This window comes from Fictibacillus marinisediminis, assembly GCF_023149135.1.
In the GTDB taxonomy this organism is placed as follows: Bacteria; Bacillota; Bacilli; order Bacillales; family Fictibacillaceae; genus Fictibacillus_C; species Fictibacillus_C marinisediminis.
Genome location: NZ_JAIWJX010000002.1, coordinates 627,948 through 1,086,745 on the forward strand (window position 1 = coordinate 627,948; position 458,798 = coordinate 1,086,745).

At 43.6% G+C, this 458,798-nt stretch carries 483 protein-coding genes, 17 tRNA genes, 3 rRNA genes, 13 pseudogenes and 10 riboswitches (2 of these 526 cut by a window edge); of the genes and pseudogenes, 371 read left to right on the plus strand and 145 right to left on the minus strand.

Features of this window, described 5'->3' with window-relative positions; genetic code table 11:
- The 11 genes from LCY76_RS03470 to LCY76_RS03520 form a co-directional block, all read left to right on the plus strand.
- Nucleotides 1-1,099: the 3' portion of an amino acid permease gene (locus LCY76_RS03470; protein WP_248251475.1), read on the plus strand. 308 nt of this gene lie to the left of the window's left edge; only the last 1,099 of its 1,407 coding nucleotides appear in the window; its start codon lies off the left edge, out of view; the stop codon is at nt 1,097-1,099.
- Between the two features lie 516 nt (nt 1,100-1,615).
- On the plus strand, nt 1,616-3,013 hold the full coding sequence (gene nhaC / locus LCY76_RS03475; protein ID WP_248251476.1) for a Na+/H+ antiporter NhaC: 1,398 nt from the start codon (nt 1,616-1,618) through the stop codon (nt 3,011-3,013).
- A gap of 127 nt (nt 3,014-3,140) precedes the next feature.
- Entirely contained in the window at nt 3,141-4,193 is a 1,053-nt protein-coding gene (locus LCY76_RS03480; protein ID WP_248251477.1) for a phosphotransferase, read from the plus strand.
- Nucleotides 4,190-4,840 carry a phosphatase PAP2 family protein gene (locus LCY76_RS23995; RefSeq protein ID WP_248251478.1) on the plus strand — a complete coding sequence of 217 codons (651 nt, stop codon included), beginning with the start codon at nt 4,190-4,192 and terminating at the stop codon, nt 4,838-4,840. Before LCY76_RS03480 ends, LCY76_RS23995 begins: the two co-directional genes overlap by 4 nt.
- Before the next feature lie 38 nt (nt 4,841-4,878).
- On the plus strand, nt 4,879-5,199 hold the full coding sequence (locus tag LCY76_RS03490) for a hypothetical protein (RefSeq protein WP_248251479.1): 321 nt from the start codon (nt 4,879-4,881) through the stop codon (nt 5,197-5,199).
- Complete coding sequence (locus LCY76_RS03495; protein ID WP_248251480.1) at nt 5,199-5,468, plus strand: hypothetical protein; 270 nt, start codon at nt 5,199-5,201, stop codon at nt 5,466-5,468. Before LCY76_RS03490 ends, LCY76_RS03495 begins: the two co-directional genes overlap by 1 nt.
- A 133-nt stretch (nt 5,469-5,601) precedes the next feature.
- On the plus strand, nt 5,602-6,600 hold the full coding sequence (locus LCY76_RS03500) for a LacI family DNA-binding transcriptional regulator (protein ID WP_248251481.1): 999 nt from the start codon (nt 5,602-5,604) through the stop codon (nt 6,598-6,600).
- Nucleotides 6,601-6,679: 79 nt separating this feature from the next.
- Nucleotides 6,680-7,909, plus strand: coding sequence for an ABC transporter substrate-binding protein (locus LCY76_RS03505; protein WP_248251482.1), 1,230 nt, complete (start codon nt 6,680-6,682; stop codon nt 7,907-7,909).
- A 25-nt stretch (nt 7,910-7,934) separates the two neighbouring features.
- The gene (locus LCY76_RS03510; protein WP_248251483.1) at nt 7,935-8,798 is read left to right on the plus strand and encodes a carbohydrate ABC transporter permease; all 864 of its coding nucleotides are present in this window, start codon (nt 7,935-7,937) and stop codon (nt 8,796-8,798) included.
- Nucleotides 8,798-9,616 carry a carbohydrate ABC transporter permease gene (locus tag LCY76_RS03515; protein WP_248251484.1) on the plus strand — a complete coding sequence of 273 codons (819 nt, stop codon included), beginning with the start codon at nt 8,798-8,800 and terminating at the stop codon, nt 9,614-9,616. Before LCY76_RS03510 ends, LCY76_RS03515 begins: the two co-directional genes overlap by 1 nt.
- Nucleotides 9,617-9,657: 41 nt before the next feature.
- Complete coding sequence (locus LCY76_RS03520; protein WP_248251485.1) at nt 9,658-11,340, plus strand: glycoside hydrolase family 13 protein; 1,683 nt, start codon at nt 9,658-9,660, stop codon at nt 11,338-11,340.
- A gap of 382 nt (nt 11,341-11,722) precedes the next feature.
- Here LCY76_RS03520 and LCY76_RS03525 read toward each other — a convergent pair whose 3' ends face one another.
- The 4 genes from LCY76_RS03525 to LCY76_RS03540 all read right to left on the minus strand — a co-directional run bounded on the left by LCY76_RS03525 (nt 11,723) and on the right by LCY76_RS03540 (nt 14,024).
- Nucleotides 11,723-12,364: a peroxiredoxin gene (locus tag LCY76_RS03525; RefSeq protein ID WP_248251486.1), complete on the minus strand. Its 642-nt coding sequence runs from the start codon at nt 12,362-12,364 to the stop codon at nt 11,723-11,725.
- Nucleotides 12,365-12,661: 297 nt separating this feature from the next.
- A complete protein-coding gene (locus LCY76_RS03530) occupies nt 12,662-12,928 on the minus strand; it encodes a spore coat protein (protein ID WP_248251487.1) in 267 nt (88 codons plus the stop codon).
- A 384-nt stretch (nt 12,929-13,312) separates the two neighbouring features.
- On the minus strand, nt 13,313-13,774 hold the full coding sequence (locus tag LCY76_RS03535; protein ID WP_248251488.1) for an Hsp20/alpha crystallin family protein: 462 nt from the start codon (nt 13,772-13,774) through the stop codon (nt 13,313-13,315).
- 25 nt (nt 13,775-13,799) lie between these two features.
- Nucleotides 13,800-14,024 carry a spore germination protein gene (locus tag LCY76_RS03540; RefSeq protein ID WP_053355710.1) on the minus strand — a complete coding sequence of 75 codons (225 nt, stop codon included), beginning with the start codon at nt 14,022-14,024 and terminating at the stop codon, nt 13,800-13,802.
- 156 nt (nt 14,025-14,180) lie between these two features.
- Between LCY76_RS03540 and LCY76_RS03545 the strand changes: the two genes are divergently transcribed.
- The 7 genes from LCY76_RS03545 to abc-f (LCY76_RS03575) all read left to right on the plus strand — a co-directional run bounded on the left by LCY76_RS03545 (nt 14,181) and on the right by abc-f (LCY76_RS03575) (nt 18,311).
- Complete coding sequence (locus LCY76_RS03545) at nt 14,181-14,402, plus strand: spore germination protein (RefSeq protein WP_248251489.1); 222 nt, start codon at nt 14,181-14,183, stop codon at nt 14,400-14,402.
- A 65-nt stretch (nt 14,403-14,467) separates the two neighbouring features.
- Nucleotides 14,468-15,106, plus strand: a complete 639-nt coding sequence (gene gerPC, locus LCY76_RS03550; protein WP_248251490.1) for a spore germination protein GerPC — start codon at nt 14,468-14,470, stop codon at nt 15,104-15,106.
- Nucleotides 15,081-15,257 carry a spore gernimation protein GerPD gene (locus tag LCY76_RS03555; RefSeq protein ID WP_248251491.1) on the plus strand — a complete coding sequence of 59 codons (177 nt, stop codon included), beginning with the start codon at nt 15,081-15,083 and terminating at the stop codon, nt 15,255-15,257. The genes gerPC and LCY76_RS03555 overlap by 26 nt, the downstream gene beginning before the upstream one ends.
- Nucleotide 15,258: 1 nt before the next feature.
- Complete coding sequence (locus LCY76_RS03560; protein WP_248251492.1) at nt 15,259-15,723, plus strand: spore germination protein GerPE; 465 nt, start codon at nt 15,259-15,261, stop codon at nt 15,721-15,723.
- Nucleotides 15,720-15,914: a spore germination protein GerPB gene (locus LCY76_RS03565; protein ID WP_248251493.1), complete on the plus strand. Its 195-nt coding sequence runs from the start codon at nt 15,720-15,722 to the stop codon at nt 15,912-15,914. The genes LCY76_RS03560 and LCY76_RS03565 overlap by 4 nt, the downstream gene beginning before the upstream one ends.
- Nucleotides 15,915-15,951: 37 nt before the next feature.
- Nucleotides 15,952-16,419 carry an Hsp20/alpha crystallin family protein gene (locus LCY76_RS03570; RefSeq protein ID WP_248251494.1) on the plus strand — a complete coding sequence of 156 codons (468 nt, stop codon included), beginning with the start codon at nt 15,952-15,954 and terminating at the stop codon, nt 16,417-16,419.
- Nucleotides 16,420-16,673: 254 nt separating this feature from the next.
- Nucleotides 16,674-18,311 carry a ribosomal protection-like ABC-F family protein gene (gene abc-f / locus LCY76_RS03575; protein WP_248251495.1) on the plus strand — a complete coding sequence of 546 codons (1,638 nt, stop codon included), beginning with the start codon at nt 16,674-16,676 and terminating at the stop codon, nt 18,309-18,311.
- Between the two features lie 27 nt (nt 18,312-18,338).
- On the opposite strand, the gene LCY76_RS03580 is transcribed toward abc-f (LCY76_RS03575), so the two are convergent.
- On the minus strand, nt 18,339-18,527 hold the full coding sequence (locus LCY76_RS03580; RefSeq protein ID WP_248251496.1) for a hypothetical protein: 189 nt from the start codon (nt 18,525-18,527) through the stop codon (nt 18,339-18,341).
- A gap of 115 nt (nt 18,528-18,642) precedes the next feature.
- Between LCY76_RS03580 and LCY76_RS03585 the strand changes: the two genes are divergently transcribed.
- Together LCY76_RS03585 and LCY76_RS03590 are read left to right on the plus strand one after the other, a co-directional pair.
- Complete coding sequence (locus tag LCY76_RS03585; protein WP_248251497.1) at nt 18,643-18,810, plus strand: hypothetical protein; 168 nt, start codon at nt 18,643-18,645, stop codon at nt 18,808-18,810.
- 165 nt (nt 18,811-18,975) lie between these two features.
- Nucleotides 18,976-19,755, plus strand: coding sequence for a TIGR00266 family protein (locus LCY76_RS03590; RefSeq protein ID WP_248251498.1), 780 nt, complete (start codon nt 18,976-18,978; stop codon nt 19,753-19,755).
- 68 nt (nt 19,756-19,823) lie between these two features.
- Here the strand turns inward: LCY76_RS03590 and LCY76_RS03595 are convergent, their stop codons facing one another.
- Nucleotides 19,824-20,063, minus strand: a complete 240-nt coding sequence (locus tag LCY76_RS03595) for a hypothetical protein (protein WP_248251499.1) — start codon at nt 20,061-20,063, stop codon at nt 19,824-19,826.
- 204 nt (nt 20,064-20,267) lie between these two features.
- Between LCY76_RS03595 and abc-f (LCY76_RS03600) the strand changes: the two genes are divergently transcribed.
- Nucleotides 20,268-22,166 (plus strand): ribosomal protection-like ABC-F family protein, encoded by a 1,899-nt coding sequence (abc-f, locus tag LCY76_RS03600; RefSeq protein WP_248254575.1) that lies wholly within the window; start codon nt 20,268-20,270, stop codon nt 22,164-22,166.
- A 21-nt stretch (nt 22,167-22,187) separates the two neighbouring features.
- On the opposite strand, the gene LCY76_RS03605 is transcribed toward abc-f (LCY76_RS03600), so the two are convergent.
- Nucleotides 22,188-22,496 carry an Mpo1-like protein gene (locus LCY76_RS03605; protein ID WP_248251500.1) on the minus strand — a complete coding sequence of 103 codons (309 nt, stop codon included), beginning with the start codon at nt 22,494-22,496 and terminating at the stop codon, nt 22,188-22,190.
- A gap of 160 nt (nt 22,497-22,656) precedes the next feature.
- On the opposite strand from LCY76_RS03605, the gene LCY76_RS03610 reads away from it, so the two are divergent.
- The 5 genes from LCY76_RS03610 (at nt 22,657) to rsgA (ending at nt 31,158) form a co-directional block, all read left to right on the plus strand.
- On the plus strand, nt 22,657-23,517 hold the full coding sequence (locus LCY76_RS03610; RefSeq protein WP_248251501.1) for a hypothetical protein: 861 nt from the start codon (nt 22,657-22,659) through the stop codon (nt 23,515-23,517).
- A 41-nt stretch (nt 23,518-23,558) separates the two neighbouring features.
- On the plus strand, nt 23,559-24,482 hold the full coding sequence (locus tag LCY76_RS03615; RefSeq protein WP_248251502.1) for a hypothetical protein: 924 nt from the start codon (nt 23,559-23,561) through the stop codon (nt 24,480-24,482).
- Between the two features lie 235 nt (nt 24,483-24,717).
- Entirely contained in the window at nt 24,718-27,117 is a 2,400-nt protein-coding gene (locus LCY76_RS03620; protein ID WP_248251503.1) for an immune inhibitor A domain-containing protein, read from the plus strand.
- Between the two features lie 150 nt (nt 27,118-27,267).
- A complete protein-coding gene (locus LCY76_RS03625) occupies nt 27,268-29,715 on the plus strand; it encodes an immune inhibitor A domain-containing protein (RefSeq protein ID WP_486599188.1) in 2,448 nt (815 codons plus the stop codon).
- Between the two features lie 381 nt (nt 29,716-30,096).
- On the plus strand, nt 30,097-31,158 hold the full coding sequence (gene rsgA, locus LCY76_RS03630; RefSeq protein WP_248251504.1) for a ribosome small subunit-dependent GTPase A: 1,062 nt from the start codon (nt 30,097-30,099) through the stop codon (nt 31,156-31,158).
- 32 nt (nt 31,159-31,190) lie between these two features.
- On the opposite strand, the gene LCY76_RS03635 is transcribed toward rsgA, so the two are convergent.
- Nucleotides 31,191-31,958 (minus strand): DUF3050 domain-containing protein, encoded by a 768-nt coding sequence (locus LCY76_RS03635; protein WP_248251505.1) that lies wholly within the window; start codon nt 31,956-31,958, stop codon nt 31,191-31,193.
- Nucleotides 31,959-32,050: 92 nt separating this feature from the next.
- On the opposite strand from LCY76_RS03635, the gene LCY76_RS03640 reads away from it, so the two are divergent.
- Nucleotides 32,051-32,452 (plus strand): secondary thiamine-phosphate synthase enzyme YjbQ, encoded by a 402-nt coding sequence (locus tag LCY76_RS03640; RefSeq protein ID WP_248251506.1) that lies wholly within the window; start codon nt 32,051-32,053, stop codon nt 32,450-32,452.
- Nucleotides 32,453-32,514: 62 nt separating this feature from the next.
- Here the strand turns inward: LCY76_RS03640 and LCY76_RS03645 are convergent, their stop codons facing one another.
- On the minus strand, nt 32,515-34,458 hold the full coding sequence (locus LCY76_RS03645; RefSeq protein WP_248251507.1) for a phospholipase D-like domain-containing protein: 1,944 nt from the start codon (nt 34,456-34,458) through the stop codon (nt 32,515-32,517).
- A 184-nt stretch (nt 34,459-34,642) separates the two neighbouring features.
- Complete coding sequence (locus LCY76_RS03650; RefSeq protein ID WP_248251508.1) at nt 34,643-35,365, minus strand: NAD-dependent deacylase; 723 nt, start codon at nt 35,363-35,365, stop codon at nt 34,643-34,645.
- Nucleotides 35,366-35,479: 114 nt separating this feature from the next.
- Between LCY76_RS03650 and LCY76_RS03655 the strand changes: the two genes are divergently transcribed.
- Complete coding sequence (locus tag LCY76_RS03655; protein WP_248251509.1) at nt 35,480-35,950, plus strand: low molecular weight protein-tyrosine-phosphatase; 471 nt, start codon at nt 35,480-35,482, stop codon at nt 35,948-35,950.
- Nucleotides 35,951-35,963: 13 nt separating this feature from the next.
- On the plus strand, nt 35,964-36,476 hold the full coding sequence (locus tag LCY76_RS03660; protein WP_336606243.1) for a GNAT family N-acetyltransferase: 513 nt from the start codon (nt 35,964-35,966) through the stop codon (nt 36,474-36,476).
- Here LCY76_RS03660 and LCY76_RS03665 read toward each other — a convergent pair.
- Nucleotides 36,439-36,693, minus strand: a complete 255-nt coding sequence (locus LCY76_RS03665; protein ID WP_053355688.1) for a GlsB/YeaQ/YmgE family stress response membrane protein — start codon at nt 36,691-36,693, stop codon at nt 36,439-36,441. The genes LCY76_RS03660 and LCY76_RS03665 overlap by 38 nt on opposite strands.
- Before the next feature lie 164 nt (nt 36,694-36,857).
- On the opposite strand from LCY76_RS03665, the gene LCY76_RS03670 reads away from it, so the two are divergent.
- From LCY76_RS03670 to LCY76_RS03680, 3 genes are all read left to right on the plus strand, one after another.
- Complete coding sequence (locus tag LCY76_RS03670) at nt 36,858-37,367, plus strand: hypothetical protein (RefSeq protein WP_248251510.1); 510 nt, start codon at nt 36,858-36,860, stop codon at nt 37,365-37,367.
- 53 nt (nt 37,368-37,420) lie between these two features.
- Complete coding sequence (locus LCY76_RS03675; RefSeq protein WP_248251511.1) at nt 37,421-38,296, plus strand: YihY/virulence factor BrkB family protein; 876 nt, start codon at nt 37,421-37,423, stop codon at nt 38,294-38,296.
- 171 nt (nt 38,297-38,467) lie between these two features.
- Entirely contained in the window at nt 38,468-38,950 is a 483-nt protein-coding gene (locus LCY76_RS03680; protein WP_248251512.1) for a VanZ family protein, read from the plus strand.
- Between the two features lie 113 nt (nt 38,951-39,063).
- Here LCY76_RS03680 and LCY76_RS03685 read toward each other — a convergent pair whose 3' ends face one another.
- Together LCY76_RS03685 and LCY76_RS03690 are read right to left on the minus strand one after the other, a co-directional pair.
- A complete protein-coding gene (locus LCY76_RS03685) occupies nt 39,064-39,513 on the minus strand; it encodes a TlpA disulfide reductase family protein (RefSeq protein WP_053355684.1) in 450 nt (149 codons plus the stop codon).
- A gap of 137 nt (nt 39,514-39,650) precedes the next feature.
- Nucleotides 39,651-40,835, minus strand: coding sequence for an MFS transporter (locus tag LCY76_RS03690; protein ID WP_248251513.1), 1,185 nt, complete (start codon nt 40,833-40,835; stop codon nt 39,651-39,653).
- Between the two features lie 132 nt (nt 40,836-40,967).
- On the opposite strand from LCY76_RS03690, the gene LCY76_RS03695 reads away from it, so the two are divergent.
- Nucleotides 40,968-41,351 carry an OsmC family protein gene (locus tag LCY76_RS03695; protein ID WP_248251514.1) on the plus strand — a complete coding sequence of 128 codons (384 nt, stop codon included), beginning with the start codon at nt 40,968-40,970 and terminating at the stop codon, nt 41,349-41,351.
- Between the two features lie 323 nt (nt 41,352-41,674).
- On the opposite strand, the gene LCY76_RS03700 is transcribed toward LCY76_RS03695, so the two are convergent.
- Complete coding sequence (locus LCY76_RS03700) at nt 41,675-42,091, minus strand: pyridoxamine 5'-phosphate oxidase family protein (protein WP_248251515.1); 417 nt, start codon at nt 42,089-42,091, stop codon at nt 41,675-41,677.
- A 180-nt stretch (nt 42,092-42,271) separates the two neighbouring features.
- Here LCY76_RS03700 and LCY76_RS03705 point away from each other — a divergent pair, with 180 nt between their 5' ends.
- Complete coding sequence (locus tag LCY76_RS03705) at nt 42,272-43,054, plus strand: YfkD famly protein (RefSeq protein WP_419714920.1); 783 nt, start codon at nt 42,272-42,274, stop codon at nt 43,052-43,054.
- Nucleotides 43,055-43,082: 28 nt separating this feature from the next.
- Here LCY76_RS03705 and LCY76_RS03710 read toward each other — a convergent pair whose 3' ends face one another.
- Both LCY76_RS03710 and yfkAB read right to left on the minus strand, forming a co-directional pair.
- On the minus strand, nt 43,083-43,412 hold the full coding sequence (locus tag LCY76_RS03710; protein ID WP_053355679.1) for a winged helix-turn-helix transcriptional regulator: 330 nt from the start codon (nt 43,410-43,412) through the stop codon (nt 43,083-43,085).
- Nucleotides 43,413-43,529: 117 nt separating this feature from the next.
- Nucleotides 43,530-44,639 (minus strand): radical SAM/CxCxxxxC motif protein YfkAB, encoded by a 1,110-nt coding sequence (gene yfkAB, locus LCY76_RS03715; RefSeq protein ID WP_248251516.1) that lies wholly within the window; start codon nt 44,637-44,639, stop codon nt 43,530-43,532.
- Between the two features lie 170 nt (nt 44,640-44,809).
- On the opposite strand from yfkAB, the gene LCY76_RS03720 reads away from it, so the two are divergent.
- The 4 genes and pseudogenes from LCY76_RS03720 to rlmD all read left to right on the plus strand — a co-directional run bounded on the left by LCY76_RS03720 (nt 44,810) and on the right by rlmD (nt 49,913).
- Complete coding sequence (locus LCY76_RS03720) at nt 44,810-45,022, plus strand: SE1561 family protein (protein WP_248251517.1); 213 nt, start codon at nt 44,810-44,812, stop codon at nt 45,020-45,022.
- Nucleotides 45,023-45,103: 81 nt separating this feature from the next.
- A complete protein-coding gene (locus LCY76_RS03725) occupies nt 45,104-46,648 on the plus strand; it encodes a fumarate hydratase (RefSeq protein ID WP_248251518.1) in 1,545 nt (514 codons plus the stop codon).
- A gap of 941 nt (nt 46,649-47,589) precedes the next feature.
- Nucleotides 47,590-48,413 (plus strand): annotated as a pseudogene (pdaA, locus tag LCY76_RS03730) (delta-lactam-biosynthetic de-N-acetylase).
- 99 nt (nt 48,414-48,512) lie between these two features.
- Nucleotides 48,513-49,913, plus strand: coding sequence for a 23S rRNA (uracil(1939)-C(5))-methyltransferase RlmD (rlmD, locus tag LCY76_RS03735; RefSeq protein ID WP_248251519.1), 1,401 nt, complete (start codon nt 48,513-48,515; stop codon nt 49,911-49,913).
- A gap of 522 nt (nt 49,914-50,435) precedes the next feature.
- Here rlmD and LCY76_RS03740 read toward each other — a convergent pair.
- From LCY76_RS03740 to LCY76_RS03760, 5 genes are all read right to left on the minus strand, one after another.
- The gene (locus tag LCY76_RS03740) at nt 50,436-50,606 is read right to left on the minus strand and encodes a YfhD family protein (protein ID WP_082683604.1); all 171 of its coding nucleotides are present in this window, start codon (nt 50,604-50,606) and stop codon (nt 50,436-50,438) included.
- A gap of 35 nt (nt 50,607-50,641) precedes the next feature.
- A complete protein-coding gene (locus tag LCY76_RS03745; protein WP_248251520.1) occupies nt 50,642-50,779 on the minus strand; it encodes a YfhE family protein in 138 nt (45 codons plus the stop codon).
- Between the two features lie 101 nt (nt 50,780-50,880).
- A complete protein-coding gene (locus LCY76_RS03750; RefSeq protein WP_248251521.1) occupies nt 50,881-51,447 on the minus strand; it encodes a GNAT family N-acetyltransferase in 567 nt (188 codons plus the stop codon).
- 190 nt (nt 51,448-51,637) lie between these two features.
- A complete protein-coding gene (locus LCY76_RS03755; RefSeq protein WP_248251522.1) occupies nt 51,638-52,780 on the minus strand; it encodes an amidohydrolase in 1,143 nt (380 codons plus the stop codon).
- Nucleotides 52,781-52,825: 45 nt separating this feature from the next.
- On the minus strand, nt 52,826-53,722 hold the full coding sequence (locus tag LCY76_RS03760) for a TIGR01777 family oxidoreductase (RefSeq protein ID WP_248251523.1): 897 nt from the start codon (nt 53,720-53,722) through the stop codon (nt 52,826-52,828).
- 101 nt (nt 53,723-53,823) lie between these two features.
- Here LCY76_RS03760 and LCY76_RS03765 point away from each other — a divergent pair, with 101 nt between their 5' ends.
- The 3 genes from LCY76_RS03765 (at nt 53,824) to recX (ending at nt 57,059) form a co-directional block, all read left to right on the plus strand.
- Nucleotides 53,824-55,926, plus strand: coding sequence for a carbon starvation CstA family protein (locus LCY76_RS03765; RefSeq protein ID WP_248251524.1), 2,103 nt, complete (start codon nt 53,824-53,826; stop codon nt 55,924-55,926).
- A complete protein-coding gene (locus LCY76_RS03770; RefSeq protein ID WP_248251525.1) occupies nt 55,926-56,144 on the plus strand; it encodes a YbdD/YjiX family protein in 219 nt (72 codons plus the stop codon). The genes LCY76_RS03765 and LCY76_RS03770 overlap by 1 nt, the downstream gene beginning before the upstream one ends.
- A gap of 102 nt (nt 56,145-56,246) precedes the next feature.
- The gene (gene recX / locus LCY76_RS03775; protein WP_248251526.1) at nt 56,247-57,059 is read left to right on the plus strand and encodes a recombination regulator RecX; all 813 of its coding nucleotides are present in this window, start codon (nt 56,247-56,249) and stop codon (nt 57,057-57,059) included.
- On the opposite strand, the gene LCY76_RS03780 is transcribed toward recX, so the two are convergent.
- Complete coding sequence (locus LCY76_RS03780; RefSeq protein ID WP_248251527.1) at nt 57,046-57,714, minus strand: SDR family NAD(P)-dependent oxidoreductase; 669 nt, start codon at nt 57,712-57,714, stop codon at nt 57,046-57,048. The genes recX and LCY76_RS03780 overlap by 14 nt on opposite strands.
- 79 nt (nt 57,715-57,793) lie before the next feature.
- Between LCY76_RS03780 and LCY76_RS03785 the strand changes: the two genes are divergently transcribed.
- Entirely contained in the window at nt 57,794-58,108 is a 315-nt protein-coding gene (locus tag LCY76_RS03785; RefSeq protein WP_248251528.1) for a YfhH family protein, read from the plus strand.
- A gap of 120 nt (nt 58,109-58,228) precedes the next feature.
- Here the strand turns inward: LCY76_RS03785 and sspK are convergent, their stop codons facing one another.
- A complete protein-coding gene (gene sspK / locus LCY76_RS03790; RefSeq protein WP_053355666.1) occupies nt 58,229-58,384 on the minus strand; it encodes a small, acid-soluble spore protein K in 156 nt (51 codons plus the stop codon).
- Between the two features lie 102 nt (nt 58,385-58,486).
- Between sspK and LCY76_RS03795 the strand changes: the two genes are divergently transcribed.
- Nucleotides 58,487-58,741, plus strand: coding sequence for a YfhJ family protein (locus LCY76_RS03795; protein ID WP_248251529.1), 255 nt, complete (start codon nt 58,487-58,489; stop codon nt 58,739-58,741).
- Nucleotides 58,742-58,777: 36 nt separating this feature from the next.
- On the opposite strand, the gene LCY76_RS03800 is transcribed toward LCY76_RS03795, so the two are convergent.
- Complete coding sequence (locus LCY76_RS03800) at nt 58,778-59,776, minus strand: metal-dependent hydrolase (RefSeq protein ID WP_248251530.1); 999 nt, start codon at nt 59,774-59,776, stop codon at nt 58,778-58,780.
- A 63-nt stretch (nt 59,777-59,839) separates the two neighbouring features.
- Here LCY76_RS03800 and LCY76_RS03805 point away from each other — a divergent pair, with 63 nt between their 5' ends.
- From LCY76_RS03805 to LCY76_RS03815, 3 genes are read left to right on the plus strand one after another with little or no spacing between them, the layout of a single operon-like run.
- Nucleotides 59,840-60,151 carry a hypothetical protein gene (locus LCY76_RS03805; protein WP_053355663.1) on the plus strand — a complete coding sequence of 104 codons (312 nt, stop codon included), beginning with the start codon at nt 59,840-59,842 and terminating at the stop codon, nt 60,149-60,151.
- 3 nt (nt 60,152-60,154) lie between these two features.
- Nucleotides 60,155-61,252, plus strand: coding sequence for an A/G-specific adenine glycosylase (gene mutY, locus LCY76_RS03810; protein WP_248251531.1), 1,098 nt, complete (start codon nt 60,155-60,157; stop codon nt 61,250-61,252).
- Nucleotides 61,249-62,010, plus strand: coding sequence for an SDR family NAD(P)-dependent oxidoreductase (locus LCY76_RS03815; RefSeq protein WP_248251532.1), 762 nt, complete (start codon nt 61,249-61,251; stop codon nt 62,008-62,010). Before mutY ends, LCY76_RS03815 begins: the two co-directional genes overlap by 4 nt.
- A 49-nt stretch (nt 62,011-62,059) precedes the next feature.
- On the opposite strand, the gene LCY76_RS03820 is transcribed toward LCY76_RS03815, so the two are convergent.
- Entirely contained in the window at nt 62,060-62,284 is a 225-nt protein-coding gene (locus LCY76_RS03820; protein ID WP_248251533.1) for a cytosolic protein, read from the minus strand.
- Nucleotides 62,285-62,478: 194 nt separating this feature from the next.
- Here LCY76_RS03820 and LCY76_RS03825 point away from each other — a divergent pair, with 194 nt between their 5' ends.
- Both LCY76_RS03825 and ntdP read left to right on the plus strand, forming a co-directional pair.
- Entirely contained in the window at nt 62,479-62,658 is a 180-nt protein-coding gene (locus LCY76_RS03825) for a gamma-type small acid-soluble spore protein (RefSeq protein ID WP_256227018.1), read from the plus strand.
- Between the two features lie 393 nt (nt 62,659-63,051).
- A complete protein-coding gene (ntdP, locus tag LCY76_RS03830) occupies nt 63,052-63,579 on the plus strand; it encodes a nucleoside tri-diphosphate phosphatase (protein ID WP_053355658.1) in 528 nt (175 codons plus the stop codon).
- A 239-nt stretch (nt 63,580-63,818) separates the two neighbouring features.
- Here ntdP and LCY76_RS03835 read toward each other — a convergent pair whose 3' ends face one another.
- On the minus strand, nt 63,819-64,007 hold the full coding sequence (locus LCY76_RS03835) for a hypothetical protein (protein ID WP_248251534.1): 189 nt from the start codon (nt 64,005-64,007) through the stop codon (nt 63,819-63,821).
- Between the two features lie 94 nt (nt 64,008-64,101).
- On the opposite strand from LCY76_RS03835, the gene LCY76_RS03840 reads away from it, so the two are divergent.
- The 6 genes and pseudogenes from LCY76_RS03840 to LCY76_RS03865 all read left to right on the plus strand — a co-directional run bounded on the left by LCY76_RS03840 (nt 64,102) and on the right by LCY76_RS03865 (nt 71,729).
- A complete protein-coding gene (locus LCY76_RS03840; RefSeq protein WP_248251535.1) occupies nt 64,102-65,850 on the plus strand; it encodes an ABC transporter ATP-binding protein in 1,749 nt (582 codons plus the stop codon).
- Between the two features lie 248 nt (nt 65,851-66,098).
- Nucleotides 66,099-67,106: an ABC transporter ATP-binding protein gene (locus LCY76_RS03845; RefSeq protein ID WP_248254578.1), complete on the plus strand. Its 1,008-nt coding sequence runs from the start codon at nt 66,099-66,101 to the stop codon at nt 67,104-67,106.
- Nucleotides 67,087-68,051: pseudogene (locus tag LCY76_RS03850) on the plus strand (ABC transporter ATP-binding protein). The gene LCY76_RS03845 and the pseudogene LCY76_RS03850 overlap by 20 nt, the downstream one beginning before the upstream one ends.
- 57 nt (nt 68,052-68,108) lie before the next feature.
- Nucleotides 68,109-69,707 carry an ABC transporter substrate-binding protein gene (locus LCY76_RS03855; RefSeq protein ID WP_248251536.1) on the plus strand — a complete coding sequence of 533 codons (1,599 nt, stop codon included), beginning with the start codon at nt 68,109-68,111 and terminating at the stop codon, nt 69,705-69,707.
- A gap of 93 nt (nt 69,708-69,800) precedes the next feature.
- Complete coding sequence (locus tag LCY76_RS03860) at nt 69,801-70,802, plus strand: ABC transporter permease (protein ID WP_248251537.1); 1,002 nt, start codon at nt 69,801-69,803, stop codon at nt 70,800-70,802.
- 15 nt (nt 70,803-70,817) lie between these two features.
- Complete coding sequence (locus LCY76_RS03865; protein ID WP_248251538.1) at nt 70,818-71,729, plus strand: ABC transporter permease; 912 nt, start codon at nt 70,818-70,820, stop codon at nt 71,727-71,729.
- A gap of 50 nt (nt 71,730-71,779) precedes the next feature.
- Here LCY76_RS03865 and LCY76_RS03870 read toward each other — a convergent pair whose 3' ends face one another.
- The 3 genes from LCY76_RS03870 to LCY76_RS03880 all read right to left on the minus strand — a co-directional run bounded on the left by LCY76_RS03870 (nt 71,780) and on the right by LCY76_RS03880 (nt 79,035).
- Nucleotides 71,780-72,856 (minus strand): FUSC family protein, encoded by a 1,077-nt coding sequence (locus tag LCY76_RS03870; RefSeq protein WP_248251539.1) that lies wholly within the window; start codon nt 72,854-72,856, stop codon nt 71,780-71,782.
- 146 nt (nt 72,857-73,002) lie between these two features.
- Nucleotides 73,003-77,463, minus strand: coding sequence for a glutamate synthase-related protein (locus tag LCY76_RS03875; RefSeq protein ID WP_248251540.1), 4,461 nt, complete (start codon nt 77,461-77,463; stop codon nt 73,003-73,005).
- Nucleotides 77,464-77,739: 276 nt separating this feature from the next.
- Nucleotides 77,740-79,035, minus strand: coding sequence for a glutamate-1-semialdehyde 2,1-aminomutase (locus LCY76_RS03880; RefSeq protein ID WP_248251541.1), 1,296 nt, complete (start codon nt 79,033-79,035; stop codon nt 77,740-77,742).
- Between the two features lie 219 nt (nt 79,036-79,254).
- Here LCY76_RS03880 and LCY76_RS03885 point away from each other — a divergent pair, with 219 nt between their 5' ends.
- The 6 genes from LCY76_RS03885 to bcp all read left to right on the plus strand — a co-directional run bounded on the left by LCY76_RS03885 (nt 79,255) and on the right by bcp (nt 83,182).
- Nucleotides 79,255-80,271 carry an ABC transporter ATP-binding protein gene (locus tag LCY76_RS03885; RefSeq protein WP_248251542.1) on the plus strand — a complete coding sequence of 339 codons (1,017 nt, stop codon included), beginning with the start codon at nt 79,255-79,257 and terminating at the stop codon, nt 80,269-80,271.
- The gene (locus tag LCY76_RS03890; protein WP_248251543.1) at nt 80,264-81,055 is read left to right on the plus strand and encodes an ABC transporter permease; all 792 of its coding nucleotides are present in this window, start codon (nt 80,264-80,266) and stop codon (nt 81,053-81,055) included. Before LCY76_RS03885 ends, LCY76_RS03890 begins: the two co-directional genes overlap by 8 nt.
- A gap of 6 nt (nt 81,056-81,061) precedes the next feature.
- Entirely contained in the window at nt 81,062-81,847 is a 786-nt protein-coding gene (locus LCY76_RS03895; RefSeq protein ID WP_248251544.1) for an ABC transporter permease, read from the plus strand.
- 89 nt (nt 81,848-81,936) lie between these two features.
- On the plus strand, nt 81,937-82,065 hold the full coding sequence (locus LCY76_RS03900) for a S8 family serine peptidase (RefSeq protein ID WP_248254579.1): 129 nt from the start codon (nt 81,937-81,939) through the stop codon (nt 82,063-82,065).
- A 155-nt stretch (nt 82,066-82,220) separates the two neighbouring features.
- Nucleotides 82,221-82,652: an ion channel gene (locus LCY76_RS03905; RefSeq protein WP_248254580.1), complete on the plus strand. Its 432-nt coding sequence runs from the start codon at nt 82,221-82,223 to the stop codon at nt 82,650-82,652.
- Between the two features lie 59 nt (nt 82,653-82,711).
- A complete protein-coding gene (bcp, locus tag LCY76_RS03910) occupies nt 82,712-83,182 on the plus strand; it encodes a thioredoxin-dependent thiol peroxidase (protein ID WP_248251545.1) in 471 nt (156 codons plus the stop codon).
- A gap of 39 nt (nt 83,183-83,221) precedes the next feature.
- Here bcp and LCY76_RS03915 read toward each other — a convergent pair whose 3' ends face one another.
- Entirely contained in the window at nt 83,222-83,401 is a 180-nt protein-coding gene (locus LCY76_RS03915) for an H-type small acid-soluble spore protein (protein ID WP_248251546.1), read from the minus strand.
- Nucleotides 83,402-83,550: 149 nt separating this feature from the next.
- Between LCY76_RS03915 and LCY76_RS03920 the strand changes: the two genes are divergently transcribed.
- Both LCY76_RS03920 and perR read left to right on the plus strand, forming a co-directional pair.
- Nucleotides 83,551-84,660, plus strand: a complete 1,110-nt coding sequence (locus LCY76_RS03920; RefSeq protein WP_248251547.1) for an aminopeptidase — start codon at nt 83,551-83,553, stop codon at nt 84,658-84,660.
- A 285-nt stretch (nt 84,661-84,945) separates the two neighbouring features.
- Nucleotides 84,946-85,380, plus strand: coding sequence for a peroxide-responsive transcriptional repressor PerR (perR, locus tag LCY76_RS03925; protein WP_053355641.1), 435 nt, complete (start codon nt 84,946-84,948; stop codon nt 85,378-85,380).
- 30 nt (nt 85,381-85,410) lie between these two features.
- Here perR and LCY76_RS03930 read toward each other — a convergent pair whose 3' ends face one another.
- Nucleotides 85,411-85,779, minus strand: coding sequence for a YgzB family protein (locus LCY76_RS03930; RefSeq protein WP_053355640.1), 369 nt, complete (start codon nt 85,777-85,779; stop codon nt 85,411-85,413).
- 108 nt (nt 85,780-85,887) lie between these two features.
- On the opposite strand from LCY76_RS03930, the gene LCY76_RS03935 reads away from it, so the two are divergent.
- The 21 genes from LCY76_RS03935 (at nt 85,888) to LCY76_RS04035 (ending at nt 96,682) form a co-directional block, all read left to right on the plus strand.
- Nucleotides 85,888-86,754 carry a nucleotidyltransferase-like protein gene (locus tag LCY76_RS03935; protein WP_248251548.1) on the plus strand — a complete coding sequence of 289 codons (867 nt, stop codon included), beginning with the start codon at nt 85,888-85,890 and terminating at the stop codon, nt 86,752-86,754.
- A gap of 266 nt (nt 86,755-87,020) precedes the next feature.
- A 16S ribosomal RNA gene (locus tag LCY76_RS03940) occupies nt 87,021-88,570 on the plus strand.
- A gap of 331 nt (nt 88,571-88,901) precedes the next feature.
- A 23S ribosomal RNA gene (locus tag LCY76_RS03945) occupies nt 88,902-91,839 on the plus strand.
- Between the two features lie 189 nt (nt 91,840-92,028).
- Nucleotides 92,029-92,144, plus strand: a 5S ribosomal RNA gene (gene rrf / locus LCY76_RS03950).
- Together the 16S, 23S and 5S rRNA genes with 16 tRNA genes alongside form the textbook arrangement of a ribosomal RNA operon.
- A 9-nt stretch (nt 92,145-92,153) precedes the next feature.
- Nucleotides 92,154-92,228 (plus strand) — tRNA-Asn (locus LCY76_RS03955).
- Between the two features lie 6 nt (nt 92,229-92,234).
- Nucleotides 92,235-92,326 (plus strand) — tRNA-Ser (locus LCY76_RS03960).
- 16 nt (nt 92,327-92,342) lie between these two features.
- Nucleotides 92,343-92,417: transfer RNA gene (locus tag LCY76_RS03965), tRNA-Glu, on the plus strand.
- 23 nt (nt 92,418-92,440) lie between these two features.
- Nucleotides 92,441-92,516: transfer RNA gene (locus LCY76_RS03970), tRNA-Val, on the plus strand.
- Between the two features lie 23 nt (nt 92,517-92,539).
- Nucleotides 92,540-92,616, plus strand: a tRNA-Met gene (locus tag LCY76_RS03975).
- A gap of 4 nt (nt 92,617-92,620) precedes the next feature.
- A tRNA-Asp gene (locus LCY76_RS03980) sits at nt 92,621-92,696 on the plus strand.
- A 4-nt stretch (nt 92,697-92,700) separates the two neighbouring features.
- A tRNA-Phe gene (locus tag LCY76_RS03985) sits at nt 92,701-92,776 on the plus strand.
- An 8-nt stretch (nt 92,777-92,784) separates the two neighbouring features.
- Nucleotides 92,785-92,860 (plus strand) — tRNA-Thr (locus LCY76_RS03990).
- A 75-nt stretch (nt 92,861-92,935) separates the two neighbouring features.
- A tRNA-Tyr gene (locus tag LCY76_RS03995) sits at nt 92,936-93,019 on the plus strand.
- Nucleotides 93,020-93,048: 29 nt separating this feature from the next.
- A tRNA-Trp gene (locus LCY76_RS04000) sits at nt 93,049-93,122 on the plus strand.
- A 4-nt stretch (nt 93,123-93,126) separates the two neighbouring features.
- A tRNA-His gene (locus LCY76_RS04005) sits at nt 93,127-93,202 on the plus strand.
- A 5-nt stretch (nt 93,203-93,207) separates the two neighbouring features.
- Nucleotides 93,208-93,282, plus strand: a tRNA-Gln gene (locus LCY76_RS04010).
- A gap of 5 nt (nt 93,283-93,287) precedes the next feature.
- Nucleotides 93,288-93,362, plus strand: a tRNA-Gly gene (locus LCY76_RS04015).
- Nucleotides 93,363-93,381: 19 nt separating this feature from the next.
- Nucleotides 93,382-93,456: transfer RNA gene (locus LCY76_RS04020), tRNA-Cys, on the plus strand.
- A gap of 17 nt (nt 93,457-93,473) precedes the next feature.
- Nucleotides 93,474-93,562, plus strand: a tRNA-Leu gene (locus tag LCY76_RS04025).
- Between the two features lie 40 nt (nt 93,563-93,602).
- A tRNA-Leu gene (locus tag LCY76_RS04030) sits at nt 93,603-93,687 on the plus strand.
- A gap of 214 nt (nt 93,688-93,901) precedes the next feature.
- Nucleotides 93,902-96,682 (plus strand): YhgE/Pip domain-containing protein, encoded by a 2,781-nt coding sequence (locus LCY76_RS04035; protein ID WP_248251549.1) that lies wholly within the window; start codon nt 93,902-93,904, stop codon nt 96,680-96,682.
- A 258-nt stretch (nt 96,683-96,940) separates the two neighbouring features.
- Here LCY76_RS04035 and LCY76_RS04040 read toward each other — a convergent pair whose 3' ends face one another.
- A complete protein-coding gene (locus tag LCY76_RS04040) occupies nt 96,941-97,603 on the minus strand; it encodes a B3/B4 domain-containing protein (protein ID WP_336606244.1) in 663 nt (220 codons plus the stop codon).
- Between the two features lie 84 nt (nt 97,604-97,687).
- Between LCY76_RS04040 and queG the strand changes: the two genes are divergently transcribed.
- The 21 genes and pseudogenes from queG (at nt 97,688) to LCY76_RS04140 (ending at nt 116,649) form a co-directional block, all read left to right on the plus strand.
- Nucleotides 97,688-98,833 (plus strand): tRNA epoxyqueuosine(34) reductase QueG, encoded by a 1,146-nt coding sequence (gene queG / locus LCY76_RS04045; protein ID WP_248251550.1) that lies wholly within the window; start codon nt 97,688-97,690, stop codon nt 98,831-98,833.
- A 63-nt stretch (nt 98,834-98,896) separates the two neighbouring features.
- Nucleotides 98,897-99,436 (plus strand): methylated-DNA--[protein]-cysteine S-methyltransferase, encoded by a 540-nt coding sequence (locus LCY76_RS04050; RefSeq protein WP_248251551.1) that lies wholly within the window; start codon nt 98,897-98,899, stop codon nt 99,434-99,436.
- An 80-nt stretch (nt 99,437-99,516) separates the two neighbouring features.
- The gene (locus LCY76_RS04055; RefSeq protein WP_248251552.1) at nt 99,517-100,404 is read left to right on the plus strand and encodes an amidase domain-containing protein; all 888 of its coding nucleotides are present in this window, start codon (nt 99,517-99,519) and stop codon (nt 100,402-100,404) included.
- A gap of 74 nt (nt 100,405-100,478) precedes the next feature.
- Entirely contained in the window at nt 100,479-100,952 is a 474-nt protein-coding gene (gene trmL, locus LCY76_RS04060; RefSeq protein WP_248251553.1) for a tRNA (uridine(34)/cytosine(34)/5-carboxymethylaminomethyluridine(34)-2'-O)-methyltransferase TrmL, read from the plus strand.
- 424 nt (nt 100,953-101,376) lie between these two features.
- Nucleotides 101,377-103,272 (plus strand): PrkA family serine protein kinase, encoded by a 1,896-nt coding sequence (locus LCY76_RS04065; protein WP_248251554.1) that lies wholly within the window; start codon nt 101,377-101,379, stop codon nt 103,270-103,272.
- Between the two features lie 193 nt (nt 103,273-103,465).
- Nucleotides 103,466-104,023 carry a signal peptidase I gene (gene lepB, locus LCY76_RS04070; protein WP_248251555.1) on the plus strand — a complete coding sequence of 186 codons (558 nt, stop codon included), beginning with the start codon at nt 103,466-103,468 and terminating at the stop codon, nt 104,021-104,023.
- A 50-nt stretch (nt 104,024-104,073) separates the two neighbouring features.
- Entirely contained in the window at nt 104,074-104,259 is a 186-nt protein-coding gene (locus LCY76_RS04075) for a hypothetical protein (protein WP_053355631.1), read from the plus strand.
- A gap of 131 nt (nt 104,260-104,390) precedes the next feature.
- Nucleotides 104,391-104,618 (plus strand): FeoA family protein, encoded by a 228-nt coding sequence (locus LCY76_RS04080; RefSeq protein ID WP_053355630.1) that lies wholly within the window; start codon nt 104,391-104,393, stop codon nt 104,616-104,618.
- Nucleotides 104,615-106,621, plus strand: a complete 2,007-nt coding sequence (feoB, locus tag LCY76_RS04085; protein ID WP_248251556.1) for a ferrous iron transport protein B — start codon at nt 104,615-104,617, stop codon at nt 106,619-106,621. Before LCY76_RS04080 ends, feoB begins: the two co-directional genes overlap by 4 nt.
- Nucleotides 106,622-106,647: 26 nt before the next feature.
- Nucleotides 106,648-106,827: a FeoB-associated Cys-rich membrane protein gene (locus tag LCY76_RS04090; RefSeq protein ID WP_053355628.1), complete on the plus strand. Its 180-nt coding sequence runs from the start codon at nt 106,648-106,650 to the stop codon at nt 106,825-106,827.
- Between the two features lie 354 nt (nt 106,828-107,181).
- Entirely contained in the window at nt 107,182-108,348 is a 1,167-nt protein-coding gene (yhbH, locus tag LCY76_RS04095; protein WP_248251557.1) for a sporulation protein YhbH, read from the plus strand.
- 107 nt (nt 108,349-108,455) lie between these two features.
- Nucleotides 108,456-109,316 (plus strand): ComEC/Rec2 family competence protein, encoded by an 861-nt coding sequence (locus LCY76_RS04100; RefSeq protein ID WP_248254582.1) that lies wholly within the window; start codon nt 108,456-108,458, stop codon nt 109,314-109,316.
- A gap of 337 nt (nt 109,317-109,653) precedes the next feature.
- Nucleotides 109,654-110,304, plus strand: coding sequence for an HAD family hydrolase (locus LCY76_RS04105; RefSeq protein ID WP_091007022.1), 651 nt, complete (start codon nt 109,654-109,656; stop codon nt 110,302-110,304).
- 2 nt (nt 110,305-110,306) lie between these two features.
- Complete coding sequence (locus LCY76_RS04110) at nt 110,307-110,699, plus strand: VOC family protein (protein WP_248254583.1); 393 nt, start codon at nt 110,307-110,309, stop codon at nt 110,697-110,699.
- 28 nt (nt 110,700-110,727) lie between these two features.
- Entirely contained in the window at nt 110,728-112,281 is a 1,554-nt protein-coding gene (locus LCY76_RS04115; protein WP_248251558.1) for a bifunctional GNAT family N-acetyltransferase/carbon-nitrogen hydrolase family protein, read from the plus strand.
- Complete coding sequence (locus LCY76_RS04120; RefSeq protein WP_248251559.1) at nt 112,247-112,477, plus strand: hypothetical protein; 231 nt, start codon at nt 112,247-112,249, stop codon at nt 112,475-112,477. Before LCY76_RS04115 ends, LCY76_RS04120 begins: the two co-directional genes overlap by 35 nt.
- Before the next feature lie 48 nt (nt 112,478-112,525).
- Complete coding sequence (locus tag LCY76_RS04125) at nt 112,526-114,271, plus strand: phospho-sugar mutase (RefSeq protein WP_248251560.1); 1,746 nt, start codon at nt 112,526-112,528, stop codon at nt 114,269-114,271.
- Between the two features lie 72 nt (nt 114,272-114,343).
- Nucleotides 114,344-114,727 carry a YidH family protein gene (locus tag LCY76_RS04130; protein WP_248251561.1) on the plus strand — a complete coding sequence of 128 codons (384 nt, stop codon included), beginning with the start codon at nt 114,344-114,346 and terminating at the stop codon, nt 114,725-114,727.
- Between the two features lie 87 nt (nt 114,728-114,814).
- Nucleotides 114,815-114,997: pseudogene (locus tag LCY76_RS24110) on the plus strand (MerR family transcriptional regulator); the annotation flags it as partial.
- A gap of 6 nt (nt 114,998-115,003) precedes the next feature.
- Nucleotides 115,004-115,222, plus strand: coding sequence for a hypothetical protein (locus LCY76_RS04135; protein WP_053355621.1), 219 nt, complete (start codon nt 115,004-115,006; stop codon nt 115,220-115,222).
- Nucleotides 115,223-115,305: 83 nt separating this feature from the next.
- Nucleotides 115,306-116,649, plus strand: a complete 1,344-nt coding sequence (locus LCY76_RS04140) for a hemolysin family protein (protein ID WP_248251562.1) — start codon at nt 115,306-115,308, stop codon at nt 116,647-116,649.
- 49 nt (nt 116,650-116,698) lie between these two features.
- On the opposite strand, the gene LCY76_RS04145 is transcribed toward LCY76_RS04140, so the two are convergent.
- Both LCY76_RS04145 and LCY76_RS04150 read right to left on the minus strand, forming a co-directional pair.
- Nucleotides 116,699-117,292 carry a YitT family protein gene (locus tag LCY76_RS04145; protein ID WP_053355619.1) on the minus strand — a complete coding sequence of 198 codons (594 nt, stop codon included), beginning with the start codon at nt 117,290-117,292 and terminating at the stop codon, nt 116,699-116,701.
- A gap of 78 nt (nt 117,293-117,370) precedes the next feature.
- A complete protein-coding gene (locus LCY76_RS04150) occupies nt 117,371-117,694 on the minus strand; it encodes a hypothetical protein (protein WP_248251563.1) in 324 nt (107 codons plus the stop codon).
- 186 nt (nt 117,695-117,880) lie between these two features.
- On the opposite strand from LCY76_RS04150, the gene LCY76_RS04155 reads away from it, so the two are divergent.
- The 4 genes from LCY76_RS04155 (at nt 117,881) to LCY76_RS04170 (ending at nt 122,036) form a co-directional block, all read left to right on the plus strand.
- On the plus strand, nt 117,881-118,117 hold the full coding sequence (locus LCY76_RS04155; RefSeq protein ID WP_062236811.1) for a DUF2642 domain-containing protein: 237 nt from the start codon (nt 117,881-117,883) through the stop codon (nt 118,115-118,117).
- Between the two features lie 200 nt (nt 118,118-118,317).
- Entirely contained in the window at nt 118,318-119,583 is a 1,266-nt protein-coding gene (locus LCY76_RS04160) for a cation:dicarboxylate symporter family transporter (RefSeq protein WP_248251564.1), read from the plus strand.
- Between the two features lie 129 nt (nt 119,584-119,712).
- Entirely contained in the window at nt 119,713-120,597 is an 885-nt protein-coding gene (locus tag LCY76_RS04165) for a YitT family protein (RefSeq protein ID WP_272885562.1), read from the plus strand.
- Between the two features lie 71 nt (nt 120,598-120,668).
- Entirely contained in the window at nt 120,669-122,036 is a 1,368-nt protein-coding gene (locus LCY76_RS04170; protein WP_419714921.1) for a TrkH family potassium uptake protein, read from the plus strand.
- A 57-nt stretch (nt 122,037-122,093) separates the two neighbouring features.
- Here LCY76_RS04170 and LCY76_RS04175 read toward each other — a convergent pair whose 3' ends face one another.
- Entirely contained in the window at nt 122,094-122,486 is a 393-nt protein-coding gene (locus LCY76_RS04175) for a YkvA family protein (protein ID WP_248251566.1), read from the minus strand.
- A 130-nt stretch (nt 122,487-122,616) separates the two neighbouring features.
- On the opposite strand from LCY76_RS04175, the gene LCY76_RS04180 reads away from it, so the two are divergent.
- The 7 genes from LCY76_RS04180 to LCY76_RS04210 all read left to right on the plus strand — a co-directional run bounded on the left by LCY76_RS04180 (nt 122,617) and on the right by LCY76_RS04210 (nt 128,489).
- The gene (locus LCY76_RS04180; RefSeq protein WP_248251567.1) at nt 122,617-123,168 is read left to right on the plus strand and encodes a Chromate resistance protein ChrB; all 552 of its coding nucleotides are present in this window, start codon (nt 122,617-122,619) and stop codon (nt 123,166-123,168) included.
- Entirely contained in the window at nt 123,165-123,881 is a 717-nt protein-coding gene (locus LCY76_RS04185; RefSeq protein WP_248251568.1) for a polysaccharide deacetylase family protein, read from the plus strand. The genes LCY76_RS04180 and LCY76_RS04185 overlap by 4 nt, the downstream gene beginning before the upstream one ends.
- Nucleotide 123,882: 1 nt before the next feature.
- Nucleotides 123,883-124,461 (plus strand): DedA family protein, encoded by a 579-nt coding sequence (locus LCY76_RS04190; RefSeq protein WP_248251569.1) that lies wholly within the window; start codon nt 123,883-123,885, stop codon nt 124,459-124,461.
- A 24-nt stretch (nt 124,462-124,485) separates the two neighbouring features.
- The gene (locus LCY76_RS04195; RefSeq protein WP_248251570.1) at nt 124,486-125,613 is read left to right on the plus strand and encodes an MGDG synthase family glycosyltransferase; all 1,128 of its coding nucleotides are present in this window, start codon (nt 124,486-124,488) and stop codon (nt 125,611-125,613) included.
- A 30-nt stretch (nt 125,614-125,643) separates the two neighbouring features.
- Nucleotides 125,644-126,600, plus strand: coding sequence for a magnesium/cobalt transporter CorA (corA, locus tag LCY76_RS04200; protein WP_248251571.1), 957 nt, complete (start codon nt 125,644-125,646; stop codon nt 126,598-126,600).
- Nucleotides 126,601-126,724: 124 nt separating this feature from the next.
- A complete protein-coding gene (locus LCY76_RS04205; protein ID WP_248251572.1) occupies nt 126,725-127,348 on the plus strand; it encodes a DedA family protein in 624 nt (207 codons plus the stop codon).
- A 70-nt stretch (nt 127,349-127,418) separates the two neighbouring features.
- Nucleotides 127,419-128,489: a hypothetical protein gene (locus tag LCY76_RS04210; protein WP_248251573.1), complete on the plus strand. Its 1,071-nt coding sequence runs from the start codon at nt 127,419-127,421 to the stop codon at nt 128,487-128,489.
- Nucleotides 128,490-128,528: 39 nt separating this feature from the next.
- On the opposite strand, the gene LCY76_RS23780 is transcribed toward LCY76_RS04210, so the two are convergent.
- Nucleotides 128,529-128,660: a hypothetical protein gene (locus LCY76_RS23780; RefSeq protein ID WP_272885564.1), complete on the minus strand. Its 132-nt coding sequence runs from the start codon at nt 128,658-128,660 to the stop codon at nt 128,529-128,531.
- Between the two features lie 176 nt (nt 128,661-128,836).
- Here LCY76_RS23780 and LCY76_RS04215 point away from each other — a divergent pair, with 176 nt between their 5' ends.
- Nucleotides 128,837-129,160, plus strand: a complete 324-nt coding sequence (locus tag LCY76_RS04215) for a YnfA family protein (protein WP_248251574.1) — start codon at nt 128,837-128,839, stop codon at nt 129,158-129,160.
- A 42-nt stretch (nt 129,161-129,202) separates the two neighbouring features.
- On the opposite strand, the gene LCY76_RS04220 is transcribed toward LCY76_RS04215, so the two are convergent.
- A complete protein-coding gene (locus LCY76_RS04220; RefSeq protein ID WP_248251575.1) occupies nt 129,203-129,910 on the minus strand; it encodes a DUF421 domain-containing protein in 708 nt (235 codons plus the stop codon).
- A 124-nt stretch (nt 129,911-130,034) separates the two neighbouring features.
- Here LCY76_RS04220 and LCY76_RS04225 point away from each other — a divergent pair, with 124 nt between their 5' ends.
- From LCY76_RS04225 to LCY76_RS04315, 19 genes are all read left to right on the plus strand, one after another.
- Entirely contained in the window at nt 130,035-131,474 is a 1,440-nt protein-coding gene (locus LCY76_RS04225; protein ID WP_272885565.1) for a SpoVR family protein, read from the plus strand.
- 193 nt (nt 131,475-131,667) lie between these two features.
- The gene (locus LCY76_RS04230) at nt 131,668-131,928 is read left to right on the plus strand and encodes an Ada metal-binding domain-containing protein (RefSeq protein ID WP_248254586.1); all 261 of its coding nucleotides are present in this window, start codon (nt 131,668-131,670) and stop codon (nt 131,926-131,928) included.
- 131 nt (nt 131,929-132,059) lie between these two features.
- A complete protein-coding gene (locus tag LCY76_RS04235; protein ID WP_248251576.1) occupies nt 132,060-132,320 on the plus strand; it encodes a metal-sensitive transcriptional regulator in 261 nt (86 codons plus the stop codon).
- 143 nt (nt 132,321-132,463) lie between these two features.
- Nucleotides 132,464-132,946, plus strand: coding sequence for a DsrE/DsrF/DrsH-like family protein (locus LCY76_RS04240; protein ID WP_248251577.1), 483 nt, complete (start codon nt 132,464-132,466; stop codon nt 132,944-132,946).
- A gap of 148 nt (nt 132,947-133,094) precedes the next feature.
- Nucleotides 133,095-133,685: a sulfurtransferase TusA family protein gene (locus tag LCY76_RS04245; protein ID WP_272885566.1), complete on the plus strand. Its 591-nt coding sequence runs from the start codon at nt 133,095-133,097 to the stop codon at nt 133,683-133,685.
- Nucleotides 133,686-133,688: 3 nt separating this feature from the next.
- Complete coding sequence (locus LCY76_RS04250) at nt 133,689-134,816, plus strand: MBL fold metallo-hydrolase (protein ID WP_248251578.1); 1,128 nt, start codon at nt 133,689-133,691, stop codon at nt 134,814-134,816.
- 21 nt (nt 134,817-134,837) lie between these two features.
- A complete protein-coding gene (locus LCY76_RS04255) occupies nt 134,838-135,065 on the plus strand; it encodes a sulfurtransferase TusA family protein (protein ID WP_248251579.1) in 228 nt (75 codons plus the stop codon).
- A gap of 24 nt (nt 135,066-135,089) precedes the next feature.
- On the plus strand, nt 135,090-135,872 hold the full coding sequence (locus LCY76_RS04260) for a sulfite exporter TauE/SafE family protein (RefSeq protein WP_248251580.1): 783 nt from the start codon (nt 135,090-135,092) through the stop codon (nt 135,870-135,872).
- Between the two features lie 202 nt (nt 135,873-136,074).
- A complete protein-coding gene (locus LCY76_RS04265; protein ID WP_248251581.1) occupies nt 136,075-136,833 on the plus strand; it encodes a GTP cyclohydrolase II in 759 nt (252 codons plus the stop codon).
- Nucleotides 136,826-137,926 (plus strand): bifunctional diaminohydroxyphosphoribosylaminopyrimidine deaminase/5-amino-6-(5-phosphoribosylamino)uracil reductase RibD, encoded by a 1,101-nt coding sequence (gene ribD, locus LCY76_RS04270; RefSeq protein ID WP_248251582.1) that lies wholly within the window; start codon nt 136,826-136,828, stop codon nt 137,924-137,926. The genes LCY76_RS04265 and ribD overlap by 8 nt, the downstream gene beginning before the upstream one ends.
- Before the next feature lie 10 nt (nt 137,927-137,936).
- Nucleotides 137,937-138,512, plus strand: a complete 576-nt coding sequence (locus LCY76_RS04275) for a 5' nucleotidase, NT5C type (protein ID WP_248251583.1) — start codon at nt 137,937-137,939, stop codon at nt 138,510-138,512.
- 622 nt (nt 138,513-139,134) lie between these two features.
- Nucleotides 139,135-139,386 (plus strand): FeoA family protein, encoded by a 252-nt coding sequence (locus LCY76_RS04280; RefSeq protein ID WP_248251584.1) that lies wholly within the window; start codon nt 139,135-139,137, stop codon nt 139,384-139,386.
- Nucleotides 139,379-140,086 carry a FeoB small GTPase domain-containing protein gene (locus tag LCY76_RS04285; protein WP_248251585.1) on the plus strand — a complete coding sequence of 236 codons (708 nt, stop codon included), beginning with the start codon at nt 139,379-139,381 and terminating at the stop codon, nt 140,084-140,086. Before LCY76_RS04280 ends, LCY76_RS04285 begins: the two co-directional genes overlap by 8 nt.
- Entirely contained in the window at nt 140,071-141,465 is a 1,395-nt protein-coding gene (locus LCY76_RS04290; RefSeq protein WP_248251586.1) for a nucleoside recognition domain-containing protein, read from the plus strand. Before LCY76_RS04285 ends, LCY76_RS04290 begins: the two co-directional genes overlap by 16 nt.
- Nucleotides 141,466-141,637: 172 nt before the next feature.
- A complete protein-coding gene (locus LCY76_RS04295) occupies nt 141,638-142,444 on the plus strand; it encodes a DUF2971 domain-containing protein (protein ID WP_248251587.1) in 807 nt (268 codons plus the stop codon).
- A gap of 122 nt (nt 142,445-142,566) precedes the next feature.
- Nucleotides 142,567-143,478, plus strand: coding sequence for a cation diffusion facilitator family transporter (locus LCY76_RS04300; RefSeq protein ID WP_248251588.1), 912 nt, complete (start codon nt 142,567-142,569; stop codon nt 143,476-143,478).
- A 149-nt stretch (nt 143,479-143,627) separates the two neighbouring features.
- Nucleotides 143,628-144,284, plus strand: coding sequence for a molybdate ABC transporter permease subunit (modB, locus tag LCY76_RS04305; protein WP_248251589.1), 657 nt, complete (start codon nt 143,628-143,630; stop codon nt 144,282-144,284).
- 118 nt (nt 144,285-144,402) lie between these two features.
- Nucleotides 144,403-145,107, plus strand: a complete 705-nt coding sequence (locus tag LCY76_RS04310) for a sporulation protein (RefSeq protein ID WP_248254588.1) — start codon at nt 144,403-144,405, stop codon at nt 145,105-145,107.
- Between the two features lie 35 nt (nt 145,108-145,142).
- Nucleotides 145,143-145,829 (plus strand): zinc metallopeptidase, encoded by a 687-nt coding sequence (locus LCY76_RS04315; protein ID WP_248251590.1) that lies wholly within the window; start codon nt 145,143-145,145, stop codon nt 145,827-145,829.
- An 81-nt stretch (nt 145,830-145,910) separates the two neighbouring features.
- Here the strand turns inward: LCY76_RS04315 and LCY76_RS04320 are convergent, their stop codons facing one another.
- On the minus strand, nt 145,911-146,084 hold the full coding sequence (locus tag LCY76_RS04320) for a YjcZ family sporulation protein (RefSeq protein WP_248251591.1): 174 nt from the start codon (nt 146,082-146,084) through the stop codon (nt 145,911-145,913).
- Nucleotides 146,085-146,260: 176 nt separating this feature from the next.
- Here LCY76_RS04320 and LCY76_RS04325 point away from each other — a divergent pair, with 176 nt between their 5' ends.
- The gene (locus tag LCY76_RS04325) at nt 146,261-146,653 is read left to right on the plus strand and encodes a hypothetical protein (RefSeq protein WP_248251592.1); all 393 of its coding nucleotides are present in this window, start codon (nt 146,261-146,263) and stop codon (nt 146,651-146,653) included.
- 362 nt (nt 146,654-147,015) lie between these two features.
- Here LCY76_RS04325 and LCY76_RS04330 read toward each other — a convergent pair whose 3' ends face one another.
- Complete coding sequence (locus tag LCY76_RS04330) at nt 147,016-148,263, minus strand: aminopeptidase P family protein (RefSeq protein ID WP_248251593.1); 1,248 nt, start codon at nt 148,261-148,263, stop codon at nt 147,016-147,018.
- Nucleotides 148,264-148,435: 172 nt separating this feature from the next.
- Here LCY76_RS04330 and LCY76_RS04335 point away from each other — a divergent pair, with 172 nt between their 5' ends.
- Together LCY76_RS04335 and LCY76_RS04340 are read left to right on the plus strand one after the other, a co-directional pair.
- Entirely contained in the window at nt 148,436-148,795 is a 360-nt protein-coding gene (locus tag LCY76_RS04335; protein WP_248251594.1) for a DUF4383 domain-containing protein, read from the plus strand.
- A 153-nt stretch (nt 148,796-148,948) separates the two neighbouring features.
- Nucleotides 148,949-149,611, plus strand: coding sequence for a class I SAM-dependent methyltransferase (locus LCY76_RS04340; RefSeq protein WP_248251595.1), 663 nt, complete (start codon nt 148,949-148,951; stop codon nt 149,609-149,611).
- Between the two features lie 227 nt (nt 149,612-149,838).
- Here the strand turns inward: LCY76_RS04340 and dapF are convergent, their stop codons facing one another.
- Nucleotides 149,839-150,810, minus strand: a complete 972-nt coding sequence (gene dapF / locus LCY76_RS04345) for a diaminopimelate epimerase (protein ID WP_248251596.1) — start codon at nt 150,808-150,810, stop codon at nt 149,839-149,841.
- Nucleotides 150,811-150,973: 163 nt separating this feature from the next.
- Here dapF and LCY76_RS04350 point away from each other — a divergent pair, with 163 nt between their 5' ends.
- The 6 genes from LCY76_RS04350 to ribH all read left to right on the plus strand — a co-directional run bounded on the left by LCY76_RS04350 (nt 150,974) and on the right by ribH (nt 156,088).
- Nucleotides 150,974-151,294, plus strand: a complete 321-nt coding sequence (locus LCY76_RS04350) for a thioredoxin family protein (RefSeq protein ID WP_053355588.1) — start codon at nt 150,974-150,976, stop codon at nt 151,292-151,294.
- 251 nt (nt 151,295-151,545) lie between these two features.
- A complete protein-coding gene (locus LCY76_RS04355; RefSeq protein WP_248251597.1) occupies nt 151,546-152,424 on the plus strand; it encodes a LysR family transcriptional regulator in 879 nt (292 codons plus the stop codon).
- A gap of 120 nt (nt 152,425-152,544) precedes the next feature.
- A complete protein-coding gene (gene nfsA, locus LCY76_RS04360) occupies nt 152,545-153,291 on the plus strand; it encodes an oxygen-insensitive NADPH nitroreductase (protein WP_248251598.1) in 747 nt (248 codons plus the stop codon).
- A 79-nt stretch (nt 153,292-153,370) separates the two neighbouring features.
- Nucleotides 153,371-153,518: riboswitch (FMN riboswitch) on the plus strand.
- A 215-nt stretch (nt 153,519-153,733) separates the two neighbouring features.
- On the plus strand, nt 153,734-154,384 hold the full coding sequence (ribE, locus tag LCY76_RS04365) for a riboflavin synthase (RefSeq protein ID WP_248251599.1): 651 nt from the start codon (nt 153,734-153,736) through the stop codon (nt 154,382-154,384).
- Between the two features lie 19 nt (nt 154,385-154,403).
- Nucleotides 154,404-155,597, plus strand: coding sequence for a bifunctional 3,4-dihydroxy-2-butanone-4-phosphate synthase/GTP cyclohydrolase II (locus tag LCY76_RS04370; RefSeq protein ID WP_248251600.1), 1,194 nt, complete (start codon nt 154,404-154,406; stop codon nt 155,595-155,597).
- Between the two features lie 20 nt (nt 155,598-155,617).
- Nucleotides 155,618-156,088, plus strand: coding sequence for a 6,7-dimethyl-8-ribityllumazine synthase (gene ribH, locus LCY76_RS04375; protein WP_053355583.1), 471 nt, complete (start codon nt 155,618-155,620; stop codon nt 156,086-156,088).
- A gap of 286 nt (nt 156,089-156,374) precedes the next feature.
- On the opposite strand, the gene LCY76_RS23785 is transcribed toward ribH, so the two are convergent.
- The gene (locus LCY76_RS23785) at nt 156,375-156,509 is read right to left on the minus strand and encodes a hypothetical protein (RefSeq protein WP_272885567.1); all 135 of its coding nucleotides are present in this window, start codon (nt 156,507-156,509) and stop codon (nt 156,375-156,377) included.
- 192 nt (nt 156,510-156,701) lie between these two features.
- Between LCY76_RS23785 and LCY76_RS04380 the strand changes: the two genes are divergently transcribed.
- Nucleotides 156,702-158,456 (plus strand): ABC transporter ATP-binding protein, encoded by a 1,755-nt coding sequence (locus LCY76_RS04380; protein ID WP_248251601.1) that lies wholly within the window; start codon nt 156,702-156,704, stop codon nt 158,454-158,456.
- A gap of 3 nt (nt 158,457-158,459) precedes the next feature.
- Nucleotides 158,460-160,481 carry an ABC transporter ATP-binding protein gene (locus tag LCY76_RS04385; RefSeq protein ID WP_248251602.1) on the plus strand — a complete coding sequence of 674 codons (2,022 nt, stop codon included), beginning with the start codon at nt 158,460-158,462 and terminating at the stop codon, nt 160,479-160,481.
- A 45-nt stretch (nt 160,482-160,526) separates the two neighbouring features.
- On the opposite strand, the gene LCY76_RS04390 is transcribed toward LCY76_RS04385, so the two are convergent.
- Nucleotides 160,527-160,697, minus strand: coding sequence for a hypothetical protein (locus LCY76_RS04390; protein ID WP_248251603.1), 171 nt, complete (start codon nt 160,695-160,697; stop codon nt 160,527-160,529).
- A 173-nt stretch (nt 160,698-160,870) separates the two neighbouring features.
- Here LCY76_RS04390 and LCY76_RS04395 point away from each other — a divergent pair, with 173 nt between their 5' ends.
- Nucleotides 160,871-162,187: a globin-coupled sensor protein gene (locus LCY76_RS04395; protein WP_248251604.1), complete on the plus strand. Its 1,317-nt coding sequence runs from the start codon at nt 160,871-160,873 to the stop codon at nt 162,185-162,187.
- A 26-nt stretch (nt 162,188-162,213) separates the two neighbouring features.
- On the opposite strand, the gene ymzB is transcribed toward LCY76_RS04395, so the two are convergent.
- The 3 genes from ymzB to LCY76_RS04410 form a co-directional block, all read right to left on the minus strand.
- Nucleotides 162,214-162,549, minus strand: coding sequence for a protein YmzB (ymzB, locus tag LCY76_RS04400; protein ID WP_248251605.1), 336 nt, complete (start codon nt 162,547-162,549; stop codon nt 162,214-162,216).
- Nucleotides 162,550-162,642: 93 nt separating this feature from the next.
- Nucleotides 162,643-163,149: a GDYXXLXY domain-containing protein gene (locus tag LCY76_RS04405; protein ID WP_248251606.1), complete on the minus strand. Its 507-nt coding sequence runs from the start codon at nt 163,147-163,149 to the stop codon at nt 162,643-162,645.
- Nucleotides 163,136-164,374: a DUF2157 domain-containing protein gene (locus tag LCY76_RS04410; protein ID WP_248251607.1), complete on the minus strand. Its 1,239-nt coding sequence runs from the start codon at nt 164,372-164,374 to the stop codon at nt 163,136-163,138. Before LCY76_RS04410 ends, LCY76_RS04405 begins: the two co-directional genes overlap by 14 nt.
- 238 nt (nt 164,375-164,612) lie before the next feature.
- Here LCY76_RS04410 and LCY76_RS04415 point away from each other — a divergent pair, with 238 nt between their 5' ends.
- Together LCY76_RS04415 and LCY76_RS04420 are read left to right on the plus strand one after the other, a co-directional pair.
- Nucleotides 164,613-164,816, plus strand: a complete 204-nt coding sequence (locus tag LCY76_RS04415) for an alpha/beta-type small acid-soluble spore protein (RefSeq protein WP_053355577.1) — start codon at nt 164,613-164,615, stop codon at nt 164,814-164,816.
- 68 nt (nt 164,817-164,884) lie between these two features.
- Entirely contained in the window at nt 164,885-165,148 is a 264-nt protein-coding gene (locus tag LCY76_RS04420) for a hypothetical protein (RefSeq protein WP_248251608.1), read from the plus strand.
- A gap of 41 nt (nt 165,149-165,189) precedes the next feature.
- On the opposite strand, the gene LCY76_RS04425 is transcribed toward LCY76_RS04420, so the two are convergent.
- From LCY76_RS04425 to LCY76_RS04445, 5 genes are all read right to left on the minus strand, one after another.
- Nucleotides 165,190-165,843 (minus strand): amino acid ABC transporter permease, encoded by a 654-nt coding sequence (locus tag LCY76_RS04425; protein ID WP_248251609.1) that lies wholly within the window; start codon nt 165,841-165,843, stop codon nt 165,190-165,192.
- Nucleotides 165,836-166,591 (minus strand): transporter substrate-binding domain-containing protein, encoded by a 756-nt coding sequence (locus LCY76_RS04430; protein WP_248251610.1) that lies wholly within the window; start codon nt 166,589-166,591, stop codon nt 165,836-165,838. Before LCY76_RS04430 ends, LCY76_RS04425 begins: the two co-directional genes overlap by 8 nt.
- A 212-nt stretch (nt 166,592-166,803) precedes the next feature.
- Nucleotides 166,804-167,901 (minus strand): ABC transporter ATP-binding protein, encoded by a 1,098-nt coding sequence (locus tag LCY76_RS04435; RefSeq protein ID WP_248251611.1) that lies wholly within the window; start codon nt 167,899-167,901, stop codon nt 166,804-166,806.
- Nucleotides 167,902-168,098: 197 nt separating this feature from the next.
- Nucleotides 168,099-168,983, minus strand: a complete 885-nt coding sequence (locus tag LCY76_RS04440) for a PucR family transcriptional regulator (protein ID WP_248251612.1) — start codon at nt 168,981-168,983, stop codon at nt 168,099-168,101.
- 79 nt (nt 168,984-169,062) lie between these two features.
- Complete coding sequence (locus LCY76_RS04445) at nt 169,063-170,418, minus strand: YheC/YheD family endospore coat-associated protein (RefSeq protein WP_248251613.1); 1,356 nt, start codon at nt 170,416-170,418, stop codon at nt 169,063-169,065.
- Between the two features lie 123 nt (nt 170,419-170,541).
- Between LCY76_RS04445 and LCY76_RS04450 the strand changes: the two are divergent.
- The 4 genes and pseudogenes from LCY76_RS04450 to LCY76_RS04465 all read left to right on the plus strand — a co-directional run.
- Nucleotides 170,542-170,631: pseudogene (locus LCY76_RS04450) on the plus strand (hypothetical protein); the annotation flags it as partial.
- A gap of 45 nt (nt 170,632-170,676) precedes the next feature.
- Complete coding sequence (locus LCY76_RS04455) at nt 170,677-171,039, plus strand: YlbF/YmcA family competence regulator (protein ID WP_156316400.1); 363 nt, start codon at nt 170,677-170,679, stop codon at nt 171,037-171,039.
- Nucleotides 171,040-171,307: 268 nt separating this feature from the next.
- Nucleotides 171,308-172,153, plus strand: coding sequence for a Cof-type HAD-IIB family hydrolase (locus LCY76_RS04460; RefSeq protein ID WP_248251614.1), 846 nt, complete (start codon nt 171,308-171,310; stop codon nt 172,151-172,153).
- Nucleotides 172,154-172,311: 158 nt separating this feature from the next.
- The gene (locus LCY76_RS04465; protein WP_053355567.1) at nt 172,312-173,796 is read left to right on the plus strand and encodes an aldehyde dehydrogenase family protein; all 1,485 of its coding nucleotides are present in this window, start codon (nt 172,312-172,314) and stop codon (nt 173,794-173,796) included.
- Nucleotides 173,797-173,936: 140 nt separating this feature from the next.
- On the opposite strand, the gene LCY76_RS04470 is transcribed toward LCY76_RS04465, so the two are convergent.
- Nucleotides 173,937-174,371 carry a GNAT family N-acetyltransferase gene (locus LCY76_RS04470; protein WP_062236706.1) on the minus strand — a complete coding sequence of 145 codons (435 nt, stop codon included), beginning with the start codon at nt 174,369-174,371 and terminating at the stop codon, nt 173,937-173,939.
- A gap of 96 nt (nt 174,372-174,467) precedes the next feature.
- On the minus strand, nt 174,468-174,653 hold the full coding sequence (locus LCY76_RS04475) for a YhzD family protein (protein WP_082683496.1): 186 nt from the start codon (nt 174,651-174,653) through the stop codon (nt 174,468-174,470).
- Between the two features lie 194 nt (nt 174,654-174,847).
- On the opposite strand from LCY76_RS04475, the gene LCY76_RS04480 reads away from it, so the two are divergent.
- From LCY76_RS04480 to LCY76_RS04510, 7 genes are all read left to right on the plus strand, one after another.
- Entirely contained in the window at nt 174,848-176,059 is a 1,212-nt protein-coding gene (locus LCY76_RS04480) for a metallophosphoesterase family protein (protein WP_248251615.1), read from the plus strand.
- A 13-nt stretch (nt 176,060-176,072) separates the two neighbouring features.
- A complete protein-coding gene (locus LCY76_RS04485) occupies nt 176,073-179,102 on the plus strand; it encodes an AAA family ATPase (RefSeq protein WP_248251616.1) in 3,030 nt (1,009 codons plus the stop codon).
- 77 nt (nt 179,103-179,179) lie between these two features.
- Nucleotides 179,180-179,851: a response regulator transcription factor gene (locus LCY76_RS04490; protein WP_248251617.1), complete on the plus strand. Its 672-nt coding sequence runs from the start codon at nt 179,180-179,182 to the stop codon at nt 179,849-179,851.
- Complete coding sequence (locus tag LCY76_RS04495) at nt 179,848-181,200, plus strand: sensor histidine kinase (RefSeq protein ID WP_248251618.1); 1,353 nt, start codon at nt 179,848-179,850, stop codon at nt 181,198-181,200. The genes LCY76_RS04490 and LCY76_RS04495 overlap by 4 nt, the downstream gene beginning before the upstream one ends.
- A 31-nt stretch (nt 181,201-181,231) precedes the next feature.
- Nucleotides 181,232-182,191 (plus strand): 3'-5' exoribonuclease YhaM, encoded by a 960-nt coding sequence (gene yhaM / locus LCY76_RS04500; protein WP_248251619.1) that lies wholly within the window; start codon nt 181,232-181,234, stop codon nt 182,189-182,191.
- A gap of 378 nt (nt 182,192-182,569) precedes the next feature.
- Nucleotides 182,570-183,880 carry an MDR family MFS transporter gene (locus tag LCY76_RS04505; protein WP_248251620.1) on the plus strand — a complete coding sequence of 437 codons (1,311 nt, stop codon included), beginning with the start codon at nt 182,570-182,572 and terminating at the stop codon, nt 183,878-183,880.
- 82 nt (nt 183,881-183,962) lie between these two features.
- Complete coding sequence (locus tag LCY76_RS04510; RefSeq protein ID WP_082316026.1) at nt 183,963-184,223, plus strand: sporulation YhaL family protein; 261 nt, start codon at nt 183,963-183,965, stop codon at nt 184,221-184,223.
- A 384-nt stretch (nt 184,224-184,607) separates the two neighbouring features.
- Here LCY76_RS04510 and LCY76_RS04515 read toward each other — a convergent pair whose 3' ends face one another.
- Entirely contained in the window at nt 184,608-185,489 is an 882-nt protein-coding gene (locus LCY76_RS04515; protein ID WP_248251621.1) for a peptidylprolyl isomerase, read from the minus strand.
- A gap of 212 nt (nt 185,490-185,701) precedes the next feature.
- Here LCY76_RS04515 and LCY76_RS04520 point away from each other — a divergent pair, with 212 nt between their 5' ends.
- The 3 genes from LCY76_RS04520 (at nt 185,702) to LCY76_RS04530 (ending at nt 186,145) form a co-directional block, all read left to right on the plus strand.
- Nucleotides 185,702-185,800 carry a YjcZ family sporulation protein gene (locus LCY76_RS04520; protein WP_082316025.1) on the plus strand — a complete coding sequence of 33 codons (99 nt, stop codon included), beginning with the start codon at nt 185,702-185,704 and terminating at the stop codon, nt 185,798-185,800.
- 111 nt (nt 185,801-185,911) lie between these two features.
- Entirely contained in the window at nt 185,912-186,007 is a 96-nt protein-coding gene (locus tag LCY76_RS04525) for a YjcZ family sporulation protein (protein ID WP_082316024.1), read from the plus strand.
- A 54-nt stretch (nt 186,008-186,061) separates the two neighbouring features.
- Complete coding sequence (locus LCY76_RS04530; protein WP_248254590.1) at nt 186,062-186,145, plus strand: YjcZ family sporulation protein; 84 nt, start codon at nt 186,062-186,064, stop codon at nt 186,143-186,145.
- 65 nt (nt 186,146-186,210) lie between these two features.
- On the opposite strand, the gene LCY76_RS04535 is transcribed toward LCY76_RS04530, so the two are convergent.
- Entirely contained in the window at nt 186,211-186,396 is a 186-nt protein-coding gene (locus tag LCY76_RS04535) for a hypothetical protein (protein WP_248254754.1), read from the minus strand.
- Between the two features lie 89 nt (nt 186,397-186,485).
- Here LCY76_RS04535 and LCY76_RS04540 point away from each other — a divergent pair, with 89 nt between their 5' ends.
- Both LCY76_RS04540 and LCY76_RS04545 read left to right on the plus strand, forming a co-directional pair.
- On the plus strand, nt 186,486-187,055 hold the full coding sequence (locus LCY76_RS04540) for a YpmS family protein (RefSeq protein WP_248251622.1): 570 nt from the start codon (nt 186,486-186,488) through the stop codon (nt 187,053-187,055).
- A 103-nt stretch (nt 187,056-187,158) separates the two neighbouring features.
- Nucleotides 187,159-187,500 carry a DUF1878 family protein gene (locus LCY76_RS04545; protein WP_248251623.1) on the plus strand — a complete coding sequence of 114 codons (342 nt, stop codon included), beginning with the start codon at nt 187,159-187,161 and terminating at the stop codon, nt 187,498-187,500.
- Here LCY76_RS04545 and LCY76_RS04550 read toward each other — a convergent pair.
- Both LCY76_RS04550 and LCY76_RS04555 read right to left on the minus strand, forming a co-directional pair.
- Nucleotides 187,491-188,074 (minus strand): annotated as a pseudogene (locus tag LCY76_RS04550) (HTH-type transcriptional regulator Hpr). The gene LCY76_RS04545 and the pseudogene LCY76_RS04550 sit on opposite strands and share 10 nt — an antisense overlap.
- 212 nt (nt 188,075-188,286) lie before the next feature.
- On the minus strand, nt 188,287-188,643 hold the full coding sequence (locus LCY76_RS04555) for a YtxH domain-containing protein (protein WP_248251624.1): 357 nt from the start codon (nt 188,641-188,643) through the stop codon (nt 188,287-188,289).
- A 153-nt stretch (nt 188,644-188,796) separates the two neighbouring features.
- On the opposite strand from LCY76_RS04555, the gene LCY76_RS04560 reads away from it, so the two are divergent.
- Together LCY76_RS04560 and LCY76_RS04565 are read left to right on the plus strand one after the other, a co-directional pair.
- Nucleotides 188,797-188,940 (plus strand): hypothetical protein, encoded by a 144-nt coding sequence (locus LCY76_RS04560; RefSeq protein ID WP_248251625.1) that lies wholly within the window; start codon nt 188,797-188,799, stop codon nt 188,938-188,940.
- A gap of 148 nt (nt 188,941-189,088) precedes the next feature.
- A complete protein-coding gene (locus LCY76_RS04565; protein ID WP_248251626.1) occupies nt 189,089-189,490 on the plus strand; it encodes a YkvA family protein in 402 nt (133 codons plus the stop codon).
- A gap of 52 nt (nt 189,491-189,542) precedes the next feature.
- Here the strand turns inward: LCY76_RS04565 and LCY76_RS04570 are convergent, their stop codons facing one another.
- The 3 genes from LCY76_RS04570 to LCY76_RS04580 all read right to left on the minus strand — a co-directional run bounded on the left by LCY76_RS04570 (nt 189,543) and on the right by LCY76_RS04580 (nt 191,877).
- Nucleotides 189,543-190,073 (minus strand): tryptophan transporter, encoded by a 531-nt coding sequence (locus tag LCY76_RS04570; RefSeq protein WP_248251627.1) that lies wholly within the window; start codon nt 190,071-190,073, stop codon nt 189,543-189,545.
- Nucleotides 190,074-190,191: 118 nt separating this feature from the next.
- Complete coding sequence (serC, locus tag LCY76_RS04575; protein WP_248251628.1) at nt 190,192-191,277, minus strand: 3-phosphoserine/phosphohydroxythreonine transaminase; 1,086 nt, start codon at nt 191,275-191,277, stop codon at nt 190,192-190,194.
- A gap of 171 nt (nt 191,278-191,448) precedes the next feature.
- Entirely contained in the window at nt 191,449-191,877 is a 429-nt protein-coding gene (locus tag LCY76_RS04580) for an HIT family protein (protein WP_248251629.1), read from the minus strand.
- A gap of 548 nt (nt 191,878-192,425) precedes the next feature.
- On the opposite strand from LCY76_RS04580, the gene LCY76_RS04585 reads away from it, so the two are divergent.
- Genes LCY76_RS04585 through LCY76_RS04595 form a run of 3 tightly spaced genes read left to right on the plus strand, consistent with a single transcriptional unit; the run spans nt 192,426 to nt 195,191 of the window.
- Complete coding sequence (locus LCY76_RS04585; RefSeq protein ID WP_053355546.1) at nt 192,426-193,169, plus strand: ABC transporter ATP-binding protein; 744 nt, start codon at nt 192,426-192,428, stop codon at nt 193,167-193,169.
- Entirely contained in the window at nt 193,166-194,383 is a 1,218-nt protein-coding gene (locus LCY76_RS04590) for an ABC transporter permease (RefSeq protein WP_248251630.1), read from the plus strand. The genes LCY76_RS04585 and LCY76_RS04590 overlap by 4 nt, the downstream gene beginning before the upstream one ends.
- 46 nt (nt 194,384-194,429) lie before the next feature.
- Nucleotides 194,430-195,191: an EcsC family protein gene (locus tag LCY76_RS04595; protein ID WP_248251631.1), complete on the plus strand. Its 762-nt coding sequence runs from the start codon at nt 194,430-194,432 to the stop codon at nt 195,189-195,191.
- A gap of 57 nt (nt 195,192-195,248) precedes the next feature.
- Here LCY76_RS04595 and LCY76_RS04600 read toward each other — a convergent pair whose 3' ends face one another.
- Nucleotides 195,249-195,680: a ferritin-like domain-containing protein gene (locus LCY76_RS04600; protein WP_248251632.1), complete on the minus strand. Its 432-nt coding sequence runs from the start codon at nt 195,678-195,680 to the stop codon at nt 195,249-195,251.
- A 147-nt stretch (nt 195,681-195,827) separates the two neighbouring features.
- On the opposite strand from LCY76_RS04600, the gene LCY76_RS04605 reads away from it, so the two are divergent.
- The 3 genes from LCY76_RS04605 (at nt 195,828) to LCY76_RS04615 (ending at nt 197,506) form a co-directional block, all read left to right on the plus strand.
- Nucleotides 195,828-196,352, plus strand: coding sequence for a type 1 glutamine amidotransferase domain-containing protein (locus tag LCY76_RS04605; protein ID WP_248251633.1), 525 nt, complete (start codon nt 195,828-195,830; stop codon nt 196,350-196,352).
- A 14-nt stretch (nt 196,353-196,366) separates the two neighbouring features.
- Nucleotides 196,367-196,705, plus strand: coding sequence for a DUF3243 domain-containing protein (locus LCY76_RS04610; RefSeq protein WP_248251634.1), 339 nt, complete (start codon nt 196,367-196,369; stop codon nt 196,703-196,705).
- A gap of 84 nt (nt 196,706-196,789) precedes the next feature.
- Entirely contained in the window at nt 196,790-197,506 is a 717-nt protein-coding gene (locus LCY76_RS04615) for a phosphatase PAP2 family protein (RefSeq protein WP_248251635.1), read from the plus strand.
- Here LCY76_RS04615 and LCY76_RS04620 read toward each other — a convergent pair.
- Both LCY76_RS04620 and LCY76_RS04625 read right to left on the minus strand, forming a co-directional pair.
- A complete protein-coding gene (locus LCY76_RS04620) occupies nt 197,477-198,367 on the minus strand; it encodes a diacylglycerol/lipid kinase family protein (RefSeq protein WP_248251636.1) in 891 nt (296 codons plus the stop codon). The two genes, LCY76_RS04615 and LCY76_RS04620, sit on opposite strands and share 30 nt — an antisense overlap.
- 151 nt (nt 198,368-198,518) lie before the next feature.
- The gene (locus tag LCY76_RS04625; RefSeq protein ID WP_248251637.1) at nt 198,519-199,019 is read right to left on the minus strand and encodes an antibiotic biosynthesis monooxygenase family protein; all 501 of its coding nucleotides are present in this window, start codon (nt 199,017-199,019) and stop codon (nt 198,519-198,521) included.
- Nucleotides 199,020-199,280: 261 nt separating this feature from the next.
- On the opposite strand from LCY76_RS04625, the gene LCY76_RS04630 reads away from it, so the two are divergent.
- On the plus strand, nt 199,281-201,401 hold the full coding sequence (locus LCY76_RS04630) for a transglycosylase domain-containing protein (RefSeq protein WP_248254591.1): 2,121 nt from the start codon (nt 199,281-199,283) through the stop codon (nt 201,399-201,401).
- On the opposite strand, the gene LCY76_RS04635 is transcribed toward LCY76_RS04630, so the two are convergent.
- Nucleotides 201,394-201,627 (minus strand): hypothetical protein, encoded by a 234-nt coding sequence (locus LCY76_RS04635; protein ID WP_248251638.1) that lies wholly within the window; start codon nt 201,625-201,627, stop codon nt 201,394-201,396. The two genes, LCY76_RS04630 and LCY76_RS04635, sit on opposite strands and share 8 nt — an antisense overlap.
- A gap of 223 nt (nt 201,628-201,850) precedes the next feature.
- Between LCY76_RS04635 and hemE the strand changes: the two are divergent.
- The 9 genes and pseudogenes from hemE to LCY76_RS04680 all read left to right on the plus strand — a co-directional run bounded on the left by hemE (nt 201,851) and on the right by LCY76_RS04680 (nt 212,736).
- Nucleotides 201,851-202,890: pseudogene (gene hemE / locus LCY76_RS04640) on the plus strand (uroporphyrinogen decarboxylase).
- A 5-nt stretch (nt 202,891-202,895) separates the two neighbouring features.
- Nucleotides 202,896-203,837: a ferrochelatase gene (gene hemH, locus LCY76_RS04645; protein ID WP_248251639.1), complete on the plus strand. Its 942-nt coding sequence runs from the start codon at nt 202,896-202,898 to the stop codon at nt 203,835-203,837.
- 5 nt (nt 203,838-203,842) lie between these two features.
- Nucleotides 203,843-205,261, plus strand: coding sequence for a protoporphyrinogen oxidase (gene hemY / locus LCY76_RS04650; RefSeq protein ID WP_248251640.1), 1,419 nt, complete (start codon nt 203,843-203,845; stop codon nt 205,259-205,261).
- A gap of 99 nt (nt 205,262-205,360) precedes the next feature.
- Nucleotides 205,361-206,614 (plus strand): ATP-binding protein, encoded by a 1,254-nt coding sequence (locus LCY76_RS04655; protein WP_248251641.1) that lies wholly within the window; start codon nt 205,361-205,363, stop codon nt 206,612-206,614.
- Between the two features lie 83 nt (nt 206,615-206,697).
- Nucleotides 206,698-207,267 (plus strand): TetR/AcrR family transcriptional regulator, encoded by a 570-nt coding sequence (locus LCY76_RS04660; protein ID WP_248251642.1) that lies wholly within the window; start codon nt 206,698-206,700, stop codon nt 207,265-207,267.
- Nucleotides 207,268-207,434: 167 nt separating this feature from the next.
- Nucleotides 207,435-207,995, plus strand: a complete 561-nt coding sequence (locus LCY76_RS04665) for a YhgE/Pip domain-containing protein (protein ID WP_248251643.1) — start codon at nt 207,435-207,437, stop codon at nt 207,993-207,995.
- Entirely contained in the window at nt 207,950-209,827 is a 1,878-nt protein-coding gene (locus LCY76_RS04670; protein WP_248251644.1) for a YhgE/Pip family protein, read from the plus strand. The genes LCY76_RS04665 and LCY76_RS04670 overlap by 46 nt, the downstream gene beginning before the upstream one ends.
- A 212-nt stretch (nt 209,828-210,039) precedes the next feature.
- Nucleotides 210,040-211,190 (plus strand): annotated as a pseudogene (locus LCY76_RS04675) (ABC transporter ATP-binding protein).
- A complete protein-coding gene (locus LCY76_RS04680) occupies nt 211,180-212,736 on the plus strand; it encodes a glycine betaine ABC transporter substrate-binding protein (protein WP_248251645.1) in 1,557 nt (518 codons plus the stop codon). The pseudogene LCY76_RS04675 and the gene LCY76_RS04680 overlap by 11 nt, the downstream one beginning before the upstream one ends.
- A 54-nt stretch (nt 212,737-212,790) precedes the next feature.
- Here LCY76_RS04680 and LCY76_RS04685 read toward each other — a convergent pair whose 3' ends face one another.
- Complete coding sequence (locus LCY76_RS04685; RefSeq protein ID WP_248251646.1) at nt 212,791-213,513, minus strand: amino acid ABC transporter ATP-binding protein; 723 nt, start codon at nt 213,511-213,513, stop codon at nt 212,791-212,793.
- 233 nt (nt 213,514-213,746) lie between these two features.
- On the opposite strand from LCY76_RS04685, the gene LCY76_RS04690 reads away from it, so the two are divergent.
- From LCY76_RS04690 to paaX, 18 genes are all read left to right on the plus strand, one after another.
- Nucleotides 213,747-214,733, plus strand: a complete 987-nt coding sequence (locus tag LCY76_RS04690; protein ID WP_248251647.1) for a LacI family DNA-binding transcriptional regulator — start codon at nt 213,747-213,749, stop codon at nt 214,731-214,733.
- A gap of 53 nt (nt 214,734-214,786) precedes the next feature.
- Complete coding sequence (locus LCY76_RS04695) at nt 214,787-216,085, plus strand: ABC transporter substrate-binding protein (protein WP_053355527.1); 1,299 nt, start codon at nt 214,787-214,789, stop codon at nt 216,083-216,085.
- A 237-nt stretch (nt 216,086-216,322) separates the two neighbouring features.
- A complete protein-coding gene (locus LCY76_RS04700) occupies nt 216,323-217,567 on the plus strand; it encodes a carbohydrate ABC transporter permease (RefSeq protein ID WP_248254592.1) in 1,245 nt (414 codons plus the stop codon).
- A gap of 30 nt (nt 217,568-217,597) precedes the next feature.
- Nucleotides 217,598-218,425 carry a carbohydrate ABC transporter permease gene (locus tag LCY76_RS04705; protein ID WP_053355526.1) on the plus strand — a complete coding sequence of 276 codons (828 nt, stop codon included), beginning with the start codon at nt 217,598-217,600 and terminating at the stop codon, nt 218,423-218,425.
- 118 nt (nt 218,426-218,543) lie between these two features.
- Nucleotides 218,544-219,278, plus strand: a complete 735-nt coding sequence (locus LCY76_RS04710; protein WP_248251648.1) for an MBL fold metallo-hydrolase — start codon at nt 218,544-218,546, stop codon at nt 219,276-219,278.
- 117 nt (nt 219,279-219,395) lie between these two features.
- Complete coding sequence (lplA, locus tag LCY76_RS04715) at nt 219,396-220,385, plus strand: lipoate--protein ligase (RefSeq protein ID WP_248251649.1); 990 nt, start codon at nt 219,396-219,398, stop codon at nt 220,383-220,385.
- 275 nt (nt 220,386-220,660) lie between these two features.
- The gene (locus LCY76_RS04720) at nt 220,661-221,986 is read left to right on the plus strand and encodes a phenylacetate--CoA ligase family protein (protein WP_419714974.1); all 1,326 of its coding nucleotides are present in this window, start codon (nt 220,661-220,663) and stop codon (nt 221,984-221,986) included.
- A 128-nt stretch (nt 221,987-222,114) separates the two neighbouring features.
- Nucleotides 222,115-223,023: a 1,2-phenylacetyl-CoA epoxidase subunit PaaA gene (gene paaA, locus LCY76_RS04725; protein WP_419714975.1), complete on the plus strand. Its 909-nt coding sequence runs from the start codon at nt 222,115-222,117 to the stop codon at nt 223,021-223,023.
- 22 nt (nt 223,024-223,045) lie between these two features.
- Entirely contained in the window at nt 223,046-223,393 is a 348-nt protein-coding gene (gene paaB, locus LCY76_RS04730) for a 1,2-phenylacetyl-CoA epoxidase subunit PaaB (RefSeq protein ID WP_248251652.1), read from the plus strand.
- Nucleotides 223,390-224,196 (plus strand): 1,2-phenylacetyl-CoA epoxidase subunit PaaC, encoded by an 807-nt coding sequence (gene paaC / locus LCY76_RS04735; RefSeq protein ID WP_248251653.1) that lies wholly within the window; start codon nt 223,390-223,392, stop codon nt 224,194-224,196. The genes paaB and paaC overlap by 4 nt, the downstream gene beginning before the upstream one ends.
- Nucleotides 224,197-224,226: 30 nt before the next feature.
- A complete protein-coding gene (gene paaD / locus LCY76_RS04740; protein WP_248251654.1) occupies nt 224,227-224,727 on the plus strand; it encodes a 1,2-phenylacetyl-CoA epoxidase subunit PaaD in 501 nt (166 codons plus the stop codon).
- A gap of 156 nt (nt 224,728-224,883) precedes the next feature.
- Nucleotides 224,884-225,189 carry an EthD family reductase gene (locus LCY76_RS04745; RefSeq protein ID WP_248251655.1) on the plus strand — a complete coding sequence of 102 codons (306 nt, stop codon included), beginning with the start codon at nt 224,884-224,886 and terminating at the stop codon, nt 225,187-225,189.
- A complete protein-coding gene (locus LCY76_RS04750) occupies nt 225,182-225,958 on the plus strand; it encodes an enoyl-CoA hydratase/isomerase family protein (RefSeq protein ID WP_248251656.1) in 777 nt (258 codons plus the stop codon). Before LCY76_RS04745 ends, LCY76_RS04750 begins: the two co-directional genes overlap by 8 nt.
- A gap of 12 nt (nt 225,959-225,970) precedes the next feature.
- Complete coding sequence (locus LCY76_RS04755) at nt 225,971-226,741, plus strand: enoyl-CoA hydratase-related protein (protein WP_248251657.1); 771 nt, start codon at nt 225,971-225,973, stop codon at nt 226,739-226,741.
- A gap of 149 nt (nt 226,742-226,890) precedes the next feature.
- Entirely contained in the window at nt 226,891-227,763 is an 873-nt protein-coding gene (locus tag LCY76_RS04760) for a 3-hydroxyacyl-CoA dehydrogenase (protein WP_248251658.1), read from the plus strand.
- A complete protein-coding gene (locus LCY76_RS04765) occupies nt 227,760-228,965 on the plus strand; it encodes a thiolase family protein (protein ID WP_248251659.1) in 1,206 nt (401 codons plus the stop codon). Before LCY76_RS04760 ends, LCY76_RS04765 begins: the two co-directional genes overlap by 4 nt.
- Nucleotides 228,966-228,977: 12 nt before the next feature.
- Nucleotides 228,978-229,757 carry an enoyl-CoA hydratase-related protein gene (locus LCY76_RS04770; protein WP_248251660.1) on the plus strand — a complete coding sequence of 260 codons (780 nt, stop codon included), beginning with the start codon at nt 228,978-228,980 and terminating at the stop codon, nt 229,755-229,757.
- 87 nt (nt 229,758-229,844) lie between these two features.
- Nucleotides 229,845-230,732, plus strand: a complete 888-nt coding sequence (paaX, locus tag LCY76_RS04775) for a phenylacetic acid degradation operon negative regulatory protein PaaX (protein ID WP_062236571.1) — start codon at nt 229,845-229,847, stop codon at nt 230,730-230,732.
- A 54-nt stretch (nt 230,733-230,786) separates the two neighbouring features.
- Here paaX and LCY76_RS04780 read toward each other — a convergent pair whose 3' ends face one another.
- Complete coding sequence (locus LCY76_RS04780) at nt 230,787-231,299, minus strand: gamma carbonic anhydrase family protein (protein WP_091006882.1); 513 nt, start codon at nt 231,297-231,299, stop codon at nt 230,787-230,789.
- Between the two features lie 67 nt (nt 231,300-231,366).
- Between LCY76_RS04780 and LCY76_RS04785 the strand changes: the two genes are divergently transcribed.
- The 4 genes from LCY76_RS04785 to LCY76_RS04800 all read left to right on the plus strand — a co-directional run bounded on the left by LCY76_RS04785 (nt 231,367) and on the right by LCY76_RS04800 (nt 235,375).
- The gene (locus tag LCY76_RS04785) at nt 231,367-232,362 is read left to right on the plus strand and encodes an NAD(P)H-dependent flavin oxidoreductase (protein WP_248251661.1); all 996 of its coding nucleotides are present in this window, start codon (nt 231,367-231,369) and stop codon (nt 232,360-232,362) included.
- A gap of 114 nt (nt 232,363-232,476) precedes the next feature.
- Nucleotides 232,477-233,463, plus strand: coding sequence for an ABC transporter substrate-binding protein (locus tag LCY76_RS04790; protein ID WP_248254593.1), 987 nt, complete (start codon nt 232,477-232,479; stop codon nt 233,461-233,463).
- A 123-nt stretch (nt 233,464-233,586) separates the two neighbouring features.
- The gene (locus LCY76_RS04795; protein ID WP_248251662.1) at nt 233,587-234,606 is read left to right on the plus strand and encodes an ABC transporter permease; all 1,020 of its coding nucleotides are present in this window, start codon (nt 233,587-233,589) and stop codon (nt 234,604-234,606) included.
- The gene (locus LCY76_RS04800) at nt 234,581-235,375 is read left to right on the plus strand and encodes an ABC transporter ATP-binding protein (RefSeq protein ID WP_248251663.1); all 795 of its coding nucleotides are present in this window, start codon (nt 234,581-234,583) and stop codon (nt 235,373-235,375) included. Before LCY76_RS04795 ends, LCY76_RS04800 begins: the two co-directional genes overlap by 26 nt.
- A 46-nt stretch (nt 235,376-235,421) precedes the next feature.
- Here LCY76_RS04800 and LCY76_RS04805 read toward each other — a convergent pair whose 3' ends face one another.
- Nucleotides 235,422-235,820: an HIT family protein gene (locus LCY76_RS04805; RefSeq protein WP_248251664.1), complete on the minus strand. Its 399-nt coding sequence runs from the start codon at nt 235,818-235,820 to the stop codon at nt 235,422-235,424.
- A gap of 235 nt (nt 235,821-236,055) precedes the next feature.
- Here LCY76_RS04805 and LCY76_RS04810 point away from each other — a divergent pair, with 235 nt between their 5' ends.
- The 6 genes from LCY76_RS04810 (at nt 236,056) to lpdA (ending at nt 242,413) form a co-directional block, all read left to right on the plus strand.
- Entirely contained in the window at nt 236,056-236,451 is a 396-nt protein-coding gene (locus LCY76_RS04810; RefSeq protein ID WP_053355506.1) for a thioesterase family protein, read from the plus strand.
- A 68-nt stretch (nt 236,452-236,519) separates the two neighbouring features.
- Nucleotides 236,520-237,620 (plus strand): Leu/Phe/Val dehydrogenase, encoded by a 1,101-nt coding sequence (locus LCY76_RS04815; protein ID WP_248251665.1) that lies wholly within the window; start codon nt 236,520-236,522, stop codon nt 237,618-237,620.
- Between the two features lie 33 nt (nt 237,621-237,653).
- A complete protein-coding gene (gene pdhA / locus LCY76_RS04820; RefSeq protein ID WP_248251666.1) occupies nt 237,654-238,715 on the plus strand; it encodes a pyruvate dehydrogenase (acetyl-transferring) E1 component subunit alpha in 1,062 nt (353 codons plus the stop codon).
- Between the two features lies 1 nt (nt 238,716).
- Nucleotides 238,717-239,715: an alpha-ketoacid dehydrogenase subunit beta gene (locus tag LCY76_RS04825; RefSeq protein ID WP_248251667.1), complete on the plus strand. Its 999-nt coding sequence runs from the start codon at nt 238,717-238,719 to the stop codon at nt 239,713-239,715.
- A 12-nt stretch (nt 239,716-239,727) separates the two neighbouring features.
- Entirely contained in the window at nt 239,728-240,978 is a 1,251-nt protein-coding gene (locus LCY76_RS04830) for a dihydrolipoamide acetyltransferase family protein (protein WP_248251668.1), read from the plus strand.
- Between the two features lies 1 nt (nt 240,979).
- Complete coding sequence (lpdA, locus tag LCY76_RS04835) at nt 240,980-242,413, plus strand: dihydrolipoyl dehydrogenase (RefSeq protein WP_248251669.1); 1,434 nt, start codon at nt 240,980-240,982, stop codon at nt 242,411-242,413.
- Nucleotides 242,414-242,456: 43 nt separating this feature from the next.
- Here lpdA and LCY76_RS04840 read toward each other — a convergent pair whose 3' ends face one another.
- Nucleotides 242,457-243,005, minus strand: coding sequence for a helix-turn-helix domain-containing protein (locus tag LCY76_RS04840; RefSeq protein ID WP_248251670.1), 549 nt, complete (start codon nt 243,003-243,005; stop codon nt 242,457-242,459).
- A gap of 100 nt (nt 243,006-243,105) precedes the next feature.
- Between LCY76_RS04840 and LCY76_RS04845 the strand changes: the two genes are divergently transcribed.
- The 5 genes from LCY76_RS04845 to LCY76_RS04860 all read left to right on the plus strand — a co-directional run bounded on the left by LCY76_RS04845 (nt 243,106) and on the right by LCY76_RS04860 (nt 246,423).
- The gene (locus LCY76_RS04845) at nt 243,106-243,828 is read left to right on the plus strand and encodes an AzlC family ABC transporter permease (RefSeq protein ID WP_248251671.1); all 723 of its coding nucleotides are present in this window, start codon (nt 243,106-243,108) and stop codon (nt 243,826-243,828) included.
- Nucleotides 243,818-244,129, plus strand: coding sequence for an AzlD domain-containing protein (locus LCY76_RS04850; RefSeq protein ID WP_248251672.1), 312 nt, complete (start codon nt 243,818-243,820; stop codon nt 244,127-244,129). The genes LCY76_RS04845 and LCY76_RS04850 overlap by 11 nt, the downstream gene beginning before the upstream one ends.
- Nucleotides 244,130-244,220: 91 nt before the next feature.
- Entirely contained in the window at nt 244,221-244,355 is a 135-nt protein-coding gene (locus LCY76_RS23790; protein ID WP_272885568.1) for a hypothetical protein, read from the plus strand.
- A gap of 129 nt (nt 244,356-244,484) precedes the next feature.
- Nucleotides 244,485-245,360, plus strand: coding sequence for a Cof-type HAD-IIB family hydrolase (locus LCY76_RS04855; protein WP_248251673.1), 876 nt, complete (start codon nt 244,485-244,487; stop codon nt 245,358-245,360).
- A 181-nt stretch (nt 245,361-245,541) separates the two neighbouring features.
- The gene (locus tag LCY76_RS04860; RefSeq protein ID WP_419714976.1) at nt 245,542-246,423 is read left to right on the plus strand and encodes a glycerophosphodiester phosphodiesterase; all 882 of its coding nucleotides are present in this window, start codon (nt 245,542-245,544) and stop codon (nt 246,421-246,423) included.
- Between the two features lie 12 nt (nt 246,424-246,435).
- On the opposite strand, the gene LCY76_RS04865 is transcribed toward LCY76_RS04860, so the two are convergent.
- Complete coding sequence (locus LCY76_RS04865; RefSeq protein WP_248251675.1) at nt 246,436-247,113, minus strand: YetF domain-containing protein; 678 nt, start codon at nt 247,111-247,113, stop codon at nt 246,436-246,438.
- 139 nt (nt 247,114-247,252) lie between these two features.
- Between LCY76_RS04865 and LCY76_RS04870 the strand changes: the two genes are divergently transcribed.
- Nucleotides 247,253-248,080, plus strand: coding sequence for an HAD family hydrolase (locus LCY76_RS04870; protein ID WP_248251676.1), 828 nt, complete (start codon nt 247,253-247,255; stop codon nt 248,078-248,080).
- 87 nt (nt 248,081-248,167) lie between these two features.
- Nucleotides 248,168-249,463, plus strand: coding sequence for a M48 family metallopeptidase (locus tag LCY76_RS04875; protein WP_248251677.1), 1,296 nt, complete (start codon nt 248,168-248,170; stop codon nt 249,461-249,463).
- 266 nt (nt 249,464-249,729) lie between these two features.
- On the opposite strand, the gene motB is transcribed toward LCY76_RS04875, so the two are convergent.
- Together motB and motA are read right to left on the minus strand one after the other, a co-directional pair.
- Complete coding sequence (gene motB, locus LCY76_RS04880; RefSeq protein ID WP_248251678.1) at nt 249,730-250,506, minus strand: flagellar motor protein MotB; 777 nt, start codon at nt 250,504-250,506, stop codon at nt 249,730-249,732.
- The gene (motA, locus tag LCY76_RS04885) at nt 250,499-251,284 is read right to left on the minus strand and encodes a flagellar motor stator protein MotA (RefSeq protein WP_248251679.1); all 786 of its coding nucleotides are present in this window, start codon (nt 251,282-251,284) and stop codon (nt 250,499-250,501) included. Before motA ends, motB begins: the two co-directional genes overlap by 8 nt.
- A gap of 242 nt (nt 251,285-251,526) precedes the next feature.
- Between motA and LCY76_RS04890 the strand changes: the two genes are divergently transcribed.
- From LCY76_RS04890 to LCY76_RS04900, 3 genes are all read left to right on the plus strand, one after another.
- On the plus strand, nt 251,527-251,838 hold the full coding sequence (locus tag LCY76_RS04890) for an RNA polymerase sigma factor (protein WP_248251680.1): 312 nt from the start codon (nt 251,527-251,529) through the stop codon (nt 251,836-251,838).
- A complete protein-coding gene (locus LCY76_RS04895) occupies nt 251,835-252,407 on the plus strand; it encodes a TlpA disulfide reductase family protein (RefSeq protein ID WP_248251681.1) in 573 nt (190 codons plus the stop codon). The genes LCY76_RS04890 and LCY76_RS04895 overlap by 4 nt, the downstream gene beginning before the upstream one ends.
- A 188-nt stretch (nt 252,408-252,595) precedes the next feature.
- A complete protein-coding gene (locus tag LCY76_RS04900) occupies nt 252,596-254,032 on the plus strand; it encodes an ATP-binding protein (RefSeq protein ID WP_248251682.1) in 1,437 nt (478 codons plus the stop codon).
- A gap of 91 nt (nt 254,033-254,123) precedes the next feature.
- Here LCY76_RS04900 and LCY76_RS04905 read toward each other — a convergent pair whose 3' ends face one another.
- The gene (locus LCY76_RS04905) at nt 254,124-254,807 is read right to left on the minus strand and encodes a CAP domain-containing protein (protein ID WP_248251683.1); all 684 of its coding nucleotides are present in this window, start codon (nt 254,805-254,807) and stop codon (nt 254,124-254,126) included.
- Nucleotides 254,808-254,903: 96 nt separating this feature from the next.
- Nucleotides 254,904-255,440 carry a histidine phosphatase family protein gene (locus LCY76_RS04910; RefSeq protein ID WP_248251684.1) on the minus strand — a complete coding sequence of 179 codons (537 nt, stop codon included), beginning with the start codon at nt 255,438-255,440 and terminating at the stop codon, nt 254,904-254,906.
- A 200-nt stretch (nt 255,441-255,640) separates the two neighbouring features.
- Between LCY76_RS04910 and LCY76_RS04915 the strand changes: the two genes are divergently transcribed.
- Nucleotides 255,641-256,273: a hypothetical protein gene (locus LCY76_RS04915; RefSeq protein ID WP_248251685.1), complete on the plus strand. Its 633-nt coding sequence runs from the start codon at nt 255,641-255,643 to the stop codon at nt 256,271-256,273.
- Nucleotides 256,274-256,485: 212 nt separating this feature from the next.
- Here LCY76_RS04915 and LCY76_RS04920 read toward each other — a convergent pair whose 3' ends face one another.
- Genes LCY76_RS04920 through LCY76_RS04935 form a run of 4 tightly spaced genes read right to left on the minus strand, consistent with a single transcriptional unit; the run spans nt 256,486 to nt 259,341 of the window.
- The gene (locus tag LCY76_RS04920; protein WP_248251686.1) at nt 256,486-256,899 is read right to left on the minus strand and encodes a Rossmann-fold NAD(P)-binding domain-containing protein; all 414 of its coding nucleotides are present in this window, start codon (nt 256,897-256,899) and stop codon (nt 256,486-256,488) included.
- 47 nt (nt 256,900-256,946) lie between these two features.
- Nucleotides 256,947-257,483 carry an NAD-dependent epimerase/dehydratase family protein gene (locus LCY76_RS04925; RefSeq protein ID WP_248251687.1) on the minus strand — a complete coding sequence of 179 codons (537 nt, stop codon included), beginning with the start codon at nt 257,481-257,483 and terminating at the stop codon, nt 256,947-256,949.
- Nucleotides 257,484-257,495: 12 nt separating this feature from the next.
- Nucleotides 257,496-258,743 carry an MFS transporter gene (locus LCY76_RS04930; RefSeq protein WP_248251688.1) on the minus strand — a complete coding sequence of 416 codons (1,248 nt, stop codon included), beginning with the start codon at nt 258,741-258,743 and terminating at the stop codon, nt 257,496-257,498.
- A gap of 13 nt (nt 258,744-258,756) precedes the next feature.
- Nucleotides 258,757-259,341 carry an ArsR/SmtB family transcription factor gene (locus LCY76_RS04935; protein WP_248251689.1) on the minus strand — a complete coding sequence of 195 codons (585 nt, stop codon included), beginning with the start codon at nt 259,339-259,341 and terminating at the stop codon, nt 258,757-258,759.
- Nucleotides 259,342-259,534: 193 nt separating this feature from the next.
- On the opposite strand from LCY76_RS04935, the gene LCY76_RS04940 reads away from it, so the two are divergent.
- The 5 genes from LCY76_RS04940 to LCY76_RS04960 all read left to right on the plus strand — a co-directional run bounded on the left by LCY76_RS04940 (nt 259,535) and on the right by LCY76_RS04960 (nt 263,709).
- On the plus strand, nt 259,535-259,990 hold the full coding sequence (locus LCY76_RS04940) for a MarR family winged helix-turn-helix transcriptional regulator (RefSeq protein ID WP_248251690.1): 456 nt from the start codon (nt 259,535-259,537) through the stop codon (nt 259,988-259,990).
- Between the two features lie 135 nt (nt 259,991-260,125).
- On the plus strand, nt 260,126-260,308 hold the full coding sequence (locus tag LCY76_RS04945) for an asparagine synthase (RefSeq protein ID WP_248251691.1): 183 nt from the start codon (nt 260,126-260,128) through the stop codon (nt 260,306-260,308).
- An 87-nt stretch (nt 260,309-260,395) separates the two neighbouring features.
- On the plus strand, nt 260,396-261,898 hold the full coding sequence (gene cls, locus LCY76_RS04950) for a cardiolipin synthase (protein ID WP_248251692.1): 1,503 nt from the start codon (nt 260,396-260,398) through the stop codon (nt 261,896-261,898).
- Between the two features lie 69 nt (nt 261,899-261,967).
- Nucleotides 261,968-262,750, plus strand: a complete 783-nt coding sequence (locus LCY76_RS04955) for an undecaprenyl-diphosphate phosphatase (protein WP_248251693.1) — start codon at nt 261,968-261,970, stop codon at nt 262,748-262,750.
- A gap of 76 nt (nt 262,751-262,826) precedes the next feature.
- A riboswitch (cyclic di-AMP (ydaO/yuaA leader) is annotated at nt 262,827-262,963 on the plus strand.
- Nucleotides 262,964-263,052: 89 nt separating this feature from the next.
- Nucleotides 263,053-263,709: a potassium channel family protein gene (locus tag LCY76_RS04960; protein WP_062236478.1), complete on the plus strand. Its 657-nt coding sequence runs from the start codon at nt 263,053-263,055 to the stop codon at nt 263,707-263,709.
- Between the two features lie 163 nt (nt 263,710-263,872).
- On the opposite strand, the gene bcaP is transcribed toward LCY76_RS04960, so the two are convergent.
- Both bcaP and LCY76_RS04970 read right to left on the minus strand, forming a co-directional pair.
- Nucleotides 263,873-265,252 carry a branched-chain amino acid transporter BcaP gene (bcaP, locus tag LCY76_RS04965; RefSeq protein WP_248251694.1) on the minus strand — a complete coding sequence of 460 codons (1,380 nt, stop codon included), beginning with the start codon at nt 265,250-265,252 and terminating at the stop codon, nt 263,873-263,875.
- A 145-nt stretch (nt 265,253-265,397) separates the two neighbouring features.
- Nucleotides 265,398-265,859: a hypothetical protein gene (locus LCY76_RS04970; RefSeq protein WP_248251695.1), complete on the minus strand. Its 462-nt coding sequence runs from the start codon at nt 265,857-265,859 to the stop codon at nt 265,398-265,400.
- Nucleotides 265,860-266,053: 194 nt separating this feature from the next.
- Here LCY76_RS04970 and hutP point away from each other — a divergent pair, with 194 nt between their 5' ends.
- The 5 genes from hutP (at nt 266,054) to hutG (ending at nt 272,041) form a co-directional block, all read left to right on the plus strand.
- The gene (gene hutP / locus LCY76_RS04975; protein WP_248251696.1) at nt 266,054-266,488 is read left to right on the plus strand and encodes a histidine utilization transcription antiterminator HutP; all 435 of its coding nucleotides are present in this window, start codon (nt 266,054-266,056) and stop codon (nt 266,486-266,488) included.
- Between the two features lie 130 nt (nt 266,489-266,618).
- Nucleotides 266,619-268,151: a histidine ammonia-lyase gene (hutH, locus tag LCY76_RS04980; RefSeq protein WP_248251697.1), complete on the plus strand. Its 1,533-nt coding sequence runs from the start codon at nt 266,619-266,621 to the stop codon at nt 268,149-268,151.
- A 15-nt stretch (nt 268,152-268,166) separates the two neighbouring features.
- The gene (hutU, locus tag LCY76_RS04985) at nt 268,167-269,828 is read left to right on the plus strand and encodes a urocanate hydratase (protein ID WP_248251698.1); all 1,662 of its coding nucleotides are present in this window, start codon (nt 268,167-268,169) and stop codon (nt 269,826-269,828) included.
- A 10-nt stretch (nt 269,829-269,838) separates the two neighbouring features.
- On the plus strand, nt 269,839-271,095 hold the full coding sequence (hutI, locus tag LCY76_RS04990; RefSeq protein ID WP_248251699.1) for an imidazolonepropionase: 1,257 nt from the start codon (nt 269,839-269,841) through the stop codon (nt 271,093-271,095).
- Nucleotides 271,088-272,041 carry a formimidoylglutamase gene (gene hutG / locus LCY76_RS04995; RefSeq protein ID WP_248251700.1) on the plus strand — a complete coding sequence of 318 codons (954 nt, stop codon included), beginning with the start codon at nt 271,088-271,090 and terminating at the stop codon, nt 272,039-272,041. The genes hutI and hutG overlap by 8 nt, the downstream gene beginning before the upstream one ends.
- Nucleotides 272,042-272,086: 45 nt before the next feature.
- Here the strand turns inward: hutG and LCY76_RS05000 are convergent, their stop codons facing one another.
- The 3 genes from LCY76_RS05000 to LCY76_RS05010 form a co-directional block, all read right to left on the minus strand.
- Nucleotides 272,087-273,103: an acyltransferase family protein gene (locus LCY76_RS05000; RefSeq protein WP_248251701.1), complete on the minus strand. Its 1,017-nt coding sequence runs from the start codon at nt 273,101-273,103 to the stop codon at nt 272,087-272,089.
- Nucleotides 273,104-273,280: 177 nt separating this feature from the next.
- A complete protein-coding gene (gene ytvI, locus LCY76_RS05005) occupies nt 273,281-274,312 on the minus strand; it encodes a sporulation integral membrane protein YtvI (protein WP_248251702.1) in 1,032 nt (343 codons plus the stop codon).
- A 102-nt stretch (nt 274,313-274,414) separates the two neighbouring features.
- On the minus strand, nt 274,415-275,236 hold the full coding sequence (locus tag LCY76_RS05010) for a YihY/virulence factor BrkB family protein (RefSeq protein ID WP_248251703.1): 822 nt from the start codon (nt 275,234-275,236) through the stop codon (nt 274,415-274,417).
- Nucleotides 275,237-275,476: 240 nt separating this feature from the next.
- Between LCY76_RS05010 and LCY76_RS05015 the strand changes: the two genes are divergently transcribed.
- Nucleotides 275,477-276,175 carry a TerC family protein gene (locus LCY76_RS05015; protein WP_248251704.1) on the plus strand — a complete coding sequence of 233 codons (699 nt, stop codon included), beginning with the start codon at nt 275,477-275,479 and terminating at the stop codon, nt 276,173-276,175.
- 74 nt (nt 276,176-276,249) lie between these two features.
- Here the strand turns inward: LCY76_RS05015 and LCY76_RS05020 are convergent, their stop codons facing one another.
- From LCY76_RS05020 to LCY76_RS05030, 3 genes are read right to left on the minus strand one after another with little or no spacing between them, the layout of a single operon-like run.
- Nucleotides 276,250-277,230: an ABC transporter permease gene (locus LCY76_RS05020; protein WP_248251705.1), complete on the minus strand. Its 981-nt coding sequence runs from the start codon at nt 277,228-277,230 to the stop codon at nt 276,250-276,252.
- Nucleotides 277,223-278,134: an ABC transporter ATP-binding protein gene (locus tag LCY76_RS05025; RefSeq protein ID WP_248251706.1), complete on the minus strand. Its 912-nt coding sequence runs from the start codon at nt 278,132-278,134 to the stop codon at nt 277,223-277,225. Before LCY76_RS05025 ends, LCY76_RS05020 begins: the two co-directional genes overlap by 8 nt.
- Complete coding sequence (locus LCY76_RS05030; RefSeq protein WP_248251707.1) at nt 278,131-278,946, minus strand: SGNH/GDSL hydrolase family protein; 816 nt, start codon at nt 278,944-278,946, stop codon at nt 278,131-278,133. Before LCY76_RS05030 ends, LCY76_RS05025 begins: the two co-directional genes overlap by 4 nt.
- A 207-nt stretch (nt 278,947-279,153) precedes the next feature.
- Here LCY76_RS05030 and LCY76_RS05035 point away from each other — a divergent pair, with 207 nt between their 5' ends.
- The 3 genes from LCY76_RS05035 (at nt 279,154) to LCY76_RS05045 (ending at nt 281,665) form a co-directional block, all read left to right on the plus strand.
- Nucleotides 279,154-279,528: a hypothetical protein gene (locus tag LCY76_RS05035; protein WP_248251708.1), complete on the plus strand. Its 375-nt coding sequence runs from the start codon at nt 279,154-279,156 to the stop codon at nt 279,526-279,528.
- Between the two features lie 56 nt (nt 279,529-279,584).
- On the plus strand, nt 279,585-279,911 hold the full coding sequence (locus LCY76_RS05040; protein WP_248251709.1) for an ArsR/SmtB family transcription factor: 327 nt from the start codon (nt 279,585-279,587) through the stop codon (nt 279,909-279,911).
- A gap of 806 nt (nt 279,912-280,717) precedes the next feature.
- Nucleotides 280,718-281,665, plus strand: coding sequence for a formate/nitrite transporter family protein (locus LCY76_RS05045; protein WP_248251710.1), 948 nt, complete (start codon nt 280,718-280,720; stop codon nt 281,663-281,665).
- Here the strand turns inward: LCY76_RS05045 and LCY76_RS05050 are convergent.
- Nucleotides 281,659-282,114, minus strand: coding sequence for a hypothetical protein (locus LCY76_RS05050; protein ID WP_248251711.1), 456 nt, complete (start codon nt 282,112-282,114; stop codon nt 281,659-281,661). The genes LCY76_RS05045 and LCY76_RS05050 overlap by 7 nt on opposite strands.
- A 133-nt stretch (nt 282,115-282,247) precedes the next feature.
- On the opposite strand from LCY76_RS05050, the gene LCY76_RS05055 reads away from it, so the two are divergent.
- Nucleotides 282,248-282,754 (plus strand): TraR/DksA C4-type zinc finger protein, encoded by a 507-nt coding sequence (locus LCY76_RS05055; RefSeq protein ID WP_248251712.1) that lies wholly within the window; start codon nt 282,248-282,250, stop codon nt 282,752-282,754.
- Nucleotides 282,755-282,774: 20 nt separating this feature from the next.
- On the opposite strand, the gene LCY76_RS05060 is transcribed toward LCY76_RS05055, so the two are convergent.
- On the minus strand, nt 282,775-283,437 hold the full coding sequence (locus tag LCY76_RS05060) for a phosphatase PAP2 family protein (protein ID WP_248251713.1): 663 nt from the start codon (nt 283,435-283,437) through the stop codon (nt 282,775-282,777).
- Nucleotides 283,438-283,972: 535 nt separating this feature from the next.
- On the opposite strand from LCY76_RS05060, the gene LCY76_RS05065 reads away from it, so the two are divergent.
- The 12 genes from LCY76_RS05065 to LCY76_RS05120 all read left to right on the plus strand — a co-directional run bounded on the left by LCY76_RS05065 (nt 283,973) and on the right by LCY76_RS05120 (nt 294,192).
- A complete protein-coding gene (locus LCY76_RS05065; protein ID WP_053355457.1) occupies nt 283,973-284,638 on the plus strand; it encodes a C40 family peptidase in 666 nt (221 codons plus the stop codon).
- Between the two features lie 163 nt (nt 284,639-284,801).
- On the plus strand, nt 284,802-285,023 hold the full coding sequence (locus LCY76_RS05070) for a hypothetical protein (protein WP_062236429.1): 222 nt from the start codon (nt 284,802-284,804) through the stop codon (nt 285,021-285,023).
- 202 nt (nt 285,024-285,225) lie between these two features.
- Nucleotides 285,226-285,435 (plus strand): hypothetical protein, encoded by a 210-nt coding sequence (locus tag LCY76_RS05075; RefSeq protein WP_248251714.1) that lies wholly within the window; start codon nt 285,226-285,228, stop codon nt 285,433-285,435.
- A gap of 218 nt (nt 285,436-285,653) precedes the next feature.
- Entirely contained in the window at nt 285,654-287,912 is a 2,259-nt protein-coding gene (locus LCY76_RS05080; RefSeq protein ID WP_248251715.1) for a glycoside hydrolase family 2 protein, read from the plus strand.
- 18 nt (nt 287,913-287,930) lie between these two features.
- The gene (locus tag LCY76_RS05085; protein ID WP_248251716.1) at nt 287,931-289,214 is read left to right on the plus strand and encodes an ABC transporter substrate-binding protein; all 1,284 of its coding nucleotides are present in this window, start codon (nt 287,931-287,933) and stop codon (nt 289,212-289,214) included.
- A gap of 62 nt (nt 289,215-289,276) precedes the next feature.
- Nucleotides 289,277-290,209, plus strand: a complete 933-nt coding sequence (locus LCY76_RS05090; protein WP_248251717.1) for a carbohydrate ABC transporter permease — start codon at nt 289,277-289,279, stop codon at nt 290,207-290,209.
- 10 nt (nt 290,210-290,219) lie between these two features.
- A complete protein-coding gene (locus LCY76_RS05095; RefSeq protein ID WP_248251718.1) occupies nt 290,220-291,056 on the plus strand; it encodes a carbohydrate ABC transporter permease in 837 nt (278 codons plus the stop codon).
- A gap of 230 nt (nt 291,057-291,286) precedes the next feature.
- The gene (locus LCY76_RS05100; protein ID WP_248251719.1) at nt 291,287-291,838 is read left to right on the plus strand and encodes a DJ-1/PfpI family protein; all 552 of its coding nucleotides are present in this window, start codon (nt 291,287-291,289) and stop codon (nt 291,836-291,838) included.
- Between the two features lie 93 nt (nt 291,839-291,931).
- Nucleotides 291,932-292,099 carry a YtzI protein gene (gene ytzI, locus LCY76_RS05105; protein WP_248251720.1) on the plus strand — a complete coding sequence of 56 codons (168 nt, stop codon included), beginning with the start codon at nt 291,932-291,934 and terminating at the stop codon, nt 292,097-292,099.
- 155 nt (nt 292,100-292,254) lie between these two features.
- Nucleotides 292,255-293,175 carry a DNA-3-methyladenine glycosylase family protein gene (locus tag LCY76_RS05110; RefSeq protein ID WP_248251721.1) on the plus strand — a complete coding sequence of 307 codons (921 nt, stop codon included), beginning with the start codon at nt 292,255-292,257 and terminating at the stop codon, nt 293,173-293,175.
- Between the two features lie 30 nt (nt 293,176-293,205).
- Nucleotides 293,206-293,622, plus strand: a complete 417-nt coding sequence (locus LCY76_RS05115; protein ID WP_248251722.1) for a CBS domain-containing protein — start codon at nt 293,206-293,208, stop codon at nt 293,620-293,622.
- 6 nt (nt 293,623-293,628) lie between these two features.
- Nucleotides 293,629-294,192 carry a GNAT family N-acetyltransferase gene (locus tag LCY76_RS05120; protein ID WP_248251723.1) on the plus strand — a complete coding sequence of 188 codons (564 nt, stop codon included), beginning with the start codon at nt 293,629-293,631 and terminating at the stop codon, nt 294,190-294,192.
- A 429-nt stretch (nt 294,193-294,621) separates the two neighbouring features.
- Here LCY76_RS05120 and LCY76_RS05125 read toward each other — a convergent pair whose 3' ends face one another.
- The 5 genes from LCY76_RS05125 to LCY76_RS05145 form a co-directional block, all read right to left on the minus strand.
- On the minus strand, nt 294,622-295,812 hold the full coding sequence (locus LCY76_RS05125) for a hypothetical protein (RefSeq protein WP_248251724.1): 1,191 nt from the start codon (nt 295,810-295,812) through the stop codon (nt 294,622-294,624).
- Nucleotides 295,809-297,035 carry a DUF58 domain-containing protein gene (locus LCY76_RS05130; RefSeq protein WP_248251725.1) on the minus strand — a complete coding sequence of 409 codons (1,227 nt, stop codon included), beginning with the start codon at nt 297,033-297,035 and terminating at the stop codon, nt 295,809-295,811. The genes LCY76_RS05125 and LCY76_RS05130 overlap by 4 nt, the downstream gene beginning before the upstream one ends.
- Complete coding sequence (locus tag LCY76_RS05135; protein WP_248254594.1) at nt 297,032-297,952, minus strand: AAA family ATPase; 921 nt, start codon at nt 297,950-297,952, stop codon at nt 297,032-297,034. The genes LCY76_RS05130 and LCY76_RS05135 overlap by 4 nt, the downstream gene beginning before the upstream one ends.
- 138 nt (nt 297,953-298,090) lie before the next feature.
- On the minus strand, nt 298,091-298,894 hold the full coding sequence (bacA, locus tag LCY76_RS05140) for an undecaprenyl-diphosphate phosphatase (RefSeq protein WP_248251726.1): 804 nt from the start codon (nt 298,892-298,894) through the stop codon (nt 298,091-298,093).
- 289 nt (nt 298,895-299,183) lie between these two features.
- Nucleotides 299,184-300,074 carry a peptidoglycan-binding protein gene (locus tag LCY76_RS05145; protein WP_248251727.1) on the minus strand — a complete coding sequence of 297 codons (891 nt, stop codon included), beginning with the start codon at nt 300,072-300,074 and terminating at the stop codon, nt 299,184-299,186.
- A gap of 292 nt (nt 300,075-300,366) precedes the next feature.
- Here LCY76_RS05145 and LCY76_RS05150 point away from each other — a divergent pair, with 292 nt between their 5' ends.
- Nucleotides 300,367-301,317 carry an aldo/keto reductase family protein gene (locus tag LCY76_RS05150; protein ID WP_248251728.1) on the plus strand — a complete coding sequence of 317 codons (951 nt, stop codon included), beginning with the start codon at nt 300,367-300,369 and terminating at the stop codon, nt 301,315-301,317.
- Nucleotides 301,318-301,393: 76 nt separating this feature from the next.
- On the opposite strand, the gene LCY76_RS05155 is transcribed toward LCY76_RS05150, so the two are convergent.
- Nucleotides 301,394-301,546 (minus strand): aspartyl-phosphate phosphatase Spo0E family protein, encoded by a 153-nt coding sequence (locus LCY76_RS05155; RefSeq protein ID WP_231689152.1) that lies wholly within the window; start codon nt 301,544-301,546, stop codon nt 301,394-301,396.
- A gap of 252 nt (nt 301,547-301,798) precedes the next feature.
- Here LCY76_RS05155 and LCY76_RS05160 point away from each other — a divergent pair, with 252 nt between their 5' ends.
- Nucleotides 301,799-303,466 (plus strand): SWIM zinc finger family protein, encoded by a 1,668-nt coding sequence (locus LCY76_RS05160; RefSeq protein ID WP_248251729.1) that lies wholly within the window; start codon nt 301,799-301,801, stop codon nt 303,464-303,466.
- Entirely contained in the window at nt 303,459-306,236 is a 2,778-nt protein-coding gene (locus tag LCY76_RS05165) for a DEAD/DEAH box helicase (protein WP_248251730.1), read from the plus strand. The genes LCY76_RS05160 and LCY76_RS05165 overlap by 8 nt, the downstream gene beginning before the upstream one ends.
- 45 nt (nt 306,237-306,281) lie before the next feature.
- Here LCY76_RS05165 and LCY76_RS05170 read toward each other — a convergent pair whose 3' ends face one another.
- The 4 genes from LCY76_RS05170 to sigY all read right to left on the minus strand — a co-directional run bounded on the left by LCY76_RS05170 (nt 306,282) and on the right by sigY (nt 307,744).
- Entirely contained in the window at nt 306,282-306,641 is a 360-nt protein-coding gene (locus LCY76_RS05170) for a group I truncated hemoglobin (RefSeq protein WP_272885570.1), read from the minus strand.
- A 63-nt stretch (nt 306,642-306,704) separates the two neighbouring features.
- Entirely contained in the window at nt 306,705-306,911 is a 207-nt protein-coding gene (locus LCY76_RS05175) for a sigmaY antisigma factor component (protein ID WP_082316010.1), read from the minus strand.
- Nucleotides 306,901-307,227, minus strand: coding sequence for a YxlC family protein (locus tag LCY76_RS05180; protein WP_248251731.1), 327 nt, complete (start codon nt 307,225-307,227; stop codon nt 306,901-306,903). Before LCY76_RS05180 ends, LCY76_RS05175 begins: the two co-directional genes overlap by 11 nt.
- Nucleotides 307,199-307,744, minus strand: a complete 546-nt coding sequence (gene sigY / locus LCY76_RS05185; RefSeq protein WP_248251732.1) for an RNA polymerase sigma factor SigY — start codon at nt 307,742-307,744, stop codon at nt 307,199-307,201. The genes LCY76_RS05180 and sigY overlap by 29 nt, the downstream gene beginning before the upstream one ends.
- 184 nt (nt 307,745-307,928) lie before the next feature.
- Here sigY and LCY76_RS05190 point away from each other — a divergent pair, with 184 nt between their 5' ends.
- From LCY76_RS05190 to LCY76_RS05205, 4 genes are all read left to right on the plus strand, one after another.
- Nucleotides 307,929-308,699: an SDR family NAD(P)-dependent oxidoreductase gene (locus LCY76_RS05190; protein ID WP_248251733.1), complete on the plus strand. Its 771-nt coding sequence runs from the start codon at nt 307,929-307,931 to the stop codon at nt 308,697-308,699.
- Between the two features lie 382 nt (nt 308,700-309,081).
- Nucleotides 309,082-309,360, plus strand: a complete 279-nt coding sequence (locus LCY76_RS05195) for an HU family DNA-binding protein (RefSeq protein WP_053355437.1) — start codon at nt 309,082-309,084, stop codon at nt 309,358-309,360.
- A 173-nt stretch (nt 309,361-309,533) separates the two neighbouring features.
- Nucleotides 309,534-311,384, plus strand: a complete 1,851-nt coding sequence (locus LCY76_RS05200; RefSeq protein ID WP_248251734.1) for a PAS domain-containing sensor histidine kinase — start codon at nt 309,534-309,536, stop codon at nt 311,382-311,384.
- A 47-nt stretch (nt 311,385-311,431) separates the two neighbouring features.
- On the plus strand, nt 311,432-311,707 hold the full coding sequence (locus LCY76_RS05205; RefSeq protein ID WP_248251735.1) for a hypothetical protein: 276 nt from the start codon (nt 311,432-311,434) through the stop codon (nt 311,705-311,707).
- A gap of 270 nt (nt 311,708-311,977) precedes the next feature.
- Here LCY76_RS05205 and LCY76_RS05210 read toward each other — a convergent pair whose 3' ends face one another.
- Nucleotides 311,978-313,354, minus strand: a complete 1,377-nt coding sequence (locus LCY76_RS05210; protein WP_248251736.1) for an FAD-binding oxidoreductase — start codon at nt 313,352-313,354, stop codon at nt 311,978-311,980.
- 131 nt (nt 313,355-313,485) lie between these two features.
- Here LCY76_RS05210 and LCY76_RS05215 point away from each other — a divergent pair, with 131 nt between their 5' ends.
- Nucleotides 313,486-313,998: a BsuPI-related putative proteinase inhibitor gene (locus LCY76_RS05215; RefSeq protein ID WP_248251737.1), complete on the plus strand. Its 513-nt coding sequence runs from the start codon at nt 313,486-313,488 to the stop codon at nt 313,996-313,998.
- A 268-nt stretch (nt 313,999-314,266) separates the two neighbouring features.
- Nucleotides 314,267-316,426 carry an ATP-dependent Clp protease ATP-binding subunit gene (locus LCY76_RS05220; protein ID WP_248251738.1) on the plus strand — a complete coding sequence of 720 codons (2,160 nt, stop codon included), beginning with the start codon at nt 314,267-314,269 and terminating at the stop codon, nt 316,424-316,426.
- A 60-nt stretch (nt 316,427-316,486) separates the two neighbouring features.
- Here the strand turns inward: LCY76_RS05220 and LCY76_RS24115 are convergent, their stop codons facing one another.
- Nucleotides 316,487-316,570, minus strand: a complete 84-nt coding sequence (locus LCY76_RS24115) for a putative holin-like toxin (protein ID WP_353051312.1) — start codon at nt 316,568-316,570, stop codon at nt 316,487-316,489.
- A gap of 331 nt (nt 316,571-316,901) precedes the next feature.
- On the opposite strand from LCY76_RS24115, the gene LCY76_RS05225 reads away from it, so the two are divergent.
- Nucleotides 316,902-317,168 carry a hypothetical protein gene (locus LCY76_RS05225; RefSeq protein ID WP_248251739.1) on the plus strand — a complete coding sequence of 89 codons (267 nt, stop codon included), beginning with the start codon at nt 316,902-316,904 and terminating at the stop codon, nt 317,166-317,168.
- A gap of 15 nt (nt 317,169-317,183) precedes the next feature.
- The gene (locus tag LCY76_RS05230) at nt 317,184-317,801 is read left to right on the plus strand and encodes a hypothetical protein (RefSeq protein ID WP_248251740.1); all 618 of its coding nucleotides are present in this window, start codon (nt 317,184-317,186) and stop codon (nt 317,799-317,801) included.
- Between the two features lie 180 nt (nt 317,802-317,981).
- Here the strand turns inward: LCY76_RS05230 and LCY76_RS05235 are convergent, their stop codons facing one another.
- Nucleotides 317,982-318,719 carry a CPBP family intramembrane glutamic endopeptidase gene (locus LCY76_RS05235; RefSeq protein ID WP_248251741.1) on the minus strand — a complete coding sequence of 246 codons (738 nt, stop codon included), beginning with the start codon at nt 318,717-318,719 and terminating at the stop codon, nt 317,982-317,984.
- An 82-nt stretch (nt 318,720-318,801) separates the two neighbouring features.
- Here LCY76_RS05235 and LCY76_RS05240 point away from each other — a divergent pair, with 82 nt between their 5' ends.
- Nucleotides 318,802-319,473 carry a Dph6-related ATP pyrophosphatase gene (locus LCY76_RS05240; protein ID WP_248251742.1) on the plus strand — a complete coding sequence of 224 codons (672 nt, stop codon included), beginning with the start codon at nt 318,802-318,804 and terminating at the stop codon, nt 319,471-319,473.
- On the opposite strand, the gene LCY76_RS05245 is transcribed toward LCY76_RS05240, so the two are convergent.
- Nucleotides 319,457-320,341: a GDSL-type esterase/lipase family protein gene (locus LCY76_RS05245; RefSeq protein ID WP_248251743.1), complete on the minus strand. Its 885-nt coding sequence runs from the start codon at nt 320,339-320,341 to the stop codon at nt 319,457-319,459. The genes LCY76_RS05240 and LCY76_RS05245 overlap by 17 nt on opposite strands.
- A 228-nt stretch (nt 320,342-320,569) precedes the next feature.
- Between LCY76_RS05245 and LCY76_RS05250 the strand changes: the two genes are divergently transcribed.
- A complete protein-coding gene (locus tag LCY76_RS05250; RefSeq protein ID WP_248251744.1) occupies nt 320,570-322,900 on the plus strand; it encodes a penicillin acylase family protein in 2,331 nt (776 codons plus the stop codon).
- Between the two features lie 49 nt (nt 322,901-322,949).
- Here LCY76_RS05250 and LCY76_RS05255 read toward each other — a convergent pair whose 3' ends face one another.
- Nucleotides 322,950-323,804: a DUF1206 domain-containing protein gene (locus LCY76_RS05255; RefSeq protein ID WP_053355424.1), complete on the minus strand. Its 855-nt coding sequence runs from the start codon at nt 323,802-323,804 to the stop codon at nt 322,950-322,952.
- A 147-nt stretch (nt 323,805-323,951) separates the two neighbouring features.
- Here LCY76_RS05255 and LCY76_RS05260 point away from each other — a divergent pair, with 147 nt between their 5' ends.
- From LCY76_RS05260 to LCY76_RS05330, 15 genes are all read left to right on the plus strand, one after another.
- Nucleotides 323,952-324,338, plus strand: a complete 387-nt coding sequence (locus tag LCY76_RS05260; protein WP_248251745.1) for an LSm family protein — start codon at nt 323,952-323,954, stop codon at nt 324,336-324,338.
- Nucleotides 324,339-324,852: 514 nt separating this feature from the next.
- Complete coding sequence (locus LCY76_RS05265; protein WP_248251746.1) at nt 324,853-326,235, plus strand: glycine--tRNA ligase; 1,383 nt, start codon at nt 324,853-324,855, stop codon at nt 326,233-326,235.
- A 51-nt stretch (nt 326,236-326,286) separates the two neighbouring features.
- Nucleotides 326,287-326,392, plus strand: a riboswitch (TPP riboswitch).
- Nucleotides 326,393-326,487: 95 nt separating this feature from the next.
- Nucleotides 326,488-327,126, plus strand: a complete 639-nt coding sequence (locus LCY76_RS05270; protein WP_248251747.1) for a thiamine phosphate synthase — start codon at nt 326,488-326,490, stop codon at nt 327,124-327,126.
- Complete coding sequence (thiO, locus tag LCY76_RS05275; RefSeq protein WP_248251748.1) at nt 327,105-328,235, plus strand: glycine oxidase ThiO; 1,131 nt, start codon at nt 327,105-327,107, stop codon at nt 328,233-328,235. Before LCY76_RS05270 ends, thiO begins: the two co-directional genes overlap by 22 nt.
- 5 nt (nt 328,236-328,240) lie before the next feature.
- Nucleotides 328,241-328,441: a sulfur carrier protein ThiS gene (thiS, locus tag LCY76_RS05280; protein ID WP_248251749.1), complete on the plus strand. Its 201-nt coding sequence runs from the start codon at nt 328,241-328,243 to the stop codon at nt 328,439-328,441.
- A 4-nt stretch (nt 328,442-328,445) separates the two neighbouring features.
- A complete protein-coding gene (locus tag LCY76_RS05285) occupies nt 328,446-329,210 on the plus strand; it encodes a thiazole synthase (RefSeq protein WP_053355418.1) in 765 nt (254 codons plus the stop codon).
- A complete protein-coding gene (locus LCY76_RS05290) occupies nt 329,210-330,232 on the plus strand; it encodes a thiazole biosynthesis adenylyltransferase ThiF (RefSeq protein ID WP_248251750.1) in 1,023 nt (340 codons plus the stop codon). Before LCY76_RS05285 ends, LCY76_RS05290 begins: the two co-directional genes overlap by 1 nt.
- 7 nt (nt 330,233-330,239) lie before the next feature.
- A riboswitch (TPP riboswitch) is annotated at nt 330,240-330,344 on the plus strand.
- 170 nt (nt 330,345-330,514) lie between these two features.
- Complete coding sequence (locus LCY76_RS05295) at nt 330,515-331,801, plus strand: acetylornithine deacetylase (protein ID WP_248251751.1); 1,287 nt, start codon at nt 330,515-330,517, stop codon at nt 331,799-331,801.
- On the plus strand, nt 331,798-332,484 hold the full coding sequence (gene tenA, locus LCY76_RS05300) for a thiaminase II (protein ID WP_248251752.1): 687 nt from the start codon (nt 331,798-331,800) through the stop codon (nt 332,482-332,484). The genes LCY76_RS05295 and tenA overlap by 4 nt, the downstream gene beginning before the upstream one ends.
- Before the next feature lie 23 nt (nt 332,485-332,507).
- A complete protein-coding gene (locus LCY76_RS05305; protein ID WP_248251753.1) occupies nt 332,508-333,257 on the plus strand; it encodes an ABC transporter ATP-binding protein in 750 nt (249 codons plus the stop codon).
- A complete protein-coding gene (locus tag LCY76_RS05310) occupies nt 333,232-334,032 on the plus strand; it encodes an ABC transporter permease (protein ID WP_248251754.1) in 801 nt (266 codons plus the stop codon). Before LCY76_RS05305 ends, LCY76_RS05310 begins: the two co-directional genes overlap by 26 nt.
- Nucleotides 334,007-335,017 (plus strand): ABC transporter substrate-binding protein, encoded by a 1,011-nt coding sequence (locus LCY76_RS05315; protein ID WP_248251755.1) that lies wholly within the window; start codon nt 334,007-334,009, stop codon nt 335,015-335,017. Before LCY76_RS05310 ends, LCY76_RS05315 begins: the two co-directional genes overlap by 26 nt.
- Nucleotides 335,018-335,071: 54 nt before the next feature.
- Nucleotides 335,072-335,212: a hypothetical protein gene (locus LCY76_RS05320; protein WP_248251756.1), complete on the plus strand. Its 141-nt coding sequence runs from the start codon at nt 335,072-335,074 to the stop codon at nt 335,210-335,212.
- A gap of 100 nt (nt 335,213-335,312) precedes the next feature.
- Nucleotides 335,313-335,780 (plus strand): GNAT family N-acetyltransferase, encoded by a 468-nt coding sequence (locus tag LCY76_RS05325; RefSeq protein WP_248251757.1) that lies wholly within the window; start codon nt 335,313-335,315, stop codon nt 335,778-335,780.
- A gap of 159 nt (nt 335,781-335,939) precedes the next feature.
- The gene (locus LCY76_RS05330; RefSeq protein ID WP_248251758.1) at nt 335,940-336,188 is read left to right on the plus strand and encodes an HPr family phosphocarrier protein; all 249 of its coding nucleotides are present in this window, start codon (nt 335,940-335,942) and stop codon (nt 336,186-336,188) included.
- Between the two features lie 230 nt (nt 336,189-336,418).
- Here the strand turns inward: LCY76_RS05330 and LCY76_RS05335 are convergent.
- Nucleotides 336,419-337,488 (minus strand): annotated as a pseudogene (locus LCY76_RS05335) (undecaprenyldiphospho-muramoylpentapeptide beta-N-acetylglucosaminyltransferase).
- Between the two features lie 125 nt (nt 337,489-337,613).
- Nucleotides 337,614-337,723: riboswitch (SAM riboswitch) on the plus strand.
- A gap of 100 nt (nt 337,724-337,823) precedes the next feature.
- A riboswitch (SAM riboswitch) is annotated at nt 337,824-337,932 on the plus strand.
- Between the two features lie 110 nt (nt 337,933-338,042).
- On the opposite strand from LCY76_RS05335, the gene LCY76_RS05340 reads away from it, so the two are divergent.
- On the plus strand, nt 338,043-339,308 hold the full coding sequence (locus LCY76_RS05340; protein WP_248251759.1) for a homoserine dehydrogenase: 1,266 nt from the start codon (nt 338,043-338,045) through the stop codon (nt 339,306-339,308).
- Nucleotides 339,309-339,815: 507 nt separating this feature from the next.
- The gene (locus LCY76_RS05345; RefSeq protein ID WP_248251760.1) at nt 339,816-341,774 is read left to right on the plus strand and encodes an endonuclease MutS2; all 1,959 of its coding nucleotides are present in this window, start codon (nt 339,816-339,818) and stop codon (nt 341,772-341,774) included.
- A 34-nt stretch (nt 341,775-341,808) separates the two neighbouring features.
- On the opposite strand, the gene LCY76_RS05350 is transcribed toward LCY76_RS05345, so the two are convergent.
- The 6 genes and pseudogenes from LCY76_RS05350 to LCY76_RS05375 all read right to left on the minus strand — a co-directional run bounded on the left by LCY76_RS05350 (nt 341,809) and on the right by LCY76_RS05375 (nt 346,845).
- Nucleotides 341,809-341,958, minus strand: coding sequence for a hypothetical protein (locus LCY76_RS05350; protein WP_248251761.1), 150 nt, complete (start codon nt 341,956-341,958; stop codon nt 341,809-341,811).
- A complete protein-coding gene (gene yjcZ, locus LCY76_RS05355; protein ID WP_248254596.1) occupies nt 341,936-342,160 on the minus strand; it encodes a sporulation protein YjcZ in 225 nt (74 codons plus the stop codon). Before yjcZ ends, LCY76_RS05350 begins: the two co-directional genes overlap by 23 nt.
- A 196-nt stretch (nt 342,161-342,356) precedes the next feature.
- Nucleotides 342,357-342,841, minus strand: a pseudogene (locus LCY76_RS05360) (glutathione peroxidase).
- A 208-nt stretch (nt 342,842-343,049) separates the two neighbouring features.
- A complete protein-coding gene (locus tag LCY76_RS05365; RefSeq protein WP_248251762.1) occupies nt 343,050-344,219 on the minus strand; it encodes an MFS transporter in 1,170 nt (389 codons plus the stop codon).
- 113 nt (nt 344,220-344,332) lie between these two features.
- Nucleotides 344,333-345,247 carry a DMT family transporter gene (locus tag LCY76_RS05370; protein ID WP_248251763.1) on the minus strand — a complete coding sequence of 305 codons (915 nt, stop codon included), beginning with the start codon at nt 345,245-345,247 and terminating at the stop codon, nt 344,333-344,335.
- An 812-nt stretch (nt 345,248-346,059) separates the two neighbouring features.
- A complete protein-coding gene (locus LCY76_RS05375; RefSeq protein ID WP_248251764.1) occupies nt 346,060-346,845 on the minus strand; it encodes a hypothetical protein in 786 nt (261 codons plus the stop codon).
- A gap of 160 nt (nt 346,846-347,005) precedes the next feature.
- On the opposite strand from LCY76_RS05375, the gene LCY76_RS05380 reads away from it, so the two are divergent.
- On the plus strand, nt 347,006-347,278 hold the full coding sequence (locus tag LCY76_RS05380) for a hypothetical protein (protein ID WP_248251765.1): 273 nt from the start codon (nt 347,006-347,008) through the stop codon (nt 347,276-347,278).
- Nucleotides 347,279-347,372: 94 nt separating this feature from the next.
- Nucleotides 347,373-347,753, plus strand: coding sequence for a hypothetical protein (locus LCY76_RS05385; protein WP_248251766.1), 381 nt, complete (start codon nt 347,373-347,375; stop codon nt 347,751-347,753).
- A 90-nt stretch (nt 347,754-347,843) separates the two neighbouring features.
- Here the strand turns inward: LCY76_RS05385 and LCY76_RS24005 are convergent, their stop codons facing one another.
- Nucleotides 347,844-348,221, minus strand: coding sequence for a hypothetical protein (locus tag LCY76_RS24005; RefSeq protein ID WP_336606245.1), 378 nt, complete (start codon nt 348,219-348,221; stop codon nt 347,844-347,846).
- Between the two features lie 189 nt (nt 348,222-348,410).
- Between LCY76_RS24005 and LCY76_RS05395 the strand changes: the two genes are divergently transcribed.
- Both LCY76_RS05395 and LCY76_RS05400 read left to right on the plus strand, forming a co-directional pair.
- Nucleotides 348,411-348,968, plus strand: a complete 558-nt coding sequence (locus LCY76_RS05395) for an NADPH-dependent FMN reductase (RefSeq protein WP_248251767.1) — start codon at nt 348,411-348,413, stop codon at nt 348,966-348,968.
- 355 nt (nt 348,969-349,323) lie between these two features.
- The gene (locus LCY76_RS05400) at nt 349,324-349,491 is read left to right on the plus strand and encodes an aspartyl-phosphate phosphatase Spo0E family protein (RefSeq protein WP_248251768.1); all 168 of its coding nucleotides are present in this window, start codon (nt 349,324-349,326) and stop codon (nt 349,489-349,491) included.
- On the opposite strand, the gene LCY76_RS05405 is transcribed toward LCY76_RS05400, so the two are convergent.
- Nucleotides 349,488-349,676 carry a hypothetical protein gene (locus tag LCY76_RS05405; RefSeq protein WP_053355398.1) on the minus strand — a complete coding sequence of 63 codons (189 nt, stop codon included), beginning with the start codon at nt 349,674-349,676 and terminating at the stop codon, nt 349,488-349,490. The two genes, LCY76_RS05400 and LCY76_RS05405, sit on opposite strands and share 4 nt — an antisense overlap.
- Before the next feature lie 271 nt (nt 349,677-349,947).
- Here LCY76_RS05405 and LCY76_RS05410 point away from each other — a divergent pair, with 271 nt between their 5' ends.
- The gene (locus tag LCY76_RS05410; protein ID WP_248251769.1) at nt 349,948-350,778 is read left to right on the plus strand and encodes an aldo/keto reductase; all 831 of its coding nucleotides are present in this window, start codon (nt 349,948-349,950) and stop codon (nt 350,776-350,778) included.
- Between the two features lie 162 nt (nt 350,779-350,940).
- Here the strand turns inward: LCY76_RS05410 and LCY76_RS05415 are convergent, their stop codons facing one another.
- Nucleotides 350,941-352,413, minus strand: a complete 1,473-nt coding sequence (locus LCY76_RS05415; RefSeq protein WP_248251770.1) for an aminoacyl-histidine dipeptidase — start codon at nt 352,411-352,413, stop codon at nt 350,941-350,943.
- A 149-nt stretch (nt 352,414-352,562) separates the two neighbouring features.
- Here LCY76_RS05415 and LCY76_RS05420 point away from each other — a divergent pair.
- Nucleotides 352,563-352,638, plus strand: a tRNA-Arg gene (locus tag LCY76_RS05420).
- A gap of 165 nt (nt 352,639-352,803) precedes the next feature.
- Complete coding sequence (cyoE, locus tag LCY76_RS05425) at nt 352,804-353,703, plus strand: heme o synthase (protein WP_248251771.1); 900 nt, start codon at nt 352,804-352,806, stop codon at nt 353,701-353,703.
- A gap of 113 nt (nt 353,704-353,816) precedes the next feature.
- Here cyoE and LCY76_RS05430 read toward each other — a convergent pair whose 3' ends face one another.
- Nucleotides 353,817-354,470 carry a phosphatase PAP2 family protein gene (locus LCY76_RS05430; protein WP_248251772.1) on the minus strand — a complete coding sequence of 218 codons (654 nt, stop codon included), beginning with the start codon at nt 354,468-354,470 and terminating at the stop codon, nt 353,817-353,819.
- A 170-nt stretch (nt 354,471-354,640) separates the two neighbouring features.
- Between LCY76_RS05430 and LCY76_RS05435 the strand changes: the two genes are divergently transcribed.
- From LCY76_RS05435 to LCY76_RS05510, 16 genes are all read left to right on the plus strand, one after another.
- Entirely contained in the window at nt 354,641-355,840 is a 1,200-nt protein-coding gene (locus LCY76_RS05435) for an ATP-grasp domain-containing protein (protein ID WP_248251773.1), read from the plus strand.
- Between the two features lie 133 nt (nt 355,841-355,973).
- A complete protein-coding gene (locus LCY76_RS05440) occupies nt 355,974-356,417 on the plus strand; it encodes a YflT domain-containing protein (protein WP_248251774.1) in 444 nt (147 codons plus the stop codon).
- Nucleotides 356,418-356,500: 83 nt separating this feature from the next.
- Nucleotides 356,501-357,148: a phosphatase PAP2 family protein gene (locus LCY76_RS05445; protein ID WP_248251775.1), complete on the plus strand. Its 648-nt coding sequence runs from the start codon at nt 356,501-356,503 to the stop codon at nt 357,146-357,148.
- 26 nt (nt 357,149-357,174) lie between these two features.
- A riboswitch (SAM riboswitch) is annotated at nt 357,175-357,291 on the plus strand.
- Nucleotides 357,292-357,371: 80 nt separating this feature from the next.
- Nucleotides 357,372-357,485, plus strand: a riboswitch (SAM riboswitch).
- Between the two features lie 98 nt (nt 357,486-357,583).
- On the plus strand, nt 357,584-358,615 hold the full coding sequence (locus tag LCY76_RS05450; RefSeq protein ID WP_248251776.1) for a methionine ABC transporter ATP-binding protein: 1,032 nt from the start codon (nt 357,584-357,586) through the stop codon (nt 358,613-358,615).
- A complete protein-coding gene (locus LCY76_RS05455) occupies nt 358,605-359,267 on the plus strand; it encodes a methionine ABC transporter permease (protein WP_053355379.1) in 663 nt (220 codons plus the stop codon). The genes LCY76_RS05450 and LCY76_RS05455 overlap by 11 nt, the downstream gene beginning before the upstream one ends.
- A 28-nt stretch (nt 359,268-359,295) precedes the next feature.
- Complete coding sequence (locus tag LCY76_RS05460; RefSeq protein ID WP_248251777.1) at nt 359,296-360,126, plus strand: MetQ/NlpA family ABC transporter substrate-binding protein; 831 nt, start codon at nt 359,296-359,298, stop codon at nt 360,124-360,126.
- Complete coding sequence (locus LCY76_RS05465; RefSeq protein WP_419714924.1) at nt 360,110-361,369, plus strand: M20 family metallopeptidase; 1,260 nt, start codon at nt 360,110-360,112, stop codon at nt 361,367-361,369. The genes LCY76_RS05460 and LCY76_RS05465 overlap by 17 nt, the downstream gene beginning before the upstream one ends.
- A 264-nt stretch (nt 361,370-361,633) precedes the next feature.
- The gene (locus LCY76_RS05470) at nt 361,634-362,458 is read left to right on the plus strand and encodes an aldo/keto reductase (RefSeq protein WP_248251779.1); all 825 of its coding nucleotides are present in this window, start codon (nt 361,634-361,636) and stop codon (nt 362,456-362,458) included.
- Between the two features lie 380 nt (nt 362,459-362,838).
- A complete protein-coding gene (locus tag LCY76_RS05475) occupies nt 362,839-362,991 on the plus strand; it encodes a hypothetical protein (protein WP_156316247.1) in 153 nt (50 codons plus the stop codon).
- A gap of 15 nt (nt 362,992-363,006) precedes the next feature.
- Complete coding sequence (gene aceB / locus LCY76_RS05480; protein ID WP_336606246.1) at nt 363,007-364,608, plus strand: malate synthase A; 1,602 nt, start codon at nt 363,007-363,009, stop codon at nt 364,606-364,608.
- Nucleotides 364,609-364,621: 13 nt separating this feature from the next.
- The gene (gene aceA, locus LCY76_RS05485; RefSeq protein ID WP_248251780.1) at nt 364,622-365,902 is read left to right on the plus strand and encodes an isocitrate lyase; all 1,281 of its coding nucleotides are present in this window, start codon (nt 364,622-364,624) and stop codon (nt 365,900-365,902) included.
- A 136-nt stretch (nt 365,903-366,038) separates the two neighbouring features.
- The gene (locus tag LCY76_RS05490) at nt 366,039-366,773 is read left to right on the plus strand and encodes a PAS domain-containing protein (protein WP_248251781.1); all 735 of its coding nucleotides are present in this window, start codon (nt 366,039-366,041) and stop codon (nt 366,771-366,773) included.
- Between the two features lie 38 nt (nt 366,774-366,811).
- Nucleotides 366,812-367,291 (plus strand): GNAT family N-acetyltransferase, encoded by a 480-nt coding sequence (locus LCY76_RS05495; protein ID WP_248251782.1) that lies wholly within the window; start codon nt 366,812-366,814, stop codon nt 367,289-367,291.
- Nucleotides 367,292-367,480: 189 nt separating this feature from the next.
- Entirely contained in the window at nt 367,481-368,365 is an 885-nt protein-coding gene (locus LCY76_RS05500; RefSeq protein ID WP_248251783.1) for an ABC transporter ATP-binding protein, read from the plus strand.
- 1 nt (nt 368,366) lies between these two features.
- The gene (locus tag LCY76_RS05505; protein ID WP_248251784.1) at nt 368,367-369,587 is read left to right on the plus strand and encodes an ABC transporter permease; all 1,221 of its coding nucleotides are present in this window, start codon (nt 368,367-368,369) and stop codon (nt 369,585-369,587) included.
- A 95-nt stretch (nt 369,588-369,682) separates the two neighbouring features.
- On the plus strand, nt 369,683-369,919 hold the full coding sequence (locus tag LCY76_RS05510; protein WP_248251785.1) for a DUF2164 domain-containing protein: 237 nt from the start codon (nt 369,683-369,685) through the stop codon (nt 369,917-369,919).
- A 32-nt stretch (nt 369,920-369,951) separates the two neighbouring features.
- Here the strand turns inward: LCY76_RS05510 and LCY76_RS05515 are convergent, their stop codons facing one another.
- Nucleotides 369,952-370,407, minus strand: a complete 456-nt coding sequence (locus tag LCY76_RS05515) for a hypothetical protein (RefSeq protein WP_248251786.1) — start codon at nt 370,405-370,407, stop codon at nt 369,952-369,954.
- A gap of 157 nt (nt 370,408-370,564) precedes the next feature.
- Here LCY76_RS05515 and LCY76_RS05520 point away from each other — a divergent pair, with 157 nt between their 5' ends.
- The 4 genes from LCY76_RS05520 (at nt 370,565) to LCY76_RS05535 (ending at nt 372,805) form a co-directional block, all read left to right on the plus strand.
- Nucleotides 370,565-371,170, plus strand: coding sequence for a histidine phosphatase family protein (locus tag LCY76_RS05520; protein ID WP_248251787.1), 606 nt, complete (start codon nt 370,565-370,567; stop codon nt 371,168-371,170).
- Nucleotides 371,171-371,321: 151 nt separating this feature from the next.
- Nucleotides 371,322-371,981, plus strand: coding sequence for a type 1 glutamine amidotransferase domain-containing protein (locus LCY76_RS05525; protein WP_248251788.1), 660 nt, complete (start codon nt 371,322-371,324; stop codon nt 371,979-371,981).
- A gap of 155 nt (nt 371,982-372,136) precedes the next feature.
- Nucleotides 372,137-372,460, plus strand: a complete 324-nt coding sequence (locus LCY76_RS05530; protein WP_248251789.1) for a hypothetical protein — start codon at nt 372,137-372,139, stop codon at nt 372,458-372,460.
- A gap of 63 nt (nt 372,461-372,523) precedes the next feature.
- Entirely contained in the window at nt 372,524-372,805 is a 282-nt protein-coding gene (locus LCY76_RS05535; RefSeq protein WP_062236228.1) for a DUF5316 family protein, read from the plus strand.
- Between the two features lie 11 nt (nt 372,806-372,816).
- On the opposite strand, the gene LCY76_RS05540 is transcribed toward LCY76_RS05535, so the two are convergent.
- Nucleotides 372,817-373,020 (minus strand): hypothetical protein, encoded by a 204-nt coding sequence (locus tag LCY76_RS05540; RefSeq protein WP_248251790.1) that lies wholly within the window; start codon nt 373,018-373,020, stop codon nt 372,817-372,819.
- A gap of 190 nt (nt 373,021-373,210) precedes the next feature.
- On the opposite strand from LCY76_RS05540, the gene LCY76_RS24120 reads away from it, so the two are divergent.
- Nucleotides 373,211-373,489, plus strand: a complete 279-nt coding sequence (locus LCY76_RS24120; protein ID WP_419714977.1) for a PAS domain-containing protein — start codon at nt 373,211-373,213, stop codon at nt 373,487-373,489.
- A 14-nt stretch (nt 373,490-373,503) separates the two neighbouring features.
- Nucleotides 373,504-373,857, plus strand: coding sequence for an STAS domain-containing protein (locus LCY76_RS05545; RefSeq protein WP_248251791.1), 354 nt, complete (start codon nt 373,504-373,506; stop codon nt 373,855-373,857).
- A 45-nt stretch (nt 373,858-373,902) separates the two neighbouring features.
- Here LCY76_RS05545 and LCY76_RS05550 read toward each other — a convergent pair whose 3' ends face one another.
- Complete coding sequence (locus tag LCY76_RS05550) at nt 373,903-374,487, minus strand: hypothetical protein (protein ID WP_248251792.1); 585 nt, start codon at nt 374,485-374,487, stop codon at nt 373,903-373,905.
- A 347-nt stretch (nt 374,488-374,834) separates the two neighbouring features.
- On the opposite strand from LCY76_RS05550, the gene LCY76_RS05555 reads away from it, so the two are divergent.
- The 3 genes and pseudogenes from LCY76_RS05555 to LCY76_RS05565 all read left to right on the plus strand — a co-directional run bounded on the left by LCY76_RS05555 (nt 374,835) and on the right by LCY76_RS05565 (nt 377,097).
- Nucleotides 374,835-375,620, plus strand: a complete 786-nt coding sequence (locus LCY76_RS05555) for a transporter substrate-binding domain-containing protein (RefSeq protein ID WP_248251793.1) — start codon at nt 374,835-374,837, stop codon at nt 375,618-375,620.
- 116 nt (nt 375,621-375,736) lie between these two features.
- Nucleotides 375,737-376,344: pseudogene (locus tag LCY76_RS05560) on the plus strand (amino acid ABC transporter permease).
- 12 nt (nt 376,345-376,356) lie between these two features.
- Nucleotides 376,357-377,097: an amino acid ABC transporter ATP-binding protein gene (locus tag LCY76_RS05565; protein WP_272885572.1), complete on the plus strand. Its 741-nt coding sequence runs from the start codon at nt 376,357-376,359 to the stop codon at nt 377,095-377,097.
- 70 nt (nt 377,098-377,167) lie between these two features.
- On the opposite strand, the gene LCY76_RS05570 is transcribed toward LCY76_RS05565, so the two are convergent.
- The 5 genes from LCY76_RS05570 to LCY76_RS05590 all read right to left on the minus strand — a co-directional run bounded on the left by LCY76_RS05570 (nt 377,168) and on the right by LCY76_RS05590 (nt 380,374).
- Complete coding sequence (locus LCY76_RS05570) at nt 377,168-377,455, minus strand: DUF3817 domain-containing protein (protein WP_062236218.1); 288 nt, start codon at nt 377,453-377,455, stop codon at nt 377,168-377,170.
- 109 nt (nt 377,456-377,564) lie between these two features.
- The gene (locus LCY76_RS05575; RefSeq protein WP_248251794.1) at nt 377,565-377,981 is read right to left on the minus strand and encodes a GNAT family N-acetyltransferase; all 417 of its coding nucleotides are present in this window, start codon (nt 377,979-377,981) and stop codon (nt 377,565-377,567) included.
- 118 nt (nt 377,982-378,099) lie between these two features.
- Entirely contained in the window at nt 378,100-379,347 is a 1,248-nt protein-coding gene (locus tag LCY76_RS05580; RefSeq protein WP_248251795.1) for a hypothetical protein, read from the minus strand.
- Nucleotides 379,344-379,757 (minus strand): DUF6114 domain-containing protein, encoded by a 414-nt coding sequence (locus tag LCY76_RS05585; protein ID WP_248251796.1) that lies wholly within the window; start codon nt 379,755-379,757, stop codon nt 379,344-379,346. The genes LCY76_RS05580 and LCY76_RS05585 overlap by 4 nt, the downstream gene beginning before the upstream one ends.
- 17 nt (nt 379,758-379,774) lie before the next feature.
- Nucleotides 379,775-380,374, minus strand: a complete 600-nt coding sequence (locus tag LCY76_RS05590; RefSeq protein WP_062236208.1) for a DUF6230 family protein — start codon at nt 380,372-380,374, stop codon at nt 379,775-379,777.
- Nucleotides 380,375-380,578: 204 nt separating this feature from the next.
- Between LCY76_RS05590 and LCY76_RS05595 the strand changes: the two genes are divergently transcribed.
- Entirely contained in the window at nt 380,579-382,072 is a 1,494-nt protein-coding gene (locus tag LCY76_RS05595) for a helix-turn-helix transcriptional regulator (protein WP_248251797.1), read from the plus strand.
- 61 nt (nt 382,073-382,133) lie between these two features.
- On the opposite strand, the gene LCY76_RS05600 is transcribed toward LCY76_RS05595, so the two are convergent.
- The gene (locus LCY76_RS05600) at nt 382,134-384,230 is read right to left on the minus strand and encodes a DNA topoisomerase III (RefSeq protein WP_248251798.1); all 2,097 of its coding nucleotides are present in this window, start codon (nt 384,228-384,230) and stop codon (nt 382,134-382,136) included.
- A gap of 160 nt (nt 384,231-384,390) precedes the next feature.
- On the opposite strand from LCY76_RS05600, the gene LCY76_RS05605 reads away from it, so the two are divergent.
- The 3 genes from LCY76_RS05605 to msrA all read left to right on the plus strand — a co-directional run bounded on the left by LCY76_RS05605 (nt 384,391) and on the right by msrA (nt 388,064).
- Nucleotides 384,391-386,067: a methyl-accepting chemotaxis protein gene (locus LCY76_RS05605; RefSeq protein ID WP_248251799.1), complete on the plus strand. Its 1,677-nt coding sequence runs from the start codon at nt 384,391-384,393 to the stop codon at nt 386,065-386,067.
- Nucleotides 386,068-386,235: 168 nt separating this feature from the next.
- The gene (locus tag LCY76_RS05610; protein ID WP_248251800.1) at nt 386,236-387,066 is read left to right on the plus strand and encodes an aldo/keto reductase; all 831 of its coding nucleotides are present in this window, start codon (nt 386,236-386,238) and stop codon (nt 387,064-387,066) included.
- 452 nt (nt 387,067-387,518) lie between these two features.
- On the plus strand, nt 387,519-388,064 hold the full coding sequence (gene msrA / locus LCY76_RS05615) for a peptide-methionine (S)-S-oxide reductase MsrA (RefSeq protein ID WP_248251801.1): 546 nt from the start codon (nt 387,519-387,521) through the stop codon (nt 388,062-388,064).
- 17 nt (nt 388,065-388,081) lie between these two features.
- Here the strand turns inward: msrA and LCY76_RS05620 are convergent, their stop codons facing one another.
- Nucleotides 388,082-389,239, minus strand: a complete 1,158-nt coding sequence (locus LCY76_RS05620) for an amidohydrolase (protein WP_248251802.1) — start codon at nt 389,237-389,239, stop codon at nt 388,082-388,084.
- Nucleotides 389,240-389,431: 192 nt separating this feature from the next.
- Here LCY76_RS05620 and LCY76_RS05625 point away from each other — a divergent pair, with 192 nt between their 5' ends.
- From LCY76_RS05625 to LCY76_RS05720, 21 genes and pseudogenes are all read left to right on the plus strand, one after another.
- Nucleotides 389,432-389,881, plus strand: coding sequence for an Lrp/AsnC family transcriptional regulator (locus LCY76_RS05625; RefSeq protein ID WP_248251803.1), 450 nt, complete (start codon nt 389,432-389,434; stop codon nt 389,879-389,881).
- 71 nt (nt 389,882-389,952) lie between these two features.
- Nucleotides 389,953-390,084 (plus strand): hypothetical protein, encoded by a 132-nt coding sequence (locus tag LCY76_RS23795; protein ID WP_272885573.1) that lies wholly within the window; start codon nt 389,953-389,955, stop codon nt 390,082-390,084.
- A gap of 13 nt (nt 390,085-390,097) precedes the next feature.
- Nucleotides 390,098-390,946, plus strand: a complete 849-nt coding sequence (locus LCY76_RS05630; protein ID WP_248251804.1) for a M55 family metallopeptidase — start codon at nt 390,098-390,100, stop codon at nt 390,944-390,946.
- A gap of 39 nt (nt 390,947-390,985) precedes the next feature.
- Nucleotides 390,986-391,909, plus strand: a pseudogene (locus tag LCY76_RS05635) (ABC transporter permease); the annotation flags it as partial.
- 3 nt (nt 391,910-391,912) lie between these two features.
- Nucleotides 391,913-392,860 (plus strand): ABC transporter permease, encoded by a 948-nt coding sequence (locus LCY76_RS05640; protein WP_248254600.1) that lies wholly within the window; start codon nt 391,913-391,915, stop codon nt 392,858-392,860.
- Nucleotides 392,861-392,870: 10 nt separating this feature from the next.
- Nucleotides 392,871-393,890 carry an ABC transporter ATP-binding protein gene (locus LCY76_RS05645; RefSeq protein WP_248251805.1) on the plus strand — a complete coding sequence of 340 codons (1,020 nt, stop codon included), beginning with the start codon at nt 392,871-392,873 and terminating at the stop codon, nt 393,888-393,890.
- A complete protein-coding gene (locus LCY76_RS05650) occupies nt 393,887-394,837 on the plus strand; it encodes an ABC transporter ATP-binding protein (RefSeq protein ID WP_248251806.1) in 951 nt (316 codons plus the stop codon). Before LCY76_RS05645 ends, LCY76_RS05650 begins: the two co-directional genes overlap by 4 nt.
- 31 nt (nt 394,838-394,868) lie before the next feature.
- Entirely contained in the window at nt 394,869-396,479 is a 1,611-nt protein-coding gene (locus tag LCY76_RS05655) for a peptide ABC transporter substrate-binding protein (protein WP_419714978.1), read from the plus strand.
- Between the two features lie 68 nt (nt 396,480-396,547).
- Entirely contained in the window at nt 396,548-396,901 is a 354-nt protein-coding gene (locus LCY76_RS05660) for a DUF3899 domain-containing protein (protein ID WP_248251808.1), read from the plus strand.
- A gap of 27 nt (nt 396,902-396,928) precedes the next feature.
- Nucleotides 396,929-398,935, plus strand: coding sequence for a S9 family peptidase (locus LCY76_RS05665; protein WP_248251809.1), 2,007 nt, complete (start codon nt 396,929-396,931; stop codon nt 398,933-398,935).
- Nucleotides 398,907-399,557: a pyroglutamyl-peptidase I gene (locus tag LCY76_RS05670; RefSeq protein WP_248251810.1), complete on the plus strand. Its 651-nt coding sequence runs from the start codon at nt 398,907-398,909 to the stop codon at nt 399,555-399,557. The genes LCY76_RS05665 and LCY76_RS05670 overlap by 29 nt, the downstream gene beginning before the upstream one ends.
- Entirely contained in the window at nt 399,533-400,738 is a 1,206-nt protein-coding gene (locus LCY76_RS05675) for a M20 family metallopeptidase (RefSeq protein ID WP_336606247.1), read from the plus strand. Before LCY76_RS05670 ends, LCY76_RS05675 begins: the two co-directional genes overlap by 25 nt.
- 113 nt (nt 400,739-400,851) lie before the next feature.
- Nucleotides 400,852-401,676: an STAS domain-containing protein gene (locus LCY76_RS05680; RefSeq protein WP_248251811.1), complete on the plus strand. Its 825-nt coding sequence runs from the start codon at nt 400,852-400,854 to the stop codon at nt 401,674-401,676.
- A 43-nt stretch (nt 401,677-401,719) separates the two neighbouring features.
- Nucleotides 401,720-402,196 (plus strand): hypothetical protein, encoded by a 477-nt coding sequence (locus tag LCY76_RS05685; RefSeq protein WP_248251812.1) that lies wholly within the window; start codon nt 401,720-401,722, stop codon nt 402,194-402,196.
- A gap of 220 nt (nt 402,197-402,416) precedes the next feature.
- On the plus strand, nt 402,417-403,040 hold the full coding sequence (locus LCY76_RS05690) for a YhbD family protein (RefSeq protein WP_248251813.1): 624 nt from the start codon (nt 402,417-402,419) through the stop codon (nt 403,038-403,040).
- 12 nt (nt 403,041-403,052) lie between these two features.
- Nucleotides 403,053-403,775, plus strand: coding sequence for a bactofilin family protein (locus LCY76_RS05695; protein ID WP_248251814.1), 723 nt, complete (start codon nt 403,053-403,055; stop codon nt 403,773-403,775).
- A gap of 23 nt (nt 403,776-403,798) precedes the next feature.
- Nucleotides 403,799-404,509, plus strand: a complete 711-nt coding sequence (locus LCY76_RS05700; RefSeq protein ID WP_248251815.1) for a bactofilin family protein — start codon at nt 403,799-403,801, stop codon at nt 404,507-404,509.
- A gap of 81 nt (nt 404,510-404,590) precedes the next feature.
- A pseudogene (locus LCY76_RS05705) lies at nt 404,591-404,788 on the plus strand (pentapeptide repeat-containing protein); the annotation flags it as partial.
- 13 nt (nt 404,789-404,801) lie between these two features.
- Entirely contained in the window at nt 404,802-405,563 is a 762-nt protein-coding gene (locus LCY76_RS05710; RefSeq protein WP_248251816.1) for an ABC transporter ATP-binding protein, read from the plus strand.
- A 2-nt stretch (nt 405,564-405,565) separates the two neighbouring features.
- Entirely contained in the window at nt 405,566-406,324 is a 759-nt protein-coding gene (locus LCY76_RS05715; RefSeq protein ID WP_248251817.1) for an ABC transporter permease, read from the plus strand.
- Between the two features lie 158 nt (nt 406,325-406,482).
- On the plus strand, nt 406,483-408,015 hold the full coding sequence (locus LCY76_RS05720) for an MDR family MFS transporter (RefSeq protein WP_248251818.1): 1,533 nt from the start codon (nt 406,483-406,485) through the stop codon (nt 408,013-408,015).
- A gap of 66 nt (nt 408,016-408,081) precedes the next feature.
- Here LCY76_RS05720 and LCY76_RS05725 read toward each other — a convergent pair whose 3' ends face one another.
- Together LCY76_RS05725 and LCY76_RS05730 are read right to left on the minus strand one after the other, a co-directional pair.
- Entirely contained in the window at nt 408,082-408,921 is an 840-nt protein-coding gene (locus tag LCY76_RS05725; protein ID WP_248251819.1) for a PP2C family serine/threonine-protein phosphatase, read from the minus strand.
- Nucleotides 408,902-409,366, minus strand: a complete 465-nt coding sequence (locus tag LCY76_RS05730; protein WP_248251820.1) for an HIT family protein — start codon at nt 409,364-409,366, stop codon at nt 408,902-408,904. Before LCY76_RS05730 ends, LCY76_RS05725 begins: the two co-directional genes overlap by 20 nt.
- A 92-nt stretch (nt 409,367-409,458) precedes the next feature.
- Between LCY76_RS05730 and LCY76_RS05735 the strand changes: the two genes are divergently transcribed.
- Nucleotides 409,459-410,145 carry a Dph6-related ATP pyrophosphatase gene (locus LCY76_RS05735; protein ID WP_248251821.1) on the plus strand — a complete coding sequence of 229 codons (687 nt, stop codon included), beginning with the start codon at nt 409,459-409,461 and terminating at the stop codon, nt 410,143-410,145.
- Here the strand turns inward: LCY76_RS05735 and LCY76_RS05740 are convergent.
- The 3 genes from LCY76_RS05740 to LCY76_RS05750 all read right to left on the minus strand — a co-directional run bounded on the left by LCY76_RS05740 (nt 410,132) and on the right by LCY76_RS05750 (nt 411,582).
- Nucleotides 410,132-410,476, minus strand: coding sequence for a 4-fold beta flower protein (locus tag LCY76_RS05740; protein WP_248251822.1), 345 nt, complete (start codon nt 410,474-410,476; stop codon nt 410,132-410,134). The genes LCY76_RS05735 and LCY76_RS05740 overlap by 14 nt on opposite strands.
- Nucleotides 410,477-410,572: 96 nt before the next feature.
- On the minus strand, nt 410,573-411,391 hold the full coding sequence (locus LCY76_RS05745; RefSeq protein ID WP_248251823.1) for a serine/threonine protein kinase: 819 nt from the start codon (nt 411,389-411,391) through the stop codon (nt 410,573-410,575).
- 5 nt (nt 411,392-411,396) lie between these two features.
- Nucleotides 411,397-411,582, minus strand: coding sequence for a hypothetical protein (locus tag LCY76_RS05750; protein WP_248251824.1), 186 nt, complete (start codon nt 411,580-411,582; stop codon nt 411,397-411,399).
- 171 nt (nt 411,583-411,753) lie between these two features.
- On the opposite strand from LCY76_RS05750, the gene LCY76_RS05755 reads away from it, so the two are divergent.
- The 3 genes from LCY76_RS05755 to LCY76_RS05765 all read left to right on the plus strand — a co-directional run bounded on the left by LCY76_RS05755 (nt 411,754) and on the right by LCY76_RS05765 (nt 414,370).
- Nucleotides 411,754-413,406 carry a sensor domain-containing diguanylate cyclase gene (locus tag LCY76_RS05755; RefSeq protein ID WP_248251825.1) on the plus strand — a complete coding sequence of 551 codons (1,653 nt, stop codon included), beginning with the start codon at nt 411,754-411,756 and terminating at the stop codon, nt 413,404-413,406.
- Between the two features lie 64 nt (nt 413,407-413,470).
- Nucleotides 413,471-413,716: a DUF3949 domain-containing protein gene (locus LCY76_RS05760; protein WP_248251826.1), complete on the plus strand. Its 246-nt coding sequence runs from the start codon at nt 413,471-413,473 to the stop codon at nt 413,714-413,716.
- 117 nt (nt 413,717-413,833) lie between these two features.
- The gene (locus LCY76_RS05765; protein ID WP_248251827.1) at nt 413,834-414,370 is read left to right on the plus strand and encodes a GNAT family N-acetyltransferase; all 537 of its coding nucleotides are present in this window, start codon (nt 413,834-413,836) and stop codon (nt 414,368-414,370) included.
- Between the two features lie 116 nt (nt 414,371-414,486).
- On the opposite strand, the gene LCY76_RS05770 is transcribed toward LCY76_RS05765, so the two are convergent.
- On the minus strand, nt 414,487-415,848 hold the full coding sequence (locus tag LCY76_RS05770) for an alkaline phosphatase (RefSeq protein ID WP_272885574.1): 1,362 nt from the start codon (nt 415,846-415,848) through the stop codon (nt 414,487-414,489).
- 368 nt (nt 415,849-416,216) lie between these two features.
- On the opposite strand from LCY76_RS05770, the gene helD reads away from it, so the two are divergent.
- Nucleotides 416,217-418,565 carry an RNA polymerase recycling motor HelD gene (gene helD / locus LCY76_RS05775; protein WP_248251828.1) on the plus strand — a complete coding sequence of 783 codons (2,349 nt, stop codon included), beginning with the start codon at nt 416,217-416,219 and terminating at the stop codon, nt 418,563-418,565.
- 91 nt (nt 418,566-418,656) lie between these two features.
- Here helD and LCY76_RS05780 read toward each other — a convergent pair whose 3' ends face one another.
- Complete coding sequence (locus tag LCY76_RS05780) at nt 418,657-418,878, minus strand: hypothetical protein (protein ID WP_062236130.1); 222 nt, start codon at nt 418,876-418,878, stop codon at nt 418,657-418,659.
- A 238-nt stretch (nt 418,879-419,116) separates the two neighbouring features.
- Here LCY76_RS05780 and LCY76_RS05785 point away from each other — a divergent pair, with 238 nt between their 5' ends.
- The 3 genes from LCY76_RS05785 to LCY76_RS05795 all read left to right on the plus strand — a co-directional run bounded on the left by LCY76_RS05785 (nt 419,117) and on the right by LCY76_RS05795 (nt 420,793).
- Nucleotides 419,117-419,749: an SDR family oxidoreductase gene (locus tag LCY76_RS05785; RefSeq protein ID WP_248251829.1), complete on the plus strand. Its 633-nt coding sequence runs from the start codon at nt 419,117-419,119 to the stop codon at nt 419,747-419,749.
- 270 nt (nt 419,750-420,019) lie between these two features.
- A complete protein-coding gene (locus LCY76_RS05790) occupies nt 420,020-420,223 on the plus strand; it encodes a hypothetical protein (protein WP_248251830.1) in 204 nt (67 codons plus the stop codon).
- Between the two features lie 99 nt (nt 420,224-420,322).
- Entirely contained in the window at nt 420,323-420,793 is a 471-nt protein-coding gene (locus LCY76_RS05795) for a DinB family protein (RefSeq protein ID WP_248251831.1), read from the plus strand.
- 112 nt (nt 420,794-420,905) lie between these two features.
- Here LCY76_RS05795 and LCY76_RS05800 read toward each other — a convergent pair whose 3' ends face one another.
- Together LCY76_RS05800 and LCY76_RS05805 are read right to left on the minus strand one after the other, a co-directional pair.
- A complete protein-coding gene (locus LCY76_RS05800) occupies nt 420,906-421,046 on the minus strand; it encodes a hypothetical protein (protein WP_156418955.1) in 141 nt (46 codons plus the stop codon).
- A gap of 149 nt (nt 421,047-421,195) precedes the next feature.
- Nucleotides 421,196-422,551, minus strand: coding sequence for a glycosyltransferase family 2 protein (locus LCY76_RS05805; protein ID WP_248251832.1), 1,356 nt, complete (start codon nt 422,549-422,551; stop codon nt 421,196-421,198).
- Between the two features lie 207 nt (nt 422,552-422,758).
- A riboswitch (TPP riboswitch) is annotated at nt 422,759-422,870 on the plus strand.
- A 120-nt stretch (nt 422,871-422,990) separates the two neighbouring features.
- Here LCY76_RS05805 and thiC point away from each other — a divergent pair.
- The 12 genes from thiC to LCY76_RS05865 all read left to right on the plus strand — a co-directional run bounded on the left by thiC (nt 422,991) and on the right by LCY76_RS05865 (nt 433,283).
- Nucleotides 422,991-424,754 carry a phosphomethylpyrimidine synthase ThiC gene (gene thiC / locus LCY76_RS05810; protein ID WP_248251833.1) on the plus strand — a complete coding sequence of 588 codons (1,764 nt, stop codon included), beginning with the start codon at nt 422,991-422,993 and terminating at the stop codon, nt 424,752-424,754.
- Nucleotides 424,755-425,037: 283 nt separating this feature from the next.
- On the plus strand, nt 425,038-425,415 hold the full coding sequence (locus LCY76_RS05815; protein ID WP_248251834.1) for a hypothetical protein: 378 nt from the start codon (nt 425,038-425,040) through the stop codon (nt 425,413-425,415).
- A 157-nt stretch (nt 425,416-425,572) separates the two neighbouring features.
- On the plus strand, nt 425,573-426,328 hold the full coding sequence (locus tag LCY76_RS05820) for a sugar phosphate isomerase/epimerase family protein (RefSeq protein ID WP_248251835.1): 756 nt from the start codon (nt 425,573-425,575) through the stop codon (nt 426,326-426,328).
- Nucleotides 426,329-426,462: 134 nt separating this feature from the next.
- The gene (locus LCY76_RS05825; RefSeq protein ID WP_248251836.1) at nt 426,463-427,251 is read left to right on the plus strand and encodes an SDR family oxidoreductase; all 789 of its coding nucleotides are present in this window, start codon (nt 426,463-426,465) and stop codon (nt 427,249-427,251) included.
- A gap of 657 nt (nt 427,252-427,908) precedes the next feature.
- The gene (locus LCY76_RS05830; protein ID WP_248254603.1) at nt 427,909-428,580 is read left to right on the plus strand and encodes a class I SAM-dependent methyltransferase; all 672 of its coding nucleotides are present in this window, start codon (nt 427,909-427,911) and stop codon (nt 428,578-428,580) included.
- 119 nt (nt 428,581-428,699) lie between these two features.
- Nucleotides 428,700-429,143, plus strand: a complete 444-nt coding sequence (locus tag LCY76_RS05835; RefSeq protein WP_248251837.1) for a hypothetical protein — start codon at nt 428,700-428,702, stop codon at nt 429,141-429,143.
- Nucleotides 429,144-429,353: 210 nt separating this feature from the next.
- Entirely contained in the window at nt 429,354-429,809 is a 456-nt protein-coding gene (locus LCY76_RS05840; RefSeq protein ID WP_248251838.1) for a hypothetical protein, read from the plus strand.
- Nucleotides 429,810-429,872: 63 nt separating this feature from the next.
- Nucleotides 429,873-430,334, plus strand: coding sequence for a GNAT family N-acetyltransferase (locus tag LCY76_RS05845; protein WP_248251839.1), 462 nt, complete (start codon nt 429,873-429,875; stop codon nt 430,332-430,334).
- Nucleotides 430,335-430,403: 69 nt separating this feature from the next.
- Complete coding sequence (locus LCY76_RS05850; RefSeq protein WP_248251840.1) at nt 430,404-431,051, plus strand: GntR family transcriptional regulator; 648 nt, start codon at nt 430,404-430,406, stop codon at nt 431,049-431,051.
- Nucleotides 431,052-431,068: 17 nt separating this feature from the next.
- Nucleotides 431,069-432,040, plus strand: a complete 972-nt coding sequence (locus tag LCY76_RS05855; protein WP_248251841.1) for a DMT family transporter — start codon at nt 431,069-431,071, stop codon at nt 432,038-432,040.
- A gap of 78 nt (nt 432,041-432,118) precedes the next feature.
- Nucleotides 432,119-432,538, plus strand: coding sequence for a hypothetical protein (locus LCY76_RS05860; RefSeq protein ID WP_248251842.1), 420 nt, complete (start codon nt 432,119-432,121; stop codon nt 432,536-432,538).
- Nucleotides 432,539-432,665: 127 nt separating this feature from the next.
- Nucleotides 432,666-433,283, plus strand: coding sequence for a DUF2238 domain-containing protein (locus LCY76_RS05865; RefSeq protein ID WP_248251843.1), 618 nt, complete (start codon nt 432,666-432,668; stop codon nt 433,281-433,283).
- A 34-nt stretch (nt 433,284-433,317) separates the two neighbouring features.
- Here the strand turns inward: LCY76_RS05865 and LCY76_RS05870 are convergent, their stop codons facing one another.
- Nucleotides 433,318-433,824 (minus strand): cupin domain-containing protein, encoded by a 507-nt coding sequence (locus tag LCY76_RS05870; protein WP_248251844.1) that lies wholly within the window; start codon nt 433,822-433,824, stop codon nt 433,318-433,320.
- A 179-nt stretch (nt 433,825-434,003) separates the two neighbouring features.
- On the opposite strand from LCY76_RS05870, the gene LCY76_RS05875 reads away from it, so the two are divergent.
- Complete coding sequence (locus LCY76_RS05875) at nt 434,004-434,603, plus strand: nitroreductase family protein (RefSeq protein ID WP_248251845.1); 600 nt, start codon at nt 434,004-434,006, stop codon at nt 434,601-434,603.
- Between the two features lie 180 nt (nt 434,604-434,783).
- Here the strand turns inward: LCY76_RS05875 and LCY76_RS05880 are convergent, their stop codons facing one another.
- Nucleotides 434,784-435,074, minus strand: coding sequence for a putative quinol monooxygenase (locus LCY76_RS05880; RefSeq protein ID WP_248251846.1), 291 nt, complete (start codon nt 435,072-435,074; stop codon nt 434,784-434,786).
- 125 nt (nt 435,075-435,199) lie between these two features.
- A complete protein-coding gene (locus LCY76_RS05885) occupies nt 435,200-435,622 on the minus strand; it encodes an organic hydroperoxide resistance protein (RefSeq protein WP_248251847.1) in 423 nt (140 codons plus the stop codon).
- A 172-nt stretch (nt 435,623-435,794) separates the two neighbouring features.
- On the opposite strand from LCY76_RS05885, the gene LCY76_RS05890 reads away from it, so the two are divergent.
- On the plus strand, nt 435,795-436,232 hold the full coding sequence (locus LCY76_RS05890) for a MarR family winged helix-turn-helix transcriptional regulator (protein WP_248251848.1): 438 nt from the start codon (nt 435,795-435,797) through the stop codon (nt 436,230-436,232).
- 555 nt (nt 436,233-436,787) lie between these two features.
- Here LCY76_RS05890 and metG read toward each other — a convergent pair.
- A complete protein-coding gene (gene metG / locus LCY76_RS05900; protein WP_248251849.1) occupies nt 436,788-438,419 on the minus strand; it encodes a methionine--tRNA ligase in 1,632 nt (543 codons plus the stop codon).
- Nucleotides 438,420-438,998: 579 nt separating this feature from the next.
- Between metG and LCY76_RS05905 the strand changes: the two genes are divergently transcribed.
- Nucleotides 438,999-440,462 carry a M36 family metallopeptidase gene (locus LCY76_RS05905; protein WP_248254604.1) on the plus strand — a complete coding sequence of 488 codons (1,464 nt, stop codon included), beginning with the start codon at nt 438,999-439,001 and terminating at the stop codon, nt 440,460-440,462.
- A 35-nt stretch (nt 440,463-440,497) separates the two neighbouring features.
- Here LCY76_RS05905 and LCY76_RS05910 read toward each other — a convergent pair whose 3' ends face one another.
- From LCY76_RS05910 to LCY76_RS05915, 3 genes are all read right to left on the minus strand, one after another.
- Entirely contained in the window at nt 440,498-440,686 is a 189-nt protein-coding gene (locus LCY76_RS05910; protein WP_248251850.1) for a hypothetical protein, read from the minus strand.
- 82 nt (nt 440,687-440,768) lie between these two features.
- On the minus strand, nt 440,769-440,894 hold the full coding sequence (locus LCY76_RS23800; RefSeq protein ID WP_255357573.1) for a hypothetical protein: 126 nt from the start codon (nt 440,892-440,894) through the stop codon (nt 440,769-440,771).
- Nucleotides 440,891-441,985, minus strand: coding sequence for a tetratricopeptide repeat protein (locus LCY76_RS05915; protein ID WP_053355305.1), 1,095 nt, complete (start codon nt 441,983-441,985; stop codon nt 440,891-440,893). Before LCY76_RS05915 ends, LCY76_RS23800 begins: the two co-directional genes overlap by 4 nt.
- A 210-nt stretch (nt 441,986-442,195) precedes the next feature.
- On the opposite strand from LCY76_RS05915, the gene LCY76_RS05920 reads away from it, so the two are divergent.
- The 4 genes from LCY76_RS05920 (at nt 442,196) to LCY76_RS05935 (ending at nt 447,327) form a co-directional block, all read left to right on the plus strand.
- On the plus strand, nt 442,196-442,855 hold the full coding sequence (locus tag LCY76_RS05920; RefSeq protein ID WP_248251851.1) for a hypothetical protein: 660 nt from the start codon (nt 442,196-442,198) through the stop codon (nt 442,853-442,855).
- 280 nt (nt 442,856-443,135) lie between these two features.
- Nucleotides 443,136-444,572, plus strand: a complete 1,437-nt coding sequence (locus LCY76_RS05925) for an NAD(P)H-hydrate dehydratase (protein WP_248251852.1) — start codon at nt 443,136-443,138, stop codon at nt 444,570-444,572.
- A gap of 340 nt (nt 444,573-444,912) precedes the next feature.
- Entirely contained in the window at nt 444,913-446,526 is a 1,614-nt protein-coding gene (locus tag LCY76_RS05930) for an APC family permease (protein ID WP_248251853.1), read from the plus strand.
- Nucleotides 446,527-446,703: 177 nt separating this feature from the next.
- Nucleotides 446,704-447,327 (plus strand): nitroreductase family protein, encoded by a 624-nt coding sequence (locus LCY76_RS05935; protein ID WP_248251854.1) that lies wholly within the window; start codon nt 446,704-446,706, stop codon nt 447,325-447,327.
- Between the two features lie 47 nt (nt 447,328-447,374).
- Here the strand turns inward: LCY76_RS05935 and LCY76_RS05940 are convergent, their stop codons facing one another.
- Together LCY76_RS05940 and LCY76_RS05945 are read right to left on the minus strand one after the other, a co-directional pair.
- Nucleotides 447,375-447,686, minus strand: coding sequence for a winged helix-turn-helix transcriptional regulator (locus LCY76_RS05940; RefSeq protein WP_248251855.1), 312 nt, complete (start codon nt 447,684-447,686; stop codon nt 447,375-447,377).
- 120 nt (nt 447,687-447,806) lie between these two features.
- Nucleotides 447,807-448,748 (minus strand): M15 family metallopeptidase, encoded by a 942-nt coding sequence (locus LCY76_RS05945; protein WP_248251856.1) that lies wholly within the window; start codon nt 448,746-448,748, stop codon nt 447,807-447,809.
- Nucleotides 448,749-448,976: 228 nt separating this feature from the next.
- On the opposite strand from LCY76_RS05945, the gene LCY76_RS05950 reads away from it, so the two are divergent.
- The 6 genes from LCY76_RS05950 to LCY76_RS05980 all read left to right on the plus strand — a co-directional run bounded on the left by LCY76_RS05950 (nt 448,977) and on the right by LCY76_RS05980 (nt 452,929).
- Entirely contained in the window at nt 448,977-449,126 is a 150-nt protein-coding gene (locus tag LCY76_RS05950; protein WP_156316246.1) for a hypothetical protein, read from the plus strand.
- Between the two features lie 166 nt (nt 449,127-449,292).
- Entirely contained in the window at nt 449,293-449,928 is a 636-nt protein-coding gene (locus LCY76_RS05955) for a pyridoxamine 5'-phosphate oxidase family protein (RefSeq protein ID WP_336606275.1), read from the plus strand.
- Nucleotides 449,929-450,012: 84 nt separating this feature from the next.
- Nucleotides 450,013-450,513, plus strand: coding sequence for a DinB family protein (locus LCY76_RS05960; protein ID WP_248251858.1), 501 nt, complete (start codon nt 450,013-450,015; stop codon nt 450,511-450,513).
- Nucleotides 450,514-450,688: 175 nt separating this feature from the next.
- Complete coding sequence (locus tag LCY76_RS05965) at nt 450,689-451,897, plus strand: threonine synthase (RefSeq protein ID WP_248251859.1); 1,209 nt, start codon at nt 450,689-450,691, stop codon at nt 451,895-451,897.
- A gap of 72 nt (nt 451,898-451,969) precedes the next feature.
- A riboswitch (SAM riboswitch) is annotated at nt 451,970-452,074 on the plus strand.
- Between the two features lie 4 nt (nt 452,075-452,078).
- Nucleotides 452,079-452,288, plus strand: a complete 210-nt coding sequence (locus tag LCY76_RS05970; protein WP_248251860.1) for a hypothetical protein — start codon at nt 452,079-452,081, stop codon at nt 452,286-452,288.
- A 461-nt stretch (nt 452,289-452,749) separates the two neighbouring features.
- Entirely contained in the window at nt 452,750-452,929 is a 180-nt protein-coding gene (locus tag LCY76_RS05980; RefSeq protein ID WP_248251862.1) for a Fur-regulated basic protein FbpA, read from the plus strand.
- 5 nt (nt 452,930-452,934) lie between these two features.
- On the opposite strand, the gene LCY76_RS05985 is transcribed toward LCY76_RS05980, so the two are convergent.
- On the minus strand, nt 452,935-454,968 hold the full coding sequence (locus LCY76_RS05985) for a YhgE/Pip domain-containing protein (protein ID WP_248251863.1): 2,034 nt from the start codon (nt 454,966-454,968) through the stop codon (nt 452,935-452,937).
- A 169-nt stretch (nt 454,969-455,137) separates the two neighbouring features.
- On the opposite strand from LCY76_RS05985, the gene LCY76_RS05990 reads away from it, so the two are divergent.
- Nucleotides 455,138-455,338, plus strand: coding sequence for a hypothetical protein (locus LCY76_RS05990; protein ID WP_091007106.1), 201 nt, complete (start codon nt 455,138-455,140; stop codon nt 455,336-455,338).
- A gap of 53 nt (nt 455,339-455,391) precedes the next feature.
- Here the strand turns inward: LCY76_RS05990 and LCY76_RS05995 are convergent, their stop codons facing one another.
- Nucleotides 455,392-455,811 (minus strand): universal stress protein, encoded by a 420-nt coding sequence (locus LCY76_RS05995; RefSeq protein ID WP_248251864.1) that lies wholly within the window; start codon nt 455,809-455,811, stop codon nt 455,392-455,394.
- Nucleotides 455,812-455,831: 20 nt separating this feature from the next.
- Nucleotides 455,832-457,022 carry an MFS transporter gene (locus LCY76_RS06000; protein WP_091007103.1) on the minus strand — a complete coding sequence of 397 codons (1,191 nt, stop codon included), beginning with the start codon at nt 457,020-457,022 and terminating at the stop codon, nt 455,832-455,834.
- Between the two features lie 194 nt (nt 457,023-457,216).
- On the opposite strand from LCY76_RS06000, the gene LCY76_RS06005 reads away from it, so the two are divergent.
- Nucleotides 457,217-457,648, plus strand: a complete 432-nt coding sequence (locus LCY76_RS06005; protein ID WP_248251865.1) for a MerR family transcriptional regulator — start codon at nt 457,217-457,219, stop codon at nt 457,646-457,648.
- Nucleotides 457,649-457,705: 57 nt separating this feature from the next.
- Here LCY76_RS06005 and LCY76_RS06010 read toward each other — a convergent pair whose 3' ends face one another.
- Together LCY76_RS06010 and LCY76_RS24125 are read right to left on the minus strand one after the other, a co-directional pair.
- Nucleotides 457,706-458,341: a flavodoxin family protein gene (locus LCY76_RS06010; RefSeq protein ID WP_272885575.1), complete on the minus strand. Its 636-nt coding sequence runs from the start codon at nt 458,339-458,341 to the stop codon at nt 457,706-457,708.
- A gap of 126 nt (nt 458,342-458,467) precedes the next feature.
- Nucleotides 458,468-458,798: pseudogene (locus LCY76_RS24125) on the minus strand (M4 family metallopeptidase); it runs 1,312 nt beyond the window's last position.

A 458,798-nucleotide genomic window follows, 5' to 3' on the forward strand; every position in this document is an offset into this window, starting at 1 on the left:
GGCGGTTACCGTAGCTCTTGAATTTTTCTCAGCTTCTGCTTTGATGCAGAGATGGTTTCCTCATTCAGAACTTTGGATGTGGAGCTTAATTTTTGCGGGTGTATTATTTGCTTTGAACGCACTATCTGCGAAGGCTTTCGGAGAAACAGAATTTTGGTTTGCGAGCATAAAGGTTCTTGCCATTATTTTATTTATTATCCTTGGCGGTGCGGCGATTTTTGGCCTGATCGATATGAAAGGCGCCAGCTCGTCTCCAGGTTTCACAAATTTTGTTTCAGCGGGATGGTTTCCGAATGGATTCAGTGCTCTGTTTGTCACCATGATTGCTGTTAACTTCTCTTTCCAGGGAACCGAGCTGATTGGAATAGCATCTGGAGAAAGTGAAAATCCTGAAAAAACCATTCCACGTTCCATTCGTCAAACGGTTTGGAGAACACTTTTCTTTTTTGTTCTTGCGATTGGTGTGCTTGCCGCATTAATGCCAATGGCTAAAGCAGGAAAAGTGGAAAGCCCGTTTGTCGTCGTCTTTGACAGCATCGGAATACCGTATGCTGCGGATATTATGAACTTCGTTATCTTAACCGCGCTGTTGTCTGTTGCCAACTCAGGTTTGTATGCGGCAACTCGTATGCTCTACTCGCTTTCAAAAGAAGGAATGGCCAGTCCAGCTCTGGGAAGAGTAAACAAACGCGGTATTCCGATGAACGCGCTGTATATCACAATTGGCGTTGCCTTGCTTTCCTTATTGTCTGCATTTAAAGCGGAAAAAACGGTGTTCGAATGGCTTCTGTCATTGGCAGGTTTGGGTGCGCAAGTGGGCTGGATTGCCATTACCGCTTCACAGTTCGCCTTTAGAAGAAAGTTCATCCGTGATGGAGGAAAGGTAGAGGATTTGAAGTTTAAAGTCCCATTGTTTCCGATCCTTCCGCTTTTCGCCACTACGCTGAACCTTGGTGTTTTGATCAGTATGGCCTTTGATCCTGCACAGCGTCTCGCTCTTTATTTAGGTGTCCCTTTCTTTATTGGCTGTTACCTGTACTATTACTTGGTCATTAAGAAAAGAGAAAAAACAGCCGCTCTGCAGCGTAAAGCTATATAATGAAAAACAGCATCTCCACAGGGATGCTGTTTTTTTTGTTTGGCTCTTTTCTAAAAGATTGTTGCTTTGGGGACATTTATGTATAGAAACTTCATTGATCAATTGATTGGAGTGCAAGGTGCGAGACTCCTCGAAAATGAATTTCACATTTTCTTCGTGCGATATAAACGCTGCCGAAGCCTTCCTTGTCCTGCGGGAGCAGCTGGACAGGTGAGACCCGCAGGCGCCTGCGCCGAGAAAGTAGGCGCTGGCGCCGGTAAAGCTCACCGCACGCCCCGCGAAAGTAGGCGTTTACGCCGGTAAAAGCGAGCAGCCTGAAACGGAAATCAACCACTCCCAAGAGCACCAAAGGTTACGAAAACAGCCTTTTGTTTTCATTTTCCAATTATTGTTTTTCGGTTGACAGAATAAAGAAAGTCCATTACTATTGGATATTGTACAACAATGCTTCAACGCATAAAAGCGTTTAAGTATATAAGTGAAACAAAATAGTATTGCATCAGGGAGAGGTCAAGCATGAACAGTAAAATCAAACCTTCAGGAGTCATCCTGTTATTTTTATTAATTGTAGCAACAATGTTTACAAGCCTTGTTGTTCTTAAGGTAGAACCCCATATACCGTTGTTTTTCTGTGTTATACTTACCGGTATTTTTGCCGTGTTCTGGGGAGCAGATTGGAAAACGATTGAGAAGGGGCTCATCTCAGGAGTAGTAAGCGGTATACAGCCCCTGCTGCTGTTGATTATGATCAGCTTTGTTATCGCAAGCTGGATGATGAGCGGAGCCGTTCCAACGCTTTTATTTTACGGCATGAATATCATTCAGCCCGAATGGTTCGCGCTGAGTGCTTTGTTTATTACCATATTGGTATCAACGTTTACGGGCAGCAGTTTTACGACCGCTAGTACGGTAGGAGTAGCTCTCATGGGAATCGCGCATGTGCTGAACGTGAATCCTGGCTTAGCCGCCGGAGCAATCGTGTGTGGTGCGTGTTTTGGAGATAAGATGTCACCGCTGTCTGATTCCACTAATCTGGCTTCGGGTACGGTAGGTGTCAATTTATTTGAACACATTCGCCATATGATGTGGACCACTGTACCTGCTCTAATCATTACGGCAGTCATCTTTTTCTTTGCCGGCCATCAGCCGTCAGGAACGTCAATTGCACAGTTGGCTGAAATGAAAAAGACGTTGGGTGAACACTTTACCATTACACCGTTCACGCTTATTTCACCGTTAATCGTAATGGTGATGGCTTTCCGAAAGATGCCGATCATTCCAACGCTGCTTACAGGAGTGGTGACGGCTGCCCTCACGACCCTCATCCTCAATCCGGACTTTCCGATCGCTCATATGATCAATGCGCTGGAAAATGGATTGAATATGAAGACAGGAAGCGATGCGGTTGATGCGATTGTGAACAAGGGCGGTCTTATCCCGATGATGTGGTCGGTTTCACTGATTATCATCGCCCTGTCACTAGGCGGTCTTCTTCAGGAACTAGGAATTATCGATATCATGATTCGTTCATTTGAAAACTCGCTTAAGAAAACAGGCCATCTGATTGCAGCAACGGCTGCGTCAGGGCTGGGAGTGAACCTTTTGACAGGGGAAATGTATCTTTCTATCATTCTGCCGGGGCAGGCCTTTAAAAAGCACTTTGAAAAAAACGGGGTCCCGTTAATAAATCTTACAAGAACGATGGAGGATGCGGGTACACTGATCAATCCTCTCGTTCCGTGGAGTGTGAGCGGTGCCTTTTTCGCAGCTACCCTCGGAGTATCTGCTCTTGATTACATCCCGTTCGCCTTTTTACTGTACTTGTCACCGCTGTTTACTCTGTTTTACGGGTACACAGGAATTGGATTAGCCAAGAAAAAAGATGATGCAAAAACACTATCTAAAGCTTCATAAAAATGTTGCATCAGGATATCCTCCTGATGCTTTTTTTATTTGGGTGAATGCAGGCTTCCTTTTGTTCATATGATGAAACGATAGATGTAAAATAAGCAGATCTTTAGGAAGAAGGGAGGCGGGAGTGATGAAACAGGTTCGGGGTCAGAAAGTCTTTTTATCTGATGCTGTGCTGTCATCCCTGATCTACACTCACTATGGATTGACGGTTCAGTCCATTGAGCGCGTACTCGCCATTCCAAAGGTGCATACAGATCAAGGGATCTTTGGTTTTAAGAATGCCAATGAACTCAATGATCTGCCATTTGTCGCCCATTGTATAGAGTGGATGAAACAAAACCATTTTTCTTTTATTCCGAGCGTCCTGCCTTGTCATAATGGACAGGTATATTTTGAACATGAGAATGAACTGTACTATATGGAAGAGTGGGCGAAGGGAAAGGATATCCTGTTTGCTGACCTTTCATTGTGTGAGAGGATAGGGGCAGCACTCGCTCATTTTCACCATGCAGCTGAAGGGGCCGTACCCCCGTCGGACAGCTCCCGGATGGAGTATGGCAGCCGGGTCCATAAACTGAATGGTGTTTATCAGGATATTCAAAAATGGAAAACAGAATATAAGCCTGTCCCGGAATGGACCTTCGAGCCGTGGATGCTGGATGTGCTTGAAACCAGATGCAGGCTGGCCTATTCTTATATCCACCGCCTTGAAGAAGAGCATGGAGAAGTGAAAGGAGCGCTATGCCACGGCAGTCTTCATCAAAGGAACATCCTGCTGGATGGGGATCAAAAGATTTATTTCATTGATGTGGAATCTTTGGTTTTTGCTGAACGGCCATATGATCTGGCATCGTTCATCCATTATTATGCACCGTCCTACAATTGGAAGCCTGCAGTGATCCACCGGTTTATTAAAGGATATCAGGAACATTCCGTCCAGTCTCTCTCGTTTAATGAATGGAAGTTTTTATTCTCCTTTCTTGCTTTTCCGAGGAGAGTTGAAAGCTGGTGCTATCGCCATTTCGGGAGCCAAACACCTTCAGAATCAACTTATTTTAAACTTCTGGGCATCCTTGTTCACGATCAGCCAAAGGAAAGTCTGTTTACACAGTTTCATCCAGAAACTCTTGAGTCATCATTTCATTTGTTTTATGAAATGGTAAAGGGGAGGATGGGGTGAGAAGGCAAGCTATTGCAAGAGGCTGCTCGAAGCCTTTTTATTTTCTTCTTTTCGCGCTGGTTTTTTGCGGGGCCTTTCTTGTTTTTTCCGTCTTTATTCATACACATCTGTTAAAAGAGTTCGACCGGTGGACGATGGCTGCTGTCTTATCGTTACGGACACCCAAATGGACGTCATTCTTTTTATTTATTCAGCAGCTGGGGTATAGGAAGGTCATCTTCCCAATGATTACTGTCATGGGGCTGTATCTTATGTTGTTTAAAAAGTTCAATGAATGCTTGTTTCTCTTTTCAACAGCGGCAGGGGCTTTAATTTTGAACGGATGGCTAAAAACCTATTTTCACCGGCCCCGGCCTTCTGTTCATGTTCTTATTACAGAAAATGGGTTCGGCTATCCGAGCAGACACACAATGCTGGCCCTTGCTCTTTACGGAAGCATCAGCTTTTTATTGTGGAGAAAATTCCAGGAGGAAGGCGCTCATTTGGCAAAAAAGCTGCTTTCGTTAACAATTGGACTGGTACTGCTGGTTGGACTCAGTATGATTTATCTTGGAGTCCACTATCCGACAGATATTTTCGGCGGTCTGTTAGCCGGAGCGGCCTGGCTCTGTTTATGCTGCGCCTGGTATCTGCACATAAAAGAATAATGGCTTAGTAGGCGTTGGCATAAGCAAACAGCGCCTGATTGGACATACAATACAAAGGAGAACTGCAAGGAAAAACAGGAATTAAACGGTTTAATCTCATGGAAAGGAGCCATCAGCAGAAAATGAGCCATGGTTATGACCCTCAGAATAAAATGGAATACTACTACCAGCACTATAAATATCATGCAGAGATGTGTAAATATTATTATCAGCTCATGTTTGGCGAACAAAAAGAAACAGCAGAATATATGCTGCCTCCCAATATTGAGGTAAAAGAAAAATGGAAAACAAAAACATCCTATGAAAAGACCTATGCCCCGATTCAAAACCTGCCTGATCCGGATCAACAGAAAGAATGATGACGTACGACGATTATATATCTGCCCTGCTGATCTGGTGTGTTCAACTAAAAAGGGATGCCACGATGGCTGCAGAAGGGTGCCGTTTATTTCGAAACAAAGAGATGATAAAGGTCTATGAAAACCGGATTAGCTCCTTTATCAGCGGACTCTATAGACTTCAGGAACTGAAAACAGCCCTTAAAATGAAAGAAATAGAGTCTGAAGCATGCTCTATATATCGGGAAGGATGCAGGATATGGCGGGTACTCGGAAAAAGCGCTCTGTAAAAGGGCTATTTTTTTTTTGGCTTTTTACAAGGAGATTTTCTTTTTCCGTTTTCAGCATTGAAAGTGCTTTCATGCGGTGGTATAGTAATTGTAATAAGTTTACGAAAACGTTTACGTAGAAAGAAGGTTGTAAATGTCTTATACGATTAAAGATGTGGCAAAAAAGGCTAACGTCTCGGTTGCTACGGTTTCCAGAATCCTGAACAATCTTCCAGGCTACTCAGAGAAAACAAAGGAAAAGGTGCTTCGGGTTATCGCGGAAATGGGGTATCAGCCCAATGCGATCGCAAGAGGTTTAATCAATAAAAAGACAAAGACGCTGGGTGTGCTGCTGCCGGCTGTTTCGGACACCTTCGCTTCCGTCGTGTTAAGCGGCATAGAAGATATGGCTCATGATCTTGATTACAGCGTAATGGTCTGCAATACGGATAAAGACGGAATTCGAACAATGAAATATTTACAGGCACTGCGGGAAAAACAGGTGGACGGTATCATTTTTATCAGTGAATTTTTTAAGGATGAGTACTATAACGCCATTACAGCTATGAAACTTCCAATCGTGCTCGTATCGACCAAGTCTCCATACGACATTCCGTTCATTAAAGTGGATGATGAGAAGGCCGTTTTTGATGGCGTGACCTATCTTCTCGACAGGGGACACCGTTCCATAGGGATGATCGCCGGAACAAAAGGAGATACGATTGCCACCTTACCGAGGATTGAAGGCTACAAAAAGGCACTAAAAGAACAGAACATTGTATTTGAAACAAAGAAGGTCGTCTATGGTGACTTTGGTTTTGACAGCGGCATTGCAGCTGCTGAAGAACTTCTGGAACAGAACAAGGATCTCACCGCTATTTTTTGTTCAAGTGATGAGATGGCTGCAGGTGCTTTATCTTATTTATACCGCATGTCCATCCGTGTCCCAGATGAGATCTCTCTGATCGGCTATGATAATACGAAAGTGGCAGAAATGGCCATCCCGCCTTTGACTACAGTAGGACAGCCGCTCTATGAAATGGGGAAAAACTCTGTACGCATGCTTCTGGAATTGGAAGAGGGCAAAACGGAAAGCATGATCATGCCCCATAAAATAGCAGAAAGAGAAACGGTAAAATCCATTCGTAAATAAACAACAGAGTAAACGAAGGTTTGCTCTTTATTTTAAAGGTTTTACGTAAACGTTTACTTAAAAAATGAGGTGAAATTAGATGAAGAAAATGATGGTGATGGTGAGTGCTTTTTCTCTTTCAGTCTCGCTCCTTTCAGGCTGCTCCGGCAAAGAATCAGACGATGAAAAAATTCATCTTGAATTTTTTCAAAACAAATCGGAAGCTGTGGGTACTTTTGATAAGCTGATCTCCAAGTTTGAAAAAGAACATCCCAATATTGATATTGAACAGAATAACGTCCCAGACTCTGAAACCGTTTTGAGAACAAGGCTGGTAAAAGAAGACGTTCCTGATATTCTTGGGATCGGCGGAAATGCGACATACGGGGATATTGCTGAAGCAGATGTGTTTTATGACTTCACGAAAGACCCGGCCGTGGACAAGGTTATTCCAAACTATGTTCAGGCATTGAATCAGCTGGCTGGCAAAAAAAATGAAGTGAATGGAATTCCATTCGCGACCAATGCCAATATGGTGCTGTACAACAAAGCCAAGTTCAGGAAACTTGGGCTTCAGGTGCCGCAAACATGGGACGAGCTGATCAGCACGGCGCAAAAGATTAAAAAGGAGGGACAGGTTCCCTTTTATCTTACTTTGAAGGATGCATGGACGGCGATGGTGCCGTTCAATTCACTAATAGCCAACACGCAGGGGGAGAACTTCTTCAAAGAAAGGGATGCTGATCGGACAACGTTTCAGAAACGGTACGGTGAAGCGTCAGAAAAGATGCTCACTCTCCTGAAATATGGCCACAAAGATAATTTCGGCAGGGACTACAACTCAGGGAACAAGGCATTCGCCAACGGGGAGTCGTTTATGTACCTGCAGGGAAACTGGGCCATTTCATCCATTAAATCACTCAACAAGAATATTGACATCGGAACGTTCCCGCTGCCTGCGACCAACGATCCTGCAAAGAACAAATTGGTTTCCGGAGTAGACACCGTATTGACCATGTCCAAAGATAATCCGCATAAAAAAGAATCACTCATGTTTATTAACTTTCTGCTTAAACCGGAGAACACAAAAATGTATATGAAAGAGCAGAACAGTTTTTCAGCTGTCAAAGGTGTATACCAGGACGATCCTGCGCTTGCCAACTTGAATCCTTATTTTAAGAAACAGCAGATCACGGGGTTCCCAGAACATTTCTTCCCGGCGGGCATCCCGATCGCCAACCTTTTGCAAGGCTTTCTGATTCAAAAGGAAGAAAAACCATTCCTGAAAAAACTTGACCGTGAATGGGACAAAGTAAAAGCCCGGCAATAGAAAGGGTAAAAAGGAGGAGAATTTAATGAAAAAGAACAGCAAGGCTTTTTACTGGATGGCTCTGCCGGCGGTCTGTTTGTTTTTTATCTTCCATACGATCCCTGTCATCCAAGGGATCATCTACAGCTTCACCAATTATAAAGGCTATGGAGATTATGAGTTTATCGGATTGAAAAATTACTTGAACCTGTTTCAGGATGACCGTGTGTTCGCTTCTTACGGATTTACGTTTAAATTTGCAATCATCGCTACGATTCTAGTAAACGTCATCAGCCTGATGATCGCGATGGGATTGAACGCCAGGATTAAGTACAGGAGTACACTGAGAGGGATTTTCTTTATCCCCAACATTTTAAGCATCTTGATTGTCGGTTATATTTTTAACTACATTTTTGCTTTCTTTGTGCCTCAGATCGCGGAAAAGGCAGGCATTAATTCACTCACTGAAAACATACTCGGAAATCCCGACCTGGCTTGGATCGGAATCGTGATTGTAGCCGTCTGGCAGGCAGTAGCTTTCAATACTATTTTGTATCTGGCAGGCTTACAGACGATTCCCTCTGATCTGTACGAAGCAGCGAGCCTTGATGGGGCAGGGAAATGGCATTCGTTCCGCCATATCACCTTCCCGCTCATAGCGTCCTTTTTCACCATTAACATGGTGCTTGCGATGAAAAACTTCTTAATGGTGTTCGACCATATTATCGCACTGACAGGGGGAGGCCCTGGCCAGGCAACAGAAGCTATCTCAATCCTCATCTATAAAGGCGGCTTCCAGGGAGGAGAGTTTGCTTACCAGGCTGCGAACTCTGTCATATATTTCATCATCATCGTTGCTGTTTCCATCATTCAAATTAAGTTTCTGCAGAAAAGAGAGGTGACCATGTAATGAGCCGAAAAGTGAATTGGCCGCTGACCATTTTGTTGATCATCTGTTCACTGTTCATTTTATTTCCGCTGTATCTGACGGTGGTGACGGCATTAAAAACACCGGAGGAAATGGGGCAGTCTCTGCTCGACCTGCCTGAGAGCTTTCATTGGCAGAACTTTAAGGAAGCGATTAGGCTCACCAACTTCTTCCATGCGTTCCGGAACAGTGCACTTGTTACGGTGTTTACGGTCGCCTTCACGCTTTTGACCAATTCCATGGTCGCTTATGCGATTGCAAGGAACATGCACCGCAAGTTTTTCAAAATGCTGTACTACTATTTTGTCAGCGCGATGTTCGTCCCGTTCCCGATCATTATGCTGCCGGTTGTAAAGGAAACGAGTTTCTTAGGTTTGAACAACATGGCGGGACTTATTTTTTTGTACATCGTGTACGGACTTGCTTTTAACATTTTTATTTATGTCGGCTATATCAGGTCCATTCCCTATTCCCTTGAGGAAGCAGCCTATGTGGATGGCGCAAGCACGTGGAAGGTCTTTTGGAAAGTTATCTTTCCTCTCCTTGCCCCCATCAATGCGACGGTCGGCATCTTGACTTGTCTATGGGCTTGGAACGACTTCCTGCTGCCGCTCGTTATTCTAAACAATCGGGATTCGATGACACTGCCGCTCGTGCAGTATGTGTTTCAATCTCAGTTCACAACGAACTATAACCTGGCGTTTGCCTCGTATTTAATGGCGCTCTCGCCGATGATCATCGTTTACCTTTTTGCGCAAAAATGGATCATCAGCGGTGTGACCCGCGGAGCTGTGAAATAAGTTTTGCTAGTTTTATTCTATAAAATGGAGTGGGTCTACTAATGAAAAAGACATGGTGGAAAGATAGTACGGTCTATCAAATTTACCCTAGAAGTTTTAATGATTCAAATGGCGACGGGATTGGAGACATCAACGGAATTATTGAAAAGCTGGATTATTTAAAGGATCTTGGCATCGATGTAATCTGGCTGTCGCCAGTCTATAAAAGCCCGAACGATGATAATGGCTATGATATCAGTGATTACAAAAAGATTATGGATGAATTTGGTACGATGGAGGATTGGGAGCGGCTGCTCGATGAAATGCATCAACGCGGCCTCAAGCTCATCATGGATCTTGTCGTCAATCATTCTTCCGACGAACATCCGTGGTTCCAGGAATCCCGAAAGTCAAAAGACAACCCTTACCGCGACTACTTTATCTGGCGTCCCGGCAAAGATGGTGCTGAACCGAACAACTGGGAATCATGTTTCAGCGGCTCGGCCTGGCAGTATGATGAAGCGACAGGAGAGTACTACCTGCACCTTTTCAGTAAGAAGCAGCCTGATCTCAACTGGGAGAATCCAAAACTGCGTGAAGAAGTATATGACATGATGAAGTTCTGGCTCGACAAAGGGATCGATGGCTTCCGCATGGATGTGATCAACTTCATTTCTAAAGTGCCAGGTCTTCCTGAAGCACATAATCCAAGCGGTAAAACATACGCCTGGGGCGGTGACTATTTTATGAACGGACCGCGCATCCATGAATATATGCAGGAAATGAACAAAGAGGTGCTTTCCCATTATGACGTAATGACCGTAGGCGAGATGCCGGGCGTTGATACAGAAGAAGCAGCGCTCTATACCGCAGACGAGCGGGACGAGCTGAATATGGTGTTCCAGTTCGAGCATGTGGACCTTGATGCAGGCCCGGGTGGAAAGTGGGACTTGAAGCCTCTTGAACTGAAAGACTTAAAAGCTACGTTTACGAAATGGCAAAAAGGACTCGAAGGAAAGGGCTGGAACAGTTTATACCTGAATAACCATGACCAGCCGCGCATGGTTTCCCGTTTCGGCAACGACAAAGAATACCGTGTAGAATCGGCAAAAATGCTTGCGACTTTCCTTCATATGATGCAGGGAACGCCTTATGTGTATCAAGGGGAAGAGATCGGTATGACCAACGTTCAATTTGAGACGATAGAGGAGTACCAGGACATTGAAACACTCAATATGTACCATGAAAAAGTGATAGATGGCGGTGAGGACCCAGGCCAGGTCATGGAATCCATCTATGTTAAAGGACGAGACAATGCCCGTACGCCCATCCAATGGGATGACAGTGAAAATGCAGGTTTCACGGAAGGAACACCTTGGCTTAAGGTGAATCCGAACTACAAAGAGATCAACGCGAAGCAAGCGGTAGAAGATCCTGTTTCTGTCTACCACTACTATAAGAAGCTGATCCAGCTGCGCAAAGAAAACGAGATTATCGTTTATGGCAGCTATGACCTCATCTTAGAGGATCATCCTCAAATCTATGCGTATACGAGAACACTTGGTGATGAGAAGCTAGTAGTGATCCTGAACTTCTCTGGAGACCGCCCGGTGTTTGAGATGCCGGAGCATGTGGCGTATGAAGCACATGAACTTTTGATCAACAACTATGAGGTCGATGATCAAGAGCAGATTCAGTCCATTGAGTTGAAACCATATGAAGCCCGCGTCTACCGATTGAAGTAATGGTAGGGAGCTGACTCTTGCACGCCGTTTATCCGGCTGGCGGGTCAGCTTTTTTTTGTAGTTGAGGTGGATCGGGTGATACCGTTTAGTTTACATAATATCCGTTTGGCGGGTAAAGCTGTAATTTCGGCGGGTATTTTATGATTTTGGACAGTATTTTCTTCATTTCGGCTTGTAAATTCTTCATTTCCGCTTGTAAATGAAAATCCAGCGGCTGTTCCTTACCATTGGACAGGCTATTTAGCAAAAAAAAGCTCCGATTTCCCAAACAACAGCGTTTTTACAAGAAAAACAGAGGGAAATCAGAGCGGAAAAGACTAATTACTTCCTTTTTAACTAATCAGACGCTAGTCGGGTCTTAACGGACCCTTCAGCATTTCTGTCAAAACCTTCCAATATCTTCGGTGTTCATGGTGAGGCCGGGCATGCCTGGAACCCAGTTTGCCGGGATGCTTGTTTTGGAGTTTTCACCGTATTGGAGGGCTTGAATTAGCCGCAGAATTTCGTATGCATTCCGGCCGACATCGGAAGGATAGATGAGTTTGCTGGCAATAAAGCCGTCGGGGCCGACGATGATTGTAGCCCGGACGGAAGCACCGCTTTGGACATCCAGCACTCTGTAGGCGCGGCTGATGAGATGGTTCCGGTCGCTGACGAGCGGATATTGTACTTTACCAGCGAGAGGAGAAACTTCTTTAAATACTTTATGAGAAAACACGCTGTCTGTACTGATGCCGAGCACTTCGGTTTTCAACTTCTTGAACTCACCGTATAAAGCGGCGACCGCCGCTAGTTCTGTTGGTCAGACGAAGGTGAAGTCACTGCCGTAAAAGAATAAAATGACCCACTTGCCGCGGTAATCCTCCAGGCGAACATCCTTGATCTCGCCGTCTTGAATAGAAGGTGCAGTAAACACGGGAGCGATATCGCCAAGCCCCGCGCAATAAGGCTGAGGGCTGCACGTGTTGAATTGTTCCACGGATGGTTTTGGATAAGGCTGATTCCCATCATACGGCATGCTCATTCCAATCCCTCCTTTCCGTATAGGTGTATGCTGTGTCTATCTATCGTATGAAGGGAAGGAGGAGAAGTGATTTATATCATGGGTATGTAAAATAGAAAGAAAAAAGGTGAAATTAGGATTATCTAACATTCCGAAAATAAAGCGGGGAATCAGTATGATGAATTTTAAGCAAGATCGGAATACCGCATTCCCGGACAAACGCGCCTGCAAACCGGGAGCCCTGTTATGGAATCAGGACAAATAGTTTGGCAGACTACGATGTAAAAAAGCAACCGGAGCGGTCTCCGGTTGCTTTTTTTATCTGCCTCCACAGCCGCATCCTCCGCCGCCTTGAGGCGGTTTTGTGTACTGCTGAGGGTATGCAGGATTCTGTATAGGGTAGCCTCCGTAAACACCTTGGCCATAGCCCGGGGCCATACCAGGATAACCTGCTACCGGATATCCGCCCGGGCCGTAAGCTTGGCCAGGATAACCGGGATAGCCTGGCTGTCCATAGCCCATTCCAGGCTGCATGCCGTACTGCTGCGGATACTGTCCGTACCCGTAAGGATTCATCTGACGCATGAAATCGTTCCAATCTATTTTATATTTTATTTCTGTAGTTATAGCATATGCAGGGCTGACGAGAGTGTACAAGATATACAACCTAGTAAAAAGTAATTAATTTTATGTACGGATGAGTAAGCCTGGAATAATAAAAGCCGGCTGGTTTGTGAAGGAGCCCGAATTTTTAGTTAGGCTCATTTATTTCGAGTTTGGCTCAATTCCTGATCAGTTTGGCTCAATTATCTCTGTCTTTCGCTCAATTATGTCTTCCTGCCGCTCTTTTATGAAAAAAAGAACTCTCCCGGATCTCCTTCCACTGTAAAAAAACCTAAAAAACAGAGAGGCACAAGCACAAGCTCGCGGATTCCCTCTGCTTTTCAGATGGCGGTTCAATCACAAGGGTTATCCTTCAATTTCAGGCTGAATATCAATATAGTGGGCTGAAGGCTTTCTTTTTTTAACACGTATTTTTAAGACACCGTTCCCATACGTGGCTCGCACGTCTTCCTGTTTTACAGCAAAAGGAAGCGGGACAAGTCGCTCGACTCGTTTATTCGCCTGTTTGTATTGAGTGATATTGTTTTTATCATCGGCAAAGCGATTGGATTCAGAAGCAAATGCAATAATTTTAAGTGCTCGTTCCAGCACCTCGATCTGAATTTGGCTTTGATCATAGTTTTCGAGGTTGGCGTAGGCAATAAACTCATTTTTGGTCTCCTGAATCTCTAATGGAAACGATAAATGGTCGACCATTGTCTGGTAATGCTCAAAGCTTTTATCAATGAATTGTTCTAAAGATTTTACCCACGTTCCCAATGACTTTTCATTAAAGAATGGCATGATGGGTCCGCCATTTTCAGGCATGATTTACCCCTCCTTATTCAGTAAATTAGGCGTTGCCGGCAACGTTCGAATCAACAGCATCTGTATCTAATGTGTTGGTCGAACTGATAAATGTAACGGTTTGCAGGAAATTGCCTGTATTTCCGCCTCCAGAGCCGCTATACCCTTTGCTTGTGCTTTTAGGGTTAATGACAAGGGTGTCACCAAAGTTAACTACTCCATCGGCTTGCACAGAGGAAATGGTTACAGGCCCCACGATCAGTGATGGCAAGAGAACGAACCTCCCTTTTAGAAGTACCGTATAGATTGCATGCTGCTCTTATTAATGTATGTGCAAATTCTTCAAAGGGTGAGCAGATAAGAGGGTGAACACCTAGGAAAAAGTGACATATGATATGAGGAGACTGTTGGCAGGGGGTGGTTTGAATTGCCTGGAATCGTAGGGAGTATTAATATTGCCTCAGTTTCGAGCAGCTCCATTGTCCATATCGGGGATGTTCAGGCCATCAATCCTATCAGCAATGCGAAGACCTTTGCAGGCGCTGGGTCGTTTAACACGGGCGAGAACATAAGGACGAACACGGGCTACAACCTCACGAATACGTACGATATGGATCAGTTCGATAATACGAATATTGCAAATAACTAGAAGTGTTGATTTTAAAAGCAAATTTAAAGCAGATCCGGCATAAAACTAAGTAAGGAGATGATGTTATGTCGGATAGCTATAATCAATACTATTATATCCAGCAGATGCAGGGGCAGCTTCAATGCCTGCAAGATAAAGTTTGTGAACTGGAAAAGCAGATTGAAGAATTGACCAAGGATATGAAGAAAGTAAAAGACCAGCCGACCACACAAATCCAATATTCTTTTGATCAGCTGAAAATTGAGAGGCTTGACGGAACGCTGAACATTGGGCTGAGCTCTGAAAGTGACGGCAAAAACATGGTGGATGATTTTTCAGTGGGTGGAGAATCCATCGCAGTTGGCGGCAGCAAACCACCCTCGGACGCCCTGAGTTCAAGTCGGGAATACACAGAAATCTTGGCAAACCTTGAAGAATACATGAACATTGAGGCACCGGAAGACATAACCAAAATAGAAGAGGAACAAGAACATAAACTGGATGAATCTTATCGTGAACTGATTTTGAATGATATACGGACACAGCTTCCGGGAAGGCTGGAGCATTACCTTCAAAAATATTCTCCGCAAAACCAAGAGGGCATATTGCTCGTTGAGAATAAAGTCAAAGGTGATGTTTACAAAGGAATCGAGCATTTCATCATAAGCTTAAAGAACAATAACATCGGAGGCGAGAATCATGAGATTTCAAGTGATCAATCATGAGCTGACTGTTGATTATCTCAGAATGGTTGGGGTGAGCAGCTCTTCACTCGTATTGGTTGGGGACGCGGGACATATCATGCTGGCTTCCATGTTTGATACTCCTCCGGAATCAATCGTGGTCGGAACTTCTCTCGTTCCATTAGGAATCTAGTATGATCCCGAGGACATCAGAAGTCAAACATATCAATATCCGTTCGATTTTGTTTTCATCCATCGTAAATATTGGGGATACAGACCAGTTTGCTGCCTTTTCACAGGCACTGGCCATTCAGAAATATGAACCGACTTACGATTCGGCGTTAAGCGGAATCATCAATTTTCCAAACTACCAGGCGTTTACTATACCGCGTCCAAGGGTTACGCCGCCGAAAGAAGTCACTATGGAATCATATAATGATCCTGCTTATATCCGAGTAGGGGTTATTGATATTTTGGGTATATCAGCAGCCGCAATGCTTCATGTTGGCGGTATTCAAAACATCGACCTCGAGTCAAGGGTTAAGCATATAAGGGATTATCGAACCAATCCTGACCCGAAAAACCTGGAGCTCGTTACTTTATCACCGGTTTCAAGATATCGGCAACTCCAAGTGGAAGTGAGGGAGGAATCACCTTGAATCTGTTTGTTAACCAGACGATAACCATCTACCAGTTAAAGGTACAGGGGATTCAGAATTCATCTGTCTTGCAGATCGGCAGTGCGGGCATGATCCGGCCTGTTTCCAACTTGTACAATACAGGAGGCTTCACCGGGGAAGCCCCTCCGCTTGCTGCGGCCCCTACTGTCGAACTCCCTGCACCTTCCTAAAGCCCTGCACTAATAAACAAAGAAAGGAGGAATTCGATTGGACTCATGGAAACAGATGATGGAGTGGAAGAAATTTGCTGATCAGTACCTTGGCCAAAATTTCTTTTCTCCTTACCAGCAGCAGGAAGATACACAGAGGCAGCAGCAGTCCCAGCCTCAAGAAGAGCGGGGATTTCCGGCTGTTAATATTTATGAATCTGAGAACGAGCTTTTATGCATTGCTGCCATTCCAGGCCTTGAGAAAGCGGAAGATGTGGATGTGTATGTGGATGACAGGTGCGTTCATCTAAAAGGAAAAACCAACTTGATCGGCGGAAAATATAGAATAGCCAAGGAGGAGTTCGGTTCAGGAGCCTTTAGCAGAGAAGTGGAACTGCCGTATCGGGTCCGCAGTGACACCATTCATGCGACGTATAAGAAAGGATTCTTGTACATTAAGCTTTATCGGCTGCCCGCCGATCGTCAAAAACCAAAAAAAGTAGACATCCGAAGATTTGATGATTGACTGATTGACATTTATGGAAAATTCAACTAAACTGATGGAGATAAAACTAGAAAGGAACAGGTGTATCGTCCAATGCGTAACTAACTCCTATTTTAATTGAACTTTATATTCATTTTTGAATCTAAACTTCGGATAGGATTAGTTTGCCCATTTTTCATACCTGTTTTTTTTACGTGATTCCCGGTTTTACGGGACAGGTATCGTTATTTATGTGCGAATTTTTTCCTCTCTGATCTAAACAGGGAGGTTTTTTTATGCTTTTATTAGAAGCCGCAAATATTGAAAAATCATATCGTGATCGATTGATTATAAAACTTTTGGAGCCGCTGAAAATCAACAGAGGGGACAGGATTGGCATCGTTGGATTGAACGGAGCCGGAAAATCAACGCTGATGAACATTTTAGCAAAAGAAGAAGCCGCAGATACAGGCAGTGTTCATGTCTTCGGAAGAATTTCTTCTGTATTGCAATTTGGAGATGAGCTGGTAGAAAAGCCGTCGGAAGCTTTGCAAAGAACCTGGGGAATCAGGGACAAAGCACTGCCTACTATGAGCGGGGGTGAGAAAACCCGCTTGAAAATCGCCTCTGCCCTGGAGCAGAGGCCGGACCTTTTATTTCTGGATGAGCCTACAAGCCATCTTGATCTGCAGGGGATTCAGCAGCTGGAGACCGAACTGAAGAATTTTGATGGAGGCGTTGTGCTAATCTCGCATGACCGGACGTTTCTCGATGAAATCTGTACGAAGATTTTAGAGATTGAAAATACAGTTCCCACATTCTATTCAGGAAACTACTCAGCGTACCGGGAACAAAAAGAGCATGAACGAACCCGCCAATACTTCGAGTACGAGGAATACACGAAAGAGAAGCAGAGACTCCTTGAGGCTGCCCGGGAAAAGACACAGAAAGTAAAAAGTATGAAGAAAAAGCCTAGCCGGATGAGCTATAAAGAAGCCAATCTCGGGAGGGGGCGAGTTAAAAGCAAGCAAGCTGCGATGATGAAGAATGTCAAAGCAATGGAAAAACGGGTAGAACAATTGGACAAAAAGGAAAAGCCGCGTGAGATGGATGCCGTCCAGTTTGATATCCAGCAATTTACCCCTGTGCATGCCAAGCTAGCAATTCAGGTAAAGGACGCTGAAAAAAATATAGAAGATCAGTTATTGTTTGCCGGCATTTCATTTACTGTGAAACCTGGCAGCAGAATCGCTCTTGCAGGCCACAACGGCTGTGGAAAATCAACACTGATCAGCATGATTAAGACGGACCACCCGGCAGTAACCTTATCAAAGGCTCTAAAGATTGGTTATTTCAATCAGCAGCTAAATATATTGAATGAAGAGCTTTCCATCTTGGAGAACATTTCTGAAAACAGCCCGTATACTGAAGAGTTTATTCGGACCATACTTGCACGGCTTTTATTTAAAAGAGAAGATGTTCACAAGAAAGTGAGTGTGCTGAGCGGTGGAGAAAAGGTAAAAACGGCGCTTACGAAGGTTTTCCTTGGAGATTATAATCTTCTTTTGCTTGATGAGCCGACAAACTACCTGGACATTTTTACAAGAGAAGCGCTTGAATCGGTTTTACAAGAATACCCCGGAACGATCGTGTTTGCCACACATGACCGGCAGTTGATGAATGCATTGGCAGATCATGTCCTTGTATTTCAAAATAAAAGTGCTTTGTTTTCTGAAGGAAATTATGACGCCTTTCAGCAGAGAGCCATTACGCCGGAAAATGCCCCATCGATCAATCAGGGGGAACGATTGGCTCTTGAGCTCGAGCTTGCCGATATCATAGGGCGGTTATCCATGCCGAGGAAAGGAGACCAAAAAGAGGCTCTTGAAGCACGCTACAACGAGCTGATATGCAAGAAAAAGCAGGGATCCTAGATGACCCTGCTTTTCTCTGTTTGGTTTTTAATCCTTTTCTTTTTCATCCTGTCGGATTGGAGGCTCTTCTTGTCCTCCGATTTCTGTTGAATAGCTGATCTGTTTTAAGTCGTATTCATGAGCGACAGAACCGCCGGCCATGCCTTCGTTAATCATCCGGTCGATATCAAGGTAAAGCTCTTTTCGGCCTTCATAATCTGTTTCTTTTTCTGACATAACGACATGATCCCTCCTTTTTCAATATCTTGCCCAAAATTGCGGAAAATGAGCTTAGAAAAAAACAATAAAGGGTATTAGAGATTATCTTTGTAACTTTGAGGAGGAGCATCACATGGCAGATTACAGCCAGGTTGTCGAGAAGTACTTTTTTATTATTCGGAAAAGACACCTGAAAGGCGCTTTGAACATAAAAGAGTACAATAAAAAAGTAGAACTGATTAATTTGTGGTTTATACGTCATACCTTGCGTTCCGGATTGGCAAAAAAGGGAGTGCAGTAAGGGTTTTTCATATAGCGGCATACTTTGAAACTTCCGATAGCAAGTTCGGAAGTTTTTTTAAATACAGGAAAATAGCCAGAGAATGACGTATTCTTATAGTGAAACTTATCAGCGAATCACTCGTAGAAAAGGTAGGTACTTTTACATACTTTAGGAGGGAAAGAAATGAACAATCATGAGATCGATTATAAAATCCATGGAGATGACATGCAGTTTGTTGAGGTGGAGCTTGATCCAAGTGAAACAGTAGTCGCTGAGGCAGGTGCCTTGATGATGATGGAAGACGGGATCAGCATGGAAACCATATTTGGAGACGGATCAAGCCAAGGTTCCGGATTGATGGGCAAGCTGTTTAATGCCGGAAAAAGGATGCTGACAGGGGAAAGCCTGTTTATGACAACCTTTACGAACGATGCTTCAGGCAAAAAACATGTTTCCTTTGCTTCACCTTATCCAGGTAAAATCATTCCGATGGATTTGAGTGAACACGGCGGTAAGATCATTTGCCAGAAGGATGCTTTTTTGGCTGCCGCAAAAGGTGTCTCGGTAGGAATTGAACTCCAGCGAAAACTTGGAACAGGGTTCTTTGGCGGTGAAGGATTCATCATGCAGAAGCTTGAAGGGGACGGTATGGCTTTCGTTCACGCCGGCGGAACCATTCATGAAAAAACGCTTCAGCCTGGAGAAGTGCTGCGAGTGGATACGGGCTGTCTCGTTGCAATGACACAGGACGTGGACTACAGCATCGAGATGGTAAAGGGTGTTAAAACAGCTCTATTCGGCGGTGAAGGGTTATTCTTTGCTACCTTAAGAGGTCCCGGAAAAGTGTGGATTCAGTCCTTGCCGTTCAGCAGACTCGCAAGCAGGGTATTCGCTGCGATTCCTCAGTCCAAAGATGAAGGAAGCCTCGCCAAAGGTCTCTTTAATATTTTTGATGGTGATTGATCCTACTGGAAATGAAGAAGGGGTTGCGCTAAAACGCGCAATCCCTTCTTTATGCTGTACCCTATGTATTAGTCCTGAACCATATAAGGATCAATTTCCCTTTTTGATTGAAGGTGAATCAGGCGTTCAAGCTTTTCATTGGTAAGGCGGTCCGCCTCATTTTTCCGTTTCATAAAGCCCATAGCTTTAAAGATAAAAACAATTGTTAATACAACCATGAATAATGCCACTAAAACATAAAGAACACCAAACAAACCGAAAAATACGCCGAGTGCATCGAATGGATCATTGGACTGCATCATATCCATAACAAATTCCCCTCCTTTCTCCATATTGGGACAATAGATAAATTGCCGTAATTCCTTCTCATTAAACCACATTTTAGAAATTTTTTCCTTTGAATTTTAATCAAAGCCCATAAAAAAGAGGCTTCAAGCTCACTATCGTTCTTCCAGCCGGTGATCTTTGTTACAATAGGAAGAGATAACTAATGATATGAGGTATGAGTGAAAATGAGTATACTATCGGTTGAAAATATATCAAAAAGCTATGGGGACAAAACCCTTTTTAATGAGATATCCTTTACGGTCAGCGAAAAACAAAGAATCGGTATCATTGGAGTCAACGGAACAGGGAAATCAACTCTTCTTAAAATAATTGCGGGAATGGAAACAGGAGATACGGGAGGAATTGTTCACGCCAATGAATTTCATATCGAATACCTGCCGCAGTCTCCGGTCTTTGAAGACGGAGTAACGGTACTTGAAGCTGTTTTTTATGGAAGTTCTCCGTTAATGCAGCTGCTTAGGGAATATGAAACGGCGATTAAAAAGCTGGAAAGCGAACCGCAAAACGAAAAATTCCAAAAGCAGCTGTTTTCTCTTCAGCAGAAGATGGATGCAATGGATGCATGGGACACGAATACAACAGCAAAAACGGTCCTCAACAGGCTTGGAATTGCCTCTTTGGAGCAACAGGTGAGCACCCTTTCAGGTGGCCAGCAAAAACGGATAGCCATTGCACGGGCGCTCATTCAGCCTGCCGATCTGCTGATTTTGGATGAGCCGACCAACCATATTGATAATGAAACGGTAGAGTGGCTGGAGGATTTCCTTGCCAAATATCGTGGCGCTCTGCTGATGGTGACACATGACCGCTACTTTTTGAACCGGGTAACGAACCGCATGATCGAGCTCGATGAAGGAAACCTTTACAGCTATGAAGGAAACTATGAAATGTTTCTGGAGAAAAAAGCAGAGCGAGAGGAGCGGGAAGCTTCCTCGGAACAGAAAAGGCAGAACCTGCTTCGCCGTGAGCTGGCTTGGCTGAGAAGAGGAGCGAAAGCAAGGACGACGAAACAAAAAGCAAGAATTCAACGTGCGGAAACTCTTCAGGAGCATTCGGGCCCTGCACAGAAGGGCCAGATGGAAATGGCTATAGGCTCAGCCAGGCTTGGCAAAAAAGTCATGGAGATTGAAGGAATCTCTAAATCGTTCGGAGAGAAAACTCTCTTTACTGATTTCAGCTATCTTATGATGCCTGATGACAGGCTTGGAATCATCGGTAAGAACGGTAGCGGGAAAACAACACTGTTGAACATCCTGGCCGGCAAGATTCTTCCGGATTCGGGCCAAGTTGAAACCGGCCCCACGGTTAAACTGGGATTCTATACGCAAAACCATGAAGAAATGGATGAGAACTTAAGAGTGATTGAGTATATTCGTGAAGCAGCGGACGTCATTTATACGAAGGACGGGCATTCGATTACCGCTTCGCAGATGCTCGAACGTTTCCTTTTTCCGCCGAGCGCCCAGTGGACATACATCTCCCGATTGTCGGGAGGGGAAAGAAGGCGCCTCTATTTGCTGCGTGTTCTAATGGGTGAACCGAATGTTCTGTTTCTGGATGAGCCGACGAATGACCTGGATATTGAAACATTATCCGTATTAGAGGATTATCTGGAGCACTTCCCTGGAGCTGTTGTCACTGTATCACATGACCGTTATTTCCTTGACCGTACGATGGAACATCTTTTTGCGCTTGAGGGCAACGGGGAAGTCAGACGATTTGATGGAGATTATTCAGCTTATCTCGAACAGAAGAGACAAGAGGACGAAATGGCCTCCACTGTAAAAACAGAGACTCCAGCAGAAGTTAAACCGAAAAAAGAAAAAGCACGCCGGCTCTCCTATAAAGAACAAAAAGAATGGGAGACCATCGAGAACGTCATTGCTGAATTAGAAGAGAAACACGAAGAAATCGAATCTCAGATTGCTTCAGCAGGAAGCGATTTCGGCAAGATTGATGGTTTGTTCCGTGAGCAGCAGGAAGTTGCGGATAAGCTGGAAGAAGCGATGAACCGGTGGGAAGAGCTTTCAGAGATTGTAGAAGAAATCGAACGAAATAAATAAGTATGAGAAAAACCGCTCCTTTTACAGGTGCGGTTTTTCTGTTTGCTCTTTTTTAAAGGCTTTTCCTGTAAGAATATTTTTAACGTACCAGACCGGCCCGACAAGAAGATAGACAGGGTTGCTGAGAAAAGAGGGTTTTTTGCCCTCAAAGAGGTGTCCGATAAATTGAAGCACCCAGCCGAGGATAAATAAAGCGAGCGCTGTTTTCCACATCCAGAAAAAAAGTGGAAGCGAAACAACGATCATTGGTATACCGATGGTGTGTGTAAGTTTATTCATGGGATGCTGATGATCTTCTTTATACTTTTCAACGAAAGATTTTGCAGCCATCTTTCATCCCTCCTTTTCTAAGTTCTATTCTTGTTACTGGCTTCCCATTCCTTCTAATGAAGTCATTTATAGGAATATTCGACTATTTTTTCAAGTTACCGACATAAAACGCACATATCGACAGTATCTTTTATATAGACAAAGGAAGGGGGGTGAAACGATGAAAAGAATAAGCTATTTTATCGCAGGAGCAGCTGCCGCGGCTCTTCTCTTCCTTCCGCAGCAAGTATCAGCGGCGAAAGAAAATCAACATTCCTTACAGCAGCCTCAGCAAAAGCTGGAAAAGGTGCAAAAGGTAAATCGAGCGGCAGAGGAAAAAGATCAACAAACGAAGAACAGCAGTAAAACGGTTAAAAACATTCCTCATCAGAAAGAAAAGACGACTCCTGCAAAACCAATACGGAATCATAAGGAAAAGGTTAATAAGAGGGCCGCTCACCGTCCTGTAAAGGCGGAAAAAGCTCCTCAAAAAACCAAAACACTTCCTCCAACTCCTGCAGCCGGCCGTCAGCCGGAACGAAATAAAGGGGATTTCAAGAAGGCTGTTCAACCGGTCAAACCCATACAGCAAAAAAAGAAAGACATGAAACCTGCTGTTACGAGACCGTCTGGCAAAGAAAAGATTGAAGTACAAAAGGAAGTCCCTCCTGTTTCTTCTATAAAAAAGGAAAGCCGTCAAGCAACAAAGGCTGCCGAACATAAAGAACCCAGGAATCATCTGGAGAAAGTGCCGAGCAGCCCTTTGAAACCGTTATCAAAGAAGATTCCTGTAAACCCATCTTCTAAGTTGATTTTACCGGGTGCTTCGCCTTCTTCCGGCCACTCTGGCAGCAACGGGGACAGCGGAGGACAATCATCCACTCTTTTTACTTTTAAAGCATACATAATGGACAGTGATCGAATGACTGGCTCTTCAGCAAAGCTGCTGGGTGCGTCAAACAGGGATTTTCTTAAAAGCCAATGGGTGAATGCTCCTCCATCTCAGCCGCCCAAAATGCTCTTTCAAATCTTTTATAAATAAATCAATCAAAAAATAAAAAAGAATTGAAGGAGCAAACAATCATGAAAAAAATGAACGGTATGTTAATTAAATCTTTCGTATTTGCAGGAACACTTTCTATTGCAGCATTAGCTGGAGGAGAAGCAACTTCGGCAGCACCAGGCCATCACAGTGAAAAAGAAGTAAAAACACATGTGACAACTCACGTTAAAACTCATGCAGCAACACCTCAAGCACCGCAAAAAGCGAGTGAGAAAGCAAAAGAAAAAGCAAACAAACACTCTGCAGTCCACGGGGTTAAACATGAAGAAAAAGTGAAAAAGCCAATCGTGCACAAGTCCGAAGAAAAAGAAGTAAAAGCAGAAAAAGTAAAGGTAAAAAAAGTGAAGCCTGTAAAAGAAGTAAAAGTAAAGAAAGAAAAGAAAGAAAAGAAAGAAAAAACAAATCCTTCTTCTGAAAATAAAGCTCATTCTCAAGCCTATCATGCAAGTGAGAATGCGAAAAAAAATGCAGCCCCTAACTCAGCAGTACATGCTGCTGTGCCAGCAGTGAAACCGTCTGAACCAGTGAAACAAGAAGATCTCAAAGATCAAGAAGAAGCGGATACAGAGATGGTTGTAACCGTTCCAGAAGATCTTGAAGACGAAAAAGAAGTCAAAGATGAAGATCAAAAGGTTACAGAGCCAGTAAAAGATGAAGACGAAGATGCAGTGAGAGAGGAAGAAACAGAGAAGGAAGACGCTGTGAAAGTTGAAGACGAAGAAAAACAGTGTACATCTGAAAAGGAAAGCGAAAAAGCCGAAAAATCTGATGATACTGTAGCGCCTGCAGCTAATCAGCAAGAAGACGAAGATCAAGACTATGATCAAGATTATGATCATGATCAAAACAATGAAGATGAAGATCATGATTCAGAAGATGTGAACAAGAATGTAATTCTGCCAACTGTTCGCTCTACTGAAGATCAAGATTCTTCAGACGAGTAAGCAGCAGCCAGGGGATAATCCCCTGGCTTTTTCTTTTCAAAAATACGGCATAAGAAGCCTGTGGACTCTAGCCTATGAGGCTGGAGTCCCCTCTATATGCACAAATGTATTTTCAAACTAGTAAAAATATTCTAATAATAGTAAATTAGTAGCATTTCAAAATACTGGGGATGTGATACTTTTAGATAGCAAGAAATAACAAAATTTTCATTATATTCTATCAGGAGGGGTACATTTGGGAAAGTGGAGTAAGAGATTGGGAGCATCATTGGCGATTACTGGGCTATCGTTAGGTTTAGTTTCCACATCGGTGTTTACAGGGTCTTTAGACGCAAAAGCGAAAACGGCGATGCAGAAAACGGTTGCAAATCATTACGGCAATAGTCATTCCGCACTAGATCTGGCTATTGTGAACGATGATAAATTAATAGATTTGCTCATTAGAGAAGGAGTCATCTCCAAAGATGCTTCTGAAAAGGAAAAACAAAAAGCGCTTCATGCTTACCTTGAGCTAAAAGGAAAGCAGGATACTGTGAAAGAAAAGGATCCGCTTGCTCCAAAAGTAAAAGCAGCCGCTGCTGAAAAACAGCGTGAGTTCAAAGGGTTCACGAACGGTCTCCTTCATGGGAACGGCAAAAAGAAAGGGCAATATAAGAAACAGCCGGATCCAGTAAATGATCATGGACCAGATAAGGTAGTTAAAGAAGGAAAGCTACTGACGCTGACGGTTGAATTCGCAGACACCCCACATAATACGATTAAGCCAAATGAGACGGATAACTACTACAAAGACTATAACCTGCAGCATTATGAAGATATGATTTTCGGTGAAAACGGAGTTGAAGGGCCTAACGGTGAAAACTTTGTATCTCAAAAGCAATTCTATGAAGAGCAGTCCGGAGGTACATATACTGTGAATGGTAAAGCGTACGGATGGCTGAAGGTTCCAGGAACCGCTGCCTTCTATGGAGCTGATAGAGCTTCCGGCGGCCACGATAATGTTAGCCCAGGAGGATCCAAGCAGCTTGTAAAAGATACATTAGATGCTGCAAAGGCCGCGGGTGTACCGCTTGGGGATTACGATCTTGAAGATCCGCATGATTTGGATGGAGACGGCAACTACTGGGAGGCGGATGGTCTAGTAGACCACTTACAGATTATCCATGCCGGAATGGGGCAGGAAGCCGGTGGAGGATCTCTTGGCAACAATGCGATTTGGTCGCACAGATCTGCTGTTTTCTATGATCCTGATGGACTTGGAAAAGGTCTTCCAGGATTCTATGATTACACAATGATGCCAGAAGATGGGGCGACAGGCGTTTTCGCCCATGAATACGGTCATGATCTTGGTCTTCCGGATGAATATGATACGGTTTACTCCGGCACAGGTGAAGCAATTGGATACTGGTCCATCATGGCAAGCGGATCGTGGGCAGGTAAGGTACCTGGTGCAGAACCGACTGGATTCTCACCTTGGGCGAAGTCTTATTTCCAATCCACGCTCGGCGGAAACTGGACAACTCCAACCATTGTGGACTGGAAAGATGTTTCAACGAAAGGCGCCCAGTTCCTTTTAGATCAAGCCAATACACCAAATGGTGATAACCACCAAGCGATTCAGGTGAATTTGCCGAAGAAAAAGACGCCAATTAACACCCCAGCAGCTGGCTCTTATCAATACTGGGGCGGACAAGCAGATGAGATGGACAACTCTATGGTTACGAACGTAGATCTTACGGGCAAGCAATCTGCTACTCTTACTTTTGATGCATGGTATGACATGGAAGAACAATGGGACTTTGCTTTTGTTCAAGTGTCAACAGACAACGGTGCTACATGGAAATCCCTTGGAAACAGCCATACTCGTTCTGACGTGGTTCCTGAAGGCTACCCTACTATTCTTGACTCTATGCCTGGATTTACAGGAAACTCAAACGGCTGGCAAGCACAATCATTTGATCTGTCTGCTTACAAAGGACAAAAAATTCAGCTTCGCCTTCGTTCTGCTACTGACTGGGGGACAAGCCAGGCCGGATTCTTCGCCGATAACATTAAAGTCGTAGCTGACGGAACAACCCTGGTAGATGATGGAGCAGAAAAAGACCCTTCTGCATTTACGCTAAAAGGCTTTGAAAAGTCAGACGGCAACAAGTACAGCGATCACTACTACTTGCTTGAATGGAGAAACCATCAAGGTGTGGATAAAGGTCTTGGCCACATTGCACGTGGAAAATCCTTGATGAGCTATGATGGCGGTCTAGTCGTATGGTATGTGGATCCGACGTATACTGACAACTGGACAGGTGTTCATCCTGGAGATGGTTTCCTAGGAGTGGTAGATTCTCACATCAATGATTTGAAATGGAATACGGGCGCAGAGGCAAGCACACGATTCCATATTGCGGATGCAGCATTTGGATTGGATAAAACATCCGGTCTGAATCTTGATTATCCAGGTGTTCAAACACTGACAGCTCCAAGTCAATCAGCCGTATCACTGTTTGACGACAGCAACTCCTTCAAAAACCCATTTATGCCGGATGCGGGCCGCAATACAGACAACTATGGTCTGAAGGTTCGTGTGAACGGGGAAGCTTCTGATGATTCAGTAGGAGCAATTGTAATCTATAAGTAAACTATAAAGCTCTTCTATTTTCTAATAGAAGAGCTTTATAGTTCTTTTTACCTATTAAAATATGAGAAAAATTTGCCATTTTAGTAATATAGTACATCCTCTTTACCTAAGTAATATGGTACCTTTAGAAAGAAAGATTACAGAAAATTCATGCTGTTCAAAACAGGAGGGGTTACATTGGGAAATTGGTCTAAGAAATTAGGCTCATCGCTCTTGATCACAGGGCTTTCATTGAGTCTAATGTCACCTGCAGCATTTGCTAGCAATGCACAGCCGGAAAAAGGAAAATCGACGCAGTTTGCACCAATCGATTTGAACGTGGTGGATCAGGACAGGCTTGCCAAAGCTTTGAAAGACCGAGGGATTATCTCAAAGAATGCTTCAAAAGTTGATACTGCCAAAGCCGTTCAAAAGTACATAGCACGAAAAAATGAAAAAGTGGGCGGAGTTCAAGTAAATGCTTCCTCAGCATCAAGCAAGAAAAATTTTGACCTTAAAGCAAAAGATTTCCTTTATAAACAGAAACAGAAGCTATCAAAAAAATTAAATAAAAGCCAATCCAAAATGCAAAAAGGTCTTCCGAATGGGTTCGTAAAAGTAGACCCTGCAAAAGGAAAAAAATATGATGGCCCTGTCCGCAAAGATAAGGTGCTTGTCCTTTTGGCCGAGTATTCTGATTTTAAACATAATAACATCGACCAGGAACCTGGCTATATGTATTCCAAGGATTTCAACCAGCAGCATTACCAAGATATGCTGTTCGGGGACAAGCCTTTTGAGTTGTTTGATGGCTCAAAGGTAGAAACCTTTAAGCAATATTACGAAGAGCAATCCGGAGGAAGCTATACAGTTGAAGGAACAGTTTCACCGTGGTTGACTGTCCCTGGTAAAGCAGCTGATTATGGAGATGATTCTCCAAAAGGCGGTAACGATAACCAGGCACCACTAGGGCCTCGTGATTTTATTAAGGATTCTTTAAATGCAGCAGCGGCAAGCGGAATTAACCTTGCTGACTATGATAATTTGGATATTTATGATCTTGATGGCGATGGAAATATTAATGAGCCAGACGGATTAGTTGACCACTTGATGGTTATCCATGCAGGCAGTGGACAGGAAGCAGGCGGCGGAAAGCTTGGAGACAATGCGATCTGGTCCCACCGCTGGACGATTGGAAATGCACCTTACAAAGTTCCAGGAACAACTGCAACTGTACCTTATTGGGGCGGACAAATGGCTGCTTTCGACTACACAGTTGAACCTGAAGATGGGGCAGTTGGTGTATTTGCCCACGAATTCGGACATGATCTAGGTCTGCCGGATGAGTATGACACTCAATATACAGGTGACGGTGAACCGGTTGCTTCCTGGTCCATCATGAGCGGCGGAAGCTGGAACGGTAATATTGCGGGAACAACGCCAACAAGCTTTTCACCGCAAAACAAAGATTTCTTCCAAAACACAATTGGCGGGAATTGGGCGAACGTACAGGAAGTAGATTACAGCAAAATCAATAAAATTGGTCTTCTCACAAAAGTTGACCAGTCTGTAACCAAATCGAACAACCCGGGTATTGTTAAAGTAAATCTGCCGGATAAAAAGGTTCAAGGCATTAAGCCAGCTTTCGGTGAGAAATACTTTTACAGTACAAAAGGTGATGACCTGCATACTACGATGACCACACCGGAGATTGATTTGACTAATGCATCAAATGCAAAAATCGACTTTAAAACACTTTATGAAATTGAAGCAGATTATGACTACCTATATGTTAAAGTAGTGAAAGCTGACGGAACTACCGAAACGATTGATACATTTGGTGATGAGGTTGTAGATGAAGACAAAGGCGCAGATACAACTAAGGACCAATGGATAGACAAATCTTATGACCTTTCTGCTTATAAAGGCCAAAAAGTAAAAGTTCAATTTGAGTATGTTACAGATGGTGGTCTTGCGATGAACGGCTTTGCAATGGATAACTTATCTGTAACTGTGGATGGAAATGTTGTACTATCCGATGATGCTGAAGGAACTCCAAAATTAACATTCTCTGGTGGTGCTAAGACTTCTGATGGAATCGACTTTAAGAAAAACAACTACTACATCGAATGGAGAAACTACGCTGGTGCAGATAAGGCCCTTCAATTTGCGCGCGGAGTAAAATACAACACTGGTATGCTCGTATGGTATGCGGATGACAGCTTCTCTGATAACTGGACTGGACCGCATCCAGGTGAAGGCTTCCTTGGAGTAGTAGACTCTCATCCGAAAGCAATTGTCGGTACGTTGAATGGCAAGCCTTCAGTTGAGGATTCTACACGTTACCAAGTAGCAGATGCTGCATTCTCGTTTGATAAAGCTCCGGCTTGGTACATCAACTCTCCATCCAGAGGAATCTTTGACTACAAAGGTTCTAATGGAGTAACATCATTCGATGACTCTAAACAATACATCGATATGACTGATTATAATGGCAGCGAAGAAGACGGTGTCATCGATGACGCAGGACGCAAGGTTCCTAATCTAGGACTGCAGTTCCAAGTGATTGGCGAAGCGAAGGACAACTCTGCTGGTGCGGTCTGGATCCGTCACAGATAATTACGTTAACATGAATAAAACCTGAATGGCTTCAGCCATTCAGGTTTATTTTTTGAATTTTTGAATAACCTATTTACAAATCCTGCATACTTATACTATAGTTAGATTATTAAATAGTCTTTAAGGAGGTATGTTATATGAGTATTGTTACGGAATACGCCATTACTGTTGTTAATTTCATATTACAGCCCTCCGGGAATCAGGACATTTAATTTCTTTGAAATATTTCAATGGTTAAGTGATTATACCCGTGGGCTGTGAACAGTTCACGGGTTTTTTAATGCAAAGGAATTCTGTCATTATGCAGATCTCCAAAAGACCGGTGCGCCGGTCTTTTTTATTTTATTAAAATTAATCATTTAATCATTGGAGGAAAACAAATTGAATTTAAAACAATTAGGCTGGGACTTATTTTTTGAAGAAGGATACGCATCATTCGATAAGGAAAGCTTTACGGTCGGCAGGGTAGCTCTTGAGCATAAGGGAATGTACCGATTGTTCACGGAGCACGGGGAACTTCTCGCCGAGGTGACCGGAAAGCTCCGCCATATGGCGTCGGAACGGCAGGATTTTCCGGCTGTGGGGGATTGGGTAGTGATTACGGCAAGGCCTGAAGAGCATAAGGCTTCCATTCATGCCATTCTTCCCCGGAAAAGCAAATTTTCAAGAAAAGCGGCAGGACATACGACAGAAGAGCAGATTGTCGCGGCCAATGTGGATACCGTTCTTCTTGTAAACGCATTGAATACAGATTTTAATTTAAGACGGATTGAAAGGTACTTGCTGATGGCTTGGGAAAGCGGAGCCAACCCAGTAATCGTACTAAGTAAAGCTGATCTTTGTGAAGATATCGAGGAAAAGTTCAGGGAAGTGGAAGAAGTGGCGATGGGTGTTCCCATCCATGCAATCAGTGCGGAAAAAGAAGAAGGTTTGGAGCAGCTTGCCGCCTATCTTGAAGAGGGTAAGACGGTTGCCTTGCTCGGTTCCTCCGGGGTAGGTAAATCCACGTTGACGAATGCTCTCTATGGAGAAAAGAAGCAGGATGTCAAAACCATCAGGGAAGACGATGACAAAGGGCGGCATACGACGACGCATCGCGAACTCATCGTTTTAAAAAGCGGAGGAATTGTCATTGATACTCCTGGAATGCGTGAGCTGCAGTTGTGGGAAGCAGAAGAAGGAGTAGGGCACAGCTTTTCGGATATTGAAGGGCTTGCAGAGCAATGCAGGTTCCGGGATTGCAGTCATAATAATGAGCCAGGCTGTGCGGTTCAGCAGGCGATTAAGGATGAAACACTCGATGAAGGCCGCTATAACAGTTACGTTAAACTGCAGAGAGAGCTGGCTTTCCTGGCAAGAAAAGAAGATCAGCGTGCGGCTTTGGCTGAAAAAGCAAAGTGGAAAAAGATTGCCGGTGACCGAACACGCGTCAATCGTAAATAAGAAAAAAGAGCTGCCTGAGGGCAGCTCTTTTGTTAAGCATGGCATTCTTTAATTTCTTGAAGGACACCGTCCCATAGTTTGATACGCATTTCCAAGGATTCCATGGCGGCCGTTTTGGCTTGCTGAAGTTTCTCCGGGTCATCACCGCATACCGAAAGCAGGAGCCTTTCAGCCAGAGGACCATGTTCATCTCCGTCGAGCTCAATATGGCGGTGAAGATAATATTTCAGCCATTTTGCTTCAATTCCGTTTGCAGAAACTTCATCGACCAGTACCTGGAACATGTCAGGAATGAGATCTTCGCGCCCGAAAAAGAATGCAGCTGCTACTTCGTGTACTTCTCCTCGTTGTGCCAGCTTTAGGCTGTGACGCGTGAAATCAGCTGCACTGGCTGGAACCTCGTCCGATTCAAGAGCCAGAAGAGAATCTTCACCTTCTTTTACTCGTGTGAGATAAGTGACGATAGGATTCGTATCGGCTTTTACTTCTTTCATGGCTTTTAAATAAAGTTCGAAGTGGCTGATATAATCGCCTTCACCATCTTCATCAGTTTCTTCTCCCAAAACGATTTCATTGATGAAGCGGGCATACTCCGGGTGCGGCTGCGGCATCCAGGGAAGAGAAACGCTGGTTAGTTCAATCTGAAGTTTCTTCAGCAGACTCATGAAATCCCAAACAGCGAACACATGGTGTTTCATAAGAATTTTTACCCGATCTGCGTTAGTCAGTTCCTTGTACAGCGGGTGGCTGATCAACTTTTCTCGTACAGCAGTCAGTTCGTTAAAAGCAGCATGTTCCAAAATAAGCATCCTTTCTTTATTCTGGTGTTTGATGCAGAACCAGAATGGTAATGTTTATAAGATAACGGAAAAACATAGCGAGGTGATCAGTTTTGCTGCAAAAATTCACAATAAAGACACACCATCGGGACGAAATGATCGATGTAACGGATACGGTCCGTGCTTATGTTCAAGAGCAAGGGGTACAGGAAGGGCTGTTGTATGTCTATTGTTCCCATACTACAGCGGGGATAACAATCAATGAGAATGCTGACCCTGATGTGAAGTCGGACATGCTGATGAGGCTGGATGAGGTTTATCCTTGGGAGCATCCAAAGTACCAGCATGCGGAAGGCAACACAGCGTCACATTTAAAAGCGAGTACAGTAGGATCTTCACAGATGGTTTTTATTCATAACGGTGACCTGGTGCTTGGCACATGGCAGGGGATCTATTTCTGTGAGTTTGACGGCCCGCGTTCCCGCAATTATTTTATAAAGGTTATCGCCGATTAAAGAAAAAAGAAATCCTCTTTTTTCTAAAAGAGGATTTCTTTATTTTATCTAACGGAAAACAATTATTGAACGCTTCCTCCAGCCATCTGATAGCGGGCTAGAAACTCCTGTTTAAATTGATTAGCAATAGCTGCATCATGAACGAATAAAGAATTTTCATCGTTTACATCGTTCCCGTTTGTACTCCAATTCGTTGATCCAGTAATCACTGTAGGGTCACTGGATGTATCAGCATCCACAATCATGTATTTATGATGCAGCTTACGAACTTCTTTATCCATGTATACAGGTGCAGGGTTTTTCCAGCGGGTATTTGGATTATTTGTACTCGTTTGGCTTGCTGTTCGGCCGGTCATGTCCACTGATGCAGACCACCACATGTTCCAATAGGAATCTTCAAACACACCTTTTAAGTCAAAGCCGGTTAATGCACCTTGTAAATCTTGATCCGACCCCTCCCATTTTACTTTTAAAGCATCTACTAGCTCTTGGTCTGACCAGGCGAAAATAGAAAAATACGTATTTTCATTAGCAGACGTTTTTATGAAATCAATCATCTGTGGAACAGCATTGTCTCCGGGAGAAAAATAAACATCCACCATTTTGCCGCCTACCGTTACATGATGAGGAGTATTATCCGACTTTCTTGGTCCAAAGTTGGCGTTTACTGGATCAGGAGAAAAAGTAGTACCTCCCCACATTTCTTCAAATTCTGTTTTATATACAGCTGCCAGTTCCGGAGAATGAAATTCGATGGAATGATTGGAGTTTCCATCAAGAATTCCGCTTTCTCTGTTTGCATCCGTTCCATACAGGCCGGATGTGGTGAAATTCCAGCTTCCTGTAAATGTCCATGTACCATCAATGAGTACAAACTTGTTGTGCATTTGATTATCAGGTGCATAATACGCGTTGGAAGATTTGGATTCACCATCTACCAGTAAATAGCCTGTTTGGCTGGATGAACCAACTGTAACGATCTTTTGTGTAAAGTCAGTATATCCGTCCGCTGGAAGTCCATATTGCTGTCTTTTCGCTGGATCTTCAACGGCAAACATAACCGAGTCAGAAAAAATAGATGCATCATCTGAAGTATGAAGAACGCCATCTTTTCCGCGAAGAAGCTTTTCAAGATCGGCTCTCATTAATTCATAGCGTTCATCATGTTCTGGATCACTCGGTCCTTTCGCATCCGCAATGATTCGGACTCGAACACCCGAAGCAGCCCTATTGATTAAGGCATCCACGACTTTTGGCAAATTGATTTCATATGACGCCATATCAATTGTGGCTGTGGCCGAGTTAATTCGGTTGATCAGTCTGTTTTCCAGGTTGATATTATAATTCGCTTGGTTGTTTGAAGAGGAAAATTCCGGCAGTGCAGATTTGTTGAAGTAAACGTTCATAGCTCCAGTGCCGTTCTGTACACTGTTTAGGTGTTCGGTTTGGCTGCCTTGTGAAACAGCGGCGGACAGGGGTGTACCAAAACCAACGTCATAAGCTGCGGTAGAAGTAACCCAATTTGAGGCTTCATTTCCTGTTGAAGCTGCATCTTTTCTTTCCATTGTGGCCTTTGTTGCTGCATCACCTGCATACCAGGATCCTATTGAATCCTGAATAGTATTCTGTGGATCGATTAATTCAAGTGTTTCTCCAGTATTTGATAAAGCTCCCGTATAAATCATATTGGCCTTTATTCCTGGAACAGTAGTATCATCCGAACGTTCGAGCAAATAGTAGCCGTTTGGTTCTATTTTTCCTGTCAGCTGGATGGAAGGTGTGCCGTCTGCGGATTTAAGGACCCATCCTGATAAGTCGACAGGAACTTGTGAAGGGTTATACAATTCAATCCATTCATCATTTGCATCAGCTGTTGTTCCCATCCAAGCCACTTCATTAATGACAGGATGAGTGGTGACAGCCTCTGCTTTTTGCCCCTGATAAAAAGTGCCTAAAAAACTGGTTGTACATAAAGAAATGATTAATCCAAGTTTACTCCAGTTCATTCCCATTCCCCTTTTTCTGTTTGCTGAATTGCAAAGTAAATATAGCACAAGGAAAGAAGGGGAAAGCTGGGAATTTTGAATTGTAAATAAAGATAGTGCTTTGAGAGGGTAAAACAGAAATGTTAAAAGTTTTATTTGAAATATTTTTTAAGAAACGTAGGCGATTGGAAGCAGTGGAAAAAATTTACCGAACCAAGAGGTTTTCTACTTCTAATAATGAGTCTTTTGCACTGGAGTAAATGGATAGATCAAAAAGATGATCAAGTGCTGTTGGCTCTTTATTTATTAATACCGTCTTGCCTTTCGTCATAGCAGGAAGCTGGTTCACGGGATAAACTTGAAGGCTGGTTCCGATGACTACTACCAAATCAGATTGTTCGATGGCTGTTATCGCTTGCTGCCAAATATGTTCTGGCAGCATCTCCCCAAAGAGAACGATTGACGGACGAAGTTTTCCTCCACAGGAACACGCTGTTCCATCTTTAAATGCTTCAATTGAATGTTCTTGGCTGCACGTGTGACAGTAAATTTTTCTTAAAGATCCGTGGAGTTCATAAACATTCTGGCTACCTGAACGGAGATGAAAACCATCAACGTTCTGGGTAGCAATTGCATGAATTAGGCCTTGTACCTGTAACCGCGATAATACTTCGTAACCTTGATGGGGAAAACGTGTCTCAACGTCCTGCAGTCTAAGCGAATAGAATTCGTGAAACAAATGATAGTGATCCTCCAAAGCATCAACAGATGACACATAAGCGGGATCGAAATTTTTCCATAAGCCGTTCTGGGATCTGAAATCCGGTATCCCGCTCTCGGTTGACATTCCAGCCCCAGTTAACAGAACGGTATACGATGAACCTTTCACCCATTCAGCAAGCTGTTCAAGTGCTTGTCGATTTGCCATCCGCTCATCTCCTTTTTACTGCAATTATAATACAGGCAAATGAGTTCTCCTTATTTTTTTACACAATTAACGGTATACTTTAATGTAACAGCAATAAAGAGATGGGGGATTACTATGGTGAAAGTTTTATTTGTATGTCTTGGAAATATATGCCGTTCACCTATGGCTGAAGCGATATTCAAGGATATGGTTCAAAAAAGAGGCTTGGATGACAAGATTTCAGTGGACTCTGCCGGAACGGGAAACTGGCATGTCGGTGAACCGCCGCATGAAGGAACACGGGATTTATTAACGAAGAAAAATATTTCGTTTGAAGGATTGAAAGCAAGGCAGGTTGTTGCTGGAGATCTTACGGAATATGACTATGTTATCGGGATGGATGCTAAAAATATTGGTGATCTTCAGCAGCTGGCAGGCCATGTAGCTGCGAACCATGTGGCAAGGCTGATGGATTATGTTCCTGAAAGTAAAGCAGAAGATGTGCCGGATCCTTATTTTACAGGAAACTTTGATGAGGTTTATGAACTGGTCACAGAGGGATGCCATCATTTGCTTGAAGATATAGCGCTCCGCGAAAACTTGTAGAGGAGATGGGTGAATGGGGATCATACGTCAACTTTCAACGGAAAAGGAAATAAAGGGAGCTTTTCCTGTTATGAAACAGCTTCGTCCGCATTTAACCGAGGCGTTATTTTTTGCTTTAAATGAAGAAATGCAGACTAACGGGTATACGCTGCTTGGCTGTTATGATGATGAAACACTTGTGGCTGTAGCGGGTTTTGCCATATTGACAAACCTTTATTACGGAAAACATGTGTGGGTGTATGATTTGGTGACTGACGGAAACCTTCGCTCAAGAGGGTTCGGGGAAGAACTTCTTTCGTTTATCGAATCATTTGCTCTTCATAACAGCTGCAACTGCGTGGCTCTGTCATCAGGAATTGCCAGAAAAGATGCCCATCGCTTCTATGAAGGCAAGATGGGATATGACTGTGTCAGCCATGTTTTTAAAAGGATTTTGGAAACTAAAAAAAAAACGGTACGCCATTTGGCGTACCGTTTTTTTTTGATGCTTATGCGTTTCGTCTCATACCACGAAGGATGGCACTGACGATTAATACTACGACGATTGCACCAATGATGGCAGGGACAATTGCGAAACCTGCAACATCAGGACCCCAATCTCCTAGGACTAATCCTCCAAGCCACGCACCGACAAAACCAGCAATAATGTTTCCAATGATTCCGCCCGGAACGTCACGTCCTGTAATTACTCCTGCTAACCAACCAATGATACCACCTATAATAAGTGCCCAAAGAAAACTCATTTTGTGTGTTCCTCCTTTGAAATTTTGTTTTGTTATTGTGCTGTACCGTTAAGATACCCATCACTTAAAAAAAATAAACAAAAACAAAAAAATGTTTTTTTGTCCCAACCATGGGGAATGTAAACCATACTAAATGGTACTTTAATAAAGGAGAGATGTTTTTTATGTCGTACAAAACATTTGATACTTATGAAAGAAATGACAGCAAACTTGTGAAGGGACTCCTTATTGGAGCAGCAGTGGGAGCAGCAATTGCTATGCTTGACCGCTCTACCCGGCAAACCGTAAAGCGTAAAACGTTGGATGTAAAAGATCAGACGGTTACTATTGCAAAAAATGTGAAAGATAATCCTCAATCGCTCGCAGGCGGAGTAAAAGAGACCTTTCAATCCGCTTCTTCAGCTGTTAGTGATGTTATGGATGATATCAAACAGCTCATGTCTACAATGGAAGATGTAAAAAATACATCAATGGAAGCCATGCAGCAAGTAAGAGGGGCAAGCAGTGAGCTTGTAAAAATAGGAAGCAAGTTGAAAGATGCAGGACAGAATGTTAAAGAGCATGGTAAAGATGTTGTAGGCGAAGTAAGCGAAAAGGATTCGATTCCAGCTCCATCTTATTCCGACCTTCAAAACAAACCGCATGTGGTTACACCAAATGAGGGCAGCTATTAAGTTGCCCTTCTTTTTTCAGTATACGGATCGTTTAAAACAGCGAGGTGAAACAGATGAAATTGTTCCATGAACTGAAGAATATATCCCCAAAGTCATTTGCCATTGAACTTATGCACAGCTTTAAAAAGAGTGATGTTCCGGACCTGGCTGCACAGCTGGCATATTATTTTTTGCTGTCGCTTTTTCCGTTCCTCATCTTTTTAATAACCCTTGGCGGTATCTTTATTTCTCCGGAAGACGCTGTAAAAGTTCTTAATAATGTCGTACCTGGACAATCGATGGAGTTGATTAGAGAGAACCTGAAGGCTGTGCTTGAATCTAAAAAAGGCGGGCTGCTTTCTTTCGGGATTATCGCCTCCCTCTGGTCAGCCTCCAATGGAGTCAACGCGGTGATTAAGGCATTAAATGAAGCCTATGGTGTGGAAGAATGCCGTTCGTTTATCATGGCAAGGATTTTGGCTATCTTTCTTACCATTGGATTAATTATCTCTATCGTTGTTTCTTTGGTTCTTCCTGTCTTCGGAAAAATGCTTGGGGAATTTATCTTCTCTTATCTGGGACTCGATCAGTTCTTCCTGAGCATGTGGAGCTTGTTGAGATGGGTCATCAGTTTTGTGGTTATTGCTATTGTTTTTTCTGTGTTGTACTTTATGGGGCCTTGCAAACGGCTAAAATATAGTGAAGTCTGGTACGGTGCCATTTTTTCTACCGTTGCCTGGCTGCTTGTCTCGCTTTGCTTTGCTTTTTATGTTGACAGTTTCGGCAATTATTCAGCCACATATGGGAGCCTTGGAGCCATTATTGTACTTATGCTATGGTTTTATTTAACGGGGATGGTCATCATCCTTGGCGGTGTCATCAATGCCACGTTTCATAAGTTCAAGATTGACCAGGCGTATGAGAAGGGTTTATTGACAAAAACCAAATAAGATTTCCGATTCAAAAACCGCCTCAATGGCGGCTTTTTTTTGGACAAATTAACATCATCATGTATGATTACTTACGGATTTCATATGGTATAATGGACGGGGCTTTTTCAGCTGACTCAAATGAAATGTCATGCAATTGGCCGGGATTAAGCACGTGAATGGAGAATGATGATGAAGAAGAACAAAAAGCTCAACAAGAAAAAAGCCCGGCTAAAATGGAGAAATATCGGTTGGCTTATGTTCATAGGGTATTTGGCTATTCTGATTTATGCAACATTGTTTACATACAACCACTATGTGTATGGAAAATCAATGAACCTTGTGCTCTTTGACAGTATTCGATTAATGTGGAAGAGCCGTGATTACTGGCTGATTTTTAAAAATATAATTGGCAATGTCATTCTTTTCTTTCCGCTGGGCTTTCTGCCACCGTTGATTAACCGTTCGTTATCAAAATGGTGGCTCATGTTTGTGATCGGATTTGGGACGAGCTCTGTAATTGAAGTCATCCAGTATAATTACGCTCACCGGATCTTTGATATTGATGACATCCTATTGAACGGATTCGGCACGATGGTCGGTCTTGCGGTGTTTAAACTGTGTGCACTTATCTACCGCATTGTTGAAAATAATATTCTAAGAAGAAAAAGGTAGACGTGGGCGATCCCCGGAAGCCTTTTTAGTATAAAAAACCCCTGTTGGCCAATTCCAACAGGGGTTTTGATTTCAGCTTTTCTCGATTAAACGGACACCTCAGCTTTTCGAACTTACTTCGTTTCTTTTCCTAGTACGCGGTTGACGCGTTTGGTTAGCATTTTCATGCCATCGCCGCCGGCTTGGAAGTGGCGGAGTTTGCCTTCGTTATCAAATACATAGTAAGCAGGTACATATTGGTTTTCGAATGCATCTGTAAGGTTGTGCTGGTTATCGACAAAGATCGGCTGAGTGATGTCGTGCTCTTTTGCTACTTCTTTGATTTGGTCGATGTCCAGGTCCTTTTCAGAACGAGGCATATGAACAGCAATAACGTTTAGTTCGTCTTTGTAATCATCACGGAATTTATTGATGTTTGGCATTGCTTCTTTACAGAGTCCGCAGCTTACAGACCAAAAATGAATAAGTGTTGGTTTGTTGCCGATTAGATCAGATTTTGTTACTTCACCATTTAACCATTCAGTTGCACCATTTAGTTCAGGCATTTCGTCGCGTAGTTTCATGAAGAATAACTCCTTTTTAAGAAAATTATTTATAATAATTATTATTTAATTTCAATTATAGTATAAGGAATTCTGGCCGAGAATGCAAAAATATTGCTTTCTTTAGTATGCATTACTGCTGGTTTATTATTGGCATTTTAGGATGCATTTTTTTGAGCAGCGGAACGTATGCCTGTTCCTTTATGTATAAAGGTAATCACCAGCAGGATCAGCAGCATTCCGCTTATTGCATAAACAAAAGCGCCTGATTCAAAGGTATCTATGAACCATCCTCCGATGAGCGGACCGCACATACTGCCTGCACTGAACGCGATGCCTGCCAGGATATTGCCTACAGGAAGAAGGTGCAGGGGGAGCAAGTCGCTCATATAGGTAATCCCTAATGAAAACAGAGATCCGACGAACATCCCGGCAATAAAAAAAAGGAGGAGAAATAACGGCATATGTTCCCCTGCAAACAATGTAGCAGTAAATGCCGCAAAGCCCATGAAAAGACAAACTAAAAGAACATTTCTTCTTCCAAATCGGTCGCTCCATAATCCGAGTGGAAGCTGGAACACCAGACTTCCGACAATAAAGGAAGGCAGTAAGATGGATACCCAGTCGATCGGTATGCCATGTCGTAATGCATAAACAGGGAAGGAACCATTTAAGGAGGCTTCAAGAAAACCGTAGCCGAACGCTGGAAGCAGAGCGACCCAGGCTAGACGTATTACCTCACGATAACGGCTGAGCGTGTTCATACCAGCTTCTTTAAAGCTTTCTGTCTCTGGATATTCATTTTGGATAAAGGTCATAACAAACAGAGAGATCAGGCAGAACCCTCCTGAAATCATAAAGGGAAGCGCTTCACTAAATACTGCCAGCCGGGTCATCAATGGACCAATCCCGAAACCAGCACCAAAAGCTATCCCATAAAGTGCGATATTCCGACCTCTTTTATCGGCAGGACTGTTGGAGGTTACCCATACCTGGGTGGAAAAATGAAGCATATGGTCTCCGACACCGATGATCATGCGCAGAGCGAACCAGAACCAGAACGCTTTCCACCATGGAAATAAAAATAGTGATACGGTGACGAGAATAAGCCCGGTTACAATGATTTTTTTGTAGCCGAACATTCGCACCGGTTTTTCAATAAAAGGCGAGGCGAGAACGATACCGATATAGAGGGCGGTCGCGTTTAATCCGTTCAAGGTAGAAGAGGTTCCCGACTCTTCCAGCAAAATAGCGATCAAAGGCAGGAGCATCCCCTGAGAAAACCCCGAAATGAAGACAATACTGACTAACACGGAAAATTTCGATTTTGTTAATACAGCCATAAGCAATACATCCTTTTTTCAAATCTACTCTCATTTTACAATGAATATTTTGTTCTTGCCTTGCTAAGACGAAATTTTTGTAAAAACAAATACAAATTGTTTAAACTATAAAAAATAAGAGGTGATGCAATAATGGAATTTAAAATGAAAGAGAAAGGTTTTCAAACTCAATTTGAATACGGCAAGCTTGATATTTCGGGTGATGAACAATATGGCTTCCGTCCGTATCAGTTGATGGTATCATCCGTAGCTGTCTGCAGCGGGGGTGTACTGCGAAAAGTCCTCGCTAAAATGAGAATTGAGGTTGAGGATATTACCATACATACACAGGTCATTCGAAATAAGGAAGAGGCGGACCGGATAGAAAGCATTCATATGCACTTTATTATAAAAGGATTCAATCTTTCTTCTGAGAAAATCGAAAAAGCATTGCGGGTTACAGAAAAGAACTGCTCCATGGTTCAATCCGTTAAAGGAAGCATAGCGATTACAGATTCGTTCGAATTGATCGTATAAGAAAAAGGCTGTTTCGTAACCTCTGTTGCTCTTAGAAGTGGTTGATTTCCGTTCCAGGATGGCCTACTTTCTCGGCGCAGGCGCCTGCGTAGTCTCACCTGTCACGCTTTTCCCGCAGGACAAGGAAGGCTTCGGCAGCGTTATATCGCACGAAGAAAATGTGAAATTCATTTTCGAGGAGTCTCGCACCTTGCACTTCAATCAACTTGTCAATGAAGCCTTATTTACAAAAATGTTCATAAAGCAACAATCTTATAGAAAACAGCCAAGAAAAAAGCATTCCGAGAGAAAATCCCCTCGGAATGCTTTTTTTGAGTTCCGGCTTAGAGTTCCATCTCTACAGGCTCACGCTCTTTCGTGTTCATCAGCCGGTAGACAGAAGGTTTAATCTCCAGAATGATATAGTTTGGATCTTCCGGACCGGAGAACCAATTCTTCATCATGTCATGCCAGAAATCTTCCTTCAGCTCCTTATCATCACGCACTGTTACTGTACCTTGAAGCTCAATATAAGGATCGTTCCAGTCTTCGTATCCTAATAGGACATGGACATTCGGATTCTCCTGAATTTCTTCCACTTTATGAGTTTGTTTGCTGGTTGCTGTAAAAAGGGTGATATCTTCACGCTGAAAGGACATGTACCGAGAGTGCGGTTTGTTGCCTGATATGGTTGAAAGGGTGCCAATTGGGTTTGAATCTACAATGTCTTTGATTTTTTGTTTGAACTCTTCTTGATTCATTCTTCCATTCTCCTTTCAAAATTAGCCTGTTATCATGTTTCCACCAATTTTAAAAGAGTAAACACAAAGACACTTGATAAACATGAAGTGTCTGTTTTATGTGTTAAAAATTGTTATTCCTCTACTATGGATAAATTTCTTCAACAAGAAAAAAATAGGTATATAAAGGAGGCAATTCATATGAAACGGAACCGCACATTCCTTGTTATAATCATGCTTTTTTCCCTGCTGGCCCAAGCAGATACTGCTGCAGCAAGTCCTTCCAGGATACCTAACTCTGTTGTCAGCATTTCAAAAGAAAATACGTATCCCAATTCCGCTCAGGATCTGCCTTACCTCGAGCCAAGCAAGCTTGCTAAATCCATGCTGAAAACATCCAATGTATCCATTGCAAATCCGGATTTAATCCGTATTCTGAACGAGTCGGTAATCAATCCATCAAAATTAGCCATCGGGTACAGAGCCAGAATTTTCCTTGGACAATGGCCATTGTCCTATCAGTCCACGGAAACTACCGTCAATTGGGAGTACCAGCAGATCAACCTTAATCGTTTGGATAACCGAGGCGGAAAAACAATGGCTCAGCTCAGATATCAACAGCAGGCACATAAACGGATTACCGGCGGCTTGACTGCTGAAATTCCGAATAGTGATGCTGTAAAAAAGATGATGCTGATTGCAGCAGGAGAGAAAACAAAGCTTCCTCTTTCTTTTCAGACCAATGTGGGGGCAGGAACAAGGAAAAGCAACGTCTATAATATTTCCCCTAAGCAGGTCGGTTACCTTTCAAGCTATGCGCCAGCTGTTAATGAAAGAGGAAGAGTGACATATGGAGAAGTCTATATCGTATTGAAGGGAAGCAAAAGAAAGCTTGAGGTACAGAATGTTACCCAGCAGGGAATCGGGGCCTGGATCCCGGTTCAAGAGCATGTTTCCTTCAGATTCCATTCTTCCAATATGTAAAATAAAACAGCTCCTTTAAGGAGCTGTTTTATTTTTGAAGTTCGCAATTCTCAACCCATTCTTCACTCCAGCTTTGAATTGCATCAATTACGGAGCGCAGGGATTTTCCTTTTTCGGTAAGATCATACTCAATCCGAACTGGTGTTTCGGGATAAACATGGCGGGCAACGATGCCCACAGCTTCGAGTTCTTTCATTCGTTCTGTGAGCATTCTGTCACTCATCTCAGGAATCTGCTTTTTTATATCCTTGAATCTTCGGGATCCACCCAATAATACACGGATGATCAGCCCCGTCCACTTTTTACCGATAATATCTATAGTAACTTCATATTTGGGACACATGGTATTGTAATCCATACAACAATTCACCTCATTGCATTGATCTTTTTCGGCTGAAAAGCCTGTTAGATATAGTCTTTCCTTTGATAATACTCTCAAAACTTACTAATGTAAAGTTTATAACTTTTTAAAAAGTTATATTTTGGAAGAACGGAGGGAAAAGTCCATTTCTCTATAATACGTATCTTTCACCAGCAGGTTGGGACCCAGGCATTTTACAGCTGGACAATGGCAATTCAGTGATTTTGCTGTGTCGGTTTTGTTCCATTTTTCATAGGCTTCTAAAAAAGAAGTGTTTTGTATGTTGCCGAGTGAAGGAGTGTCGCCAAAGTCGGTTACGATGATCTCTCCGTCAAACAGATTGACGTTCAGCCGTGACCTTCCATCGGGATCATTCCTTACGGTTACGTTTTCTTCTGCAAACAGGCGTTTTAAAAGTTGTTGATCTTCAGTGGAGGAAGAACATGCATAGAACGGCAGTGTGCCAAACAGCATCCATATATCCTTGTTGCGGATATCAAGCAGCCGGTGAATGGCAGAGCGCGTCTCATCGAGCGACAGGACTTGAAGGGAGCTTGCGAAATCGCTCGGATACATAGGATGAATTTCGTGCCTTTGACACCCCATTTCCTGGATATGTTCATGAATTTTTTCAAGATAAGGAAGAGTGGTCTTATTCAGCATGGTTTCCGCAGACACAAGGACGCCTTGTTTTGTGAGTTCCTGCGCATTATGTACCATCCGGTCAAACAAAGCTGTTCGCTGTTCCATGGAAGGTTTGCGTTCCATCACGGCAAAACCGATCTCTGCAAAATCTTGTGGAGTTCCCCAGTTATGAGAGATGTGAAGGACATCCAAGTAAGGAAGGATGGGCTCATACCGTTTGAGATCCAGCGTCAAATTGGAATTAATCTGAGTTCTGACTCCTCGTGATGATGCGTATTGAAGAAGAGGCACAACATACTGATCCACCGATTTTTTCGACATCATCGGCTCTCCGCCTGTGATCGAGAAAGAACGCAGATCCGGAATCTCATCGAGTCTGCGGATGAGAAGATCGAGCGGCAGGGGTTCAGGGTCTTTCACATTTAAGGTATATCCGACTGCACAATGGGCGCATCTCATGTTACAGAGGGTAGTCGTTGTTACTTCAATATTGGTTAGCTTCATGGAACCGTACTGTTCTACATCCATGTAGGCTTCCCAAGGGTCATATTGAACGGAAATTGGTTCTTTTACCATCATTATAAAAAACTCCTTTTTAAATAAAACGGGTAAAAATAAAGGGCTGCGATAATCTATAAATACACCATATGATAACTCAATCAGAAGCAAAGAAAAAGAGCCTGAATTTCAAGTTTAAATTGGCAGACAAATGATCCTTTGATACAGTATGAAGGAAAGGAGAGGTTAATGTGGGTAAATCGATTGAAGATAGATCATCTCAGAAAGAGTATATTGTGCAGCGGGTGGACATGCTGCTGCAGGTGCTTGATTCCATTGATGCAGAAACAGCAGGAATAGAAGAAATCGACCGAATCATCGGAATGCTGGATGACCTGGAGTTTAAGTGCAAGCAGTTCCGAAATCATTGGGAAGAAAAAGAGCAGATCAAAAACGAAAAGTAAGCGCTATTTTATCCTTTTTGTTATAATGGAAATGGTTTTAATACGACAAAATTATTCTTCTATAATAAAAGGGGTTAGAGCATGGAAAAGTTTCAGGAGAGCATGTATAAGCTGATCGTGGAAACATCCACAAACTTGCCGAAAGACGTACGTAGAGCCATTGCGGCAGCAAAGATACGGGAGAACGCAGGAACCCGTGCTGCGATGTCTCTAGAAACGATTACAAAAAACATTAAGATGGCGGATGAAAATGTTTCGCCGATCTGTCAGGATACTGGGCTGCCGACGTTTAAAATTAAGGTTCCGGTCAATGTGAACCAGATTGAAATGAAAAAGGCGATCAAAAAAGCAGTTGCTGAAGCGACCAGTGATGCCAAGCTGCGCCCGAACTCTGTTGACTCCATAACCGGGGATAACAGCGGAGACAATTTGGGTGAAGGTACACCTGTTATTAAATTTGAACAATGGGAAGAAGATTACATTGATGTTCGTTTAATTTTAAAAGGCGGCGGCTGTGAGAATAAAAATATTCAATACAGCCTTCCTGCGGAGCTTGAAGGCCTTGGACGTGCTGGACGTGACCTGGATGGCATCAGAAAATGCATCATGCATTCCGTTTATCAGGCACAAGGACAGGGATGCAGCGCTGGCTTCATCGGTGTCGGCATCGGCGGAGACCGTACAAGCGGATATGAACTGGCAAAAGAAATGCTTTTCCGTTCTGCGGAAGATGTAAATCCTAACGAAAATCTTCGCAAGCTTGAAGAATACGTGATGGAAAACGCCAACAAGCTTGGAATCGGAACGATGGGCTTTGGTGGAGAAACAACGCTTCTTGGCTGTAAAGTTGGAGTCATCAATCGTATTCCTGCCAGCTTTTTTGTATCTGTAGCTTACAATTGCTGGGCTTACCGCCGTCTAGGCGTTAAAGTTGATCCGGTTTCCGGTGAAATTCAAGAATGGCTCTACCAAGAAGGTGAAGAAGTCGACTTCGACAAGATGAAAGAAGAAGCGGCAGCTGCCCTTGAAGAAAAAGCAGAAGTCCGTCAAGTGACACTCGAAGCACCGATTACGGAAGAACAAATCCGTGAGCTTCGTGTCGGTGATGTTGTCACCATCAATGGCATGATGCATACGGGCCGTGACGCAATCCATAAATATTTAACAGATCATGACGCACCAGTTGATTTGAACGGTCAGATCATCTACCATTGCGGTCCGGTAATGGCGAAGGATGAAGAAGGAAACTGGGTCGTAAAAGCTGCTGGTCCTACGACATCTATTCGTGAAGAGCCGTATCAAGGTGACATCATGAAAAAGTTTGGTATTCGTGCGGTTATCGGTAAAGGCGGAATGGGCAAAAAGACTCTTCAGGCGCTTGGCGATCATGGCGGTGTTTATTTGAATGCCATCGGCGGAGCTGCCCAATACTATGCGGAATGCATGCAGAAGGTAGAAGGCGTAGACCTGATGGAATTCGGTATTCCAGAAGCAATGTGGCACATTAACGTTAAAGGTTTCACAGCGGTTGTTACAATGGATTCTCATGGAAACAGCCTTCATCAAGATGTGGAAAGCTCTTCTCTTGAGAAGCTTTCACAATTTAAGGAACCTGTATTCAAATAAGGTAAGATTGAAGCCGCCTCTCAGGAGCGGCTTTTTTTATTTGGCTGTTTTCGCAACCTTTGTTTGTTGCTATTGAAAGTGGTTGATCTCCGTTTCAGGCTGCTCGCTTTCCGCGGGGCGAGCGCTGAGCCACTCGGCGCAAGCGCCTGCGTGTCTCATCTGCCACGCTTCCCCGCAGGAGTCTCGCACCTTACACTCCAATCAACTTGCCAATGAAGATTCTTTGCAAAAATGTTCCCTAAGTAACAATCTTTTAGAAAGGCTGTTTCGTAACCATTGTTGCTCCTTAGGAGTGGTTGATTTTCGTTTCAGGCTACTCGCTTTCCGCGGGGCGTGCGTTAAGCCCCACGGCGCAAGCGCCTTTGGGTCTTACCTGTCACGCTACCCCCGCAGGAGTCTCGCACCTTACACTCCAATCAACTTGCCAATGAAGATTCTTTGCAAAAATGTTCCCTAAGCAACAATCTTTTAGAAAGGCTGTTTCGTAACCATTGTTGCTCCTTAGGAGTGGTTGATTTTCGTTTCAGGCTACTCGCTTTCCGCGGGGCGTGCGTTAAGCCCCACGGCGCAAGCGCCTTTGGGTCTTACCTGTCACGCTACCCCCGCAGGAGTCTCGCACCTTGCACTCCAATCAACTGATCAATGAATGTTTTTCACAAAATGTTCCCTAAGCAACAATCTTTTTTTATTTTTAATTTGATTGCGCATTCGACAAATTCAACGTGGCTAAATGCGTCGAATGATGTCGCGTATAAACGGTTCGAGAATAAAAGGATGTGTTAGTCTTTTTCGAGAATAAACAAGCTCATTTCGAGAATGAAAACGGTCCTAACAAGTGTTTTTACTAGCCAACATGGCAGATACTCCCTTGTATGCTTTTAAATCAGAAAAAGAAAACTAATAGTACATGATATAAAAAGCATGGAGAGGAGTGAACGGACATGAAAAAATGGGGAATTCATTTAATAATTGCCGCTGTTTTTCTCATGATCGCCAGCAATACAGCACAAGCTGCACATGGGGATTCTTCTAATACACGGTACGAATGGTATTTCCAGAAGAGAGGAAATGAAGTACCGCCGACGACGGATCAACGCTATGTGCTGCTGTTGAAAAGATATGATGGCATGTATATTGGTGATCCCAATCGAAAAGAAATTTATCTCACATTTGATAACGGATACGAGAACGGCTACACAGACGATGTCCTCGACACGCTAAAGAGCAGAAAAGTTCCGGCGGCATTCTTTGTTACCGGACATTTTATTAACACTCACCCTGATCTGATTAAACGAATGGCAAATGAAGGCCATATTGTCGGAAACCATACCAATCATCATCCGGATATGACGACAATCAGCGGGCAGCGTATGGAAGAAGAATTGACAGCGGTTAAGGATAAATACACAAAGCTAACTGGAAAAAAGATATGCATTATCTTCGTCCGCCAAGAGGTGTATTCAGTGAGCGTTCAATCGCTCTATCCAAACAATTGGGATATACGCATGTGTTTTGGTCGCTCGCGTTTGTTGATTGGGATGTTAACCGCCAGCAAGGATGGCAATACTCCTATAACCACATCATGAAACAAATTCACCCTGGTTGTATTCTTTTGCTGCACACTGTTTCAAGAGACAATGCTGAAGCTCTCGGAAAAGCGATAGATGATCTTAAGAAGCGGGGATACACTTTCAGGAGCCTGGATGATCTGGCTTCAAAAAACAAGTTGGATAAACCTTTGAAGCAAACACCTAAAAAGCCTTGATCAAGGCTTTTTTTCATCTGTTTGGACATGTTAGTGGGAACAAGGTGTAAACAATGCTATAATGGATCGAAAAAATTATTTTGAGAGAAGTGAATGGCTATGGCAAAAGAAACAGCCAACCACAAACAAAAAACAGCATTAAATAAAGGGCAAACCATCTCACTCAAAATTAAACGCCTCGGCATTAATGGTGAGGGAGTTGGTTTTTATAAACGCACGGTTGTTTTTGTTCCAGGTGCTCTTCCTGGGGAAGAAATAACCGCGCAGATTGAAAATGTTTATCCCAATCGGGCGGAAGCAAAAGTAAAAAGCATCCGCAAAAAATCAAAAGACCGGGTTGATCCGCCTTGTCCGATTTATGAACAATGCGGCGGCTGCCAGCTTCAGCATCTCAGCTATGCAGGACAGCTGAGAGAGAAGCAGGATGTAGTCCGTCAGGCCTTTGAGCGCTATACGAAAATAAAACCGGAAGATCTGCCGCTTAAATCAACCATTGGCATGGAACACCCTTGGGAATACCGCAACAAGAGCCAGCTTCAAGCAGCTAAAGATAAAGACAAGGTCATCGCGGGGCTCTATGGACTAAATTCTCATCACATTATCGATCTAGATCAGTGCATGGTACAGCATCCCGAGACGGTTCGCGTAACCAATGCTGTGAAAAAAATTCTGGAGGATCTGAACATCTCCATTTATCATGAGAAAAAACGCACGGGGATCATCAGAACGATCGTCGTAAGGACAGGCTTTGAAACAGGGGAAACACAGCTGGTCTTAGTAACGGCTCAAAAAAAGATTCCTCGTAAAGAACTGCTTGTGTCAGAAATCAAGAAACGGATTCCGAATATTACTTCCATCGTTCAAAACGTGAATGATAAGAAAACATCCATCATTTTCGGCGATCAAACGATTTCATTGGAAGGACCGGAAACCATCGGTGAACAATTAGGTGAATTGTCATTTGATCTGTCGGCTCGTGCATTCTTTCAGCTGAATCCTAAGCAAACGGTAAAATTGTATGATGAGGCGAAGAAAGCTGCGAAACTGACTGGTACAGAAAAAATTGTGGACGCGTATTGCGGAGCTGGAACGATCGGGCTCTGGCTTGCTCCAGATGCGCGTGAAGTCAGAGGGATGGACGTCATCGATGAGTCGATACGAAATGCAAAAGAAAACGCGAAAAGGCATGGATTTTCGAACACACATTATGAGACGGGCAAAGCAGAGGAAATTCTTCCGATGTGGCTGAAAGAAGGATGGCAGCCGGACGTTATTGTGGTTGATCCTCCTAGAACGGGCTGTGATCAGGCCTTCTTAAAAACAGTAGGGAAGATTAAGCCGAAGAGAATGGTTTATGTTTCATGCAACCCATCCACCTTGGCAAAAGATGTCCACATGTTGATAAGTGAAGGGTTTAAAGTTGAAAGCCTGACACCTGTGGATATGTTTCCTCATACGGCTCATGTCGAAGTGGTTTGTTCACTTGTCTGGGAGAAATAAAAGAGAAAGGGAGTCATTCCCTTTCTCTTTTACATGGATATAGAGATGGAGGCAATAACCTGCAATACCCACGATCAGACTTGGCCATGGAAGATCCTTGCTTAATGCGCTAATCGTTAAGATGACATAGATAAAAAGATAAACCTTTCTGAATATCCTCATTGTTCAGCTTACTTTATGTTAATATTTTCTAATTATAACCATAAAGATACTGACCTTCAAGACAGGCAGGAAGGTAGGGTTCTGTTATCCACAATGTTTGTTGAAAAGTATTTTATAAATCGATATTTTCTGACATATTCACACAATCCACAATGTTATCCACTGCTTGTGCATATGTAAAATAATGAAAAAATTATAAAAGCCCCAATATTCGTCAAAAAATTTACAAAGTCTATAAAAAGAATAAAAGTTATCCACGATATTAACATCCTGTGGATAACATTACCCACAAGCCATAAAGTTTCCCATAAAAGTTTTTTAGAAAAAGCCCTTCCTATCGAGGAAGAGCTTTTCACATCTTTATTGATTAAGTTGGCGGCGATCTGCTTCTTCGGCACGTTCTAATGCTTCACGGTCGTCCTGGTCAGCAACCTCAGAAGAGTATTGAACATCTACACCCTGAGGCTGCATCTGATCTGCTTCTGTCAGGCCATCCTGTGCATTACTTAACTGGTTCTTTTCATGATCCATGAGTGAAGCCTCCTCATTAGGTACTTTTTTTAAAGCTATCTTGTTTGCTGGGAAGAAGGGGACGCGTTTTTCCCTGCTCCATCTGCTGATTTCATTTCTTCTTTATAGAGCATTTCCTGTGTTTTGGTCAGATCGGCGTTCCGCTCTTCAGCTTGGCGTTTTTTACTTTTCATGCCCGTTTCCCCCTTCTAGAAAATAAAAAGAAGATAACCCGGCAAGTTTATAACTTACTGAGCCATCCCCTTTATAGTTTGGCTTAAACGACGCCAATTATTTAAGCTTCTTTCAGGTGATTTTCTTCATAAACATCTGTCTGATTTTGATTTCTTAACTGATGAAGCATGTAGTTGTCTTTTTCAATCTGATACAGGTTATAAAGATCCTCTTTACGGTTCAGCTGCTCATAGATGTCAGCCCGTGATTCATTCGCTAATGTGACATACGGAATTTTTTCTGCCGCTTTTCGCGAACGCAGATTGTTTTTCCGAATCCGCATAAAGACCGTTTGAATATCCTTTTCGTAAAACAGTTCGGACAGAAAACTTTCTTTGGCAAGTTTATTGTAGCCCTTGCCAAAATACGGCTGCCCAATCCATGTGCCCAGAAATCCACAGCCTTCTTGAATATCGTACAAGCTGATGGCTCCGATTGGGTTATACCACTCATCCATAATGGTTCTGGAAATCGTTTCCCCTCGCTCTTCTTCTTCAATCGTTTGCTTCGTAAGAAACATAAACTCCTCAAAAGAATCGGTTTTTTGCCGAACAAAAGGAAAGACATCCGGGTGCGCCATTAAATTGAAAAGAACATGACAATCGTTTAAATCACGCTTTTTTAACAATTTAACCCCTCCTAGAGGGCAGAAAAATCCCACCCTCGAATTAAGAATAAAAATTAATTCGGGGTGGGAATCGAACCCACTAGGACCAGAAATTCTGGTGGCGCACCAATTGCCTTCCCTATGGTTTTTGCATATTCATTTATACTTGAATCATAAGATATTTTTCTAAAAAAGAAAATAGTTTTTTTGTTTATTTTTTGTGAAAATATTGGTTATTTTTATACATTATTTTTCCATCGATCATGGTCATTACCGGAAGGGAAGAAAAATGAAAAGGATGCTCCGTCCAGAGGCTGATATCCGCATCTTTTCCGGGCTCAAGGCTGCCGATTCGGTCGGCTACGCCAAGGTTCTTTGCTGGGTTGATGGTAATCCCCCGCAGGGCATTTTCTTCACTTAGGCCTTCGCGGACGGAAAGAGCCGCGCAGACATTCAAGTAATGAATCGGCGTATATGGATGATCCGTTGTAATGGATACTTCAATGCCGTGATCTGCCAAGATCTTATACGTTTCCCATGTCTTGTTCTTTAGCTCAATCTTGGATCTTCTCGTTAGGGTTGGACCTACTGAAACTTGGAGACCCCGGCCAGACAGCTCCTCGGCAACTAAATGGCCTTCCGTGCAATGTTCAATACGGAGATCAAGATGGAATTCATCTGCCAGCCGCAGGGCCGAAAGGATATCATCCGCACGATGAGCGTGAATCCTTACAGGAATTTCACGGTTCAAAGCTGCTAGCAGGGGGGCAATCCTTAAATCCTCTGTAAAAGAAGAGCTTTTTGCATGGTAAAAAGCTTCCCGGAGCATCCCCATGATTCCCATCCGTGTAATGGAGTTATTTTCCCTGCCGCTGTGAATCCGTTTCGGATTTTCACCGAGTGCGAGCTTCAACCCTGCGAGCTCTTTAATCAGCATTTTTCGAATGTCTTTTCCAGCTGTCTTGATGACGGATGTCGTACCTCCGATTACATTAGCACTGCCAGGCATAATGTGGACGGTTGTAATGCCATGCTTGATGGCATCCTGAAACCCGCTGTCCAGCGGATGGCAGCCATCGATCGCCCGAATATGGGGAGTAAGTACTTCGTTTGTTTCATTCGCATCGTTACCGGCCCAGCCTGTGCCTTCATCATACAAGCCCAAATGAGTATGAACGTCGATCAGTCCTGGCAGGAGATAGTTGCCTTTCGCATGGATTATTTCCATATCCGATGTCTCAACAATAGAAGGTGCGAGTTGTTTAATTTTTCCGTTTTGGATTAAAATATCACCTTTTTGCAATACGGGAGAGGTGATCGGATAAATTTTTGCCCCTTTGATCAGTATTTTCAATCTGCATTCACCTAATTTTCTTTTTATTCCTAGTTATATTGTATCTTATTTCAGTAAATTCTTTAATGCTTCCTGAAGTCTTGGAAAGCGGAATTGAAACCCGCCTTGAAGCGCTTTTTCAGGATAGGCATGCTGTCCTTCAAGGATGAGTACACTCATCTCACCGAGCAAGGCTCTGATTGCGAAAGCGGGAGCGGGCAGCCAGTGAGGACGTTCTATGGTTTCTCCCAATTCTTTTCCGAAATCATTGTTCTGTACAGGAAAAGGTGCAGTAACATTTAATGGGCCCTCAATGTCTGATTCAATAGCATATGCAATAAGCCTTGCCGCGTCTTCAAGATGAATCCATGATATCCACTGTCTTCCGGATCCGATTCTGCCCCCGGCAAAGAACTTATAGGGCATTTCAATCTGGGAGAGAGCTCCTCCTTTTTCACTGAGGATTACTCCAAAACGAGTGAATACAGTCCTGATTTCCAGCTCAGATGCCTTCTCCGCTTTTTGTTCCCACTTTTGTGCCACTTCTGATAAAAAATTTTCATTTTTAGGTTCCGATCGTTCTGTAAAGCGCTCCTGTTCAGCAGTGCCGTAGTAACCAACAGCTGAAGCATTGACCAGTACAGAAGGTTTTTCAGGGAGTTTGGCAAGAATGCGGAGGACCTCATCCGTTGCTTTCATTCGGCTTTTCATAATTTTTTTCTTTTTTTCCTCCGTCCAGCGGCCATTGATGCTTTCACCCGCAAGGTTAATAAAGGCGTCGATACCGGAAAGCTCTTTTTCAGGAACACTGGAATCTCCAAGCCACTCTACATAATGCAATTTTGAGTCAACAGCCTCTTTTTTTGACCGTGTTAAGATGTATACATCATGATTCTTGGAAAGAAGGAGGTTTGTTACTGCCGAGCCGATCAGCCCGGTACCTCCTGTAATTGCAATCTTCATGCTATATCCTCCTTCAGCCGAAATTTCAAGTTATTTTAAATATTAAGAATATTTGTTATAATTGTCCCTGTAATTATATCAATCTTTTAAGGGGGAGCATAATGGAAACACAGCCGAGCACCATTAAAAAGAAAAGCAATCCTTTCACAAAGACAATTATTTGGATTGCGATCGCTCTTGCAGGGGGATTAAGTCTGTCCGTCATTGCCCTGCAGAGGGACGAGCACATTAATGCCATTTGGTTTGTCGTGGCATCGCTGGCTACATACGCAGTTGCTTACCGGTTTTATTCCCGTTTTATCTCAAATAAAATCTTTGGTTTGGATAAAAAACGGGCCACACCTGCAGAGAGATACAGTGATGGAAAGGATTATGTGCCTACCAACAAGTGGGTGCTCTACGGACATCATTTTGCCGCGATTGCTGGAGCTGGACCCCTTGTAGGTCCTACGCTTGCCGCACAGATGGGGTATCTTCCGGGAACAATCTGGATTATTGCGGGAGCCGTGCTTGCGGGCTGTGTCCAGGATTTCGTCATTTTAATCATCTCCATGCGCCGAAAAGGCAAATCGATCGGTGAAATTGCAAGGGAAGAAATAGGGCCTGTTGGAGGCTATCTTGCCCTTGTCGGAGTATTTGCAATCATGATCATTCTCATTGCTGTTTTAGGGCTTGTTGTTGTAAACGCTTTAAAAGCGAGTCCATGGGGCATGTACACCATTGCAATGACGATTCCGATCGCTTTATTTATGGGTATCTATATGAAATTTCTCCGGCCGGGAAAGGTAGGAGAAGCCTCCCTCATTGGATTTGCTCTTTTGATTTTTGCTTTGCTGAGCGGCCAGTGGGTGGCTGACTCTGCAACCCTGGCTCCAATGTTTACATTTGAAGGCAAAACAATTGCCATCATGATGATTGTTTACGGTTTTCTTGCCTCTGTACTTCCCGTCTGGCTCCTTTTGGCCCCAAGGGATTACTTGAGCACCTTCTTAAAGGTAGGAGTTATAGCTATGCTCGCTATCGGCATCTTTATCGTTATGCCTGAAATTAAAATGCCGGCTCTAACAAAATTTGTGGATGGAACAGGACCAGTATTTTCAGGAAACTTATTTCCGTTCCTCTTTATTACGATTGCCTGCGGTGCGGTTTCTGGATTCCATTCTTTGATATCATCCGGGACGACACCAAAGCTGATCGCTAATGAAAAGCATGCCAACATGATCGGTTACGGAGGGATGCTGACAGAATCTTTTGTAGCGGTGATGGCTCTTGTAGCAGCCACTCTTTTATCACCGGGAGTATACTTTGCCATTAACTCTCCTGCTGCAGCGATTGGGACCGAGGTGAGCGCCGCAGCAACCACTATTTCTTCCTGGGGATTCTCTGTCAATGCAGATGAGATTAACACGATCGCCCAGCAGGTGGATGAAGAGTCGATTCTTTCAAGGACGGGAGGAGCGCCATCGCTTGCTGTGGGGATGGCCCACATCTTTTCTAAGATCGTAGGCGGTCCAGAACTCATGGCCTTCTGGTATCATTTTGCTATTCTTTTTGAAGCAGTGTTCATATTAACGACCATTGATGCCGGAACAAGGGTGGGGAGGTTCATGCTGCAGGATCTGCTGGGCAACATCTATAAACCGCTTGGCAGAACAGACTGGATGCCTGCTGTTTATATCACCAGTGCCCTTGTTGTCGCCGGATGGGGCTACTTCCTTGTCGTGGGAGTGACCGATCCGCTTGGCGGAATCAACACGCTTTGGCCGTTATTCGGAATCACGAATCAGATGCTCGCTGCGATCGCTTTAATCGTAGCCACGACAGTCATCATAAAAATGGGCAAGACCAAGTACTGCTGGGTAACACTGGCTCCGCTGGCTTGGCTGATGATTGTAACGTTTACAGCAGGATGGCAGAAAATTTTCTCCTCGCTTCCCAAAATCGGCTTTTTGAAACAAGCTGAAGTCACTCAGCAAGCGCTGGATGCCGGGAAATTGCCGCCGACTATTCCAACTGCAGAAGCGGCCAAGCAGATTATTTTCAACAACCAGCTTAATGCTGTGCTGACTGGAATCTTCATGCTTCTTATTCTTGGAGTGTTGATTGATGCTATGAGAATATGGGGGAAAGTATGGTTTAAAAAGGAAGAACTTCCGACAAGTGAGGAGCCGTTTAAGCAAACCAATATAAGCGAGGTGTCTTAATGAAACAGCAAAATCTCCGTTCCGTCATCAAGAGGATCAGAGACGTTGCAGGCGTGATCCGAAAAATCAGCAAAGGAATCTCCAATCTTCCGGACTATGAATCCTATGTCAAACACATTCAAATGAATCACCCGGAAGTCGCTCCTCCTACCGAGGCTGAATTCTTTAAAGACTTTCTTAACAAAAAATACGGAGCATCCGCAAAAAGGTGCTGTTAGAAAGGAAGCCCGCATTTGTTTATGCGGGCTTTTTTTAAACCTCTATAACAGCAATGGCAGAAGGGGCTATGTTAAAATAAAGAAAATGAGGTGAAGAAGAAAATGGCCTTAATTACAAAGATCACAACGCAAAAAAAGAACAGCGACCGTTTTAATGTTTTTATTGATCAGGGAAATGGAGAAGAGTTCGGTTTCAGCGTTGATACGGATATTCTCATAAAGTATAAGCTCAAAAAAGGACTGGAAATCAATACGGGAGAGTTAAGCTCTGTATTGTATGAAGATGAGATCAAAAAAGGCTTTAACAGGGCTTTGCAGTTCCTGTCTTTCCGTATGAGATCAGAAAAAGAAGTACATGACTATTTAAAGAAAAGTGAATATGAGGACAGTGTAATTGAAGAAGTCATTAAACGGCTTATAGAATATAAATACCTGGATAATGCTGAATTTGCAAAAATGCTTGTTAGGACAAGAAAGAATACGACATCCAAAGGGACAGGCGTTATTGCGAGAGAACTTATCCAAAAAGGGATATCTTCCGAGCATATGGAAACAGCATTAAAGGAATTTCCTTATGAAGAACAATTAGAATCAGCGATTAATTTCGCTCAAAAGAAATCAAACCAAAGCAAAGGAATATCAAGCAGTGAGAGGAAAAATAAAGTTTCCCAGCAGCTCCAGCAAAAAGGATACTCCTGGGAAGTGATAGAAGAAGCTCTTCGAACGGTTGATCTTGGCAGCACAGAACAAGAGGAAAAGGAAGCTTTGCTAAAGCATGCCAATAAAGCTCACAAACGCTATAAAAAATTTTCAGGTCTGCAATATAAAAACAAAATGAAGCAGCATTTATACGGTAAAGGGTTTCCAATTGCTTTAATCGAGGAAATATTAGAGTCCGGCCTTATCGATCAATAAAAATCTCAGGCTGCCCATGGTCTTCCGCAGCGATTTGAAGTGCCACCTGCTCTGGTGTCTTGAAGCGGGATTTGTCTTTCACATGATCCGAATGGTCCCAAAAAGGAGTATCCATCCCCCCCATGTAGACGGCAGTTACTTGAATGCCTGTTCCATCCAGCTCTTTGACGAGGCTTTCCGTGAAACCTCTGACCGCAAACTTGCTGGCGCAATACACCGATTCATTCACTTTGCCTCTCAGGCCTGCAGTAGAAATAATGTTCATGATTCTTCCTTCTTGTTTGTCTTTAAAGAAAGGCAAACAAGTCTTTGCGGTAAAAATAGTCCCCTTTACATTTGTATCAAGCATCGTTTCAATCTCATCCACACTCAGTTCCTCCAAAGGGCCAAAGATTCCGGAACCGGCATTATTAATGAGCATATGTACATCTTCACGCTGAAAAAGCTGATCGAAAACATGTTTTACTTCTTCCATGGATGTTATGTCGCAAACGCAGCTTTCTGCTTCAAAACCTTGTGCTGCAAGGCTGTCAGCAACAGAGTTAAGCTTCTTTAAGGAACGCCCGATCAAGATCACTTTATATTGCTTTGCATATTCATCTGCAAGGGCTGCCCCTAAACCTGAGCCGCCTCCCGTTATAATCACTGATTTCATAAAAATTCACCACTCCGATACGTTTGGATTCTTAACCAATATTTATTATACTAAAAGCACAGAAGAACGGAGGCGCACCATGGAAAAAAGATATAGCGAAATGACAAAAACAGAACTGACAGCCGAAATTGCAGATCTTCATGCAAAAGCCCAAAAAGCAGAGCAGATGGGAATGATCAGTGAGTTTTCTGTCTATGAACGAAAAATTACGATGGCAAAGTCTTATCTGCTTGATCCATCTGTCTTTGAAGCAGGTGAAACGTATCCCATTCAAGGAGATCCGGGCTCAACATTTAAAATATTGTATATGAACGGAATTTTTGCTTGGGGGTACAGGAATGAATCTCATGAACTCGAAGCATTTCCTATTGCGATGCTGGTACAGCCATCATAAATAATGAAAAAAGAAGCGGGGTAAGCCGCTTCTTTTTCCGGCACTAATAATGCTTGCGTGTTTGAATGTAAGCCTTATTGGCATTGCCGTTTGGTCCGGCATCCATCATAACCGCAAGAACTATTGATCGTCTCGGTGTCGATTGGATAAAAACATTCGTTCCTGTGGTCGATCTTGAATGGATCCATCTGGCCGTTTTGAAGAAAATTCTTCTTTGGCTCTCGGCTCACCTGAGAAGGAGATCCGATTAGGGAAGTTTTTAGCTTTGTTTCGCATCGATTAGCCCTCCTTAAAATCGGTTCTCACCTAGTATGGTTTGAATAAAACCCTTTAATGTGAGCCAGAAACGGCAAAATAATGGATAAGGAGGAAGTAAAAATGGAGGATAGATTTGACCGGCTTGCCCGCAATTTATTAGATAAGAATCAAAATTTGACCTATGAAGAAGCAAGAAGCTGGATCGAAGGGCTTTGGGAGGATTTTGAGTCAACAAGAGCCAAGGCCGGCTATGAATATGGCGGCAAAAATAAAACAGAAGAGATGGTCGTGCAATGGATTACGAGCTACGGCCACAAACTGCATGAATACCAGACCATGAATCCGAAGTTCAAACACCTAAAAAAAGAGCAGTGACAGCATAAAAAAAGTGATGAAGGAACATTTCCTTCATCACTCATTTTTTAGAAGCTTGGATGGAGTAAAGTCCATCTTTTTGCGCAATCGGTCCTCGCTGTATACCCAGCCGGTATAGGATGTAATGACTTCTAGATCCTCATCAAGCTGGACTAGTGCAACAAAGGGATAATGCCCTTTGCTTCTATAGCGGAGATCGATAAAACGCACTTCATGTCCATGGTTGTTTTTTTCAACTTCCCACCGATAGACCGGGGAGAAAGAAAGGAACGCTGAAATATTCTTGTCTTCTCTCGCAGCCTGAATGATTTTAGTGTCAGGAACTTCCACACGGTCAAATGTGTCGAGAACCTTGAGACGGCCTTGTTTAATATTGGCAACGAAAAACTGGTGCTTTGTTTTAATAGCAAGATGATACTGGCTCCATTTTAGCGTTGGAGAAGCAATGACTTCGATTGTCTCAGGAATATTCCTCCGAACGATCTGTGCTATTTTGTACCTTTTCCAGATTCTGAGGAGATAGTAGCCTGCCATGATCAAATACACGGCAGAAAATGTAATTCCAGGATCAAAGCCGATATACCAAAGCAACAGACCGGCAATATGGATAATGAAAATAAACGGATCAAAAATGCTGATTACACCGAGCGCTACCCATTTTTTTGAGAAGGGATAGAGTGCTTGCGTACCATAAGCATTAAATATATCTACAAATACATGTAAAAATACGGCCAATGACGTCCACAGCCATAAATGAAGGCCGTTTGAGTTCGGAACAAACAGGTATATGATCAATGACAACAGGGCCGGCCAGATAAAAAGAGCAGGCACAGAATGAGTAATTCCCCTGTGGTTGCGGATATAGACGGCATTGTTTCTTAATTTTAGAATGGTATCAAAATCTGGTGCTTGTGAACCAACCAATGTACCGAGGAGTACAGCATGGGCGGTTATTGGATCTGCAGAGACAACCGGATCAAGCATGGCTAATCCGCCGAGCCCTAATCCCATTACAACATGGGTTCCAGTATCCAATACACACACCTCCTAACTCATATAAGATAATTGCGATAATTGTTTAAAATTGGAGGACCAATCATGAATCAAAAATTAACGGTGTTTATCGAGTATAAAGTAAAACCTGACATAATTGAACAATATGAAGCTCATATGCAAAATGTGCTGATTGAATTAATGAAAGACGGCGCCCGCAATACCTCCTGGCTCAAAGCCCTGGATCAAGACTCTCTCTATGTTGAAAGTTTTGATGTTGAAGGTTCTGAGGTATATCACTCTTTAAAGCAGCTCAGGCTTTTAAAAGGCCATTCGGTATATGGACCGCTTGATCAGATGATTTCGGGCGGACTGTCCAAACTCCATTGCTGGGCATTTGAAAAGAAAGGTGAGTAATACGTGAATCGTTCTGAAACATATATTGAAGACTTTCCAGTTCAAGGTTTCCAGCAGGATCTAATTAACTGGTATCAAGAGCATCAACGCGATCTTCCCTGGAGATTGAACCAGGATCCATATAGAGTATGGGTTTCCGAAATCATGCTGCAGCAAACCCGCGTGGATACTGTCATTCCTTACTTTAACCGTTTCTTGTCTTTATTTCCTACCCTTACCGACCTGGCAGAAGCGGATGAAGAAAAGGTTTTAAAGGCATGGGAGGGTTTAGGTTATTATTCCCGTGTTCGTAATTTGCAAACCGCAGTAAGAGAAGTCGCCGAGCAATATGGAGGGACAATACCCGATACAGCCGATGAAATATCAAAGCTTAAGGGTGTTGGGCCGTATACGGCAGGAGCGATCTTAAGTATTGCTTACGGAGTACCTGAACCTGCGGTAGATGGCAATGTGATGAGGGTGCTCTCCAGGATCCTGCTCATCTATGAGGATATTGGAAAAGCTAAAACAAGAATGCTGTTTGAAGATGCTGTTCGAAAATTGATTTCGAAAGAAGACCCTTCTTCGTTTAATCAGGCGCTTATGGAGCTTGGAGCTCTCATTTGCACGCCAAAATCACCGGCTTGCCTGATCTGTCCTGTTCAGGAGCACTGCAGGGCTTTTGATCAAGGAAGACAGAAAGAACTCCCTGTAAAAGAAAAGAAAATAAAGATCAGACATGTGGATATGGCTGCGCTCATCTTACGCAATCAAGAAGGGAAGTACCTGATTCATAAAAGACCGAAAGAAGGGCTGCTTGCTAATCTTTGGGAATTTCCGAATGTACCTGTTCAAAAGAGGGGAGTAAGCGAGAAAGAGGATCTAAAGGTTTTCATTGAAGCTGAATGGGGTATTTCTGCTGCTGTTGGCGATCAAGTGAGTAACATAGAACACGTATTTTCCCATTTGAAATGGAACATACAGCTTTTTGAAGGACAATGCAGCCATGAAGCAATGGATGCTGCGGATTTAAAGTGGGTAACGCTGGAAGAGATGGAGTCGTATCCTTTTCCGGTATCACATCAAAAAATCATCAAATTGGCAAAAGAGGTGACGGCATGAATCTATATCTGGAAAACAAACGGGTACTTATAACTGGCGGTTCAAAAGGTTTAGGCAAGGGCATCGCCAAGCTATTTTTGGAAGAAGGTGCATCTGTCGGCATTTGCGGGCGCAGCCAAGAAACCCTTGAACAGGCAAAATCTGAATTGGACGGCGAACTCATCATTCTACAGGGAGATGTGACATCCCGAGAGGACAGGGAGCGAATCATACGTGAATTTATTGGGGAGTTTGGCGGCATTGATATTTTAATCAATAATGCTGGAGGCAGTAATGGATCTTCAGTAATGGAAACAAGTATGGAGGAGTTTGAAGAAGCGGTTCACCTTAATTTTTTATCCGCTGTTGGAATGAGCAAGCTTGCGGCTGAATACATGGTTAAAAATGAAAAAGGAACCATTATTAATATTTCCTCAATTTTCGGAAGGGAATCCGGCGGAAAACCGACTTACAACGGAAGCAAAGCGGCTCTCATCTCATTTACTAAGTCGTTTGCTGATGAAATGATCCAGCATGGAGTACGGATCAGCGGTGTCGCTCCCGGATCAGTGCTGCACCCTACTGGAAATTGGCAGAAACGGTTAAAGGAAAACCCGGAACAGATCAACCAGTATGTACAGCAGCATATACCCGCACAGCGGTTTGGTACGGTCGAAGAGATTGCCAACACGGTTGTGTTCCTTTCTTCAGACCGGGCATCCTGGGTTATAGGAGCGACGTTAAACGTTGACGGCGGGCAATCCTACAGCAATTTTTAATTGGTAAATAAAAAAGCTGAGCCTGAATATTCAGGCTCAGCTTTTTTCATTAATCCACTTTCGGGGTTGTTCCTCTCTCCCAGCTGGCCTCATCACTCGAAAGGCCTCCTCTGGATTCAATTTCTTTAATAATTTCACGATGTATCGTTGTTCCTTCCTCATTCAGATAGGGGGCAATTTGTTGGAAAGACTGATGAAAATATGCCAATTCACTGTCTTTCCATTCTGTTTTAGCGACCATATCTAATTCTGTCATATCTCTGCCCACGTACATAAGATCGACCTCCCAAGGCGTTATAGGTGTCAGGCACCATAAAAAATAATCGCCTTTAGTTTTTGAAACCATTTGCAATCCTATACCCTGTCTCATGGGTCCGCAATCGTTGGAAATATACAATAAAAAATTATTTTTTGTTCACATAAAAACATCCGCAGAGGGTTAAATTAATTTTCGTGGAGGTGATTCTAATGGACAAACAGCAAAACAAAACAAACGCACAGCAAGTTAAAAAGCAAAACCAACAGTCTCAAGCTGGTAAAGGTCAATATGGTGCTGAGTTTGCAAGCGAAACTGACGCTCAACAAGTTCGTCAGCAAAACGCTCAATCTCAACAACAAAAAGGCCAAGGTAACCAAAACCAACAGTAACCTCTATCCAGAATGCTCCCTGCTATACGCAGGGGGCATTTTTGGTTTTCTGGCCAATTTAGACAAGGTTTTTAAGATACATACTAAGGGAAAAAGATCAATGACTATGGAAAATGAAAAAATGGGCGAGCTTTTTTTCAATAAACAGGGTAACTATCATTTCCAAACTATTCTTAAAACGATATACTATAGGAGAGAAAATAACGTAAAGTAACTGTTTCTTGGGGATGATGAAGGCCGGGCAGGGCTAGAATAGTGATGAGACGATACAATGAACGAATTTGTACAACGAAGCTGGTGAATTACCTAAATGTTCTAATTTTAATTGGAAAGGAGTTCGCACATACCTGGTAACCCATTGGCTTCCGGAAATGCGAAGGAAAGGAGAGGCATATGAGTTTTCCCACACCCGGAAGTATTATTGATATACAAAGCTATAAACATAACGGATCACTCCATCGCACCTGGGAAGATACGGTTATCCTCAAGGGGAGTTCGTCTGTAGTTATAGCAGGAAATGATCGTATTCTTGTAACGGAATCAGATGGCAGGCAGTGGCGGACGAGAGAGCCGGCGATTTGCTATTTCAATTCCAAGCAATGGTTTAATGTAATCGGCATGATCCGGCAGGACGGTTTTTATTATTATTGTAACCTGGGGACACCCTATATATGGGATAATGAGGCACTTAAATATATCGATTATGACCTGGATATTAAGGTTTTTCCCGACATGTCCTATATTCTATTAGATGAAGATGAATACAGCTTGCACAGGCAAATGATGAAATATCCCCATGAACTCGATTACATTATTAAAAAGAATTTAAATGAATTAATTTCCATGATCAATCAGAGAAAAGGCCCATTCGAACCAGGCTTTATAGAGCAATGGTACGAAAGGTATTTGGAGTTTAGATAAGAAAAAACCTGTTGAATCTAGCGTTCAACAGGTTTTTCTGACAATAATAATAGTAATCGTAAAAAACGCCTGCGCGGGGAAGCCGTATATCGATCCCTTAAAGAGGCGTTTTAAGCTTTTAAAAGGTCACTTCAGCATTTCTTGATCCAGCTTCAGCAGGCAGAGCCTCGGCCGCTTCGTTCTCACACCTCAACACAAAAGGGCGTGTTGTTGTGCGAGTACTCCATCGTCTATCGGCTCTAAACGCCTGCTTCAGCATTTCTTGATCCAGCTTCAGCAGGCAGAGCCTCGGCCGCTTCGTTCTCACACCTCAACACAAAAGGGCGTGTTGTTGTGCGAGTACTCCATCGTCTATCGGCTCTAAACGCCTGCTTCAGCATTTCTTGATCCAGCTTCAGCAGGCAGAGCCTCGGCCGCTTCGTTCTCACACCTCAACACAAAAGGGCGTGTTGTTGTGCGAGCACTCCATCGTCTATCGGCTCTAAACGCCTGCTTCAGCATTTCATATAAGAAGGTGTAATTTTGGATAGTATCAGAAGGTATTTGGGCTTTGTAAAGCCCTACAAAAAACAAATTGGATGGACCATTGTAATTGGAATATTAAAGTTTGGTATTCCATTGCTCATCCCGCTTATTTTAAAATATGTGGTCGATACGATTATAAATGGACATGGTTTGACGAGCAGTGATAGACTCAGCAAGCTGCTTTGGCTGATGGGAGGTTCCTTCTTTATTTTCGGTGTGCTTCGTCCGCCGATCGAATATTATCGGCAGTATTACGCACAATGGGTCGGAAGCAAAATCCTATATGATATCAGGGATAAGCTTTATGGACATATTCAGCGGCTCTCCTTACGTTTTTATTCCAATAACAAGTCGGGTGAAATCATATCGAGGGTAATCAATGACGTTGAGCAAACGAAGGATTTTGTCATCACGGGCTTAATGAATGTCTGGCTTGATATGTTTACGATTGTGATTGCGATTGTGATTATGGCAACGATGGATGGATGGCTGACGGTTGTCGCATTGGCGATGCTGCCGTTTTACGGCCTCTCCGTTAAATATTTTTATACAAGGCTAAGAGGTCTGACGAAACAGCGTTCGCAGGCGCTCGCGGAAGTGCAGGGGCATCTGCATGAACGAGTCCAGGGGATGTCAGTCATCAGAAGCTTTGCTCTTGAGGACTATGAGCAAGTTCAGTTTGATAAAAGAAACTCCCATTTTCTGAACAAAGCGATGGATCAGACAACGTGGAACGCCAAAACGTTTGCGGTTGTAAATACGATTACAGATATCGCACCGCTTCTAGTTATCGGTTTTGCGGCATATAGGGCGATTGGAGGCCATATATCTGTAGGAGAAGTGGTCGCATTTGCCGGCTATATGGACCGGCTGTATAACCCGCTCAGAAGGCTGGTTAATTCATCGACAACCCTTACACAGTCACTCGCGTCCATGGACAGGGTCTTCGAATTTATGGATGAGGAATATGATATTAAAGATCAGCCGAAAGCCAGGGAACTTACGGATGTAAAAGGAGAGCTGTCGTTTAACGAAGTGTATTTCCGGTACAATGAGGGTGAACCGCACGTTCTAAAAGGAATCGATCTTAGAGTAGAACAAGGGCAGACGATCGCCCTCGTAGGGATGAGCGGTGGCGGGAAATCCTCGCTTGTCAGCCTTATCCCCAGGTTTTATGACGTGTCGAAGGGCAGCATCCTGCTCGATGGGGAAGATATCCGGAGTTTCAAAGTGCGTTCGCTCAGGGATAAGATTGGCATGGTCCTTCAAGATAACATTTTGTTCAGTGAATCGGTTAAGGCCAATATCCTGATGGGAAATCCAGAAGCATCTGATGAGGAAGTTGCTGCAGCTGCAAAAGCAGCAAATGCGCATGAGTTCATTATAAATCTGCCACAAGGATATGATACGAAAATTGGTGAACGGGGAGTCAAACTTTCAGGAGGGCAAAAACAGCGGGTTGCCATCGCTAGGGTCTTCCTGAAGAATCCGCCGATTTTAATCCTTGATGAAGCGACTTCCGCCCTTGATTTAGAAAGTGAGCACCTCATTCAAGAATCGCTTGAAAAGCTTGCAAAAGAGCGTACGACCTTTATCGTTGCACACCGCCTTGCAACCATCACTCACGCAGACCGTATAGTAGTTGTCGATAACGGTGAGATTGCTGAAAGCGGGACCCATTATGAGTTAATGAAAAAAAGAGGAGTGTACTATAACCTGTTTACGGTTCAGCAGCTTGGCGATTGAATTGGTAATTGATGGGCAGAAAGTTGTAATTTCATAACATGCCATAAGAAAAAGAACGGGGCAGCCATAGGCTTCTGTTCTTTTTTTGTGTTAGAAAAGACCCGGGTTTCCTAACAAACGACAAGATTATTAAAAATTTTTAGAAATTTTAATATTGTCAAATTATCAGACTAGTGTCATAATTTCAATAGAGTGTCCTACAAATTGTTCACGCTGTAAGTAAATGTCATCATGAAGAAAGGGGTGGGATAGTGAACAGTCCAGTCTTGGAAGTAAAAGGATTAAGGACTTCTTTTCAGACAGATGATGGGGAAGTTTCGGTTGTCAATCACATCGATTTCCAAATCAATTCCGGTGAAGTACTTGGAATTGTAGGAGAATCGGGATGCGGCAAAAGTGTTACTTCATTATCAGTCATGGGACTCGTTCCAACACCTGCGGGGAAAGTTGAAGGAGATATTTTGTTTAAAGGGGAAAATCTTACTTCAGCATCTGAGAAAAGGATGCGCCAGATTCGCGGGAATGAGATAGCAATGATTTTTCAGGAGCCGATGACCAGTCTAAATCCGGTATTTACTATCGGCAGCCAGCTGATCGAGGCTTTGCAAATACATAAAAAATGGCCAAAAAAGAAGGCAAAGGCACATGCTGTTGAAATGCTTAAAATGGTTGGGCTTCCACGGGCGGAAGAACTGATGAAGGACTTTCCCCACCAGCTGTCAGGGGGAATGCGCCAGCGTGTCATGATCGCAATGGCCATGATCTGTTCTCCGAAACTGTTGATCGCAGACGAACCGACCACCGCGCTAGACGTGACAATTCAGGCTCAGATTCTTGAGCTTATGAAGAAATTAAACGATGAGACCGACACAGCCATCATGATGATCACCCATGATTTGGGCGTAGTAGCTGAAATGTGCCAGCGCGTTGTCGTTATGTATGCAGGTAGAGTCGTTGAAGAGGCAGATGTAAAAACGATTTTCACTAGTCCAAAACATCCATATACGGTTGGCCTGATTCAATCTGTTCCTGATATGAGGGATAAAAAAGAACGTCTTTATTCCATACCAGGAAATGTTCCAAAACCCGGATCTGTGAAAGCGGGGTGCCAGTTTGCTCCGAGATGCGCCCATGCCTATGAGCGCTGCCAGAGCGAAACACCAGCGCTTGAAACCCTTGAAGGCGGCCAAAAAGTAAGATGCTGGCTGTATGAGGATCAGAAAGGGGTAGACATCGTTGACCGAACCATTAGTTAAAGTTGAGAACTTAAAAAAGCACTTTCCGATTAAAGGCGGAGTGCTTGGGAAAACAGTCGGAGAAGTAAAAGCAGTGGACGGTGTATCCTTTACCATTCAAAAGGGTGAAACTCTTGGACTTGTCGGTGAGAGCGGATGCGGGAAATCTACGACAGGACGCATGCTGCTCAGGCTTCTTGAACCGAGTGACGGCAAGATCTATTTTGAAGGGCAAGATGTGACTGCGCTTTCTTCAAATGCGATGCGCAAGATGCGAAGAGAGATGCAAATGGTTTTTCAGGATCCCTTTGCTTCACTTAATCCGAGGCATACCGTTGAAAAAATACTGGAAGAACCACTGATCGTTCACGGAGTAAAGGACACAAAAGAACGCAAGAGAAGGGTGAAGGAGCTGCTTGAAGTCGTAGGATTAAGCGGTTATCATGCGAAACGCTATCCCCATCAGTTCAGCGGGGGCAGAGGCAGAGAATTGGCATCGCCCGGGCACTGGCTGTTAACCCTAAACTGATCATCGCGGATGAACCTGTGTCGGCGCTGGATGTATCCATCCAATCGCAAGTACTGAACCTTTTGCAAGACTTGCAGGAAGAATTCGGGCTTACTTACCTTTTTATCGCCCATGATCTTGGAGTCGTACGGCACATTAGCGATAGAGTCGGTGTCATGTATCTCGGCAGGATCGTAGAACTGTCAGACAGTGAACACCTTTATGACAATCCTATGCATCCTTATACACAGGCCTTGCTTTCTGCCGTACCTGTTCCAGATGTTGAATTGAAAAAGGAGCGCATCATTTTAAAAGGTGATGTCCCAAGCCCGTCCAACCCTCCAAAAGGATGTGCGTTCCATACGCGCTGTCCTCAAGCGATGGATGTATGCGCTGCAGAGCGTCCGGTATTTAAGGAAGCTGAGAAGGGCCACTACGTTGCCTGTCATCTTTATTGATGGCAGCTCGTACACATAAATAGAGGCAAAAATCTATATGAAAATGGGGGAAAGAAGATGAAGAGAAGTTTATTGACAGCTCTTGCATTAATCCTGGTCCTGTCTTTAGGACTGGCTGGCTGTAAATCCTCAAGCGAAAGCACCGGCGGAAAAGGAAGTTCCAGCGGTGGCGGCGTCATGATCTACGGACGCGGCGGTGATGCAGTAGGGCTGGATCCTGCACATGAAACAGACGGTGAATCTTTCATCGTTACTGAGCAAGTGATGGAAACACTAACTGGATACAAAAAAGAAAATACAGATGTTGTTCCTGAACTTGCGAAGAGCTGGAAGATTTCAGATGGAGGAAAAAAGTACACATTTACGTTGGAAAAAGGCGTTAAGTTCCAAGATGGAACTGACTTCAACGCTGATGCGGTTGTTAAGAACTTTGACCGCTGGATGAACGGTGATGCTGCTAAATTCCCTTATTACGCATCCATGTTCGGTGGATATAAAAAGGATCCTGGCCACGTCATTAAAGAAGTTAAAGCTATTGATGACACTACAGTTGAATTTACATTGAAACGCCCACAAGCTCCATTCCTTAAAAACCTTGCGATGAGCCCGTTTGCCATTTCCAGCCCGGCTGCGATTGACAAATACGGCGACAAATATGGCGAGCATCCTGTAGGAACAGGACCGTTCAAGTTTAAAGAGTGGAAACGCGGGGATACCATTTCAGTTGTGAAAAACGATAAATATTGGAAAAAAGGGCTTCCAAAACTTGATGGGGTAACCTTCAAAGTCATCAAAGATAACTCTTCACGCTTAAATGCACTTACAAAAGGCGAAGTTGACTTGATTGACGGAGTAAACCCGAGTGATCTTGATAAGATCAAAGCAGATAACAAGCTTCAAATTTTTGAGCGTCCTTCTATGAACGTTGCTTACTTTGGCTTCAATGTTGAAAAAGCTCCGTTTAACAAAAAAGAAGTCCGCCAGGCGATCAGCCACTTAGTAAACAAAGACGAACTGATCAAAAACTTCTACAACGGAACAGCTGAACCGGCTGCTACGCCGCTTCCATCTTCCATTGCAGGACAAAACAAGGATATCCAGGATTATGGATATGACGAAGCAAAAGCAAAAGAACTTTTGAAAAAAGCTGGATACGAAAAAGGCTTCAAAATGGACCTTTGGGCGATGCCGGTATCACGTCCTTATATGCCAAACGGACAAAAGATTGCTGAAGCGATCCAGGCAAACCTTGCCAAGGTTGGAATTAAAGCAAACATCGTTACATTTGAGTGGGGTACGTACCTTGAAAAACTCCGTAAAGGTGAAGCACCTGCCTTCTTGATTGGATGGACAGGGGATAACGGAGACGCAGATAACTTCCTATACGCTCTTCTTGATAAAGACACGATCGATTCTAACAACTATTCACGCTATAAGAGTGAGCCAGTTCATAAGCTATTGATTGAAGCGCAATCAACAGCAGATGAAGGAAAACGTGAAGAGCTTTACAAAAAAGCACAGGAGATCATCCATGAAGATGCTCCATGGGTACCTCTAGTGCATGCTAAGCCACAGCTTGCAGGTACGAATTCAATTAAAGGATTCTACCCGCATCCAAAAGGGTCTCAGTCATTTGTTGATGTTTCCATGAAGTAATGAAGAAATTGGGGAGTATCTTGCATGCTCCCCTTTTGTTTTGGAGAAAAACATCAGGGTGCTATAACAACTACGCGTAAATGAGGTGTGGACATGTTTTCTTATACCATTAGAAGGATTGGTTTGCTTATCCCGGTGCTTCTCGGGATGACGTTTATTGTATTTATGATGATCAGGGCAATTCCGGGGAATCCTGCTCAATTGATACTTGGCCAGCAGGCTTCAAAGCAGGCTATCGCAACATTAACAAAGCAATTGGGACTGGATCAGCCCTGGTACTCCCAGTTTGTTCATTATTTAACCGGTCTTTTTCAAGGTGATCTTGGAATGTCGCTGAAATCAAGAACACCGATCAGTGAGGAACTCTGGCCGTACCTTGCGGCTACAATCGAACTTTCACTGGTTGCAATTCTGATTGCAGTGGTCGTTGGAGTCAATGCAGGCATTATCTCTGCCTGGTTCCAAAATTCCTGGTTCGATTATGGGGTTATGCTTATTGCATTGATCGGAGTATCCATGCCTATTTTCTGGCTGGGATTGATGGAACAATATTTTGTCTCCATCAAATGGGACTTGCTGCCGACAACAGGCAGGGACAATATCAGGATGCCGGTAGAGGCCATCACACATCTGTATTTGCTTGACACATTACTGGAGGGCAGGTTTGATCAGTTTATTGAAGTCGTTAAGCATTTAATCCTTCCGGGAATTGCACTTGGCACGATTCCAATGGCAATCATCGCAAGGATGACAAGATCAAGCATGCTTGAAGTTATGCGATCGGATTATATCCGCACAGCAAAGGCAAAAGGGTTAAAGATGTTCTGGGTAGTGTACAAGCATTCATTGAAAAATGCCATGATTCCTGTAGTCACGGTAATCGGTCTGCAGACAGGATTGCTTCTCGGTGGTGCCATTCTGACAGAGACCATTTTTGGATGGCCAGGGGTTGGCACATATATTTATGATGCCATTCAATCGCGTGATTATCCCGTTATCCAATCTGGAATTCTGGTAGTGGCCACACTGTTTGTACTTATTAATCTGTTTGTTGATATTTTGTATGCGGCCATTGATCCGCGCATCAAATACTGATAGGGGGAGTTTATTATGGCTGAATTAGCAAGAACAACACCACCGTTAACAAACCCGCCGACAGTGGAACAAGGTGACGACAAAGTCATCTCTCCCTGGAAGGATGCGTGGCGTTCATTCAAGAAAAATAAATTAGCGATGGTCGGACTGGGAATTGTTATTTTCTTTATTTTAATCGCTATTCTGGCTACTGTTTTGGCGCCTTATAGCTTTTCGGATCAGCATCTAGCAGACAAGCATCTGGCGCCTTCGGGAGAGCATTGGTTTGGAACAGATGAATTCGGACGGGATATCTTCAGCAGAGTTTTATACGGGGCACGGATATCATTATGGGTTGGCTTCGTCTCTGTAGCCGGATCAGTCATTGTAGGATCGGCCCTTGGAATCATCGCAGGCTATTATGGAAAATTCATTGATGGCATCATTTCAAGGATCTTTGATATCCTGCTGGCGTTTCCGAGTATTCTTCTCGCTATTGCGGTCGTTTCTGTATTGGGGCCATCTTTAAGAAATGCGCTTATCGCTATTGCCATCATTAATGTGCCGATATTTGGACGTCTTGTACGTTCGAGGGTTCTGAGTGTAAAAGAAGAAGAGTATATCACAGCGGCTAAGGCGATTGGTATGAAGGATTCCAGAATTTTGATACACCATGTGCTTCCAAACAGCATGGCGCCTATCATTGTGCAAGGGACCTTGGCCATCGCAACAGCTATCATTGAGGCAGCTGCCTTAGGGTTTTTAGGACTTGGGGCACAGCCTCCAACTCCTGAGTGGGGAAAAATGCTCGCGGATTCCAGGGACTTTATCATCCAGGCGCCGTGGACCGTTATCTTCCCGGGTATAGCGATCATGCTTACGGTTTTGGGCTTTAACCTGATGGGTGACGGCCTTCGTGACGCGCTTGATCCAAGAATGAAAAACTAATAGAGGAAGCCTGACATGAAAATGTCAGGCTTCTTTTACGGACTAATATTCTAATCTATTTTCTGTTCTTTAATTGTTAGCTCATTGTCATCGGTGTGATGATTTTTGAAGCTCTCAACGAGCCGATTCAAATGCTCCAATTGATCACTGTAATCGATTATTAAGGCGAAAACAGGAAACAGCTGCATCCATTGATCATTTTGGGGAGTTGTATAATAGCTCATGAACGACTGCATTAAAGAACTTTTATTCTCACATAGCTCATCAAGCATGCCAACAGAATGCTGTGAACGGATTTTACCAGTGTATTTCAAATGGATCTGTTCATGGTAATTGGTCAGACAGTCAAGCTGTTCTGTGATCAGATGTTGAAGATCTTCAGGCATGCAGAGCATTTCATTCTCATGGCGGTGAAGACTTCTTAGCAGTTCGAGAGATTTTTTAGTCGTAAAAATCATTTGCCGGTAGAGAACAAGCTTACGGCCTTTGGTAAATTGATTGTTTTTAAAATAAGTGCGGTCTTCTTTGTATAAGAGATAGAGCTGGTCCATTTTAAAGCTGTTTTCTTTCATTGTCCCTATGTCATCCTTGATGGCGGAATAATCAGAGGCATGCCGGATAATCATACGGATCCATTTGATGATGTCGTCTGTCAGATTAGAGATACTGAAATAAAGTTTTGTTTCATGTTTTGGCGGCATAAAAATCAAATTGACAAGAAAAGCTGATACGACGCCCAGCATGATCAATAGAAAACGGCCCATCGCAAACGATATAAAATTAGGTGTCTGGCTTTCCATAATGACTATAACCGTCACGATGGCAAGGGGAATGGTCTTTTCATTCTTCATCTTTAAGTTTACAGCGATGACAATAACGACGACAAATCCGATGACAAATGGGCTGTTGCCCAGCAAAAGGACCGAGACGATGGCAAAGAATGCGCCGATTATATTACCCTGAGCCTGCTCAATAATGGTTTGATAGGACCTGTAGATCGATGGCTGAATCGCAAATGTGGCTGCGATTGCAGCAAAGACAGGTGTACTCAGGTTAAAAAACATGGCTAAATAAATGGCCATGGTAATGGCTAATCCCGTTTTTATCATTCGGGCTCCAAGTTTCATCTTGAATTGGTGTCCCTTCTATAAGTAAGTTAATAATCTTGACAACTATACAATGATTCCTAGTAATAATCAAGTATTCATTTATAACAAAAATATGAATTAAAAAAAGATCTCTATAAAGAGATCTTTTCTACTATTATGGCTATTTATTCCGTGGAAACATCGGGATCAGCCTGTTCTTTTACAGGAATGACCTGCACAAAATGTTCAAGCGGATGTTCCTTGAGATAGTTGATTTCAGCAGCCTCTTCAAACTGCTCTGATTTTACAAGCGCAGATGAATACTTTGTCAGCAGCTCATTAATGTCCTCCGCACCCTTAAACCCGATGGGCTCCAATGAAACTTTGGCACCTTTCGCGATCCTTGTTCTCAATACTTCATACGTCAGACCCATTTCGGGCTGGAGGCGAAGATAGACGACCCCTCCGGTCATTCCAGCGCAGATCCATGGGCCTGGATCCCCGAGTACGAGCCCTCTGCCATTGGTCATATATTCAAAGGCAAATCCCTTGATGTTGGCGTTTACTCCGGTATTTCCACGATCTGCAATGACCGGAGCAGCAAGTTTGCCGCCGATGACAAGATCTGCTCCGGATAGGCGGATTCCGGCTCTTGCATCTGCATTTCCCTGAATCATAAAGAGCCCTTTCTGAGCGCCGTAGGCAAATCCTTTACCTACAGAACCATTGTAATACTGTCCGTTTTTCGCCTTTGATTTCAAGATGGTGATGGACCCGCCGAATGCGGTTTTTGCCAGCCCGTCCTGTGCTCCGCCTTCTACTTTAATTTTAATGCCTTTTGATGTATAGGCCCCAAGCCCGTTTCCGGGAATAGAGCCGTTTTTAAAATAAAGGTGGATATCCGGCTGTTTTCCGGTTCGCTGTGAACGGGTCTTGTGTCCTGAAACCCGGCTGCCGAGTACACGCTGTTCGGCCGTTACAAATTGAAAGTCTCTTGAATGAGGGAGCTGGGTAACATCGTCATCCAAATATTCCGCACCGGCCGCCATTGTTACGGCAGCAAGAAGAGATTCCTGTACATGCGGTAATGGGATCATCTCTTCTACAGTCGATTTTTCCAGCAGGGAAGAGAGATCCAACTGATTGAGTCCGCGATTCTGCACTAACAGATCTGATCGTCCTACAAGTTCCTGTGCCGATGTAAAACCAAGAGAAGCCGTAAGCTGCCGTAGTTCATCGCCAAACACAGTGAACAGTCTGACAAGGCCTTGGACGGCAGGGTCAAATTGCCTTGGAACAAAGCGGCGGAGCCCATGGTCTCTCGCTTTTTGCTCGGAATCAATCTGAGTGGCTATTCCTACATGGCACGTATCAAGATGGCAGCCGCGGCAGGTCGTACAGCCAATGGCTACCATGGAAAGGGTACCGAACCCGATCCTGTTTGCGCCTAGCAGCATCATTTTCACTGCATCAAGAGCACTGCGGATGCCTCCGTCAGCCCAAAGCTCGACTTTATGCCTCAATCCGGCTTCAAGCAGTGCGGTATGGGCAGCTTTTACTCCGATCTCGGCAGGCAATCCGACATGCTGGAGAGCATGCACCCTCGCAGCTCCGGTTCCGCCATCGAAACCGCTCAGCGTAATGATGTCTGCCCCCGCTTTAGCAATGCCGACGGATATGGTGCCGATGTTAGGGACGACAGGTACTTTAACAGATACCTTTGCCTGGTCGTTGGCTGTTTTCAGTTCGGTGATCATTTGTGCAAGATCTTCGATGGAGTAGATATCATGGTTGTTGGAAGGCGAAATTAAATCTGATCCGACTGTGGCATTTCGGGCCTCTGCGATTTTCTCGGTAACCTTCGAACCTGGAAGATGGCCTCCTTCACCAGGTTTAGCTCCCTGGCCGATTTTGATTTCCAATAGATTGGATGAGTTTAGCAGTTCGATATTAACCCCAAAGCGTCCAGAAGCGATCTGCTGTCCGCGTGTCTTCGGATATTTTCCAATCATGTCTTTGATTTCGCCACCCTCGCCGTTTAAGCTGATCATATTCAGCACATCAGCCGCTTCAGCATAGGCTCGAAATGCGGTCTCGTTTTGTGAACCGAAAGACATAGAGCTGATCACAAAAGGAAGGCTGTGATCTTTTACACCAATATCGACATGAGCCGGATCAACAGGTGTTTCAGAACTGGACAGGTCGGTCAGATGGCGAATGGCAATAGGATTGCTTTTTTCCTGGTCCTCCAATTTATCTGCATAGGTTCTGTAACCTGATTTACCGCTGGCGATGTCTCCGATAGATTTCCAAATTCTTGGGAACAAGCGGAAGCTCTTGCTTGCTCTTGCGTCATTTTGCCTGAACACCTCTTTTCTTGCCAGACTGTCTTCTTTCAGTTTAGCAAAATTATATCCAAGCGATTCTGAGCCAAAGAAGTTTACGATATTCAATGTTTCGGCAATTTCGCTGCTCAGTCCGATGCTGGAAAAGAGTCGGTCGTATCCCCTTAACTCATGGATTCCGATTGTAGAAATCACTTTCTCCAGCCCTTTGTTTAATGCTTCAAATAATTTGGCCGCAGGGAGCTGGTTTTCAGGTTCGGTTACGGTCTCAAACAGAAGGTATGGGCTGACTGCATCAGCGCCAAGCCCGATTGTCAGGATGATATCATGAAGAGAACGAATGGCAGCTGATCTGAGAATCAATGAAACGCTGCGTCTCAGGAACTTCTTTCTGAGGCTTTGATCCACTGCTGACAGAACCAGATGAGGATCAAGCCAAAGATGCTTTCTATGTGCCTGGTTGTCATCCAGAATGATCACCGCAGCTCCATTTTCTGCGGCTGCTGCTGCTTCAGAAGAGAGGCGGGAGAGTGCTTCTTCCACGGACTCACTTTCCAGCATGACAGAATGAAGAATATACTTTTCATTTCTTCCTTCAAAATAGGCTGCTACTTGCTCATAAGATGGATGGTTGAATTGCTCCGAAAGGTTTTTCCCATCTATCCCTTCAACCAGCAGCGGTGTAAGGAGTTCAATCGTATTCAGTTCTTTTTCTTTTTTAAAGAGGGAAGGCCGCTTTCCGAGAACGGTACGGGTTGAAAAATGCTCGGTTTCCCTGTCTCTGTCAATCGCCGGGTTGGTAACAACAGCTACACTTTCTTTAATAAAATCAGCAATGTTTTGGCGTTCAGGATGAAGAGCGGCCAGCGGAGAATCATGTCCGAGCGATTGAATGGGTTCGACCCCTTTTTCTGCCATCTGTTCAAGCTGATGGATCTGTTCTCTGTCCCAGCCATAGGCGGCATACCATCCATTATGTTTTTTCAGAGCTGCACGGAAGGGCCCAATTTCCAGGGAAGGTGTTTCTAACCGGTGCCTGGCACCGTCAACACAGATTCTGGTCTCCATCTTTTGGAAGACCTGCTCCTGGTAATCATTGTGATTGTAATAAGTAAGGCGGCCGTCATCTTCCCGTTTCAATCCAACCTTTTCACCGGGAGCAAAACTTTTCGGCTCCGCTGTAAAGTCATTGTTGGAAAGAATTCCTTGTTCAGATGAGAAGTAGAAGGAAGTATCTGTTTCAAGCTGCCAGATCGGACGGAGTCCAAGGGCATCTACACTAAAAACAGCTTCGTTTCCGAACCTTGAGATGATTCCTGCAGGCCCTTGAGCAAAATGTCCCCAGGCTTCCCTTAAATAGGTATACAAATCCTTTAAGTGAGAAGGGTAGGCCTTGATTTCATGAATGATGGGAGGGAACAGAACGTCCATCGCTTCGAACAAGGAGAATCCTTCTCGAAGGATCAGCGTTTCAATGACTCTGTTTAAATCTTGTGAGTCGCTTCCGCCATCAGTAACCGGAATACCAATAATTTCAGCTTCTTCACGGAGTTTGGCGATCGTATTCAATTCGCCGTTATGTCCAAGAACGCTGAAAGGCTGGACTCTGAAAAAGGTGGACAATGTATTGGTAGAATAGCGGTTGTGGCCTAAAGTAATGGTTGACGCGATGAGCGGGTGTGTTAAATCTTCATAATAGGCTGGCAGTGTTTCGCCTGAACCCATGACTTTATAGACAGCATGGTGATTGCTGAGAGAAGCGACATGGACTGCCGGGGACGTTTCGATATCAATCAGCAGGTTATAAAGCGTACGGTCCAGCTCCTCATGATTTTTAACAGGAAGCAGTGCTGCCTGCCAGAAGACTGGTTCTTCACCGCGAGCGATGGGACCTAAGGCCGCAGAATTTGTAACCTCTGTTGCTTCATATATAAGTTCAAGGTGATACTTCTCGAACCATTGTTTAACCGCTTCCATCTCTGAGCGGCTGTCCGCCTTTTTGTCGATGAAAAAATGGCCGACAATAAAATGATCAGAATCCACAGCAGAAGAAGGAAGGCCTTTGCTTGTAAGCTTTTCCTTCCAAAGAAGTCGGGGGATATCGATATTGATACCAATACCATCACCTTCATTTTCAATAAAGCCTGCTCTATGGTTCATCGTGATCAAAGCATGAATAGCATCATCCACATTTTTCTTGGTCGGAATGTTCTCTTTCTCAATCACCGAAACGATTCCACAGCTGTCAAATTCCTGCTTGCGATAATTCTTAAACAAAGCAGGACTCCATGATTTACTCATACGAAAGCCTCCCTTACCCCTATGTTTCATACTTTATAAGACATAAAAAAACCACATCGCGAGAAATGGTTTTATCTCTTTACCCGTGTAATGTTTTAAAGCAATTGAACAATATAGTTAAATATTATCATCGTTTGAATAGTCAGTCAATTATTTTTATTCAAACTAATGTATATCAGAGAAGGGTTAAGGTGGTGCTTTGAGTGCAATCATTTAGAAAGCGCTTACATTTTAGAGTGGAAAAACAGAGTGGTTTATGCACTCTGTTTCATAAATTTACATCGAAGTAATTTTCTTAAACGAACGTTCAACCGCTTCGAGCGTTTCTGCGATGTCTTGATCAGTATGAGCGGTGGTTAAAAACATGGCTTCATACTTAGAGGGAGCAAGGTTGATTCCTTCTGCAAGCATGGCTTTAAAGTAGTTTCCAAATCGCTCTCCATCGGTGCTTTCGGCCTGTTCATAGTTCACGATTTTCTCATTCGTAAAGTAGACGGTAAGCGCCCCTTTTAAACGGTTAATCGTAATGGGAACACCATAGGCCTTTGCATGCCCCAAGATGCCTTCTTCAAGCTGTTTGCCCAGTTCATCCATTCTTTCATATACGCCTTCTTCTTGAAGAACTTCAAGACAGGCGATTCCCGCAGAGATGGAAGCCGGATTTCCGGCCATTGTTCCTGCCTGATAAGCGGGGCCTAAAGGCGCTACTTTTTCCATAATTTCTTTCTTGCCGCCGTATGCTCCGATCGGCAGACCTCCGCCGATGATTTTTCCAAGTGCAGTCATATCCGGTTTTACGTTAAGAAGATCTTGTGCACCGCCATACATAAAGCGAAAAGCTGTTATGACTTCATCATAGATGACGAGAGCGCCGGCCTTGTGAGTCAGCTCATTTACAGCTTCCAAAAAACCTTCTTTAGGTTCAACGATACCGAAGTTTCCGACGATGGGTTCAACGAGAACCGCAGCAATCTGGTCACCCCAGCGGTCTAACGCCTCACGGTAGGAATCAATATCATTGAACGGAACCGTGATGACTTCCTGAGCGATGCTTTTGGGAACGCCGGCGGAATCAGGTGTTCCGAGTGTTGATGGGCCAGAACCGGCGGCTACAAGTACGAGATCTGAATGGCCATGATAGCAGCCCGCAAACTTTATGATCTTGTCGCGTCCAGTGTAAGCGCGGGCTACACGGATCGTTGTCATGACGGCTTCTGTGCCTGAGTTGACAAACCTCACCTTTTCCATGGCAGGCATAGCCTCTTTCAGCATTTTTGCAAATCTCACTTCCAGGCTTGTCGGTGTGCCGTACAGCACGCCGTTTTCCGCAGCCTTCGTTATGGCTTTTGTGATATGCGGATGGGCGTGGCCTGTAATGATGGGTCCGTATGCTGCCAAGTAATCGATGTACCGGTTTCCGTCCACATCCCAGAAGTAGGCTCCTTGTGCTCTTTCCATGAATACTGGTGCTCCTCCGCCTACTGCTTTAAAGGAACGTGAAGGGCTGTTCACTCCACCGACAATATGTTCCTGCGCTTCTTTATATAATAATTCTGACTGCTGATGATTCATTGATTATCCTCCTTGCTGTCCATACATTCCCCATGGGGTAAATGAAACAAAACAATTAAAATCCATCATATATTGTAGCATGTTTTAGGCGATGCTGTAGAAGATCCGCTTAAGCAGGCTAAATAGATTGAGGTAAGCGGAGACTTAGGATAAACTAGTTCATGCTGGTTAAAAACGGGTGCCTGGCACCATTAAGAAAGTTTTCGGAGGAAAAACACAATGGATTATATTATAGATGTAAAAGATTTGCGTAAAGAATTCACATCCCATTCAAGCCGTTCGGGGCTTAAGGGAGCATTTCGTGATCTGTTTACGAGAAACTACACCATCAAGACAGCAGTGGATGACATCTCTCTGCAAATACGTAAAGGGGAAATGGTTGGTTATATCGGGGAAAACGGTGCCGGTAAGTCCACGACCATCAAAATGCTGACAGGCATTCTGACTCCCACTTCAGGGCAAGTAATGGTTAATGGAATGAACCCCCATAAGGACAGGGAGAAATTTGTACGCAGCATCGGGGTGGTGTTTGGGCAGAGATCTCAGTTATGGTGGGATATTGCGGTTCAGGAATCCTTCCGTCTGCTGAAGAAAGTCTACAATGTTCCGGATGAATTCTATAACTCCCACATGACGGATGTTATACAAACACTGGCGATTGAACCTCTGCTCGATAAACCGGTGCGAAAGCTGTCTTTAGGACAGCGTATGAGATGTGAACTTGCGGCAGCGCTTATTCACAACCCGCCGCTTCTGTTCCTGGATGAACCTACCATCGGGCTGGACGTGCTGGTGAAGCTTAAGATCCGTGAATTTTTAAAAGAGATTAATGCAAAATACGGAACGACCATTCTTTTGACTACACATGATCTGTCAGACATAGAGGCGCTATGTGAACGGGTCATCATGCTCGATGAAGGTAAGATCATCTACGATGGAGCCCTTCGCCAGCTCCGTGAAAACTGGGGAGAAGGCAAGCAGATTCAATTCCTTTTCACTGAGGATGTGTTTATGAATGAACTGCAGGAATTGACGAAGGAGCACCTTGTTGTGTGGGAGCAAGGCAGCAATGTGAACAGCTGGACAGCAAGTGTGGAGAACGATGAGGAAGTGATCTCTGCGGTCATTGGTAAGGTCGTTGCTGCAAAGAGAATTGCAGATTTAAAGATTGTTGAGATTACGACAGAAGAAATTATCCGCAATATTTACGAAGAAGGAGCAGTCCGGAATGGCTAAATATTTAGAAATGATCCGCATCCGCTTCTTGATGATGCTGGCCTACCGGACAAACTATTACAGCGGTATTTTGATCTATAGCATCAATATAGGAGCGTATTACTTTTTGTGGAGTGCAATCTATGGGGATAAACCATCAATCCAGCATCTCTCTATTGTCCAGATGACTACATACATTGCGGTCTCCTGGATGGCAAGGGCCTTCTACTTTAATAACATTGACAGGGAAATAGCGCTTGAGATCAAGGAAGGAAAAGTGGCCATCGAGATGATCAGGCCGTATAACTACCTTAGCATGAAGATGATGCAGGGATTGGGAGAAGGTGTTTTCAGGATTCTCTTTTTCTCGGTACCGGGCATGGTCATCGTCTATTTCATCTTTCCGATCCAGTTTACTAGTCATCCGGCAACATGGCTGTATTTCCTGGTATCTATTATTTTAAGCTTCATTATTAATACTCAGATCAATTTGCTGACAGGAATTGCAACCTTCTTCCTATTTAATAATGATGGTTTAATCCGGGCAAAGCGTGTTGTAATCGATCTGTTCTCCGGGTTAATCCTGCCAATCAGCTTCTTTCCCGGCTGGGCCCAAAGTATTATGGGCTATTTGCCGTTTCAGGGAATCAGTTATATTCCGAGCATGATATTTACGGAAGGGTTTCAGGGAAGTGAGGTTATCCACGGGCTGATGAATCAAGCACTGTGGTGCCTCGTTCTCTTTATACCGATCCAGGTGCTGTGGACAACAGCAAAACGTCAGCTCATCGTGCAAGGAGGGTAATGAGGAATGTCCTATCTTTCTATCTTTTTTCAATATGCAGGCCAATATTTAAAAACAAGGCTGACCTACCGTGCAGATATGCTCGTTGAAATATTTTCAGATCTGCTCTTTCAAGCTGTTAACCTTATTTTTATACTCGTGGTATTCGGCCACACCAGTCTTCTGAAAGGCTGGAGCAAAGATGAGATGGTCTTTATCTATGGCTTTTTTCTCGTTCCATTTGCGGTTTTCGGTGCTTTCTTTAACATTTGGGACTTCACGGACCGCTATATCGTGAAAGGGGAAATGGACAGAATTCTGACCCGGCCGATCCATAGTCTGTTTCAGATTATTTTAGAACGGATGGAGCTTGAGTCATTGTTCGGGGGCGTTACTGGCCTGGCGATTATGTATTATGCTGGTAACAATCTGGGATTAAGCTTGCATTGGTATGACCCATTTATTTTTCTCGTCCTGGTCGCAGGCGGTGCCCTTGTGTATGCAGGAATCTTTGTTACGCTGGCGAGCATCGGTTTCTGGTCGGACAGCAGAACGGATATTATGCCGATGATGTACAACATTGGGAACTACGGCCGTTATCCGGTAGATATTTATAATCGGATCATTCGCTATGTACTTACGTGGATTCTTCCTTTTGCTTTCGTCGGAGTTTATCCGGCAGCTTATTTTCTTGGCAGGGAAGAGTGGTACCATTATGCCTTCATCACACCGCTGATCGGCGTCATTTTCTTCGCTATCTCTGTTTTTTTATGGAATATAGGTGTAACCAAATATCGTGGGGCAGGTAATTAGCCGGTAAACAGGCACTCTTTTATGAGTGTCTGTTTTTTATTTTGGATATTTAAGCAGTAAAAAACTATGCTTATATGTCTGGAACATCCATGGCGGCTCCTCTTGTTGCCGGTGTAGCCGGATTGCTTGCTTCACAAGGAAAAAGTGCATCTCAAATCCGTGCGGCAATTGAAAATACAGCGGGACAAGATTTCAGGCACAGGAACGTATTTCTCTAAAAGGAGTGTCAATGAAGCAAATGCTGTAAGTTACTAATCCATATAAAAAGGGCTAGAAAAAAATCGTTTTCCAGCCCTTTTTTTTGTGTTCGTTCAGTCCTATTGTGTACCTGTCCTATTTGTCAAAGGGGCTGCATACACTGCTAACAGAGGCGGTGGGGGATTTGATTTATCTTGCGATGCTTTTTTTATCGGGGTTGATTGTATATAAAAGTCTTCAATCCCTTTTTTCACACCCGGTCATGAAGCATCAGCTCATGTCATTAAACCACCTATTTGTGCTCGTAATCGTCTATATCACCATCATCCTCGGTTTCGGTCTCATGTATACCTCACTGCTTCTCATGGATTTTCATGTACTGATGAAACACGGGGAAGTCATCGGGCATCGCTATTTTTTTTATGTGATTGATGATGCCATGTATTTCAGCTCGATGACAATGCTATCTGTAGGGTATGGCGATTTGACGCCTATGGGGTTTGGAAGATGGCTATCAATTATTGAAGCGCTGATCGGCTATTTGCTTCCTGCAGCTTTTGTACTGACTTCAGTCATTGACAGGAACTCCGCATCAAAAAAGTTGTAGGAACGGGCGGAATTGGTTACCCTCTTTATATAGATGAAAGTAAAGCAGGAGGGATATCCATGACAGTTGCTGAAGGAGAAAAAGCACCGGATTTTACATTGCCGGCAAGTAATGGAGAAGATGTAAAGCTATCAGATTTTCAGGGGGAAAATGTGGTGTTGTATTTTTACCCGAAAGATATGACCCCTGGATGCACGGCGCAAGCCTGTGATTTCAGGGATAAGCATGATGAATTTAAAGACTTGGATGCCGTTATCCTCGGAGTAAGTACAGATCCGCTTGCCCGACATGAAAAATTTATTGATAAATACGGCCTGCCGTTCTTGCTTCTGGCAGACGAGGAACATGAAGCCGCAGAGCTTTTCGGAGTTTGGAAACTAAAGAAGAACTTCGGAAAAGAGTACATGGGGATTGAGCGCTCAACTTTCATTCTCGATAAAGAAGGAAACGTTGTGAAAGAGTATAGAAAAGTGAAAGTGAAAGAGCATATTGACGAAGTTCTGATTTATATAAAAGAAAACCTGAAATAAAGAAAAGGGCACTGCTTTTGGAAGCAGGCCCTTTTGCAATTAATGCTCAAGCAGATCGCTTACTGGCACTTCCATGTCATGATCAGGTTCATCATTGGGATGCACCCAGGCTGTTCCGCTTGATGAATTTATGGACTCAATCCATACTGGCTTACCAAAATACATTACTTCAATTTCGCTAGGCGAAGAAATAATCTGTTTTGCTCGATCCACGTTCATAAGTAACAAGCTCCTTTATTTTTTCCTATAGTATGAGCATATGAACCAGGTATATACTCCCGGATTAATTATGGGCAACATGAAGGTTTTAATGATAAGATGGAATTGTTGGAATTTTTTAAAGATACATAGAATAGGGGAGATTTACAATGTTAGATGAAAGAGTCGTCACTCTTGCCAGGACGCTGCTGCACCACTCTGTAGAATTAAAAAAAGGAGAGCGTGTGCTGATCACTTCACCTCTAACTGCCAGGCCATTAATTAAAGCCCTCATTAAAGAAGCTTACGCGATGGGTGCTTATCCGTACGTGAATATATATGATGACGAAATCAGCCGTTACTTAATTACAGGCTATGAAGCAGAGCAGCTGGAAACCTCAATGGGCTGGGATTTGAAAAGAGTCAAAGAGGTGGATGCGTATATCTCCATCGCAAGTTCAGAGAATGATTCCGAACTGTCTGAAGTACCTGGCGACAAGTTCCAGCTTCGCGGTGAGTACTTTAAACCCGTGCAAAAAGTCATCATTAATGAACGTAAATGGGTGCTTTTGAATTACCCTACCAAGGGACTTGCTCAGAAAGCTAAAATGAGCTTCGAGTCGTTTGAGAACTTCCTATTGGATGTCTGCAATGTTGATTATAAGAAAATGGAGCAGGCACAGCAGCCGTTAAAAGAATTGATGGAGCGTACGGACAAGGTAAGAATTGTATCGCCTGGTACCGACCTGTCGTTTTCCATTGAAGGAATCCCGGCTGTTAAATGTGCAGGTGAGAACAATATCCCGGATGGGGAAGTCTTTACAGCTCCGGTCAAGGACAGTGTAAATGGGACAATTACCTATAATACGCCGTGTCCTTACCGCGGAACGATATTCAACAATGTCAGTCTTACGTTTGAAAACGGCAAAATTGTAGAAGCAACAGCTGACAACTCAGAGAAACTCAATGAAATCTTTGATACTGATGATGGGGCACGCTTTGTAGGAGAGTTTGCGATCGGTGTTAACCCGATGATCCAGCATCCAATGGGCGACATCCTTTTTGATGAAAAAATTTGCGGCAGTATTCACTTTACACCTGGAGAGGCATATGAAGATGCGGACAATGGAAACCGTTCCTCCGTGCACTGGGATATGGTTCTCATCCAGCGTCCTGAATACGGCGGCGGAGAACTGTATTTTGATGATGTATTAGTCAGAAAAGACGGCCTATTTGTTATTCCGGAACTTGAGGGCTTAAATCCTGAGAATCTAAAATAGAAAATAAACATCAAGGCGTCTGACTATACTTCGTTTCATGATTTGCATAGGATTTAGTAATAACTCTTCCAATCGATGTGCGGGAATCTCTCCCGCACTTTTTATGTGCATTTGGGGAATCGTAATAATGTAACTCTAATGGAACGGGTAAGAAAAAAGACCTGGATCTTTTGTGGTTCAGTGTACATATACAGGCCAATGGATTGACAAAAGCAGGCAGTTCAAGATACACTAATTATAAACATTATAATGTAATAATTTCTTTTGAGAGTGAGGTGCATGACGATGTCTGAAGTACGCATAAATGAAGCAATAGATACATTAAAACAGTCTGGAGTTCGCATTACTCCTCAGCGTCATGCGATTCTGGAACACTTGATACAATCTATGACACATCCAACAGCAGATGAAATATACAAATCCTTAGAGGGTAAATTTCCTAACATGAGCGTTGCGACGGTCTATAATAACCTTAGGGTATTTAAAGAAGTAGGTCTCGTTAAAGAATTGACCTACGGAGATGCTTCCAGCCGTTTTGATTGTGTAACGACAGAGCATTACCACATTATATGCGAGGGATGCGGCAAAATAGTGGATTTCCACTATCCTGGACTTGATGAGGTTGAAACACTGGCTGAATCCGTAACGGGGTTTGACGTTGGACACCACCGCATGGAAATCTACGGAACTTGCCCGGATTGCAAAACTAAAAAGCATTAAAATAAGCTGAACCAGCTTGACTGGATCAGCTTATTTTTTTGCGGTCTTTTTCATAGCGCGTCTTGAATTATATTTTTCGTCAAATTCAAGACCTTCAAGATCCTTATCAAGCGTAAGCGGCTGATTGCATGCCATGCACGCATCCGCGCGACCCAATACTTTGGTGACTTTCCCGCAATTTGGGCATACAACCTGAACAGCATTCGTTGAGATCATACCAATCCAAAAATAAACTCCGGCACTTGCGAGGGTTGCAAGAAATCCAATTAACATAAATAATGACATTAGTATAAAGTGGCTTCTGAAAAATATGCCGGCATACATAATAATGATTCCAATAAAAACAAGACTTAAAGCAAACGTACGTATTTTATTGATCTTGCTCGTATATTTTATCATGGTTGTCCCTCCTAAATTACAGTATACAAGGACTTGAAAAAAAAGAAAGGATTTTCAGCGGCTGCGTTGAAATGTATGGAGACCGAAATTAGAACGGGAGTTGAAGGCATGGAAGACTTGTTACGCCCGCTTTATCAAGAAAGGGCAAGTAACGAAAACACACTTGGAGTTCTATTGATTGAAAAGAACAAACCATTTAGTCCATTAACGGATAATTTTGACTGCATCTTATTTATCATTGTCACTCATGGGGAGAAACCATGGAGTGTCAAACATTATGAATTTGATGATAAGATTGCTGCTTTACATATTGTGACAGAAGAGCGGCTGAATGAATGGCTTCTTCTCGGCTCAAACCGCCGTGTCGTCGATTGGGTCATTAATGGGAAAGTCCTGTTTAACCGAAACGAATATATCACTGAATTGAGAGACAGGCTTGATAAATTCCCAGTTCCTGAACGTTCCAAAAAGATTACTCTAGAATTTGCCAAACTGCTTCGCCGCTTTTCTGATGGAAAAGAGCTTTTTCACAGTGGACAGCACCTTGATTCGTTCAATCATATACTCCATGCTCTCCATCATCTGGCACGTCTGGCTGTTATCGAGCGGGGGTTCCACCCGGAAATTACAGTTTGGAATCAAGTAAAGGTAATCGAGCCTCAAATCTACAAACTATATGAAGAACTGATTACCGGAAATGAATCCATCGCTAAACGAATCGAACTTCTATTAATAGCAAGCGAATTTTCCATCAGCTCCAAAACGAAGCTAGGCGCGGGCCACTTATTAACTATATTCGAAGAACAATACGAGTGGACAGTCGCTGAACTGATGGAACACCGTGAAATTGCAGATTACTCTATTGACCTTGGAATCCTGCTTGAGCACCTTATTGAAAAAGGAATTGTGGATGTAATCCGCCAGCAGACCAAAGGCAAGCATTTGTTTCACCGTCACTATACAACGAATAAATAAAGGAATTAAACTTTTTTCTGAAAAGGTGTTGACCTCTTTCTTGCTATCATGGTATAGTACTACTTGTCGCTGAAACGACGCGGCAAACATGAACAAACACAAACAAAAAAGAGGTTGACACCTTACACCAAAGATGTTATCCTGAGAAAGTCGCCAAAACGAGCGACATTCGACAAAATGTTCTTTGAAAACCAAACAAAAGCCAGGTAAGTCAGGGATTTTACAATCCCATCAATTTTTAAACTTTAAGAGCTATATCAAACACTTTATTGGAGAGTTTGATCCTGGCTCAGGATGAACGCTGGCGGCGTGCCTAATACATGCAAGTCGAGCGAACCAAAGAGAGCTTGCTCTCTGAGGTTAGCGGCGGACGGGTGAGTAACACGTGGGTAACCTGCCTGTAAGACGGGGATAACTTCGGGAAACCGAAGCTAATACCGGATGATAAAGAGAAACGCCTGTTTCTTTTTTGAAAGTCGGCCTTGTGCTGACGCTTACAGATGGGCCCGCGGCGCATTAGCTAGTTGGTGAGGTAACGGCTCACCAAGGCGACGATGCGTAGCCGACCTGAGAGGGTGATCGGCCACACTGGGACTGAGACACGGCCCAGACTCCTACGGGAGGCAGCAGTAGGGAATCTTCGGCAATGGACGAAAGTCTGACCGAGCAACGCCGCGTGAGCGATGAAGGCCTTCGGGTCGTAAAGCTCTGTTGTCAGAGAAGAACAAGTACCGGAGTAACTGCCGGTACCTTGACGGTACCTGACCAGAAAGCCACGGCTAACTACGTGCCAGCAGCCGCGGTAATACGTAGGTGGCAAGCGTTATCCGGAATTATTGGGCGTAAAGCGCGCGCAGGCGGTTCTTTAAGTCTGATGTGAAAGCCCACGGCTCAACCGTGGAGGGTCATTGGAAACTGGGGAACTTGAGTGCAGGAGAGAAAAGTGGAATTCCACGTGTAGCGGTGAAATGCGTAGAGATGTGGAGGAACACCAGTGGCGAAGGCGGCTTTTTGGCCTGTAACTGACGCTGAGGCGCGAAAGCGTGGGGAGCAAACAGGATTAGATACCCTGGTAGTCCACGCCGTAAACGATGAGTGCTAGGTGTTGGGGGGTTCCACCCTCAGTGCTGACGTTAACACATTAAGCACTCCGCCTGGGGAGTACGACCGCAAGGTTGAAACTCAAAGGAATTGACGGGGGCCCGCACAAGCAGTGGAGCATGTGGTTTAATTCGAAGCAACGCGAAGAACCTTACCAGGTCTTGACATCCTCTGACCATCCTAGAGATAGGACTTTCCCCTTCGGGGGACAGAGTGACAGGTGGTGCATGGTTGTCGTCAGCTCGTGTCGTGAGATGTTGGGTTAAGTCCCGCAACGAGCGCAACCCTTGACCTTAGTTGCCAGCATTCAGTTGGGCACTCTAAGGTGACTGCCGGTGACAAACCGGAGGAAGGTGGGGATGACGTCAAATCATCATGCCCCTTATGACCTGGGCTACACACGTGCTACAATGGGTGGTACAAAGGGTTGCAAAGCCGCGAGGCCGAGCCAATCCCAAAAAGCCACTCTCAGTTCGGATTGTAGGCTGCAACTCGCCTACATGAAGCCGGAATTGCTAGTAATCGCGGATCAGCATGCCGCGGTGAATACGTTCCCGGGCCTTGTACACACCGCCCGTCACACCACGAGAGTTTGTAACACCCGAAGTCGGTGGGGTAACCTTTTAGGAGCCAGCCGCCGAAGGTGGGACAGATGATTGGGGTGAAGTCGTAACAAGGTAGCCGTATCGGAAGGTGCGGCTGGATCACCTCCTTTCTATGGAGACATGAGTGCACTTTGATGCCTCATGAACTTACCTGAGCTTTTGTTTGGTTTTGAAAGAACATCGTTTCTTTCAAACAATAGAGGTTATGTGACGCATTTTTTTGCGCGCACGGACCATGTTCCTTGAAAACTAGATAACGAAACATCCAAACAAAGCCAACTAATTCATTAGTTGTGCGCTGATTTAGTAACAATTAAGACGATTCAGCAGCGACAAGATCGAGGAAGCGAAGTTCTGGAGGAGCGGAGTGTAGTTCGTCTACATGAGCACCGGAAGAGCAAAGCTGACGAAGAGATTGGAAGCTGATCAATCGTCGATAAAGGTTAAGCTAGAAAGGGCGCACGGTGGATGCCTTGGCACTAGGAGCCGAAGAAGGACGGGACGAACACCGATATGCCTCGGGGAGCTGTAAGTAAGCATTGATCCGGGGATTTCCGAATGGGGGAACCCACCATCCGTAATGGGATGGTATCCATATCTGAATACATAGGATATGAGAAGGCAGACCCGGGGAACTGAAACATCTAAGTACCCGGAGGAAGAGAAAGCAAATGCGATTTCCTGAGTAGCGGCGAGCGAAACGGAATCAGCCCAAACCAGAAGGCTTGCCCTCTGGGGTTGTAGGACACTCAACATGGAGTTACAAAGGAACGGGGTAGATGAAGCGGTCTGGAAAGGCCAGCCAAAGAAGGTAACAGCCCTGTAGTTGAAACTTCGTTCCCTCCTGAGTGGATCCTGAGTACGGCGGGACACGTGAAACCCCGTCGGAATCCGGGAGGACCATCTCCCAAGGCTAAATACTCCCTAGTGACCGATAGTGAACCAGTACCGTGAGGGAAAGGTGAAAAGCACCCCGGAAGGGGAGTGAAAGAGATCCTGAAACCGTGTGCCTACAAGTAGTTGGAGCCCATTAACGGGTGACAGCGTGCCTTTTGTAGAATGAACCGGCGAGTTACGATAACGTGCAAGGTTAAGCTGATAAGGCGGAGCCGCAGCGAAAGCGAGTCTGAATAGGGCGCCATAGTACGTTGTCGTAGACCCGAAACCGTGTGATCTACCCATGTCCAGGGTGAAGTTCAGGTAACACTGAATGGAGGCCCGAACCCACGCACGTTGAAAAGTGCGGGGATGAGGTGTGGGTAGGGGTGAAATGCCAATCGAACACGGAGATAGCTGGTTCTCCCCGAAATAGCTTTAGGGCTAGCCTCGCGGCTAGAGTCCTGGAGGTAGAGCACTGATTGGACTAGGGGCCCCCACAGGGTTACCGAATTCAGTCAAACTCCGAATGCCAGAGACTTATCCGCGGGAGTCAGACTGCGAGTGATAAGATCCGTAGTCAAGAGGGAAACAGCCCAGACCATCAGCTAAGGTCCCAAAGTATACGTTAAGTGGGAAAGGATGTGGAGTTGCCCAGACAACCAGGATGTTGGCTTAGAAGCAGCCACCATTTAAAGAGTGCGTAATAGCTCACTGGTCGAGTGACTCTGCGCCGAAAATGTACCGGGGCTAAACGTATCACCGAAGCTATGGATTGTACCGTAAGGTACAGTGGTAGGGGAGCGTTCGAAGTGCAGTGAAGTCAGACCGGAAGGACTGGTGGAGCGCTTTGAAGTGAGAATGCCGGTATGAGTAGCGAAAGACAAGTGAGAATCTTGTCCATCGAAAGCCTAAGGTTTCCTGAGGAAGGCTCGTCCGCTCAGGGTTAGTCGGGACCTAAGCCGAGGCCGAAAGGCGTAGGCGATGGCCAACAGGTTGAAATTCCTGTACCACCTCCTTTCCGTTTGAACGACGGGGGGACGCAGGAAGGTAGGGAGAGCGCGCGATTGGAAATGCGCGTCTAAGCAGTTAGGCTGATTGTGAGGCAAATCCCGCAATCGTGAAGGCTGAGCTGTGACGGCGAGGGAAATTACAGTACCGAAGTCCCTGATCCTACACTGCCAAGAAAAGCCTCTAGTGAGGAAAGAGGTGCCCGTACCGCAAACCGACACAGGTAGGCGAGGAGAGAATCCTAAGATGATCGGGAGAACTCTCGTTAAGGAACTCGGCAAAATGACCCCGTAACTTCGGGAGAAGGGGTGCTCTGATAGGGTTAACGCCCGAGAGAGCCGCAGTGAATAGATCCAAGCGACTGTTTAGCAAAAACACAGGTCTCTGCGAAGCCGCAAGGCGAAGTATAGGGGCTGACACCTGCCCGGTGCTGGAAGGTTAAGAGGAGGGGTTATCCCTTACGGGAGAAGCTCTGAATTGAAGCCCCAGTAAACGGCGGCCGTAACTATAACGGTCCTAAGGTAGCGAAATTCCTTGTCGGGTAAGTTCCGACCCGCACGAAAGGTGTAACGACTTGGATACTGTCTCAACGAGAGACCCGGTGAAATTATAGTACCTGTGAAGATGCAGGTTACCCGCGACAGGACGGAAAGACCCCATGGAGCTTTACTGCAGCTTGATATTGGATTTTGGTACAGTTTGTACAGGATAGGTAGGAGCCTGAGAAGTCGGAGCGCCAGCTTCGATGGAGGCGTCGGTGGGATACTACCCTGACTGTATTGAAATTCTAACCTGGAACCGTGATCCGGTTCGGAGACAGTGTCAGGTGGGCAGTTTGACTGGGGCGGTCGCCTCCTAAATTGTAACGGAGGCGCCCAAAGGTTCCCTCAGAATGGTTGGAAATCATTCGCAGAGTGTAAAGGCACAAGGGAGCTTGACTGCGAGACCTACAAGTCGAGCAGGGACGAAAGTCGGGCTTAGTGATCCGGTGGTTCCGCATGGAAGGGCCATCGCTCAACGGATAAAAGCTACCCTGGGGATAACAGGCTTATCTCCCCCAAGAGTCCACATCGACGGGGAGGTTTGGCACCTCGATGTCGGCTCATCGCATCCTGGGGCTGAAGTAGGTCCCAAGGGTTGGGCTGTTCGCCCATTAAAGCGGTACGCGAGCTGGGTTCAGAACGTCGTGAGACAGTTCGGTCCCTATCCGTCGCGGGCGCAGGAAATTTGAGAGGAGCTGTCCTTAGTACGAGAGGACCGGGATGGACACACCGCTGGTGTACCAGTTGTTCCGCCAGGGGCATAGCTGGGTAGCTACGTGTGGACGGGATAAGTGCTGAAAGCATCTAAGCATGAAGCCCCCCTCAAGATGAGATTTCCCATCACGTTAAGTGAGTAAGACCCCTTAGAGATGATGAGGTTGATAGGTCTGGTGTGGAAGCGTGGTGACACGTGGAGCTGACAGATACTAATCGGTCGAGGGCTTATCCTTATTAACAAAAGCGGTATGAACCGTTTATATCCGACAAGCGTTGGAAATCCTTACGAGAACACGTTTTTGGTGTTCGCAGGAGGGATTGAAACGACCTCGAGGATATGGTTCATGGAGCTGGACGTTAGCATCAGTGAAAGTTTGGATGAAGAAGTTATCTAGTTTTGAGGGAATATACCTCAAAATATGTCTGGTGGCGATAGCGAAGAGGTCACACCCGTTCCCATACCGAACACGGAAGTTAAGCTCTTCAGCGCCGATGGTAGTTGGGGGCTTCCCCCTGTAAGAGTAGGACGTTGCCAGGCTAATATTATTCCACAGTAGCTCAGTGGTAGAGCTATCGGCTGTTAACCGATCGGTCGTAGGTTCGAGTCCTACCTGTGGAGCCATATTTTGGAGAGCTGTCCGAGTGGCCGAAGGAGCACGATTGGAAATCGTGTATACGGTTACCGCCGTATCAAGGGTTCAAATCCCTTGCTCTCCGCCATAACTTTTCAATATATGGCCCGTTGGTCAAGCGGTTAAGACACCGCCCTTTCACGGCGGTAACACGGGTTCGAATCCCGTACGGGTCACCATTTTTTATACATATTACTTCTTCGGAGGATTAGCTCAGCTGGGAGAGCACCTGCCTTACAAGCAGGGGGTCGGCGGTTCGAACCCGTCATCCTCCACCATTTATACTTATAATCAATACTATCGCGGGGTGGAGCAGTCTGGTAGCTCGTTGGGCTCATAACCCAAAGGTCGCAGGTTCAAATCCTGTCCCCGCAACCAAAATGGACTCGTGGTGTAGTGGTTAACATGCCTGCCTGTCACGCAGGAGATCGCCGGTTCGACCCCGGTCGGGTCCGCCATTTTGGCTCGATAGCTCAGTCGGTAGAGCAGAGGACTGAAAATCCTCGTGTCGGCGGTTCGATTCCGTCTCGAGCCACCATTTTTTTTGCCGGTTTAGCTCAATTGGTAGAGCAACTGACTTGTAATCAGTAGGTTGGGGGTTCAAGTCCTCTAGCCGGCACCACTTTTTTCAAGAACTGTAAGAAATTACTTCTTGAAGAATAGATGGATTTGTATTAAAATAGGTTTTGTCTCTCATGGAGGGGTAGCGAAGTGGCTAAACGCGGCGGACTGTAAATCCGCTCCTTTGGGTTCGGCGGTTCGAATCCGTCCCCCTCCACCATCTAAATTTTTGTTGCACATTAACAATTTAGGGGCATAGTTTAAAGGTAGAACGAAGGTCTCCAAAACCTTTGGTGTGGGTTCGATTCCTACTGCCCCTGCCATGTGGCGATTGTGGCGAAGTGGTTAACGCACCGGATTGTGATTCCGGCATTCGTGGGTTCAATTCCCATCAGTCGCCCCATATGATGGGCTATAGCCAAGTGGTAAGGCAACGGACTTTGACTCCGTCACTCGTAGGTTCGAATCCTGCTAGCCCAGCCATCAATGCGGAAGTAGTTCAGTGGTAGAATACAACCTTGCCAAGGTTGGGGTCGCGGGTTCGAATCCCGTCTTCCGCTCCATATTATTTTGTTTGTTTCTGGCGGCATAGCCAAGTGGTAAGGCCAGGGTCTGCAAAACCCTTATCCACCGGTTCGAATCCGGTTGCCGCCTCCACTACATAATTCCCCAACGCCGGGGTGGTGGAATTGGCAGACACACAGGACTTAAAATCCTGCGGTAGGTGACTATCGTGCCGGTTCGAGTCCGGCCCTCGGCACCATAATATTTTTATAACTTAACTGCCTAATGATTAATTGCATGCCGGTGTGGCGGAATTGGCAGACGCGCACGACTCAAAATCGTGTTCCCTTGGGAGTGTCGGTTCGACCCCGACCACCGGTACCATACATAATGAATATTCCCTTTGTTTAAGGGCTGCTAAGAGATCTGAATTAACTTCAGATCTCTTTTTTTGTTCATAAAAAATATTTTTAATTTTCAGACATAAAAAGAAAGGATTTTTTTGTCATTTATTAGAATACTTAGTGCTAGTATAGGTGATTGGTCATAAGCCCTTCGCCTGTATTTTATTTTAATCTAAAGCATGGGGGAATAGCGGATGAAGGTCTTTAGTTTGTTCAAGGCGGAGATGGCTGGCTTGGCAGCGAAAAAAGGGCTGCTGATTTCAGTCATTATCACCTTGCTCGTACCTGTTGTGTACGGCGGGATACTCTTGTCTCCTAGGTGGGGGCCATATGACAACTTGTCAAACCTGCCGGTAGCGGTCGTTAACAACGATCAGGGAGCTGATACAGATGGAGAGACGATTAATGCAGGGAAGGATTTAGTCGCTGATCTGGAAAAAGGAAAAGACCTCGGCTGGAAATTTGTTGATTCCGATGAGGCGAAAAGCGGATTGAAGAGTTTGAAGTATTACATGGTCATTGAAATCCCCAAAGATTTCTCTAAGAAGGTAACGACCGTTCTCTCAACCGATCCTCAAAAACCGGAACTGAAGTATGTGCAGAATGAAGGTTTAAACTTTATGGCTGCACAGGTTACAAAGAGCGCGACAGCACAGATCCGGGAAAAGCTGGCAGACCGCATTACGGAGAAATACGTGAACAATATGTTTGTCAGCCTGAAAGATGTGACTGACGGAATTCAGACGGCTGCAGACGGTTCTTCAAAGCTAAATGGAGGCACATCTGATTTACAGAAAGGCACCGGCACACTTTTGGAATCGCTTACAAATAAATCAGGCGATATATCCAGACTTGCTGCAGGAGCGAAAGAGCTTAAAAAAGGAACAGGGCAGATGTATCAATCCCTGTCTGAAAAGCAGAATGATATTACCAAATTAGCCAATGGCTCCGCGCAGGTCAACAATGGCCTTGGACAAATGCTTCAGTCCTTGACCAGCAAGCAAGGAGATATTAAAAAGCTTGCAGACGGGTCAAGTGCTTTGGAAAAAGGGACAGGTCAAGTTCTAGGCTCTTTGACCGCAAATCAAGGAAATGTTAAGCGATTGGCATCTGGTTCTGAAGATCTTAAAAATGGAACCAACACCCTACTGGCTTCTTTAAAAGCTGGTTCAGGAGACATTGCGAAGTTGGCTGCAGGTTCTGAAGCAGCGAATGAAGGGACTGGCTTGCTGCTGAATTCCCTAAAGGATAAACAGGAAGGTGTTGCTGAGTTAGCTGCTGGTGCAAAGGTGCTGAATGATAAGATGCCAGCGCTTAAAGAAGGAACAGCAGGGGTGCTTTACGGTTTAAAGAATATGCAGAACAAATTGAGTACGGAACTTCAGCCTGGAACTCAGCAAGTGGCTGGAGGAGTGGCGAAAGTAGCTGAAAATGCACAAGCACTTGGAGCTGGGCTTCAAGGCCTGTCTTCAGCTTTAAACAGCTACCTTGAGGCACATCCTGATTTGAAGAATGATCCCAATTTTATGAAAATAGTTGGAACAGGGCAAGTGCTGTCCCAAAAAGCGAATGATCCTGAAAATGCAAAGCAGCTTGGCGCACTTAAGGACGGGTCAGCAAATATTGCGAGTGCTTTTGGTAAGGACGGTGCTATGACTGCTGGACTTGAAAAGCTGGTGGCTGGACAGACCTTGATTGACAATGGTGTAGGTGAACTGAACGAGAAAGCACCACAGCTAAAAGCAGGCACCGAGCAAGTTGCAACAGGGTGGAATACCATGGTAACTAAAGTCGGTGATCTTCATGCCGGTACTGCACAGATCGCTGCTGGCAACCAAACGGTCAATAAGGGCTGGAGTTCCATGACTGATGGAGTTACGAAGCTTGATAATGGTGCAGGACTCCTTTCAGCGGGAAATGCCTCTTTTAATAAAGGATGGAATGACTTGAAAGATGCCACAGCCCAAATCCATGATGGCCAAGTTCAGGTGAGAGATGGGAATGCCGATGTCAATAAAGGCTGGCACCAGCTTACTGATGGAACAACTAAACTATATGCTGGTTCTGGACAGGTCAGCGGAGGCAATGCGGATGTTAATAAGGGGTGGAAAGATCTCACAGCAGGTGCCAATAAAATCCACTCGGGAACGATGCAAGTAAGCGATGGTAATGCAACGGTTGAAAAAGGTTGGGGAGATTTGACTTCAGGTGTTACCAAACTAAATAATGGTGCAAAAAAACTGAATGACGGTTCAGGCGAGCTCGCTTCCGGACTGAAAGATGGAGCAGCCAAAACAAGCAGTTTAAAAACGCCAGACAGCAAAAACTTCAACATGTTTGCTTCTCCAGTGAAACTAAAAAGCGACAAGGTGTTCAAATTCCCTCATTATCGTGATTCTACAGCACCTTATGTGTTAACACTTGCCTTGTTTGCAGGAATCCTGATCATGTCCATGTTCATGAATTTTAAAAGGACGGAGGAAGTATCGGCAGCTGCCTGGTTTGGAGCAAAGTTTATGAATTTATCAGTCCTTGCAATTGCTCAGGCTTTGCTGCTTTCCATTGTAGTTATGATTTTAGCTGTTAATGTTGAGAACCCGGCAGGATTTGTACTGTTTGCTATTTTTGTCAGCATTGTATTTTCTGCCATCGTTACTTTCTTTGCGGCACTCGGAATAATTGGCCGGTTTCTTGGTTTGGCGTTTGTTGTACTCCAGCTTTCCATTACCGGAGCGAACCTGCCAATCGATATGCTCCCTGCAAATATGCGTGCTTTGAGTGAATTCCTGCCATTTACGTATAGCATCGCAGGATTCAAGTCTGTTCTGTCTCTGGATGCGCCAGGAACAGCTCTGTTTAATGCGAGTGTTTTGTTTATCTATCTTGTAGCATTTGCTCTTCTGGCGTTTGCTGTCATCTTTGTAAGCAGAGGAAGACATACATCACAAGAAGACACAGCAGGATTCAGAGTATAAAAAAGGCTGTTTTCGTAACCTTTGTTGCTCTTAGGAGTAGTTGATTTCCGTTTCAGGAGTCTCGCACCTTGCACTCCAATCAACTTGTCAATGAAGACTCTTTTCAAAAAAGTTCCCAAAGCAACAATCTTTTAGAAAAAAGCTTAAAAAAATAATATAACAGGTTGTCATATTATTCGGTGTTTGGGACTATATTGAATCAAGGCAGTTGTAGGTTTTAGCGCAGTACTTCGTTTTAAATGAAGTACTGCGCTTTTTTTATTGGATGATGGCTGATTCGGCAGATCCGCCATGAATCTGAATAAACATTTTTTCAATGGCAGCCACTAGTTTGGCTGATTCCTCCGTTGACATGGACGGGCGCAGATAAACGATCTGAAGTGCGCTTGTCACCTTATCGTTTGTCATCGTACGTTTGGAGTCAACAATCGGACTGCCGAAAGGGCCGGCTTCATCAGAAGACAGCAATTTGCCCTCCATGTTCATTAAACGGCCGTTTAAACCTTCATATTGATCCTCTGATTTCCCCATCCTTACTTCAATATCTCCGGCCAGCACGCCTGCATTATATATGCCTATAGGTACACCATATTGAAGAGAAAAGAAGTTATTAACGTCAACGGCTGAGTTAACCAATCCAATATCCTTTCCGCCGTAAACTCTCCGAAGAAGAGCTTCTGCTGAAGGTCTGTATCTTGATGGATCCATGGAAAGCGCCTTGAAGGTTGTTCTCCATTCCTGAACGCCGGTATGGTCAGCGATGCTGAGCTGCTCAGCATCCAATTTCAGCGATTCAAGAAATAATTGGAATCTGCCCTTTAGCATTTGCGGTGATTCTCCAATCACGATATCATGATATAGTATTGTTCCCAGTTTAAAGGAAGGGACAAGCTTTTTAATATCCTCTGCTAGTTTTATCATCAGATCACCTTGGCTTATCAATGTATTTTATAGATAGTTTACCATAGATGAAGAAATCCTTTTATGGAGAAAGGAGGTACAGTTATGACAGGCGCCCAGTTTAAAGAAGAGCTTATTGCATATAGTAAATCAATTGGTATCGACAAAATTGGATTTGCTTCTTCAGATGTTTTTACTGAATTGAAGGAAAGGCTTATCCAGCAGCAGGAGCTCGGTTATCAATCAGGGTTTGAAGAAGAAGACATTGAAAAGAGAACGAACCCTCAGCTTTTGATGGAAGGTGCACATACCATTATATCCATCGCTCTAGCTTATCCTTCAAAAATGAAAGATGCTCCCCGAAGTGTAAAAGGTGCACGCAGAGGGATTTTCTGCAGGGCATCCTGGGGAGTGGATTATCACCACATCTTGCGTGGGAAGCTCCGGCTGTTAGAGGCCTTTATTACAGAAAAGGTTCCGGAGGCAGAGGTGATGTCAATGGTCGATACCGGGGAATTGTCCGATCGTGCTGCTGCAGAGCGTGCGGGGATTGGATGGAGTGCAAAGAATTGTGCCACCATCACACCGGAGTTCGGCTCTTATGTGTATCTAGGCGAATTGCTGACTACCGTATACCTTCCTCCCGATACACCGATTACCGATCAATGCGGAGATTGCACGATTTGTATCGATGCATGCCCAACTGGAGCCCTTGTACAGGGAGGACAGCTGGACTCCAATAAATGTATTGCTTTCCTAACACAAACCAAGGATTTTCTTCCTGACCAATACCGTGAAAAAATAGGAAACCGTTTATATGGCTGTGATACCTGCCAGACGGTATGTCCGAAAAATAAGGGGAAGGATTTCCATCTTCATCAGGAGATGGAACCGGATCCTGAGATAGCGAAGCCTTTATTAAAGCCGATCCTTCATATGAGCAACCGGGAGTTCAAGGAAAAGTTCGGGCATGTCTCCGGCTCATGGAGAGGGAAAAAACCGATCCAGCGAAATGCTATTCTTGCTCTTGCTCATTTTAAAGATGAATCAGCTGCAGGTGAACTCGTCCAGCTGATGAATGAAGACCCTAGACCAGTAATTAGAGGAACAGCTGCCTGGGCTCTAGGGAAAATAGGAGCAGTGAACGCAAGAAAGCATCTTAATGCGGCAAAAGAACGAGAAAAAGACGGAAATGTGGCTGCAGAAATCGATAAAGGGCTGAATTTGCTTGAAAATCACGGAATTTACTAATCGCTTCACAGGAACATGTCCGTTAGTATAGAAATCATTAAGAAAATAAAAGAAGGGATTTTTATGTGTAATATAAAAACATTATTCTCATATGAGGAAATGAAAAGCCCGATTGGCCTCCTGACTATTATTGCAACCGAAAATGGTGTTTGCCGGATTGACTTTGGGAGCCTTGAAGAAAATTTACCATCCCTTCAATCCTGGATGTCGAAGAACTACCTTAAGGGGGAACTGATTCATTCACCAGGACAGCTGCAGAAGGTTGTTGAGCAGCTTGAGAGTTACTTCAACGGTACACTGCAGGAGTTTTCTATTCCATTAGACCTGTATGGCACTCCCTTTCAAATTAAAGTTTGGGAGGAACTGAAGGGAATTCCTTATGGCGCTACATGCTCCTATAAGGATATCGCACAGGGAATAGGCGCCCCGAAAGCAGTGAGAGCTGTAGGCAGTGCAAACAATAAAAACCCAGTCCCCATCGTTATTCCATGCCACCGGGTAGTTGGAAGCAATGGTGCGCTTGTGGGCTATGGCGGCGGATTGGATAAAAAAGAACTTCTTTTAAACATTGAACTTCAAAACTTTATACCAAAGACCTCATGAACCGTTTTTAAACGGTTCTTTTTTTTTGGCTCTGTTTCATATGCTGATAGTACGTTAATTTTGCAACACGGGGGTGGCCTATGAACTGGCTAGAGCATCTGAAGTTCTATATTCAGCGGCTAACTGATTGGATGGTCAACGAAAACTGGACTGATAGTGTTTATTTGCCATTGGAAGAAAGGGAGAGTTTTGCCCGCAAAAAACAGGCATTGCACGAGAGAAATGCCGTCCTTGTTAACAATAATGTAGAAGCACAAGTTCTTAGGCATTCCAACTTCGATGATCTTCGTCAGGTGGATTACATTCTTCACTTCAGTAACCTGATCAGGCATGGTTATGATTTTTATGTAGAAGAATGGACCCAGGAGAGGAGAGCGGTCTTTAAAGAGGATCAGCTGATCAGTGATAAAGTGTTAAATCCTGAAGGGCAGCATAAAGAAAAAGTAAAGATCGAAAGAGAGACTGAGGCTCCCGTCCTGCGAAAGCAGCCGTATGACCGGCTGGCAGCAGTAAGGTACGCGGAAAGATGGTGGAATACCTATAACCCTTCCTTCAAATCCTTTGATGTCGATTGTACAAACTATATCTCACAGTGTCTTCATGCTGGCGGGGGCATTCCTATGGTCCATCATGGCACCCGTTCAAAGGGATGGTGGTTTAAACATCATGACTGGAGCTACAGCTGGACGGTAGCTAACGCCATGCGGTGGTATTTGAGCGGCTCCAAATCACAGTTGCAGGCGAGGGAGATGTCTTCAGCGAGTCAGCTCATACCAGGTGACGTCATCTGCTATGATTTTGATGGTGACGGACATTGGCAGCATACAACGATTGTGGTAGCCAAGGATTCTTCGGGTGAGCCGCTGGTCAATGCACATTCAACAGACAGCCGGATGAGGTTTTGGAAGTACGAGGATTCCACCGCTTATACCCCGCAAATCAAATATAAGTTTTTTCATGTTGTATAAAAACGTGTGCCTCAAGGCTATATTCCGATAAAAGTGCTATAATAATGGAGGAATAAGCATTCGAGGTGAGAGTTTTGGGTTTACATGTCGTTCTTTATCAGCCCCTGATCCCGGCCAATACCGGAAATATTGCCCGTACTTGTGCGGGAACAGGAACATCTCTGCATCTGATCCGTCCGCTTGGATTTTCAACGGATGATAAACAGTTGAAGAGGGCAGGACTGGATTACTGGGAACACGTTGATGTTCATTATTATGATTCTCTGGAGGAACTGTTCGAGGGTTTTCCAGAAGGATTGTTTTACTATATTACCAAATTCGGAAAACAGCGCTACTGCGATATGAATTACAGCGAGTCATCACGCGATCACTTTTTTGTGTTCGGCCGTGAGACGACCGGATTGCCGCAAGAGCTGCTTAAGGCAAATGAGGAACGCTGTTTCAGACTGCCGATGAACGAGAACATTCGGTCACTGAACCTGTCCAATACTGCAGCGATCTTAATTTATGAAGCATTGAGACAGCAGGAGTTTCCAACATTGGATTAGCGCAAAAAAAATAAAAAAACGTCCCATATTGGGGCGTTTTTTTATATGTACAGCTTATTTTGCTCCGGGATTGTCATTGTATCCCGCAGTGAAAATGGCGGTTAAGAACGCGAGCATAACTCCTAGTATAAGGATGAAACTCATGCGATCTCCTCCTTTGGGTGCAATTTTCCATATCCTTTCTTTATTATATCGAAACCGCTGTATCCGCACAACGTAAAACTGGTGTAAAAAACAAGCTTGAAAATATCAAGACTAATCCATCGTCATGAAACATAACAATACTAAAACCACTATCATTTTTGGTACTGCTACAACAAAGTTTTTCTATCGGAAAAACATAAACAACTTGAATGATTGGGGACATCCTCGCATAAAGTAGATTAACAAACGAAGGATGCAAACACTACGCAAGGGGGTACACATGGATATTTTAGGTAAAATCCAATTGCACCGTGAAGAGGAGAGGCGTCTTGCCTGGGAAGGTACCTTCGGAGAATACCTTGAGATTTTAAAGGAACGTCCTTATGTCGCTCAGTCCGCTCATTCCCGAGTCTATAATATGATTAAAGATGCAGGAATAGAGGAAGTGAACGGGGCCAAAAGGTATAACTTTTTCACCAACCAGATTTTTGGACTTGAAGATTCAATCGAAAGGCTGGTAGAGGAGTACTTCCATCCCGCAGCTAAACGATTGGATGTGCGAAAAAGGATACTTTTATTGATGGGGCCGGTTTCCGGGGGTAAATCCACGATTGTTACCATGCTGAAACGAGGTTTGGAGAAATATTCAAAAACAGACGGAGGGTCGGTATTTGCCATCAAAGGCTGCCCGATGCATGAGGATCCATTGCATTTAATTCCTCATCATCTGCGTGAAGATTTTTATGAAGATTATGGTATTAGAATTGAAGGAAGCCTATCGCCCTTAAACACGATGAGACTTGAGAAAGAGTACGATAATTGCATTGAAGATGTGATGGTTGAACGAATCTTTTTTTCCGAAGATAAAAGGACAGGGATTGGAACATTCAGCCCATCCGATCCGAAATCACAGGATATTGCTGATTTAACAGGAAGTATTGATTTTTCAACAATCGCAGAGTTCGGATCAGAATCAGATCCCCGTGCGTACCGCTTTGATGGAGAGCTGAATAAGGCGAACCGGGGGATGATGGAGTTTCAGGAAATGCTGAAGTGTGATGAAAAGTTCCTCTGGCATTTATTATCTCTTACTCAGGAAGGCAACTTTAAAGCGGGACGATTTGCGCTGATCTCTGCGGATGAATTGATTGTTGCTCATACGAATGAATCGGAATACCGCTCGTTTATCGCCAATAAGAAAAACGAAGCTTTACACTCCAGGATTATCGTTATGGGAGTTCCGTATAACTTAAGGGTTTCTGAAGAAGAACGCATCTATGGAAAGATGATCAAAGACAGTGATATGTCCCATGTCCACATTGCTCCTCATGCCTTGAGAGTTGCAGCGATTTTCTCAATACTAACCCGTTTGAAGGACTCAAAGAAGCAGGGTATGGACCTGATCAAGAAAATGAGGCTGTATGATGGTGAGATCGTGGAAGGCTACAACCATATCGATCTGGAAGAGCTGCAGAAGGAGTTTTCGGATGAGGGAATGAGCGGTATCGATCCTCGTTACGTCATCAACAGGATCTCTTCTGCCATCATCCGCAAAGACATTCCATCGATCAACGCACTCGATGTTCTCCGCTCCATGAAGGATGGACTGGACCACCATGCTTCGATTACGAAAGAGGATAAAGAGCGCTTTATTAATTTTATCTCCCTGGCGCGAAAAGAATATGATGAGATTGCGAAGAAAGAAGTTCAGAAAGCCTTTGTTTATTCTTATGAAGAATCTGCAAAAACACTGATGGATAATTACCTCGACAATGTGGAAGCTTATTGCAATAAAAATAAACTGAGAGACCCGCTGACTGGTGAAGAGATGAGCCCAGACGAAAAGCTGATGCGGTCTATTGAAGAACAGATTGGAATCTCTGAAAATGCGAAGAAAGCGTTCCGGGAAGAAATTTTAATCCGAATTTCCGCTTATGCGAGAAAAGGAAAGAAATTTGATTATAATTCCCACGAACGCTTAAGAGAAGCAATCCAGAAGAAGCTGTTCGCAGATTTGAAAGATGTCGTTAAAATTACGACTTCTTCAAAGACACCTGATGAAACACAGCTCAAAAAAGTAAATGAAGTCATCGCCCGCCTCGTCGAAGACCATGGGTACAATACGACATCAGCGAACGAACTCCTAAGGTATGTAGGAAGCCTTTTAAACCGCTAGTTATTAAAAACGCATCCCTATGATTTCATAGGATGCGTTTTTTTTATAAAGTCTTGCCCAGAAGTAATGGCCCAAGGCAAAAGAATATGTGGATTATAAAAGAATAAAAGGGACTTAGAAAGAGAATACCTTGTATTATGATAAACTATAGTGGTAAATTGATACTAAACGCTAACAAAAAGGAAGTGAAAGGATGAGTTCCAGGGAGGATAGCAGCCAATTATGGGATTGGATCAAAGCCATTGGAATAGCACTTATACTAGCGTTGCTGATAAAGAAATTTTTATTTGAACAGTACGTAGTTTATGGAGAATCCATGATGCCGACCATTCAAAATGGAAACAGGCTGATTGTAAATAAATTAGGCTACAATCTTGGTGAGCCTAAACGGTTTGATTTGATTGTATTTCATGCAAATGCGAAAGAGGACTATATTAAACGGGTGATTGGCATGCCGGGTGAGCGGATTGCCTATCAAAATGATCACCTTTATATCAATGGCAAACAAATTGATGAGCCCTATTTAGATGATTACAAGAAGCATATTACAAGCGGAAATCTGACAGGTGATTTTACATTGGAAGAAGTAACCGGCCAAAAGGTCATTCCAAAAGGAAAAGTCTTTGTTATGGGAGATAATCGGCTGCACAGCATTGACAGCCGCCATATCGGTCTGGTCGATATGAAAAAAATAGTGGGTGAAGTAAACCTGCGCTATTGGCCTGTAAAAGAGCTTGAAGTTATCAAGTAAGTTTATAGAGATAGGAATAAGGGAATAGTGCACGTAAGAGGTGATGGTATATGTCCAGAGAACAGGATTATACAGAAAAACCAAAAAATAGCTCCATGACGCCAAACTTTAAAGAAATGAAGGAACATGGAAAGGTCATGGAGAAAATGTCCACGAATGAGGATGTAGAGAAACGCGGAAAAACGCCTGACCCTGCGCAGTATGAACATAACAATAAAAAGAAGAATAACCAGTAAAAACCTGTTTCGGGTAACCGAAGCAGGTTTTTTGATTAGAATGAAAATTACCTGTTTACTATTGAGAATGAATCTCATATAATGAGAATATACATTGATAATAATTATCATTCTCTCAGGGGTGCTACAATATGGTTTTAACGGATATTAGAGCTGGCGGAAAAGCAAAAATCATAAATACGGAACTTGTGAATACATTGGTACGCAGAAGACTGCTTGATTTGGGAATCATGGAAGGAACGGAAATCATCATCAAAAGAATTCTTCCGTTTGGAGGGCCTTTTGCTGTTGAAGCAGGCGGACAATGGGTTGGGATCCGCAGAAGTGAAGCAAAAATGATTCAGGTCTGCCATTCATGATTGAAATCGCACTAGCCGGTAACCCGAATACCGGAAAGACATCTTTGTTTAACATCCTAACGAATTCTTACGAATATGTAGGAAACTGGTCAGGTGTAACCGTAGAAAAGAAAGTCGGAATGCTGAACAATAAAAAAGGGCACTTGATTGATCTGCCCGGAATCTATTCACTTAACCCGCTTTCAAAAGATGAAGGGGTTGCAACCCGTTTCCTGATTGAAGAACAATTTTCCATGGTTTTAAATATCGTTGATGCTTCACAGCTTGAACGCAACTTATACTTAACGATTCAGCTTCTCGAATATGGCAAGCCCGTAGTCATTGGCCTTAACATGGTGGACGTTGCTAAAGGTCGCGGGATCTCAATTGATGAAAAAAAGCTGTCTGAAAAGCTGAATAGCCCTGTTCTTCCAATCGTCGCCAGAACAGGTTCTGGCTGCAAAGAGCTGGCGGGGCTGTTGGCCAATGAGCAGCAAGAGAATCAGCCTTTATATATTTCCTATGGCAGTATACTTGAAAAAGCAATGGATCAATTAGCGGCTAAAATTCCTGACATTGACGGCTTGCCGCCTAAGCGATGGCTTGCTCTTCAGTTCTTTGAAGGAAATGATGTCGTGCGTACATTGCTTCAATCGTACATTGCAGAGGAAGAGCTCCAGACGCTGCTCGCAGAGACAGAACAACGTATTCAAAGCGAAGAAAAAGCTAAATCATTGCCGTATTTTATACGAGCTGTCCGAGCCGCCTACATCCAGGATATTGTGGACGTCTCCTTAATAAAAGGGAAAGACGTAAAATATACATTTTCCGATCGCATTGATAACATCGTAACGAACAAATTTTTAGGTATTCCTATTTTTATTTTTTTCATGTACTTCATTTTCAAACTCACATTTGATTGGCTTGGAAGTCCAATTTCTGATATGCTCGATGGATTCCTGACGGGCCCTTTAACAGATACATTGAAATCTATCCTGCAAGCAGCCGGTGCTTCTTCATTTATCCAGGCAGTGATTCTGGATGGCATCGTGGCTGGAGTGGGAGGAGTTCTTGTATTTGTACCCCAGATCATGATCCTTTTCTTCCTGATCTCTTTCATTGAAGATTCAGGATACATGGCGAGGATTGCCATGGTTATGGATAAGACGTTAGAGAGCATCGGGTTGAACGGGAAAGCGTTTATCCCCATGATTATCGGTTTTGGATGCAACGTCCCTGGAATTATGGCAGCGAGAACCATTGAGCAGCCAAAGGAACGCCTCTTAACCATTATATTAACGCCGTTGATGTCCTGTTCCGCACGGCTGTCTGTTTACAGCCTGTTTGTGGGAGCGTTCTTTACGCAAAATCAGGCGCTTGTAGTGCTATCTCTTTACCTATTGGGAATTCTGATTGCACTGACTCTGGCCAAGCTTTTCTCCTCAACCATACTTAAGGAAGAGAGTTCGATGTTCGTGATCGAGCTTCCTCCATACCGCATTCCACAATGGCGTACGCTCATGAGGAATACATGGGAAAAAGGGAAAGGGTTTGTTAGAAAAGCCGGAACCTTTATCTTTGGAGGATCGGTCGTGATCTGGTTCCTGAGTTATGCAGGTCCGTCCGGTTTTGATGTTGAAATGAATAAGAGCTTCCTGGCCATGATCGGCGGAGTGCTCGCTCCACTGTTTGAACCGATTGGATTTGGCAGCTGGCAGGCGGGAGCTGCTTTACTGACAGGATTCCTCGCCAAGGAAGTTGTCGTGTCCACGATGAATATTATTTATGTGGCACCTGATCTTCACACATTGCAGGGCGTGATGGCGCACCACTTCACTCCATTGGCGGCTTATAGCTTCATGGCATTTTTACTGCTGTACGTCCCTTGTCTTGCAACGGTTGCCGTAATCAAAAAGGAAACCGGATCAACTAAATGGACATGGTTTTCGATTATCTACGCCCTTCTCATCGCTTACCTGGTTTCATTGGTGATCTACCAGGGCGGAAAGCTTCTCGGCTTTTAAGTTTTAACGGAAAGTAGGGATAATGAATGCTGCTTAATATTTTGCTCGGCTTACTTATTTTTGGATATGCAGGCTTCACCATTTTCCGATTTGTGAAAAAGAGCAAACAAGGAAAATGCGCAACCTGTGCATTGAAGAAAGGCTGCCAGTCCGCTTGCAGTGATATGATGGATGATAAAGTTGCCTTTTCAAACTACAATAAATAACCTTCAAAGCATTCCATGTTCTTCATGGGGTGCTTTTTTTGTGCCGTTTGACGATGGAATTGAGCGAAATCTAAATAATTCAGCCAAACTAGCACATAATTGATTTTTTCACTCGCGATACTGCACCCCGTACCTCAAGAAAGATACTTAAGGATCCTACTTCTTGTTGAGAAAACCTACGCTTATCTCAATAGATTGAAAAATGTGTCAATTACTTAGCAATTCTCATCTTGTACTGCATAGGATAAAGTAACCAACCCTTTTTCAATTCAAAAGCGGGTGGTTCTTTTATCAATTGACCCGATTTCATTCAAATAAAATAATGAGCCAATTAAAAAAGAAGGAGGGGAAATAATGAGCGAGGAAGCTAAAAACAATTTTGCCGTTTCTCAAGAGAACTGGTCCCTCCACCGCAAAGGCTATCAGGATCATCAGAGACACATGGAAAAGGTCCAAGAGGCCATTAAAAACAACCTGCCAGATCTAATCAGTGAAGAAAACATTATTCTATCCAATGGGCGTGATGTTATTAAAATACCGATCCGTTCCCTGGATGAATACAAAATCCGATACAATTATGAGAAGAATAAGCATGTAGGGCAGGGTGACGGTGACAGCCAGGTAGGAGACGTGGTGGCGAGAGATGGGAACGGAAACCAGGCTGGAGCTGGAAAGGGCAAAGGCCAGGCCGGCGACAAGCCTGGAACCGATTATTCGGAAGCGGAAGTATCACTTGCAGAGCTTCAGGAATTTTTGTTTAAAGAGCTGGAATTGCCGGATTTAAAACAAAAAGAACAGGACAATATCGTTCTGGAAAAGGTTGAGTTCAACGATATTCGCAAGACTGGATTAATGGGGAATGTAGATAAGAAACGCACCATTCTAACTGCTTTTAAGCGCAATGCCTTAAAAGGAAAACCGGCAATAGCACCCATTTTTAACGACGACCTGCGTTTTAAAACCTGGAATGAAGTCGTAAAACCGGAATCAAAAGCTGTAGTCCTTGCTATGATGGATACATCAGGATCAATGGGGATTTGGGAAAAATACATGGCACGAAGTTTTTTCTTTTGGATGACCCGTTTTTTGCGTTCCAAATACGAAACAGTGGAAATTGAATTTATTGCACATCATACAGAAGCGAAAGTTGTAACAGAAGAAGATTTCTTTTCAAAAGGGGAGAGCGGGGGAACGATTTGTTCGTCAGCTTATCGTAAAGCCCTGGAATTAATTGAAACAAAGTATTCACCCTCACGGTTTAATATTTATCCTTTTCATTTTTCAGACGGCGACAATCTGACAAGCGACAATGCTCGCTGCGTTAAGCTTGTGCAGGAAATTATGGAGCACAGCAATATGTTTGGATATGGCGAGGTCAATGCCTATAACCGCCATTCCACGTTGATGAGTGTGTATAAAAACATCACGGATCCTAAATTCAATTATTATATCCTTAAAGAAAAAGCAGATGTATATCATTCCATGAAAAGCTTTTTCAGAAAAAGAGAAGAAGCAAAATAAGCTGTGGCCCATTATCCATGTATTGGATGATGGGTTTTCTTTTATTATGTAGGAAAGTTACATATAACTAATTCATAACCAAATGGGAGGGGACGGAATCGTTGAAAGTGAATCGAATCATGAAGCAGATAGTGTTAGCGGTTATTCTATCTGCTTCGGTGCTGTGCACCTCCCCCAAAACCGCAAGTGCCACGTGGTTTGAGCCGCTGAAGGTGCATTTCTTAGATGTCGGGCAGGCGGATTGCATCTTGATCCAGATGCCGAACGGGAAGAATATGCTTGTTGATGCAGGCGATGAAAATGATGGACCTGAGATCATCCGGTACTTGCAAAGCCAGGGAGTTGCAGACATAGACGTTTTGGTGGCCACGCATCCTCACCATGACCATATCGGATCGATGGACGATGTGATCCGCAATTTTAATGTGAAAAAGATTTATATGCCCAATCTTCCGTATGATACCGCTTATTATCACGATCTTTTCAAAATTATTAACGAAAAGAACATCCCGGTAGAACGTGCCAAGGCAGGAACCAAATTCCGTTTTGGTTTTTCGGTGAAGGTTGATATGCTTGCACCTGGTTCTGCTTATTATAAATACATTAATGATTACTCTGCGGTCTTAAGAATTACACACGGGAAAAACCGCTTTTTGCTGATGGCTGATGCTGGAATGGAATCGGAAAAGGAACTGCTTTCATCCAAAAGGGATTTAAAAGCAAATGTCATTAAGATAGGTCATCATGGAGCAAATACGGGAACAACGATGGCGTTTTTAAAAGCAGTCCATGCGAAGACAGCTATGATCTCGGTAGGAAACAATAATCCTTATCATTATCCATCAAAAGAAGTGCTGTTCCGTTTGGAAAGGCTGAACATGACCATCTACAGAACCGATCAGCTCGGAGTCATAACGGCTATCAGCAACGGAAATAAAATTACGTTTCGAACGAACGGATTTAAATAAGGCAGCCTGCTTTGGGCTGTCTTGTTTTTTTGTGATTTTGTAGGTTAAGGTAGGATAAAATATAGTTTGCATAGGAGTAATGTCTAGCTCCAGCGCCCAGGGCTGAAAACGAATTTCAGTTTTCAGCTTAAGTCCTCGGAGGACGAATTGAAAATCACAATTCGTCATTGGTCGCTTCACTCATACTCCTCAACACAAAAAGCGTGTTGCTGGGTAAGAGCTCCAGCGCTTGTCGGACTTTAGCTGGGCACTTGTGCTTTTCTAAAAAAGGCTTCTCCCTTGCACTTTTGGGGCAGGGATAAGAAAATAAAGATATGTAAAGGGAGGATGGGAGCAAATGATAAAAGCTGTAGTCTTTGACTTTGACGGGCTTATCTTAGATTCGGAGACGAGTGTTTATAATGCCATTCAAGAAATTTTTACTGAGCATTCCTGCAATATGCCCTTAGAGTTATGGCAGCAATGCATCGGAACAAAAGATTTTCTGGATCCCTTTGAATACCTTGAAGAACAGATCAACAAGAAGGTCGATAGAAAGGGCTTGCGTGCCAAGCATCATGAGCGAGTACTATCCATGCTCGAGGGTGAAAAACCATTGCCGGGAGTGGAAGACTATCTTGAAGCTGCTAAAGAACTCGGTCTGAAAATAGCATTGGCAACCAGTTCCTCACGTCAGTGGGTAACGGGGCACCTGGAAAAATTAAATTTGCTTTCCTATTTTGACTGCCTTAAAACAGCAGATGATGTCGAACATGTAAAACCAGATCCGGCACTGTATTTGGAAGCCGTAAAATGCCTTGGGGTTAAACCCAATGAAGCGATCGCGTTTGAGGATTCGGCAAATGGAGCGAGAGCAGCAAAGGCAGCAGGGCTTTATTGCGTGGTCATTCCAAATGAAGTCACAAAGGGACTTGTATTTGGTGATGTAGATCACCAGATGGAATCATTGGCAGAAGTACAGTTGAAGGAACTGATGAACAGATTCTGATGATCAAAATCCAGGGGGTCAATCACCTAACTCTTGCTGTTGGAGATTTAAGCCGATCGCTGATTTTTTATCAAAATATATTAAAAGCTGAGCTTGTTCACAGAGGGCGGACTGACGCATATCTCGAATGGGGGCCAGTGTGGATTTGTTTACTGGAACGGGGAGAAGCTAAGAAAACGGATAAGGTATCAGCAGGTATAGACCATGCGGCTTTCTCTGTACTTGAAGCAGATTTTGATCAAGCAGTTGAAATCCTTATAGCTAACGAAGTAAAGATCATCAGAGGTCCCATAGAACGAGGCGGAGGACGCTGCGTTAATTTTTTGGATCCTGATGGCATACAGCTGGAGCTCAACACAGGCTCTTTGGCTGAGAGAATGAACAATTGGATCTGATGCATGAAAAAGGATAGGAGTGAATCCATTGAGCGAAGTTGATGTTTCCAAATTTGAAAAGAAGATTGAGCTTAGGAATATACAATACAATGATATAGATGAAATACTTGAATTGCAGAAAACTTGTTTCCCAGATCACATGGAGCCGTGGAAGCGCGAGCAGCTTGAAAGCCATCTGGACATTTTTCCTGAAGGCCAGTTTGTAGTTACATACGAGGGGAAAATCATTGGCAGCTGTTCAAGTCTGATCGTTAACTTTGATGAATATGATGACCAGCATACTTGGGACGAGATCACTGATGAGGGTTACATTTCCAACCATAATCCCAATGGCTATAACCTATACGGCATAGAAGTTATGGTCCATCCGGAATACCGGAGGATGAAGATCGGAAAGCGTCTTTATGAAGCGAGAAAAGAACTGGCTGAAGAGTGGAACCTGAAAAGTATTATCCTTGGTGGACGTATACCTAACTATTACAAACATTCGAGTGAAATGACGCCGAGAGATTATGTGAAAGAAGTGACTCACCACAATATCTACGATCCGGTACTGACGTTCCAGCTGATGAATGGTTTTACTGTCATGAGGATCAACCGCCATTATCTTCCGGATGATAAACAGTCTAAAGAGTATGCGACTTTAATGGAATGGAATAACGTTGATTACCATCCGCATAATACGAGAAGGCATTTTAAAACGAGTGAACCGATCCGTATCACGGCCATTCAGTACATGATGAAAACCATCGGATCGTTTGAAGACTTTGCTACACAAGTAGAATATTATACAGATGTTGCAGCCGATCAGGGCTCTGACTTTGCGGTCTTTCCTGAACTCCTGACAACACAGCTTTTATCATTTTGTGAAGAAAAAAGCCCGAGCCAAGCCATCAGGCGGTTAACAGAGTTTACAGAGGATTACATTGAGCTCTTCACTAATCTCGCTGTCCGTTATAACGTTAATATTATCGGCGGCTCCCACTTCGTTGAAGAGGATGGAAACATCTATAATGTGGCGTACTTATTCCGCAGAGACGGGACAATCGAGAAGCAGTACAAGATCCACATTACGCCGAATGAAAGAAAATGGTGGGGGATTACACCTGGGGACAAGGTACAAGTATTTGATACAGATTGCGGTAAGATCTCCATTCTGATCTGTTATGATATCGAGTTCCCTGAGCTGTCCCGAATTGTTACAGACATGGGAGCTAACATTATCTTCACGCCGTTCTGTACAGAAGACAGACAGGGGTATGTCCGGGTAAGATACTGCTCACAGGCAAGAGCAGTTGAAAATGAGATCTACACTGTCATAGCAGGAACGGTCGGCAACCTTTCCCAAGTTGAGAATATGGATATCCAGTATGCACAGTCTGGAATCTTTACGCCTTCTGATTTCGCTTTTCCTCGGGACGGAATTGTTGGTGAGTGCCATCCGAACATCGAAACAGTGGTGGTCGGGGACGTTGACCTTGAGATCTTGCGCAGACAGCGCAAGACAGGAAACGTCACTCAGCTTCGTAACCGGAGACTGGATCTTTATGAAGTGGTTCAAAAGAGTAAAAGTAAAGATTGAAAATAAAGCGGCAGGAAATTCCCTGTCGTTTTTGCTTATAAAATTTTATTTACCGGGAAATATTGTCGCAGGACATCAGATCATAAGGAAAAAAGATAACGGCGTGTCGAAAGCAGTTTTCGTGGCTTTAGCACTGCGTTATAATAAAAATGCTAATGAGAATTTCCCAAATGAGAAGGGAAAACATGTACGGTAAAGAATTATAGAGGGAGTAGACCCGCACCTAAAAGGAGGAGATTCCGTAATGAACTGGAAGACTGCATATGAAAAATGGCTGAATGAACCGAATCTTCACGAAGAGCTTCAGCTTCAGCTCGAGAAATTAAAAGAAACGGAAACCGGCCTTGAGGATTCCTTTTATAAGAACCTCGAATTTGGCACCGGAGGTATGAGAGGCGAAATCGGCCCTGGTACGAACCGTATGAATACATATACAATCCGCAAGGCGTCAGCAGGCCTTGCAAGTTTTATTGAATCACAAGGGGAGAAAGCAAAGGCGAGGGGTGTGGTCATCGCCTATGACTCAAGGCATAAATCACCTGAATTTGCGATGGAGGCTGCAAGTACATTAGCATCAAAAGGAATTCTAACCTATGTATTTGAAAGCTTGAGACCAACACCTGTGCTTTCTTTTGCTGTCCGTTATTTAAAGGCGTTCAGCGGAATCGTCATTACAGCCAGCCACAATCCTCCTGAGTATAACGGATACAAAGTATATGGAGCAGATGGAGGACAGCTCCCACCGAATGAAGCGGATCTCTTAACAGAAAAAGTTGAAGAAATCAAAAATGAACTGGCTATCTCTGTTGTGCCTGAAGTGCAGTTAAAAGCGGAGGGGCTCATCCAAATGGTCGGAGAAGAAATTGATGAGGCTTATCTTGAGCAATTAAAAAGAATTACCGTAAATCCGGATCTCGTCCATGAGATGCAGGATTTGAGCATTGTATTTACACCTCTTCATGGGACTGCCAATCATCCCGTAAGGAACGGACTTGATGCCATCGGCTTTAAAAATGTTACTGTTGTAAAGGAGCAGGAACAGCCAGATCCGGATTTTTCTACTGTTAAATCACCTAACCCTGAGGAGCATGCAGCATTTGAGCTTGCTATTGAATATGGAATAGAAAAAGATGCAGACATCCTGCTTGCTACCGACCCTGACGCAGATCGTGTTGGTGTAGCGGTTAAAAACCTGGAAGGCGAGTATGTTGTTCTTACTGGCAATCAGACAGGTGCACTCATGCTTCATTACCTTCTTTCACAGAAACAGGCCCAGGAAACGCTCTGCCCTAAAGGGGTTGTGCTTAAAACCATCGTAACGTCAGAGCTGGGAAGAGAAATCACGAGCTCATTTGGCCTGAAAACCATCGATACACTCACCGGATTTAAATTCATCGGTGAGAAGATTAAAGAATATGAGAAGACAGGAGAGCATACTTTCCTGTTTGGATATGAAGAAAGCTACGGGTATTTAATAGGAGATTTTGTGCGCGACAAGGACGCTGTACAGGCCTGCCTCCTTGCTGCTGAAGTTGCAGCTTTCTATAAGAAACAAGGGAAAACCATGTATGAGGGCCTCTTGGATGTATTTGAAACTTATGGATATCACTTAGAAGGCCTTGAATCATTAACGCTAAAAGGCAAGGCAGGAGCCGAACAGATCCATCATATATTAGACTCGTTCAGAGCCAGTCCCCCAGTGGAAATGGCGGGTAAAGAGATTTTGTTTGTAGAGGATTACAGCACAGGGACGAGAACCAAGCTGGCATCTAAAGAGGAAAGCAGCATTCACCTGCCAGCATCCAACGTCTTAAAATATGTTTTGCGTGACGGTTCATGGTTCTGTTTGCGGCCTTCAGGGACAGAACCGAAGATCAAGTTTTACTTTGCCGTCAAATCAGACTCCTTCAGCAGCAGTGAAACCTTGCTGCGTGAGCTGAAGACTGACGTAATGAATCACGTCCATCAGCTTGTTGCAGCAGCTCAGTAAAAATAGTAAAAAGCAGTCCCGGGATCCGGAACTGCTTTTTTCAGATCAGGAACAATAACAGGGAGATTTCATATGGATAAACAAGACAGGAAAGCAACGATTGATTCAAAGTACATCCAGCAGCATCTGGCCAATGAGCGGACATATCTCGCTTGGATTCGGACGGCCATCGCTATGGCTGGCATAGGGTTTGTATTCTTAAATCTTCACTTTACAATGGAGATCAAAGTTTTTCGGATCGAGGATCAGGTGGTGGCAGCTGTTGGGTTTATTGCTTTTTTGCTCGGAATGGCTACCATTATCTTTGCGACTGTGGATTATTTCAATAAACGAAAACGAATCAATGATCAAACGTTCCAGTCACCGATTCGAATGGTTTTTGTGGTTTCAATTTCCCTTGTTATTGTTATGAGTATTCTGATGGCAAGTTATTTTCTGATGCAGAATATTCTATAAGTAACTGAAACGTTTGACTGTATGGTTCCAATTCTGTAAAATTACTTATTATCTATGCATTGGGGTGATTGATTTGGGAAGTATCGTATCAGCGAACTAGCAGAATTAGCAGGCGTTTCAAAAAGAACCATTGATTATTATACAAAACTAGGCCTGTTAAAGGCTGAACGTTCCCAATCCAATTATCGGTTTTACAGTGAAGAAGCCCTACAGCGGCTTACGTGGATCAATTATTATAAGAAGCAGCATCTGCCATTAGAGAAGATTAAAGAAAAAATGGCATCATTCAATGAAAATGCGGGGCAGTATGCAGAAACGATGCAAAAAGTCGATATGCAGCTCAACACACTTGAAAAAGATGTTCAGGATTTAAAGCCTCTTCTTCAACAGCTAAACAAGGAGCAATTAAAACTTGCTGTTAAACATATGCCTGCCGAACGCGCAACTTTACTTCACAGCCTTTTATTGATTATTGGAGAAACGCCGCTTATTTAAGGGAACGCCGAAAGTATCCAGTAAAATAAATCAGGAGGTGACATCTTTATCTCTCCAATTATACGAGAGAATAAAGAGTCTATTTGGACATATTTAAGTTATTCGTAGTAGCATTACTGATTGTATTAACCGCTTTTTTTGTGGCTGCTGAATTTGCGATCGTAAAGATCCGCCGCACAAGAATTGACCAGCTCGTTGAGGAAGGAAACAAAAAAGCCATTGCAGTGCGAAAAGTGCTGTTAAACCTGGACGGTTACCTTTCAGCCTGTCAGCTGGGGATTACAATCACCGCTTTAGGGCTTGGTTGGCTTGGGGAGGGTACTCTCCATCACTTGCTTCAGCCGGTTTTTGAACAGATGAGCTTGAGTCCTGCGCTTACTAAAACGGTCACTTTAATTCTTGCTTTTGCCATTATTACTTTTCTCCATGTTGTACTTGGTGAGCTTGCACCTAAAACCTTTGCCATTCAAAAAGCAGAGGAGATCAGCCTGATGCTGTCAGGACCGCTGATCTTGTTCTACAGAGTCCTGTATCCAGTCATCTGGGTGCTAAACGGAAGTGCCCGGCTTTTAACAAAAATGTTTGGCCTGTCTGCCGTTTCGGAGCATGAAATGGCCCACTCTGAAGAAGAGCTTCGGCTGATTCTTTCAGAGAGTTACAAGAGCGGAGAAATTAATCAGTCAGAGTATAGCTATGTGAATAAAGTCTTTGAATTTGATGACCGTATCGCTAAAGAAATTATGGTACCGCGTACGGAAATCGTTTGTTTATATATTAATAAGTCAATTGAAGAAAACCTTTCCATCATTACGAGTGAAAAATATACACGTTATCCAGTCGTTGATGAGGATAAAGACCATGTGGTTGGCATGGTAAACGTAAAAGAAATATTCTATGACCTGATGTCGGGTGTGGAAAAATCATTGGAGAGTTACTTGCGTCCAATTTTAACCGTGATTGAAACCATACCTATTCAGGAAACCTTAGTGAAGCTTCAGAAACAGCAGGTTCACATGGCCGTCCTAATGGATGAATATGGGGGAACTGCCGGTCTGCTTACAGTTGAAGATATACTTGAAGAGATCGTCGGGGAGATCAGGGACGAATTCGATACAGATGAAACCCCGATGATTTTAAAAGTGACCCCCAGAGTTACCGTGCTTGATGGGAAAGTTCTGATTTCTGAAGTGAATGATTTGTATGGCCTTGATATTGATGATTCCGATCTCGATACGATCGGAGGCTGGATGCTTTCTCAAAACTCCGATATTGTTGAAGGGGATGAGATTGAGTATGAAGGCTTGATCTTCAAAGTAGTGGAAATTGACGGCCACCAGATCAAACGCATTGAGGTTAGTAAAATAGAAATCTCAAAGGATATAGAGGGATCAGTAAAAGCCCCTGAATTAGTTACCGATTTAGAGTAACACATTCATATGAAGTGCCCGCTGTCTAAGTAAGATGGCGGGCACTTTTTTATGGTTTGGGATTTAAAAATATGGAAATGGAATGGATAAGTGTAAGTGTACTTGTAGCAAATGCCACAGATAAGATGGTGATGAGAGAGTAGAAAAACATGCCCTCGCCCATAAAATATAACCCTGACAAAATAACGGCTGCATCAATAATGAAGATGATGACTCCTACGTTGAGAGAAGAACGTTTAGAAATAAAAAGTGCGAGAAGATCCGTCCCGCCTGTACTTGTTTCGTATCTGAGCATAATGCCGATACCCGTGCCAATCAGTAAGCCGCCGGTGATGGCGCTTTCCATAACTGGAAGATGAATAAATCCCTTGAGAGGCAGGAGCAGATCAATAACAAAAGAAGAAATGAGCATTCCGTGAATACTGTTGATAAAAGAGCTGCGGTCAAATTTCCAGACCAGAAAATAAATCGGTATGCTCAGAAGAATAATGGTCATGCCTACCTTAAACCCCCAAACATACTTCAACAGCAGGCCGATACCAATCATGCCGCCATCTAATAAATGAAAGGGCAGGATAAACACATTAATACCGATTCCCATTAAAAAACTGCCGATGAAAACGGCCGTCATCTTTGCAAGCATCATTTGCCTCCTGTCCCTCTTTTTCCTACTTTATGAAGCGGGACAGGGATCAATTACTGCAGAAAGACTGACTAAGTGTTATTTTTTGGATAAAATGGAATCGAACTCACTAGAGTTTACCGTTTTTATACTAAATTGATTTTTTAGTTCTTCCAATTGATTCATCGTTTGTTCAAATTCCTCTTCCTCTTCTTCCATATATCGTTTGAAAAAATAAATGGAGTCATCTTTCGTATTTAAAAGAAGTTTGATCTCAAGTTCCAATGGCTGTTTTCCTGAATCTTCATCACTGAACAAAATTCCTCCTGGTGATGTTTCCTTTTGGCTGAGATACATTGTACCTTGTGACGTATACGTCTTGGAGAATTCAAGTATGTCATCAAATGACTCAGCTTGTCTCATTGAACTCATCCCTTCTACAGGTTTATCTATTCATTTTTCCCGCAGCATGAAAAATTTAAACAACTGTTTAATCGATAAATATCAGCGGTTGCCCGTGATGTTTGTCCACACCAAAGTACCTTCTCCTGCATTTACTATTAGTACCATCGGTTGGTAATAAAATCGGTGATGAAAGGAGAGTAAGTCATGGGTTTTGGTTTTGATGGCGGAGACGGTTTTGGCCGCCGCCGGGGAGATACGTTTAGAAGAGAAGCAATTGCGCTAATTAACGAACGTGTACAAGTAGATACCGTAAACCAGACATTCCGCGGAAGATTGGTTGCAGTTGGCCGGGATGTCATCGTACTGCGTGTAAGAAGAAACAATTGTACATTCCGCGTTGTTATCCGTATATGCGAGATTGTAGCGATTTTCCCGATCTAACTGGGTTTCGACAGTTAAAAAACATCCCCTTTTTCAGGGATGTTTTTTATTTTTTCTGACGTTTAAAACCGTGTTGTTGCTTTGTTTATCAAAGAAATATATCTAGTTAGCAATTATTAACTTTGACAAACATTTTATAAAGAATATACAATGGGATTATTGTGTTAACGATTACAAAACAACAAGAGGTGATATACATTATGAAAAGAATTGGACTAGCATGGCAGATTCTTATCGGTTTGATTCTGGGTATCGCGGTCGGAGCTATTTTTTACGGCAACCCTGGAATTGAAAAGTATTTGCAGCCAATTGGAGATATCTTTATCAGGCTCATTAAGATGATTGTCATTCCGATTGTAGTTTCCAGCCTTATTGTCGGCGTTGCCGGTGTAGGTGATATGAAAAAGCTGGGTAAACTCGGCGGAAAAACTATTCTTTATTTTGAGATCATTACAACGATTGCCATCGCTGTTGGGTTGTTGGTAGCAAATATCTTTAAGCCTGGTGCAGGCGTAGATATGAAACATTTGAGCAAAACAGATATCGGGAGTTATGTAGATACAGCTAAAACAGCTGGTGAACATGGATTTGCGGATACATTCGTTAATATCGTACCTCAAAACGTGTTTGAATCTCTCGTGCACGGTGATATGCTTGCTATTATTTTCTTCTCGGTAATGTTCGGACTTGGTGTGGCAGCCATTGGTGAAAAAGGTCAGCCGGTTCTGAGATTTTTCCAAGGTACAGCAGAAGCGATGTTTTACGTGACCAACCAGATCATGAAGTTTGCTCCATTCGGGGTTTTTGCACTGATTGGTGTTACGGTATCCAAGTTTGGCGTTACATCCTTGATCCCATTAAGCAAGCTTGTTATTCTTGTGTACTTGACTATGGCGTTCTTTGTTATAGTGGTACTCGGGCTCGTTGCAAAAATTGCGGGTGTTAATATCTTTAATATTTTCAGAATATTAAAAGATGAATTGATCCTTGCGTATTCAACATCCAGCTCAGAAACGGTTCTTCCGAAATTAATGGAGAAGATGGAGAAGATGGGCTGCCCGAAAGCCATCGCGAGCTTTGTTATCCCAACAGGGTATTCCTTTAACTTAGATGGTTCAACTCTTTATCAGGCTATCGCGGCATTGTTTATCGCTCAAATGTACGGGATCGACATGCCGATCTCCTCTCAGATCACACTGCTTCTCGTGCTGATGGTAACATCTAAAGGAATCGCAGGTGTTCCTGGAGTATCGTTCGTCGTCCTCCTTGCTACATTGGGAACAGTTGGCATCCCGGTAGAAGGTTTAGCGTTTATTGCTGGTATCGACCGTATCCTTGATATGGCAAGAACCGCTGTTAACGTAGTTGGTAACTCTCTCGCTGCGATCATCATGTCCAAGTGGGAAGGCCAATTTGATAATCAAAAAGCTGAAGCGTATATCAATGAAGTTAAACAAGCATCATAAAAAGAAGCTCCTGCAAAAGCAGGAGCTTCTTTTTTCATTTAATAAGGCTTATTGCTTAAAGTATCAATAAAAAACTGCTATAATTGAAATATACCATAAGAGAAACTTATTACTAGAGGGGGAGTGCTGTTGGAATCACTACAACAACAACAAACGGCTCATAAGAAAATTACAAAGACCAATCTTTTAAAAAGGGTAATTTTTATAACCCTGGGGGCATTGCTCGTAGCTACAGGCCTTGAAATTTTCCTCGTTCCCAATCAGATCATTGATGGGGGAATCGTCGGGATCTCCATTATTTTGTCTCATTTAACAAAGCTGAATCTTGGCTTGTTTCTTGTCGTGTTAAACATCCCATTCTTTTTCCTCGGTTACAAGCAAATCGGAAAAACCTTCGCCATTTCTACATTATTCGGTGTCATTATCATGTCTATTGGAACATCCTTTCTTCATCCTGTACCCGTTTTAACCGATGATCCTTTATTGGCTGCAGTATTCGGCGGTGTTATTTTAGGGGTGGGCGTCGGTATGGTCATCCGTTATGGAGGATCTCTTGATGGAACAGAAATTTTAGCCATTTTATTCAATACTAAAACACCTTTTTCTGTTGGTGAAGTAGTGATGTTCTTTAACATCTTCATTCTTGCAAGCGCAGGGTTTGTATTTGGATGGGACCGTGCTATGTATTCCTTGATCGCCTACTATATCGCTTTTAAGGTCATAGATGTTACCATTGATGGATTTGATCAGTCTAAATCTGTATGGATCATCAGTGACGAACATATGAGGATAGGCGAAGCCCTTCTTGCCAGACTTGGCCGTGGTGTAACTTATCTGAATGGGGAAGGCGCTTACTCCAGAGACGATAAAAAAGTTATTTTTACCGTAATCACCAGGCTGGAAGAAGCGAAACTGAAAAATATCGTCAATGATATTGATCCGACGGCCTTCTTAGCGGTTGGAAATATTCATGATGTAAAGGGCGGCAGATTCAAAAAGAAAAATATTCACTGATACTGTTGTCCAAGGATTGGAATAGGGTATCATTTAAACATGATATATGATTAGACAGGGTTGTGAAAATAGTGCTTGGAGTAAAACAGGATAAAACCAAAAGAGGATTTTTTTTAACCTCAGTTCAGATCATCGTTCTTTTTTATCTTATTACTGTCATCATTGCGACAGGTGTATTAAGTTTGCCTGCATTTCACAATCCTGGCGTCTCGGTGACGTTTGTTGATGCTCTGTTTACGGCGGTCAGTGCGGTGAGTGTCACCGGCCTTTCGGTTGTAACCATACATGAGACCTTCAACTCTGGCGGTGTCATTGCCTTGGCGATGATCGTACAAATCGGCGGTGTCGGCGTGATGACGATGGGAACAGCGGTGTGGATATTGCTTGGAAAGAAAATCGGGATGAGAGAGCGGCAATTAATCATGACCGATCAAAACCAGTCCACACTGTCCGGACTTGTAAATCTCATGCGACAAATCCTTGGCTTAATTATGATTATTGAGTTCGTTGGTATGGTTCTTTTTACTTTTCTGTTTTTAAAGTACTATCCATCCTGGAAAGAAGCGTTATACCATGGTTTCTTTTCATCGATTACCGCAACGACCAATGCGGGCTTTGATCTTACGGGCCAGTCCTTAATTCCATTTAAGGATGATTATTTCATTCAGCTGCTGACCATGATTTTAATTACAGCTGGTGCTATAGGCTTTCCAGTGCTGATCGAAGTAAAGAATTTTATAGCTGAACGGAAATACAAGGAACGCTATAACTTTACGCTGTTTACTAAAATTACGACGATTACTTTTTTTATCCTTGTCGTAATGGGGACGGTGGGTATCTATGTGTTTGAAGCAGGACATTTTCTTGCCGATAAGACATGGCATGAAACGTTATTCTATTCTCTGTTCCAGTCGGTGACAACGAGGAGCGGCGGGCTCTCGACAATGGATATGAATCATTTTTCAACACCCACGAATCTATTTCTGAGCGCAATGATGTTTATCGGCGCTTCGCCGAGCAGTGTAGGGGGCGGGGTCAGGACAACTACCGTTGCCGTAGCTTTTCTTGCTATATGGTTCTATGCAAAAGGCCGGAATTCAATAAAAGTTTTTGGCCGAGAAGTGATGACGGAAGACGTTCAGAAGTCTTTTATCGTTTTAATTGTGGCATTTCTGATTTGCAGTGCGGCCTCACTGCTTTTGGCAGTAACCGATCCTCTGCCTATCGAAAAAATTGTGTTTGAAGTATGTTCGGCATTTGGGACGACAGGTCTAAGTTTAGGAATTACACCTGACTTGAGTACGGGTGGAAAGATAATCCTTATGGTGCTCATGTTTATCGGAAGGATCGGCGTTCTTTCCTTCCTATTCATTATCCGCGGAAAGACGGTTGTGGAGCATTTTCATTACCCAAAAGAAAAAATAATCATCGGTCAGTAAAAATCAAATAGAAAAGAGGAAGACTAATAAGAGTCCTCCTCTTTTTATTTTTTTAAGTTAATGAATAACTTTGTAGAAGAGCCACCATGCCAGTGCAATCCATATTATGATGACTAACACTCCGGAAATCCAATAGGAAGGCTTGCCGGTATGATCAAAGTTGGCTGCTTTTTCTTGGCTATCCATAAGGACCTCAGCTGGAAGCAGCCGGATTGCAAACCATATTCCAATTGGAAGAAGAATTAAATCATCCAGGTAACCGACTACAGGAATAAAGTCAGGTATTAGATCTATGGGACTGAAAGCATAAGCAATGACAATAAGCATCACTATGCGAGCCGGCAAAGGAGTCTTTGGATTCCGATAGGCAAAATACAATACAGCGATATTCTTTTTGAATGATTTCGCAATTTGTTTCCATTTAACAATGAATAATTTCAATTCTTTCACCTTCTTTTTGAAAGATGGGAATATCAAAAGTTTTTCATAATTGAAACATCTGTTGCGATTATTGTTGCAACAATTGTTATTTATGTTATTATGGCAACATGCTATCTAAATAATATAAGGTGTGAACCCTATGGAAGAAAACAGGACATGGTATTTGTTTTCATATAAAGTTCCTGCAGAGCCTTCTACCCTGAGAGTAAGGATCTGGAGGAATCTAAAAGCACTTGGTGTGCTGTATATCCAGCAGTCAGTATGTCTGGTGCCCAAAACACCCGATATTGAAAATAAGCTGGCTAGATTAAGAACGTTGATTGGTGAGCACCACGGAGAGTCTTTTATGGTTGAAATCGTACAGTTCTCTCATTACTCACAGCAAGAACTCATCCAATTGTTTAATGCGCAGAGAGCTATGGAGTATGAGGAACTGCTTGAAAGCTGCAGCCGCTTCTTGCAAAGTATCAAAGACGAAATCCAAACAGGCCAGGATCAATTTGGCGACATCGAAGAAAATGAAATGGAACTCATGCGCTTGAAAAGGTGGTACAGAAAGATCATGAAGAGAGATTATTTCAAACATGAGCTTTCCCTCCATTCTAAAGAATGCCTGAAGAGATGTGAAGAAAAGCTGTATTCTTTTTCAGAAGCAGTCTATGAGCTTGAGGGAGCTTATCACGGGGAATGATGATTGTATTAATTGTTTCTCTCTTATTGCTGCTTTTCCTGTGTTATGGCATCTTGCCAACTGTTTTGATCAGGACGTTCTCGTTTCGTATTATGAAGTACGGAGATAAGAATTTCAGGATTGCACTGACTTTTGATGATGGACCGCACCCCGTCTACACTGAGAAGCTGCTTGATCTTCTGCGGTCATACCATGCATCAGCCGCTTTTTTTGTCGTAGGAGAGCGGGCACAAAGGTATCCTCATCTGGTAGAGCGAATGAGTAAAGAAGGACATGCTGTTGGAATTCACCATCAGACCCATTCAAACAGCTGGTTTTTACTTCCGCATCGCCTGCGTGAAGAAATATCAGGCTGTGCTCAATCGATAAAAAAAATTACAGGGAATGCCCCGATGTATTATCGCCCGCCCTGGGGCCGTTTTAATCTTTTTTCACTTTCTGCTTCAAGGGCGTATAAGACCATTATGTGGTCATCGATTAATGAAGACTGGAAAGCAGCACAGGGAAAAGAAAAATTGGCAGAACGGCTGAAAAAAGATCTTGGCGGGGGACGGATCTATCTGCTTCATGATAGCGGAGACAATCCGGGAGCGGATAATGAGGCACCGGCGGTTATGCTTGAAGCTCTGCGTGAATTTCTGGAGTTTGCGCAGCAAAAGGGGTACCGGTTTGTGTCACTTGAAGAACTTAAGAAAAACAATGAACGAGGTTAATATGAGTCTAGACAGCGTCATATCTTATTTGCAAAGTTACGGGCATTGGATTATTCTTATCGTTTTGTTTTGTGGAATCGTAGGTATTCCTGCCCCTGAAGAATCGTTTATGTTTCTGATTGGAGTCCTCGTCGCAAAAGGCCATTTTGCATTTGGGACCAGTCTTCTTTATGCTTTTTTCGGAACGTTTGCAGGGATGCTCGTTTCCTACTGGATCGGCAGAAAGCTCGGTCTGCCTTTTATTGAACGGTACGGAAAATATATAAAAATAACACCGGATCGATGGAAAGTGGTCGAGGGACGGTTTCATCGGCATGCGCAGACGACTGTTTTATTTGGTTTCTATCTGCCTGGACTACGCCAGCTTGCTCCTTATATTGCGGGAATCAGCCGATACTCCTTTTATCGTTACGTCCTGCTTTCGCTCATTGGGAGTGCATTATGGACAACGACCTTTGTCAGCATAGGCTATTTTTTTGGTGATCAGATTAAATTGAAGTACCTGCCATGGATTGCTGCAGCGGCTTTGCTCTTATTTTTGTTAACAGTATTTAGAAAGAGATTTGCAAACAGGATTTAGAAGGTTTGTAGGGGAGGGTTTTTTATGAAAAAAATATTATTTTTGCCTTTGTTCCAAATGCCTTCTGGTCACCATCAAGTTGCTGATGCTTTAATGTCATCCATACAGCAGAGCAGCGATGAGCATGTTATCTGCAAGAAAATTGACTTTTTGAGCTATTGGAATAAACCGCTTGAGAAAGTGATTTCAACGACCTATTTAAAATGGATTCATACCATGCCTAAAACGTATGACTGGATCTATCATCACGTGATGTACACTCCGGCTAAGAAAAGGGGTGCTATGCCCCATCAATTGCTCCTTTTTGAACACAAGATGCTGCGCATGCTTCGGGAAGAGAAACCGAACGTGATCGTATGCACACACTGTTTCCCATCAGCAATTATTAGCCGCCTGAAGAAAAGGGGATTGATCCAGGTTCCGGTCGTTAACGTGTATACAGATTTCTTTATTAATGATATCTGGGGAAAAAAAGGGATCGATTATCATTTGGTCAGCGATTCTTCCATGAAAAAAGAACTTGTCGCCCGACACCAGATTGAAAGGGATCAGATCATTATTACAGGTATACCTGTTAATGAGGATATTAGGGCTTATTTCTCTGGGCGTCCGGTCCTGAAGAAGCACATCCTGATTTCAGGCGGAAGCATAGGGCTCGGCAAGATCAAAGGATTTCTTAAACAGATCAAGGAGGACTCCAATTACCGGTATACGGTTCTCTGCGGAAAAAATCAGAGACTATATAAAGAACTGTCTTCGTGGAATCATCCTAACATCCGGCCGAGGGGATATATTTCCACCCGGACAGAGATGAACCATCTGTACGAACAGGTTGATGCGATTGTGACAAAGCCGGGCGGTATTACCATCAGTGAGGCTTTGAAGAAACGACTGCCTATTTTTGTTCATTCCGCATTGCCGGGACAGGAACAGATCAACCTGAAAAAGCTGATAAGTGAAAACTTAATCATTCAGCTCAACGAGGAAAAACCATTCGAAGAGCAGATCGCTTCTGTATTAGAAAATGAGCCTGAAGTAAAGGGCATCCTGCGCAAAATGAGCTATTTTGAGAACCATAAAGAAAAAAGCGCATATGAAGTGGTTTTAAATTTGCTAAATGAGAACACGATGCTGCAGATGCAGCCCGTTTAATAGACTGAAGTAACCGGGGGAAAAACCGAAATGCTTAGAATAATGGCTGTTACAAAAGATCACGAAGTTTTGCTGCAACCGTCCGTTGAATCATTATCAGACGATCAAATTGCATGGTACTGGGTAGATTTCACTCATCCTGATGAAGAGGAAATCAAGCTTCTCAGTACTTTTTTTCACTTCCATCCCCTGGCGATCGAGGACTGTCTCCATTTCCTTCAGCGTCCTAAACTGGAGTATTATCAAGGCTATAGTTTTTTTGTTATGCATGCTTTAGATTCCCATTCTCTTTCAGCAAAAGAAGTGGACCTTTTTATTGGAGAAAATTTTATCGTTTCTTTTCATTTCGATGAATTGAAAGAGCTGGATTCCACCTGGAACTATTTTCAGTCGGTTCGTGATTATTCTGCCGTCAGCCCGATTGAAGTTGGACATAAAATTATGGATAAGATCGTTGATACGTACTTTCCAATCGTTCAAAATATCGAGGATCATCTGCTTGATATTGAGAACAACTATGAGAGAGGGAACAAACACTCTTTAATCCAGCAGACATTTGATGTACGAGGTGATTTGCTGAAAGTGCGGAGATCTATTTTTCCTATGCGCGATCTCATGTACCGCATCTTGGAATCTAAACGGTTTATGATCTCTGAGCATAAAAAAGCCTACTTTCATGATATTTATGACCACCTCATAAAATTAAGCGAGATGATTGATTCCAATCGGGAAATGACCTCGGATATCCGTGATAATTATATATCACTTAATTCCTATAAAATGAATAACATTATGAAAACACTGACAGTCATCACAACCATTTTCATGCCGTTGACGTTTATTGCGGGAATTTACGGTATGAACTTTCGGTATATGCCCGAGCTTAACTGGCATAATGGGTACTTTATCATCCTTGGATGCATGACTGCTTTAGGCTTAAGCATGTATTTTTGGTTTAGAAAAAAGGGATGGTTTGATCAGGAATAGATCAATCGATGAATTTTTTACTGAAAAGAGTGAAATGCTTCAACGAAACGGGTAGAGGAGATAAAGAACAGGCTCGGACAACAGGTGAGGAGTCTAGCAGCCTGCTGGAAGGATGGCGGGAACGATGGATTACGGCTTCTTGATTCATTTTTTCCAGGAGCATGGCTATCTTGGTGTATTTGTTCTATCCTGGATTGGTTTTTTCGGTTTGCCGGTTCCTAATGAGGTGATCATTATGAGCAGCGGGATGCTTTCCTCAAAGGCCCTGCTTGATCCAACGCTCTCTTTTTTTATGACATATCTTGGCGTCATTTCCGTATTGACACTAAGTTATGCATTGGGAAAATACGGAGGAACGGCTGTTCTTTGTGTATTGTCCCGGAACGGCAGGTTAAAAAAAGGTATTCAAAAGGGTTCGTCTATGCTCTATCGGTGGGGAGATAAAATTCTCATCTTCAGTTTTTTCGTGCCGGGGTTAAGGCTGCTTATGCCTTTTGTGGTAGGCAGTAACCGGCTTTCTTTTTACCGGTTTGCCGCTCTTACCTATCCTGGGGGTTTCCTTTGGGTAGTCGTTTACTTTACGATCGGGTCTCAGTACGGAAAGCACATCTTTCAACTGAACCGGTATCTTCAAGGCTTTCAGTGGGCTGTGCCTTTTGTGTGTGCTGCCATTCTCATATTTGGTACATTGGGTTATGCGATAGGCTCTAAAAATGGGCTTCGCGCTGCACAAAAGCATACAAAATGATGGCAATATCGTGACAATCCAGCTCCTCTTCTTTTTATGTTATATAATGGAAATAGAAGAGGTGATATAATTGATTCTCTCTAAAAACAAAAACCCTTTTTGTTTTTTCACGTTAAGCATCCTCATTATCCTCTGCCATTTTTCTTTATACCGGCTTGAGTTTATGGTTCCTTTGCCAAAAAACATCGCGCTTGCCACTCTCTTTGATTTTATGATCGTGATTCCTCTGCTTTCCTACGTGTTCATTATCCGTAAACGGTACTCTATAAAATATGTGCCCCTTGTTGTGATCGCCGGCTGCTGGCTGGCAAAAATGATTGTTCCAGCCCAAAAACTTCCTCAAACGAATGGCTTCTCTTATTTGTTATTCAGTATTGAAGGTATTTTAATCATCTATGAGCTCTGCATCCTTTTTTATACGGCAATCACACTGATAAAAGCTGTTTCAGCGGTACGTGGGGGAGAACCAATCTCAGCTTATTTTAATAACAGGATGAGGCAGACTTTATCTCTACGTATGACCATGACGAGGACGATGGAGTGTATCCTCACGGAGATGACTGTCCTTTATTATGCTTTTTTCTCATGGAAGAAGAAAGAAAAGCGTTTACGCGGCCAAATCTTTACCTATCATAAAAAAACAGCCGCAATCGCTTTTCGTTTTATGCTTATCCATGCTTTGTTGACTGAGTCCATTGGTTTCCATTACTTGCTTATGCAATGGAATGGACTGGCAGCGTGGGCCTTTTTGCTTCTCAATGTGTATACGATCCTGTTTTTTCTTGGAGATATCCAGGCGATCAGGTACTGTCCTTTTGTTCTTAACGAAAAGGAATTGGTCCTACAGTCTGGCCTTGCAAAATCATTAACAATAGCTGTTTCTAACATTCAAAGCATAGAGCGGTACACTGGACCTGAAACATTAACTAAAGTTGAGGAAAAGCGGACATTTGATGCTGTATTGCAGGAGTTCGCCAAGGAAAAGCCGGCTTTTGAGATTAAGCTGATCAAACCTGAAACCGTTAGAATGGTATTCGGGTTCACAAAACAAGTGGATACCGTCCATCTGAGTGTGGATGACGGTCAGATTTTCTTTGAAGTGCTGAGAGGACTAGTAGAGAATCAACATGAAAGTAGATAGGTGAAAGCCCACCCTGAATGACAGGGTGGGCTGCTTGTTTTAAACCATTGTTTTTTTTGTCTGAAGCCGGCGTTTTGCCGGTTTCGCTTTTGCTTTTTTTATATAGGAATGCTTAATCTCATTGCATAAGGCGATTCCCAAAACTCCAAGTACACTGCATAAAAAGGACATTTGAGTGAAACCTCCTTTAGTCATAATGTAATATCCCACGCTAACTTGCTTTTTAAACATCCATTCTATGAAAATTCATTACTATATTCGAAATGAGGGCAGACTTTATGTCATGCTGGTGCTGAACGGTTGTTTCATGGATAATAAAGAAACGAGTGATATGGAAGGGGACAAGCATGAAGGCTGCAATTTTGTTTATACTCGCGGGACTGGCTGAAATCGGGGGCGGATACCTGGTCTGGCTTACAATCAAAGAGAACAGGCCGATTGGATATGCGATTGCCGGGAGTCTAATTCTTATACTATATGGCATTATTCCTACACTTCAGAATTTCCCGAGTTTTGGAAGAGTGTATGCTGCCTATGGCGGTGTGTTTATCGTTTTATCTGTTCTCTGGGGATGGCTTGTGGATAGGAAAGTGCCAGACATCTACGATTGGATCGGAGCACTGGTTTGCATCGCCGGAGTCTCGATTATTCTTTGGGCACCAAGAAGTTAATTTCGTTTACATAAAAAAAGCAGCCTAAACGTTAGGCTGCTTTTAGTTATCCTCTCCGGGTTTGTAGGAGTAGGGACCTTTATCCTCGTTGTGCGGATTGTTGGTATCGATATGAAGCGTTCCTGAATCTGTAATGGTAGCTAAAATAATATCTTGTACTTCCGCTCCTTTTTGCTTTACTCTCTTTAACAGCCAGTCTCTCTCCAGTTTAAGGTACTTTAGATTATGATCGATGATCTGGCCATCCATGATGACAGGAATCGGGATGAATTCCTTTTTCACTTTTACTTTTAAATCTCCAGGCTGTACAGGCCTGTAATTGGCTTTGGGGATGACGCTGATCTGTCCATTGTCTTCCATCGCGGCCAGCGCAATATTCCGGGTATCCGTGTAGCCCAGTACTCTTAATTGTGCAAGAAGTTCATCAACCGGGAGACGTACTTTTCTCAGGCCTTTCCGGTCAATGTCCCCGTTGCGGATAAGGACAGTCGGGCTCTCATAAAGAATCCACCGTAATTTATTATTCATAGAAATCCACATAAAAATTTTATAAAACACCACAATCATAAACGTATACAAAAGAGCTTTCCAAACACTGTCCTTTTGAAGCGGCTGACTGATCACATTGCCAATAATCAAGATAAAAAGCATATCAAAACTGTGCATTTGAGATACAGCCTTTTTACCCGTAAATCTTAAAAACAAATAGCCAAACAGAAATATCATGAATGCTCGATAAAAAAATTCCATAAGTGTCTCCTCTTTTAAGCGTATAAATATTATGGACAGAAAAGACAAATATTCATACTTGGCCACATAAGTTTTTGTCCTTTCCTCATGAAATCAATTTTTCCATCATAAATTGAAGAAAGAGATGATAGAGGAGGGAACAATCTTGACCTGGGATCAGCAAAATAAAGAACTTGGAATGGCAATTTCGGAAATTACTGAAATTGCTTCTGGTTTTGGCCTTGATTTCTATCCGATGCGCTATGAAATCTGCCCTGCGGATATTATTTATACATTCGGTGCGTATGGTATGCCGACAAGGTTCTCTCATTGGAGTTTCGGAAAACAATTTCACAAAATGAAGCTGCAATATGATTTGGGATTAAGCAAAATCTATGAGCTCGTGATCAACTCTGACCCATGCTATGCATTCTTACTGGATACGAACTCTTTGATCCAGAACAAGCTGATTATCGCCCATGTTCTTGCTCATTGTGATTTCTTTAAAAACAATGTCCGCTTCTCCAACACGAGAAGGGATATGGTAGAAAGCATGACGGCCACAGCAGAAAGAGTCTCTCACTATGAACTGGTTCATGGAAAACGGGAGGTCGAGGAATTCCTGGATGCCGTACTCGCCATACAAGAACACATTGATCCGTCCATTATGCGAAATCGGCTGAATTATAACCTTGAAGATGAAGAAGAAGAGGAAATTGTAAAAAGAGAAACGCCTTACGATGATCTCTGGAACATTGATAAACCAAAAACCAGTAAAGAAAAGACATCCAATATAAAAAAGAAGCTTTTTCCGCCTCAGCCAGAAAAAGATATCCTGCTGTTTATTGAAGAATACAGCAGAGAGCTGGAAGACTGGCAACGAGACATTCTCTCAATGATGAGGGAAGAAATGCTCTACTTCTGGCCTCAGCTGGAGACGAAAATCATGAACGAGGGCTGGGCAAGCTACTGGCACGCTAAAATCCTGCAGGAGATGGACCTGACCTCTCATGAGACCATTGAGTTTGCCAAATTAAATGCAGGTGTCGTTCAGCCTTCCAGAACATCGATCAACCCTTACTACTTAGGTCTTCAGGTCTTCAAGGATATTGAGGAAAGATATAATGATCCCGACGAAGAACTGATTAGACAAGGCGTGAAACCGGGATCAGGCCGCGAGAAGATGTTTGAAGTCCGTGAACTGGAATCCGATATGTCCTTCATCCGCAACTACTTGACGAAGGATCTGTGTCAGCGTGAAGACATGTACCTTTTCCAAAAGCAGGGGAGGGACTACAAGGTCGTGGATAAAGAATGGGAAGGCGTGCGCGATCAACTAGTCGGCATGCGCGTCAACGGCGGCTTTCCTTATATTACGGTAAACGATGGTGATTACCTGAAAAATGGCGAGCTGTACTTGAAGCACTGGTTCGAAGGAATCGAGCTCGATGTGAAATACCTGGAGAAAGTACTGCCTTATGTGAACCAGCTGTGGGGCAGACCCGTGCATATGGAGACAAAAATTGAAGAGAAGCCTGTTTTGTTTACTTATGACGGGAAGAGTGTGCATCGGAAATATCTATAAAAAAAATGGGCTGCCAGGGAGATGGCAGTCTATTTTTGTATGGCATAAATAAGTTTTTTAAGTTATGTGATTAAAAAATAGAAAACAAATATACTTTTGGTAAAATTAGTATACAAAGAAAAACATAATTTCGCTCTTATTTTAAACCAGAAGGAGATTTTATTATGAAAAGGATGATCTAACAGTTTCTTTAATAAAATCATACACTTTATTAGGTAGTGATAACAGTTATTATGAAAGTGAAACCCCAGGACTTTTCGGTGGACACCGAAAGAATAAAATATATGGGGAATTGGACTGTCCATCAGCATTAAATGCAATTGCTAAAGGTGGTTATATTAAGAATCGAGTCTTTTTTGCTACTGAAGATATAGCTGTAGCTGCTGGTTATCGTCCATGTGGAAACTGCCTTCATGAAAAATATGTTAAATGGAAAGAAACTAAAAAAAATTAGATTTAAGCATAAAATTAAACATTATAAGCAAAACTGGGGTTTTAAACCCTTTCCCTTGACATTATACCTATAGGGGTATATTATGAAGCGGTAGAACAAACCGTAAAGGTGTCTGGAAAGAGGTGAAGCTAATGGAATACGATAACAGTGTGAAAAACCGGCTGAAGCGAATTGAGGGACAGATTAAAGGCGTCCTTTCAATGATGGAGCAAGGAAAAGATTGCCGGGAGATCGTAACCCAACTGTCAGCAGCCAGGAATGCGATGGACCGGACAATGGGTGTGATCGTCAGCCAAAACCTTGAAAAATGTGTGCGAGAAAACGTTGAAAAAGGTGCTTCTACAGAACATCTGGTGAAGGAAGCTGTAGAATTATTAATTAAAAGCAGATAAAAGTTCTTCAAACTCTAGCTTTCTAGGGTTGACGGACTTTTTATTTCAAATATAATATACCCGTACGCGTATAGGTAATTTTTTTTACACGATTTTATACCCCTACGGGTATAATGGAAAGGGAGAAATAAGGAGGAAAAACTATGAGTGAACAAAAGAAAAAAACGACGATTGTTTTATTCAGCGGAGATTATGATAAGGCAATGGCAGCTTATATCATTGCAAATGGAGCCGCGGCTTACGATCATGAAGTAACCATATTCCATACATTCTGGGGATTAAATGCGTTAAGAAAAGAAGAGCATCCTGCGCTAAAGAAAGGTTTTCTTGAAAAAATGTTCGCCAAGCTGATGCCAAAGAGTGCAGACAAAATGGGATTATCCAAAATGAACTTCGCGGGAATGGGGCCCAAGATGATCAAACATGTCATCAAAAAACACAATGCAATGACATTGCCTCAATTGATTGAAATGGCCAAAGAACAAGACGTTAACCTGATTGCATGTACGATGACGATGGATTTATTGGGTCTGCAGCAAGAAGAACTGATGGATGATATTGATTATGCGGGTGTAGCTGCCTATTTAGGTGAAGCATCTGAAGGCAACGTAAATCTGTTTATTTAACATGATAAGGGGCAAAGCTTATAAACTGCTCGAGAGCCATGGATTTCAAGTGGTGAATATGGCTGGCGGTATGCTGGCATGGGAAGGTCCAACAGAGTAAAAAAATTTCGGGAATTAATATACCCCTATAGGTATATATGGAGGGATAATGATGGTTAAAGCAAACGTAACACTCGATGCGAAAGGAATGGCATGTCCGATGCCAATTGTAAAAACGAAAAAAGCAATAAGTTCTCTAGAGGCTGGAGAGGTCATTGAGGTCCTGGCCACCGACAAAGGCTCAAAAGCTGACATGAAGGCTTGGGCAACCAGCACTGGTCATCAGTATTTGGGCACGATTGACGAAAACGGGGTACTGAAACACTACATCCGTAAAGCCAGCGGTGAGGAAGCTGAGGAGAAACGCTATCCTCATGTTATTACAAACGAGGATCTTTCAAAGCTGTTGGATGAAAAGAAAAACATCATGGTTCTCGATGTCCGAGAAACAGCCGAATATGCATTTGGCCATATTCCAAAAGCTATTTCCATTCCACTTGGCGATTTAAACGATCGTTTAAATGAATTAAAACAGGATGCTGAAATTTATGTGGTGTGCAGAACCGGAAACAGAAGTGACCTTGCTGCACAGCAGCTAACGGCAGCAGGTTTTAACATCGTTACCAATGTCGTTCCGGGAATGAGCAATTGGGAAGGACCTGTTGAAAAATCAGTTGAAGCCAAGTTTTTGGAGGGATAAGAAATGACTGTAAAAGAGATGACGGCAAAGCAATTGGCAAGAAGAGTGATTGAGCAATCAGAGTTGTTTATTCTTGATGTACGAAATGAAGATGCGTTTGCCGACTGGAAGATTGAGGGGAAGAATATTGAACATTTGAGCGTACCCTATTTTGGCCTTTTGGATGGGGTAGAAGGTATTTTAGATCAAATTCCAGCTGATAAAGAAACCTTGGTTGTTTGTGCCAAAGAGGGCTCATCCGTTATGGTAGCAGAAATGTTATCAGAGGAAGGCCGTTCTGTGTCATACCTAAAAGGTGGCATGAAAGCATGGAGTGAATATTTGGAGCCGGTGAGAATTGGTGATCTTAAAGACGGCGGGGCGATCTATCAATTCGTGCGCCTGGGAAAAGGCTGCTTATCCTATCTGGTTGAATCAGATGGTGAGGCATTGATCGTAGATGCAGCCCGAATGGTTGGACCGTATGAAACGTTCGCTGAAGAAAAGGGCCTAAAGATTAAGTATTTGGCAGATACTCATCTTCATGCCGATCACATTTCTGGCGGCAGAATGCTTGCGGAAAAAGCGGGGGGAACCTATTGTTTTCCTCCTAAAGATGCTGAGGAAGTGACATTTCAATTTCAACCGCTGGAGGAAGGGAAGGGTCTTACGGTAGGCCGTACTACGGTTTCTGTAAATCCTATCTATTCACCGGGGCATACGATTGGGAGTACAACTCTTCTTGTGGATGATCAATATTTGTTAACCGGGGATATTCTGTTCGTTGAATCCATCGGCCGACCGGATCTTGCAGGTAAGGCAGAAGATTGGGTTGGAGATTTAAGAAACACACTTTATGCTACCTACAAAGAACTCGATGGAAAGTTGATTGTATTGCCTGCACATTTTTCTAACGTATCTGAACTTGGTGAACAGGGGCAGGTAAACGCTCATTTAAGCGACTTGTTCAAAAACAATGCTGGACTTCATCTTGATGAAGAAGAGTTTAGAAAAGCAGTAACCGAAAACCTGCCTCCTCAGCCTAATTCTTATCAGGAAATTCGTGAAACCAACATGGGGAAATTGAACCCTGATCAAGAAAAACAGCAAGAGATGGAGATTGGCCCCAACCGCTGTGCGATTCACGGTTAATAAAAAAGGAGGAATAAAACGATGAAAGCAGATAAATTTTTAGATGCAAAAGGACTGGCATGCCCGATGCCGATCGTTAGAACGAAAAAAGCGATGGATGAATTGGAATCCGGTCAGGTGCTTGAAATCCATGCTACAGATAAAGGTTCGAAAAGCGATCTCTCCGCATGGGTAAAAGCAGGTGGCCATGAATTTTTGGAGCAAACGGAAGAAAACGGAGTTTTTACGTTTTTTGTCAAAAAGAAATAAAAGAGGAGATCGGGGGTGTAAAGAATGGACGCAGGCTATCTCATTACGATCTTCATTATCGGCTTTATCGGCTCTTTTATTTCTGGAATGCTGGGTATAGGCGGAGCAATTATTAATTATCCCATCCTATTATATATTCCCCCTTTATTGGGTTTCGCAGGATTTACAGCACATAATGTATCAGGCATCGTTGCCGTACAAGTGTTTTTCTCAACACTTGCTGGAATTCTGGCCTATCGCAAGGGTGGATTTATCAATGGAAAGCTGCTGATGATCATGGGGACGAGTTCCCTTGCAGGCAGTTTTATTGGGGGGTATGGTTCACACCTGCTGCCTGAGAGCGGCATTAACATTATTTATGGATTGATGGCCGTTACAGCAGCCATCATGATGATGCTCCCGAAAAAAGAAAAAGAGAATGCTTCAGGAGCAGATGTATGTTTCAACGAAAAACTTGCAGGAATTTTAGCCTTTATTACCGGGGTTTTTGCAGGTATAGTAGGTGCAGGAGGAGCTTTTATCCTAGTTCCTATTATGCTTGTCGTTTTAAAAATTCCAATCCGGATGACAATTGCAACCAGCTTGGGAATTACATTTCTATCGTCCATCGGATCAGTCATTGGAAAAATGGCAACTGGGCAGATTCTGTACCATCCGGCCGTCATCATGCTGATCGTCAGTTTAATTGCTGCTCCGTTTGGAGTTAAAGCAGGAAAGAAAATGAATTCAAATGTCCTGCAGGTTATTCTTGCAGTATTGATCATCGCAACAGCATTAAAAATATGGATCGATATTTTAATGACATGATAGAAAGCCGCCTTTTATAAAAGGGCGGTTTTTTTGTTCAATACTTTTTAATACCTACTTACTTTTTACGCGTTGGTAGTATATAATACATAGGAACATTCCTTTAAGTGGAATAGTCAGTCTGTCAGCTTTGCAAACTAAGAAAACAGAATGATAAAATTAAAAGCAAACATCTGTTTCATAAAAAAGGGGATTAAACATAATGGAACAAGCGAAACTTGACTCTAAAGTTCTTTCCATACTTGAAGATAAAATTCAGCTGATTAAAACACCTGAAGGGGGCGGTATCTATTTGGTCGGACCGATTCGCCTGCCTGTGAACCTCTACGGGGAAACAGTCGTCTTTCAGTGGTATTGCTGGCTTCAAAGAAATGAAATTACGGATGATTACGAAAAAATTATTGAAAAATTGTCTTCTGACAACCTGGCCGAATACCAGCAGTCAAGCGTATTGGTGTACGGAGACTTTGAATACAATGAAGAGGCCTTAATTCGTATGCATTCCATTTGCCATACAGGAGATATTTTCGGAAGCAAACGCTGTGACTGCGGATTTCAATTAAAGCAATCCATGCAGATGATTAAGGAACATGGAACTGGCGCTCTCTTTTACCTTGCCAATCACGAAGGAAGAGGCATCGGTTTATTCTCAAAAGCGATGGCTTACGTTCTTCAGGAAAATGGCTACGATACAGTAGAAGCAAACCTGAACTTAGGATTCGTCGATGATTCAAGGAACTATGAGGACGCTATACATGTATTAAAAGCGCTGCGTAAAAAACCCGTCACATTAATTACAAATAACCCTAAAAAGCTGGCGGCCTTAAAAAATTCAGGCATGCATCTGTCAGGTCGGACACCATTATGGGGAGACGTTTCAGAGTTTAATGAGACTTACCTGAATACAAAGGTAGCCCGCTCCGGACACTTAAAAGAGGAAGAAGGCTGCCCAAATGGCTAATCATGAATTTTATATGAGACTGGCACTTGATAATGCACGTGCGATGAAGGGCCAAACGGATCCTAATCCCATGGTCGGGGCGGTCATTGTTAATGATAACCGAATCGTAGGAATCGGGTCACACTTAAAGCCGGGGGAACCACACGCTGAAATTCATGCGATCCGGATGGCGGGTGAGAAGACAGTAGGAGGAACGATTTATGTTACCCTTGAACCTTGCTCACATCACGGAAGAACAGGGCCATGTGCTGAAGCCATTGTGAAAGCCGGTCTTAAAAAGGTAGTGATCGCAAGCCTTGACCCTAATCCGCTCGTTTCAGGCAGAGGCGTCGCCATTTTAAAAGAAGCGGGTATAGAGGTCATAACGGGTGTTCTTGAGCGTGAATCGCAAAACATGAATGAAGTATTCAACAAATTTATCGTCCAGAAGAGGCCGTTCGTAACGACTAAATCAGCGGTTACACTTGATGGCAAAATATCCACCTACACTTCAGACAGCAAGTGGATTACGTCGGAAGAAGCACGGACAGACGTTCATAACATCCGTAACGAGAACATGGCCATTCTTGTGGGTGTCAATACGGTGATCAAGGATGATCCTGAGCTAACAACAAGGATTCCAAACGGCCGAAATCCGATAAGGGTGATCCTCGATTCAACGTTAAGAATCCCGCTTGAATCAAAGGTTGTTCAGGACGGCAAAGCAGAATCGTGGATCTTTACTACCGAGCGCGCCAGTGAAGAGAAAATAAAAGAGCTTGAAAATGCAGGGGTCTCTGTTTTTGTAACAAAAAGCCCCGGCGATCAGGTAAGCCCTGTGGAAGTCGTTGACCTGCTGGGAGAACAGCTCGTTTCATCACTCATGATTGAAGGAGGAGGAGCTGTTATTGCGGCTTTTCTTCAGCATCAGCTCGTTGATAAAGTGGTAGTTTATATGGCACCCAAACTGGTTGGCGGAAGCCATGCGCCTACTTTTCTTGAAGGAACGGGGATCGAAAAGATGAGCGATGCGGTTGAACTGCGGGATTTGAGCGTCGAACAAACAGGCAATGATTTTAAATTCACCGGTTACCCGGTGTATCAGGGAAAGTAAGGAGAGTCACATGAAATTCGGTTTTGATATAGATGATACATTGATTAATTTAAGAGGATACGCGTTTTCCATTTACAATAAGAAATTAAATCAAAAGAATGCACTGGATGTTTTTGAGGAATTGAAAACAGTGGAGATTCATCATCCGTTTGGCCTCAGTGATCAGGAGGGCAAAGAGATGTGGAACAGCTCGCTCGAAGAAATATATTTTACATCCTGTCCTCCATATCCAAAGGCAGTAGAAACGCTGCAAGAGCTTCATCAGCAGGGCCATGAAATCTATTACATTACTGCCCGTCCTGGAGAACATGGCGAGCGTACAATGGAATGGATGATTCAGCAAGGCTTTCCAGTAGAGGAAGATAAGTTTTTCTGTGGGATGAAGGACCATGAAAAGGTAAAAATCATCGAAGAGTTAGGTTTGGATTATTATTTCGATGATAAACCAAGTGTCCTGGAGACACTGTCCAGCGATACACTGAAGGTCTTTGTGAGGGACCAGTCGTATAACAGGCATTACAAAGCCGAACGCCTTACAGACTGGGGAGAATTGAAAGGGATTCTAATGGAGAAGAACAGCAGATAAATCTGCTGTTCTTTTTTAATTTAAGGGCATGTTGCAGGGTGGCTGGTTTTCCGTAATCAAGCATTGGCTAGTAAATGTTGAGTTTTGGACAGGATTTTTAGAGTTTGGCCAGTAAATCAGTAAGCTCGGCCAGTAAATTCCATGTTCTGGCCAGTAACGGGATTGAAGGAGAGTTTGGTATGCAGTGTAGCCCGCAAAGCTTATGGAGCAACCCTTTTTTGGGGGAGTCGATAGATCATATTTGATCATGTATGAGAGGGTAAAAATGGATGCCGCCCGATTATTCTGTTCAGGCGCCAAATTATTCCCTCAAGGCGCCTGAATATTTGCTTCAGCCGCCAAATTATATACCCCAGGCGTCCGATTGCCCTATGACTCTAACCAAACACACTTCGAAACGCATTAAACTCCCTGAAACCCACACATTCAGGCCCAATAAGGAAAAAGAATAGCTTATTAGCGGATTTTTACTCGGCTGTCCTAAAAAAGTCGTCGTTTTATACGCTCTTTTGGGACACCCTTTTTTTTATTTTTTTTAGAAACATTGACAAAGACAGTGTATATACATATGATATAAGCAAATGTTGCGCGAGGGAAACAAATAAGAGTGGAGGAAAAATAAATGGATGGGACTAAATGTGGAATCTTGTTTGAAGGCAAAAAAGGCGACTTCATTCGCATCACCTCCATGGAGATCGAAGGTGTGATGAGAAGAAGGCTGCTGGATCTTGGTTTTGTGCCGGGAGCTGTTGTGGAAGTTATAAGGAAAAGTCCGCTGGGAGATCCCATTGCTTTTCGGGTGAGCCAGACGACGATTGCTTTAAGGAAAGAAGAGAGCACAAGAATACAGGGGGAGCTGATACAGCGTGACTGATACATTTCGTGTAGCCTTAGCCGGCAATCCGAACACTGGTAAAAGCACTTTATTTAACGCTTTAACAGGACTGAAGCAGCATACCGGAAACTGGGCAGGCAAGACGGTTTCGGTTGCTGAAGGTACCGTTAGGCATAAAGATAAGCAGTACAGGTTTATCGATCTGCCGGGCACGTATTCCATTTTTTCAAATTCAGCGGATGAAGAAGCAGCCAGAAATTATATCATTTTTGAAAAACCTGACATTACACTCGTTGTCGTTGATGCTACGTCTCTTGAACGGAACCTGAACCTCGCTCTTCAAATCCTGGAGATGACAAAGAATGTGGTCATCTGCATTAATCTGATCGATGAGGCAGATAAAAGAGGCATCACGATCAATGAACGTTTAATGGCGAGGCGCCTTGGGGTTCCCGTTATTAAACTATCCGCAAGAAACAGGGCTGGATTTCCTTTATTGCTTGATACGATTGATCGGATTGTATCTGGAAAGATCACGTGTGAACCTGCACAATTCAAATATGATGGTGAAATTGAAGCCGGGATTGCTTCTTTGGAGCCTTTCGTAAAAGAAGTTGTGGATGACCGTATTTCATCCCGATGGGTAGCATTACGTTTGCTGGACGGAGATGAATCCCTGCTGAACGAGCTGAATGAAAGATTAAAAGCGAAGGAGGAAACAGTATGCAATCTGAGCTAGCTGGCCATTCAGGTGATTTAAACCAGTTGTACCAAAGAGCAAAGGAGATGTCGTCACCTAACCTTCGCGACAAGATCGTACAAAATCTGTATCAGGAGAGCAAGCAGTTATGTGAAGATAGTGTTTCCTATGGAAAGACAAAACGTGATAAGCATACGGAGAAGCTTGATGCTATCTTCACGTCGCCGATCTGGGGTTTTCCCATCATGATCGTTATGCTGGGTATCGTGTTCTATCTAACGATTGCTGGAGCCAATATTCCATCTGACATGATTGCCAGTTTTTTTGGATGGCTGGAGAATTACATCACCTTACTTTTTCAGTTCATGAATGCTCCAGACTGGCTGCACGGACTGCTGGTTTTAGGATTGTACCGGGGAACGACCTGGGTGATCAGCGTGATGCTTCCTCCAATGGCGATCTTCTTCCCGACGTTTGCACTGTTGGAGAACTATGGATATCTCCCAAGAGTAGCGTTTAACATGGACCGAGTGTTTAAAAAAGTCGGGGCGCACGGAAAGCAGTCCTTAACGATGGCGATGGGATTTGGCTGTAATGCGGCCGCCATGCTGTCCTCAAGGATTATTGAGTCACCAAGAGAGCGGATGCTCGCGATCTTAACCAATAACTTTGTTCCGTGTAATGGAAGATGGGGAACGCTGATTGTCCTGGCTTCGCTGTTTATGGCGGCCGGCTATACAGGCGGCGCAAAGTCACTTGTGACGACAGCGGTCATTGTTGGAATCGTTCTTTTTGGAATTCTAGTGACCTTTCTGGTTTCGTGGGTTCTTTCCAAAACCGCTCTAAAAGGGGTTCCAACTCACTATACATTGGAGCTTCCGCCTTACCGTCGGCCTAAGTTCTGGGAAACAGTGATCCGTTCTTCACTTCAGCGCTCTTTATCCGTATTGATGAGAGCGGTGAAAGTGGCTGCACCCGCTGGAATCTTAACTTGGGTACTGGCCAACGTGAATGCAGGGGATCAGAGTATTTTAATGCATGTTGTCAATTTTTTAGATCCGTTCGGGCAAATGCTCGGACTTGATGGCTACATCCTAATGGCGTTTCTTGTAGGGCTGCCTGCAAATGAGATTGTCTTGCCGATTTTGATCATGGGCTATCTCTCTACAGGAGCCATGACAGAAGTTGATAATCTCGGTGATTTAAAACAGATTTTTGTTAGCCATGGCTGGACGTGGCTGACCGCGTTGAATATGATGCTCTTTTCTTTGCTTCATTTTCCATGCGGTACGACACTGGTTAACATTTATAAAGAAACAAAGAGTGCTAAATGGACCTTCCTGTCATTTATTATTCCTACAGCGATCGCTATTCTCGTTACGTTTGCAATTGCCCAAACGGCTAGATGGATAGGGTAGCAATAGAGGTCCTTGAACCCATCATAAAAGGCTAAAGACAGGCATAAGTATAAACTATGAAAAGCTTCTGTATAATCAGAAGCTTTTTTCTATATAGCGTGATTGGAAGATATGGAAAACAGGGAATTAAAATATAAACGATGAGCAGGGATATCGTAGAAAGGATTGTTTTATGAGTGAATACTGGGCTGAGAAGGCATTGGTCAAATTCGAATCTCAGTTTGATCAAAACAACTCATACAACATAAAAAACAACAGTCGGCTATCAGATAAATCAAAGGTATGGAAGTATATGGACTTTGCTAAGTTTGTCAGTATGCTATATCAAAAATCCTTGTTCTTTCCAAAACCTTCGCTGTTCGTGGATAATCATGAAGGCAGTTATTCGGCGCTGGATGTTAATAATATTTTGAATGATCCTTTATCCTATCTGACCATACCTGTGGATGAAAGACTATCGAAAGAAGAGAAGCGAAGCCAGCTTCACGAATACATCAAGCAGATGCATGATTATGTCGGAGTGAACTGCTGGCACTTGAACGAAGAGGAATCTGCGGCCATGTGGAATCTGTACTTGAAGTCCGATGAAGGCATCGCCATCTGCTCTACTGTGGAGAAATTATACAGCAGCATATCGGATAAGAGGTTTCATACGTATATAGGACAGGTTCAGTACATCAACTTCAATTCTGAAATGGCGAGCCTGAATCCCTATGAAACGCTCTTTTACAAACGCCGTTCCTTCAGTCATGAGAACGAGATCCGTCTGCTCGCATTTGATAATCCGAATAACCGCATTTTTGACCATAAAGACGGAGCATATGTACATTGTAATTTGAACACATTAATTGATGAAGTGTATGTATCGCCAACAAGCCCTGAATGGCTGAGGGAGGTGGTACAGTCCGTTCTGGAAAAATACAGGCTTCCGTTTAAATCTGTGATTAAATCGTCGTTATATGAAGGACCATTTTATTGAAATTTCAGCAGCGGCCGTCTAAGGCTGCTTTTTCTATATCCATCCTAAAAAGGTTGCACATAACAGGATGCATTGCCATAATATATATGAGCATATATTCATATATGAAAGGAGTTATTGCTATGGGACATTCTCATGATCACCAGCACCACCATCATCACGCCAGTGGAAATAAGGATGCATTAAAGTGGGCTTTCATTATCATTACTCTGTTTATGGTGGTTGAAGTCATCGGAGGAATAATGACCAACAGTCTGGCGCTGTTATCAGATGCAGGGCATATGCTGAGCGATTCAGCGGCACTTGGATTAAGTTTTTTAGCCATGACGTATGGTAAGAGGGCCTCTTCTCATTCTAAAACATTTGGTTACAAACGTTTTGAGATTTTAGCAGCTTTTATTAATGGAATTGCTCTGATCGCGATCGCTATCTATATCTTTTGGGAAGCGTATCATCGTATTTTACAGCCTGTCAGTATTGTCAGCTCTGGCATGCTGATTGTGTCAGTCATCGGTTTTGTTGTGAATATCATAGCTGCATTTATTCTGATGAGAGGCGATAAAGATGAAAACATAAATGTAAGAAGTGCTTTTCTGCATGTGCTTGGAGATCTGCTTGGATCTGTAGGTGCGATTATCGCAGCCCTCCTTATTATGTTCTTCGGTTGGGGATGGGCGGATCCGGCAGCAAGTGTTATAGTAGCTGTCCTTGTACTGATAAGTGGCTGGAGGGTAACGAAAGAATCCATCCACATCTTAATGGAAGGGACTCCAGCCAACGTCAATATAGATAAGGTTAAACAAACACTATTATCCATTCAGGAAGTAAAAGAGGTGAATGATCTGCATGTCTGGTCAATCACTTCAGATTTTCCGGCCTTCAGCTGCCACCTGGTTACGGATACCGGGATTGATCAGCAAGCGTTGTTAATACAAGCAAACAGCCTGCTGCATGATGAATACCATATTGAACACACGACGATACAGATTGATGCAGGCGGCCATCCTTGTAAAAAGGGGGATCACTGTAACTAATACGAAAGAGCTGAGCTCAGTTAACCTCATGGCTGTGAGCTCGGCTTTTTTAGAGATGCGGCAAGTTTTTGTAAAATCACATCCTCATTCGCTATAATAAATATTGACGTATCATTTTACATACAAAATTCACATCCCGAGGAGGAACTATGTTAGCAGATATTTGGCCGCCGATCTCTTTGTCCATCAGTATTGCGGCAACAGCCTGGCTCATCGTTATAATCATCGGGGTTATACTGGGTAAGACTATGGCAGGCAGGCGTTTTAAAGGAAAAGTGATCATTGAAACGATGCTGATGATGCCGCTCGTACTCCCTCCAACGGTTATTGGATTTTTACTTATTGTTGTGTTTGGAAAGAGGAGTCCGGCTGGACAGCTGATCGAAGCGGTGTTTCATCAACCGATCATTTTTACATGGTGGGCGGCTGTTCTTGCTTCAAGTGTGGTGGCTTTTCCTCTTATGTATCTATCGGCAAAAACAGGTTTTGAAGGTGTCAATCAAGAGATCGAGGATGCAGCCAGGGTAGATGGAGGCGGGAGATGGAAGGTGTTTCTTCTTATTTCTGTTCCTCTCTCTATGACATCCATTATTTCTGGAGCAATCTTAAGCTTTGCAAGGGCGCTTGGCGAGTTCGGAGCAACTTTAATGTTTGCCGGAAATATCCCGGGTCAGACTCAAACGATTCCGACCGCTATCTATCTTGCCATTGATTCAGGGAACATGAGGGAGGCTTGGCTTCTCGTCCTCGCAAGCATCAGTATTTCTTTTGTAATGCTGACAGCAGCCTATCGGATAAAAGGTTAAGCAGCAGGTAATGGCCCAGCCGTTGCCTGCTTTTTTGTGCAAAAATGAAACCTTAGAGAGTGTTGTCCGTATATAACGGTAAACATTCATTTCAACAGGAAGGTTGATTGTGATTAAAATGATTTTTTCAAAGATTGGTAAAGGCGGGGCCGCTGTGGATCTGCAGCTTACAGGCTCAACTTATGTGCTTGGAGGGATATTAGAAGGCCGGATTGTGGTAAGGGGAGGAGGAGCTCCTCAGATGATCCACTCGCTGTCAGTGAATCTGCTCGTTGAGTATGAAATAAAGGGCGTCCGTTCTACCAAAGTGATGTGCTCCGTTTCGGCAGCTAAACAGTTTGTCATTGATGCAGATGAAGTTATTACTCTTCCAATTATTTACCCATTGCCAGAAGATTTGCCGATCTCTTGCCACTCTGTTTCTTATTCACTTTGTACGCGTCTCGAGTTGGAGGATGGGATGGATGTAAGGAATACGGAAGGTGTTACGCTTAAGGGCACGGATGCTTTCCTGCAGATTTTCTATGGACTTGGCGCTCTCGGATTCCGTGAAAGTGCAGAATCGGGAGAGTTCAACGGGTCACTTCAGACGTTTGTTTTTTTCCCTGCTGTACTGATGAAAGAAGAAATAAGAGAAGTCCATATCCAGGCAGGGAGTGAAAATAACGGAATCCGAATTTTACTGGAAACCCATTGCCGTCAAGGCGTGATAAATAGGAAAGAACACTTTTTTTTGAATGAAAAACTAAGAAACCGACAAGACGTTGAAGACGAGCTTAAAGCTAAACTGGCTTATATGGCTAAGGCTCGAAACATCTCTTAATATACGGAGCACAAAAAAGGAGGATTTATAAAGATATGTTTTTTCACCCGATGGATTTTTTGATCATCATTGCATTTGCCGTCTCGTTGTGGGCGCAGTTTAAAGTTAAAGGGAATTTTAAGAAATGGTCACAAGTAGAGGCTCATTCCGGGAAAACTGGGGCTGAAATCGCAAGGTCGATCCTGGATGACAACGGGTTGCACAATATCCCGGTTGAACCGGTCCGCGGGACGCTAACTGACCATTATGACCCTGTTTCGAAAGTGGTGCGCCTCTCAGAACCGGTATATTACGGGGATTCCATCGCATCTGTTTCTGTTGCTGCTCATGAGGTCGGCCACGCCGTTCAGCATAAGCAATCCTATGGTGCATTAGCGCTGCGCCACCGTATGTTTCCATTGGTAAACCTGACCTCCGGTGTTGCCCCATTTCTATTGCTGGGAGGGTTTCTGCTTGATCAATTTTCATTGATCGGTATTGGAATTGTGCTGTTCTCATTCGCAGTCTTCTTTCAGCTTGTTACGCTTCCCGTGGAGTTTAATGCCAGCTCACGGGCAAAACAGTATCTTGTGACTGAAGGATTTATCCGCAATGAGGAAGAGCGGGGAGTGAACAAGGTACTGAACGCCGCGGCTCTTACGTATGTGGCCGCTGCATTGATCTCTCTCCTGGAACTTTTGAAATTCATCATGATTTTTTTTCAGGGTGAACGGGAGGAATAACATCAATATTGTAAAAAAGATGTTTCTCTTGATGAGAAACATCTTCTTTGATTTCTACTATACTTAACGGTAAAACATGAATTAATAGACTCCGCCGTAGCCAATTCCTCCTGCACCAAAACCGCCTCCGCCAAATCCGCCTCCGAAGCCCCCAAAGCCTCCGAAGCCGATACACGCGCATCCAACGATGATCAAAAGAATGAACAATACGACAATTAAAGCAAAAGAAGCTCCGCCGCCGCCAAAAAAACTCATAGTTTACACCTCCTCAACTTAGAATATGATGGCTTGACTTAATTGGTTTAGGCAAGCTGTGAAATGTGCCGGTGTCTTTGGAATGATAGTTAACGTATAGGTGAAACAACCATTTTGGTAACCAACCTTGTCTCAGAGAATAAACTGGCTATATACCACACAAGGAGGATCTATACTTGTACGAACACATGAGTAATATTCAGCCAGGCTATCACATGCCGAAAGACAATAAAGCGTACCAGGTAAGCCCAAGCCACAAACAGCACTGGATGCATCTCTGCAAGCAGTATGCAGGAGCCAACTGTGAGATTGAGATGGCAGATGGTAAGATTTATCATGGAAAGATTCATAGCCATGATAATGACAACATTTATCTCATCATGCCTATGCAGCACAGAGACGAAGCATCTGAACGCTTCTTCCCTGGTTTTGGCTTCGGAGGCTTCCCTGGTTTTGGTTTCGGAGGTTTTGGTTTCAACCCGTTTTTCGTAGGACCTTTTTTCCCGGGCTTCGGTTTGTTCGGTTTTCCTTTCTTCGGATTTAGAGGTTTTAGACGTTTCTGGTGGTAATTAATGTGTCAGTATTGTCCTGTTTTAAAAAGGCTCTTTTCTAAAAAATTGTTGCTTTGGGGACATTTATGTATAGAAACTTCATTGATCAGTTGATTGGAGTGCAAGGTGCGAGACTCCTCGAAAATGAATTTCACATTTTCTTCGTGCGATAAAACGCTGCCGAAGCCTTCCTTGTCCTGCGGGAGTAGCGGGACAGGTGCGCAGTCGCCTGCGCCGAGGAGGCTCACCGCACGCCCCGCGGAAAGCGAGCAGCCTGAAACGGAAATCAATCACTCCCAAGATCAGCAAAGGTTACGAAAACAGCCTTAAAAAAGAGAACCGCAGACTCCATCGTCTGCGGTTCTCTTTCTTATGATTGTTTATTTGTCAGACATGAACGCTTCAATGTCTTCTACTGTACGAATAATGTCCTTTGAAAGATTCTCATATCCGTCTTCGGTTACGAGAATGTCGTCCTCAATCCTGATGCCGATTCTTTCATCTTCAATATACAAACCAGGTTCAATCGTAAGGACCATTCCTGGCTCAAGAACACGGTCTTTGTATGAACCGACATCATGAGTGTCGAGTCCGAGGAAATGGCTGACGCCGTGGTAATAATAATTAGACAGCTCGGCTTTTTCTTTAAATAAGCCGATTCTTATGCATTCTTCTGCGAGAACGGCTTTCGTGTGTTCATTTAATTCTGCGAACTTTAGGCCTGGTTTAATAAGGGCTGTTGTTTCTTTCAATGCTTTAAGAACAATGTTATAGATTTCCTTCTGACGGGAAGTGAATTTTCCATCAGCAGGGAACGTGAAGCTGATATCAGCATTGTAATAGTCCTTTTGAGCACCAAGATCCAGTAATATGAGATCACCATCATTGATCTTAGAATCATTGTCTTCATAATGCAGAACAGTAGCGTTTTTTCCGCCTGCCAAGATGGTATGGAAGGCAAAATCCTTAACGCCTGATGATTTGAGGACAAAGTCAAAGTGCGCTTCGAGCTGGTTTTCCATCATACCGGCTTTTGCATGTTTTAGTACGTTATAGATGCCTTCTTTCGTAATGTTGATGGCTTCCTTAATCTTTTGAACTTCCTCTTCGGTTTTGAACACTCTTAATTCTGTAATGAGAGGATACGCATTTTGAATCGCAAGATGAGGATAATGCTCCTGTAAATGCTTTGCGAAGGAGAAAGCCTTGGTTTGTGCTTCAGACCATTCTCTGCGCTCCAAATCTAAGTATACATTCTTTACGGATTCTGCAAAAAATGTTCTTGCCATGGACGTTTCAAAGGTTTCCAGATATGAAATGCTTTTTATCCCGGAAAGGTTCTGAGCTTCCTCTTTTGTCAGTGACGCGCCAACCCATTTTTCCATCACAGGATCTGCTTTCTCGATGAAAAGCGTCTCTTCCACGGAAGTCTCCGTTTTTTTCATGACGAGGATGATGTTTTGGCGGTTAATCCCCGTTAAATAATAAAAGTTGCGGTTCGGAGTAAAGGGATATCGTTCATCGGCAGATTTATAAGGGGCCTGGCCGGCAAAAAGAATAGCTGTTGATTCAGCAGGGAGCTGGTCTGTTAGTTTTTTTCTGTTTTCAATAAAAAATGATGCTTCCATGGGATCCTCCTCAGTAGTTTTAAAATTAAACTGACTATGTGGTTTATTATCATTGTATTTTTAATGGAATTTTTCGTCAATCAAATACGATAGTAAATTTTAAATATTTAGTGATCCAAATCAAGAATGGAAACGTTAGCTAGATGAAAACAAAGTATTTAGGATGAAAACGATGGCACGAATATTTGTTAGAACTTTGGGTATTATTTTTATCGTATTAGGAATTGTTGGTTTCATTATAACGATGGAGGGACTCTTTCATCTGACGCCGGTCCACAATATTGTTCATTTAGCTCTAGGAATTGTGGCGATCATTATGAGCGGTACAAAAGCGAAGGCGAAATTGTATGCGAAAGTGTTCGGATTTGTGTATCTGCTTGTTGCTATCTTAGGTTTATTCACACATGAATTTGCGGGAATCCATTTTCTTGCGGCAGACAACGTGCTGCATTTCATCATTGCTTTTGTCTCAATCTTTACGGGATTCGCATCCCGGGCATCGAAATCAGCAAACAAGACAGTTTCAAATTAAAGCTCATGGAAAAAGGGTATGTCCGCTGACAAATCCTTTTTTTCACGAGGAAAAATGGAGCGGCGTGCCGAAATGAATAGGGAGGCAAAGGGGAAGTCGGCCGGTTGATAAAGAAAGAAAAGTGACCGTAAAGAGTACATAAGAAGTATAGAGATGAATACAGGACTAAAACAGCAATTACGAGAATCCTATGATAAAGAATCGAAGAGCAGAAACGGACAGGAGACGCAAACATGGAAGGTTGAAGAGAGACGAATATTTGCTGACCTGCTCTTGCGTGATAACAAAAAAAGCCTTTTGGACCTTGGTGCCGGGCCGGGGCGTGACAGTCTATTTTTTCATCAAGAAGGATTGTCCACCCTGTCTCTTGATTTATCACCTGAGATGGTTGGATTATGCCGGGAAAAAGGACTGGCTGCAGAAGTAATGAGTTTTGACAGTTTAGTATTTGCAGATGAGTCGTTTGATGCTGCATGGGCATTGAATTCTCTTTTGCACGTACCAAAAAGCGAGATTTTAAATGTACTCGAAGGAATAAAGCGAGTGTTAAGGCCAGGCGGACTCTTCTTTATGGGAGTGTATGGCGGCCTTGATTCTGAAGGGGTATGGGAAGGCGATTCCTATGATCCGAAGCGATTTTTTTCCTTCTTTACGAATGAAGACATTCAAGAGACGGTGTCTTCTGTTTTTCACATTGAAAGGTTCCATGTGGTTCCCCCTGAAGTGATTGGCGGTTCTAGCTTTCAGTCCTTGATTTACGAAAATAGTCTTGCTGGAGGGGGAAGGTTAGGCTCGAGAATGTGGGAATGGGCGTGAATAGCTTTCGCTTATGAACAGGGTAAGCCTGATTACCTGTTCAATGCTCATGTCTTCATTTGTTTCACAAACTGGCTGGCTCATACTTCGCCGCCAGCCCATTCCTGCTTGTTAGATGAATAAATTTGAGGGTTTCTCTTCGCATCAGTAAGTGGTGTATAACAAGGAGGTTATCCAAATAAGAAATTAAAAAAGACAGGGCCTTTTTACGGCCACTGTCTTTTGTTTTATACGGCGCTTTTAGCATACGCTTCAAGCTTGCGATAGCTTGCTTCTTCTTGTGTAAATTCTTCTTCTTGTTCAAATACAAATTCTTCTGGAGAGTTGAAGTCAAATTCAACCGTTCCAGAAAAGACATAGGTTGCGTTTCCTTTAAGCAGTACAGAATAGCCGCTGCTTTCTTTCAGTTCATTTACTTTGCAGCGCACCATACCGCCGTTGTTTAACACTGTAATATCTTTTTCGGGATGATTGATGCCTAGCCGGCACGTAATCAGGCTTGCTGCGGACATCGCTGTTCCGCATGAGTTAGTGATTCCCACACCGCGTTCATACGTTTGGACAAAGATTTTTGAATCACCCAAATCTTTGACGAAACTGACATTCACGCCCTTGGGAAACACACTTTTTAATTCATTCGCTTTTTTCCCGATCTCTGCTACTTGATCTTGATCAATATCATCGACAAGTGTAATGATATGCGGATTCGGCATACTTACTGCAGTGAAGGCCAGTTCTGGAGACAATTCAGGAATCACCTTATTTTCAAGTGTTTCTTGGTCATGGATTAAGGGCAAGGTGTGAACATCAAACGAGACAGGTCCGATCAGAACTTCAAAGGTTTGAATATCGCCGTAAATATTTTCAGTTCTTTGTACATCGAGGTTTGCTTTTAGCGTTTCGACGATGGCATGATCCCTTCCTAATAACTCAGTAATGTATCTTCCTGCACAGCGGAGCCCGTTGCCGCACATTTCCGGCTCGGTGCCATCTGAATTGAAAATCCGGTATTTAGCATCCGCTTTCTCGCTTTTTTGGATAAACAAAATGCCGTCCGCCCCAATAGAGTCTTTGCGGTCACAGAGGACTTTTGTCAAAACGGTACGTTTTTCATCATCGAGTCCGTAATCATTGCTGTATTCATCAATTAAAATAAAGTCATTGCAAGAGCCATGTGTTTTTAAAACGTCAATTTTCAATGGTCTTCGTCCTTTCGTTCCGCCGAATTTCTTATTAGTATCATAACAAGAAACATAAAAAAATGTTAACATCAAATAATAGAAATTACAGAGCATTAAGCTTCATGATCAAGATTAGGCGTGGTATATATAATAGTGTAAGCTAAATAAGGGAGGGAATAAAATGAAAGAGATTCAAACTTTAGAAGAATTTAATGAAGTCATTTCAGCGGATAAAGAAACCATTATGATTTTTACAGCGGGCTGGTGTCCGGACTGCCGCAGACTGGAAGTATTCATTGGAGATATTATCGAAGAACACAACGACAAAGCCTGGTATGAGATCGACCGGGATAAGTTTCCGGAACTTGCTGAAAAGTACGAAGTCATGGGAATCCCAAGCTTGCTTTTGTTTAAAAATGGAGAGAAACTCGCCCATCTTCACAGTGCCAATGCAAAAACACCAGAAGACGTTCGTGCTTATCTGGAGAGCCTTCCAGTATAAAGGAATAAGAAAAGCCGCCTCATATGTTGTGAGGCGGCTTTTCTCTGTCCAGCTACAGCACCTTGGAATGACCGCAGGCTCGATATTCTTTTCGACTGTTCTTCATCCGTGACATCACATTGCATACCAACTACATCAAAAAGACTCGTGTTGTTTTTTTGCTATAGCTATATTTTACTCCTGTATGTATCATGGGTAAAATGAATGTTAATAATATAATTTATAACTTTTAGTTATGAGAGGATGCATTTATGGATTTAAGGCAATTAAAATATTTTGTAGAAGTCGGAAAACAGAGAAGCTTTACGAAAGCAGCAAACACCTTGTTCCTTTCACAGCCGAGCTTAAGCAAGATGGTCAAATCTCTGGAAGAAGAGCTTGAAGTTCAGCTCATTGACCGATCGGGGAGGCATATTGAGCTAACGGATGCGGGACATGCGGTTTACAGCCATGCGCAAGAGATCCTCCATTCTATGGAAGATCTATCTTCTTCTTTATATGATGTGATGCATTTGAAGAAAGGAACCGTATCGATCGGTCTGCCCCCGGTTATTGGAATATTGTATTTTCCAAAGATCATTGGTGATTTTCAAAAATCTTATCCTGAGATTGCCATCAAGCTGGTGGAGTACGGTGCGAAAAAAATAGAGGATGAAGTGCTTCATGGCAATCTGGAACTTGGAATATCGGTGCTGCCTGTAGATAACGAGCTGTTTGATGTGGTTCCATTCATGAAAGACGTAATGACGCTGATCGTCAGCAGCCAGCATCCGCTTGCCGAAAAGGATCAGGTGGAGCTGAAAGAATTAAGCAATGAGGATTTTATCTTTTTCACAGAAGAATTTGCTTTGTATGATTACATGCTTACACAATGCCGCCAGGCCGGTTTTGAACCGCAGATCGCTTATAAAAGTTCACAGTGGGACTTTATTACAGGTCTTGTAGGAGAGAACCTTGGCGTTTCTTTTCTCCCGCAGTCCATCTATGAGAAAGTAAATGATCAAAAAGTGAAAAAGGTGGAGATCAAAGGCAAGGAAATCCCATGGCACCTGGGAATTGTGATGAAAAAACATAAATATAAGACCTTTGCCATCAAAGAATTTATAAGCCATCTTTTACGGTACCATTAATATTACGAATAGGCATGAGAGGATGAAACACGACTAAGCCGCCAAGCTTTCTGTCACGATTAATCTTGTGATAGATTAGGAAACATAACTAAGTACTTTAACACGAAGGGATTGTGGAGAATGAACGAAACGATAAAAAATATTCTTTCTCACCGGTCGATCCGCCGGTTTAAAGATGAACCGATTCCGCAAGAAACCATTGAAACGCTTGTCCAATGTGCTCAGGCTGCTTCCACTTCCAGCTATCAGCAAGTATATTCCATCATAGGAGTGGAGGAGCAGAGTTTAAAGGACAAGCTTGCTGAATTGGCAGGCGATCAAAGCTATGTGGCCCAGAATGGCTACTTCTTCGTCTTTTGCCTTGATTATCATCGCCATCAGCTTATGGCTGAAATGACAGGCGGAAATGTTGATGCGACCGTACAATCCAAGGAAGGATTCATGGTAGGGATGATCGATGTTGCTCTTGCCTCACAGAACCTTGCTGTGGCTGCAGAGTCGCTTGGCTTAGGCATCGTCTATATCGGTGGTATTAGAAACAATCTTCGGGAAGTTTCCGAGCTGCTTCGCTGCCCTGATCATGTAGTGCCGCTGTTCGGCATGGCTGTCGGCTTTCCTGATGCCTCCCCTGGTCTAAAACCGCGTTTGCCTCAAGAAGCCGTCTTCCATAAAAATCAGTACAAGGATGACGAAAAAGCGCTGCCGGTTTTAAAGGAATTCGAGATGAAAACGGCAGAGTACTATAAAGAGCGCACAGGCGGAGCCCGGGATGAAGGGTGGGCCACTCAAATGGCGAGAACAATGGCGCAGCCAAAGCGGACCTATATGAAAGAATTTATTGAGTCGAAAGGGCTTGATAAGCAATAGCGAGAAAAAGTTCTGAGATATGATGTTTGAAATGAAAATAAAACAACGTTATACTTGTATCATGCTTTACAATTAAATATGTTTCCTTCGGGGTCGGGTGAAATTCCCAACCGGCGGTGATGAGGATTTGTCCTCTTAGTCCGTGACCCGGCTGTGCAGTGTGCATAGACGGTGGATCTGGTGAAACTCCAGAGCCGACAGTATAGTCTGGATGGGAGAAGGAATGAAGAACGCTTATTTGGCATTGTTTAAAAATACAATCCTTGAAAGCTTATTTCGTCATAACTGTTTATTGATGCTACGAGTTTATTCAGAACAATAAATAGGAACCCCCGGGAGAATTGTGTCTTCCGGGGGTTTTTTTGTTTCTGATGCTTAATCATCAAGTTCAGCCCATTCCTTAAATTAAGATATTTCAATAATAAACTCAGGGGGTGAATGAATGTTTACAGGAATCATAGAAGAATTAGGAACCATTGAAGGAATAAAAAAAGGCAATGAAACCATTGTACTCACCATTTCAGCTGCAAAAGTTCTCGATGATGTACAGCTCGGGGACAGCATTTCTGTAAACGGAGTTTGTCTCACGGTCACTACCTTTTCTGAAAAGAGCTTCACTGTTGATGTGATGCCGGAAACGTACAGAAGTACAGGGCTGAAAGAATTGTCATTCCATTCTAAAGTCAACTTGGAGCGGGCCATGGCGTCCGGCGGAAGGTTTGGAGGGCACTTTGTCAGCGGACATATCGACGGAACGGGAGAGATTGTCCAGAAACGGCCTGAAAAAAATGCCATCTATTATGACATTAAAGTACCGCAGCACCTTGCGAACTACCTTTTGCTGAAAGGTTCAGTTGCTGTAGATGGAACGAGCCTGACGATTTTTGGACTGACAGATGATACGTTTACGATCTCCTTGATCCCCCATACGGTCTCACATACCGTACTGGGTGCAAAAGCAAAGGGAGATTCGGTAAACATCGAGTGCGACATGCTTGGAAAATATGCTGAAAAATTTCTGTCCGGTAAGACTCAGCCGGAGAACAAGAAAACAGCCATCACGATGGACTATTTAACGGAGCACGGATTCTAGAGGCAAAGGAGGGTTTTACATGTTTCACAGCATAGAAGAGGCCGTACAGGATTTAGTTATGGGAAAACCAGTAATTGTGGTAGATGATGAGGATAGAGAGAATGAAGGTGACTTTGTTGCCATTGCAGAAAAAGTCACACCCGAAACCGTAAACTTTATGGCCAAGCATGGAAGAGGGCTGATCTGTGCGCCTATCGATGAGCAGCTTGCTGCTAAGCTTGAGCTCTCTCCAATGGTCAGCCATAACACAGACCCTCATGGAACAGCCTTTACGATCAGTATTGATCATAAAAGTACCACAACCGGCATTTCTGCACTTGAGCGGGCAGTTACCATTCAAAAGATGGTGGAGGAAGAGTCGAAGGGAGCTGATTTTAAACGCCCGGGACATATCTTTCCTCTGATCGCAAAAAAAGGCGGCGTCCTTCAGCGTGCGGGCCATACGGAAGCTGCTGTAGACCTGGCGATTCTGGCTGGTTGCAAACCGGCGGGGATGATCTGCGAGATCATGAATGAGGATGGAAGCATGGCTAGGGTGCCTGAACTGCAGGAAATCGCCCGAGAACATGACTTGAAGTTCATCACCATCAAGGATTTAATCCAATATAGAAACCAGAAGGAAAAGCTGGTGGCTAAAGAAGTTGAGATTAAGCTTCCGACGGAATACGGAGAGTTTACGGCAATCGGTTTTACCAATTTAATCGATGATAAAGAACATGTTGCCCTCGTTAAGGGTACCATCGATCCAGATCAGCCAGTGCTTGTGAGGGTTCACTCAGAATGTTTAACAGGGGATGTATTTGGTTCCTACCGCTGTGACTGCGGCCCTCAGCTTCACGCAGCGCTCCGCCAGATCCAGGAAGCTGATTCTGGTGTGCTATTGTACATGAGGCAGGAGGGCAGAGGGATTGGACTTCTTAATAAAATGAAGGCCTACAAGCTCCAGGAAGAGGGCTACGATACGGTAGAAGCCAATGAAATGCTTGGATTCGCACCAGATCTCAGAAATTATGGTATCGGAGCACAAATCTTGAAAGAGCTCGGTATAAAGAAGATGCGCCTGCTGACGAATAATCCGCGAAAGATTACAGGATTAAAAGGCTATGACCTTGAAGTGGTGGAGCGCATAGCGATTCAAATGCCGTCAAATAAAGATAACGAAAAGTATTTAAAAACAAAACAAACAAAACTAGGGCACTTGCTGCAGTTTTAATCAGAGGAGGAAATTTAATAATGGCAACGATTTATGAAGGGAATTTAGTTGGATCAGGATTAAAGGTTGGAATTGTAGTAGGTCGGTTTAATGAATTTATTACTGGAAAACTGTTAAGCGGGGCGCAGGATGCTTTAAAACGCCACGGTGTAGAAGAAGAGAACGTCGACATCGCTTGGGTGCCTGGAGCTTTTGAAATTCCATTGATCGCCAAGAAAATGGCAGACGCGGGCAAATATGATGCCGTTATCACCCTTGGAACAGTCATCCGCGGCTCTACACCTCATTTTGACTATGTCTGCAACGAAGCGGCAAAAGGCGTTTCCGCTGCTTCTCTTCAGTCTGGTGTACCTGTCATTTTTGGAGTCCTGACAACAGATTCCATTGAGCAGGCGATAGAGCGTGCTGGTACAAAAGCCGGAAACAAAGGATGGGAAGCAGCTGCTGCAGCCATCGAAATGGCTAATTTGAACCGACAATTTAATTTTTAATGATTAACCAGGAAAAAAATCCGCAGACCGCGGATTTTTTTCTTTTTTGGGAAGATGGGAGTAGAGAAAATACAGTGTTTTTCATATTGACATTATAGTTAGAATAGTGTTAATATTAGCAAAGTCAAAAACAATACCAAATTTTTGAAGGGATGGTTGGTCATGAAAAAGTCAGTAAAAATCGATGATGTTCGTCATATCGCTGTTTCTCAATTTCATAGGGCGGCCGGCCACCCAGAGATGAAAGAACACTAGTCATTCTTTTTCGTTTATTCACAGGCACCGGTCACATTTTCCTTTGTGAGGTGTCTTCTGTTTTTCTAAGCATATCGCCACAGGGGCGGTATGCTTTTTTCTTTTGTCTAGCTCCAGCACCCAGGGCTGAAAACGTATTTCTTGTTTTCAGCATGATGAAATCCATAACATTATTTCATCCCTAGTCCTCGGAGGACGAAAATTACAGCTTTTTTCAAATTGGTTTCACAAATTTTTTCACATAAAGGAGCTCTGCACTATGTATGTATTTTCTATGGTCAGGTTGAATTCTGAAGCCCATCTCGAATCGGGGTAGCACGTTTGTTTACAGTAACAAGAAGGGGAAAGGGGAGAATTTATGTTTTCGGTACTGAGCAAATTAGGCTGGTTTTTTAAACAGCATTGGAAACGGTATACGATTGCTGTTCTGTTACTAATTGTTGTCGGCATCTTGGAAGTCATTCCGCCGAAGATCGTCGGCAATGCGATTGATGCGATCAATCTCGGCAAGCTGACAAAAGAGTCGCTTGTTCAAACGATCTTATTTTATTTAGGTTTGTTAACAGTAACCTATATTTTAACGTATTTCATGATGTATCAGTTGTTTGGAGGGGCGTTTGTTGTTGAGCGGATTCTTCGTTCGAAATTCATGCGCCACCTGCTGAAAATGACACCGGCATTTTACGAAAAGAACCGAACAGGGGATTTGATGGCAAGAGCTACCAATGACTTGAAGGCGATCTCAGTTACTGCCGGTTTCGGGATATTAACCCTTGTTGATTCCAGTGTATTTATGCTGGTTATCCTTTTTACAATGGGTCTTTTCATCAGCTGGAATTTGACGCTGGCAGCTGTATTGCCGCTTCCTCTGATGGCCATTGCCATGAACAGGTATGGAAAGAAAGTTCATGAGCGGTTCATGAAAGCACAGGATGCCTTCGGGGACATGAATGACCAGGTGCTTGAAAGCATTTCAGGAGTAAGGGTTATTCGCGCCTACGTGAAAGAACGGGAAGACATCAAGCGGTTCAATGACCTTACCGACGATGTGTACGGTAAAAATATCGCCGTTGCTAAAATCGATGCGCTGTTTGAACCGACTATTAAAGTACTCGTCGGCATCAGCTACTTGATCGGTCTTGGGTACGGGGCGTATCTGGTGTTTCATAACAGTATCACATTAGGGCAGTTGGTTTCTTTTAACGTTTACCTTGGTATGCTCATTTGGCCGATGTTCGCTGTTGGAGAATTGATCAACGTCATGCAGCGGGGGAATGCTTCACTCGACAGGGTGAATGAGACTCTCGCTTATGAACCAGACGTTAAAAATGAAGATGACCTCATCCCTCTCAAAGAACCTGGTGAGATTGCATTTCATGATGTGACCTTCCGCTATCCTTCTTCTGAGGTAGATAATCTTGTCTCCGTGAATGCAAGGGTGAAAAAAGGGCAGACGCTTGGGATTGTCGGCCGCACAGGAAGCGGAAAAACGACGTTCCTGAAACAGCTGCTCAGAGAATATCCTTTAGGTGAAGGAGAAATCCAAATTTCCAGCATTGATCTTCATCACTTGGCCATTGAAGATATCCAGGGATGGATCGGCTATGTACCTCAGGATGCCACTCTATTTTCTAAAACAATAAGAGAGAACATCTTATTTGGCAAAAGCAGCGGAACAGAAGAAGAGCTTCAGCACGTCCTTCGGATGGCCTCATTTGACCGTGACGTGAAATATTTGCCGGAAGGGTTGAATACGCTTGTCGGAGAAAAAGGAGTAGCGTTATCGGGCGGACAGAAACAGCGTGTTTCTATCGCCAGGGCATTATTTATTGACCCTGAAATCCTCATGCTTGATGATGCGCTATCGGCTGTTGATGCTAAGACGGAAGCAGCAATCATCGCAAACATCAGAAAAGAACGGGCAGGAAAGACCACTTTTATTACGACCCACAGGTTATCAGCAGTAGAACATGCTAATTGGATTATCGTAATGGACGAAGGAAGGATTATCGAAGAAGGTACACACGCACAGCTCATCTCCTCCGGCGGCTGGTATGGTGAGCAGTACGAACGGCAAAAAGTCGAAGAAACCTTCGATGAAAAGGCGGTGTAAGATTTGAACGTAGGGAAGAGATTATTTCGTTATGCACTGATTTATAAAAAAAGTTTTATTATAGGTCTGCTATTGCTGGCTTTGGCCGTATCTGCAGAGTTAACCGGTCCGTTCATCGCCAAGCGCATGATTGATGTGCACATTCTAGGCATTGAAAAGCCTTGGTACAAAACGACTGCTCAAGATAAAGACACGGTTACTTATAAGGGGAGCCGATATCAGCGCGAAGATCGTTTTCAGTCCGGTGAACCAAAAGGAAAACAGGCTAGGATTACCCAGATTGGGAGAAAGTATTACTTCATTAATCAGTCCGCAAAATTAGAAGGGGAAAAGAGTTACAAAAACAAGGAAATCATGGTCACTTCTAAAGGTGTAACCACTAAATATCCGGCAGTACAGCTGAAGAACAGTGAGCTTTTTAAATTTTATAAGCCGGAGATAAGAGGGCTGTTTAAGCTGACGGGCATTTATTTTGTTCTATTGTTATTTGCTGGATTGTTTCAGTACGGACAAAGGTACATGCTGCAGAGCTCCTCCAATCTGGTCATCAAGAAGCTGCGGCAGGATGTATTTTCACAGATCCAGAGAGTGCCGATTACGTATTTTGATAATCAGCCGGCAGGAAAAATAGTATCACGGGTGACGAATGATACAGAAGCAATTAAAGAGCTGTTCGTTAATGTACTTTCTAATTTCTTCACAGGAATTATTTATATGGCGGGAATCTTCACAGCGCTGTTCATACTGGATATGCGTCTCGCCCTGATCACGATGATTCTCGTGCCGATTCTGGTTGTTTGGATTACACTCTATCGAAAACTTGCTTCTAAGTATAACCATATTATCCGTTCAACACTGAGCGACATCAATGGAATGGTCAACGAATCCATCCAAGGCATGCCAATTATACGGGCGTTTAAACGGCAGAAGGAAACGACAAAAGAGTTTGAAGAGATGAATGAGAAATATTTTTCGTTTCAAAATAGGCTATTGAGTTTAAATGGCCTCACTTCTCACAACCTTGTGAGTGTACTTAGGAATTTAGCGTTTGTTGCCTTGATCTGGTACTTCGGAGGGGCCTCACTTAAGACGGACGCCCTGATTTCCGTTGGTGTCCTCTATGCTTTTGTTGATTACTTGAACCGGCTGTTCCAGCCCATCACCGGGATGGTTAACCAGCTCGCCCAGCTTGAGCAGGCGCTCGTATCAGCAGAGCGTGTATTTGTACTGCTGGATGAGCCGGGTATGGATGTGAAGGTCCAGGAAGTTGATCGTTATAAAGGAAATGTAACATTCAATGGAGTTTCATTTGCTTATAAAGAAGGTGAGAATGTCTTGAATGATATTACCTTCGAAGCAAGGCAGGGCGAAACGGTAGCTCTTGTCGGCCATACAGGGTCAGGAAAAAGCTCTATTATGAACCTTCTTTTCCGGTTTTATGATATTAAGCAGGGGAGAATCCTTATTGATGGCAAGGATATTATGAAAATGCCAAAGCAGGTGCTCAGGGAGCATATGGGGATTGTCCTTCAGGATCCATTTCTATTTACGGGCACAATCGCTTCAAACATCAGCCTGGATGACCCCGCGATTTCAAGAGAGATGGTAGAAAAGGCCATTACTGATGTAGGAGCGATGCCGTTTGTACAAATCCTTCCAAAAGGATTGGATGAACCCGTCATCGAAAAAGGAAGCACTCTTTCTTCCGGTCAAAGGCAGCTTCTTTCTTTCGCAAGGGCCCTGGCGTTCAATCCAGCAATCTTAATTTTGGATGAGGCAACGGCTAGTATCGATACTGAAACGGAGGCCATCATTCAAGAGGCGCTTGATGTGCTGAAGAGGGGGCGAACGACCTTTATCATTGCCCACAGGCTGTCCACCATTAAAAATGCGGACCAGATTCTTGTCCTGGATCGCGGAAGAATTGTTGAAAAGGGCGATCATACTTCATTGATGGAAGCCCGAGGCCGCTATTTTCAAATGTATCAAATTCAACAAGGACAGAAAGCGAGTAAAGCAGTATAACATTAAAAAGGGAGCCAGCCGGCTCCCTTTTTTTTTTTTGAAAATCTATTGTACTTCCTTTTGTTCCCTTTCAGCACAGTTGGTATCGAGCTTTCCGCCTTTACCATTTTCATGTCCAGAGCCCTCGCTTCCCCCGGATGCGGCAGCGGTACTTGATACGTTTAATATAGCAGCCATTCCTGTAATAACGATTTTCTTTTTCCAATCAGGATGCATGAATACCCTCCTACTTAATGTTAAGAAAATCCAGTTTGTGGAGAATTACCCCTTCTTAAAACATATTAAACCCTATCCATAATTAACCGATAATAACTAGGTGGATAAATGTAATTCAATGTATGTTAAAACGGGATAATGTATACCCAAAATGCAGATTGGGAGAAGACAAAATGAAAACTAAAATGATTCGGTATTTTAAAAAGGAAGAAATGAAATCAAGCCTTCAGGAACAAGTGCTGCATGAATTGAGCCATGTTGTGATGGAACGAAGCCCTGGATCCAGTCTGGACAAGCAGTTAGCCATGATTTCAATGACCCCGGAAGATCTGGCGGTTCTCCGAGCACTACAGCCTTTTGTTTCGCAGCATATTGAAGAAGTTGTCACTGGGTTCTACAGCACAATTGCCCACGTACCTCAGCTTTCTGAGATTATAGAGAAGAACAGTTCTGTTGAACGGCTGAGACTGACGCTTGAGCGTCATATTCGTGAGATGTTTAACGGTGAGATTCACCATGCCTTCATTGAACAAAGGAAAATGATCGCGCACATTCATTTTAAAATTGGATTAGAGCCGAAATGGTATATTTCCGCTTTTCAGGATCTTCAGTTATCTCTTTTATCCATCATGGACGAACATCTGGAGGGGAAAGAGGATTTTTATCTTGCGGCAACAGCCATTACCAAAATGCTGAACCTTGAACAGCAGCTGGTTCTTGAGGCGTTCTCTCTGGAAGAAGAGAGAGCCAGGATGAAAATTGAAGAGCAGAAAGCATTGGTAAAACAAACGGTCAACTCTTCTTCTGACGAACTGGCTGCCATTGCCCAGGAGGCGAGTGCAGCGATCGAACAGCTTGCCGCACAGTCTGGAGATGTTGTAGAACATGCACAGAGCAGTGTAGAGTATGCCTCTCTCGTATCTGAAAAATCAAAAGAAGGCAAAGAAAAGATCGAGCTGCACTTATCATCGGTACAGCAGATCAAGCAGAAAATGAATCAAATATCAAAAGAGATTCTTTTATTAAAAGAAGACTCTGGCCATATTATTGAAATTGTTGATCTCGTGAAAGGGATCGCTGAACAGACCAATTTGCTTGCCCTCAATGCAGCCATTGAAGCAGCAAGAGCAGGGGAAATGGGTAAAGGTTTTGCTGTAGTAGCGGGAGAAGTCAGAAAACTGGCAGAGCAAACCAAAGATTCAGTAGGAGGAGTCGCTGAATATATCTCCAACACGAATGGGCGGATGGATTTAATTACGGCTTCTTCGGCTCAAATCAATAGCTGGATCAATGAGAATACAGCTGAGGTTGAGGAAATGAACGATTTTTTCAATGAAATTCTCACAAACATGGAGGAAAGCAGAAAACAGAGCAACAGCGTTGGAGGAAAGATACAGGATATCGCAAAAATTATTAAAGAGATGGAACATGCCATTGCCCAAATTGCTCATTCTGCTGAAAGCCTTTCAGACAGTACGTATCATCTATAAAAAAAGAGCCCTAAGTGGGCTCTTTTTTATGATTTTATGATGGCATATTGCCCTCTGTTTGTTATAAATGAAATGATGCTGCCATCAATATTGATTCCGCTAATCCCATCAAGGGGAACCTCATATAAAACAGATGGAAGTTCAGTCGACTCTCCATCTTCCGTACTGTAAGCTCTACCGTGCAGGAACATGACATTATCGGATAGATAGTCATCAATGGCATCCCGCTGTTCAAAAGTCGCCTCTTCCAGCTGAATGTTGATCTGATCCAAATCTCCATTTTCTTCTTTTCGAATGGAAATCTGATGGCCAGCCCAGTTATTTATATGGTCTTTTACGTCGATAATTTTTAATTCGCTCATTATGCTCACCTCTTTAACAATGTACCCTGAAACCACCAGAATAAACCCTGTTACCAAGAGAGTACACGTTATAAATCGTATGTGATTAGAGGGTTAATTTAAAGGCTGGATCCTCTGAATGACGCCTTTTCCCCAAGATGCGACCTTAACGGTTACTTTATATTCACGATGAGGACTTTCAAGCTGTTTTCCGGTGTTATCTTTTACATAATAACGTTCAAGCCCATATTCAAGGTGCAGGAATCCTTCCATAGAAGGTGTTGCTTTTCCTTTTAAATATACTTGCTGCCCCTTAACATCAGGACGATCGCCAGTTACCTTGGTTACCCTATATAAGCCGTCGTTATCCGGAGACAGGACAGCATATACAGGGGTCGGATCCTCGATGGATTTACCATTCCAAAGTGAGGAAGAGACTTCGTTGATCTCATAGTTCAGCGTTACGTAATCTCCGTAGAAAACATCAGACGGATCAACAGGCTTTGTTTTTAAAACAATATCCTTGCCATAGTGATCTGCTGCATAATAACTGGCTGCAATCCCCAAAAGGACAAGTACTTGAAGAACGATCAGCCCTATCCACCATTTATTTTTTTTCATGAGAATCACCGCCTTCCTCCAGAACATCCCTTTTCTTTTTCTGCAAAAAGAAATAAAGAGCAAACAAGAGAATTCCGCCAATCAGGAAGAAGAGAGATTTTGGCATAAATGACCACGCCAGATTGATGTATGCGATGAACGTTACAATCAAGAACAGGATAATTCCCCAATTGATCTGGGATCGTTCTTCTTTTTGATATCCTTCCGTCAAAAGAAGTCCGGAGAATAGGAATGCCGAGATCAAATAAATGATGCCTGCTGTGAATTCCCCAATGAGGAAGGTGAAATAAAACCAGGGGAAAAATAATAATCCTGTCTTCAAAAATGAGGAAAAAGTACCCTTTTTCATTATTAATGATATAACTGCAGCAAACAACAAAATATATATGATGCCAAACCATAACGGATCAGGATAATCCAACGAACTGGCAGTATTGGTTAAGAAGAAATAAAGCAGCAAACTGGTGATAAAGGCAGCACCCGTTGTAAAAAAACGCAACGGTGAAGCGAGATTTTGGTTCAATCCTTCAGCTGCGGCATATAAGCCGATCAAGATTACAATCAGCCAGAGCCAGTTATCCTCAAGTGTTAAGGCATAAAGGACAAGGTGCAAAACGAGACCGGCAGAAAAAAACCAAGTAAGCAGCTTGTCTTTTGATGCGGAAACGAACCAGCCTAGACCAATCGCAAACAAAATAAGTATCACATAGCTGTAGCTGGAGAATTCGGATAATGCATAAAGCTGGCCTCCGGTCAGGATCGCAAAGGAAATAAAGAACAAAAGCTTCCCGCGAAATAAATAAAGATAAAGCAAAGCTGGAACGGACCAAATGATAAAAGTGCGTGCATCATAGGATACAAAATGAAATGTTTGGCCAAGCAGGATAAGTCCAGCTCCAAAAGACGCGATTCCGAGGGCTATAAAAGCTCTTCCCAGAACAGGATTTCCTTTTTTTAGCCGAACATGGCCCGCAGTGTAGAACACACTGAGAACGGCAATCAGAAGCACCAGACGGTAAAGAGGTGATATTCCATCCCAGTTGGATGCGATGAAGGATAAAATCCCAAGGCCGATGAGAATGCTTGCAAAGACGGGAATGAGTCCGATTCCTTGCTTTGAATGCCCGTCTGGATATTTTGAAAGAATCTGTTTGTATTGTTCTTCCGTAATAATTCCATCCTGTACCCACGTCTTCCCTTCTTTAATTAGCCACTTGTCACTCACTGTTCCACCCCGATTCTTTAAATTTGTAAAAATGCAGGTCGAATAAAACGTTGTATTTCTTCACCCCCACTGTAACAGAGCACGTTAATATTTTCACCCTCAACCCAAAGATATGTCACACGTGGAAAGAGGATGCTGTATTTTCAGCGTTTGGGGCCATTCCACATAAATTGGAAAAAAACCGGCGCATAACCTTTTTTAATTGATGCACAATATGTTTCAAGAGGAGGTGATATCAATGGCAAACAACAATAGCTCAAACCAATTAGCAGTACCTGGTGCTCAACAAGCTCTTGATCAAATGAAGTACGAAATCGCTTCTGAGTTTGGTGTTCAATTAGGAGCTGACACAACTGCTCGTGCTAACGGATCTGTAGGTGGAGAAATCACGAAACGTCTTGTAGCAATGGCTCAACAACAAATCAGCGGATCAGCTCGATAACTCTATAATCATGGCTGTAAAAGGGTGGAGCAATCCGCCCTTTTTGATAAGGAAAAGAGGAAGGCAAAATGAGTATGTGCCCGGTTTGCAATCAATTACATAATGTTGCCTTCCGCTGTCCGGAATGCGGTAATTTGAGTGAAGATCTAGGGAAGCTGAGCGATTACTTTGATGATTACAGCCCTTATGTGGATTCCGATGGATTAAAGCTTGAAAATGGTTATCCGGCTGATTTTAAAGAAGGCCAGTGCCCGCATATGTATTATTGCCGGATATGCCGGCATGAAATGATTATGTTCATTTCTGAATGGAACTCAGAGGAACTGCAATAGGCAAAAAAAATCACCGTTCTCTTTAAAAAGAGCGGTGATTTTTATTTTACCAGGCGCAATCGCCGTTCCAGGCGTTCGCGGCCCCATTCAAGCAGGGTGGATATACCCCAATAGATAAGTGCGGCTTCCAAGAGTACCGGCAGGACGATGAGACTTGATGCACTGCGCTGGTCTGCAATGGAAGTAAGTTCTGGAACGGTAATCACCGAAGCCAGAGAAGAGGATTTAGCAACATCAATCAATGAATTCCAGATCGATGGGATAGCAATCCGCCAAGCTTGCGGAAAAATTACTTCCCTGAACGTTTGGAAGTAGTTCATGCCGAGGGAATAAGCGGCTTCCCATTGTCCGTTTGGAATGGATTGAATGGCCCCGCGGTATGATTCTGCAATATAAGCGCTGAAATGCAGGATCAATCCTACGAGAGCTGCTTGCCATCCTTCAGGGGTAATCGCAAATGTAAAACCATTATATAAGATCAATAATTGAATAAGGAGCGGTGTTCCGCGAAAAAAAGAGATATAAACCTTTGCAAAACGGACAAGCACACTGTTGCTAGACATCCGGCAAAGTGCAATGATCAGGCCGAAAATCAGCGAGCCAATTATGGAACCAAGGCTGAGGATAACGGTGATTTTGGCTCCCTCCAGTAAAAACGGGAGGGAGTCCACCATGTATTGGAGAGAACTACTCACTTACATCTGCTCCAAAGTATTTTTTGGAAAGCTTGGAAAGAGTGCCGTCTTTCTTCATGTCAGCGAGTGCTTTATCCACTTTTTTTGCTAAATCTTTATCATTTTTCTTAAAAGCAAATGCCATTTTATTCTCTGAGAATGGCTCTCCTACAGGTTTCACATTGTATTTTGTATTTTTAAGCTCGGTTAAAATAAAGAGCTCATCATTTAAGGCAGCATCCACACGGTTAACATCTAGATCAGTCAGTACTTGAGCAATGCCTTTGTAATATTTAACTTTTGCTCCCGCTTTTTCAGCTTGAGCTGCATAGTTGCTTCCTTGTGTGGTTCCAACCACTTTTCCTTTAAGGTCTTTAATGCTTTTAATGTCTTTGTTGTTTTTATTAACAATTACTTTCCCGCCAGACACGGTGTAAGGACTGGAGAAAGCAAATTGTTTTTTGCGTTCCGGAGTAATCGTTACCTGATTCGCTACCATGTCAAATCGCTTTCCTAGAGAACTAAACATGTTCTTCCATTCGGTTGGTACAACTTTTGGCTTCATATCAAGGCGTTTTGCCACTTCTTTTGCGACTTCAACATCATAGCCAGTGACTTCATTCGTCTTTTTGTCACGATAAGAGAATGGAGGGTATGTAGCTTCCGTTCCGATCGTCAACTCTTTTTTCTTTTCCCCATTGTTGCCGCAAGCGGTTAACACACCAGCAAGCATGACAGAAACCATGAGTAATGCCCACAGCTTTTTCATGTAAAAAACCTCCGTTATAAATCCAAATTTGGATTATTTTTTTAGTTTAAACCGATAAAACACATCAGAATTCTTTAGTCATTTTAATCAGTAAACTAAGTTGTTGTCAATGATTAAACATTATTCCCTATTTCAGAACGATTTTCACATGAAATGAAGAAAAAATAAAAAAACCTCTTTCTCAGGAAGAAAAGAGGTTTTTGAACTTGAAATTATCTAATGCGCTCTTCCGTGTCGTTATCGAAGAAATGCGCTTTGTTCATGTCAAAGGCAAGATGAATGTTTTGCCCGTTCTGAACATCTGTACGGGAATCAACACGCGCGATGAAATCTTGGCCAGCGATTGTAGAGTATAGGAAAGTTTCAGCTCCCATCAGCTCTGCTACATCAATGCGGGCAGTGATCTTTGTATTTGTAGAAGACTCAAGGAACACAGGCTCATCATGGATGTCTTCTGGACGAATTCCGAGGGTTATTTCTTTATTAAGGTAACCGTTGTCCTTCAGCGTTTTCATTTTGCCTCCAGGAATGGCAACACGGATATCGTTGATGATGAAGAATCCGTCCTCTACTTTTCCTTGGAGGAAGTTCATCGCCGGGCTTCCGATAAATCCGCCGACAAACACATTTTCAGGAGTATCGTATACTTCTTTCGGTGATCCTACTTGCTGGATGTGTCCGTCTTTCATAACAACGATTCGAGTTGCCATCGTCATCGCTTCTGTCTGGTCATGCGTTACATAGATCGTAGTTGTTTGAAGGCGCTGATGCAGCTTGGAAATTTCAGCACGCATCTGAACACGCAATTTTGCATCAAGGTTGGATAACGGCTCATCCATCAAGAATACTTGAGCATCACGAACGATGGCACGTCCGAGCGCAACCCTCTGGCGCTGACCGCCTGAAAGAGCTTTCGGTTTACGGTCAAGGTATTGTTCAAGTCCAAGGATGCGTGCAGCATCTTTTACACGGCGATCGATTTCTTCTTTGCTGAATTTGCGAAGCTTCAGCCCGAATGCCATATTGTCATATACGTTCATGTGCGGATAAAGGGCATAGTTCTGGAAAACCATGGCGATATCACGGTCTTTAGGAGCAACATCGTTTACAACACGGTCGCCAATCACAAGATCTCCTTCAGAAATATCTTCAAGTCCTGCAATCATACGAAGAGTAGTGGACTTACCACAGCCGGACGGCCCAACGAATACAATAAATTCTTTATCTTTAATATCAAGGTTAAAGTCATGTACTGCAGTGACTTTATTGTCATAGCGTTTCACAATATTTTGAAGTTTAATTTCTGCCATTGTTACTGCCTCCTTAAGTTCGCAAAAGAAAAGCATTTGCTGGTTGCCTTCATTGTATCGAATGTAAGGGCTTTCGTATATTGGAGGCTTGGCCGAATTGAAAGCGCTATTTTTGTGCATAGTGCACAAAAGGTTTTTTATGCAAAGCATAAAAAATAACCTTAATTATGCTGTGTATAAAACACTACTTCAAAACTTTACCTGTTTGTTCGTTCACGGCTGATTAACGCATGATACACTGCAACGGCTGGTTTGAATTGTTTAACGTCGATTCCGGTTCTCTCGATAAATTTATCAACCCGGTACTGAAGGCTGTTTCGGTGGATGTAAAGTTTCTTTGCCGCCATCGACAGGTTCATGTTGCATTCAAGGAACACTTGGATGCTTTGAATGAGGTCTCTGTCGTCAAATAGTTCATCAGGGATCAGCTGGGAAATATAATGATGGGCAGGCTTGTCCGTCTGGGTGAGCAGCAGATAAGGGACAAGGTCTTCACGGCTGTACACCTCTTGTGGTGGAAGAAACGGCCGCACTGAAGAGAACAGTTCCCTTTCCAGTTTGAATTGTTCAGATGCGGCTTCATAATCCTGAAGCCACATCCCGAGGAACAAGTCCAGATCGGTGTAAAAATCACCCGTCAGGACAGATTTTACCTGATCGTAGGGCAATTCTTCCGCTTCATCTGTTTTCGGCTCGATCAGAACGCCATAATGAGCGTTTATAAACAAAACGTTTACTTCAGAAGGGAAAATGCCTGATACGGCTTCCATAAATGCTTCTGCTTCCTGATCGGAAAGGGGGCTTTTTAAAAAGAAATGAATGAACCTGAAGCTGGTACCGGCCTCTTTTTCGGGTGGATTTCCTGCGAGCACGTTCTTCCAAAAGATTTGCTGCTGAGAGAGAGGTACTTCAGCTTCTTGTGAGAACAGCGAGTTTAATAAGCTCAGTTCATCTGAGGTAACCGCTGGTTTGGCAATCCCGAATCTTTTTCCCTGTTGATCTGCAAACCAATAATAGTGTTCCGGGCGGCTGGTAGATATAGTGAAATGGTCTCCATAATAATCTTTAAGTTTGGATAGCATGCCGAAAACCCCTTTGTTTAATCTACTGTTAGTATACCAGTGCAGATCAGGATGTAACAAAAAAAGAGGGGACCTGCACTTAGGTCACGTTCAGCCCTTTGGAAACAAAGGCCTGTTTGGCGAGATGAACAGCATATTGCAAAGGAAGCATTCTCGTCGAATAATCTTCTGCTCTAAAGGAAGAATGGGAGAAAATGCCCCTTCCTGGACGGGAATTGGCTTCAATCAGCCAAACCTTTCCTTGCTGGTCCAAGCCAAAATCAAATCCAATTTCTCCGATGAGGCCCGATATGTTCTCATCAATTTTATGGCTGAGCTGTAATGCGGCTTTTGTTAGTTTCAAAGCTGATTTTGAAGGGAGGCCGGCATGCTGGATTACCTCTTCGGCCCGCTTTATTTCACCGCCGTAAGCCAGATGTGTGGTATGGGCCTGTGTACCGGCAATCTTTGCGGCCATCGCACTGGCCACCCACTTTCCGTCCCGGTTTTTATTCGTATGCACTCTAAAGTCAACCGGCCGCTGTTTCCAAGTGATCAGGTCTATCCCTTGCTGTACTAGCGTATCCTGAAGCCGGCCATAGAGTTTTCGTGTTTTCAGAAGAGAGATCAAACTTTGGAAATGCTCGATTTTAGGACGGTGATCTTCAAGGAATCTGCAGCTGTAACCTCCAGCCGGCTCTTTGTGCACGGAAAGAATTCCTCGACCATGGCTGCCCCCGATCGGCTTGAAGAAAACAGCAGAATACGTGTTTAACATATTTTCAATTAGCTGAACTCCTGGATTGATCACCGTATAGGGCAGGTAGTCCCTCATCTCCTTATCTTTTTGCAGAAACCGAAAAATCTCCCATTTGCTGAAAAAAGAAGGGTTAAAGAATGGAATCTCCCATTCAAGGTCAAGCAGATGAACAGCTTTCTGATATTTCAAGCTGCTTTCTGTTCGCCGATTGGGAATCTGGTTGTAGATGATGGAGGGAAGGGGGACGAGGTGCTGTGACCATCCTTTCTCCGAGTAAAAGAATCCCTGAATCATCCGATTTTCCTGCTGTAATTGCTCAGGACCAAATACAAAATAATAAGCCCCGACTTGTCGGTCTGCAGAGAGAAGCTTACTGAAAAAAGCAGATCTCTCTCCTACCGGACGGGAAGGAAAAAGGCCTACCCCTGATGTAAAAATACCCACAAGCGGCCCGATCAGGATGCGTGAATCCTCAATATGTACGTGGATTTTTGCTTCAAAAGGTATGGACAGCAAATCCCAAAGGGACTTCGATAATTGAATTTCCCTTTTGGAATGAGGAACAGCTTCGCATAAAACGGTTCTTGAACCAAAGGACAAGGATACGCGGTGCCTGCCGTGTTGTAAGAGATATTCCGGCACATAGACTCTGCTTCCATCATCCTTGCCTTTGCAGATTGGAAGTACATGCTGCATTTCTTTTCCTCCCCACGAGAAGTGCGCCTTGCGATGGCATTCTCGATTGATTAGGCTTATGCCGATATCGTATACTATGATAGCAGTATGATAATCGTGTTTAACAATTAGGAGACAAATGCGAGAAAAGAACTGAAAATGATTACCTGGCTTGGCGCATTGCTGGGAGGAGCCATCGGGTTCTTCCAGGCTTTAATTGTGATGTTCATGTAAGGTCTGTTATAGTGGTAGAGATTCAGAGATTTAAGGAGGAATACAATCATGTCTAATATTTATGACTTGGCATACAGCCTTGAAAAAGCTTTGCGCGACAGCGAGGATTTCCAAACATTAAAACAATGCTATGCAGAAGTTAATGCTGATGCAGAAGCACAAAAAATGTTTGAAGAATTCCGCAATCTGCAAATGGGCCTTCAGCAAAAACAAATGACCGGCGAACAAGTAACACAAGAGGAAGTGGAAAAAGCTCAAGCCATGTTCCAAGCCGTTCAGCAAAATGAAATCATCAGCAAACTCATGGCAACTGAACAGCGCATGAGTCTAACCATTTCTGATCTGAATAAAATCATCACTAAACCGCTCGAAGAGATCTACGGACCAATGGTAGATAACGAGCAATAAATATATCATGTGAAAAGCCGTCTCCGGTGTGCATTTTGTGCAGGGAGACGGCTTTTTTTGTTGCACGGGGGGGGGGGGGAATTGAGCCAAACCATTGCATAATTGTGCCTAGTTCAGATTAAATGCGCCGAACTCAAAATAATTGAGCGAAAATAAGATCAGCTTGCACAATACGCAAGCTGTGTTTTCTTTATCTGTTCTACCTTCTTCGATAGGGGAATACATTTTGACAGAGAGAGTCTTTATTCGATAAATAGGGGGGATTGCCATGGTATACCGGATGCTGATTCTTGACATCGATGGGACCCTGTTGAGAAGCAATTTTCGTTTGGATAAGGAAACGAGGGAAGCGATAGATTATGTGAAGAAGAAGGGCGTTTATATCACACTGGCCTCAGGGAGGAATTTTCCATCTACAAAAAAGATCGCTAAGGCATTGAAACTTGATGGTTATTTAATCAGCCAAAACGGCGGGTATATCGCTTCTAGTGTGGATGAACCGTTTTTTGAATCACATATTTCAAAAGAAGACACGTATCGGATTGTCAATATTTTAGAGAATTACAATTGTCATATCCGGCTTGTGCATGAACGGTTCTCAGTCGGAAACCAGGTTCAGCAGAAAAACCAGCTCGTTGCGAAGGTAACATTGGGTGCAGGGGATCCGCTTTTCTACCCAGTAACGTTCACGGAGAACCTGAGCAGTAATGTACTGGAAAAAGAGATTACCCCGTCTAAGATTGACGTTCAGTTCTTTGAGGAAAGAGAGCGGAGGTCAGCGGAACAGCATTTGAGAACGCATTTTGCCAATTTTGAGTATACCTCCTCGACGAAGTGCAATTTCGAAATTACTTCCCCCAATGTCACGAAAGCCAATGCATTAAGACTGCTCGGCTTGAAGCTTGATGTGACCCCTGAGGAGATGGTGGCTGTCGGTGATTCTCATAATGACAGGGAAATGATTGAGATGGCAGGACTTGGAGTGGCCATGGGCAATGCTCCTGAAGATGTGAAACAGGCTGCAAATTGGATCACCAGGACGAACGATCAGCTCGGAGTGCCATATATGATAAAAGAAGTTTTCCGAAAGCAGCTGAGAGTGGGACTATATTAACGAAAAAGCTCCGAAAACGGGGCTTTTTCCTTTGGTTTTTAATGTAAAATATATTTCATTTTTATTACAAATTGAAAAACGACAAATTTTGAAAGGGTTTTCATAAAGTACTGTCGAATCATTTTGATGTAAGGAACAAGTATATGAGGAGGATTGTAATGGAAAAAACAGTTAACCTGAATTTGAAGCCAAAGGTGGCAGAATTCCTAAACGGCACGAAGAAACTTTTTATTAATGGTGAATGGGTAACCTCTAAATCAGGAAAAACGTTTGAAACACTTAATCCTTCAACAGGAGAGGTTTTGGCGCTTGTTGCAGAAGGCGGAAAAGAAGATATCGATCTTGCGGTTGATGCGGCGCGAAAAGCTTTTGATTCTGGATATTGGACTAAAATGAGCGCAGCGAAGCGCAGTTATTTAATCTATAAGCTTGCAGACTTGATGGAACAGAACAAAGAAGAGCTTGCACAGCTTGATACGCTGGATAACGGGAAACCGATCCGCGAAACGATGAATGCAGATGTTCCTCTGGCAATTGAGCATTTTCGCTACTATGCTGGCTGGGCAACTAAAATCGTCGGACAAACCATCCCGGTTGCAGGGAGTTTCTTTAACTATACCCGCCACGAGCCGGTTGGGGTTGTAGGACAAATCATCCCTTGGAACTTCCCGCTCTTAATGGCTGCATGGAAGCTTGGGGCAGCACTTGCAACAGGCTGTACAGTTGTACTGAAGCCAGCTGAGCAAACTCCGCTGTCTGCTCTTTATCTTGCACAGCTTGCTCAAGAAGCAGGATTCCCAGAGGGCGTTCTGAATGTAGTAACAGGTGCGGGTGAAACAGGAGCAGCTCTTGTTGATCATCCGGAAGTGAACAAAATCGCCTTTACCGGATCAACTGAAGTCGGTAAGATGATCATGAGAAATGCAGCGGATTCACTAAAACGTGTAACGCTTGAGCTTGGCGGTAAATCACCGAATATCATTCTTCCGGATGCAGACATGACACGTGCTATTCCTGGTGCATTGGGCGGAATCATGTTCAACCAAGGACAAGTTTGCTGCGCAGGTTCCCGTTTGTTCATTCAAAAGAAAGCTTTTGACAATGTAATGGCGGACATGGTTTCCCATGCGAAGAACATTAAGCAGGGTCCTGGCCTTGATCCGGACACCACGATGGGGCCGCTTGTATCAGAAGAGCAGCATAACCGTGTCATGAGCTACATTGAAAAAGGGAAAGATGAAGGAGCCGAACTGTTAACGGGAGGAACGAGGCCGTTTGAGCAAGGTTACTTTGTAGAGCCTACTATTTTTGCGGATGTAGACGATAAGATGACGATCGCTAAAGAAGAGATCTTCGGACCGGTTGTAGCAGCGATGCCGTTTGAAGACCTGGACGAAGTTATCGAGCGTGCGAACCGTTCTGAGTATGGTCTTGCTGCAGGATTGTGGACTGAAAACTTAAAAACGGCACACTATGTATCCAATAACTTAAAAGCCGGTACAGTCTGGATTAACTGCTATAATGCGTTTGATGCAGCTTCTCCATTCGGCGGATACAAGCAATCCGGAATGGGCCGTGAGATGGGCTCTTATGCGCTAAATAACTACACAGAAGTAAAAAGTGTGTGGGTTAACCTAAAATAAAAAGACAAGCAAAAGCATGTGTGATCCAGGGAAGCGACCCGGCACAGGCAAATAGATATACATGATTAAGGGGTCAATAACTGAACGGAAACGAAAAGCCCGGCTGCTAGATCCAGCAGCCGGGCTTTTTTATGTTGTTTTTAAATCATAACTTTTATAAAGCGGAGTCCGGTATCGTCATAGTCAAGGTTACGGTAGAACTCATGGGTATCGGTACGGTGTTTTCCGCTGTGGAGAACGATGGATGTGCACCCTTGTTCCTCTGCCCACTCTTCCGCATGGCGCACTAACGATTTGCCGAATCCATTTCCTTGATACTCCTCACAGACCACGAGGGCAATAATCCTCAAATACGTCCCGTTCTTCTCGAAATAATAGCCCTTGACGAGACCGATCATTCCAATGACAAGATCATTATAGCAAGCGACAAAGCAAATGTAGGAAGGATCCTGAAGAATATATGTTAATCGGTCTCTCATTTCTTCTTCGGTGGTAGGATAGCCGAGATCGCCCATTAAATAAGAGAGAGACAGGCTATCCTCAATCGTCCCCCTCCGAATGAAAATTTCACTCATCTTCGCACCTCTTTTTAGTAAGATAAGAAAATTAGGAAATGAACATACAGAGATGTCTGGCTTATATGCAGCCAGATCGGCTAGCAGAAACTATGATCAGCGATGAAAGAGAAGCAGGGCACCAGCTGGAGAAGTGAGGCGGTGAGTGCGCTCGCTGTACTCTTTCTCCTTCAATCGCTCTTCTCCAAGTGTTTTGGCTTGCTGGTCGTCTTGGGCCTGAATGGTTTCGTCGAGCAGCTTTTCGCCGCTCTTATCGTATACGGTAAGAAAATACTTATTCATGGTGTGTAAACTCCCTTCAAGATTCTTAAATTATATTTCTTGTTTTTCGCCAAATTTCCTGCCTTTTTTTATGTTTTCTTTCACTTATCAAAACAGCTGCCACAATTATGGGTATTTTCCCAAATACGAGAACGTGCTTTCGTATATATGGTAAAATAAAGGTTAGAATGTGTAAGAAAAAGGAGAGATGGGTGTTGAAGTTTTTGCATTGTGCTGACCTTCATCTGGACAGCCCTTTCAAAGGATTGAAATATTTGCCCAAACCTATTTTTAAACGGATACAAAACAGCACCTTCCGATCCTTTACTGCAACAGTAAACCTTGCAATAAAGGAGAGGGTGGACTTTGTTGTGATTGCAGGTGATATATATGATGGGGAATCCAGAAGTTTACGAGCGCAGACTTATTTTCGGAAAGAGCTTGAGAGACTGGAAAAACACGAAATTTACACCTTTATGGTTCATGGAAATCATGATCATCTCGAAGGTTCATGGATAGATATTGAATGGCCGATGACTGTTCATATTTTTCAGGGAGGGCTTCCAAGCTCGATGCCCTTTTATAAAAACGGAAAGCTGGCAGCCATGCTGCATGGATTCAGTTATGAGAAACGGTCTGTAGCCGAGAACCGTGCGCCTCATTTTCCGGAGAAAAAGGATGAAGCTTATCATATCGGTATTCTGCACGGAAACGCGGATGGACAAAGCGAACATGAATCCTATGCGCCGTTTAAAGTGACGGAGCTTTTAGGGAAGGGATATGACTATTGGGCTCTCGGGCATATCCATAAGAGAATGGAGCTTAGCCAGGATCCTCCTGTTATCTATCCTGGAAACATTCAAGGCAGAAATCAAAAGGAAACGGGTGAGAAAGGCTGTTATATCGTTGACACTAATAACGGTGTACAGGACTTCCACGCAATGGCAGACATCCTATGGAAGGAAGAATTCATTGATCTTACGGGATGTTCGGCCATGTCGGAAGTGATTGAAACGTGTATCGAAGTGAAAGAGAATGCCAGAACAGAAGGTAAGGGTATACTTCTTAAACTGATCTTAGAGGGCGATTCTTCTTTATTTCATGAGCTGAGTGATGAACTGTTCCTGGATGACCTAATGGAGACCCTTCAGGACGGTGAAGAGGAGAACTTATCTTTTGTTTACCCGTTCGCTGTTGTAAATAGTTTAAGAAGAAGCTGGAATCGTGATCAGCTATTGAACGATGGAGGGTTCGTCGGAGCCCTTTTGCACAACAGCAGTGAATACGAAGAGATGCTGAAAACCACGAGAGAGCTGTTTTTGCACAAAAGAGCCAGACGATATTTAAAGCCTCTTGAACCGGAAGAGGAAGAAGAAATCATCAAGGAGGCAGAAACATTTCTATTACGGTTTTTGCTGAAAGATTAGGAGGTATGAAGCTATGTGGATTAAACAACTGCACATCTATCATTTTGGCAAGTTTCAAAACCTCAAAATAAAGGATTTGTCCAAGGGAGCGGGCTTTATTTCTGGTGAAAATGAAGCGGGTAAATCTACCTTGATGAGTTTTATTAAATGTATGCTCTTTGGTTTTCCTTCTAAGCTTACCAGCGAAAGAAGGTATGAGCCAAAAGATGGGAACCGGATGGGCGGATCTCTTACATTAATGACAGAATCACACGGAGAACTGGCCATTGAGCGCGTAGCAGGAAAAGCGGCAGGTGATGTTACAGTCTATTTGGAGAATGGTGAACAGGCCGGTGAAGATTTTCTGCAAAGCGTGCTGAAAGGGCTGGACCGTTCGCTTTTTCAAGGGATCTATTGTTTTGACATCGATGGACTCCAGGAAATCGAAAAGATCAGCCGGGATCAGCTGGGGAGCTATCTGCTCGGCGCGGGTATGACAGGCAGCAAGGAGCTGCAGGAGCTTGAAGCCCTGCTGGAAAAAAAGCAGGCTGTGCTTTTTAAACCCGGCGGCAGGAAGCCGGTGATCAACGAAATGCTTCAGGAGCTACACACGGCAGAAGAAGATCTGCTGAAGTGGAAAAGGAAAAACGAAGAATTTCAACCCGCCGCTTTGGAATTAAAAGAAGTGAAGGACTCTATACAAAGAGCGGAGAAAGAAAAGGCTCATCATCAGGAACAATGGTATCAGGCTCAAAAGTGGAAATCGGTGCTTCCGCCTCTCCAGAAGTGGAAAGAAAATAAACTGGCACTCGATCAGCTGCAAGAGGGTGAGTTTCCTGAAAATGGACTGCAGCGGCTGGAGTATTTGCAGGAAAAGCTGTTTGATCTTGAAGGAGACTTGGCAGTTTGCAAGAATAAAAACGATGAAATTGAAAAGCAGCTTGCAATTCTGGCAATCGATGAACAAGTACTGAAAGAAGAGGCGCGTATTGAAGCCGTTGGACAGAAAATCCATTATCTTGAGAGTCTCTTGAACGACAAAGCGGGCTTGCTCCAAAAGGCTGAATTGCTAAGCAAAGATATTCAACGTCTTATCCATGAAACAGGCTATGAAGGAGAAGACAATAACCTTTATGAATTGAACAATGGACTTGCAGCAAAAAACGGCCTTGTTCTCATGACAAAAAATCATGAATTGCTGCAGCAGAAGAAAGAATGGATGGATCAGGAGCTGACAGCCTCCCGCAGCCGTCTGGAATCAGCAGAGGAGCGGCTGAAGCTTGCAAAAGGAAAGCTGCTCCATGAAGCGGATTTTCAGAAACTGAAGGAACATGCTGATCAGGATAGAACCTATCGAAGGCTCATGCTCGAAAAAGAACAGCTTCAGATGCAAATCAAAAGTGCAGAGGGATATAGTTCGTCACGCTCAGTTCCCCGGAAAAAGAACTGGATTTCGGCAGGAGCCTTATTTGTTTTTATTGCCGTCATTATCATCTATCTTGTAAGTAAAGGCGAAATGGCTGGAGCTCTGCTTTCAGCTTTGGCGCTGGGTGCCGGTTTCCTGTATTGGATGAAAAGCAGAACGAAAGAAAGAGGTAGCCAGACAGGGAAGGAAGATCTTCCGGCTCTCTTGGTGCAGCTGCAAAAGCTTGAAGAACAGCTTGCAGGCATTTCAAATTTTGAAGAGCTTGACCGTCTACAGCAGCAATGGATCGAGGAGCAAGCGCAGCGCAATGAGTACAATAGGCTTCAGGAAGAAACAAAGCGGCTGGAACAGTCCTACCAGCAAACCGCAGCCGGCTATGACAAGCTGGAGGTGGAGGAGTTTGACAACGAGGCCAGCATACAGGAGTGGAGCAGGGAAAATGGGTTTAATGGACCTTGGCAGCACCTGCTTCTGCCTGGCTATTTTGAAAAGATTGAAAGACTGAAGGAACTGTTGATCGAAAAATATCAATTGGAAGAAAGGCTTTCGCAGCTTCAAGAGAATATTTCCGTTATTTTAGAAGATGTGAACCAGCTTTCAAAACAGCTCGGCCTTTCAGAGCATGCCTCTTATCATGAGAGAATAATGCAAGCACGCATGCTGCTTCAGCAGGAAAAGGAAAAGCAGCGGAGGCTGGAATTGCTTCAGGAAGCAAAACGGGCAGCTGTTGAGAATGAACAGGAATTACTGACGAAGCGTTTAAGTTACACAGCAGAAAGAATCCGGCTCTTTCAAAAGGCCGATGCTGATAACGAAGAGAGTTACAGAAAAAAGGGAGAAGCGGCAGATTCAAGGAAAAAGATACAGGAGCAACTGTCACAGGCTTTGCTCCAGCTTTATGCTTTTGGATACAGCGATGAAGAAATTTTCAATCTTTCGGACAGGCTGCTGGACAAATCCTTTAATCTGGAAAAGGAGATTGCAGCGGCAGCAGCCTCTCTAAAAGAAAGTGAGCATGAGTTAGAAAGCTTCAAGGGTAAAAGTGCTGAACTGTCCCTTCGCCTGCAGCAGCTGCAGGAAGACGGCAGCTACTCGGAATGCCTGCAGCGTTATGAAACGTTAAAGGATGTTCTGCAGGATCACGCAAGAAAGTGGACTGTTTACAGGACAGCCGGGGGTCTGCTGAAACAAACGAAAGAACAGTTTCATGCGGAGCGGCTGCCGGCCATTTTAAAAAAGGCAGGAGTATATTTCTCCCGCATCACCGCGGGGAAATACGTGGATTTATTCCTTGCAGGGGAAAAGGAAAGTTTAATCATTGAGCGGAATGACGGTGTCCGTTTCCAACCCGTGGAGTTAAGCCGCGGGACAGCCGAACAGCTATACTTATGTGTGCGGCTGTCCCTCGCTTCTTTATACCAGAGAGAAGGAATGCCTCTGATTATGGATGATGTGACCGTTAATTTTGATCCTGTCCGTACAAAACAGACCTTGGACCTGCTCATGGAGATCGGTGAAAAGCATCAGATCATCTTCTTTACGTGCCACGAAACACTGTTCAATGACAGGCCTTCCGTGCCGGTCATCCATTTAAAGAAACCGCAGCCTGTCAGACCGGGCGACGGTGCATTTTTATAAATTGACGTGTTTATGATATAAAAAGAGTAGCAGAAGTGCTTTCAGAGCTGAACCTGCACACAGGAGGGGAACGACCAATGAGTGACTATAATGTTTACCTGGTGGAAGATGAAGAGAATCTTTCACAGGTTTTAAAAGCGTATATGGAACAGGAAGGCTGGAACGTGACCGTTTTTGACAATGGCGAAGAGGCCGCGAAAAACGTAGAAGATACCCCTCATCTTTGGATATTAGACATTATGCTCCCTGGAATTGACGGATATGAAGTATTACGAAAGATTAAACAGCATTCCGATACTCCGGTTATTTTTATTTCAGCCAGGGATCAGGACCTCGACCGAATCGTCGGCCTGGAATTGGGCAGTGATGATTATCTTGCAAAGCCATTTATGCCAAGGGAACTTGTCATACGTGCTAAAAAACTTCTGATTCGGGTATATGAAAGCGGAGCACTGGTTCCTAAAAAAATAGAAATCACGGGGTATATCATTGATCCGGTCGCGAGAAAGATTACCTTTGACGAGGAACTGATCAATCTGACATCAAAAGAAATGGATGTTTTGCTGTATTTGATTGAAAATCTTGGTACCTCAAAAGCCAGGGAAGAGATCCTGGCTCACGTGTGGGGCTCTGATTATTTTGGCTCTGAACGTGCGGTTGATGATGTCATACGGCGGGTAAGAAAAAAGATGCCGCGCTTAAATCTTGAAACGGTCTACGGTAACGGGTATAGGATCGTAACCTCATGATCCGTTTAAACCTGACACAGAGAATCTGGATATCGTTCGCCATTTTAATTCTTCTCATAGGGCTTATTCTTGCTATTATCTTTCCGCTATCTATTAAAAAAACGATGACAGATGAAACCTATAAGATTATCAAAATCGAACAGGATAAACTTATGGATCAGGATAAAGAGATTCCTCAGCCTGATACATCGATTGATTTTATTGAGCGCAGAAAATTAGGCCGTTCTGTCGGACATGTGGTCATCAAAAATGATTATCTTGGCACAAAAGGAGATTATATTCCCGATCGCGTATTGGCTGAAATGAGTTCACATGCCTATAAGCAGAAATCTGACCAGCAAAAGTATGAACTGACGTTTGGCGATGCCACGCTGTTTTACATCGTTAAAAGACTGGAAACTGATTCACATGGCAACTTTTATTTAATTTCCTACATGTGGGATACGTACCGTGACCAGATGGTGGACCGGCTATGGACACGGCTTCTCTGGATCTTGTTCTTCACAGGGATGATTGCCGTTATCCCGGCTCTTTGGATGGCCCGTTATCTTCGTGCTCCATTGACGATATTGGGCAGACGGTTTGAACAGATCGCCAAGCGAAACTGGAAAGAGCCCTTCATCTGGCATGAAGACGATGAATTCCAGAAGCTTTCACAGCAGTTTGAATCCATGCGCCAGAATCTGATCCGGTACGATACGGCTCAAAAGACGTTTATCCAGCATGCCTCACATGAACTGAAAACACCGGTCATGACCATTAAGAGTTATGCCCAGTCGGTCAAGGACGGCATCATGCCGAAAAATAACATTGAAGATATGATGGATGTAATCTTAAGTGAAGCCGACCGGATGGAAAACCGGGTAAAAAACATGCTGTATTATACAAAGCTTGATACACTGAAACAACAGACCCTTCAGTGGGAAATGATCTATTTTGGAGTACTTGCGGAAGAAATTATCAGCCGTTTCCGTTTTCAGCGGGATGATATTGAGCTTTCCATCATTGGTGATGAAGTTTTATTCTGGGGTGACCGTGAGCAGATCACAATCGTTTTTGAGAACTTTATCCAAAATGCGATGAGGTATGCACGATCCAGGATCATTTTATCGGCAAAAGAAGAAGGAAACAACATCACCCTTGGCGTATGGAATGATGGAGAGCAGCTTTCAGACCGGGACCGTGAAAATCTTTTCCTGCCTTTCCGTAAAGGCAATAAAGGGCAGTTCGGGCTTGGATTAGCGATCGTGAATCGAATTGCCGAGCTGCATGGCGGGATACCCAAAGTAACCAATATTGAAGATGGTATTCTATTCGAAGTCATTCTTCCAAAGGACAGGCAGACATAAGTTTAAACTATATAAAATATGAGGTGGCATAATGAAAAAAGGTCTTGCTCACTATAAAGTGGGAGAAGTGGTAGACTCCTATTTAATGATAAAATCATCCACAAAATCTACAGCAAGCAACGGTAAACCCTTTTTAAACCTAATCCTGCAGGACCAGACAGGGGATATCGATGCAAAGCTATGGGACTGCTCCCCGGAGGACGAACAGCAATATGTTCCTCAGGCTTTGATCAAAGTTACCGGTGATATGAGCAACTACAGAGGAAAGATGCAGCTCAAGCTCAAACATATCCGTCCGGCATCTGAGATTGACGGCGTGAAGATTAGTGATTTTGTAGAAACAGCACCGCTTACACAAGATGTGATGATGGAGAAAATCACACAGTACATTTTTGAGATGCAAAATCCTAACATCCAGAGAATTACAAGGAACCTTTTAAAGAAATATCAGGATGATTTCCTAAAGTACCCGGCAGCCGTGAAAAATCACCATGAATTCGTTTCCGGTCTTGCCTACCATGTCGTGTCCATGCTTGATCTGGCCAGGGGAATATCAACCCTGTATCCTTCGCTTAATACTGATCTGCTTTATTCCGGCATCATCCTTCATGACCTGGGCAAGGTGATTGAACTGTCAGGTCCAGTGGCTGCCAATTATACGCTGGAAGGAAAGCTTCTCGGCCACATTTCCATTATGGTGAATGAGATCGGGATTATCGCAAAAGAACTGGAAATTGAAGGAGAAGAAGTTACGGTCCTTCAGCATCTCGTGTTAAGCCATCATAGCAAACCAGAATGGGGAAGCCCGAAAGCACCGATGATCCGTGAAGCGGAGATCCTTCATATGATTGATAATTTCGATGCAAAAATCAACATGATGGACAGAGCGCTGGTCAAGGTGGAACCAGGGGAATTTACGGAAAAAATCTTTCCTCTGGAAAACCGCAGCCTCTACAAACCGCTTTTTGAAAAAGAATTAGCAAAAAAGTAATTGTCGTAACAATTTGAATATGGTAAATTTAGAGAGAGATAAATGAGATGGAGGCAATGACAAATGAAACCCATTGTTCAAGAAAAGGTGTCTGCTAAATAACTAACTAAATCTAATGTTGTACCGGACGGCTGAAGGAGCTCTGTTTCCTTACGTTTATAGCGTACAAGTGTGATTTATTTAGTTATGACCTTTTCTCTTGAGCGATGGACCCATTTGTCATGCTATAGCCTTCAGCACGTAATAGAAGCCTATAGTTGACGTGGAATGCGCAGCTATAGGCTTTTTTATGCCCAATTCAGCACTTTCCATTAATAAGCGCTCAAGAGATCGGTTGATTGTTATTTGATTGAAACATATGAAAAGAGAGTGATAGGGATGAAGTGGAAAGATTGGGACAGAAATATTAAAGTTCGCCTTTTGGGAGAGTTTGTAATTAATCTGCTATTTTGGATGTTTTTTCCGTATATGGCGATTTATTTTTCCGATGAACTTGGAAAAGAACAAGCCGGTTTGCTGCTGGTTGCTTCCCAGTTGGTGGGAGTCGTAACCAACCTGGTCGGCGGTTATTGTGCCGATACATTCGGAAGAAAGAAAATGATGGTGGTTGCCGGTGCAGGGCAGGCAGTTTCCTTTGCGCTGTTCGCACTGGCCAATTCTCCTTGGCTGAATTCGCCTGTGCTGACTTTTTTGGCGTTTACGGCATTAGGTTTGTTCGGATCTTTGTATTGGCCGGCAAGCCATGCAATGATCGCGGATGTAGTGCCTGAGAAGAACCGCAGTGAAGTGTTTGCTGTCTTTTATACGAGCATTAACATTTCAGTTGTGTTCGGACCGGCATTGGGAAGTATCTTCTTTTTCGATTACCGGTTTGAATTGCTGCTGGCCTGTACGATTGTTGGCATTATCCTGACTTTTGTCCTGCAGAGGTTTATCAGGGAAACCGTGCCGGAGAAGAAGCCGATCGTTGAAGACAAGAACGGCGAGCCGAAAAAATGGTCCGAGGTCGTCTGGGATCAGTTGAGAGATTACCGGGTAATTGCAAAAGATAAACTTTTCCTATTGTTTATTCTGGCAGGTGTGCTCGTCGCACAGACCTTTATGCAGCTTGACTTATTGATTGCGGTGTATACGACAGAAAAGGTTCCTGTACAGACGCTGCTTCATCTCGGTGACTGGTCACTATCGCTTTCAGGTGAAAAAGCGTTCGGTTACATCGTATCAACAAATGGTTTATTGGTCGCGCTGTTTACCGTTTTTATGTCAAAGTGGATGAACAAATACAAAGAAGGAAACATCTTTGTCATTTCCTCTCTTTTATATGGAGTAGGGATGCTGCTTTACGGAAACACGACTGTCATCTGGCTCCTTTTCCTGGCTATTACCGTCTTTACAGCTGCTGAGCTGATGGTCGTCGGCATTCAGGAGAGCTTTATCTCCAAGCTGGCTCCGGAACATATGCGCGGACAATATTTTGCCGCAGCAGGACTGCGTTTCTCCATTGGACGAAGCTTAGCACCGTTAGCAATTCCGCTTACCATGTGGATTGGTTTTCAATGGACGTTCTTTATGCTGTTCGTTCTAACCGTAATCAGTGCAGGCTTATATCACGTGATGTTCCGTTTGCATGATAAAAAAATGGCAGAAACAGAGAAACAAAACTCAGTTGCTCCCAACGCGGCAGGTTAAAAAAAACAATAATCAAATGACATATCTTTCTTCCATGCTTCATAAGATGGGAATACGAAGCTTGTCTTTAGGAGGAATAGGAATGAAAGGATATGTAGCCCTGGGACTTGGAGTCTTACTCATTGTTGCTTTTGTTTTAAAAGAATTTGTTGCTCCTCTTCAATATTTCTTTGATTTAACGCCATTTTGGGTATACTTTGTGGTCGCAGGCATCATCTTCAGCGGATACCGGAGCTACAATTTAGGTTCTGAACAGAAGCTGCTCGACCTGAAGGTGATCGAACAAGAAGGGGAAGTATTCATGAAACGAATCGCTGAAGAACGTGAACGCAGAAGTAAATAGGGTAAATGTTTAACAAGCCGGCCGGCAAGGTATTGTGTATGAAACCTTGTTGGGCGGTTTTTTGTTTTTGCGGGCGGGAAAGATCGAAACACTCCATTTTATTATCGAACAGTTTATATTGACACGATTCGATAATTTTTGCCCATCCTTTATTCCAAACCCTATAAAAAAAGAGGATGATCCCTGTGGGAAACATCCTCTTTTTGTTGCTGTGTAAGAGTTCCACCGTCTATCGGCTTTGAATGGGTCCTTCAGCTTTTCATCGATCCAACTTCAAAGCTTAGAGCCCCGCCAACTTCACTCCCTCAACCCAACACAAAAAACGTGTTGAATTTCAGGAGCTCCAGTTCAACGGGGCTCTGAGCAAAGCGTTTCAGCCTTTCATTATTGCTGTGGCTGGGCTGGCATTTGAGTGTCTTGTTTTTTTAGTGCGTCTTTTAGATCTTTATCTTTGATCTTGATGTCAGCTTTTTTCTGAAGCTTAGTGATGACTTGATCTGTTGGTTTCGCTTTTTGCTGTTTCAGTTCTTCACTGATTTGTTTCTTCTTGTCTTCAAACTTGTTGGTTTTCTTGTCTACGACTTTAATGATGTGGTAGCCGAATTGAGATTTTACAGGGTCGCTGACTTGTCCAGGTTTAAGCTTGAATGCTACTTTATCAAATTCCGGAACCATTTGGCCTTTACCGAAGTAACCAAGGTCTCCGCCTTTTGATTTAGAACCAGGGTCTTTGGAATACTTTTCAGCAAGTTTGGCAAAGTCTTCACCTTTATCAAGTTTCGCTTTTACTTCTTTTGCTGTTTTAGCATCATCCACCAGGATGTGGCTTGCTTTTACTTCTTCGTTATATTTTTCGTTAAATACTTTTTTCATTTCAGCATCGGTAACTTTGACACCATCTGTTGCTGCCTTTTTATTTAGAAGCTGTGTCTTAACGAGTTTTCGTAAATCTTTTTCGTTTTTAATGCCGTTTTGTTGAAGGGCTTGCTTGAACTGGTCTTCACTGCCAAGCTGTTTTTTGATTTTAGCGATCTCGTTGTCAATCTCATTATTGGTAACCTTGTACTCTTTTTCGAGAAGTTTATTATCAACCATTTGCTTAAGAACTTGATTTCCGTACTGTGCCTTAAGCTCATTGTAGAATTCATCCTTGGTGATGTCTCCAGCTTTGGATTCCACAACCTTCTCTGATCCTGCACCGGAGTTGCACGCTGACAGCGACAACACTCCCGCAGCAAGTCCAAGGGATAATAACCATTTTTTCATCTGACACACTCCCACTGTTCGAGTAATATTTTCACAGTATCTACTATAGCATAAACATTGGATAAAATCCTATTCATACTCGGAATTATGAGAAAAATTACACATATTTACTGTTTTCATTGAGCAAGGAAATTTTTATAAACCGGGACATTCGTCTAATCAAACCAAGACATATCACTATATGATGTGGAGAAGAAAAAAGGAGGAGATAGATGATGGGATGCGGTGCTGGTTTCGGACATAGCTTTTTAATTCTGATCATTCTTTTCATTTTATTGATAATAATTGGCTGTACTTGCTTCACGTGGTAAGGACAAGGACGTAGGCAAAAGTTTGAAATTTATTTCGATTTACAGGCATTCGCCTATGCGAGCAATAGGTGGGCTGCATAGGATAGCGTAAGAAATAAAGGAGGTGGCATCATGGGTTCTACACATGGAAGAGGCTTTGCGTTAATCGTTGTGTTGTTTATTCTGTTGATCATCGTCGGATGTGTATGTTGGGGAGGATGGTGTTAATCACTCCTCATAATCGGTAGTAAACCGGCTTTCTCTGCCGGAGGAGGTATTTCAATGAGCGGTTTTTCTGGCGGCTTTGAGCTGATTGTTGTATTGATAATCCTACTCATTATTATCGGATGTATTTGTTTCTGTTGAGGAGAACTAGAGAGGGATGGCATCTGCCATCCCTTTTGTTTTCGTAGAAGCATAGGAATGCCTCCTTAGTATGTAAAGATGTTTTCTACATAAGCACTGATTAAAAGAATGGTAATCAGAACATTTATGGTACGGAACACACTGGGCTGTGTTTCATCAGGAATGGATTTACGTGAACAGAGTTCATTGGTGAGGGTATTAAAAACAAATAAAAAAACAGGGGCAAGAATTACAAATATCATATCTGGCATGTTACAATACCTCCATAAAAAGCTACCATTCTTACTTTAACAAAAGTTGGAGAATAAGAATAGAAAAATGCAACTATTGGAGGATGAAAATGAAAAACAAATGGAAATGGAGCTTCTTTGCTCTGGCTGCCGTTATCGTCATCGTTATCATTGTCATTGCATCGCTGATATTTTCAGGGGGAGAAAAGGACTTTGATAAAGCTGAACAAACCGGTGGATCACTGGCGGGAAAGAAACTATTCACTATACATACGGGGAAAGAACAGGCTGCGTTTCTAATGAACAAACAAATTGAGGAACAAAAAAACCTGGACCTAAAGGTAAAGCTTACGAATCAGATGAAACTGTTCGGGCGGGTAGACGTTTTTGGAAGAGAAGTAGTATACCAGATGTCGATGGCGCCAGAGGTTCTTCCGAATGGAGATCTGGCTCTGCATGAAAAAAATGTACAGGTCGGACGTTTGAATCTGCCGGGCGAGCAGGTGCTTAATCTGGTTTCAAACAGTGTAGACCTCCCCAAATGGGTAAAGGTTTACCCTCAGGAAGAAATGATTCACGTGCAGCTGACCAAGATGAACATAAAGAAGCACATTAAGGTAAAGGCCAAAGAGGTCGATCTGCCCCATAATAATATTTCGATAGACGTGTTTGGAAAATAAGCAGATGGAGAATTTTAGAAGAAAAAAAAAAGCCGCCTTACAAAAAAGGCGGCTTTACTATACAATAGAAACTAAAGATCGACTATAAGAAAGCAGGATGAAGATGGAAACGATTGAAGAACGTGTTGAACGGCTGGAATATTATAACCGGCTTACTGTACAATCGATAAATTTAAGGACATATCCCTTCTATACGCTGGTGATGGAAAAACACCTTAGCGAAGACGAGGTGGGAGATGTCCTTTCATTGTGCGATGAACTCCAAAGACGTTTTGAGGTCCAGACGGAGAGCGGTTATGTGCAATACCTTCCTCTTCTTCTCCATTTTGCAGGAATGCTGAATCAAAAGCTGAAGCCAAGAGAAACCGTTCAAGCACTTCGTACCCAAGGCGTCTATCCTGAACTTATGGATAAGCTGTATGATTTGGCACGGCGTTACGAGTGAATGCCTGCCAGCTCAGGAGTCATTGGTATGACATTGCTTGGGGGCTTTTCCTCCAAGCTTTCTTCAACTTTCATCTCAAGTTTGTTAAAGATCGTCATGAAGTCCTCACCGTAGAGGTTTCGGATCATGCACATGATCTCAGGGAAGTCAGGGAACTTTCCGAAGAGTTCCTTGATCGGTAAAGCGGATGAAAAGACACCGAAGCTTGACGGATCATAGGTTTCCATTGTTTTTAGGAGAAGCTCTTCACCCTTATCCGTCAATTGAATGTATGTATTGCGCTTGTCATTTTCTTTTTGGAAAATGAAAGGTAGCCTTGTTCCTCCAGCTTTTTTGAAAAGTTAAAAGCAGTCGACACGTGCATGACTCCGAATTTTGCAATATCGGAAATGCTGGCTCCTTCCAATTGATGTGCAATCCATAAAATGTGATGTTCGTTGATGTTTAATCCGTAATCCTTAATCCAATTCTGCCAGTCTTTTTCCACACTCTTCCATAATGCTTTGCTGATCTGCGCGAATTTATGACTGAAAATCATCGCTTCCTTTACACTGTACAAATTGTCCTTTTCCATACTAAATGCCCTCCATTACTACATATAAGAACATCAATCTACCCCTCATTATGCCAGTATTTTCTATAATAAGAAAGTAAAATTTTTCAAAACTAAAAGAAAAATTGGTAATAAAGGCATAAAACTTAAGTATGATAAGATATGGGAGATCATAATAGTTAAATAATAAAAGAAATCTCCCCGTTCAAGGGAGATCCTCAATTGTACAGTGATTATTTAGCCAGGGTAGCTTTGCTTTCCTCAAGCGTGTCCTGGATTTCTTTTACGTTCTCCTGGATACTTTCCATGTTGGGCTGAACATCTTCCTTCCAATGATCAATATCCTTCTTTAAGTCAGCAGAAGCCTGCTTGAACGCGTCCTTTCCTTCTTTGGAAACAAACATAATTTTTTCTTTAAGAGTAATACTCTCACGTTTCATTTGGGAGACAGAGTTCTTTAACTTATACGCACTGTCTTTGATGTCCTGTCTGACGTCCTTTCCTGACTTAGGCGCAGACAGCAGGGTTGTTGCACCTGTAACGATTGTTCCGATGGCGAAGCCGTAAAGTAAAGATTTTGCTTTAGACATAAATAATTCCTCCTCTTTTATAGTTAGTATTACATTCTTGGTGGATCAGAAGAATTCCTATTGAGAAATTTCCCGAAAACATAAATATTTAACGATGATTTTCGGCATGATTGGACAGGCACCTGCATATTTATAGTATGGGGGGGATGGACAATGAATTGGAAAACCATAATATTGCTGATTGCAGGACTGCTTTTAATTATGCGCATGATGTACTCCTTAAACACTACCCGCCAATATTCCTTTCGTAACACTTCCATCAAAAAAAGAGAAAAACCGCTGTCGTTTTCGGCTTGATCGGGATTACGGGGCTAGTTGTCTGTTTGCTTACTTTTGTCACAAAATAACGAAAAATAGGGAAAGCTGATTCTTTTTGAATCTGCTTTTTTATGTTAGAACTATAATAGATAAAGGTATAATAACAACAAGTCAGGAGGAGGGTATTATGGAGCGTCACACCATCGGTAATTATTTTAACAGAATGAAAAGCAAGGCCTCTGTTATTCTGGATGATGATCATCAAACAGGTGAACTGATCACCAATGCCGAGAAAAAAACAGAATCTGCACAAAACAACAGCAGCTTGCGGGAACTGACTTCTCAGGTGAAAGCGTTAATCAGGCTGGTAAAGCATTATCGTGACGGCTCATACCGGCATGTATCAAAAAAATCGATGATGCTTATTGTTGCGGCCCTGCTGTATTTTGTCAGTCCAATCGATGCAGTTCCAGACTTTTTGGTAGGCATTGGCCTATTGGATGATGCTGCTGTTTTGGCTTTTTTATACAAAACGATCAAAAAGAAATCGATCATTACATGGAATGGGAAGAAGAAGAGCAAACCATAAAGCCGGCACCTTAAATAAGGTACCGGCTTTATTTATGGCTTATTAAAATGAATTATACTTGTGCTTCTTTCGATTGCGGTGGTATTGAACGCTTTCTGATGCTGTGTGCTACCGGATACAAGACGAACATGACGACACAGTTTACGGCAGCAGTCGGCAATACGACCGCCAGGAAGATGGACAAAAACGTACCAGGCAGGCCGGCAACGAGAAGAGCTGTACCGAGGAAAATCGATCCGCTCACAATCGTTCCAGCGAAAGTTAATATCGCAGCTGTTAATGCATTTAGTTTAAAGCGCGAAACGAGTAGGAATAGTCCTAAAAAAACGAGTGCGGTTATTGGTTTATCGACCAGGTTGGCGATCTGCCCGCCCGGGAAAGTTGTTGTTATGGCTGTAATGACTCCTGTTGCCAGCGCAGCTACAATGACGTTAGAAAGCGACGGGAACATGATAATCGTTAGAAATAGCATAGTAAGCATCATATCTGGCCTCATCCCTAAAAAGAAGGGCGGCATAATGGCATGAAGAACATACCCCAATGCTAATAAAACACCTGTCAGTGCTAATGATTTAGTTTTCATTACTCATCTCTCCTCAACTCAACTCTTAATTCATCTTTCATAGGTGCACTTTTGCCCTATGCAAAGAAGTTATCACCTATAATAACAAATCTGGAGCTTTTTGAACAGTAAATAAAGACTATTTATCATGTTTTTTCTGGAAATTTTCCATGAAATCCCTAAGTGCCTGACAGGCCTCAAGAGGAACTGCATTATAGGCTGAGGCTCTGCATCCGCCGATGGACCGGTGGCCGGCCAGCCCGTAAAATCCTTGTTCATGTGCTTCTTTTAAAAACTGCTTCGTCAACTCTTCATTTTTTAAGGTGAACGTAATATTCATCAATGATCGGCTGTCCCTGGCAGCATGTCCTGAATAAAAGCCGCTGCTTTGATCAATGGCTTCATAGATGAGCTGCGCTTTTTCCTGGTTTCTTTTTTCGAGTTCCTCCAGACCGCCCAGATTTTTCGCCCATTCAAGAACGAGTTTCAGAAGATAGATGGAAAAGGTAGGAGGGGTGTTATAGAGCGAACGGTTTTTAATGTGTGTCTCATACGAAAGAATGGCCGGAAGCCCTTCATTTGCCCGTTCGGCTGCATCTTTTCGAAAAATTACAACCGTCACACCGGCAGGACCCAGGTTTTTTTGAGCTCCTGCATAAATTAGGCCGAACTTATCTATGGGAATCCTTCTGCTTAAAATATCACTGGACATATCAGCGATCAAAAAAGGGTGGTCAATACCGTCGAATGAAGCCCATTGTGTACCATAGATGGTATTGTTGGATGTTAAATGAACATACGAATATTCTTCAGGAGAAAAAGAAGGAAGATCAGGAATAGAGGCATAGTTGGAAGCTTTTCCTGATACGATGTCTTTTACATCTCCAAATTTATCGGCCTCTTTTAACGCTTTTTCAGACCAGGAACCGGTTAAGATATAGCCGGACTGTTCGCCGGGCTTCATAAAATTCATGGGTATCATCGCAAATTGCAGGCTCGCACCGCCCTGCAAGAATAGAACTTCATACTGATCGGGTATAGAAAGCAGTTCTTTTAAAAGGTTTTTTGCTTCTTCATGAACTTCCTCATAGTGTTTACCGCGATGGCTGTGTTCCATAATGCTGATCCCCGTGTCCTGGAAATCCAAAAATTCTTCTTTTGCTTTTTTCAATACCTGCCGGGGTAAAGCGGCAGGTCCTGCGTTAAAATTATATACCTGTTTCATGAATGCAATTCCTCCCCTTATTTAGTGGTTTCAAATGCTATATAAAAGGCCCTCAGTTTTTTCTCCAATAAGAAGGCGGTTCAATCACACCCCGCCAAAAATCAACAACATGGACTAACAGAGCTTATAAAATAAAAAACTGCCTTGATTCAGGCAGCAGATATACATATGTTATGAAGAAAGATGGGAAGCGATCGAGCTGGAAATCTCACTGAACTCTTCCTGTGAGTAATCATGGGTTTCCCACACTGCTCCAAAGCCATCTCCTTTGCCGTAGCGGGGAATGATATGTACATGGTAATGAAAAACGGATTGTCCTGCAGGTTCTCCGTTATTATTCAGTACATTAAGACCGATGGGATCAAATGACTCTTTAATCGCTGCGGCAACGGCCGGAACAGCTGCGAACAGTTTTCCTGCTGCTTCAGCAGGCAGGGCAAAAATATCTTTGTAATGCTCCTTTGGGATTACGAGGGTATGCCCTTTTGTGACTTGGCTGATATCGAGAAAGGCCAGCACGTTTTCGTCTTCATATACTTTATAGGCGGGTATTTCGCCCTTCACGATTTTACAAAAAATACAATGCTCGTCATGGTTCATTTCATCACCTCTGAAAATGTTTTTTCTCATTTTAGCATAAGTGCGAACAATATGTTATTGGAACATTTAGAAATTTAAACAAAGAAAGAGGACCCTACGTTTGTAGAGCCCTCTTCCTTATAGAGGTTAGAGAAGAAAGGAGAACCTGGAAACATACATTTCGATTTTTTTGCGAACACCTCATTCTGTTGGATTAAAAGCTTAGGTAAGCAATAATCTTTCCAAGAGAATCATCTCCCTGAATTTGGTTGTTCAAATCGTATATAGCACCTAAAATCTCCCTCGAAGAAGGGGGGATGCCTTCTTCAAATATAGGTTTGCCAAGATTCAAGAAGTTTATCCATAAAAAATTCAGCCGTTGGAAAACAAAAAAGAAACATAGTATGATGAAGATGAAATAAAGGCGAATTGATAACAAATTAGAGGTGTCGCAGCTGTTCCTGAAACGAAGGACAGCTTTTTTAAAACGTGGTACGCTGTGCGGTTTTTCATATAAAAAGGACAATCTCGGTAAAATAGAGGAGAAGCTGGGAAAGAAGGGGTCGAACATGAAAAAAATTCTTGAAGTCAACGGATTAACAGGAGGCTATTCACCTGACAGGCCTGTGCTGCATGATGTTTCTTTTAATGTGCATGCCAATGAAATCGTAGGGCTGATCGGTTTGAACGGAGCGGGTAAAAGTACGACCATCAAGCATGTTTTAGGTCTTATGGAGCCGAATAAAGGTACTTCCAGAATTAATGGGAAGACGTTTCAGGAGGAACCGGAGGAATATCGCGGACAGTTATCCTACATACCAGAGACACCTATCCTGTACGAAGAGCTTACTCTTTGGGAACACCTCGAGATGACTGCCATGGCGTATGGCCTGGAGGAGCAGACGTTTTTAACAAGAGTAAGGCCTCTGCTTGCGGAATTTAACATGGAAAATAAAATCAAATGGTTTCCCGGACATTTTTCAAAAGGTATGCGGCAGAAAGTCATGATTTTGTGCGCTTTCCTGGTAGAGCCTGAACTCTACATCGTTGACGAACCATTCGTCGGACTGGACCCGCTCGGCATTCATTCATTTCTGGAACTGATGGAAAGGTTTAAAAATAACGGAGCAGGCATCCTGATGTCAACACATATCCTGGCAACGGCGGAACGGTACTGCGATCGTTTCATCATCCTGCATGAAGGCAAGATCGCTTTGGAAGGGACGTTAGCGGAATTGAAAAATCAGGTCGGAAATCCTCAGGCTACGCTCGATGAGATCTATATTTATACCAGCAGAGGAAACAGGCCATGATGGATTTCACAAAGATATGGCAGAGCAGAAAGGACCAGTATTTTGCAATAGCGCTCCGCTACTTCAGATTGATTGGAAACAGCGGGTTCATGCTCTCGCTTTACATTTTGTTTGTGATGGGAAGCTTCTATTATGCCAGAATCCTTAAACAGCTCCCTGAAAACTTTCCAGCGTCCTGGCTGCTTGTCGCGGTGTTTGCCTATTTGCTGACAAAAAGCCCTGTACGGACGTTTTTGAAAAAAGGCGACCTCGTGTTTCTCCTGCCTGTCGAATCGAGAATGAAAGAATATTTCAGGCATTCCCTGCGTTATACGATCATCATTCAATGCTTCGTGATCGCCGTTGTGTTTCTCGCATTCGGGCCGGTGTTTTCAAAGTTCATTTCCGGAAGGCTGTTTGAAATGCTGGTGACCTTTATTCTGTTGCTGGCAGCAAAAATATGGAACGTCAAAACCTCATGGGAAGAACAGCGGCTGCCCTTTGACCGCAGCAGGAGGAACTATATGGCTATCCGTTTGGCTGTTAATGCAGTGTTCCTGTATCTTCTTTTTCAGAAGGCTTATGTGTTCATCCTCGCTATTCTTGCCATTATGTACGTTTTATCAAATTTTGTTTTTGGTTATATCAAGAAAGTGCACGGCTACAAGTGGGAGCATTTGCTTGAAGTGGAAAATGGCATGATGATGAAGCTATATCGGATTGCCAACTTGTTTACAGACGTCCCTCAGCTGTCTCAAAAAGTAAAGCCGAGAAAGTGGCTGTCACCGCTTTCCAAAGTGGCCTTTAAACAGAGCCATACGTTTGACGGTTTATACCGCAAGACGTTTTTTCGATCCAATGATTATTATGGAATCTACATTAGACTGATTATCATCGGCGTTCTTTTCCTTTTCTGGATCCCGTCCGGGTGGTGGCATCCTCTACTCGTCTTGTTATTTATGCATGCAACAGGCGTACAATTGCTGCCGCTTTACGGTCACCACAGGGGAAACGTATGGTTCGAGCTGTATCCAGTCAAACACCAATGGCGTTTTCAGGCTTTTCAAAAATGGCTTCGTATCCTTTTAACCATCCAGGCCGTCCTTTATATTGCCTTTCTGCTGTTGACGGGAGGGACTTGGATGATTGGAGCTGTATCAGGAGTGGCTGCAGTTATCTTTGTCTGGCTGTTTACCTCTTACTATACTAAAAAACAGCTGTTGCGAGTAATGTAGTAGTAATACAACCAAGCAAGGCTGGGAAGGATTGAGGGGAAGCTGTATGGGAAAGTATGAAACACAAATTCTGGCTGAACTGAACAGTTGGGAAAAAGAGATCAACAAAAATCCCTCTCTCTGGGACCGATCAGCTAAAAAACTGCAAACCCGCATAAATGATCTTCTGCCCGAAAAGGTTCATCAGGTGATCACGAAAAGCATCAAAAGCATGGTGCATGGCACACTGATTGGTTCAGAATATACCTCGAAAAAGCAGCCGCTTGCTCCTCTCGCCCTCAGGGAAAGTGATCAAGCGGCAGATTCGTTAATCACCGCTTACCGCCGGACAGCTGCAGTTGAGGGGGCGGGAACAGGGGCGGGGGGATTTTTACTGGGCCTTGCGGATTTTCCAATCTTATTAGGAATTAAAATGAAGTTTCTGTTCGATGTGGCTGGAGTCTACGGATACGATGTTAAAGATTATCGTGAACGCCTGTATATTTTGTATATCTTTCAGCTTTCTTACTCAAGCCCGTTTAAGAGAAAAGAACTCTTGGAGAAAATCATGAACTGGGAACGGACTATTGCAGATTTTCCGTCTGAACAGCAATATTTGCAGAATATTGATTGGCAATCTTTGCAGCAGGATTACAGAGATCATATCGATCTAGTAAAGATGCTGCAGATGATCCCCGGTTTTGGAGCAGTAGTGGGTGCTTATGCGAACTATCGCTTTTTGGATGAACTTGGAAAAACCGCGAAGAATTGTTTCCGGCTGAGGACAATCAATCAATTAAAGGAAAAAGGCTGGCTGAAAGAGCCATAAGAAAAGCTGCCCCTGGAAAACCAATTGGTTTTCCAGGGGCAGCTTTATTGTTTTATTTTAGAAACGGTTGTCTTTTAATAGACGATCCATTTCTTCTTTATGTTTGGTTTCATCAGCAATCATGTCTTCGAGCTGGACAACCAGTTCCGTCAGTTTCAGCTGAGCTGCCTGCTCTTTGCGTTCTTCGTATCGGCGAATGGTGTCAATTTCTGCATTTCTTGCTTCTTCAAGCATTTGGCGTACATCTGATACCTGTTTGACTTCTTTTGGAGTTGTTGTAGGTATTCCGCCGAGTGTGCTGATCTTTTCTGCAAGGTAAAGGGCATGGCCTTGTTCATCGCTAATTTCTGACTCAAAGAATGGCTTTAGCACTTGGCGAAAGATTCCTGAAACCGTTGCTGCGTTGTGATTGTACATAATGATCGCTGAATATTCGTTGGCTAGATCCTCGTTTAGTCCATCAATTAGTGCTTGTAAATCTTTTTCCATCTTTACATTACCTCCCAAAATTCATTCTGTGTTATTCTTCCCCGTTTGCATAATGGATAAACTATGGAAAAAAGGGTTTACTTCAGTTGGCAAAAGGAAATGTTAAGAGGTGTAGACAGATGAAAATGTAAAGGAGCGTGGATTTCAGTGGCTAAAATCGCAACTGTACTTACCAATTTATTTGAAGATGTTGAATATACAGACCCAGCGAAAGCTTATAAAGAAGCGGGTCACGAGGTAGTGGTGATCAGCTCGGAAAAAGGAAAACAGCTGGAAGGAAAGCAGAAAGAAGAAACCGTTACTGCTGATGCAGGCATTGGTGATGTCAGCCCTTCTGATTTTGATGCTCTTTTCATCCCCGGCGGCTTCTCGCCTGATCAACTTAGGGATGATGAACGGTTTGTGAGTTTCGCAAAAGACTTTGCTGATAACGGAAAACCAATCTTTGCGATCTGTCACGGCCCTCAGCTATTAATTACAGCAGAAGTATTAAAGGGCAGAAAAGTAACAGGCTATAACTCCATTAAAGTGGATTTGAAAAATGCGGGAGCTAATTTTGTCGATGAAGAAGTGGCAGTTTGCGGAGGCAACCTTGTGACCAGCCGACAGCCTGATGACATCCCGGCATTCAACAAGGAGTCCCTTTCCATTCTTTCAAAATTAAATCAATAAAGGAGAAGAAAGCTATGGGCAATGAAGAAAAGCATATCCTGCACAAAGACGATACAGTGAACATCAACAAAGTAGATGATACCGTTGGACGCATCAGTGATGAACGCAAAGATGAAATTTTACGGAACTTTTCTGAATTTAAATCGTATCTTCATACAAGGGTGGCGCTTGGTGAGAAACTTGGATTAGATGAAGAAACAATTGCTAAAGCTGCACAAAAAGTGGCAGATCATCTGGCTGAAACCGAAGAGCCGCGCAATGCTGAAGAAAACCTTCTGAAAGAGCTTTGGAAGGCAGGAGACGAAAATCAAAGGCATCAACTGGCGCATATGCTTGTAAAGCTTGTACAATAGGACGCAGAAAAAGCTGCTTTGATTGCTCTTAGCAGCTTTTTCTTATTGCCAGATGTTATGACTGATGAAGCAAGAGGTGTTAAAATGCTGCAAAAATGGATGAAAAAAATATCTTTCCCTATCGTCCCGGCTATGCTGCTTGTGATTGGTTTTTTGCTGGCGGCGGCTGCTATTTTTATTTTTGCTTCCCTCTCTGAGGAAATTGTTGAAAAGGAACCTTTTGAATTTGATCCGGTAATTATTGATGCCATACGTTCTTATTCCTCACCGGGGCTGGATCGTGTGATGTTATTTTTCACAGAAATAGGGTCCAAGCTGGCTCTAGGCATTTTGCTTGCTGTGGGTATGCTTTGGCTGTGGTTCAAACGGCAGAATTTATGGGGGATGGTATTCTTCCTGCTGGCTGTTGGCGGGGGAGGCTTATTGAACTTGCTGCTCAAAAATGCTTTTCAAAGAAAAAGGCCCAATGCAGATCCTTTGGTAGAAGCACTCGGCTTCAGTTTTCCAAGCGGACATGCAATGGGCAGTATGGTGTATTATGGATTCTTGGGATATTTGGTTGTAAGGAGCAAGAGAAAGCCCTTAAGAAAAGCAGGGTGGACCTTATTGTTTGCGGTCGCCATAATTGGAATCGGCATCAGCCGCATTTATCTCGGTGTTCATTATCCCTCTGATATTATTGCGGGTTACTCTGCAGGATTGGTATGGCTTCTCTTATGCATAGCAGCCCTGGAGGCTGTTTATTTTTATAAACGCCAAGGAGATGATCCCTCAGACTGGAAAGTTGCCGACGATGACTGACAGATACTTTTCCAGGTTAACCAGTTCAGCGGGTGTATGGACATTCCGTTCACCATCACAGTCGATCAATTGATCAGGCGCTGTATTTACCTTAAGGCGGCTGGTTTTATAGTATTGGATATCGTCATTGGCGGGATTCTGATTCAGCATTTTGGATTGAATCGTATCCCAGATTAAACGCAGAGATGGTTCTTTTACGATAAGAATATCGAATTTTCCGTCCTGTATATCGGTATCTGGGAAAAAGGCTTTAATGCCTCCAGTAAAAGGGCCATTTCCAACGATAAGCATAGCGGCTTCCCCTTGATACGTAAAGTCGGGGCTCTCGATTTCAAGTTGAAACGGATTATAATTTTTTAATGTTTGGGCGGCTGAAAGGTAGTAGGAAAGCCGTCCGAATTTATCTTTGAACTGGCTGTCTATATTGGTGGAAACTTGTGTAATGAGACCGATTCCCCAAAAGTTAAGAAAATAGTTAGCATTGCAGTGTCCAACGTCCAGCTGCTCGACCTTATGCTCCAAGATCTGGTCAACAGCTTTGAAGGGATTCTGATTCATGCCGATCGCCCTTGAGAAGTCGTTGCATGTACCTCCGGGAAGTATAGCAAACAAAGGCCTTTTTTCCAGAGGGCAAAGCGCGTTTACGAGCTCGTGGATGGTACCGTCTCCTCCCGCTCCAATCACGAGATCGACTTCACCTGCAATCTTCGTCAAAAAGCTTCCTCCATCTCCAACATCCTGCGTTTGATGGACGATGACCTCGCTGTATTTTTCTTCTAGTTTTCGTACCACTTCATTTATGTTTTCAACAAGTTGCTTATTTCCCGCATTCGGATTTACGATAATGGCGGCTTTATTCATATCCGCGCCTCCCCATTCTTGTTACTAAAGAAATTCGAACTGAGTTTTTTGTTTTTAATACCATTGCCGTTGTTTTTTTCAGTCAGGAAAAAGCCTGCAGAGCAGCAATTCTGCCCGCTGGCTTTTCGGGACGTCCAATGTTTAAAAGCAGTTACGATTTTGAAACGACATCATATTCTTTTACAAAAGAGGGGCCGGAAAATAGAGTCTGGGGCAGTCCTGAGCCAGTGCCTCTGTTTTTGTGGGCTTCGGCATAGGCATTCGACTGCTGCCAGCTCGTAAAATCTCCTTGGGATTTCCAAAGGGTCATCACAATATAAGGGTCGTTTTCTTCTGGGCGCAGTACCCTGATGGCAGCAAAGCCCGGTTCCTGTTCAACAAGACCTGCGCGCTGCTTAAAACGTTCTTCAAAGAGCGATCTTCCTTCTTCAGTTACTTGTATGTGGTTTAAGACGGCGAAAGAGCCTTCCTTCAATTGGCCCCTTGCATTTAAAATCTCATAGCCATGGCCCTCTTGGAAGGGATTTTCTCCTTCAAGCTCTGCGATCAGTGCCGCATCGCCGCTGCTTTCCAGCAGAATGGAGTGATCAGAAGAGGCTTCTGGAAGATTTTCTAAATAGTGCTGGGTTCCATACGTGATATATAGCTTCATATAATCCGCTCCTTATGTTTTTTATGTTTGAAATGCAGTCAACTCTAATTCATGATTTACCCGAGGTAAGCAAATAATAAACGAAAGCAAAAACGGACAGCAGGCAGCGCAAGCAATTTTTTACTAGCGTCTGCAATTAAAAAGACTTTATCCTTGTTTTAGCGGATTCTGTAATAATATAGTAAAATAAGCAATCAGGTATGGGCACGTTGATAGGGAAACTTTGTATTGAAAAGAGGTACAGACGTGTTTAAAAACGGAATGCTTGGCATCGGTTTATTAATAGGAATATTGATAGCAGGTTTCATGGGCTATTTATTTATACTTATGGCTGGCGACTATGTCGTCGACGAGAAAGATCTTGTAATGAGCTCTGCCTCTAAACTTGTTGATATGAAGGGCAGCACAATCACCCGGATTTATTCTGAAAATCGGGAGCTGGTTTCAGCTGATGAAATCCCAGATGAAGTGAAGGATGCTTTTGTTGCGGTTGAGGATACAAGATTTTATGAGCATCACGGGCTGGATTTTCGCTCGATCGCCCGTGCAGTTTACCGTGATATCGCGGCAGGCCATAAAGTTGAGGGAGGCAGCACGATCACTCAGCAGCTTGCGAAGAACGTTTTTTTATCACATGAGAAGTCATTGCTCCGAAAAACGAAGGAAGCAGTAATCGCTATCAATCTTGAAAGAAAATACAGCAAAGACAAGATTTTGGAGATGTATTTAAATCAGATTTATTTTGGGCATGGCGCATACGGGATCCAGGCAGCGTCCAAATTTTATTTTAATAAAGATGTCAGCGATCTGACGGTTGAAGAAGGGGCCATGCTTGCCGGGATGCCCAAAGCCCCAAGCTATTACTCTCCAATCGAACATGAAGAAGCGAGTAAAAAAAGAAGAGACCTCGTATTGGAGCTGATGGCAAAGCATCATTTTATTTCAGCCGAACAAGCGGTAAGGGCGAAAGGGAAGACAATTGCTCTTAATATCCACAAGGAAGAGCGGAATCCAGCACTTACTACTTACATTGATATGGTGCTCCATGAGGCTAAACAGAAATATCACCTTTCCAGGGAAGAAATGAGAAAAGGCGGCTACAAAGTTGTCGTGCCGCTGAAAGAAAGTACACAAGAGGCGATGTACCAGACCTTTTTAAAGCCGGATTATTTTGTAGGAACAGGGAAAGAGCGTCCTGAAGGAGCCATGGTGCTCATGGATGCTGATACAGGCGGAATTATTGCTGCGCAGGGAGGAAGAGGCTATCTCACGGAGGGGCTGAACCGGGTATATGTTAACCGGCAGCCGGGTTCATCCTTTAAACCGCTTGCAGTTTATGCGCCTGCATTGGAATCAAAGGCCTATAAACCGTATTCGATGTTAAAAGATGAACAGCTCAGCTACAACGGCTATGAACCGAAAAATTACGATGGACGGTACAGGGGAAGGGTGTCCATGGCAGAAGCGATCCGCGATTCCATCAACGCTCCTGCTGTGTGGCTGCTCAACGAATTGGGAGTCGATCAATCAAAAGCAGCGTTGAGCAGTCTGGGGATGGATATTCCAGATAAAGGACTCGGCATTGCACTCGGAGGTCTGGATCATGGTGTAACCCCTTATCAGATGATGGCAGCCTACCGATCATTTGCACGTGAAGGAAAAACTGTCAAACCTTACGTCATCGCCAAAATTTATGACCGAAACGGCGAACTGGTAGGAAAGGCAAGCCACAAGGAAAAGAAAGTATTTAAAAAACAAACCGCATGGTACATGACACGTATGCTTCAGCAAGTAGTGGAAAAAGGAACGGGGAGATACGGCACGGTTGATACAGAGCTGGCGGGCAAAACCGGTACAACAAACTATGAAGGTGTGCCGCATGCCAACAAAGATGCATGGTTTGTAGGATATACCCCGAAAGTAGTAGGAGCAGCATGGATTGGATACGATAAAACGACGAATGAAAGCTATCTCAACACGTCCAGCGAAAAAGCAACAAGGCTCTTTAAAGATGTCATCAATCAGATGCCCTCACAGCGGGGCCTGACCTTTAAAAAGCCTAAAGGGGTAAAAGAGCTGGAGCCTCCGGTCGATCTCGTTAAGATCAAGGACCTGAAGGCTGATTTCGCACTGGGATCCTTCGGTGTTCCAGGAATAAAACTGACATGGACTCCGTCGGCTGATAAACGATTGCAGTATAAAATCTATTCAGTCAAAGAAGGAAAGGCAACACATATTGATACCGTAACAGGAAAAGGAAGCTACAACGTATCCGCCAAGTATTTGTTCAGCATGCCAAAGTTTTATGTCGTCCCGCTAAATCCCCAGACCGATCAGGAAGGCGAACCGTCCAACACCGTCTCCATGGAGTGGTTCAGGTAATATCTTCGAAGTAAACAAGGTGCCAGGCACTCGCAATTGGAGTAAACAAGGTGCCAGGCACTTCAATTGGAGTAAACAAGGTGCCAGGCACTTCACTTCGAAGTTTATGTTTAAAAAGGTAGTGCCAGGCACCCGCATCGGAGCAGTGCCAGGCACCAATCGACGAAGTTTTTGCAAGCACCAGCTTCGAAGCGGTGTCTGACACCGCCATTTTGGTGCCTGGCACCTTGTTTGCCTCCCGTGCTGTGATATTTGCCCGTTGCTGATTGTCAAATTCATGACATTTAAAACCGGAAGCTATACATTTATTGTGAATTCTTTTACAATGTTTAATGGATATGGAGCGAACGGGTTTCTAAACGTTAAATTACAGGAATTCACAGTAGGTCGGGACACAAAGTATAGGAAGAAACGTGGATCGGGCTTTTGCTTCAAAGCAGAAAGGTGTGTTGATTTTGACAGTTAACGATGAGTTTTTAAAAGCCTGCCGAAAAGAGAAAAACAGTTTTGTACCGGTTTGGTATATGCGCCAAGCAGGGCGTTCACAGCCGGAGTATCGAAAACTGAAAGAGAAATATTCGCTTTTTGACATTACTCACCGCCCGAGCTTTGTGCTCAGGTCACGAAGCTTCCTGTCGACCAGCATGGTGTAGATGCAGCGATCCTTTATAAGGATATTATGTCGCCGGTTCCCGCTTTGGGCATCAACGTTGAAATCAAAGCTGGTGTTGGGCCTGTTATTGACCGTCCTGTACGCACAATGGAAGATGTAGAAAAGCTTGGAGCTATTCAGCCGGAGAAGGATGTACCTTATGTGCTCGACACAATAAAACTTCTTCGCCAGCAGCTAGAAGTGCCGCTGATTACATTTGCAGGTGCGCCGTTCACGATAGCAAGCTATATGATCGAAGGCGGGCCATCCAGGGATTACCACCATACAAAAGCACTGATGTATTCTGATCCTGAAGCATGGTTCCTGCTTATGGACAAGCTTGGAGATATGACGATTGTTTATGCAAAAGCACAAATCGCTGCAGGCGCTCAGGCGTTCCAAATATTTGATTCCTGGGTCGGTGCGCTGAACGCAGAAGATTTTAGAACATATATCAAACCAGTAATGAACCGCATCTTTACAGCGCTTCGCGGTGAAGGGGTTCCCCTCATCCTCTATGGTACTGGAGCCCGGCACCTTCTTCACGAGTGGAACGACCTGCCGATCGATGTTATCGGACTTGACTGGAGAACCTCTCCAAGAGAAGCTAGACAGATGGGGATTACTAAAGCATTGCAAGGTAATTTGGACCCATCCATCTTACTGGCCCCATGGAAGGTCATTGAGGAAAAAGCGAAGCAGATCCTTGACGAAGGAATGGAAGAACCAGGTTTCATTTTTAACGTTGGAAAAGGGATATTCCCCCAGGTACAAGTGGAAACCCTGCAGCGTTTAACCGCGTTTATTCATGACTATTCTTCTAACAGACTGGGGTGACGATGATGGGAAAACGAAAAGTAGGATTGCTTGTCATGGCTTACGGAACTCCAAGAAGCCTTGAAGAAGTTGAGCCATATTATACACATATTAGACGCGGAAGAAAGCCTTCAGAAGAGCAGCTTCAAGATTTAACACGCCGTTATGAAATGATCGGGGGAATCTCTCCTCTCGCTAAAATAACAGAAGAACAGGCACAAAGGCTTGAAGATATGATGAACAGCCGTTATGAAGATCTTGAGTTTAAGAGTTATTTAGGTTTAAAACATATAGATCCATTTATTGAAGATGCCGTAAAACAAATGAAGGAAGATGGAATAAATGAGGCAGTCTCACTAGTCCTTGCTCCGCATTACTCTACGTTCAGTGTGAAATCATACAACGGAAGGGCAGCTGAGGAAGCGGGAAATCTAGGAGGCATAAACATCACCTCTATTGATCAATGGTATGATAACCCTAAGTTTATAGATTATTGGGTGAAGGAAATCAACAAGATTATGGATCAGATTCCTTCTGGCGAGAAAGAAAAAACAGTTGTTATTTTCTCCGCACACAGCCTTCCGGAACGGATTTTGCAGATGGGAGACCCTTATCCGGATCAGCTCAAGGAAACAGCTGATCTCATTGCCTCCAAGGCTGGCCTCTCACATTATACGATCGGCTGGCAAAGCGCAGGGAATACGCCAGAACCATGGATTGGTCCTGATGTACAGGATTTAACAAGAGATCTGTATAAAGAGCACGGGTATACCTCCTATGTTTATTGTCCGGTAGGCTTTGTTGCCGATCATTTGGAAGTTCTGTTCGATAACGACTATGAATGCAAAGTAGTGACAGAAGAGCTTGGCGTTAACTATTATCGTCCGGCCATGCCGAATGCAAAGGATGAATTCATCGATTCACTTGCTGATGTCGTTTCAGAAGCCTTAACTCAAAAAGGAAAGTGATAATCATGCCAGAGCGGAAGCATGTAGTAATTATCGGCGGCGGTATAACAGGATTGACCGCCGCTTTTTACTTGCAGAAGGAAGCAAAAGAAAAAAATCTCCCCATTACTTACACGCTGATTGAAGCGACTGACCGGCTCGGTGGAAAAATTAAAACCATTCATCGTGATGGTTTTGTCATTGAACGTGGTCCGGATTCTTATTTAGGACGCAAGCAAAGCCTGACGAAACTCATTGAAAATGCCGGACTTGAAGAAAAACTGGTTACCAATGAAACAGGTCAGGCCTATGTGATGTCTGGCGGCAAATTGCACCCTATCCCTGAAGGAGCCGTAATGGGTGTCCCTACCAAAGTGGGGCCGTTCATCAAGACCAAGTTATTTTCCAAAGCCGGCAAGGCGAGGGCTGCAATGGATCTTGTGCTTCCACGCCGTGAAGGAGCGGATCAGGATATTTCTGTCGGCCATTTTTTCCGGAGAAGGCTTGGAGACCAAGTTGTTGAAAACTTGATCGAGCCATTGCTGTCTGGAATTTACGCAGGAGACATCGACCGGCTGAGCCTGCAGTCGACATTTCCTCAGTTTCAGGATGTGGAAAGAAAGTCCAGAAGCCTTATACTCGGTATGAAACAGAATATACCAAAGGCTTCTGAAAGACCGGGAACTTATGGTAAAAAGAAGAAAGGCCAGTTCTTGACCCTTTCTTCCGGTTTGGAATCTCTTGTAGAAAGACTCGAGGAGCTTCTTGAGCCGGAGAGTATCTGGAAAAACAAAAAGGTTTCAGGCATCGAACGTGAAGAAACAGGACGATACCGGGTTGAATTGGAAGATGGAACAAATACGCATGGTGATTCTGTGATTCTGGCTTCTCCTTATTCAGTAGCCAAGCAGCTGCTGCCAGAACAAATCAGGGTCGATGAGTTCCATTCCACACCATCAACATCAGTTGCAACCATAGCGATGGCTTTTCCGGCTTCCGTTCTGAAAAATGATATTAACGGTACAGGCTTCGTTATTTCGCGGAAGGAACCAACAACCATCACCGCGTGTACGTGGACACACCGAAAATGGCCGCATACAACGCCGGAAGGGAAAGTTCTGCTCCGCTGTTACGTGGGCAGGGCGAACAACCAGGAAATTGTTTTTGAGTCTGACGAAGCTATTCTGAAAGCCGTACTGAATGATCTGAATAAAATCATGGACATTACCTCTGAACCTGATTTTTATTATGTTTCACGCTGGATTCAGTCCATGCCTCAATATGAGGTTAACCACAAACAATTGTGGCAAAAACTACAGGACAATCTTTCAGCACATTACCCGGGTGTATATGCTGCAGGTGCCTCCTATGAAGGTGTAGGGCTTCCCGATTGTGTAGCTTCAGCTGAAAAGGCGGTTACCCATATTATCAAAACCTTGCGATAGGCCACATCGGACCTATCGCGCTTTTTTGTGCTCAAAACATATAAAAGGGATAAATTTGATATACTTGGTTTGCTGGGATTTACTGAAGGGACTTATGTGATGAAATACTTTTTACAGCCGCTGTTTGTGAATATAGCTGTTATCTTTTCTTTAACCTATATCGCCAATACGATTGTACCTTTTCTTATTGAGCGGAAGCTGGCGCTAAAGGCCAAAATGCTTTATGGGGGGGTTGCCGGCATCTGTGCTTTGCTTTGTATGGCCTATCCTATTGAAACGCTGAAGGACTCCTTTTTTGACCTTAGAAACGTTCCGATTGTTGTTGCGACTCTCTACGGCGGATTGCTGCCAGGTGCGATATGCACGATCATTGTTTCCATAGCGAGGCTTATCATCGGCGGCCATTTTGCTTTCCTTGGCGTTGTGCTTGCCTTAGTGGCGTTTGTCATAGCAGGGGCATACAAAGGTTTTTTTACTGAGGAAATGAAAAAGTGGAGAGCTGGAATAGTTATTGCGGCCGTTTACACGATCATCTATATGATGATTATTCATAGTGAGATGAATTTTCTTCCAAGAGACTTTTATTGGATTTATTTCATTTGCTTTAATGTGTCTTTCTTTACTTCTATCTTGCTTATTGAAAGATTGACGTTCATTAATATGAGACTTGAAGAAACCGCCTATCTCGATAAACTCTCTGTCGTAGGGCAGATGGCAGCAGCGATCGCTCATGAGGTCAGGAACCCGCTGACTACTGTCAGGGGTCTCATTCAATTTTTGGCAAAGGATACGAAAGATAAAAAGCTGGAAGAGTTTGCTCCTTTAATATTGGATGAATTAGACCGAACCAATAAAATCATTACTGATTACTTAAATTTGGTCAAACCCGGAAAGCCGGATCTAAAGGTCCTTCAACTGGATAAATTGATCAAGGATACGCTCTCACTGATAAGGCCATACGGATTTCTTCATAATACAGTCATTGCGTACGAGCTAACTGGAGAGAATGATGAAATCGTTGCTGATGAGCATCATGTGAAACAATGTCTGATCAATATTATTAAAAATGCCATTGAGTCAACGGATGGAAAAGAAGGGCTGATTACTGTTTATAAACATTCTTTCTCCAAAGACTCCATTACACTGGCGATTGAAGACAATGGAAAAGGCATGTCTGAAGAAGAACTTCAGCAGATCGGGCTTCCTTTTTATACAACAAAGACTAAGGGCACAGGTTTGGGCACAATGATTATTAGCCGGCTCATCCGTGATATCGGAGGGAGCGTGCGGTATGAAAGTAAACCGGAGGAAGGGACGAAGGTTTTATTGACCTTGCCAGTTAAATCTTCCTAATGATACTTGTGTGATCCGCAATAACGTGGTAAAGTTTGAAATTGACCAGATGGAAAAAATGGTCAGTGAAAGGGAATGAGCCCATGATTGATCGAAAACAAAATATTATTGAAGCTGCAGCAAAGTCTTTTTCGCTGTTTGGATATAAAGCCACCACTATGGATCAGGTAGCTAAAATTGCTAATGTCGGTAAAGGGACAATTTATACTTTTTTTGATAATAAAGAAGAACTGTTCAGGGAAATTGTAACCGATCTTGTAAGGCAGATACGGCATGTCGCAGCAGATGCGATAAAGGAAGACCGAGCATTTCATGAAAATCTTCATTCCGCCTTATATGGTGTCCTGGATTTCCGCAAGTCCCATCAGCTTGCAATCAAGATTGCACAGGAAGGAAGAGAACTGAATACTCCTGCCGTAAAAGAGGCAAGCGTCATGCTTGAAACGGCTGTTATCACTTTTATTAAACAAGAGCTTCAGAAAGCCATTGAAAAAGGAGAAATTAGGCAGTGCAACACAGAAATTACTTCTTATGTGATGCTGAAAATGTACGTTTCGCTCGTCTTTGATTGGGAGCAGGAACATGAGCCTCTCAGCAAGGAAGAGATTGCGGACATTATTGAAAATATTTTAATGACGGGACTTAAAAGGTAACAGTTGCAAACCTGTTATATTCGTGGTATTTTTGTAAATGACCAAATTTTAATTTTAGTCATTTTAAGTGATCTTTAATTGCAAGATCTCTCTTTTTTTTGAAATGAAATGACTGATTGACCGAAATAGTCATATTGCATGAAATGATAGAAATGGGTGAAATTAGCATGATAAGAAAACAATTTCAGGCCGTTCTCCGCAATCCGAAATTACTGATTCCGGTTGCAGCCATTTTGTTTATTCCCATCTTGTACAGTGGAATTTACTTGTGGGCTTTCTGGGATCCATATTCGCATACGGATAAGCTGCCGGTCGCTGTAGTAAACGAGGATAAGGGAGCTAAGCTGGATGGAGAAAAGCTTCAAATCGGTGATGATTTAGTAAAAGAACTGAAGGATAACTCAGACTTCAAGTGGGAATTTGTCAGTTCGGACAAAGCTGAAAAGGGCTTAAAGGATAATCAGTATTATGCGGTCATTGAGGTTCCGGGAAACTTCTCAGAAAAAGCTAAAACAGCGATGGATCCTCATCCTGATAAACTTCAGTTAAATTATAAAACAAATTCTGGCTATAACTATCTTGCCTCCCAAATCGGGAAAAAAGGTGTAGAACAGCTTGAAAACAAGCTCTCTAATGAAATTTCCAAAACGTATACCGGACTCATTTTGATAAAATTGGTGAAATGGGCGATGGTTTCAAGAAAGCATCAGATGGTGCGGGAAAATTAGCTGATGGTTCTTCAAAAGCTTCTGGCGGCTCACACGATCTTGTTAAAGGCACTGAAGCCTTTTCGAACAAGACAGAAGACCTCCACAATGGCTTGAACCAGCTGGCGGGAGGATCGTCACAGCTTTCTGAGGGCTTGAAACAATCCGAAGACGGAGCTGGAAAGCTGTACTCAGGCATGAAAGAGAAATCCCCTGAGATCGACCAGCTCAATAACGGCGCAAGCAGCCTTCAAAAGGGCCTGAACAGCCTATCCGGGGGACTGGATCAGCTTGATCAAAAAGGAAATCAGATAACGTCTGGACAGGAACAGCTGGCCAAAGGAGCCAATGATTTGAAGACGGGAGCAGCGGCTGCTTATGAAGGCTCAGGCGTACTCGATGATAAAGGAAAAGATTTAGAGGATGGCGCCCGCAGCATTAGGGACGGAGCGGCTCAGTTATCCTCCGGGATGACAACGTTAAAAGACGGTGCTGACAAAACAGCAGCAGGGGCAAAAACCGTGAATGAGGGACTTGCTTCTTTAAAAGAGGATATGGCGAAAAATCCCGATATGCCAAAGGCTGAAATATTGGCCCGTATCGCAGCTCTTGAAGCTGGAAGCAAGCAAGTCAGCGACGGTACTCAAAAAGTAGCCGAGGGGACAGCGCCTTTAAAAGCGGGAGCCGATCAACTTTCTGCTGGAGCTAACAAGTTATCAGCAGGCCAGGCACTGTTTCAAAAAGGTGTAGAAGCCCTTCATGCCGGCCAGAAGAAACTGGTAGACGGCACGGCTCAGCTGGCTTCTGGACAGCAGGAATTGCTTGAAGGAACAAAAACGTTTATGTCCAAAATCGGAGAAGCAAAAGGTGGCGCCGATCAATTAGCCGATGGCTCCGCTAAATTGTCTGCAGGAACAGCAGGGTTGTCCCAAGGCTGGTCTGGTCTTGTCGATAACGTCGGCAAACTCAGCCAAGGCCAGTCTAAACTGGCAAAAGGAAGCATTGATCTTACGAATGGCCTCCAGAGTGCAAAAGACGGTTCAGGCAAGCTGAGCGATGGCGCACGCCAGCTGAATGATGGGGCTGGTAAACTGGCTTCGGGTGTCGATTCTATTAAATCAGGCAATGAAAAACTGGCTGGAGAATTGAACAAAGCGGCAGAAAAGGCTCACGAAGCGAAAGCTACGGATGATGAAGTCAAAATGATTTCCAATCCGGTAAAAACCTTGAACGCCAGCACCGTAAAAGATATGACCTATGGAACCGGGCTTGCTCCATACTTCTTGTCCCTGGGACTGTTTGTAGGTGCCCTCATGCTGACCATTGTGTTCCCGCTCGTTGAACCAGCGATGAAACCCAAAAATGCATTCAGCTGGTTCTTCAGCAAATATGCTTTTATGGCAGTGACAGGCATTGTTCAAGCTCTGATCGCGGATCTGATCTTGCTGCAAAGTCTTGATCTCGAAGTACAGAGCACAGGCAGATTTGTTTTGTTCAGTATCATCATCAGCTTAACGTTCATGGCCATCATTCAGTTCCTTGTTACAACCATGGGGAACCCCGGACGATTTATCGTGATTCTGATGCTGATCTTCCAATTAACATCAAGCGGAGGGACATTCCCGACAGAAATGATTCCTTCATCACTGCAGACGGTTCACTTTTTTATGCCGATGTCCTATTCTATCGCAGGGCTGCGTGCTGTCATAACGACGGGGGATTACAGTCTTATGTGGCAGAATGCGATCATACTCGGATACTTTATGGTTCCAATGCTGGCAGCTTCCTTTCTCTTCTTCAGAATCAAAATGAAGAAGTTCAGAAACGAAGAACCTGCTGCGAACACTATCTAATAATATGGCAGTCCTATCTATTAATGATGGGACTGCTTTTTTGCTATAAAGCGTTGTTTAGCTCCAGCACTTGTCGGCCCTTAATAGACTACTAGAGTTTTTCTTAAATTTGCTTGCTAAATTGGTTTCTTGCTTGATCAAATAGGGAAACATAGGAATGATGATAAAAATATGCCGTGACAGAAAAGGAAAGAGAAAGTAGGAGATAGACCTTGATCACATTTAAAAACGTGGCAAAGAGATACCCTGATGGCTTTGAAGCCCTTAAAAACATTGAATTTCATATTAAGAAAGGAGAATTGATTGCATTAATCGGGCCGAGCGGCTGCGGCAAGACGACAACAATGAAGATGATTAACCGCCTGATCGAACCGACAGGAGGAACCATTCTAATTGACGGTGAAGACATTTCTGAAAAGATCCAGTTCAGCTTCGCCGAAATATAGGATACGTGATTCAGCAGATCGGGTTATTGCCCCATATGACAATCGGTGAAAACATCTCCCTCGTACCAAGGCTGAAAGGCTGGAAGAAAGACGAGTATGATCATAAAATTGATGAATTGCTGAACTTGGTCGGACTTGACCCAGAAACGTTCAAAGACAGATACCCTTCCGAGCTAAGCGGCGGACAGCAGCAGAGAATAGGCGTCATCCGGGCTCTTGCCGCAGAACCACCTGTTATTTTAATGGATGAACCGTTCAGTGCACTGGATCCGATCAGCAGGGAGCAGCTTCAGGACGAACTGATCAAGCTTCAGGATACTATCCAGAAAACGATTGTATTTGTAACCCATGACATGGATGAAGCGTTAAAAATAGCTGATCGTATCGCCATTATGCGCGAGGGCAGAATTGTCCAGTTTGATACCCCGGAAAGACTCCTGCGTCATCCAGCCGATGATTTTGTCAAAGGCTTTATTGGTGAACAAAGGCTTGAAGACCTAAGCAACGATAAACCGGCAGCAGCTGATCTCATGATTGATAAAGTTGTGACTGCGAGGGCTTCAAGAGGACTGGCGGAAGCATTGAAGATGATGAAACGCTATAAAGTAGACAGCTTAATGGTGACCAATCCGGAAGACCAGCTTCTTGGGATTGCAACTATTGGTGCGGTGGAACGGTTTTATAACGAGGAAGACAAAACGATTGGTGATATTATGGACAAGGACTTTCATTCTGTAGAGCTGGAGACACCCTATACGGATGTAGCTGAGGTGTTTGCCAAGAAAAGGACTTCATTTATTCCGGTCTTGAACAATGGGAAATTGGCAGGCTTGATTACTCAATCCACGATGATGCGTGGCCTTGCAGGAATGAAGACCTCCACAAGACAGGAAGGAGAGCCTTTAAATGAACAATAAGAACTTTTTCTCAACGCTTGTCGATACGTTTCAAACGAGATGGCCGGACATTCTGGAAGGTCTGCAGCAGCATTTATTTCTTTCTCTTGTGTCGATCCTTATCGCAGCTGCGATTGCCATACCACTAGGCATTTATATTTCAAGAAGAGCTAGAATTGCGGAGCCTGTAATCGGTGTAACAGCTATCTTTCAGACGATTCCAAGCTTAGCATTATTCGGATTTTTGCTTCCGCTCTTTGGCATTGGAAGCACAACTGCCATTATTGCATTGACTGTATATGCACTGCTTCCCATTTTAAGAAATACATACACTGGCATTACAGGAGTGGATCAGTCTGCGGTTGAAGCGGGCCGGGGAATGGGGATGACGAAGAATCAAATTTTAAGAATGATTGAACTCCCGCTTGCCCTTCCTATTATTATGGCAGGCTTGCGCACCGCCACAGTGTTAACGATCGGGGTAGCCACATTGGCAGCCTTTATTGGTGCTGGCGGACTCGGTGACCTGATCTACAGGGGGCTTTCAACCACCAGGAATGAACTCGTGCTTGCTGGTGCTATACCAGCTGCTCTGCTCGCGCTTGTTATCGATTATATTCTGAAGCGGATTGAAATCGCGTCTAATCCGGTCGGCAAAAGGAAGTTTTCGTGGAAAAAGGCGATTATTATTCTCATACCCGTCGCTGCGCTGCTTCTGTTTTTCGCCATAAGGAGCGGTACATCAGACGATACGATTAAGATTTCAGGGAAGAAATGGACAGAGCAGTATATCCTTCCTTATGTTATCGCGGAATATGTAGAAGCAAAAACAGACTATAAAGTAGACGTAGGAGAAGGGCTCGGAGAAACCCCGATATTGACCCAGGCCATCAAAAAGGGTGATATCGACATGTACGTAGAGTATACAGGGACTGGACTGCTTACCATCCTTAAGGAAAAGTATTCTCCCAATCTTACTCCCGATCAAATCTATGACCGTGTGAAAGAAGGATACAAAAAGAAATATAAACTGGACTGGCTTGAGCCCCTTGGTTTTCAGAATACGTATGCTCTTGCTCTACGGCCTCAAAAGTATAAAGAACTTGGAGTGAAAACAACCTCTGAGCTTGCAGGCAAATCATCACAAGTCACGTTCGGCGCTCCAACCGAATTCTATGAACGTGAGGATGGCTATCCCGGTTTCCAAAAGGTGTATAACTTTAACTTTAAAGATAAAAAAAGCCTTGATCCCAATTTGATGTATGGAGCGGTAAAGGCTGGAAAAGTAGATACCATAGCTGCCTTTACAACTGATGGAAGGATTGCGCGCTATAATCTCAAGCTGTTAAAAGATGATAAGAAATTCTTCCCGCCTTATTATGCGGCACCGATTGTCAGAGAAGATACGCTGAAGAAATTTCCGAAGCTGAAGGATACGGTTAACCAGCTGGCAGGAAAAATAAGTGAAAGGGATATGGCAGAAATGAACGCGAAAGTGGACATCGATAAGGAAGAACCAGGGGATGTGGCAAGGGATTTCCTTAAGAAAAAAGGGTTAGTTAAATAAACATCCAATAAATAAAAAAAGCCTGGTGATGCCAGGCTTTTTTTATTTATTGGATTATAGAACCTTGCTTAAAAAGGATTTTGTCCTCTCATGCTTCGGGTTTCCGAATAATTCAGACGGAATGTTCTCTTCAACGATATAGCCGCCATCCATGAAGATGACACGGTCACCGACCTCACGGGCAAAGCCCATTTCGTGGGTAACAACGACCATCGTCATTCCTTCCTTCGCAAGCTGTTTCATCACTTCGAGCACTTCTCCCACCATTTCGGGATCCAGTGCTGAAGTGGGTTCGTCAAAGAGCATGATCTTAGGATCCATGGCCAGTGCACGGGCGATGGCCACACGCTGTTTTTGTCCTCCGGATAACTGTCCCGGGTAACTGTTTGCTTTGTCATTCAAGCCAACTTTGGATAGAAGAGCGAGAGCTTTTTCTTTAGCTTTCGCTGGTTCCATTCCCCGTACTTTTATAGGCCCAAGCGTCACGTTTTCCAGAACAGATTTATGTGGAAAGAGGTTGAACTGCTGAAACACCATACCAACATCCTGGCGTACAAGGTTAATGTTTACCTTCGGATCAACAAGATTATAGCCATTCACCACTACTTCTCCGCCAGTGATATCCTCAAGCTTATTTAAACAGCGGAGAAACGTGCTTTTCCCTGAACCGGACGGACCGATCACGCAGACTACTTCCTGTTCCTTGATTTCAGAGTTTATATCTTTTAACACTTCTAAATCCCCAAAGGATTTTTTTAAGTTTCGTACTTTGATCATTGAGAGTTCGTTCCCCCTTTTTTATATCCTATTAGGTCTCTTTATCGTTTTCCTGATGTTAACTAGATTATACCTTCTGAAAGGGGAGAATGCGATGAATAAAACTTTTAATGTAAACTGTTATAAAAATTTTTAGAAAACTTATTGACCATCTAGGAAGTTTCACCTATACTCAACTTATGAAAACGATTTCATGATTTCGATTTCATAGTGAGAAATGAAGGAGAAACGCAATGGCGACTATTCAAGATGTAGCAAAGCTGGCCGGATTATCGAGAACAACAGTCTCCAGAGTAATCAATCAGCATCCATATGTTACGGATGAAAAGAAAAGACTCGTTATGAATGCGATGGAAGAGTTAAATTATGTACCTAATTCTTCTGCACGCCGGCTAAGAAAGCAGCAGACTGAAACCATTGCCGTTTATGTCCCAAGGATCACAAATCCCTTCTTCAGCCAAATGGTTGAGGTCATGGGAAACTATGCGTCCGATAAAGGATACCAGCTTATTCTCTGCCAGACGAGCTACAGCCGCAATCAGGAGATCAATTATCTTGAATTACTGAAAACGAAGCAAGTAGACGGGTTGATCCTCACGTCCATCGAGAATGAATGGAGTGACATTGAACCGTATATGAACTTTGGGCCGATCATGTTATGCAATGAATACAATGATGAAGCCGATGTACCAACCGTTTATTTAAATCAGGTTGAAGGCGGTTACATAGGGACGCGGCATCTCATCGAGCAAGGCCATACGAAAATTGGATATTGCTCGGGGGACAACACCGCATCGCGCGTAGCTTCTGACCGGTACAAAGGCTATAAGAAGGCATTGGCTGAGGCAGGGCTTCCTGTCAACGATGAGTGGTTCCTGACAAGTGCATACAGCATCGAGGATGGAAAGCGGATTTTTCAAACTATCGCAAGCATGCAGAACCCTCCTACGGCAGTGTTTACCGGAAGTGATGAAGTAGCAGCAGGAATCTGGAAGGAAGCGGTCAATCATCAATGGCGAGTACCGGATGATTTAGCCATCATAGGTTTCGATGACCAGCCAATTGCAGATTTGATCGGTTTGACGACGATTGAGCAGCCGATAGAGGAAATTGCAAAGCGGGCAATGGAACAAATGATTCAAACGATAGAAAAGAAACTGCCAAGCAAGAAAAAGGAAATACAGCTTGATTTTAAACTGGTTAAACGGCGGTCTACCTGATTCCATTAATGGAATCAGCAGTCCGCGTACTATATTAAAGGGGGATAACCTTGATGAACATCAAAAAAATCTCAAAGGTCATTACAACATCACTTGCTCTTTCACTCGTTTTGTCCGCGTGCAGTGACAACAAAGCGAGCACAGACGAAAAGTCAAAGGATTCTGGAAGCAAGGGTAAAAAAGTCGAGTTGATTTATGCCCGCGGTAAAGATGACACACATGCTACGCAAAAGATGGTAGCAGCGTTCGAGAAGAAGTACCCGAACATCGATGTTAAATTCCGTGAGATGCCTGCTGACACAGGAAAGCAGCATAATGCTTACGTAACAGCGTTCAACGCCAAATCAGATGAGATCGATGTCTTTGATATGGATGTTGTGTGGCCGGCAGAGTTTGCACAGGCGGGCTACGTTATGCCGCTGGACCGTTTCATCCAAAAAGACGGTGTAAAGCTGGACGAGTATAACGAAGGTGCATTGAGCGCTTCGAAATTTAAAGGAAAACAATGGGCACTTCCAAAGTTCATCGATGCCGGTATGCTTTTCTATCGTACAGACCTTGTAAAATCACCGCCGAAAACGTGGGATGATCTTTTAAAACAGGCAAAAGCAGATAAAGGAAAAGGCGGTACGAAGTTCGGATACTTGATGCAGGCAAAGCAATATGAAGGACTTGTATGTAACGCGGTTGAATTTATCGCTTCTTACGGCGGAGAGATTATCAATGACAAAGGAGAAGTTGTCGTAGATTCTCCACAAGCTGTAAAAGGGATCAAAAAACTTGTAGAAGTTGCTACTTCTGATGTTGTACCTAAAAACGTAACGACATTCGCAGAGCCTGAGTCTCATACAGCATTCATTAACGGACAATCTGCGTTCATCCGCAACTGGCCGTATCAATATGCTCTTGCTAATGATAAGTCACAATCTAAAATTGTAGGCAAAATTGGCGTAGCACCGCTTCCAGCTGGTGACAAAGGACCTGCTGCTGCACTTGGCGGATGGCAAGCGGGTATCAACAAGAATACTGATGTACCGAAAGAAGCTTGGTTATTCCTTAAATTTATGGCGGGTGAAGAAGGACAGAAGCTTGATGCGATCAATGGCGGACATGCTCCAACGCTCAACAAATTGTTCGACGATCCAGATGTTCAAAAAGCAAATCCTTACTTTAAAGAAGAAGGATTCGTAAACGCTCTTAAATCAGCGGTATCCCGTCCGGTAGCACCGAACTACACTGAAATCTCAGATATCATCCAAATCCAGATTTCCAAAGCGATCGCTAAAGAAATCACACCGGAACAAGCAGCTAAAAACATGCAAAAAGAAATCTCTGCAAAGCTTGAAAAGTAATAGACTCGACAAGTAAATGCATAAGCCTTCATGTATATGGAGGCTTATGCAAAATTATTAGTGGTATCGATTCCAGAATGAAATGGATGGACTGTTGCTTCGCCAGTCCATCGATGGCATTCGTTATGTAAGGAGTGGACAAACGTGGAAGTAAAGCTAAATCCAGAGAAACAGCCAAAGCAGGTAAAGCCTTCTTCAGGAAAAAAACGAAAAGCGTCTGAAAGCAGATTGGGCTATATGCTTGTTGCCCCATCTTTGATTTTAATTCTACTTATCGCAGTATGGCCCGTACTTCAATCGTTTTATTACAGCCTGTTTGACCTCAGATTAAATAACCCGACAAAATCCGAAGTAAACTTGAGTTACCATATTGACCTTGAAAAGTATTTAAACAGTTACCCTTTTCTGATCAGTACACTCGAAGACGAGGCAGGGAAAGCAAAGGGGTCAACGGCTGACACGCTAAATGGATTGATTAAAGAGCTAAAAGATGTTGATACAGGCATACAAAGTGATGCTGCTGTTAAGAAAAAATATGAGCAAGTCGATGACAAACTGACGAACATGGAGCCGGTAAGTGAAGAGCTAAGCTCGGTAAAGGTTGATAAAGCTGATGCAATGAAGCTTGATAAGACGCTTCATAAAGTATCCACACAAGTAAAGGACCTTAAGGGGCTTAAGAGTGAAGAGGATGCTCTCGGCTTGTCTTCTTCCCTGAACGAAGCGGTAATTAAGCCTAACTTTATCGGATTTGACCATTACAAGAGCAATCTGACGGATAAGCGGATGTGGATGGCGATTTGGAATACAAGCGCGTTTACCATCATTTCCGTTTTTATAGAACTGGTACTTGGACTTGCGATTGCTGTATTGATCAATAAAGCTTTCTTTGGAAGAGGTCTGGTCAGGGCGACGATCCTCATTCCTTGGGCGATTCCAACCGCCGTTTCTGCGAAAATGTGGCAGTTCTTATATGATGGCCAGAATGGGATCGTCGCTAAGATTTTTGAGAAAATCGGACTCGTTGATAATGCGACGGATCTCCTGACAAGCAATATCGGAGCCATGTTTTCTATTATTTTTACGGATGTCTGGAAAACGACTCCATATATGGCGTTATTGCTCTTAGCCGGCCTGCAGACAATCTCATCTTCACTCTACGAGGCCGCGTCCATTGATGGAGCGACCAAATGGAAGCAGTTCACGACCATTACACTGCCTTTGTTAAAATCCAGTATTCTGGTAGCCTTGCTGTTCAGAACACTCGATGCTTTCCGGGTATTTGACCTTGTCTATGTACTGACAGGCGGAGGTCCTGCCAACTCAACGGAAACAATATCGATCCTGGCGTACAAAAGGATGTTCGAACAGACCAATTTCGGGGACGGTTCAGCACTGTCGGTTATCGTCTTTGTCTGTGTTGCCGTCATTTCCATGATTTTCATCAAGTTTCTTGGCCGTGACCTGTTAAACGACAAGTAGGGCAGTTACTGTAAAAAGGAGTGAGAATTCGTGAATAAAAAAGCAGGACCGCTGTTTTATATCTTTCTTGCAATCTTTGTGTTTCTCGTCATGTTCCCGTTCTTATGGATGCTGTTAAGCTCGATTAAGCCAGTTTCAGAGCTGTTTGGGGATAAGGCGTTCCATCCGTTTACAGACCATCCTACTTTTAAAAACTATGTGTCTGTATTCACTAACTATCCGTTTCTTAAATACTTATGGAACAGCTTCGTTGTTTCGGGTGTTACGACGGTATATACAGTTTTAATCGCATCATTCACAGCTTACGCGATCGCGAGGCTTCAGTTTAAAGGGAAGACAGTTATTTTGGGGCTGGTGCTCTCGGTATCCATGTTCCCCCAGATCGCTACCATTTCACCGATCTACATTCTATTGAAGAATATCGGATTGACCAACAGCTACTTAGGTTTGATCATTCCCTATACAACGGTTACGCTTCCGCTGTCGATCTGGATTCTGGTTACCTTCTTCCGCAAGATCCCGTTTGATCTGGAGGAAGCAGCAAAGATGGATGGAGCAACCTTGATGCAGACGTACTGGAAAGTTATACTGCCGCTTGCTGTGCCGGGAATCTTTACAACAGCGATTCTCGTATTTATCGCAGCATGGAATGAATTCCTGTTCGCCTTAACCATCAACACCGATGATAAATTAAAAACAGTTCCAGTCGGGATTGCGATGTTTGAAGGGCAGTTCACCGTACCTTGGGGCGATATCACAGCAGCAACGGTTATTGTTACTGTTCCGCTCGTTATCATGGTTCTGTTGTTCCAGCGCAGAATTGTTTCCGGCCTTACATCAGGAGCCGTAAAAGAATAGAAGGCTTTCCTTTCCTTTCGTTTAGGTGCCAGGCACCCGTCTTTGACATATGTCAAAAGGCGGTGCCTGGCACCTTTTAAGGTTATACTAGGAGTAAAATCATAAGGAAGTGAATGAAGTGAAGCTAACAGTAATTGGGTATTGGGGCGGCTATCCGGGAAAAGGAGAAGCTACTTCGGGTTATCTTCTGCAGCATGAGGGCTTTAATCTGCTGATTGACTGCGGGAGCGGTGTTTTGTCCAGCCTGCAGAACTATATAGGGGTTGAGGAATTGAATGCTGTGATCCTGTCGCACTATCATCATGACCATGTGGCAGATATTGGCGTCCTTCAGTATGGCCGGCTCGTTCAATCCTTTTTGCAGAAAAGTATTCCAACACTGCCGGTTTATGGCCATACAAAAGATCAAAAGGGTTTCCAGAGCTTAACGTACCGTTCAGCTACTGCGGGTAAAGCCTACTTCCCGGAACAGCTGCTCCAGATCGGTCCGTTTCATATCTCCTTTATGGAGACAAAGCATCCGGCACCATGCTATGCGATGAGAATTACAGATGGAAGCAAAACCTTCGTATATACAGCAGATTCTGCTTATCTCTCTGACTTTGTTCACTTTAGCAAAGGTGCAGATCTGCTTATTTCAGAATGCAATTTCTACAGTGATCAAGATGGAGGCGGCCCTGGACATATGAACTCTCATGATGCTGCAAACATTGCAGCCAAAGCGGATATTCCTCATCTGTTACTCACGCATCTTCCGCATTTCGGTGACCATAACCAGCTAATCGAACAAGCGTCAGAGAGGTTTAGCGGCAAAGTGGAAACCGCATCTGCCGGGTGGATGTGGGAAGGATAAAATATAACCATAAATTGTTAGGGAATGAGAAGTCTGACAGCTTGCTATTCTTCTAAAAGAGTTGTATAACGAAAAAGGAGAAATTTTTTCTAACTGAGCAGTGAAGGAGAATAAGCTATGCTGTTTATTGATAACCGTAATATTACGGATCCCAGAGTAAACCTTGCCATTGAGGAATACGCTTTAAAAAACCTGGATATTAACGAAACGTATCTTTTATTTTATATTAATGAACCTTCTATTATTATCGGGAAGAACCAGAATACGGTAGAGGAGATCAATGCTGATTATGTTCGGGAGCACGGAATCCATGTCGTCCGCCGACTATCAGGCGGGGGAGCGGTCTACCATGATACCGGCAACCTGAACTTCAGCTTCATTACGAAAGATGATGGCAATTCTTTTCATGATTTTAAAAAGTTTACCGATCCTGTCGTCAAGGCACTGAATAAACTGGGTCTTAATGCGGAGCTTAGCGGAAGAAATGATATTCTCGTTGACGGGAAGAAAATTTCAGGAAACGCTATGTTTACTACCCGAGGCAGAATGTTTAGCCACGGTACACTTATGTTTGATTCTGAAATTGAAAATGTTGTCTCTGCTCTTAATGTAAAATTAGATAAGATTCAATCGAAAGGCATCAAGTCGATTCGCAGTAGGGTTACGAATATTAAAGAGCATATGAATAAAGAAATGACGATGGAGGAATTCAAGCAGATTCTACTTGCGTACTTGTTCGAAGAATTTGAGGAAATCCCGCGCTATGAACTGACCGAGAAAGATTGGGAACAAATTAATAAGTTATCAGAAGAAAGATACCGCAATTGGGATTGGAACTATGGTAACTCTCCGAAATCCAACGTGGAGCTTTCCAACCGTTTTGCTGGTGGTTCAGTAGATGTGAAACTTCAAATTGAGAAAGGCATCATGCGTGAATGTAAAATTTACGGTGATTTCTTTGGAGTAGGCGATGTACGTGACATCGAAGAGCGGCTGATCGGCACCCGCTATGACAGAGGAGACATTGAAAAAGCGCTTGAAGATGCAGACATGAGCCATTATTTTGGAAATGTAACGAGAGAAGAATTTTTGGACTTGCTCTATTAATTAAAAAGCTCTGTAAGACTAAATGATGGAGCGTTTCATTTGTTCCACGAATCATTATATATACAATCTGCTTTAATAAAATTCATTAATAAAGACAGCTATGGCATGAGGCTACAGCTGTCTTTTTTTGCTCATCTTCCATTTGACAGAATAATCGTAAAACGATAAGCTTTAGAAAATAGTATTACATATATAATTAAAACGAAAATAAAACGTCATACTTAATAACTAAAAATGAAAGGGCTTACAAACTAAAGAAGAGGTGAATGAAGTTGATCTTTGATCGGGAAATCGAATGCATGGAACGAGGGGGAAAGCAGGAACTTCAGTTATCAAGACTTAAGGAAACAGCTGGGAAGGTATATGAGAGAGTCCCTTTTTACCGAAAAGCATTTGTGGAAAAAGGGATAGCGCCTGAGGATATTCATACGCTGGAAGATATAAAAAAATTGCCGTTCACCGTAAAAAAGGATCTAAGGGATCATTACCCCTTTGGCCTTTTTGCGGTGGATACAAAAGAGCTGACACGCGTTCATGCTTCTTCGGGTACGAGCGGGAAGCCTACCGTCGTTGGATATACGGCAAAAGATATTGAAAACTGGAGCGCAATGGTGGCACGGTGTATCGCGATCGGCGGAGGTGAGCCTGGAAAATTCCTTCATAACGCATACGGTTACGGCCTCTTTACAGGAGGACTTGGCCTTCATTTCGGCTCAGAACGCCTGGGGATGGTGACTGTACCGGTGTCTGGAGGCAACACGGAACGCCAAATCCTGCTCATTGAAGACTTTAAGCCAGAGGTGATCTGCGGAACTCCGTCCTATATCCTGACTATTGCAGAAAAGATGGAGAAAATAGGCAAGGATCCTCGCGCTACTTCCTTAAAATACGGCATATTTGGTGCAGAGCCTTGGTCAGAGGAGATGAGGACTGCTCTAGAAGAAAAGCTGAATATTAAAGCGATGGACATCTATGGACTCAGTGAAGTGATGGGGCCGGGGGTAGCCATGGAGTGCCATGAAGCACAGGACGGACTTCACATCATGGATGACCACTTTTTTGTTGAAGTGATCGACCCTGACACACTTGAACCAGTTCCTGAGGGGGAAACGGGCGAGCTTGTGTTTACTAGTTTAACGAAAGAAGCCTTCCCTGTCATAAGGTACCGCACAGGCGATATCGCTTCGCTTCGTACGGGAAAATGCGTCTGTGGACGCACTTCCGTCAGGATGTCACGTGTTAAAGGCCGGATTGATGATATGCTCATTATCCGCGGTGTCAACGTTTTTCCATCCGAAATTGAGGACTGTCTTCTGAAAGCTGAGGATCTTGTTCCTCATTATCAGCTCCACGTTCATGCAGACGGTTTTAAAGAGAATGTTCAGCTTCACGTAGAGATTACAGAAGCTTGTTTCACACGCATGGAACAAAACCTTGACCATGTGGAATTGGAATTGCTCAAAGACCGAATCAAGCATGCGGTTAAAAGCAGCTGTCTTGTAAATCTGGATATCCATCTGCTTCCACCGGGCTCCATTCCAAGGTCTGAAGGGAAGGCAGTTCGGGTGGTCAGGCATAAAACCGCTCAATTAGGTGTATAGTTGGTTGTTATTTATATGACGATATTTTATAATAACGGTAAATAAACGTAATATAATTAGGAGGGCTTATTGTGCAGGCAGGTCTCAGCTTTGAACAGTTAACGAACGATGAAAAGCACCAGCACTTTATGGATCGAATCAACCGCGGTGAAAAGATAGAAGCCGATGATTGGATGCCGGATGATTATAGAACAAATCTCATTCGTCTCATTTCTATGCATGGCATTTCGGAAATTATGGGAGCGCTTCCAGAAAAGGAGTGGGTCCCAAAAGCGCCATCCCTTCACCGTAAATTAGCGATTATGGCGAAAGTGCAGGATGAAATGGGGCACGGCCAGCTCTTATTGCGTGTTGCGGAGGATCTCATGGCTCCTCACGGGAAAACAAGAGAAGACATCATGCAGGATCTGTTCTCCGGCCGTCTGAAATTTCACAACGTCTTTCATATGGAGGCACCGACTTGGGGCGATGCCGGAATGATCGCCTGGCTAGTGGACGGAGCAGCCATCATCTCGCAGAGCATGATGCTCGATTCATCATACGGGCCATACGCAAGAGCGTTAAAGCGTATTTGTGCAGAAGAAGTTTTCCATGCTCAGCATGGCGAGAGCATTATTTTAGCCCTTGCTGAAGGTACACCTGAACAGCGAGCATTGCTGCAGGATTCCCTTAACCGCTGGTGGACGTCACTGATTATGTTCTTTGGTCCGAAGTCAGCAAAAGAAACGGGCAATTCGAACGCCGATAAGAACATCATGTATAAAATCCGTACGAAAACGAATGAAGATCTTCGCCAGGAGTTCTTCACCAAATATATTCCGCGCGTCTGGGCGCTCGGCCTTACCATTCCAGATGAAACGATCCATTTTGATGAAGTGACACAAATGTGGGTGTATCAGGATGTCGACTGGAATGAATTTAAACAGATTGTTTCAGGAAATGGGCCGCGTTCACAGGAACGATTGGATTTGAGAAGAAGTTCATATGACAACAACGGCTGGGTTCGGGAGGCACTTGCCGCCCAAAAGGCGATCTAAAGCGGAGGAGAGTGGATAACGAATGAGCGAACAAGGAAACCATTTTTATAACGTGTATGAAGTGTTCAGCAAGAAGACAGATAAAGCTCCTTTTCAGCATCAGTTCAGCCTGCTTGCGCCGAACGCAGATATGGCTCTTGTCATGGCAAAGGAAAATTTCTTCCGCAGAGAGACAGTGGCTGACATTTGGGTCGTCAAACGGGAGAACATCCGCGGCTTAACCCAGAGTGAAAGGGAAATGCTGAAAAGACTGGATAAAGACTATAGAGAAACTAAAGGATATGGTTACCTGAAGAAAAAATGGCGTGACTACAATCAGGAGCAGTTTACAGAACAGCACATTATGGGCGGAAGGGAAGAGAGCCGATGACCGGAGAAACATTAAACCAACAAGAAAAAACAGCGCTCAAGGAATTGATCTATCAGCTGGCAGATGATGACTTTATCCTGGCTTACAGAGGATCGGAATGGCTTGGACTCGCTCCCCATATCGAAGAAGACGTTGCGTTTTCTTCCATCAATCAGGACATGATGGGGCATGCATCAATGTACTACCACCTTTTGGAGGATCTTGGTGAAGGAGAAGCGGACCGCATTGCGCATCTCAGAAAACCCGAAGAGTTCCGCAATGCCATCCTGCTTGAAAGGGTGAACGGAAGCGGGACCTATCTTGATAAACCGGACTATGACTGGGCATTTGCCGTCGTAAGAAACTATTTTTATGCGGTCCACAAACACATCCGTCTGGAATCGCTGAGAATGTCTTCCTACGAACCGCTGGCCAATGCAGCGAAGAAAATCATGACAGAGCAGTATTACCATTTGATGCACTGGGATATTTGGTTCAAGCAGCTCTTAATGAGCACAGAAGATGCGAAGCACCGCATGCTGTCAGCAGTGGATAGAGTATGGAGAGATTTTGGCGGAGTACTTACGCTGGGTCCATTTTATGGAGAGATCGTAAAAGCTGGATTAATAGAAGATGAACCGCTTCTGAAGAAACGGTGGCTTAACAGGATTGAGAAAGTATTCTCGGAAACCGGAATAACAGTACCAGGTGAGCCGCTGATTGAAAGCGGAAACGGCCGGAAAGGCGAGCATACGCCTGACCTTGCTGAAGCCCTTTCCACTCTTTCAGAAGTGTATGCCACTAACCCGGCTTCCGGCTGGTAACAAAACGCAGGACCGGAAAGGAGAGACAGCATGGTTATACAATCTATGAATCTCAAAGAAAAAGTGATCTCAGCCCTCAAGGATGTAAAAGACCCGGAGATTGCTTCTGTAAGCATCCTGGACCTGGGGATGATTGAAGATGTTGAGGAAAGAGAAGGCTCTGTACTCATCAAAGCGCTGCCTACGTTCGTTGGCTGTCCGGCCCTTCATATCATTGAAAGAGATGTTAAACAGGCTGCCTGTGCTGTAGAAGGTGTGAAGGAAGTTCATGTGGAGTTTGTCTACACGCCGGCTTGGACAACAGACCGGATTACTGAAGAAGGCAAAGAGAGATTAAAAGAGTTTGGGATTGCGCCTCCGCCGGCAAATCATGTGATGGGGGAACCGTGGTGCATCGATTGTCCGTATTGCGGCTCCTCATATGTAACCATGGAGAATATCTTCGGCCCAACGGCATGCCGCAGTATCCTATATTGCAAGTCTTGTAAAAACCCCTTTGAAGCGATGAAGCCTGTAGCAGACATGAACTGAAAAAGAAGACTCTTTTCTAAACCGCTCCCAAGAGCAGCTTCAGTTACGAAAACAGCAAAAAAAGAAAAAGGGGAACAGCCAGTTTTATAGAAATGATGTAAGGCTGTCTGCTGATGATGACGAACCATAAAAAATCAAGTCGAAAGGAAGATACAAATGGTAAAATTGATCGCACTTTATAAAACTCCGGAGAACAAGGAAAGTTTTGATGACCATTATTTCGGTACACATACGGAGGTAACGAAAAAGATTCCAGGGCTTCGCAAAATGGAAGTAACAAAGATTGTAGGCTCCCCAATGGGAGAAAGCAAATACTACTTGCTCTGTGAAATGTATTATGACGATCATGAATCATTAAAAGCAGGGATGAAATCAGCTGAAGGAAAAGCTTCGGGCAAAGACTTGATGTCTTTTGCCGGAGACCTCGTTACATTGATGATCGGTGAGGAAGTGAATGAGTAATTTCACAACGATAACGTCAAAAGTAGAAGAGGGTATTGCCCTGATCGAGCTTAACCGCCCCAAGGTACTTAACGCCATCAACCGAAGCATGGTGTCAGAGCTTCTGTCTGCTTTTGAGCAATATGACCGTGATGACCAAGTGAAAGCGATCGTTCTAACCGGAAATGACCGGGCATTTGCTGCTGGAGCCGATATCGATGAAATGATGAATGACGATGCCATTACGCTTGAACTGCTTAACCAGTTCAAGGATTGGGACCAGCTGCACACCATCAAGAAGCCGGTTATCGGAGCAGTAAGCGGATTTTGTTTCGGCGGCGGGTTTGAGCTTGCGCTGTGCTGTGACATCCTTTTTGCTTCTGAAAAAGCACAGTTCGGTTTTCCGGAAGTCAAGCTTGGCGTGATGCCAGGTGCAGGAGGAACAGTCAAGCTGACCAAGCTCATGGGGCAGAAAAAAGCACTTGAATGGCTGTGGCTCGGTGAATCGATGACTGCGAAGGAGGCTCATCAGTACGGGGTGATCAACAGGGTAGTAGCTCCTGAACTCGTGTTAGAAGAAGCAATGAAATTTGCACGTACCATCGCTTCCAAAGCGCCGCTCTCCTTACGGTTGATTAAAGAGACGGTCTATAAAGCGGTCGATGACTCTGTTCTCGACGGCATGCAGTTTGAAAGAAAAAATTTCTATCTGCTGTTTTCTTCTGAAGACCAGAAGGAAGGAATGAAAGCTTTTGCTGAAAAACGGCGGGCTAATTTTAAGGGGAAATAAGGAGGAGCGCTGATGTTTGAAACAATTATGTACGAAACAAGAGCAGGAGTAGCCTGGATTACACTGAACAGGCCCGACAAACTCAACGCGTTCATGAGTGTGATGCATAAAGAGATGCTTTCCGCGTTAAAAACGGCCGGCAAAGATGAAGAAGTCCGTGCCATCGTTATCACTGGCGCAGGGCGTGCGTTCTGCTCCGGCCAGGATCTCGGCGGAAGCGACAATCCTGACTACGGAGAGGTTCTCCGTCAAGGCTATAATCCAATGGTCCAGGCGCTTGTTTCCATTGAGAAGCCGGTCATCGCTGCTGTAAACGGAGTGGCAGCCGGCGCCGGAATGAGTCTGGCACTTGCCTGTGACTTCAGGTTGGCTTCTGAAAAAGCGAGCTTTATCGAGGCATTCATCCATGTAGGCCTTGTGCCCGATTCAGGCAATCTGTACTTCCTTCCGAGGCTTGTCGGACATGCGAAAGCCATGGAACTTGCTGTTTTAGGCGAGAAAATTTCTGCTGAACAGGCAAAAGAGTTGGGTCTTGTCACAAAGGTTGTATCCGATGAAGCTTTTGTTCAGGAAGTGGAGACATTTGCGGTGAGATTGGCGAATATGCCTACGAAAGCAATTGGTCTGATCAAACGATACATGAATAAAAGCTGGGAGAGCGATTTAAACGAAGTGCTGGAATATGAGGCACTTGCACAGAAAACAGCGGGCTACACCCAGGACCATAAAGAAGGGGTTACCGCATTCATGGAAAAACGCAAGCCCGTGTTTACAGGGAAATAGATTGTATGCTGGAATGTGGCTGGTTCTAACCAGCTTCCATTCCTTCAGGAAGACAAACTTTCAAGGATCTATTATAGCTGAAAAATAAAAAAAGCGGGCTGCAGCAGGGCTCGCTTTTGCAACATTCAAGGAATGTGGAGGAGATACCATTGATGCAATCCATCGTTGTTGTCGGATCAGGAGTAATGGGCAGAGGAATTGCCTACAGTGCAGCAGTAGGGGGCTTCCATGTGCAGCTGGTTGATGTTCAGGAGGAAGCGCTAAAAAACGCGGAACGTGAAATAGAAGCCATTTTTTCAAAAGGTGTTGCCAGAGGAAAGCTGGGTGCAGAAGAAGCTGAAACGGCAAAAAATCGGCTTTTTTACTCCAGCCATCTTTCGGAAGCGGCAAGCCAGGCTGACTTAATCATTGAAGCCGTTCCGGAAAATCTTGAGATTAAAAAGGCTGTATTCACCGAGCTGGACAAAACAGCACCAGACCACTGCTATTTAGCTACAAACACATCGACTATGAGCCCGACTGAAATCGGTTCATTTACGCAGCGTCCTGAAAAGGTTATCGCCATGCACTTTTTCAATCCGGTCCACAAGATGCCGCTTGTTGAGATTGTAAGGGGACATGAGACGAGTGATGAAACAGCAGCTGCGGTAAAAGAAGCAGCAGAGCGGATGGGAAAAGAAACGGTCATTGTTAACGAGTTTCCTGGCTTTGTAACGAGCCGGATCTCGGCGATGGTCGGAAACGAAGCGTTCTATATGCTTCAGGAAGGTGTAGGTACTCCCGAAGAAATCGATAAAGCGATCAAGCTTGGTTTAAACTATCCGATGGGGCCGTTTGAACTTGGCGATCTTGTCGGTCTGGATACACGGCTTAACAACTTAAACTATCTTCATCAGACCCTCGGTGAAAAATACCGTCCATGTCCGCTTCTTGTTAAATATGTGAAAGCGGGAAGACTTGGCCGCAAGACCGGACGCGGCGTCTATGATTATATGATCGAGAAGGGCGGCGTAACCAAATGAGAGAAGCCGTTATTGTCGATGCAGTGAGGACGCCCATCGGCCGCTACAAAGGCGGGTTGAAAAACGTCCGGCCGGATGACCTTGCCAGTATTGCCATTAAGGCGTTACTGGAGAGAAATCCGAAAGTACCAGCTGCAGAGGTTGAAGAAGTTATTCTTGGAAACGCAAATGGTGCAGGAGAGGATAACCGGAACGTAGCCCGCATGGCGGCGTTACTGGCAGGACTTCCTGTCGAGGTTGGAGGCACGACGATCAATCGATTGTGCGGTTCCGGACTTGATGCCGTCATCTATGGAGCAAGGGCCATCATGGCGAATGAGGGAGATATTTTCATTGTCGGCGGAACGGAAAGTATGACAAGAGCACCTTTCGTAATGGCGAAGCCGGATGCGGAATTTCCGCGCGGCGACATGAAGATGTTTGACACAACAATCGGCTGGCGGTTCATCAACCCGCTCCTTAATGAAAAGTATGGAACGGACTCTATGCCGCAGACGGCTGAAAATGTGGCGCAGCGCTTTGGAGTTTCCCGTGAGGCGCAGGACAGCTTTGCGGCAGAGAGCCAGCACAGGGCCCAGAAAGCGATAGAAGCGGGGCGGTTTAACGAAGAAATCATTCCTGTAGTTTTAAAGGATAGAAAAGGCAATGAAACCATTTTTGATAAGGATGAGCATCCTAGACCAGGTACAACAGCTGAAAAATTGTCAGGGCTCAAACCATTGTTTGCCGGAGGCACGATCACTGCAGGAAATGCATCCGGAGTGAATGACGGTGCAGCTGTGCTGTTGATGATGAGCGCTGAAAAAGCAAAGGAATTGGGCGTGAAACCTCTGGCGCGCTATAAGGCTTCTGCTGTTGCCGGTCTGGAGCCATCAGTTATGGGGCTGGGGCCGATTGAAGCGAGCAGAAAAGCGGTGCAGCGAGCGGGCATCACTCTGGAGGAGCTTGGTCTGATCGAACTGAATGAAGCATTTGCCTCCCAATCTCTGGAGTGCATCAAACAGCTGGAGCTTGATCCGCAAAAGGTAAATGTAAACGGCGGCGCGATTGCTTTTGGACATCCGCTTGGAGCGAGCGGTGCAAGAATCCTTACGACGCTAATTCATGAGATGAAGAAACGAAACGTAAAGCATGGGCTGGCAACGATGTGCATCGGCGTGGGGCAAGGCATCGCTGCCGTCATTGAAAATTTAGAGGAGTAAGGGGAGAATGAAATGCCGGAAGCTATTCTTTATGAAGTAAAAGACCATATCGCTTATGTTACGTTAAACCGTCCTGAAGTGCTGAACTGCTTTAACTATCGAACACTGCAGCGGCTCGGTGAGGTTGTTGATGAAATCCATCATAATCAAGATGCCCGTGTTGTTATTTTCACAGGGGCAGGAGAGAAAGCCTTCAGCGCAGGAGCGGACCTCAAAGAGCGGCGCACCCTCTCAGAGGCCGATGTTAAACGCAACGTACGAAAAATCCGTGATGTATTTTCTGCGGTTGAGGCGCTTCCGCAGCCTACGATCGCCGCAATTAACGGCCATGCGTTCGGTGGCGGGTTTGAACTGGCGCTTGCATGCGACATCAGAGTTTCCGTTGATTCAGCTTCCATGGGCCTGACTGAGCTTAGCTGGGCGATTATTCCGGGTGCAGGTGGAACACAGCGGCTTCCGCGATTAATTGGGCAGGCTAAAGCGATGGAGCTTATTCTGACAGCCAAGAAAATGAAGGCTGATGAAGCCTGGCAATACGGCATTCTGAATAAAGCGGTGACTAGAGAAGAACTGTTGCCGGCATGTGTAGAATATGCTGCCGCCATCCTGAAGAACGGACCGATCGCTGTGCAGCAGGCAAAGTACTCCATCAAGCACGGTATGGAAACCGACCTGCAGACAGGGCTTGCAATCGAGGCCAAAGCCTATGAAGTAACCATTCCTACAAAAGACAGAGTGGAGGCGCTTGATGCTTTCAGTGAAAAAAGACCTCCTGTTTTTAAAGGGGAGTAGATTTTACCTGGATGGCTTGTTCTGCTCTATGTGTTTTGGTAGGATAGGAGTCATCTAAATTGACAGTAAAGCAAATGAGGGACAGTCATGCAAAACAGTTTAAACACGCGTTCGATGATTTTTACGCTGTATGGAGATTACATACGCCACTATGGCAATGAAATATGGATTGGAAGCCTGATCCGCCTTCTTGAGGAGTTCGGCCATAACGAACAGGCGGTAAGGGCAGCCATCTCCCGTATGAACAAACAGGGCTGGATCGTTTCGCGCAAGCAGGGGAACAAGAGCTATTATTACTTAACCCCGCGCGGAGCAAGAAGGATGGATGAAGCTGCAAAACGGATTTTTAAGCTGCAGCCCGAAAAATGGGATGGTACTTGGTACATGTTTACGTATACCATTCCGGAAGAAAAGAGAAGCATCAGGGATGAGTTAAGAAAAGAATTGGTATGGAGCGGATTCGGTCTTTTGGCCAACAGCTTCTGGATTTCTCCCAACAACCAGAAAGAACAGATCAAGCAGATGATGGAGAAATATGAGATCCAGGATTTTGTCCACTTTTTCACGGCAACTTATGAAGGACCTCATGAGAACGCACAGCTCGTGAATGAGTGCTGGGACTTGGCGGATACTAACCGGAAATATGATGAGTTTATCAAGACGTACTCCCAAAAGTATGTGATTGATAAGAATAAGATTGAAAAGGGCGAGATGACAGATGGCGAGTGCTTTGTAGAACGAACAAAGCTCGTCCATGAATATCGCAAGTTCCTGTTTGTTGATCCAGGGCTTCCTCAAGAACTTCTCCCATCCGACTGGCTCGGAGATTATGCGGCCTCCTTATTTGGAGATTATTACAGAACACTCGCCGGTCCTTCCAGCCGCTTTTTCGAGGAGATCTATCAAGAAGGAAACGAACTGAAAAGAGACAAATCTTACAACGCGCTGAACCACCCGCTCATCCAGGAACTGTAGATTTGTAAACAAAAAGCACTTTCATCCTGAGCGGGAAAGTGCTTTTTATTTCCATTATTTTAGCTCTTGCTTAAACTGCTGCCCTTTTTGCTGATACGTTTCAATGGTTATTCGGATAATCTCCAGGTCTTTGTCGTTCAACTCCCGAATGACTTGGCCGGGAGAACCCATGACCATGGTACGGGGCGGAATCTTTTTTCCGGGAGGAATAAGGGTGTTTGCTCCGATAAAGGCTTGTTCACCAATCTCAGCACCGTCGAGGATTGTCGCACCCATTCCGATCAGTGCACCCTTTCTGACCGTGCAGCCATGAAGGATGACATTATGCCCGATTGACACTTCATCCTCAAGAACGAGGGGATACTGCTCGTATAGATGCAGTGTGCAGTTATCCTGGACATTGCAGCGATCTCCAATGGTGATCGGCCCTTCATCCCCGCGAAGGACACTGTTAAACCAGATACTGGATTCTTTGCCGATTTTGACATCGCCAATGATATGTACGCCTGGTGCTATAAAAGCGCTTTCATCAATCTGCGGCTCTTTTCCGTTAAATGTGTAATTCATAGAATAGATCCTCCCTGTTGTTTTGACTTATAAAAAGTATAACAGATTCATAGAAAGGAGTAAGAAAATGAACACTGTATGCAAGATTTTAGGCATCCAATATCCCATTATTCAAGGAGGAATGGGGAATGTCAGCAATGCACAGCTGACAGCGGCTATCTCAAACGCAGGTGCGCTGGGGACAATTGGAGTAGGGACGATGCTCCCTGATGAAGTAGAAGCCATGATCGTGGAGACAGCTTCGAAAACATCGAAGCCGTTCGCTGTCAATGTTCCGCTCACTGTCGCATCCAACGTAAAAGAAATCTTTAAGCTGATCATCAAGCACCATGTTCCCGTTGTTTCTTTATCAGCTGGAAATCCCGCCCCCTACATTCGCAAGCTGCAGGAACACGGCATTAAAGTCATTTGCGTGGCCGCTTCTGTTTATCATGCGAAAAAGGCAGAAGACGCCGGAGCAGACCTCATTGTCGCAGAAGGATATGAGGCAGCTGGTTTAAACTCTCCATATGAAACAACAACGATGACGCTCATTCCGCAGGTAGCCGATGCGATCAAGATTCCGCTGATCGCAGCTGGCGGCATCGGAGATGGACGAGGTGTAGCGGCCGCCATGATGCTCGGGGCAGAGGGTGTGCAGCTCGGTACGAGATTCATAGCAGTTAAAGAAGCTCCGTTCCACCTGCGCTATAAAGAAGCGCTCATTCAGGCAGATGACCGGGATACAGTTGTTGTGGGCCGTTCGGTCGGAAGAATCCGCAGAGTGATGAAAGCTCCTTATGCCGAGAGACTGCTATCGAAGGAATCAGAAGGCATTACGCTCGAAGAATTTAATGCACTGACGACGGAAGACCAGCACATTGCAGGCGCAATAAAGGGTGACTTTGAGCAAGGATTCATCAACAGCGGGCAGATTGCAGGATTGATTAAAGACATGCCTTCAGCAAGCGAGCTGATACAGAAAATGATGAAAGATGCCGGACAGGCCATCAGCCGCAAGAGCAGCGAGGTTTCTAGCTGGCAAAAACAAGGAACAGACCTTTTAAAGGAAAAGAATTTATAATATAATTAATTTTGTAAATAGTTTGAAAAATTTACTAGAGGCATGACCGTTCAACCAGTGCTGCAACGAGATAGGGAGATGTCTGCTGAAGTAAAAAGGGGGAAAAAGAGAATGATGAAGTGGAAGAGTTTACTCGGTGTTTCACTGGCTGGTATGGTGCTGCTGGCAGGCTGCGGAACATCGAAAGAAACGAACAGTGAGGAAAAAGGCGGCAAGGAAATCAAGATTGGTGTCACTCAGATTGTAGAGCACCCGTCGCTTGATGCGGCCTATAAGGGCTTTAAAAAAGCTATTTCTGCCAGCGGACTGAAAAATGTAAAGTATGATGTCCAGCTAGCGCAAGGAGATCCAAACAATTCTCAGACGATTGCCAAGAATCTTGTGGGTGAAAAAGTAGATCTCATTTTTGCCAACTCCACACCGAGTGCCCAGCATGCTCTTAACGCTACAAAAGACATTCCGATCGTATTTACTTCAGTAACGGATCCAGTCGGAGCCAAGCTCGTACAAAGCTTTGAAAAACCTGGAGACAACATTACTGGAACGACGGATACCCATCCCGATGCTATCCCAAAAACGATAGAGTTTATTGACAAACAGACCGATGCAAAAACAGTGGGCTTGATTTACAACAAAGGAGAACAGAACTCTGTTGCCCAGGTAGACCTTGTGAAAAAAGCGCTTGAGAAATCTAATCTGAAACCAGTGGAAGTCAGTGTCTCAACCTCTGCGGATGTGAAGCAGGCTGCAGAATCACTCGTCGGACGTGCGGATGTTTTTTATATCGTTACCGACAATACAGTAGTATCTGCCCTCGAATCCGTTATCAGTGTGGCTGAAGACAAAGGTATACCAATGTTTGCAGGTGAGCTTGATTCTGTAAAACGCGGTGCCTTCGCCGCATACGGATTCGATTATTATGACATCGGCTATGAAGCCGGGCAGATGGCAGCAGACATTTTGAAAGGTAAAAAGAAGCCTAGCGAAATTAAGGTGCAATACCCTCAAAAGCTGAAACTCGTCATCAATAAAAAAGCTGCAAAAGCCATGAACATCAAACTAAAAACTGAATGGGACTCAATGGCTGAATATACAAAGTAAGTCTCCCGTGTTGGGTTTGACACAGCTTTTGGTCAAATCCAGCACGTTTTTTTCGATGGCAAAGGGAAAGAGCAAACCGTATGCAGTTTTTAAAGACAAACGCTTTTTAGGGGAGGAATATAGATGTTTGCACTCTTTAGTGCTTTGGAATCAGGTGTGATCTATGCCATTATGGCACTCGGTGTATACCTTTCGTTCCGTATCCTGGACTTTCCAGACTTAACGGTAGACGGAAGTTTTGTAACCGGTGCAGCGATATCTGCCAGTTTAATAGTCCACGGACAGAATCCTTTCATTGCCACGATGGCAGGAATACTCGCTGGATTTATCGCAGGCTGCATAACCGGAATCTTACATACCAAAGGAAAAATTAATCCGCTCCTATCTGGAATTCTCATGATGATCGCCCTCTACTCCATCAACCTCCGGATTATGGATCAGCGTTCCAATGTCCCGCTTCTTGGAGAAGATACAGCATTTACTTTAATCACTTCCTTTTGGCAGAAACTTGGGCTCGACAGCATGTTCAATAAGCTGTTCACTGCTATTGGACTGGGAGATAGTCTTCCAAAAACCTGGGGCATCTTTTTTGTCATGGCGATCGTGACGATTCTTATCAAATTTGCAGCAGACTGGTTCCTGAAAACGGAGATTGGGTTGGCACTCCGGGCAACTGGAGACAATAAGCGGATGATACGAAGTTTTTCGGCAAACACGGATGGCTTAACGGTTCTTGGGCTGGGGTTGTCAAACGCACTTGTCGCTTTTGCTGGTGCACTCATCGCCCAATACGGAGGTTTTGCTGACGTCGGGATGGGGATCGGCATGATTATTATCGGGCTCGCTTCTGTCATTATCGGAGAAGCTTTGTTCGGAACAAAGTCCATTGCCCGTGCAACGCTTGCGGTTGTTTTAGGGGCCGTTGTTTATCGCATCATCATTGCCTTTGCCCTGCAGATTGAATTTTTTGAAACGGGTGATTTGAAATTGATTACAGCGCTGATCGTTGTCTGCTCTCTTGTCCTTCCTAAACTGCTGGAAGCGAGAAAGGAACAGGCGAGGAAAATGAGGAGAAAGCAGCTGAACCATCAGACTATGGACAGAAAGGGTGAAGAAATTGCTGCATCTAAATTCGGTTCATAAAATCTTTAACGAAGACACACCCGATGAAAAAATCGGCCTGTCGAACATCAACCTGCAACTGGAACCTGGAGATTTTGTCACAGTTATCGGGAGCAACGGAGCGGGAAAATCAACCTTAATGAATATTATTTCAGGTGTACTGTTTCCCGATGCAGGCCAGGTTATGATTAAAGGAAAAAACATACTTTCTTTGCCTGAACATAAACGTTCCAAGTTTATTGGAAGGGTCTTTCAGGACCCAATGGCGGGAACGGCTCCGACGATGACGATTGAGGAAAATCTGGCGATGGCTTACGCGCGCAATAAGAGAAGAACTCTTAAACGGGGGATTACGAGAAAATCCAGGGACTTCTTTAAGGAAGCAATAAAGTCTCTTCATTTGGGCCTGGAAAACCGTTTTACCGCTAAAGTCGGCCTGCTATCCGGAGGTGAACGCCAGGCGCTGTCCCTGCTTATGGCAACTTTTACAGAGCCCGATATCCTGCTTTTGGACGAGCATACAGCAGCACTTGATCCTTCCCGCGCGGCGCTCATTACGGAGCTGACGAAGGAGATTGTGGCCGCACACGGGCTTACTACCTTAATGGTCACTCATAACATGCAGCAGGCGATCGACCTCGGCAACCGGCTGATTATGATGGATAAAGGGCAGATCATCCTGGATGTCGATGAAGTCAGCAAGAAGTCTCTAACCGTAGAAAGTCTTCTCAATGAGTTTCAGCGCATAAGAGGAGAAAAAATGGCGAGCGACAGGGCTCTTCTTTCATAAATCACGAGGCAAAACTAAAGCTGTGTTCCGGCAGGAACACAGCTTTTTATACATTTTGAGGGCGTTTGTTGGAGGGGCTTTTGAGCCAGGAGCGAATTCCTTGCCCCGCGTAAGGTTCATCTGAAAAACGGGGAATAACATGAAGATGGGCATGCAGGATATGCTGGCCGCCAATTTCGCCGCTGTTCCAACCGATATTATAGCCATCCGGCTTCAGTGTTCGATCAAGATAAGCTTTAGCGAAGGCCAAAAGACTGTAGGTATCGTTCCATTCTTCCTGTGTAAGATCAAAGACAGACGGCCGGTGAGCTTTTGGAATGATCAATCCGCTTCCTTCAAGGATCGTCTGGTTTTGCGGGCTTTGGATATACAGACACGTTTTGTTTTCGAACACAATCTCCTGATCCTCCAGCCCGAATGGCTGGCATAAAAGACACTTTTCCATATTTTCACTCCTTCTGGTTTTTATTTTTTCATAGTCTTGCTATATTGTATAGATTTGAAATCTTCAGGCTATTCATTGACTGACTATTCAACAAAATGATATCATTACGTTAAGAAAACGTTATATAATTATCGTGTTTAAACGAATGAATAAATGAGGGCATGGACCATTAGCTGGAATATGTCCTCATTGTCTGCGGTCTAACGAATGGATGTATCTATTAAGAGGTGATGTCATGAAACCAGGAATGAAAATCGGTGATACAGCAACCATTACAGCTGTAGTGACACCGGATATGTTTGCGCAATTCGAAGGAAAACTCGTTCATCCTGCTTATTCCACCGTATCCATGGTCTATCATATGGAGTGGGCAGCGAGGCAGATTATTCTGCCTTACCTTGAAGAAGATGAGGAAGGAATAGGTGGAGGAATCAAAGCCTCCCATCTAGCGCCTACACCTGAAGGAATGAAGCTTGAAATACAAGCAACCCTTACAGAACTAAAAGGAAGAGCTGTGATATGCAAAGTTGAAGTAAGAAATGAAAAAGCAACAGTAGGAGAGGGAGAGGTCACACAATACATTCTTCCAAAAGAAAAAATCTCTCAGAAACTGCATGAAATGACGAGCTAAATGCCATAAAATGAAAGCGCTTACTTTAAAGCGCCAAAGAGATAAAGGATCACCAAGGGGGAGTAAGCATGTTTGAAAAGATATCACAGCATGAACAGGTTGTATTCTGCAACGATCAAGCCACCGGCTTAAAAGCCATTATTGCAATACATAACACCACACTTGGGCCGGCACTAGGAGGCTGCAGAATGCGCCCGTATAAATCAACGGATGAAGCACTTGAGGATGTACTTCGGCTGTCAAGGGGGATGACGTACAAGTGTGCTGGAGCAGACGTGGATTTTGGGGGAGGAAAGTCGGTGATCATCGGCGATCCGACAACAGATAAATCTCCGGCATTATTCCGTGCTTTCGGCCAATTCGTAGATTCTCTTAACGGCCGCTTTTATACAGGCACAGATATGGGGACAACACCGGATGACTTCGTGCATGCCCTGAAAGAAACGTCCTGTATAGTAGGTGTGCCGGATGAATATGGAGGAAGCGGGGATTCGTCCGTCCCTACTGCACAGGGTGTCATATACGGGCTTCGAGCAACCATCCAGGCGCTGTATGGCTCAGAAGATCTTTCCGGTATGTCCTACAGCGTACAGGGGCTTGGAAAAGTTGGTTATAAGGTAGCGGAGCAGCTTGTCGCTGCCGGTGCCCATGTGTACGTCACCGATATTAACCAGCAGGCGCTAAAGAGTATCGTGGACCGGGCGGAGCTTCTTCCGGGAACGGTTGAAGTTGTTGATGGCGATGAAATTTACGGAGTGAACGCTGATATATTTGTTCCTTGTGCACTTGGAGGTATTGTCAATGACGAAACCATCGACAGGCTCAAGGTCAAAGCGGTTGTCGGAAGTGCAAACAACCAGCTGCTTGAAGACAAACACGGAATCTATCTTCAGCAGAAAGGAATCCTTTACGGACCGGACTATATCGTGAACGCCGGCGGGTTGATCCAGGTCGCTGATGAGCTTTACGGACCGAATAAGGGCCGTGTGCTGAACCAGACTAGAGCCATCTATGATTCTCTTCTGGCAATCTATAAACAGAGCAAGGAACAGAATCTATCTACCATGGAGGCAGCCAACCGCTTCTGTGAGGACAGGATTGAACACCGACAACAGCGAAACAGTTTCTTTTCCCATGATAAAAGACCGAAATGGAATGTGCGGCATTAAAAGGGAAGCTATCAAATTAAAGGGGGAGTTAGTGTGGAAAGTCAATTTCCGAAGAAGCAGATTTTAAACGAAAAGGGAATGCTGGTGGATGATTCATTTAAAAGCAGGCTGACGGAAGAACTCGTGAAAAATCTCTATACGAAAATGCTGAGAGCCCGTCTCTTTGACCGCAAAGGAGTAAACCTTCAGCGGCAGGGCCGTATCGGAACGTACGTGCCGTTTGAAGGCCAGGAAGCGGCGCAGATCGGCAGTGCCATGGCGATGGGAGAGGGAGACTGGATGTTCCCTACCTACCGTGACCATGGGGCGACGTTAACGTTCGGACACTCCGTAAAGAATGTGCTTCTCTATTGGAAAGGCCGCCAGGAAGGCTGTATTCCCCCCACTGGAAAGAACATTTTTCCGCCTGCCGTTCCGATTGCTTCCCAGCTTCTTCATGCAACCGGGACAGCATGGGCTGAAAAAATGAAAGGAACAGACCGTGCCTCCATCGTTTACTTTGGAGATGGAGCGACCTCAGAGGGTGATTTTCATGAAGGGCTTAACTTTGCGAGCGTGTTTAACATTCCGGTTGTCTTTTTCAACCAGAACAACGGTTTTGCCATCTCTGTTCCAATTGAAAAGCAAATGAAGGCAAAGACCATTGCACAAAAGGCACTCGGCTATGATATTGAAGGAATAAGGCTGGATGGCAATGATGTATTTTCCGTGTACTTCCATACGAAAGCCGCCATTGAAAAGGCAAGGGCTGGAGGCGGTCCTACTTTAATTGAGGCCGTTACCTGGAGATATGGTGCCCATACGACAGCAGACGATCCGTCCAAATACAGAGACCAAAACGAGAGTACGATTCGGCGTGAAACGACTGATCCTCTTACCCGGCTGGAAAAGTATATGAAGATGGAAAACATCTGGGACGGCCAATGGGCTTCAGATCTTGAAAAAGAAATAACGGCGGAGATTGAAGCAGCCGTTAAAGAAATGGAAAACGAAAAACCGCCGCACGTTAATGACATGTTTGATCATGTTTTTGCAGAAAATCCATGGCCGATCAACGACCAAAAAGAAGCGTATGCGCTAATGAGGGGGGAGTAAGATGACAACTGCAGCAGTTGAAACGAAAAAGCTGACACTTGTTCAGGCTGTAACGGACGGGCTTAGAACGATGATGAGGGAAAGCGAAGAAGTCATCGTTTTAGGTGAAGACGTCGGGCGCAACGGAGGAGTTTTCCGGGCGACGGACGGTTTGATGGATGAGTTTGGCGAAAAGCGTATCATTGACACTCCGCTGGCTGAGTCAGGGATTATCGGTACATCCATTGGGCTTGCGATGAACGGCTTTCGCCCTGTAGCAGAAATGCAGTTCCTTGGCTTTATTTATCCAGCATTTAACCAGATCATGACTCATGCTTCAAGGATAAGAGCAAGAACACTAGGTGCTTTCACGGTCCCTATGGTTATCCGTGCTCCGTTCGGTGCAGGTGTGCGCGCTCCTGAAATCCATTCTGATTCAGTGGAAGCTCTGTTCACTCACATGCCGGGAATCAAAGTGGTTGTTCCGTCGAATGCGTATGATGCCAAAGGGCTGCTCATCGCGAGCATAGAGGATCCGGATCCAGTGCTTTTCCTTGAGCCGATGAGATGCTACAGAAGCTCAAAGATGGATGTTCCAGAAGGAAAGTACACCGTAGAAATCGGTAAAGGAAGTGTTCTGAAAGAAGGAGAACACGTAACATTACTGACTTATGGGGCGATGGTCGATACAGCATTAAAAGCAGCAGAAGAAGCAGAAAAACAAGGGGTAAGTACAGAAGTTATTGATCTGCGTACACTGTATCCGCTTGATAAAGACCTGATCGCCCAAAGTGTCCAAAAGACAGGCAGAGTAGTCATTGTACACGAGGCATCATCTACAGGAGGCCTTGGAGATACCCTTGTTTCTTTAATCAACGATACTTCATTCCTTTATATGAAGGCGCCGGTAGAACGGGTTACCGGTTTTGATACGCCAGTACCGATGTTTGCCCTGGAGGACCATTATCTTCCGGACGCAGCAAGAGTAACATCAGCAATTCATAAAGTGATTAACTTTTAGGAGGCTGTAAAAATGGTTGAAGTAAAGTTGCATGACATAGGCGAAGGGATGCATGAAGGAGAGATCATTCATTTCTTTGTAAAACCTGGAGATACGGTTTCCATTGACCAGCCTCTTGTTGAAGTTCAAACCGATAAAGTGACCGCAGAACTGCCGTCACCGATCGCCGGCAAGGTTACTGACATTCTTGTGAAGGAAGGAGAGACGGTCACTGTAGGAACGGTTCTTCTTACTCTGCAAGGAGAGGGTTCTGGCCAAGAGTCTATAACGGAGATTGACTCTCCAAAGGTGGTGCAGGAACCAACAGCACAAGCACCTGAAAGAGAAGCTTCCATCGCGATGCTGACTAAGCGGGTTATGGCTGCACCTTACACCCGTAAAATAGCGAGAGAGCACGGCGTTGATATCGAACAGGTGACAGGCACCGGACCGGCAGGAAGAATTACAGAACAGGATGTATTGTTGTTTGCAAAAGGAAGTACAGAACCGAAAGCATTCGAAATTCATGCAGCCGCCGAGCCTGCCGTAAAGCTGGAAATCGAAAATCGCTCTGCAGAAGCAGAGGAAATTCCATTCAGGGGCCGCCGCAGGCAAATCGCGAAAAAGATGACTCAATCGCTGTTCACCATTCCACATGTTACCCATTTTGAGGAAGTGGATATGACGAATTTGCTTGAATTAAAGAAGCAGATGAAAGAGCTGGATCCTAACAACAACAAGGGATTCAACGTTTCTGTAGCAGCATTTTTTGTAAAAGCCATTCAGCTTGCACTGCAGGATTTCCCAATCTTCAACAGCAAACTGGATGAAGAAAAAGAAGTCATCAGACTTGAGAAGCAAGTAAATATCGGTATCGCCACAGATGCTGAAGATGGTCTGATTGTGCCGGTGATCAAGAATGTAGAACGCAGAACCATTAAAGATATTAATTCCGATATGAAAGAAAAAATAATGAAGGCAAAAGAAGGCAGGCTCACAAGAGATGAACTGACAGGCGGGACCTTCACGATCTCAAATGTCGGGCCCTTAGGCAGCATGGGTGCGACCCCGATTATTAACCATCCCGAAGTTGCTTTAATGGCTTTCCATAAAACGAAGAAGATGCCTGTTATCATCAACGACGAGATTCAGATCAGATCCATGATGAACCTTTCGATGTCGTTTGACCACCGAATCGCTGATGGGGCAACGGCAGTTCAATTTACAAACCGTTTTAAAGAACTGATTGAAAATCCTTCCGTCATGGTATTGGAGCTGATATAAAATGGTCGTAGGAGAATTTACACAAAAGCGGCAGCTGATCATAGCGGGTGGAGGGCCAGGAGGCTATAATGCAGCCATCCGGGCGGCACAGCTTGGCATGGAAGTGACCATCATAGAAAAGGAAAAGCTGGGCGGGGTATGTCTGAATACGGGATGCATTCCATCCAAGACTCTGACGCATGCGGCGGCAGCATTCGCTTCATTGTCTCATTTGAACGAAATGGGCATCCAAACAGGAGAAGCTGGATTTGAACTGCAGACATTTAAAGAGTATCAGCAAAAAACAGTATCAGCTCTGCAAAAAGGGATAGAGGCTCTTTGCAAAGCAAATAAAATCGAAGTCATCACCGGTACAGCTACATTTATGTCTGGGAACCGGATCGGTGTAGATTCCGGCCATCATTATGAAATGTATGAGTATGAAAAAGCGATTATTGCCGTGGGAGCATCGCCTGTATTACCTCACGGAATCGTGCCGGTGGAAGGAAAGATTATCAGTGCCGATGAACTTCCGCGCCTTCAGGAGCTGCCAGAACATCTTGTGATCAGCGGATCGGATTACATCGCGCTTGAAACGGCAATGGCTTATCGAAACCTGGGCTCGGAAGTTTCCGTCATCTGTGAGGACGATACATTTGGACTGGATGAATCCATCTTTAAAGAACTTCATCGGGTATTAAAAAAGTCCAAGATTAAGCTTTTCAAAAACAGCACACTGCTCGAAGCCTATTCATCAGAAACCAATGTCGCTATTACCATTCAAAGCGATCAGGAGAAAATCACTCTGGATGCCAGCCACCTGATGGTTTCAGGTGAATCCAGGCCAAACACGAAGGATCTGGGATTGGAATTCTTAAACATCAGCACCGATAAGCAAGGATTTATAATGGTCAATGAATTCGGTGAAACAAATGTTGATGGAATTTATGCTGCAGGAGACTGCACAATCGGCAGGAGGCTTGCCAGCAAGGCGATCAAGCAAGGAAAAGTGGCGGCTGAGCATATCAGCGGCATGAACACATCCTTTAACTTGGCGCTGGTACCGCTTATCATTCAAACTGTTCCTCCAATCGCATCAGTAGGATTGACAGAAGGAGAGGCGAGGCAGCAAGGCTATGAGGTGAAGACCGGCCAGTTTGCCATGGGAGGCAACGGGTTTGCCAGTATTGCCGGACAGAAGGATGGTCTCACAAAAATGGTCATTGATGAGAAGACAGATCTTCTTCTCGGTGTTCACATGATGGGTGCCGGTGCAGCGGAATTAATTCAGGCAGGTACAACGGCCCTTGAAATGGTAGCCAGGGATGAAGACATAGCCTATCCGGTTTATGCGCATCCATCGTTAAGTGAAGCATGGCTTGAAGCGGTTGAGCACGCAGCCGGAAAAGCGATTCATATTCCGCCTGCCAGGAAAAAGGCAACCTCACGATCGTAATACAAACAGAAAACAACCTTCCATCGTTTTGGAAGGTTGTTTTCTATGGATAATAAATCATCATCGTTATTCTTACAGGGTCATTCTCCTGATTTTCATATACATGAACATAGTCTGCAGCAAAACGAATATTTTCACCTGCTGACAAATTAAAATAGTTTTGATGGACAGTTAATGAGAGGCAGCCTTTTTCCACGAGAATGTATTCTTCTACACCATCCCCATGGGACTCAGACGTATAATGGCATCCTGGAAGAAGTTCGACAGAATAGATTTCGAAGGATTTTCCAGGCTCCATAGGAAATAGCGGCCTTACAAGGAATGTCCCATCTTTGTCTGCTATCGGTTCAACATCCGCAGTGTTTACTTTTTTGATAGCAGGCTGATCCTCCTCCAAAAAGGAACTGAACGAAACACCTAACCCATTTGCGATTTTCCACAGTGTACTGACGGTGGGATTGGATTCTCCCCGTTCAATCTGGCTGAGCATGGGTTTAGAAACTCCAGTTGCATTTGCCGTTTTTTCAAGGCTCCAGTTCCGCTGCCCTCTCATCGCTTTTAACCTTCTGCCTATAACTTCATTCAAATTCATAAAAAGAAATTCTCCTTGTTGTTTCGTTTTATATAACATACAATATGTATAATATAACATATTATCTGAAAAAGAAGCTAATAAAGGAGTGTTCTACATCATGCTGCCATTCCCTTCTGCAGAAAAGGAAAGTCACCCATTCTCTACAGGTATTCAGGCGGGGCTATCTATTGCTATTGGTTATTTGCCGATTGCTTTTACATATGGATTGCTGGCGAAATCAAGCGGGCTGTCGTTGGTTGAAACGGTTGGAATGAGTGTCATCGTTTTTGCAGGTGCTTCCCAGTACATTGCTCTTTCGATGATTGGAGCAGGTACGGGTGCTTTTGAAATCATCATAACCGCGTTTATTATGAATATCCGCCATTTATTGATGAGTGCTTCATTAAACGAAAGAATGAAAGATGACGCTAAGTGGATTAAAGCTATTTACGGATTTCTGATTACGGACGAGACGTTCTCAGTAGCAGCCACACGAACAGAAAAGAAGCTGACATCAGCTTTTATGCTCGGTTTAGGTTTAATTGCGTATGGCAGCTGGGTCGTTAATTCAGGGGTCGGCTATTTGATTGGTGCTGGACTCCCTGCAACGATCCAAAACGGTATGGCAGTTGCTCTTTACGCGATGTTCATCGGGCTCTTGATTCCTTCTGCGAAAAAATCACGAAAAGTCATCGCATTGGCAGGAACAGCTGCACTTCTTAACTCGCTCTTTTCTCTTTATGAACCGTTGGCAGGCGGCTGGGGAATCATTTTATCAACTCTTATTTCTTCGGTAGGTATTGAATTTTTTGTTAAGGAGGAGAAGGTTCATGGAAAATAATCTGCTTTGGATGATTGCAGGCATGGGAGTTGTGACTTATCTTCCGCGTGTCCTGCCTCTTGTACTCATCAATACGAACCGAATTCCTCCCAGACTGCAGCGGATTTTGAGCAATGTTCCTTTTGCCATTCTCGGAGCATTGATTTTCCCCGGGATCCTGCATATAAACGGGGACAGTATGTGGTTTGGATTATTGGGGGCATGTGTGGCAGGCTTGACCGCGTATCTGAACTGGAACATAATTTTAGTGGTTTTAAGCTCTGTTGCGGCTTTAAGCATTTGCTCCTTTTTTATGGGATAACAAAAGTTACCACGAATATTTAGGTCCGTTTTGTATCTTTTGAACTACATGTATGTTAGGATAGGCATCCATTAGACAGGAGGCGAATGGTATGGGTTTACATCTTATTCGATTTGCTGCAATTGGATTGTTTTCTACAACCGCGTTATCGCTGATTCTTTTTCAATCTGTAGAAGTCCTTCATGCTTTCATCGATGTGTTTACAGGTTTTTTTCATAATGATTAAAGGGTAAAGAGCTATTGTGCTCTTTTTTTATTACAGCAAATGCGCTTGCTTTCTTATAAATAATTAAGGTAATGTATTGAAAAAAAGGGGTACACTGAAAAAAGGAAAGAAGAGATAAAGGATGATAAGATGAAACTGATAGCAATAGATATGGACGGAACACTTGTAAGCAAACAATTGAAAGTGACGAAAGCGAACAAAGAAGCTATTGAGAAAGCCAGGGAAAAAGGCCATATGGTTGTGATTGCTACGGGACGTTCCTTTGATGAAGCGAGATATACACTCAGTGAAGCAGAATTGTATCTTCCGTTGATTTGTGTGAACGGCGCTGAGATTCGCTCGGATAAATGGGAAAAGGTTACGAGCATTCCTATCCCGTCAAAACAATACTTTGACATTGAAAAAGCGCTTCGTGCCAACGGCATCTATTATGAAGTGTATACGAGTGAGGGCACCTATACAGATAACCGTGAAAAAGCGTTTAAAGTCATGAAAGACATCGTTCTGACTTCAAACCCTGAAGCCACAGAAGATGATGTCCATAAAGCGGCATTAAGGCGTTTTAAATTGGGTACAGTTAAATATATTAGCGATTATGACAAGCTGATGGAAAAAGAAGGTCTCGAAGTATACAAAATTTTGGCCTTCTCGAGTGAGCAGGAAAAAATCACAAACTCTGTAGACAGGCTGAGCAAGATTGATCATCTCGCCGTCAGTTCATCCGCAAATAATAACCTTGAGATTACAAATGCGGATGCTCAAAAAGGAGTTGCCCTTGAGAAGTTTGCCAAACTGCACAACATCAGCCTGAACGATACGATGGCGATCGGCGATAACTATAACGATGTCTCCATGCTTGAAAAGGCAGGCATCAGTGTTGCCATGGGGAATGCTTACGATGAAATCAAACAGATTGCAAAACATGTGACCAAAACGAATGATGAGAGCGGAGTCGCCTATGCGATCGAAAATTATTTGGAAGAACGGAAGACGAGCCTTGCTTAACAGGCTTGTCTTTTTTTGTTGAGAAATATTTTCCGAGGATCATTTTTAAATTTTACAATATTTATACTTTCTAAATATTCGTTTACCTCTTATTTACACCTGCTTTATTACCGCTTAATACTCCCTTGGTACGCTTGGTCTGTTCGATAACGCGGAAGGGGAGAGTAAGTTGAACAAAAAAATGACTTCTTTACTAAGTGCGGCCGTTCTTGGAGCCAGCCTGTTTGCAGGACATAATGCGGATGCTGAATCTGTTCAAAAACACCATGACGTTCTTGACGTCGCACATCGAGGTGCATCTGGCTATGCTCCGGAACATACGCTGACTTCCTATCATATGGGTGACAAGATGCATGGAGACTATATTGAGATTGACTTGCAGATGACGAAAGACGGCAAGCTGATCGCTATGCATGATGAAACCGTCGATCGTACAACAAACGGAACGGGAGAAGTGAAAGATTTCACTTTAAATCAAATCAAACAGCTTGATGCGGGTTCTTGGTTTAATGAAAAATATCCGCAATATGCGAAGCCGATGTACAAAGGGTTGAAAGTACCTACACTCGAAGAGATTTTCAAGACATTTGGCAAAAACAAAAATTACTACATAGAAACGAAATCACCAGATGTGTATCCAGGTATGGAGGAGAAGCTCATCAGCCTCGTGAATAAATATCACATCAATAAAGACACGCTGCTCGTTCAATCGTTCAGCAAAGACAGCCTGTTGAAAGTGCACAAGCTTGACCCATCTTTAAAATTAATTCAGCTTCTTGAATATAAGAAGCATGCAGTTTTAACTGACCAGGATCTTAATTCCTATAAGCAATATGCAACTGGAATCGGTCCAAACAAAGATTTCCTGGATAAAGCTTATGTACAAAAAGCGGTAAACGGCGGATTGGAAATTCATCCTTACACCGTGAATGAAACAGCAGATATGCAACGATTGATCGATTGGGGAGTAACAGGGATGTTCACGAACTTCCCGGATAAGCTTCATCAAGTGATTGAGAAAAATAAACAGGAGCAAAATCATCGCCCTGTAAACGCAGAATGATGAGAAAGCCGCTCAGATGATGAGCGGCTTTTCGTTATTTTTTTGAGCAATGTAAAGGGTACCATCTTCCTGCAGCTGTGCAAAAAAAACAGATTTACAGGAAGAGATACCAGCATTTTGCAGTTTCTTCTGGATCCATTCCTCAGTAAGTCCATATTCCCGCAAGTTTCCTTGCATCACAATTCCGTCAACAATCAGTTCGGAAGGGAGGAAATGGGAGGGAGCAGCATCAGGCGTTTTCTTCTTTTTTATACTAAGCTGTCCGTTGGGCTCAAAGATAGCATAATCTACTTCTGTTATAGAGAAGATTTCCTGGTTTCTCAGCAGCATGCACAAATCATCCAGACCGAGATTGAGCTTATCCAGCGCCTGCTGCATAATCATTCCTTTTTTTATAACAATGCAAGGCTCACCTTCCAAAGCCAATTTGGACTTGGGTGACCGTTTAACAAGAAACTCGATAGCCAGGAGAGCAAAACTCCATATCAAAACCGCGACTAAGCCATTGGAAATAGGAACCTCTCTATAGTGAATAATCATTTCGCCGACGATGTTGCCAAAGGCAATACTCGTCGCATAATTAAAGTAGGTTAGCTCTCCTAACTGCTTCTTTCCAAATACTTTTGTAAAGATCAATAGAAAGATCAAACCAAGTAATGTCCTGACTACTGTTTCTGTGATACCGTTCATCCGCTCACCTCTTTGCTATTCCCATTTTTACCGAAAAGAAAGAAGAGCAAACAAAAAAGGAAAAAAAGTTAACCTGATTACTCAGCCTGTTTTACTTCCGAAAATAATGAGCATACAATAGAGGAGAGGAGTTGTGTATATGCGTGAAATGATAGAAAAAAGCAAGCTTTTAATCTTTGATTTAGATGGCACCCTTTATGAGGACACTGATCATTTTGACTATTATTGCCGTCTGCTTCAGCAGCGGGTGGATGTATCGATACAAGGAGAGTTTTATTACGCTTATGAAGAGATGAAACAGGGGAAACATCCTGTTGCCATCGGAAAAGTGTATGACTTGAAAGAAGATGCGTCGCTCACTGTCGATCCCCTGACTTTGCAGGTAACGGCTGCACATCTTTGGGACGGTACTCAAATGAATGAAGAAACCTTGAAGAGGGAGTACTCTGGAGAACTTACATATGATTTTGAACGCTTTATCGCTATTGGGGACGGCTGGTGGCTGCCCTATGTTACCGCCATGCATTACGGTCTGAGCCAGCAGGATACATGGGATTGCTACAACGCGACAAAGGTGTATATGGTCAGTGATGAGTTTTCACTTACAAAAACGCCAGGATTGAAGGAAAGCCTTGAGAGACTGAAGAAGGAAAAACACCTTGTTCTGATGACGAACAGTGATAAAGAAGATGTGCTGCGTCTGCTCCGTGAACTGGAGCTCCAGGATGTGTTTCATGAAATCTTTCCTTCCTCACAGAAGCCTGTAAAGACAAAAGAGATTCTGATGGCCATTACGTCCAAATATAAGGTGAAGCCGGATGAAGCGGTTTCCATCGGAGATAATTTTATCAACGAAATCGCACCGGCCCTGCTGATGAGGCTAAATGCCGTGTACATACAGCCGAATGGCTATGATCTGCAGCATGACAATCTTTATATTGTTCCTACTTTGGGACAGGCTTTTTAAAAGATGTGAAAGCTTTTGCTCTTTTTTGTTCTAATTTGGACAAAGTGACCTAAACTAGGAATAGGATGTCCGTAAGGGGGAGAGCGTGTGAAAAAAGCAATTCTGGTCGCTATTGGCTTTATTTTGTATGGAGCCGCCATGTGGTATTACTTAATGCATGGGGCTCAGGCCGATCTGCCGGTACAATTCAGAGGGTCTGCTGCTGATCCTACCATGTTTATGAATGATAGGCAGCTTAAGCTGAGCTATGATTTCTCAAGGATAAAGGATTGGATCTACTTTTTGTCTGTTCCGCTGGAATGGCTGATCTATCTGCTCGTTTTAGGTTTTGGAATATCAAAAAAAATGAGGAGCACTGTCAAGGAAGTGACACGTTTTTCAGTCATCCATACAGCCCTTTATGTCCTCTTGCTGTCCTTTTTGAGCTGGATTTTGACCTTTCCGCTTCGATACTACAGCTATACCATCTCCAGGGATTATCATATCTCCGTTCAGCCGTTCAAGGGATGGATGAAAGACAGCCTGATCGACTTTTGGGTAGGATGGATATTTACGGTATTAACTGTACTCGTCATCTACTTTTTTATCCGTAAAAGTAAGAAGAAGTGGTGGCTGTATGCGTGGCTGATCTCCATACCGTTCACCATCTTTATGTATTTCATCCAGCCCGTTGTGATTGATCCGCTTTATAATAAATTTTATCCTTTAAAGGACCAGGTACTGAAGGAGAAAATATTAACGCTGGCTGAACGGGCAGATATACCGGCTTCCAACGTATATGAAGTGAACATGTCGGAAAAGACCAATTCCCTCAATGCTTATGTAAATGGCATAGGGTCCAATCTGCGAATTGTATTATGGGATACGACGCTCGATAAACTGAACGATAAGCAGGTTTTGTTTGTCATGGCCCACGAGATGGGGCATTATGTGATGAAACATCTGTATCAGAATCTCATAGGTGCGATCATCCTGTCGTTCTTCGGCCTCTTCCTGGGAAGCAGAATTTATTCCTGGGCGATCTCAAAGTGGGGCAAACGGTGGGGTATCAAAGGACTGAGTGATATCGCTGGCTTGCCGGTGCTTCTCCTGATATTCAGTCTATTGTCGTTTGTTGCTGGTCCTGTTGAAAATGCGGTTTCCCGTAAAGCGGAGAAGGATGCAGACCGCTATGCCATTGAGATGACCAAGAATCCCGACTCAGCAGTTGGAGCTTTCCAGCAGCTGACAATATCAGGGCTCAGCGAAGTGAATCCCCCAAAGCTTGTGAAGTTCTTTTTGTATGGCCACCCCACTATGCTCGAAAGGATTACCTTCCTCGATTCCTACAAACATAAATACGAACCAAAGGAACTGGAGAAAGCAAAAAAGCAACAGCGATGATAAAAGAAAAAGGTTGTTTTCTAAAAGATTGTTGCTTCGGGAACATTTTTGTAAAGAGTCTTCATTGACAAGTTGATTGGAGTGCAAGGTGCGAGACTCCTGCGGGGGAAGCGTGACAGGTGAGACTACGCAGGCGCTTGCGCCGAGGAGGCTCAGCGCACGCCCCGCGGAAAGCGAGCAGTCTGAAACGGAAATCACCACTCCCAAGAGCAACAATGTTTACGAAAACAGCCAAGAAAAAAGAGGATGAGCCGGAGCTCATCCTCTTATTTTGCGTTTTCAAGACTATAGTTTGGCAGGACGAGTACTTCAACACGCCTGTTTTTTGCTTTGCCTTGTGCTGTTTTGTTGCTGGCTCTCGGCCGGTATTCTCCATAGCCGCTGGCGCTTAGTGTTTTTGGTGATAGATGCGGGTTCTTCATCATGATTTGCATGAAGTTAATGGCTCGCATCGCACTTAATTCCCAGTTTGACTTGTACTTAGCCGTCTCAATCGGAACATTATCCGTGTGCCCTGCAATAATAATATTTCGGGGAGGATGGGTGACAAGTAATTTAGACAGATCCTTTCCTATACTGACCGATTCTGTCTTGACGGTTGCACTGCCTGAATCAAAGAGCGCATTATCCAAAATGGTAATCAATAGGCCATTCTCAGTTAGTTTCGTCTGCAGGCTTTTCGATAGATGTTTGTCTTTTATAAAATTGTCTATTTTTTTCTGAACCTTATGAAGGGATTCAAGCTCTTCTTTGGCCTTCTCCATCCGTTCCTTTTCCTGAATCGATAATTGTACGATCTTTTCTTTTTTAGGAAGCGGCGTTGATTCGGTTGATGAGATGGGTGCCTGTTCTTCCATTACTCCGGTTCCGCCGGAGAATTGACTGCGAAACGTGCTGGCCATCTGTTTGAACTTGGATGCATCCACTTCACTCATTGCAAAAAGAACGATAAATAGCGCCAGGAGAAGAGTCAGCATGTCGGAATAAGGAATGAGCCATGACTCATCTACATGATCTTCATGTTTTTTCTTTTTTCTAGCCAATGGTGACACCCTCTTTTAGGCTTTCCCGTTCGCTTGCCGGGATGTAGGTTAATAATTTTTCTTCCAATATTTTTGGAGAGGTACCATCCTGGATGGATAAAAGCCCTTCAATCATAATCTCTTTTAACATGACTTCATTCTGTGATTTTCGTTTTAATTTATTGGCAAAGGGGTGCCATAGGACATACCCGGTAAATATTCCAAAGAGCGTTGCGATAAAAGCAGCAGAAATGGCATGTCCGAGGGCCTCAATATCATCCATGTGTCCAAGGGCTGCAACAAGACCGACAACTGCTCCGAGTACTCCGAGCGTCGGCGCATAGGTGCCTGCCTGTGAGAAGATGCCCGCGTTGCTTAGATGGCGTTCTTCCATCGTTTCCAAATCCTTTATTAGAACATCCTTGATAAATTCGGGGGACTGGCCGTCGACAATCATTTTGATCCCTTGTTTTAAAAATGGATCATCAATTTCTTCAGATTTCGGTTCGAGTGCAAGCAAGCCTTCCTTTCGTGCGATAGTTGCCCATTCAATGAAAATTGCAATCAGTTCTCCCATGCTTACCATCTTCTGATCGGTAAACAATATCTTAAAAAGCTTTGGAAGTTTTTTTACTTCGTTTAAAGGAAAGGCAATCATGATGGCAGCAGCTGTTCCTGCAAAGATAATCAGCAGTGCTGCGGGATTGAAGAGCGAAGAGATAGCAACCCCTTTCAAAACCATACCTACACCAATAGCAACAAATCCAATGATCAAGCCAATCACCGATGTTTTATCCATATTATATTCATCCTCGCTTTTTGCTGATTTTAAAGATAGATCTCCTGTTCCGGTTACACTTATATATCGGCGTTTCTCCATGTATTTTTATAGAAATTTCGTCGTGGCAGGTGCAGAGTTCCAGAATTCAGGTCATCCAAAACGCTAAATTAAACGTTATTTTAATAACTCTGTTTATTACGATAGGACAAAGCAGACTTCTATAGGTATAATGACAGTAAAACGATTCAAAGGAGACAGGTATGTCAAAGCTTACGGATTTTGAACTTTATCTTAAAGTTCAAAACGGGGATAAATCAGCGCTTGAGCAGATTTACGACCGATACGAAAAGTTATTGTTTTCCTTTGCTTACCGAATGACCCAGAGGCAAGATACTGCAAAAGATGTGGTTCAGGAAGTTTTTATAAAACTTTGGAGAAAAAAAGGAGTTTATTCGGAAGAGAACCTACAGCAAAAAGCACACAGCCTAAAGGCTCTATTGTCCTTCTTTCTAAGCTGTAATATGCAGGGGAAGAAACCCATTAAGAAAAACATAAAGAGGCAGGTTCTATGAAAATAAAACCATTCATTATTGTTCTCATCCTCGTTGGTTTAATCGGGCTTGCCCTTTGGACATCAAGGCAGGAAGCAGAGCCTAAGGACCGGAATGCATCGAAGGGTACATTCAGCACGGTGGAGGAGAATGGACGTACAGGCTTAAAGCCAGGCAATAAAGTGCCGGATTTTACGATAACGGCACTGAACGGAGAAAAGGTTTCCATTAAAGATTACCGTGGTAAAAAGGTCATTCTGAATTTCTGGGCAACCTGGTGCCCTCCTTGCCGAAAAGAAATGCCCGATATGCAGAAAGTCTTCAACCAATATGAAGGAATGAAGCTGGAAATCCTGGCAGTAAATCTAAGGTATACAGAGAAAAGCACGGATTCGGTTTCAGAATTTGTAAAGGAACGAAAAGCAGCGTTTCCGATTTTGTTAGATACGGATGGAACGGTTAGTAAGAAGTTTCAGGCGGTTTCTCTTCCGACGAGTTATTTGATTGACTCCAAGGGGATAATCCAAAAAAAAATAATTGGACCTCTTTCTCAAAATTTTATGATTGATTTTGCAGAAAAGGCGAAATAAGAAAATCCCTCCTTGCTCATTTGAGAAAGGAGGGATTTTCTATCCTTCATAGGATATTTTTACTAGTAATTCCTAAAGAAAAATTAGGCACTTTGCATAATAGGGATTTCTTACCTTTTACCGAATTATATCAAAGGGGATCGATAGCGTACAAAAATCCAACTATGGAGAAAAGGGGTATACACACCATGGTTGAACAATTTTTAGTGAAAATGATGAAAATGCAGAGGCGTATAGAACAACCTCAAGAGGAGCACGGACAGATTCATACATTGGAACTCAGTCCGGTTCAATTTTTCAGACTGAAAAGAAAAGGTGCCGGAAACTATGTTGTCATGCGCTCTGAGGGGAAGTTTGCCCAAGAAATTGCAATTCGTGCAGCTGCTGCAGAACGCCCTTTAAGTGATCTGATACCTCTTAAAACCATTCAGCACTGGGAAATTTACTTTGAAAAAGCCTTCAGCGGCCATGCCTGCTTTTTTGAAACGCACCATGCGGACCGTTCTTATCATACGGTTCTTTCACCTGTGTTTCATAATGGACAGGTATCAGAAGTTGTTGGTACTTCAACGGATTGTACACGTGATACAAAGTCACGAGAAGAATTAATACTCTATACGCACAAATACAAAGAAATATTTAATAATACACTCAATCCTATTCTTTTGCTGAATAACAGCAGAGTCATTCTCGAAGCTAATCCGGCCGCGCGTGAGGTGCTGGGAATCTCAAGCGGGGATTTAAATCAAAACAGACTGGATGCCTTCATTTGTAAGGAAGATGAAGGAGAATTATCTCTTAATTGGGACCTGTTCATGCTCGATCCGAGCCTCAAATGGGAGTTTAAAGCAGGATTTTCAGACGAAAAAAAGCTGATTGAATTTACAGGAAAGAAAGACATACTGCCGGGCATCCACCTGTGTATCCTGGAAGATGTGACTGAACGAAGACAGACAGAAGCCCGCCTTCGAAAAGCGGAGACCTTGAATGTCGTCGGTGAGATGGCTGCTGGAGTCGCCCATGAAATCCGTAATCCTCTCACCAGCCTTAAAGGGTTTATCCAGCTGCTTAAAAATGAAAGCCAAGCACATGATGCTTATTATTCCATTATTTTAAACGAGGTTGACCGGATTGAGTATATTATCAAAGAGTTTCTGCTGCTTGCCAAGACCGACCGCCAGCATATTGAAAAAAGCAGTCTCGTGGTCACACTAAAAGAAACAGTCTCCCTGCTTCAGACACAGGCCATCCTAAAAAACATTGAACTGGAAATGGAGATTGGCGAAGGTATACCTGATATTGATTGTGATCCTTTTCAGATTAAACAGGTTTTTATTAATTTAATAAAAAATGGGATTGAAGCGACGGCTCAAGGTGGAACCATTACCATTAAAGCTTTCCGCAATGGAAAAGATTATGTTCATTTCTGCTTTACGGATAATGGAACGGGAATGCCGAACCAAGTATTGGACAGAATTGGAAAACCATTCTATACAACAAAAGAAGAGGGAACAGGTTTAGGGCTCATGGTCAGCTATAAGATTATTGAAAATCATAAAGGCCGGGTAAGGGTTTCAAGTGAAGTAGGAAAAGGGACGACATTTGAAGTGGTTTTGCCGATTTAAACTGGGAGTAAAAGCGGGCTTTTTGGATTGATGAGGAATGAATGTCCATAAAAAAAAGAGGCGCCCGCAAAGGCAGCCTCTTTTTTTTTGATCATCCAGTGAATTCTTGGACAAACATTTTACCGTATTTTCCGCCGTCAACAATCCCGATACCAACTTTTGTGTAGTCAGATTTAAGGATGTTTTCACGGTGTCCTTGAGAGTTCATAAGAGATGTGTGAGCTCCATCAACTGAAGAGTTTCCGGCAATGTTTTCACCAGCTGTTTGGTATTGGATGCCAAACTTCTTCATCATGTCGAATGGAGAACCGTATTTTGGTGAATTGTGATCGAAGTAGTTATTGTCGATCATGTCTTGTGCTTTTACTCGAGCCATTTTAGTTAGCTCCATATCTACTTGAAGCGGCTTAACCCCTGCTTTTTCACGCTCTTGGTTTACTTTGTCAACCATTTGCTTTTCGTCAGCAGTTAATTGCCCAGCAGCAGCGTCAGACTTTGGTGCTTCACTCGCTTTTTGCTGTTGTGGAGCTGCTTGAGTTTGAGTTTTTTCTTGAGCTGGAGCTTGTTGTTGCTTTTGCTCAGCTTTTTGAGTTTGTACATCAAATCCTTGTTTTTTAAGAGATTCGATTAATTTATTTATATCAGCGTTCGATTGTCCTTGTTGTGGTTGTACTTGTACATTTCCACCTTGAGGGCAATCTTGCGCATGAGAAATTCCTGCGTTAGCACCGAATAATGATGCACCTAGAATTGAAGCTACTACTACCTTTTTCATGGATGTATTCCTCCCGTTTTTGTATAGTGATGTTAGCTACAACACAGGTTTCGCCCTTAGGTGTCCGCGGGTGGGGGTGTGGAAACAACTACCAGTTTATTTCCAGATTCTTTGGATACGGCTTTCTTCCTGTACGGTCACTTCATATACATCGGGGTTCGATAGAGCCTTCCATTCTGAAAAACCCATGCGTTCATCAAAGAGTTTTAATAACAGAGTCATTAAATTTCCATGTGTGACAAGAACGATACACTGATACGGCGAAGCAATGATTTCTTTCAGAAGCGGCCGAACCCTTTCCATTGCCTTCCGATTGGATTCTCCTCCTTCAAGAACGGCTTCAAAGTCGTAAAAGGAATGCTCAAGCAGTTTCAGCCAGTCAGGATGATCCTTTGATGATAATATCCTTTCAGCTAAGCGGTCATCTTTTTCGATGGGGAGATCCTTAAATTTTGCCAGAGGTTCAATGGAATCAACTGCTCTGGTAAAAGGACTTGAAATAATTCTGTCAACGGGTTTGTTCATTAGAAAGTTCTTTAAATCGTGGGATTGCTGCAATCCTTCCTTTGTCAGGACAGCGTTTCTTTCCTGGCCACTGGCTTTGCAATGCCGGACAACTAAAATCGATTTCATGTGTGTTCCTCTTTCTGCAGAATATAGTTCTAACCCTCTAAACTTCGAGACCATTAAACAAGATTCCTTTCACGAATAATATAGAAGATGGAATTTTGCTGATCCAGCTTCAGTGTCCAGGGACGAAAACTAAAAGCTTTTTTCGTCCTTCGAGGGCCTAAACGGACACTTCAGCATTTCCTATTAGAAAGGAGTACGGTATGTATCCTGAACTTAAGCAGTTTAATCAAATAAGCAAGGATTATGAAGAACGTATAAAAGAGGCAAATGATCGATGGAAGATCCTACATAAGCAGAAGGAAATGGCCTCTTCAGAGTATGAGAGTCTTCTTGGACAGTATGGCAGAAGAAATTCCCGTGTCAGTATGGAAGCCCTTCATGAGAGTAAGGACGAGTATCTCAGGCTGTTAGCGAAGGAACGGGATGCCATGGAACATCTGGATGAGCTTAAAGAAACCAGACGGGACAGGATGAAGGATTTTGTGAATACCCTTCATCAGGCAAGAGACCGTGAAGTGGATGCTGCTACAAGAACGATGAAGAAAAAGATAGAGGAAATGCACCGTTTGAAGGCAGAATATTTAATGATTGTTCAGCAGATTCATCAAATTCATCAGTATGTAAATGAAATTGAAGAATCTACACTAAAGGCTTTCCAAACGATGGACAGCCGCTATCAGCAGAAAACGGATTATTCAATCTATCCAGCTTTAGCCAAGATGGAGATCAGCCACCGTGAAATTCAGCAGGTATTTACGGCTGGAAAGCTGCCGTCTGAACTGACGAAGTACACAGATCCTTATTCTTCGTTCCATTTGCCCAGAAAGAAATAATCAAAAAAAAGCCATAATCTTAGGGATTATGGCAAAAGCCGAACGCATGATGAAGAATTGGGGTGGGGAAGAGCTTTTTCTGCCGGAGAGACTTTTAAGCCGGCAGGATAGAGTGACATTCTCTACATGATTACAATATGCAGCTGTTATTGTTCAAGACTGGACAAGTGCCATGGGGAAGTCACCCAATTTTCCAATTTTTTCAGAAATGATCAAGAATGTGACACTGTTTTGGCGCGCCATTCGGATAGCAGTTCCTTCTCCCTATCCGGGGACATGCCGGCTTTATAGTCTTCTGGTTTCATATTTCTGGTCTTATCCCAGTTAAAGGTGTCCATAATGGTTTCTCGGATACTTCGGAAAGCAAGCCCGGAGGCGATCGCTTTGTCATTGTTCATATGCTGTATTCCGATGGATTTCTTGGAGGAAATCCATAACGGAAGTTCCAACCATTCATCGACTTTTTTCTCATTTAAGAAGGATTCTTCTACCCAAATAAGCTCACCCTCGGATTTGGTGACAGAGAGACAGGCTTTCAGGACTTCAGCCATCCTATAATGATCTCCTCCTGCATTAAACACTCCAGCTGCTTTTTTCTCCACCATTGAAACGATCCATTCAGACAAATCCCTGACATCAATGAATTGAACTTGTCTGTCTGGTTCTGCAGGTGCTAAAATTCCCCGCCTTTCGCTGCTCTGGCAGGCCAATACGTAAATCTGTCTGAATAATCGTGGGGTCCGACAATTAAGCCGGGACGGATGATCAGACAGGACTCACCGTAGGTCTGTTTGATTTTTTCCTCACAGGCGGCTTTTAATGGGCCATATGTCTCTCCGGTTATTTCCTCTGTGGCTGGATCCGCAAGGACACCAAGTTCACTTTCTTCTGTCTGGTTTTTTTCCTCCATGCTTTTATAGGCGGATACAGAAGAAATATACGTGTAGTGAGGAACTGAATCCCTCAGAGTTTTCGCCATTTGTTCAGTCTGCCTCGGGAAATATCCGCACGTGTCGACAACAGCGTCCCACTTCTGTCCTTGTAATGGCTTTAAATCGCTGTCTCTGTCTCCGATCAGGGTTTGGCATTCAGGAAACAGTTCTTGGTTTGACCCCCGATTGAAAAGAGTAACCTGATGGCCTTTCTGTAAAAATGAAGCCGCAATATATCTTCCTACGAATCGTGTACCGCCAATGATCAGTATTCTCACGTTTATTCCTCCTCAGCTGGTTTTACGAAATACAGGCAATTTCCAAAGTACAATCAAGTTGACGAGCAGCAATGAACAGGAGCCGCCAAACATAATGGAAGTGATAGAGACGCCATTTGAAAGAAAGAAAGAGGTAACCGCATAGGAAACAGGGGTTAACCCCAAGGAAGCCATGGTTAATAATCCTGAAAGCCTTCCGAGCATCGACCTATCCACTAATTGCTGAAAAATAGAGAGGATAGGGATATTCGTTGCTGGAAATGTCATGCCGATTAGAAATAAGACGGCCATGCACCCGGCTTGAAAGTGAGTTTGGCTAAAAAGCATGAGAGCTGCCGCCATGGAAAACAGGGCGGCCGTCGCTAACATGCCGCGGTATCTTTTTACATTGAGGAAGCCGATGACCAGAGAACTGACGACCATTCCTGCAGCCATTGACCCGTCCATATAGCTGAAATCGAGAGCAGAACCATGCAAGATGGTTTTTACAAAAATGGGTAATCCCATCATCAACGGCCCTACTACGCTTAAATTTATGAATATGGTACTGATGAAGAGGGCGATTAGGAATGGCTGAGTCTTAACAAAGGAAAAGCCTTCTTTGATGGAGGCGAAAATACCTGGTGCGCCGCTGCTGTCAGTGGAGGCAGGCTTTAAGTTAATCAATCTGCTGAGGAAAGCCGAGCATAACAGCATGACTGCCGGTACAGAAAAGGAGAGCAGGTACCCTCCCCATGAGACAAGGAATCCTCCAATCATCGGCCCAATGATCATAGAGGCTTGCTGAGTCGTCTGAATGATGGAGTTTGCTCTTGTCAGCTGAGAATCCTCAACAAGCATTGGAAGAAGCGCACTGTTTGCAGGCCAGACGAAGGCATCGAGAATTCCAAAGACGAGTCCGAATACGGCAAATGAATAGACAGAAACCTCACCTGAGCCGAGCAAAATCAGAAGTCCGCCGAGCAGGATGGAGCGTGTAAGGTTAGAGACCGATAAGATTTTGGTCCGGCTTACACGGTCGGCGATGACCCCTCCGACAGCCATGAACAGGAGGCGGGGAATACTTGATGCGATCATTACCATTCCAAGAGAGGCTTCCATATTAAGTGTTTTTACAATGTACCAGGATTGAGAAAACAAAAAAATTGCAATACTGAAGGCTGAACAAAAAGTAACTCCCCACAAGAGCATAAACTTTTTCTGGCTGAAAAAAGAAACCGGAATTGCCGGCTGTTCTTCTTTGATTATAGCTTCTGCCATGTCAAGCACTCTCCTATTCGTCAGGATATTCGGGTTCACGGAACGGAAATGCCAGCAGCAGCATGTGATAGAGCTCTCCGTCTTGCTGCCGGTTTATTTTAAAGGAGTTCATTAACTCCTGCAGTTCTTTCGCTTTTTTCTCAAACTCCTGGATTTGAGCCTCATTTAAATACAATTGCTCATAGCCGAATTTAATCTGTTTCCACTCTTCGAACAAGCGGCTGTCTACCCTGCGCAAATAGCTTTTTGTTTTACCAAGGGAAATAAGAACGTTTTCCCTGAGCGTATCGGATAATTCATTTTTTACATGATCCTTGTGTTGTTTAAGAATGTTTTCAACAGAAAAATTTCTGGCGATTGGACGATAAAATTTTTGGATGATGCCGTTTTTTTCCTCAGTTTTTTCTACTGTAATCAATCCTACACGGTCTAGTTCTTTTAAATGATAATGAATTTTAGGGGCGGGGGCTTCGAGAATATCTGCAATCATTTTTCCTGTTTTGGCTTCATCAATAATTTCCCATAAGACTTTTAAGCGAAGGGGATCGCTAATGACTTTTAGCTGTTCGGCATCTTCCATATAATAAATTTCCTGCATGTTCTCCTCCTTTTGAACGTTCAAATTATATTGAACGTTATAAATTTATATTACCTCATCCCGTAAATTGTGTCAATTTTATCCAAATGTGTCATTTGACCTAGAAATCCCAATTTCCCAAAAAAATAAATTTCCAATGTTTAGATTTTTTAGTATAATGTTATTAGTTCATAAAGTTGGAGGATTCTATTAAATGAAAATAGAAGGACTAAAGGCATATGTTGAAAAGCTGGAAGTGGCTCATTATATACTGTCTAAAAGTTTGCATCCGGAAACGACAGGTGAAGGAGATCTAACCAGAACCCAATACATTTTAATGAGAATGCTATCTGTAAGAGACCGTTGGACAGTTACTGAATTGGCTGAAATGCTTGAAGTGAAGCCGAGTGCAGTAACCGTAGCGGTGGATCGTCTCTATAAAAAGAATTACGTGCAGCGTTACCGCAGTGAAGCTGACCGAAGAATTGTTTATTTGGAGCTTTCCGAAACAGGAATTGCAATCTTGCATGAAGCTGAAGAGAGACGTCTGGTAAGTATGGAAAATTTATTGAGCAAACTCTCTCAGGAAGAGCGTGAAATGCTGATTACGATTTACGGAAAATTTGGGAAGAGTACCGCAAAAAGCGAAGAGCTGACGTTCGCACCATAAAAAAACAACGGATCTTTTTCCGTTGTTTTTTCTTTTGCTCATTCTGATTTGCGTAAAGGGTTTGGAAATGAAATATTTCATACTCCGGCTGAAGTTGAAAATACTATAGATATTCAAGATGAAGGAGGGATCTTTATGCTGAGAAAAGAAGGATTGATTCCCACTATATTAGGAACCGTTGTGAGCTTGGCTTCTTTTTCTTTTAGAGGTAACACACGCAAGTATTCTTCACTTTCTAACATCCTGCTTGGGTTTGGACTTGCACATATCGTACTTGGGGTCATCGATTTGTTTGAACATAATGAAGATGAATGGTAAGAGGGAGAAGCTTTCTCCTTCTTCTTGGTTTATTGGACTGATTTTACGGGAATTTTAGTTGAAAACCAAGCAGTAGGAGAATGAACCATGAAACGAATTCTTGAATTTCTATTTGTCCTTGCAATGATTGCAGCTTTGTACATCATCATTTTTTCAAATATGGGATTGTATTGGAAGTGGGGGAGCGCCACTGCTTATTTTGCGATCCTTTTTATCACTATTTATTCTCTTCTGCTCGAAAACCGGACAGCACAGCATACGCTGGTCTGGATCTATGCTTTAGTGTTCTTTCCTCTTTTCGGTTATATTTTTTACCTGTATTCCGGACAGCTTTACTTAAAGGGCCACCTTTTCAAGAGCAAACGGAAGCATGACAGAGAAGAATTGCTGCTGCTTGCTAAAAGAGAACAGAAACCGGATTGGTCTTTATTTAATGAGCATCAAGCTTGTTTTTCAAGATTTGCGCACAACGTAACGATGACCTTTCAAAACAGTGCCACCCAGACAAAAATCCTTAAGAATGGGGAAGAAACATTTCCTGAAATCAAACGCAGACTGCTGGAAGCCACAAGGTACATACATATTGAATATTACATTTTCAGATCGGACCGTCTTGGGAAAGAAATTATCGATATTTTAATTCGTAAATCCGAAGAAGGGGTTGAAGTTCGCTTCTTATATGATGCGGTTGGAAGCCTCACCCTCGCATCACATGAAGTCGACCGAATGAAAAAAGCTGGCATTAAGGTTTATTCGTTCCTGCCTATTAAATATGGATTCTTTAATCAAAAGTTTAATTTTAGAAATCACCGTAAGATTATCGTCATTGATGGAGCAGTAGGATTTGTCGGAGGCCTGAACGTAGGAATTGAATATTTGGGAGAGGACCAAAAATTCGGTTTTTGGCGTGATACCCATATGGTCATGGAGGGAGAAGCCGTTCAAACGCTTCACGCTGTGTTCTTGCTGGACTGGGATTACGTCAGTGAAGAATACCTGCTTGAGAAGGAAGAGTATATCAAGCCTGTTCCTGTTGCAGGGGATGGGGTGGTTCAAGTGGTTCCGAGCGGACCGGATACGCAGGAAGGCATCATGAGTGATTTGTATTATTCCCTCATATCCTGTGCAACAAAATCCATCTGGATTGCTACGCCTTATTTTGTTCCGAACGAAGCCATCAGAACTGCATTAAGAATTGCTTCAAGAAAAGGGGTTCAGGTAAGGCTGATGGTGCCGGAGATCAACGATGGTTTTCTGACGCAGTATGCTACAAGGTCGTATTTTCCTGAATTGCTGCGCAGCGGAATTGAAATCTATTCTTATAAGAAGGGGTTTTTACACCAGAAAGTTATCATCGTAGATGGGGACATGGCATCCATCGGTACAGCGAACATGGACATGAGAAGTTTTCATCTGAATTTTGAAGTGAATGTATTTTTAACGGGGACTTCATCGATAAAAGACCTCGCGGAACATTATGAGGAAGATATAAAAGATAGTGAAAAGGTACGGCCTGTCGGTTTTTATAAAAGAGGATTATGGGAGCGGACGAAGGAATCGATTGCTCGGCTGTTTTCCGGTATTCTGTAGTAAACCCTTGTACTAACTTTCCTTTCCGGTGAATACGTTTTATCATGATGAGTGATAAGAGGTGAACACATGGATTGGCTTGAGGCGGTCATATTAGGGATTATTCAGGGGATGACTGAATTTCTGCCTGTAAGTTCCACAGGGCATCTTCTTTTAGGAAGGCATTTCTTTCGACTGGATGAAGCAGGGCTGTTCCTCGACAGTATGCTTCATATTGGCACACTGATTGCAGTGGTGACAATTTATTGGAATGAGATCAAAGAACTGATTAAGAAACCCTTCAGCAGACTGTCCATGCTGCTTGTGGCAGGCACTATACCCACCGTTATTATAGGCGTGTCATTTAAGGACTATTTTGAGGAGATCTCGAAGACCGGTGTTACTGTAGGATGGGAGTTTCTTGCCACAGGGTGTGTGCTTTGGTTTGCGGATACCATGAAATCAAGAGGACATAAGCAGCTGGAAGACATTACGATTATGGATGCGGTTTTAATTGGAAGTTTTCAGGGAGCAGCAATCCTGCCTGCAGTATCCCGTTCAGGGTTAACGATTGCTGCAGCACTTTTCCGTAAGATTGACAGAGGAACAGCAGCTTACTTTTCCTTTTTGTTATCTATACCGGCTATCGCGGGAGGGTGTCTGTTTCAAGTGAAAGATGTGCTGGGCGGCCAGGCGGAACAATTATCGTTCTTCTCCCTTTTCCTTGGGACAGCCATGTCAGCATTATTCGGCTACTTAGCGGTTAAATGGATGATCTCTCTAGTGAAAAAAGGTTCTTTAAAGGGCTTTGCTATATATGTATGGCTCCTTGGCATTTCAATTATTGGAATGCAGGCAGCAGGCGTTTTTTAACCTGAAATGAAGTCCTTAAGAAAGCATTGACAATTAACATTTGCAGGATTACATTATATTTATTCAAAATCGCATAGCCTTTAAATCGCTTAATTTTAAAGAGCTTTTTAAGAGCGGGGGAACCACTTTTTTGGGGTGAATCTTAGAAATAAGAAGGGATACTTCCAATTCTTAATCCGGCAGCTAACCTCGTAAGCGTTATACAGGAAGAAAGGGACAGTTTGGAAAGTAGCTGACCATTTTTATAATGGTCTTTTTTTATTTGTTCTTATCTAATATTTGTTTTCTAGGGAGAGAGAGGAATGGACAAGCAGTTTGCCGTTATAGGGCTAGGCCGTTTCGGTGGAAGCATATGCAGAGAATTTGCAAAAATGGGATATGAAGTCATGGCTGTTGACCGGGATATCGAGCGGGTAAATGAATACGCCAGTATTGCTACTCAGGCTGTACAGGCAAACTCTACAGACGAGAAAGCGTTAAGCGCCCTCGGTATTCGAAATTTCAATCATGTGATCGTATCGATTGGGGAAGATATCCAGTCCAGTATCTTAACTACGCTTCTTTTAAAAGAAGCAGGAGTGAACAAAGTCTGGGTTAAAGCTCAAAATGACTATCATCATAAAGTCCTTGAAAAAGTGGGTGCGGACCGAATCATACATCCTGAACGTGACATGGCCCTCAGGGTAGCCCAGCTTATTACGTCTGAGAAAATTATTGATTTTATTGAACTATCCAACGAACACAGCATCATTGAAGTAGGAGTCACTGACAAACTTGCAGGCAAAACCCTGACGGAACTTGATGTCCGTGCCAAATACGGATGTAATATTGTCGCAATAAAAAAAGACAACGATATTCTTGTTTCTCCGATTGCCAATGTGGTATTGAGGCCAGGTGATGTTCTCGTAGTGATCGGACAAAATAAAGATTTAAACCGTTTCGAAAATGAAGGAGTGTAAATCCTCTGAAGATTCATCTGCATCATGTTCTTGGGGAAAATCGGGCTGGGGCACTTCTCCCTCGAAACTGAATAAAGCAATCATTCACTATCCTGATGGCGATGTATATACAGGATAAAAAGAGGCGCGGGAAATTCTCCGCACCTCTTTTTTTTGGTTTTATTTAATTAAGTTTGCTTCTCGTGCGGGCGTAGAAAAAATAAACGATTAGGCCGATAGCAATCCAGATGACAAAGGAAATCCATGTGATCGAAGGAAGACTGATCATCAAGTAAAGACAGAATAAAACGGTTAAGATTGGCAATACAGGAACGAATGGAGCTTTGAATGCTCTTTCCAGGTTTGGATGTGTTTTCCTTAACACGATCACAGCTACAGCGATAAGAGCAAATGCTGACAATGTTCCCATGTTAACTAGGTGTGCAAGCGTTGTAAGATCGATAAAACCGGCAATTCCGGCTGCGATAAATCCCGTAAGCCAGGTATTTTTGAATGGCGTTTTAAATAACGGATGAACTTTAGAAAGTATCGGCGGCAGCAGGCCGTCGCGGCTCATCGCATAAGAAATTCGAACCTGTCCGAAAAGCATGACGAGCAGAACAGTGGTAATTCCCGTAATCGCACCGACTGATACAAGACCTGCAATGGAATCCTGGCCTACGTAGTGCAGGGCGAAGGAAACTGGGTCTGCTACGTTCAATTTATTGTAGGGCACCATACCAGTTAAAATAAGGGATACCACAATATACAATGCGGTACAGATGGTAAGCGACCAGATAATTCCGAGAGGCAGATCACGCTGCGGCCGTTTCACTTCTTCGGCTGCGGTTGCTACTGCGTCGAATCCGATATAGGCAAAGAATACCGTTGCGGCACCAGCTACAATCCCTTCGAAACCAAACGGCATAAATGGTGTCCAGTTATCCGGTTTCACATAGCCGACACCGGCAACAATAAACAGAATAATAACAGCAAGCTTTATGAATACCATAATATTGTTGACGCGGGCGCTCTCCCTGATTCCTCTGCTTAATAGCGTAGTAATCAGCAAAATGATGATAACCGCCGGGAGGTTAATCCATCCCCCCTTGCCGGCTCCTGGAGCTGTTGCAAGCTCAACTGGAAGGTGAAGGCCGAATCCAGCGATCAATGACTGGAAATAAGCGGACCAGCCGGTTGCAACAGCAGATGTGGCGAGCAAGTACTCCAGCATCAGATCCCAGCCGATCAAAAAGGCAAAAACTTCACCTAACGTGGCATAAGTATAGGTATAAACACTGCCGGCGATAGGAACGGTTGATGCAAACTCGGCATAGCAGAAGGCGGCGAAAGCACAAGCAAGACCAGATATGATAAAAGAAAGGATGAGAGCAGGACCAGCATGTTCAGCTGCTACAACCCCAGTCAAAACAAATATTCCGGTTCCTATAATAGCCCCGATGCCCAATAATGTTAAATCAAATGCTCCTAATGAGCGGTTCAATCCTTTATTGTTACTTTGAGCTAACATTTCTGAAATGGATTTTTTTCTGAAAATACTCATTGATGTCCCCCATTCATTGATTAATCTTTATAATTTGAATATATTGAAAATTTTTATTTTCAAACTATTTGTAGTATATTGTCGAATGATGGTCTTGTCAATGGCTAACTAAGTAGATAACTTTTCCAGGATCAAGATTTTTAAGTCAATTTCTTAAAAGCTGTTCTAACAATTCACTGTATTTCTTTTTCTCATCTAATGAAGAAACAGCATCATACTTCAACAATGTCTCTTTAATTACCTCCTCTTGTTTCTTAGTGCTCCAGCTTACATAGGCCTGATAGCAGCTGCTTTCCAGGTAAATGTTCAGCATATTATGGTCAGGTCCGAAAAAGAAAGCAAGGTGGTCGATGAACATGCGAATATTATTCAAGTCGACCGGGACGATGTGTGTATCCAAATGGTATTTATAGGGATTGCATACATCCCTCTGGAATGAAATGCCATAGCATTCATCTTCAAGGAGCAGCCCTGGTGTTGTTGGCAGCAGTAGGAAAGGAGTATCTTGTCCATCATAGCCGATGAAAAAATCATGGCTGTTCTCGTTTTTAACGGGAGGCCGTTTCATGGTGGCATGTACAATTTCTTTTTGAAGGTTAATCAACACTACCACTCTCTTTCATTGATTGATAAACACAGCATGCCCGATAGATTACTAGTTTATACATGTGACATGCTGCCCTGATAAAGTGATAAGTTGTTGAAAGGGAATTGACGAACAATTCAGAAAGGCATAAACTGAGTGTAGTGAGCAATTAGTTATTAGTGAAAGCTGCGATTTAAGCGAAAGTAGTGGATAAGATGTCTCTTGCAGAACAGAAGTTAATCGGCAAGCTTGCCATGCTTTATGTATTGGATGAATCTCACCAATCGAAGGTGGGCGAACTCGGATGGCTCCACTGCACCGGTAAAGTAGGTTCCATGGAATCGAATAAAGTAGTGGCAGCAATCGAAACAGCTGCAAAAAAGAACCAGGTCATCAATGGAGAGGTCTATCGTGAAACCCATGCGTTATACCATGCCATTATGGAAGCGCTTCACGGAGTTACCCGGGGGCAAGTTCAGCTTGGAACGGTTCTTCGGACGGTAGGTTTACGGTTTGCCATTGTGAGGGGACAGCCATATGAGCAGCCGGAAGAAGGAGAATGGATTGCTGTAGCTTTATACGGGACGATCGGCGCACCGGTCAAAGGTCTGGAACATGAAGCCATCGGACTCGGCATCAATCATATATAAATAAAAGCCCATAGCAAATAGTGGAATTTAGGGGGCTGTGTTTCAAGGAACAGGTTTTTTTGCTGTTCTTTAAATGCAGCCTCTTTTTGCGTTTTTTTTTTACATTATCCAAAAAGGAGAAGGATGACGAATGGTAGTTCTGACAGGACATACATTGACTTTAGAAGAGGCAAAAAGCATCTTAAGTACCAATGAACAAGTGATTGCCTGTGAAGAAAGTATAAAAAGAGTAAAAGAAAGCCGAAGAGCAGTAGAGGATATTGTTGCAAAAGGGAAAGTCATTTATGGGATCACGACAGGTTTCGGAAAGCTAAGCGATGTTTATATCGCTCCGGAGGATACTGAAAAACTGCAATTGAATTTAATAAGAAGCCATGCATGCGGGGTAGGAGAGCCTTTTCCTGAAAATGTAAGCCGCCTGATGGTCGTTTTGCGTGCCAACGCTCTATTAAAAGGATATTCGGGAGTAAGACCGGCTGTAGTAGAAACCCTGATTAAACTTGTAAACTGCCAGATCCATCCGGTAATTCCTCAGCAAGGGTCCTTGGGAGCAAGCGGTGATCTTGCACCGCTGTCCCATCTGGCTCTTGTTTTGATCGGTGAAGGAGAAGTATGGTACCGCGGAAAGCGAATGAGAGCGATGGAGGCGCTGCTGCAGGAAGAAATCCTGCCGCTCACACTTACGGCTAAAGAAGGCCTTGCCCTCATCAATGGCACACAGGCGATGACAGCTCAGGGAGTTGCGGCCTATTTAGAAGCAGAGCAGCTTGCCAGCCAGTCAGAAGCCATAGCTGCGTTAACGATGGAAGGTTTAACAGCTATCACTGACGCTTTTGACAAAGACATTCATCTGGCGCGCGGTTATAAAGAGCAAACAGCAGTAGCTGAACGCATCCTTTCCTACTTGGAAGGCAGCCGGCTGACGACGCGGCAAGGAGAAGTACGAGTGCAGGATGCTTATTCTATCCGCTGTATTCCTCAGGTACATGGTGCATCCTGGCAGGCACTGGGCTATGTAAAAGAGAAGCTGGAAATCGAAATGAATGCAGCAACAGACAACCCTCTTATTTTTGATGAAGGAAGAAAGGTTATATCAGGCGGCAATTTTCATGGCCAGCCGATTGCCCTTGCCATGGATTTTCTCAGCATTGCGATGGCAGAGTTCGCCAACATTTCAGAAAGGAGGATCGAACGGATGGTCAATCCTCAGCTCAGTGATCTCCCGGCATTCCTCAGCGCTAATCCAGGCCTTGAGTCTGGAGCGATGATCATGCAATATTGTGCGGCTTCATTGGTCTCTGAGAACAAAACGCTTGCTCATCCTGCGAGTGTGGATTCTATTCCTTCCTCGGCGAATCAGGAGGACCATGTCAGTATGGGAACCATCGGGGCACGGCATGCCTACCAGATTATCACCAATGTAAGAAGAGTATTTGCTATTGAAATGATCTGCGCTCTTCAAGCCGTCTACTATAGAGGGATAGATCTCCTTGCACCCGCAACCCGTAAAATCTATGACCAGGCTTCTGCCGTTTGTCCTCCTATTACGTCTGACAGAATTTTTTCCACGGATATTGAACGAATGAATGCTTGGCTGAAAGAAGTTCAATGGGACGGACTTCTGAAACACCCAAACGAAAATTCAAAAGAAATGCAATGCTAAGAGGAGGAAATAACCATGTCAAATACCATTCAAAAAATTTCGGCTCCACGCGGTAACAAATTAAATACGAAAGGATGGGTTCAAGAAGCAGCACTGAGGATGCTGATGAATAACCTTGATGCAGAAGTTGCTGAAAAACCGGAAGAGCTTGTTGTTTATGGAGGAATCGGGAAAGCAGCGAGAAACTGGGAGAGCTATGAAAAAATTGTGGAATCCCTTAAGAAACTGGAGAGCGATGAAACCCTCCTGATCCAATCCGGTAAACCTGTAGCAGTATTTAAGTCTCATCCAGACGCACCGAGAGTTTTACTTGCAAACTCAAACCTTGTACCAGCATGGGCCAATTGGGAGACGTTCCGTGATTTAGAAAAACGGGGGCTCATGATGTACGGCCAGATGACGGCTGGAAGCTGGATTTATATCGGTACACAGGGAATTCTGCAAGGAACCTTTGAAACGTTTGCTGAAGCGGCACGCAAGCATTTTAACCATTCTCTTAAAGGAACGTTAACCGTTACAGCGGGGCTTGGAGGCATGGGAGGAGCACAGCCGCTGGCAGTTACGATGAACGGAGGGGTTGTGATCGCGATTGAGTGCGATCTTTCCCGCATCCAGCGAAGAATCGATACTAAATATTGTGACGTGCTTGCCAAGGATTTGAATGAGGCATTATCGCTGGCAAAGGAAGCCATGGCTCAAGAGAAGCCGCTGTCCATCGGCTTGCTGGGAAATGCTGCTGAGCTATTGCCCCAGTTGGCAGAAAGAAATGAAATACCGCATCTTGTTACTGACCAGACTTCCGCTCATGATCCGCTAAATGGATATCTTCCTGCTGGAATGTCGATGGAGGAAGGGGAAAAAATGCGGACGGAAAATCCAGATACGTATATCCGAAAGGCAAAGGAAAGCATGGCCGTACACGTACAGGCGATTCTTGACCTGCAGGCAAAGGGAGCGGTGGCGTTTGATTATGGCAACAACATCCGCCAGGTCGCCTTTGATGAGGGCGTAAAAGATGCATTCCAGTTCCCAGGTTTTGTTCCGGCCTTTATCCGTCCTCTATTTTGTGAAGGGAAAGGGCCTTTCAGATGGGTAGCTCTTTCCGGCGATCCGGAGGATATTTATAAAACAGACGAAGTCATTCTAAGAGAATTTGCCGATAATGAACACTTATGCAATTGGATTAAAATGGCAAGGGGAAAAGTCCAGTTCCAAGGACTTCCTTCGAGAATTTGCTGGCTCGGATACGGTGAACGGGCGAAATTCGGCCGTATCATTAATGAAATGGTCGCCAAGGGAGAACTTTCGGCTCCGATTGTGATTGGACGTGACCATTTGGATTGCGGCTCTGTGGCCTCTCCAAACAGAGAAACCGAAAGCATGCTGGACGGCAGTGACGCTGTAGCAGACTGGCCGATACTGAATGCTCTCATCAATTCCGTAAATGGGGCGAGCTGGGTATCCCTGCATCACGGCGGAGGAGTCGGAATGGGCTATTCACTCCACAGCGGTATGGTAATTGTAGCAGATGGAACAGATGATGCAGCGAGAAGACTGGAGCGGGTGCTGACTTCGGATCCTGGCATGGGTGTTGTACGCCATGCTGATGCAGGATATGACCTGGCAAAGAAAACAGCCAAGGAAAAGGGAGTTCAAATCCCGATGATGGAAGAATAGGAGGGGTAAAATGCTGGATACATTGTTGATCTCCATTGATCAGCTTCTGGCTATTCATGGATCGCATGGACCAAAACGAGGCAAGGATATGAGCACACTTCCTGTGATCAAAAACGCTGCACTCGGTATAAAGGATGGAAAGATTGCATTTATAGGCACAACAGAAGAAGCGAAGGGCTTAGAAGCCAAAGAAATCATTGATTGTAAAGGGAAAATTGTATCCCCGGGCCTTGTTGATCCACATACACATCTTGTATTTGGCGGATCACGAGAACATGAAATGGCCTTGAAACAGCAGGGCGTATCTTACTTAGAGATTCTCGCACGAGGGGGCGGAATCTTATCTACAGTAAAAGCAACAAAGGATACGAGCGAGGAAGAACTCTTTCAAAAAGGATTGTTTCATCTGGATCGCAGCTTGAGTTTGGGTGTAACGACAATGGAGGCCAAAAGCGGATATGGTCTGGATCGTGAAACAGAATTAAAACAGCTGAGGGTGGCCAAACGATTGAATGAGGCTCATGATATGGACCTTGTTTCTACATTCCTCGGAGCTCATGCTGTTCCAGCTGAGTATAAGGAGAAACCAGAAGGATTTTTGGAGAGCATGCTGGATGTGCTTCCTTACATTAAAGAACAGGGACTGGCTGATTTTGTGGATATCTTCTGCGAAACAGGTGTATTTACAGTTGAACAATCCCGAAGGTTTCTTGAGCGTGCAAAAGACCTGGGATTTAACGTGAAAATTCATGCTGATGAGATCGATCCTCTAGGCGGGACAGAGATGGCATGCGGGATCGGGGCCATTACCGCCGATCACCTCGTAGGTGTTTCAGAAGAAGGAATACGGATGCTTGGAACTTCGGAAACCATTGCCGTTCTCCTCCCAGGCACAACGTTCTACCTTGGAAAAGACAGCTATGCACCAGCAAGAAGCATCATTGAGGCAGGCGGAGCAGTTGCATTGTCCACAGATTTCAACCCGGGAAGTTCTCCAACGGAAAATCTTCAGTTTATTATGAACCTGGCGGCATTAAGACTAAAAATGAAGCCTGAAGAAATTTGGAATGCTGTTACAGTCAATGCTGCGTATGCCATTGGCAGAGGGTGTGAAGCTGGAGCCATTGAAACGGGAAGGTGGGCCGACCTCGTTCTTTGGGATGCCCCCAATTATCACTATCTGCCTTATCATTACGGTGTGAATCACGTGAACACTGTGTGGAAAAAAGGAAAGAAGGCAGGAGAAAGGAAGCCTGCTTATGCATGATATCGAACATTTAAAGCCTTCTGGAAAACCAAAGTTCATTGACCGGGGGATTAAAAAAGCAGGAGAAATGCTCGTGGACTGGAACGGAGAGAAGGTGAGCGGCATAGGGCTCATCGGGATGCCGTTATCCAAAACCTCGATTTCCCATTCAGGAGCTTCGGCGGCACCGGAAGTGATCAGGAAAATGCTGAATTCGTTTACGACATACAGCATCGAAAAGGACACCGATCTGCAATCATCAGTCATCACCGACCTGGGTGACATCATGCCTCATGTGACAGATCTCAAGGAAACGCAATCCAGATTCGAACATGCATTGGAAGGAGTGCTGCAGCACAATCCCGGTATGATTCCAATCGTACTCGGGGGAGACCATTCAATCAGCGCCAGCAGCATCGCAGCCTTCTCCAGCGTTTATGGTTCGGTTGGCATTATCCAGTTTGACGCCCATCACGACCTGCGCAATCTCGAAGATGGAGGCCCTTCAAACGGGACTCCCTTTCGAAACCTGATCGAACGGAATAAGATCAAAGGAGAGCACCTGATCCAGATTGGACTGCGTGATTTTTCCAATGGAAAGACCTATAGTGACTATGCTAAAGAGAAAGGTGTCACTGTTTATCCTATGAGCGAAGTAAACAGCCGTGGTATCATTCCTATATTGGAAGAAAGCATTCAACAGCTTAAATCGTCGGTATCTGCTGTTTATGTTTCAGTAGACATGGATGTTCTTGACCAGGCTTTCGCACCAGGATGTCCTGCCATCGGCCCTGGCGGCATGCACAGTGAAGAACTGATCAGGGGCATTCAGTTCCTTTCAACCCACCCGATTGTAAAAGGCATGGATCTCGTGGAGATTGATCCCGCCATTGATTTTAGAGACATGACCAGCCGCTTGGCTGCCTATCTTATTCTTCAGTTTTTATTATTTCAAAAATCAAAATAACACAAAAAACCATCTCGAAATTTAATCCGAGATGGTTTTTTAATATCACTCATCCTTTTTGAGCATACGGTTCAGCTTGGTCCAGCGCAGTTCAATGAGCGGCTGGGCGAGGGCTATAACCGGCTTGCTGGCAAGGAACATTGTAACGATAACGGCCAGAACGAGAAGCATCACATAATAGTTGTTCTTCTCGATGGAGGAGAACAAATCTGTTGTAAATAAATATTTTAATACGAAACCATGCAGTAAATAAATATATAACGTCCTTTCGCCAAATTCCGTAAAAAAGAATCTTCGCTTTGGAATGATCGCCAAAAAACTGAATGTGGCAAGAAACATAACAGCATAGAGACCAAGCCTGATAAATCCTCCATACCATTCGTTATGCCCGAGAATTTCCGCATAGGATGAAGAAGATAAAAGCCAGTCTTTGGCATGGTCTGGGATAAAGAAATGATAAGCCAGAAACATTAAGACCATGAATATACTGGAAGCGATCCGGATCGATGGTTTTAAAATCTGTTTGAAATCCCTTTTTGTCAAATAATGACCTAGCAGAAACACTGGAAAAAATACAAAGGTTCTCAATAAACTTAAATATGATCCTATTTCTGTAATATAACCGACAGCAACTCCAATTCCGATCGCAAGGATTAAAGGATACTTTATTTTTACAAATACCTTTAATAGGATGTTCCAGAATACCAGGCTTAACAGAAACCACATCGTCCAATGCGGGTCAAAAAAATTAAGCTTCATTTCACTTTTATCATATAAGTCATAGTAAAAGAATGAATAGATTAATTGAAAGACAACATAGGGAACAAGAACTTTTCTGAAAATCTTTGCCAAATAGCCATCCTTGAATACTCCCTTTGTAAAGAAGCCGGAAATAAGGATAAAGGCTGGCATATGAAACGTATATATAAAGTTATAAAGGGTATAGAGCAAGTCATTTTGGCTTTTGATGGGGGAGATGAAATGACCCAGCACCACCAATAAGATTAAAATAAATCTTGCATTATCAAAATAATAGTCGCGTTCTTTTACATCAGTTGCCATATTTCCTCCAACATCTACAAGACATGCAAACATAGTTATTCGTTGCCCGTGTCCCTTTTTCTGTATCTAGTTCTATAATTCCCATAAATGATAGGATTTCTAACCTACAAATAAAAAAAGTACAAACCAAAGTTTGTACTTTTGTCCTGAATGATAGGACCTGTTTTAAGATGAGATTTAAAAATCGATTTTAATTTTAACAAATCCAGCACTCCGTAGAGCTTCATAGATGATGACAAGTGCAGGGCCTACAATCAGACCGACGAATCCCAGGAGCTGAAAGCCGAGATAAAGGCTGATCAATGCTGCCAATGCTGAAATGCCGAGGCTGGATCCAAGGATTTTGGGTTCAATGATCCGCCGGATGACTGTCAGTACAGCGAACATAATCATTAGACCGATGGCCAGGAAATCGTTGCTGACCACAAAGTTATAGACGGCCCAAGGAACAATAAACGACCCTGTCCCTAAGATAGGAAGAATATCAACCAATACGATAAACAGTGCGATAAGTACAGCGTATTTCACATCAAGGATTAATAGGCCGATCAAGGCAAGTACGTACGTGATAAAGCTAAGGATAATCTGAGCCCGGATGAAGCCGACAGTCGCTCTGGAAAGCTGTGTGAAAACGAGTTCGACCTTTTCTCTTGCAGATGTTGTAAACAGATTGAGAAAATTGGCGAAGAGCCGGGGTAAATCAAGAGAAATCAAAAACACAGCGACCAGATAGATGATGAGATAGATCAACAGCTGAGGGATGGAAGCAATAACCGCTATGATTCCATTCGTCAGCTTGGACGCGAAACTTCCAGCAAACGTCTTAAAGCCCTTCAAGGCATTCTGTATCGTTGAAATAACTTCGGGAGGAAGTGAAGCATAAAGTTTTTCTGCTTTATATAAATCTTTTTCAATAAGGCCGAACACTTTTACAGCATAAGAAGGAACAAGTGACAGGAATTCAATCGTCTGAACCACCAATGTTGTAGTCAGCCAATAGGAGAGAAGTCCAAATCCTGCTAGAAATAAAATAAACACGACTGTAACAGACAATAACCGTTTCATCTTAAAATTCTTTATGAAAAGCTTAATTGCAGGCTCCAGCACAAGAGCGGTTACAAGGGCTAATATTAAAGGAATGCTGTAAGGGATCAGAAAAATAACCACAGCCAGCACTAACCCAATAATAATTAAATTCTTTAACGACATTTCAGGCCATCATCCTCTATGTAAAGTAACTTTAATCTATATCTTAAATCATTATATGGAACGGTGAAAAAGTCAATCCTGTTCTAGCCTTTCGACAGAAAATTATATCTGTTCTGCTTTTCTCTTATGAATTGTCAGCAAGGCCGCGTTGATTTGTCCGCCAATAATAAGAATCATCGCAGAGAGATAGAACCAGATCATAAGGGTGAGCAATGCGCCAAGATTTCCGTAGATCTGCCGGTAATCGAAAAGTGTTACATAATAGGAAAAACCGATGGAGATCAGCTGCCATCCAATCGTAGAGAAGAAGGCTCCGGGCAACACCTGTTTCAGCTTCAAGCGAATATTCGGAGCAATCAGGTACAGTGAAACAAACATCACCATCAGAATACCGAAGCTTAACGTCCAGCGGGTCGTATTCCATAGGTGGAATGCCGGATGGCCGTAGCCAAGCCTGTTCGCCAGAAAAGTACCGATCGAATTGCCGAATACAGGCAATAGCAAGGTAGAGACGATGGCAAATACGAGACCTAAAGTCAATAAGATGCCAAGAAAGAGTTCCCGGATGAAAGGCCTGTTCTCGATCACGTGATACGCTTGGTTAAACACACGGATAATGGCAAGAATTCCGATGGAAGACAGCCAGATGGTGATAACAATACTGATAGAAAAAATATCGCTCCTGTTCTGATCAAGAACAGAAATCAAATTATATTCCAGCAAGTTAAAAGCCTGTACTGGAGCGAACGGGCGAATAATCTCAAGCACTGAATCGGATGAAATGGGAAGGAACCCTAAAATGGTGAAGATTAAAAATGAAAAAGGAAAGAGTGACACCAAGAAATAGTAAGCAAGCTGTGCAGAAAGATCAAACACCTTGTCTTCAAAAAAACGAAGTTTGAGTTCTTTTAAAAATACGATCATAACTAACTCCTTTTTAGCCGTTACATGCAGTATTCCCCTTGTATAAGCAATAGAGACTGCTTTCATGATATAAATTTCAAAATGATTGAAACTTTCTTTCTTGATATCCGTATAACTTAAAACAAAGCAATTTTTCTTGCATGTCTCAAGGCTTTTTAAGAAATGATATGGGGAAATAAGGATCAAACGCTATCATAATGTTTCATTTTTACAGCAAGATGCTGAGGAGGAAATTAACCAATGGATTTTTTTACGGCAGAATTCTTTTCTGCTCTCTTATCCATCGTCATTATCGATCTGGTGCTAGCAGGCGACAATGCGATTGTGATAGGACTTGCAGCAAGAAACTTGAAAAAAGAGCAGCAAAAAAAGGTAATCATCTGGGGAACGGTTGGGGCGGTGATTATTCGTGCGCTGGCTACGATGGCGGTCGTCTGGCTGCTTAAAGTACCAGGATTGCTCCTTGCAGGAGGACTAATCCTGATTTACATCGCCTATAAGCTTATGGTGGAAGACAAGGATCATGATATTAAAGCTCAGGATAGTATCTGGGCAGCGATCAGAACCATCATTATCGCAGATGCGGTAATGGGTCTCGATAACGTACTTGCAGTAGCAGGAGCTGCTCATGGTGACTTCCTGCTGGTCATCCTTGGATTACTTATTTCTGTTCCTATCGTTGTATGGGGAAGTACACTGTTCCTGAAACTCATCGACAAGTTTCCATTTATTATTACGATCGGAGCAGGAATCCTGGCTTGGACTGCTGCTAAAATGATTGTTGGGGAACCGTTCCTAAAAGAATATTTCAGCAATCCGTTCATTAAATATGGATTTGAAATTCTTATCATTGCCGCTGTCGTTCTAATTGGATTAGCGAAAAAACGTTCTGGCGCCAATCAAAAGAATACATCAGATACACCGGAACGCGGAGTTTAAGTCAATAAAAAAGCTGGAGCAGATCCTATCTGCTCCAGCTTTTTTTGTTATTTCTGGTGCCAGGCACCCGTATCTTAATATACATCCCTTTTCGTAAAGACAGCGAAGGCGACTATGAGGCCGCCGGCAGCCCAAGCCAATAGTACACTTAACGAAAAGCCGAGGGACATTCCTTCAATCGGAGTAGCCATGCCGCTGATATAATTAGTCAGGGCTAAATTCACCATGAATAGATATTTAGCGCTTTCCCATGAAGATACCATATTGGAAAGAATAGCACCGGCGATCAATGCTGCCAGCATGATTCCCATAACTGCAGCAGTACTCCTCAACAGTACAGATAGCATAAAGGTTAATGTTCCAACAACAAGGCATACATACCATACCAGACCGAATTCCATCAAAACATATTGCCATTGAGGAATGAGATGAACGTTGTTTGTCAGCAGTTCTTCACCCTTTGGACTGAATCCGGTCAAAAGAGGCATATCCCATCCTCCATAGCCAAAGACTAAACCTGATATAGTGTAAGAAAGAAAGGCCACTGCTGTTACAATAAGCGATACTGATAATAGGAGCGCTATATATTTGCTCAGTAAAATTTTCCACCGTTTCACCGGCCGGGTGAGAAGGAGCTTGATGGTTCCCCCGCTTGCTTCAGAGGAAACTAGATCTGCTGCAGCCACCATAACAAGAAGCGGAAGAAGCAAAGTAATTGAATTTTCAACGAAAACTCTCATGAACGTTGGAGCACCTGGAGCCTGGGGATTAACATCATGATCGAGATAATATTGCTGCTGGGCCAAACGAATTTTTAAATATTTTCTCCAGTCATCCTGTAGCCGGCTTGAACTTAGACGGTTCTGTGTGTCAACAATCTCCTGCTGGAGCTTCGTACGCCAATCTGCATTCCCAAGCTTCTCCTGAGTGGTCTTTGCCTGCTGGTATTGAGCATACGTAAAAAGGGGGACGAGGGCAGCAATAATCAGGATGATGACAAACAGCCGCTTTTTTCTGAACAGCTTCAGCAATTCATTATGAACAAGTTTAGTCAATATGCTCTCCTCCTGTAAGTTCTAAGAAAAGATCTTCAAGGGCAGGGAGTTTCGTTTTCATCTCTTTTACTTCAATCCCGGCGTTAACAAGTATCCTGTTCCAGTTTCCTATTTGATTCTCATCGTATAATGTGATAAGCCTGCCGTCTGATTCTGTCACAGTTGTAACTTCTTCAAGCAGAAGCTTCGCTTTACCCAGCGGTTCTGCACTCCAAACAACCCGTTCCTGTTCAGCCAGTAATGATTCTACAGTGTCGATCGTGATGATGCTGCCCTTCGAGATTATGGCTACACGGTCACACATCAGTTGAATTTCGCTAAGCAGGTGGGAGGAAACCATCACGCATAATTTCTCCTTTTCAGCCAGGAAGCGGATGAACTCTCTCATTTCACGGATTCCTGCAGGATCAAGCCCGTTGGTCGGTTCATCAAGTATAAGCAGTTTTGGGTTGCCAAGCAGGGCTTGGGCTATTCCGAGACGCTGCCTCATACCCAAAGAATAGGTACTCACTCTATCATTTATCCTGTTGCCCATATCTACGAGTTCGACGACTTCTTGAAGCCTGCTCTCATGGATGGAGGAATCCATACGGGCAAAATGTTCAAGATTCTCCCAGCCTGTTAAATAAGGATAAAGCTCAGGGTTTTCAACAATGCAGCCCAAGTCTTTCATCGCTTCCCCGAACTGGGTCTGAACGTTCTTTCCACCGATATAGATCGATCCTGATGTGGGCTTGATCAGCCCGACAAGCATGCGGATCGTGGTTGTTTTTCCGGCCCCGTTCGGTCCAAGAAAGCCAAAGACTTCACCAGGATATAATTCAAAGGAAAGTCCTTTAATGATTTCTTTTTTGCGGATGGTTTTCCGCAGGTTGCTAACGGAAAGAGCAGGTGATTGGCTCATTTCTTTTCCTCCTCGCTGAAATGAATGAGGGAAGCAGTGCGCTCTCCGATTAATTGATAGCCTTCTTTATTCGGATGAAAATGGTCACTGAAAAGATAGTCATTCACATTAAGTTCAAAAAGATCAAAGGTGGGGACATAAATAATATTGGGATAAGCAGCCGCCGCGTTAGCGGAATCAAAGTTCCATTTCCGGACGATGCTGGACGTTTTCTTGGAATCCTCCATATCGCTGAATGGGTTGTAGAGCCCAACATGATAGATGGTCCCAGTCTTGTTAAGCGAACGAATTTCCTTGTATAGTTCTTTCAGGTTGTTAAGGTAAGCTTCTTCTGCTTTATTGATGCTCTGCGAATTTAGCTGCTGAAGAGCTTGTCCGCCGCGGAATAAATCGTTGCCTCCGATTGTAAGCAGGATGACATCAGCGTTTTTAATCTGGCGTTTGATCTGCTGCTGGCTGATCTGGTCAAGAAGTTCCTTTGATGTTTGCCCTTTTATAGCGGAATTGGAAAGCTCAATCTCTTTTTTTGTTTTCTTTGCTAATTCTTCTTTCAAGTAACCGATGTAGCCCTTGCCATCAGGGTCGCCAGTGCCCCTTGTCAAGGAATCTCCTAATGCTGCAATGCGTAAGTTCCTGCCCGTTCCATCCGCTGAATCGCTGGCAGTTTTACCGCTGTCTTGTTTAAGGGTATCCATCCGCTGGCCGCCAGCTGAAAAAAACTGGTCCTGTATGACCCAGGCAAGTCCCGCAAGCCATAAAAAAGCTGATAAAATGGAAAGAGCTGTGATGAGAGACAGACCTTTTTTTCTCACAAGACCATCCTTTCAAATACTAATTACATAAAGCATAGCAGAGAAACTAAAAATTTCTTACTATTTTGCATATGTTTTCCTTCCTTTGTATTGTTCCACTCCTCTGCCTTGTCTAAGCAGCTGTCATAAAAAATGCTGGTTAATGATACAGAGGGGAGAATAGAGAGGGAATAACAGCAGGCAACAGAAGCAGCCGGGTGGTGAAATATGAAAAAGAAATATCAAAACAGACCGATTGCCATAGTGGTCATGACCATGGCAGCCATCTATTTTTTTATAAGCCTGAATCCTCCGCTTTCCGTGGTGGGTGAACATAAGAAATCAGCCAATGAAACATGGATGGAAGTAAAGAACGAAGGCTGGTTTTCATTGAAGGTAGATGCCTTGTATGTGAATAACAATGAGGTTCCTGCCGAAGCTTCTTTTTTGGCAGCTGATAAATTTATACCGTTAAAAAAGCAGACAATTCATTCAGGGGAAGAAAAGAATATACGGATTTTTTACGAGGTGCCTTTAAAAAGGATTACCGTAGCCTACAGCTTCGGCGGCATTTCTTTTATACGTTCGTTTTCAATCTTTTAACCAATTCAGCTTTCAATGGGTATGATCGAATACATGAGTGTAAAGGGGGGATTTTGATGGATTCAAAAACTGACTTTAATAATGAAGAATACGTTCAGTTAGATGAAGAAACGCTGTTTATTGTCTCACAGACGTTCAAAGCGCTCTCTGACCCTACCAGGATACGGATTCTGCATCTGCTTTCTCAAAAAGAATGCAGTGTGAATGAAATAACAGAGGCTTTGTCTCTTTTGCAATCTACAGTTTCTCATCAATTAAGATTTTTAAAGAACTTGCGTCTTGTGAAGTTTCGCCGTTCAGGGACCACCCTGTTTTATTCCATGGACGATGGACATGTCATTGATCTACTTAAACAGGCCATACATCATGCGAGCCATGACTAAGCTTGTTGTTGAGGAGAAAAGAAAAGATTTTGCTGATTTTATGAAGGTTTTATATTGTTTTTGTTGAATTTTGAGAAAAAAGCAGGAATTCTATAAAAAAACCTGTTCTAAAAGGCAGAAGCAAGCAAAAACGCTTAAAATCAGATGAAATAGATTATTCTGAATATTTTAATTTATCATCACATAAAGTATTATAAATGTAACAAAAGAAGGGAGTAGATTCCAATGAAGAATGTTAGCGAAGCATGCTAAACAAGCCTATACAAATAGTTAAACTATTTAACAGGCACAGTATGCGGGTCTTCAGAGTCTGCCAAGCAACAATTATCCATACATCCTTTTTAAAGGCGTGATTCCAATGAAAAAAGTTAGCGAAGCATGTCAAAATCATATCCACTAAAAAATCAGCCCGTGAAAACTGATTTTGAGATATGTGGACATGTGGGAAACCAAAAATGGAAACATTAAAACTTCAGAGGACGTGGTTCCGATGACAAAAGTTAGCGAAGCATGCTAGGATCATGGCGCAATAGGAAATAGTACGTGAAAACTATTTTCGCATCATGTGGGCATGTGGGAAGCCAAAAAGGAGAAAATAAACTGAAAGATGCAAGTCTGCAAGTGATGCAAGGCATGTGTTCTAAGTAAAGAAAGGAAAATCAACAAGTGAATAGCAAGTATTTTAAATAAGGCGCAAGTTTATGTTAATTTACATAAACAGCGTCTTATTTTTGTATTTTAAATAAGACGCTGTTTGACGAGGAGGACTTGAAGGGAAACTAAGTTACAGGAAATGGAGGTCCCAAATGAATAATAAATCCGAACATAAAAACGCGCATCCTAAAACTCCCCAAAAATATCCTGAGCGACAATATTATTTCCCTGCCCAAATCGTTGAAACGTTTATTAGAAAAGGAAAAGAATCCATACAAACCACTTATTTGGCACAATTAATTCTATCCAGTCTGGCAGGAGCTTTTATCGCTTTTGGAGCTCTAGGTTCAGTATTATTGACAATGGACATTGAATCGGCCGGCATTGTGAATTTAATGGCTGGTATCGGATTTATGATTGGCTACGCGATGGTCTTTTTATCAGGTTCCATATTATTTACGGAAGTAAACATACTCTTGCCCAGTTATATCATGCAGAGCAAGTTTTGGATCAGCAAAAAACTGCTGTCCTTTTGGTTTATCTGTTACATTGGAAATTTTGTGGGAGCTCTATTTGTCGGTTTTCTTTTAAACCTTTCAGGCTCGCTGCACGATGAATTCTATGATTACCTGCTCACATTCGTAGAAAAGAAAATGGAATTTACACATAGAGGAACATGGGGCTGGTTTCAGGTTCTTTTTTCAGGTATTTTGGCAAACTGGCTAATCGGAGCAGCAGCGGTTCTTGCTACCGCCGCAAGAGATGTGGTTGGCAAGATTCTCGGTATTGCTCTGCCTGTTATCATTTTCGAAGCCGGAAACTTTCAGCACGCTGTGGCCAACATGGGCTATTTCAGTATATCCGTCCTTGAAGGCTTTGATATCAGCTGGTATAAGTTTATTCTGCTTAATCTGGTTCCAGCAAGTATCGGCAATCTAATCGGCGGCGGTATACTTGTATCTCTGCTGTTGTCATATGCTTACAAAGAAGAACTAGATGAGGGGGTTCTGAAAGAGGAAGAAGAGGCAATTGAGGAAATGGAAAACAAGAAAGAAGCACCCAATGGAAAACCAGCTGGAGAACCAGCTGGTCATCAATAATAAGGATAAGGGTAATAAGGATACGGATAGTAATAAGGATATAGGGAGAGTGCAGCTATAGCGGCAAGGGGAAATATCCCTGGAAAAAACCTTCTTCCAAACCATGGCCGGCCAAAAAATACACGATTTTCTTCATTGTCCCCTCTTCCCATAGCCCCCTGCTGCCCCTGCATTCCTTGTTGCACTTGCATTCCTTGTGTTCCCTGCATGCCCTGCTGGCCTTGCATTCCTTGCTGGCTCCCTTGCCCGCCCTGTTGCGGCTGCTGAATGTCCTGAGGAACCATCATATGGAGATTCTGGCCATCCACATTTGTTATGATCCCTTCCGTTTTCTTGCCATCATGCATGGTAATAATCACATGAAAATACAAGTGCTGCTTACAAAGATGGTGCATCTGTGCCCAGTTTCTTTCATCCGTCTGCTCCTGATTATTGTAATCTTCCACCATAGGCAATCAACTCCTTCCAACACTATTTTTATTTTTTAAAAAAAAGATTATGTCTGTCCAAAGAGGTTTGTGCGTGTTATTTCATTAGAAATAGGGTAAATACTAACCACAATAGTGTATGAGGAGGAACAGCATGAGCTTATCTAAACAACAAATCAACGAATTAGAACAAAATCTGCTAAAGATGAAAAAACAGCTAGAAGAACAGCAAGAGCTGAGGGAGAAAGATGAAAGCCTGCAAGAGTCTACCGGGGAGATCAGCTCATATGATAACCACTTTGGTGATATGGGGAGTGAGTTATATGACCGCGAAATGGCAATGGCGCTTGATGAAAATCAAGAGGAAACTCTTGAAGACATTAACGAAGCGCTCCAGCGCATTGAAGAAGGCACCTACGGAAAATGCGTGGACACGGGAGAGGAGATTCCTTACGAAAGATTAAAAGCCCTTCCTTATGCAAAACGGACGGTCCAGGCACAAGAAAAGGCTGATGAGGAAGGGAAAACAGATGATTATGAAATAGGTGAACCTTCTTTCGTCAGGAAGGGTGAAGGGAAGTATGAAGACAGCAGAATGCAATCGGTTGACGAGATAATGGAGACACACGGAAATGCTTCTAATAAAGGAGAGGACGCATAATAAAAAAGCAGCCTGCCCAACTATCGGGGTTCGGCTGCTTTTTTGTTCTTTGAATAACGTTTATTCGTGGCGTAGGACAACATAGGTTTAAAATAATAAATTGTATTAAACAGGATATTACCGAGAAGGATTCCGGCAAAAGCATCTAGAACTACGTGCTGTTTAATGAAGAGTGTGGAAAGAATAATCAAGTATCCTGCAATGTTGACAGCGAAAATTCGTACTGGTGTTTTTGTTTTGCAGTATCTTATTGCAATGACCATTAAATAACTGCTCAGGACATGAATACTTGGAAAGCAATTAAAGGGTTCATCAGCTGAGTAAATATAACGGATAACATTTGTGAGAACACCGCTGCCCTCTATGGCAGGCCTTGGAACCGTTGTCTGAAAGAAATAGTAAATGACATAACAGATGGCCATCCCGATCGTTAAGCTCAACAGCGTCTTGAAATATAAGGATCTGTCATAGATAAAAAAGTAAAACAGCATGCCAAAAATGAAAAGGTACCAAAAAACATACGGAATAATAAAGGCTTCAATAAAAGGAATATGCTGATCAAATGATGTAATAAGACTCCTTGCTCCCCGATCTCCGTTATTCAGCAATTCATAAAAAGTATGCAGAAGAGGAATAGAGAGCATCAATAACAAAGGAAGAATATGGGATTTTAATTTACTCAATAGTCACTGCTCCTTCAATTCAAAAAAATCATATTTAATAATTACCATATTATACCATATCGTTTGCTAGAGTTGGGATGGTTCTTGTTAATGGCTATGTAATATTTATACCAAAAAATAGTCATACACTAGCTTATCATAACGTAATGAAGGGCTAGAGGCATCCTTTTTTTAGTGACAAATTATTTAACGATTTGTCTTCTTTGCATTATACTTCCCTAAAAATTGAGGGAAAGAACATCATTCAAGAAACAAATCAGCACAATAAGGTCTTTTGACATTAGGTATTAAGACCTGTTATTGAAGATTGGTAGTCATATTGTTACAATTTATTTTACTGAATTTAGCTTAATTTGACAGAAAATATGGAATTCATTAGGTTTAATGTCATAAAAAATCGGGAATTCTATTAATTTGTAATATATCTGTAATCTTTCTAAAATGTTCGTGTCATATTTTGTTGGTAGAATCTAATTAAGTTAGCAAGGAAACAAATACCAACATTGGTAATACAGATTTTAGGGGGATACATGCTTTGAAAAAATTGGTAGCGGCAGCGGCACTATTAGGAATGATGGCTTTCAACCCGATCGTAGGGAAAGCAGCGCTTGGCGATCACACTTTAAAACAAGGTATGACCAGTAAAGATGTGCAGCAATTACAAACTGTCCTTAAGAAAAAAGGATATTTTACATACAAAAAGACGACTACTTACTATGGTACATATACGAAATCAGCTGTAAAAAAGTTTCAAAAAGCAAAAAAACTTAAAGCGGATGGCGTGGCTGGAAAAAGCACGTTCAAAGCACTAGGGGTTAAAACAGCTGTTAAAAGCACTTCATACAGTTCATCAGGTTTGATCAGTACGGCAAAAAGATACATGGGTGTTCCTTACCGCTGGGGCGGAACAACACCTAAAGGGTTCGATTGCAGCGGCTATATCAACTATGTTTTTGATAAATCGGCTGGAATTGACTTGCCTAGAACGGTTTCCGGAATCTATTTAAAAGGTACATCTGTCAGTACTCCAAAAGCTGGAGATGTTGTATTTTTCCAAACGTATAAACATGGTGCTTCCCATGCTGGAATATACATCGGAGACCATAAGTTTATTCACAGTTCATCTTCTAAAGGAGTAAGCATTGCTTCAATGCAAAATCCTTACTGGGCACCGAAATTCCTTGGCGCTAAAAAAATATAAGTACGAAACAGGCAGACTCATTCTGCCTGTTTTTTTACGGTTTAAAGGCTTTTTTTATTTTTTTTGTCATATTGTTTAACTTTTCTGAATATTATAGTATAATCTATCATATCATGAATTGGCCTTAATGCAGTTTACCTTCCTGTTGAAAGGAGTGTTAGGCATGTATTTTGGTGAAACTGTCAAAATCAACCGTTTTGACGGGGAATACTTTGAGGTGAACCACAACTGGCTGATGGATATTGTGTGGGACAAATATCACATGCCGCTGCGGGACTTTTTGGATTCTTATGATAGAAGGGACAGTGATTATATTTTAACGCTGGCCGAACAGAATACTTTACGTTACGAATTGAAAAATGATGAAAGCCGCTTAGTTTTATAAGCGGTTTTTTTTGTGATGTAAAAAAGTATAATATTCAGCTTGCATAGATGTAATGTCTAGCTCCAGCGCCCAGGGCTGAAAACTTGGTTCTTGTTTTCAGCATAAGTCCTCGAGGGCGCTTGCGCTTTTCTTACTTTGTCTTGTGGCATACCTCTTCACCTCCTCATATCATATGAGGAATGTTAGGCGAGGAGGATGAATTATGGCAAAAAAAAAGGCAAAAAAGATCTCTAAATATGATCAGGCGGTCAATAAATATGCACATACTCTAAAAATGGTTACCAGTTCCACCTGCCTGTCCTGCAAAACTCAATGTGCGAGGGGATTGGCCTATATAGATAAAATGTCTAAACCGGGAGCGGTCGGCCAAGGTGTCCCCTGCCATCTTACAAAAGGAAAAGGTATGAAATAAGTGATGTCTCTCTAACTTAGCACATCTTCCCTAAGGATTTTGTTTGTGTGAGGGTGTGCAGCCTTTTTTTAGTTTGAAGGACGTTTGCATCCATAAAAAGGTGTTTATGTTAATTCATCGCCGGGAAAAGTTCAGAATAGTGAAAACATAAATGATGTCTCTGTCCCATAAAGGCGATAATAACTATAAACTATATAAAACAAAGTCAGGTGATACCCATGAGCAGAGAATGCAGAGAAAAATTAAGTTTAAATGGCATATGGAAATGTGTTCCTGATGAGGATAACCGTATGGAAGGAAACATTAGAAACAAGCCTGTATATCATTCAGAAGAACTAACTTGGGAGGATATCCATGTTCCAGCACACTGGCAGAAAGCGGGATATGAGGATTTCCAGGGAGTCATGTGGTATAAAACTGTCTTTCGTGCTCCGTCACTAAAGAAAAATAAGATGTTCTACATTTGTTTTGATGCTGTTGATTATTATTCAGAGGTTTGGCTCAACGGAGTGTATCTTGGAGCTCATGAAGGAGACTTTGATTCGTTTGAATTCAATGTCTCTGATTTTCTGGAATATTGCGGAGAGAACACACTGGTAATCAAAGTGACTTCTGAATTGGATACAAAGCCCGAACGTAAAAAAATTGCCAAGGGAGGCCTTTACCATTGGGACTGCCTTCCGGTGAAACAAGAAGGGCTGACAGATTGTCCAGAAGTTCCTTCTTCTGTGAATGCCCATTACCCAAATCCTCTGGTCAATCCGGGAGGAATATGGAAAGGGGTTTATCTTGAAGAACGCTGCAAGGTACATATTGAGCATATTCAGGTGACTCCTTATCTAAAAGATGAGTATAAGAAAGCCACCATCTACCTTGATGTAGAAATACAGAACAATAACAGCAAGGAAGCCAAAATTGACGTGGAAGTTTCATTCTTGCCCCATAATTTCAGAGGGAAAATATACAGATGGAAGCCTCAGAGCTATTTTCAGAGACCAGGTACGAGCAGCTATTCAATGACTGATCAGCTGTCCAACCCCAAATTATGGTGGACATGGGAGCTTGGATTTCCTCACCTGTATAAAGCTGTGATTGAAGTGTGGGTAAATGGGGTATTGGTAGACAAGAAGATTCAAATATTTGGAATCCGCGAAATTAAAATGGATGAAAAATGGATCTTTTATCTCAATGGAACAAGGGTGTTTATTAAAGGAAACAATTATTTGTCCGACCAGTTCCTCTCTCTTATGACAAAGGAATCCTACCAGCTTGATGTCCAAATGATGCTGGATGCCAACATGAATACCACCAGGCTTTTTGCCCATGCCGAACAGGAAGAGTTTTATCAGCTGTGCAACGAAAAGGGTATCATGGTTTTTCAGGATTTGCCGTTTCAATGGGGCTATGAATCTACGGGTCTTTTTATAAAAAGAGCCGAGGATGTTTCACGTCGTTTCGTTAGAATGCTGTATAACCATCCTTCGATCATTTTATGGTCCTGCCACAGCGAATCCCGCTATCATGACTACAACAAGCTGGACAATATGCTCTTGCGTGTCGTAAAGGAACTCGATAGTCTGCGGCCCGTTATTAAAAATTCGGTGCTCGTATCTGATAAGGAACTTCCTCATTTTTTTGAGACGCTGGATGACTTTACCGACTATATCGGTACGCATTTAAGTGTGCACTGGGTCGGTTGGTATTGGGGCAAAATTGAGGATGCTGAGTTTTATAACCCGATGTTTGTAACAGAGTATGGAACCCAGTCTATTCCAAATGAAGATTCCTTGAAGAAATTTATGAATCAGGAGTCTCTCTGGCCGGTTAACTGGGAGATCTACCGTACATGGGGCTTCCAGACCAATATTTATCAGTCGATGATGGGGTCGGTCATGACTCAGTCCCTTCAAGAGCTTATCGACATTACACAAGATTATCAGGTTCAGTTCTACAAGGAGCATACAGAGGCGTTAAGGCGAAAGAAATACAATAAAGTAAGCGGGCTTCTTCAGTTTCACTTTGTTAATACAGGACCGTCCATCGATTGGTCCATCATCGACTATTACCGCCAGCCTAAAAAAGCTTATTTTGCTATGGCTAAAGCTTTTGAACCGCTGCATCTGTCCTTTAACGGCGAAGTTACGGATGGGGAGCTTGGAAAGACAGCTACCGTAACTCCTTGGATCGTGAACGATTACAATGTTACATTTGAAAACTGCGAAATAGCCTACAAGGTGTTCCTTGAAGACGGCACCCTGGTCGATCAGCAATGTTTGCCTGTTCCAAAGATAGAGAAAGATTCAGTCCAATCATTTGAATCTTTAATCCTTCCGGTCTCATCCGGCACTACAGTAAAAGCAACAGGTCAATTGAAGGATTCGAACGGTAAGACTGTCATGGAAAATGATAAAATCATCCGCTCGCTTCCGGCAGAGGATGAAGTGCAAAATCCGTTCAAATCACCAATACGATTATAAAATGAGGAGGCAAAACCGATGAAAAAGGGATTGTTGCTGCTTTTTTGTCTTGTATTGGCTTTATCCATGTCAGCCTGTTCCAATGACAACCAAGGAGCGTCAGGAACAGAGAAAAACGGAGAAGTACAGCTGAAAATGTGGGCGCATCAGGGACAGCCGAAAGAAGTCGACTTTTATAAAAAACGTATTGAGGAATTCAATAAAGCTCATAAAGGAAAAATTCATGTTAAGCTCGATATCATTCCAAGCGGTGCAGGTCACGCCTATGAAGATAAAATCAATGCTGCTGCAACATCGAACGGGCTGCCGGATGTTCTTGATATGGACGGGCCTTTTGTCGGGAACTATGCAGCAACAGGGATTCTGGCTCCCATTGATGATTACGTAGAGAAAAAGGACAAGCAGGATTTTGCCAAATCCATCATCCAGCAAGGTACATATGACAGCAAACTATACGCACTTGGGGCAATGGAATCATCCATTGTGGTCTTCTATAACAAAAAATTGCTGAAAGAAGCCGGAATTAACGCTCCGGAATCATTAGACAAGGCATGGACATGGGACCAGTTCATGGACGCCTCGAAAAAACTGACTAAAAACAACGTCCGCGGGCTCACGATGCATATGGATAATGGCGTCGGGGAATGGCTCACTTACATGGGTTCCGTATTTGTATGGTCCAACGGCGGCCTCTTGCTCAACAAAGATCGCACTAAAGCTGACGGCTATGTCAATGGCCCGAAATCGATAGAGGCAATGAACTATGTCAAAGATCTGTTTAAGTCAAAAGTTGTGAGCGTTTCCAACGGGCCGACGGATTTTGAAGAAGGAAAGGCGGCCATGATGCTTGGAGGTGTGTGGCTGATTCCTGGCTTTGAAGAGTATAAAAATCTGGATTGGGGAATGACCTATTTCCCTTACAGCAAAAAGAAAACCTCACCTTCCGGATCTTGGGCATTTGGTGTGTCCAGCCAGTCCAAACAGCCGAAAGAAGCAGCCGAGGTTGTAAAGTGGATGAGCAATAAGGATTCTGTTGTAGAAATCTCCAAGATAACCGGAATGCCGCCGGCACGCGAGTCCGCGTTTAAAGAGCTGCCTGAATACGATAAGCTCCCTAAAAAGATCATTAAAGACCAGGTGCTGAACACAGCAAAAGCCCGTCCGGCAACACCTGCCTATCCGGTCTTAACCGCTAAATTTGCTGAAGCTTTTCAAGCGGCTGCCTTGGGGCAGGATGTAAAAAAAGAACTTGATAAAGCAGCGAAGGATACAGACAGAGAACTGGAACGATTCAAAAAATAAAACAGAAAAGGAGTGATGGATTCACTCCTTTTCCTGTACCTTTTGCAGAAAGGAGAAACAGGATGGAACCCGTTCCACAAAAAACAAACGTCGATCACCCATTACCTACGGTAAGCCCGAAGCAAAGGAAAAGAAAGAATTTGTTTGCCAGCTATGGGTTCGTTGGCCCGGCGATGATTCTGCTGTTTGTCTTTCTCATACTGCCGGCCATTTTGGCACTGTACTATAGCTTTACAAACTATTATTTGCTGACCCCTGAAAAGATGAAATTTGTAGGAATGGAAAACTACAAGCGGCTGGCGGAGGACGATATCTTTTTAAAATCCTTGGGAAATACCGCTCTTTTTGTCGTAATCGTTGTCCCCGTACAAACCCTTGTCGCTTTGGCACTGGCCCTTCTTGTGAACCAAAAGGTAAGAGGCATCAAATTTTTCAGGATGGCTTTTTTTGCTCCTGTTGTCACTTCAATGGTTATTGTTTCCATCCTCTGGACATTCATCTATAATCCGGACAACGGATTGGCGAATTCCATCTTAAATATCGTGGGAATCGGTCCGTTTCAGTTTCTTACAGACAAAGACCAGGCGATGTATTCTATTATTTTTATGAGTATTTGGCAGGGGGCCGGCTATCAGATGATGATCTTTCTTGCAGGCCTTCAGGAAATTCCGGACCATCTCTATGAAGCAGCCTCCATTGATGGGGCGAACGCTTGGCAAAAGCTCATCAACATCACCATTCCCGGCATTCGGAACATCCTGGTATTTATTGCGATTGTAACGATGATTGCTGCTACTAAACTCTTTATCCAGCCTTTTGTCATGACGCAGGGAGGCCCTTTGGATTCTACGAAAACGCTCGTTTATATGGTATATGAAACAGGCTTTAAGTTTAGGGATGTTGGATATTCATCAGCCATCGCAATTCTTTTCTTTGTGATCGTGCTGGTCATTTCCATTCTGCAGCGAAAGTTTATTAAAGAATCTACAGAATAGGAGGAGAGTTATGAAAAAGAACCGTTTGTTTAAATTAATAGGATTGTATGTCGCCCTTGCTTTGCTTGCACTTCTTTTTTTATTTCCGCTCGTCTGGATGATTGTCTCTTCCTTTAAATCGGAAGCGCAGATTTTCGCGGATCTGCAATCATTTAAAGCCTTTGTTCCATATACTTTTTCATTGGACAACTATACCGGGGTCTTTGAACGGATTCCATTTATCAGATATTTGCTGACGAGCACATTATACGTTTCGGTAATTGTTCTTCTAGGTTTGTTTGTAAACTCTCTGGCTGCTTATGCGTTTGCGAGAATGGAGTTTAAAGGAAGGGATTTTTTGTTTGCAGCCGTGGTCGCGTTAATTATCATCCCGTTTGAGAGTATCCTCCTTCCCTTGTATTTAATCATCGATGAGTTCGATTGGCTGAATACTTACCAGGCGCTGATCGTTCCCTTTATTGCAAATGCGTTTAACATTTTCATGTTCCGGCAGTTCTTTTTAAACCTGCCGAAAGAATTAGAGGAGTCCGCACGAATGGATGGCGCTTCTACACTGCGCATTTTTTTTCAAATCGTCATCCCGTTATCAAAGCCTGTTTTTATTACAGTTGCACTCCTCACGTTTATTACACATTGGGGAGATTTCATGTGGCCGCTGATTGCGACAACAGATGAGAGTGTAAGGCCGCTCCAGGTCGGCATGCAGTTCTTCTTCCATCAGCCTCCTGTAAAGTATGGACATGTCATGGCTGCCCTTACGATGGCGACCATCCCTCTGCTGATCATCTTCGTTTTCTTTCAGAAATACTACGTGCAGGGGATTGCGTCCGCGGGTATGAAAAACTAATAGTGTAACTTTGAGTAAAGCCCATTCAGGGTTTTGCTTTTTTTATGGTAATTTAGATTTAAGTGAAAGGAACGAATTGGGAAAATGAATGGATAAATACTTGGATATTTTCATAAGTTAATCAGCGATTTTCCCAATACACATCCTCCTTTTGTACTGATACAATTTATACCATACAATGTTCGACAAAGTATGGTATGTAAATAGTACCAGGAAGAATGGGTGAGGGCGTGAAAAAGAGAGTACTTGTCTATCTCTATCCCCAGTTTCGAGAAGTAGAGATTATGGTGGCGCTGTCTATCGTCAGCCGCTTTTATGAAGTATTAACCTTCTCATTGCCGCACGGGGCAGTGACAAGTGAATGCGGCCTTATGATGCAGCCGTCTATTAAACTAAAAAATATTAACCCTCTTGAATATGATTTGCTGCTGATCCCGGGAGGAAGGCAAGCCGGGAGCCAGTCCGATGTCCGGCTGATCAGACTGATCAAAGCCTTTGACAGGGACGGCGTACGAATTGCAGCAATAGGCAGCGGTGTGCTGCTGGCCGGAAAAGCGGGCGTGCTGATCAACAAAAATTTTACCGCTACTGTTATTGAAGAGGACCATAGAAAAGCGAAGGACTGGCTGACAGGAAGATCTGTAAACCGGCCGGTTGTTGAAGATAAAAATATAATAACCGCCAAAAACAATGCATATATTGATTTTGGATTGGTAATCGGTGACAGGCTGGGATGTTTTAACAGTATAGATGATTACAATCTGTATAAAGGCAGAGTGTAGCGGGAAGCTGAGTGTTTTTTTCTGTAAAGGCTCATATGTTTCATTCCTTGCCTATGCTAAAATAAGGAATAATCAATAAAGGAGCTGTACAGCGTGTCAACTCTTCTTATTTCAATCATTGTTTCTGTTATCATCATTTTGTTTATCCTGGTTATTTTTGTTGTTGCTATTTCAAAAGGATATTCTTATAAACATACAGTGGACAACCTGGAGGAAAATCCTTACCTGCAAGAAAAAAAAGAAAAATCGCGTGACGCATAAAACCGGCAGCCCATGCCGGTTTTTTTTATTTTCCCTATCCGGTTCCTGAAATTTAGACTGGAAAGTTCGAAGGAGAGAGGGGATAATAAAGAAGATGAGAGCGCATACAATGTTATGTGTTTTTTTTACAAACCATGAAGTAAAAAGGAGAAACTATGATAAAAGTAATTAAGCCTGTATCACCCTTTGATTTCTCTAAAATGCTTCGTCGGGTGAGCAGTGCAGGGAAAAATAACATCGTACATGTGGACATGGACAATCAAACGTATAAAAGAATGGTACACCTTGCGAATAGACCGGTTCTGTTTCAGGTAAAAGCAATTGGAAGCATTGACGAACCGGAGCTTGAGGTAGAGTTCCCCGAAACTCTTTCACAGCGGGAGCAGGATGAATTGTTGGTTATGGTCAAACGCATGTTTTCAACAGATATAGATATAAAGCAATTCTATAGCCAGTTTTCGGATCATAGATACATTGCGCCGCTCATCTCGGACTTTTACGGTGTGCGGCTGGTCACCGATCCCGACCTTTTTGAATCCATGGTGAAAATCATAACTGGACAGCAGGTGAATCTTACATTTGCGGCCGTCTTGATCGACCGCTTGATCGACCTCGCTGGTGAACACATCGAACATGAAAGTGAAACATTCTCCGTTTTTCCAACGGCAGAAAATATGGCTTCTCTGGAATATGGCCAACTGAGGGAGCTGCAGTTCAGCCAGAGAAAAGCAGAGTATATTATCGATTTTGCGAGGCTGATCGCTTCTGGAACATTGGATGTCAACTCTCTTTGGGCAAAGAGTGATGAAGAAGTGATAAGTTCGCTTCTGCCCATCAGGGGAATTGGCCGCTGGACGATTGAATGTCTCCTTATTTTTGCAATGGGGCGTACCAATGTTCTTCCTGCCGCTGATATCGGTTTAAGAAATGGTGTACGTAAAGCATGGGGGCTTGAATATCAGCCGTCTGAAGAAGATGTAAGAAGACTGGCAGAAGACTGGGCGCCATGGAACACCTATATTACCTATTATCTTTGGGAAAGCTTAGCGGTTGAACCAGTCATAAAAGAAGGATAAGAATGCGAATGGAACGAGGAGGAAGGTACTGTGAACATTGCTTTTTTTCTTTTGCCAAAAGATGAAGTGGCTTTTTTAAAATCAACCTCAACGATCAGGCAGGCACTTGAGAAACTTGAGCATCATCGATATACGGCTATTCCCGTACTTGATGAAAAAGGAAGATATTCTGAAACTCTGACCGAAGGCGATTTGCTTTGGACGATAAAAAACACGCCAGGGCTGACGTTTGAAACAAGCCATCGCTTTTCCATCTCCGGCATCCAAAAAGACCGGGTCATCAAGTCCGTCTATATTAATGCTGAGATGGAAGATCTCTTGTCTTTAATTGCCACCCAAAACTTTGTTCCTGTGGTGGATGATCAGGGTGTATTTATCGGCATTGTCCGCAGGAGTGACATTATTGAATACTGCTCCAATCAGCTGTTTGCCATAAAGGGGACTTAAAAAAGAATGGAAGAGATCTACTCTGCGTTTCCGCAATTAGAAACGAAGCGTTTTATTCTTCGAAACATTGAAGAAGAGGATGCAGACGACCTGCATGAAGTATATTCTGATCCTGAGGTTGTGAAATTTTGGGGTACTGCTCCGTTTACCTCTATAGAGCAAACCAAATCTTTGATCTGTGACTTTCAAAAAGGTTATAGGGATCAGATGACGATCCGCTGGGGAATTGCGGAAAGGGAAGAAAACCGGCTGATCGGAACATGCGGATACCACAACTGGGCAAAAAAGAAGTTCAGGACAGAAATAGGATATGAAATACGAAAAAGCAATTGGCGCAAAGGTGTGATGAAAGAAGTACTCAGTGCCATACTTCCTTTCGCCTTTCAACACATGAAACTAAACCGGATTGGAGCGCTTATTCATCCCGACAACCATGGCTCTGCGATGCTTGTATCAAAATTGGGTTTTCACGAAGAAGGGTGCCTCAGAGACTATCAATGTGTTGATGGAGAATTTCAGGATTTAGTGATGTACAGTTTGCTCAAAAAAGACATATTAACCCAAATATAGCATGGATGGAGTTAGGCGCAGAGCCTAGCTTTTTTATTTAACAAAGAATACTGCCTGGCAGTGGTATAACGAAATGTATGGGGATATGTCATGAACTTTGAAAGGGCACTGGCTTAGCTGTTTGCCTGTGATCATTTTATCTATCCTGAATATGGGTTAGGAAATATTAAAGAGGGCTTAGTACAGGCGGTCAATCAGCCAGCACAGCAGGTGTTTGGAAAGAAAAAGCGGGATACACTACCTTCTGTGCAAAAATTGCGAGGTTCGTTTCTTCTGTCATGGCGAATGTCCGAAAAATAGATTTTTAGTTTCAGATATGAGACAGGATTAAATTTTCTATGAACACGGCCAGTTATTCAGTAGCAACAACATCACACTCAGAACCGCTTCTGAATGTGATGTTGTTTTATTCTTTTCGAGGGGGAAGCATCAAGTCTTTTCTTCTCTATTCCGGTTCTTGAACTCTCCTGCAAGGTTTCGTGTTTCTTTTTTAAAGAAAGCCAGCTCTTCCGAATCAAGAGAGAGGCCTCCATATCGGACCTTATTATAAAATGTTGATACGATCTCAATCGCTGTTTTCGACAGATCCAGCCGATGCAGCCATTCAGTAACAGATTCGTCATAGGCACGGCCGCCCCCTAGTTTTGTCATGCGTTTTTCAAATTGGATATAAACTTTTCTCGCCTCATCGGCCGGTGTTTTCCAAAAACGGCTCCTTTTATGAGCAGGCTTTTCGCCGGGCATAATGGGCTGAATACTTTGTGAGGATATCGTCTGGCCCAATACTGATAGAATCCTTCTTCTGAAATAGATTAAAAGGGCGAGCAGGATGGCTGCACAGATGATCCACAATATCCATTGGTTGTGAAAAGGTGATACGTGAGGCAGTCCTTTCACTTTTTTGCTTCCTTTAAATGATCCAGCAAAGGCTTCAGCTCTCCTTTTGCCGCCATCAGAGATGGGAAGAAGGCTGTAAAGAAAGAATAGAGGTTTGCTTAAAATCGTAAATACAGCATAGAATAGTACACTCATCAAATTTTTGAACAAGAAGGAAAAGAAAGGGAAAGCAAGGTATGCAGCAACTGATGAAGATAGCAGCACCAATAACGATAATATTCCTTGCTTTGTGTTCTGAAAACCAGGTTTCCCATCATTCAAATTTCGATGATAGCTTTTAAGCAGGATAAGATAGGCAAGCTGTACTGTCGGAATAAGGAGCAAAGCCTCAGAAATGTTCGGAAAGAAAATATACTGGAAGAATGCCAGGACAAATGAGACAAGCCAGATCACTTCCATGTCTTGCTTAATGGGCTCAGACCAGTTAGCCCATGCTCGCCAGGCTATGATCCCTGCGACAAGGAAAGAAAAGGGGGCGCCAAACCCAAAAAGATAAGCAATTCCAAAAGCAACAGGGCTGAGAAGGATGATTTTACCCACGGTCATCTTTATCGAAAAGGTAAAAAGCAAAACAAATGGCAAGCAGCCAAGAACATAAAGAGCAAAAAACTTTAAAAACAGGGTAAGACTGAAAGGCAGCAGGCTGATTACGATTAAATAAAGAAGCAAACTGTCAAATGAGTAATTAAGAGAAAAGGTGAGAAGCATCCCTTTGTTATTCATGAGATGGCTCTCCTTGCAGACCATTTTGAAAGATAAGCCCCTTCTTCTTGTTCTATAATCCGATAGACAGGGCTCCCGTGCTTCTGCCACTTTTGAAAGTACAGCTCTTGCCTGCCATCTTCATCAAGGTTGCCTGCCAGTATAACCACGGGAATCGTGCTTGAAATTTCCCGGTCTGTTTTTGCAAGCAGCTCGAGGAGGGGAAAGGTTACACTTGAAACACTGATACGGGCAAGTGTTTCGAGTACTTTTAACAGATGAGCACGGTCCTCTCCTTTTTCCACTTTAAGAAAACCAACAGCACCGGGAACACGGATATTCATAAAGATTTCATACGGAATACCGGCTGAAGAAGCATGCTGGCACATAAAGGTTAAATAACTAAGCTGGTTTTCCATCGTCTCACTCTGAAAAGAGGATGTCCCATAGGAGGATGACCCAACATTGACGATAAAGGCCCATTTGTATTCTGTTGTTTTCTCTACAACTTTCGTCTTGAGTGAAGCTGAAGCTGCTGTTGCTTTCCAATGGATCCTGTTATAAGGATCACTCCTTTCATAGTCTCTTGCACCTGCAGGAGAAGCCGGATCTTCAAACAATGACCGTGAAAAAGGATGGAAACCCTGGCCGAACTGCAGCAGCGGCTTGATACCGATCACTGGGAGAGGGGCAGGAAATACAATCACTTCCGTTCGATAGATGGGATCAAAGGCCAGGAGGAGGAGACCATATCCCATGACATTCCGGATGCTGAGTTCAATACGGTTCAGCTTCACGGCTCCCCGTTTTTTTCCTGTAACCATAAGCTCCTGCTCCAGCCGTGACTTTTTAGGGACAGCAAATTGCCACTCATAATCCTTTTGCTTTAAATTTTTCTTTTCATGCGTCAGTACTGCGTTATCAACATCAATGGCATCGGAAGCGGTAAAGGTCATCGTTCCACGGATCTGCGGCCAGCTGCCTTCATAGGAAAGGGTAAGAGGCAGTCTTTCTGTATCGCCGGGAAAAAGCCGTATGCTCCTTCGCGGGTTTAGAAAAACAAGCTGATCAGCAGCAGACCTGAAATAAAGCCGGCTGAGATAGTATACGGCTCCGAATAAGCAAGCAAGTGCTAATACAGCAGGTGATTTTTTATAAAAACTGATGGCAGCTAAAACTACGCAGGCACTTAATGAGGCCTGAAGAAGCTTGGGTACGGCAAGCTCTTTCCGCCAGACACTCATGACCCGGCACCTGACTCGACCGGGACTTCAACGGATTTCAAGATCTCCTGAATGACCTGATGCTTTGTTTTTCTCAGCGTTCCTTCGAGCGAGAGGACCAGACGGTGGGAAAGAACAAAAGGGGCCATCAGTTTTATGTCATCCGGTGTGACATACATCCGTCCATGAATCAGAGCATGGCCCTGAGATGCACGCATAAAGGCAAGCGTTCCCCGCGGGCTGACGCCAGCTTCCGCAAATCCTGATTCTCTTGTCGCATGAACAATGGACAGCAAGTAGTTCTCAACATCGTCCGAGAGTTCCACTTCCTTTACCATGTCTTGCATTCTATGTAAATCCTCCAGAGAGAAGACGGCTTCAAGCTGATCGAGAGGTTCCTGCTTTCGATACAGAGAGATCATCCTCTTTTCTTCTTCAAATGAAGGGTATCCGGTCTGTATTTGAATGAAAAAACGGTCAAGCTGTGCTTCCGGAAGGGGAAAGGTACCTTGAGATTCAATCGGATTCTGGGTAGCAATGACTATAAAAGGAGAGGGAAGCTTGGTTGTTTCCCCTTCAATGGTAACTTGCTTCTCCTCCATTATTTCAAGCAGGCTGGACTGTGCCCTTGGTGTAGCTCTGTTAACCTCATCAGCCAGCAGTATGTTCGTCATGACCGGTCCGACGCGAAGCTCGAAATCCTGTTCTTTCGGGTTGAAAAATTTAATCCCCGTTATATCACTGGGAAGGACATCAGCCGTAAACTGAATCCGTCTGAATCCGCCGCTGATGGATTTGGCCACACTTTTAGCCAGCACCGTCTTCCCGGTGCCTGGCACGTCTTCTAAAAGAATATGTCCTTTATTAATAAGTGCAATCATGATCAAGTCGACAATTTTTTCTTTTCCGACTAATACTGACGCTATATTACGTTTCATGCGTTCTGTTTGCTGAAGGATATCCAATTTTATTTCCACCTTTATTTTCCATTTTTCTAATATATTCTACAAAAACGGTGAAAAACCTCCAACAAAAAAAGACGGCGAAAAACGCCATCTTTTATCTGAAATTGAAAATTAAAGCCAAATGATCGCAGCTAAAACAGCGGCAAGTATAAAACGATAATAGGCAAATGGAGTAAGTTTTACTTTTGCAATCAAGCGGATAAAGAACAGAATGGCAACGACTGCGACAATAAAGGCCGTGATGAATCCTGCTGCAAAGAATGGAAGATCAGCTCCGCTAAGCACATCCCAGCTTTTATACAGATCAAGGCCGCTTGCAGCAATCATAATTGGGACTGCAAGAATAAATGTGAAATCTGCAGCTGTTCTGTGGCTTAAGCCGAGCAGCACACCGCCAGATATGGTCGCGCCCGAACGGGAGAAGCCGGGCCAAAGTGCAAGACATTGAAACAGCCCAATGATAAAAGCTTGTTTATACGTAATTTGATCAAGGGTAGCTGCCGTAATTTTCTTCTTCTTCTTTTCCGCATAAATCATCAGCAGACCGCCGATAATTAAGCTGAATACAACCGTACTTGTCGAGAATAAATATTTTTTTACAGCATCATGAGCGAGAAGCCCGATCACAACAGCCGGCAGCATGCCCGCAAAAATGTGGAGTAAATTCAAATGGCCTTTTTGGCCGTTTTCTGTCTCCACCTTGCCTACACCAAGAAGGCTCCACAGTCTTTTCCAATATAGAACCACAACAGCTAGGATGGAACCGAGCTGTATAACAATTTCAAACGTTTTCGCTTTGTCCCCTGTAAACCCGAGAAAATGCCCGGCAATAATTAAATGTCCGGTGGAGGAAACAGGTAGAAACTCTGTTAATCCTTCTACCATTCCCATGATAATCGCAATCCAAAGAAACATACATTCACCAGCCTGTTCACTAATTAGTCAAATACTGTACCTATTATAAAAGATATTTGCCGAAAAACATATAAAGATATTGTGACAACGCAAAAAGCTGAAGGACCTGTTTAGCTCCGAAAAGCGGTGGAACACCTGAATAGTAACACGCTTTTTAGGAGCGGGGTCTTGAAGCTGGATTAAGAAAAGCTGAAGCAGCAGTTCATAGAATAATCCGCACTAACAACGTTCGCAGCCCAAACAAAAAAAGAGACGGCACATGTCCGCCTCTTTTCTTAAAATGCAAAGATTATTTATCCAGGATGGTAACTTTAACGTTCTTGCGTCCCCATTCGGTTGCTTTTTGCTTAGAAGAATAGAAGACATCGATTCTGTTTCCTTGAATGGCGCCGCCTTTGTCAGCAGCTACTGCATAGCCATAGCCTTCTACATACACTTGAGAGTTTAACGGAATAACATCCGGGTCAACAGCGATGACTTTTACGTCTGGATTCGCTTTAAGATTTGTACCGTTTGCTGTTACGCCGCTGCATCCATCGCAATCAGCAGTGTAAGCTGTTGCTTCAACAGATACTGTTTTTCCTTGTTTCTGATCAGTCGAAGCAGCCTTTACTGGTGCTGAGGCTTTTTGTGCTGGAGCAGAAGATTCAACTTCTGTTTTCACACGAACGCCATTTTCACCATAAAGAGCTTTAATGGTTTGAGGGCCCGTTAATCCATCAACAGCGATGCCTTTTGCTTTTTGGAAAGCTTTTACTGCATTCACAGTAACCGGACCATAAATGCCATCCACAGTATAGTTATAGAATCCTTGGTCTTTTAATTCACTTTGCAATCCTGAAACTGCATAGCCTTTACTGCCTTGCTGTAGTATATTTGATTTTCCTAAAGAGGACTGAAGAAGTGCCTCAGCAGTTCTTTTTCCTGCTATTCCATCTACCTTTAATCCGTTTCTCTTTTGGAAATCTTTCACGGAAGCCGCTGTAATATCTCCATAAAAACCTGTTGTTTCAGTGTAATGAAAATATCCCTTATCTTTGAGTTGTTGCTGCAATTGATGCACGTCTTTATCCCACATGCCCTGTTTTAATGTATGGTCCCCTAACGCGGCTTCCCCTACTAGTGGAGAACTCATCATTACTCCAGCGATCGCTCCTGTTGCAATTACTTTTTTAATCATATGTAGTACCTCCTCAAGTACGAAAAGTTTTAGTTAAAAAGGATATGTTTTCCTTCATAGCCAATTGCAATTGTACAGGGTGTGTATGACAGGCAGGTTAGAGTAAGGTAACAAAACGATTACATAATTATTTCGAAATAGTTCTATATCCCTCCAACCATTGAATTATTTACCTGATGAACTCAGGGCATGACTGGGGTGTGAGGTTTTTCTTGCTGTAATTCTTTATAATTTTCAGAAAACTGTTAAACTTGTATCGTACCTATTTATTGAAGGAAAGGTGGAACTTTTCATGGAATATCGCCGACTTGGAAAAACAGGATTGAAGGTAAGCGAGATTTCACTCGGCAGCTGGCTGACAACGGCCGGCTATGTAGAGAAAGAGAACGCGGAGGCCAGCATAAATAAAGCATTTGACCTCGGCATTAACTTTTTCGACACCGCCAACGTCTATATGCGCGGAGAAGCTGAGAAGGTAGTGGGAGGTGTATTGAAAGATTACCAGAGAGATTCCTATGTTCTCGCAACAAAAGCCTTTTGGCCAATGGGAGAAGGTCCGAACGATAGAGGGCTTTCCCGCAAACATGTCATCGAGCAGTGCAATGCCAGTCTGCAGCGGCTCGGCCTGGATTATGTTGATATCTTCTATTGTCACCGTTATGACAAAGAAACGCCGCTCGAAGAAACATTGCGGGCCATCGATGATCTGATCAGGCATGGAAAGGTTTTGTATGCGGGAGTCAGTGAATGGACGGCAGAACAAATTTCTGAAGCGGTCCACCTTGCCGACAAAAAATTATTGGATCGAATTGTTGTCAGTCAGCCACAATATAATATGTTTGAACGCTATATTGAAAAAGAAGTGATCCCTGTCAGCGAGAAACACGGGATCGGCCAAGTCGTATGGTCACCGTTGGCACAAGGGGTGCTAACAGGTAAGTACAAAATAGGGGAAGAAGCTCCGAAGGGAAGCCGCGCAGCAGATGAGAACAGTAAGAAGGCTATATCCCGCCATCTTACAGACGAGAAGCTCCAGAAAGTAGAACAGTTAAAAGGGATAGCGGCAGAAACCGGTATCTCTGCTGCACAGCTTGCCCTTGCCTGGATATTACGGCAGGAGAATGTTTCAAGCGCGATCGTAGGAGCGAGCTCTCCGGATCAGCTGGAGGAAACCGTGAAGGCCTCCGGCATTAAACTCTCCTCTGAGACTCTCGAGAATATTGAGAACATTCTTCAAAATTAATAGAATTCAAAAACGGCGGGTGACTTCCCCGCCGTTTTCTGCGTTATGCAGTTTTACGTTCTGTGTTATTGCGCTGTTATTGCTCAATATACTGTTTTGGGCGGCCCTTCATTCGGGAAAGGAGATTCAGCAAATGATCTAGTTCCTGGCTGCATTTCACGGTGACTTCTGCTGTCAATCCGTAGGTTTTCCCAAGACAAAGCAAAACTTCGCGCTTTTTTTCAATCATTTGTAATAACATCTTTCATTCACGACTTTCATGAGGGATTTTGTCACAAAAACTAGTATGAAGCAAAACTTAAATTTCGAAAAGAGATTTGATAAAAGTAGTCAAAATATTACAAAAAAATAGTGTTGAATTATCTGTAATAATGGGCAATATAGTCCATTATTTTTTTGTTGTTGAAGGAATGAAGCACAACATTGAATGGAACCTCCTTAATTTTGATATAATGGATGGTACTATATTACGGAGGCTCACATGTTAAGTAAGCAAATTCCTAAAGACGTTGTTCTGGAACTTGGAAAAGACGTGTTGTTTCATTTTAGTGGAGAAGTGATACAAGAAGGCTATGCGCTTTACCAAAAAGGCGCTGTATACAATATTAATGTGGATAACAAGACTGTAACAGGAAGTGTTTCTGAAGAGAGTGAATATGCGGTAAGTCTTGATCTTGAGCATATTTCAGAGAGCAGCTGTTCATGCGTCAGCTCCGAGCCATGTGCTCATAAGCTGGCTGTGTTTTTTCAGCTGTATGCCTCTTTTGGACCTCCCTATCAGCTTATATTGGAATGGAAAAGCAAGAGAGGAAAACTAAAAAATGAACAGCAGGAAGCCATGATTTCTTCAGCTGATCAGCGAGAGAGCAGCACAAAGAATGCTGAACCAAAAACGAGAAAACGGGTGATTCAAAACATACTGTCTGTTGATGAATGGAAAAAGAACTTTAATCAGCGCTTTGAAGACTTTGAAAAGAATAAGATGCAGAATCTGACCTTTAAAGAGCTGGAAAAGGGAGAAGGGTATACCTTCACCCACATCCATAAGGAGTTTTATCCAGGTCTATTGAATGCTGCCAGTTTTATGGATGATGACATTGGAAAGCTGTATCGGTTTCATGCACAGCTTGAAACCTTCCTAAGGCTTACGGAATATGAAAAGCAATATGGGGTGCCCGATTATTTAGCTTCACATTTTAAACTTAATCTCAGCCAGCTGGTCGATGGGATGTTCAAAACGGCTATGGAGATTCAGGCAGAAAGGCTTAAGGCGGAACATCTGGATTTAATTGAAGAAAGTTTAAAAGAATTCCAGAATATTTTTAAGCTTCCCGCCCGTTATTTTGATATTATTTTTCGTGTCTTTCAAGTAGGCTGGGCGACCATTTACCATGTGGATCAATGGGTGGTAGCTTATGAAAAGCAGCTTCTGGAGGAAAAGGAAAAGGGTTCCCGGGCTCAGTTTCTGGATATGGCGCTCGTTCACTTTGCCTTTTTGAGGGATGACCTTACAGAAGCTTATCAGCGGATGGAAAAAACAGAGCAGTTTTCTTCCCGTCATGCATTAATTTGGCTTGAGCTGCTTTTTCATTGGGAAAAGTGGGAGTCTTTACTGAAATGGCTGCTCGCCTTGAAGCCGGAATTTTACCGGAAGACGCAGGATTATTACCGGGATACGTCTGTTCGGGAACAGTTTCACCAATATATTGAATACTTTTGGAAATATGCACAGTACACGGGGGAGGAAATGGAGTATGAACAGATGCTCGTTGACTGCCTTCCGGTAACTTTTTATGAATATAATGAATTTTTGCACGTCCAGCAGGATTTTAAGCGCTGGGTCGAGCTTCAGATCTTAATGGGATACTCGCCTTCCTTGATTAATGGTACGGATTTAAAAGAAGTGGAGCAGCTGGATATGGAAGTGCTTCTTCCGCTGTACCACCAGTCCGTTGACCGGCTCATCAGGGAGAAAAACCGCAAATCCTATAAGCTGGCCATCCGTTTCTTGAAAAAGCTTCAGTCCATCTATAAAAAGCTGGGCCGAGACGTGCAGTTTGATGATTATATTGAAAAGCTGGCTAGCCAGTATGCCAGACTCCGCGCTTTTCAGGAAGAGCTAAGGAAAGGAAAATTCATACATGATTGATGTGACCGCCATTGTACTTCATGCCAGATGGCTGAACGACAACAGAATGGTGTTCTGGGGAGAGCAGAAAGGGCGCAGACTCCATGTGGATGACTGGATGCCCATGCTTTTTGCCTGGCATGAAAAATCTTATTATGGAACGTTTATCGAACAAGATGATGATCAAAATGTTTATGTGTCTGCTGTTGATGCGTTTCATCTGTTCACAGGGCATCCGCGTTTTTTCCTGAAACAGGACAATTGGAGCGCAGAGGCTCAAGACATGATCACTCACGCCCGGGAGCTGGATGTATCACTGCAGGAACGTCAAGTAAAACCCAGTTTTGAATCCTGGAAAAAAGGTGAATGGAAATGGGAGATAGAAGCCACCGGGAAAGAACTGTCACATTGGCTGAACACGGCGATCGATGAACTCGCTCTTGAAGAACCAGAAAGATTGGATGCGGATTCTGCCTTTTTCGACCGGTTTCCGTTTCAGCATCTTCTCGAAAAAAATACTCTTTATGAAAATCTGTCAGAGGAATCATGGCTCGTTAAACTGGGTTGGAAAAAGGACGAAAAGCCGTTCGATGTCCTTCTTGAGCTTCAGGAACCTGAAGAAGATGACCGATATTGGAAACTGGATGTGCTGCTGGAGGATAAGGAGAGCAGCATTCAATTTGACTGGACAGGGGCAGCGGAAGATCTCCCGGAAGAATGGCAGCCCTTTAAGCACCGAATAGCAGAAGATCTTTCTTTTGCCGGTACACTTGTATCTTTTCTTCAAAAGAAGGATGGCTCTTTTAAGACGAAGCTGACGGAAAATGAAGCATGGGATTTTTTAAATGAGAAGAGTCAATGGCTGGAAGAAGGGGGATTTAAAATCCTTCTTCCTTCATGGTGGGAAGCGCTGAAAGATCTTCAGCCGGACCTGAAAGCGAAGGTGAAAAGTTCAACTGGCGGATACGCTCCGTCATTTTTAGGGCTGGATTCCATCGTGCAGTTCGACTGGAAAGTTTCCACAGGCGACATCGAATTGAGCGAAGAGGAGTTCCTGAAGCTCGTCGACAGCCGCAGGCGCCTAGTGAAAATTAAAGGGAAATGGTTCAAGCTCGATCCTGCTTTTATCCGTGAGGTCAGACAGGTTATGAAGAGTGTTAACCGCAAAGGCCTTCAGCTGAAGGATATTTTGGAACAGCACCTCATGCAGCCCGTGAAAGACGGCAATGAAGAAGAGCCTTCCATGCTGCGCTATGTCAATATTGAGCTGAACACAGACCTTGCCAAAATGGTCGAACAGCTGTCTGAAGTGAAAGAGATCCCGATTCAGCCTACGGCCCCAGGCTTTCGGGGAAGTCTTCGGGACTATCAAAAAACAGGGAGCTCCTGGCTTCAATTTTTAAGGAAGTTCGGTCTTGGAGGATGTCTGGCGGATGACATGGGACTGGGGAAAACAATCCAGACCATCGATTACCTGCTTCAAACAAGAAAAGATAATGAAGAGGGGGGATTTCCTGCTCTTCTAATCTGTCCGACTTCTGTCATTGGAAACTGGCAGAAAGAACTGCAGCATTTTTCACCTGATTTAAACGTGTTTCTTCATTATGGGTCTTCAAGGATAAGAGGAGAGCCATTTATCAAGTCGATTCAGGGGGCGGATGTTGTATTAACCTCGTATACGACCGCACAGCTGGATGAAGAAGATTTTCAGCATGTCTTGTGGGATGCGATCATTTTAGATGAAGCTCAAAATATAAAGAACAGTTTTACAAAACAATCAAGGAGCATCCGCCGTTTATCGGGAAGGCATAAAATTGCGCTGACCGGCACACCTGTAGAGAACCGGCTGCTTGAGCTTTGGGCCATTTTTGATTTTCTTAATCCCGGTTACCTGGGCAGTGAAGCCGCCTTTCGAAAACGGTTCGTCCTTCCTGTTGAAAGAGAACACGATAACAGCCGGCTGAAACAGCTGCAGAGCCTTGTTCAGCCTTTCTTACTGAGAAGGACCAAACAGGACCCTCACGTACAGCTGAACCTTCCGGAGAAACAGGAGATTAAAGAGTATGTCCATCTAACGGCAGAGCAGGCATCCTTATATGAACGGATGATTCAGGATACGTTTCAGCAGCTTGAGCAAGAAGGCGGCATGAAGAGAAGAGGGCTGATTTTAGCTTTATTAGGCAAGCTGAAGCAGGTTTGTGACCATCCGGTTCTATATCTGAAGGAAGAAAAGAAGAACAGGCTCGAGGAGCGATCGAATAAATTTTCGAAGCTGGTGGAACTCTTGGAAGCCATAAGAGAAAAGGGCGAAAGGTGTTTGATCTTTACGCAGTTTTTATTTATGGGCAATCTGATTCAGGACTATATCGCAAACCGCTGGAACGAAGAAGTGCTCTTTTTGCACGGAGGAGTGCCTAAGGTTAAACGCGATGAAATGATTGAAAAGTTTCAGGATGGGAAGCACAGTGTGTTCGTGCTGTCCTTGAAAGCTGGGGGGACAGGGTTAAATCTTACAGAAGCAAACCATGTGATCCATTTTGACCGCTGGTGGAATCCGGCTGTAGAAAACCAGGCGACAGACCGTGCCCACCGAATCGGGCAAAAACGGTTTGTGACCGTTCATAAGATGATCACGCTCGGTACGCTTGAAGAGCGGATTGATGAAATGCTTGAAAGCAAAAAAGAGCTTAGCGAAAAAGTCATCACGAGTGAAAACTGGATTACAGAGCTTTCTACTCAGGAACTCAGAGAGCTTTTTGTCCTGCGGAAGGAATGGGTAGAAAAAGAGTAAAAAAAGAGGAGCAGACTCAGGATAGAGCAGCTCCTCTTTTTTTTATTATTTATAAAGTATGTCATCTCTTAGTGTATTGACGTGATCCACTGCTGTTTCAATATCTTGTTCGGGCACGTTAAACTCCTGAAGCGCTTCCTTTAAGTGAAGAACAATGGCGTCGAAATGCTCAGGCTGGAGATTCATGCCTTCATGTACCTTTGCCATCGATTTTCCGGAATACTGACCAGGTCCGCCCAAAGCGAAACTCAAGAACTTGGTTTGATGTTTCCTCTGTTTTTCCATATCGGTATTTTCGAAAAAATAATTCACACTCGAATCGGCCAAAACTTTATCATAAAAACGCTCAACCACTTTTCCTATGGAATCTTTGCCACCCAATTTTTCGTAAAGTGATGTCTGCAATGATATCTCCTCCTTATGTTACCATTTTCCCTACAAGAGGACAGACATAAACGCTAAGAAGATTTATGGTTTGGACCTGAACACTTTTCTTGCGAATATGAGGTAAAAGAGAAGAGGAAACGGACATTGGATCAATCCCCATAGAGACCAGAACCAATAACGGTAGCCGCGTTTCCTTCCGTCCAGAAACAGCCATGTGCTCTGGCAAAGAAGAATGATGACAACGAGAATTAGTGTCCAAAGCGGCTGGCCGTGTATGTTATGTGTCATTCCATTCACCTTCTTTTCTATGATGTTTATAAAGAAACAGAATAGCCCCAATCAGTACGGGAGCCTGAAGGATGACGAAAACAGAAGGGAGCCGAATAAGCATAGCAGCTACGCAGAACAGAACTGCAGCAGCTATCACTCCAAACAGGGCAAGCTCTTTAGCGAGCTGTCTTTTATTTCTGCTGGTTTCCTCAGCTACCATTTGTTCAAAAAAGGCAAGGTCTGGCACACTGACTTCTTCATATTTTTCAATCTGTGAGAGGCTTTCCTTGAGCTTATCTTCAAGGTTATTTGCTGAGTCTGAATTCTCCTTCACTTTCACCTAACTCCTTTCTAATGAATCTTAACCCGGTATGAACCCGAGATTTCACCGTTCCGGCGGGAATATTCAGCATTTTCCCGATCTCGTCGTACGTATAACCGTAATAATGCTTTAGGATTAAGGGGATTCTTGTTTCTTCGTTTAAAAGGCTTACGGTATCTAGCACTTCATTCCATTCTTCATTGATGAAAACGGCTTTCCATTTCAGGTTTCGGGATTCCTGTTCGCGCTCTTGATACTTCTGCTCGGTTTTCTTGCGTCTGAACTGGTCGATGTATAGATGGGATGCGATGGAAATGAGCCAGGAAGAAAATTTGGATTTTCCCTCGTATAACCCAATCTTTTGAATGCATTTAAGCATGGTCTCCTGTACAAGGTCTTCTGCTGTTGAACGGTTCATCGTTATTTTCAGTACATAATGAAACAAAATAGAATAATTTTGCTGCAGCAAGAGAGAAAGAGAATGCTGGTCGCCATTTTTTGCTTTTTTGACTAAATCTTTTTCTTCCATCTTTATGGTGTCCTCCTTGCGACCTGATTCATGAATCAATAGTAATACGTTTCGTGAAGGTAAATCGTTCATTCTGTTAAAAAATATCCTTTATTAATGGATAAAAGAGGGATACTTTGTTACGTTAGAAATATTCTGGTATCTGGCGAGTCTTTTTACAATTTAACTGAGAGGAAGATTGATCATGTATTTACCGTCTTTTTCGTTGGAAGGAAAAACAGCATTGATCACTGGAGCAGGGCGGGGAATCGGCAGGGCACTGGCCATTGGTTTTGCGGAAGCTGGAGCGGATGTTGTACTGATCTCCCGAACTCGATCAGATCTTGATGAAGTTGCCGGCTCTATCGAGAAACTTGGGAGAAAGGCATATGGCTTTACAGTAGATGTGACAGAAAAGGAAGAAATTCAATCATTATATGATTCTCTTACATCACGCCAAATTCCTTTACATATTCTAGTCAATAATGCCGGTATGAATATTAGAAGCAAAGCGCTGGAAGTTTCTGAAGAGGAATGGGAGAAGATCATGAACACCAACCTTCGTTCAGCCTTCTATTTTTCCCAGGAAGCCGCTAAACTTATGAAATCTCAAGGGAACGGGCGAATCATCAACATTTCCTCTGTAGCAGGGCATGTTGCGTTAAGAACGGGAGTCGTATATGCTTCGACGAAAGCGGCGATGATCCAAATGACGAAAAACCTTGCACTGGAATGGGGCCCTTACGGAATCAATGTGAACTCAATCGGTCCCTGGTATTTCAGAACACCGTTAACAGCAGAACTGCTTGCAGATGAAAACTATTTGAATGACATTCTATCCCGCACTCCACTGAACAGAGTGGGAGAACTGGCCGAATTAGTCGGTCCTGCCGTTTTTCTGTCTTCAGACGCTGGTTCCTATTGTACAGGACAAACTCTTTTTGTAGACGGCGGAATGACCGTGTATGGATTCTAGAGAGAACAATTAAACGCTGCATGAAAGGAGCTGCCAGAAAGTCATAAACTGACCTTCTGGCAGCTCCTTTGTTTGAAAAACATCTTCAGTGACAAGTTGAATGTAGTGGAAGGTGCGAGACTCCTGCGGGACGAGCGTGACAGGTGAAACCCGCAGGCGCAAGCGCCGAGGGGTTCAGCGCACGCCCCGCGGAAAGCGAGCAGCCTGGAACGGAAATCAACGTCTGCCAAATAGACATCCTGTTTCTATGCTTGCTAACGGCTTATCGTACAGCTCCTTTTTGTGTTTGAAAAAATGGCTGTCAGATGTATAAAAAGTGAGAAAGCGTTAATAATGGTAGCAAATGCAATATATTAAATTACTTTTTAGGAGGATTTTTTTCATGAGAAAACAAGACTTAGTTGACGCAGTAAAATCTGCAACAAACATGAATAAAAAAGAATCAACCCTTGCGGTGGAAGCTGTTCTTGAATCGATTACCAATGCATTAAGGCAGGGTGAGAGCGTCCAGCTGATTGGATTTGGAACCTTTGAAACTCGCAACCGCAACGCCCGTAAAGGGCGCAACCCTCTAACAGGGGAAGAAATCATGATCGCCGCAAGCAGTGTACCTGCATTTAAACCAGGAAAATCACTGAAAGAAGCCGTTAAAGCAGTATAAACTGAAAAGCCCCGGATCATGGGGCTTTTTTTTGTTGAACAAAATTTTTCCCCATGCCTATTATTGTCTCTATTTGTCGGTAAATTCTTGAAGGAAAACCTTACTCCATTATCTAATATAAAAGGGATTGAGACACAATACGACAGAATGATAGTTGAGGGTGTGGACTGAAAATGATGCTAACCAAAGATGAACTTCTTCCGAGACTTGGTGTTTTCAAAAAATTAATTGATGTTTTGCCTGAATTTATATGCTTGAAAAATAGAGAAGGCCATTGGATAGAGGCTAATGAATTTGCGCTCCAGGTATTTGGAGTGGACCGCTGTAAGTATAAAGGAAAGGCCCTTGATGAACAGAACTCCTGGTGTAATGCAGGGATGATCGAGCGGTCAAATGAAACAGACAATAAGGCTTGGGAAACAGGACATCCGATAAAAATTCAAGAAGAAGTGCAGCAAAAAGACGGATCGTATATTTATCTTGAATTAATCAAACAAGCTACTTTTGACGAAGAAGGGAATCCTTTGTTTTTGTTTGTGACAGGAAGGGACATCACCCAGCATAAAGAAAAGGAAGAAGAGCTGAGTGTCGCGCTCGAACTTTTGGAATCTGTACTCGAAGGCACGACTGACGCCATCTTAATTGTCGATACAAAAGAAAATCTGATCAAGGTCAACCATGCCTTTGAGAACATGTTCGGCTGGGAAGAGCATGACCTTCTAACCGATGAAATCGATTCGCACATTATCATACCGGATGAATTCAAAGCTGAATCTAAAAGTATTATGGGCCTTCTTGCCGAAGGAAGTACGGTTCCTTCCTTTGAAACCCAGAGAGTCCGGCGTGATGGATTAAAGATTGATGTATCCATATCGTTTTCTGCGATCCGCAACATGCAGGGCAGAGTCATCGGTTTCTGTTTGATTTACCGTGATATTTCAGCACAAAAAAAGGCAGAGCGGGCTCTCCGTGAGAGTGAAGCGAAGTACCGTGTCATTGCAGAGCATTCTAAAGATTTAATCGCCGTAGCCAATCCTAATGGGGAACTGATCTATAGTTCACCTTCCCATGAAGCCATCCTCGGATTCTCTAGTAACTTAGATGAAATAAATAGAATTCTTTTTTCAAGGATTCATCCGGATGATTGGGAATTTCTTAGAGCTGCCTTTGCGAAGGCCAAAATGAAAAAAAAACCTTTTACCTTTGAATGTCGCCTGATGCATCAAAATGGAGATTGGCTGGTCATGGAGACTAATGCGGTTCCGGTACTTAACGAATGGAACGAGATAGAGAGCTTCGTAACGATCGCTCGGGATATTACAGCAACGAAGGAAACTGAGGAATTGATAAGAAAGTCGGAGAAGCTTTCTGTTCTGGGGGAGCTGGCGGCAGGAGTCGCCCATGAAATACGGAACCCCCTTACATCCTTAATCGGCTTTGCCCAGCTTTTAAAGGAAACAGATGAAGAGATGAAAACTAAATATGTTACAATTATGCTGACGGAATTAAAACGAATTAATGACATTGTCGGGGAGCTTATGCTAGTGGCCAAGCCGCAAGCCGTCCATTTCGAATACAGTTCATTAGAAGATATGCTTCAATCTGTGATCCGCCTCCTGGACACACAAGCCATTATTAAAAACATACAGATTCAATTAAAAGTGGATAAAGAAATTCCTTCTATTTATTGTGTGGAAAATCAGCTGAAGCAGTTATTTATCAATCTGTTAAAGAATTCCATTGAAGCCATGGATCAAGGTGGAATCATCACGCTTGCTGTCATAATGAAAAAAGGAAGCGTAGTGATTAAGATTGAAGACCAGGGTTCGGGCATACCGAAAAACAGGCTTGGAAAATTGGGAGAACCTTTTTATACGACGAAAGAAAAGGGAACAGGGCTTGGTCTGATGGTATGCTATAAAATTGTAAAAGAACATTACGGTAACATTTCTTTTGAGAGTGAAGAGAATAAAGGAACAACTGTTCAAGTGAAATTGCCCATCTATCCATTTTCAGTCGTTTAGAAATCGGCACCCGGGACATACTGATTCTAAAAAGGCAGGATGATGAGATGTCCCCCTACCGAATTTTTTTCGTATACAGGATGAATGATCTTCGCTATCTGCATGTACACGGGATGGATATGGTAAATAAAAAGCTGTTTACTGTTCTGCTGTACTCACCGGATGATTCCATTGATCTTACTCTGAATACACAGCATTTGCCGCAGGAACTTCTGGAGACGCTGTCCAACGAAAAGGAAAACATTGATGGAGGCAGCTACGATCTTGCTCATTGGCAGCCGATGCAGTGGAATCAAGATTTAAATGCATTAAAAACGAACTAGACCAGCTAAAATAGAGCTGGTTTTTTTCATAGATGTGACCAATTTTCTTCTTCTTCCTATTACTACTAAACGGCTTGTATTATCCCCTAAAAAAAGAACCCTCTCAGATGAGAGGGTTCTTTAAGTACTATCTTCTTCTTTTCATAAACAGAACGATAAGGATGACTACGAGTACAAGGATGATTAGAGTTTTCATGGATTATTAGTCCTTTCTAAGGTAAGTTTGTACTTTATTATTACCCTGTCCGGATTCTCCTTAATCTGCTGTTTTTAAAATAAAACTTTCCCCGGGTTTAAAATATGGCGGGGGTCGAACTGTTCTTTGATCATTTTCATCAATGGCAGGGTGTCGGCATGTTCCTGCTGCAAATATTTCATCTTACCGATACCGATTCCATGTTCACCGGTACAGCTTCCTTTTTTAGAAAGGGCATACTCGACAATCATCTCATTAATACGATTGGCTTTTTGTGTTTCTTCTTCGCTGCTCTTATCAAACATGAGAATAGAATGGAAATTCCCATCACCGACATGTCCGAGAACTCCGCCGTGCAGACCTTCCATTTCTATCAGTTCACGGGCGTAAACCACAGCGCCTGTTAATTCAGATAAGGGCACACACACATCTGTCAGCATCATCTCTCTTCCAGGAAACCCATGCTTAAATGCATAGGCAAGGTGATGTCTTGCTTCCCAAAGCTTTGCCTTCTTTATAGAATCTGTTTCGAATATCAGATCTTCAGATCCGTTAGCCGACAACAGTTCTTCAGCAAAGGTAACATCCTGCTGCATACCGGATGGGTTACCATGAAACTCCAGGAAAAGAGTGGGCTTTTCGGGATAGGAGGTTTCACTGTGCTGATTGACCTGCCTGATGGAATATTCATCAACAAGCTCTACACGGGCTAGTGAGTTTCCTGACGAAAGAAGAGATATTGCTCCATCTACCGCCGCTTTAACACTAGGGAAAACCGCTCTTCCAGCAACAGTAGCCTCAGGAATGCCATAGACTTTGAGTGTAAGTTCAGTAAACACACCTAACGTGCCTTCCGAACCGACAAAAAGACTTGTCAAATGATACCCGGATGATGATTTTGCGGCGAGCCCGCCTGTATGGATAATCGAGCCGTCTGCAAGGACGACTTCCAGATCTCTGACTTGAGGCCGCATGATTCCATACCGCACGCTAGTCGTACCGCTCGCGTTCGTTGCTGCCATCCCGCCTAACGTAGCATCTGCTCCAGGGTCAACAGGGAAAAACAAACCGTACTTTTTTAATGCCTGATTCAATTGTGTACGCGTTACCCCCGGCTGCACCCTGACTAGGAAATCCTCTTCACGCACTTCCAAGATCTTGTTCATGTTCTGGAAATTAATAGAGATGCCACCCTGCAGTGGAATGCAGTGACCTTCAAGACTTGAGCCTGCTCCAAAAGGAACAACAGGAATCTTGTGTTCGCTGGCGTATTGTAATATAGAAGAAACTTCGGAAGCTGAATCAGGAAAAACCACCACTTCCGGAAGTACAGGTGAATGATGGGACTCATCTTTGCTGTGCTGCTGAAGGATCGTCTCGTTGCTTGTTGCACGTTTTTCATCGGTAAGTTTTTTCATTTCTATAAGCAAATCTTCATGTAGTACTGGCATTTAAAAATCCTCCCTTGGGTGTATGTTGAATAATCTCTCTTAAGGGTACTTATAGATGTAGACATAAAAATCCTTTTTTTATTCTGGTAAAAAAACAAAAATCAGCCAAGACTATGTGTGAGGTGATTACATTGAAAAACTGGCTGCTTATATTGGGGTTTATCATCGTTTTAGCCGGATGCGGCACAACGGAAAAGAATGAGGCTAAGAAGGGAGAACCAGTAATGGGAGACGGAAACAAGCAGGAACAGAAAAAAGACGATCCTGAAAGAAACAATGGCGGAGGAATTGTTGCAGGCGCCATCGAGCCTAAACTTTCGATTCTCGAGCAAAAGGCTGGGAGCGCGCTATTGCGCTATGAACTGAAAAATCAGACAGAGCAAGTCAAAATATTTGAATTCACAAGCGGTAAGAAGTTTGACTACATTGTGAAAAATAAAGAGGGCAAAAAAGTTTATCAATACTCAGAGGACCACATGTTTACTCAAGCTCTTTCGAAGATCACTTTAAAACAAGGAGAAACCTATACACAGGACATCATGGTCAAAAATTTGCCTGCCGGAACATATACGATTGAAATCTGGCTCACGGCAACAAATGAGGATAACGATTACAGACAGAAGCAAACATTTGAGATTAAATAGTGAAAAGCCCGCTCATGCAGCGGGCTTTTTTTATTGGGTTGTGGTCTCGGATTCATAAAAAAAACAGATCATTTGATTTTCAGGAACAAGAAGTGTAAGGTACTAGAAACCAAAGGTGATGATACCCACTAAAAATAAGCAAATATAAATTATTTGAGCAAAAACCTTGAAAGTCAAAGAAGGTCAAAGTATAATAAATCCATAAGGTCAAAGATAGTCAAAGTCAGACAAGACAAATGACCTATTACAATGAAGGAGGAAATGCTTTATGCGATGTGAACAATGTAAAGTGAATCCTGCGACTATTCATATGAATGTTTCTTTTAATCAACACAAACAACAATTAACGCTTTGTACAGATTGCTACCATAAAGTAACACAATCCATGAACACTGCAGGAGGTATGAATCCTATGAATCAATTCTCATCCTTTGACGAATTCTTTAAACAAATGATGAGCAGCGGAATGAATTCAGGTATTTCCAGCGAGCAGCAGTCTCCTAAGACCCAGCAGGGTGGAGGAGGAGGATTCCTGGATCAATTCGGGCGCAATATCAGCCATGCTGCGAAAGCAGGCTTGGTCGACCCAGTGATCGGCAGGGAAGAAGAAATCAGCCGTGTCATTGAAATCTTGAATCGCCGAAATAAAAACAACCCTGTCCTCATCGGGGAACCAGGGGTAGGTAAAACAGCCATTGCAGAAGGTCTTGCATTAAAAATTGCAGAAGGCTCTGTTCCGGTTAAACTTTTATCTAAAGAAGTCTACTTGCTGGATGTGGCATCTCTTGTTGCTGATACAGGAATCCGCGGCCAGTTTGAAGAACGGATGAAGCAGCTGATCGCTGAACTTCAAAAACGCAAGAACGTCATTCTTTTCATTGATGAAATTCATCAGATTGTTGGTGCCGGTTCTGCGGAGGGATCTATGGATGCGGGTAACATTCTAAAACCTGCTTTAGCACGAGGAGAGCTTCAAGTTGTTGGGGCAACCACGCTGAAAGAATACCGCAAAATTGAAAAGGATGCCGCGCTTGAACGCCGTTTTCAACCAGTAATCGTTAATGAACCCACGCCAGAAAAAGCGTATGAAATCTTAAAAGGACTAGCTCCAAAGTATGAACAATATCATGAAGTAAGCTTTTCTGATGATGTTCTAAAAGCATGTGTAAATCTTTCTCACCGCTATATTCAAGACCGATTCCTTCCGGATAAAGCGATCGATCTCATGGATGAGGCAGGTTCAAAAATCAATCTGCTGCACTCAGGAAGTGAAACTTCTTCTATTGAAGAGCGATTAGAAGAAATTTCCAAGGGAAAAGAAAAAGCAGCATTGAGCGAAAATTATGAGCTTGCAGCCAAACTTCGCCAGGAAGAACTTCAGCTTCAGGAAAAACTGACCGAAAACGAAGCGAAAACGAAGGCAGAGGTTTCATTGGAGGATATTCAAAAAATCGTTGAACAGAAAACAGGAATCCCTGTAAGGAAGCTTCAAGCGGACGAACAGGCAAAAATGAAAGACCTTGCGAAAAGCTTATCCCAAAAAGTCATCGGACAAAAAGAAGCGGTGGATAAAGTATCAAAAGCCATCCGCCGAAGCCGTGCAGGCCTTAAGGCCAAAAGCCGTCCAATTGGATCCTTCTTGTTTGTCGGACCGACTGGGGTAGGTAAAACAGAGCTTACGAAGTCACTTGCAGAAGAACTGTTCGGTGATAAGGAAGCCATGATTCGCCTCGATATGAGTGAGTACATGGAAAAACATGCCGTGTCCAAGCTGATCGGTTCACCTCCAGGTTATGTCGGCCATGATGAAGCTGGACAGCTGACAGAACTGGTGCGCCGCAAGCCTTATAGCATCATCCTGCTCGATGAAATTGAAAAAGCCCATCCGGACGTCCAGCACATGTTCCTTCAAATTCTTGAAGACGGGCGTCTCACTGACAGCCAGGGCCGTACGGTAAGCTTTAAGGATACAGTCATTATCATGACGAGCAATGCAGGTTCTGGAATTAAACAAACGAAGAAATTAGGATTTACAAACGAGGTGGCTGAAGTTCAAAAAGAAACAAGCATTCTCGATGCGATCGGTTCTTACTTTAAGCCAGAATTCCTTAACCGTTTTGACAATATTGTTCAATTTCAATCACTTAATGAAGAAGATCTTGTTCAAATCGTAGACCTTATGCTTACAGAATTGAAAGCAAACCTGGTTGAACAAGGCATCTCTATCAGTTTTACGGATGAGGCGAAAAAGAAAATTGCTGAACTGGGCTATCATCCATCGTTCGGCGCACGTCCTTTGCGCAGAGTGATTCAGGAGAAAGTGGAGGATGCTATTGCAGACGTCCTTCTGGAGCAAGAAGAAAGTACAGAATTACGTGTTGATGTTCGTGAAAATGAATTAGTTGTAGAAAAAAGAGAAATAAAATAATACTAAAAAAGAGCCATGCGATGCCGCATGGCTTTTTTGTGTGAGATATGTGATGTAACCCTAATCGTTGTCCTTGGAGCGAATAATGGTCAGAACTAGCATTGAAAAACCAATCATTAACGACATTGCTTCGAATACTGTCATACCATTCCCTCCCCCTGATTATTTCGGGCTAGAACGTTGTATCAGGATAAGCAGCAACCCCTGTCTTATATATTCCTATTTTATCCCGATTGTCAATTTATAACAAGAATCGTTAAGACTATTTCAAATCTTTTCCAATAGTGCGATGGTACCAAGTTACCAAGCAAAATGGAATAAATATTCTCTAATTTGAAATTTAAAGCAAAATACATGCCGTTTTTACTATTTTTTATCCCGGTTGTATTGATGCTGTTTTTGCAGGGAAATAGGTAAAAACATCAGCCGGGTTTTCTGTTTCACCGTTTGCTACAATAAAAGGGGAGGTTGGATTATGCGGAAATATAAGCTTGATGTGGTGGATGTAATTGAATTAAAAGAGCATTATATTGGAGAGACAAAAGAAGTAATGGTGGATACTGTCATCCTGAATGAGGATGGAAGCGAGTTTTTTCGCGGAATTACGGCAGTAAGATTTAACCGGCATGGAATATTTCCGCAGATAGACTCCCTAAAGGGAATTTTTGAGGATAAAAACAGTTTTATGGACTTTGCGAGTTATTTAAAACGTTATATTAAACAGCAAGTGCGCTATTTGTAAGAGAGGGGCAGATTGATGAATTATGTATGGTATGCAAGTTACGGCTCAAATATGAACCAAGACAGGTTCAGCTGTTATATAGAGGGAAAGCAGGCAGAAGGCAGCTCTGAACCAGAGAGAGGATGCCGCAATTGTGATCCTCCCCTGGCTGACCAGCCGATAAACATTCAGTACCCGCTTTATTTTTCTAAACAGGAAAGCAAATGGGGAACAGGAGGAGTGGCGTTCATCGGCCACCGTGAAGGTGAAAATGAGAAGACAGCAGGAAGAATGTATTTGATTTCTGAAGAGCAGTTTATGGATGTAGCTTCACAGGAAAACGGAATCGATGGTTTAGAGATTGATTTCGCCCGAATTAAGGAATCCCGTTTTCTTCCCTTAACGGAGGGATGGTACGGAACCATCGTTTATTTGGGAGATTGCGAAGGCAAGCCGATTTTCACGTTTACATCCAACCATGATATGGGGGAGGAAGAGTTTGTGCCTCCTTCCTTTGCTTACCTCAAGACGATCGCCAAAGGGCTGGAGACTCTAGGGATGGATCGGCAGGAGGTTGTGGATTATCTGCTTGAGAAAAACGGGATTAACGGATTCATAAAAGGCGATCTGCTGGTTAAAGGATTATGGGGCTAGCGTAAAGGTCTTAGTTATATCGTCTGACTGAAGGCTGTAATGCCAAGAAGAAGCAAAAATAGGCACCAAGTCGCAAGTCTCTTGATGCTTATCAATAAGATTTAAAGGTGAGATAATATAAATCCCCTATACATATGAGGCACCTTTACAAAGGTGCCTCTATTTTTTTGCTAAATACACTTAAGAATGAAGCTCGACAATGGAGACATACGTATTCCATAGAGCATGGACAAGCATGCCGGGAACGAGAGATTTAGTAAAGTAGAACAGCATAGCAAAAACCATGCCCATGATACCGGCAGCCAGCGGATAACCGATATGCAAAGAGCCAAAGACAGCAGAAGAAACAGTCAGCCCCGCAATAAAATGATATCTCTCATGAAAGAAACGGAAAAGAAATCCCCGGAAGACCAATTCTTCAGTTACAGGTGCAGCAATGCAGGCACAAAAAATAACAATAGCGATACCGGCGATACCAATCCCGCTTGTAAAAAGGCGGTCATCTCCTTTTGATCCGGGCTCTTCGAGATGAAGCACCTCAAAAATAAGATATTGGGATACCTGGCAAATGATGAGAGCCCCGGCCATCAAGAAGTAGGTTTTCTTCTTTTTCAGGGCACCCAGCGTTAGTTTCTGGAATATAAACTGACGGGTGCGCTTAAAGACGAGCATGACGGCAATGAACGTTAAGGCATCAATCAGCAAAAAGACTGGGCTTTTTTCAAATCCAGCCATGGAAAAACCAAAAATGACAGCTGCGAGCGCGTAAAACATGCCAGTCAGCAATGAAAACAAGATGATGAATCCAAGGTAAGCACCAAAAAAGCCGATGAATCCTCCCCAGGTCACCGGATAGGCACGTTTCTTCTTCATCAATGGCTGAGGTATTTCTTCTGTATACTCCAAATGTTCTTCCATTCTCTCCTCCTCATTGCTTTATAATCATATGTAGAATCTATTTCAATTACACCAAAAATAGGATACAAAAGGAAGTGAGACGATGACAAAAAAAATTGTAGTTTCATTCAGCGGGGGCAAAGATTCCATGCTGGCTCTTCATAAATTGCTGGAATCAAAGGAATATGAAATCGATTCTTTGTTGACGACAGTCAACGAGGATTTTAAAAGGACGAGCATACATGGCATTCGGGAGGAAATTCTTGATGCGCAGGCTAACGCGCTTGGCTTTCCTGTCCGCAAAGTTAGAATTCCAAAAGTATGCACAAATGAGATCTACGAGGAGCGGATGCGGGAAGAAATGGACAAGGTGAGCCAAGCCGGCATTCAGCACGTGATGTTTGGAGACATTTTTCTTGCTGACATCAGAGAGTACAGGGAGTCCAAATTAAAACCGGCTGGAATGGAAGCTGTTTTCCCTCTGTGGGGCGCAAAGTCAGAGGATCTCATCGACGAATTTCTCGCGTTGGGATACCGGACCGTCGTTACTACTCTTGATCGGACGAAGCTGAATGAAGATTTTCTGGGCCGTGAGATCAACGGCGACTGGAGAAGGGATTTACCCGAAAACGTAGATGCATGCGGAGAAAACGGAGAATTCCATACTCTTGTAATTGGGGGGCCATTGTTCAGGCAAAAGATTGAAGTGGTTCAGGGAAGTGAGACGGTTAGAGACGGCAATTTTGTTTATCGTGACTTTATGCTCGCTGAATAAAGATGAAAAGGCATTGTCCTCTGCTGGGACAATGCCTTTTATTTTTCTTATAAGGAGCTTTAAGTGTTTTAATCATCTGCTCCGCAATCAGTTCGTGGCCTTTGTCGTTGGGATGAATAGAATCATAAATCCATTCTTTCCTGTTTTCAGGCTTAAGCACTTCGCTGCTCGGTATCACAACAGATGGTTTATATTTGGCTGTTGTTTCATAGGCAATCAGATTCCAGTCATTCAGCAATTTTTTAGTTGCCGGATAAAAGGATTCTCCCGAGTCCACAGCGTTATACAATTCATTGTATACGAGAATAGCATCAGGATTCTCTTTTCGAATCAATGAAAATATCTTATTTAAATTTTCTTCATAAGCAGATTTCACGTTTTGATAATCCTGAAGTGCCTGGACAGGCCCTTCCTTTAAAGCCAGTTTCACCAGGTCATTGCCCCCGATATTGATCGTAATAATATCTGCAGATTTTATCCGGTCCGACATACCTGGGGATGAGATGTAGTCAAGCAGATCACGGCTGGTCGCTCCTGAAATTCCCTGATTATCTAGCTGCACTTTTTTAGACGTAAGGACAGCCAGATTACTGTTGGCCATTTTAATAAAACCGCCTTGATTAGAACCTCGGCCCTGAATGACCGAATCTCCCAAAGCTAGATGATGAATCTCTTTTGCAGGCAGGCTTTTTAAATGCTGAATATAAGAAACATCAGCCGAACGGGAATTCGTCCCGGCAGATTCAGTGGCTGCTGCATTCTGTGCCTTCAGGCGATCAATCTTAAACTGGGGATAGTAATACCACCCTCCAGCAGCCAGCGTACATAATGCAAAAAGGATGAGCGTCAGCCATATCCATTTTTTCATACGGCTCCCCCTTTCAAAGTAACCATTTTAAACCATCATTACTTCTTCTATCAAATATATAAACTTTTGCAGGACATATGAGATTTCTTAAAATTGGATTTTACAGAAGAAGGAAAAAAGACAAGAGTAAAGAAGCCATAAAGAAAGAGGGGGAATACAGGTGGAAACAGCTATTCAAATTGAAAAACAGATACCGAAAAAGAAAAATGGAAAAGAGTGGCCGTGATTATGCTGGCAGGACTGCTTCTTGTCACTGCCATTTCGGGATCGGCTGCCTATTGGGTACTAAGAAAGAGCCTTCCAGTTGTGAGCGGTACGAAAACCGTTCCATCACTTTCCGGAACGGCAGTAGCTGTCCGTGACAAGAACGGTGTACCTCATATCAAGGCTGGCAGTTTAAAAGATTTATATACTGCCCAAGGGTACGTTACGGCCCAGGACAGGATGTTTCAAATGGATTTGAGCAGGCGCCAGGCGTCAGGACAATTAAGCGAAGTAATCGGTGAGAAAACGGTGGAAAAGGACCGTTATTTCAGGACGCTCGGTTTACGAAGAGCTGCAGAGGCATCGTATGAACTGTATTCTTCTGAAGCGAAGCAAGTGCTGCAATGGTACGCGGATGGCGTGAACGCCTACTTAAGGGATGCCGAAAAGAAAAATTCCCTTCCGATCGAATTTTTGATGGTAGGGTACAAGCCAAAGAAATGGACGCCCGTCGATTCATTGACCATCGGAAAATATATGGCGTTTGATCTTGGCGGACATTGGGAAGGACAGGCATTCAGGCATTATTTGCTGCAGAATTTCCCAAAGGACAACGCACTTGATCTATTCCCTTCTTATCCTAAGGGAGGAGCAGAGATCATTGAAATCGCAAGCAAAGCAAAGGTGGATATTAAGAGCAGCCTCGCTAAAGCGGTCATTCCTAATGAATTCAACGGTTCGAATGATTGGGTGGTGGCTGGAACCAAAACAAAATCGGGTCTGCCGTATCTTGCAGATGATCCTCATCTTGGATTGAGCACGCCATCGATCTGGTACGAAAGCCATTTAAAAGCACCCGGCATGAATGTAAGCGGTGTCATATTTGCGGGGGTTCCGGGAATTATCGTTGGCCGGAACACACAGATTGCATGGGGAGTCACAAATGTAGGACCCGATGTTCAGGACCTTTACATTGAAAAAAGAAATGCCGATCATCCGGATGAATTTCTGTTTGAAGGAAAATGGGAGAAAGCCAAGATCATCACAGAAAATATAAAAGTGAAAGATCAAAAGACCCTTCCTTACAAAGTCACGATTACCCGCCACGGTCCGATCATGTCCGAATTTGCTTACGACAAGCAAAAGAATACGGCGCTTTCCATGAGATGGACAGCACTTGAACCCTCAACGGAACTTCAGGCTGTACTGATGTTTAATAAGGCAAAGAACTGGAATGAGTTTAAAAAGGCGCTGACTTATTTTCATACACCGGCCCAGAACTTTGTCTTCGCATCTAAAGACGGAACAATTGCCTATCGCGCCAATGGACTGATTCCGATCCGTAAAGAAAAATATGCTTCTGTCCCAGTACCGGGCTGGGAAAAGAAATATGAGTGGAAAGGCTATATTCCTTGGGATAAGCTCCCGACGGCCGTGAACCCAAAAGAAGGATTTATTGCAACGGCCAATAATAAAGTGATCGGTGACGACTACCCGTACCACATTACTGATTCATGGGCCCAGCCTTACCGAGAGCAGCGAATAAAAGATGTTCTGTCAGCCAAAGAAAAGCTTTCCATAAAAGATATGCAGAAGCTGCAATTCGACAGGAAAAATCTTCAGGCAGAAGAAATGCTGCCGATCCTTCTCACCCATTTAAAGACTGCAGACCTTGGAACAAACGGCAGAAAAGCGGTAAAACTATTGAAAGACTGGAATCATGAAGATGACAAAAATCTTGCTGCACCCCTGCTGTTCAACTTATGGATGCAAGAGGTCAGCGATGTTCTCTTTGAAAAAAAGATTGATGAAAAGATGATGCCGTTGTTTGACGGCAAGGCTCAAGTCGTGGATGAACTGATCCGCCATGCGGCCGAGGGTAAGGAAGGTCCCTGGATCAAAGAGGCAGGGGGGCTGGACGAAGCCGCAACAATCTCCTTCAGCAGAACGGTTAAACAGGTGGAGAAGCTGCAGGGTGAAAATCCCGATAAGTGGAAGTGGGGAACGTATCATACATTGCCGTTTGATCATCCTCTATCAGCGATAAAGCCGCTGAACCTGCTGTTTAATCCAAAAGAAACGCCGATGGGAGGAAGCAGGGTAACAGTAGGTGCTGCAGGCTGGGATTCTTTTACAGGAAAAGTGAACCATGGAGCCGCCTGGAGAACGGTTGTTGATCTGGCGGACTTGACGAAAACCTACAATGTCGTCGGTCCAGGACAGTCAGGACATGTCCTCAGCAAGTGGTATGATAACCAGATCGAAGATTGGACTTCAGGCCGTTATCATGTAACGGAAACGAATGAATCCAGCTTTAAAAACGGAGAAAAACTAGTATTAAAGCCTGGTAAATGAAAACAGCCTCGTCCAAAAGGGACGAGGCTGTTTTGCTGTATAGAGATGATTAAGGATCGAGTCTTCGGTACTTCGCTTCAAAGAGCAAGTAGGCGCCATAAGCGACCAGTCCGAGAGCGACGATAGTAAGGAGCACTGGACCGAACGGCTGCTTTACAAGTTCAGCCAGAGCACCATCCAGCCCCTTTGTTTCATCTGGATCTGCCTGAATGGCTGTTCTGATTAAAAAGATGCCGATGATGGCGAATACTACACCATGTGCAAAAAGTCCGAACTTCCCGATATAACGTGCGGTCTTCCATTCTTTCTGATTCATCTCATGACGTTTAAGCCCTTTTTTGAATTTTTCCGTATAGGCCTTGTAGAAGTTATAAACCCCTATACCGATAAATACAGCACCAATAACCGCAATGATTGTTTGTCCGAAGGGCTGTGCCAGCGCTTTTGCGGATAAGGTCTGGTATTTTTGACTTGACGAGTTGGCACTCGCTCTGAAGATTATTTTGATTGCACTAACACATAGACTGAAATATATGGCAGCGATGATGAGATAACTGATTCGCGCCATCCATCCTTTTGCGTCATTTCCTTTATGTTCGGGGTCAAAGACCGTCATGATGACTTGCCACAGTGCATAGCCTGCAAGCCCCACAGCCAGCGCAGCGAGCATGACAGAGCCAAAGGGCTGCTTGGCAATGGTGTAGAGGGCACCTGAGGAAGTGGTTAATTTACCTTGCAAACCGAATGCTGTCATTACAGCAAGTATTCCAATGACAATATAAACGGCTCCTTTTGAGAAATGGCCGAAGCGGGCCATCCGGACGATCCATGGTGCAGCTTCATCTTTATATTCTTCTGCTTTTCTTTGGGCATGTTCTTTGTGCTGTGACAAATCTTTTTCCATAAAGGAGCCCCTTTCAAGGTTTCTATCTTCTATATACCCATTTTCTCCAATAGTTGAAACGGGCAGACTGCTGTCCACACCCGTTTTCCACAATTTGCATAAGATGCAGGGTAAGTACTGTAATCAGGGTAAAGAGGAGGTTTACTTTTGAAGGAACATTATTACGGTCTTTGCTGTCAGCATATTGGGCAAGACGTTGAAATTACCACCCATGACGGGAGTGTCTATAGAGGCTCCATCCAAAGCGTTAATACAGAAAATGTCTATCTCCTTCCCTATCATGACGATGGTTCAGGACGGTTCTTTCCGGTCCTTGGTGCAGCCTTGGTAGGTCTTGGACTCGGTTCCATTGCAGGGTTTGCCCTTGCGCCCCGTCCGTTCGCTTATGGCTACGGTTACGGTTACGGCGGGGTTGCACCATATCCTGGCGGCTATGGCGGTTTTCCGGGAGGGTACGGCGGTTTTCCGGGCGGATACGGCGGTTTTCCAGGCGGCTATGGAGGCTTCCCAGGTGGAGGCTTTGGCGGGTTTTGATAAGTAAAGATAAAAAACTCTTCGCTGATAACGTGAAGAGTTTTTTTGCTGTCTGAGAAATTGGCCTGTAAATGAGTGAGATTAGCATGTGAATCCGAAACATCGGCATGTAAAACCCCCACACCGGACAGTAAACACTCTTCAACCATCTTGAATGAACCGGAAACTTCTGGCTTATAATAGGGGAAAGGGCCAACTGGCTGAAAAAACTTGACAATACGGCTGAAAAATTGTACTATTTTCCCCATAATCTAAACATGTAAAGCTATGACAGACGAATAGTATCTGAGGTGCTTTTGTGAAAAGCGATCCGGGGGTGGTGGAAGCCCGGACAAAAGTTCAGAGAAACGGCAGTCTCGAGCGATTAATTGACCAAAGCGGATGCTTTTTTAAGCATCAATTAGGGTGGAACCGCGTGAGTATAAGCTCTCGTCCCTGGACAAGGATATTTGTCTATGGATGAGGGCTTTTTTGGTTGATTTAATTAGCATTTTCTAAAAAAGGAGAGATGGTCATGAGTGTGACAATGGAACAGATCGTCAACATGGCAAAACAGCGCGGATTTATTTTTCCGGGTTCAGAAATTTACGGAGGCTTGTCCAATACGTGGGATTACGGCCCGCTCGGCGTTGAACTGAAGAACAACGTGAAAAAAGCTTGGTGGAAAAAGTTTGTTCAGGAATCTCCATACAATGTTGGTTTGGATGCAGCGATTCTCATGAACCCGCAAACATGGGTAGCATCTGGACACATCGGAAACTTCAATGATCCAATGATCGACTGTAAGCAATGTAAAGCAAGACACCGTGCCGATAAATTGATTGAAGATGCACTTGCTGAAAAAGGAATCGAGAAGATTGTTGACGGGCTTTCTTTCGATGAAATGGAAAAGTTGATTGAAGAGCATAACATCGCATGTCCGGATTGTGATGCGCACGACTTTACATCTATCCGCCAGTTTAACCTGATGTTCAAAACGTTCCAGGGTGTAACGGAATCCAGCACGAACGAAATCTATCTTCGTCCCGAAACAGCACAAGGGATCTTTGTAAACTTTAAAAACGTGCAGCGTACGATGAGAAAGAAATTGCCGTTCGGGATCGCTCAGGTCGGCAAAAGCTTCCGTAATGAGATCACACCTGGTAACTTCACTTTCCGTACCCGTGAGTTCGAACAGATGGAGCTCGAGTTCTTCTGCAAGCCTGGCGAAGAACTGAAATGGTTTGATTTCTGGAAACAGTATGCTCACGATTTCTTATTGAATCTTGGCATGAAACAGGATAAGCTTCGCCTGCGTGACCATGAATCCGAAGAGCTTTCCCACTACAGCAACGCTACGACAGATTTTGAATACCAGTTCCCGTTTGGATGGGGAGAGCTTTGGGGCATCGCATCCCGTACTGATTTTGACCTTAAACGCCACAGCGAGCACTCTGGTGAAGACTTTAACTATATCGATCAAGAAACGAATGACCGTTACATCCCTTATTGCATCGAGCCTTCACTCGGCGCAGACCGTGTAACACTTGCGTTCTTGATCGACGCGTTTGAAGAGGAAGAGCTTGAAGGCGGAGATACAAGGGCTGTTCTTCACTTGCATCCAGCTCTTGCGCCGTTTAAAGCGGCAGTACTTCCTTTATCGAAAAAGCTTTCTGAAGAAGCAAGAGAAGTATTTGCCGGTCTTGCCAGCGACTTCATGGTTGATTTTGATGAAACAGGTTCCATCGGAAAACGTTACCGCAGACAGGATGAAATCGGAACTCCTTTCTGTATTACGTATGATTTTGATTCTAAAGAAGATCAGCAGGTAACGGTACGTGACCGCGACACAATGGAACAGGTCCGCATGCCGGTATCAGAGCTTCGATCCTTCCTGGAATCGAAGATCAAATTTTAATCTCTTTACATTTTTGACCTGAATGGTAAGATGAAGTTAATTAAATAACTATAGCAACACTGGGGGAGCCTTTGCCGGCTGAGACTGAACAACCTGTTCTAAACCCTTTGAACCTGATCTGGGTGATGCCAGCGTAGGGAAGTGGAATCTGCACTGTATGACACATATAGCTGCTCTTGATTAGAAAACAGATAATCAGCCACTCTTTGCGAAAAGGGTGGCTTTTTTGCATGGGGAAAAGGAGGATGCAAGGTGGGGAAATTCGAGTTTCATGTAATGACGAATGGAAGGAAGCAGCCTGACGAAATCATCTCGGCCGCATCCATCCTGGCTCCATATGTGACATGCATACATATCAGGGAAAAAGACAGAAGTGCCAGTGAGATTTTCAATCTGGCAGAGAGATTGAAGAGAGCAGGATTGGGCCGGGAGCAGATCTATATCAATGACCGTGTGGATGTAGCCGTTGCTTCGGGAGCTGAAGGCGTTCACTTAAAAGGCTCCAGTCTTGATCCGGAAATCGTACACCGCTATTTTAGCGGGCTGAGAATCGGCCAATCCGTTCATTCCATAGATGAAGCGCTCTATGCTGAAGAAAAAGGAGCTCATTATTTGTTTTACGGGCACGTTTTTAAAACAGGAAGCAAAAAAGGGAGCGAGCCGCGGGGTCTGGATCAATTGCGGGAGGTTGCTGATGCGGTCACTGTTCCAGTTATCGCCATCGGAGGAGTTACACCGAGTAATACTAGTGAACTCATAAAAGCGGGCGCAAAAGGAATCGCCGTCATGTCGGGGATCTGGTCGGCGACGGATCCGGGTTTAGTAGCGAAAGGCTATGCGGAAGCTCTTAAGAAGGAGGAAATGTCAAAATGCCCAGGCACTATGATGTGATCATTGCTGGGGGGGGGATAATCGGCTGTGCCATTGCTTACTATTTGCGCAAACATACAGAGTATACCGTGCTTGTGATTGAAAAGAACCGAATAGGCAGTGAAGCTTCATCGGCCGCTGCAGGCATGCTTGGAGCGCAGGCAGAACTGAATGAGGCAGGGCCTCTTTACACGATGGCCCGTGAGAGCAGGAGTCTTTTTCCTGAGTTAAGCAGGGAACTGAAGGAAATCAGCGGGATCGACATTGAGTTTATAGACAAAGGCCTGTTTAAAGCGGCAAAAAATAAAAAGGAAAGACTCCGATTGCAGCAACTCACTGATTTTCACAACGATAACGGCCAGCCGGCAGAGTGGATCAGCGGATCGGAGCTTTTGAAAATGGAGCCGATGCTGTCAAAAGAATTGGAAGGTGCAATGTATTTGCCGAAAGACGGCCAGGTCAATCCATCTCAATTGACGAAAGCCTTTGCCCAATCGGCAGCAAAGCTTGGAGCTGATTTTTTAGATTATACCGAAGCAGCCGGTTTCGAAATAGGCCGGTCAGGGATTGGAATCCAAACGAGCGCGGGTATGTTTTTCGGAGAGAAGGCAGTGCTCGCATCAGGCGTCTGGACAGGGAAGCTGGCGGCCCAGACCGGATTGCACATGCCTCTTTTTCCAGTAAAGGGAGAGTGTATTTCTTTAACCTTTTTAGAACCGGTCATTACATCAACTGTCATCTCAGATGAATGCTATCTTGTCCCTAAGCAAGGAGGCAGGCTCGTAATCGGAGCAACCATGGAAGCAGGTACATACGACAGAAAGGTTAGAGCAAAGGGAGTGTTGGAACTGCTGACAAAAGCGCGTGAAGTCCTTCCTGCCATCGAACAGGGCGAATGGGAGAAGGCATGGACAGGGTTTCGGCCGCAAACTCCTGATGGCCTCCCGTACATGGGGAAACATCCTTACCATAAAGACTTGTACATTGCGGCAGGCCATTTTCGCAATGGCATCCTGCTCAGTCCGCTGACAGGGCGATGGATGGCAGAGCTGCTGATCGGAAATCTGCAGGAAGAAAGATTAAAAGAGTTTGCGCCAGACCGGTTTGCCTATGAAAAGATGAAAGGATGAGTCTCATGAAACTGATGGTTAACGGAACAGCCTTAGATATAGCCTCAGCCCGTACAGTCCAGGAACTTCTGGGAGAGTTAAAGCTTGCCGGCAAAGGGGCAATCGTTGAATTGAATCAAGAAATTTTGGATAAAAGCCAACACGCAGAAACGCGTTTAGCAGATGGTGACAAAATAGAAATCGTACATTTTGTAGGAGGAGGATGAAGTTATGCTGAAGATTGGAAACTATGAATTTCGCTCCAGATTGCTTTTAGGGACAGGTAAATTCCCTGATTTTGATGTCCAAAAAGAGGCAGTAAGGGTGTCGGGCACGGAAATCCTTACATTTGCCGTAAGAAGGATGAACATTTTTGATCCTGACCAGCCAAACTTTTTAGAAAAGCTGGAGGCAGAGAACTTTACGCTTCTGCCGAACACGGCGGGTGCGAAAACGGCAGAAGAAGCGGTTAGAATCGCGAAGCTGGCAAAAGCTTCGGGGCTATGTGATATGATAAAGGTAGAAGTGATAGGAGATTTTAAAACTCTTTTGCCTGATCCGCTGGAAACGCTGCGGGCTTCAGAAATGCTGTTGGAAGAGGGGTTTACGGTCTTGCCCTATGCTTCAGATGATGTCATTCTTGCACAAAAATTAGAGGAACTTGGCGTGCATGCCATAATGCCCGGAGCTTCCCCCATTGGATCTGGCCTCGGGATCATCAACCCGTTGAACATAAGCCTTATTATTGAGCAGGCCAATATCCCAGTGATTGTAGATGCGGGCATCGGATCACCGGCTGATGCGGCGGCGGCCATGGAGTTGGGGGCTGATGGAGTACTGCTGAATTCAGCGGTATCAGGGGCCGATAATCCAGTAAAAATGGCCGAGGCGATGAAGCTTGCCATTGAAGCCGGCCGTCTCGGGTATGAAGCGGGAAGAATTCCAAAGAAAAGGTATGCAGCGGCAAGCAGTCCGCTGGAGGGAATGAGTATTTAATGAATGATCGCTACTCCAGGCAGATGTTATTCGAGCCTATAGGAGAAGAGGGACAGGATCTCTTGTCTGATAAACATGTTGTGATTATCGGTGCGGGTGCGCTCGGAACCGGCAATGCAGAAATTCTTGCCCGCGCGGGTGTGGGCAGGATCACGATTGCTGACCGTGACTATGTAGAATGGAGCAACCTCCAGCGCCAGCAGCTTTTCAGCGAGGAAGATGCAAAGTACCGGATGCCTAAAGCGGTAGCTGCAAGAGAACGGCTGGAACAGGTTAATTCCGATATCCACGTAGAGGGCCTTGTTTTGGATGCAGGAGCTGAAGAACTGAGGGAACTGACGGAGTTTGCCGATCTGATCATTGATGCGACAGATAATTTTGATACGCGTTTGCTGATCAATGACATCTCCCAGGAGAAGAAGATTCCTTGGATTTACGGCGCATGCGTTGGAAGCTACGGACTCAGTTATGTGATTTTACCCGGGGAGACGCCTTGTCTAAGCTGTCTCCTGGAAAAGGTGCCGATGGGCGGAGCAACGTGTGATACGGCGGGAATCATTGCGCCTGTTGTCCAAATGGTTGTCGCTCACCAGACGTCTGAAGCACTGAAGCTGCTGACGGGCAACACCGCTGCACTCCGCAACAAACTGGTTTCCTTTGATGTATGGAACAATCATTATTTGGCGATGGATGTCCAAAAGCTAAAAAAAACGGACTGTCCTTCCTGTGGAAAGCATCCTCAGTATCCGCATCTGAATCCTGAAAATCAGACGAAGACAGCTGTTCTCTGCGGAAGGAACACCGTCCAGATCCGTCCTTCGGAAAAGGGAGAAAGGGATTTGGATGAGCTTTCTTTGTCCCTGTCGCGGCTTGGCGGGAAAGTGGAACAGAACCCTTATCTGCTTTCATACAGCAATCAAGAAGAACAGCGGCTTGTCTTTTTCAAGGACGGACGCGTACTGATTCACGGCACGAAAGATATAACAGAAGCGAAAAATCTCTATTACAGTTTAATAGGATAATGAAATAGCAATCTGCTAGGGGGGCCGTACGGCTGAGACTGAACCTTTGTGTTCTAGACCCTTGGAACCTGATCTGGATTATACCAGCGGAGGGAAGCACGCTGAAGCAACAAGCTGATTCAGAATAGATGACCTCAGCAAAAACCTCAGCCGCCATCTCCCATGAAGGCGGCTTTTTGCGTGGATTTCTTCGGTGCCAGGCACCGCCGTTACACAAGTGTGTAAAGCCTGGTGCCAGGCACCAGGATAATTGGCACCAGATAAAAGATAAAGGAGGCTGCCATGAGCGGATTACGAGAGAAGATTAATAGATTAGCGGAGGAGAGACAGGAGAGGCTGATTGAGATTTTAAGAGAGCTCGTTGCCTTCCAGACGGTCAGTCCTCCTGCAAGAAACACAGAAGAGGCACAAAGCTGCGTGAAATCCATCCTCTCTGGCCTTGGATTTAAGACGGAGGAGTGGGAGCTGTTTCCTGGCGACAAGATTGTCGCAGGATCAAAACAAGGAGATGCCTCAGAGGAATATCAAAGCCTTCTTCTTAACGGCCACATTGATGTCGTGGCTGTCGGGGATGAAACGCAATGGAAGTATCCGCCGTTTGTGCTGACGGAGGAAGATGGATGGCTCTATGGACGGGGCACAGCAGACATGAAGGGAGGCATGGCCTCTTCTCTGTTTGCTCTTCAGCTTCTTCAAGAGCTGGGGATCAAGCTGAAAGGGGACCTCTTTTTTCAATCAGTAACCGGCGAAGAAGCCGGGGAAGCGGGTACCAAATCCTGCATAGACCGGGGAATGAAAGCTGACTTTGCGCTCGTGGCTGATACGTCCAATCTTGAGATTCATGGACAAGGCGGCGTCATCACAGGCTGGATCACGATAAAAGGTAAAGAGACCTTTCATGATGGCCTTCGCTCGCGGATGATTCATGCAGGCGGCGGAATAATAGGAGCGAGCGCCATTGAAAAAATGATGAAGATTATAGAAGGGCTGCAGGAACTTGAACGGCATTGGGCAGTAACCAAAACATATCCAAACTTTCCGTTCGGAAGCACGACCATCAATCCCTCTGTCATTGAAGGAGGCAGGAATGCTGCATTCATCGCTGATGAATGCAAACTCTGGGTTACTGTTCATTATTACCCGAATGAGACGTATGAAGATGTCGCAAAAGAAATTGAGGAGCACATTATTGCTATAGCAAAGGCCGATCCATGGCTGAAAAACAACCTGCCTCTGTTTAAGTGGGGAGGAATATCCATGATTGAGGAGAAGGGTGAAATCTTTCCTGCACTTGATGTTGATCACAATCATGAAGCATTGGCAGTACTGGAAGAACAGCATAATGCCGTTTCAGAACAGAAAGCTGCTGTTTCGATGTCGCCGACCGTTACAGATGCGGGGTGGCTTGGACAGGCGGGAATCCCAACTGTCATTTATGGCCCGGGAGAGCTGAACGAAGCCCATGCTGTCAATGAAAAGGTGAGGATTCAACAGTTACTGGAGCATTCAAAGGTTCTCGCCGGATTTATTGCAAAGTGGTGCAATACAGAAAGGAGCAATAAACCATGACAAAGTCAAAGGAAGAACGATTTACAGATAGATTACACAGAAACGTGGAACCAATCTGGATGCATACTCATCTGCATCCGTTTGTTCAGGGCATTAAAGATGGTTCCTTGCCGAAAGAGCGCTTTGGTTATTACATGAAACAGGATTATGTGTTTTTAAAGGATTATGCAAAGCTCTTTGCGTTAGGGACGATAAAATCCAAGGATACAGAGACGATGAGCTGGTTTTCAAGCCTGCTTCATGAAACATTGAATACAGAAATGGATCTTCACCGCGAGTACTGCCATGAAATTGGCATCGAGCCCGAGGAATTGGAGGCTGAGCAGGCTTCTCCAATTAACCTTGCGTACACTCGCTATATGCTGAACGCCTCCCAGCAGGGAACACTTGCTGAGTTGATCTCATGCATGCTGCCGTGCATGTGGAGCTACCACGAGATCGGAACGCTATTAAAGAGGGAAGCAGGCAGCCTCGCAGAGCATCCGTATACCCGATGGATTGAGATGTATGCATCAGAAGAGTTCGGTGCACTTGCACAGTGGCTGATTAATGAACTGAACAAGTTGGCGAAAGATAAGACAGAACAGGAATTGGCGGTGCTGGAGGAGCATTTCCTGACCACATCGCGCTTTGAATTCATGTTTTGGGATATGGTGTATTACGGTCATGGGTGGCCGGTGTAATCACCTTTTGAAGGAGAGTTTTTATGTCAATAATCTTTAAGAATGTATCTTATTCTTTTACGGAGCAAGAACAAGCCCTCCCGCTTCTCAAGAACATCAATTTTGCAGCAGCGCCCGGAGAATTTGTATCGATCATCGGCAAGAGCGGAACCGGAAAAAGTACCCTGCTCAAGCTTGCCTGTGGACTGGAGAAACCTGATCAGGGAGAGATTATCGTACATGAGAAGCCAGTCTATCCTGGAGCGGCGGGATACATGCCTCAGAAGGATTTACTTCTGCCTTGGTGTACGGTCATGGAAAATCTTCTTCTTGCTCCTGAGATTCAGAACCAGAAGGGACAGAAAGTAGAAGAGGGGGATTCATGGCTGAAAAAAGTAGGACTGTGGAATTACCGGAATGCTTATCCGCATGAACTTTCAGGGGGGATGCGCCAAAGAATAGCCTTTCTCCGCACCCTGCTGACTGGAAAAGAAGTACTTCTTCTTGATGAACCATTCGGTGCTTTAGATGCGATGACTAAAAAGGAAATGCACGAATGGATTTCTTCCCTATGGAAGGATTTAAACAAAACCATTCTTTTGGTTACACATGATCTTCATGAAGCGGTTTTTTTAAGTGACCGAATCATCTTGCTGCATCCATCTGGTGAAACAGAAGAGGTAAAGATTAGGCTTCCGAGGCCGAGAAATAGAGTATTAACGAATGAGATGGTGGGATTAATCAATAAATTGGAGAGCAGAATTACAAATGAACAGCATGAAACGATTTTTTAAAGACTATTATTTATTTTTGGCTGCTGCTGCCGTCTTGCTCGTACTATGGGAATGGCTTGTGAGGACAGACAAGGTGCCTTCGTTTATTTTGCCGGCCCCTACAGGAATCCTCGTTTCGCTCTTTGAAAACAAAGAGGTTCTTCTAGGACATACCTGGGCGACATTCAAGGAAGCCATCCTCGGTTTTTTAATCGCAGCCGTTGCAGGTGTTTCGCTTGCTGTTGCCATGTTTTTTTTCAAATCTGTACAGAAAATGGTCTATCCTGCGGTCTTGATCTCCCAGACGATACCGATCATTGCACTGTCTCCGATCTTTGTCCTTTGGTTCGGCTACAGCATCTGGAGCAAAGTGGCGGTTACCGTGCTGATTGCCTTCTTTCCCATCGTCGTCAGCACGTATGATGGTTTGAACCATCATGACCGAGATTATGTGGATCTTCTGCGTTCCATGGGAGCACGGAGATGGCAGGTCTTCAAAAAGGTGCAGCTGCCAATGGCGCTTCCGGCTTTCTTTTCAGGGATAAAACTCGCCGCTGTATTTTCAGTAGTAGGAGCGACGATCGGCGAATGGCTTGGTGCCAGCGAGGGGCTTGGCTATTATTCCAGAAGGATGTCGGGAAGCCTGAATGCAGAAGGAGTATTTTCTGCTATTTTTCTATTGTCATTGCTCGGGATCTGTTTGTTCGGAGCAGCTGCACTCGCAGAAAAACAAATGTTTAAATGGAAAGCTAACAGAGAGGATGTACAACATGAACAAATGGATAAAACGAAGTAGCTGGCTCTTCTTTGGGAGCCTGCTTCTCCTATTAAGTGCTTGTTCCTCAGGGGACACAGCCAATCAAGGAGGAAAAGGGGATTTTAAAAAAGTGAGCATCATGCTCGATTGGTATCCGAATGCAGTACATGCCGGCATTTATGACGCCATCGAAAAAGGATATTTTAAGAAAGAAGGCATCCAGGTTGATGTGAAGATGCCAGCAGAAACGAACGATCCGTTGAAACTGGTGGCTGCCGGCAGGACCGATCTTGCATTAACGTACCAGCCTCAGGTCGTTCTTTCCAGGTCAGAAGATATTCCTGTTGTTTCTTTGGGAGCGCTGGTCAGGCATCCATTAAACCATTTGATGGTTCCTAAAAACAGTTCAATTCGTTCACCCAAAGATCTGGAAGGGAAGAATGTAGGCTATCCTTCTATTCCCATCAATGAAGCGATGGTCAAAACAATGGTGAAACATGATGGAGGCAATCCTGAAAAAGTGAAGATGACAGATGTCGGCTGGGATATCATCCCCGCGATGGCGGCTCACAAAGCTGATGGAATATCTGGAGGGTACATCAACCATGAACAGATCCTTTTGAATAAAGAGGGCCATCCTGTACGGTCCATTGATCCTGTAAAGTACGGTGTTCCTGATTATTATGAGCTCGTTCTTGTTTCCAGTGAAGATGGACTGAAAAAGAACCGAAAGCTTTACCAGAAGTTTTGGCATGCGCTGGAAAAAGGCCAAAAGGATGTACACAATCATCCTGACCAGGCACTGAATGTCTTATTTAAGCATGAAAACAAAGAATTCCCGCTGGATCAAAACGTAGAAAAGAAAAGCCTGCAGATCCTGCTGCCTTTAATGGACAGCGGAAGGAAGCCTTTTGGCTATCAGGACAAGCGTTCATGGAAAAACGTTTCGGATTGGCTCTATGAAACCGATATGATTAAAAAGAAGGAAGATCCACGGAACGCTTATATTAATTTTATGCAATAGAAGAATAGACTCCTCGAAAATGGTTACGGTAATAACCAAAGAGGAGGTGCCGTTATGGCTAACAGTGAAAAAATCCGCAAGCAAAACGCTGAACAGCGAAAAGGGAAAGTTGATATTCCAAAAGGAACGTTTGCCGATCCGATTGCCAATCAGGGAGACATAGCTGAAGCAAAAAATATCAAAGAGAATAAATAGCAAGGAAGGCGCACTCTAATCAATGGGTGCGCTTTTTCTTATCTGGAAAGAACGATAGTATACAGGTTATGATGGATTCAGATAAAAGGGGGAAACTGTTGTGCTGACATGGGCGAAGAGCGGTCCTGACAAAGCTATGGACGAACTGGAGATCATGAACACCAATCCGTTTTACAATAAGCTGTTTTACGGTCGCGGCGAAGTGACATTTGAAGAGGTGACGGAAGAATTAAAGGAATTGGAGGGCTCTCCGAGACAACGCTATTTGATTAAAGCGGATGGCAACAACGCTGCGATCGTTGAGTACATTCTGAACAACCCGAAAGATCATAAACCGTGGCTCGGATTTTTAATGGTACACAGCACCTTCCACAAACAGGGGATCGCAAAGGAAATCTATCTTGCGTGCGAAGAAGAGATAAAGAAAAATAACAAACAATACTTGCGTCTCGGTGTACTTAGCGGGAATATCCCTGCGCTCTCTTTTTGGTACAGGATGGGTTTTGCAGAAATAGAAGTAAAGGAAAGCGAGGGAAAGCTTCTTCATATTCTTGAAAAATCTCTTTAAACCGCTAATCAAGTCTTTTTTCCTAAATTCATTCTTACTCACATAAAGGCGAGTGTGCACGCATATCCTCATTGGTGTGCATAAAAGCTAAACCAGCTTAACATGTGCTTAATGATAGTACATTAAAATGGCAGGGAAGAAGAATAGGAGTGAAAGGTAATGAAGACATATTGCTTTTTGCAGGAAAAAATGGATTCTGCGACAATTAACAAGCTCGTTCTTAAGGCGAACGAATATGAAGAGTGCCAGATCTATTTTGAACTTGATAACTGCCAGATGAACGCCAAAAGCATGCTTAGTATGAGCAAGCTTCGCGGTATTGCCGGGCTATGCTGCATATCTGCCCAGGGCATGGATAAACAGCACGCATTGGAAGGTCTGAGACAGATCTGCGCTGGGAAAATATAACCATAAGAAATAATCGGGCGAACTATGATTTTTGAACATATTTCGGATTTTTTGAAAATAATTGAGCCGAATTTGAACATAAATCCTTATTTCAGCGATTTGACAAATTCATTTCAGCTTTCTGTCCCGACGCACAATAGATAAGCTTGCACCGCATTATTTGGGCCAAGCTTATCTATGGCTTATTCCTCTCCTGGCTTTTCCCCATCTCAGAGGAGGAATGGGGAAAGTCATCTTTTTGCTTCTTCATTAATGATGGAAAACAGCTGGTCTAACGCATTACTAAGCTGGCTTTCTTCCATTCTTCTGATATAGGCTTCCTGATTTGAATAAAGCTGCTCGATGCCTTGCAGAAGGGATTCAGCATTCAGGTCTTCCTCAAACAGAACTTCGCAATAGCCTTGTTTTTCAAATGATCGGGCATTTTCAATCTGGTCTCCGCGGCTTGCTTCTTTAGAGAGTGGAATGAGAAGCATTGGCTTTCTCAGTGACAAAAACTCAAAGATAGAATTAGAGCCTGCTCTTGAAATGACAAAATCCGTTGCTGCAAGGATATCTGGGAGCTCATCCGATACATATTCGAACTGGATATAGCCTTTTTTCAGAGTGGAAGAATCCTTCTGGCCTTTTCCGCAAAGATGAATGATTTGAAAGCGGGGAAGCAGAGCGTCCAGGCTTAATCTTACGGCCTCATTTATTTTTTTTGATCCAAGACTTCCTCCCATGATCAAGATGATCGATTTACCAGGAGTCAAACCACAGAAAGCTCTCCCCTTGGCTGCGATCCCTTCATGCAGCTCCTTACGGATAACCGCACCGGCGTATACCGCTTTTTCCCTTGGGAGATGATCAGCGGTTTCAGGGAACGTTGTACACACTTTGTTAGCGAACGGAAGTGAAAGACGGTTTGCAAGCCCTGGACTAAGATCGGATTCATGGGATACAATCGGCACCTTGTTCATCCGGCTGCCGAGGATTACGGGAACAGATACGAACCCCCCTTTGAAAAGACTACGTCTGGTTTTATGGTCTTGATGAGCCGAAATGCTTCAAATGCTCCTTTCATGACACGGAACGGATCTTTAAAATTGTTCCAGTCAAAATAGCGCCTTAGTTTACCAGTAGAGATGCTGTAATAGCGGACGCCTTCGATGGTTTCTGTCAGTTTCCGTTCAATTCCTCCTTTGGAACCGATATAGCTGACTTCCCAGCCTTCTTTTAAGAACAAAGGAATCAGCGCCAGGTTAACAGAGACGTGCCCGGTGGAACCTCCCCCGGTGAATACGATTTTCTTGCCCAAACCTTCCACCCCTTTTATTTATGTGTTTCTATCATACCAAAAATAATCTGCAATGATTCCAGAAATATCTGAATAATGGTTGACGCTCTCCTGTCTGCCGTGATAGAGTAAGACTAATTTAATGAAGCTTATCAAGAGCGGCGGAGGGAAAGGCCCAATGAAGCCCGGCAACCTTCAAGTATTCTACTTGAAAAGGTGCTAAATCCTTCAAAGGTAAAACTTTGGGAGATAAGAGACGGATCGGAACCATACAGCTCTCTTATCTTCGTGATAAGGGGGTTTTTTGTACTAAAAAAATAAAGTGCTACATAACATGTTTCAATCTCATGATAATACTCTTATCCAGAGTGGCGGAGGGAAAGGCCCGATGAAGCCCGGCAACCTTCAAGTATTCTACTTGAAAAGGTGCTACTACCTGCAGGAAAGAACCCTGGATGATAAGAGGAGGCCGGACTGCAGACCTCTTCTTTAGGAAGAGGTTTTTTCTTTTGCCATCATACAGATACCATTCATCCACTAATAAGAAATTTACTTTTGAAGAAGGAGTGATTGTATTGAAAGAATTAAAAATAGCACTGCTGGGTCTGGGGACTGTAGGATCCGGTGTATATACATCCATCATGGATAGAAAAGGAGCTTTAGAAGAATTGCTGGGTCATCGTCTGAAGCTGTCCAGTATTTTGATTAAGGATTCTTCCAAAGCAAGGCCTTTCGTAAAGGGGGTACCGTTGACGTCCGAATTCGAGAAGGCGATCGGAGAAGAAGTGCCTGATGTGGTCATTGAGGCGATTGGCGGAATCGAGCCTGCACGGTCTTACATCATACAATCACTTGAAGCGGGATGCCATGTGATTTCCGCGAATAAAGATTTGATCGCCCGGCATGGAGAAGAATTAACAGAGCGTGCTGCCGCAAAGGGTGTCCGTTTTGTCTATGAAGCGAGCGTAGGCGGAGGAATACCGATTTTGAGAACATTGAGGGAACTTTTAAGAATCAATCGGATTCAGCATGTAGAAGCCATTTTAAACGGAACGTCCAACTTCATTCTTTCGTACATGAGAACGACAGGTTCCTCGTTTGAAAAAGCGCTGGAACTGGCACAGAAAAAAGGATATGCAGAGCCGGATCCGACAAATGACATCGAAGGCTTGGACGCATTTTACAAAGCGATGGTGCTGAGCAAATGGATTTATGGCGTGCAGCCATCCTGGGAAGAAGTGCAGGTGGAGGGGATTGGAAATGTGCTTCTTGAGGAGATTCAACTGGCTGAGCAGATGGGGCTTCGGCTGAAGCATCTCGTCCTTTTAAACGATAGACTTGATCTCCAGGTACAGCCTGTATTTGTGGATAGCGATCATCCGCTGTATGGTGTGGAAGGCGTGGACAATGCCATCCGTATTCAGACAGACCTTCTCGGCTGTTTGACCTTGCAAGGGCCGGGAGCTGGTGCAGAAGCAACAGCAAGTGCCATTGTGGAAGACTTATTATCGATCTATGAAACTAGGGAAATATATAGAAACAAACCGGCTGTATCGGAACTCTGCCCTAAGAAACAAGAACAAGAGGTGAATACCTACCTTCTCGTCGGTGAAAAAATTAATTTTACAAAGGAAAGGATTTCAGCAATTGAAAAGCATGGAATCATTATAGACCGGACTTCTCTTCGTTTTCAGCCTATTTCCCTTGCTGCCCTGCTTTATGAAGGGCCGCTCCCTCTGGAACAGGAGGATGAGTTCATTTCAGTGATCAGCATCTATCCGGTCCGTCTGTCAAAAAGCGGTAAGGGGATAGAGAAAGAAAAGGTGCCGGTGGCCGAATAGAAACAGGAATATCCGTGGAGAGTCGGCTCTCTGCGGATTTTTTTACCCATCATGTTGACAATGGAAAGGATTTTACATATGATGGAAGTAACAAAAGGAAGGGAGTTGTATGGATGAGCGTTCACGTTCTTAACTAAGCGAATTGGATAGTTGGAGCAAAAAGGCCGTGCTTGAAGCGGTTGTATTCTTGATGTCTTTTTGCGGCCACCAATAGTTAAGAACAGCGGTCAGCATACAACATTTTCATTTTCGTGTACGTATTTTGTGCAGCGAACGATGCCGCGCTCTTTGGGCGTATTTTTTTATGCTTTTTACAGCTTCCATAAGTCAGGGGACAGCTGTATGGAGAGGCGTATCCTTCCACACGAAAATTGATTACAGGCAGAAATGGCGGCGGTCCATTTCTGCCTTTTTTTATTGTCATGATCTGGCCCTGTTCCCAGGAAAGGGGGGTACGGAAGGTTTTATAGATTAATAATTCGAAAAAATATGAGGAGGCAACTACCATTGAACACCCATACAATGAACATGCTCGAATTTAATAAAATTACAGAAACCTTATCTGCGTATGCATTAAACGAGAGTACAAAAAGAAAAATTTTAGAGCTTATGCCCTCTGGACAGATCACAATCATTAAGAATTGGCTAAGAGAGACGACGGAAGCGGCAGCAATTCTTAGAAAGTCTTCAAGCGTTCCTATTGCGAACTTGAACGGGATCGACCATGTGATGACGATTCCGGATAAAGGCCTTCTCTTAAGTCCTGAACAGCTGCAGCTTATTTACGGGCTTGCAGAAAACGTAGAGCGTTTGCAGCGGTATATGAAAGACAAAGAATTTCTTGCACCCGCTGTGTCTGCTTATGCTTACTCCCTGTTTGAACTGAAAGACCTCAAATCTGAAATTCAGCGCTGTATCCGTAATGGAAGAGTGGATGACGGAGCCAGTAAGCCGCTTGAAAAAGTAAGAAAGAGGATGCTTGCCTGTGAGGAAAAAATCAAAGCAAAGCTGGATCATATTCTAAAGTCACCGGCCTATCGGGATATGCTTCAGGAACCAATGATTTCGGTGAGAGACGGAAGGTATGCCATCCCTGTAAAAAGTAAATTTAAACGGAGCATGGATGGGCAGATCATTGATTCCTCTTCCAGCGGATCCACCGTTTTTATTGAACCGAAAGATGTCCGCAAGCTGCAGGATGAGCTTCAGCTTCTGCAGGCAGAGGAAGACATCGAAACAGCAAGGGTGCTGGGCAGATTAACAGGTCTGGTTGCAGGCTGCAAACATGAGATTTCAGTTAATATTGAAGGGATGCTTCATTATGATTTTATTTTTGCCAAAGCCAAATACAGCATCGCCCTTGATGGCAGGGAGGTTTCACTTAATCGTGAAAAACGGACCATTATCCATGAAGGAAGGCATCCGCTGCTCGGAAGCCATGCTGTTCCTTTGAATTTCCGACTCGGTGAAAACTATGGAGCCCTCGTTATTACGGGTCCGAATACCGGTGGAAAGACGGTAGCCATAAAAACGGCAGGACTGCTGACGCTGATGGTTCAGTCGGGGCTTCATATTCCTGCAGGAAAGGGGAGCGAGTTTGGAATCTATTCAGATGTGCTGACAGATATCGGTGACCATCAGAACATTGAACAGTCGCTGAGCACATTTTCGGCGCATATGACGAACATTATCTCCATCCTTCAGAAGGCCGGTCCTGATACGCTTGTCATCCTCGATGAACTTGGTGCAGGAACCGATCCTGCTGAGGGAATGGGGCTGGCTGTAGCCATTCTTGAAGACTTGTTTGAGAGAGGCGCTTCCATTCTAGCCACGACCCATTACAGTGAGATTAAAGAGTTTGCTTATCTTACTCCAGGATTTGAGAACGCATCGATGGCTTTTGACCTCGAATCTCTAAAGCCGCTTTATGAGCTGAAGATTGGGGAAGCTGGTGAAAGCCAGGCCTTTTCCATCGCGTGGAAGCTGGGTCTCGAACAAAAGCTGATCACAAGGGCAAAACAAATAACGAGCAAAGAGGTTTCAGAAAAGAAAGAAAGCACTATGTTCGATTTACTGCATGTAGAAGCACAAACGCAAATGATAAGGAAAAGAAGAGAAGCAGAAGAAGGGAGAAACCGCAAGATACGAGAAGCAGAAAAGAAAACGGAAGAAAAACCGGAAGCCCGGACGTTCGAAGTGGGGGATCGGGTGTATGTATCCAGTTTAAAAACGGGGGGCATCATCTGTTCGGAAGAAGATAAAAGAGGAGAATACGAAGTGATTGTCCAAGGAGAAAAGGTGAAGATCCATAAGCTTCGCCTCACCCTCCATATTTCAAGAACCGAGCTGTATCCTGAGGGATATGATATGGATATTGTTTTTGAAACCAAGGAAAACCGAAAAAAAGACCGGCTCTTGAGCAAACGTCATGTTGATGGAATGGTGATCAACAGAGACGAAGAATAGAAGCTGCTAAAATGGTTGGTGCCAGGCACCACAATTACACAAGTGTGTAATTACGGTGCCTGGCACCAAAACCAAAACCAAAACCAAAACCAAAACCAAAACCAAAACCAAACAAAAAGATCCAGACGCCTCCGCCTGGATCTTTTTGTTCTGCAGTAAAATTAGCAGCTGCTGCTGGATTCACATCCACCGAGATGGCCAATCCCGCACGAACAGCCGATGATGATCAAGAGGATAAACAATACGATAATAATCGCAAATCCTCTTCCGCCGCCGTAACCGTAGCCGCCGTAGCCGCCGTAACCGTAACCGCCATATCCGTGACATCCGCCGCCATAACCGTACCCGTAAGAAGCTGCAACAGGAACGTTTAGCGGAGCATTCATCGGTACATTAATCGGTGCGTTTGCATACATATTAAATTCCTCCTTCAAAATACTATTCCAACATCCTCGATACAGTATATGAAGGATCAGCCACTCGGGCTGGACGAATGCCTTGATGGCAAGCCTAAATCCTGGAGCAAAGAAAAAACGACGCTCTGGACCGTATTCCAGGGCGTGCGTTTTATGGAAAAACTTTTTATTGCTGTGCAAGCAGCGATTCAATTTCTTTTTTCATATCTTTGGGTGATGTCTGAGGAGAATGGCGGGATACAACGTTTCCATTTCGATCAACAAGAAACTTTGTGAAATTCCATTTGACCACCTTTGAGCCTAAAATGCCAGGCGCTTCTTTTGTCAGGAAAGCAAAGAGAGGATGAATGTTGTCTCCTTTTACATCAACCTTTGCGAACATGGGGAATTTCACTCCATAATTCAATTCGCAAAACTCCTGAATTTCTTCTTCACTCCCAGGTTCCTGGCCTGCAAACTGGTTACAAGGGAAGCCAAGGATCTCAAGACCTTGTTCTTTGTACTGGTCGTAAAGTGCCTGAAGTTCCCTATATTGAGGAGTGAAACCGCATTCACTCGCTGTGTTGGCAATGATTAAAACCTTGCCTTCGTAGTCCCTGAGAGATTTTTCTTCCCCATGATCGTCTTTGCTCGATACTCATAAACAGACATTGTGCCCCTCCTATTATATAAACGAAAGTATATAGCTTCAGTGTAGTAGGTTTTATTCAGAAAGAAAAATAAAACGCTTACCATTACATGTACGGTGCCAGGCACCGCCTTTTGACACTTGTGTAATTGCAGTGCCTGGCACGCCAAAAAATCAAAAAAAGCGACAGGGAGAATTCTCCTTGCCGCTTTTTCTATTCATTTATGCTTCTTATGCCGCGGATGTTGAGAGTTTTGCCCGCACACTATAAAACTGATAAAGGACGAGGGCGATGACGGACAATATGATTCCTGAGATATACGGTAGTCCCGCTGCAACAGAAAACAGCCAGCCGCCAAGCGGAGGCCCGATGATCCGTCCAAGCGAATCAAAGGAAGAGAGCAGTCCGGTTACACTGCCATGCCCTGAAGTTGAGGTTTTTGTTAATAGTGCAGAGACACTAGGGCGGATTACACCATTGCCAATCCCGAAAATAGAAAGATAGATGGCCGCCGTCGTAAAGTTATGAACTAGAAGGATCAAACCAAACCCGACAGCAGAAATAACAATGCCGGCCTGGATGACTTTTCCTTCGCCGAATTTTTTGGTCAGTCTGCCGACAAGTCCTCCTTGAACAAGAGCACCTGCAAACCCCATGATCATAAATATGTAGCCAAGGTGATTGGTATCAAGTCCAGCTTTTTTTGCAGCAAAATAAGCGAAAGTCGCTTCAAGTCCTGATAACGAAAGGGAAATGAACAGCTGAAGCACGAACAGAATGGATACGGCCCCCGTAAAAGCTTTCCATCTCGATCCAGGTTCAGACGGTCCATTCGTCCGCAGCTCTTTAGGCAGTGATTCCTTCAATACAAAAAGAACGAGAAAAAACGTGATAATTGATGAAATTCCAGCAAGATAAAACGGTGTGTTCAAGCTCGTCTTGGAAAAAACACCGCCGATAGCCGGGCCGAAAATAAAACCAAGACCGACAGCTGCACCGATGATACCCATACCTTTACCCCGGTTTTCCGGGGTCGTAATATCGGCTACATAAGCCATCGTTGTCGGCATGTTGGCGGATGAAAGCAGGCCGCCGATAATCCGTGCCGCAAAAAGCATCCAGAGCTGGCTGGAGACAGCCATCAAAAAGAAGGAAATAGAAAGTCCGGCGATTCCGATCAGCATGACCGGTTTTCGGCCGATCCTGTCAGAAACTCTTCCCCAGATAGGGGCGAAAAGAAGCTGCATCAATGAATAAACAGCCATCAGCAAACCGAGCTGTGCGGGATTTGCTCCAACCTTTTCCGCAAAAAAAGGAAGGACAGGAATAATGATTCCGAATCCAACCATCACTAAAAACATGACTAAGAATAAGATTGGCAACGCTTTTTTATTTTCCAATCTTGAGTCCCCTCCTGATCAAATCATATATCTATGTATTTTTATTTTGAAACGAAAACCTGCATTAACTCTATAAACGTACCTCTTTTAACGGTTTTTATCAACTTCTGCATCTATACACCATGAGAAACAGCAGGATCTTTTACATGATGTGAGGGCCTGTTTGTTCTCAAAAATAGATACAGCCCTGTGCAGACAAGAAAACCTCCGGCTGCCTGGAATGCAGATATATGCTCATTCAGCATGAAATAGGCCAGTATGCTCGCGCCAACAGGCTCACCAAGGATATTGACAGAGATGGTTGTTGCACTTACGTATTTCATCAGCCAGTTAAAGAGGACATGGCCGAAGACGGTGGGAACAATGGCAAGTAAAAAGAAAACGGTCCAATCATGTTTGGAATAACCGGCCATAGGGATGCCAGCCCCCAAATTATAAAAAGCAAAAACAGCAATAGCGGATACAAAAACAGAAAGACTATAAAAATAAGAAGGAATACGCCGTAAAAGATGCTGTCCGATCAGCATATGAACCGCTACTGCAAACGTCCCGAGAAGGGAAAGTACGTCTCCAAGCAAATTTTCGGGCGATATGCCAACGTCACCCCAGCCAATCAGCACAGCGCCGCAGATGGCGACCCCCATCCCGGCAAGCGAAGCGGCGGTTGTTCTTTCTTTAAATAGAAAGAAGGCCCCAATCAGAACAAAGACAGGCTGCAAAGCGAGTATGATCGTAGAGCTTGCGACAGTCGTCAGCTTCAGGGAACCCATCCAGAGCAAAAAATGAAGAGCAAGAAACATTCCCGACAAAAAAAGTAGCAGCCACTGACGGGGAGTAACTTGTTTCGTATGCTTGAACTGCTTACCTGCAAAAGGAAGCATGAACAGAACAGTAAAAAGCAGCCTGTACATCCCCTGAACGGAAACGGGAGCATCAGAAAGCTTAACGAAAATAGAAGAAAAAGAGACTGCGACAATACCGACGATTAACGGAATAAATACCGGAACAGGGCACTTTTGTTTATCCATAGAGGCCTCCTGTATTCTCATTATGCCTATATGAAGTATACAGGATTTTTTATAAAAATCAGCCATTTTCTTACGGATATCCCCAATAGAAATTCAAAAAAACGGCTGGCTGCTTATGCAGACCAACCTATTTTTTTATCTGTTTATTGAAGGCGGCGTTTGAAATGCTTGTTTCTTATAAAATGACGGTAGATGACATGAAGCGCAGGAACACCAGCCACTAATAGTGCGGCTAGTTTAATGTCTTGTAAATCAAAGCTGTCCAGTCGTTTTGCCGTTTAACGGGAGTGCATTTGCGAGGTAACTCACTGCCAATACAACGATCAGTCCGGCAACATTTGCAAGTAAACGTAACTTGTCTGATTTCATCCTACTCCTTTCTGTTAAGAAATATCTTTCTAACACCCCATTCCCTTCTTCCTTCATGCCTGGATGGAAATTCCGCTTTTGGAAAAACTGATAGAAGAATAAGTTCAAAAGGAGAAGGTGAACAATGGATAAGAAACGAGATACCATTAATGAATTCTCCAAATATAAGCGGAAACACAATGAAAAGAAGAAAACTGAGTACATAAAAAACTTGAAGCAAGAACACCAGGATAAAAACTAATAAAGGGGTGGCTCCTTGAGCGTAATGAGAGCCGCTCTTTTTTAAATTGCCAACTTAATATACGGGGAAATTATGGACTCGGACGGTGCAGATCAGCTTCTCAGGTGATTTAAGCAGCAGCAACAAAACAAGCGGCACGAAAAAGAAAAGCCAGCGGCGAAAGGTATTTAAGAATACTTTTCGCCGCTGGCTTTTGTTAAGTTCAGTTTGCTTTATGCACGCTGCTGCTCACAAGCTCCCAGCGTGTGTACTGAAATTTCCAGACAGAGTCTGCGAAGGCAACTGAGTCTGCGTTGGCGATCCCGGATATCCTCTGAACACCCCGCAGTTCGAATATGCCATCACCATTAATGTCTACAGGTGTGAGCATGCTGAATTTATTAGCGGATACCTTGATCGGTTTTACAAGGGTACCATTTTTATAGACCTCAGAAGTATCATATTTTTGTTTTCGTTCTTTTAAATTAATAGAAGTGATTTTTCCAGTGTTTTTAACTAAAATCGTAGCGTTGTAGCCGTCTGTAAATCTTCCGCTGATTCCTAAAGAAGAAGGAACCGGAATTTCGAACACATGGTTATTTTTTGCAGATACTAGATGAAAGACAGAAGTTCCTCCGCGCCCGCCTGTTTCAGCCGAAATGTATGTCTCGGGAATATGGTCACCATTGAAATCAAAGAACTGAATGTGAGGATGATATCCCCCATCATTTAAATTTAAGGTTGTGAACCGATGGGTTGCTGAGTCTTGAAGAATCAAAAATAGATTTTCAGAGTAAATATTCTCCTGTTTTTCCTTTTGGCCCATTAACGTTACGACGTCAGGGCGCCGGTCACCTGTTACATCCATTTTTCGCTGTGACAGCACATAGATGGATGAACCGCTTTTATTTTCATTACTTTCCTGGCTGAGCGGGTTGGCAAGTGTCGGCGTTCCGGCGGTAATCAGTAAAATGAGGAAAAGAAGCATGTTGAAAAATATGGTCTTCACGAATTCTGCCTCCTTTATATCCTAATTATGGTTAATATGCCGATATTTCCATCGGTTCATACACATGGCTATCGAATTATTTTTTTGTAAATAAAATGAAATGTTTTTACAGGTTATCACTGCTTCAAACAGGGTATAAACCACTAAGGAGGGTTCGAATATGAAACAAACAATGAGTATGAAACCATGGATATTAGTGGGTATTGGTACATCGGCTGCAGCCGTATGGTTATCGTCAAAGCCTAACAGAATTCGAACAAAACTTGCATTTAAAAACATTAAGAGGAAAATTAAGCCTGACTATTCAGATAGGACGAAGGTTCTCCCTGTGGAAAAAGGCGGCCATCCTGATCCGAGCGATTATGAAGATTCAAAAATGGTTTCAGAAGGTTCAGCCTATGGGGTCCATTATTTCAATGAAAAAAAGCAGTAAATAGGATAAACCTACTGTTTTATGAATATCAGTTAAGTTAGCCTCGCGCGTATGTTACTATGTTGAAATAACATATACGCGAGGTGATTTCGTTTTGAAGGCAAAAACTATCCTTTTTACAGCATTCCTTTTATTGGTAACAGGCACTGTTTATGCAGCCAGCTCAGTCCAAGTAAGGTCAAATGGAGGAGATAAGTCCTCGTCTGCTGTTTCGTTTGACGACACCTATGCGACCATTTCGATAAAGAAGACGACAGGAAGCGGAAAGCTGAAACTTGAGCTTTGGCAAAAGCATTTATTTTTCACGGATGAAAAAGTAGGCCAGACACCTTGGATAACAGAAAAGGGAGTAGGCTATCAAAAGGTGATCAATCTCGCTGAATCAGGGGATTATTATCTTAAAGTGATAGACTCAGGCAAAGCTGGAGGAAATGGAATCGGCGTAAATTATAAGGCAACATCGTTTCTGCAATGATTGATAGCTAAAAAGGCAGGGATTTCTTCCTTGTCTTTTTATCATTTTCGCACAAAAAAAAGAGAATACATTACTGTATCCTCTAGCATTTCAATAATGTTCATGTCTCTCGCCTGGATAAAACTTTTCACCTAATTCCCATGATTCTACCATCTGGTAAGCGGCTTGCTGAGGGTATCCTTTTCCGTACAGATAAGCCATGGCAGCAACCTCCCGCAAAGCATGTTCATAGGAGGTTTTCGGCGCTTCAGCTAATCCCCGTTTAACAAACCACTCGACGGCTGTCAAGGTCGATAACTTCAGGGGATTATTGTATGGAGTGTAGTAATCTCCGGCACCTGGACCTGGACCTGGATAGCCCGGGTCTGGATAGCCCGGGCCTGGAACGGCCCATCCCTGGGGCCCAGGAGGTCCTGGAAAGGGTGCTGGCCCCGGATAGGGTAATGGAGGACCTGGATAAGGTAGCACGTTCGTTTCACCTCTCGTTTTAAGTAGCTTTATGACAATCTAGTGTATGCAAGCGCCTAACACTCTGTGCAGAAGACATTGTTCCCTGCCTTTAAAGCTCAGAAACAGAATACTTAACCTATTTCAAAATTCAAGTATAATATATACATGAAAGAACATTTTGGAAAGTTAAAAAGGCAGGTAATGAACATGAAAATTTTAGTAATGAACGGCAGTCCAACTGCAGAATCAAGAACCAGAGGCATTGCCGAATATGCAGCAAACCTTCTGAAAGAAAAAGGTATAGATGTTTCCTTTTTCGACGCGGGGAAAGACCGTCTTCCATTATTCACGGGAGATACGGCGGAGCGGGAAGATGAAGCTGTTCGCGGTTTGAGTAAAGCGGCTGATGAAGCGGAAGGTTTTTTTATTTGCACGCCGGAATATCACAATGGAATGAGCGGGGCTTTAAAAAATGCACTTGATTTTTTAAGCGGCAGCCATTTTAAGAACAAGCCAGTTGCCATCGCAGCGGCTGCTGGCGGCGGAAAAGGCGGAATTAACGCATTAAACAACCTGCGTACGGTGATGAGAGGTTTATACAGCCTTGTACTGCCGGATCAATTTGTTGCTGATCCCCTTCATTTCAATGAAGAACGGGAGCTGTCAGAAGAACTGGCTACGTTAAGAGTGTCTGCACTGGCCGATCAGCTTATTGACTTAACAAAGGTCGTATCCGCCAACAGACAAAACCTGACTGAAGAATAATAAAGGAAAACATTCTGCCCGAGGGCAGAATGTTTTTTTTTCGAAGAAGTGAAGTCTAGCTTCAGCTTTTCATTTGAACCAGCTTATGATTTCGAAATACCACATGCCGGCAAGGAAAATAACCCCCAGTGATAAGACGATAAATTTGACGTATTTCAAAAGGATTCTCCTGTCTTTTTTCAATAGTATGACCAATAGCCTATATGATAACGCGGCTTTTCAAAGGGAAGTTTGTATTGTTTTGTAACTTTATCACTTCTTTTGTTGAATCCCTTCTCAAACGTCAAATTTTTATAGATAATATCACTTGTGTATCTGATTATGTTGGAATTGATAGAAAAGGAGAGCATTGTTTGTGAGTAATGTAGAGTATCGCCAAAAATGGCTTTTAGAATCGATTGGAGCAAAAAAAGAAGAGCTGATCAGGCTGGCATTTCTCAGAGGGTTTACTAGTCATGAAACGGTGCAGTGCAGCCAGGAGCTCGACGGCCTGCTGAACGAGTACCAAAGAAACGTTTGCTAATTCATCGTTACGAGCTGCTTCGTTAACAGATCGACCCTTGTCAGGATCGCACGTTTAATCAGCAGCGGATAATCATTTTGAAACTCACTGAGAAGTGCCCGAATCTCGGTGATCAAGTCCAGTTCGTTTTCAAGAATAACATCTCTGCTCACTTGCTTAGGGAAGTCAATGACATTATTTTTCATCAAAACACCTCCGCGTAACTTACTTCTACATGAATGTACTATTCCATAAAAAAGGAAACACTCCTGCACATAATTGTAAATGTTTTGAAAAGACAGCGTCAATTTTGAAAGAAAAAGCATCAGAATCTAAAAGAAGAAACGTTTTTTTCTTTCCTGATTATGGGTATATTCGTAAAGGCAAACGCCTGCATATTTGTCAGGCATATCTTTTCTTGTTTCTGAAGATTTATGCGAAAATGTCGATATATTCATCATCTAAGGAGGGAATAAGATGGCTAAACATCTTCAAGACACAACAACATTGCATAACAGCGTTAAAATGCCTTGGTTCGGCCTTGGGGTTTATAAAGTGGAAGAAGGGGACGAAGTCTACCAATCCGTTAAATCGGCCTTGAGCAAAGGATATAAAAGCATTGATACAGCAGCAGTATACGGAAATGAAGAAGGCGTAGGCCGTGCGGTCAAAGATTCCGGCATCCCGCGTGAAGAATTATTCATCACGACGAAAGTATGGAATGCAGATCAAGGTTATGAAACAACATTAGCAGCATATGAGGAATCTCTCAAAAAGCTTCAGCTTGATTATGTGGATCTTTACCTCATTCACTGGCCAGTGGAAGGAAAATATAAAGAAACATGGCGTGCTTTGGAGAAATTATACATAGACGGCCGTGTCCGGGCGATCGGTGTGAGTAACTTCCACATCCACCATTTAAAAGACGTAATGGCAGACAGTGAGATTGTACCGATGGTTAACCAGGTAGAGTATCATCCGCGGTTAGCTCAAAAAGAATTGCTTGCATTCTGTAAAGGAAACAACATTCAGATGGAAGCGTGGAGCCCTCTGATGCAGGGTGAGCTCCTAAACAATCCAGTACTTTCTGAGATTGCGGAAAAACACAACAAATCCGTGGCACAGGTCATCCTGCGCTGGGATCTTCAAAATGGTGTTGTGACCATTCCAAAATCCGTAAAAGATCATAGAATTCAAGAAAACTCCGAAGTCTTTGACTTTGAACTAAGCGCGGAAGACATGGAGAAAATCAATACGCTAAACGAAGATCAAAGAGTCGGGCCCGATCCGGATAACTTTGACTTCTAAGACTAAAATGATAAAAAGAGGACGACTCAATTGGGTGAGCCGTTCTCTTTTTTGTTTGCGCATAGAATGGTAAATAGTTCCCTGCCCGTTGATTACAGTTAGCAAAATTGGAGGATTCAAGGCTGAATTCCATGAAGAGAATTCAGCCCGGGGTGTGCGTTATCATGATTTATAAAAGTTGTTCATTTCTTGTAAAACGGCCTTCAAATAATCCCATGTCCGAATGGTGGAAGGTACACTGAGGTGTTCTTCAGGAGTATGCACATCAAACATATCAGGACCAAGGGAAATCGCATCGATATGTGGAAGTTTTTCTGTGAAAACCCCACATTCCAGACCTGCATGAATGGCTACGATCTCTGGAGGGTTGCCGTATAAATCTTTGTAGACCGTTTCAAACAAGCGGCGGACTTTTGAATCTGGGAGGTAAGGCCATTCCGGATAATCAGCTTCTGTGGAGAACCGAGATTCTGTAAGCTGTGCAATCAGGTTATTCTGCTCAACAGTCTGCTGCTTCAGACTTTTCACAGAGCTTCGTATCTCACTGACAAAACGAACTTCCTGGCTGTTGCTCGTTACCACTCCAAGGTTGGTTGAACTCTCTGTTAAACCTACAATCTCCTGGCTCATGGACAGCACACCATTTGGGATCAGCATGAGTGAGGTGATCACGTTGTGTGTGGTTTTGACGGAATATAGTTTGTCCGGGCATTCCGCGGTTTCTTCGACTGTAACTGAGATTCCCGGATCAGCTGTCCGCAGCTCATTTTTAAGAACATGCTCCCAGTTGGACACCAGCTTTGGCAGATCGATTGAAGCATCTGCAGGTAAATAGATTACAGCTTCGGCTTCCCGAGGGATCGCATTTGATTTCAGCCCTCCATTGATTGAATGAAGGCTGAATGGGTACTGGACGGAAAGATCATGCAGCATTCTTCCAAGGAGCTTGTTGGCATTGCCTCTTCCTTTTTGGATGGACATGCCGGAGTGGCCGCCGAAAAGCCCGCTCAACTGGATCTTGTAGCCTTTAAGCCCTTTTGGAGCAGTTTCCCATTGTATAGGAAGAGCTTGCATGGCCGTTATGCCGCCTGCACTGCTGACCAATAATTTGCCTTCTTCTTCTGAATCAAGATTAATAAAAATTTCTCCGGAAAAAATTTCAGGACTGGCTTCTAGCGCGCCTTTCATGGTTGTTTCTTCTTCTGTAGTGATGATGATTTCAAGGGCAGGATGAGGAATATCACTCGAATCAAGGAGGGCGAGGGCGTAAGCAACGGCTATCCCGTTATCCGCTCCGAGTGTCGTATTGGACGCATAGAGCATGTCATCTTTTAGCTGTAGAGAGATGGGGTCGTGTTCGAAATCATGGGCCGTTCCTTTATTCTTTTCACATACCATATCCATATGGCCTTGAAGAATGATGGCAGGGACATGCTCATAGCCTTCTGAAGCGGTTTTTTTTATGAAAATGTTAAGAGCTTCGTCCTGTACCGCTTCAAGGTTCCTTTCTTTTGCAAAACGCAAGAGGTAATTACTGATTTCTTTTTCGTTGCCGGATCCGCGGGGAATGGCGGAAATTTCGGCAAAATAATGAAATACCGGGTGCTTTTTTACATCTTCAAGTGTTGTGTGCATATAATTCATCCTTTGCAAGAATTTTTGGACATGAACTTATGTATAATTATAGAGTAGAGAAAGAGGCTGAAATAATCAACCTGCCCAAACAAAAGGCTTTTCAAAAGGCTTGTAATTTTGTATAATACACTTTGTTGACCAAAAATATTGGCTCCGTAGCTCAGTGGATAGAGCGTCGGTTTCCTAAACCGTGCGTCGCAGGTTCAATTCCTGCCGGGGCCGCCACTAATAAACCATACGATGGCTGCACGCGGCTGTCTTTTTTTATGTCTGAGATTTGAACGATTATTGAACAGTATAAGAACATAATGTGACATTTATCACAAACTAGTGTTAGGTCTGTTAAAATAGAGACATACTATATGATAGATATGAAAAGATGGTGATTTTATGGGTGAAAATGCTGCTCCAAGCATTTTAAAAGACTATATACAAATAACAAAGCCGGGTATTATCTTTTCTAACCTGTTAGGAACAATTGCTGGCTTTTGCATCGGTGCGAGAAATCTCTCTTCAAGCCTTAGCTTATGGGAGCTTTTCTTCTGGACCGTTCTCGGAACCATTTTTGTCATTGGTTCATCTGCAATCGTGAATAATGTTTACGATGCGGACATCGATAAATACATGGAACGGACAAAGAACCGGCCGATTACCAATGGGAGAATATCAAAACGGAACGCGATCTTCATGTCGATTGTTCTTATTGTGATCGGTGAGGCTATTTTAGGTTTCATGGTGAACCCGATTGCTGCACTTATTGGTTTCATCGGATTCGTTTTCTACGGATTTGTTTATACGATGTCCAAAAGGGTAACAGTGGTCAATACGGAAATCGGATGTATTTCAGGTGCTACACCGCCGATTATCGGTTATACGGCTGTTACAGGACACTTTGATCTGATTGCACTGCTTTTATTTGTATTCATGTTCGCATGGCAGCCTCCGCACTTCTTCGCTCTCGCAATGAAACGGGCGGAAGAGTACAAGAGTGTAAATGTACCGATGCTGCCGAACGAAGTGGGCTTTAAGCAAACGAAGGTTCATATTTTAATCTATACCGTATTTGCGGTAGCAGCATCTCTTCTCTTGTACTTTTTTAACGTACTGGGAATCTGGTACTTAATCGTTGCGGGTATTTTAGGAGCAGTCTTCCTTTACCGTGCGATGCAGTCCTTTAAGTACAAAGAAAAAGAAACGGAAATTGCGTGGTCAGGAAAAATGTTTAAATTCTCCATTATGTATTTAACGCTCATGTTCGTGACCATGATGTTTGCTCCGATTTTCAGCTAATAGCTTAACACAATAAAAACCCCCATTGAAACGGTGCCTGGCACCGCCTCAATGGGGGTTTTTTAATCCAGCTCCAGCGCTGGTCAGGGCTGATCGCGGCGCTTCCGCTTTTTTTAATGGCTGATTTCTTTCGTTGATGAGGGAATTGGTTTGGATTTTACTGAAGGTGACCAATTTCTCTCGGAGACAAAACATAGTGTCTCTGCCAACAAGACGGCAGCAAACACATCCAGAAGGACATGCTGTTTAACCATCAGAGTTGAAACAATAATAATCACGGAAAAGTACGTAATCATACTTCTGTTCCAGGTTGTTGAGAACGGTGCCTTTCGCACTACCCGGACCAGCAGGTAGCTGGAAAAGCAATGGATGCTTGGAAAACAATTATAAGGGGCATCCATCTTGTAGACCCGGTTTACAAGAGATTCCAAGAATGAAGAGCCAGCAACGAGCGGCCTAGGAACGGTGGTCTGAAAAAGACTGTATACCGTATAGCAGACCAGCAAGCCTGCAATGTAAACAAACAGTGTCTTGAAGTACGTCTTCTTATCTTTGAAATAGAAATAAATCAAGGTTCCGTAAATATATAAGGTCCACAATAGGTAAGGGATAATAAAAACAGCAGAGAATGGTATATTCCTGTCAACGGTTGTAACTAGGCTATGCACTTCGCTCCCGGGGTGATTGACCCAATCATACATCAAGGAGCAAACCGGCAAAAATCCTAAAGAAAGCAGCGGTAACAGATTTTGCAGCTTTTTCTTCATAATTTCCTCCATGGCAGCTAACTCTTTTGCCATTTCCCTAGTATACATCAGCTCAAACAGAATAGGGCAAATGGAAAACATTGCTTGCTAAATGATAAGGCTGCTGGTTTAAGGGTAAGCTAAAAAAGGTATTTATCCTGTAATCCAAGCATGTTCAGGGGGTACAATCCATGCAGATAAGCAGACCAGCAATTGTTCCGCGTTATACATTTTCTGAAATTTACGGTCCGGATCTCATTTTTAATCCGAGGCCTTCCTTTGCTCATAATAAGTGGATTCCCGATTGTCCAGTAAAGCTTGATCTTCTGACGGGAAGCCAGTTTGCGGTATTGGGAAGCATGCCGGTCATCTGCAACAGGTCGGTAACTACCAAAAAAGCAACGGAGCTGTATGAACGGGCGGGTCTCCAGCTTCGTTTTTCTGTACACGAATATTCGACAGAGGCGGATTATCGAAACATTTTCAGCCGCTTAGAACAAGAGCAGAAGAAGATGGTAGTTCAGCATATTCACCCAGAAGAAGAAATGTCATCAGAGAATTATTGGATTGATCCGCGCCTTGTTCAGTATTTAAACAATAAAGCTAATTTAGAAGAGCTGGTTCCTTCTGGACATGCTCCGAAACGAAAATCAACAACAGCTGCAGATCTTCATGATCAATTAGAAACCTTCCCATTTCCATGTGTGGTTAAGGCAGCGACAAATGAGGCAAATGCGGCGGGTTTTGATGTATTTATCTGCAAAAATCAGGAGGACATTGACAGGGCAGCAAACTTTTTCGCCTCCTGTGAAGGAATCGTCATAGAAGAGTACTTGGAGATCGAGCACAATTACTGCGTTCAGTTTGCCTGTACAGCAGATGACCGTCTGATCTATCTGGGCAGTACGGTCCAAAATATTACGGAAGACGGAAAATATAAAGGAAACTGGGTCGATAAAGAGTCAGAACCCGATGATGAGGTCATCAAGGTCGGGAGAAGAATTATGGAAGAAGGCTGTAAAAGAGGCTATAAAGGGATTGCTGGATTTGACATTGCGGTAACGGCTGATGGAAGGAAAATGGCCTTTGATTTAAATTATAGAGTCAACGGTTCTACCGCCGCACTTCTTCTGAGAGAAAGTATTGAAGAACAGCTCGGTAAAAAGGTAATCAAATTCGTTTCCTGGAAATCCAAGGGCGGTATAGAACCCCTGTATGATGAAGTGAAACGGGGGATTGAAGATGGATATTTCATTCCGCTGTCGATCTACAATGGCAGTGAAAGCCCTTATAAAGATGCCGACACGCTTCTACAGGGCCTCGTACTGGGAGACACAAGGGAAGAGGCGGATCAAAAGGAATATATTTTTCAAAGAGCCGGTCTATCCTAAAAGAGAAAACCATCTATAGCTCCCCGGAATTTGTAGGGGAGTTATCTTATCCTTATGATGACACCTGTTTACAGATATAGGGTTGGGGTAAATACTAGTAATAAAATCAGACTTTGATTAGGAGGTCATACATATGAGCAAAATGGTGATTGGAGTGTATGAAACAGAGAACGAAGCTGTTGATAGTATACAATCCCTGGTGAATAAAGGATACAGTGCAAAGGACATCTCCATCCTTGCTAAAGATGATGGAAAGATGGATCGTGTTGCCGATAAAACGAATGTTTCAGAAGAACATCTGGACGAAGATGTAAACGAAGCCGCCTATGGAACCATTGCAGGTTTTCTGACTGGTATCGGCGGAGCCATCGCGGTCCCAGGCCTTGGTGTTCCCGGTATTGGTCCGCTGCTTGCTGCTGGTCCATTTGCATCCATGTTTAATGAAGATTCAGAGGATGATTTAAAAGAAGTTCTCATGTCCCTGGATCTTTCAGAACGGACGGCTGAGCGTTATGTGCAAAAAATAGAACAGGGCAGCATTATGGTTTTCTTAGAAAAAGATGCGGTGAAACTTTAACAATAGAGTATACCTGAACGCATAAAATAGTCCTCCACATGAAAGGATATGTACATAAAAAGCAAGTTAAAGTGAGGGCGGATATGAAAAAAGAGAATATGGCAATTGTAAGCGGCGTTATGATAATGGGTATTTTAGCTTTAAGACTAATGAACAGGCTTCGTAATGATGATCATTGGATGAAACTCGACGGAATCGGAAGCTTGGCTATATTTTCAGCACGGGGCGGAGGTTTCGTGGATTTCTTTCTGAGAAGTTACTCTTTTCTTGGTTCTGGATTTCTGTTGATTCCTGCCACTATTTATTCTGCATACAGATACAGGAAAAAAGGAAAGAGAAACATTGTTTTTTTATTAATAGCCAACCTGATCGGATGCCGTTTGATTAACTCTGTTTGGAGAAAGAATTGGAAGCAGCGGCCTCCATCCACTAAGCCTTTTTACATAAGGTATGGATATCCGAGTGCTCATTCGATGAATGCAACAGCTCTTTATGGTCTTTTTACACTCTTATCAAAAAAGTTTGTTAGAACGAAATTTTGTATATTGGCGGTGCACCTTGGATTTATTTGCTGGAGCAGAATTTATCTTGGCATTCACTATATTACGGATGTACTGGCTGGAGTTGCCGGAGGAGCAATGTGGCTGGCTTTTATGGCTTCAGTGTTTTTATTCCGATCTGAGAACTCCGAAAAAAGATTTGACATCGACTTAGATCATGGTATAAGATAGATCTCATCAAGTAAATATGAACGTGTTTCTTATCCAGAGAGGTGGAGGGATATGGCCCTATGATACCTCGGCAGCAGGTTTTTCTTTTGAAAAACACTGTGCCAATTCCAGCAAGTTCCTTTAAGGGGCTTGGAAGATAAGAAGAGCAGCTCGTTTCCTTATGGATACAAAATCTCTTCTTTCTTTAAGAAGAGATTTTTTTATTTAATTGAACATTATTTGTTTCTTATCCAGAGAGGTGGAGGGATTGGCCCTTTGAAGCCTCGGCAGCGGGTTTCCGGTTTAATGGGAATACTGTGCCAAGTCCGGCAAGCGATTAGCGCTTGGAAGATAAGAAGAGATCAGCCACTCATTTCGATGCTTCAGGCCTCTTCTTGTTTTCAAGAAGAGGCTTTTTTTGATGTTTTAACAGTAGCGAGAAAGGAGATCACATCATTGATTCGATTTGAAGAGGTAACCAAAATTTATGAGAGTGGCAAAAGCCAAGTAAGAGCGTTAAACAATGTGAGCTTTGAGATAAAAAAAGGAGAGATCTATGGTGTTGTGGGATACAGCGGAGCAGGAAAGAGCTCCTTGCTGCGATGTGTGAATCTTTTGGAGAAGCCGACATCAGGGCACGTCTTAGTAGGAGAGGAAGACATGGCGAGATTGTCTCCGAAGGAACTGAGAAAAAAACGAAAAAATATCGGCATGATTTTTCAGCATTTTAATCTGCTGAACGCAAAAACGGTATTTGATAATATTGCGACACCGCTTTATCTTCTCGGCAAGAAGAAATCATTCGTTAAAGAGAAGGTGAACGACTTGCTGGAATTTGTGGGCTTGTCCGAGCATGGGCATAAATATCCCGACCAGCTCTCCGGCGGACAAAAACAGCGGGTAGGCATTGCCAGGGCGCTCTCCACTGATCCGGAAGTGCTATTGTGTGATGAAGCAACATCGGCATTGGATCCGCAGACGACCTCCAGTATTTTAAAGCTTCTGAAAAAAATCAATAAGGAATACAACATTACGATCCTTATCATCACCCATGAGATGAACGTCATCCGGGAGATATGTGATTCCGTTGCTGTGATGGAGGGTGGCGAAGTGATCGAGAAGGGGAGCGTTTTTGATTTGTTTGCCAGGCCACAGACTGAGACGGCAAGGCGTTTCGTCAGTTCGGTTCTTCAGGATGAACTGCCTGAGTCCCTTAAAAACCTATTGAAAAAGCAGGACAGGAATCATCAGATTTTCAGGATCGTATTTACCGGAGCATCCACAGGACAGCCGCTGCTGTCACAGATTGCCAAAAAATTCAACGTGGACGTCAGTGTTCTATACGGCCATGTCACAGAACTCCAAGACGTTCCTTTCGGAAACCTTGTCGTTCAATTTTTCGGGGACGAACAGGAAATCCGAAGAGCAATCTTTTTCGTGAACCAGAGTGAAGTCGAAATAAGGGAGGTTGCACCTTATGCAAGTTGATTGGAGTACATTTTGGGTGGACATTTTAAATGCGGCCGGTGATACCTTAACGATGGTTGGATTTTCCTTATTGTTCTCGGCTGTAATCGGCATTCCGCTTGGGGTAGTACTCGTAGTCACGAGGAAGGGCCACATTCTTGAAAACCTGGCCGTCTTTAACGTTTTGAACGCGATTGTAAACGTTCTGCGTTCGATACCGTTCATCATCTTAATGGTGGCGATTATCCCGTTTACGAGATTAGTAGTCGGTACCTCAATCGGGACATCGGCCGCGATTGTCCCATTGATTGTATATGCCGGCCCCTATATCGCAAGGCTCGTGGAAAACAGCCTGCTTGAGATCGATCCGGGCATTGTAGAGGCCGCAGAGGCCATGGGAGCTACTCCTTGGCAGACCATCTTTCGCATACTGCTGCCGGAAGCATTCAGTTCACTGATCCTGTCGTTTACGATTGCAACGATCGGCTTGGTCGGAGCTTCGGCGATGGCAGGGGCTGTTGGTGGAGGAGGCTTGGGCGATCTGGCCATTGCCTACGGCTATCAGCGATTTGATACAGACGTGATGATTGTCACCGTCGTTCTGCTCGTCATCCTTGTTCAAGGCTTGCAGAGTACCGGAAATATACTCTCCAGAAAAATTAGAAGAAGATAAAAAGAGAAAAAGGGAGAAGGGAAATCTTATGAAAAAATATTCATTGATCATTTTAGTCATCGGGGTTTTAATGTCGGCATTCTTGAGCGCATGCAGCGGCGGAGATAAAAAGGGGCTTGAAAAAGTAAAGATGGGCATCAGCGGATCTGACAGTGACGTGTGGAAGTATATCGCTAAAAAAGCAGAAAAAGAAGGCATTGATTTGGAAATCGTAGAGTTCTCCGATTATGTCCGTCCGAATCAGGCATTGGCTGACGGGGATATTGATGCCAATGCGTTTCAGACCATCTCTTACTTCAACGCATTTAAAAAAGAACACAAATTGGATTTAGCACCAATTGCAACAACCGTCATTGCGCCTATGGGCGTTTACTCTAAAAAATACAAGGACATCAAGGATATCCCGGCTGGATCAACCATTGCTTTGCCGAATGAAGCTACGAACATGGGTCGTGCATTGCTTCTTCTGCAGAGTGCAGGGCTAATCAAACTGGAAAAGAACTTTGATGGAAATGGTGATCTGAAAAAAGTGGTGGAGAACAAAAAACACTTAAAGCTTAAACCAGTAGTCGCAGGCCAGACACCACGGGTGCTTCCTGATGTGGCCGCTTCAATCATTAACAATGGCGTTGCTGTCGATGCTGGAATGAATCCGAAGAAAGATTCGATCTTCCTTGAAAGCAAGACTGCAAAGCCATATATCAATATCATTGCAACAAGAACTGAAGATAAAAATAAAAAATCGCTGAAAAAAATTGCGAAGATCTATCAATCAAAAGATACAGCCAAGAAGATTAAAGAAATCTATAAAGGTGCAACCATTCCTACGTTTGTACCGCTAAGTGAAATTGGAGAGTAATAGAGAGAAAGGATCTGAGATCATGACTGTAATCAGCAGAACTACGGGAGAAATCCAGGAACAAATCCGTACGAACATTGATGTAAACCAAGCGGCTTACATTCAAACTTCTCACGAGATCCATGACAATCCAGAAATCGGAAATGAAGAAGTGTTTGCATCCAGCCTGCTTACATCGCTGCTCGAAAAAGAGGGGTTTCAGGTAGAACGCGGAGTGGCCGGTCACGAAACGGCATTTGTTGCCCGTAAGCGTTCTATTCTAGATGGGCCATCCGTTGCCTTTTTAGCAGAATATGATGCACTTCCCGGCATCGGTCATGCATGCGGCCATAATATCATCGGTACATCAAGTGTGGCAGCGGCCATCGCTCTTGCTTCTGTTATCGATGAGATCGGAGGAGAAGTAGCTGTTTTTGGAACGCCTGCTGAAGAAGGCGGAGAGAACGGAAGTGCGAAGGGAAGCTTTGTGAAACACGGTTTACTGGACGGCATTGATGCTGCGTTAATGTTCCATCCGGGTAATGCTAACCGCATTACCGGGACATCGCTTGCCGTTGATCCGATGGACTTTGAATACATCGGGAAGCCCGCTCATGCGGCTGCAGCACCGGAAAAGGGAATTAATGCGCTTGATGCAGTTATTCAGTTGTTTGTCGGGATTAACGCACTGCGCCAGCATGTGGCGGACGATGTGAAAATTCATGGCATCATTACACACGGGGGAGACGCTCCTAATATTGTGCCTGAATATGCGAAGGCCCGTTTTTACATTCGTGCTTCCACAAGAGCAAGACTGGATGAGACAACGAAAAAAGTAACAGCCATTGCAGAAGGTGCTGCCCTTGCAACAGGCGCAAAGCTTAATGTTATTGCTTTTCAGAATCAGGTGGATAACCTTTTATTGAATCGGTCGTTTGATAAAGTGTTTCAAGAACAGCTGGAGAGCCTTGGAGCGGCAGTCGATACTTCGCACCGCAGCGGTTTGGGATCAACTGATGCCGGAAACATCAGCCAGGCCGTGCCGACCATCCATCCCTATCTTCAAATCGGCCCTGATCACATAGTCGGACATACGGATGAGTTCAGAGAGGCCGCAAAATCAGAACAAGGCGATCAAGCGCTTATCCTCGGCGCAAAAGCTCTTGCCTTGACAGGCTATCAGCTTCTCACGAACGGAGAAGTGCTTGCTGGGATTAAGAAAGAATTTGAAGTAAATAAAGCGAAGGAACTTGCTTCGGTCTAAAGAGCGATTTTGTCGATATTGAGCTTATTTTTGATTAATTGAGCCGAACTCAACTTTTTTGAGCTAAACTTCAATTAATTGAGCCAAATCAGAAATAATTGAGCCTAACTTCAATTAATTGATCCTATTTCATTATTCAGACTTCTTCGCAAGATTTTTGTTAACTCTTAAAAGCCCTCAATCTCCCTGGAGGGCTTTTTTCCTAGCACAATTTTTTCATTTTCTCCGGCCAAGTGGTACCATACAAACAAGGAGGCGGTACATATGATAAAAAGTATTTCTGATACAGCTTTATTACAAAACGGTTTAAGGATGCCATGGCTGGGTCTTGGCGTATATAAAGCAGAAGAAGGCCAAGAGGTTATTGATGCAATTAAACATGCGGTCGCCGCCGGCTACAGAAGCATCGATACAGCTTCGTTCTATAAAAATGAAGAAGGTGTAGGAGAGGCTGTTAAACAGGTGGATGTCCCGCGTGAAGAGCTTTTTATTACGACCAAGGTCTGGAATTCAGAACAGGGGTATGAGGAGACGCTGCGCTCATTTAAAGAGAGCCTGGAAAAGCTTGATATGGATTACGTAGACCTGTTCCTTGTTCATTGGCCGGTGTCTGGCAAGTATAAAGAGACGTGGAAAGCATTGGAATCGCTTTATAAAGAGGGTAAGACCAAAGCAATTGGTGTTTGTAATTTTAAAATTCATCATCTGGAAGACCTTATGAAAGACTGTGAGATTAAACCGATGGTCAATCAAGTGGAGTACCATCCCCGCCTTACACAAAAAGATCTGTTGGCTTTCTGCAAAGATCAAGGCATTCAAGTTGAAGCATGGAGACCATTGTTAAAGGGTGAAATCTTTGATGAGCCGATCCTGACGGCATTGGCAGAAAAGCATAATAAAACAGTTGCACAGGTTATTCTTCGCTGGGATCTTCAGAATGGAGTAATAACCATTCCTAAATCAGTGAATGAAAACCGTATTAAGGAAAATGCCGATATCTTTGATTTTGAATTAAGCATGGAAGATATGGAGCAGATTGATTCATTGAATAAAGATCTTCGAAACGGCCCAGATCCGGACGAGTTTTAAGAAAAACTAAATTAGACATTGAGGTTTAATCAGGGTGAAAGGGAATTGAATTGCCAAGACAGGGATCAGGGAGCTGATCCCTGTCTGCTTTTCAGGCTTTTCATTTGTTTCACAAACTTTCAAGCAACAGTATGCGATGTCCTTTACGAACGAAAATCAATCTTCGGCTTTAGCGAAGCGTAAGAGTTTGATAACTTAATATTTGCAGACTTACAGTAAAATCGTCCTTAGTGAGGCCCTCTGTTATAGAACAGAGGGCCTATTTTTATTTTTATTTAAAAAAAGTGTTGCACAAATCATCTCGACTGTTATATATTATTTTACAAGATAAATATCTGTTTTATAACAGTGAACCTATCTCGTAATAAGGAGGAGAAATCGTGATGAATTGTGCCAGCTGCCATGGGAATGGTGAAGAAACATGCTTAGAGTGCAACGGATCAGGAATGCATCAAAATGGAAACTGCCCGGACTGCATGGGCGAAGGATGTGTCTGCTGCAAGCGCTGTAATGGAAACGGAATCATTGACTGAACAGGAGGTTAACACATGGAAAATTCGGTAGTAACATCTAAAATACAATCTGTTGCAGTACAGGGAGGTGTGGACCATGAAATACTGTCAGCAGAAGCCATGTCTTTTCTTGAAAAGCTTCATGATCGTTTTCAGAATGCAAGATTGCAACTCTTGCAGAACAGAGTAAATAGACAGGAAAAGATAGATCAAGGTGAGTTTCCAGATTTTTTGCCTGAAACAAAGAAAATACGGGAAAGCAATTGGTCTGTTGCAGATGTGCCTGATGATTTGCAGGATCGAAGAGTAGAAATTACCGGGCCAGCTGGTGATGCAAAGATGGTCATCAATGCTTTGAACTCAGGAGCCAAGGTCTTCATGGCAGATTTTGAAGATGCCAACTCCCCGACGTGGGAAAACAGTCTGCTCGGACAGGTGTATTTGCGGGATGCGATTCGGGGAGAGCTGGAGTATACTTCTCCGCAAGGAAAAGAGTACCGCTTGCATGAGAAAACAGCGACTCTCGTTGTACGGCCAAGGGGCTGGCATCTTGAGGAGAAGCATCTGTCGTATAATGGTGAGCCAATGTCTGGCAGTTTAGTAGATTTTGGACTTTATTTTTTTCATAATGCTAAAACGCTGATCGAAAATGGCTCCGGCCCCTACTTTTATCTGCCGAAGCTTGAGGGGCATCTGGAAGCCAGACTTTGGAACGAAGTGTTTGTCTTTGCCCAAGAGGAGATGGGAATTCCTCAGGGGACGGTCAAAGCAACTGTTTTGATTGAAACCATCCTGGCGACCTTTGAAGCGGAAGAGATTCTTTATGAATTAAAAGAACACAGCGCTGGATTAAATTGCGGACGCTGGGACTATATTTTCAGCTACATCAAAAAGCTTAAGAATCATACGTCCTATCTGCTGCCCGACCGGGCACACGTCACGATGACGGTGCCTTTTATGAGAGCGTATACACAGTTTGTCATTAAGGTCTGCCATAAAAGAGGTGCTCATGCCATCGGGGGAATGGCGGCACAGATTCCGATCAAAAACAATCCCGAAGCCAATGAAGAAGCACTGCAAAAAGTAAAAACAGACAAAGAAAGAGAAGCGGCTGACGGGCATGACGGCAGCTGGGTAGCCCATCCCGGATTAGTGCCGGTCGTCCTTGAAGTATTTGACCGTCTGATGCCTTCGGCAAATCAATTGGAGAAACAGCGGGATGACGTAGTAGTAACGGCTGAGGATCTTCTGCAGCCGACGATCGGGCCGATTACTGAATACGGCCTGAGGACCAATATCTCTGTAGGAATTCAATACATTGCCGCATGGCTTACAGGCCGCGGAGCAGTACCGCTTAACCATCTGATGGAGGATGCGGCTACAGCTGAGATCTCCAGAGCTCAAGTCTGGCAATGGATCCGCCACACGCAAGGCGTCCTGGAAGATGGCAGACAGGTAACCCTTGAGCTTGTGGGACAAGTGACGGAAGAAGAAGTTCAGAAAATCAAAACATCACTGAATGAGCAGCAATGGGAAGATGGCCGGTTTGAAGAAGCCATCACTCTCTTTGAGCAGCTGGTTAGACAAGATGAGTTCATCGAATTTTTAACATTGCCTGGTTATACCCATATTAAATAAGGAGTGGAATAGAATGAATCAAAAAGATACGGCAGCACAAATTAATGAGAATTGGAAAGTAAAACGGTGGGAAGGAATCGAAAGGACGTATACGGCAGAAGATGTTGCCAAACTGAGAGGCTCGGTTCAAATTGAACATACCCTAGCCAAAAGAGGAGCAGAACGGCTATGGAAATCACTCCAAGACGAGAATTATGTTCATGCGCTTGGAGCACTGACGGGAAATCAGGCAGTTCAGCAAGTGAAGGCGGGGCTGAAGGCGATCTACTTAAGCGGCTGGCAAGTGGCGGCCGATGCCAACCTTTCCGGACATATGTATCCTGACCAAAGCCTTTACCCTGCAAACAGTGTACCTAATGTCGTGAAAAAGATTAACCAGGCGCTGCAGCGTGCTGATCAGATTGAATTCTCCGAAGGAAAAACCGACATCGACTGGTTTGTTCCAATTGTCGCGGATGCCGAGGCAGGATTTGGCGGAGCACTTAACGTTTTTGAGATGATGAAAGCGATGATTGAAGCAGGAGCCTCAGGGGTTCATTTTGAAGACCAGCTTTCTTCGGAAAAGAAGTGCGGTCACCTTGGCGGTAAAGTGCTCCTGCCGACACAGCAGGCGGTGCGCCATCTGGTTTCCGCCAGGCTGGCAGCAGATGTGATGGGAGTGGATACCATCTTAATCGCGAGGACGGATGCCAACGCCGCAAATTTAATCACGAGCGATGTGGATCCTTATGACCACCAGTTTTTAACCGGGGACAGGACTACTGAAGGATTTTACAGAACGAATGCAGGAATCGACCAGGCGATTGCCAGAGGGCTTGCTTACGCGCCGTACGCAGACCTCATCTGGTGCGAGACATCGGAACCGAATCTTGAAGAGGCTCAGAAGTTTGCCGATGCCATCCACGAGCGTTTTCCTGGTAAAATGCTAGCCTATAACTGCTCTCCGTCTTTTAACTGGAAAAAGAAGCTGGATGATGAGACAATTGCTACCTTCCAGCAGCAGATTGCATCGATGGGTTACAAGTTCCAGTTTGTTACTCTTGCAGGATTCCATACTCTTAACCATAGCATGTTCGAACTGGCAAAAGAATATAAAACTAGAGGAATGGCCGCCTATTCAGAGCTTCAGCAGAGGGAGTTTGCAAATGAAAAAGATGGATACACGGCAACTCGCCATCAGCGTGAAGTAGGCACAGGTTACTTTGATGAAGTGGCACAAGCTGTTTCCGGCGGGCATTCCTCTACTACAGCACTTAAAGGTTCAACAGAAGAAGAACAGTTTACAATAGCTTAATAAAGTGAAGCAGCCTTTAATGAGGCTGCTTCCTTTTTAATATTTGTCTAGTTCCCTTTGTTTATAGACAAATAACGAGATTTGGACAATAATTAATGGAATGGAAATGCAGGAAGAAGAAAGGAATTACGCAAAAATGCTGCAGCAAGCTCTTGATCGAAGCGATAATGGAATTTATATGATTGACAAGGATTATAAGACCGTTTTTGTAAACAAAAAATGTGAAGAAATGTTAAACATAAAAAGAGAAGATGCCATAGGTGTACATATTGATGAGTTTTTAAGCCGAATTGATGGCTATCGCAGATTTCTATCGCTGTCACTGGAAAACAGAAAGGAATATGAAAAAAGCCGTTTTGAATATATTTGGAATGGAGAAACCCGAATCTTTACAGCCAAAACAAGAATTTTAATAGATGGTGATACGATCATCGGAGCTTATGTGGAGTTCATTGAGGTGACCAGCCAGGTCCTAAAGGAAAGGGAACTGGGGCGGATCATTAAAGAGCTTTCTTCCAATATTATTCCTGTTATGGATCGGATCGGGGTCCTTCCGATGCAGCCGACAGTTGGAAATGACCAGATATCTTTGCTGACTAATTACACATTAAACCGCTGTTCTGATTTAAGGATTGAACATTTAATCATTGATCTAACCGCCGTATATTCGATAAATGACAGCCTTGTATCGGAACTTACACAGCTGATTGCAGCTCTTCAATTACTGGGGACTGAGGTATATGTCAGTGGAATTCAGCCAAAGGTTTCAGCCGCTATCGTTTCTTCGGGTTATGCTTTTCCTGTTAAAGAAGGCCGTACTTTTGCTCATTTGAGCCAAGTTTTGAAGGAACTGGGTAATGATCGAAGCTGAACAAGGCATTAATTTGATTGGGAAAGGTGGGGATACATATGTCCGCTGAAGTCAGCCTGTCTTTCTATCAGCCTGAGCATAATCAGGAGTTGAGTACATTTGAACTTCCAAAAGAGCAGCTGCGATTTACTGCACTTCCGTTAACGGCATTAAAGGTATGCGAAGAAGACCAGAGCAGGCATCCGGTGGTCATTTTGTACGAGGGGAAGCCCGCCGGTTTTTTTGTGCTCCATCACGGACCGGGCATCACTCCCTTTACAGAAAATCCGAACGCCCTTTTCATCCGTGCACTTTCTGTTCATCCAAAATACCAGGGGAAACGGGTAGCAAAACGTGCGATGCTGGCCCTGCCTGGCTTTGCCTCCGTCCATTTTCCATTTTGCGATGAACTCGTGCTGGCGGTAAACAAAAAGAACATTGCCGCACAGCAGCTGTATTTTAAAACGGGCTTTGAGGACAGAGGACAAAGAAGAGCTGGCAATATTGGTATTCAATATATTTTGCAGCTGCCCTTATAAAGGAGTCTTTTTCCGAACATCAAGCTGGTGTTTTATCGTTTGCGAGAAGCCTGTCCTATGGGGATAAGGGCTTCTTTTTTATAGTTTTTGACTGTTTGATATTTCCATTTTTGTGTGAGAGAATATAAAAGATATTTTATTAATATGCTAGAATGGTAACTTTTTGCACTACATAAGGGGGTTTTTCGCTTGGCATTGGAGCTGCAGTATCTGCATAAATCTTTTGGGCATACAAAGGCAGTGTCTAATCTTTCACTTACTTTGCCGGCCGGGGAAGTACTCGGGCTTTTAGGAAGAAATGGTGCGGGTAAGACGACAACCATTAAAATGATTCTCGGTCTTCTCGTACCTGATCAGGGGGAGATCCTTTGGAAAGGCAGACTGCTCGACCGCAGCCAAGTTTCGATCGGCTACTTGCCGGAAGAAAGAGGACTCTATCAAAAAAGCAAAGTTTCTGATCAGCTTCGATATTTTGCAGAGCTTGAGGGGATGGACAAACAAAGCGCCAATAAAGCCATCGATTATTGGCTTGAAAAACTGCAAATTCCGGAACACAAAGATAAAAAGGCTTCCGATCTTTCCAAAGGAAATCAGCAAAAAATACAGCTGATCGCCACACTTATTCATGATCCGGAGCTTTTGATACTGGATGAGCCGTTCAGTGGTCTCGATCCTGTTAATGCGAACATGCTGTCTGCGATTATAGAAGAACAGGTGAAAAAGAAAAAAACAGTGATCCTTTCCTCGCATCGTATGGAGCAGATTGAATCATTCTGTGAAAATGTTTGTCTTATGAAAGATGGGCAAGCGGTTATACACGGCAGGCTTAGCGAGATTAAACAGAACTACGGATACCGCAATCTCACGCTGTTTAATCATGAAGATATGGAAGAGAAGCTGAAGGCATGGAAGGTTTCCTACGAGAAGAAGATGAACGACTTGCTTGTAAAGGTAAAGGATGATTCAGAAGCCTTCGAACTGTTTAACCGGCTACATCAGGCGAACGTTCCCATTCGATATTTTAAAATGCTCGAACCTACTCTGAATGAAATCTTCCTGGAAAAGGTGAGATAAGATGAAAAAATTTTCAACAGTATATAAATTTCATTTAAAAGAAAACCTTACTTCCAAGGCTTTCAAAATATCAACAGCCATCATCTTTGTGGCCATTCTGGCTTTTCTTGGCTACTCCAACTGGGCAAACAGCTCTGACAGCGGCAATAAGGATAAAATCTCGCTGATCAATGAAACGAGCAACGAGGTTAGTATTCAGGCATTAAATAAAACGCTAGAAGAAACAAAGCTGAATGAAGCCGGCCAAAGCCAGGGGAAAAGCTTAAGAAAGAAGGTAGAGCAAGGAGATCTGGATGGAGTTTTAATTGTTAAAGATCAAAAAGGTGTACCAGGTTTGACCTATATTTATAAAAACTTCCCGAATAATGAAGTTGTTCCTGTCATATCTCAGGCATTGCAACAAGCATATATCTCGAATACGATTACCAAAAATAAAATTAATGCAGAAACGGCTTCTTCTTTGCTGGCAACAGTACAAGTGAAGGATGAAGTATTAAAGGATACGAGTAACACGTTTGGAATTGTTTATCTCTTTGTATTCTTTATGTACATATTTATCATGGGGTTCGGTCAGATGATCGCAACGGCCATCGCAGCGGAAAAATCCTCGCGCGTCATGGAAATCATGATTCCAAAAGTAAAGCCGATCATGATGATGTATGCCAAAATTGCCGCTATCCTGACAGGTGCAATTGTTCAGATTGCTTTTATCGGAGTAGCTGGCGGAATTGCTTACCTGGCAGGCTGGCTTGATGCCGATCAATTGTCGATTTTCGGTGCAGCTATCGATCTATCAAATTTAACACCGGGCGTCATTACTGCGTTCATTGCGTATTTTGTACTGGGGTATTTATTGTACGCCATGCTTTATGCGGCAGTCGGGTCAATGGTAAGCAGGACAGAAGACTTGGGCTCATCTCAGTTTCCGATCATTATCCTGATCATGGGAGCATTCTTTATCGGTATGCGCTCATTGTTCGATCCCTCCACTACACTTGTTGTTGTCAGCTCGTACATTCCTTTCTTCTCACCAATCGTTACATTTTCAAGAATTGTAGCGGGAGAAGCGGGAGCGATGGAGATCAGTATTACAATCGGAATACTTCTTGTTTCATTATGGATTATCAACCGGATTGCAGGGCGCATTTATGTGCATGGTGTGATGCATTACGGCGGTAAAGTGAAGTTGAAAGATATGATCCAAGTCGCTAAAAATAGTTGATAAAGTGAAGCCGGCTATTGAAAACCGGCTTTTTTTATGTCCTCTAAAAAGAGTGATACAATCAAAAGGACTACTATTTGAGAGGGAGGCGGAAGATGTTAATCAACTGGAAACAAGAACAAAAGGATCAGGCCATCCGAGATATTCAGCAGTTTTTTTACGATGAGCGCGGGGAGGAAATAGGAATCATCGCAGCAGAAAATTTTCTTGATTTTTTCGCGAAGCAGATCGGACCTCATTTTTATAATCAGGGAGTCAGAGATTCACAGAATGTCGTAAGAGACAGACTGGCTGCTGTGGAAGATGATCTATATGCACTTGAAAGGAAATAAAAATAGGCCAGGCACCCATGCCTGGTCTATTTTTAATTAGCGAGCCTTACGATAGCCAGAAGTTTGAAGGAACCGCTCATCCGTATTCTGCCGGCTTGCTCTGTTGAAGCATACAAGGTATACCGGGCAACCTCCAGGTTTTCGGTTAATTCCTCCGATCCAGTAACGGTTGCCGTGTTCTGTTGCTGAAGGTCCTGAGTCGTCTGAGAGTTCTGTGCCACAACAACCTCTTGATTGCGCCTGACGGTCAGTGTGATGGTGGCTGGTTCGCACGGGAAGCCAGCCGTCCAGCCGGCTGATGCCGTTATTTCTACCTTATCCCCTTTGGAGAGCTGGGTAAATTGCACGTAAAGGAGCGGAACCTCTTCACTGGCTGGCAGAAAATCACTTGGGCTGTTCAGGTCAACTTCCTTGTTGATTGAAAGCTTCTTTTGAAACGTACTGTGTTTTTTCGCATCCGTTTTCCCGTTGCCAAAATTAAATTTCATCCATTTACCTCATTCAAAGTGTTATGAATTATGGTATGCGGTGTGGGGGACAGAGGCTTGGACGGGTGGATGTGGTGCCTGGAATCTAAAGAAGAAGGATTCATCGTTGGAAAGTGGAATAATAATCAGTCTGTACAAAATATGGAGGTGAGTGGTTATGCAGATTTTATTAATAAGGCATGGGCAATCAGAAGCTGATATCCTGAATGTTCATGAAGGAAGGGCGGATTATCCCCTTACAGGCTTGGGCAGAGAGCAAGCAATTCTGATGGCAAAACGGGTGACTGAAGACTATAGACCAGATGTCATATACGCAAGTACGCTTTGCAGGGCATCGGAAACAGCATCCATTTTGTCAAAAGCATCTGGTGCACCATTAAATTTTGAAGATAAGCTTCGTGAGCATGATAATGGAGTGCTCGCAGGAGTTCCATTTGAGGAAGAAAAAAAGTATTTTATCCCTAAAACCATGTATGAAAGGTTTGAAAAAGGAGAATCTGCCATCGAATTTCGAATGAGGGTGGAATCTATCTTTTCCAAAATATTGACTGAATGCTGTGAACAGCGAATTGCTATTGTTGCTCATGGAGGAGTTATACACTGCTTACTTCGTTCTTTCTTTAAAATGGGGGTACATATTGAGTTTTCTTTTCCAACTGGTGATACGGGCATTCATTTGCTTGAGATAAAAGGAGCCAAACGAATTATTCATTTTCTAAATGATACGTCTCACACTGCGGCAATACCATCAACAGTAAAATAAAGGCTTAGCAACGCCTTTCCTCATGGATTGACGTTTATTTTTTTGAAGGAAAAGGAATAACTACGGGTGCAGGAGAGAACAAGCATATTCATTGAAATAAAAAGAAAAAGTAAGTATCTTTTAAAACATACTTTCAAAAGGAGTGAAGCAATTGTCTGCTAAAAAAGTATTAATCGTTGTGACGAGCCATGATAAAATCGGTGATCATGAAACGGGACTATGGCTTGAAGAGTTCGCAGTTCCTTACAATGAATTCAAAAAACAAGGATACGATATTAAGGTTGTCAGCATTGAAGGCGGAGAAGTGCCTCTCGATCCTAACAGCCTTGAAGGAGATAATGGAGATTTTGAAGAAGCGAAATCGCTGCTGAAGGATACACCAGCACTAACAAGGGAAGAAGCACACGGTTTTGATGCAATTTATCTTCCAGGCGGGCATGGTACCGTTTTTGATTTTCCGAACAGCAGGGATCTTCAAGTGGTTGTTTCACAATTCGCACAAGAGGACAAAGTAATTGGCTCCGTTTGCCACGGTCCAACAGGGCTCGTGACAGCAGCCTATGAAGACGGAACTCCGATTGTTAAAGGAAAAAAAGTATCGGCGTTTACCGATTCTGAAGAGAGAGAAATGAAACTGACCGAAGAAGTTCCGTTTCTCTTGGAAACAAGGTTGCGTGAACTTGGAGCTGAATTTGTGAATGGCGACAACTGGACAGACTTTGCGGTTGTAGATGGCAAGCTTGTAACAGGCCAGAATCCCCAATCCAGCCTCAGTGTAGCACGAAAAGTAATTGATGTGCTGGAAAGCTAATTTTATAGTTTTATTTTGATTGCCGGGTATTTTAAAATACCCGGCAATTTTTTATGTGTAAAAAACCTTCAGCACCTATTTTGGGGGAAGATAGGTGAACAATGATGCACTTTAGTTGGGGTGGAATAAGATGTATGGACAAAGGAGGAGTAATTTTGAACATAGACAAAGATATAAAAGCAACAGAATATTCGATGCCATCTGCTCCATTAGTGGGAAAAGAAGGTTCCCATCATCATTATTATCTATTATGCCAGCATTTTGTGGGACAACATATTGAGCTTGAAATGATCGATGGCAAGATTTATCATGGCAGGCTTCAAACGTATGACAATGAGAATATGTATATGGTAATGCCGTTGAGAAGTGACGAAATGGCGGACAGCCGTTTTCCGATTTTATCAGGCGGAGTGTTTCCAGGATACGGCTTGTACGGTTTTCCTTTTTATGGGATACGGCGATTTCGGCCTTTTTGGTAAAGTTTAAACGTTTACTGACTTAGTTGGAAGCGATGCTTTTTCATTCATAATGGGGGTTAAGGAATGAGGAATTGTCTGTTTGCGGGTGTTGCAGTAGCTGCCATCATTATATTATTTGCCTGGTTTACGGATCGATGGATATTTATATTAGAAGTTGCAGGACCTGTAGGATTTGGAGCCTTTTTGTTATCAGGCATTATGCTCTGTCTCTTTCTTGACGGGAAAATGATTAAGAAACATCCAAGAAAGAAAAAATGGAAAGAATGCAGAAGTGATTATTCGTTTCATATTTTGTTATTCGGATTACCAAGCGCTGCTGCTGCTATTCTTTATTTGATGAGATAGAATTCACACTCTTAAACGCATAAAGGCCTCTTATCAGGATTTTGAAGATCTGATAATCGGCCTTTATGTTTCTGCTGATTCAATTTTTCCCATTTTGTTTTAGTTTTTCTCGTCCTCATATCTTTGAGTGCATAGATACCGCGATTGTCCAAAGGATTTCTTCTTCCGTCTCTTATTAGTCGTTCTCTTTGTTTTTTTGCTTTGCTTTTGCTCATTGTAAATCACTCCTTTTCTGTATTATACGATAAATAAAACGAAAATGATTTTGCATCTGTTCGCCAGCTCTTAACATTTTCCGGGAAATAATTCATTTTTCGTGTCGGAATTTATCAAAGCAAGCAATATATAGGGGGGATGTTATGAAACGCGATCAATAAATGATATGTTAATGATGGGTTTCTTTCAATATCTGGTTATACGCACGAGGAAGTTAGAAGTAAGAACTGCCGCTTTCTGCAAGGTGACGAGACAGACCGGAGTAAGGGGGCTATTAAGGCTGCTATTTCAAAAAAGAAAAGGATTTCCGTTAAATTAAAGAATTACCGGAAAGACCACATTTTCTTCTGGAATGAATTAACGATTGATCCTTTCTACATAGAAGATGAAGCCAAATACTATTTATTGGGATTCAAAAAGACATTACAAAGCAAGAAGAGTATCAGGATCGGCTGGAAACAACGTTAAAGGAGATTGACCGTTTGTCGACTCCGCTAGTTCCTATTACTGAAAATACGTTCATTCTACCGCTCATCGGAAATTTAACAGATGAGCGATTTGAAAAAATCACAGAAACAGTCATATCTTCCATGAATATCAGCCGTGCAGACTACTTGATCCTGGATTTATCAGGTTTGGGCACCTTCAATGAAAATACTTCTCCTCTCATCTTTCGGCTCAATGATTTATTGAAACTTCTGGGAACCGAGATGATCCTGACAGGGATTTCCGCCAAATTGGCGATGAAAGCTGCCGGAAGCAACAATAAGCTATCTTCACTGACAACCTTCTCGTCTGTCCAGGAGGCGGTAAAAAGTTTTCAAAAAAATGAATAATTTCAACAAACAAAGTGGCAGGCATATCGGCCTGCCGCTTTTATACTATTTGATATATATCATACGGTTTGTCATTGCCATACCTTTAGGATATTTAAAGCCGATTACCATCCAGGAAATAAATAGAGCAAAGGACAGAAAGATAAATACAACCAAGAAGCTGTTCCAAAATAGTTTGCTTTTTTCTTGTTTGAATTTATATTCGATGTGCCATTTGCCGTTACCCATTCCGAGTGTATCATTTACTTCCTTTCCAGCTGTCGAGAAAACATAATCAGGAGGGCGTTTTTCCGATCTTTCTGTTCCTTGTTTTTCTGAAAATATAGCCAAATATTCCAATCCATTAATTTCAGAAGCCAATGAGGTGACCTTTTCTTTAACAGCGGGTGTCAGCGCTTCAGCATTCTGATTTTTCAGCAACTGAAAGATTTCATCCGGGTTATGTGAGAATAGGGTTGTGTGTTTATAATCCTGCCACATGAATACACCGAAAATAAGCATGCTGGCCGCAATAAACAGAAGTGTAAGACGGAGAAGCAGACGGGCAGGACCTGCTGCTTTACGCTCTTTTATTCGTTTCCTTCTTATATAATCCGAAAGAAGAATGACTTTCTGATGATCAGCAGACATGGCATATTGTCCTCCCTTTTAAAAAATGTATAAAACTCAGCAACAAAAGACCTAGAGTGCTCTGCCGCTGTCTTTTTGCTTCAAATAAAGAGATTACTTATGTATTCTTCAAAATTTTGAATATTCCTACGATTAATTTTGATTTTATTGGGGTAAATACTTCATAGGTATATTGATTGATAAACGTGGATAATTCTTTGGAAAGAGCACCAAGAGGAAAAAATTGCATGAAATTCTACCCAGTATAGTACAAACTCTCTAGTACTCTTGTAGCTAGTATTTAATTTTTTCTCACGTTACCATTGTATTATTCAGAACTATCAAACAATACTAAAGGAGGAAAAGCAGTGAAAAAGTTCTATTTGCCAGTACTACTAATAGTCGCAATGGTTTTGTCGATTGCCGGCTGCGGGTCCTCAACTTCCAAAACAAAAAGTGGAGATGAAGTGGAGCTGAAGGAAGATGGAGTATTTTCCTTTGTCGTATCAGGGGAGTTTTATCCTTTCAGCTACTCGGATAAGAACGGGAAACTTGATGGATTTGATGTAGCGGTAGGAAAAGCACTCGCAAAGGAAATGGGATTAAAAGCAAAAGTGGACAAACAAAAATTTCACGGAATAGTTACAGCGGTAAAAACCAATCGCTTTGACGCTGCGGTTGCGAGCCATACCATTACTCCTGAGAGGAAGAAAGCTGTTAATTTCAGTACGCCATACTATTATTCTGGTCCGGTATTATTTGTTAAGAAAGACAGCTCCATTAAAGGAGTCAAAGACATTAAAGGCAAAAATATTGCTGTTGCTAAAGGGTCTACATATGAAAGCGAAGCTCAAAAATATGCTAAAGACATATCGGTGTATGACAGTGATGTCACCGCTTTGCGTGCCCTTAGTGAAGGAAAGCACGATGGAGTTATCACAGATTCCATTACGGGCAAACAAGCGATTAAAAAAGGATTTAAGGTTTCAGAAGCAGAAACGCTGGGGACGAGTGAACAGGCGATCGCTGTATCCAAAAAAGATAAAAAGCTTTTGAAAGCCATCAATAAAGCGCTCGAAGAACTTAGAAAAGATGGAACATTAGAGAAACTGAGCAAAAAGTATCTCGATATTGATATTACAAAAAAACCATAAATCACTTAAAGAATGTGTGAGCATGCGGCACATTCTTTTCTTTCAGAAGGAGCTGAACCTGTTTGCCAAATATCGGACATTTTTTTCACGTGTTCATCGACAGCTATCCGCTCTTTATGAAGGGATTGCTGCTGACCCTGCAGATTACAATTGTTTCTATTTTAATAGGAACCGTAGTAGGATTGCTGTTTGCTTTTTTAAGCTCTCGAAAAGCAAAGTTTTAAATGCGATCGCAAACGTTTACATTGCAATTATCAGGGGGACACCGCTGATCGTGCAGATTTTTTTCTTTTATTTTGGATTGGCCGAGCTCGGTATTTCGCCATACTGGTGTGCCACGCTTGGGCTTGCCTTGCATAACAGTGCATATATCGCGGAGATTTTCAGAGGATCGATTCAGTCTATCAATAAAGGACAGCTGGAAGCTGGGCGTTCGTTGGGGATGAGTACGTCTCTTGCCATGAGGCGCATCGTATTGCCGCAGGCATTCCGGCGTGCGCTTCCGCCACTTGGCAACCAATTTATAATCGGTTTAAAGGATTCCTCGCTGGCTGCTTTTATCTCTTCTTCAGAACTGTTCAATGTGGCGACAACTCAAGGATCACGGACGTTTGAAGAAATGACCTATCTTCTGATTGTTGCTATTTATTATTTAGTCCTGGTTCTTTTGTTTACCCTTTTGGTGAACAAACTAGAAGGTAAAATCGCCAGAGGAGACGAGTAGAGGGGGAGTGTCATGGAACAGAGAAAAGTTATGATTAACGTTAATGATTTAAACAAATCATTCGGTGATCTTCACGTATTAAAAAATGTGAATCTTGAAGTGCATGAACAGGATGTTGTCGTCTTGATTGGCGCCAGCGGTTCAGGAAAAAGTACGCTGCTTCGCTGTTTAAACTACTTGGAGTACAAAGAAAGCGGCGCGATCACGATAGATGGCAAAGTGGTGGATCCCGATAAGACCGACTTGAACAAGATCAGACAGGAAGTAGGAATGGTTTTTCAGCATTTTAACCTTTTTCCACATAAAACCGTATTGGAGAATGTCATAGAGGCTCCATTGATGGTAAAAAAGGTACCGAAAGATCAGGCCGTTCAAGAAGGCAGAGCGCTCTTGAAAAAGGTTGGACTGGCCGATAAAGAAGATGTGTACCCTTCAAAACTCTCTGGGGGACAAAAGCAGAGGGTGGCTATCGCTAGATCTCTCGCAATGAAGCCTAAAATCATGCTTTTTGATGAGCCGACTTCTGCTCTTGACCCCGAACTTGTCGGTGAGGTTCTAGCCACGATGAAGGACCTCGCGAGAGAAGGGATGACGATGCTCGTTGTAACCCATGAGATGGGCTTCGCGAGAGAAGCCGCCGACACGGTTATTTATATGCATGATGGTAAAATTGTTGAAAAGGGTACCCCGAGCCAGATCTTTTCTGAGCCGCAGCATCAGCGCACAAAAGATTTCCTCAGCACAATACTATAGTTTATATAAAAAAGGTGCCAGGCACCGTCTTTTGACAATTGTCAAAAAGCGGTGCCTGGCACCAAGTTTTTTACGCTTTTCTTTTCAGGTAAGAATCAAAGACAAAAGGGCCGAATGGAAGGACCGAGGCGACAAGTGCTCCCATGACCAATGTGAATGGCCAGCGATTTTTAAAGGTGACATTCGCGAGGGCAATTAAGTAAAGAACAAAGAACAGCCCGTGCAGTGAGCCGGCAATCATAACGGCTATGGGATAACCTGCAAAATACTTCAGCGGCATGGCGATGCCAAGCAGAACGAGGAAAGATATTCCTTCAAGTGTTCCAATTAATATAAATCGTTTGAGGGATGGATTCATACCTGGTAACCTCCTGTATCTCATTTCCCTATTAATTTACCATATCGAGGGGAGGTGTTGAGGTAGAATCATGGACGATATGTGAACCCTTTTTGTCTATTTGGAGAGATTAAAGCAAGTATTCCGATTCCATTTCCTTGTTCAAATAGCGGGCCATCGCGGTTTTTGCCATTTTTAATCCCGCTTTCCGATAGAATTCCTCATTTCCAGTTGTTGAGATTAAGTGGACACAGGAAACATCTTGTAGCTGAACAAGCAGATCTTCTACAATCTCTCGTCCAAGCCCGAGGCCTTGATAATCGGGGGAAACGATAATATCATAGATGGCTGCATTGAATACGCCATCTGAAAGGGCTCTTCCCAGCCCGGCCAGTTGTCCATCCACATAAGCAAAAGAGGTATGGGTGGTGCTGTTATAAATTTTGATTATGTTTTCAGCATTATGCTTGCTCCAGCCAACGGCGTGATAAAGCTTCAGAACATCGTTCCAGATCACGTTTGATCGGCCTCTCTCAATGTGTGCCACAAACATTCCCTCCCTTCACTCATCATTATTTTTTTATTTTACAACTGAGAAAAATGGAATGGAATAACAAAAAAGCAGTCGGGAGATAAATTTCCCGACTGCTTTTGTAAGAGTTTATTTACTGAAAGAGGCCATCCAGCGGTTTTAATAGATTTGGCAGCAGTTTTAGTGTTGAATGTTTTTTCATCTCCTTTTCCATTTTCTCAAAAAGATCAGGAGAGGCGAGTTCTTCATTATTTTTCAGCAGAGAAAGCAGATCCAGATTTTTTAACAGCTGGTTTTGGAGCAGCTTCAGTTGTTTTTCCGCTTTGTCATTTTCTGAACAAAGATCGGCTAGCGGTACTTTTTCCTTTTGGGCGGCATGGATTAAATCCAGCCCAAGCTGTTTGGGAACTTTTCCATCCATTTTGGCTGCGTCCTGGCAGAGCTGCTGTTTTGTCCGCTTCAGATGTTTCTTCACAGGCTCTGTGACTTGCTGCACTGTTTTTTCTGGGCGGTGAACCACTTTAGGGACGGTGTCTGTTACTTTTTTCACTGGTTTTTTAACAGTATCCACGGTATCATCTACCGGTTTCTTAATTTTCTTCAACGGTTCTGTTGTAGGGTCAATCGTATCCTTGACGGGTTTAGTTACCTTGCCAACAGTATCATTTACTGGCTTAACGGCGTCCTTAACCGGTTTTTTAAGGTTCTTATCAATCGGCTTTTTAGAATCAGGCAAAAGCGGATCTGTTCCTTTGTCTGCAGACTGATCTTCCTTTGATTTGTCTTCACACGTAAGCGGAAGGTGACCCTTCATGAGTGAGCCAATCGCATCTTTCGCTTCCAACAAAGGTAAAGAAGAGAGATCCTGAAGAACCTTTGGCGCATCGGGCCTCTGTAGTTCATGATTGCCTTTTACAGTTGAAAGCTGAAGCCGCGAAAGCTCCCCTTGATCGGCTTTCATCTGATGAACGAGCATCGTTACATTCTTAAGACCAAGCTCAGGAACAGATTCACCTGCGTTCAAACAGGCTCCTTTTAAAGAAAAGGCGGAAGCATCCACGGTCATGTTCGTCAGGTGAACTGGTCCGTTTGCCTTCATGATGATGGTGATTGGGCCTTGATTAGTTGACAGTACTTTCGTCAGTTTCATCCCATAAAGTGTAGCATTGCGGTACTGAAAACGAATCATGGGTTTTTGTTTTTGGGCTGAAGTTTCCCCCATGACCACTTGAGGAAGCATGGTGCCCCCATCGACCCGATCTGCACTGATGACAAAGCCTTCCAACTTTTGGCCGTCCGTCTCTGCTTTTGCCTGAGAGGGGCTAAAAAAACTTGTCAGCCCTAAAAGACAGGTGATGGCCATCAGTGTTCGAACCATCATTTTGCTTGCACCATCTTATGAGGAACGTAGATTTCTTCCTCCGTTTCCTCTGAAGGCTGTTCGCCTGCCCGACGGTCAGAGGCAGGCGGACTCCAGGCAACCATCAAGGATCCCCCGGTAATACCAAGTAGGGTTCCTACAATAAAGCCGCCAAGAGCACCGATGATGGACAGGATGGATAAAAAGATGGCAACAATACCAAATACTTTAGAAAACTGAGGAAAGAAAAGCCCCATGATGCCGATTAATAGCACCAAGCCCCCGAATAGGATTCCAATAACGGATACTGTGCCTGGCAGGAAGGCTTTGACGATCAAATTTAAGGGAACCCACAAAATAAGTGCCCCGCTGAGAAGTGTCAGCATCGATCCAAGAAAGGGACGTTCCTGCTTCCATTGTCTTACACTCATATTCTTCACCTCCCATTTTAGTTGCCCGGTTTGTTGATGCGTTCAACTGTTACTTTCATACCGTTCATGACAATCTTTTCTTGAAAAAGGTAGTGGGTTTTCAATTTTGCATGATCGAGCTGGATGGTAGACGACATTTGCTGAAATTGTTTTTGCCAGTCATTGCTATGTTTTTCCTGTAGAGCAAGGTTGCTGAATTTGGCATCGGCATTAATGACAGAAGCATCTTGCTGCAGCCCTGAAATATGCACGGGTTTGCTTGCCGTGATCTTTACACGAATCCATTTATCGCCGCTGATGTTGAAATCTTTGTAGAGCTGAAGGTTATTGATGGTAAGTTCTTTAATCAGGTTGGTGCCTTGCGGTGTGGATTTTTCCTTGCTGGATTCTCCCATTTTCGGATAGAACGTATAGCCCTTTCCTTCTAGGTGATCAAAAACAACGTAAAAGTCACCGACACCAGCCATCGGAATGGCGTAAGCCGTACCCGAGATCCCCATAAAACTAAGGAGGGCAATCAGAACAATCATTCCGGAACCAAAAGCTTTCCAGAAGACTTTCTTATTGGTCCCTCCTTTTTTCATAGCAGGCTTTAACTGAACCGTTTTTTCATTCATCAACGCCACCTCTTTCATAATTATGAAAACGCTTTAATATACACTTACTTTACTTTTAGGACAGTAAACTGACAATTCCGATAAGTATCGTAATCAAGTTTTCTTACCCGACAAATGTAGGGGGAAATGGGTCATATATTGTAAAAATATTTCGAAAAATATGAAATATAAGAGATTATGGCAAAAATAGAGGGAGGAATTCGGATGGAGGAGCTTTTTTTAAATGGTATGGCTCTCCTGACAAAATATGGGGGAGATATCTTAACAAACTGGAAACGGGTGAAAAGTGAACTGTCCACTCAGCAAGACGACCTCATCTCTGAATTTGACGGCATGATGACCTATTCATTTGAAGAACTGCTGAAGAAAAATGATTATGAACATATTAATCAGCTGATTCTGGCCATGTTATCCCAATGGAGAGATCAGTACTCCATGGACATAGATTACAGCCAGGTGATTTATTTGCTATCCGCGATTGAAAATATGATTCATCATATTCTGGAGGAGCAGGAGAACCCGAGCATTATTGACCATCAATCGATTCAGTATATCTTCAATAAGCTGCTCGACCAGGTTCTGATTCCATTGACAACTGAAACGAGCGGACATAAATGGCTGGATACAATGATAACTTCCAACATTATTCCGCTTCACTGGGCTGCGCTTTTACGAATAGACGATTTCGAGTACAAACTGATTGAACTGAGAAGTGTCGATTCTACGAAAGAAACGAAGTCTATTATTGAAATCTGTATGACGATGTCTGCCCATACAGCGGAACAGCTTTCTCTCGCTTTATGCCGTCTCATGAATCCAGGAGAGACTCAGCCAAGAGTCATTCCGATTTCGTTTGCAAAAGAGACCCTGCTGCTTTGTCTGAAATCAACAGACGCTTCCAGCATCTCTTCTCAAAGGATTGAGCTCATATCCAATATGTACAAACGGCAGATCAAGATGAATACACTGGAAAGCGAAAATGAATGGAAGGATGCTGCTCTCTTATATACTCTCAGGCTGCTCATGGCACAAACCTGTTCAGATACATTAAAAACAGTGGCTGATGGCTTTGTAGATTATCTATCCTATAAACGAAGCGCATTGTTTCTCTATTCACCTAAAGTGGAGAGTGCTATTTTTGCCGCTCATAAGAATTTGGGTAAGGATGTACAGAATATAAAGGTAGAATTCTCGGAAGTTGCATTTTTGAAAAAACATCTGCAGAAAATTCTGCAGTCAAAGCCGGTTTACCTTGAAGAAGCAGCAGAGCATATTCCAAGGCGGCTGGCGGATGAATATCAGCTGGCTTCTCTTGTCGCCGTGCCGATCTTTACACCAAGAAAGGGAAGGCTGCTCGGAATGGTTCTGTTAGATCAAGATGGGGAATGGTTTGAAGAGCCAAAACCAAATCAGCAGGCAATGCTCATGAAGTTTGGCCATTATGCAGGTGAAGCGCTCTATAAACAATGGGGAAGCATTATACAGCAGCTGGATGTCGGATCACCCTTGCTTACTCCGAGAGAAAAGGATGTATTGAAGCTTATGGCGCAGGGCGAAACGATCCAATGCGCTGCAGAACATCTTCATCTAAGCCCGTATACCGTCCGGGATTATGTAGCAGCCATCATTAAAAAATTAAAGGTGAAAAACCGGACAGAAGCCGTCGTAAAAGCCATCCGTATGAATTTGATAGAATAAAAAATGGTGCCAGGCACCGCTTTTTGACATGTGTCAAAAGCCGGTGCCTGGCACCAAAACGTTAATCCTTTTTCTCTAAAGCGGCCTTCAAGGCGTCAGCCAGGCTGTTTCCCATAGGGGCTTCTTCTTGTTTCGTATACTTTTTCATCAGCTGGCGTTCTTCACGCTTTGTAACCGTTTTTTTCCGGTCCTCAGCTTTTTCCACGACGTTGCATGGACGGCATTGGAAGTAAGTTCCTGCTTTGCCATTGTGGATCTCCATCTTTTTATGGCATTGCGGACAGCGGCGGTTGGACAGCTTCGGATCCTTTCGCTTCCTGAATCCGCATTCCCTGCTGGAGCAGACGAGCATTTTTCCGTCACGCCCCTTGACCTCTTTCATCAGTTCTCCGCATTCAGGACATTTGGAGCCAGTGAGGTTATGCGCTTTGTACGTTTGTTCGCTTCCTTTAATCTCTTGTACAAGCTGTTTGGTCTGTTTGCGGATATTATCAAGAAAAGCTTTCGGATTTCCTTTTCCACGTGCAATGTCTTCAAGTTCTTTCTCCCACTTTGCTGTCAGTTCAGGAGATTTTAATTCACTGTTGACCAATTCAATCAACTGTTTTCCTTTTGGCGTAGGATGAAGGCGGTTGTTCTGGCGGTCGATAGCCTCTGTGCTCAGAAGGCGTTCAATGATATCGGCGCGGGTAGCCGGCGTCCCAAGACCGAACTTCTCCATGCGGGCCAGCAAGTCTGCTTCATTGAAACGGGCAGGCGGCTCCGTCAGTTTCTTCTGCAGGCGGGAATCTTTTACACTGAATTCCTGTCCAGTTTTAACTGCACCGAGCGGCTTCGTATCAGAGCTGTCTTCATCTTTTCCTGTCACTTTTTTAAATCCGGCATCTACAATTTTGGTTTCTCTGGCAGAGAACATTTCGCCTTTTACATCAATGACTGCATGAATGGTCTCCGTCTGATAAGGTCCGTAAAATAAAGCAAGAAAGCGGCGGACGATGATATCGTAGAGCTTTCGTTCATCAGTGGAAAGGTCGCCAAGATGAGGAGTTTCATCTGTTGGTATAATGGCGTGGTGATCCGATACCTTACTATTGTTAAAGACCTTTTTCGCGGCCACTCTGCCTTTATTCCTTAACGCAGGCTGAACCTCATCCCGATAGGCAGAGGAGAGAGCCTGCAGCCGATCGTTCATCGTCTGCTCCATATCGGCAGTTAAATATTTGGAATCTGTTCGTGGATAGGTTACAAGCTTGTAGCGCTCATACAGATTCTGCAGCACACTTGACGTTTTTTTCGCTGAGAATCCGAAGCGGCGGTTGGCGTCACGCTGAAGCTCTGTCAGGTCGTAGGGCATTGGCTGCTGTTCAGACTTTGCCTTCGTTTGAACAGATGCGACTGTACCTTTCTCATTTTTGACCAGCTCAACGACCTTTTCGGCTTTGGAAGGGTCAAAAATTCTTCGTTCCCCATTATTCTCCCAAGCCGCATCGAGTGGTCCAATCTTGGCGTCGATCGTAAAATACTCCTTCGGAACAAAAGCTTTGATCTCCGCTTCCCTATCGAAAATCATGGAGAGGGCAGGGGTCTGAACACGGCCCGCTGACAGCTGTTCGTTGTATTTAGTAGTCAGCGCTCGTGTTACATTCAATCCGATGAGCCAGTCAGCTTCTGAGCGGCATACGGCAGACTGATACAAAAAGTCATACTCTTTGGCAGGTTTTAAATTGCGAAACCCATCCTTGATTGCCTTATCTGTCTGTGATGAGATCCAAAGGCGCTTCACCGGTTTCTTCCAGCGGAGTTTTTCCAGGATCCAGCGGGCGACAAGCTCACCTTCACGCCCGGCATCCGTGGCGATAATAAATTCACCAACATCTTTTCGTCTGGCCAGGTGTTCGATTCCTTTAAATTGGTGGCTGACCTGGCGAATAAGCTTTAGGCCCATTTCATTAGGAATGATAGGCAGATCTTCCATTCGCCACGTTTTATATTCTTTGTTATAGTCCTCAGGCATCTTCAGCTCTACCAGATGGCCAAGCGCCCAAGTGACAATGTACTTCGGTCCTTCTATATATTGTTTTGTTTGCTGACTGCAGCCAAGTACACGGGCCAGGTCTCTGGCTACACTCGGCTTTTCGGCAAGAACAATGGATTTCATGTAATGAAAAGCTCCTTTCTCGTTCAGGCAGTTTAATCGAACTGCGTCCTTTACCCCAGTATAGCCGAAAGCAGGTTTCTTCGAAAATGTTTTGAAGCCTTGTAAAGAATACTTTGTATTTTCCGATATAGAGAGTAGCTAAAATAAAGAGGTGCATCTTATGAAAATACGAAGCAAGTTATTCATTCTAATCGGGACGACCATTGTTGCCCTGATTGTAGCTGGAGGTTTTTCATACTTCCATAGCTACAGGCAGGAGCAGATGAGCGGGGAACTGCAAGACAAACAGGATCTGCAGACGGCTTTAAAAGATCTGCAGTTTTACATTGCTGGCTACTCCAACGATGAGCGGGCGTATTTGCTGACCGGCGACAAAAAATACACAGCTGAAATGGCAGATAAAAAGAAGAGCATTGTGGGTCTTACCAAACGGCTTTTGCCGCTGCTGGATGAAAAAATCCGCAAAAAATCGGAAACGGGACTAACCGGTTATTTTAATTCCAGTGACCGGGCAATAAAAGCGTATGACGGCGGCGGAAAAGAACTTGCGATGACGGTTCACTTCGGCGATGAACGGAACATTCGCAAGGAAGTACTAAATCCGGTCATTGAAAGCTTGGATAAAAAGCTTGAAAAAGAACTTGCCACTGCAAAAGCAGACAACAAAAAAGCCATGATGATTCAAAATACGGTGTTCTCAGGTCTATTGCTTTTGCTGATGATCGGAAGCGTGATCTTCGGCACCCTGATTGTCCGTTCTATTATTCGTCCCATTCATCTTCTTAATCTTAATCTGAAAGAGATTGCAGAGGGAGAAGGGGATCTGACCAGACGAATCCGGTTAGATACGAAAGACGAACTCGGAGTCCTCGCCGGCACATTTGATCAATTTACAGAAAGTTTGCAGTCCATGATTTTACGAATCTCGGAAACAACCTCGCAAGTAGCAGCTTCATCCCAGCAGCTGACGGCAAGCGCGGAGCAAAATAGCCATGCGGCAGGGCACATTGCACAAAGCATTCAGCAAGTCGCAACAGGCGCAGATATCCAGATGGAGAAATCAGCTGGCAGTGCAGAAATGATTGAGGAAACCGTTCAGCAGCTGGACGTTATTTCTGCGAATGCCACCCATGCGGGTGAACTGACAGGCATCGCTTCTGGACAGGCTGAAGAGGGAAAAAAATACGTAAGCCGAACTGTAGAACAAATGAAACAAATCGAAGAATCGGTAAACATTACCCATGAGGGGATCGATGAACTAAGAGGACGGTCACAATCCATTGGAGACATCGTATCCATTATTACCGATATCTCGAATCAAACGAATCTTCTTGCTCTGAATGCATCCATTGAGGCTGCACGGGCGGGTGAAAGCGGAAGAGGGTTTGCTGTGGTCGCTGAGGAAGTAAGAAAGCTTGCCGAGCAATCCGGCCAATCGGCTCAAGAAATCAAGAGTCTTATTGAACAGATTCAGCATGAAACTGGGGCTTCAAGCCAGTCAATCGAAAACGTAAAAGAAAATGTTTCAGTGGGATTAACGGTTGTCCAGGAAACAGAAAAACAATTCCATCTGATCCAAGAATCCGTCACGGATGTTAATGAAAAAATCATGGGAATTTCGGGCGCGATCCAGCTGCTGGCAAATGGTTCTAACTCTATTTCACAATCAGCCGATGAGATGGCGGCAAGCGCCAAAGAATCTTCAGAAAGCGCACAAAGCATAGCGGCTTCGACGGAAGAGCAGCTCGCTTCCATGGAAGAAATAACAGCTTCTGCACAGTCATTATCCTATATGGCGGAAGAGCTTCAGGATATGATCTCGAAGTTTAAAATATGAACGAAGCAATTAAAAAGGGACCCCTGAGGGTCCCTTTTTTAGATTGATGTTTCTTGTATTTAATATCGGACGCCAGACGGTTTTCTTTACGTTTTTTCATCTTTTTTTTAAATGAAAATCAGTTTGTCAGCATAAGGTATAGAAAGTATGAAAAACGGGGGAAGGACGATGATTCATCTGGATGAAGGAACGGTGCTTGCGAACGGGGTAAACATGCCTTGGGTCGGGCTGGGCACCTGCAAGCTTCGGCACCCGCAAGCGGTTGAACGAGCGGTGCATGCCGCTCTTGATGCCGGGTACAGGAGCATAGATACGGCCGCAATCTATCAAAACGAAACAGAAATTGGAAACGCTTTACAAAAAAGTACAGTCTCAAGAGAACTTCTTTTTATTACAACAAAACTATGGAATGCGTCCCACGGATACAATAATACGCTTGCAGCCTTCGATGAAAGCCGGCGAAAACTTGGTGTGGATTATATTGATCTCTACATGATTCATTGGCCGATTAAAGGGCAGATCAAGGAAACGTGGAGAGCACTCGAGATCCTATACAACCGTGGAGATATAAGAGCAATTGGCGTTTCCAATTTTGGTGTTTCAGATTTGGAAGAGTTGATCAGGCATTGCGAAATTAAGCCTCTGGTCAACCAGGTAGAGTATCATCCGAGGCTCTCTCAGAAAAAGTTGATGCACTTCTGCCATCAAAACAACATTCAAGTGGAAGCATGGAGCCCGTTGATGCAGGGAGAGATTCTGCATGAGAGCCTTATCCTGCAGATTGCAGAGAAACACGGGAAAACTCCGGCTCAGGTGGTATTGAGGTGGGCGCTGCAAAACGGAATTCCTGTCATTCCTAAATCAGCGACACCACACCGCATACGTGAAAATATTGATATTTTTGATTTTGAACTGCCGATTGAAGATATGGTGAACATTCACTTTTTGAATGAAAATAGGAGAATCGGACCTGATTCCGGCCTATATTTTTATGATTGACCATACAGACATCCAGCGATTTATTGTTGGGTGTTTTTTGCTTTTTCTCTTGAAGGATGGACGTGATTTTGATTAGAATTCCGCTGACCGGGTATCCAAAACTATAAATAACCAAACGGAAGCCACTTATAGATTAAGTTAGGCTTTAACTGGGTAATGTAGAAATAAGAGGTGAATGACAGCATGGAATCAATAACAGATTGGTTAAAAGACATACTATTATTCTTAGGCGGATTCTTGAACGTTAGTATCTTACTCATTATCATCATTGTCATTTTAGTGGTACGTTCAGCAAGACGCAATAAAAGGAATAAAAACCATAAAGATTATCTCGATGATTAATCGAAAAAAAGATAAGGCTGGTTCTGTTGAAGAACCGGCCTTTTTAATGGATTTTCTGGATCCAACCATATATGATGAAAAGACTGAACATGAAATATGGGGGAGGCAAAATGAAAGAAGTTAATCAGCTTGAAAAAGCAACGTTTGCCGGAGGCTGTTTCTGGTGCATGGTAAAGCCATTTGATGAACTTCCGGGCATCCACGGCATCATTTCAGGGTATACTGGAGGCCATGTTGAGAATCCGGCATATGAAGAAGTCAAAAAAGGTACGACCGGCCATTATGAAGCGGTCGAGATCACCTTCGATCCTGTTCTATTTCCTTATCAAAAGCTATTGGACCTGTACTGGCCTCAAATCGATCCAACCGATGACGGTGGACAATTTTTTGACAGAGGAAGCCAATATAAAACCGCGATTTTTTTCCATAATGAAGAACAGCGGGAACTAGCCGAGCGTTCAAAACAAGAAGTGGCCAGCAGCGGCCGTTTCAACAAGCCAATTGTAACAGAGATTCTGCCGGCTTCAGCATTTTATTCAGCAGAAGACTATCATCAGGGTTTCTACAAGAAAAACCCTGAGAAGTATAGGCAGGAACGCATAGATTCCGGAAGAGATACCTTTATTGAAGAAAACTGGACAAAGAAAGACAGCTGATAGAGAGCTGTCTTTTTTTATTTGTTTGACGATATCCCTGAATCGTAAATGGTCTCTCCGTTAATCAGCGTCTTTTCAACAGTGCTCCGCGCATCGAACGGATCTCCGCTCCAAACCACGACGTCGGCATCCTTTCCAGGTTCAAGAGAACCGACCCTCTCATCGACACCCAAATGTTTTGCGGCATTGATTGTAATAGCCTTCCAGGCGGTTTCCTCGCTTAAGCCGTGTTTCACTGCGGCAATAGCGCTTAAAATAAGGCTGTCGATACCTACAACAGGATGATCGGTCGTAATGGATACGGGAACACCTGCCTGATCCAAAGCATTCAGCGTGTGCCAGCCTTTATCGGCAAGCTCGATTTTGCTTCGCGTGGATAAAGTAGGACCGACGGAAACATGGACATTATGTCCTGCGATATAGGAAGCAATTTGGTGCCCCTCTGTACAATGCTCAATCGTCACTTCAATGTTAAATTCTTTGGCCAACCTTAGGATCGTAGCAATATCATCCGCACGATGTGCGTGGGCGCGAATGGGAATGACACCTTTCAGCACATTAATGAGCTGTTCTGCCCCAAGGTCAAAATCAATCACCTCTCCATTTTCAAGCTTTCGCAGATAATCTTGTGCACGTTTCATCTCTTTTCGAAACAACGCTGCGATCCCCATACGGGTAACTGGAGTTTTTCCTTTGCTTCCATAGAAACGCTTCGGGTTCTCACCAAAGGCCGCTTTCATGCCTGAAGGGCTGCGGAGGACCATTTGATCGATGACAATGCCAGCTGTTTTTAAAACAACCATCTCTCCGCCGATGACATTGGCGCTGCCCGGCATCACCTGCACGGTCGTCACACCTGCTTTTCGAGCATCCTCAAAACCTTTTTCGTTAGGATTGATGCCGTCGATAGCCCTGACATAAGGAGTTACCGGATCGCTCGTTTCATTATAGTCATGTCCTGCCAGCCCGATTCCTTCTTCATGAACACCGAGATGTGTATGTACGTCGATAAGCCCTGGGGTTACAAACTTTCCCTCCGCATCAAGCACTTTTGTCCGATCATCCGCTTTGAGATTTTTCCCGGTCTTTATAATTTTTCCACCGTCGATCAAAAGATCTCCTTTCCCTATGCTTCCGGTTCCAATGATCAGTGTTCCGTTTTTAATGAGCAACATATATTACACCCACTTTTTCAATTTTTTTGAAAAAACACTTGAATAAATATTCTGAAAAAATTATACTATGTTAAAATTACTAAACACAATACTTTTATTTTGACTTAGTTATGTAATAAGGTACTAAATAACTATAAATAGTACTAATTTAGTAATTTTATTTATTTTTTTGTACTGAAAGGTGGAAGTTTAGTGTCTGTTGAAATCATAGACCAGCTGGACAAGGGAATTATTAAACTCCTCTCCAAAGATGGGAGGATGTCCTTTACTGAAATTGCCCAGCGATTGAATGTAACGGAAAAGACGGTAAGAACCCGCTACAATAATTTAGTTGAAAATAATATTCTTGAAGTTGTTGGTGTCGTTAATCCAATTTCTCTTGGAGTAAAGGTTGGTGCTATTATCCAGATCAGTGCCATACCTCCGAGGATGGAGGATACAATTAAAAAGCTGCAGGAGATTGCCGGTATCCGTTTTATTACCCTTACTTCGGGAGAATATCAGCTTCTAGTACAGGCGAATGTCCGCCACTATGAGGAAATTACTGAAATTGTCAAAAGTATTCATAAAATCGAAGGCATCAACAAAACGAATGTCATTCTGCAAATGGATATCTACAAAAATTCATTTGAATATATTTAAGACCCGCGGGTCTTTTTTATATAACTAAAACGTTCAGAAAATTCCGTATCCTTTTGGGAGTGATTGAATTAATGTTTCATTTGATTAAAGAACTTACTGGGCTAGCCGGGCCATGCGGACATGAGCAGAATGTAAGCAAATACATAAGAGATAAGGTTTCAAGTCTGTCTGACGATGTACAGGTTCCATTTTCATTCATCTAAAAGGAGGAGAACAATGAAAATTTTTATTTCGGCAGATATGGAAGGAATCTCAGGTGTAGCTACCAACATGCAGCTTAAGAAAAATGACGAATATCAGCGGTTCAGAAAATTAATGACACAGGACGTGAACGCTGCGATCGCGGGAGCATTTGAGGGCGGTGCGACAGAAGTTACAGTGGCTGATGGCCATGGCAACATGTCAAACCTGCTGGTTGAGGAACTCGATGAAAGAGCCCGTCTTGTTTCTGGAAACAACAGGGTGCTCTGCCAGCTGTCCGGACTGGATGAAAGCTTCGACGGCATTATGTTCGTAGGTCATCACGGACGTGAAGCGGGGTCAGAGCGTGCTGTTATCAGCCATACTTTGGCAGGTGTCGCGGTGGGTGAAATGAAGATCAACGGCAAGATCGTCGGTGAAACAGAAATGAATGCCGGTGCGGCTGGATCCTTCGGAGTTCCTGCCATTCTTGCTACTGGCGATGACGCTTATGTGGAAGAAGTCATGGAAACACTGCCGGATATCGAAGGAGCAGTGGTTAAATATGCAGTTGACCGTTTTGCTGCTGAGCTCATCCATCCTGTAAAAGCACGGCAGATCATCCGCGAGAAAGCCATGCGCGGAGTACAGAGAGCGAAGGAGATCCCTCCTTATACTGTAGAGGGTCCGATCACGTTTGAGATCGAGTTTAAAGGCCCAAATCAGGCGTTAATGACGACTACGCTGCCTACTGTTGAACTGATCGGCCCAAAACGAATCCAGTTTACATGCGAGGATTACATAACCGCCTACAAACATATGTGGGGAGTCGTCATTATCGGCATGGCGGCAACGAACGGCGTGCTCGGCCATGCCAACGCATAAGGTCAAGCCATATGAAAATAAGAGGGAGGGAAGATGATGATGTACGTTGTAAAACGGCTATTAACGATGCTGATGACCATCTGGGTGATTACAACCCTTACGTTTGTGATCATGCACGCGATTCCGGGCGATCCATTTGCCTCGGATTCAGATGTTCTTCCTGAAGAAGTGCTGAATAACATGCGAGCAAAATTTAACCTCGATCAGCCTCTGCCGGTTCAATATGTGCTGTATTTAAAAAATCTGGCAACCTTTGATCTTGGGCCCTCGATCGAATCAGAGACCAGAGATGTGAATACGCTGATTGCGGAAGGACTGCCCGTATCGGCATTGCTCGGGTTTCAGGCGCTGGTCATCGCTCTTGTCTTTGGAATGGCGCTCGGAATCATTGCTTCGCTTTTCCATAACCGTTCCGTAGATTATGCTGCCATGGCGGTTGCGATACTCGGAATCTCGATTCCAAGCTTTATTCTGGCGCCTCTATTAATCAAATTTTTTGCGGTCAAGTGGGGGATGCTGCCGGTAGCTTCATGGGGAACATGGCAGCATACCATCTTGCCATCTGTTGCACTTGCAGCCGGACCACTCGCTATTATCGCCAGGTTTACGCGTTCAAGCATGCTTGAAGTACTTAAGCAGAACTACATGAAAACAGCAGATGCCAAGGGATTGGGTACAGCTGGAATTGTTGTAAAGCATGGAATCCGGAATGCGGTGATACCGGTCATCTCTTTTATGGGACCGCTCGTCGCACATCTTCTTACCGGAACGTTTGTCATTGAAAAAATATTCGCCATTCCGGGCCTCGGCAAATACTTTGTGGACAGCATCTTTAACCGTGATTATCCGGTAATTCTGGGGACTACAATATTTTTCAGTGTTGTGCTCATCGTCACGCTTTTTCTGATCGATCTATCGTACAGGCTCATTGATCCGCGAATCAAACTAACGAGCAGGGGGAATGACATGCTGGAAAAAGCATCTCAAGACACACTCTTCCGGCCGCTTCAGAAAAACCGGCTGCGGAAAGACGAGATAAAGCGCCCGAGTGTCAGCCAGGCAAAAGAAAGCATTAGAAGGGTGATAAAGAACAAGCTGGCATTGACCGGTGCCATTCTCTTATTGTTCATCCTGTTCTTTGCCCTTTTCGGACCAAAGATGGTTCCTTACAGTTATTCGGATCAGAGCCTTGCTAACGGAAATCTTGCTCCGGGCGGTAAGCACTGGTTCGGAACCGATGACCTTGGACGCGACATGTGGGCGAGAACGTGGTACGGAGCCAGGATATCACTAACGATTGGAGTAGCTGCGGCTCTTATTGACCTCGTCATCGGACTCCTTGTCGGCGGAATTTCGGGATACATGGCTGGCCGCGGAAAGCTCGGAGACCGGGTTGACAGTCTGCTGATGAGACTCGTTGAAATTCTATACAGTATACCTTACCTGCTTGTCGTTATTTTGCTGCTTGTCGTCATGAAGCCTGGTTTATGGACGATTATCATTGCTCTCTCTATAACAGGCTGGGTGTCAATGGCGAGGGTAGTAAGGGGACAGATCCTTCAGATCAAACAGCAGGAGTTTGTAGCCGCAGCACAAAAGCTTGGAACTTCGCACCGCACGATTATTCTTAAACATTTGTTCCCCAACATGCTGGGTATTATCATTGTCAATCTTACATTCACGATTCCGCAGGCCATTTTTGCAGAAGCTTTTCTCAGCTTTATCGGACTAGGTGTACAGGCGCCGATCGCAAGCTGGGGGACGATGGCCAATGATGCGCTCGGTGTCATTCTGAGCGGACAATGGTGGAGGCTGTTTTTTCCAGGGCTCCTCATCTCATTGACGATGTTTGCGTTTAACGTGTTTGGTGATGGACTGCAGGATGCGCTTGATCCGCACCAGACAAAAGATTAGGAGGGAGACGATGGGACAGTTATTAGAAGTCGAGAAGTTAAAAGTTTCGTTTCGCTCCCATGGAGGCGAAGTTCAGGCAGTCAGGGGAGTAAGCTTTGGAATTGAGCAAGGCGAAGTTTTGGCCGTCGTCGGAGAGAGCGGATGCGGAAAGTCAGTTACCGCACAGGCGATCATGAAACTCCTTCCCAAAAGGGGATGCAGCATAAAGGAAGGCTCCATTTTTTTTGAAGGAAAAGATCTATTAAAACTTTCATCCAAAGAAATGAAGCAGCTGAAAGGTTCACAAATCAGTATGGTGTTTCAGGATCCGATGACGTCCCTGAATCCGACGATGAAGATCGGCCCCCAGATTGCGGAAGGAATTATTAAGCATAAAGGGTTGGACAAAAGAAAAGCGAAAGCCAGGGCACTTGAACTGTTAAAGCTGGTGGGGATTCCGAATCCGGAGGCCCGCTATGAACAGTATCCGCATGAGCTAAGCGGCGGCATGAGACAGCGCGTACTGATCGCCATCGCACTGGCGTGTGATCCGAAATTGCTCATTGCTGATGAACCTACGACCGCACTTGATGTGACTATCCAGGCTCAAATTTTAGATTTAATGAAGGACCTTCAGCAGGAGTTCGGCACATCCATTATGCTCATTACCCATGACCTGGGGGTAGTTGCAGAGATGGCTCAAAAGGTAATCGTCATGTATGCAGGGATTGTAGTGGAGAGCGGGACGGCTGAAAATATTTTAGAAAATCCTAAACATCCGTATACCCTTGGTCTGCTGAACTCTCTGCCAAACTATGAAACCGTGGAAAAAGAACGGCTGATTCCCATTGAAGGCACACCGCCGGATCTATATGCGCCGCCTCCCGGATGTCCGTTTGCGGCAAGATGCGACTACGCGATGGAAATATGTATGGAGGAAATGCCAGCTCCTTTTGAAGCGGAGAGGGGGCATCATTCCAGATGCTGGCTGAATGATCCGCGGGCGCCAAAAGTGGCCGAGTTTGTCGCGGCAGGGAGGGATGAATCATGACACAGGCCATGCTGGAAGTGGAAAACCTGAAAAAATATTTCAAGGTCGGAAAACAGTCGTTAAAAGCGGTAGATGAAGTTACCTTTTCTGTGAGAAAAGGAGAGACACTGGGTCTTGTCGGGGAAAGCGGAAGCGGGAAATCAACGCTCGGAAGAACGATTGTCGGCCTCAATGAAGCGACAGGCGGAAGGATGCTCTTTGAAGGAAAGGACGTCCGGCATCTAAACAAAAAGGAAAAGAAGAACTACAACCGTATTGTCCAAATGATCTTTCAGGATCCTCATGCTTCCCTCAATCCAAGAATGGAGGTGGGCGACATTATCGGAGAAGGGATTGACGCCCATCGGCTTGCGTCAGGGAAGGAACGGATGGAGCGCATCTACAGGCTCCTTGAGAGGGTTGGGCTCCAGGCTGATCATGCGAAACGTTACCCGCACGAATTCAGCGGCGGGCAGCGCCAGCGTATAGGAATTGCCCGGGCATTAGCGGTAGAACCAAAATTTATTGTAGCTGATGAGCCAATCTCCGCTCTTGATGTATCCATTCAGGCCCAGGTCGTTAATCTGATGGATGATTTGCAGCGGGACATGGGGCTTACCTTTCTCTTTATAGCTCATGATCTTGGAATGGTGAAGCATATCAGCGACAGGATCGGCGTGATGTACCTGGGCGGCTTTATGGAACTGGCGGACAGCGGTGACTTATTCAGTGAGCCGCTGCACCCTTATACACAGGCGCTCCTCTCGGCGATTCCTGTACCTTCAACAGCAAAAGGATTGAGAAGGGAAAGAATTATTTTAAAAGGCGACCCGCCGAGCCCGATCTCTCCTCCATCCGGATGCCGGTTCAGGACCCGCTGCCCGCATGTGATGGATGTATGCGCGAGTGCGGTCCCGGAATGGAAGGAAGTAAGGCCAAAGCATTGGACAGCTTGTCATTTATACTAAAAAATGGGGGTATAGGATTATGACGAAAACATTGAAAAAGCGGTTTACTGGTCTGCTGGTTTTTATGCTTGTTATGTCAGTGCTCTCTGCCTGCTCTGGAGGAAGCAAAACCTCATCTACTGAAGGCGTGAAGCAGGAAATCACGTTAAACGCTCTGAGTGAGCCGCCTTCTCTTGATCCTGCACTTGCGACAGATACGACTTCCGGGTGGATTCTTGATCATTTATACGAAGGGCTGTACATGAAAAACAAAAGCGGCGATTCGGTCAAAGGCCTGGCGAAGGACGTAAAAGTATCATCCGATAAAAAAGTCTATACTTTCAAACTCCGTGATGATGCGAAGTGGTCTGATGGAGATCCTGTAACTGCCGGTGATTTTGAATACGCGTGGAAGCATGTGCTGGATCCTAAAACAGGCAGCTCTTTTGCTTTTTATATGTATTACATAAAAGGAGCTGAAGCGTATAACAAGGGCAAAGGCTCTGTGGATGATGTAGGGGTAAAAGCTCTAGACGACAAGACCCTCAAGGTTGAGCTCGCGGCACCAACAGGATTCCTTGAAAAGCTTCTTTCTTTCTGGGTGTATTACCCTGTGAAAAAAGATTCAGCGGAAGGAAATAAAAACTGGGCAGGAGAAGCAAAAGATTATGTGAGCAACGGACCTTACAAACTAACAGAATGGAAGCATAACCGATCCGTAGTCATTGAGAAGAACAAGTATTATTATGGAAAAGACGATGTGAAGATGGAAAAGGTGACGTGGAAGATGGTGAATGATGCCACAACCTATTATCAAATGTACAAATCAGGTGAACTCGACCTGATTCAAACCCTTCCATCCGATGTGATCGCACAGGAAAAAGATAATAAGGAGTACAAAGTAACACCTTATTTCGGAACGTACATGTACATGTTCAATATTGACAAAGAACCATTTAACAACCAAAAAGTGCGGGAAGCCTTCAACCTGGCGATCGACAGAAAAATGATTACAGACAAGATCACGCAAGCTGGAGAAAAACCGGCTATGGGCTTTGTGCCATATGGATCAGAAGTAAACGGCAAAGACTTTAGAAAAGAAAAAGAGCAGTATTTTAAAGAAGATGTGAAAAAGGGGAAACAGCTGATAAAAGAAGCGATGAAGGAAGAAGGATGGAGCAAGTTCCCTGAAACTGAACTGACCTACAACACCCTCGAAAGCCATAAGAAGATTGCCGAAGCAGTTCAGGAAATGCTGAAAAAGAACTTGGGCGTCGATGTGAAATTAACGAACCAGGAATGGAAAACATACTTGGACACTACAAAACAAAAGAACTTCCAGATGGCGCGTATGGGTTGGATCGGCATCTACGTGGATCCGACACCAATTCTTGATTACTATCTAGGAGACAGCCCGAACAACAGAACAAACTGGGTCAATCCAAAATATGATCAGCTTCTCGCACAATCCAAAACAGAACAGAATGAAGGAAAACGAATGGAACTGCTTCATCAGGCAGAAGATGAACTTATGAAAGACCTTCCTTTTCTTCCGGTATACTATTACTCTAATAACTATTTAACTTCCAAGAAGTTTAAAGGAATTGTCTATCCCATTAACCGTTATCCGTATGTCCGTTGGGCAGAAAAAGTGTCTGAATAAACAGAATGGAGGACAGTCTGCCGCATTGGCAGACTCCTCCTCTTTTGCTTCGATGGAGGTGTTTATACATGAGGTTTTTAGCTGCGGGACTTTTATCTGCAGGAGCCTGGAAGGCATACATGCTGCTGTTTGATATAAAAGGTATAGAAGCTATAAATCAATCATTTTTACTGGGGCTATTATTTCTGGTGGGCGGTGTAGGCGCAATCATATCAGGAACAGGTTTTCTACATCCGCTGACAAAAGTAGTCAGAGCAGCTAACCCAGTGTTTTTCCGCAAACACTATGTGGTGAGTGCAGCAGAGAAAGAAATGGCAGCTTCAATAAAAGAGAGGACGTTGTCAAATCCGGCAATCTTCTTATTAGGTATTGGCACGGGATTAAGTGTTTGCTCTATTCTACTGTTATTCTTAGTTTATTAGCATTTTAATAGAAAGAAGGAAACTCACATGAAACCTGGAATAAGTGCAGAAGATTTATACAGGCTGAAATTTGTAAGCGACCCTCAAGTGTCTCCGGACGGGGAAAAGGTTGCCTATACCGTAAAAAGGATCAATAAAGATAAAAACTATGAATCTCATCTTTATATTTGCACATTGAGTTCAGGGGCTACTGTTCAATGGACGAGAGGAAGCCACAATGATACCAGTCCAAGATGGTCGCCAGACGGAAAGCTGCTATCATTTGTTTCAGACCGAAGCGGCAAGAACCAGATTTGGCTGATTTCTGCAGAAGGCGGGGAAGCCGAGCAGCTGACTTCAAGTGAGGGCGGTGCTTCTAGCCCGGTTTGGTCTCCAGATGGAAAGTCTTTGCTTGCGGCGATCACCGTGAAGAAAAAGACGGATGGAGAGAACAGGCTGCGGCCGCTGGAAGTAACTGAGCTTCAATACAAAGCAGACGGAAGAGGCATGCTGAAAGACGAGTATTCTCAGCTCTTTCTTATCGATAGGGAGACAAGAAACGAAACACAGCTGACATCAGGGCCGAACGACCATTTTGGTGCGGAATGGTCACCAGACGGCGATAAGATTGCATTCAGTAAGAGCAGGACAAATGAAGATACGGTTTCTTATGCATCTGATCTGGTGATCCAGCAGCTGGGAGGGGAAGAAAAAATCGTCAGCCATGGAACCGGAGCATTTACTGATCCGGTATGGTCGGCAGATGGCGAATACCTGGCCTATTTCGGCCAAACATTTGAGCATGGCAGCGCGACCCTCGGTAATTTGCATGCTGTACATCTGGATAGCGGCGTAACGGTATGTCTGACCAAGAATTTTGATGAACATGCCGGTGACGCTGTGATCGGTGACATGCACTATGGACACCCAGCACCAAAGGCTGCCTGGTCAAAGGATAGGAAGGGACTTTATTTTATCGCCACTTTAAACGGAAACTCTTCGCTGCACTATGCTACACTTGAAGGAGAGGTTTCGCAGATCACAAAGCAAGACTGTCATCTGTATGGGTGCGCGGTGGATTCAGAAAATGACTATGCAATCTTTGCTGCAAGCTCGCCGGTCATCCCGGGGGATTTATTTTATGCTTCTCTGTCCAATTCAGCCGAAGAAGTAAGGCTGACGGATGTAAACAGTGAGGTGCTATCCGAAATCGATCTATCACATCCAGAGGAATTCAGGTTTACAAATGATGAAGGCAATTCGGTTCAGAGCTGGCTTTTGAAGCCTCCCCGATTTGAAGAAGTAAAAAAATACCCCCTCGTGCTGGAAATCCATGGCGGCCCGCATGGGATGTATGGCAATACGTTCTTCCATGAGCTGCAGATGCTGGCAGCATCCGGCTATGTGGTCCTTTATAGCAATCCGCGCGGCAGCTACGGCTACGGCCAGCAGTTTGTCAAAGGATGCATGGGGGATTACGGCGGCGGAGATTACCGTGATCTGATGGCTGCTGTAGATTATGTTTTAGCACATTATGATTTTGTGGATATGGAACAGCTTGTCGTTACTGGAGGGAGCTACGGAGGCTTTATGACGAACTGGATCATCGGCCGCACATCCCGGTTTAAAGCTGCTGTTACCCAGCGGTCCATCTCCAACTGGCTGAGTTTTTACGGAGTCAGCGATATTGGATTTTATTTTACGAAATGGGAGATCGGGTACCATCTTTTTGAGGACCCTGAAAAACTGTGGCAGCACTCGCCCTTGCGATTGAGCAACAGGATGGATACGCCGCTTCTCATACTGCATGGCGAAGAGGATTACCGCTGCCCGATCGAGCAGGCAGAACAGCTGTTTATCGCTTTAAAACAGCAGGACAAGAAGGTGAAGTTTGTCCGTTTTCCAAAGGCTGATCATAACCTTTCACGAAATGGCGATCCTGGGTTAAGGGTTGCACGGCTTCAGTTTATTGTGAGCTGGTTTGACCAACAGCTGGAAGAGCTTGAGAATAAAGGGGGAGCGATTCTTGAAAACGCTGCTGCTGACCGGGTTTGAGCCATTCCTGGATCATCCTTTTAATCCGACAGAATATATTGCAACCAAGCTAAACGGCAAAGTCATTGGAGGATATGAGGTAAAAGGGCGGGTGCTCCCTGTGGAGTACGGAAGGTCTGCTAACGAGCTGATTTCCCGTTATGAAGAACTGCAGCCCGATGCGGTTATCATGCTCGGTCTGGCAGCTGGCCGTAATCGGATTACTCCTGAGCGAGTTGCCATTAATGTGAATGATGGGCCAATCGATAATAGGGGAGAAGAGATGTCTGACAAGCCGATTATCAATGGAGGACCAGCCGCCTTTTTTTCGACTCTTCCCGTTAGAAAATTTGTGAAAATTTTAAATAAAAGAGGTATTCCTGCAGAACTATCGAATACTGCAGGTGCCTACCTTTGTAATAATGTCATGTACAGTATGCTGCATCACTTGGAAAAATCAAAACTCGATATACCTGCTGGCTTCATTCATGTTCCTCCGTCCTATGAGCTGGCTGTGAACGACCGGTCCATTTCCGGATGGCCAAAAGAGACACTGCTGAACGCTATTGAAGTCGTGATTGATTCACTGGATAAAAAAATAACGGGAGATGAGCAGAAGTGGAAAAATTATATGACCGATTAAAAGAATTGTATCCAGAAATGGTGAAGATCCGCCGGCATCTGCATGAAAATCCCGAGCTTTCATTTGAAGAAGTAGAAACACCGAAATATATCGCAGCCTATCATGAAGAACTGGGACATGAAGTGCGCAGAAATGTCGGGGGAAGAGGAGTGGTTGCTGTGCTTCGCGGCGGCAAGCCTGGCAAAACAGTAGCTCTTCGTGCGGACTTTGATGCCCTGCCGATTCAAGAAGAAAATGATTTGGAATACAAATCGAAAGTCGATGGTGTCATGCATGCCTGCGGACATGACGGTCACACTGCCACATTGCTTGTCCTGGCTAAAGTGCTGAACAACCTGAAGGATGAGCTCGAAGGAACGATCGTTTTTATCCATCAGCATGCGGAAGAACTTGCTCCTGGAGGGGCGATTGCCATGATTGAGGACGGTTGCCTGGATGGCGTAGACGTTATTTTTGGCACCCATCTTTGGGCGGTTACGCCGTTGGGAGAAATTGAACACCGGACAGGTCCTTTTATGGCAGCGGCCGATAAGTTTGATATTGTTATCCAAGGAAAAGGAGGCCACGGTGCACAGCCTCACCTTACAAAAGATGCGGTGGTAATCGGTTCACAGCTTGTTATGAACCTGCAGCAGCTTGTCAGCCGCCGTGTCAATCCGATGGAGGCAGCCGTCCTGTCAGTTGGCGCTTTTGAAGCGATCAACGCTTTTAACGTTATAGCGGACACAGCTAAAATTACAGGCACTGTCCGTACGTTTAAAGAAGATGTCAGGGCATTGATGGAACGGGAAATTGAACGAGTAGTGAAAGGAACGTGCATGTCTGCTGATGCGGGCTATAGTCTGTCCTACAAGCGCGGATATCCACCAGTCGTCAACCATAAAGAAGAAACTGATTTTATAGCAAGGATTGCACAGGATGTTCCTGGCGTTACAAAGGTTGTTGAAGGTGAGCCGCAAATGGGCGGCGAGGACTTCGCCTATTATCTGGAGCATGTGAAGGGAACGTTCTTCTATACAGGTGCACAGGATGAAAACTGGAGTGAAACGTATCCTCATCATCACCCGAAATTTAACATTGATGAAAGAGCCATGCTAGTTGCGGCCAATACATTGGGAGCTGCATCATTGACCTTTTTGAAGGAAGCAGCAAAGAAAGAAGAGGCTGCTGTAAAAAAATAGAAAGAGAATGAGAGCTGGTTCCGAACAGGCGAAAACGACAAGCCGGACCAGCTTTTTATATGTTTATGCAAAGAAAAGAGAACATTTCTTATCTTTGGAAGGAGAAGATACTAATGGAACAGTATGAAAAGAAGATTACGGACTTTATCATCATGCACAGAGAAGATTTTCAAAATAAGCTGTTATCCGAGGCTGTAGAAGTCGCAGCGAAAATAAATGATATTTTACGATCAGGAAATATTGATCTTTTGAAAAACGCTGAGAAGCTGGTAACGTATGTCGTGGAAAGGAAAGAAACTGAGCTTACTTCCTTTGCTCAGCAAGAGGGAGTGGCTTGGGCAGAGCATTCTTTAACCCTTACTCTTAAACTGGAGTGGGTACATGCAATTAGAAGGACGCTGTGGCACTATCTGTTTGAATATGATCAACTGAACACACATGGACTCAGCATTTCAGACTATAGAGAATCGTTTTTTCAGATGGAGAAGCGGATCAATGACGGCATCGATAAATTTCTTAATGGTTTTTTCATAAGCTATTCGGCTTATAAAGATGAATTAATCAACGCTCAGCGAAAAATGGTTGAGCATTTATCGGTTCCTATTATACCGATCAGTCCTCATATAGCGGTTCTTCCTTTAATCGGTGTTATTGATGTGTACCGTGTGCATACCATTGAAGAAAAAGTATTAACGGACATTTCGGATTTAAAAATACGGACGTTAATTATGGATCTATCAGGCATTACAGATATGGATATTAATGTGATCCACCATTTTCAAAGAGTGCTGAGCGGCGTTTCGCTGATGGGATGTGAAGCTGTCATTACGGGTCTGCGTGCGGAACTCGTCAGGAAAATGATTCATTTCGATGTTTCGTTTGATGATCAGGCGTCAACAAAAGGAACGCTTCAGCAAACGTTAGCCGAATATTTTTAAGACGGTCTGCATTCATAAATTATTTCTAGTAGGAGGTATAACTTTGAAAAAAACAATATCCAGGCTGCCGATGCCTGCTGGTCTAAGAATAGAACTTTCCAGAGCAGCCGGGCTGGATAACGAAACACTGTTTCGCGCATTGAAAGAAAAAGATGTGAAAGCCTTACAGCCAGCGGGAGAAGATCTGGATTGGGAGTACATGTTTTCGTATGCAGAACAGCATGAAGAGGAAGTAAAAGCAGCGATCTATCATGGCTACGAATTTAAATTCCTGACGATCAACGGATTGAGGAACTATTTGAAGATACGCTTTGGTTTCAAGGATGGCCATGATTTTGAAATCAATGAAGAGGGCATTGTTTCACTGGAAATGAGTGCGGAAGATGTAAAAGAGCTAGAGGGCGCATTGCCAGACCACTGGATTCTTTCAACGCTGGATGTGCCAGAAGAAAAAGATAACCGAAGAAAGATCCAGATCAAGCCAGCGGCTCTTGAGCAAAACAAAGCAGCAGGAAGCTAACGAAATATAATCAGGATGAGGAAGTGGCGGGATCAGTCCCGCCGCTTTTTTTGATTTTAGTTTTTTGTTGTTTGTGCCAGGCACTGCCATTACACAAGTGTCAAATGCCGGTGCCTGGCACAAATAAAATGGCACCAATAAAATAAATTTACATATACTGTATTTACAAACGTAACAGTGTTATGTTACATTGATATCAGAATAGAAAGGAGTCGCTAACTTGAGCAATGAACTGATATCAAAAAAAGACCTGTTAGATTTGGCTGGAATTTCTTATGGACAGCTGTACCGCTGGAAAAGGAAAAACCTCATTCCTGAAGAGTGGTTTGTGCGCAAATCAACGTTTACAGGCCAGGAGACGTTCTTCCCGAAGGATAAAGTGCTTGAACGAATCGACAAGATTCAATCGATGAAGGAAACGCTTTCTCTCGATGAACTTGCAGAACGGTTCTCACCTTCCGTAAAAACGGAGACCAAAATCACAAAAGATGAACTACTGCAGCGAAACATTGTTTCAAAAGCGGTGCTTGATCTGTATTTGAATGAAAATGGAAATATCGAGCAGTTTCGGTTTGATGAACTGTTGGAGGTGTTTATCTTAGATAAGCTGCTGACTTCCGGAGACATCAGTCTCGACGAAGGAAAGATGCTCCTTCAAGTCCTTAAGGAAGCCCGAGGTTCACTCAGCAAGAGCAAATACGAACTTTTGTTTATCCGAAAGCTTGGCGTTACTTCATGCCTGCTGCTGTCAGGAGCAGAAAGTATAATGGTTGACCAGAGATCAAAAGTGACAGTTAGGCTTTCTGTAACGAGCTGTGTAGAAGAGCTAAAAACAAATTTGTAAAGGAGGATGATTATGCAAAGCGGGATCAAAGGAAATCTTACCATCAATGGATACGGATCATCGAATGGCGGACATTTCGAGAAGGTCAAACTCAATGGCAGAGGCACGTTGAACGGCAATATTGAATGTGTCCGGTTTGAGTGCAATGGGTCAGGAACTGTACATGGTCATTTAAAAATGCAAAATGCAAAAATCAGCGGAAGCGGAAAAGTTAAAGGCGCAGTGGAGGGAAACGACTTTGCCATTGAAGGGAACGGCTCAGTGTCCGATAGCGTAAGCCTAACCAACAAAATGAAAATATCAGGTTCGGGAAAAATTGGGGGCAGCCTTAAAGCCGATGAAATCAAGATCAATGGAAAAGTAACCATTGCAAACGATTGTGAAGCTGAAACCTTTAAAGCGGACGGCCAGTTTACCATCGGAGGCCTGCTGAGTGCAGATCAAATTGACATCAGACTTCACGGTGAAAGCTCAGTTACCGAAATGGGCGGACAGTCCATTAAAGTAAAAGGAAAAAAGGGTCGTTTCTATCATCTTTTCAAAGCCTTTTTCCCAGTCAAGCTGACAGTAAAACTAATTGAAGGCGATGACCTTGAACTTGAAAGCACAAAGGCAGATGTCGTTCGGGGGAACAATGTTACGATCGGCCCTGATTGCGAAATTGATTTGGTTGAATACCAAGGGACACTCCATCAGGATGATAACGCAAAGGTAAGAGAAATCAAAAAAATATAACGACAAACGGAAGGAGGATTACGATGGCGGAAGCAAATAACCTTACGATGAACGGTTCAGGAAGCGCATCGGGAGGCTTGTACAATAAAGTGAAAATTACGGGAGAGGGAACCATCACTGACGATTTTGAATGTACCTTTTTTAAAACATACGGATCGAGTGAGGTGTCCGGAAACGCCAAAGCAGAAGTTTTTGAAATTTTTGGCGAGACCGAAGTGAAAAAGAACTTGGACGTGCGAAACATGAAAGTACTTGGAACGCTTTCAATCGGAGAATCAGCAAAGATCGACAACACAAAGATCCTCGGAACGGTGGAGGTTGCCGGAAGATTTACCGGGAATAAGGTGGACCTCAAGGGCAGTATAGTTGTAAAAGGGGATCTTGAAGCAGAGGAATTTGTATCAAGCGGCCTTTTTGAGGTTTCGGGCCTTCTGAATGCAGATGTGATAGACGTCAAGCTGAGGTACAGCACGAGCCACGTTCAGGAGATGGGCGGAGAAACAATCCGTGTCCAAAAGAAAGGCGCCTTCCTGCCTTTCATGAAAAATGAAGGATATCTTGAAGCTAAGACCATTGAAGGCGATGATATCTTTCTGGAAAATACAACGGCTGATGTGGTGCGGGGGAAATTCGTACGGATCGGTTCTGGCTGTGAAATCGGGTTGGTCGAGTACTATGAAGAGTTTAAGGCTCTATCTGGATCATCGGTTAAAGAACACCGGAAAATAGATTAAAGGGAATTTGAAGGCAGTCGCCTAGGAGGCTTTTATATGAATGAAACTGCTTCTCCGTCAAAAGCGGGTATGGGAACCCTTGAAAATGCAGCGATAAAAGAAGTTTCGTTTAGAGGCGCAACACTCAAAAATGTGTCTTTCATTTCGAGGATTACCTTGTCTAAGAAATATTACCGTGTTATTAAATCCATCTGTTTTGATGGCGCAATGATGGATAAATTGACCTATGCCGCGCTAAAAGGCAAGGAAGCAGATTTATCAAAGGTTACTGTTATATAAGGAGGAGAAGAATATGCCAAACAAGTCCATTCAAGTAAAAGGTTTGCAAAAGTCCTTCAAGAAGCTTCAGGTCCTAAAGGGTGTCGATTTCGAGGTGGAAAAGGGAAATATTTTTGCTCTGCTTGGCTCCAACGGTGCAGGTAAGACAACGATTGTCAAAATCCTCACCACGCTGCTGAAACCGGATGGAGGGACTGCCTTCGTAAACGGATTCGAGGTTATGTCAAAGGACGATGAAGTGCGGCAGTCAATCAGCCTGACCGGGCAATTCGCCGCTGTGGATGAGGTTTTGACAGGGCGGGAAAATCTGATCATGATTGCCAAACTGCGGCACCTTAAACATCCACGCCAAGTAGCGGATGAGCTGCTAAAACGGTTCAGTTTGCTGGAGGCCGCTGATCGCAGGACGTCTACTTATTCCGGCGGCATGCGCCGCAGGCTCGACATCGCCATGAGCCTTGTGGGAAAACCGCAGCTTATTTTCCTCGACGAACCGACTACCGGGCTAGACCCCGAGGGGCGCATCGAGGTTTGGAAGATAGTCAAAGAACTTGCTGAGAGTGGTACGACTGTATTCTTGACCACTCAGTATTTGGAGGAGGCTGAACAGCTTGCTGATAGAATTGCCATTTTGCATGAGGGCAGGATTATTGCCAACGGCACGCTTGAGGAACTGAAAAAGCTATTTCCACCTGCAAAGGTGGAGTATGTGGAAAAACAACCTTCATTGGAAGAAATCTTCCTCGCAATCATCAATAAAAAGGAGGAAAAGTAACAATGAATACACATTTTTTCAGCGACATGGGTGTTATGCTTGGACGTTCCATGCGCCATATTTTGCGAAGCATGGACACCATCATTACGGTCAGCATCACGCCGATTGCATTATTGCTGCTGTTCGTCTATGTGTTTGGTGGTGCAATCCAAACCGGTACGGATAATTATGTGAACTACCTGATGCCCGGCATATTGCTGATAGCGATTGCGAGTGGTATATCTTATACGGCTTACCGCCTGTTTTTAGATAAGCAAAGGGGCATATTTGAGAGGTTCCACTCCATGCCGATTGCACGTTCCACCGTGTTGTGGGGGCACGTGCTAACCTCGCTGGTATCCAACGCTATTTCTGTAGTCGTAATCATTCTCGTAGCGCTCATTATGGGCTTTCGATCATCGGCCGGGGTGCTGTCATGGCTCGCCGTAGCCGGTATACTCGCGCTGTTTACGCTCGCCCTGACTTGGATCGCGGCGATTGCCGGACTGTCCGCAAAATCGGTGGACGGTGTAAGTGCCTTTTCCTATCCTCTAATCTTCCTGCCGTTTATCAGTTCAGCGTTTGTACCAACCGAGTCGATGCCGTCGGCAGTTCGCGCCTTTGCTGAAAATCAGCCGGTAACCTCGATAGTGGAATCCATTCGTGCGTTGTTGTCAAGGCAGCCAGTGGGTAATGACATATGGATTGCTCTTGCGTGGTGCGTTGGGATTATGATAGTGGCTTATATCTTTGCAATGAGGGCGTATAAAAAGCGGGTATGAAGAATGTAACGGAAAAATAGTTTAGCAGAGGTACAGCTACAACCGCAATCAAAGGCACCACAAGGAATGGGTCAGGAAGCACATTCGGCGGCATATAACAATAAGGCCGGGTTTTATAAGGGATTGAAAAAATTAAAACGTGTATAGGGAGAATTGAAATGATTCAAAAAGAAAGCAGGTTAGGATTTGTTGTAGCGGGGCTGCTGCTTGCCATCCTGATGGCATCGATGGATAACACGATTGTTGTTACTGCGATGGGAACGATCGTGGGTGATCTGGGTGGCCTTGAAAGCTTTGTATGGGTTGTCTCTGCTTACATGGTAGCTGAAATGGCAGGAATGCCAATTTTCGGGAAGCTTTCTGATATGTACGGCAGAAAACGATTCTTTATTTTTGGACTGATCCTGTTTATGGCAGGTTCCTCACTATGCGGAACGGCCGACAGCATTCTTCAGCTCGGCATCTACCGGGCGATTCAGGGGATTGGCGGAGGAGCTTTGATTCCGATAGCGTTTACCATTGTTTTTGATATCTTTCCTCCAGAAAAGCGAGGAAAGATGGGCGGACTGTTTGGAGCGGTCTTCGGGCTTTCCAGCATTTTCGGTCCCCTTTTGGGAGCTTATATCACCGATAACATCAGCTGGCATTGGGTTTTCTACATTAACCTGCCGCTCGGAATCCTTGCGTTAGTATTCGTTGGCTTATTCTACAAAGAATCACACGTTCATACGAGGCAAAAAATTGACTGGCTCGGAGCTGTTACGCTGATTGGAGCAGTTGTTTGCCTTATGTTTGCGCTGGAGCTCGGCGGTCAGAAGTTTGATTGGGAATCTTGGCAGATCATCAGTCTGTTTGCCGGCTTTACTATCCTGTTCCTGCTGTTCCTGGGAGTGGAACGAAAAGCGGAAGAACCGATCATCTCCTTTAAAATGTTTCAGAACCGCTTGTTTGCGGGGAGCACTGTTGTCGCCTTCTTTTATGGTGCTACTTTCATGGCTGCTACCGTTTATATTCCTATTTTTGTTCAAGGCGTGTACGGTGGAACAGCGACCAACTCAGGGCTGATCCTGCTGCCGATGATGCTGGGTTCTGTGGTTACAGCACAGGTCGGAGGATTCCTTACTTCTAAAATGAGTTACCGCAGCATCATGTTCCTTTCTGGAGTCATCATGATTGCTGGATTTGCTTTATTGAGCACGATCACGCCGGATACAAGCAGACTGGTACTAACGCTGTACATGATCGTCGTCGGCCTTGGAGTAGGATTCTCCTTCTCGGTTCTCAGCATGGCCGCTATCCATAATTTCGGCATGCATCAGAGGGGATCCGCTACATCAACGAGCAACTTTATCCGTTCACTCGGCATGACGCTCGGAATTACCATCTTCGGTACGATTCAGAGGAGCGACCTGGAATCACTGCTCAAGGAAACATTTAAAGGAATGGGAGGAACGATGCGGGGCAGCGGAGCAGGCGATGCCCGACAGATTCTTTCTGAACAGGCGAGGGCAGCGATTCCAGCGCCAATACTGGAAAAGATCACCGCCGCCTTGTCCGACTCCATCGTCCATACCTTCATGTGGGCACTCATTCCGGCAGCGGTTGCCTTCCTGTTCGTCTTCCTCATGAGCAAGGACCGAATGACGGTGCCAGGCACCGGTGTTACACAAGTGTCAAAAGAAGGTGCCTGACACCCGAAATAAAAAAACGCGATGCCAAATTATTCGGCACCGCGTTTTCGCGTTTTTTACGTTCTTTTATTCCTTTCTCAGCTCTGGAGGAACGCGACCGTCGCTCGGTTCGCTTCCTTCTTCTGTGTTATGTACTGTCCAGGCTATCAATGTGGCACTGTCGCGGCTATGATGAGTCTGTACCGAATGCAGAAGCCGCTTTACACCTTCCTCCACACTGCTGTCATCAGCAAACTGACGATACACCTTCTCCGCCTCCTCAAATCCAGCATCAGGGCACTCGATCATCCCATCCGTAGCAAGAAGCAGTACGGTTTTTCCTTTGCGAAGCTCGCGCACTCCTGAGCTGTAACCAGGAACAGGCAATTCAAACGTATTCACCTTCCCGATCCACTCATAAAAGTTCCGCAGGTTCAATTGATATTGCTTAAACTGTGCCAGTTCGGGATGGAACAGGTAAAGCACGCAATCACCGATTGAAAGCCACCACACATAATTTTCTTTGCGGAACGCGATCAGGCAGGCGGTTTCACCTTTTACTTTTTGGCACTTCGCACGAAAATCAGCGCTCTTAAACAACGAAACTATGCGTGACTCCACCTCTGTAAAACAATCAGGTGCCTGAAGTCTGAACGCTTCAAGCAATTGCTCTTTTTCAGCTTCCAGCTCTTTAACGACAAGCTCGGCACTCTCAGCACTATAATGGGCATCAAGTATGGCAGCAAACTCCCAATCTCCCTTTTCACAAGCCCATACGAGGCAGCCGTCTTCATTCTTATTGGCACCGGCAAGAGAGTTTCCTCCATATCTTCCGACCGTGATATGATGAAGGGAGGAGATGGCAGGCTGGTCAATATAAGGATGGGAGCTGCCGACCCAGCTGATTTCATTCATTAATTGTTTCATAGTCCATCTCCATTTGAGCTCTCAGTCTCTCGCACACCGCATCGACTTCTTCTCCGGTGCCAAATGGAGCGTCTTCCCAGTCCAGGACTTCCCATGGTCCCCAGTATTCTTCAGGCGTGCCAGGATATCGGGGAGTCAGATGCATATGAAGATGAGGAACACCATGTCCGGAAACACGGGCGTAAATGTGTTCTGCTCCTTCGCTTTCTTTAAGGGCTTTGCTGATTCTTGCCATGGCTACACCAAAAGCCTTTGCTTCTTCAAGGTTCATATCGGCCAATGTCGGTACATGGCGTTTTAAATCAATCATGACATATCCAAGGTAAGCAGGATTTTCGCCTTTATCGATATGGCCAATGTATACATAATCATCTTCGTAGATCATCTTGCCGGCGGTTGTTATTGTGCCTTTGTGTTTGCTGCATATAAAACAGGAATCACTCATACAGGACAGCTCCCTTTTTTGATATTTTTCAAATTATATACGATATCAGCTATTTAAGGAATAGTTTTCCAAATAATAAAGGAGGAATCATAATGGCGAAAAGATGGGCGCTCTCATGGAGTGGAGGAAAGGATGCGTGTATGGTGCTTGATCAGCTTGTGAAACAAGGAGAAGAAGTGGCATGTCTAATGACGACCCTTCCAAAAGAAATCGGCCGAACGTTTGGACATGGAGAAAGAACGGAGCTCATCCAGGCCCAGGCTGAGTCACTCGGCATTCCGCTTGAATGGATTCCGTGTTCGTTCGAGTCCTACACTGAAAATTTTATATCCGAACTAAAATCCTTCAAACAAAAATACAAATTGGACGGAGTGGCTTATGGGGACCTGTATTTGGATGAGCACAGAAATTGGGGAGAAAACGTCGCTGATCAAGCGGGCCTTGAAGCCGCTTATCCGCTGTGGATGAAAAAAGAAGAAGCACCTTCAGCGTTAAAGAACTTCGTTGAATCAGGATATCAAGCAAAAATTATTAGAGTATCCAACGCGCATCTTGAAGTGAAGTGGCTGGGAAGAGAAATAGACGCTTCGTTCTTAAAAGATATTCAGGAAACCGGTATCTGCCCGATGGGGGAGGCAGGTGAATACCACAGCTACGTATACAGCGGACCATTGTTTCGCTATCGCATCCCAGTAATGCCGGGGGAAATCATGGAACTTGAAACAACAAAGCGGATGGAGCTCTCGTTACAAAAATCGGCTGCAGTCAATACGGATTGAACCAACCTGGAAAGGAAAACGGCGACCATGGAGGAAACGGATAGGAGATGGAGTAGGAGTAAGGAAATGAGTAGGGCGATGAATACGGAGATGAATAATACGGAAATGTATAAGGTGAAGAAAAGGATACAGGCACGGGAGGATGAGGAGCTTGAATGAAAGGAACAGCCGGGACTGCAGGAACGGCAGGAACAGCTGGCACGGATACAGTCACTCGTGTGATAGAATTCGGCGTAGCAACGATGCGCCCATCGCGGTCCAGGATTAATCCATTGGTTGTCTGATCAAGCCATCCGAAATGATGATGCTGATGATTAAAAAGAGGAAACATAACAACCCTCCGTTATTCAAACTTTAACCATAAATTATTCGTGTACAGGAAGAAAAGTGAACAGAGAAAAGGAGAACTGAGGCCAGTTCTCCTTTTTTATATCGTTTTCGCTTCATGTGAGGGCAACAAAGGATTTATTTCTCTGATGATCTCCTCTGCAGACCTGAAGCTCTCATCAATCTGCAGAAGTCGTCTTAGCAAACTTTGGACTTCTGGAGACAATGATAGCTCTTCTTCCCAGCTTTTCTCCTTTTTCGTTTCAGGTTCATAACTCGAATAGAGAAGAAAAAGCAGAAAGTGGCCAAGAGCATAGAAGTCGCTTTTTATAGTGGCTTCCCTCATTGGATTCCGCTGCTTGTATTTAACCAGATGGTCATCATCCTCGGAAAGCCTGCAAGCAAGACCGAAATCGATAATGTGCAATTTTCCTTGGTCCGAAATAATATTGGGAATGCGGAGATCACGATGGACGATTCCTTTTTCATGAAAAGAGCTGACAATGCTCAGTCCCTCTTTCAAAATCGAAAGAGCTTCCACCTCCGTAAAGCGAATGCCCTCTTCAAAAATTAAATCCTCAAACGTTTTTCCGGATACATAATCCATGACGATGAACCGGCCGCAGTCATCCTGCCAAGCCTGATGAACAGTGGGGATGGCAGGATGATTCAGCTGTTTAAGAATTCCAGTCTCCCGCTCAAAGAATTGCCGGCCAGCTTTTGTCCAAGCCTTTGTTTTCCTCAGCTGCTTAACCGCCACTGTTTTTCCGGAATACTTATCTAAAGCGGTATACGTGATTCCGTAACTCCCCATGCCCAGCGCTTTATTGATCCGATAACGGCCAAATAGGGTAGTGCCCGGCTTAAGCGGCCGGTCTAGGATCAGCCGATACAGATCCTTTGCCCAATGAAACATCATGGATATCAGCTGCTGAAGAAGCCGCTTTTTCTGCGTTTTCCTTTGTAATAAGAATGCCCATGGCTTTTTCCGTAATGTTTTTTCCCATGGTCGCTGCTGCTGAACTTCTTATATGAATGTTTATGGTAATCACTGCTGCTGTATCGTTTGTGGCTTCCGCCAAGTATTGATTTCAATAATTTTTTTAACATGAAAAATCAACTCCTTTCCTAACTATACGGCTCTACTTCAGTTTAGTTTCATTTTTGCCCATATTAGCTGTAGGCTAATCCATAGAAATTACGTGAAGAAACTGCAACAAAAAGAATTTCTGCCGATATTAGAATAGTATTTTACTTGGTGTAGAAAGTGAGCAAACCAAGTTGTCTATTAAGCTAAGAACACTAGTCGCACTAACAATTGCTATTTTGATTTTTATATTGTCGGGCATTTTAAGCATCACCATCAGCAAGAGGTCGGGAGCTGATATTAAAAAGGAAATTGGAGTAACGCTGTCACAGAACGCCTATCAAATGGCTGATAAGCTGGATTACTTTATGTGGTCGCGTTATGGTGAGATTAAAGTGCTGAGTGAGCTCGATCAGCTTAAAGAACAGAAGCACCCGGAAAGCATTGAAAAAATGCTAAATCGTCTGCACGACAGCATTCCCTCGTTTTCATGGGTTGGACTGACTGATAAAAAAGGAAATGTCATTGCATCCACACAAGGAATTTTAAAAGGTAAAAACATTGAGGAACGCCCTGTATTCCAGCGAGCGAAAAAGGCTCCTTTCATAGGAGATGTCCATGATGCGGTTCTTCTGGCAAAGCTGCTTCCTAATCCGTCCGGTGAGCCGGTGCAGTTCGTGGATATCAGCACACCTGTATATGGGAAAAACGGTGATTTCAAAGGGGTATTGGCCGCACACTTGAGCTGGGAGTGGTCAAAAGAGATCCGGGATACTGTATTGCAGCCCATGAAAAGTGAGAGGGGCAGTACTGAAATTTTCATTGTCAGCGCCAAACAGGACACGATCCTTCTCGGTGCAAAACATATGCTTGGAAAACCACTGCACCTTAAAAGTGTAAAACAGGCACAGCAAAAGAAAAATCATTGGAACCTTGAGAGATGGCCGGATGGAAAAACTTATTTAACCGGTTATGCATTGGGACAGGGTCACTTGGACTATCAAGGCCTCGGTTGGGCTATCATTGTAAGGCAGCCGGAAGATGCTGCATTTATTCCTGCAAAAAACCTTCAGTCCTTTATCTTGTTTTTGGGAGGTATTTGTTCAGTGCTGTTCGCGATTGCCGGATGGCTGCTTGCAGGAAAAATTGCAGATCCGCTGCAGCAAATTACAAACGCAGCCTATGAACTCCGTAAAGGAAATAAAGTAGAGATTCCGCAAGTGAGAGGGATAAAGGACATCGAGGTTCTTTCGTCTTCCCTTCGCAATCTTGTGGCTTCATTAAGTGAAACAGAATCAGAGCTTGGCAGATTGGAAGATCTGGCTCATAACGATGCTTTGACAGGACTGCCCAACCGCCTCTCCCTTTATTTGCAGGTTGAACAGGCTATCCGGAGTGCAAGGGTGGTTGCTGACGGGTATTTCACTCTTCTGTTTATGGATTTAGATGGCTTCAAGCATGTCAATGATACATACGGCCATCATATCGGCGATGAATTGCTGAAGGAAGTGGGGAAACGGTTAAAACAAAACCTCAGGAAAGGCGAGTATGTGGCAAGATTGGGTGGCGATGAATTTGTTCTACTCATCGAATCTTCATCAGGTGATCCGATTGAAGAAGGGAAGCGGATCGGGTGCAGGATCATCAATGTGCTCAATGAACGTTTTATGTTCAATGGAAACAGTTTAACAATCGGCTGCAGCATTGGCGGTGCAGTTTGGCCCATGAACGGTGAAGATATTGAAGATGTGATGAAGCTGGCAGATCAGGCCTTATATCTTTCGAAAAAATCAGGTAAAAACCAAGTGAATTTTATCGATCTTCCATCAATACAAGCCGTGCAATAAGAAACGAAGATGTATTGAAAAGGAACAATGTTATAATATGGAAAAAGAAGGGGGGGCGTTTTTCATGACATCTGCGTATATCTTTTTCGGAGCTATTGCCATTCTGTATTTTATCATTATGATTCCTGTTCAATATTCCTATATTTCCGGGATGAAAGAGCGGAGCCGAAACACTTCGTTAAGCCAGCAGGAAATGTATGATCAAATGCCAGTCCAGGAAGAGCAGCTACATTATCATGTTCAGGGTAATCTTTTTAATCTGCCGTCTGCTCTTGTCGCCAGTCTGATTTATAAATTGAAACATCGATAATGTTATAAAAGCAGCGGTGCTTACTAAAAAGCGCTGTTGCTTTTCCTATGTCATTTAGTTGTTTTTTCGCCAAATAGTTGATAATTTAAAAAGGAATGCGGAATGAGGAGGATCAGCTTGAAGAATTTTAACATTATAAATCCAGCCGTTAATAAGGATATCCGGGCGTCCCAGGCTGCTGCAGGGGATACAGAGGAAGTTATGGCATTGCTTGTCCGGACAGCACAATGGCTGCAGAGCAAAGGATCGATGCAGTGGAGCGAGCTGCTTGAAGGTAAAGATGTTCATGGAATGGCTCAATCCATTTTAGACGGAAACGTGTTCGTTTTTAAAAATAAAGAAAATAAAATAGTAGGGGTGGTCATGCTCCCTCAGAAGGCGAGTGCTTGGGATCTTGAGCTTTGGGGAGATGATCTTGGGGAAGCGATTTACCTTCACCGTCTGGCGATTGACCGAAACACCGCTGGAAAAAATTTAGGAGCGGATATCCTGGACTGGGTAACGAATGGCATTTCGTTTAACGGAAAATCCGTCATCCGCCTGGACTGCATTGCCAGCAATGAAAGCTTAAACCGGTTCTACAGCGGTGCTGGCTTTACGTTTCGCGGAACAAGTGAAAGCGGCTTTAACATCTATGACAAGCCGAAACAATAAAAGAAAAGTAAAAACGCCCGGTGAAGAATCGCAGGGCGTTTTTCTCTTCGAATATTCATGGTTGTAATGTTTAGCTCCAGTGCTTGTCGGACTTGAACAGGGTGCTTACGCTTTTCTTACTTCCCTGTATGAAGGATTTTGAAGATGTTTTTCGCCTGATCGGTATTGTTGATTAACCCGGCGAACTTCTCCTTGCCTGGTCCGTACGCATAAACGTTAACATCCTCACCCGTATGGCCTGTGGTCGTCCAACCTGTGTTGGAACGGAGATCGGCTATTTTTTCGATGGCAGCATCGATTTTAGCCATATCCTTGGTTTTTGTTGCTTCTTTTACACTATTCATCTCATTCTCGGTTAACGTAAAATTTACATATTTCTGCAATGTTTGTTCCACATCAGCTCCTGACGCAATGGTTTCACCGAGGAAGTCAGGTGTGCGCTTAAAAGCTTTCACCGGATCAGCAAACCAGTTGTACTTGCCGTTTGCTCCGATCGACAACCCGCCCGTTGAATGGTCTGCTGTGGCAACAACGAGTGTATGCCTGTCCTTCTTGGCGAACTGGACAGCGGCCTGAAAGGCTTTTTCAAAGTCCTGCATCTCGCTCATCGTTCCGACGATGTCATTATCATGCTCCGCCCAGTCGATCTGGCTGCCTTCAACCATCAGGAAGAAGCCGTCTTTATCCCGGTCAAGCCTCTGGATCGCAGAGTTGGTCATCTCTTTCAGGGAAGGGAGGTCATGATTGCGGTCGATCATTTTAGGCATTCCGCCCTTAGAGAAAAGACCCAGGATCTGTTCGTTCTTGTTATGAAGAAGCTGTTCTTTAGTTGTAACATAACTAAAGCCAGCATTTTTGAACTCGTTCACCAAGTTTCTGTCATCACGGATAAAGTTGGCTGAACCACCCCCGAGGAGCACATCCACTTTATGTTTGCGGTTAATTTTCTCATCAAAATAGTCACTGGCAATCTCGTTCATGTTTTTTCGGCTCGGGTCATGGGCACCGAAAGAAGCGGGGGTAGCATGGGCAAGTTCTGAGGTAGCAACTAGTCCGGTAGATTTACCGCGAGCCTTTGCGGCCTCAAGGACAGTCTTCAATTCAGATTTGTCATTGTCAACAGCAATGGCCGCATTGTACGTTTTTTCCCCAGTCGACATGGCTGTGGCAGCAGAAGCTGAATCCGTTATGTTCTCATCAGGATCATCAGCATAGGTCATTTGTTTACCGACAAAATAGCTGTCAAATGCTGTTTTCTCCATTTCAACCGTATTCAGATCATCCTTCCAGTAGCGCAATGCGGTTGTAGCCGCTGGCCCCATACCATCACCGATCAGAAAGATCACATTTTTAATTTCCGGTTCCTTTTTTGTATTAAGGTTTTTGGCATCACCATGCATTGAGGTTGAAAGGCCTCCAAGCCCGACAGCAGTTACCAAGGCCAGCGGAAGCCAGCGTTTAAAATTATCCCTTATCATTGTCGTCCCCTCCTGTAATTTTTTATATTTATTTGTCAATTTAAGTATATTCATAATCTTTCAGGCACTCAATGGACCATAGGTATTGCCTAAATGGTACTAGATTACAAGAGGTGCTGAGGTAATAAACAAAGGAGTTGACACAAAAAAAAGAGCCAGGAACGTTCCCATGGCTCTTTAGCAGTTTTATTTACTCAATTATTTAGAAAAAGCATTGCTTGACGTACAGCCGGTGTGCTAAAATCAAGTTTGCGACTTACCGGAAATTGTAAATATAAGATTAAATTTACCCAAATTTATTATAATAGGTAAGTGGTTGTTTTGTCAAGAATTTTAGCATGGAAATTTGCAGATAAAGGAGAGGGGTTATGAACCAGTGGGAAACAGAATGGCAAAGAGAACAGGAACGCGTTAATTCGGTTGTTGATCAAGTGAAAAAGAAAATGAATGTTCTTGAGGAGCATCTTGGCGGGAAAAAAGAAGATGTGGTCCAAATCAGAAAAGACTTCTGGGAAGATGTGACCGTCAACTTTGACGATGCGCATGAGGCAGCAGAAACCGCAGCCAGTATTAAGCAGCAGGCAGAATTGCTGTCTGAATTGGAACGCAGCCATAAAAACGCTGAAGACCAGAAAAAAAGCCTTGTAAAACTGAGTGACTCCCCTTACTTCGGAAGAATAGATTTTAAAGAAGAGAAGGATGCCAAGACAGATCGAATTTATCTCGGAATCGCTTCGTTTTATGATGAAAAGGCAGATGAATTTCTAGTGTATGACTGGAGGGCGCCCATCTCCAGTCTATACTATGACCATTCAATTGGAAGAGCGGAATACGAGGCGCCGGAAGGTACCGTTTCAGGAGAGATGGAGCTGAAACGGCAATATATCATCCGGAATGCCCAGATCAAGAGCATGTTTGATACGGGTGTGACCATTGGTGATGAATTGCTACAGGAAGTACTGAGCCGGCAGGCTAATCCTCAGATGAAAAGCATCGTGGCCACTATCCAAAAAGAACAGAACCAAATTATCCGGAATACGAAGGGGAACCTTCTCATTGTCCAAGGAGCTGCCGGGTGCGGAAAAACGTCAGCGGCCCTGCAGCGTGTCGCTTATCTCTTATATCGATACAGAGAAACACTTTCGGCCAACCAGATCGTACTCTTTTCTCCCAACAACGTGTTCAACAGCTATGTCTCAAACGTTTTGCCTGAGCTGGGTGAAGAAAATATGCTGCAGACGACGTTTCAGCAGTATGTGTATCACCATCTTGGCGATTCCTACAATCTTGAAGATCCGTTGGAACAGATGGAGGCCGTACTTACTGCGGAAGACCATCCGGATCACAAAGTCAGGCTGGAGGGCATCCGTTTTAAAGCATCACTTGATTTCATGAACGTGATCGAAGCGTATATCGCTCATCTGCGCAATGAGGATATGCTCTTTAAATCTGTTTCATTTAGAGGGAGAGTCTTGATCTCGGCAGAACAAATCAAAGAAAAATTTTATTCTTTCTCCTTTTCGGTTTCCATTCCGGACCGCATGAAGCTTGTATCCGAATGGCTCGTGAGTGAGGTCAGGAGACTGGAAAAGACCGAGCGTAAAAAACCGTGGGTGGAAGAAAAAATACAGCTGCTCGATAAAGAAGTGTACGTCAGGCTCTATCAAAAACTAAAGAAGAAAAAGCAATACACGGAAGATTCGTTTAATGATTTTGAACAGGAGCAGAGACTGTTATCGGCGTATGTGGTTTCCAAAGCATTTAAGCCATTGAAAAAGTGGATCAAGTCCTTAACGTTCATTAATCTTAAGGAGCTGTACATGAGGCTCTTTACAGGCGAGGGGTTATCCTGGGAGAGGAAGGAGAAGTATCTGCTTCCTGGCAGCTGGAAAGAAATCGCCAGGCTGACTGCTGAAACCTTAAGCAATGGAGAACTTTTATATGAGGATGCAACTCCTTACTTATATTTAAAAGAACGGCTGGAAGGGTTTCAGACCAATACGGCAGTACGCTATGTATTTATAGATGAGGCACAGGACTATTCTCCGTTTCAGTTTGCCTTCATTCAGCGCCTGTTTCCACGAAGCAAAATGACCGTTTTAGGTGATCTCAATCAATCGATTTATGCCCATTCCACGGGTGATGCGTTTCAGATGCTGTATGAGCGTTATGGAAAAGACCATACAGAACGCATTATTTTAACACGAAGCTATCGTTCCACAAGACAGATCGTTGAATTTACACGGGAAATGCTGCATGAGAAGGAATCCATCATTCCCTTTAACCGTGATGGAGAAAAGCCGGTGCTGAAACAATACGAAAAGAAAGAGGACCATACTCGAGCCATTGCTGACATTATCCGTAAACTGCAGGATAAACAGGTAAAGACGATCGCTGTGATATGCAAGACGGCGAAAGAATGTGAGGAAGCTTACGAAAGCCTGAAAGATAAGGTTCATGTAGAACTCATGAAGAAAGATTCTTCTTCTTTCAAGCAGGATACGCTGATCATTCCATCTTATCTAGCTAAAGGGATCGAGTTCGATGCGGTACTGGTATACGATGCTTCAAATTTGCAATACGGTAAAGAAAGGGAGCGCAGGCTGTTTTATACGGTGTGTACCCGTGCCATGCACGAACTTTATCTGTTTTGCCGCGGAGCGATTTCTCCGTTCATCACTGCGGTTCCTCAAGATACCTTCGTGAGAGATAATTGACAAAAAACCTGCATACCATGAAACCTGCCCAAGGCAGGTTTTTTGCTTGTATGTCAAGCTTAAACAAAAAAACACACCCTGTTCGGGTGTGTTAATTGGTAGCTACGACCTTATAGCCAATTTCCTCAAGCTCGTGAATATTGTCGATATTTGTAACGCAGACGGAATCGTCATCGACTCTGCATACGACTGCTTCATTTTCATGGCAGTTCTGCAAAGCTCCTACTACAGATTCAAACTCTTTACCTAAAATCTCTTTCTGTCCAACTGACCAGGAACGCTGCCGGCAAACGTGATTGACTAACGAAACCATGACGGGACCACCTCCGTATGGATATATATGTTTTATACCACAATTCTAGCATTTTACTCTTATACAGGCAAAAAGAAATTTATTTGTAATAATTTATCTTATTATATCGAAAATTCTGCAAAATCGGAAGAGGGAAAGGAGTATTTATATTACCGTCTGAAAATGAGAAAGATACAGACTAAGTTAGGTTTGAAGAGGGTAAGTATCGTTAATAGTAAGCGGGAAGGGAGCTGTAAAAATGAAAGTATTAGTCGCAGGAGCAAACGGAACTACAGGAAGATTAATTCTGCAGGAATTAAAAAAAGCAGGACATGAAGCCAAGGCGATGATCAGGAAGAAGGAACAGGCCAATGATCTGGAAAGTCTAGGAGCCGAAATCGTGCTCGCTGATCTCGAAGGAGATGTCTCTGAAGCAGTAAAAGGCTGTGATGCGGTTATTTTTGCAGCTGGTTCCGGTTCGAAAACGGGTCCGGATAAAACGGAAGCAGTTGATCGAGATGGTGCGATCAACATAATGGAAGAAGCTGAAAAACAAAAGGTGAGAAGGTTTATTATGCTGAGCAGTATGGGAGCAGGAACTCCTGAGAAAGGACCGGAAGAGCTACAGCATTATTTAGAGATGAAAGGGGAAGCGGATGACCGGCTTGAATCCAGCAGGCTCCATTATACGATCGTCAGGCCAGGTGCGCTCACCGATGAACAAGGAACAGGCAAAATTAATATTGGTCAGAACTTGGGGAGTGGGAGTATTGCCCGCGCCGATGTGGCCAAAGTGATAGTAGCATCCCTGGATCTTGAAAATGCAAATCATAAAATCTTTGAAATTCTTGAGGGTGATCAGCAAGTAGCTGATGCTTTAAAATCACTGTAAAATGCATTTATGAATGTGCGAAAGCCGGCCAGCATGGCCGGCTTTTTTAATTACAAAATAAGAAAAATTCAACAAATTGTTTTTGGAACTGGATGAGCTGAAGGACATTGCCCAGGACTATGCTGCTTCTGACTGGAACCTTCAGCTCAAGAAAATTTTATAATGAACTGTTGAATACAATTTTAAAAAGAGATGCAGTTGCCGCAGGGAGGCTTACGAAGCAAATATTGGAGGACCGTTTGCGAATGTGGAAAACAGGAGAGTGAAAAGATGAAGAGTAAGGGATTGTATCAGGAATTTTTCCTGCATTTTGACATTTTGGTCATGGCATTGAATATGTTTGGAATGGCGGTCTTTGTAGTGGCGTCCGGTATTTGTTGGCTGGCGGTTCTCTGCTTTCTTCTGGGGCTTGTTGCCTTTATGTTCAGTGAATATTTAAAGGGTAGAAATGAGTCAAACAGCAAGGGATCTTGAAAAAAGAGCGTAATTGAGCCAAACTTTTTAATCTGCTTTTTTAGTGGATTTTTTGTTACAGTAGAAAAGAAGATAAAGATATTTGAGGAGATGATCATAATGAATCAGTACCTTTACAAGCAGTTTGAAATGACAAGAGGATTTTTTCTGAAAAATGCCAGCGCAGTTCCCGCTGAAATGGCTGATGTTCAGCCGGAAGGATTCAACAATACCATCCACTGGCACATCGGACATGTCTTAACCGTAACTGAGCAGTTTCTTTTCGGTTTTCCGAAAAAGTCAGCTCATCTGCCCGAAAACTATGTAGAATTGTTTGGCAAAGGAACAAAGCCGGCAGACTGGAAGGGAAATGTTCCATCCGTTGAAGAACTGGTCACTCAGCTGCAGGATCAGCTCGTACGAATTAAAGACATCCCGGAAGAAGCACTGGATGAAAAATTGAAAAAGCCGTTCCTTGGTCTGGAAACATTCCGTGAACTAGCAAACATGGCTGTTTTTCATGAATCCAATCATTTGGGACAGCTGCATGCGATCAAACTTCTTATTGAACGTACGGTCGTTAAAAACTAAGAAAACCCAGAGAGCAAAAAACGGCTCTCTGGGTTTTTTATGGATGGAATTTCAAACACAGACACAAGTGAAAAGTAAAGAACGAAACAGTGTTCATCATGAACAAATGAAATTATGAATGAATCACTGAATGCAGAAAATCGATATCATTTTTTATCTGTTCTTTCAGAAATCGGTCTCTGCAACGTAAATATTCATCCGTAAGCATGGCGATTTCCTTCATGAACAGCATAACCTCTGTTTTTTTTAGCATAAGTTAACCCTGCCCTGCACGTTTAGAATATGGAACAATTCTTCCTGATACTTTATTCCTCTTTATCAGTCAAAATAAACTAATATGTGCTAATTTTTTTGCCTCGTTCACAAATCTTTCAAGAAAACCACATTTGGGATAAAGCGTATTTATGCGGCAGGACGGGAGTCTGCCTGGTATTCACGGCCTGTTCTAGATACTTTATTCCAGTCCCGATTGAAGAAATAGGCGATGCTTCCATAAGCAACACATACCATTGTCACTATCCTGAAAATAAAGATATCAAAAAGAATAGTTGCTAAAAGGGGGTATGTGTCTTTTTCCTGAAAAGCGTAGCCATGATATTCTCCCATTCCGATGGCCACCATATCGTATACAAGGCCGAAAATAAAGATGTACAAAACATAGATGAGTACATATTCAAGAGCGGACGAGTGCAGGGCGAATCCGTCAACGACAAAGATACTGGTCATAAAATAAACCGCGAGTGTACCGGAAATAAAAGCTTCAAAAATATAGAAAAAGGAAACAGAGCTCGTAAACAGATTTTTTCCAAGGAATGATCTGAAATGAATGACACAGTCAATGAATGCTTTTTGCCAGCGGACCCGCTGTTTGAACAGATCCCATAGGTTTTCAGGAAGCTCGGTATAGCATACGGCATCAGGTATGAAAGTAACCTTTTTGTTCTTATCACCAGAAATGTGGCGCTGAATCTTTAGAGTGATATCGATGTCTTCTCCAATCGTCGTCCGATAGCCGCCGACGTTGAGCAGCACCTGCTTTCTGAAAATACCAAATGCACCTGAAATGATTGAGAGCGCTCCAAACCTTGCATGGGAGACCTTCGTAATGTAGAAGGCCCGGAGGAAATCAAGCGCCTGTGCTCGAATCAGCAGGTTCGTCCCACGTAATGTCAGTCCTGAGGATGGATTCTTCGTTTTTGTCTGAAGCACATGAACCATGCCGCCAGCAGCGACCACATTTTGCTCTTCGAAAGTTTCATTGATGGCCGGCAGGGAATGGTCTGTCATGATGGTGTCTGCATCAAGTGTTACAACAAGTTCATTGCTAGAATACTCAATGCCTGCATTGAGCGCATCAGCCTTTCCGCCGTTCGTTTTATCAAGCACATAAATATTCGGATAAAGCTCGGACTTGTAAAATTCGATCACTTTCTTATGTTTTAGCTGATTGAGCGGGAGTTTTGAGCTTTCTTTTAGTTGTAATAGCTCATTAAGTTTTCCAAGTGTAGCGTCAGTTGAACCGTCATTAATATAAATGATATCTAACGAAGAATAGGTTAATGTTTTCATGTTTTCAACGGATGTTGCAATGATTTTCTCCTCATTGTAACAAGGAATGAGTATACTGACACTTTTTTCAAAAATCGGTTTTGGCCGATACCGTTTTTTCCTTTTTTTAAATAAGGGAAGGCAGTTAAAGGAATGAATGATTGGAAAAGCGATAGAAAGAGAGAAGAAAAAAAGTACTGCATATTCCACTATGATTGACCTCCTTTTATGCTTCGTTAAAGTAAATCATGACCAAAACACCTTTTCAATGGCAAACAAACAAGTTGAACTTTTCTGTCAATTGAAAGCCTATACATATTTTGGCGGCTAAACGACTACAGTGAATATATACCTGTGCCAAAAGACGGATTGTGCATGAAAAGCAGAGAAGCTATGATTACGTTGAAAACAGAATACGTTTTCTGCTAGGGGAGCCCGTCAGCCGGGCTGAGAGAAGAGAGAATAAGCTCTTTGACCCTTTGAACCTGATCTGGGTTATACCAGCGTAGGGAAGTAGGAGTCGAAGTCATATATACATATCGTATATTTTTCTTTGTCTATCCTATCGGGTTCTTCTTACTAGAACCCGATTTTTTTTATGCTGTGTGTAACTTTGGACTCAATTTTATAAAAATGAGGAGGAAGTTGCATGAACGTTCAAAATGAAAATCAAGTTTTGCTTAAATCACAGTTTCCAAACAGCTCAAAGGTGTATAAGACAGGATCCCGTCCGGACGTCAGGGTGCCAATGAGAAGAGTCAGTCTTTCGGAAACACGGAAAGCTGGAGGAGCCGAAGAGAATCCGCCTGTCGTACTCTATGATACGAGCGGTCCTTACACCGATCCGGCATATGAGGCAGATGTGAAAAAAGGCCTGCCTTTGCTGAGGAAAAAATGGGTGAAAGACCGGGACGATACAGAACAATATGAAGGCCGCTCGGTAAAACCTGAAGACAATGGCTACAGAAAACAGTTTCAGGAGTCGTATGTTTTTCGTCCTTTTAAGCCGATGCGGGCAAAAAGTAGCGGAAATGTTACTCAGATGCATTATGCGAAAAAAGGGATCATCACGCCTGAAATGGAATTCATTGCGATCCGGGAGGGGCTTGAAGCCGATTTTGTTCGAAGCGAAGTGGCGAGTGGGAGGGCCATCATCCCTGCCAACATCAATCACCTGGAACTGGAACCGATGATTATCGGAAAGAACTTTCATGTGAAGATCAACGCGAACATCGGAAACTCTGCTGTGACTTCGTCTATTGAGGAAGAGGTTGAAAAAATGACATGGGCTACCTACTGGGGAGCGGATACGATCATGGATCTGTCTACAGGAAAAGACATCCATACGACCAGAGAGTGGATCATCAGAAACTCTCCGGTCCCTGTGGGCACCGTTCCGATCTATCAGGCGCTTGAGAAAGTGAACGGGATAGCGGAGGATTTATCCTGGGAAGTCTACCGTGATACACTCATCGAACAGGCCGAGCAGGGAGTCGATTATTTTACGATTCATGCCGGTGTGTTGCTGCGGTACGTGCCATTAACGATCAATCGGGTCACGGGCATCGTTTCACGGGGCGGATCCATCATGGCGCAATGGTGTCTCGCTTACCATCAGGAAAACTTTTTATATACTCATTTCGAGGACATCTGCGAAATCTGTAAAGCGTATGACATCTCCGTCTCATTGGGTGATGGATTACGGCCCGGCTCGATTGCGGACGCCAATGACGAGGCACAGTTTGCAGAACTGGAAACGTTGGGAGAGCTCACAAAGATCGCCTGGAAACATGATGTGCAGGTCATGATCGAAGGGCCGGGGCATGTGCCGATGCATCAGATCAAGGAGAACGTAGATAAGCAAATGGAGATCTGCCATGAGGCGCCCTTCTATACACTAGGACCTCTGACGACAGACATTGCGCCTGGGTACGACCACATCACTTCCGCAATTGGGGCAGCTATGATTGGATGGTTCGGAACGGCGATGCTTTGCTATGTGACGCCGAAGGAACATTTGGGGCTGCCAAACAAGGATGATGTCAGGGAGGGTGTGATCGCATATAAAATCGCTGCCCATGCAGCAGATTTGGCAAAAGGCCATCCAGGAGCATTGAAGAGGGATAATGCACTCTCAAAAGCTAGATTTGAATTCAGATGGGAAGATCAGTTTAATCTTTCATTGGATCCTGAGAAGGCAAGGGGTTATCACGATGAAACCCTCCCTTCACAAGGAGCAAAAACCGCTCATTTTTGTTCCATGTGCGGACCGAAATTCTGCTCTATGAGAATTTCACATGATCTAAGAAATATGTCTGCACAAGAACTTTCGGGTCAGGAAAAAGATGTGAAGGAAGGAATGCGGGAAAAAGCCAAGGAATTTCATGACAATGGCTCGAATATCTATTCATGAGCACCATTTCTATCCTTCGTGAAAGAATTGCTCTGCTGGAAATGCAGCTGCAGGAGATTCAGAGAAAATGCCGCCACGTATTTCTCGAAACCTCAGACTCCGATGTACGCATCTGTGTGAGATGCAGCTATACAGAAAAAATCCTGTACAGGTTCCCTGTAGAAAGAGCAGTGGTGCCTGACAGCATTTACACGCATAAACGGTGCCTGGCACCCAAATAAAGCATAGAAAACACCGCTCTTTGGCAATGATAAGGAAAAGGAAGATTCAGGGAGGATTTATATTGGGTACAAATTGGCTGCAGACTACATTAAACTGGACTGAGCAAAGAGTGGGGCAAGCTTCTGATGGATTCAGGGAGATCCTCGGAAAGATCAAGAACGAGCCGGCGATGACGGTTACTGACCTGGCGACCTTCATCATGCTTCATCCTGAGACCCATAAAGAGAGAAGCGATTTTCTCGGACTTACGTATTACACTTATTCATTGCATCTGGGGAACGTTGATCTCCTTCTGGAAACAAGAGAAGGAAATGAGCATAAGGTTTTAGAATGCAGAGTAGATGAAAATAATCAGGTGATCTCCCATTACCGTTCCTATGATGCAAAGGCCAAAGAACGCTTGGCCATTCCGTTGGACATCAAACAATATCATAATTAGAGTGAGATTCCCGTCTGCCAAAAGGCAGACGGGTTTTTTACTGTGTAGCGTGTTATATTTTAAGAATATTTCAAAAAATATTGTATGAAGCAATAATATTTAATAAGATAATCTCGAGTCGTTTCGTGAAAGACTTTTAATAAGGGAGGATTTAGAAATGCATAAAAGAGGGTTGCAGCTTTACACGATAAGAGAGCTTTGTGAAAAAGATTTCATTGGCACACTAAAAGAAGTTTCATCGTGGGGGTATAATGGTGCACAGTTTGCCGGTTATTATGACACTTCAGCAAAGGTGTTAAAGCAGGCACTGAATGAGTATGATTTAAAACCGGCAGGCAGCCACATCGGACTCGATCAGCTTGAGGGAGATGCACTCAAACGCCAGATTGAATACAATCAGTTACTCGGAAACGACTTATTAATCCTGGCATATCTGATGGAAGAAAATCGGAAGAATATAGAAGATTATAAACGAGCAGCTGAGATTTTAAATAATGCAGGGTATTTATTGAATCGCGAAGGGTTGAAATTAGGGTATCACAATCATGATTTTGAGTTTGTTGATCATGGGGGTGCTGCAGGTTACGATATTTTATTGGATGAGACCGATCCCTCACTGGTTTCCTTTGAGTTGGATTGCTATTGGGCAGCCTATTCAGGCTATGACCCTGCTGAGTTTATGGAAAGGATTGGGAAACGTCTTGTTACTTTGCACATGAAGGACATGGCAGTAAAAGGCACCGAAAAACAAAGCACGATTTTAGGAAACGGAGAATTGGATTTACAATCTATCATCAAAAAGGGCAATGATCTGAATGTTTCATGGTACATTGTGGAACAGGAGCATTTTGAAAAAGACCTTGTCACTACTGCAAAAGAAAATGCCAGGGTTCTTGAAGAACTACTAAGCTAGAAAACCTTTTTGATAAAAAGTGGCTCCAACGAGTTGCTCAGCCTGAGCGGCTGGAAAGGATTCTGCATTTTTTATTATCCAGCAAAACCGAAATAAGCCGGTATATTAATAGGAAAAAGCGGAGGAGGTACATGATGAGTATATATAAGAAAGAAGAAGGAAAAGTGGCCATTGTTACAGGCGGCGGTTCAGGAATTGGACGAGCAGCAGCCTTGGCCATGGGGAAGGAAGGCTTAAAGGTTTGTGTGATGGATGTAAAAGAAGAACGAGCAGAAGAAGTGGCAGGGGAGATTAAGGATTCGGGCGGGGAGGCGATGGCTGCGGAAATCGATGTTTCCAACCCTCATGAGGTGCAGCGAGGAATAGAGCAAGCGGTACAGAAGTGGGGGAGGCTGGATGTTCTATTTGCCAACGCCGGGATTAACGGGACTCTTGCTCCTATAGAAAATTTGTCGCTTGAAGAATGGAACACCACCATATCCACCAACTTAAACGGCACCTTTTTAGCCGTTAAGCATGCTATTCCCTATATGAAAAAAGCGGGAGGAAGCATTGTGATCACGAGTTCCATTAATGGAAACCGTAAGTTTCACGGATTCGGGATGGCGGCATACAGTTCATCGAAAGCAGCACAGGTTGCTTTTATGAAAATGGCTGCTCTCGAGCTTGCCCGGTATAAGATAAGAGTGAATGCGATTTGTCCTGGTGCCATTAATACCAACATCGGAGAAAATACAGATGCAACCGAAGCGGTAAAGGAGATTACGATTCCGGTTAATTATCCAGAAGGAAACCAGCCCCTTGCACATAAGCCTGGGGAACCTGAACAAGTCGCCGATCTCGTTTTGTTTCTGGCGTCTGAACGCTCCAGTCATATTACAGGAACAGAAATCTACATTGACGGCGCTGAAACACTTCTATAAAAGAAAATGAAAGAGTACAAAAAGAGAAGAGCTGTCACTAGCTCTTTTTTAAAAAGGCTGTTTTCGTAACCTTTGTTGCTCTTAGGAGTGGTTGATTTCCGTTTCAGGCTGCTCGCTTTCCGCGGAGCGTGCGGTGAGCCTTACCGGCGCCAGCGCCTACTTTCTCGGCGCATAACGCCTGCAGGTCTCACCTGCCACGCTTCCCCCGCAGGACAAGGAAAGCTTCAGCAGCGTTATATCGCACGAAGAAAATGTGAAGTTCATTTTCGAGGAGTCTCGCACCTTGCACTCCAATCAACAATCAATAAAGGTTTTTTACAAAATGTTGCCTAGCAACAAGCTTTTAGAGAAGAGCTGTCACTAGCTCTTTTTTTTTTTTTTTAAACCGCCAGCTCCTCGAGTTGGTTTAAGGTATCTGTAAGGGGAAATCCGGTATTGTGATACACGGGTATTATATAGGAGTTGAAATAGCGTTTATGCCGCTTTTGGGGCTTTAAACAGCATTGTAAAGATGCATTCAGGGTTCGTTTGGTATAGAAAATAAAGGATTTTTAGTATTTTTATAGAAAATAATAAGGAAGGTAACTTGACTAAGTTTGGGGAGAAGATCATTTGAATCAATCAGAGAACATTTTAAATCAAGATGATGTCTTGCACATGCTGGATTCTTTATTAAGAGATCCGGTACCCTTTTGGGATGAATTTTATCGTGACCGCAATAAAAAGATTCCTTTTTTTCATAATGTGCCTGATGAAAACTTGGTTGAATACTTCGACAATGGCCGGTTAGGACCAGGCAGAGTCCTTGAACTAGGCTGCGGCCCGGGGAGAAACGCGATTTATCTTGCTCAAAAAGGCTGTGAGGTGGATGCGGTTGACCTATCTGAAGAAGCCTTGGACTGGGGAAAGGAACGAGCGCTGAAAAAAAATCTAGCTATTCATTTTATTCATCAGAATATCTTTGATCTGGATATAGAGGACGGATCCTATGACTTCATCTATGATTCAGGCTGTTTTCATCATCTTGCCCCGCATCGCAGGCTGACCTATGTGGAACTTGTAAACCGAGCTTTAAAACCAGGCGGCCATTTTGCGGTGACTTGTTTTGTGATGGGCGGCAGTTTGGGAGGCTCGGAAATTTCAGACTGGGAGGTGTACCGGGCGCGATCGGTGATGGGCGGATTGGGCTATACAGAGGAAAAGCTGAAAACTATTTTCAGGAGCTTTACGGCAGTAGAGGTTAGAAGGATGAAAGTGATGGGTGCAGGAAGCCCAACATTCGGTGTTCCGGATTTATGGACAGCGTTGTTTAAAAAGAATTCAAAGTAGTACAATTCTACCATTTAACGTTATTTTGCAAAAATTTTTAAAAAACAGGTTTAAAATCTAAAACTTTTTTTGTATGATAAGATGATAACAATTAAGTCATTTTTTTTGGGGGAAAGATGATGAATTCACTGAAACGGAGAATCCGGGGGCATAAAGGTATGGAGTTCGCTTTGATCTATCTTATCCTTTTGTTCGGTGTTGGTGCTTATCAGACAATTGAAGTCTTTATGAATATCAATCTTTATTCAGAACACGTTCTGTTCGGGCTGACTTCTCACTCGTTCATAGCTTCTATTTTGTTATTCTGGTCATTGATCAGTATTTTCTGGGTATTAAGCTTGCGAGTATTGGACTGGGCCCACCGTACATCCCTGTTTACATTAAAAAATGCAATATTTGGCTCTTTCGTTTTATTTCTTGGCGTTCCGATCGGAGTCTCCATACAGATATACAGCGTTATGTCTTTGAATACGATTCTCAGCTCAATTACAGAAGCTTTATTAATTACAACAATTATCTCTTTTGCGATCGGGATTTCAGGAAAGTTCCGAAAAACAGCATAAGCTCGATATCGGCTCTGCCTATTAGGCGGAGCCGATATTTTTTTATGATTACAATAAAAGGAAATTCAACTTGGGCAAGGAATTGATTAGATAGGTCAATCAGGATCAGGAGTGGCGGAGTTTATGAAAAAATACGTGATAACAGCGGCTGCCATCATTATTCTAGCCGTACTTATGAACAGCTGGTATTTTCCCTAATCAGTACTGAGTGTGAAAAAATCCTATACGCTGAATGGTGCCAATATCGTGATCGGTGAATATGTGAAGGATCTAAGAAGTTTTGAGCGCAGGTATAAAGAAAAGAAAAAAGATGATATGGTTGGCAACTATATCCCTTACGCCCTTGATCTCTTGAATCAAAAATGGCTGGTTACGAAAGGACCTGTCCGCTTAAGTGTGATGGATTTGGAGAACATGCAGTTTGAAACACAAAACGTCCGGGAGGATTTCATAAACCTCGAACGAAGGGGACCAAAAATGCGCAAAGACGCCCGAGAACAGCTCTATATGATAATCGATGGGTATGAGGGCATTGAAAATCAGCTGGAAGAGATCATCGATGATAAGTATATTTCCAGAAATCATCTGAAGACGAGACTCTATAATTTAAGAGGGTCGTACTCCAGCAATTTAAACAACGTACGATCATTTTTTCAAGAGAACTAATTCTGGGTGCCTTAATTCTGGGTGCCTGGCACCATTATAGTAAACTAGCTGAAGGGAGACTTCATGATTGAGCTAAAACCTGTCGATCGCGGCAACTGGGAAGAAGTGCTGCTGTTAAAAGTGAAAAAAGAGCAGGAGCATTTCGTGCCTTCTGTCGCTGTATCGCTGGCTAAAGTCTATATTAAGCCGGACGGCGATGATGTTGAGTACCTTCCATTTGCTATCTATGCAGAAGGAATGATGGTAGGATTCATCATGCATGCATTTGAAGAGCAGAGTGATAACATGTATTGGATCAATGGTTTTCTCATTGATGAAAAGCATCAGGGGAAGGGATATGGAAAAAGAGCGATGATTGAAATGATTTCATGGATTGAGGAGAGGTTTCCTCATTCCCGTGAAACACGGCTTACGGTCCATCAAGAGAACCAGAAGGCAGCCGTACTGTATAAGAGGCTGGGCTATCTGCCGACGGGAGATGTATATGAAGGAGAAATTGTGTACAAACGGGAAAGAATTCAATAGAACAAAACCAGTGGCTTTTGCACTGGTTTTTTTATTGAGTTATCAATTGATATGCGATATATTGGTTTTATGAAAAACATTCAACCAATTAGACGATTATCATTAAGAGAAGAAGTGTATCATCATTTAAAGAATGCAATACTCTTATTAGAACTGGAGCCTGAGGAACGATTGCATGACAAAGATCTTGCGGAGCAATTCGGCATCAGCCGGACACCGGTAAGGGAGGCTCTAAAAAAACTTGAAGATGAAGGACTAGTCGAAGCGATGCCGGGTTCCGCGACAAGAGTCGCTCCGTTAAATAACGATGAAGCGAACCATGCATTTACCGTCGTTGCAGCACTTCATGCTTTAGCCGCCAGACTTGCCGTTCCACTTCTGGAGGAAAAGGATATTAAAGAATTAAAAATACAAAATCAAAAGCTGAGATGTGCTATGGAAGAAAGGAATGTTATTGCCGCCATTCAAGCGGATGAGGATTTTCATCAGGTGTTTCTAACAGCAGCCGGAAATCCTGAGCTGGTGAAAGCGCTGGAGGTAAGTACCGCTAAGATCCGCCGTTTAGAAATGGCCCAATTCGGCTCCGTAAAAGGGGTAAATTCGATACAGCAGCATGAACAAATCATGGATGCCTGCATAGAAAAAGATAGTGAGAAAACGGCTCTCCTGACGGAAGTAAACTGGCTGAGTCTCGGAGAACTGCTGATTCAACAATGAAGAGAGAGGTGTACCCCATGCGGCCTGTCATCGTCGGTATTTGCTCAGCTTTCTTTTTTGCCTTTACATTTGTGCTAAACCGTTTAATGGAATTATCAGGAGGAAGCTGGATCTGGAGCGCTTCACTTCGCTATTTTTTCATGGTGCCCTTTCTGTTGATTATTGTCATGTTAAGGGGAAACTTGGGACAGCTGATGCAGACCATGAAAGAACAGACGAAAAGCTGGCTGTTATGGAGTTTGGTGGGCTTCGGCCTATTTTATGCTCCCATCTGTTTTGCTGCAGCCTATGAACCTGGATGGCTGATCGCCGGAACGTGGCAGATTACCATTATCTCAGGCTCACTTCTCGTTCCTTTTTTTAAGGAACAGGTTCAAACATCACAAGGGCTTCAATCGGTAAGAGGGAAGATTCCGTTTAAGGGGCTCTCCATGTCGTTGGTCATCCTTCTTGGCATTGTCCTGATGCAGATGGAGCAGGCAGGAACACTTTCGTTCAGCGATGTGCTGCTAGGAGTACTTCCTGTGTTAGTCGCTTCGTTTGCTTATCCGCTCGGTAATCGAAAAATGATGGAGTTATGCGGAGGCCGGTTGGATGCTTATCAGCGGGTACTTGGCATGACGCTCGCCAGTCTTCCTTTCTGGATCGTTCTCGCTGTTATTGGCTGGTTTGCCGATGGGCCTCCAACGGCAGTCCAAACCTTTCAATCCGCCCTGGTAGCTCTTTCTTCAGGCGTTATCGCCACGGTGCTGTTCTTTTATGCCACGGATCTTGTCAGGGGGAACATGCAGCAGTTAGCGGCTGTTGAAGCGACCCAATCTGCGGAAGTCCTCTTTGCGGCAATGGGCGAAATATGGCTGTTATCCTTGCCGATGCCCTCCGCTTTATCATGGCTTGGCATGGCGTTAATCATGGTTGGAATGATTCTTCACAGCTATGTTTCACGGGTGAAAAAACGCTCAAGCCTGCAAAAAGCTAACATTTCATAAAAAGGGATTTATTTCCTTGTCTACTTTATTAATCATTCGGGTATTAACATTGGTAAAAGAGGAAGGGAAGACTTTGCCATGGCTTGGATTGAAGATCACTTGCTGCTTGTCATACTGGCGGTGCTTGCAATCATCGTGTTTGTGTTATTGTTTAAACTTGCTCTGCGTGCCGCCCTCATATTTGGAGTTATTGCCATCATCGCTATTGTCATATTTGGGGTAAGCCCCGACAAAATTATGAACATAGGAAAACAAGGCGTGAATTCTGCATCAACAGCATATGAAAAAACGATTGAGCCCGTGATAAAAAAAGAAATGGTCGATGCCAAACATGTTGAAAAGAAAGACGGAAGCTTTGTTATTCAGAGTAAAAGCGTAAAGATCACAGGCAAGGATGGAGACGAAAACGCAAAAGTCGTCTATAAAGGAAAAACCTATGATGTTGATATGAATGTAGTCAAGCCACTGCGTGAACAAATCGATACGACAAAACAATAAAAACGTGATAAGCACGCCTGGAATGATAAGAGTGAGATTCCAGGCTTTTTTGTGTTCTCGAAAGGATACATTCATATTTCTGGATTTGGTGGCAATAATTTAAATGAGCAGGAAATGAGGTGTATGAATGAAACGAAAGTCGGTCCTTATGATCAGTCTGGCCTACACGGTTTTTATGGCGGTCTTGTTTTTTTATTACTTTCCAAAAGGAGAGGTTCACAGCTATCAGGTAGCATTAGGAGGAGTTCTGTGTGGAGCCATCCCGCTTATCCTTGCCCGGTTTACTAAATTAAAGTTCAACCTGCCCATATTGCTTTCCTATTTAGCTTTTCTTTTTGCATCACAATATTTAGGTTCCATTCTTCATTTTTATGGTCTGGGCTGGTGGGATACGTTTCTGCATTTACTGAGCGGAGCTTTACTTGCTTTCGTTGCAGTGGCTCTTTATGAAAGGCTCGTACATCGGGAAGGAGGAACGCATATTTCAGCATGGCTTGTCTTCTGGTTCGTTCTTTCATTTGCCGTTCTTGGCGGAGTCATCTGGGAGATGTATGAGTTCAGTATGGATCAGATCTTTGCTATGACGCTGCAGGGCGGGGGAAACAGCGATACGATGGTGGATCTTATTGCGGATACGTCAGGCGGCTTCATCATTGCCGTCATTTCACTGGTACGGACAAAACAAAAATTCGATGCACCAGACGGCGGGAAAGAACCTGGTCTGCCTCCTGAATCCTTGGCATAATGACAGCCCGAATCAACAAAGATTCGGGCTGTTCTTATTTACTGTTCCAATGCTGAAGCAAAGGTCCATCCGTACCGAAAACAGGATCGTTTTCAGGGAGAGGAACATAACGTATTTCTTCTAGGGCCGCAGGGCGTTCACCGTCGACTCCGCGCATCAGATTATAATCCATTCCGTTGGGGTAAGCACCAGCCACTTGAAAATCTGCGCTGGATTCCATGTTAATGTGACCGGTTCCAGCTGGCAAAACGATGACATCACCAGCATGAATCTGCAGCTCTTGTCCGGATTTTCCACCAATCTTAACTGTTGCAAATCCCGATATGACACCTAATACCTCATGAGTGTTGCTGTGATAATGATGATAGTCGAAAATGCCGTTCCGCCAGCTGTTTAGCCAGTTGTTCTCATTAAAAATCTGTTCGGCTTGGTAAGATCGTTCAGCCAAAACCCCTTCATAGAACAATACCGGCCAATCTGGATGATTAGGGATAAATCCATCATCTTCAAAATAATAGGTTTTCACCTCATACGTACTCATTTCGATTTGCCTCCTCAGTATACTTTTTAAATGAATTCCCGCTATGGTTGAAGATTAACCACAATGAATCGCTTATTTTATTGAAATTCAACACTTGACGTAATGAAATATATTATTTATACTAACTTACATAAAGTAATAAACAATAAAAATGGTTCATTTAGTGGAGGGAAATTAACATGGCAAAAGATTTTTTAACTTCGGTTCAAGAGAGACGCTCTTATTATGGAATCAGTAAAGAAGCCGTTGTTTCTGATGAAAGAATTCAGGAAATTATCAATCATGCGGTAAAATACACACCATCTTCTTTTAATTCACAAAGTGCCCGTGTTGTTGTATTGCTTGGCGAAAACCACGATAAACTTTGGAATATCACGAAAGAAACTCTTCGCGCCATCGTTCCGGCAGATCAGTTTGCTCCGACAGAAGAAAAAATGAACGCATTCGGAAGCGGATACGGAACCGTCCTATTTTTCGAGGATCAAAAAGTAGTGGAAGGGCTTCAAGAAGCATTCGCAGCTTATGCAGACAACTTCCCAATCTGGTCAAATCATTCTTCAGGAATGCTTCAATTTGTCGTTTGGACTGCACTAGAGAATGAAGGATTCGGTGCATCACTTCAGCACTACAACCCAATCATTGATGAAGAAGTAAAACAAGAATGGAATGTGCCAGAAAACTGGAAGCTTATCGCTCAAATGCCATTCGGCAAGCCTGTGGCAGCACCAGGCGAAAAAGAATTCCAGCCGCTTGAAGACCGTGTGAAAATCTATAAATAAAAACAGGAAGAGACCGTCTCCTTAAGACGGTCTCTTTTTTTTGTGTCATTTATAATCCAACAATAAACATGCATCCTTTCTGTTAAAAATACTGTTACCTTATGTATGCAGCAAAATCACTGCTTTAAAACGGAAATGTGAATAATGAACAGGAAAAACGAGGTGCCAGGCACCCCGTTTTTAACCGATCTGATTCCATTTTTGGACATTGCGTACATCAATCAGCGGCTCAATGTTTATTCTGTAAGTCTGATAATGTGCCGATTCAATATGACTGTCGATTGCATTCTGATTTTTCCATAATTCATACAGCATAAAAGCTTTTGGGTCATCCTGCGATTGATGAAGGTTATAGTGTAAGCATCCTTCCTCGTTTCTCGAATGCTTCAATACTTCAAGAAGTACGTTCTGCGCTTCTTCTTCACGTCCAGGTTTTGCTGTAAGCGTGGCTGAAACTGCGATAGGGCTCATCATTTTTTCCTCCCATTTTTGTTTAGTTAGAGTGAACCTACTATAACGGACACTCTGTAAAAAGTCATCTCATTTACCTAAGCAAAAACCAGTCCCGGATTCATGAGACTGGCTTCTTGCATTTATTATACAGCTGTAACGTCAAGAGTCACTTCAATGTTTCCGCGGGTTGCTTTAGAATATGGACATACTTGGTGAGCCTGTTCGATCAGCTGCTGGGCTTCTTCCTGGCTGGCTCCCTTAATGGAAGCATGTAAAGCAACTGCTAAACCAAAGCCCCCATCGGTATCTTTGCCGATACTTACTTCTGCGGTAACACTGGATTCAACTCGTTTTCTTGCTTGGCGGGCTACAAGCTGAAGAGCACTGTCAAAGCAGGCTGCGTAACCTGCAGCAAATAATTGTTCAGGGTTGGTAGCACCTGTTTCTTCTTTTCCGCCAAGTGCTTTTGGCATGGATAGTGAAAAATCAAGAGTGCTGTCACTGGATTTAACTTTACCTTGTCGTCCGCCGTCTGCGGTTGCTTTTGCTGTGTATAAAGATTCCATGAATGATCTCTCCTTTTTGATTTATATTGTGCACAATTCAATTACTCGATATCAATTTAACATGAAGTAATTTGTTTGTCAAAAATTAAATTGTTCACAATTTAATTTGACGATAATGTTTGGTTGAAATATAGTGGAAATAGGAATATGAAGTGAGTGGAGGCGAAGAAAAATGAGTAACGACCCATTGAAACTGGAAAACCAGATCTGTTTTATGGTTTATGCGGCTGCACGTGAAATCACGAAGCAGTACCGTCCATTGCTGGAGGAGCTCAATGTCACCTACCCGCAATACCTGGTCCTGCTCGTACTATGGGAAAAGAAAGAGCTAGCCGTGAAAGATCTTGGTGAGAAGCTGTTCCTCGATTCGGGTACCCTGACACCAATGCTGAAAAGAATGGAAGCTCATGGACTGATCGTGAGGAACCGTTCCAAGCAGGATGAGCGAAGTGTGATGGTCTCCTTGACGGAAAGAGGGGAAGGTCTGCGTGAGAATGCAGCATGTATTCCCGGAGCCCTGCTTGAAAACATGAAGATGGAAGACGATGAACTGAAAAACTTAAAGAGAAGCCTTGGTAAAATACTGAACAACATTCAAGAAGAAGAGTAAAACCCCATTCGTTTAAGCCGAATGGGGTTTTTTACTGAAGTGTTAATCTGTCCTTGTTTGGCTGATCAATCAGGAGAAAAGCAAGAAAGGCACTGCTGATATTAAAAGAGTAGTCCGCAAGCTCATTAAAATTATACTCGATCATGGAGGCAGCTATTATCTGCCTTATTACTCTTTCGCCAGCCAAAGCCATCTGGAACGTGCCTATCCGCATACACAAGAATTCTTTGCACTGAAAGGAAAGTATGATCCGTCCGAAATGTTCATGAACTACTTTAATAAGGAATACGGAGATGACCTATAAAAGTAGAGTGACAGGTTTGGTGACCGTATACTGCTCCTGATCTATGCATGGGGAATGGCTGTGGTCATGCTGCTGGTTCCAGTCCTATTTGAGACCTGGCATGTCTTTGTTTGTATTTGATCGGAGGGATAATTCTCTGGAGGCGCCCGGTTATGGATGAATCAGCCAGGCAGTTGGAAAAAAAGGTGATGTAAAGTAAAAAGAAGGACGAACCCCGGATTCGGGTGTTTCGTCCTTTCATTTTGTAAGGATCAAGAAGGATTACCCAAGCGCTTTAGTTCCTCGTCGATCTGTTTAATATCAATCCGCTCAAACAGTGGCTTTACACCTGAAAGCTGAATTCGATCCGGATAAATCACCTTCCACGATGATTCTTTCATTCCAAGTGCCTGCTGGACTTCTTTGCTCGAAAAAGGAAGGAAGGGTTCCAGCAGCTGCGCGAGATTAGCGATAATGGCAACACAGGTAGCCATTGTTGTCTCACAGCCAGCAGGGTTCCCATTAATTTGTTTCCAAGGCTGCTGTTCATCAAAATATTTATTCGCCGAACGGATGTAAGTGAAAATTTCTTCAAGTGCTTCTTTAAAACGGGACTCTTCAATCAAACAGCCTGTCTTTTGGTAAAGAGGAGGTAAAAGGGATTCTGCGATACGGTCAACTCTACTCTCTGGCAAGAGCCCGCCGTAATATTTTTCAATAAATTTAAGTGTCCGGTTCACAAAATTGCCGTAGGCCCCAAGCAGTTCGCCGTTATGGCTATAGATGAACTCTCTCCATGAAAAATCAGTATCCCGGTTTTCGGGTGCATTGATCGTTAGGAAGTAGCGGATCGAATCCGGATGGTACCTCTCCAGAATGTCTGGAACCCAGACCGCCCAATTTTTACTTGTGGATAATTTTTTCTTCTCCAGTGTCAAATATTCATTCGAAACAATGTGACGGGGAAGGGCGGGATTTTGAATTCCGTGCAGGATGGCAGGCCAGATGATGGTGTGGAACGGAATGTTATCCTTGCCATGGATATAATACGTGATCGTGTCTTCCTTCCAAAAGAGTGAATCATCATTGCCGGTCTCCTGTGACCATAATTGGCTGGCAGAAAAATAGCCTGACACCGCTTCAATCCAGACATACACCTTTTTGTCTTCATAGCCCTCGACCGGGATACTTACTCCAATAGGCAAGTCACGTGAAACGGCACGGTCGATCAATCCTTCTTGTAGATAGCGCTTAGTCAACTGAATGGCATTCTGCCGCCAGGATTGTTTCTGCTCTGCTCGTTCAACATCTCTTTCCAGCTTTTGCTGAAACTGACGAAGCGCTAAATAGAAATGCTCAGTGAGTTTGAACACGGGCGGCTGGCCGCATAGCTTACATGTCCGGTCCAGCAGATCACCAGGATCAAGGATGGCAGAACAATAGTCGCATTGATCTCCTCGCGCCTGTTTTCCGCATACGGGGCAGGTACCCTCAACATAACGGTCAGGCAGAAACTGATCGTAGGTTTCACAATACGCTTGCTCCATTTCTTTTTTATAGATATATCCGTTGTTTAATAAAGTAAGAAAAATTTTCTGAACGACCTCATGATGTTGGGGGTGGTCCGTTCTCGTGTAACAGTCGTACGAGAAACCGAGCTTGGAGAAGCAATTCTGAAATTCGGTATGAAAGCGGTCCGCTACTTCCTGCGGTGGAATGTTTTCCTGCCTTGCCCGGATAGTAATCGGTGTCCCGTTGCAGTCACTGCCTGAAACGTATAATACGTTTTCTCTCTTTAGGCGGTAATAGCGGGCTAACAGATCTCCGGGGAGCAGACTTGATATGTGTCCAGTGTGCAGCGAGCCATTCGCATAGGGCCAGGCTCCTCCAATAAAAATCGGCATTAGTCATCCTCCTCAATTTAGAGTTCAGCTGTATCAGAATTGGCTAAACTGTTGGATTACATGCTTGGACTTAAAAAACCCGTCCATATCTAAACATAGATAAGGACGGATTTGATCCTCCCGTGGTACCACCTTCATTCATGAGAGGCTTTCGCCTGTCACCTCAGCAAGTACAGAGTGGATAAAAAGAACACTCTTATACTGTGGATTTGATAACAAGTGCCACCACTTGCTGCCGCCTACTTGCATAAAGTAGCGTTTGGGACAGAGCTCAGAGACCATTTTCAAACCGTGACTTTTTGCTTCTTTTCAGCTGGCGAAGCTCTCTGTGTAAAAATAGTACGATTCTACTTTTCTCATCATTGCTTTTTTGAATAAGGATTTTGTAACCATTATTATAGCAAGTATATTCAAAAAATATCCAGTATTACAATAAAATAGATAAATAAGTCTATTGCTTGCATGTCCCCTCGAGAGTAAAATAAAATTGTCTGAAAATTATGATAGCGAGGAGACAGGTGAATGAAAAAGAGGAACATGGCATTGGCGGCCGCAGCCGTGATATTATTGTCAGTCAGTATGCCTTCTTTTCAGCATGGAAACAGCCCTGCTTTAAGAGGAAATGCTGTAAATGCTCAATCATTAAGCTCGAAATCTTCTGCAGATGACTTTTTAAAAAGGAATGCCGCTAAGTACAACCTTTCAAATGATCTCTCAGGCCTGGACTATGTTACGACCATTTCAACTGCTGCCGGCAGCTATGTACGTTATCAGCAGACGGTCAACGGTTCACCTGTTTTCTCCAAGCAGCTTACCGCGACAGTCGATCTCGATGGACATGTCAGTTTGGTAGTCTCAGATTATACACCATATAACTCAGTTGAACGGGCGCCGGACAAGCTTACAAAGGAGCAGGCTGAGACAAAGGCTGCTGCCTATATCAATGACAAAGGAAAAGGTAAGTGGGGCACGACCGGAAACACGTTTGGCTATGTGATTCAAAACGGCAAAGCTATTCCTGTGTATAAAGTCGTGATTCATGCGAATGAACCATTTGGGGCTTGGGAAGCGATCGTCCATGCGGGCAATGGGAGATTAATAGAGAAAAAGGATCTTAACCAAAAAGCAACAGGTTCAGGCCAGGTTTTTCTACCGAATCCGGTGGAGTCCAGTGGAAGTGCGGCAGGGCTGGCAGACAATAATGATGCGGATTCACCAGCATTGAACGCACAGCTTAAAAATGTTCAATTATTGGGTCTTGATGGAACAGGAAAACTGGCAGGCCAATATGTTGCCATTAACTCAAAAGCAAGGACTAAAAGCTCAGACCTTACATTCAATTACACTCGCTCGGATAATCAATTTGAAGATGTAATGGCTTACTATCATATTGATACCTTGCAGCGCTACATTCAATCGCTTGGTTTTGCCAACATCAACAACCGTTCGATTACCGCGAATGTGAATACGTATAAACAAGATAATTCTTTTTACAGCCCGACGAAGAAGGATCTTACCTTTGGTTCTGGCGGGGTGGATGATGCTGAGGATGCAGGGGTCATCGCTCACGAATATGGACATTCTATTCAGGACAGTCAGGTTCCAGGTTTTGGGAACTCCCTTGAAGGAGGATCAATGGGGGAGGGCTTTGGAGACTATCTTGGTGCAACCTATGAGGATGCAGTTACAGGGGATGGATTTGGACATGCTTGTGTTGCGGAATGGGATTCAACCTCCTATTCTTCGTCAAACCCTCCTTGTCTGAGAAGACTGGATGAAGACAAAGTATATCCAAGGGATGTTGCCGGGGAAGTCCATGCGGATGGAGAGATTTGGTCTCAGCCTCTATATGAGCTGGCAGGAGCTATTGGAAGAGACGCTGCTACAAAAATTATTTTGCAGTCTCATTGGTCACTTACACCCAATGCAACTTTTAATGACGGGGCACGGGCAATCAAACAGGCCGATCAGCAGCTGAACGGAGGCAGAAACGCAAAGACAATCGACGCCTTCTTCAAAGCGAGAGGCCTGTCAACCAATTAAAAAAAGAACCCCCTTGCTCTTCTTGGGGGTTCTTCCTATTTATTTTTATTCTGATCCAATTTCACGATCTTATATGCACCATGCTTGATGACTTGCCTTTCATACTGTGGATCTACCTCCTGAAATTCTTTGAAATCTGCCACTACAGTATCTGGAAAGCTTGCAATGACCCTGGCTTTCATGTTATTTACTTCGATTACGTCGTAAGGAAGTGCTGGTTTCATAGAAATCTCCTTTATAATGATTTGAACCCATAAAAAAAGAGCCGATCAGGCTCTTTTTTTATGACAAGCTCAAATTCTGATCTTACACGTGTGTAGGTGTGTCACGGATTACTCCGTGCTCGCTTTGAAGGCTGCCATTAGCAGCAGCTGCACCCATCAATGCTGTTAAAACCAAAAAAGTTCCCAGTAAAATTTTTGCTTTTTTCATCGTAAATACCCCATTTCTTCAATTTTGGTTTTAGCGCGGTACGCCTGATAAAAATAAGTACTGGCTTTTTCAAACTTTTTTTCATGATGAAGAATCGTAGCAATGGCTTCGGTATAATCCTGTACAAAGCCCCATAACTGCTGTTCTTCAAAGTATTTCAAATGCTCAGTAACAACTTGCTCGATTTCCTCAGAGGGAAGATTAGAGTACTGGGCATTTAAAATTTGCAGGTGGTGAATATATTCTTCATTCTGAATGGTGCTGCAAACGTCCATGCCTTGCTGGAGATAAAAAAAGCCATTCTCTTTATCTTCCATTTTGAAGTATTCCCGTGCGAGCAGGAAGGATAGTTTATGGGGGATAAACTCCTTGCTGTACAGCTCGCTAAGGTGGCGAATGGCAATATCGGACAAATTTTGTTCAGAATAAAGGAATCCAAGGTTATAGCGTATAAAGTTGAGAAGCTCTTCATCTTTAAACTTCTCAGCGATATCCAGTGAATCCAAAAAGTGCTCTTCTGCCTGCTCGTACTGTTTTAGGCTAAGACAGCAGAGACCTAGAATGTTTTCACAGTCTGCACTTCTGAGATCGTTTTTTGAAACTTCTTCATACGTGGTTTTAGCCAGTTTTGCATAGCTGAGTGAAAGCAGAAACTTCCTGCTGTGATAATAGGCAGTGGCCGCTTTATAAAAAAATTCGGCAACTTCGATCTTATCTTCAATACTGCCCATAAATCTTTCCGCTTCATAATAGCAGGCCACAGCTTCTATGTACTGGTTCATACTGTAGGCATAGACGCCTTTGAAAAAGTGATAGTAGAAAGCCATTTCAGGGGATAACTGTCTTTGAAGCAGTTCAAGCTGCTGCAATAGAACTGCAGTGTCATCAAAGTTTTTTTGGATGAGTGTATACCGGATCTCCAGCAGCGAATGCCATAACAGTTCTTGCTGATCCAGTCCGGCAGGATCGATTTGTTCCTGCACCTCTATATTTAATTCTTCGACCACTGCCAGATTTCGATCCCTCATACTCACGTTCCATCGACTGAGCAATTCAATGACTTCAGACGCCTTTTCTGTTTGTAATATCATGATAACTCCCCTTAAGAAGGTTATATGAAAATAGTAGCATATAATGGAAAAAGGAAAGTTGGGAAAGTAGTATTGAAAATATAGCGATTATTAAGCAGGAATCTATCTCATTTTCCCAAGTTATTCTAAAATTCGGATTTTTCATCTTTATTCATTTTGGGTTTATAATAGTAGCCATTGTGGTAATTAGCAATGAGGAAGGTGAAGATTATGTATAAGCTCATCTCGCTTGCTATACCAATTGTACTGCTAAGCGTATGGCTTGGCTTTGCGCATGGTGACAAAGCGAAAACGGAAGAAAATATGCCAAAAACTAAAATAAATTCAGGATCGCATCCTTTAAATACTTTATCTAATGTTGTTGTTTCAACCGACAGTCTTTCGAATCAGGAAAAGGATATCATACTGGAGCAGGTCATCTCGACAGACAAGCTCTTTCCTGATCAGCGACCTGCCAGTATATCGGCTCACAGCGGCAAAACCTACGCGAATGCAAAAGAAAAGCCGGTGAAAGAAAGTATAGTAAAGCCGGTGAAGCAAAAACCGGCAAAGGAAAAAAAGGCAAAGAAACCTACAGATAACAAAGGCTTGAAAAAAGGAAAAGTGAAAAAAGACAAGCCGGAAAAGCCGGAAAAACCTGCAAAAGAGGAAGAAAACCACGTTAAAATTCTGAAGCCTTCTGAAAAGCCTGATGATCAGACAAAGCCAAAACCTAAACCAAAGCCTGAAAAACCAATGCCGCCTAAGGAAGAAGAAACAAATAAGGACGATGGGACAGATGGCGGTCAAAGTGATGCTCAGCCATCACAGCAGGATGACAGTGCTCAAATACAAAGCATAACCCCTCAAAATGAGAGTACAACAGAATAAAACGAAGGCCTTTTCTGAAGGGAAGGTCTTTTTTGTTGTGATCTTGAGAGAAAAGTCTTGCTTGTTTGGGCGGAATTGAGCGCAACTCAGAATAATTGAGCCAAATCGGCAATAATTGAGCGTAACTTGAACCTTTTAGCAAGGTCAGATAACTGCACAGCCTGATTGCAGATAAATACTAATGTTAAATCAATCACTCCGCTCTGTTGTTCATCAACTCACAGAAAAGGGTAGAATACTATCGAAGCAATATTTTTAGGCGTTGAGGAGGCTCTATTCTATGTATATCTTTACAGGAGATGAAATTAAAAAAATCGATCAGACAGCACAAAATAGCGGCATGGATATGTATACCTTGATGGAGAATGCCGGAAAGGCTCTATATGAAGCCGTCTCGGATCTGGTAACCAGAGAAAGCCGTATCCTCGTCATGGCGGGTAAAGGCAATAACGGCGGAGATGGCATCGTGCTCTCAAGATATCTTCAGCAAAACGGATTCCACTGTGAGCTCACCCTTTCAGCTGGAAAACCAGGCACGGAAACAGCGTGCAAACATTTTACTTATTATAAGGTTTGCGGTCTGAAGGTCTCAGAACGGGAAGGGAAATATGATGTGATCATTGACGCCCTGCTCGGTGTCGGAACTTCTCCTCCCTTAAGAGGGAAGATTGCCCAAGAGGTCAGATGGGCAAATTCGCAGCAAGCACTGAAAATAGCGGTGGATCTCCCTTCAGGTGTCTCTGCAGATCATGGCGAAACAGATGAAGCCTTTCAAGCAGAATTTACTTTTTGCCTGCATGGCTTTAAACCCTCTGCGTTTTTTGAAGGAAGTACTGATTTCTTTGGTGTCACCAGAGTGTTATCAATCGGTTTGCCTCAGCAATCCAAATGGCAAGTTTGGACAGAAGAAAATGTGCGGTCAACGTTTCATAAGAGGTTTGCCGGTGCACATAAAGGAACGTTTGGAACGGGCCTTCTTCTTGCAGGATCTGATGAGATGCCAGGAAGTGCGCTGCTGGCTGGAAAAGGCGCATTAAAAAGCGGCATTGGAAAATTGACTATAGGAACGAGCCGTTTTGTCTCAGGGATCCTGGCTGGGCAGCTGCCAGAAGCGATGTACAAGCATGACGGACTAGAGGCTGTGGGAGAGGGCGATGTACCAAAAGGGATAAAGGCCTGCGCGATCGGACCAGGGCTGGCGGATGCTGGAAAAACCGACATGGCATTACAGCACTTAATGAACACGGATCTGCATCTGGTCATAGATGCAGGAGCACTAAAAAAACGAACGTACCCGAAGCGAAAAGGATTAGTGATCCTAACCCCGCATCCAGGTGAATTCAGCAGAATGACAGGCGTACCAGCCAGTGACATACAAAAAAACAGATTTCAGTATGCTCTTGCCTATGCACAGGAACAGAACGCAATCGTTATTTTGAAAGGAAGATATACGGTGCTGGCCTTTCCTGACGGCAGCCTTATCGTCAATCCGACAGGCAACGCCGGACTGGCTAAAGGGGGAACAGGTGACACGCTTACCGGAATGCTTCTGGCTTTCGTTTCCTCAGAAAAAGACGTAAAGCCGGCTGTTGCCAATGCAGTTTATTTTCATGGAGCAAGTGCTGATTTATGGGAACAGACAAATGCTGAGCGAGGATTGCTCGCCAGTGATGTAAGTGAACACCTGCCGCTGGTCATGAAATCATTTGAGCAATAAATCCGTAATTAGACAAAGTTTCCAACTTAACATAGATAAAAGTTTATTACAAATAAAAAGTCAGACGTTCAAGTTAGGAAGAAAAGGCACGAAAGTAACTAATGGGCAGCGATTTAAGGAATGGTTTTTAATTTTGGCAATGCTATTCGGGTGAACTATCTTCTGACAGCTAAAAGCTTGCAGCAGATAGGTGGATTAGCAAGCATATAGATTAAAAATATGTTTCATAAACCGCAAATACGGATAATTATATGTATTATTTGTCAAAATACGTCGAAAAATAATTAGGATAAGGAGTGCAGAGTACAAAGGAATTTGGAAATTTTGAAGGAGGAAGTTCATGTCAGATCAAGGACCATTTAAAAAAACGATATCATTATTAGATCTAATACTCATCGGACTAGGAGCCATATTTGGATCAGCTTGGCTGTTTGCAGTAAGTAATGTTGCTTCCAAAGCAGGGCCGATCGGAAGTATTTCCTGGATTATCGGAGGAGTCATCATTCTGCTTATCGGGCTTGTCTATGCTGAACTGGGTGCAGCCCTTCCGCGTACAGGGGGGATTTTAAGGTATCCGGTGTATTCGCATGGACCGCTGGTAGGATATCTCATATCCTTTATTACTATCGTTGCTTACACAAGCTTGATTTCAATAGAAGTAACTGCTGTCAGACAGTATATCGCTTACTGGTTTCCAGGGCTTACGAAAGCGGGGTCTGACTCGCCGACGATCGCCGGCTGGCTCGTACAGTTCGGTTTGCTTTGTCTGTTTTTCCTGTTGAACTACTGGAGTGTTAAAACATTTACAAAATCGAACATTATCATTTCGATCTTTAAATATTTTGTCCCGCTCACCATTATCACCGTGTTAGCCTTCCATTTTAAATCCGGAAACTTCTCGGTTGAAGGATTCGCTCCATTTGGTTTCCAAGGTGTCCAGGCCGCAATATCCACAGGCGGTGTTATGTTTGCCTATCTAGGGCTGCATCCGATCGTATCTGTTGCAGGTGAAGTAAAGAATCCTCAGCGGAACATTCCAATCGCACTCATTGTGTGTATCGTTCTCGCCGCAGTGATTTATAGTCTTCTGCAGGTTCTGTTTATTGGTGCTATTCCTACAGATGTGCTTGGTGGAGGCTGGCAAAAGATACAGCAAGAATTCGCCCTGCCGTTTAAAGATATAGCAGTCGCTCTGGGACTAGGATGGCTTGCGACCATCGTTGTGCTTGATGCCGTCATTTCACCCGGCGGAAATGGAAATATCTTCATGAACACAACATCCCGTTTAGTGTACGCATGGAGCCGTACAGGAACACTGTTTAATGTATTCTCAAGAGTACATGAAAAAACAGGAATCCCTCGGCCGTCATTATGGCTGTCCTTCGTGCTGTCCGTGTTCTGGACACTGCCGTTTCCATCTTGGAACGCGCTCGTAAATGTGTGTTCAGTTGCCTTGATCCTTTCCTATGCAATCGCTCCGATTTCTTCGGCGGCCTTCCGCTTAAACGCGAAGGATCTTCATAAGCCATTTACTCTTAAAGGGATGAGTATTATTGCTCCTCTCTCCTTTATTTTCGCGACCTATATCGTCTATTGGTCCGGATGGAAGACGATTTCATGGTTGATCGGTTCACAGCTTCTGATGTTCGTCATCTACCTGCTCTTTTCGAAGTATGTACCGAAGAAGGATGTCAGTCTTGCACAGCAATTGAAATCATCATGGTGGCTAGTTGCCTACTATGTGATGATGCTTATCATTTCGTATATCGGTTCCTTTGGAGGCGGAATAGGTGTGTTGAGTAATCCATTGGATCTCATAATCATTGCTATCGGCTCTCTGTTGATTTATTTCTGGGCCAAACATTCCGGGCTGCCAAAAGCCATTATTGATAATGATGATGAGGATCTTAAAGAACAAGAAGAAAGCATAAAGGAAAATCCTGTTTCAACGTAATAAACAAATCAACTATAAATAAAGAGTCTCTCCCAAACGGGGGGAGGCTCTTTATCATATAGGTTATGGAAGTTGACACCCTTGAGAAAAAGAAGTATATTACTTATTGTTTTTTTATTTTGTGCAAAATTTAATTTCAGGCAATAAAATATATGGAATTTAAATGGAGGTTATCTTATGTCAACCAGAGATTTTACAGATGTTATCAATGAACGTCACTCAGTAAGGAAATATGATCCTTCTGCAGAACTGTCAGCAGAAGAAATTACAGAACTCCTTGAGGACGCAGCTAAAGCACCATCTTCTTGGAACCTTCAGCACTGGAAGTTTCTTGTGTTCCATGATCAGCAAGCAAAAGAGCAGCTTCTTCCGATTGCTTATAATCAGGAACAAGTAGTGCAAGCATCAGCAGTTGTTGCCATTCTTGGTGATTTAGAAGCTGACCAAAATGCTGACAGAGTTTATCAGGATGCCGTTGATGGCGGATTTATGACAGAGGAAATTAAAACAGCACTTGTTAGCCAAATTAAAGATGCTTATGCAACACGTCCGGAAATGGCTCGTGATGAGGCCATCCGCAATGCCTCACTTGCATCCATGCAGCTTATGCTTACAGCAAAAGCAAAAGAACTTGATACGTGTGCAATGGGTGGATTCAATGCCGATGAACTCGTAAAAGCGTTTGGCATTCCGGAAAGGTATCTTCCCGTTATGCTGATATCTGTAGGAAAGGCAGCTAAAACAGCTCATCAGACTGCCCGATTCCCGATCCAAGAAGCGATTGTATGGAACAAATTTTAATTTATGTAATGTAAAAAAGCAGCTCTCACATGTGAGAGCTGCTTTTTTTAGGCTTCAAGCCAGTTTTGAGACCAATTTTCCACTTCTCTCATGATCGGCTGGAACGCCAATCCTTTTTCAGTAAGGGAATACTCTATGCGTACAGGGGTCTCTGGAATAACCACCCGTTTTACTAAACCATGCTGTTCAAGGTCTTTTAATCTCTCAGAAAGAATCCTGCCGCTCACTCCGATGGCTGATTCAATGGCACAAAAACGGTGAGGGCCGGATAGAAGCAGATAAATAATCATGCCCGTCCATCGCTGGCTCAAGAGATTCATTGTTTTTTCGAACCTGGGACAAAGTTTGGACGTGTTCATTATGTACCTTCACCTCGCTAATTTTAGTATAACACAAGATGATTTTTATTAATATAATTACTTTTAGTAAGTGTTGATAAACAAAAAAAGTACCAGCCAGGCGGCTAGGTACTTTTAAATTTATTTTCCATTAGAGACGGGCACGGCATTAAAGTATTCTTCCAGTGTTTCTCCTTTGCCCATGATCTTTTGTGCAACAGATTTTCCTACAAAACGGATGTGCCAAGGCTCGTACTTATACCCGGTAATGGAGTCCTTTCCTTCGGGATAGCGAATAATAAAGCCGAACTCTGAAACATGTTTAGCAAGCCATTTTGATTCTTGTGTGCCGCCAAAACAATCTTGGGCAGGACACTTTCCGCCGTCTCCAGCAACATCAATCGCCAATCCTGTTTCATGTTCACTTGTTCCAGGAAGTGCGCTGTATGTTCTTGCTTTTTCATAGCCATCGCGTTTGGCATAATTATTGAACAGCGTTGTTTGTGTAGCATGCGAACGGTATGCTGAAACTCCGGTCAAGTGGATTCCTTCTTTTTCCGCGGCAGCAAACATGGTTTCAAGCGCATCAGCAGCAGCCTTGCGCATCATGCGTTTCTCGGTCTTTTCACTGAAAATAAACGGTACATCAGGATAAACAAGGTCTGCCGGCTTGTAGTTTTCAGGCAGTTTAGAACGTTTGTTTACTAGAACGGGAATACTTTCTGGATGGGCTACAACAGAGACACTGTCGTCCTTTTGAGCTGGCGGTTTTGGCTTTTTATTCTGATCCTGCGAAGGCTCGCCCGGTTCATTTTTTTTCTTATCCTGATCTTTTTTCGGTTCAGGATCCTGGCTTACATTGCCGTTATTGTTCTTGTTTTCGCCGTTCTTTTTGTTTTCATCAGAAGGTGTGTTTTTATCTTCATTTTTTTTCGTCGGTTCATTCTTTTTATGTGCCTCATGTTCATGTTTTTCCGTTTTGTGAGACGTATTATCTTTTTGGGTTTGATCATCATTGGAACAGCCGGCAAAAAGAGCCAGACTTAATGCAAATGCAACTCCTGAAACTAACCTTTTCTTCATATGTAAAACTTCCTTTCAAAATTGCGTTGTTGATTCCGACTTCTAATTATAACTGAAGTTTCCCTGTGAAACAAAGGATGAAACTGAATATTATATGAACATATCATAGTACAATGAACAAATACGTTAAACATTCATAAAATAAAATATTAAAAAAATTAGATAAATAGGTTTCAGGCTTGTAAGTGCCGGGTATAGATTTAGAAAACTGGTAAGGAGGGATGGACAATGGATATGAATCAAGTTGCGCAGCCTATTTCGAAGCCCATGACCCAGTCCGTTCTGAAGCAGCCGCTATTGCTGGCAGCAGGAACATCTAAAAAACCAGACGAAGATCGAAAACCAGAGTATGAATTAACGTTTTTGAATCCAAACTGATTTTACTAGGAGATTGTGCTAATGTTGAACTAAGAAGCCTGGACTCATATGAGCGGAGTTCAGGCTATTTATTTTGTTTTCATCCTTTAAGCTCTGGTTCTCTAATTAAACACAAGGTATGATGGAACTATATTCCATGCATGTGTTTGGAGGCGATATAATGAGCATGAAATGGCAAAAGATTATAGACACTGAAGAAGAATTTGAGAAATTGCGTTCTCTTTGTGGAACACCCAGTATACGGGCTGAGAACAAAGTAATCTCATATCTTGACCAGCATTGCCGGGAATTTATCGGAATTTCTCCTTTTTTGACGCTGGCTACATGTGATTCGGAAGGCAGATCCGATGTTTCACCAAGGGGAGATGTCCCGGGATTCGTTACCGTGCTAGACGAACATCACCTATTTATCCCTGAACGTCTTGGCAACAAAAGAATGGATTCTGCACAAAATATCTTAACAAACCCGGGCGTAGGTTTGTTATTTATGATTCCGGGCCTGGGGGAAACGCTAAGAGTGAACGGAAAAGCCTTTATCTGCCGTGACAAAGAGCTTCTGGAATTAAGTGCTGTCAATGGCAAACTACCCTTGTTTGGAATCGTAGTGAAGGCTGAGGAATGCTACTTGCATTGTGCCAAAGCGTTTATCCGCTCCAGGCTTTGGTGTCCGGAATCATGGGAGCCGAAAGAATCGCTGCCATCTGCGGCTAAAATGATGGCAGCTCATATGAATATTCCCAATATGAGTACTGAGCAGGTAGAAGAGGGCTTGCAAGAAGGATACAGAGACCGGCTTTATTAAAAAAGGCTGTTTTCGTAACCATTGTTCTTCTTAGAAGTGGTTGATTACTCCTGAAACGGATCCGCCAAATGGGAGGCTATAGATATGAACCAGAATGAAGAAATCAGAAGGCAGCTGTTAGAAACGGTAAGCGGTCTAAGCGATGATCAGTTAAACGAACCGGAAGAGAAGGACAGATGGTCGATCATGCAGACGCTGCATCATCTATATCTCATGGAAAAATCGATCGCCATCATCATATCAAACCGTTTAAAAAGTAAAATAACGGTATCTGCAGAACTGAAACCGATTGAAATGACGGTGGACCGCAGCAGAAAAGTAGAGGCTCCTGTTTTTGTTGTTCCTACGAAACGGTATCTGACTCTGAAGAAAATAAAAGAAAAATTGGAAGAATCACGAAATGAGCTGAATAAGGTAGCAAACAGCAATGATCAAGAGGCTTTGGAACAGAAATCCTACCCTCACCCGGTGTTTGGCCCGATGCCATTAAAACAATGGATTCCTTTCGTGGGGTATCATGAAAAGAGACATCTGGCTCAAATTGAAGAAATTAAGGAAAAGGTTCTTTCCAGACAATTAAGCTAGACATCAACGGGAAGTTATACCTTAGTTGACTTATCAGAATACCTGCATTAAAATTTAACACAATAGAATAAATTGCTGATCAGAAAACTGAAGGCACCGCTATGCATGTTATTCCTTATGCACAGCGGTGCCTTTTTGCTGTCCTTTTCTGGTGAGGGAATATTGGAGGTATGTTATGTCTTTCAGCTATGTCAGCCATCTTGAATGTCCAAAGTGCGGCAGCATCTATGCTCATCACAAACCTAATCAATTGTGCCAGTGCGGTTCCCCCCTTCTCGTAAACTATGATTTAGAGGAACTGAAAAATGAGAATGAAATTATTAATAAAGAGAGGAATGGTCTTTGGAGGTACCATAAGCTTCTTCCTGTTATAGACCCAGATCATGTGGTATCACTGGGAGAGGGGATGACTCCTTTATTATCCATGCCTGCTCTCGGTGAGAAGCTTGGAATTGCAAATCTGCTCATGAAAGATGAGGGCATGATACCTACCGGGTCTTTTAAGGCCAGGGGAGCGGCAGTCGGCGTTTCAAAAGCCAGAGAGCTCGGTATTACCCGGCTTGCCATGCCGACCAATGGCAACGCAGGAGCCGCCTGGTCACTCTATTGTGCAAGGGCCGGCATAAAGCCGTACATCGTTATGCCAGTGGATGCCCCAGTCATTACGAGAAAAGAAGTGGCGATTTCAGGTGCAGAGCTTTTTCTTGTGAACGGCCTGATCAGTGATGCCGGAAAAATTGTCGCGTCCCTTGTGAAGGAAGAAGGTTTCTATGATGCTTCCACTTTAAAAGAACCTTACCGGATTGAAGGCAAGAAAACGATGGGGTATGAAATTTTAGAACAATGCGGAAGCGAGCCGCCTGATGTTATTTTATATCCAACTGGCGGAGGAGTGGGGCTGATTGGCATATATAAAGCATTGAAAGAATTCAGGGAACTGGGCTTATTTAAAGGAAGCAGACTGCCGCGTTTAGTAGCTGTCCAGGCTGAAGGATGTGCACCGATCGTAAAAGCATGGGAAGAACACAAGAGTGAATCGGAGTTCTGGGAAAATTCTGAGACAGCTGCTTTTGGTATCAATGTTCCAAAAGCAATCGGAGATTTCCTTGTCCTTGAAGCACTTTATGAAACGAATGGATGCGCCGTTGCCGTTTCAGAAGATGAAATTAGCTTTACTCAGCGCCAAACTGCAGAGCTTGAAGGAAGTTTTATTTGTCCGGAAGGCGCGGCTGTGTTTGCCGCCGCAAAACGATTGAGGGAAAATGGCTGGATCAAAGCAGATGAAAAGGTGATATGCCTAAATACTGGGCAGGGGATCAAATACCCTGATTCGGTTTCTGTAGATCCTCCTGTATTAGAGCCTGGAGAAATCATTCGAAAATAAAATGAGTTTTTGTCTTGACAATAAGATGGAAATCCCTATAATTGAATTCAATAGAATACATTTACCTTATATTTCTTATTTAGAGAGGTGGAGGGACTGGCCCTTTGAAGCCTCGGCAGCGGACTTAATTATGAGTACTGTGCCAATTCCACAAGCAAAACGCTTGAATGATAAGAAGAGTATGGCTTATGATGGCGATTCAACCTCTTCTTGTGCTTATTTGCTTCCGCAAGAAGAGGTTTTTATTTATGTAAAAAACCAACTAATTCACTGCGAAATATCAGGATTGCTGATTGGTCAACCAAAGGCGCTTCGTCATGAAAATGACGGCGTTTATTTTTTTGTTAAAGGCTCTTTCCTAAAAGATTGTTGCTTTGGAAACATTTTGTAAAGAACCCTTCATTATAGTTGATTGGAGTGCAAGGTGCGAGACTCCTGCGGGGGAAGCGGGACAGGTGAGACCCACAGGCGGATGCGCCGAGGAGGCTCAGCGCACGCCCCGCGGAAAGCAAGCATGCTGAAACGAAAATCAACCACTCCCAAGAGCAACAAAGGTTACGAAAACAGCCTTGTTAAAAGCTTTGTTTGTAAACGTAGTTGTTTTTTTGTGGAGTGTGATTGAACCGTCTTTTGAAAAGCAGAAGGATATAACCAAGCTTATTCCCATCTGCTTTTCAGGCGTTTCATTTGTTTCACAAATCAGCAGGCTCTTATCATCGCCAGCTATCACACACACCTTACTGTATAAAAAAGACTTGAAGGTCTCTTTCAAGCATCAGTATTCGATGCACAAAAGGAAAGAAAATCAACAATGTGTTTTTAAATAAGTCTTGTAAAAAAGGAGGGATTGTTTTGGAAAATCAACTAAGAAGAGCTGTGGAAAGCAAACGAAATCAGCTGATCAATAAACTCATCAATATGGGCATTTATAAGAAAGATGAGCTTCATTTATTTCAGCTGACACTCTCTGATCTTGAAGAGGAGTATGCAAAGGCAGCAGGCGGAAAGAACAGCCTTCGGCAGGCTAAATAAACCACTCATTGAAGTATTCTTGCTTTTTTCGCACCTGCTCCCCTTCTATTCTGTATTCGCTGCAACGGTTTTCTTAAAAACAGGGCAGCAATAAGAAAGACAGCGGGGAAAAGCAGCAAATGATACAAGTCAGACAGTACAACTTCTCTAATCATTCCCCCGGTTGCTTCCCGCAGTAAACTGACTCCATACGTAAACGGCATATAAGGATTAAGCTTTTGAAAGAAGGAAGAGGTCATTGTCACAGGAAATGTTCCGCCTGAACTTGAAAACTGCAGAACGAGAAAAATAACCGCCAGGCCTTTACCCACATTTCCAAAAATGGAAACGAGCGTATACGTTAGAATGACAAAGACGATGCTCAGGAACATGGCAAATAAAACAAACCATGTTTTGTCCACAATGTAGGAATGGATAATGAACCGGTCACCAAGAGATACGACAAGCCCCTGCAGCATGCCGATCGTTGCAAATGTCATCAGTCTCCCAAAGTAAAAAGAAAGCGGGGAAACCTCTCCTTTACTTGGAACTTCACCAACTTTAAGAGAAGAGATGAGCAGCATTCCTCCCACCCAAAGCGCCAGTAAGGTGTAAAAGGGAGTCATGGCGGAGCCATAATTAGGAATCGGAAAAATTTTATTCTCCTTCAACGTGATAGGAGATGCCAGAAAATCACTTTCCTTTTGAGCATCGTTCTTTAATGCTTTAATAATATCTCTTAGATTATTGCTGCGTTCAAAATCCCTGATTTTGTCGGCCGTACGTGTGATGGATTTCTCCATGGCGGGCAAGTCTTTTTCTGCAAATATAGCGGCCTTGTGGATGGCTTGTTCTATTTGGGGAAGCTGGGTATCCATCAATATCCCTGCTTTTTGAATATCTTGTTTGACGGCAGGCCACTCGTTTCTCATAAAATCTGCTGCCCGTTGGATTTTCTGCTCCTGTGCGGGCCAGTCCTGTTGAGCAAATGAAGAAAGCTTCTGCAGAGGATCCATGTACGAGTCTGCACGGCCAGAAAGGATTTCTTTGTTTTGCTGGACGGTGTTTTTAATCTGATGCAATTCTTCTTTGATCGCTTCAAGTTCATCAGGCTGAAATGAGATATCCGGGTTAGCTTTTTGTGCTGCGTTTCCTTTTGAGATCGCTTTATCCACGGCTGCCTCTAGGTCAGTCAGTGAGCGTTCAAGATTCCCTGCCATGTCATCTGCAGTTTGAAGTTTTAACAGATTATCCTGAAGAGGAGCCAACTGGTCGAACACCACTTTGATCTTAGGCAAGCTTTCTTCCGATTTAAGGATAACAGCTCCCAGCTTATCGATGTCTGGCACGTTTTTTTGAAACTCTTGGATCATACCCGTTCTGTTTTTTAACTCATTCATTTTTTGATCAACCGAGATGATACGGTCTCCCATCTGATTGATTTGAGAAAACTCTTTTTCCAGAGAAAATATCTTCTGTTCAAAGCTGAGTATCGTTGGCATTTCTTTTTCTAACGTCATGCCAGCTTCGTTAAATTTTTTAAAGATGGCGTTTCCTACACTCTTCGTGAAATTGTCGCTAACCTGGTTGATAACGGTAGAAACTCCTGACTGGGTGATCTTAGGTGATACGGCATTGATTTTTTCGTTAACTGTATATACGATTTCAGGTTTTTCAGGATTTTCACTCGCGATGCTTGAAATCTTTTGTGAAAAATCACGTGGAATGAAGAGGCTGGCATAATACTTCCCTTTCACCACTCCATAATAAGCGGTGTCTTTATCCACAAAGGTCCATCCTAGCTTATGATTGTTCTTTAAATTTCTTACGACTTGACGTCCGATATTAATGTGCTCATCCTGCAACAAGGCTCCTGTATCTTCATTCGTGATGGCAATTTTTATGCCTGATGTGTTTTCATAGGGATCCCACATGCCCTTTATATTCACCCAGGCATAAACAGATGGCAGCACAATTAACCCAAAGATCAGCAGAGCTGCAGAGGGAATTGTCAAAATGTCTTTCCAATCCAAGAAATAAACGCGGAACATATTTTTCATCGTCACAAATCCTTTTCAAGCAATTTAATGAAGACAGCAGTTCTGCATAGTCTTTGTTTCAAACGGAAGTTTATGTAAAGCCCCTTATCAGGTATGGAAAAGAATTGGACACAGCCAGCCAGGTTATGGTGTACTAATAAAAGAATCTTATTTAATGGAGGAATTCAGATTGAACGAACAAATGGCCAATGAAATTCTTTCTGATCTGCGCAGTGGGAATCTTAGTGAATACGTCGTTATTAAAGAAGAGTTTTTTGTCTTTCGTGAGGTTCTCGTAAAGCAAGAGGATAAGAAAGCATTCCGCGGATTCATCGTCCCGGGCGGCGGGGGGAACGTAAAGTATTTGTATCAGCCTGGCTGGACAGCTTAAACGAAAATAAACAAAAAAATCGGTACCCTATCTGAAGGGAACCGATTTTTTTATTATTTAACGATAATCACCGGGCATTCTGCTGTATGAGCTACCTGATGGCTGACACTTCCCAATAAGGCTTCTTTTATAAATCCCTTACCTGTGCTCCCCATGACAATGACATCGTACTCGTGTTCTTTTGCATACGAAGTGATGATCTGAGAAGGCTCCCCGTTATAGGCATGCGTTTCATAGGGAATTCCTGATTCAGAGAGATACTGAGTGGCAGGCTGCAAGAGTTCTTTGTCCTCTTCTTCCATTATCTCATCCAGATCAAAGTTAAGAAGCGGTTCCTGCAAAGGAAGGTTTTTATTTACATGCAGAATTGTAACCATTTCAGTGTTCATCTTATGAGCCAGCTCCACTCCGTGCTGAAGAGCGCGGGCAGAAGGAGCTGAACCATCAAAGGCGATCAGAATTTTATTGTACATTATAGAGACCTTCCTTTCCTTTAATGAGAAATTGAATCCACATGAGCAAGATGTTTACGGCCAAACGCCACAACCAGCATGGCGAATAGAACAAAAATCGCGCCCGTTACAAATGGTACATGCGGTGAATAGGTTTCAGCCAGTTTATTGGCAAGCCAGGGTCCGATCGCACCACCGATGAAACGTACAAAACTGTAGGCAGCCGAGGCGGTTGCCCGCTCAACCGGTGCCACCTGCATAACAGCTGTTGTGATCAATGTATTGTTTGTCCCAAGGAAAAGACCGGCAACGATAACGGCGACGATGACCACCGTGCTTGATTCTGTCCAGATTCCCATAGCCAGCAGTGTCAATGCGAATAAGATCAGCATCGCACACATGGATTTTACTGTACCGAATCTTGCCTGAATTTTTGGTGCAACGAATACAGAAGTTATGGCTAAGCATAGGCCCCATCCGAGGAACACATAGCCGAGGCCATGCTCGTCTAAATTCATAACAAATGGTGAATAGGCCATTAGAGTAAAGAAACCAATGTTATAAAGGAATGCGGTTAGACCCAGTCTAAGAAGTCCTGGATATTTCAATGCTTTAATCGGGTCGAGTACAGAACTTTTAACTTTTGGTTTCGGTACATGCGGCATTTTTAACAATAAGGCAAAGAATGCGATCACCATCAGTACGCTGACGCCGTAAAAAGGTCCGCGCCAAGAAATCGATCCCAGTTCCCCACCAAGTAATGGCCCGACGGAAATCCCCAATCCAATGGCTGCTTCATATAAAATAATGGCTTTTGCAGTACCTCCGATGGATAAACCAACAATGGCGGATAAAGCAGTTGCGATGAATAACGAGTTTCCTAACCCCCAACCGCCGCGGAAACCAACGATTTGGGAAATCTCATTAGAGGAGCCGGCTAAGGCAGAAAAAACGATAATCAATAATATTCCTGACAATAACGTCCACTTGATCCCCACCCGGCTGGAAACCACGCCTGTAATCAGCATCGCGATACCGGTAATCAAATTGTAGCTGGAAAATAATAATGAGACCTGGCTCGGAGTAGCGTTAAGCTGATGAGCGATGGCAGGCAAAATAGGATCCACGAGACCCAATCCCATAAAAGAAATAATGGTGGCAAAGAAGATAACCCATATGACCAGCGGCTGTTTGCTTGGCTGTTCCTGGATACTCAATGCTTCTTGTTTCATACCTAAAAACCCCTTTTTCTATTTTAATGTAATATAAGATAAATCACGTAACAGCATTGTTCTACTCAAGAATTATAATATAGGTTAACCTTGACGTCAACGTAAACATTTCCTTTTTAATATGCTTTTGTGGTATTTTTTATATAGAGCAATTTTTCGTGTATTTGAACTTTAATGGCAAAGGAGCAAGAAAAATGAATGGGTTAAAAATAGATGATGTGGCTAAGCAGAGCGGGTTAACAAAACGGACAATCCGTTATTATGAACAGATCGGCCTGCTAGCTTCACCTCCGAGGAGTGAGGGGGGGATAAGACTATATTCAGAGGAGCATGTGGAGTTCTTAAAGAAGATCACAAATGCAAAAGAAGTGATGGGCTTTTCGCTTTCGGAGCTCCAGGAATTCATTACACTCAGTGACACCTTAGAACTTCAAAAACTTGATTACAGACAGTTTAAAGGGACGAGCCAGCAAAAAGAAAAGCTTGAGAAAGTATTAATGACAGTAGAAGAGCAATTAAAACTGTTAGAACAAAAAAAGAAAAATATTCTCAAGGTGGAGGGAGACTTGGTCTCTCTTCGTGACAGGGCAAAAGCTGCGCTGATTCGGTTTGAAGAGGAAAAATAAAAAAGCGGGCGGAAAGAGTGTAAATAACACCCGTCCAGCCTGCTTTTTTTATATACGTTAATTGGTTTGTTCAATGACATTTCCTTCAGTAGGAATAGGGTGTTCCTTGAGCAATTTCGCAAAATGAATCAAGTTATACGCCATGATCTTGGCATGCTGCATCGTAAATTCGTTTTCATAGCCTTTGGCCTCGATATAAGAAGGACCAGGGCCAGCTTCTCCGACCCAATACGTATCAACATTCGGAGGGACTGTAAATCCGATATGAGATAACGCGTAGAGCACTGAACGGCTGACATGCTTGGCGCCGTCTTCGTTTCCTGTTACAACCACACCGCCGACTTTGTTATAGAAGAGATATTGCCCTTTATCGTTCGTTTGGCTGCTTGCCCCATACAGCCTTTCAATTAATACTGTTGTAAGGCTGCTCTGCTGTCCTAGCCAGATCGGAGAACCAATAATTAAAATATCGGCTTCCTTTACCTTTTTGAAAATAATCGGCCATTCATCATTGTCGCTGATGGCATCTCCTGTTACTCCGTATTCAATGTTATAGTCTGCAAGGGTAACAATTTCTGTTTCAATTTCTTTTTCATCAAAAATTTTAACCGATTCATCAATGAGTGCTCTTGTATTTGATGTCTGGTTGCTCTTGTTTAAAGTACAGTTAATAACGAGTGCTTTTATGGACATTGTTGATTCTACTCTCCTTCTGTTCGATTCTTTTTGATACAATGTACCCTTCTATTCAAACTGAAAACATAAAAAAGCCCGCCGGCTTCCCTGGATCTAGGAAACCGGCGGGCTCTTATTGTTTTATTAGTTCACTCCAACATTCGTCCACGCTGTTTTTACTGCTGTGTATTCAGCGCTTGTGCTGCCATACAGATCAGCAGTAGCGCTTAATAGTGCAGCACGTGCTCCGCTGAAGTTAGTAGTCGGCGTCATATAGCGAGTCAGTGCTCTGTAGTAAATTTTCTCTGCTTTAGCTTTTCCGATCGCAGTGATCGTGTTATAAGCAGCTTTGTTAGGGATACCGCTGTTCGTATGCACTCCGCCATTATCACTTGAAGTGTTGACATATCCGCTCATATTGTCAGGCTGACCATAGAGCTTTGGATTTGAGAGGCTGCGGAGGCCATCTCCAGCT

Coding starts and splice junctions, on each gene's coding strand:
- LCY76_RS04415 (WP_053355577.1), top strand. CDS start 164,613: ATGGCAAACAACAATAGCTCAAACCAATTAGCAGTACCTGGTGCTCAA.
- LCY76_RS04510 (WP_082316026.1), top strand. CDS start 183,963: ATGAAAGGATATGTAGCCCTGGGACTTGGAGTCTTACTCATTGTTGCT.
- LCY76_RS03480 (WP_248251477.1), top strand. CDS start 3,141: ATGAAACAGGTTCGGGGTCAGAAAGTCTTTTTATCTGATGCTGTGCTG.
- LCY76_RS05960 (WP_248251858.1), top strand. CDS start 450,013: ATGAACCAGAATGAAGAAATCAGAAGGCAGCTGTTAGAAACGGTAAGC.
- feoB (WP_248251556.1), top strand. CDS start 104,615: ATGATTGAAATCGCACTAGCCGGTAACCCGAATACCGGAAAGACATCT.
- yjcZ (WP_248254596.1), bottom strand. CDS start 342,160: ATGAATGCTCCGCTAAACGTTCCTGTTGCAGCTTCTTACGGGTACGGT.
- bcp (WP_248251545.1), top strand. CDS start 82,712: ATGACAGTTGCTGAAGGAGAAAAAGCACCGGATTTTACATTGCCGGCA.
- LCY76_RS03895 (WP_248251544.1), top strand. CDS start 81,062: ATGTCCTATCTTTCTATCTTTTTTCAATATGCAGGCCAATATTTAAAA.
- LCY76_RS03885 (WP_248251542.1), top strand. CDS start 79,255: ATGGATTATATTATAGATGTAAAAGATTTGCGTAAAGAATTCACATCC.
- LCY76_RS03610 (WP_248251501.1), top strand. CDS start 22,657: ATGAAAAGAATAAGCTATTTTATCGCAGGAGCAGCTGCCGCGGCTCTT.
- LCY76_RS05740 (WP_248251822.1), bottom strand. CDS start 410,476: ATGTTTCCTCTTTTTAATCATCAGCATCATCATTTCGGATGGCTTGAT.
- LCY76_RS04690 (WP_248251647.1), top strand. CDS start 213,747: ATGGCGACTATTCAAGATGTAGCAAAGCTGGCCGGATTATCGAGAACA.
- LCY76_RS04955 (WP_248251693.1), top strand. CDS start 261,968: ATGGATTGGCTTGAGGCGGTCATATTAGGGATTATTCAGGGGATGACT.
- LCY76_RS05230 (WP_248251740.1), top strand. CDS start 317,184: ATGAATTATGTATGGTATGCAAGTTACGGCTCAAATATGAACCAAGAC.
- LCY76_RS05650 (WP_248251806.1), top strand. CDS start 393,887: ATGACACAGGCCATGCTGGAAGTGGAAAACCTGAAAAAATATTTCAAG.
- LCY76_RS03880 (WP_248251541.1), bottom strand. CDS start 79,035: ATGAATCATCAGCAGTCAGAATTATTATATAAAGAAGCGCAGGAACAT.
- LCY76_RS04525 (WP_082316024.1), top strand. CDS start 185,912: ATGGGTTCTACACATGGAAGAGGCTTTGCGTTAATCGTTGTGTTGTTT.
- LCY76_RS05150 (WP_248251728.1), top strand. CDS start 300,367: ATGGAATATCGCCGACTTGGAAAAACAGGATTGAAGGTAAGCGAGATT.
- LCY76_RS04340 (WP_248251595.1), top strand. CDS start 148,949: ATGAATACAGGACTAAAACAGCAATTACGAGAATCCTATGATAAAGAA.
- LCY76_RS05825 (WP_248251836.1), top strand. CDS start 426,463: ATGAGTATATATAAGAAAGAAGAAGGAAAAGTGGCCATTGTTACAGGC.
- LCY76_RS04330 (WP_248251593.1), bottom strand. CDS start 148,263: ATGGAAGCATCATTTTTTATTGAAAACAGAAAAAAACTAACAGACCAG.
- LCY76_RS24115 (WP_353051312.1), bottom strand. CDS start 316,570: ATGACAGTATTCGAAGCAATGTCGTTAATGATTGGTTTTTCAATGCTA.
- LCY76_RS05405 (WP_053355398.1), bottom strand. CDS start 349,676: ATGAAAAATAATGTCATTGACTTCCCTAAGCAAGTGAGCAGAGATGTT.
- LCY76_RS04850 (WP_248251672.1), top strand. CDS start 243,818: ATGGAAAATAATCTGCTTTGGATGATTGCAGGCATGGGAGTTGTGACT.
- LCY76_RS05320 (WP_248251756.1), top strand. CDS start 335,072: ATGGCTAACAGTGAAAAAATCCGCAAGCAAAACGCTGAACAGCGAAAA.
- LCY76_RS04565 (WP_248251626.1), top strand. CDS start 189,089: ATGGAGCGTCACACCATCGGTAATTATTTTAACAGAATGAAAAGCAAG.
- LCY76_RS05630 (WP_248251804.1), top strand. CDS start 390,098: ATGAAAATTTTTATTTCGGCAGATATGGAAGGAATCTCAGGTGTAGCT.
- LCY76_RS05665 (WP_248251809.1), top strand. CDS start 396,929: ATGAAACCTGGAATAAGTGCAGAAGATTTATACAGGCTGAAATTTGTA.
- LCY76_RS05580 (WP_248251795.1), bottom strand. CDS start 379,347: ATGATGGTTCGAACACTGATGGCCATCACCTGTCTTTTAGGGCTGACA.
- LCY76_RS05120 (WP_248251723.1), top strand. CDS start 293,629: ATGGAAGAGATCTACTCTGCGTTTCCGCAATTAGAAACGAAGCGTTTT.
- LCY76_RS04630 (WP_248254591.1), top strand. CDS start 199,281: ATGCTTGGCATCGGTTTATTAATAGGAATATTGATAGCAGGTTTCATG.
- LCY76_RS05515 (WP_248251786.1), bottom strand. CDS start 370,407: ATGAAATTTAATTTTGGCAACGGGAAAACGGATGCGAAAAAACACAGT.
- LCY76_RS04815 (WP_248251665.1), top strand. CDS start 236,520: ATGTTTGAAAAGATATCACAGCATGAACAGGTTGTATTCTGCAACGAT.
- LCY76_RS05160 (WP_248251729.1), top strand. CDS start 301,799: ATGTTAAGTAAGCAAATTCCTAAAGACGTTGTTCTGGAACTTGGAAAA.
- LCY76_RS03870 (WP_248251539.1), bottom strand. CDS start 72,856: ATGAAACTTGGAGCCCGAATGATAAAAACGGGATTAGCCATTACCATG.
- LCY76_RS03900 (WP_248254579.1), top strand. CDS start 81,937: ATGGCGGCTCCTCTTGTTGCCGGTGTAGCCGGATTGCTTGCTTCACAA.
- LCY76_RS03645 (WP_248251507.1), bottom strand. CDS start 34,458: ATGAACTGGAGTAAACTTGGATTAATCATTTCTTTATGTACAACCAGT.
- yhbH (WP_248251557.1), top strand. CDS start 107,182: ATGAGCGAGGAAGCTAAAAACAATTTTGCCGTTTCTCAAGAGAACTGG.
- LCY76_RS04545 (WP_248251623.1), top strand. CDS start 187,159: ATGGAAACGATTGAAGAACGTGTTGAACGGCTGGAATATTATAACCGG.
- LCY76_RS04420 (WP_248251608.1), top strand. CDS start 164,885: ATGAGTATGTGCCCGGTTTGCAATCAATTACATAATGTTGCCTTCCGC.
- LCY76_RS03655 (WP_248251509.1), top strand. CDS start 35,480: ATGGTGAAAGTTTTATTTGTATGTCTTGGAAATATATGCCGTTCACCT.
- LCY76_RS03930 (WP_053355640.1), bottom strand. CDS start 85,779: ATGATAAAATATACGAGCAAGATCAATAAAATACGTACGTTTGCTTTA.
- LCY76_RS03825 (WP_256227018.1), top strand. CDS start 62,479: ATGGACAAACAGCAAAACAAAACAAACGCACAGCAAGTTAAAAAGCAA.
- LCY76_RS05860 (WP_248251842.1), top strand. CDS start 432,119: ATGGCTTGGATTGAAGATCACTTGCTGCTTGTCATACTGGCGGTGCTT.
- LCY76_RS04795 (WP_248251662.1), top strand. CDS start 233,587: ATGTTTGCACTCTTTAGTGCTTTGGAATCAGGTGTGATCTATGCCATT.
- LCY76_RS04750 (WP_248251656.1), top strand. CDS start 225,182: ATGAGTAATTTCACAACGATAACGTCAAAAGTAGAAGAGGGTATTGCC.
- LCY76_RS04695 (WP_053355527.1), top strand. CDS start 214,787: ATGAACATCAAAAAAATCTCAAAGGTCATTACAACATCACTTGCTCTT.
- LCY76_RS05250 (WP_248251744.1), top strand. CDS start 320,570: ATGCTGGCAGGACTGCTTCTTGTCACTGCCATTTCGGGATCGGCTGCC.
- LCY76_RS03875 (WP_248251540.1), bottom strand. CDS start 77,463: ATGAGTAAATCATGGAGTCCTGCTTTGTTTAAGAATTATCGCAAGCAG.
- LCY76_RS05045 (WP_248251710.1), top strand. CDS start 280,718: ATGAATAATAAATCCGAACATAAAAACGCGCATCCTAAAACTCCCCAA.
- LCY76_RS04040 (WP_336606244.1), bottom strand. CDS start 97,603: ATGATAAAACTAGCAGAGGATATTAAAAAGCTTGTCCCTTCCTTTAAA.
- ribD (WP_248251582.1), top strand. CDS start 136,826: ATGGCTAATCATGAATTTTATATGAGACTGGCACTTGATAATGCACGT.
- LCY76_RS04490 (WP_248251617.1), top strand. CDS start 179,180: ATGAGTGACTATAATGTTTACCTGGTGGAAGATGAAGAGAATCTTTCA.
- LCY76_RS04310 (WP_248254588.1), top strand. CDS start 144,403: ATGATTTTTTCAAAGATTGGTAAAGGCGGGGCCGCTGTGGATCTGCAG.
- LCY76_RS04390 (WP_248251603.1), bottom strand. CDS start 160,697: ATGCATCCTGATTGGAAAAAGAAAATCGTTATTACAGGAATGGCTGCT.
- LCY76_RS05145 (WP_248251727.1), bottom strand. CDS start 300,074: ATGATTAAAAAAGTAATTGCAACAGGAGCGATCGCTGGAGTAATGATG.
- LCY76_RS05210 (WP_248251736.1), bottom strand. CDS start 313,354: ATGCCAGTACTACATGAAGATTTGCTTATAGAAATGAAAAAACTTACC.
- LCY76_RS04905 (WP_248251683.1), bottom strand. CDS start 254,807: ATGAAAAAGGTAGTAGTAGCTTCAATTCTAGGTGCATCATTATTCGGT.
- LCY76_RS04915 (WP_248251685.1), top strand. CDS start 255,641: ATGTATCCTGAACTTAAGCAGTTTAATCAAATAAGCAAGGATTATGAA.
- tenA (WP_248251752.1), top strand. CDS start 331,798: ATGACAAAGTCAAAGGAAGAACGATTTACAGATAGATTACACAGAAAC.
- LCY76_RS04280 (WP_248251584.1), top strand. CDS start 139,135: ATGGATGGGACTAAATGTGGAATCTTGTTTGAAGGCAAAAAAGGCGAC.
- LCY76_RS05640 (WP_248254600.1), top strand. CDS start 391,913: ATGCTGGAAAAAGCATCTCAAGACACACTCTTCCGGCCGCTTCAGAAA.
- LCY76_RS05565 (WP_272885572.1), top strand. CDS start 376,357: ATGGAACAGAGAAAAGTTATGATTAACGTTAATGATTTAAACAAATCA.
- LCY76_RS04290 (WP_248251586.1), top strand. CDS start 140,071: ATGCAATCTGAGCTAGCTGGCCATTCAGGTGATTTAAACCAGTTGTAC.
- LCY76_RS03520 (WP_248251485.1), top strand. CDS start 9,658: ATGAAAAAGACATGGTGGAAAGATAGTACGGTCTATCAAATTTACCCT.
- LCY76_RS04560 (WP_248251625.1), top strand. CDS start 188,797: ATGAATTGGAAAACCATAATATTGCTGATTGCAGGACTGCTTTTAATT.
- LCY76_RS05595 (WP_248251797.1), top strand. CDS start 380,579: ATGGAGGAGCTTTTTTTAAATGGTATGGCTCTCCTGACAAAATATGGG.
- LCY76_RS04300 (WP_248251588.1), top strand. CDS start 142,567: ATGGGACATTCTCATGATCACCAGCACCACCATCATCACGCCAGTGGA.
- LCY76_RS05255 (WP_053355424.1), bottom strand. CDS start 323,804: ATGGAAAAAGATTTGTCACAGCACAAAGAACATGCCCAAAGAAAAGCA.
- LCY76_RS04035 (WP_248251549.1), top strand. CDS start 93,902: ATGAAGGTCTTTAGTTTGTTCAAGGCGGAGATGGCTGGCTTGGCAGCG.
- LCY76_RS04685 (WP_248251646.1), bottom strand. CDS start 213,513: ATGATCAAAGTACGAAACTTAAAAAAATCCTTTGGGGATTTAGAAGTG.
- LCY76_RS03650 (WP_248251508.1), bottom strand. CDS start 35,365: ATGGCAAATCGACAAGCACTTGAACAGCTTGCTGAATGGGTGAAAGGT.
- LCY76_RS03675 (WP_248251511.1), top strand. CDS start 37,421: ATGAAATTGTTCCATGAACTGAAGAATATATCCCCAAAGTCATTTGCC.
- thiO (WP_248251748.1), top strand. CDS start 327,105: ATGCCCAGGCACTATGATGTGATCATTGCTGGGGGGGGGATAATCGGC.
- LCY76_RS04910 (WP_248251684.1), bottom strand. CDS start 255,440: ATGAAATCGATTTTAGTTGTCCGGCATTGCAAAGCCAGTGGCCAGGAA.
- LCY76_RS03765 (WP_248251524.1), top strand. CDS start 53,824: ATGGAAACACAGCCGAGCACCATTAAAAAGAAAAGCAATCCTTTCACA.
- LCY76_RS04470 (WP_062236706.1), bottom strand. CDS start 174,371: ATGAGTGAAATTTTCATTCGGAGGGGGACGATTGAGGATAGCCTGTCT.
- LCY76_RS05695 (WP_248251814.1), top strand. CDS start 403,053: ATGCAAAGCGGGATCAAAGGAAATCTTACCATCAATGGATACGGATCA.
- LCY76_RS04535 (WP_248254754.1), bottom strand. CDS start 186,396: ATGCCAGATATGATATTTGTAATTCTTGCCCCTGTTTTTTTATTTGTT.
- LCY76_RS04475 (WP_082683496.1), bottom strand. CDS start 174,653: ATGAATAAGTATTTTCTTACCGTATACGATAAGAGCGGCGAAAAGCTG.
- LCY76_RS04435 (WP_248251611.1), bottom strand. CDS start 167,901: ATGGCAGAAATTAAACTTCAAAATATTGTGAAACGCTATGACAATAAA.
- LCY76_RS06000 (WP_091007103.1), bottom strand. CDS start 457,022: ATGAAACAAGAAGCATTGAGTATCCAGGAACAGCCAAGCAAACAGCCG.
- LCY76_RS04700 (WP_248254592.1), top strand. CDS start 216,323: ATGCTTGTTGCCCCATCTTTGATTTTAATTCTACTTATCGCAGTATGG.
- LCY76_RS05780 (WP_062236130.1), bottom strand. CDS start 418,878: ATGGTTTCGTTAGTCAATCACGTTTGCCGGCAGCGTTCCTGGTCAGTT.
- LCY76_RS04830 (WP_248251668.1), top strand. CDS start 239,728: ATGGTTGAAGTAAAGTTGCATGACATAGGCGAAGGGATGCATGAAGGA.
- LCY76_RS04250 (WP_248251578.1), top strand. CDS start 133,689: ATGACTGTAAAAGAGATGACGGCAAAGCAATTGGCAAGAAGAGTGATT.
- LCY76_RS05310 (WP_248251754.1), top strand. CDS start 333,232: ATGAACAGCATGAAACGATTTTTTAAAGACTATTATTTATTTTTGGCT.
- LCY76_RS06005 (WP_248251865.1), top strand. CDS start 457,217: ATGAATGGGTTAAAAATAGATGATGTGGCTAAGCAGAGCGGGTTAACA.
- LCY76_RS05010 (WP_248251703.1), bottom strand. CDS start 275,236: ATGATCGTATTTTTAAAAGAACTCAAACTTCGTTTTTTTGAAGACAAG.
- LCY76_RS03865 (WP_248251538.1), top strand. CDS start 70,818: ATGGCTGAATTAGCAAGAACAACACCACCGTTAACAAACCCGCCGACA.
- lepB (WP_248251555.1), top strand. CDS start 103,466: ATGAGTTCCAGGGAGGATAGCAGCCAATTATGGGATTGGATCAAAGCC.
- LCY76_RS05290 (WP_248251750.1), top strand. CDS start 329,210: ATGAATGATCGCTACTCCAGGCAGATGTTATTCGAGCCTATAGGAGAA.
- LCY76_RS04625 (WP_248251637.1), bottom strand. CDS start 199,019: ATGAAGCTATATATCACGTATGGAACCCAGCACTATTTAGAAAATCTT.
- LCY76_RS05710 (WP_248251816.1), top strand. CDS start 404,802: ATGCCAAACAAGTCCATTCAAGTAAAAGGTTTGCAAAAGTCCTTCAAG.
- LCY76_RS04900 (WP_248251682.1), top strand. CDS start 252,596: ATGGTTGAACAATTTTTAGTGAAAATGATGAAAATGCAGAGGCGTATA.
- LCY76_RS05940 (WP_248251855.1), bottom strand. CDS start 447,686: ATGAACACGTCCAAACTTTGTCCCAGGTTCGAAAAAACAATGAATCTC.
- LCY76_RS05750 (WP_248251824.1), bottom strand. CDS start 411,582: ATGTTAAAAAAATTATTGAAATCAATACTTGGCGGAAGCCACAAACGA.
- LCY76_RS04240 (WP_248251577.1), top strand. CDS start 132,464: ATGAGTGAACAAAAGAAAAAAACGACGATTGTTTTATTCAGCGGAGAT.
- LCY76_RS05040 (WP_248251709.1), top strand. CDS start 279,585: ATGGATTCAAAAACTGACTTTAATAATGAAGAATACGTTCAGTTAGAT.
- serC (WP_248251628.1), bottom strand. CDS start 191,277: ATGAAACAGGTATATAATTTTAACGCAGGACCTGCCGCTTTACCCCGG.
- paaA (WP_419714975.1), top strand. CDS start 222,115: ATGGATCGAATCAACCGCGGTGAAAAGATAGAAGCCGATGATTGGATG.
- LCY76_RS05770 (WP_272885574.1), bottom strand. CDS start 415,848: ATGATAAGGGATAATTTTAAACGCTGGCTTCCGCTGGCCTTGGTAACT.
- LCY76_RS04080 (WP_053355630.1), top strand. CDS start 104,391: ATGGTTTTAACGGATATTAGAGCTGGCGGAAAAGCAAAAATCATAAAT.
- LCY76_RS03665 (WP_053355688.1), bottom strand. CDS start 36,693: ATGAGTTTTCTTTGGGCACTTATTATAGGTGGTATCATTGGTTGGTTA.
- LCY76_RS05965 (WP_248251859.1), top strand. CDS start 450,689: ATGTCTTTCAGCTATGTCAGCCATCTTGAATGTCCAAAGTGCGGCAGC.
- LCY76_RS04855 (WP_248251673.1), top strand. CDS start 244,485: ATGAAACTGATAGCAATAGATATGGACGGAACACTTGTAAGCAAACAA.
- LCY76_RS05970 (WP_248251860.1), top strand. CDS start 452,079: ATGGCTTATGATGGCGATTCAACCTCTTCTTGTGCTTATTTGCTTCCG.
- LCY76_RS04615 (WP_248251635.1), top strand. CDS start 196,790: ATGCTGCAAAAATGGATGAAAAAAATATCTTTCCCTATCGTCCCGGCT.
- LCY76_RS04945 (WP_248251691.1), top strand. CDS start 260,126: ATGCTGAGAAAAGAAGGATTGATTCCCACTATATTAGGAACCGTTGTG.
- modB (WP_248251589.1), top strand. CDS start 143,628: ATGTTAGCAGATATTTGGCCGCCGATCTCTTTGTCCATCAGTATTGCG.
- LCY76_RS04255 (WP_248251579.1), top strand. CDS start 134,838: ATGAAAGCAGATAAATTTTTAGATGCAAAAGGACTGGCATGCCCGATG.
- LCY76_RS05035 (WP_248251708.1), top strand. CDS start 279,154: ATGAAAAAGAAATATCAAAACAGACCGATTGCCATAGTGGTCATGACC.
- LCY76_RS05490 (WP_248251781.1), top strand. CDS start 366,039: ATGCTGCAGCAAGCTCTTGATCGAAGCGATAATGGAATTTATATGATT.
- LCY76_RS05820 (WP_248251835.1), top strand. CDS start 425,573: ATGCATAAAAGAGGGTTGCAGCTTTACACGATAAGAGAGCTTTGTGAA.
- LCY76_RS04895 (WP_248251681.1), top strand. CDS start 251,835: ATGAAAATAAAACCATTCATTATTGTTCTCATCCTCGTTGGTTTAATC.
- LCY76_RS05015 (WP_248251704.1), top strand. CDS start 275,477: ATGGATTTTTTTACGGCAGAATTCTTTTCTGCTCTCTTATCCATCGTC.
- LCY76_RS05920 (WP_248251851.1), top strand. CDS start 442,196: ATGTATAAGCTCATCTCGCTTGCTATACCAATTGTACTGCTAAGCGTA.
- sspK (WP_053355666.1), bottom strand. CDS start 58,384: ATGCGAAACAAAGCTAAAAACTTCCCTAATCGGATCTCCTTCTCAGGT.
- lplA (WP_248251649.1), top strand. CDS start 219,396: ATGCTGTTTATTGATAACCGTAATATTACGGATCCCAGAGTAAACCTT.
- LCY76_RS04960 (WP_062236478.1), top strand. CDS start 263,053: ATGGACAAGCAGTTTGCCGTTATAGGGCTAGGCCGTTTCGGTGGAAGC.
- LCY76_RS04540 (WP_248251622.1), top strand. CDS start 186,486: ATGAAAAACAAATGGAAATGGAGCTTCTTTGCTCTGGCTGCCGTTATC.
- LCY76_RS04055 (WP_248251552.1), top strand. CDS start 99,517: ATGAACTGGCTAGAGCATCTGAAGTTCTATATTCAGCGGCTAACTGAT.
- LCY76_RS05870 (WP_248251844.1), bottom strand. CDS start 433,824: ATGAGTACGTATGAGGTGAAAACCTATTATTTTGAAGATGATGGATTT.
- LCY76_RS04845 (WP_248251671.1), top strand. CDS start 243,106: ATGCTGCCATTCCCTTCTGCAGAAAAGGAAAGTCACCCATTCTCTACA.
- LCY76_RS04745 (WP_248251655.1), top strand. CDS start 224,884: ATGGTAAAATTGATCGCACTTTATAAAACTCCGGAGAACAAGGAAAGT.
- lpdA (WP_248251669.1), top strand. CDS start 240,980: ATGGTCGTAGGAGAATTTACACAAAAGCGGCAGCTGATCATAGCGGGT.
- LCY76_RS03770 (WP_248251525.1), top strand. CDS start 55,926: ATGAAACAGCAAAATCTCCGTTCCGTCATCAAGAGGATCAGAGACGTT.
- LCY76_RS04890 (WP_248251680.1), top strand. CDS start 251,527: ATGTCAAAGCTTACGGATTTTGAACTTTATCTTAAAGTTCAAAACGGG.
- LCY76_RS05865 (WP_248251843.1), top strand. CDS start 432,666: ATGAAACGAAAGTCGGTCCTTATGATCAGTCTGGCCTACACGGTTTTT.
- LCY76_RS05950 (WP_156316246.1), top strand. CDS start 448,977: ATGGATATGAATCAAGTTGCGCAGCCTATTTCGAAGCCCATGACCCAG.
- LCY76_RS04150 (WP_248251563.1), bottom strand. CDS start 117,694: ATGAGACAAGCTGAGTCATTTGATGACATACTTGAATTCTCCAAGACG.
- LCY76_RS03780 (WP_248251527.1), bottom strand. CDS start 57,714: ATGAAATCAGTGATTATAACGGGAGGCGGCTCAGGTTTAGGGGCAGCC.
- LCY76_RS05850 (WP_248251840.1), top strand. CDS start 430,404: ATGAAAAACATTCAACCAATTAGACGATTATCATTAAGAGAAGAAGTG.
- paaC (WP_248251653.1), top strand. CDS start 223,390: ATGACCGGAGAAACATTAAACCAACAAGAAAAAACAGCGCTCAAGGAA.
- LCY76_RS06010 (WP_272885575.1), bottom strand. CDS start 458,341: ATGTCCATAAAAGCACTCGTTATTAACTGTACTTTAAACAAGAGCAAC.
- nfsA (WP_248251598.1), top strand. CDS start 152,545: ATGAACGAAACGATAAAAAATATTCTTTCTCACCGGTCGATCCGCCGG.
- LCY76_RS04265 (WP_248251581.1), top strand. CDS start 136,075: ATGGAACAAGCGAAACTTGACTCTAAAGTTCTTTCCATACTTGAAGAT.
- LCY76_RS05570 (WP_062236218.1), bottom strand. CDS start 377,455: ATGAATCCATCCCTCAAACGATTTATATTAATTGGAACACTTGAAGGA.
- LCY76_RS05235 (WP_248251741.1), bottom strand. CDS start 318,719: ATGGAAGAACATTTGGAGTATACAGAAGAAATACCTCAGCCATTGATG.
- LCY76_RS04590 (WP_248251630.1), top strand. CDS start 193,166: ATGATGGATTTCACAAAGATATGGCAGAGCAGAAAGGACCAGTATTTT.
- rlmD (WP_248251519.1), top strand. CDS start 48,513: ATGGCAAAAGAAACAGCCAACCACAAACAAAAAACAGCATTAAATAAA.
- LCY76_RS04670 (WP_248251644.1), top strand. CDS start 207,950: ATGGGCGATGGTTTCAAGAAAGCATCAGATGGTGCGGGAAAATTAGCT.
- LCY76_RS04570 (WP_248251627.1), bottom strand. CDS start 190,073: ATGAAAACTAAATCATTAGCACTGACAGGTGTTTTATTAGCATTGGGG.
- LCY76_RS04160 (WP_248251564.1), top strand. CDS start 118,318: ATGAAAAGAATTGGACTAGCATGGCAGATTCTTATCGGTTTGATTCTG.
- LCY76_RS05225 (WP_248251739.1), top strand. CDS start 316,902: ATGCGGAAATATAAGCTTGATGTGGTGGATGTAATTGAATTAAAAGAG.
- LCY76_RS04430 (WP_248251610.1), bottom strand. CDS start 166,591: ATGAAAAAGCTGTGGGCATTACTCATGGTTTCTGTCATGCTTGCTGGT.
- LCY76_RS03560 (WP_248251492.1), top strand. CDS start 15,259: ATGATCCCGAGGACATCAGAAGTCAAACATATCAATATCCGTTCGATT.
- LCY76_RS23800 (WP_255357573.1), bottom strand. CDS start 440,894: ATGAAAAAAGCAAAAATTTTACTGGGAACTTTTTTGGTTTTAACAGCA.
- gerPC (WP_248251490.1), top strand. CDS start 14,468: ATGTCGGATAGCTATAATCAATACTATTATATCCAGCAGATGCAGGGG.
- LCY76_RS05130 (WP_248251725.1), bottom strand. CDS start 297,035: ATGAGTGTCTGGCGGAAAGAGCTTGCCGTACCCAAGCTTCTTCAGGCC.
- LCY76_RS04655 (WP_248251641.1), top strand. CDS start 205,361: ATGAAATACTTTTTACAGCCGCTGTTTGTGAATATAGCTGTTATCTTT.
- LCY76_RS03595 (WP_248251499.1), bottom strand. CDS start 20,063: ATGGATATGATGCAGTCCAATGATCCATTCGATGCACTCGGCGTATTT.
- LCY76_RS03820 (WP_248251533.1), bottom strand. CDS start 62,284: ATGTACGTGGGCAGAGATATGACAGAATTAGATATGGTCGCTAAAACA.
- LCY76_RS05955 (WP_336606275.1), top strand. CDS start 449,293: ATGAAATGGCAAAAGATTATAGACACTGAAGAAGAATTTGAGAAATTG.
- LCY76_RS05790 (WP_248251830.1), top strand. CDS start 420,020: ATGAAGAGTAAGGGATTGTATCAGGAATTTTTCCTGCATTTTGACATT.
- LCY76_RS04090 (WP_053355628.1), top strand. CDS start 106,648: ATGCTGCTTAATATTTTGCTCGGCTTACTTATTTTTGGATATGCAGGC.
- LCY76_RS04465 (WP_053355567.1), top strand. CDS start 172,312: ATGGAAAAAACAGTTAACCTGAATTTGAAGCCAAAGGTGGCAGAATTC.
- LCY76_RS04395 (WP_248251604.1), top strand. CDS start 160,871: ATGAAAACTAAAATGATTCGGTATTTTAAAAAGGAAGAAATGAAATCA.
- LCY76_RS05730 (WP_248251820.1), bottom strand. CDS start 409,366: ATGAGTGATTCCTGTTTTATATGCAGCAAACACAAAGGCACAATAACA.
- LCY76_RS04770 (WP_248251660.1), top strand. CDS start 228,978: ATGCCGGAAGCTATTCTTTATGAAGTAAAAGACCATATCGCTTATGTT.
- LCY76_RS04075 (WP_053355631.1), top strand. CDS start 104,074: ATGTCCAGAGAACAGGATTATACAGAAAAACCAAAAAATAGCTCCATG.
- LCY76_RS05190 (WP_248251733.1), top strand. CDS start 307,929: ATGTATTTACCGTCTTTTTCGTTGGAAGGAAAAACAGCATTGATCACT.
- hemH (WP_248251639.1), top strand. CDS start 202,896: ATGGGAAAACGAAAAGTAGGATTGCTTGTCATGGCTTACGGAACTCCA.
- LCY76_RS03700 (WP_248251515.1), bottom strand. CDS start 42,091: ATGAATCAAGAAGAGTTCAAACAAAAAATCAAAGACATTGTAGATTCA.
- LCY76_RS05680 (WP_248251811.1), top strand. CDS start 400,852: ATGGAACAGTATGAAAAGAAGATTACGGACTTTATCATCATGCACAGA.
- LCY76_RS05505 (WP_248251784.1), top strand. CDS start 368,367: ATGAAAAAATTTTCAACAGTATATAAATTTCATTTAAAAGAAAACCTT.
- LCY76_RS03695 (WP_248251514.1), top strand. CDS start 40,968: ATGGAATTTAAAATGAAAGAGAAAGGTTTTCAAACTCAATTTGAATAC.
- LCY76_RS05460 (WP_248251777.1), top strand. CDS start 359,296: ATGAAAAAATATTCATTGATCATTTTAGTCATCGGGGTTTTAATGTCG.
- ytvI (WP_248251702.1), bottom strand. CDS start 274,312: ATGTCGTTAAAGAATTTAATTATTATTGGGTTAGTGCTGGCTGTGGTT.
- LCY76_RS04380 (WP_248251601.1), top strand. CDS start 156,702: ATGTTTTCGGTACTGAGCAAATTAGGCTGGTTTTTTAAACAGCATTGG.
- LCY76_RS04620 (WP_248251636.1), bottom strand. CDS start 198,367: ATGAATAAAGCCGCCATTATCGTAAATCCGAATGCGGGAAATAAGCAA.
- LCY76_RS04130 (WP_248251561.1), top strand. CDS start 114,344: ATGGATAAACAAGACAGGAAAGCAACGATTGATTCAAAGTACATCCAG.
- LCY76_RS05875 (WP_248251845.1), top strand. CDS start 434,004: ATGGCAAAAGATTTTTTAACTTCGGTTCAAGAGAGACGCTCTTATTAT.
- LCY76_RS04350 (WP_053355588.1), top strand. CDS start 150,974: ATGAAAGAGATTCAAACTTTAGAAGAATTTAATGAAGTCATTTCAGCG.
- cyoE (WP_248251771.1), top strand. CDS start 352,804: ATGGGTGAAAATGCTGCTCCAAGCATTTTAAAAGACTATATACAAATA.
- bacA (WP_248251726.1), bottom strand. CDS start 298,894: ATGTTTCTTTGGATTGCGATTATCATGGGAATGGTAGAAGGATTAACA.
- LCY76_RS04785 (WP_248251661.1), top strand. CDS start 231,367: ATGAACACTGTATGCAAGATTTTAGGCATCCAATATCCCATTATTCAA.
- LCY76_RS05000 (WP_248251701.1), bottom strand. CDS start 273,103: ATGGCAACTGATGTAAAAGAACGCGACTATTATTTTGATAATGCAAGA.
- LCY76_RS05985 (WP_248251863.1), bottom strand. CDS start 454,968: ATGAAAAATATGTTCCGCGTTTATTTCTTGGATTGGAAAGACATTTTG.
- LCY76_RS04790 (WP_248254593.1), top strand. CDS start 232,477: ATGAAGTGGAAGAGTTTACTCGGTGTTTCACTGGCTGGTATGGTGCTG.
- LCY76_RS03605 (WP_248251500.1), bottom strand. CDS start 22,496: ATGGCTGCAAAATCTTTCGTTGAAAAGTATAAAGAAGATCATCAGCAT.
- LCY76_RS04050 (WP_248251551.1), top strand. CDS start 98,897: ATGTGTAATATAAAAACATTATTCTCATATGAGGAAATGAAAAGCCCG.
- LCY76_RS04580 (WP_248251629.1), bottom strand. CDS start 191,877: ATGAACCATGACGAGCATTGTATTTTTTGTAAAATCGTGAAGGGCGAA.
- LCY76_RS05025 (WP_248251706.1), bottom strand. CDS start 278,134: ATGAGCCAATCACCTGCTCTTTCCGTTAGCAACCTGCGGAAAACCATC.
- LCY76_RS05725 (WP_248251819.1), bottom strand. CDS start 408,921: ATGAAACAATTAATGAATGAAATCAGCTGGGTCGGCAGCTCCCATCCT.
- queG (WP_248251550.1), top strand. CDS start 97,688: ATGACAGGCGCCCAGTTTAAAGAAGAGCTTATTGCATATAGTAAATCA.
- LCY76_RS05200 (WP_248251734.1), top strand. CDS start 309,534: ATGATGCTAACCAAAGATGAACTTCTTCCGAGACTTGGTGTTTTCAAA.
- LCY76_RS05205 (WP_248251735.1), top strand. CDS start 311,432: ATGTCCCCCTACCGAATTTTTTTCGTATACAGGATGAATGATCTTCGC.
- LCY76_RS04515 (WP_248251621.1), bottom strand. CDS start 185,489: ATGAAAAAATGGTTATTATCCCTTGGACTTGCTGCGGGAGTGTTGTCG.
- LCY76_RS03500 (WP_248251481.1), top strand. CDS start 5,602: ATGTCTTATACGATTAAAGATGTGGCAAAAAAGGCTAACGTCTCGGTT.
- LCY76_RS05880 (WP_248251846.1), bottom strand. CDS start 435,074: ATGAGCCCTATCGCAGTTTCAGCCACGCTTACAGCAAAACCTGGACGT.
- LCY76_RS05095 (WP_248251718.1), top strand. CDS start 290,220: ATGAAAAAGAACCGTTTGTTTAAATTAATAGGATTGTATGTCGCCCTT.
- LCY76_RS05800 (WP_156418955.1), bottom strand. CDS start 421,046: ATGCTAAAAAAAACAGAGGTTATGCTGTTCATGAAGGAAATCGCCATG.
- LCY76_RS05285 (WP_053355418.1), top strand. CDS start 328,446: ATGCTGAAGATTGGAAACTATGAATTTCGCTCCAGATTGCTTTTAGGG.
- LCY76_RS04610 (WP_248251634.1), top strand. CDS start 196,367: ATGGGCAATGAAGAAAAGCATATCCTGCACAAAGACGATACAGTGAAC.
- LCY76_RS05455 (WP_053355379.1), top strand. CDS start 358,605: ATGCAAGTTGATTGGAGTACATTTTGGGTGGACATTTTAAATGCGGCC.
- LCY76_RS05220 (WP_248251738.1), top strand. CDS start 314,267: ATGCGATGTGAACAATGTAAAGTGAATCCTGCGACTATTCATATGAAT.
- LCY76_RS05075 (WP_248251714.1), top strand. CDS start 285,226: ATGGCAAAAAAAAAGGCAAAAAAGATCTCTAAATATGATCAGGCGGTC.
- LCY76_RS03590 (WP_248251498.1), top strand. CDS start 18,976: ATGAACAATCATGAGATCGATTATAAAATCCATGGAGATGACATGCAG.
- LCY76_RS03680 (WP_248251512.1), top strand. CDS start 38,468: ATGAAGAAGAACAAAAAGCTCAACAAGAAAAAAGCCCGGCTAAAATGG.
- LCY76_RS05265 (WP_248251746.1), top strand. CDS start 324,853: ATGAGTGTGACAATGGAACAGATCGTCAACATGGCAAAACAGCGCGGA.
- LCY76_RS04295 (WP_248251587.1), top strand. CDS start 141,638: ATGAGTGAATACTGGGCTGAGAAGGCATTGGTCAAATTCGAATCTCAG.
- LCY76_RS04865 (WP_248251675.1), bottom strand. CDS start 247,113: ATGAACGGTATCACAGAAACAGTAGTCAGGACATTACTTGGTTTGATC.
- LCY76_RS05135 (WP_248254594.1), bottom strand. CDS start 297,952: ATGAAACGTAATATAGCGTCAGTATTAGTCGGAAAAGAAAAAATTGTC.
- LCY76_RS04125 (WP_248251560.1), top strand. CDS start 112,526: ATGAACTGGAAGACTGCATATGAAAAATGGCTGAATGAACCGAATCTT.
- LCY76_RS05155 (WP_231689152.1), bottom strand. CDS start 301,546: ATGATTGAAAAAAAGCGCGAAGTTTTGCTTTGTCTTGGGAAAACCTAC.
- LCY76_RS05835 (WP_248251837.1), top strand. CDS start 428,700: ATGAATTCACTGAAACGGAGAATCCGGGGGCATAAAGGTATGGAGTTC.
- LCY76_RS04755 (WP_248251657.1), top strand. CDS start 225,971: ATGTTTGAAACAATTATGTACGAAACAAGAGCAGGAGTAGCCTGGATT.
- LCY76_RS04765 (WP_248251659.1), top strand. CDS start 227,760: ATGAGAGAAGCCGTTATTGTCGATGCAGTGAGGACGCCCATCGGCCGC.
- LCY76_RS04195 (WP_248251570.1), top strand. CDS start 124,486: ATGAAAAAAATATTATTTTTGCCTTTGTTCCAAATGCCTTCTGGTCAC.
- LCY76_RS05240 (WP_248251742.1), top strand. CDS start 318,802: ATGACAAAAAAAATTGTAGTTTCATTCAGCGGGGGCAAAGATTCCATG.
- yfkAB (WP_248251516.1), bottom strand. CDS start 44,639: ATGATGGTAAAAGAACCAATTTCCGTTCAATATGACCCTTGGGAAGCC.
- LCY76_RS05995 (WP_248251864.1), bottom strand. CDS start 455,811: ATGTACAATAAAATTCTGATCGCCTTTGATGGTTCAGCTCCTTCTGCC.
- abc-f (WP_248254575.1), top strand. CDS start 20,268: ATGAGTATACTATCGGTTGAAAATATATCAAAAAGCTATGGGGACAAA.
- LCY76_RS05315 (WP_248251755.1), top strand. CDS start 334,007: ATGAACAAATGGATAAAACGAAGTAGCTGGCTCTTCTTTGGGAGCCTG.
- LCY76_RS04370 (WP_248251600.1), top strand. CDS start 154,404: ATGTTTCACAGCATAGAAGAGGCCGTACAGGATTTAGTTATGGGAAAA.
- motA (WP_248251679.1), bottom strand. CDS start 251,284: ATGGATAAAACATCGGTGATTGGCTTGATCATTGGATTTGTTGCTATT.
- LCY76_RS04665 (WP_248251643.1), top strand. CDS start 207,435: ATGATAAGAAAACAATTTCAGGCCGTTCTCCGCAATCCGAAATTACTG.
- LCY76_RS03510 (WP_248251483.1), top strand. CDS start 7,935: ATGAAAAAGAACAGCAAGGCTTTTTACTGGATGGCTCTGCCGGCGGTC.
- LCY76_RS03670 (WP_248251510.1), top strand. CDS start 36,858: ATGTCGTACAAAACATTTGATACTTATGAAAGAAATGACAGCAAACTT.
- LCY76_RS04940 (WP_248251690.1), top strand. CDS start 259,535: ATGAAAATAGAAGGACTAAAGGCATATGTTGAAAAGCTGGAAGTGGCT.
- LCY76_RS03555 (WP_248251491.1), top strand. CDS start 15,081: ATGAGATTTCAAGTGATCAATCATGAGCTGACTGTTGATTATCTCAGA.
- LCY76_RS04190 (WP_248251569.1), top strand. CDS start 123,883: ATGAGTCTAGACAGCGTCATATCTTATTTGCAAAGTTACGGGCATTGG.
- LCY76_RS05915 (WP_053355305.1), bottom strand. CDS start 441,985: ATGATATTACAAACAGAAAAGGCGTCTGAAGTCATTGAATTGCTCAGT.
- bcaP (WP_248251694.1), bottom strand. CDS start 265,252: ATGAGTATTTTCAGAAAAAAATCCATTTCAGAAATGTTAGCTCAAAGT.
- LCY76_RS03530 (WP_248251487.1), bottom strand. CDS start 12,928: ATGCGTCAGATGAATCCTTACGGGTACGGACAGTATCCGCAGCAGTAC.
- LCY76_RS04145 (WP_053355619.1), bottom strand. CDS start 117,292: ATGCTTGCAAAGATGACGGCCGTTTTCATCGGCAGTTTTTTAATGGGA.
- LCY76_RS05435 (WP_248251773.1), top strand. CDS start 354,641: ATGCAGATAAGCAGACCAGCAATTGTTCCGCGTTATACATTTTCTGAA.
- LCY76_RS05395 (WP_248251767.1), top strand. CDS start 348,411: ATGAAAATTTTAGTAATGAACGGCAGTCCAACTGCAGAATCAAGAACC.
- LCY76_RS03860 (WP_248251537.1), top strand. CDS start 69,801: ATGTTTTCTTATACCATTAGAAGGATTGGTTTGCTTATCCCGGTGCTT.
- LCY76_RS05110 (WP_248251721.1), top strand. CDS start 292,255: ATGATAAAAGTAATTAAGCCTGTATCACCCTTTGATTTCTCTAAAATG.
- LCY76_RS05445 (WP_248251775.1), top strand. CDS start 356,501: ATGAAAAAAGAGAATATGGCAATTGTAAGCGGCGTTATGATAATGGGT.
- LCY76_RS04870 (WP_248251676.1), top strand. CDS start 247,253: ATGCGTGAAATGATAGAAAAAAGCAAGCTTTTAATCTTTGATTTAGAT.
- LCY76_RS05055 (WP_248251712.1), top strand. CDS start 282,248: ATGAGCTTATCTAAACAACAAATCAACGAATTAGAACAAAATCTGCTA.
- LCY76_RS04235 (WP_248251576.1), top strand. CDS start 132,060: ATGGAATACGATAACAGTGTGAAAAACCGGCTGAAGCGAATTGAGGGA.
- LCY76_RS04805 (WP_248251664.1), bottom strand. CDS start 235,820: ATGGAAAAGTGTCTTTTATGCCAGCCATTCGGGCTGGAGGATCAGGAG.
- LCY76_RS05660 (WP_248251808.1), top strand. CDS start 396,548: ATGAGGTTTTTAGCTGCGGGACTTTTATCTGCAGGAGCCTGGAAGGCA.
- LCY76_RS05520 (WP_248251787.1), top strand. CDS start 370,565: ATGCAGATTTTATTAATAAGGCATGGGCAATCAGAAGCTGATATCCTG.
- LCY76_RS05440 (WP_248251774.1), top strand. CDS start 355,974: ATGAGCAAAATGGTGATTGGAGTGTATGAAACAGAGAACGAAGCTGTT.
- LCY76_RS05735 (WP_248251821.1), top strand. CDS start 409,459: ATGGCGAAAAGATGGGCGCTCTCATGGAGTGGAGGAAAGGATGCGTGT.
- LCY76_RS03625 (WP_486599188.1), top strand. CDS start 27,268: ATGCTGTTCAAAACAGGAGGGGTTACATTGGGAAATTGGTCTAAGAAA.
- LCY76_RS03795 (WP_248251529.1), top strand. CDS start 58,487: ATGGAGGATAGATTTGACCGGCTTGCCCGCAATTTATTAGATAAGAAT.
- hutG (WP_248251700.1), top strand. CDS start 271,088: ATGCATGATATCGAACATTTAAAGCCTTCTGGAAAACCAAAGTTCATT.
- LCY76_RS03515 (WP_248251484.1), top strand. CDS start 8,798: ATGAGCCGAAAAGTGAATTGGCCGCTGACCATTTTGTTGATCATCTGT.
- LCY76_RS04495 (WP_248251618.1), top strand. CDS start 179,848: ATGATCCGTTTAAACCTGACACAGAGAATCTGGATATCGTTCGCCATT.
- LCY76_RS03785 (WP_248251528.1), top strand. CDS start 57,794: ATGGAAAAAAGATATAGCGAAATGACAAAAACAGAACTGACAGCCGAA.
- LCY76_RS05760 (WP_248251826.1), top strand. CDS start 413,471: ATGACATCTGCGTATATCTTTTTCGGAGCTATTGCCATTCTGTATTTT.
- LCY76_RS05600 (WP_248251798.1), bottom strand. CDS start 384,230: ATGAAATCCATTGTTCTTGCCGAAAAGCCGAGTGTAGCCAGAGACCTG.
- LCY76_RS04445 (WP_248251613.1), bottom strand. CDS start 170,418: ATGCAGCATGTACTTCCAATCTGCAAAGGCAAGGATGATGGAAGCAGA.
- thiC (WP_248251833.1), top strand. CDS start 422,991: ATGAACGTTCAAAATGAAAATCAAGTTTTGCTTAAATCACAGTTTCCA.
- LCY76_RS04460 (WP_248251614.1), top strand. CDS start 171,308: ATGGTATACCGGATGCTGATTCTTGACATCGATGGGACCCTGTTGAGA.
- perR (WP_053355641.1), top strand. CDS start 84,946: ATGTCTGAAGTACGCATAAATGAAGCAATAGATACATTAAAACAGTCT.
- ribE (WP_248251599.1), top strand. CDS start 153,734: ATGTTTACAGGAATCATAGAAGAATTAGGAACCATTGAAGGAATAAAA.
- LCY76_RS04320 (WP_248251591.1), bottom strand. CDS start 146,084: ATGAGTTTTTTTGGCGGCGGCGGAGCTTCTTTTGCTTTAATTGTCGTA.
- LCY76_RS05830 (WP_248254603.1), top strand. CDS start 427,909: ATGCTGGATTCTTTATTAAGAGATCCGGTACCCTTTTGGGATGAATTT.
- LCY76_RS05415 (WP_248251770.1), bottom strand. CDS start 352,413: ATGCACACAACACTTGAAGATGTAAAAAAGCACCCGGTATTTCATTAT.
- LCY76_RS05585 (WP_248251796.1), bottom strand. CDS start 379,757: ATGAGTGTAAGACAATGGAAGCAGGAACGTCCCTTTCTTGGATCGATG.
- LCY76_RS05380 (WP_248251765.1), top strand. CDS start 347,006: ATGAAACAAACAATGAGTATGAAACCATGGATATTAGTGGGTATTGGT.
- LCY76_RS05540 (WP_248251790.1), bottom strand. CDS start 373,020: ATGAGCAAAAGCAAAGCAAAAAAACAAAGAGAACGACTAATAAGAGAC.
- LCY76_RS03920 (WP_248251547.1), top strand. CDS start 83,551: ATGTTAGATGAAAGAGTCGTCACTCTTGCCAGGACGCTGCTGCACCAC.
- LCY76_RS03615 (WP_248251502.1), top strand. CDS start 23,559: ATGAAAAAAATGAACGGTATGTTAATTAAATCTTTCGTATTTGCAGGA.
- LCY76_RS05925 (WP_248251852.1), top strand. CDS start 443,136: ATGTATATCTTTACAGGAGATGAAATTAAAAAAATCGATCAGACAGCA.
- LCY76_RS03915 (WP_248251546.1), bottom strand. CDS start 83,401: ATGAACGTGGATCGAGCAAAACAGATTATTTCTTCGCCTAGCGAAATT.
- LCY76_RS05090 (WP_248251717.1), top strand. CDS start 289,277: ATGGAACCCGTTCCACAAAAAACAAACGTCGATCACCCATTACCTACG.
- LCY76_RS05935 (WP_248251854.1), top strand. CDS start 446,704: ATGTCAACCAGAGATTTTACAGATGTTATCAATGAACGTCACTCAGTA.
- helD (WP_248251828.1), top strand. CDS start 416,217: ATGAACCAGTGGGAAACAGAATGGCAAAGAGAACAGGAACGCGTTAAT.
- LCY76_RS03815 (WP_248251532.1), top strand. CDS start 61,249: ATGAATCTATATCTGGAAAACAAACGGGTACTTATAACTGGCGGTTCA.
- LCY76_RS03580 (WP_248251496.1), bottom strand. CDS start 18,527: ATGTCAGAAAAAGAAACAGATTATGAAGGCCGAAAAGAGCTTTACCTT.
- LCY76_RS03890 (WP_248251543.1), top strand. CDS start 80,264: ATGGCTAAATATTTAGAAATGATCCGCATCCGCTTCTTGATGATGCTG.
- hutH (WP_248251697.1), top strand. CDS start 266,619: ATGGTAGTTCTGACAGGACATACATTGACTTTAGAAGAGGCAAAAAGC.
- LCY76_RS05930 (WP_248251853.1), top strand. CDS start 444,913: ATGTCAGATCAAGGACCATTTAAAAAAACGATATCATTATTAGATCTA.
- aceA (WP_248251780.1), top strand. CDS start 364,622: ATGAATCAAAAAGATACGGCAGCACAAATTAATGAGAATTGGAAAGTA.
- LCY76_RS05785 (WP_248251829.1), top strand. CDS start 419,117: ATGAAAGTATTAGTCGCAGGAGCAAACGGAACTACAGGAAGATTAATT.
- LCY76_RS03760 (WP_248251523.1), bottom strand. CDS start 53,722: ATGAAGATTGCAATTACAGGAGGTACCGGGCTGATCGGCTCGGCAGTA.
- yhaM (WP_248251619.1), top strand. CDS start 181,232: ATGAAAAAAGGTCTTGCTCACTATAAAGTGGGAGAAGTGGTAGACTCC.
- paaD (WP_248251654.1), top strand. CDS start 224,227: ATGGTTATACAATCTATGAATCTCAAAGAAAAAGTGATCTCAGCCCTC.
- LCY76_RS04485 (WP_248251616.1), top strand. CDS start 176,073: ATGTGGATTAAACAACTGCACATCTATCATTTTGGCAAGTTTCAAAAC.
- LCY76_RS04555 (WP_248251624.1), bottom strand. CDS start 188,643: ATGTCTAAAGCAAAATCTTTACTTTACGGCTTCGCCATCGGAACAATC.
- LCY76_RS04135 (WP_053355621.1), top strand. CDS start 115,004: ATGGCATCATTCAATGAAAATGCGGGGCAGTATGCAGAAACGATGCAA.
- LCY76_RS03725 (WP_248251518.1), top strand. CDS start 45,104: ATGGAAAAGTTTCAGGAGAGCATGTATAAGCTGATCGTGGAAACATCC.
- hutI (WP_248251699.1), top strand. CDS start 269,839: ATGCTGGATACATTGTTGATCTCCATTGATCAGCTTCTGGCTATTCAT.
- LCY76_RS03685 (WP_053355684.1), bottom strand. CDS start 39,513: ATGAAACTACGCGACGAAATGCCTGAACTAAATGGTGCAACTGAATGG.
- LCY76_RS05510 (WP_248251785.1), top strand. CDS start 369,683: ATGTTAATCAACTGGAAACAAGAACAAAAGGATCAGGCCATCCGAGAT.
- LCY76_RS05085 (WP_248251716.1), top strand. CDS start 287,931: ATGAAAAAGGGATTGTTGCTGCTTTTTTGTCTTGTATTGGCTTTATCC.
- LCY76_RS04660 (WP_248251642.1), top strand. CDS start 206,698: ATGATTGATCGAAAACAAAATATTATTGAAGCTGCAGCAAAGTCTTTT.
- LCY76_RS03705 (WP_419714920.1), top strand. CDS start 42,272: ATGAAACGGAACCGCACATTCCTTGTTATAATCATGCTTTTTTCCCTG.
- LCY76_RS05430 (WP_248251772.1), bottom strand. CDS start 354,470: ATGAAGAAAAAGCTGCAAAATCTGTTACCGCTGCTTTCTTTAGGATTT.
- LCY76_RS03660 (WP_336606243.1), top strand. CDS start 35,964: ATGGGGATCATACGTCAACTTTCAACGGAAAAGGAAATAAAGGGAGCT.
- LCY76_RS03505 (WP_248251482.1), top strand. CDS start 6,680: ATGAAGAAAATGATGGTGATGGTGAGTGCTTTTTCTCTTTCAGTCTCG.
- LCY76_RS04215 (WP_248251574.1), top strand. CDS start 128,837: ATGAAGGCTGCAATTTTGTTTATACTCGCGGGACTGGCTGAAATCGGG.
- msrA (WP_248251801.1), top strand. CDS start 387,519: ATGAAAGAAGTTAATCAGCTTGAAAAAGCAACGTTTGCCGGAGGCTGT.
- LCY76_RS03935 (WP_248251548.1), top strand. CDS start 85,888: ATGGAAGACTTGTTACGCCCGCTTTATCAAGAAAGGGCAAGTAACGAA.
- LCY76_RS04260 (WP_248251580.1), top strand. CDS start 135,090: ATGGACGCAGGCTATCTCATTACGATCTTCATTATCGGCTTTATCGGC.
- LCY76_RS03710 (WP_053355679.1), bottom strand. CDS start 43,412: ATGGATTACAATACCATGTGTCCCAAATATGAAGTTACTATAGATATT.
- LCY76_RS05070 (WP_062236429.1), top strand. CDS start 284,802: ATGTATTTTGGTGAAACTGTCAAAATCAACCGTTTTGACGGGGAATAC.
- LCY76_RS23780 (WP_272885564.1), bottom strand. CDS start 128,660: ATGTCCTTTTTATGCAGTGTACTTGGAGTTTTGGGAATCGCCTTATGC.
- LCY76_RS05305 (WP_248251753.1), top strand. CDS start 332,508: ATGTCAATAATCTTTAAGAATGTATCTTATTCTTTTACGGAGCAAGAA.
- LCY76_RS03535 (WP_248251488.1), bottom strand. CDS start 13,774: ATGCCTGAAAATGGCGGACCCATCATGCCATTCTTTAATGAAAAGTCA.
- aceB (WP_336606246.1), top strand. CDS start 363,007: ATGGAAAATTCGGTAGTAACATCTAAAATACAATCTGTTGCAGTACAG.
- LCY76_RS04530 (WP_248254590.1), top strand. CDS start 186,062: ATGAGCGGTTTTTCTGGCGGCTTTGAGCTGATTGTTGTATTGATAATC.
- LCY76_RS03740 (WP_082683604.1), bottom strand. CDS start 50,606: ATGGATCATGAAAAGAACCAGTTAAGTAATGCACAGGATGGCCTGACA.
- LCY76_RS04155 (WP_062236811.1), top strand. CDS start 117,881: ATGGGTTTTGGTTTTGATGGCGGAGACGGTTTTGGCCGCCGCCGGGGA.
- LCY76_RS23795 (WP_272885573.1), top strand. CDS start 389,953: ATGTTTCATTTGATTAAAGAACTTACTGGGCTAGCCGGGCCATGCGGA.
- LCY76_RS04355 (WP_248251597.1), top strand. CDS start 151,546: ATGGATTTAAGGCAATTAAAATATTTTGTAGAAGTCGGAAAACAGAGA.
- LCY76_RS05410 (WP_248251769.1), top strand. CDS start 349,948: ATGGCTAAACATCTTCAAGACACAACAACATTGCATAACAGCGTTAAA.
- LCY76_RS04405 (WP_248251606.1), bottom strand. CDS start 163,149: ATGAAAAAAAATAAATGGTGGATAGGGCTGATCGTTCTTCAAGTACTT.
- LCY76_RS04825 (WP_248251667.1), top strand. CDS start 238,717: ATGACAACTGCAGCAGTTGAAACGAAAAAGCTGACACTTGTTCAGGCT.
- LCY76_RS04680 (WP_248251645.1), top strand. CDS start 211,180: ATGAACAATAAGAACTTTTTCTCAACGCTTGTCGATACGTTTCAAACG.
- LCY76_RS04595 (WP_248251631.1), top strand. CDS start 194,430: ATGGGAAAGTATGAAACACAAATTCTGGCTGAACTGAACAGTTGGGAA.
- LCY76_RS04860 (WP_419714976.1), top strand. CDS start 245,542: ATGACTTCTTTACTAAGTGCGGCCGTTCTTGGAGCCAGCCTGTTTGCA.
- LCY76_RS05720 (WP_248251818.1), top strand. CDS start 406,483: ATGATTCAAAAAGAAAGCAGGTTAGGATTTGTTGTAGCGGGGCTGCTG.
- LCY76_RS04505 (WP_248251620.1), top strand. CDS start 182,570: ATGAAGTGGAAAGATTGGGACAGAAATATTAAAGTTCGCCTTTTGGGA.
- corA (WP_248251571.1), top strand. CDS start 125,644: ATGCTTAGAATAATGGCTGTTACAAAAGATCACGAAGTTTTGCTGCAA.
- LCY76_RS05370 (WP_248251763.1), bottom strand. CDS start 345,247: ATGGATAAACAAAAGTGCCCTGTTCCGGTATTTATTCCGTTAATCGTC.
- metG (WP_248251849.1), bottom strand. CDS start 438,419: ATGCCGATTTTTATTGGAGGAGCCTGGCCCTATGCGAATGGCTCGCTG.
- LCY76_RS05295 (WP_248251751.1), top strand. CDS start 330,515: ATGAGCGGATTACGAGAGAAGATTAATAGATTAGCGGAGGAGAGACAG.
- abc-f (WP_248251495.1), top strand. CDS start 16,674: ATGCTTTTATTAGAAGCCGCAAATATTGAAAAATCATATCGTGATCGA.
- recX (WP_248251526.1), top strand. CDS start 56,247: ATGGCCTTAATTACAAAGATCACAACGCAAAAAAAGAACAGCGACCGT.
- LCY76_RS05715 (WP_248251817.1), top strand. CDS start 405,566: ATGAATACACATTTTTTCAGCGACATGGGTGTTATGCTTGGACGTTCC.
- LCY76_RS05855 (WP_248251841.1), top strand. CDS start 431,069: ATGCGGCCTGTCATCGTCGGTATTTGCTCAGCTTTCTTTTTTGCCTTT.
- LCY76_RS05605 (WP_248251799.1), top strand. CDS start 384,391: ATGAAAATACGAAGCAAGTTATTCATTCTAATCGGGACGACCATTGTT.
- LCY76_RS04585 (WP_053355546.1), top strand. CDS start 192,426: ATGAAAAAAATTCTTGAAGTCAACGGATTAACAGGAGGCTATTCACCT.
- paaB (WP_248251652.1), top strand. CDS start 223,046: ATGAGCGAACAAGGAAACCATTTTTATAACGTGTATGAAGTGTTCAGC.
- LCY76_RS04185 (WP_248251568.1), top strand. CDS start 123,165: ATGATGATTGTATTAATTGTTTCTCTCTTATTGCTGCTTTTCCTGTGT.
- hutP (WP_248251696.1), top strand. CDS start 266,054: ATGTCTCTTGCAGAACAGAAGTTAATCGGCAAGCTTGCCATGCTTTAT.
- LCY76_RS05245 (WP_248251743.1), bottom strand. CDS start 320,341: ATGAAAAAATGGATATGGCTGACGCTCATCCTTTTTGCATTATGTACG.
- LCY76_RS04245 (WP_272885566.1), top strand. CDS start 133,095: ATGATGGTTAAAGCAAACGTAACACTCGATGCGAAAGGAATGGCATGT.
- LCY76_RS03855 (WP_248251536.1), top strand. CDS start 68,109: ATGAAGAGAAGTTTATTGACAGCTCTTGCATTAATCCTGGTCCTGTCT.
- LCY76_RS03495 (WP_248251480.1), top strand. CDS start 5,199: ATGACGTACGACGATTATATATCTGCCCTGCTGATCTGGTGTGTTCAA.
- LCY76_RS03745 (WP_248251520.1), bottom strand. CDS start 50,779: ATGAAAAGTAAAAAACGCCAAGCTGAAGAGCGGAACGCCGATCTGACC.
- hutU (WP_248251698.1), top strand. CDS start 268,167: ATGTCAAATACCATTCAAAAAATTTCGGCTCCACGCGGTAACAAATTA.
- LCY76_RS04840 (WP_248251670.1), bottom strand. CDS start 243,005: ATGAATTTGAATGAAGTTATAGGCAGAAGGTTAAAAGCGATGAGAGGG.
- LCY76_RS04205 (WP_248251572.1), top strand. CDS start 126,725: ATGGATTACGGCTTCTTGATTCATTTTTTCCAGGAGCATGGCTATCTT.
- LCY76_RS05795 (WP_248251831.1), top strand. CDS start 420,323: ATGAATCAGTACCTTTACAAGCAGTTTGAAATGACAAGAGGATTTTTT.
- LCY76_RS04935 (WP_248251689.1), bottom strand. CDS start 259,341: ATGCAGGAAATTTATTATATGGAAGATGCCGAACAGCTAAAAGTCATT.
- LCY76_RS04220 (WP_248251575.1), bottom strand. CDS start 129,910: ATGGAATTTTTTTATCGAGCATTCATGATATTTCTGTTTGGCTATTTG.
- LCY76_RS05910 (WP_248251850.1), bottom strand. CDS start 440,686: ATGAAACCAGCACTTCCTTACGACGTAATCGAAGTAAATAACATGAAA.
- LCY76_RS04780 (WP_091006882.1), bottom strand. CDS start 231,299: ATGAATTACACATTTAACGGAAAAGAGCCGCAGATTGATGAAAGCGCT.
- LCY76_RS05050 (WP_248251711.1), bottom strand. CDS start 282,114: ATGGTGGAAGATTACAATAATCAGGAGCAGACGGATGAAAGAAACTGG.
- LCY76_RS05905 (WP_248254604.1), top strand. CDS start 438,999: ATGCCTTCTTTTCAGCATGGAAACAGCCCTGCTTTAAGAGGAAATGCT.
- LCY76_RS05080 (WP_248251715.1), top strand. CDS start 285,654: ATGAGCAGAGAATGCAGAGAAAAATTAAGTTTAAATGGCATATGGAAA.
- LCY76_RS04065 (WP_248251554.1), top strand. CDS start 101,377: ATGGATATTTTAGGTAAAATCCAATTGCACCGTGAAGAGGAGAGGCGT.
- ymzB (WP_248251605.1), bottom strand. CDS start 162,549: ATGAGCGAATTAAAAATTATCGACGTAAAAGACCATATAAATAACTGG.
- LCY76_RS05890 (WP_248251848.1), top strand. CDS start 435,795: ATGAGTAACGACCCATTGAAACTGGAAAACCAGATCTGTTTTATGGTT.
- LCY76_RS05330 (WP_248251758.1), top strand. CDS start 335,940: ATGAAGACATATTGCTTTTTGCAGGAAAAAATGGATTCTGCGACAATT.
- LCY76_RS05845 (WP_248251839.1), top strand. CDS start 429,873: ATGATTGAGCTAAAACCTGTCGATCGCGGCAACTGGGAAGAAGTGCTG.
- LCY76_RS05620 (WP_248251802.1), bottom strand. CDS start 389,239: ATGTTGCTCATTAAAAACGGAACACTGATCATTGGAACCGGAAGCATA.
- LCY76_RS04315 (WP_248251590.1), top strand. CDS start 145,143: ATGTTTTTTCACCCGATGGATTTTTTGATCATCATTGCATTTGCCGTC.
- LCY76_RS05590 (WP_062236208.1), bottom strand. CDS start 380,374: ATGAATGAAAAAACGGTTCAGTTAAAGCCTGCTATGAAAAAAGGAGGG.
- LCY76_RS04335 (WP_248251594.1), top strand. CDS start 148,436: ATGGCACGAATATTTGTTAGAACTTTGGGTATTATTTTTATCGTATTA.
- thiS (WP_248251749.1), top strand. CDS start 328,241: ATGAAACTGATGGTTAACGGAACAGCCTTAGATATAGCCTCAGCCCGT.
- hemY (WP_248251640.1), top strand. CDS start 203,843: ATGCCAGAGCGGAAGCATGTAGTAATTATCGGCGGCGGTATAACAGGA.
- cls (WP_248251692.1), top strand. CDS start 260,396: ATGAAACGAATTCTTGAATTTCTATTTGTCCTTGCAATGATTGCAGCT.
- nhaC (WP_248251476.1), top strand. CDS start 1,616: ATGAACAGTAAAATCAAACCTTCAGGAGTCATCCTGTTATTTTTATTA.
- LCY76_RS05610 (WP_248251800.1), top strand. CDS start 386,236: ATGATTCATCTGGATGAAGGAACGGTGCTTGCGAACGGGGTAAACATG.
- LCY76_RS05470 (WP_248251779.1), top strand. CDS start 361,634: ATGATAAAAAGTATTTCTGATACAGCTTTATTACAAAACGGTTTAAGG.
- LCY76_RS23785 (WP_272885567.1), bottom strand. CDS start 156,509: ATGGATTTCATCATGCTGAAAACAAGAAATACGTTTTCAGCCCTGGGT.
- LCY76_RS03690 (WP_248251513.1), bottom strand. CDS start 40,835: ATGGCTGTATTAACAAAATCGAAATTTTCCGTGTTAGTCAGTATTGTC.
- LCY76_RS04105 (WP_091007022.1), top strand. CDS start 109,654: ATGATAAAAGCTGTAGTCTTTGACTTTGACGGGCTTATCTTAGATTCG.
- LCY76_RS05535 (WP_062236228.1), top strand. CDS start 372,524: ATGAGGAATTGTCTGTTTGCGGGTGTTGCAGTAGCTGCCATCATTATA.
- sigY (WP_248251732.1), bottom strand. CDS start 307,744: ATGGAAGAAAAAGATTTAGTCAAAAAAGCAAAAAATGGCGACCAGCAT.
- LCY76_RS05885 (WP_248251847.1), bottom strand. CDS start 435,622: ATGGAATCTTTATACACAGCAAAAGCAACCGCAGACGGCGGACGACAA.
- LCY76_RS05550 (WP_248251792.1), bottom strand. CDS start 374,487: ATGTCTGCTGATCATCAGAAAGTCATTCTTCTTTCGGATTATATAAGA.
- LCY76_RS03585 (WP_248251497.1), top strand. CDS start 18,643: ATGGCAGATTACAGCCAGGTTGTCGAGAAGTACTTTTTTATTATTCGG.
- LCY76_RS04600 (WP_248251632.1), bottom strand. CDS start 195,680: ATGGAAAAAGATTTACAAGCACTAATTGATGGACTAAACGAGGATCTA.
- LCY76_RS05165 (WP_248251730.1), top strand. CDS start 303,459: ATGATTGATGTGACCGCCATTGTACTTCATGCCAGATGGCTGAACGAC.
- LCY76_RS04520 (WP_082316025.1), top strand. CDS start 185,702: ATGATGGGATGCGGTGCTGGTTTCGGACATAGCTTTTTAATTCTGATC.
- LCY76_RS05945 (WP_248251856.1), bottom strand. CDS start 448,748: ATGAAGAAAAGGTTAGTTTCAGGAGTTGCATTTGCATTAAGTCTGGCT.
- LCY76_RS05175 (WP_082316010.1), bottom strand. CDS start 306,911: ATGACACATAACATACACGGCCAGCCGCTTTGGACACTAATTCTCGTT.
- LCY76_RS05495 (WP_248251782.1), top strand. CDS start 366,812: ATGTCCGCTGAAGTCAGCCTGTCTTTCTATCAGCCTGAGCATAATCAG.
- ribH (WP_053355583.1), top strand. CDS start 155,618: ATGGCAACGATTTATGAAGGGAATTTAGTTGGATCAGGATTAAAGGTT.
- LCY76_RS04225 (WP_272885565.1), top strand. CDS start 130,035: ATGATAGAGGAGGGAACAATCTTGACCTGGGATCAGCAAAATAAAGAA.
- ntdP (WP_053355658.1), top strand. CDS start 63,052: ATGAGTTTTCCCACACCCGGAAGTATTATTGATATACAAAGCTATAAA.
- LCY76_RS23790 (WP_272885568.1), top strand. CDS start 244,221: ATGGGTTTACATCTTATTCGATTTGCTGCAATTGGATTGTTTTCTACA.
- LCY76_RS04810 (WP_053355506.1), top strand. CDS start 236,056: ATGAAACCAGGAATGAAAATCGGTGATACAGCAACCATTACAGCTGTA.
- LCY76_RS03805 (WP_053355663.1), top strand. CDS start 59,840: ATGAATCAAAAATTAACGGTGTTTATCGAGTATAAAGTAAAACCTGAC.
- LCY76_RS05125 (WP_248251724.1), bottom strand. CDS start 295,812: ATGAATAACAAAGGGATGCTTCTCACCTTTTCTCTTAATTACTCATTT.
- LCY76_RS04930 (WP_248251688.1), bottom strand. CDS start 258,743: ATGGCAGAAGCTATAATCAAAGAAGAACAGCCGGCAATTCCGGTTTCT.
- paaX (WP_062236571.1), top strand. CDS start 229,845: ATGCAAAACAGTTTAAACACGCGTTCGATGATTTTTACGCTGTATGGA.
- LCY76_RS05645 (WP_248251805.1), top strand. CDS start 392,871: ATGGGACAGTTATTAGAAGTCGAGAAGTTAAAAGTTTCGTTTCGCTCC.
- LCY76_RS05700 (WP_248251815.1), top strand. CDS start 403,799: ATGGCGGAAGCAAATAACCTTACGATGAACGGTTCAGGAAGCGCATCG.
- LCY76_RS05745 (WP_248251823.1), bottom strand. CDS start 411,391: ATGATGTTTCATTGGGCAAAGGATCTGTATCGGCTGATCCTAGACCGG.
- LCY76_RS04120 (WP_248251559.1), top strand. CDS start 112,247: ATGAAGTGGTTCAAAAGAGTAAAAGTAAAGATTGAAAATAAAGCGGCA.
- LCY76_RS04275 (WP_248251583.1), top strand. CDS start 137,937: ATGAAATTCGGTTTTGATATAGATGATACATTGATTAATTTAAGAGGA.
- LCY76_RS05195 (WP_053355437.1), top strand. CDS start 309,082: ATGAGAAAACAAGACTTAGTTGACGCAGTAAAATCTGCAACAAACATG.
- LCY76_RS04440 (WP_248251612.1), bottom strand. CDS start 168,983: ATGCTATCCAAACTTAAAGATTATTATGGAGACCATTTCACTATATCT.
- LCY76_RS04180 (WP_248251567.1), top strand. CDS start 122,617: ATGGAAGAAAACAGGACATGGTATTTGTTTTCATATAAAGTTCCTGCA.